431 protein-coding genes, 9 tRNA genes and 5 pseudogenes (1 of these 445 running past the window's edge) are annotated in these 451,600 nt (G+C 63.4%); 205 read left to right on the forward strand and 240 right to left on the reverse strand.

Annotated features, from left to right (window positions below):
* The 7 genes from ACT7DK_RS13140 to ACT7DK_RS13170 form a co-directional block, all read left to right on the forward strand.
* Positions 1 to 750, forward strand: partial view of an ABC transporter ATP-binding protein gene (locus tag ACT7DK_RS13140; RefSeq protein ID WP_445399856.1) — the 3' portion only. Its footprint begins 267 nt before the window's first position; 750 of the gene's 1,017 nt are visible here — the last part of the coding sequence; the start codon falls outside the window, past its left edge; its stop codon occupies positions 748 to 750.
* Positions 750 to 1,403 (forward strand): HAD family hydrolase, encoded by a 654-nt coding sequence (locus ACT7DK_RS13145; RefSeq protein ID WP_445399858.1) that lies wholly within the window; start codon positions 750 to 752, stop codon positions 1,401 to 1,403. Before ACT7DK_RS13140 ends, ACT7DK_RS13145 begins: the two co-directional genes overlap by 1 nt.
* A 179-nt stretch (positions 1,404 to 1,582) precedes the next feature.
* The gene (locus tag ACT7DK_RS13150) at positions 1,583 to 3,367 is read left to right on the forward strand and encodes a bifunctional diguanylate cyclase/phosphodiesterase (protein ID WP_445399860.1); all 1,785 of its coding nucleotides are present in this window, start codon (positions 1,583 to 1,585) and stop codon (positions 3,365 to 3,367) included.
* A gap of 190 nt (positions 3,368 to 3,557) precedes the next feature.
* On the forward strand, positions 3,558 to 4,577 hold the full coding sequence (locus tag ACT7DK_RS13155) for an amino acid ABC transporter substrate-binding protein (protein ID WP_445399863.1): 1,020 nt from the start codon (positions 3,558 to 3,560) through the stop codon (positions 4,575 to 4,577).
* Between the two features lie 69 nt (positions 4,578 to 4,646).
* Positions 4,647 to 5,828 (forward strand): amino acid ABC transporter permease, encoded by a 1,182-nt coding sequence (locus ACT7DK_RS13160; protein ID WP_445399865.1) that lies wholly within the window; start codon positions 4,647 to 4,649, stop codon positions 5,826 to 5,828.
* A 1-nt stretch (position 5,829) separates the two neighbouring features.
* A complete protein-coding gene (locus tag ACT7DK_RS13165; RefSeq protein ID WP_445399867.1) occupies positions 5,830 to 6,930 on the forward strand; it encodes an amino acid ABC transporter permease in 1,101 nt (366 codons plus the stop codon).
* 26 nt (positions 6,931 to 6,956) lie between these two features.
* Positions 6,957 to 7,709, forward strand: a complete 753-nt coding sequence (locus ACT7DK_RS13170; RefSeq protein WP_445399870.1) for an amino acid ABC transporter ATP-binding protein — start codon at positions 6,957 to 6,959, stop codon at positions 7,707 to 7,709.
* 201 nt (positions 7,710 to 7,910) lie between these two features.
* Here ACT7DK_RS13170 and ACT7DK_RS13175 read toward each other — a convergent pair whose 3' ends face one another.
* The 3 genes from ACT7DK_RS13175 to exaC form a co-directional block, all read right to left on the reverse strand.
* A complete protein-coding gene (locus tag ACT7DK_RS13175) occupies positions 7,911 to 8,198 on the reverse strand; it encodes an encapsulin-associated ferritin-like protein (protein WP_445399872.1) in 288 nt (95 codons plus the stop codon).
* A 152-nt stretch (positions 8,199 to 8,350) separates the two neighbouring features.
* Positions 8,351 to 9,502, reverse strand: coding sequence for an L-threonine dehydrogenase (gene yiaY, locus ACT7DK_RS13180; RefSeq protein ID WP_445399874.1), 1,152 nt, complete (start codon positions 9,500 to 9,502; stop codon positions 8,351 to 8,353).
* Between the two features lie 237 nt (positions 9,503 to 9,739).
* Positions 9,740 to 11,257 (reverse strand): acetaldehyde dehydrogenase ExaC, encoded by a 1,518-nt coding sequence (exaC, locus tag ACT7DK_RS13185; RefSeq protein ID WP_445399876.1) that lies wholly within the window; start codon positions 11,255 to 11,257, stop codon positions 9,740 to 9,742.
* A gap of 239 nt (positions 11,258 to 11,496) precedes the next feature.
* Between exaC and ACT7DK_RS13190 the strand changes: the two genes are divergently transcribed.
* A complete protein-coding gene (locus ACT7DK_RS13190) occupies positions 11,497 to 13,221 on the forward strand; it encodes a sigma-54-dependent Fis family transcriptional regulator (RefSeq protein ID WP_445399878.1) in 1,725 nt (574 codons plus the stop codon).
* Here the strand turns inward: ACT7DK_RS13190 and ACT7DK_RS13195 are convergent.
* The 3 genes and pseudogenes from ACT7DK_RS13195 to ACT7DK_RS13205 form a co-directional block, all read right to left on the reverse strand.
* Positions 13,218 to 13,592, reverse strand: a complete 375-nt coding sequence (locus ACT7DK_RS13195; protein WP_445402350.1) for a CZB domain-containing protein — start codon at positions 13,590 to 13,592, stop codon at positions 13,218 to 13,220. The two genes, ACT7DK_RS13190 and ACT7DK_RS13195, sit on opposite strands and share 4 nt — an antisense overlap.
* A gap of 33 nt (positions 13,593 to 13,625) precedes the next feature.
* Positions 13,626 to 13,931: pseudogene (locus ACT7DK_RS13200) on the reverse strand (methyl-accepting chemotaxis protein); the annotation flags it as partial.
* A 548-nt stretch (positions 13,932 to 14,479) separates the two neighbouring features.
* Positions 14,480 to 15,043, reverse strand: coding sequence for a L,D-transpeptidase family protein (locus ACT7DK_RS13205; protein WP_445399880.1), 564 nt, complete (start codon positions 15,041 to 15,043; stop codon positions 14,480 to 14,482).
* A 340-nt stretch (positions 15,044 to 15,383) separates the two neighbouring features.
* Between ACT7DK_RS13205 and ACT7DK_RS13210 the strand changes: the two genes are divergently transcribed.
* Complete coding sequence (locus tag ACT7DK_RS13210; protein ID WP_445399882.1) at positions 15,384 to 15,956, forward strand: hypothetical protein; 573 nt, start codon at positions 15,384 to 15,386, stop codon at positions 15,954 to 15,956.
* A gap of 212 nt (positions 15,957 to 16,168) precedes the next feature.
* Here ACT7DK_RS13210 and ACT7DK_RS13215 read toward each other — a convergent pair whose 3' ends face one another.
* Complete coding sequence (locus tag ACT7DK_RS13215; protein ID WP_445399884.1) at positions 16,169 to 17,224, reverse strand: phage integrase; 1,056 nt, start codon at positions 17,222 to 17,224, stop codon at positions 16,169 to 16,171.
* 144 nt (positions 17,225 to 17,368) lie between these two features.
* Entirely contained in the window at positions 17,369 to 17,854 is a 486-nt protein-coding gene (locus tag ACT7DK_RS13220) for a very short patch repair endonuclease (protein WP_445399886.1), read from the reverse strand.
* 179 nt (positions 17,855 to 18,033) lie between these two features.
* On the opposite strand from ACT7DK_RS13220, the gene ACT7DK_RS13225 reads away from it, so the two are divergent.
* Positions 18,034 to 19,089: a DNA cytosine methyltransferase gene (locus ACT7DK_RS13225; protein ID WP_445399888.1), complete on the forward strand. Its 1,056-nt coding sequence runs from the start codon at positions 18,034 to 18,036 to the stop codon at positions 19,087 to 19,089.
* A 15-nt stretch (positions 19,090 to 19,104) separates the two neighbouring features.
* Here ACT7DK_RS13225 and ACT7DK_RS13230 read toward each other — a convergent pair whose 3' ends face one another.
* The 9 genes and pseudogenes from ACT7DK_RS13230 to ACT7DK_RS13270 all read right to left on the reverse strand — a co-directional run.
* Entirely contained in the window at positions 19,105 to 19,830 is a 726-nt protein-coding gene (locus ACT7DK_RS13230) for an MAE_28990/MAE_18760 family HEPN-like nuclease (protein ID WP_445399890.1), read from the reverse strand.
* 1 nt (position 19,831) lies between these two features.
* Entirely contained in the window at positions 19,832 to 20,884 is a 1,053-nt protein-coding gene (locus ACT7DK_RS13235) for a DUF262 domain-containing protein (RefSeq protein ID WP_445399892.1), read from the reverse strand.
* A gap of 14 nt (positions 20,885 to 20,898) precedes the next feature.
* Positions 20,899 to 21,321: a hypothetical protein gene (locus ACT7DK_RS13240; protein ID WP_445399894.1), complete on the reverse strand. Its 423-nt coding sequence runs from the start codon at positions 21,319 to 21,321 to the stop codon at positions 20,899 to 20,901.
* A gap of 40 nt (positions 21,322 to 21,361) precedes the next feature.
* Positions 21,362 to 21,568, reverse strand: a complete 207-nt coding sequence (gene yidD, locus ACT7DK_RS13245; RefSeq protein ID WP_445399896.1) for a membrane protein insertion efficiency factor YidD — start codon at positions 21,566 to 21,568, stop codon at positions 21,362 to 21,364.
* A gap of 1 nt (position 21,569) precedes the next feature.
* On the reverse strand, positions 21,570 to 21,818 hold the full coding sequence (locus tag ACT7DK_RS13250; RefSeq protein ID WP_445399897.1) for a hypothetical protein: 249 nt from the start codon (positions 21,816 to 21,818) through the stop codon (positions 21,570 to 21,572).
* 52 nt (positions 21,819 to 21,870) lie between these two features.
* Complete coding sequence (locus ACT7DK_RS13255; protein ID WP_445399899.1) at positions 21,871 to 22,149, reverse strand: hypothetical protein; 279 nt, start codon at positions 22,147 to 22,149, stop codon at positions 21,871 to 21,873.
* A gap of 112 nt (positions 22,150 to 22,261) precedes the next feature.
* Positions 22,262 to 23,035 (reverse strand): WYL domain-containing protein, encoded by a 774-nt coding sequence (locus ACT7DK_RS13260; RefSeq protein ID WP_445399901.1) that lies wholly within the window; start codon positions 23,033 to 23,035, stop codon positions 22,262 to 22,264.
* Positions 23,036 to 23,060: 25 nt separating this feature from the next.
* Entirely contained in the window at positions 23,061 to 23,522 is a 462-nt protein-coding gene (locus ACT7DK_RS13265; RefSeq protein ID WP_445402352.1) for a LexA family protein, read from the reverse strand.
* Positions 23,523 to 23,585: 63 nt separating this feature from the next.
* Positions 23,586 to 23,762: pseudogene (locus tag ACT7DK_RS13270) on the reverse strand (helix-turn-helix domain-containing protein); the annotation flags it as partial.
* A 98-nt stretch (positions 23,763 to 23,860) separates the two neighbouring features.
* Here ACT7DK_RS13270 and ACT7DK_RS13275 point away from each other — a divergent pair.
* Genes ACT7DK_RS13275 through ACT7DK_RS13325 form a run of 11 tightly spaced genes read left to right on the forward strand, consistent with a single transcriptional unit; the run spans position 23,861 to position 29,180 of the window.
* Entirely contained in the window at positions 23,861 to 24,046 is a 186-nt protein-coding gene (locus tag ACT7DK_RS13275) for a Cro/CI family transcriptional regulator (protein WP_445399903.1), read from the forward strand.
* A 25-nt stretch (positions 24,047 to 24,071) separates the two neighbouring features.
* A complete protein-coding gene (locus ACT7DK_RS13280) occupies positions 24,072 to 24,296 on the forward strand; it encodes a regulator (RefSeq protein ID WP_445399905.1) in 225 nt (74 codons plus the stop codon).
* A 40-nt stretch (positions 24,297 to 24,336) separates the two neighbouring features.
* The gene (locus ACT7DK_RS13285; RefSeq protein WP_445399907.1) at positions 24,337 to 24,876 is read left to right on the forward strand and encodes a phage regulatory CII family protein; all 540 of its coding nucleotides are present in this window, start codon (positions 24,337 to 24,339) and stop codon (positions 24,874 to 24,876) included.
* An 11-nt stretch (positions 24,877 to 24,887) separates the two neighbouring features.
* On the forward strand, positions 24,888 to 25,127 hold the full coding sequence (locus ACT7DK_RS13290) for a hypothetical protein (RefSeq protein WP_445399909.1): 240 nt from the start codon (positions 24,888 to 24,890) through the stop codon (positions 25,125 to 25,127).
* Positions 25,124 to 25,537, forward strand: a complete 414-nt coding sequence (locus ACT7DK_RS13295; RefSeq protein WP_445399910.1) for a hypothetical protein — start codon at positions 25,124 to 25,126, stop codon at positions 25,535 to 25,537. Before ACT7DK_RS13290 ends, ACT7DK_RS13295 begins: the two co-directional genes overlap by 4 nt.
* Before the next feature lie 50 nt (positions 25,538 to 25,587).
* Complete coding sequence (locus tag ACT7DK_RS13300) at positions 25,588 to 25,830, forward strand: hypothetical protein (RefSeq protein WP_445399912.1); 243 nt, start codon at positions 25,588 to 25,590, stop codon at positions 25,828 to 25,830.
* A complete protein-coding gene (locus ACT7DK_RS13305; RefSeq protein WP_445399914.1) occupies positions 25,827 to 26,069 on the forward strand; it encodes a hypothetical protein in 243 nt (80 codons plus the stop codon). The genes ACT7DK_RS13300 and ACT7DK_RS13305 overlap by 4 nt, the downstream gene beginning before the upstream one ends.
* Positions 26,062 to 26,331, forward strand: a complete 270-nt coding sequence (locus ACT7DK_RS13310) for a hypothetical protein (protein WP_445399916.1) — start codon at positions 26,062 to 26,064, stop codon at positions 26,329 to 26,331. Before ACT7DK_RS13305 ends, ACT7DK_RS13310 begins: the two co-directional genes overlap by 8 nt.
* Entirely contained in the window at positions 26,328 to 26,582 is a 255-nt protein-coding gene (locus tag ACT7DK_RS13315; protein ID WP_445399918.1) for a hypothetical protein, read from the forward strand. Before ACT7DK_RS13310 ends, ACT7DK_RS13315 begins: the two co-directional genes overlap by 4 nt.
* Entirely contained in the window at positions 26,582 to 28,876 is a 2,295-nt protein-coding gene (locus ACT7DK_RS13320) for a replication endonuclease (RefSeq protein WP_445399920.1), read from the forward strand. Before ACT7DK_RS13315 ends, ACT7DK_RS13320 begins: the two co-directional genes overlap by 1 nt.
* Complete coding sequence (locus ACT7DK_RS13325) at positions 28,869 to 29,180, forward strand: hypothetical protein (protein ID WP_445399922.1); 312 nt, start codon at positions 28,869 to 28,871, stop codon at positions 29,178 to 29,180. The genes ACT7DK_RS13320 and ACT7DK_RS13325 overlap by 8 nt, the downstream gene beginning before the upstream one ends.
* Before the next feature lie 88 nt (positions 29,181 to 29,268).
* Here ACT7DK_RS13325 and ACT7DK_RS13330 read toward each other — a convergent pair whose 3' ends face one another.
* The 5 genes from ACT7DK_RS13330 to ACT7DK_RS13350 form a co-directional block, all read right to left on the reverse strand.
* Positions 29,269 to 29,718 carry a type II toxin-antitoxin system YafO family toxin gene (locus tag ACT7DK_RS13330; protein WP_445399924.1) on the reverse strand — a complete coding sequence of 150 codons (450 nt, stop codon included), beginning with the start codon at positions 29,716 to 29,718 and terminating at the stop codon, positions 29,269 to 29,271.
* On the reverse strand, positions 29,705 to 29,884 hold the full coding sequence (locus ACT7DK_RS13335; RefSeq protein WP_445399926.1) for a hypothetical protein: 180 nt from the start codon (positions 29,882 to 29,884) through the stop codon (positions 29,705 to 29,707). The genes ACT7DK_RS13330 and ACT7DK_RS13335 overlap by 14 nt, the downstream gene beginning before the upstream one ends.
* Positions 29,885 to 30,043: 159 nt before the next feature.
* Entirely contained in the window at positions 30,044 to 30,298 is a 255-nt protein-coding gene (locus ACT7DK_RS13340; protein WP_445399928.1) for an ogr/Delta-like zinc finger family protein, read from the reverse strand.
* A gap of 83 nt (positions 30,299 to 30,381) precedes the next feature.
* Positions 30,382 to 31,377, reverse strand: coding sequence for a phage portal protein (locus ACT7DK_RS13345; RefSeq protein WP_445399930.1), 996 nt, complete (start codon positions 31,375 to 31,377; stop codon positions 30,382 to 30,384).
* Complete coding sequence (locus ACT7DK_RS13350) at positions 31,374 to 33,203, reverse strand: terminase large subunit domain-containing protein (RefSeq protein ID WP_445399932.1); 1,830 nt, start codon at positions 33,201 to 33,203, stop codon at positions 31,374 to 31,376. Before ACT7DK_RS13350 ends, ACT7DK_RS13345 begins: the two co-directional genes overlap by 4 nt.
* A gap of 176 nt (positions 33,204 to 33,379) precedes the next feature.
* Between ACT7DK_RS13350 and ACT7DK_RS13355 the strand changes: the two genes are divergently transcribed.
* From ACT7DK_RS13355 to ACT7DK_RS13480, 26 genes are all read left to right on the forward strand, one after another.
* A complete protein-coding gene (locus ACT7DK_RS13355; protein ID WP_445399934.1) occupies positions 33,380 to 34,240 on the forward strand; it encodes a GPO family capsid scaffolding protein in 861 nt (286 codons plus the stop codon).
* Between the two features lie 9 nt (positions 34,241 to 34,249).
* Positions 34,250 to 35,287 carry a phage major capsid protein, P2 family gene (locus tag ACT7DK_RS13360; protein WP_445399936.1) on the forward strand — a complete coding sequence of 346 codons (1,038 nt, stop codon included), beginning with the start codon at positions 34,250 to 34,252 and terminating at the stop codon, positions 35,285 to 35,287.
* Positions 35,288 to 35,297: 10 nt separating this feature from the next.
* Entirely contained in the window at positions 35,298 to 36,011 is a 714-nt protein-coding gene (gene gpM / locus ACT7DK_RS13365; RefSeq protein ID WP_445399938.1) for a phage terminase small subunit, read from the forward strand.
* Positions 36,012 to 36,117: 106 nt separating this feature from the next.
* Complete coding sequence (locus ACT7DK_RS13370; protein WP_445399940.1) at positions 36,118 to 36,582, forward strand: head completion/stabilization protein; 465 nt, start codon at positions 36,118 to 36,120, stop codon at positions 36,580 to 36,582.
* Positions 36,579 to 37,055 (forward strand): phage tail protein, encoded by a 477-nt coding sequence (locus ACT7DK_RS13375; RefSeq protein ID WP_445399942.1) that lies wholly within the window; start codon positions 36,579 to 36,581, stop codon positions 37,053 to 37,055. Before ACT7DK_RS13370 ends, ACT7DK_RS13375 begins: the two co-directional genes overlap by 4 nt.
* Complete coding sequence (locus tag ACT7DK_RS13380) at positions 37,052 to 37,714, forward strand: phage virion morphogenesis protein (protein ID WP_445399944.1); 663 nt, start codon at positions 37,052 to 37,054, stop codon at positions 37,712 to 37,714. Before ACT7DK_RS13375 ends, ACT7DK_RS13380 begins: the two co-directional genes overlap by 4 nt.
* 2 nt (positions 37,715 to 37,716) lie before the next feature.
* Entirely contained in the window at positions 37,717 to 38,832 is a 1,116-nt protein-coding gene (locus ACT7DK_RS13385) for a DUF2586 domain-containing protein (RefSeq protein WP_445399946.1), read from the forward strand.
* Positions 38,829 to 39,284: a DUF2597 family protein gene (locus ACT7DK_RS13390; RefSeq protein ID WP_445399948.1), complete on the forward strand. Its 456-nt coding sequence runs from the start codon at positions 38,829 to 38,831 to the stop codon at positions 39,282 to 39,284. Before ACT7DK_RS13385 ends, ACT7DK_RS13390 begins: the two co-directional genes overlap by 4 nt.
* 5 nt (positions 39,285 to 39,289) lie before the next feature.
* A complete protein-coding gene (locus tag ACT7DK_RS13395) occupies positions 39,290 to 39,493 on the forward strand; it encodes a TraR/DksA family transcriptional regulator (RefSeq protein ID WP_445399950.1) in 204 nt (67 codons plus the stop codon).
* A complete protein-coding gene (locus ACT7DK_RS13400) occupies positions 39,490 to 39,861 on the forward strand; it encodes a D-Ala-D-Ala carboxypeptidase family metallohydrolase (RefSeq protein ID WP_445399952.1) in 372 nt (123 codons plus the stop codon). The genes ACT7DK_RS13395 and ACT7DK_RS13400 overlap by 4 nt, the downstream gene beginning before the upstream one ends.
* The gene (locus ACT7DK_RS13405; RefSeq protein ID WP_445399954.1) at positions 39,858 to 40,463 is read left to right on the forward strand and encodes a hypothetical protein; all 606 of its coding nucleotides are present in this window, start codon (positions 39,858 to 39,860) and stop codon (positions 40,461 to 40,463) included. The genes ACT7DK_RS13400 and ACT7DK_RS13405 overlap by 4 nt, the downstream gene beginning before the upstream one ends.
* On the forward strand, positions 40,423 to 40,650 hold the full coding sequence (locus ACT7DK_RS13410; RefSeq protein WP_445399956.1) for a hypothetical protein: 228 nt from the start codon (positions 40,423 to 40,425) through the stop codon (positions 40,648 to 40,650). Before ACT7DK_RS13405 ends, ACT7DK_RS13410 begins: the two co-directional genes overlap by 41 nt.
* Positions 40,647 to 40,910 carry a putative phage tail assembly chaperone gene (locus ACT7DK_RS13415; protein ID WP_445399958.1) on the forward strand — a complete coding sequence of 88 codons (264 nt, stop codon included), beginning with the start codon at positions 40,647 to 40,649 and terminating at the stop codon, positions 40,908 to 40,910. The genes ACT7DK_RS13410 and ACT7DK_RS13415 overlap by 4 nt, the downstream gene beginning before the upstream one ends.
* Before the next feature lie 41 nt (positions 40,911 to 40,951).
* On the forward strand, positions 40,952 to 41,095 hold the full coding sequence (locus ACT7DK_RS13420; RefSeq protein ID WP_445399960.1) for a DUF6890 family protein: 144 nt from the start codon (positions 40,952 to 40,954) through the stop codon (positions 41,093 to 41,095).
* A complete protein-coding gene (locus ACT7DK_RS13425; protein ID WP_445399962.1) occupies positions 41,092 to 42,993 on the forward strand; it encodes a phage tail tape measure protein in 1,902 nt (633 codons plus the stop codon). Before ACT7DK_RS13420 ends, ACT7DK_RS13425 begins: the two co-directional genes overlap by 4 nt.
* Complete coding sequence (locus ACT7DK_RS13430; RefSeq protein ID WP_445399964.1) at positions 42,983 to 43,306, forward strand: DUF2590 family protein; 324 nt, start codon at positions 42,983 to 42,985, stop codon at positions 43,304 to 43,306. Before ACT7DK_RS13425 ends, ACT7DK_RS13430 begins: the two co-directional genes overlap by 11 nt.
* On the forward strand, positions 43,303 to 44,484 hold the full coding sequence (locus tag ACT7DK_RS13435) for a baseplate J/gp47 family protein (RefSeq protein ID WP_445399966.1): 1,182 nt from the start codon (positions 43,303 to 43,305) through the stop codon (positions 44,482 to 44,484). Before ACT7DK_RS13430 ends, ACT7DK_RS13435 begins: the two co-directional genes overlap by 4 nt.
* On the forward strand, positions 44,477 to 45,388 hold the full coding sequence (locus ACT7DK_RS13440; protein WP_445399968.1) for a phage tail protein: 912 nt from the start codon (positions 44,477 to 44,479) through the stop codon (positions 45,386 to 45,388). Before ACT7DK_RS13435 ends, ACT7DK_RS13440 begins: the two co-directional genes overlap by 8 nt.
* Positions 45,385 to 46,860, forward strand: a complete 1,476-nt coding sequence (locus ACT7DK_RS13445; protein ID WP_445399970.1) for a phage tail-collar fiber domain-containing protein — start codon at positions 45,385 to 45,387, stop codon at positions 46,858 to 46,860. Before ACT7DK_RS13440 ends, ACT7DK_RS13445 begins: the two co-directional genes overlap by 4 nt.
* Before the next feature lie 9 nt (positions 46,861 to 46,869).
* Entirely contained in the window at positions 46,870 to 47,148 is a 279-nt protein-coding gene (locus ACT7DK_RS13450) for a hypothetical protein (RefSeq protein WP_445399972.1), read from the forward strand.
* 2 nt (positions 47,149 to 47,150) lie between these two features.
* Positions 47,151 to 47,522: a hypothetical protein gene (locus ACT7DK_RS13455; protein ID WP_445399974.1), complete on the forward strand. Its 372-nt coding sequence runs from the start codon at positions 47,151 to 47,153 to the stop codon at positions 47,520 to 47,522.
* Positions 47,523 to 47,524: 2 nt separating this feature from the next.
* A complete protein-coding gene (locus ACT7DK_RS13460) occupies positions 47,525 to 49,561 on the forward strand; it encodes a hypothetical protein (RefSeq protein WP_445399976.1) in 2,037 nt (678 codons plus the stop codon).
* A 12-nt stretch (positions 49,562 to 49,573) separates the two neighbouring features.
* A complete protein-coding gene (locus tag ACT7DK_RS13465; RefSeq protein WP_445399978.1) occupies positions 49,574 to 49,969 on the forward strand; it encodes a hypothetical protein in 396 nt (131 codons plus the stop codon).
* Entirely contained in the window at positions 49,966 to 50,856 is an 891-nt protein-coding gene (locus ACT7DK_RS13470) for a hypothetical protein (RefSeq protein WP_445399980.1), read from the forward strand. The genes ACT7DK_RS13465 and ACT7DK_RS13470 overlap by 4 nt, the downstream gene beginning before the upstream one ends.
* Positions 50,853 to 51,407, forward strand: a complete 555-nt coding sequence (locus ACT7DK_RS13475) for a baseplate complex protein (protein WP_445399982.1) — start codon at positions 50,853 to 50,855, stop codon at positions 51,405 to 51,407. The genes ACT7DK_RS13470 and ACT7DK_RS13475 overlap by 4 nt, the downstream gene beginning before the upstream one ends.
* Complete coding sequence (locus ACT7DK_RS13480) at positions 51,397 to 53,121, forward strand: hypothetical protein (RefSeq protein WP_445399984.1); 1,725 nt, start codon at positions 51,397 to 51,399, stop codon at positions 53,119 to 53,121. Before ACT7DK_RS13475 ends, ACT7DK_RS13480 begins: the two co-directional genes overlap by 11 nt.
* A 548-nt stretch (positions 53,122 to 53,669) precedes the next feature.
* Here ACT7DK_RS13480 and ACT7DK_RS13485 read toward each other — a convergent pair.
* The 15 genes from ACT7DK_RS13485 to ACT7DK_RS13555 all read right to left on the reverse strand — a co-directional run bounded on the left by ACT7DK_RS13485 (position 53,670) and on the right by ACT7DK_RS13555 (position 72,848).
* Positions 53,670 to 53,756: transfer RNA gene (locus ACT7DK_RS13485), tRNA-Leu, on the reverse strand.
* Positions 53,757 to 53,779: 23 nt separating this feature from the next.
* A tRNA-Cys gene (locus ACT7DK_RS13490) sits at positions 53,780 to 53,853 on the reverse strand.
* Positions 53,854 to 54,001: 148 nt separating this feature from the next.
* On the reverse strand, positions 54,002 to 54,550 hold the full coding sequence (gene pgsA / locus ACT7DK_RS13495; protein ID WP_445399986.1) for a CDP-diacylglycerol--glycerol-3-phosphate 3-phosphatidyltransferase: 549 nt from the start codon (positions 54,548 to 54,550) through the stop codon (positions 54,002 to 54,004).
* 48 nt (positions 54,551 to 54,598) lie between these two features.
* Positions 54,599 to 56,428 carry an excinuclease ABC subunit UvrC gene (gene uvrC, locus ACT7DK_RS13500; protein WP_445399988.1) on the reverse strand — a complete coding sequence of 610 codons (1,830 nt, stop codon included), beginning with the start codon at positions 56,426 to 56,428 and terminating at the stop codon, positions 54,599 to 54,601.
* Positions 56,429 to 56,434: 6 nt separating this feature from the next.
* Positions 56,435 to 57,076, reverse strand: coding sequence for a UvrY/SirA/GacA family response regulator transcription factor (gene uvrY, locus ACT7DK_RS13505; protein ID WP_094041281.1), 642 nt, complete (start codon positions 57,074 to 57,076; stop codon positions 56,435 to 56,437).
* A 204-nt stretch (positions 57,077 to 57,280) separates the two neighbouring features.
* The gene (locus ACT7DK_RS13510; RefSeq protein WP_445399991.1) at positions 57,281 to 59,179 is read right to left on the reverse strand and encodes a SurA N-terminal domain-containing protein; all 1,899 of its coding nucleotides are present in this window, start codon (positions 59,177 to 59,179) and stop codon (positions 57,281 to 57,283) included.
* A gap of 118 nt (positions 59,180 to 59,297) precedes the next feature.
* Positions 59,298 to 59,570, reverse strand: a complete 273-nt coding sequence (gene hupB, locus ACT7DK_RS13515; RefSeq protein ID WP_445399993.1) for a nucleoid-associated protein HU-beta — start codon at positions 59,568 to 59,570, stop codon at positions 59,298 to 59,300.
* Positions 59,571 to 59,787: 217 nt separating this feature from the next.
* Entirely contained in the window at positions 59,788 to 62,133 is a 2,346-nt protein-coding gene (gene lon, locus ACT7DK_RS13520; RefSeq protein ID WP_445399995.1) for an endopeptidase La, read from the reverse strand.
* Positions 62,134 to 62,269: 136 nt separating this feature from the next.
* Positions 62,270 to 63,550, reverse strand: coding sequence for an ATP-dependent protease ATP-binding subunit ClpX (clpX, locus tag ACT7DK_RS13525; RefSeq protein WP_445399997.1), 1,281 nt, complete (start codon positions 63,548 to 63,550; stop codon positions 62,270 to 62,272).
* Positions 63,551 to 63,630: 80 nt separating this feature from the next.
* A complete protein-coding gene (clpP, locus tag ACT7DK_RS13530) occupies positions 63,631 to 64,254 on the reverse strand; it encodes an ATP-dependent Clp endopeptidase proteolytic subunit ClpP (RefSeq protein WP_445399999.1) in 624 nt (207 codons plus the stop codon).
* An 87-nt stretch (positions 64,255 to 64,341) separates the two neighbouring features.
* Positions 64,342 to 65,652, reverse strand: coding sequence for a trigger factor (gene tig, locus ACT7DK_RS13535; RefSeq protein ID WP_445400001.1), 1,311 nt, complete (start codon positions 65,650 to 65,652; stop codon positions 64,342 to 64,344).
* A gap of 238 nt (positions 65,653 to 65,890) precedes the next feature.
* A complete protein-coding gene (locus ACT7DK_RS13540; protein ID WP_445400003.1) occupies positions 65,891 to 66,445 on the reverse strand; it encodes a hypothetical protein in 555 nt (184 codons plus the stop codon).
* A gap of 471 nt (positions 66,446 to 66,916) precedes the next feature.
* Entirely contained in the window at positions 66,917 to 69,583 is a 2,667-nt protein-coding gene (gene adhE, locus ACT7DK_RS13545; RefSeq protein WP_445400005.1) for a bifunctional acetaldehyde-CoA/alcohol dehydrogenase, read from the reverse strand.
* Between the two features lie 373 nt (positions 69,584 to 69,956).
* A complete protein-coding gene (locus ACT7DK_RS13550; RefSeq protein WP_445400007.1) occupies positions 69,957 to 71,654 on the reverse strand; it encodes an NAD-dependent malic enzyme in 1,698 nt (565 codons plus the stop codon).
* A 108-nt stretch (positions 71,655 to 71,762) separates the two neighbouring features.
* Positions 71,763 to 72,848 (reverse strand): GGDEF domain-containing protein, encoded by a 1,086-nt coding sequence (locus ACT7DK_RS13555; protein ID WP_445400009.1) that lies wholly within the window; start codon positions 72,846 to 72,848, stop codon positions 71,763 to 71,765.
* A gap of 221 nt (positions 72,849 to 73,069) precedes the next feature.
* Here ACT7DK_RS13555 and ACT7DK_RS13560 point away from each other — a divergent pair, with 221 nt between their 5' ends.
* From ACT7DK_RS13560 to ACT7DK_RS13575, 4 genes are read left to right on the forward strand one after another with little or no spacing between them, the layout of a single operon-like run.
* Positions 73,070 to 73,420: an ArsC family reductase gene (locus ACT7DK_RS13560; RefSeq protein ID WP_445400011.1), complete on the forward strand. Its 351-nt coding sequence runs from the start codon at positions 73,070 to 73,072 to the stop codon at positions 73,418 to 73,420.
* An 11-nt stretch (positions 73,421 to 73,431) separates the two neighbouring features.
* A complete protein-coding gene (gene dapE / locus ACT7DK_RS13565; RefSeq protein ID WP_445400013.1) occupies positions 73,432 to 74,565 on the forward strand; it encodes a succinyl-diaminopimelate desuccinylase in 1,134 nt (377 codons plus the stop codon).
* On the forward strand, positions 74,562 to 75,236 hold the full coding sequence (locus ACT7DK_RS13570; RefSeq protein WP_445400015.1) for a M15 family metallopeptidase: 675 nt from the start codon (positions 74,562 to 74,564) through the stop codon (positions 75,234 to 75,236). The genes dapE and ACT7DK_RS13570 overlap by 4 nt, the downstream gene beginning before the upstream one ends.
* Before the next feature lie 3 nt (positions 75,237 to 75,239).
* The gene (locus ACT7DK_RS13575) at positions 75,240 to 75,455 is read left to right on the forward strand and encodes a hypothetical protein (RefSeq protein WP_445400017.1); all 216 of its coding nucleotides are present in this window, start codon (positions 75,240 to 75,242) and stop codon (positions 75,453 to 75,455) included.
* Positions 75,456 to 75,473: 18 nt separating this feature from the next.
* On the opposite strand, the gene ACT7DK_RS13580 is transcribed toward ACT7DK_RS13575, so the two are convergent.
* From ACT7DK_RS13580 to dapA, 3 genes are all read right to left on the reverse strand, one after another.
* Positions 75,474 to 77,822, reverse strand: coding sequence for a DNA polymerase II (locus ACT7DK_RS13580; protein ID WP_445402354.1), 2,349 nt, complete (start codon positions 77,820 to 77,822; stop codon positions 75,474 to 75,476).
* Positions 77,823 to 77,923: 101 nt separating this feature from the next.
* Positions 77,924 to 78,916, reverse strand: coding sequence for an outer membrane protein assembly factor BamC (bamC, locus tag ACT7DK_RS13585; RefSeq protein ID WP_445400019.1), 993 nt, complete (start codon positions 78,914 to 78,916; stop codon positions 77,924 to 77,926).
* A 4-nt stretch (positions 78,917 to 78,920) separates the two neighbouring features.
* On the reverse strand, positions 78,921 to 79,808 hold the full coding sequence (dapA, locus tag ACT7DK_RS13590) for a 4-hydroxy-tetrahydrodipicolinate synthase (RefSeq protein WP_445400021.1): 888 nt from the start codon (positions 79,806 to 79,808) through the stop codon (positions 78,921 to 78,923).
* A gap of 130 nt (positions 79,809 to 79,938) precedes the next feature.
* On the opposite strand from dapA, the gene ACT7DK_RS13595 reads away from it, so the two are divergent.
* A complete protein-coding gene (locus ACT7DK_RS13595; RefSeq protein WP_445400023.1) occupies positions 79,939 to 80,466 on the forward strand; it encodes a glycine cleavage system protein R in 528 nt (175 codons plus the stop codon).
* A 17-nt stretch (positions 80,467 to 80,483) separates the two neighbouring features.
* The gene (gene bcp, locus ACT7DK_RS13600; protein ID WP_445400025.1) at positions 80,484 to 80,951 is read left to right on the forward strand and encodes a thioredoxin-dependent thiol peroxidase; all 468 of its coding nucleotides are present in this window, start codon (positions 80,484 to 80,486) and stop codon (positions 80,949 to 80,951) included.
* Positions 80,952 to 81,114: 163 nt separating this feature from the next.
* On the opposite strand, the gene ACT7DK_RS13605 is transcribed toward bcp, so the two are convergent.
* Complete coding sequence (locus ACT7DK_RS13605) at positions 81,115 to 81,558, reverse strand: DUF6691 family protein (RefSeq protein ID WP_445400027.1); 444 nt, start codon at positions 81,556 to 81,558, stop codon at positions 81,115 to 81,117.
* 2 nt (positions 81,559 to 81,560) lie between these two features.
* Positions 81,561 to 81,980: a YeeE/YedE family protein gene (locus tag ACT7DK_RS13610; RefSeq protein ID WP_445400029.1), complete on the reverse strand. Its 420-nt coding sequence runs from the start codon at positions 81,978 to 81,980 to the stop codon at positions 81,561 to 81,563.
* 171 nt (positions 81,981 to 82,151) lie between these two features.
* Here ACT7DK_RS13610 and ACT7DK_RS13615 point away from each other — a divergent pair, with 171 nt between their 5' ends.
* Positions 82,152 to 85,106 carry a sensor domain-containing phosphodiesterase gene (locus ACT7DK_RS13615; RefSeq protein WP_445400031.1) on the forward strand — a complete coding sequence of 985 codons (2,955 nt, stop codon included), beginning with the start codon at positions 82,152 to 82,154 and terminating at the stop codon, positions 85,104 to 85,106.
* Positions 85,107 to 85,123: 17 nt separating this feature from the next.
* On the opposite strand, the gene ACT7DK_RS13620 is transcribed toward ACT7DK_RS13615, so the two are convergent.
* A complete protein-coding gene (locus tag ACT7DK_RS13620) occupies positions 85,124 to 85,318 on the reverse strand; it encodes a heme-binding protein (RefSeq protein ID WP_445400033.1) in 195 nt (64 codons plus the stop codon).
* Between the two features lie 12 nt (positions 85,319 to 85,330).
* Here ACT7DK_RS13620 and ACT7DK_RS13625 point away from each other — a divergent pair.
* A pseudogene (locus ACT7DK_RS13625) lies at positions 85,331 to 85,420 on the forward strand (winged helix-turn-helix domain-containing protein); the annotation flags it as partial.
* 64 nt (positions 85,421 to 85,484) lie between these two features.
* Positions 85,485 to 85,697, forward strand: coding sequence for an ATP-binding protein (locus ACT7DK_RS13630; RefSeq protein WP_445400035.1), 213 nt, complete (start codon positions 85,485 to 85,487; stop codon positions 85,695 to 85,697).
* Between the two features lie 136 nt (positions 85,698 to 85,833).
* On the opposite strand, the gene tkt is transcribed toward ACT7DK_RS13630, so the two are convergent.
* Positions 85,834 to 87,831 carry a transketolase gene (gene tkt / locus ACT7DK_RS13635; protein WP_445400037.1) on the reverse strand — a complete coding sequence of 666 codons (1,998 nt, stop codon included), beginning with the start codon at positions 87,829 to 87,831 and terminating at the stop codon, positions 85,834 to 85,836.
* Positions 87,832 to 88,059: 228 nt separating this feature from the next.
* Here tkt and metK point away from each other — a divergent pair, with 228 nt between their 5' ends.
* From metK to ruvX, 8 genes are all read left to right on the forward strand, one after another.
* On the forward strand, positions 88,060 to 89,217 hold the full coding sequence (gene metK / locus ACT7DK_RS13640) for a methionine adenosyltransferase (protein ID WP_094038049.1): 1,158 nt from the start codon (positions 88,060 to 88,062) through the stop codon (positions 89,215 to 89,217).
* A gap of 51 nt (positions 89,218 to 89,268) precedes the next feature.
* Complete coding sequence (locus ACT7DK_RS13645) at positions 89,269 to 89,781, forward strand: SprT family zinc-dependent metalloprotease (protein WP_445400040.1); 513 nt, start codon at positions 89,269 to 89,271, stop codon at positions 89,779 to 89,781.
* Complete coding sequence (locus tag ACT7DK_RS13650) at positions 89,778 to 90,248, forward strand: peroxiredoxin (RefSeq protein ID WP_445400042.1); 471 nt, start codon at positions 89,778 to 89,780, stop codon at positions 90,246 to 90,248. Before ACT7DK_RS13645 ends, ACT7DK_RS13650 begins: the two co-directional genes overlap by 4 nt.
* 183 nt (positions 90,249 to 90,431) lie before the next feature.
* Positions 90,432 to 91,079, forward strand: coding sequence for an endonuclease (locus ACT7DK_RS13655; protein WP_445402356.1), 648 nt, complete (start codon positions 90,432 to 90,434; stop codon positions 91,077 to 91,079).
* Positions 91,057 to 91,788 carry a 16S rRNA (uracil(1498)-N(3))-methyltransferase gene (gene rsmE / locus ACT7DK_RS13660; protein ID WP_445400044.1) on the forward strand — a complete coding sequence of 244 codons (732 nt, stop codon included), beginning with the start codon at positions 91,057 to 91,059 and terminating at the stop codon, positions 91,786 to 91,788. The genes ACT7DK_RS13655 and rsmE overlap by 23 nt, the downstream gene beginning before the upstream one ends.
* A complete protein-coding gene (gene gshB / locus ACT7DK_RS13665) occupies positions 91,785 to 92,732 on the forward strand; it encodes a glutathione synthase (protein ID WP_445400046.1) in 948 nt (315 codons plus the stop codon). The genes rsmE and gshB overlap by 4 nt, the downstream gene beginning before the upstream one ends.
* A 72-nt stretch (positions 92,733 to 92,804) precedes the next feature.
* Positions 92,805 to 93,359, forward strand: a complete 555-nt coding sequence (locus ACT7DK_RS13670) for a YqgE/AlgH family protein (RefSeq protein WP_445400048.1) — start codon at positions 92,805 to 92,807, stop codon at positions 93,357 to 93,359.
* The gene (gene ruvX / locus ACT7DK_RS13675) at positions 93,356 to 93,772 is read left to right on the forward strand and encodes a Holliday junction resolvase RuvX (RefSeq protein WP_445400050.1); all 417 of its coding nucleotides are present in this window, start codon (positions 93,356 to 93,358) and stop codon (positions 93,770 to 93,772) included. The genes ACT7DK_RS13670 and ruvX overlap by 4 nt, the downstream gene beginning before the upstream one ends.
* Positions 93,773 to 93,948: 176 nt before the next feature.
* On the opposite strand, the gene ACT7DK_RS13680 is transcribed toward ruvX, so the two are convergent.
* From ACT7DK_RS13680 to ACT7DK_RS13715, 8 genes are all read right to left on the reverse strand, one after another.
* The gene (locus ACT7DK_RS13680) at positions 93,949 to 94,152 is read right to left on the reverse strand and encodes a cold-shock protein (RefSeq protein WP_445400052.1); all 204 of its coding nucleotides are present in this window, start codon (positions 94,150 to 94,152) and stop codon (positions 93,949 to 93,951) included.
* A 258-nt stretch (positions 94,153 to 94,410) separates the two neighbouring features.
* Complete coding sequence (gene carB, locus ACT7DK_RS13685) at positions 94,411 to 97,638, reverse strand: carbamoyl-phosphate synthase large subunit (RefSeq protein WP_445400054.1); 3,228 nt, start codon at positions 97,636 to 97,638, stop codon at positions 94,411 to 94,413.
* A 19-nt stretch (positions 97,639 to 97,657) separates the two neighbouring features.
* Positions 97,658 to 98,794 (reverse strand): glutamine-hydrolyzing carbamoyl-phosphate synthase small subunit, encoded by a 1,137-nt coding sequence (carA, locus tag ACT7DK_RS13690; protein ID WP_445400056.1) that lies wholly within the window; start codon positions 98,792 to 98,794, stop codon positions 97,658 to 97,660.
* 417 nt (positions 98,795 to 99,211) lie between these two features.
* Positions 99,212 to 100,024: a 4-hydroxy-tetrahydrodipicolinate reductase gene (gene dapB, locus ACT7DK_RS13695; protein ID WP_445400058.1), complete on the reverse strand. Its 813-nt coding sequence runs from the start codon at positions 100,022 to 100,024 to the stop codon at positions 99,212 to 99,214.
* 132 nt (positions 100,025 to 100,156) lie between these two features.
* Positions 100,157 to 100,768, reverse strand: a complete 612-nt coding sequence (locus ACT7DK_RS13700; protein WP_445400060.1) for an FKBP-type peptidyl-prolyl cis-trans isomerase — start codon at positions 100,766 to 100,768, stop codon at positions 100,157 to 100,159.
* A 51-nt stretch (positions 100,769 to 100,819) separates the two neighbouring features.
* On the reverse strand, positions 100,820 to 101,740 hold the full coding sequence (locus tag ACT7DK_RS13705; protein WP_445400062.1) for an ROK family protein: 921 nt from the start codon (positions 101,738 to 101,740) through the stop codon (positions 100,820 to 100,822).
* Positions 101,741 to 101,748: 8 nt separating this feature from the next.
* Positions 101,749 to 102,543 (reverse strand): M48 family metallopeptidase, encoded by a 795-nt coding sequence (locus tag ACT7DK_RS13710; RefSeq protein ID WP_445400064.1) that lies wholly within the window; start codon positions 102,541 to 102,543, stop codon positions 101,749 to 101,751.
* An 87-nt stretch (positions 102,544 to 102,630) separates the two neighbouring features.
* Entirely contained in the window at positions 102,631 to 102,891 is a 261-nt protein-coding gene (locus ACT7DK_RS13715; RefSeq protein ID WP_094038036.1) for a helix-turn-helix domain-containing protein, read from the reverse strand.
* Positions 102,892 to 103,324: 433 nt separating this feature from the next.
* Here ACT7DK_RS13715 and ACT7DK_RS13720 point away from each other — a divergent pair, with 433 nt between their 5' ends.
* The 3 genes from ACT7DK_RS13720 to purU all read left to right on the forward strand — a co-directional run bounded on the left by ACT7DK_RS13720 (position 103,325) and on the right by purU (position 105,683).
* A complete protein-coding gene (locus tag ACT7DK_RS13720; RefSeq protein WP_445400066.1) occupies positions 103,325 to 104,239 on the forward strand; it encodes an OmpA family protein in 915 nt (304 codons plus the stop codon).
* A 110-nt stretch (positions 104,240 to 104,349) separates the two neighbouring features.
* Entirely contained in the window at positions 104,350 to 104,808 is a 459-nt protein-coding gene (locus tag ACT7DK_RS13725) for a YchJ family protein (RefSeq protein ID WP_445400068.1), read from the forward strand.
* A gap of 38 nt (positions 104,809 to 104,846) precedes the next feature.
* The gene (gene purU, locus ACT7DK_RS13730) at positions 104,847 to 105,683 is read left to right on the forward strand and encodes a formyltetrahydrofolate deformylase (RefSeq protein ID WP_445400070.1); all 837 of its coding nucleotides are present in this window, start codon (positions 104,847 to 104,849) and stop codon (positions 105,681 to 105,683) included.
* 236 nt (positions 105,684 to 105,919) lie between these two features.
* Here purU and ACT7DK_RS13735 read toward each other — a convergent pair whose 3' ends face one another.
* A complete protein-coding gene (locus ACT7DK_RS13735) occupies positions 105,920 to 106,210 on the reverse strand; it encodes a DUF1244 domain-containing protein (RefSeq protein WP_445400072.1) in 291 nt (96 codons plus the stop codon).
* A gap of 68 nt (positions 106,211 to 106,278) precedes the next feature.
* On the opposite strand from ACT7DK_RS13735, the gene yfbR reads away from it, so the two are divergent.
* Positions 106,279 to 106,872 carry a 5'-deoxynucleotidase gene (gene yfbR / locus ACT7DK_RS13740; protein ID WP_445400074.1) on the forward strand — a complete coding sequence of 198 codons (594 nt, stop codon included), beginning with the start codon at positions 106,279 to 106,281 and terminating at the stop codon, positions 106,870 to 106,872.
* A gap of 160 nt (positions 106,873 to 107,032) precedes the next feature.
* On the opposite strand, the gene ACT7DK_RS13745 is transcribed toward yfbR, so the two are convergent.
* The 13 genes from ACT7DK_RS13745 to ACT7DK_RS13805 all read right to left on the reverse strand — a co-directional run bounded on the left by ACT7DK_RS13745 (position 107,033) and on the right by ACT7DK_RS13805 (position 117,985).
* Entirely contained in the window at positions 107,033 to 107,551 is a 519-nt protein-coding gene (locus ACT7DK_RS13745; RefSeq protein WP_445400076.1) for a DUF3833 domain-containing protein, read from the reverse strand.
* A 1-nt stretch (position 107,552) separates the two neighbouring features.
* Positions 107,553 to 108,035, reverse strand: coding sequence for a chalcone isomerase family protein (locus ACT7DK_RS13750; protein ID WP_445400078.1), 483 nt, complete (start codon positions 108,033 to 108,035; stop codon positions 107,553 to 107,555).
* Between the two features lie 2 nt (positions 108,036 to 108,037).
* On the reverse strand, positions 108,038 to 108,520 hold the full coding sequence (locus ACT7DK_RS13755; protein ID WP_445400080.1) for a DUF2878 domain-containing protein: 483 nt from the start codon (positions 108,518 to 108,520) through the stop codon (positions 108,038 to 108,040).
* Positions 108,490 to 109,743 (reverse strand): class I SAM-dependent methyltransferase, encoded by a 1,254-nt coding sequence (locus ACT7DK_RS13760; RefSeq protein ID WP_445400082.1) that lies wholly within the window; start codon positions 109,741 to 109,743, stop codon positions 108,490 to 108,492. Before ACT7DK_RS13760 ends, ACT7DK_RS13755 begins: the two co-directional genes overlap by 31 nt.
* A gap of 10 nt (positions 109,744 to 109,753) precedes the next feature.
* On the reverse strand, positions 109,754 to 110,473 hold the full coding sequence (locus ACT7DK_RS13765) for a DUF1365 domain-containing protein (RefSeq protein ID WP_445400084.1): 720 nt from the start codon (positions 110,471 to 110,473) through the stop codon (positions 109,754 to 109,756).
* Complete coding sequence (locus ACT7DK_RS13770) at positions 110,470 to 111,717, reverse strand: NAD(P)/FAD-dependent oxidoreductase (protein ID WP_445400086.1); 1,248 nt, start codon at positions 111,715 to 111,717, stop codon at positions 110,470 to 110,472. Before ACT7DK_RS13770 ends, ACT7DK_RS13765 begins: the two co-directional genes overlap by 4 nt.
* Complete coding sequence (locus ACT7DK_RS13775; RefSeq protein WP_445400088.1) at positions 111,714 to 112,445, reverse strand: SDR family NAD(P)-dependent oxidoreductase; 732 nt, start codon at positions 112,443 to 112,445, stop codon at positions 111,714 to 111,716. The genes ACT7DK_RS13770 and ACT7DK_RS13775 overlap by 4 nt, the downstream gene beginning before the upstream one ends.
* The gene (locus ACT7DK_RS13780) at positions 112,442 to 112,864 is read right to left on the reverse strand and encodes a nuclear transport factor 2 family protein (protein ID WP_445400090.1); all 423 of its coding nucleotides are present in this window, start codon (positions 112,862 to 112,864) and stop codon (positions 112,442 to 112,444) included. The genes ACT7DK_RS13775 and ACT7DK_RS13780 overlap by 4 nt, the downstream gene beginning before the upstream one ends.
* Positions 112,861 to 114,270: a deoxyribodipyrimidine photo-lyase gene (gene phrB, locus ACT7DK_RS13785; protein ID WP_445402358.1), complete on the reverse strand. Its 1,410-nt coding sequence runs from the start codon at positions 114,268 to 114,270 to the stop codon at positions 112,861 to 112,863. Before phrB ends, ACT7DK_RS13780 begins: the two co-directional genes overlap by 4 nt.
* Positions 114,242 to 115,087, reverse strand: coding sequence for a MerR family transcriptional regulator (locus ACT7DK_RS13790; RefSeq protein WP_445400092.1), 846 nt, complete (start codon positions 115,085 to 115,087; stop codon positions 114,242 to 114,244). The genes phrB and ACT7DK_RS13790 overlap by 29 nt, the downstream gene beginning before the upstream one ends.
* Positions 115,077 to 116,030, reverse strand: coding sequence for a YbgA family protein (locus ACT7DK_RS13795; RefSeq protein WP_445400094.1), 954 nt, complete (start codon positions 116,028 to 116,030; stop codon positions 115,077 to 115,079). Before ACT7DK_RS13795 ends, ACT7DK_RS13790 begins: the two co-directional genes overlap by 11 nt.
* A 149-nt stretch (positions 116,031 to 116,179) precedes the next feature.
* A complete protein-coding gene (locus tag ACT7DK_RS13800; RefSeq protein ID WP_096778692.1) occupies positions 116,180 to 116,458 on the reverse strand; it encodes a YeaC family protein in 279 nt (92 codons plus the stop codon).
* A gap of 96 nt (positions 116,459 to 116,554) precedes the next feature.
* Positions 116,555 to 117,985 (reverse strand): glyceraldehyde-3-phosphate dehydrogenase, encoded by a 1,431-nt coding sequence (locus tag ACT7DK_RS13805; RefSeq protein WP_445400096.1) that lies wholly within the window; start codon positions 117,983 to 117,985, stop codon positions 116,555 to 116,557.
* Between the two features lie 169 nt (positions 117,986 to 118,154).
* Between ACT7DK_RS13805 and ACT7DK_RS13810 the strand changes: the two genes are divergently transcribed.
* The 8 genes from ACT7DK_RS13810 to ACT7DK_RS13845 all read left to right on the forward strand — a co-directional run bounded on the left by ACT7DK_RS13810 (position 118,155) and on the right by ACT7DK_RS13845 (position 125,175).
* Positions 118,155 to 118,925, forward strand: coding sequence for a DUF2989 domain-containing protein (locus ACT7DK_RS13810; protein WP_445402360.1), 771 nt, complete (start codon positions 118,155 to 118,157; stop codon positions 118,923 to 118,925).
* A 259-nt stretch (positions 118,926 to 119,184) separates the two neighbouring features.
* Positions 119,185 to 120,180 carry a glyceraldehyde-3-phosphate dehydrogenase gene (gene gapA / locus ACT7DK_RS13815; RefSeq protein ID WP_445400098.1) on the forward strand — a complete coding sequence of 332 codons (996 nt, stop codon included), beginning with the start codon at positions 119,185 to 119,187 and terminating at the stop codon, positions 120,178 to 120,180.
* A 121-nt stretch (positions 120,181 to 120,301) separates the two neighbouring features.
* Positions 120,302 to 121,108: an aldose epimerase family protein gene (locus ACT7DK_RS13820; protein ID WP_445400100.1), complete on the forward strand. Its 807-nt coding sequence runs from the start codon at positions 120,302 to 120,304 to the stop codon at positions 121,106 to 121,108.
* Positions 121,089 to 121,745 carry a response regulator gene (locus ACT7DK_RS13825; protein ID WP_445400102.1) on the forward strand — a complete coding sequence of 219 codons (657 nt, stop codon included), beginning with the start codon at positions 121,089 to 121,091 and terminating at the stop codon, positions 121,743 to 121,745. The genes ACT7DK_RS13820 and ACT7DK_RS13825 overlap by 20 nt, the downstream gene beginning before the upstream one ends.
* Positions 121,742 to 123,046 carry an ATP-binding protein gene (locus ACT7DK_RS13830; protein WP_445400104.1) on the forward strand — a complete coding sequence of 435 codons (1,305 nt, stop codon included), beginning with the start codon at positions 121,742 to 121,744 and terminating at the stop codon, positions 123,044 to 123,046. The genes ACT7DK_RS13825 and ACT7DK_RS13830 overlap by 4 nt, the downstream gene beginning before the upstream one ends.
* A gap of 59 nt (positions 123,047 to 123,105) precedes the next feature.
* Positions 123,106 to 123,465, forward strand: coding sequence for a YgiW/YdeI family stress tolerance OB fold protein (locus ACT7DK_RS13835; protein WP_445400106.1), 360 nt, complete (start codon positions 123,106 to 123,108; stop codon positions 123,463 to 123,465).
* Between the two features lie 92 nt (positions 123,466 to 123,557).
* Positions 123,558 to 124,946, forward strand: coding sequence for a prephenate-dependent tRNA uridine(34) hydroxylase TrhP (gene trhP, locus ACT7DK_RS13840; protein WP_445400108.1), 1,389 nt, complete (start codon positions 123,558 to 123,560; stop codon positions 124,944 to 124,946).
* Entirely contained in the window at positions 124,924 to 125,175 is a 252-nt protein-coding gene (locus tag ACT7DK_RS13845) for a YfhL family 4Fe-4S dicluster ferredoxin (protein ID WP_445400110.1), read from the forward strand. The genes trhP and ACT7DK_RS13845 overlap by 23 nt, the downstream gene beginning before the upstream one ends.
* 44 nt (positions 125,176 to 125,219) lie before the next feature.
* On the opposite strand, the gene ACT7DK_RS13850 is transcribed toward ACT7DK_RS13845, so the two are convergent.
* Together ACT7DK_RS13850 and ACT7DK_RS13855 are read right to left on the reverse strand one after the other, a co-directional pair.
* Complete coding sequence (locus ACT7DK_RS13850; protein ID WP_445400112.1) at positions 125,220 to 126,398, reverse strand: MFS transporter; 1,179 nt, start codon at positions 126,396 to 126,398, stop codon at positions 125,220 to 125,222.
* Between the two features lie 128 nt (positions 126,399 to 126,526).
* Positions 126,527 to 127,012: a hypothetical protein gene (locus ACT7DK_RS13855; RefSeq protein ID WP_445400114.1), complete on the reverse strand. Its 486-nt coding sequence runs from the start codon at positions 127,010 to 127,012 to the stop codon at positions 126,527 to 126,529.
* A gap of 219 nt (positions 127,013 to 127,231) precedes the next feature.
* Between ACT7DK_RS13855 and suhB the strand changes: the two genes are divergently transcribed.
* Positions 127,232 to 128,035 (forward strand): inositol-1-monophosphatase, encoded by an 804-nt coding sequence (gene suhB, locus ACT7DK_RS13860; protein ID WP_445400116.1) that lies wholly within the window; start codon positions 127,232 to 127,234, stop codon positions 128,033 to 128,035.
* A gap of 374 nt (positions 128,036 to 128,409) precedes the next feature.
* On the opposite strand, the gene ACT7DK_RS13865 is transcribed toward suhB, so the two are convergent.
* The 5 genes from ACT7DK_RS13865 to ACT7DK_RS13885 form a co-directional block, all read right to left on the reverse strand.
* Positions 128,410 to 130,191 (reverse strand): DEAD/DEAH box helicase, encoded by a 1,782-nt coding sequence (locus tag ACT7DK_RS13865; protein WP_094040095.1) that lies wholly within the window; start codon positions 130,189 to 130,191, stop codon positions 128,410 to 128,412.
* Between the two features lie 125 nt (positions 130,192 to 130,316).
* Positions 130,317 to 130,742 (reverse strand): hotdog fold thioesterase, encoded by a 426-nt coding sequence (locus ACT7DK_RS13870; protein ID WP_094040096.1) that lies wholly within the window; start codon positions 130,740 to 130,742, stop codon positions 130,317 to 130,319.
* Positions 130,743 to 130,822: 80 nt separating this feature from the next.
* Positions 130,823 to 131,065 carry a GlsB/YeaQ/YmgE family stress response membrane protein gene (locus tag ACT7DK_RS13875; protein ID WP_096779623.1) on the reverse strand — a complete coding sequence of 81 codons (243 nt, stop codon included), beginning with the start codon at positions 131,063 to 131,065 and terminating at the stop codon, positions 130,823 to 130,825.
* 18 nt (positions 131,066 to 131,083) lie between these two features.
* Entirely contained in the window at positions 131,084 to 134,140 is a 3,057-nt protein-coding gene (ydiJ, locus tag ACT7DK_RS13880) for a D-2-hydroxyglutarate dehydrogenase YdiJ (protein ID WP_445400120.1), read from the reverse strand.
* 249 nt (positions 134,141 to 134,389) lie between these two features.
* Entirely contained in the window at positions 134,390 to 135,199 is an 810-nt protein-coding gene (locus tag ACT7DK_RS13885) for a helix-turn-helix transcriptional regulator (protein WP_445400122.1), read from the reverse strand.
* A gap of 113 nt (positions 135,200 to 135,312) precedes the next feature.
* Between ACT7DK_RS13885 and tyrS the strand changes: the two genes are divergently transcribed.
* On the forward strand, positions 135,313 to 136,587 hold the full coding sequence (gene tyrS, locus ACT7DK_RS13890) for a tyrosine--tRNA ligase (protein ID WP_445400124.1): 1,275 nt from the start codon (positions 135,313 to 135,315) through the stop codon (positions 136,585 to 136,587).
* 541 nt (positions 136,588 to 137,128) lie between these two features.
* On the opposite strand, the gene rluF is transcribed toward tyrS, so the two are convergent.
* The 4 genes from rluF to ACT7DK_RS13910 all read right to left on the reverse strand — a co-directional run bounded on the left by rluF (position 137,129) and on the right by ACT7DK_RS13910 (position 141,083).
* Positions 137,129 to 138,016: a 23S rRNA pseudouridine(2604) synthase RluF gene (gene rluF, locus ACT7DK_RS13895; RefSeq protein ID WP_096779627.1), complete on the reverse strand. Its 888-nt coding sequence runs from the start codon at positions 138,014 to 138,016 to the stop codon at positions 137,129 to 137,131.
* A gap of 123 nt (positions 138,017 to 138,139) precedes the next feature.
* The gene (locus ACT7DK_RS13900) at positions 138,140 to 138,607 is read right to left on the reverse strand and encodes a methyltransferase family protein (protein WP_094039842.1); all 468 of its coding nucleotides are present in this window, start codon (positions 138,605 to 138,607) and stop codon (positions 138,140 to 138,142) included.
* Entirely contained in the window at positions 138,607 to 140,370 is a 1,764-nt protein-coding gene (locus tag ACT7DK_RS13905; protein ID WP_445400127.1) for a SulP family inorganic anion transporter, read from the reverse strand. Before ACT7DK_RS13905 ends, ACT7DK_RS13900 begins: the two co-directional genes overlap by 1 nt.
* Before the next feature lie 101 nt (positions 140,371 to 140,471).
* Positions 140,472 to 141,083, reverse strand: a complete 612-nt coding sequence (locus ACT7DK_RS13910) for a glutathione S-transferase family protein (protein ID WP_445400129.1) — start codon at positions 141,081 to 141,083, stop codon at positions 140,472 to 140,474.
* A gap of 242 nt (positions 141,084 to 141,325) precedes the next feature.
* Here ACT7DK_RS13910 and ACT7DK_RS13915 point away from each other — a divergent pair, with 242 nt between their 5' ends.
* Complete coding sequence (locus ACT7DK_RS13915; protein WP_445400131.1) at positions 141,326 to 142,330, forward strand: response regulator; 1,005 nt, start codon at positions 141,326 to 141,328, stop codon at positions 142,328 to 142,330.
* A 3-nt stretch (positions 142,331 to 142,333) separates the two neighbouring features.
* Positions 142,334 to 143,287: a GGDEF domain-containing protein gene (locus ACT7DK_RS13920; protein ID WP_445400133.1), complete on the forward strand. Its 954-nt coding sequence runs from the start codon at positions 142,334 to 142,336 to the stop codon at positions 143,285 to 143,287.
* Positions 143,288 to 143,487: 200 nt separating this feature from the next.
* Here ACT7DK_RS13920 and ACT7DK_RS13925 read toward each other — a convergent pair whose 3' ends face one another.
* Both ACT7DK_RS13925 and fabV read right to left on the reverse strand, forming a co-directional pair.
* Complete coding sequence (locus ACT7DK_RS13925) at positions 143,488 to 143,829, reverse strand: 5-carboxymethyl-2-hydroxymuconate Delta-isomerase (RefSeq protein ID WP_445400135.1); 342 nt, start codon at positions 143,827 to 143,829, stop codon at positions 143,488 to 143,490.
* Positions 143,830 to 143,891: 62 nt separating this feature from the next.
* Positions 143,892 to 145,091, reverse strand: coding sequence for an enoyl-ACP reductase FabV (gene fabV, locus ACT7DK_RS13930; RefSeq protein ID WP_445400137.1), 1,200 nt, complete (start codon positions 145,089 to 145,091; stop codon positions 143,892 to 143,894).
* A 71-nt stretch (positions 145,092 to 145,162) separates the two neighbouring features.
* On the opposite strand from fabV, the gene ACT7DK_RS13935 reads away from it, so the two are divergent.
* The 4 genes from ACT7DK_RS13935 (at position 145,163) to ACT7DK_RS13950 (ending at position 150,233) form a co-directional block, all read left to right on the forward strand.
* Positions 145,163 to 146,908, forward strand: a complete 1,746-nt coding sequence (locus tag ACT7DK_RS13935; RefSeq protein ID WP_445400139.1) for a DEAD/DEAH box helicase — start codon at positions 145,163 to 145,165, stop codon at positions 146,906 to 146,908.
* 68 nt (positions 146,909 to 146,976) lie between these two features.
* Positions 146,977 to 148,407, forward strand: coding sequence for a D-alanyl-D-alanine carboxypeptidase/D-alanyl-D-alanine endopeptidase (gene dacB / locus ACT7DK_RS13940; RefSeq protein WP_445400141.1), 1,431 nt, complete (start codon positions 146,977 to 146,979; stop codon positions 148,405 to 148,407).
* 76 nt (positions 148,408 to 148,483) lie between these two features.
* Positions 148,484 to 148,747 carry a GrxA family glutaredoxin gene (locus ACT7DK_RS13945; RefSeq protein ID WP_445400143.1) on the forward strand — a complete coding sequence of 88 codons (264 nt, stop codon included), beginning with the start codon at positions 148,484 to 148,486 and terminating at the stop codon, positions 148,745 to 148,747.
* A gap of 271 nt (positions 148,748 to 149,018) precedes the next feature.
* Positions 149,019 to 150,233, forward strand: a complete 1,215-nt coding sequence (locus ACT7DK_RS13950; RefSeq protein ID WP_445400145.1) for a pyridoxal phosphate-dependent aminotransferase — start codon at positions 149,019 to 149,021, stop codon at positions 150,231 to 150,233.
* 241 nt (positions 150,234 to 150,474) lie between these two features.
* On the opposite strand, the gene cls is transcribed toward ACT7DK_RS13950, so the two are convergent.
* Positions 150,475 to 151,932: a cardiolipin synthase gene (gene cls, locus ACT7DK_RS13955; protein WP_445400147.1), complete on the reverse strand. Its 1,458-nt coding sequence runs from the start codon at positions 151,930 to 151,932 to the stop codon at positions 150,475 to 150,477.
* 75 nt (positions 151,933 to 152,007) lie between these two features.
* Here cls and ACT7DK_RS13960 point away from each other — a divergent pair, with 75 nt between their 5' ends.
* Positions 152,008 to 152,553 (forward strand): DUF1439 domain-containing protein, encoded by a 546-nt coding sequence (locus tag ACT7DK_RS13960; RefSeq protein WP_445400149.1) that lies wholly within the window; start codon positions 152,008 to 152,010, stop codon positions 152,551 to 152,553.
* A 22-nt stretch (positions 152,554 to 152,575) separates the two neighbouring features.
* On the opposite strand, the gene ACT7DK_RS13965 is transcribed toward ACT7DK_RS13960, so the two are convergent.
* A complete protein-coding gene (locus ACT7DK_RS13965) occupies positions 152,576 to 154,315 on the reverse strand; it encodes a putative bifunctional diguanylate cyclase/phosphodiesterase (RefSeq protein WP_445400151.1) in 1,740 nt (579 codons plus the stop codon).
* Between the two features lie 177 nt (positions 154,316 to 154,492).
* Positions 154,493 to 158,383 (reverse strand): phosphoribosylformylglycinamidine synthase, encoded by a 3,891-nt coding sequence (purL, locus tag ACT7DK_RS13970; RefSeq protein ID WP_445400153.1) that lies wholly within the window; start codon positions 158,381 to 158,383, stop codon positions 154,493 to 154,495.
* A 192-nt stretch (positions 158,384 to 158,575) separates the two neighbouring features.
* Between purL and mltF the strand changes: the two genes are divergently transcribed.
* Entirely contained in the window at positions 158,576 to 159,991 is a 1,416-nt protein-coding gene (mltF, locus tag ACT7DK_RS13975) for a membrane-bound lytic murein transglycosylase MltF (RefSeq protein WP_232513312.1), read from the forward strand.
* A 95-nt stretch (positions 159,992 to 160,086) separates the two neighbouring features.
* Positions 160,087 to 160,230, forward strand: a complete 144-nt coding sequence (locus tag ACT7DK_RS13980) for a hypothetical protein (protein ID WP_176442045.1) — start codon at positions 160,087 to 160,089, stop codon at positions 160,228 to 160,230.
* 38 nt (positions 160,231 to 160,268) lie between these two features.
* Here ACT7DK_RS13980 and ACT7DK_RS13985 read toward each other — a convergent pair whose 3' ends face one another.
* From ACT7DK_RS13985 to ubiT, 22 genes are all read right to left on the reverse strand, one after another.
* Positions 160,269 to 160,709, reverse strand: a complete 441-nt coding sequence (locus ACT7DK_RS13985) for a universal stress protein (protein ID WP_094039825.1) — start codon at positions 160,707 to 160,709, stop codon at positions 160,269 to 160,271.
* Between the two features lie 132 nt (positions 160,710 to 160,841).
* Positions 160,842 to 162,353 carry a ribosome biogenesis GTPase Der gene (gene der / locus ACT7DK_RS13990; protein WP_445400157.1) on the reverse strand — a complete coding sequence of 504 codons (1,512 nt, stop codon included), beginning with the start codon at positions 162,351 to 162,353 and terminating at the stop codon, positions 160,842 to 160,844.
* A 77-nt stretch (positions 162,354 to 162,430) separates the two neighbouring features.
* On the reverse strand, positions 162,431 to 163,603 hold the full coding sequence (gene bamB, locus ACT7DK_RS13995; protein ID WP_445400159.1) for an outer membrane protein assembly factor BamB: 1,173 nt from the start codon (positions 163,601 to 163,603) through the stop codon (positions 162,431 to 162,433).
* Between the two features lie 2 nt (positions 163,604 to 163,605).
* Positions 163,606 to 164,250 (reverse strand): YfgM family protein, encoded by a 645-nt coding sequence (locus ACT7DK_RS14000; RefSeq protein ID WP_445400161.1) that lies wholly within the window; start codon positions 164,248 to 164,250, stop codon positions 163,606 to 163,608.
* Entirely contained in the window at positions 164,251 to 165,528 is a 1,278-nt protein-coding gene (hisS, locus tag ACT7DK_RS14005; RefSeq protein ID WP_445400163.1) for a histidine--tRNA ligase, read from the reverse strand. It abuts the gene before it with no gap.
* Between the two features lie 43 nt (positions 165,529 to 165,571).
* Positions 165,572 to 166,690: a flavodoxin-dependent (E)-4-hydroxy-3-methylbut-2-enyl-diphosphate synthase gene (gene ispG, locus ACT7DK_RS14010; protein ID WP_445402362.1), complete on the reverse strand. Its 1,119-nt coding sequence runs from the start codon at positions 166,688 to 166,690 to the stop codon at positions 165,572 to 165,574.
* Between the two features lie 18 nt (positions 166,691 to 166,708).
* Positions 166,709 to 167,710 (reverse strand): cytoskeleton protein RodZ, encoded by a 1,002-nt coding sequence (rodZ, locus tag ACT7DK_RS14015; protein WP_445400165.1) that lies wholly within the window; start codon positions 167,708 to 167,710, stop codon positions 166,709 to 166,711.
* Positions 167,700 to 168,479, reverse strand: a complete 780-nt coding sequence (pilW, locus tag ACT7DK_RS14020; protein ID WP_445400167.1) for a type IV pilus biogenesis/stability protein PilW — start codon at positions 168,477 to 168,479, stop codon at positions 167,700 to 167,702. The genes rodZ and pilW overlap by 11 nt, the downstream gene beginning before the upstream one ends.
* 28 nt (positions 168,480 to 168,507) lie before the next feature.
* Complete coding sequence (locus ACT7DK_RS14025; RefSeq protein ID WP_445400169.1) at positions 168,508 to 169,626, reverse strand: bifunctional tRNA (adenosine(37)-C2)-methyltransferase TrmG/ribosomal RNA large subunit methyltransferase RlmN; 1,119 nt, start codon at positions 169,624 to 169,626, stop codon at positions 168,508 to 168,510.
* Positions 169,627 to 169,777: 151 nt separating this feature from the next.
* Complete coding sequence (gene ndk / locus ACT7DK_RS14030) at positions 169,778 to 170,209, reverse strand: nucleoside-diphosphate kinase (RefSeq protein WP_445400171.1); 432 nt, start codon at positions 170,207 to 170,209, stop codon at positions 169,778 to 169,780.
* A gap of 119 nt (positions 170,210 to 170,328) precedes the next feature.
* Positions 170,329 to 171,609: an aminopeptidase PepB gene (pepB, locus tag ACT7DK_RS14035; protein WP_445402364.1), complete on the reverse strand. Its 1,281-nt coding sequence runs from the start codon at positions 171,607 to 171,609 to the stop codon at positions 170,329 to 170,331.
* Entirely contained in the window at positions 171,606 to 172,916 is a 1,311-nt protein-coding gene (gene pepB, locus ACT7DK_RS14040) for an aminopeptidase PepB (protein ID WP_445400173.1), read from the reverse strand. Before pepB (ACT7DK_RS14040) ends, pepB (ACT7DK_RS14035) begins: the two co-directional genes overlap by 4 nt.
* Before the next feature lie 277 nt (positions 172,917 to 173,193).
* The gene (gene iscX / locus ACT7DK_RS14045; protein WP_445400175.1) at positions 173,194 to 173,394 is read right to left on the reverse strand and encodes a Fe-S cluster assembly protein IscX; all 201 of its coding nucleotides are present in this window, start codon (positions 173,392 to 173,394) and stop codon (positions 173,194 to 173,196) included.
* 13 nt (positions 173,395 to 173,407) lie between these two features.
* A complete protein-coding gene (gene fdx, locus ACT7DK_RS14050; RefSeq protein ID WP_445400177.1) occupies positions 173,408 to 173,746 on the reverse strand; it encodes an ISC system 2Fe-2S type ferredoxin in 339 nt (112 codons plus the stop codon).
* Positions 173,747 to 173,748: 2 nt separating this feature from the next.
* Positions 173,749 to 175,590, reverse strand: coding sequence for a Fe-S protein assembly chaperone HscA (gene hscA / locus ACT7DK_RS14055; RefSeq protein WP_445400179.1), 1,842 nt, complete (start codon positions 175,588 to 175,590; stop codon positions 173,749 to 173,751).
* Between the two features lie 5 nt (positions 175,591 to 175,595).
* Positions 175,596 to 176,114: a co-chaperone HscB gene (gene hscB, locus ACT7DK_RS14060; RefSeq protein WP_445400181.1), complete on the reverse strand. Its 519-nt coding sequence runs from the start codon at positions 176,112 to 176,114 to the stop codon at positions 175,596 to 175,598.
* A gap of 10 nt (positions 176,115 to 176,124) precedes the next feature.
* Positions 176,125 to 176,448, reverse strand: coding sequence for an iron-sulfur cluster assembly protein IscA (iscA, locus tag ACT7DK_RS14065; protein ID WP_445400183.1), 324 nt, complete (start codon positions 176,446 to 176,448; stop codon positions 176,125 to 176,127).
* 12 nt (positions 176,449 to 176,460) lie between these two features.
* Entirely contained in the window at positions 176,461 to 176,847 is a 387-nt protein-coding gene (gene iscU / locus ACT7DK_RS14070) for a Fe-S cluster assembly scaffold IscU (protein ID WP_445400185.1), read from the reverse strand.
* Positions 176,848 to 176,889: 42 nt separating this feature from the next.
* On the reverse strand, positions 176,890 to 178,104 hold the full coding sequence (locus tag ACT7DK_RS14075) for an IscS subfamily cysteine desulfurase (RefSeq protein ID WP_445400187.1): 1,215 nt from the start codon (positions 178,102 to 178,104) through the stop codon (positions 176,890 to 176,892).
* 51 nt (positions 178,105 to 178,155) lie between these two features.
* The gene (gene iscR / locus ACT7DK_RS14080; RefSeq protein WP_445400188.1) at positions 178,156 to 178,653 is read right to left on the reverse strand and encodes a Fe-S cluster assembly transcriptional regulator IscR; all 498 of its coding nucleotides are present in this window, start codon (positions 178,651 to 178,653) and stop codon (positions 178,156 to 178,158) included.
* A gap of 79 nt (positions 178,654 to 178,732) precedes the next feature.
* Complete coding sequence (gene trmJ, locus ACT7DK_RS14085) at positions 178,733 to 179,464, reverse strand: tRNA (cytosine(32)/uridine(32)-2'-O)-methyltransferase TrmJ (RefSeq protein WP_445400190.1); 732 nt, start codon at positions 179,462 to 179,464, stop codon at positions 178,733 to 178,735.
* Positions 179,465 to 179,522: 58 nt separating this feature from the next.
* Complete coding sequence (gene ubiT / locus ACT7DK_RS14090) at positions 179,523 to 180,047, reverse strand: ubiquinone anaerobic biosynthesis accessory factor UbiT (RefSeq protein WP_445400192.1); 525 nt, start codon at positions 180,045 to 180,047, stop codon at positions 179,523 to 179,525.
* A 207-nt stretch (positions 180,048 to 180,254) separates the two neighbouring features.
* Here ubiT and ubiU point away from each other — a divergent pair, with 207 nt between their 5' ends.
* A complete protein-coding gene (gene ubiU, locus ACT7DK_RS14095) occupies positions 180,255 to 181,250 on the forward strand; it encodes a ubiquinone anaerobic biosynthesis protein UbiU (protein WP_445400194.1) in 996 nt (331 codons plus the stop codon).
* 8 nt (positions 181,251 to 181,258) lie between these two features.
* Positions 181,259 to 182,158, forward strand: a complete 900-nt coding sequence (locus ACT7DK_RS14100; RefSeq protein WP_445400196.1) for a U32 family peptidase — start codon at positions 181,259 to 181,261, stop codon at positions 182,156 to 182,158.
* A gap of 25 nt (positions 182,159 to 182,183) precedes the next feature.
* Here ACT7DK_RS14100 and nlpI read toward each other — a convergent pair whose 3' ends face one another.
* From nlpI to queA, 6 genes are all read right to left on the reverse strand, one after another.
* Positions 182,184 to 183,059 carry a lipoprotein NlpI gene (gene nlpI, locus ACT7DK_RS14105; protein WP_445400198.1) on the reverse strand — a complete coding sequence of 292 codons (876 nt, stop codon included), beginning with the start codon at positions 183,057 to 183,059 and terminating at the stop codon, positions 182,184 to 182,186.
* 117 nt (positions 183,060 to 183,176) lie between these two features.
* The gene (secF, locus tag ACT7DK_RS14110; protein ID WP_445400200.1) at positions 183,177 to 184,121 is read right to left on the reverse strand and encodes a protein translocase subunit SecF; all 945 of its coding nucleotides are present in this window, start codon (positions 184,119 to 184,121) and stop codon (positions 183,177 to 183,179) included.
* A gap of 11 nt (positions 184,122 to 184,132) precedes the next feature.
* Positions 184,133 to 185,986 (reverse strand): protein translocase subunit SecD, encoded by a 1,854-nt coding sequence (gene secD / locus ACT7DK_RS14115; RefSeq protein ID WP_445400202.1) that lies wholly within the window; start codon positions 185,984 to 185,986, stop codon positions 184,133 to 184,135.
* 21 nt (positions 185,987 to 186,007) lie between these two features.
* Entirely contained in the window at positions 186,008 to 186,334 is a 327-nt protein-coding gene (yajC, locus tag ACT7DK_RS14120; protein WP_445400204.1) for a preprotein translocase subunit YajC, read from the reverse strand.
* Positions 186,335 to 186,497: 163 nt separating this feature from the next.
* Entirely contained in the window at positions 186,498 to 187,646 is a 1,149-nt protein-coding gene (gene tgt, locus ACT7DK_RS14125; RefSeq protein ID WP_445400206.1) for a tRNA guanosine(34) transglycosylase Tgt, read from the reverse strand.
* Between the two features lie 139 nt (positions 187,647 to 187,785).
* Positions 187,786 to 188,832, reverse strand: a complete 1,047-nt coding sequence (gene queA / locus ACT7DK_RS14130) for a tRNA preQ1(34) S-adenosylmethionine ribosyltransferase-isomerase QueA (RefSeq protein WP_445400208.1) — start codon at positions 188,830 to 188,832, stop codon at positions 187,786 to 187,788.
* A gap of 199 nt (positions 188,833 to 189,031) precedes the next feature.
* Here queA and ACT7DK_RS14135 point away from each other — a divergent pair, with 199 nt between their 5' ends.
* Both ACT7DK_RS14135 and ACT7DK_RS14140 read left to right on the forward strand, forming a co-directional pair.
* The gene (locus ACT7DK_RS14135; RefSeq protein WP_445400210.1) at positions 189,032 to 189,541 is read left to right on the forward strand and encodes a CBS domain-containing protein; all 510 of its coding nucleotides are present in this window, start codon (positions 189,032 to 189,034) and stop codon (positions 189,539 to 189,541) included.
* Positions 189,538 to 190,119: an acyl carrier protein phosphodiesterase gene (locus ACT7DK_RS14140; RefSeq protein ID WP_445400212.1), complete on the forward strand. Its 582-nt coding sequence runs from the start codon at positions 189,538 to 189,540 to the stop codon at positions 190,117 to 190,119. Before ACT7DK_RS14135 ends, ACT7DK_RS14140 begins: the two co-directional genes overlap by 4 nt.
* Positions 190,120 to 190,546: 427 nt before the next feature.
* Here ACT7DK_RS14140 and ACT7DK_RS14145 read toward each other — a convergent pair whose 3' ends face one another.
* The 6 genes from ACT7DK_RS14145 to ACT7DK_RS14170 all read right to left on the reverse strand — a co-directional run bounded on the left by ACT7DK_RS14145 (position 190,547) and on the right by ACT7DK_RS14170 (position 199,815).
* Positions 190,547 to 192,364, reverse strand: coding sequence for a protein kinase domain-containing protein (locus tag ACT7DK_RS14145; RefSeq protein ID WP_445400214.1), 1,818 nt, complete (start codon positions 192,362 to 192,364; stop codon positions 190,547 to 190,549).
* Between the two features lie 3 nt (positions 192,365 to 192,367).
* Positions 192,368 to 193,612 (reverse strand): 2-oxo acid dehydrogenase subunit E2, encoded by a 1,245-nt coding sequence (locus ACT7DK_RS14150; protein WP_445400216.1) that lies wholly within the window; start codon positions 193,610 to 193,612, stop codon positions 192,368 to 192,370.
* A gap of 8 nt (positions 193,613 to 193,620) precedes the next feature.
* On the reverse strand, positions 193,621 to 194,598 hold the full coding sequence (locus tag ACT7DK_RS14155) for an alpha-ketoacid dehydrogenase subunit beta (protein WP_445400218.1): 978 nt from the start codon (positions 194,596 to 194,598) through the stop codon (positions 193,621 to 193,623).
* Positions 194,598 to 195,782, reverse strand: coding sequence for a thiamine pyrophosphate-dependent dehydrogenase E1 component subunit alpha (locus ACT7DK_RS14160; protein WP_445400220.1), 1,185 nt, complete (start codon positions 195,780 to 195,782; stop codon positions 194,598 to 194,600). Before ACT7DK_RS14160 ends, ACT7DK_RS14155 begins: the two co-directional genes overlap by 1 nt.
* A gap of 110 nt (positions 195,783 to 195,892) precedes the next feature.
* Positions 195,893 to 197,998 (reverse strand): methyl-accepting chemotaxis protein, encoded by a 2,106-nt coding sequence (locus ACT7DK_RS14165; protein ID WP_445400222.1) that lies wholly within the window; start codon positions 197,996 to 197,998, stop codon positions 195,893 to 195,895.
* A gap of 218 nt (positions 197,999 to 198,216) precedes the next feature.
* On the reverse strand, positions 198,217 to 199,815 hold the full coding sequence (locus ACT7DK_RS14170) for an isocitrate lyase (protein ID WP_445400224.1): 1,599 nt from the start codon (positions 199,813 to 199,815) through the stop codon (positions 198,217 to 198,219).
* An 826-nt stretch (positions 199,816 to 200,641) separates the two neighbouring features.
* On the opposite strand from ACT7DK_RS14170, the gene ahpC reads away from it, so the two are divergent.
* A complete protein-coding gene (gene ahpC, locus ACT7DK_RS14175; protein ID WP_094039227.1) occupies positions 200,642 to 201,208 on the forward strand; it encodes an alkyl hydroperoxide reductase subunit C in 567 nt (188 codons plus the stop codon).
* A gap of 93 nt (positions 201,209 to 201,301) precedes the next feature.
* A complete protein-coding gene (gene ahpF, locus ACT7DK_RS14180) occupies positions 201,302 to 202,843 on the forward strand; it encodes an alkyl hydroperoxide reductase subunit F (protein ID WP_445400226.1) in 1,542 nt (513 codons plus the stop codon).
* A 2-nt stretch (positions 202,844 to 202,845) separates the two neighbouring features.
* Here ahpF and tesB read toward each other — a convergent pair whose 3' ends face one another.
* From tesB to ACT7DK_RS14205, 5 genes are all read right to left on the reverse strand, one after another.
* Positions 202,846 to 203,712: an acyl-CoA thioesterase II gene (gene tesB / locus ACT7DK_RS14185; RefSeq protein ID WP_445400228.1), complete on the reverse strand. Its 867-nt coding sequence runs from the start codon at positions 203,710 to 203,712 to the stop codon at positions 202,846 to 202,848.
* 896 nt (positions 203,713 to 204,608) lie between these two features.
* Entirely contained in the window at positions 204,609 to 205,883 is a 1,275-nt protein-coding gene (thrC, locus tag ACT7DK_RS14190) for a threonine synthase (RefSeq protein WP_445400230.1), read from the reverse strand.
* The gene (gene thrB / locus ACT7DK_RS14195; protein WP_445400232.1) at positions 205,880 to 206,836 is read right to left on the reverse strand and encodes a homoserine kinase; all 957 of its coding nucleotides are present in this window, start codon (positions 206,834 to 206,836) and stop codon (positions 205,880 to 205,882) included. The genes thrC and thrB overlap by 4 nt, the downstream gene beginning before the upstream one ends.
* Positions 206,837 to 209,296, reverse strand: coding sequence for a bifunctional aspartate kinase/homoserine dehydrogenase I (gene thrA, locus ACT7DK_RS14200; protein WP_445400234.1), 2,460 nt, complete (start codon positions 209,294 to 209,296; stop codon positions 206,837 to 206,839). It abuts the gene before it with no gap.
* 218 nt (positions 209,297 to 209,514) lie between these two features.
* Complete coding sequence (locus ACT7DK_RS14205; RefSeq protein WP_445400236.1) at positions 209,515 to 210,213, reverse strand: tRNA/rRNA methyltransferase; 699 nt, start codon at positions 210,211 to 210,213, stop codon at positions 209,515 to 209,517.
* A 306-nt stretch (positions 210,214 to 210,519) separates the two neighbouring features.
* Here ACT7DK_RS14205 and aceK point away from each other — a divergent pair, with 306 nt between their 5' ends.
* From aceK to mmuM, 5 genes are all read left to right on the forward strand, one after another.
* On the forward strand, positions 210,520 to 212,250 hold the full coding sequence (gene aceK / locus ACT7DK_RS14210; RefSeq protein WP_445400238.1) for a bifunctional isocitrate dehydrogenase kinase/phosphatase: 1,731 nt from the start codon (positions 210,520 to 210,522) through the stop codon (positions 212,248 to 212,250).
* Positions 212,251 to 212,415: 165 nt separating this feature from the next.
* Positions 212,416 to 213,201, forward strand: coding sequence for a transporter substrate-binding domain-containing protein (locus tag ACT7DK_RS14215; RefSeq protein ID WP_445400240.1), 786 nt, complete (start codon positions 212,416 to 212,418; stop codon positions 213,199 to 213,201).
* 60 nt (positions 213,202 to 213,261) lie between these two features.
* Positions 213,262 to 214,209: an amino acid ABC transporter permease gene (locus ACT7DK_RS14220; protein ID WP_445400242.1), complete on the forward strand. Its 948-nt coding sequence runs from the start codon at positions 213,262 to 213,264 to the stop codon at positions 214,207 to 214,209.
* Between the two features lie 8 nt (positions 214,210 to 214,217).
* Positions 214,218 to 214,967 (forward strand): amino acid ABC transporter ATP-binding protein, encoded by a 750-nt coding sequence (locus ACT7DK_RS14225; RefSeq protein WP_445400244.1) that lies wholly within the window; start codon positions 214,218 to 214,220, stop codon positions 214,965 to 214,967.
* A 37-nt stretch (positions 214,968 to 215,004) separates the two neighbouring features.
* A complete protein-coding gene (gene mmuM / locus ACT7DK_RS14230; protein WP_445400246.1) occupies positions 215,005 to 215,958 on the forward strand; it encodes a homocysteine S-methyltransferase in 954 nt (317 codons plus the stop codon).
* A gap of 3 nt (positions 215,959 to 215,961) precedes the next feature.
* On the opposite strand, the gene ACT7DK_RS14235 is transcribed toward mmuM, so the two are convergent.
* The 6 genes from ACT7DK_RS14235 to hemA form a co-directional block, all read right to left on the reverse strand.
* Complete coding sequence (locus ACT7DK_RS14235) at positions 215,962 to 216,426, reverse strand: Lrp/AsnC family transcriptional regulator (protein WP_445400248.1); 465 nt, start codon at positions 216,424 to 216,426, stop codon at positions 215,962 to 215,964.
* Positions 216,427 to 216,742: 316 nt separating this feature from the next.
* Positions 216,743 to 217,591, reverse strand: coding sequence for a 3-deoxy-8-phosphooctulonate synthase (gene kdsA, locus ACT7DK_RS14240; protein WP_445400250.1), 849 nt, complete (start codon positions 217,589 to 217,591; stop codon positions 216,743 to 216,745).
* Positions 217,592 to 217,599: 8 nt separating this feature from the next.
* Positions 217,600 to 218,403, reverse strand: coding sequence for a SirB1 family protein (locus ACT7DK_RS14245; RefSeq protein WP_445400252.1), 804 nt, complete (start codon positions 218,401 to 218,403; stop codon positions 217,600 to 217,602).
* Positions 218,381 to 219,238, reverse strand: coding sequence for a peptide chain release factor N(5)-glutamine methyltransferase (prmC, locus tag ACT7DK_RS14250; protein WP_445400254.1), 858 nt, complete (start codon positions 219,236 to 219,238; stop codon positions 218,381 to 218,383). The genes ACT7DK_RS14245 and prmC overlap by 23 nt, the downstream gene beginning before the upstream one ends.
* Positions 219,238 to 220,323, reverse strand: a complete 1,086-nt coding sequence (gene prfA / locus ACT7DK_RS14255) for a peptide chain release factor 1 (protein ID WP_445400256.1) — start codon at positions 220,321 to 220,323, stop codon at positions 219,238 to 219,240. The genes prmC and prfA overlap by 1 nt, the downstream gene beginning before the upstream one ends.
* Positions 220,324 to 220,347: 24 nt before the next feature.
* Positions 220,348 to 221,607 carry a glutamyl-tRNA reductase gene (hemA, locus tag ACT7DK_RS14260; RefSeq protein ID WP_445400258.1) on the reverse strand — a complete coding sequence of 420 codons (1,260 nt, stop codon included), beginning with the start codon at positions 221,605 to 221,607 and terminating at the stop codon, positions 220,348 to 220,350.
* Positions 221,608 to 221,730: 123 nt separating this feature from the next.
* Between hemA and lolB the strand changes: the two genes are divergently transcribed.
* The 3 genes from lolB to ACT7DK_RS14275 all read left to right on the forward strand — a co-directional run bounded on the left by lolB (position 221,731) and on the right by ACT7DK_RS14275 (position 224,377).
* Positions 221,731 to 222,309, forward strand: a complete 579-nt coding sequence (gene lolB / locus ACT7DK_RS14265; protein WP_445400260.1) for a lipoprotein insertase outer membrane protein LolB — start codon at positions 221,731 to 221,733, stop codon at positions 222,307 to 222,309.
* Entirely contained in the window at positions 222,306 to 223,175 is an 870-nt protein-coding gene (gene ispE / locus ACT7DK_RS14270; protein ID WP_445400264.1) for a 4-(cytidine 5'-diphospho)-2-C-methyl-D-erythritol kinase, read from the forward strand. Before lolB ends, ispE begins: the two co-directional genes overlap by 4 nt.
* Before the next feature lie 254 nt (positions 223,176 to 223,429).
* Complete coding sequence (locus ACT7DK_RS14275) at positions 223,430 to 224,377, forward strand: ribose-phosphate pyrophosphokinase (RefSeq protein ID WP_094039766.1); 948 nt, start codon at positions 223,430 to 223,432, stop codon at positions 224,375 to 224,377.
* A gap of 161 nt (positions 224,378 to 224,538) precedes the next feature.
* On the opposite strand, the gene ACT7DK_RS14280 is transcribed toward ACT7DK_RS14275, so the two are convergent.
* Positions 224,539 to 225,267: a sulfite exporter TauE/SafE family protein gene (locus ACT7DK_RS14280; RefSeq protein WP_445400266.1), complete on the reverse strand. Its 729-nt coding sequence runs from the start codon at positions 225,265 to 225,267 to the stop codon at positions 224,539 to 224,541.
* Positions 225,268 to 225,462: 195 nt separating this feature from the next.
* Here ACT7DK_RS14280 and pth point away from each other — a divergent pair, with 195 nt between their 5' ends.
* The 8 genes from pth (at position 225,463) to ACT7DK_RS14320 (ending at position 228,104) form a co-directional block, all read left to right on the forward strand.
* Positions 225,463 to 226,059, forward strand: coding sequence for an aminoacyl-tRNA hydrolase (pth, locus tag ACT7DK_RS14285; protein WP_445400268.1), 597 nt, complete (start codon positions 225,463 to 225,465; stop codon positions 226,057 to 226,059).
* Positions 226,060 to 226,075: 16 nt separating this feature from the next.
* Entirely contained in the window at positions 226,076 to 227,167 is a 1,092-nt protein-coding gene (gene ychF / locus ACT7DK_RS14290; protein WP_445400270.1) for a redox-regulated ATPase YchF, read from the forward strand.
* A gap of 215 nt (positions 227,168 to 227,382) precedes the next feature.
* Positions 227,383 to 227,459 (forward strand) — tRNA-Met (locus tag ACT7DK_RS14295).
* Positions 227,460 to 227,465: 6 nt separating this feature from the next.
* Positions 227,466 to 227,540 (forward strand) — tRNA-Gln (locus ACT7DK_RS14300).
* Positions 227,541 to 227,664: 124 nt separating this feature from the next.
* Positions 227,665 to 227,739: transfer RNA gene (locus tag ACT7DK_RS14305), tRNA-Gln, on the forward strand.
* A 114-nt stretch (positions 227,740 to 227,853) separates the two neighbouring features.
* Positions 227,854 to 227,930 (forward strand) — tRNA-Met (locus ACT7DK_RS14310).
* Between the two features lie 6 nt (positions 227,931 to 227,936).
* Positions 227,937 to 228,021 (forward strand) — tRNA-Leu (locus ACT7DK_RS14315).
* Between the two features lie 8 nt (positions 228,022 to 228,029).
* A tRNA-Gln gene (locus ACT7DK_RS14320) sits at positions 228,030 to 228,104 on the forward strand.
* Between the two features lie 634 nt (positions 228,105 to 228,738).
* Here ACT7DK_RS14320 and ACT7DK_RS14325 read toward each other — a convergent pair.
* Positions 228,739 to 229,908 (reverse strand): FAD-dependent monooxygenase, encoded by a 1,170-nt coding sequence (locus ACT7DK_RS14325; RefSeq protein ID WP_445400272.1) that lies wholly within the window; start codon positions 229,906 to 229,908, stop codon positions 228,739 to 228,741.
* Positions 229,909 to 230,070: 162 nt separating this feature from the next.
* Here ACT7DK_RS14325 and miaB point away from each other — a divergent pair, with 162 nt between their 5' ends.
* The 5 genes from miaB to lnt all read left to right on the forward strand — a co-directional run bounded on the left by miaB (position 230,071) and on the right by lnt (position 235,576).
* Positions 230,071 to 231,501 carry a tRNA (N6-isopentenyl adenosine(37)-C2)-methylthiotransferase MiaB gene (miaB, locus tag ACT7DK_RS14330; protein WP_445400274.1) on the forward strand — a complete coding sequence of 477 codons (1,431 nt, stop codon included), beginning with the start codon at positions 230,071 to 230,073 and terminating at the stop codon, positions 231,499 to 231,501.
* A gap of 178 nt (positions 231,502 to 231,679) precedes the next feature.
* Entirely contained in the window at positions 231,680 to 232,711 is a 1,032-nt protein-coding gene (locus ACT7DK_RS14335; RefSeq protein WP_445400276.1) for a PhoH family protein, read from the forward strand.
* Positions 232,708 to 233,175: an rRNA maturation RNase YbeY gene (gene ybeY, locus ACT7DK_RS14340; RefSeq protein ID WP_445400278.1), complete on the forward strand. Its 468-nt coding sequence runs from the start codon at positions 232,708 to 232,710 to the stop codon at positions 233,173 to 233,175. The genes ACT7DK_RS14335 and ybeY overlap by 4 nt, the downstream gene beginning before the upstream one ends.
* An 8-nt stretch (positions 233,176 to 233,183) precedes the next feature.
* The gene (gene corC / locus ACT7DK_RS14345; protein ID WP_445400280.1) at positions 233,184 to 234,065 is read left to right on the forward strand and encodes a CNNM family magnesium/cobalt transport protein CorC; all 882 of its coding nucleotides are present in this window, start codon (positions 233,184 to 233,186) and stop codon (positions 234,063 to 234,065) included.
* Positions 234,065 to 235,576, forward strand: coding sequence for an apolipoprotein N-acyltransferase (lnt, locus tag ACT7DK_RS14350; protein WP_445400282.1), 1,512 nt, complete (start codon positions 234,065 to 234,067; stop codon positions 235,574 to 235,576). The genes corC and lnt overlap by 1 nt, the downstream gene beginning before the upstream one ends.
* A gap of 221 nt (positions 235,577 to 235,797) precedes the next feature.
* On the opposite strand, the gene ACT7DK_RS14355 is transcribed toward lnt, so the two are convergent.
* The 7 genes from ACT7DK_RS14355 to ACT7DK_RS14385 form a co-directional block, all read right to left on the reverse strand.
* The gene (locus ACT7DK_RS14355; protein WP_445400284.1) at positions 235,798 to 237,915 is read right to left on the reverse strand and encodes an HlyD family efflux transporter periplasmic adaptor subunit; all 2,118 of its coding nucleotides are present in this window, start codon (positions 237,913 to 237,915) and stop codon (positions 235,798 to 235,800) included.
* Positions 237,916 to 237,919: 4 nt separating this feature from the next.
* Positions 237,920 to 239,263: an efflux RND transporter periplasmic adaptor subunit gene (locus tag ACT7DK_RS14360; protein WP_445400286.1), complete on the reverse strand. Its 1,344-nt coding sequence runs from the start codon at positions 239,261 to 239,263 to the stop codon at positions 237,920 to 237,922.
* Positions 239,264 to 239,272: 9 nt separating this feature from the next.
* Positions 239,273 to 244,852, reverse strand: coding sequence for a beta strand repeat-containing protein (locus ACT7DK_RS14365; protein WP_445400288.1), 5,580 nt, complete (start codon positions 244,850 to 244,852; stop codon positions 239,273 to 239,275).
* On the reverse strand, positions 244,744 to 250,167 hold the full coding sequence (locus ACT7DK_RS14370; RefSeq protein WP_445400290.1) for a DUF4347 domain-containing protein: 5,424 nt from the start codon (positions 250,165 to 250,167) through the stop codon (positions 244,744 to 244,746). Before ACT7DK_RS14370 ends, ACT7DK_RS14365 begins: the two co-directional genes overlap by 109 nt.
* A gap of 68 nt (positions 250,168 to 250,235) precedes the next feature.
* The gene (locus ACT7DK_RS14375; RefSeq protein WP_445400292.1) at positions 250,236 to 250,973 is read right to left on the reverse strand and encodes an efflux RND transporter periplasmic adaptor subunit; all 738 of its coding nucleotides are present in this window, start codon (positions 250,971 to 250,973) and stop codon (positions 250,236 to 250,238) included.
* Positions 250,973 to 252,568 carry a TolC family protein gene (locus ACT7DK_RS14380; RefSeq protein ID WP_445400294.1) on the reverse strand — a complete coding sequence of 532 codons (1,596 nt, stop codon included), beginning with the start codon at positions 252,566 to 252,568 and terminating at the stop codon, positions 250,973 to 250,975. The genes ACT7DK_RS14375 and ACT7DK_RS14380 overlap by 1 nt, the downstream gene beginning before the upstream one ends.
* A 618-nt stretch (positions 252,569 to 253,186) precedes the next feature.
* The gene (locus ACT7DK_RS14385) at positions 253,187 to 253,666 is read right to left on the reverse strand and encodes a zinc ribbon-containing protein (RefSeq protein WP_445400296.1); all 480 of its coding nucleotides are present in this window, start codon (positions 253,664 to 253,666) and stop codon (positions 253,187 to 253,189) included.
* Between the two features lie 118 nt (positions 253,667 to 253,784).
* Here ACT7DK_RS14385 and leuS point away from each other — a divergent pair, with 118 nt between their 5' ends.
* From leuS to lipA, 14 genes are all read left to right on the forward strand, one after another.
* A complete protein-coding gene (leuS, locus tag ACT7DK_RS14390) occupies positions 253,785 to 256,364 on the forward strand; it encodes a leucine--tRNA ligase (protein WP_445402366.1) in 2,580 nt (859 codons plus the stop codon).
* A 128-nt stretch (positions 256,365 to 256,492) separates the two neighbouring features.
* Positions 256,493 to 256,978 carry an LPS-assembly lipoprotein LptE gene (locus ACT7DK_RS14395; RefSeq protein ID WP_445400298.1) on the forward strand — a complete coding sequence of 162 codons (486 nt, stop codon included), beginning with the start codon at positions 256,493 to 256,495 and terminating at the stop codon, positions 256,976 to 256,978.
* Positions 256,978 to 258,000, forward strand: coding sequence for a DNA polymerase III subunit delta (gene holA, locus ACT7DK_RS14400; protein ID WP_445400300.1), 1,023 nt, complete (start codon positions 256,978 to 256,980; stop codon positions 257,998 to 258,000). The genes ACT7DK_RS14395 and holA overlap by 1 nt, the downstream gene beginning before the upstream one ends.
* On the forward strand, positions 257,997 to 258,644 hold the full coding sequence (gene nadD / locus ACT7DK_RS14405) for a nicotinate-nucleotide adenylyltransferase (RefSeq protein WP_445400302.1): 648 nt from the start codon (positions 257,997 to 257,999) through the stop codon (positions 258,642 to 258,644). Before holA ends, nadD begins: the two co-directional genes overlap by 4 nt.
* Before the next feature lie 34 nt (positions 258,645 to 258,678).
* Positions 258,679 to 259,020, forward strand: coding sequence for a ribosome silencing factor (gene rsfS / locus ACT7DK_RS14410; protein WP_445400304.1), 342 nt, complete (start codon positions 258,679 to 258,681; stop codon positions 259,018 to 259,020).
* Positions 259,020 to 259,490 carry a 23S rRNA (pseudouridine(1915)-N(3))-methyltransferase RlmH gene (gene rlmH / locus ACT7DK_RS14415; protein WP_445400306.1) on the forward strand — a complete coding sequence of 157 codons (471 nt, stop codon included), beginning with the start codon at positions 259,020 to 259,022 and terminating at the stop codon, positions 259,488 to 259,490. The genes rsfS and rlmH overlap by 1 nt, the downstream gene beginning before the upstream one ends.
* 2 nt (positions 259,491 to 259,492) lie before the next feature.
* Positions 259,493 to 261,370: a penicillin-binding protein 2 gene (gene mrdA / locus ACT7DK_RS14420; RefSeq protein ID WP_445400308.1), complete on the forward strand. Its 1,878-nt coding sequence runs from the start codon at positions 259,493 to 259,495 to the stop codon at positions 261,368 to 261,370.
* Entirely contained in the window at positions 261,367 to 262,470 is a 1,104-nt protein-coding gene (gene rodA / locus ACT7DK_RS14425) for a rod shape-determining protein RodA (protein WP_445400310.1), read from the forward strand. Before mrdA ends, rodA begins: the two co-directional genes overlap by 4 nt.
* A 13-nt stretch (positions 262,471 to 262,483) precedes the next feature.
* A complete protein-coding gene (gene mltB / locus ACT7DK_RS14430; RefSeq protein ID WP_445400312.1) occupies positions 262,484 to 263,455 on the forward strand; it encodes a lytic murein transglycosylase B in 972 nt (323 codons plus the stop codon).
* Positions 263,439 to 264,260 (forward strand): septal ring lytic transglycosylase RlpA family protein, encoded by an 822-nt coding sequence (locus tag ACT7DK_RS14435; RefSeq protein ID WP_445400314.1) that lies wholly within the window; start codon positions 263,439 to 263,441, stop codon positions 264,258 to 264,260. Before mltB ends, ACT7DK_RS14435 begins: the two co-directional genes overlap by 17 nt.
* 72 nt (positions 264,261 to 264,332) lie before the next feature.
* Entirely contained in the window at positions 264,333 to 265,499 is a 1,167-nt protein-coding gene (locus ACT7DK_RS14440) for a serine hydrolase (RefSeq protein WP_445400316.1), read from the forward strand.
* A gap of 189 nt (positions 265,500 to 265,688) precedes the next feature.
* Positions 265,689 to 265,952 carry a DUF493 family protein YbeD gene (gene ybeD, locus ACT7DK_RS14445; RefSeq protein ID WP_445400318.1) on the forward strand — a complete coding sequence of 88 codons (264 nt, stop codon included), beginning with the start codon at positions 265,689 to 265,691 and terminating at the stop codon, positions 265,950 to 265,952.
* Between the two features lie 9 nt (positions 265,953 to 265,961).
* A complete protein-coding gene (gene lipB, locus ACT7DK_RS14450; protein ID WP_445400320.1) occupies positions 265,962 to 266,615 on the forward strand; it encodes a lipoyl(octanoyl) transferase LipB in 654 nt (217 codons plus the stop codon).
* A complete protein-coding gene (gene lipA, locus ACT7DK_RS14455) occupies positions 266,612 to 267,577 on the forward strand; it encodes a lipoyl synthase (protein ID WP_445400322.1) in 966 nt (321 codons plus the stop codon). Before lipB ends, lipA begins: the two co-directional genes overlap by 4 nt.
* Positions 267,578 to 267,927: 350 nt before the next feature.
* On the opposite strand, the gene aroG is transcribed toward lipA, so the two are convergent.
* On the reverse strand, positions 267,928 to 268,983 hold the full coding sequence (gene aroG, locus ACT7DK_RS14460; RefSeq protein WP_445400324.1) for a 3-deoxy-7-phosphoheptulonate synthase AroG: 1,056 nt from the start codon (positions 268,981 to 268,983) through the stop codon (positions 267,928 to 267,930).
* 217 nt (positions 268,984 to 269,200) lie between these two features.
* On the opposite strand from aroG, the pseudogene ACT7DK_RS14465 reads away from it, so the two are divergent.
* From ACT7DK_RS14465 to ACT7DK_RS14495, 7 genes and pseudogenes are all read left to right on the forward strand, one after another.
* Positions 269,201 to 269,362 (forward strand): annotated as a pseudogene (locus ACT7DK_RS14465) (DUF2061 domain-containing protein); the annotation flags it as partial.
* An 81-nt stretch (positions 269,363 to 269,443) separates the two neighbouring features.
* Positions 269,444 to 269,845: a DUF2750 domain-containing protein gene (locus ACT7DK_RS14470; protein ID WP_445400326.1), complete on the forward strand. Its 402-nt coding sequence runs from the start codon at positions 269,444 to 269,446 to the stop codon at positions 269,843 to 269,845.
* Positions 269,845 to 270,285 carry a YaiI/YqxD family protein gene (locus ACT7DK_RS14475; protein WP_445400328.1) on the forward strand — a complete coding sequence of 147 codons (441 nt, stop codon included), beginning with the start codon at positions 269,845 to 269,847 and terminating at the stop codon, positions 270,283 to 270,285. The genes ACT7DK_RS14470 and ACT7DK_RS14475 overlap by 1 nt, the downstream gene beginning before the upstream one ends.
* A gap of 83 nt (positions 270,286 to 270,368) precedes the next feature.
* Positions 270,369 to 270,911, forward strand: coding sequence for a DUF1439 domain-containing protein (locus ACT7DK_RS14480; protein WP_445400330.1), 543 nt, complete (start codon positions 270,369 to 270,371; stop codon positions 270,909 to 270,911).
* A 130-nt stretch (positions 270,912 to 271,041) separates the two neighbouring features.
* Positions 271,042 to 271,644, forward strand: coding sequence for a LysE family translocator (locus ACT7DK_RS14485; protein ID WP_445400332.1), 603 nt, complete (start codon positions 271,042 to 271,044; stop codon positions 271,642 to 271,644).
* A gap of 256 nt (positions 271,645 to 271,900) precedes the next feature.
* Positions 271,901 to 273,952, forward strand: a complete 2,052-nt coding sequence (locus ACT7DK_RS14490) for a protein-disulfide reductase DsbD family protein (protein WP_445400334.1) — start codon at positions 271,901 to 271,903, stop codon at positions 273,950 to 273,952.
* On the forward strand, positions 273,949 to 274,452 hold the full coding sequence (locus ACT7DK_RS14495; RefSeq protein ID WP_445400336.1) for a protein disulfide oxidoreductase: 504 nt from the start codon (positions 273,949 to 273,951) through the stop codon (positions 274,450 to 274,452). Before ACT7DK_RS14490 ends, ACT7DK_RS14495 begins: the two co-directional genes overlap by 4 nt.
* Before the next feature lie 29 nt (positions 274,453 to 274,481).
* Here the strand turns inward: ACT7DK_RS14495 and ACT7DK_RS14500 are convergent, their stop codons facing one another.
* From ACT7DK_RS14500 to gpt, 6 genes are all read right to left on the reverse strand, one after another.
* Entirely contained in the window at positions 274,482 to 274,910 is a 429-nt protein-coding gene (locus ACT7DK_RS14500) for a hypothetical protein (protein WP_445400338.1), read from the reverse strand.
* A gap of 44 nt (positions 274,911 to 274,954) precedes the next feature.
* A complete protein-coding gene (locus tag ACT7DK_RS14505; protein ID WP_445400340.1) occupies positions 274,955 to 276,211 on the reverse strand; it encodes a glutamate-5-semialdehyde dehydrogenase in 1,257 nt (418 codons plus the stop codon).
* A 9-nt stretch (positions 276,212 to 276,220) separates the two neighbouring features.
* Complete coding sequence (gene proB / locus ACT7DK_RS14510) at positions 276,221 to 277,324, reverse strand: glutamate 5-kinase (RefSeq protein WP_445400342.1); 1,104 nt, start codon at positions 277,322 to 277,324, stop codon at positions 276,221 to 276,223.
* A 115-nt stretch (positions 277,325 to 277,439) separates the two neighbouring features.
* Entirely contained in the window at positions 277,440 to 277,838 is a 399-nt protein-coding gene (crl, locus tag ACT7DK_RS14515; protein ID WP_445400344.1) for a sigma factor-binding protein Crl, read from the reverse strand.
* Between the two features lie 100 nt (positions 277,839 to 277,938).
* Entirely contained in the window at positions 277,939 to 279,195 is a 1,257-nt protein-coding gene (frsA, locus tag ACT7DK_RS14520) for an esterase FrsA (RefSeq protein ID WP_445402368.1), read from the reverse strand.
* A gap of 61 nt (positions 279,196 to 279,256) precedes the next feature.
* On the reverse strand, positions 279,257 to 279,727 hold the full coding sequence (gene gpt / locus ACT7DK_RS14525) for a xanthine phosphoribosyltransferase (protein ID WP_445400346.1): 471 nt from the start codon (positions 279,725 to 279,727) through the stop codon (positions 279,257 to 279,259).
* 758 nt (positions 279,728 to 280,485) lie between these two features.
* Between gpt and ACT7DK_RS14530 the strand changes: the two genes are divergently transcribed.
* The 3 genes from ACT7DK_RS14530 (at position 280,486) to ACT7DK_RS14540 (ending at position 284,147) form a co-directional block, all read left to right on the forward strand.
* Positions 280,486 to 282,120: a methyl-accepting chemotaxis protein gene (locus ACT7DK_RS14530; RefSeq protein ID WP_445400348.1), complete on the forward strand. Its 1,635-nt coding sequence runs from the start codon at positions 280,486 to 280,488 to the stop codon at positions 282,118 to 282,120.
* A gap of 144 nt (positions 282,121 to 282,264) precedes the next feature.
* Positions 282,265 to 283,731: an aminoacyl-histidine dipeptidase gene (locus tag ACT7DK_RS14535; protein ID WP_445400350.1), complete on the forward strand. Its 1,467-nt coding sequence runs from the start codon at positions 282,265 to 282,267 to the stop codon at positions 283,729 to 283,731.
* A 95-nt stretch (positions 283,732 to 283,826) separates the two neighbouring features.
* Entirely contained in the window at positions 283,827 to 284,147 is a 321-nt protein-coding gene (locus ACT7DK_RS14540) for a hypothetical protein (RefSeq protein ID WP_445400352.1), read from the forward strand.
* Between the two features lie 58 nt (positions 284,148 to 284,205).
* Here ACT7DK_RS14540 and dinB read toward each other — a convergent pair whose 3' ends face one another.
* The 11 genes from dinB to ACT7DK_RS14595 form a co-directional block, all read right to left on the reverse strand.
* Positions 284,206 to 285,246: a DNA polymerase IV gene (gene dinB / locus ACT7DK_RS14545; RefSeq protein WP_445400354.1), complete on the reverse strand. Its 1,041-nt coding sequence runs from the start codon at positions 285,244 to 285,246 to the stop codon at positions 284,206 to 284,208.
* 211 nt (positions 285,247 to 285,457) lie between these two features.
* Entirely contained in the window at positions 285,458 to 285,682 is a 225-nt protein-coding gene (gene nqrM / locus ACT7DK_RS14550) for a (Na+)-NQR maturation NqrM (protein ID WP_445400356.1), read from the reverse strand.
* Between the two features lies 1 nt (position 285,683).
* Positions 285,684 to 286,718, reverse strand: coding sequence for an FAD:protein FMN transferase (locus ACT7DK_RS14555; protein WP_445400358.1), 1,035 nt, complete (start codon positions 286,716 to 286,718; stop codon positions 285,684 to 285,686).
* A 20-nt stretch (positions 286,719 to 286,738) separates the two neighbouring features.
* Positions 286,739 to 287,962 (reverse strand): NADH:ubiquinone reductase (Na(+)-transporting) subunit F, encoded by a 1,224-nt coding sequence (gene nqrF, locus ACT7DK_RS14560; protein WP_445400360.1) that lies wholly within the window; start codon positions 287,960 to 287,962, stop codon positions 286,739 to 286,741.
* Positions 287,963 to 287,988: 26 nt separating this feature from the next.
* Positions 287,989 to 288,585 (reverse strand): NADH:ubiquinone reductase (Na(+)-transporting) subunit E, encoded by a 597-nt coding sequence (gene nqrE, locus ACT7DK_RS14565; RefSeq protein ID WP_071471543.1) that lies wholly within the window; start codon positions 288,583 to 288,585, stop codon positions 287,989 to 287,991.
* A 1-nt stretch (position 288,586) separates the two neighbouring features.
* Positions 288,587 to 289,219 carry an NADH:ubiquinone reductase (Na(+)-transporting) subunit D gene (locus tag ACT7DK_RS14570; RefSeq protein WP_445400363.1) on the reverse strand — a complete coding sequence of 211 codons (633 nt, stop codon included), beginning with the start codon at positions 289,217 to 289,219 and terminating at the stop codon, positions 288,587 to 288,589.
* A complete protein-coding gene (locus tag ACT7DK_RS14575; RefSeq protein WP_445400365.1) occupies positions 289,212 to 289,982 on the reverse strand; it encodes a Na(+)-translocating NADH-quinone reductase subunit C in 771 nt (256 codons plus the stop codon). The genes ACT7DK_RS14570 and ACT7DK_RS14575 overlap by 8 nt, the downstream gene beginning before the upstream one ends.
* Complete coding sequence (locus tag ACT7DK_RS14580) at positions 289,975 to 291,213, reverse strand: NADH:ubiquinone reductase (Na(+)-transporting) subunit B (RefSeq protein ID WP_445400367.1); 1,239 nt, start codon at positions 291,211 to 291,213, stop codon at positions 289,975 to 289,977. Before ACT7DK_RS14580 ends, ACT7DK_RS14575 begins: the two co-directional genes overlap by 8 nt.
* A 5-nt stretch (positions 291,214 to 291,218) precedes the next feature.
* Positions 291,219 to 292,562 carry a Na(+)-translocating NADH-quinone reductase subunit A gene (locus tag ACT7DK_RS14585; RefSeq protein ID WP_445400369.1) on the reverse strand — a complete coding sequence of 448 codons (1,344 nt, stop codon included), beginning with the start codon at positions 292,560 to 292,562 and terminating at the stop codon, positions 291,219 to 291,221.
* A 373-nt stretch (positions 292,563 to 292,935) separates the two neighbouring features.
* Complete coding sequence (locus ACT7DK_RS14590; RefSeq protein WP_445400371.1) at positions 292,936 to 293,253, reverse strand: BolA family protein; 318 nt, start codon at positions 293,251 to 293,253, stop codon at positions 292,936 to 292,938.
* A gap of 104 nt (positions 293,254 to 293,357) precedes the next feature.
* Complete coding sequence (locus tag ACT7DK_RS14595) at positions 293,358 to 293,960, reverse strand: alpha-ketoglutarate-dependent dioxygenase AlkB family protein (protein ID WP_445400373.1); 603 nt, start codon at positions 293,958 to 293,960, stop codon at positions 293,358 to 293,360.
* A gap of 167 nt (positions 293,961 to 294,127) precedes the next feature.
* Between ACT7DK_RS14595 and ACT7DK_RS14600 the strand changes: the two genes are divergently transcribed.
* From ACT7DK_RS14600 to ACT7DK_RS14620, 5 genes are all read left to right on the forward strand, one after another.
* On the forward strand, positions 294,128 to 295,264 hold the full coding sequence (locus tag ACT7DK_RS14600) for a methyltransferase (RefSeq protein ID WP_445400375.1): 1,137 nt from the start codon (positions 294,128 to 294,130) through the stop codon (positions 295,262 to 295,264).
* Between the two features lie 12 nt (positions 295,265 to 295,276).
* A complete protein-coding gene (locus ACT7DK_RS14605; protein WP_445400377.1) occupies positions 295,277 to 295,855 on the forward strand; it encodes a YajG family lipoprotein in 579 nt (192 codons plus the stop codon).
* A 69-nt stretch (positions 295,856 to 295,924) separates the two neighbouring features.
* On the forward strand, positions 295,925 to 296,500 hold the full coding sequence (locus tag ACT7DK_RS14610; RefSeq protein WP_445400379.1) for a peptidylprolyl isomerase: 576 nt from the start codon (positions 295,925 to 295,927) through the stop codon (positions 296,498 to 296,500).
* Between the two features lie 2 nt (positions 296,501 to 296,502).
* Positions 296,503 to 297,852 carry an AmpG family muropeptide MFS transporter gene (locus ACT7DK_RS14615; protein WP_445400381.1) on the forward strand — a complete coding sequence of 450 codons (1,350 nt, stop codon included), beginning with the start codon at positions 296,503 to 296,505 and terminating at the stop codon, positions 297,850 to 297,852.
* 156 nt (positions 297,853 to 298,008) lie between these two features.
* Complete coding sequence (locus tag ACT7DK_RS14620) at positions 298,009 to 298,857, forward strand: nucleoside-specific channel-forming Tsx family protein (protein ID WP_445400383.1); 849 nt, start codon at positions 298,009 to 298,011, stop codon at positions 298,855 to 298,857.
* A gap of 86 nt (positions 298,858 to 298,943) precedes the next feature.
* Here the strand turns inward: ACT7DK_RS14620 and dxs are convergent, their stop codons facing one another.
* Genes dxs through xseB form a run of 3 tightly spaced genes read right to left on the reverse strand, consistent with a single transcriptional unit; the run spans position 298,944 to position 302,022 of the window.
* Positions 298,944 to 300,809 carry a 1-deoxy-D-xylulose-5-phosphate synthase gene (gene dxs / locus ACT7DK_RS14625; RefSeq protein WP_445400385.1) on the reverse strand — a complete coding sequence of 622 codons (1,866 nt, stop codon included), beginning with the start codon at positions 300,807 to 300,809 and terminating at the stop codon, positions 298,944 to 298,946.
* Positions 300,810 to 300,830: 21 nt separating this feature from the next.
* Complete coding sequence (gene ispA, locus ACT7DK_RS14630; RefSeq protein WP_445400387.1) at positions 300,831 to 301,724, reverse strand: (2E,6E)-farnesyl diphosphate synthase; 894 nt, start codon at positions 301,722 to 301,724, stop codon at positions 300,831 to 300,833.
* 1 nt (position 301,725) lies between these two features.
* On the reverse strand, positions 301,726 to 302,022 hold the full coding sequence (gene xseB, locus ACT7DK_RS14635) for an exodeoxyribonuclease VII small subunit (RefSeq protein ID WP_445400389.1): 297 nt from the start codon (positions 302,020 to 302,022) through the stop codon (positions 301,726 to 301,728).
* Positions 302,023 to 302,191: 169 nt separating this feature from the next.
* Here xseB and pomA point away from each other — a divergent pair, with 169 nt between their 5' ends.
* From pomA to thiI, 3 genes are all read left to right on the forward strand, one after another.
* Positions 302,192 to 302,947, forward strand: coding sequence for a flagellar motor protein PomA (gene pomA / locus ACT7DK_RS14640; protein ID WP_445400391.1), 756 nt, complete (start codon positions 302,192 to 302,194; stop codon positions 302,945 to 302,947).
* A gap of 47 nt (positions 302,948 to 302,994) precedes the next feature.
* The gene (locus ACT7DK_RS14645) at positions 302,995 to 303,843 is read left to right on the forward strand and encodes a flagellar motor protein MotB (RefSeq protein WP_445402370.1); all 849 of its coding nucleotides are present in this window, start codon (positions 302,995 to 302,997) and stop codon (positions 303,841 to 303,843) included.
* A gap of 130 nt (positions 303,844 to 303,973) precedes the next feature.
* Positions 303,974 to 305,422: a tRNA uracil 4-sulfurtransferase ThiI gene (gene thiI, locus ACT7DK_RS14650; protein WP_445400393.1), complete on the forward strand. Its 1,449-nt coding sequence runs from the start codon at positions 303,974 to 303,976 to the stop codon at positions 305,420 to 305,422.
* A gap of 45 nt (positions 305,423 to 305,467) precedes the next feature.
* On the opposite strand, the gene ACT7DK_RS14655 is transcribed toward thiI, so the two are convergent.
* On the reverse strand, positions 305,468 to 306,361 hold the full coding sequence (locus ACT7DK_RS14655) for a ketopantoate reductase family protein (protein WP_445400395.1): 894 nt from the start codon (positions 306,359 to 306,361) through the stop codon (positions 305,468 to 305,470).
* A 127-nt stretch (positions 306,362 to 306,488) separates the two neighbouring features.
* Between ACT7DK_RS14655 and ACT7DK_RS14660 the strand changes: the two genes are divergently transcribed.
* The 6 genes from ACT7DK_RS14660 (at position 306,489) to ACT7DK_RS14685 (ending at position 312,380) form a co-directional block, all read left to right on the forward strand.
* Positions 306,489 to 306,971 carry a YajQ family cyclic di-GMP-binding protein gene (locus ACT7DK_RS14660; protein ID WP_445400397.1) on the forward strand — a complete coding sequence of 161 codons (483 nt, stop codon included), beginning with the start codon at positions 306,489 to 306,491 and terminating at the stop codon, positions 306,969 to 306,971.
* 69 nt (positions 306,972 to 307,040) lie between these two features.
* On the forward strand, positions 307,041 to 308,201 hold the full coding sequence (locus ACT7DK_RS14665; RefSeq protein ID WP_445400399.1) for a hypothetical protein: 1,161 nt from the start codon (positions 307,041 to 307,043) through the stop codon (positions 308,199 to 308,201).
* Positions 308,198 to 309,607 (forward strand): cytochrome P450, encoded by a 1,410-nt coding sequence (locus tag ACT7DK_RS14670; RefSeq protein WP_445400401.1) that lies wholly within the window; start codon positions 308,198 to 308,200, stop codon positions 309,605 to 309,607. The genes ACT7DK_RS14665 and ACT7DK_RS14670 overlap by 4 nt, the downstream gene beginning before the upstream one ends.
* Complete coding sequence (locus tag ACT7DK_RS14675) at positions 309,604 to 309,951, forward strand: hypothetical protein (RefSeq protein WP_445400403.1); 348 nt, start codon at positions 309,604 to 309,606, stop codon at positions 309,949 to 309,951. The genes ACT7DK_RS14670 and ACT7DK_RS14675 overlap by 4 nt, the downstream gene beginning before the upstream one ends.
* Before the next feature lie 167 nt (positions 309,952 to 310,118).
* Positions 310,119 to 311,375 carry a capsule biosynthesis protein gene (locus ACT7DK_RS14680; protein ID WP_445400405.1) on the forward strand — a complete coding sequence of 419 codons (1,257 nt, stop codon included), beginning with the start codon at positions 310,119 to 310,121 and terminating at the stop codon, positions 311,373 to 311,375.
* A gap of 168 nt (positions 311,376 to 311,543) precedes the next feature.
* A complete protein-coding gene (locus ACT7DK_RS14685) occupies positions 311,544 to 312,380 on the forward strand; it encodes an HpcH/HpaI aldolase/citrate lyase family protein (RefSeq protein ID WP_445400407.1) in 837 nt (278 codons plus the stop codon).
* Positions 312,381 to 312,454: 74 nt separating this feature from the next.
* Here ACT7DK_RS14685 and ACT7DK_RS14690 read toward each other — a convergent pair whose 3' ends face one another.
* Positions 312,455 to 312,589, reverse strand: a complete 135-nt coding sequence (locus tag ACT7DK_RS14690) for an entericidin A/B family lipoprotein (protein WP_445400409.1) — start codon at positions 312,587 to 312,589, stop codon at positions 312,455 to 312,457.
* Positions 312,590 to 312,677: 88 nt separating this feature from the next.
* Complete coding sequence (locus ACT7DK_RS14695; protein ID WP_445400411.1) at positions 312,678 to 315,251, reverse strand: putative bifunctional diguanylate cyclase/phosphodiesterase; 2,574 nt, start codon at positions 315,249 to 315,251, stop codon at positions 312,678 to 312,680.
* 230 nt (positions 315,252 to 315,481) lie between these two features.
* Between ACT7DK_RS14695 and chrA the strand changes: the two genes are divergently transcribed.
* Positions 315,482 to 316,612 (forward strand): chromate efflux transporter, encoded by a 1,131-nt coding sequence (chrA, locus tag ACT7DK_RS14700; protein ID WP_445400413.1) that lies wholly within the window; start codon positions 315,482 to 315,484, stop codon positions 316,610 to 316,612.
* A gap of 9 nt (positions 316,613 to 316,621) precedes the next feature.
* Here chrA and ACT7DK_RS14705 read toward each other — a convergent pair whose 3' ends face one another.
* The 6 genes from ACT7DK_RS14705 to ACT7DK_RS14730 all read right to left on the reverse strand — a co-directional run bounded on the left by ACT7DK_RS14705 (position 316,622) and on the right by ACT7DK_RS14730 (position 325,949).
* On the reverse strand, positions 316,622 to 319,090 hold the full coding sequence (locus ACT7DK_RS14705; RefSeq protein WP_445400416.1) for a heavy metal translocating P-type ATPase: 2,469 nt from the start codon (positions 319,088 to 319,090) through the stop codon (positions 316,622 to 316,624).
* An 86-nt stretch (positions 319,091 to 319,176) separates the two neighbouring features.
* Entirely contained in the window at positions 319,177 to 319,575 is a 399-nt protein-coding gene (cueR, locus tag ACT7DK_RS14710) for a Cu(I)-responsive transcriptional regulator (RefSeq protein ID WP_445400418.1), read from the reverse strand.
* 137 nt (positions 319,576 to 319,712) lie between these two features.
* A complete protein-coding gene (locus tag ACT7DK_RS14715) occupies positions 319,713 to 319,904 on the reverse strand; it encodes a heavy-metal-associated domain-containing protein (protein WP_445400420.1) in 192 nt (63 codons plus the stop codon).
* Between the two features lie 71 nt (positions 319,905 to 319,975).
* Positions 319,976 to 323,092, reverse strand: a complete 3,117-nt coding sequence (locus ACT7DK_RS14720) for an efflux RND transporter permease subunit (RefSeq protein ID WP_445400422.1) — start codon at positions 323,090 to 323,092, stop codon at positions 319,976 to 319,978.
* A gap of 2 nt (positions 323,093 to 323,094) precedes the next feature.
* Positions 323,095 to 324,693, reverse strand: coding sequence for an efflux RND transporter periplasmic adaptor subunit (locus ACT7DK_RS14725; protein ID WP_445400424.1), 1,599 nt, complete (start codon positions 324,691 to 324,693; stop codon positions 323,095 to 323,097).
* Positions 324,693 to 325,949 (reverse strand): TolC family protein, encoded by a 1,257-nt coding sequence (locus tag ACT7DK_RS14730; RefSeq protein WP_445400426.1) that lies wholly within the window; start codon positions 325,947 to 325,949, stop codon positions 324,693 to 324,695. Before ACT7DK_RS14730 ends, ACT7DK_RS14725 begins: the two co-directional genes overlap by 1 nt.
* A 173-nt stretch (positions 325,950 to 326,122) precedes the next feature.
* Here ACT7DK_RS14730 and ACT7DK_RS14735 point away from each other — a divergent pair, with 173 nt between their 5' ends.
* Positions 326,123 to 327,559 carry a heavy metal sensor histidine kinase gene (locus ACT7DK_RS14735; protein WP_445400428.1) on the forward strand — a complete coding sequence of 479 codons (1,437 nt, stop codon included), beginning with the start codon at positions 326,123 to 326,125 and terminating at the stop codon, positions 327,557 to 327,559.
* Here ACT7DK_RS14735 and ACT7DK_RS14740 read toward each other — a convergent pair.
* The 10 genes from ACT7DK_RS14740 to ACT7DK_RS14785 all read right to left on the reverse strand — a co-directional run bounded on the left by ACT7DK_RS14740 (position 327,513) and on the right by ACT7DK_RS14785 (position 336,226).
* Positions 327,513 to 329,825 carry a heavy metal translocating P-type ATPase gene (locus ACT7DK_RS14740; protein ID WP_445400430.1) on the reverse strand — a complete coding sequence of 771 codons (2,313 nt, stop codon included), beginning with the start codon at positions 329,823 to 329,825 and terminating at the stop codon, positions 327,513 to 327,515. The two genes, ACT7DK_RS14735 and ACT7DK_RS14740, sit on opposite strands and share 47 nt — an antisense overlap.
* 9 nt (positions 329,826 to 329,834) lie before the next feature.
* The gene (locus ACT7DK_RS14745) at positions 329,835 to 330,491 is read right to left on the reverse strand and encodes a methyltransferase family protein (protein WP_445400432.1); all 657 of its coding nucleotides are present in this window, start codon (positions 330,489 to 330,491) and stop codon (positions 329,835 to 329,837) included.
* A 4-nt stretch (positions 330,492 to 330,495) separates the two neighbouring features.
* Positions 330,496 to 330,723 (reverse strand): DUF2933 domain-containing protein, encoded by a 228-nt coding sequence (locus tag ACT7DK_RS14750; RefSeq protein ID WP_094041293.1) that lies wholly within the window; start codon positions 330,721 to 330,723, stop codon positions 330,496 to 330,498.
* A 49-nt stretch (positions 330,724 to 330,772) separates the two neighbouring features.
* Positions 330,773 to 331,123 carry a hypothetical protein gene (locus ACT7DK_RS14755; protein ID WP_445400434.1) on the reverse strand — a complete coding sequence of 117 codons (351 nt, stop codon included), beginning with the start codon at positions 331,121 to 331,123 and terminating at the stop codon, positions 330,773 to 330,775.
* 129 nt (positions 331,124 to 331,252) lie between these two features.
* A complete protein-coding gene (locus ACT7DK_RS14760) occupies positions 331,253 to 331,576 on the reverse strand; it encodes a hypothetical protein (RefSeq protein ID WP_157772189.1) in 324 nt (107 codons plus the stop codon).
* 374 nt (positions 331,577 to 331,950) lie between these two features.
* Complete coding sequence (locus tag ACT7DK_RS14765; protein ID WP_445400436.1) at positions 331,951 to 332,346, reverse strand: hypothetical protein; 396 nt, start codon at positions 332,344 to 332,346, stop codon at positions 331,951 to 331,953.
* Between the two features lie 133 nt (positions 332,347 to 332,479).
* A complete protein-coding gene (locus ACT7DK_RS14770) occupies positions 332,480 to 332,872 on the reverse strand; it encodes a c-type cytochrome (RefSeq protein ID WP_445400438.1) in 393 nt (130 codons plus the stop codon).
* 67 nt (positions 332,873 to 332,939) lie between these two features.
* Entirely contained in the window at positions 332,940 to 333,425 is a 486-nt protein-coding gene (locus ACT7DK_RS14775; protein ID WP_445400441.1) for a cupredoxin domain-containing protein, read from the reverse strand.
* Positions 333,426 to 333,470: 45 nt separating this feature from the next.
* Positions 333,471 to 334,391 carry a copper resistance protein B gene (locus tag ACT7DK_RS14780; RefSeq protein ID WP_445400443.1) on the reverse strand — a complete coding sequence of 307 codons (921 nt, stop codon included), beginning with the start codon at positions 334,389 to 334,391 and terminating at the stop codon, positions 333,471 to 333,473.
* A 17-nt stretch (positions 334,392 to 334,408) separates the two neighbouring features.
* Positions 334,409 to 336,226 carry a copper resistance system multicopper oxidase gene (locus ACT7DK_RS14785; RefSeq protein ID WP_445400445.1) on the reverse strand — a complete coding sequence of 606 codons (1,818 nt, stop codon included), beginning with the start codon at positions 336,224 to 336,226 and terminating at the stop codon, positions 334,409 to 334,411.
* 199 nt (positions 336,227 to 336,425) lie between these two features.
* On the opposite strand from ACT7DK_RS14785, the gene ACT7DK_RS14790 reads away from it, so the two are divergent.
* Entirely contained in the window at positions 336,426 to 337,106 is a 681-nt protein-coding gene (locus ACT7DK_RS14790) for a heavy metal response regulator transcription factor (RefSeq protein WP_445400447.1), read from the forward strand.
* A gap of 56 nt (positions 337,107 to 337,162) precedes the next feature.
* Here ACT7DK_RS14790 and gabT read toward each other — a convergent pair whose 3' ends face one another.
* Entirely contained in the window at positions 337,163 to 338,443 is a 1,281-nt protein-coding gene (gene gabT, locus ACT7DK_RS14795) for a 4-aminobutyrate--2-oxoglutarate transaminase (protein WP_445400449.1), read from the reverse strand.
* 25 nt (positions 338,444 to 338,468) lie between these two features.
* Positions 338,469 to 339,932, reverse strand: coding sequence for an NAD-dependent succinate-semialdehyde dehydrogenase (locus tag ACT7DK_RS14800; protein WP_445400451.1), 1,464 nt, complete (start codon positions 339,930 to 339,932; stop codon positions 338,469 to 338,471).
* A 207-nt stretch (positions 339,933 to 340,139) separates the two neighbouring features.
* On the opposite strand from ACT7DK_RS14800, the gene ACT7DK_RS14805 reads away from it, so the two are divergent.
* The 5 genes from ACT7DK_RS14805 (at position 340,140) to ACT7DK_RS14825 (ending at position 344,685) form a co-directional block, all read left to right on the forward strand.
* Positions 340,140 to 341,072, forward strand: coding sequence for a LysR family transcriptional regulator (locus tag ACT7DK_RS14805; RefSeq protein ID WP_445400453.1), 933 nt, complete (start codon positions 340,140 to 340,142; stop codon positions 341,070 to 341,072).
* Between the two features lie 267 nt (positions 341,073 to 341,339).
* Entirely contained in the window at positions 341,340 to 342,347 is a 1,008-nt protein-coding gene (locus ACT7DK_RS14810) for a TRAP transporter substrate-binding protein (protein ID WP_445400455.1), read from the forward strand.
* Between the two features lie 61 nt (positions 342,348 to 342,408).
* Positions 342,409 to 342,939 (forward strand): TRAP transporter small permease subunit, encoded by a 531-nt coding sequence (locus tag ACT7DK_RS14815; RefSeq protein ID WP_445400457.1) that lies wholly within the window; start codon positions 342,409 to 342,411, stop codon positions 342,937 to 342,939.
* Entirely contained in the window at positions 342,939 to 344,255 is a 1,317-nt protein-coding gene (locus ACT7DK_RS14820) for a TRAP transporter large permease (protein ID WP_445400459.1), read from the forward strand. Before ACT7DK_RS14815 ends, ACT7DK_RS14820 begins: the two co-directional genes overlap by 1 nt.
* A gap of 7 nt (positions 344,256 to 344,262) precedes the next feature.
* A complete protein-coding gene (locus tag ACT7DK_RS14825) occupies positions 344,263 to 344,685 on the forward strand; it encodes a universal stress protein (protein ID WP_445400461.1) in 423 nt (140 codons plus the stop codon).
* 137 nt (positions 344,686 to 344,822) lie between these two features.
* Here ACT7DK_RS14825 and zntR read toward each other — a convergent pair whose 3' ends face one another.
* Positions 344,823 to 345,251: a Zn(2+)-responsive transcriptional regulator gene (zntR, locus tag ACT7DK_RS14830; protein WP_445400463.1), complete on the reverse strand. Its 429-nt coding sequence runs from the start codon at positions 345,249 to 345,251 to the stop codon at positions 344,823 to 344,825.
* 197 nt (positions 345,252 to 345,448) lie between these two features.
* On the opposite strand from zntR, the gene purH reads away from it, so the two are divergent.
* Positions 345,449 to 347,032, forward strand: a complete 1,584-nt coding sequence (gene purH / locus ACT7DK_RS14835; RefSeq protein WP_445400465.1) for a bifunctional phosphoribosylaminoimidazolecarboxamide formyltransferase/IMP cyclohydrolase — start codon at positions 345,449 to 345,451, stop codon at positions 347,030 to 347,032.
* A 219-nt stretch (positions 347,033 to 347,251) separates the two neighbouring features.
* Positions 347,252 to 348,535 (forward strand): phosphoribosylamine--glycine ligase, encoded by a 1,284-nt coding sequence (gene purD, locus ACT7DK_RS14840; RefSeq protein ID WP_445400467.1) that lies wholly within the window; start codon positions 347,252 to 347,254, stop codon positions 348,533 to 348,535.
* 57 nt (positions 348,536 to 348,592) lie between these two features.
* On the opposite strand, the gene ACT7DK_RS14845 is transcribed toward purD, so the two are convergent.
* From ACT7DK_RS14845 to ACT7DK_RS14855, 3 genes are all read right to left on the reverse strand, one after another.
* Entirely contained in the window at positions 348,593 to 349,510 is a 918-nt protein-coding gene (locus tag ACT7DK_RS14845; protein ID WP_445400469.1) for a LysR substrate-binding domain-containing protein, read from the reverse strand.
* Positions 349,511 to 349,521: 11 nt separating this feature from the next.
* Entirely contained in the window at positions 349,522 to 350,628 is a 1,107-nt protein-coding gene (locus ACT7DK_RS14850; protein ID WP_445400471.1) for a 1-acyl-sn-glycerol-3-phosphate acyltransferase, read from the reverse strand.
* 84 nt (positions 350,629 to 350,712) lie between these two features.
* Positions 350,713 to 351,306 carry a LysE family translocator gene (locus ACT7DK_RS14855; RefSeq protein WP_445400473.1) on the reverse strand — a complete coding sequence of 198 codons (594 nt, stop codon included), beginning with the start codon at positions 351,304 to 351,306 and terminating at the stop codon, positions 350,713 to 350,715.
* Between the two features lie 143 nt (positions 351,307 to 351,449).
* Here ACT7DK_RS14855 and ACT7DK_RS14860 point away from each other — a divergent pair, with 143 nt between their 5' ends.
* From ACT7DK_RS14860 to ACT7DK_RS14870, 3 genes are read left to right on the forward strand one after another with little or no spacing between them, the layout of a single operon-like run.
* Positions 351,450 to 352,430: a hydrolase gene (locus ACT7DK_RS14860; RefSeq protein WP_445400475.1), complete on the forward strand. Its 981-nt coding sequence runs from the start codon at positions 351,450 to 351,452 to the stop codon at positions 352,428 to 352,430.
* Positions 352,427 to 352,651 carry a YheU family protein gene (locus ACT7DK_RS14865; RefSeq protein ID WP_445400477.1) on the forward strand — a complete coding sequence of 75 codons (225 nt, stop codon included), beginning with the start codon at positions 352,427 to 352,429 and terminating at the stop codon, positions 352,649 to 352,651. The genes ACT7DK_RS14860 and ACT7DK_RS14865 overlap by 4 nt, the downstream gene beginning before the upstream one ends.
* 58 nt (positions 352,652 to 352,709) lie before the next feature.
* Entirely contained in the window at positions 352,710 to 353,579 is an 870-nt protein-coding gene (locus tag ACT7DK_RS14870) for a phosphoribulokinase (protein WP_445400479.1), read from the forward strand.
* A gap of 112 nt (positions 353,580 to 353,691) precedes the next feature.
* Here the strand turns inward: ACT7DK_RS14870 and ACT7DK_RS14875 are convergent, their stop codons facing one another.
* Entirely contained in the window at positions 353,692 to 354,096 is a 405-nt protein-coding gene (locus ACT7DK_RS14875; RefSeq protein ID WP_445400481.1) for an OsmC family protein, read from the reverse strand.
* A gap of 182 nt (positions 354,097 to 354,278) precedes the next feature.
* On the opposite strand from ACT7DK_RS14875, the gene crp reads away from it, so the two are divergent.
* On the forward strand, positions 354,279 to 354,917 hold the full coding sequence (gene crp, locus ACT7DK_RS14880; RefSeq protein WP_094039917.1) for a cAMP-activated global transcriptional regulator CRP: 639 nt from the start codon (positions 354,279 to 354,281) through the stop codon (positions 354,915 to 354,917).
* 67 nt (positions 354,918 to 354,984) lie between these two features.
* Here the strand turns inward: crp and ACT7DK_RS14885 are convergent, their stop codons facing one another.
* The 6 genes from ACT7DK_RS14885 to hutI all read right to left on the reverse strand — a co-directional run bounded on the left by ACT7DK_RS14885 (position 354,985) and on the right by hutI (position 362,571).
* A complete protein-coding gene (locus ACT7DK_RS14885; RefSeq protein WP_445400483.1) occupies positions 354,985 to 356,088 on the reverse strand; it encodes a phosphoribosylaminoimidazolesuccinocarboxamide synthase in 1,104 nt (367 codons plus the stop codon).
* Positions 356,089 to 356,424: 336 nt separating this feature from the next.
* The gene (locus ACT7DK_RS14890) at positions 356,425 to 357,093 is read right to left on the reverse strand and encodes a metal-dependent hydrolase (protein ID WP_445400485.1); all 669 of its coding nucleotides are present in this window, start codon (positions 357,091 to 357,093) and stop codon (positions 356,425 to 356,427) included.
* 110 nt (positions 357,094 to 357,203) lie between these two features.
* Positions 357,204 to 358,736, reverse strand: coding sequence for a histidine ammonia-lyase (gene hutH, locus ACT7DK_RS14895; protein ID WP_445400487.1), 1,533 nt, complete (start codon positions 358,734 to 358,736; stop codon positions 357,204 to 357,206).
* A 3-nt stretch (positions 358,737 to 358,739) separates the two neighbouring features.
* The gene (gene hutU / locus ACT7DK_RS14900; RefSeq protein WP_445400489.1) at positions 358,740 to 360,422 is read right to left on the reverse strand and encodes a urocanate hydratase; all 1,683 of its coding nucleotides are present in this window, start codon (positions 360,420 to 360,422) and stop codon (positions 358,740 to 358,742) included.
* Between the two features lie 14 nt (positions 360,423 to 360,436).
* Positions 360,437 to 361,366, reverse strand: a complete 930-nt coding sequence (gene hutG, locus ACT7DK_RS14905) for a formimidoylglutamase (protein WP_445400491.1) — start codon at positions 361,364 to 361,366, stop codon at positions 360,437 to 360,439.
* Positions 361,363 to 362,571 carry an imidazolonepropionase gene (gene hutI, locus ACT7DK_RS14910; RefSeq protein ID WP_445400493.1) on the reverse strand — a complete coding sequence of 403 codons (1,209 nt, stop codon included), beginning with the start codon at positions 362,569 to 362,571 and terminating at the stop codon, positions 361,363 to 361,365. Before hutI ends, hutG begins: the two co-directional genes overlap by 4 nt.
* Before the next feature lie 179 nt (positions 362,572 to 362,750).
* On the opposite strand from hutI, the gene ACT7DK_RS14915 reads away from it, so the two are divergent.
* Together ACT7DK_RS14915 and ACT7DK_RS14920 are read left to right on the forward strand one after the other, a co-directional pair.
* A complete protein-coding gene (locus tag ACT7DK_RS14915) occupies positions 362,751 to 364,061 on the forward strand; it encodes a YjiH family protein (protein WP_445400495.1) in 1,311 nt (436 codons plus the stop codon).
* An 89-nt stretch (positions 364,062 to 364,150) separates the two neighbouring features.
* Positions 364,151 to 364,687, forward strand: a complete 537-nt coding sequence (locus ACT7DK_RS14920; protein WP_445400497.1) for a YaeQ family protein — start codon at positions 364,151 to 364,153, stop codon at positions 364,685 to 364,687.
* Between the two features lie 131 nt (positions 364,688 to 364,818).
* Here ACT7DK_RS14920 and hutC read toward each other — a convergent pair whose 3' ends face one another.
* On the reverse strand, positions 364,819 to 365,529 hold the full coding sequence (gene hutC, locus ACT7DK_RS14925; RefSeq protein WP_445400499.1) for a histidine utilization repressor: 711 nt from the start codon (positions 365,527 to 365,529) through the stop codon (positions 364,819 to 364,821).
* Between the two features lie 165 nt (positions 365,530 to 365,694).
* Between hutC and ACT7DK_RS14930 the strand changes: the two genes are divergently transcribed.
* Positions 365,695 to 366,177: a MarR family winged helix-turn-helix transcriptional regulator gene (locus ACT7DK_RS14930; RefSeq protein ID WP_445400501.1), complete on the forward strand. Its 483-nt coding sequence runs from the start codon at positions 365,695 to 365,697 to the stop codon at positions 366,175 to 366,177.
* On the opposite strand, the gene ACT7DK_RS14935 is transcribed toward ACT7DK_RS14930, so the two are convergent.
* Entirely contained in the window at positions 366,174 to 366,755 is a 582-nt protein-coding gene (locus tag ACT7DK_RS14935; protein WP_445400503.1) for a YjaG family protein, read from the reverse strand. The genes ACT7DK_RS14930 and ACT7DK_RS14935 overlap by 4 nt on opposite strands.
* A 155-nt stretch (positions 366,756 to 366,910) precedes the next feature.
* On the opposite strand from ACT7DK_RS14935, the gene ACT7DK_RS14940 reads away from it, so the two are divergent.
* Positions 366,911 to 367,855 (forward strand): D-2-hydroxyacid dehydrogenase, encoded by a 945-nt coding sequence (locus ACT7DK_RS14940; RefSeq protein ID WP_445400505.1) that lies wholly within the window; start codon positions 366,911 to 366,913, stop codon positions 367,853 to 367,855.
* 2 nt (positions 367,856 to 367,857) lie between these two features.
* Positions 367,858 to 368,427: a uracil-DNA glycosylase family protein gene (locus ACT7DK_RS14945; RefSeq protein ID WP_445400507.1), complete on the forward strand. Its 570-nt coding sequence runs from the start codon at positions 367,858 to 367,860 to the stop codon at positions 368,425 to 368,427.
* On the opposite strand, the gene znuB is transcribed toward ACT7DK_RS14945, so the two are convergent.
* On the reverse strand, positions 368,424 to 369,212 hold the full coding sequence (gene znuB, locus ACT7DK_RS14950; protein WP_445400509.1) for a zinc ABC transporter permease subunit ZnuB: 789 nt from the start codon (positions 369,210 to 369,212) through the stop codon (positions 368,424 to 368,426). The two genes, ACT7DK_RS14945 and znuB, sit on opposite strands and share 4 nt — an antisense overlap.
* Positions 369,202 to 369,939 (reverse strand): zinc ABC transporter ATP-binding protein ZnuC, encoded by a 738-nt coding sequence (gene znuC, locus ACT7DK_RS14955; protein WP_445400511.1) that lies wholly within the window; start codon positions 369,937 to 369,939, stop codon positions 369,202 to 369,204. Before znuC ends, znuB begins: the two co-directional genes overlap by 11 nt.
* Positions 369,940 to 370,025: 86 nt before the next feature.
* Between znuC and znuA the strand changes: the two genes are divergently transcribed.
* The gene (znuA, locus tag ACT7DK_RS14960) at positions 370,026 to 370,994 is read left to right on the forward strand and encodes a zinc ABC transporter substrate-binding protein ZnuA (protein ID WP_445400513.1); all 969 of its coding nucleotides are present in this window, start codon (positions 370,026 to 370,028) and stop codon (positions 370,992 to 370,994) included.
* Positions 370,995 to 371,186: 192 nt separating this feature from the next.
* Complete coding sequence (gene mepM, locus ACT7DK_RS14965) at positions 371,187 to 372,533, forward strand: murein DD-endopeptidase MepM (RefSeq protein WP_445400515.1); 1,347 nt, start codon at positions 371,187 to 371,189, stop codon at positions 372,531 to 372,533.
* 73 nt (positions 372,534 to 372,606) lie between these two features.
* Here mepM and hemE read toward each other — a convergent pair whose 3' ends face one another.
* The gene (gene hemE, locus ACT7DK_RS14970) at positions 372,607 to 373,674 is read right to left on the reverse strand and encodes a uroporphyrinogen decarboxylase (RefSeq protein WP_445400517.1); all 1,068 of its coding nucleotides are present in this window, start codon (positions 373,672 to 373,674) and stop codon (positions 372,607 to 372,609) included.
* Positions 373,675 to 373,861: 187 nt separating this feature from the next.
* Here hemE and rsd point away from each other — a divergent pair, with 187 nt between their 5' ends.
* Together rsd and ACT7DK_RS14980 are read left to right on the forward strand one after the other, a co-directional pair.
* Positions 373,862 to 374,326 (forward strand): sigma D regulator, encoded by a 465-nt coding sequence (rsd, locus tag ACT7DK_RS14975; RefSeq protein ID WP_445400519.1) that lies wholly within the window; start codon positions 373,862 to 373,864, stop codon positions 374,324 to 374,326.
* A 12-nt stretch (positions 374,327 to 374,338) separates the two neighbouring features.
* Entirely contained in the window at positions 374,339 to 374,704 is a 366-nt protein-coding gene (locus ACT7DK_RS14980; RefSeq protein ID WP_445400521.1) for a PilZ domain-containing protein, read from the forward strand.
* On the opposite strand, the gene radA is transcribed toward ACT7DK_RS14980, so the two are convergent.
* Entirely contained in the window at positions 374,701 to 376,068 is a 1,368-nt protein-coding gene (gene radA / locus ACT7DK_RS14985) for a DNA repair protein RadA (RefSeq protein WP_445400523.1), read from the reverse strand. The genes ACT7DK_RS14980 and radA overlap by 4 nt on opposite strands.
* Positions 376,069 to 376,139: 71 nt before the next feature.
* Between radA and ACT7DK_RS14990 the strand changes: the two genes are divergently transcribed.
* Complete coding sequence (locus ACT7DK_RS14990) at positions 376,140 to 378,416, forward strand: PilZ domain-containing protein (RefSeq protein ID WP_445400525.1); 2,277 nt, start codon at positions 376,140 to 376,142, stop codon at positions 378,414 to 378,416.
* Here the strand turns inward: ACT7DK_RS14990 and serB are convergent.
* Positions 378,367 to 379,344, reverse strand: a complete 978-nt coding sequence (serB, locus tag ACT7DK_RS14995; RefSeq protein WP_445402372.1) for a phosphoserine phosphatase SerB — start codon at positions 379,342 to 379,344, stop codon at positions 378,367 to 378,369. The two genes, ACT7DK_RS14990 and serB, sit on opposite strands and share 50 nt — an antisense overlap.
* 116 nt (positions 379,345 to 379,460) lie before the next feature.
* Here serB and ACT7DK_RS15000 point away from each other — a divergent pair, with 116 nt between their 5' ends.
* Entirely contained in the window at positions 379,461 to 380,003 is a 543-nt protein-coding gene (locus ACT7DK_RS15000) for a hypothetical protein (RefSeq protein ID WP_445400527.1), read from the forward strand.
* On the opposite strand, the gene deoD is transcribed toward ACT7DK_RS15000, so the two are convergent.
* The 8 genes from deoD to ACT7DK_RS15040 all read right to left on the reverse strand — a co-directional run bounded on the left by deoD (position 379,995) and on the right by ACT7DK_RS15040 (position 389,414).
* Positions 379,995 to 380,714 carry a purine-nucleoside phosphorylase gene (deoD, locus tag ACT7DK_RS15005; RefSeq protein WP_445400529.1) on the reverse strand — a complete coding sequence of 240 codons (720 nt, stop codon included), beginning with the start codon at positions 380,712 to 380,714 and terminating at the stop codon, positions 379,995 to 379,997. The two genes, ACT7DK_RS15000 and deoD, sit on opposite strands and share 9 nt — an antisense overlap.
* Positions 380,715 to 381,191: 477 nt before the next feature.
* Positions 381,192 to 382,409, reverse strand: a complete 1,218-nt coding sequence (locus tag ACT7DK_RS15010) for a phosphopentomutase (RefSeq protein ID WP_445400531.1) — start codon at positions 382,407 to 382,409, stop codon at positions 381,192 to 381,194.
* Positions 382,406 to 383,737 carry a thymidine phosphorylase gene (gene deoA / locus ACT7DK_RS15015; RefSeq protein WP_445400533.1) on the reverse strand — a complete coding sequence of 444 codons (1,332 nt, stop codon included), beginning with the start codon at positions 383,735 to 383,737 and terminating at the stop codon, positions 382,406 to 382,408. The genes ACT7DK_RS15010 and deoA overlap by 4 nt, the downstream gene beginning before the upstream one ends.
* Entirely contained in the window at positions 383,737 to 384,510 is a 774-nt protein-coding gene (deoC, locus tag ACT7DK_RS15020; RefSeq protein WP_445400535.1) for a deoxyribose-phosphate aldolase, read from the reverse strand. Before deoC ends, deoA begins: the two co-directional genes overlap by 1 nt.
* A 192-nt stretch (positions 384,511 to 384,702) precedes the next feature.
* Positions 384,703 to 385,983 (reverse strand): NupC/NupG family nucleoside CNT transporter, encoded by a 1,281-nt coding sequence (locus tag ACT7DK_RS15025; protein ID WP_445400537.1) that lies wholly within the window; start codon positions 385,981 to 385,983, stop codon positions 384,703 to 384,705.
* A 167-nt stretch (positions 385,984 to 386,150) separates the two neighbouring features.
* Positions 386,151 to 386,918 (reverse strand): TatD family hydrolase, encoded by a 768-nt coding sequence (locus tag ACT7DK_RS15030; protein WP_445400539.1) that lies wholly within the window; start codon positions 386,916 to 386,918, stop codon positions 386,151 to 386,153.
* Between the two features lie 106 nt (positions 386,919 to 387,024).
* On the reverse strand, positions 387,025 to 388,272 hold the full coding sequence (locus ACT7DK_RS15035) for a urate hydroxylase PuuD (RefSeq protein WP_445400541.1): 1,248 nt from the start codon (positions 388,270 to 388,272) through the stop codon (positions 387,025 to 387,027).
* Positions 388,273 to 388,841: 569 nt separating this feature from the next.
* Positions 388,842 to 389,414 carry a tRNA-uridine aminocarboxypropyltransferase gene (locus ACT7DK_RS15040; RefSeq protein WP_445400543.1) on the reverse strand — a complete coding sequence of 191 codons (573 nt, stop codon included), beginning with the start codon at positions 389,412 to 389,414 and terminating at the stop codon, positions 388,842 to 388,844.
* A 192-nt stretch (positions 389,415 to 389,606) separates the two neighbouring features.
* Between ACT7DK_RS15040 and sorT the strand changes: the two genes are divergently transcribed.
* From sorT to prfC, 3 genes are all read left to right on the forward strand, one after another.
* Positions 389,607 to 390,836, forward strand: a complete 1,230-nt coding sequence (gene sorT, locus ACT7DK_RS15045) for a SorT family sulfite dehydrogenase catalytic subunit (RefSeq protein WP_445400545.1) — start codon at positions 389,607 to 389,609, stop codon at positions 390,834 to 390,836.
* A 55-nt stretch (positions 390,837 to 390,891) separates the two neighbouring features.
* On the forward strand, positions 390,892 to 391,203 hold the full coding sequence (gene sorU, locus ACT7DK_RS15050) for a SorU family sulfite dehydrogenase c-type cytochrome subunit (RefSeq protein ID WP_445400547.1): 312 nt from the start codon (positions 390,892 to 390,894) through the stop codon (positions 391,201 to 391,203).
* A 136-nt stretch (positions 391,204 to 391,339) separates the two neighbouring features.
* Complete coding sequence (gene prfC / locus ACT7DK_RS15055) at positions 391,340 to 392,926, forward strand: peptide chain release factor 3 (RefSeq protein ID WP_094039118.1); 1,587 nt, start codon at positions 391,340 to 391,342, stop codon at positions 392,924 to 392,926.
* Positions 392,927 to 393,478: 552 nt separating this feature from the next.
* On the opposite strand, the gene ACT7DK_RS15060 is transcribed toward prfC, so the two are convergent.
* The 6 genes from ACT7DK_RS15060 to ACT7DK_RS15085 all read right to left on the reverse strand — a co-directional run bounded on the left by ACT7DK_RS15060 (position 393,479) and on the right by ACT7DK_RS15085 (position 401,084).
* Positions 393,479 to 394,609 carry an ABC transporter ATP-binding protein gene (locus ACT7DK_RS15060; RefSeq protein WP_445400550.1) on the reverse strand — a complete coding sequence of 377 codons (1,131 nt, stop codon included), beginning with the start codon at positions 394,607 to 394,609 and terminating at the stop codon, positions 393,479 to 393,481.
* A 16-nt stretch (positions 394,610 to 394,625) separates the two neighbouring features.
* A complete protein-coding gene (locus ACT7DK_RS15065) occupies positions 394,626 to 396,080 on the reverse strand; it encodes a glycoside hydrolase family 32 protein (protein WP_445400552.1) in 1,455 nt (484 codons plus the stop codon).
* Positions 396,081 to 396,091: 11 nt separating this feature from the next.
* The gene (locus ACT7DK_RS15070; RefSeq protein ID WP_445400554.1) at positions 396,092 to 396,994 is read right to left on the reverse strand and encodes a carbohydrate ABC transporter permease; all 903 of its coding nucleotides are present in this window, start codon (positions 396,992 to 396,994) and stop codon (positions 396,092 to 396,094) included.
* A 2-nt stretch (positions 396,995 to 396,996) separates the two neighbouring features.
* On the reverse strand, positions 396,997 to 398,115 hold the full coding sequence (locus ACT7DK_RS15075; RefSeq protein WP_445400556.1) for a carbohydrate ABC transporter permease: 1,119 nt from the start codon (positions 398,113 to 398,115) through the stop codon (positions 396,997 to 396,999).
* 52 nt (positions 398,116 to 398,167) lie between these two features.
* On the reverse strand, positions 398,168 to 399,424 hold the full coding sequence (locus tag ACT7DK_RS15080; protein ID WP_445400558.1) for an ABC transporter substrate-binding protein: 1,257 nt from the start codon (positions 399,422 to 399,424) through the stop codon (positions 398,168 to 398,170).
* Positions 399,425 to 399,701: 277 nt separating this feature from the next.
* Positions 399,702 to 401,084, reverse strand: a complete 1,383-nt coding sequence (locus ACT7DK_RS15085) for an MATE family efflux transporter (protein WP_445400560.1) — start codon at positions 401,082 to 401,084, stop codon at positions 399,702 to 399,704.
* A 190-nt stretch (positions 401,085 to 401,274) separates the two neighbouring features.
* On the opposite strand from ACT7DK_RS15085, the gene ACT7DK_RS15090 reads away from it, so the two are divergent.
* On the forward strand, positions 401,275 to 402,144 hold the full coding sequence (locus tag ACT7DK_RS15090) for an AraC family transcriptional regulator (protein ID WP_445400562.1): 870 nt from the start codon (positions 401,275 to 401,277) through the stop codon (positions 402,142 to 402,144).
* Positions 402,145 to 402,326: 182 nt separating this feature from the next.
* Positions 402,327 to 403,079, forward strand: a complete 753-nt coding sequence (fabG, locus tag ACT7DK_RS15095; RefSeq protein ID WP_445400565.1) for a 3-oxoacyl-ACP reductase FabG — start codon at positions 402,327 to 402,329, stop codon at positions 403,077 to 403,079.
* A 3-nt stretch (positions 403,080 to 403,082) separates the two neighbouring features.
* Here the strand turns inward: fabG and ACT7DK_RS15100 are convergent, their stop codons facing one another.
* Genes ACT7DK_RS15100 through ACT7DK_RS15120 form a run of 5 tightly spaced genes read right to left on the reverse strand, consistent with a single transcriptional unit; the run spans position 403,083 to position 407,163 of the window.
* Positions 403,083 to 404,561, reverse strand: a complete 1,479-nt coding sequence (locus tag ACT7DK_RS15100; RefSeq protein ID WP_445400567.1) for a PhnE/PtxC family ABC transporter permease — start codon at positions 404,559 to 404,561, stop codon at positions 403,083 to 403,085.
* The gene (locus tag ACT7DK_RS15105) at positions 404,561 to 405,232 is read right to left on the reverse strand and encodes an ATP-binding cassette domain-containing protein (RefSeq protein ID WP_445400569.1); all 672 of its coding nucleotides are present in this window, start codon (positions 405,230 to 405,232) and stop codon (positions 404,561 to 404,563) included. Before ACT7DK_RS15105 ends, ACT7DK_RS15100 begins: the two co-directional genes overlap by 1 nt.
* A complete protein-coding gene (locus ACT7DK_RS15110) occupies positions 405,232 to 406,110 on the reverse strand; it encodes a putative selenate ABC transporter substrate-binding protein (RefSeq protein WP_445400571.1) in 879 nt (292 codons plus the stop codon). Before ACT7DK_RS15110 ends, ACT7DK_RS15105 begins: the two co-directional genes overlap by 1 nt.
* A 56-nt stretch (positions 406,111 to 406,166) precedes the next feature.
* Positions 406,167 to 406,496: a branched-chain amino acid transporter permease gene (locus ACT7DK_RS15115; RefSeq protein WP_094039295.1), complete on the reverse strand. Its 330-nt coding sequence runs from the start codon at positions 406,494 to 406,496 to the stop codon at positions 406,167 to 406,169.
* Complete coding sequence (locus ACT7DK_RS15120) at positions 406,489 to 407,163, reverse strand: AzlC family ABC transporter permease (RefSeq protein WP_445400573.1); 675 nt, start codon at positions 407,161 to 407,163, stop codon at positions 406,489 to 406,491. The genes ACT7DK_RS15115 and ACT7DK_RS15120 overlap by 8 nt, the downstream gene beginning before the upstream one ends.
* A 626-nt stretch (positions 407,164 to 407,789) precedes the next feature.
* Here ACT7DK_RS15120 and srlA point away from each other — a divergent pair.
* From srlA to ACT7DK_RS15165, 9 genes and pseudogenes are all read left to right on the forward strand, one after another.
* On the forward strand, positions 407,790 to 408,338 hold the full coding sequence (gene srlA, locus ACT7DK_RS15125) for a PTS glucitol/sorbitol transporter subunit IIC (protein WP_445400576.1): 549 nt from the start codon (positions 407,790 to 407,792) through the stop codon (positions 408,336 to 408,338).
* A gap of 22 nt (positions 408,339 to 408,360) precedes the next feature.
* Positions 408,361 to 409,356, forward strand: coding sequence for a PTS glucitol/sorbitol transporter subunit IIB (gene srlE / locus ACT7DK_RS15130; protein ID WP_445400578.1), 996 nt, complete (start codon positions 408,361 to 408,363; stop codon positions 409,354 to 409,356).
* A 19-nt stretch (positions 409,357 to 409,375) separates the two neighbouring features.
* Positions 409,376 to 409,744: a PTS glucitol/sorbitol transporter subunit IIA gene (locus tag ACT7DK_RS15135; protein ID WP_445400580.1), complete on the forward strand. Its 369-nt coding sequence runs from the start codon at positions 409,376 to 409,378 to the stop codon at positions 409,742 to 409,744.
* A 78-nt stretch (positions 409,745 to 409,822) separates the two neighbouring features.
* Positions 409,823 to 410,599 (forward strand): sorbitol-6-phosphate dehydrogenase, encoded by a 777-nt coding sequence (gene srlD / locus ACT7DK_RS15140; RefSeq protein WP_445400582.1) that lies wholly within the window; start codon positions 409,823 to 409,825, stop codon positions 410,597 to 410,599.
* Positions 410,600 to 410,688: 89 nt separating this feature from the next.
* Positions 410,689 to 411,048 carry a transcriptional regulator GutM gene (locus ACT7DK_RS15145; RefSeq protein ID WP_445400584.1) on the forward strand — a complete coding sequence of 120 codons (360 nt, stop codon included), beginning with the start codon at positions 410,689 to 410,691 and terminating at the stop codon, positions 411,046 to 411,048.
* 79 nt (positions 411,049 to 411,127) lie between these two features.
* Positions 411,128 to 411,892 carry a glucitol operon DNA-binding transcriptional repressor SrlR gene (srlR, locus tag ACT7DK_RS15150; protein ID WP_445400586.1) on the forward strand — a complete coding sequence of 255 codons (765 nt, stop codon included), beginning with the start codon at positions 411,128 to 411,130 and terminating at the stop codon, positions 411,890 to 411,892.
* 84 nt (positions 411,893 to 411,976) lie between these two features.
* A complete protein-coding gene (locus tag ACT7DK_RS15155; RefSeq protein WP_445400588.1) occupies positions 411,977 to 412,942 on the forward strand; it encodes a KpsF/GutQ family sugar-phosphate isomerase in 966 nt (321 codons plus the stop codon).
* 13 nt (positions 412,943 to 412,955) lie between these two features.
* A complete protein-coding gene (locus tag ACT7DK_RS15160; protein WP_445400590.1) occupies positions 412,956 to 413,609 on the forward strand; it encodes a transaldolase family protein in 654 nt (217 codons plus the stop codon).
* A 568-nt stretch (positions 413,610 to 414,177) separates the two neighbouring features.
* Positions 414,178 to 414,494, forward strand: a pseudogene (locus ACT7DK_RS15165) (transposase); the annotation flags it as partial.
* A gap of 51 nt (positions 414,495 to 414,545) precedes the next feature.
* Here the strand turns inward: ACT7DK_RS15165 and ACT7DK_RS15170 are convergent.
* Positions 414,546 to 415,580, reverse strand: a complete 1,035-nt coding sequence (locus ACT7DK_RS15170) for an IS630 family transposase (protein WP_445398029.1) — start codon at positions 415,578 to 415,580, stop codon at positions 414,546 to 414,548.
* Between the two features lie 153 nt (positions 415,581 to 415,733).
* Between ACT7DK_RS15170 and ACT7DK_RS15175 the strand changes: the two genes are divergently transcribed.
* The 9 genes from ACT7DK_RS15175 (at position 415,734) to hcaR (ending at position 425,195) form a co-directional block, all read left to right on the forward strand.
* A complete protein-coding gene (locus ACT7DK_RS15175) occupies positions 415,734 to 416,618 on the forward strand; it encodes a LysR family transcriptional regulator (RefSeq protein ID WP_445400592.1) in 885 nt (294 codons plus the stop codon).
* A gap of 555 nt (positions 416,619 to 417,173) precedes the next feature.
* Complete coding sequence (locus tag ACT7DK_RS15180; RefSeq protein ID WP_445400594.1) at positions 417,174 to 418,157, forward strand: DUF1852 domain-containing protein; 984 nt, start codon at positions 417,174 to 417,176, stop codon at positions 418,155 to 418,157.
* Between the two features lie 26 nt (positions 418,158 to 418,183).
* Complete coding sequence (locus tag ACT7DK_RS15185) at positions 418,184 to 419,212, forward strand: methionine synthase (protein ID WP_445400596.1); 1,029 nt, start codon at positions 418,184 to 418,186, stop codon at positions 419,210 to 419,212.
* A 697-nt stretch (positions 419,213 to 419,909) separates the two neighbouring features.
* The gene (gene hcaE / locus ACT7DK_RS15190; RefSeq protein ID WP_445400598.1) at positions 419,910 to 421,274 is read left to right on the forward strand and encodes a 3-phenylpropionate/cinnamic acid dioxygenase subunit alpha; all 1,365 of its coding nucleotides are present in this window, start codon (positions 419,910 to 419,912) and stop codon (positions 421,272 to 421,274) included.
* Complete coding sequence (gene hcaF / locus ACT7DK_RS15195; RefSeq protein WP_445400600.1) at positions 421,274 to 421,801, forward strand: 3-phenylpropionate/cinnamic acid dioxygenase subunit beta; 528 nt, start codon at positions 421,274 to 421,276, stop codon at positions 421,799 to 421,801. Before hcaE ends, hcaF begins: the two co-directional genes overlap by 1 nt.
* Positions 421,801 to 422,124, forward strand: coding sequence for a 3-phenylpropionate/cinnamic acid dioxygenase ferredoxin subunit (gene hcaC, locus ACT7DK_RS15200; RefSeq protein WP_445400602.1), 324 nt, complete (start codon positions 421,801 to 421,803; stop codon positions 422,122 to 422,124). Before hcaF ends, hcaC begins: the two co-directional genes overlap by 1 nt.
* 5 nt (positions 422,125 to 422,129) lie before the next feature.
* Positions 422,130 to 422,939, forward strand: coding sequence for a 3-phenylpropionate-dihydrodiol/cinnamic acid-dihydrodiol dehydrogenase (gene hcaB, locus ACT7DK_RS15205; RefSeq protein WP_445400604.1), 810 nt, complete (start codon positions 422,130 to 422,132; stop codon positions 422,937 to 422,939).
* 17 nt (positions 422,940 to 422,956) lie between these two features.
* On the forward strand, positions 422,957 to 424,177 hold the full coding sequence (gene hcaD / locus ACT7DK_RS15210; protein ID WP_445400606.1) for a 3-phenylpropionate/cinnamic acid dioxygenase ferredoxin--NAD(+) reductase subunit: 1,221 nt from the start codon (positions 422,957 to 422,959) through the stop codon (positions 424,175 to 424,177).
* 127 nt (positions 424,178 to 424,304) lie between these two features.
* Positions 424,305 to 425,195, forward strand: coding sequence for a DNA-binding transcriptional regulator HcaR (gene hcaR, locus ACT7DK_RS15215; RefSeq protein WP_445400608.1), 891 nt, complete (start codon positions 424,305 to 424,307; stop codon positions 425,193 to 425,195).
* Positions 425,196 to 425,450: 255 nt separating this feature from the next.
* Here hcaR and ACT7DK_RS15220 read toward each other — a convergent pair whose 3' ends face one another.
* Positions 425,451 to 425,651, reverse strand: coding sequence for a hypothetical protein (locus ACT7DK_RS15220; protein WP_445400610.1), 201 nt, complete (start codon positions 425,649 to 425,651; stop codon positions 425,451 to 425,453).
* Positions 425,652 to 425,697: 46 nt separating this feature from the next.
* Positions 425,698 to 426,861: an MFS transporter gene (locus ACT7DK_RS15225; protein WP_445400612.1), complete on the reverse strand. Its 1,164-nt coding sequence runs from the start codon at positions 426,859 to 426,861 to the stop codon at positions 425,698 to 425,700.
* Positions 426,862 to 427,274: 413 nt separating this feature from the next.
* Here ACT7DK_RS15225 and ACT7DK_RS15230 point away from each other — a divergent pair, with 413 nt between their 5' ends.
* Entirely contained in the window at positions 427,275 to 428,189 is a 915-nt protein-coding gene (locus ACT7DK_RS15230; protein WP_445400614.1) for a LysR family transcriptional regulator, read from the forward strand.
* Between the two features lie 149 nt (positions 428,190 to 428,338).
* On the opposite strand, the gene pntB is transcribed toward ACT7DK_RS15230, so the two are convergent.
* From pntB to ACT7DK_RS15270, 8 genes are all read right to left on the reverse strand, one after another.
* On the reverse strand, positions 428,339 to 429,715 hold the full coding sequence (gene pntB / locus ACT7DK_RS15235) for a Re/Si-specific NAD(P)(+) transhydrogenase subunit beta (RefSeq protein ID WP_445400616.1): 1,377 nt from the start codon (positions 429,713 to 429,715) through the stop codon (positions 428,339 to 428,341).
* A 4-nt stretch (positions 429,716 to 429,719) separates the two neighbouring features.
* Complete coding sequence (locus tag ACT7DK_RS15240; protein ID WP_445400618.1) at positions 429,720 to 431,246, reverse strand: Re/Si-specific NAD(P)(+) transhydrogenase subunit alpha; 1,527 nt, start codon at positions 431,244 to 431,246, stop codon at positions 429,720 to 429,722.
* 512 nt (positions 431,247 to 431,758) lie between these two features.
* Positions 431,759 to 432,586, reverse strand: coding sequence for a M90 family metallopeptidase (locus tag ACT7DK_RS15245; protein ID WP_445400620.1), 828 nt, complete (start codon positions 432,584 to 432,586; stop codon positions 431,759 to 431,761).
* 102 nt (positions 432,587 to 432,688) lie between these two features.
* Positions 432,689 to 433,984 (reverse strand): Nramp family divalent metal transporter, encoded by a 1,296-nt coding sequence (locus ACT7DK_RS15250; protein WP_445400622.1) that lies wholly within the window; start codon positions 433,982 to 433,984, stop codon positions 432,689 to 432,691.
* A gap of 238 nt (positions 433,985 to 434,222) precedes the next feature.
* Entirely contained in the window at positions 434,223 to 435,056 is an 834-nt protein-coding gene (locus ACT7DK_RS15255; protein ID WP_445400624.1) for a M23 family metallopeptidase, read from the reverse strand.
* Between the two features lie 48 nt (positions 435,057 to 435,104).
* The gene (gene rimI, locus ACT7DK_RS15260; RefSeq protein WP_445400626.1) at positions 435,105 to 435,542 is read right to left on the reverse strand and encodes a ribosomal protein S18-alanine N-acetyltransferase; all 438 of its coding nucleotides are present in this window, start codon (positions 435,540 to 435,542) and stop codon (positions 435,105 to 435,107) included.
* Positions 435,518 to 435,895, reverse strand: a complete 378-nt coding sequence (locus tag ACT7DK_RS15265) for a hypothetical protein (protein WP_445400628.1) — start codon at positions 435,893 to 435,895, stop codon at positions 435,518 to 435,520. The genes rimI and ACT7DK_RS15265 overlap by 25 nt, the downstream gene beginning before the upstream one ends.
* A 53-nt stretch (positions 435,896 to 435,948) precedes the next feature.
* Positions 435,949 to 436,025 (reverse strand) — tRNA-Trp (locus ACT7DK_RS15270).
* 316 nt (positions 436,026 to 436,341) lie between these two features.
* Between ACT7DK_RS15270 and pyrB the strand changes: the two genes are divergently transcribed.
* The 3 genes from pyrB (at position 436,342) to ACT7DK_RS15285 (ending at position 438,045) form a co-directional block, all read left to right on the forward strand.
* Positions 436,342 to 437,265: an aspartate carbamoyltransferase gene (gene pyrB, locus ACT7DK_RS15275; RefSeq protein WP_445400630.1), complete on the forward strand. Its 924-nt coding sequence runs from the start codon at positions 436,342 to 436,344 to the stop codon at positions 437,263 to 437,265.
* Positions 437,266 to 437,270: 5 nt separating this feature from the next.
* Complete coding sequence (gene pyrI, locus ACT7DK_RS15280; protein WP_445400632.1) at positions 437,271 to 437,729, forward strand: aspartate carbamoyltransferase regulatory subunit; 459 nt, start codon at positions 437,271 to 437,273, stop codon at positions 437,727 to 437,729.
* A gap of 103 nt (positions 437,730 to 437,832) precedes the next feature.
* The gene (locus tag ACT7DK_RS15285; protein ID WP_445400634.1) at positions 437,833 to 438,045 is read left to right on the forward strand and encodes a hypothetical protein; all 213 of its coding nucleotides are present in this window, start codon (positions 437,833 to 437,835) and stop codon (positions 438,043 to 438,045) included.
* Positions 438,046 to 438,128: 83 nt separating this feature from the next.
* On the opposite strand, the gene ACT7DK_RS15290 is transcribed toward ACT7DK_RS15285, so the two are convergent.
* The 12 genes from ACT7DK_RS15290 to ACT7DK_RS15345 form a co-directional block, all read right to left on the reverse strand.
* Positions 438,129 to 438,269, reverse strand: coding sequence for an SDR family oxidoreductase (locus ACT7DK_RS15290; protein ID WP_445400636.1), 141 nt, complete (start codon positions 438,267 to 438,269; stop codon positions 438,129 to 438,131).
* Positions 438,233 to 438,769, reverse strand: coding sequence for an SDR family NAD(P)-dependent oxidoreductase (locus tag ACT7DK_RS15295; RefSeq protein ID WP_445400638.1), 537 nt, complete (start codon positions 438,767 to 438,769; stop codon positions 438,233 to 438,235). Before ACT7DK_RS15295 ends, ACT7DK_RS15290 begins: the two co-directional genes overlap by 37 nt.
* A complete protein-coding gene (locus tag ACT7DK_RS15300; protein WP_445400640.1) occupies positions 438,745 to 438,894 on the reverse strand; it encodes an SDR family NAD(P)-dependent oxidoreductase in 150 nt (49 codons plus the stop codon). The genes ACT7DK_RS15295 and ACT7DK_RS15300 overlap by 25 nt, the downstream gene beginning before the upstream one ends.
* Positions 438,895 to 439,020: 126 nt before the next feature.
* Positions 439,021 to 439,542 (reverse strand): GNAT family N-acetyltransferase, encoded by a 522-nt coding sequence (locus tag ACT7DK_RS15305; protein WP_445400642.1) that lies wholly within the window; start codon positions 439,540 to 439,542, stop codon positions 439,021 to 439,023.
* Between the two features lie 87 nt (positions 439,543 to 439,629).
* Positions 439,630 to 440,757 carry a DcaP family trimeric outer membrane transporter gene (locus ACT7DK_RS15310; RefSeq protein WP_445400644.1) on the reverse strand — a complete coding sequence of 376 codons (1,128 nt, stop codon included), beginning with the start codon at positions 440,755 to 440,757 and terminating at the stop codon, positions 439,630 to 439,632.
* A gap of 161 nt (positions 440,758 to 440,918) precedes the next feature.
* On the reverse strand, positions 440,919 to 442,310 hold the full coding sequence (locus ACT7DK_RS15315) for an MFS transporter (protein ID WP_445400646.1): 1,392 nt from the start codon (positions 442,308 to 442,310) through the stop codon (positions 440,919 to 440,921).
* Between the two features lie 357 nt (positions 442,311 to 442,667).
* Positions 442,668 to 443,696, reverse strand: a complete 1,029-nt coding sequence (gene dmpG / locus ACT7DK_RS15320) for a 4-hydroxy-2-oxovalerate aldolase (RefSeq protein WP_445400648.1) — start codon at positions 443,694 to 443,696, stop codon at positions 442,668 to 442,670.
* Between the two features lie 13 nt (positions 443,697 to 443,709).
* Positions 443,710 to 444,645 (reverse strand): acetaldehyde dehydrogenase (acetylating), encoded by a 936-nt coding sequence (locus ACT7DK_RS15325; protein WP_445400650.1) that lies wholly within the window; start codon positions 444,643 to 444,645, stop codon positions 443,710 to 443,712.
* A 24-nt stretch (positions 444,646 to 444,669) separates the two neighbouring features.
* Positions 444,670 to 445,464, reverse strand: coding sequence for a 2-keto-4-pentenoate hydratase (gene mhpD, locus ACT7DK_RS15330; RefSeq protein ID WP_445400652.1), 795 nt, complete (start codon positions 445,462 to 445,464; stop codon positions 444,670 to 444,672).
* Positions 445,465 to 445,486: 22 nt separating this feature from the next.
* The gene (locus tag ACT7DK_RS15335) at positions 445,487 to 446,350 is read right to left on the reverse strand and encodes an alpha/beta fold hydrolase (RefSeq protein WP_445400654.1); all 864 of its coding nucleotides are present in this window, start codon (positions 446,348 to 446,350) and stop codon (positions 445,487 to 445,489) included.
* A 38-nt stretch (positions 446,351 to 446,388) separates the two neighbouring features.
* Positions 446,389 to 447,333: a 3-carboxyethylcatechol 2,3-dioxygenase gene (locus ACT7DK_RS15340; protein WP_445400656.1), complete on the reverse strand. Its 945-nt coding sequence runs from the start codon at positions 447,331 to 447,333 to the stop codon at positions 446,389 to 446,391.
* Between the two features lies 1 nt (position 447,334).
* Positions 447,335 to 449,005: a bifunctional 3-(3-hydroxy-phenyl)propionate/3-hydroxycinnamic acid hydroxylase gene (locus ACT7DK_RS15345; protein ID WP_445400657.1), complete on the reverse strand. Its 1,671-nt coding sequence runs from the start codon at positions 449,003 to 449,005 to the stop codon at positions 447,335 to 447,337.
* A 336-nt stretch (positions 449,006 to 449,341) separates the two neighbouring features.
* On the opposite strand from ACT7DK_RS15345, the gene ACT7DK_RS15350 reads away from it, so the two are divergent.
* On the forward strand, positions 449,342 to 450,268 hold the full coding sequence (locus tag ACT7DK_RS15350) for a DNA-binding transcriptional regulator (RefSeq protein ID WP_445400658.1): 927 nt from the start codon (positions 449,342 to 449,344) through the stop codon (positions 450,266 to 450,268).
* Positions 450,269 to 450,270: 2 nt separating this feature from the next.
* Here ACT7DK_RS15350 and ACT7DK_RS15355 read toward each other — a convergent pair whose 3' ends face one another.
* Both ACT7DK_RS15355 and ACT7DK_RS15360 read right to left on the reverse strand, forming a co-directional pair.
* On the reverse strand, positions 450,271 to 450,960 hold the full coding sequence (locus ACT7DK_RS15355; protein WP_445400660.1) for a pirin family protein: 690 nt from the start codon (positions 450,958 to 450,960) through the stop codon (positions 450,271 to 450,273).
* Positions 450,961 to 450,969: 9 nt separating this feature from the next.
* Positions 450,970 to 451,416: a DoxX family protein gene (locus ACT7DK_RS15360; RefSeq protein WP_445400662.1), complete on the reverse strand. Its 447-nt coding sequence runs from the start codon at positions 451,414 to 451,416 to the stop codon at positions 450,970 to 450,972.
* Positions 451,417 to 451,600: the final 184 nt, after the last annotated feature.

Below are 451,600 nucleotides of genomic sequence, written 5' to 3' on the forward strand. Positions count from 1 at the left end.
CTGACGGTGGCCGGCAATATCGCCTTCGGCCTGAAAATGCAGCGGCTGGACAGGGGCGAGATCCATCGCCGGGTCATGGAAGCCGTCGAGCTGGTGGGCCTGACCGGCCGTGAGCACCACCATCCGGCCCGGCTGTCCGGCGGCCAGCGCCAGCGGGTGGCCCTGGCCCGGGCGCTGGTGGTGCGCCCGCGCATCCTGCTGCTGGACGAGCCGCTCTCCGCCCTCGACGCCCCCATCCGCAAGCGGCTGCGCGAACAGATCCGCGCCATCCAGCAGCAGCTCGGGCTCACCACCCTGTTCGTCACCCACGATCAGGAAGAGGCGCTGACCCTGTCGGATCGCATCTTCGTGATGAACCAGGGCAGCATAGTGCAGGCCGACACCGCCGAGGCGGTCTATACCCGTCCGGCCAGCGACTTCGTGGCCGGCTTTATGGGCAGCTACAACCTGCTGTCGCCAGAGCAGGCCAGGGCCTTGCTCGGACTCGAGATCGACGGCAAACTGGCCATCCGCCCCGAGTCCATCTACCTGCGTGAACCCGGGCGGGACTACGGCCCGACCATGACGGCCCCGGTACCGGCACGGATAGCCGGGCACCAGTTGCTCGGCAACGTGGTCCGCTACCGGGTACAGACGGCGGGCGGCGAACTCATGCTGGACCGACTCAACCGCGGCGCCCGCACCCTGTTGCCGGCGGGCCTGCCGGTGGAGCTGCTGTTCGACACCGCAGAACTGAACGAGGTGGCCTGATGACCCTGGCGATTTTCGACCTGGACGAGACCCTGATTGCCGGCGATTCCGCCAGCCTGTGGCTGGAATTCCTGGTGCGGCGCAAGCTGGCCCCGGCGGCCATACTGGCGCAGGAGCGCGCCCTGATGAGCGCCTACTACCAGGGCCGGATGGACATGGACGCCTATATGGCGCTGACCCTGTCCCCCATCCGCCACTGGCAGCCGGCGGACCTGGCCCCGCTGGTGGAGGAATTCATCGAGCAGGACATCACGCCCATCGTCTACCCCGAGGCCCGGGACCGGCTGGCCTGGCACCGCCGCCTGGGCCACGAGCTGCTGATCATCTCCGCCACCGGCGAGCACCTGGTCAGGCCCATCGCCCATTCTTTGGGCGTGAGCCACGCCATCGGTATCCGGCTCGAATGCTGTGACGGCATCTACAACGGCCGCACCCGCGGGGTGTACAGCTACCAGGAAGGCAAGGTCACCCGGCTGCAGGAGTGGCTGGCCGAGCGGCAATTTTCCCCCGAGCTGACCTACGGTTACAGCGACTCGTTCAACGATCTGCCGCTGCTGGAATACGTGGACAGGCCGACGGTGATCAACGGCGGCGACCACCTGGCGCGGCTGGCCGCCGAGCGGGGCTGGGCGAACCTGCGCTGGGGGCTGTGAGATCAGCAGTCAGACCGCCTGCTGCTATGTAGAGAAGAGGCAGCAGGACCGCCTCCGCCTTAAAGACGATAACAAAAGGGAGCTGAACAACACCCTTTTGTCATCTGCGCTTCATATTGCTGCCATACACTGCCGTCCATTATTGCGGTATATGGTGCCCCATGACGGTGTTGACCTGCTTGAGCGATTCCCTCCCCTCCCTGATAGCCCAGCGCAGGCTGCGGCCCCTGTTCCAGCCCATCATGGATACCCGCCAGGGGCGGATCCTCGGCCATGAGGCGCTGATCCGCGGCCCCGCCGGCCACCGGCTCGAATACCCCGCGGCACTGTTCGGCGAGGCCAAGTTGACCGGGCTCCTGTCAGAGCTCGACCTGGCCTGCCGCGAGGCCGCCATCCAGGCCTATTGCCGGCAGCAGATGGACGGCTACCTGTTCATCAACGTCAATCCCAATGTGCTGCTCGACAAGCAGCACCCCAGGGGCTGCACCCAGCGCCTGACCCGGGAGCTGGGCATACCGGCGGAGCGCATCGTGATCGAGCTGTCGGAGCAGTATCCCATCCAGGATCCGGAAGGGCTCAAGGCCGCCGTCGACCGCTACCGAGAGCTGGGCTTCCTGATCGCCATCGACGATCTCGGCGCCGGCTACTCCGGCCTCAAGCTATGGTCCGAGGTCAGGCCGGATTACGTGAAGATCGACCGCTACTTTATCCAGCACATCCACCAGGATCCGATCAAGCGGGAGTTCGTGCAGAGCATCATCACCCTGGCCAGGGGCATGCAGTCCAGGGTGATCGCCGAAGGCATCGAAAGCCGGGAAGAGCTGCAACAGCTGCAAAGCATGGGTATCCACTACTGCCAGGGCTACTACCTGGGCCGGCCGGATGCCCGCCCCCTGCGCCGGCCGGACAACACCGATGCGCTTCATGGCCACCGCACCCTGAGCCGGCACAAGGAAACCGTGGCCATGCTGGCCCGCCCCGGGGTGACGGTGGACATCGGGGAAAAGATCCACGACGTGTTCGATACCCTGCTGGCCGACAGCCGGCTGCTCTCCCTGCCGGTGCTGGACCAGGATGTGCCGGTGGGCATACTGCGGCGGGAAAAAATCATGGAGCTGTTTTCCGGCGCCTTTGGCCGGGCCCTGTACGCCAACAAGGACGTGCGCCACGTTATGGAGACCCGGCCGGTGGTGGTGGACTGGCAAACCGCCCTCGAGCAGGCCAGCAGCATGATCACCGATGACGACGACGCCTCGGCCCTGCAGCATTTTATCGTCACCCGCCAGGGCCGCTACTACGGCCTGGCCTCGGTACGCGGCCTGCTGCGCAACATCACCGAGCAGCGCCTGCTGCACGCCCGCTACGCCAACCCGCTGACCCTGCTGCCGGGCAACGTGCCCATCTACCGGGAGATCGACGAGGCGCTGCAGCAGCAGCGCGACTTCCACGTGGCCTACTTCGACCTGAACCACTTCAAGCCCTACAACGACGTCTACGGCTACGCCCAGGGCGACAAGGTGATCCAGTGGGTGGCCCGGCTGCTGCAGGAGACCATCGTCGGTGCCGGCCAGTTTCTCGGCCATGTGGGGGGCGACGACTTCGTGGCGGTATTTGACGCCGACTGCGACTGGCGCCGGCTGTGCGATCGCATCATCCGACGGTTTCATCAGGAACTGCCTGAATTTTATACGGCCGAAGATCGGCTGCGGCGGGGCATAGTCGCGCAGTCGAGGCACGGGGAGCAACAATTCTACCCCCTGCTCGGCATCGCCATCGGCGTGGTCCATCCGGATCCGCAGTGCTGCCAGTGTCACCATGATGTGGCCGCCCTGGCCAGCGAGGCCAAGCACCTGGCCAAGCAGCATCCCCGCAGTCACTGCTTATTAAGCTCCAAGCGATCCCCATTCCCGCCCCGGGAAAGCACAATATTCGGCCGGGATCCGGAAACAAACCATAATAAATGACTATTTTTTAATCTGAAAAATACTGAATCCGTCAGCCATGGCGGATTTTACTAGATCTTCGTCTAAATTTTACCTTTTAATAACAAAATCACTTTCTCTTTGTGCTAATACTCTATGAGGCATGGGATGTTTTATGCCTTTCCGGTACGAATCACGCTACCTGCCCGAGTTATTCAAGAGGAAGTGACATATGACAGGCAAAGGAAAAACAGCACTTTTTGCAGCAGTAACCCTGGCCCTGGGGCTGTCCCAGGCGCAGGCCGCCACCCTGGATTCGGTCAAGGAAAGAGGGGTGCTCAAATGCGGCGTCAACAGTGGTCTGCCCGGCTTCTCCAACCCGGACGACCAGGGGGTATGGAAAGGGCTGGATGTGGATCTGTGCCGAGGCATTTCGGCCGCGGTATTCAACGATCCGGACAAGGTGCAGTATATTCCGCTCAACGCCAAGGAACGCCTCACCGCCCTGCAGTCCGGTGAAATCGACGTGCTCTCCCGCAACACCACCTGGACGTCGAGCCGCGACACCGATCTGGGCGTCAACTTCACCGGTATCAACTATTTCGACGGCCAGGGCTTCCTGATCAAGAAGGACCTGGGCGTGGCCAGCGCCAAGGATCTGGATGGCGCCGCCATCTGCATCCAGTCGGGCACCACCACCGAGCTGAACGTGGCCGACTACTTCCGCCGTAACGGCATCGGCTACAGCGCCGTGGTATTCGATACCTCGGAGCAGACGGTGCAGGGGCTGGAAGCCGGTCGCTGCGACGTGCTGACCTCGGATCTTTCGCAACTCTATGCCCTGCGCATCAAGCTGTCCGATCCCGACGGCGCCGTTGCCCTGCCCGAGGTGATCTCCAAGGAGCCCCTGGGCCCGGCGGTACGCCAGGGCGACGATCAGTGGTTCAACGTGGTCAAATGGACTCACTTCGCCATGGTCAACGCCGAGGAGCTGGGCATCACCAAGGCCAACGTGGACGAGATGAAGGGCAGTGAAAACCCCGATATCCGCCGCCTGCTGGGTGAGGACGCCGACTTCGGCCAGGGCATGGGGCTGACCAAGGACTGGGCCTACCGCATCATCAAGCACGTAGGCAACTACGGCGAGATCTTCGACACCAACGTCGGCCAGGGCTCTCCGCTCAAGATCGATCGCGGCCTCAACGCCCTGTGGACCGAAGGCGGGCTGCAATACGCCCCTCCCGTCCGCTAACCGCTCATCCCGCTACGGGCTGCGCCAAGGCGCAGCCCCTTTCGCAGACTTAGTACGAGGATAGGGCTTATGTCCTCATCAGCGAACCACAGTACCCAGGTTAAATTCTGGCGGGATCCCGCCAAACGGGCCCTGCTGTTCCAGGCACTGCTGCTCACCGCCGTGGCCGGTGCCATCTGGTTTATTGTCGATAACACCCTGACCAACCTGAGCACCCGCGGCATCACTACCGGCTTCGGCTTTCTCGACGATCCGGCCGGCTTTGCCATCGCCCAGTCGCTGATCCCCTATGCGGAAACCGACACCTATGGCCGCACCTTCGTGGTGGGCCTGCTCAATACCCTGCTGGTGTCCTTCCTCGGTATCATCGGCGCCACCCTGCTGGGCTTTATCATCGGCGTGGCCCGGCTGTCGCCCAACTGGCTGATCAGAAAGCTGGCCTCCGCCTATGTGGAGATCTTCCGCAACCTGCCGCTGCTGCTGCAGATGTTCTTCTGGTACTTCGCGGTGCTGCGCACCCTGCCCGGCCCGCGGGACAGCCTCAATATCAACGACACCTTCTTTCTCAATGTGCGCGGCCTCTACCTGCCCGAACCCGTACCGGGCGGCGGTTTTCATCTGGTGTGGCTGGCACTGCTGCTGGCGGTGGCCGTCTCGGTATGGCTGTTCCGCTTCAACCATCGTCGCCAGGATGCCACCGGCAAGCGACTGCCCGTGTGGTGGCTGTCGCTGGCACTGGTCGTCGGCCTGCCCGGACTGCTGTTCCTGTTGCTGGGCGCCCCGCTCAGCTGGAACTACCCGGAGCTGCGCGGCTTCAACTTCCGCGGTGGCATGACCATCATTCCCGAGTTCCTGGCGCTGTGGCTGTCTCTGACCATCTATACCGCCGCCTTTATCGCCGAAATCGTGCGTTCCGGCATCCAGGCCATTTCCCACGGCCAGACCGAGGCGGCCCATGCCCTGGGCATCAAGGACAGCCTGACCCTACGGCTGGTGATCATTCCCCAGGCGATGCGGGTGATCATTCCGCCGCTGACCAGCCAGTACCTCAACCTGACCAAGAACTCGTCCCTGGCCACCGCCATCGGCTACCCCGACCTGGTGTCGGTGTTCGCCGGCACCACCCTCAATCAGACCGGCCAGGCGATAGAGGTGATCGCCATCACCATGCTGGTGTACCTCACCATCAGCCTGACGGTGTCCTTCTTCATGAACTGGTTCAACAGCCGCATGGCCCTGGTGGAGCGATAACATGTTCAAAGACACTCTCATCCCCGAACGGCCGGCGCCCCTTGCCAGCACGGGCCTGATCGGCTGGCTCAGGGCCAACCTGTTTTCCGGCCCGCTCAACAGCCTGGTCACCCTGGCGGGACTTTACGGTCTTTATCTGCTGCTGGTCCCCATCATCGACTGGGCCTTCATCCGCTCCGACTGGATCGGCGCCAGCCGCGACGCCTGCGTCAGTGGCGGCGCCTGCTGGGTGTTCATCGGCAACCGGCTGCAGCAGTTCACCTACGGTTTCTATCCCACGGCGGAACTGTGGCGCATCAACCTCACCTTTGCGCTGTTCGTGGGCCAGTTGCTGTGGCTGGCGCTGCCCAGGCTGCCGGGCAAGCTGTGGCTGGCGCCCTTCATGGTGGTTGTCTTCCCCTTCATCGCCTATGTGCTGCTGTACGGCGGCTGGTTCGGCCTGGTGGAGGTGCCCACCCACCAGTGGGGCGGCCTCACCCTGACGCTGATCCTCGCCGTGGTCGGCATTACCGCCGCCCTGCCCATCGGCATCCTGCTGGCCCTGGGCCGGCGCTCCAACATGCCGATAGTGCGCAGCCTGTCGGTGGTGTTTATCGAGTTCTGGCGCGGGGTGCCGCTGATCACCGTGCTGTTCATGTCGTCGGTGATGCTGCCGCTGTTCGTGCCCCAGGAACTGACCCTCGACAAGCTGCTGCGGGCCATGATCGGCATCATCTTCTTCCAGTCTGCCTACATGGCGGAAGTGGTGCGCGGCGGCCTGCAGGCCATTCCCAAGGGACAGTACGAGGCGGCCGAGGCACTCGGCCTGAACTACTGGAAGATGATGGTGCTGGTGGTGCTGCCCCAAGCACTGAAGCTGATGATACCGGGCATCGTCAATACCTTTATCGCCCTGTTCAAGGACACCAGCCTGGTCTTGATCATCGGCCTGTTCGACCTGCTCGCCATCGTCCAGGCGGGACTGTCGGATCCCAACTGGCTGGGCTATTCCACCGAGGGCTATGTCTTTGCCGGCCTGGTGTTCTGGCTGTTCTGCTACGGCATGTCCAAGTACAGCCAGTACCTGGAACGCAAGCTGCACACCGGCCACAAGAAACGTTAGCCGTACACCGGCATTGGAGTTGAATAATGGAACAACAGAACAAGGAAGCCATGGTGACCCTGCGCGGGGTGAACAAGTGGTACGGCGACTTTCATGTGCTGCGCGATATCGATTTGACCGTGACCAAGGGCGAACGCATCGTGATCTGCGGCCCCTCGGGCTCGGGCAAGTCGACCCTGATCCGCTGCATCAACCGGCTGGAAGAACACCAGCAGGGCGACATCATAGTGCGCAACACCCCACTCACCAACGACATCAAGAACATCGAGACCATCCGCCGGGAGGTGGGCATGGTGTTTCAGCATTTCAACCTGTTCCCGCACCTGACGGTGCTGGAAAACTGCACCCTGGCACTGATCTGGGTGCGCAAGATGCCGCGCCGCCAGGCGGAAGAGATCGCCATGAAACTGCTGACCCGGGTCAAGATCCAGGATCAGGCCAAAAAGTATCCGGGCCAGCTCTCCGGCGGCCAGCAGCAACGGGTGGCCATCGCCCGCAGCCTGTGCATGAACCCGGAGATCATGCTGTTCGACGAGCCCACCTCGGCGCTGGATCCGGAGATGATCAAGGAAGTGCTGGACGTGATGATCGAGCTGGCGGAGGAAGGCATGACCATGATGTGCGTCACCCACGAGATGGGCTTCGCCCGCACCGTGGCGGACAGGGTGATCTTTATGGACGCGGGCCAGATCATCGAGGAGAACGATCCGGAGACCTTCTTCCATCACCCCCAGTCGGAACGCACCAAGCTGTTCCTCAGCCAGATCCTGGGGCATTGAGCGCAAAACGACCGACGGCTGAGCAAACTTCGTCGTTCTCTGTAGTCACTCCCGCGAAGGCGGGAGTCCAGTGCACACCGGCATGGATCTCCGCCTTTGCGGAGATGACCATGGTTAACCATCTGAAAAAAGGAAACTATCCGGCAAAAAAGCAGCTGATGAACTCTGTCACCACGCTGAACGGCCGTTGTTTGATGATGCTCAGTGGTCGCCGATCTTGCCGCTGGTGAACAGGTAGTCTTTCAGCTCCTTGTCGAAGGTCGCATCACGGCGCCGGATCCATTCCAGCACCATGGCGGCGTGCTCCTTTTCCTCGTCCCTGTTGTGGGCCAGTATGGCCCTGAGCTCGGGATCCTTACAGGCGTCCACCCTTTGGTTGTACCAGTCCACCGCCTCCAGCTCTTCCATCAGCGAGGTGATGGCCCTGTGCATGTCCCGGGTCTGGTCGCTGAGCTCGTCGATGGGCTCATGATAGCCTTCGTTTGCCATGGTATTTCTCCTAGCAGGGGAATGAATCAGGATCGACTGATATTCAGTCTGGTCGAGCTCCCGGGTTTTGCAACCGGGGAGTCCGAAGGACACCAAGCGATGAAAAAACGGGCGGAGCCCCCGTCTGCACGAAGACCCCGCCCGGGTTCGCCTTAGTAGGCGGCACGGAAGATGGCGACCACCTCCTCGTGGCTGGGCTGTACCGGGTTGGTCAGGCCGCAGGCGTCCTTCATGGCGTTGCTGGCCAGCACCGGGAAGTCCTCCTCCTTCACCCCGAGGCCGGCCAGGCCGGCGGGAATGCCCACCTGCTCCGCCAGGGCCACTATGGCCTGGATGGCGCGGTCGGCGCCCTGCTCATCGGTCAGGGTGTCCACCTCCTGGCCCAATGCGGCGGCGATGTCCTTCAGCCGGGGAGCGGCAGCGCGGCTGTTGAAGCGCTGCACATGGGGCAACAGTATGGCGTTGCAGACCCCGTGGGGCAGGTCGTAGAAGCCGCCCAGTTGGTGCGCCATGGCGTGCACATAGCCGAGGGAGGCGTTGTTGAAGGCCATGCCCGCCAGCAGCTGGGCGTAGGCCATCTGGTTGCGGGCCGCCATGTCGCTGCCGTCCGCTACCGCCCGGGCCAGGTTTTCGCTTATCAGGGTCACCGCCTTCAGCGCGCAGGCGTCGGTGATGGGGTTGGCGGCGGTGGACACATAGGCCTCCACCGCATGGGTGAGGGCATCCATGCCGGTGGCCGCGGTCAGCGATTTGGGCATCTTCTTCATCAGTTCGGGATCGTTCACCGACATGATGGGGGTGACGTGCTTGTCGACGATGGCCATTTTGATGTGGGTGTGCTCGTCGGTGATGATGCAGAAGCGGGTGATTTCCGAGGCGGTGCCGGCGGTGGTGTTGATGGCCACCAGCGGCAGTTGCGGCTTGGCGGACTTGTCCACCCCTTCGTAGTCGCGGATGTCGCCGCCGTTGCTGGCCACCAGGGCGATGGCCTTGGCGCAGTCGTGGGGCGAGCCGCCGCCGAGGGAGATCACCGAGTCGCAGCCTTTCTGCCGCAGCAGTTCGAGCCCGGCTTCCACGTTGCCGGTGGTGGGGTTGGCCTGTACCTGGTCGAAGATGCTGGCCTGGATATCCTGGGCCGCCAGGGCCTGCTGCAACTGGCCGGCATAGCCCAGCTCCACCAGGGGCTTGTCGGTGACGATCAGGGCGTGGCGGAATCCGGACTGGCTCAGTTTGGTGACCGCCTGTTCCACCGCGCCGGCGCCGATCAGGTTGACGGAGGGCATATAGAAAGTCGCTGTAGTCATGATGCTTCCCTACTGTTGTTTCAGGTTGAGTGTTTGGCCGCCTCTCCCCTGCGACCGGGTGAAAAACCGTGCTCTTGAAATGGGCACCGGCTAATGCTCGGGTCAGGCTATCGCCACGCCAACACGCAGCAAGTACATCCCTGTATGCTCGACGATGGCATCCCTGCCATCGACGGTTGGCTTAGGCAACAGCCCGCCCCTCTTAACTGTTCGGCATTGCCGCTGCAGTACCTGTTATCAGAAGAAACCGAGCGGGTTGCTGTCGTAGCTCACCAGCAGGTTTTTGGTCAGCTGGTAGTGATCCAGCATCATCTTGTGGGTCTCGCGGCCGATGCCGGACTTCTTGTAACCGCCGAAGGCGGCGTGGGCCGGATAGGCGTGGTAGCAGTTCATCCAGATCCGCCCGGCCTGGATGCCCCGGGCCATGCGGTAGGCGCGGTTCACGTCCCGGGTCCAGACGCCGGCACCCAGGCCGAACTCGGTGTCGTTGGCGATGGCCAGAGCCTCGGCCTCGTCCTTGAAGCGGGTCACCCCCACCGCCGGACCGAAGATCTCTTCCTGGAACACCCGCATCTTGTTGTCGCCCTGGAAGATGGTGGGCTGGATATAGAAGCCGTTTTCCAGGCCGCTGATGCGGTTGGCCTGGCCGCCGAGCAGCATCTGGGCGCCTTCGTCCCGGCCGATCTGCATGTAGCTCAGGATCTTGTCGAACTGCTCTCTCGACGCCTGGGCGCCGACCTGGGTCTCGGTATCCAGCGGGTTGCCCTGCCTGATCTGGCGACCGCGCACCAATACCCGCTCCATAAAATCGTCGTAGATGCTGTCCTGCACCAGGGCCCGGGACGGGCAGGTGCAGACCTCGCCCTGGTTGAAGAAGGTGAGCAGCATCCCCTCGATGCACTTGTCGACGAACTCCGGCTCATAGCGCATCACGTCCTCGAAGAAGATGTTGGGGGACTTGCCGCCCAGCTCCACGGTGGAGGGGATCAGCCGCTCGGCCGCCGCCTTGAGGATATGGATGCCGACCGGAGTGGAGCCGGTAAAGGCCAGCTTGGCAATGCCCGGGTGACGCAGTATGGCCTCGCCCGCTTCCCGGCCCAGGCCGTTGACCACGTTGATCACGCCGGGGGGCAGCAGGTCGCCAATCAGCTCCATCATCACCAGGATGGAGGCCGGGGTCTGCTCGGCGGGCTTCAACACGGTGCAGCAGCCCGAGGCCAGCACCGGCGCCAGTTTCCAGGCCGCCATCAGCAGCGGGAAGTTCCAGGGGATGATCTGCCCCACCACGCCCACCGGCTCGTGGAAGTGATAGGAGGCGGTGCCGGCGTCCAGCTCGGCGGCGGTGCCTTCCTGGGCGCGGATGGCGCCGGCGAAGTAGCGGAAGTGATCCACTACCAGCGGGATGTCGGCGGCCAGGGTCTCGCGCACCGCCTTGCCGTTGTCCCAGGTTTCCGCCACCGCCAGCAGCTCGCGGTTCTGCTCGATGCGATCGGCGATGCGCAGCATGATGTTGGCCCGCTCCGCCACGGCGGTTTTGCTCCAGGTCGCGAAGGCCTGCTGGGCCGCCTGCACCGCCAGATCGATATCCTGGGCATCGGAGCGGGGCACCTCGCAGAACACGGCGCCGTTCACCGGTGAGACGTTTTCCATGTAGCGGCCATTCACCGGCTCGCGCCACTGACCGCCGATATAGTTCTGGTAGCGGGCCTTGAAGTTGACCACGGCTCCGGCTTGTCCTGGTTGCTGATAAATCATCACGGCTCTCCTTGCGGGTAATCTCGGTTGACGTTGACGCCAGTCGGCGTTTGCAAGAAGGTAAGTGCAAGGTCGGTGCCAGTTGTAGCAGATCAAGTAAACAAGGTTAAAAAGTCGTTACAATCGGGCCTTCGAAAGACTAACCTAAGGGAGTCCGCTCCCCGGTTGGCAGCTTGCCTTGTCCAGGGTCTGGACAGGGTGTTCAGTACAGGTGTTCAGTTTCTTAACAGGCAGGGATCATGACCATCAGCACAGTGCTTACTCAGCCCCAGGATCTGGCTTTACTCGAACGTTCATGGCAACGCAGCCGCGACTACGGCCTGCTCCGGGCCGGCCGCACCGATCCCCGTAACCTGGCGCCCTCGGCCCTGCACCAGAAACAGCAGCAGCACGAGTTGCTGCTGCGCTACTTGCGCCACAGCCTGCCGCTGTTCGAGCAACTGCAACAGGGCCGCCACTGCCGCCTGATCTTCTCCGATGCCGAGGGCACCATCCTCTTTACCAGCGGCGATCCCCACTTCGGCAGCAAGGCCCAGAAGATGGCCCTGGCCAGCGGCGCCAGCTGGCATGAGCAGAGCATGGGCACCAACGCCATCGGCACCGCCCTGAGCGAGCAAAAGGAAGTCTGCATCCTGGGCAGCCAGCATTTTCTGGCCGCCAACCAGGGCATCAGCTGCAGCGCCAGCCCGGTGCTGTCGCCGAGCGGCGAGCTGCTGGGGGTGATCGACATCTCCAGCGAAGCCGGCGAGCATTGCCAGGACATGCTGCTCACCGCCCGGTTGCTGGCCCTGTCGGTGGAAAACGCCCTGGTGATGAACCACAGCGATACCCACTGGATCCTGAGCCTGGCCCCGGATGCGGGCAGCCTGCAACAGCCCTGGTCCGGCATCATCGCCCTGCGGGAAGACGGCCGGCTGCTGGGCGCCAACCGCAGCGCCCGCCACTGGCTGCCGGAGCTGGACATCCCCGCCATGCTGAGCGATCTGCGCCAGGGCGAACTCACCCCCGTCGGCTCGGGGCTGGCCCTGCTGAGCCGCCAGCCCGGGCGACGCCCGGCCTCCCGCCCCGCGCCGGCGGCGAGTTCCGGCCTGGAGGCCACCGCCCTCAAGCTGATGGCCCGCAGCATTCCGCTGCTGATCCAGGGTGAAACCGGCACCGGCAAGGATCACCTGGTGCGCCGCCTGCACCGGCAGAGCGACCGGGCCCGGGGGCCGCTGGTGGCGGTGAACTGCGGCGCCCTGCCCGCCGAGCTGCTCGAAGCCGAGCTGTTCGGCTACCTGCCCGGCGCCTTTACCGGCGGCAGCCGTCAGGGCCGCCCCGGCTATGTCCGCGCCGCCCAGGGCGGCATCCTGTTCCTGGACGAGATCGGCGAGCTGCCGCTGGCGGCCCAGACCCGGCTGCTGCGGGTGCTGCAGGAAAAGGCGGTGACCCCGCTCGGCAGCCATGCCCCCGAGCCGGTGGACTTTCAGCTGGTGGCGGCCAGCCACCGGGACCTGGCCGCCATGGTGACGGAGGGCGGTTTTCGCCAGGATCTGTACTTTCGGATGAACGGCTTTTCGCTGCGCCTGCCGCCGCTGCGGGACTATAAACACGACGACTTCGTGCGGCTGGTGCAGCAACTGCTGGCGGAGCTGGAGGAAGAGGTCACGCTGGACGAGGCCGCCCTGGCCCGGCTCGGCGACTACAACTGGCCGGGCAATGTCCGCCAGCTGAAACAGGTGCTGGAAGTGGCGGCGGTGCTGGCCGACGGCGGCCGTATCACCCCGGCCCAGTTGCCCGAGCTGCCGGATTTCGAGGGGAACACCAAGGCCGGCCCGGCCAGGGGGGATTTAAAATCCCACGCCGACAGATTGATAGTGCAGACCCTGGACGAGTGCGGCGGCAACGTCAGCGCCGCCGCCCGCCGCCTGGGGCTGAGCCGCACCACCCTCTACGCCCGGCTCAAGGCACTGAAGGACGATTAAGCCGGCACTTCCCGCTCCAGCGCCGACAGGGCCCGGGCCACCTCCATGCTGGCGCTTTCCATCGCCTGCAGGCAGTCCAGCCCCTGTTGTTGATTGCCGGCGGCGAAGGCCTGCAGGGCCCTGGCCCCCTCGGTGTGTACCCGCTGGTGGCTGGCTTCCAGGCTCTTGAACGCCGGCAGGTGGCTGTACAGCCTGGCGCCGCGCCCCTCGTAATACCATTTGCCCAGCCGGCACTCGGTGTGGCTGCTCACGCCCTGGCCGAATTGACGTTGCTCGATACGCTGGTAGATATCGGTCTTCCATACCGCATGGTCCAGTTTCACCGCCTCCAGGAAGGCGGTGGCGGCGTTGCGCTGGATCACCAGCCGCATGCCTTCGGCGTGGGTCAGCACCTCGCGGGTGACTTCGTCGATCTGCTGGGCGGAGGCGGAGATCTCGTCGGTGCTCTCCAGCGACTGGCTGACCATGCTGTTGATGGCCCGGCTCTGCTCCAGCACCTGCTGCACCAGCTTGTTGATATTGCCGCTGGCCTCGTGGGCCTTGCCCGCCAGGGTGCGTACCTCGTCGGCCACCACCGCGAAGCCCCGGCCCTGCTCGCCGGCCCGGGCCGCCTCGATGGCGGCGTTGAGCGCCAGCAGGTTGGTCTGTTCCGAGATCTCCTGGATCACCGACACGAAGTTGCTGATCTTGCCGGCGGTGTCGGTCAGTACCGCCGCGCTCTCGGCGCTGTGGCCCACCTCGGTGTTGATCACCACCGCGCGCTGCTTGAGCACCTCGGTGGCCTGGTAGGTGTGGGCGAAGACGTCTTCCATCTCGGTCAGCTTCTCCCGCTCGCCCAGCAGGGACTCGGCATTGGACACCATGCCCTCGCGGATGGCGGACAGCATGGCGGAGCCCTGCAGCACCACCTGCACCAGTTGATGGGCCAGCTGGTTTTCGGCCTTGAGTTCGGCCAGCTCGGCTTTGAGCGCCGTTACCCTGCTTTCCTTGGCGGACAGGCGCGTTTCATAGTCGGCGACCTGGGCCGCCAGTTGCAGCTCCAGCTCCTGTACCCGTTTTTTTATCTTGCCGGCAAACATGCTTTCCCCTGTGGTGATGGCGCTCCGATTGACGCTATTAGGCACCACTTAGGTAGTAACCACAATATCATCCGGACTAACAAGGCAGGTTTTTAGCGGTTCTGTGAAGGTAAGAGCAAAAAACGGGGAAAAGGCGATATTATCGGCCGGTACGGGGCCGCCGGGCCCCATGGAATTGATTAGATGTCGCTGCGGGGATACTTGGCGAATTCGCGGGAAATGTCCGCGTACAGCTCCACCGCCCACAGCGGCAGGTGGGAGGCGAAGCCGTCGAGGGGCTTGCGGCGCGGATCATGGGGAGCGATGACCACCGATGCCTGTTCGGTGCCGATGGCGTTCACCAGCACGAACAGCTCCTCGATGGCGATGTCGCCGATGGCCAGGCAGCCGGCGGATTCGGCCTTGCCGTGGATGAAGATGCTGCCCCCCAGGTTGGTACGACCCTCCTTGCGGGCGCGAACCAGATCGAAGGAATTGGGGTAGTTCAGCCCCATGGACAGGTGAAACTGGCTGTTGGGGTTGAGGTGGGTGATGCGGTAGATGCCCTCGGGCACCTGTTTGTCGCCTTCCCTGAGCTTGGGCCCGGGACCGCCACTCGCCTTGCGGATGGGATAGCTGCGGATAAATTTGAAGTCGCCGTCGTTGCGGGCCCACAACTCGAGTTCTTTTTCTTCCTTGGTGGCCAGTAGCACGATTTCCCTGGGCGGATAGCTCATCTCGGCCCGCATGAAATGAGGCCTCATACGGATTTCGGCCAGGGGGCCATAAGCGGCGAGTACGCTGTCGATGGAGCCGTGGTAGGGGGCTGCGACAGCCGGGGCTGGATTCACTAAAGCGGCCAAAAGCAGGGCTGAGGCAGAAAATCCATTTAAAAGACGCATAACTGATGGATTAATCCGGTGTTGATACTATATGTCAATGATAGCCCGAGCCGGGGCCGGTTGGAATCTTGAGCTACCAAAATAATCCCCTTCCCTGCCCGGTCACCCTTTGGCGCAGCGCCACCGCCGGAGTGCGGCCGGCCGTTGTGCCCGGCCGGAACGGGTACCACAATAAGGCTTTGGAGCCACGACCGAGAACGCCATGACCAAGGCCAGCCTCTTACTGCCGATACTGTTGCTCACCGGCTGTACCACCCTGGAGCTGCCTGTCCCCCCCGGGGATCGGCAGCCACGCGTCTCGTCCTCCACGCCGGGCATCGCCGTCAGCCGGACCCAGCCGCCCCGGCTCGAGAGCATCTCCTTCCTGTCGGAACGCGCCTTTGTCCCCGCCCGGGCCCGGCACTGCGTCGTCGAACTGATCCCGCCGGCCGGGGAAGAAAGCGAAGTGATCCAGTACCTGGGAGCAGATGTGCTCAACGCCGGCGGCGAGATCGTCGCCACCGGCAGCCGATGGGGCCTGATCCCGAGCCAGCACCGGGTCCACTTTCAGCTCAGCATGCTGGGCCACCATAACGGCACCACCTACGGTTTCAGCCGGATAAGCCTGGCCCAGGAGGACGCCTGGGGCCTGGATAACCACGGCCTCGAGCCCCTGCCCCCCTCCGGCGCCCGCACCCAGAAGGTATATGACGAGCTGCAGGCGCTGTACCGGCGGCTGGATGAGTGTATGGCGGAGCAAAGACAGAAGGAAGAGCAAGGAACAGAAGAAGATTAGGTAGTGACAATAAGCAATGGCTGTCAAACATGCAATTTACATGGTGCCCGGAGCCGGACTTGAACCGGCACGCTGTTACCAGCGAGGGATTTTAAATCCGTAACGGGGCTTTACGAATCAACAACTTACAACGAAAACAACAACTTACACCGAGAATAAGCGAGAATAGCCGAGAATAACGCAAGCGCTGTCGCCACTGTGTCGCCACTTTTTCAGGGCGGTGTGATGGCCGCCAGGGGGTTGAGCCGGACGGCGTCTTCCAGGTGATCGGGCGCGAAGTGAGCATAACGCATGGTCATGGCAATGGTGGAGTGGCCCAGTATCTTCTGCAGCACCAGGATGTTGCCGCCATTCATCATAAAATGGCTGGCGAAGGTGTGGCGCAGCACATGGGTGCACTGCCCTTCCGGCAGCGTGATGCCGGCCTTGGCCAGCGCCGTTTCGAAGGCGCGGTAACAGTCGCCGAACAGCCGGCCGCGCTTTTTGGGCAACTGGGCGTAAAGCTCCGGGCTGATGGGGATGGCGCGGCTTTTCTTGCTCTTGGTGCGGGTGAAGGTAAGCCGGTAGGGGGACAGCTGGGACTGCTTGAGTTCTTCCACTTCCGACCAACGCGCACCCGTGGCCAGGCACAGCTTGACCACCAGCAGCAGATCCGGGTTGCTGCTCTCGGCGCAGGCATCGAGCAGGTGCTTGATCTCGGCATCGTACAAAAACGCCAGTTCGCTGTCGGCCACCTTGAAGGCCCGCAGCCCGTCCAGCGGGTTTTCACCCTGCCACTCGCCCAGGCGCTTCAGCTCGTTGAACACCGCCCGCAGGTAGGAATGCTCCCGGTTGATGGTGCTTGTGCTCACTCCCTTGCCCTGCTGCAGGGTGGAGCGGCGGTTGGGTACCTGACCGGAAAGCCGTGCCTCCCGGTAGGCGGCAAAGTCGCGGGAACCGAAGTTGGCCGCCAGTGGATTACCCAGCGCCTCGCATAAACTCTCCAGCTTGGCCCGGCGCCGTTCGCCATCATTCAGGCTTTGGCCGTGCAGGGCAAACCAGCGTTCCACCAGATCCAGCAGCCGACGCGAGTCGCCCGCCTCGGCGACGCCATCCAGCCAGGGGCGGCTTTGCTCGGGGTCTTCAATAAAGCGCTCGAACGCCAGCGCCTCGCCCTTGGTGGCGAACTGCTTGCGGATGCGCGGCGCCTTGGGATTTCTCTTACTGGGCCGGCCCTCGGGGTACAGCTCGGCCAGCCACTTGCCGGAGGGGAGTTTTCTTACTGCCATGGTTTCTACTGGTTATTGCAAGATACTGTGATTATATACAGCAATAAGCAGCAGTACATGTTTAGTACCAGCACCATTCAACACCCATTGAAGCAACTTTCTGGTGCTCGAATGGCGTCCTTCAAGCAGTCGCACCGGATATCTCTAATCGGATGAAGCCTCCAAAAAGTCCCGTACCGACCTGGCCACCTTCTCCAAATCCCGCAGTTCGCACTCCCAGACCACCAGAACTCGCCAGCCGAGTTCTTGCAACTGACGTCGCTGGCGGAGATCCCTCCTCCGGTTTTCCTCCAGCTTGGGCAACCAGTATTCACGGTTGCTTTTCGGCTCTGTTGCCATCCTGCAACCTTCGTGACGATGCCAGAAGCAACTGTGCATGAATATCACCGCCCGCCGGCGGGGAAAGACCATATCGGGGGTACCCGGCAACCCTTTGACATGCAGGCGATACCGAAAGCCCATACTGTGGATCAATCGGCGCAGCTTCATCTCGGCCGACGACCCTTTGGAGCCGATCCGGGACATCAGGCGGCTTCGTTCCTCTCTCGTCAGTTTATCGGCCATATGGTGCCTCGGTTCGTTGACCTGGAAACCTGTCGGATGTATCCAACTGCAAACGATGTCACTCATCTGCCACACCTGGACACTGTGGTTACATACAGTAAAATATGTTCTATGGACTAGTGTCATAACTTGCAAAAAAGTAAGTTAATCTTTGAATATCAACAAATTAAAAGAAATCCATTGCTCCTCGATGTGAGCGATTTTCTCTGTTATAATGCCGCAGTTTTTTAAGTAGGGTGAGTGAAGTGGCTAAAATTCCAACAATCAAAGCGGTCGACCTGTTCTGCGGTGCTGGCGGTTTAACGCACGGCCTCGTGCAGGCGGGCATTGATGTGGTTGCTGGCTACGACATAGAAGAATCCTGCCGGTTCGCCTTCGAGCACAACAACCGGGCCAGATTCTACAACCGGGATGTGACTGAACTGACCCGCCAGGACATTCTCGCGCATCTTGCAGACGGCGATTACACCCTGCTGGCCGGCTGTGCTCCTTGCCAACCCTTTTCGACCTACTCCAGAACGAGAAAGAAACCGGGAGAAAAGGACGGCAGATGGAACCTTCTCAACAGTTTCGGGAGACTGGTATCCGAAGTGAAACCCCACTTCGTGACCATGGAAAACGTGCCGGGCCTGGCCGATCAGAATGTGTTCAATAACTTCCTTGCACTCCTCACCGCGAACGGATATCGGCACGACTATCGGGTCGTGTTTTGCCCCGACTTCGGCATGGCTCAAACCCGCAGACGCTTGGTGCTGATCGCCTCACGACTTGGGCCGATAAAGCTTCCATCACCGACGCATAAACCGGAAGAGTATGTGACAGTGCAGAATGTGATCGGACATCTGCCGAAAATAGCCGCAGGTGAAACCCATAAAGACGATCCCCTGCACAAGGCTTCCTCCTTGAGTCCAATCAATATGCGGCGAATCCGCGCCTCCGTTCCGGGAGGATCGTGGCTGGATTGGCCGGAGGATCTGCGAGCCACTTGCCACCAGAAGGAAAGCGGAAAAACTTATCCCAGCGTCTACGGCCGCATGCGCTGGGACGAGCCTGCCCCTACCATCACCACCCAGTGCAACGGCTTCGGCAATGGTCGCTTCGGCCACCCGGAACAGGATCGAGCCATCAGTCTTCGTGAGGCTGCAATGCTGCAATCGTTCCCGCCCGATTACAGTTTTCTGCCATTGGAACAGAAACACGATATGCGCCCTTTGGCCAAAATGATCGGTAATGCGGTACCGGTAAGATTGGGGGAGATAGTCGGTCAAAGCATCAAAAATAGTTTAGCTTTGACCGACTAAAATAAAAGTAAGGAACTACTGAGCAAGTTTATACCCATCAGTAGTTATAAAATTTTCATAGGCATCAATGACATATGAAAGATAATCTTTCACGATATCTATGAGCTTCCTGAAATCCGTAGCCACATGATCTTCACCGCACTCTGTGAATGACAATGAACCATGCGCCAACTTATTTCTAATATTTTTTATCAGCCATAATGGAGCCATATCATTACGAATTGGCTGATTAACTTGGGTATTTAGCCTCTTCGGTAATTGTATTTTTATTCCGATACTTTTACTTATTCTTGTTATCTCTTGAGAATCCCAATTACCTCCTCCTCCTGGAGGAATCCTTAGATCTATGGGCTTCCTTTCAAGGACTTGCTCAAACAAATCCAATGCTTTCTCTAACCTTTTTTCGTAAGTCAAAGACTCATGGGGCTCTGTTACAGCTTTAACATAAAGCGTTCGCATCTCATTAGTCAATAGACCGAGCTTCCCATTGATACCATTTCTAGCATGTCTTTCAACTGCTTCAATCAGCATAGAAACTGTCGATTCAACTAGATTGTATAGATGGAGATAAATTCCGGAATACATGATTTTTTGCTGTTCTGGTGTAATACGATAAGATTTACCATTAACGTTAAAAACAGCCTCACCCATACCTATGGCAAGCTCTATATTACTGACAAGCTCGAAATAGCTTTCAATATCCTTGACTCTATCAGTGAAGGTTGCTCTTACCAGCTCCATCTCACTCTCCTTGAAACAGCAATGCATCACGAATAAATTCGATTCTTCCTCTTAATCTGCGAATCGCATTGGCACCATCGGAACGTATCTCATCGGTAAAGGCCTTACTTGAGATAATTTCTGCTGTAGATTCTTTACTGATTTTTAAATTTGGATTTTTCTCTAAAGCAAGATGTGAACCGATAGCAATAGCTTCAAATCGGGTGCGCGGAGTAGTCTTAGCTTTAGGTGACTTTCTGAATCCGAGTTCGAAAGATTTACTTACAAAATCAAGCATCCTGTCAAAACGTGTAAAATATTCATCTTCTAGTTCAGGTTTTTCATGAAATATTTCATTCATCCTTTTGATATAATAAAAAATAAAAGGTGATACGTTATCTTTATAATCATCAAGGCCATCAGAGTATGCGAAAAAACGGGCAGCTAACTCTTCAGGCTCCCTAACACTCCTTTTCTTGGCTGTTACCGGTGCCAAAGTAGAGAATTTTTCATTCTTCCCCAACTTAACCAAAAAGTCCATAAATGGACCACGAAGAACGCCTCTTCTGACTTCAGCAGGGTTTGCAACCATGCTACCTGTGTTGATTCGCTCGAACAAATCTATTCTAGATTCAATATCCGTATTTTCTGAAAGAATAATACCTCTCATGGATTTATTCTGAATCTTTCTTTGCCTTGAAAGAGGAAGGTCGCTAAATCTTGAACCATTCAGGACATCCAACCTTTCCAAACCACACAAAACCAGTCGATTATTTAAATATTCCTCTAGTGTCCTTAAACGTTGTGAACCATCCACAATTTCCAGCTCACCAGTTTTATCGTTCTGCCAGAAAAAAACAAAAGGAATAGGTAGACCAATCAATAACGATTCAATAAACTTTGACTTTCTAGGCTCATCCCAAGTAAATTCACGCTGATAGCCAGGAACAGTGTATTCTCCACCCGCTATTTTTTGCGCTAAGATTTCAACTGTATATTCAGACGTGTAAAAATCTATCTTTTTAGAATACCCTAAAATTTGCTCTTCAGCCTTAGTTTGAAAATATCTATCCATAAATCACCCACCAATTATGTATTCGAGATTAGCTCATCAAAGTCGCTTTTAACAGAAAGGTGCATAACCAAAGATCCAATCATACCGAAAATAACCCAAAGATATGAAACCAAGTAAGACCATGAAGTGACTATATACTCACCAGAAAAAATAACCACAACAGGAACACTGACAAGAAGCAATGACATAACAAGCAGCTTCTTAAGCATTGTCATCCAGAGAGTTCGATTATTATCATCAAAAGGACTAGCATAAAGAAGAGTCATAAAGTGATAACACCAGCCAGCACCTAACAACATAACAGAAAAATGGAAAAATGAATCAAAAATAGAAAAAGGAGAATTTAAAAAATCAGAATGTTTTGGGGCAGCTAAATTATATAACCACAGAAAAAAACTTGAGGAAAAAAACCAAAGTAAAATTGCAGTTCTTTTCATTTTCATAACTCCGATACGGAATATATAGCTATGGTTATGTCTATGGGTAGTCTTGTCCACCATGTGGTGGCTTACAGTGGTAGATGCGTATCAGAGCTTTTTTCCAGCCGCTCAGGAACCCATGCTTTTGAAGCGCGAGTATCGCGTAGTTGGAGCAACTGGGTTCGAAGCGGCAAGTCTCGCGGAGGCTTGCCGGTGCTGTACGCTGATAGACGCGTATCGCCCAAACGCTGAACCGAACCAGCATGTCAGCCTTTGGGACGACGAAACGAAATTACGTAATAAAGCGACTGCTCTGCCCTGCTACCGGTCAAAGCGCCAAAGCAGCCGGGTTGAACACTGACACCGACGGAGTCGATGCGGTAAAACTCCCAGCCATCGTTGGCCATGGTGTTGGCGATGTCCTGCAGGTAAGCCGCAGCTTCGTTCCCCTTGTGGTTCTTTTTTTCAACACTGATGTTCGGGGGAACCTGAACCATTTTATATTCATAAACCATGCTCTCTATTCCCATTTTTAATATTTTTATGAAAGCCTTAATCTAAATATTTTTATATTTGTTTCCAACCATGAGATATGTACATTTCCACCTGCCTTTGAGACTGTTCTTTTGTCTCAGCATTGTCATCACCAACCCATAAGTGATAGTAGCCACATTCTGGGTTCATAGTGACTCTTTTTATTTCTCGTGGGCGCTTCCAAGCTGAATCTTCGATTTCCATCCCAGCTATAGGAACTAAACTTGTCTCCCACTCCCTGCGAACTGAACGGTAGACATAGCTACTGTTACTCTCCTTACATAACACCATCAAGTCTATTATCAATTTCATTTTTTCTCTCCTGTAAACAGACCAGTTTTAAATATATAAATGTATTCATTAAATCTCTTCCCCGTCCACCTGGCGAGGATGCGGATGTCGTCGGGTTTGTTGCTGTGCTCGATCACCGCACCGGAACTACTTCGTAGAGGTCTACGCCCAGCAGCTCTTCGCACCACTCGTCGAAGTCGTAGCGTTTAGAGCCGCACTTGATTTTGGTGAGGATACGATCTTCACGAAAGGTACGTTCGTCGCCCCGTTCGTGGCAGTGGCCACGCAGAATGATCCGGCCCTTGGCATCGTACATCAGTTCTTCCACGTCCACCCGGCGACGGGAACGGCCTCGCTCGAAGGGCTTCTCGTAGGTGAATTCAATTGTTTTGGTGGAGCCGGCCCAGATAGTGGTAAGTGACTCTTCGAACTCGGCCAGTTTGTCGGAGTTTATAGTTTCCTGGGAAGGAAATTTGCTAGCCGGCCGCCGCTCCTTTTTGGTTTCTGTCTTCTGCTGAAGGTCATCTATTTTGTTTTGAACAAAGCGGTCAAACTTTGCGTGGGACCTGTTGGTGGCCGCAATTACCTTGTCTGTGACATTGTTGATTCGCTCATTCTTGGCAGCTTGAAATTTGGGGTCGCTGACCTTGCGAAAAGCCATGCACCACCCAACCACAAGCATGTGCCAGACGCCAACGCCAACCAGCATGACCAAGGCTTCCGCCGGACCAGTTTCAGGGTCAAGCAGCATGCCGATACCAGCAAAGGCGGCGAAAGCGTAAAGACAGGCAAAAAAGCCGGACACCCTGGTTTTCAGTTTTAACCAGCGAGGCCGGATAAGGCCCACCGGGATAAGGAGCAGAGCAAAAAGGCTAAGGAACGCAAAGAATGTGCTGACACCGTTCATGTTCTTTCCCTGTGCTGATTTGTTGTTATCTTCGTCTTCTGTACTTCCTGTGCTCGACCATGGTGCCGATGATCACCACGTCGCACATGTCCGAGCGGATGGGGGCGTAGTCGTCGTTGAGCGGTACCAGTTCGAAGTATTCCACTCCGTCCTGGTTGAAGCCGCGGGGACGGTATTTTTTGAAGGTGGCCTCTCGGCTGCCGTTCTTGGCCGCCACATAGTCGCCCGGCACCGGGTCGATATCCGGGTCGATAATGATCAGATCGCCTTCATCGAACAGCGGGGTCATGGAGTCGCCGCTGATGCGCATGCCGAAGGCGCGCACACCAATGTCGTCGTCGGCCTGCACATACTCCAGGCTGCCGTCTACGTCCCGAATTTCACGCACCTCGGTCAACTGGCCGGCCTGCACGTAGCTCAGCACCGGGATCTGATGGGTACCAAGAGTGGCCGGCTTTACGTTTGAGAATTCATGATTTTGCGCCACGAACTGCTGGAAGGTGGGTGAATTTTTACCCAAATCGTGGGCTAAGGTGGCATCAATAAGATGATGGGCTTCAACCCCAAGAGCATTCGCTAATGAGAATAGATGCTCGCCCTTTGGTTTGTTCTCTTCACTCTCCCATTTGCTGATTGAGACGCGACTAACCCCAACCATCTTAGCGAGTTGTTCTTGTGTGAGTTTTTTGCTCTCTCGGAGGGAGCGAATTCGTTCACCAGCGCTCATGTAACTTACCTTACCATCAAGTTTGGTAATTTTTGTTTGCACAACTTAGGAATCAGGGTTACATTTCAGGTTACGAAGGGTTACACAGGTTACAAACCATGAAGAAGCGAGACGTCATTAAACACTTCGGCGGTGTCCTAGCTACCGCTAAAGCCCTCGGGATCAGCCATGTGGCTGTCAGCCGGTGGGGCGAGGAAATCCCACAAGGTCGTGCCTATCAGATTCAGGTGATCACTAAAGGAAAACTGAAAGCGTCGCCCAACTTCGAACAGCAATCATCCTAACCAGCCGAAGATAAGGAACCCCAGCATGACCCCCTTCCCTATCCATTTCGATACGCCGGTATGCACGGTGGAGCGCTTTTCGGAGCTGACCGGAATGGCCAAGAGCACCGTAGAAAGCTACGTGCGCGCCGGGCGCATTCCCATCATGCCCAAACAGAGCCCAGCGGAAAAAGTGCTGATCAACCTGGTGCTGTACACCCAGCAGGCACTTGCCCAGGGGCAGCCGGCCAAACGCCGTGCCACACGCTGATGTTTCCCCCTTATTCAACCACGTCAAGGATGCATGCGAAATGTTGAAGACTCATACGGATAAACAAGACATCAATTTTATCCACTGGAAATCGGCAGTAGCCCGCTTCAAGGATGCCCACAATCAATCAACGGTAGCCCGGGCTATGGGCACACAACCGCAGCTGTGGATTAACAAGCTGTCACCTAAGCATCCCGCTGAGCCCACGGTTAAAAACGTGATCACCGCCGCCCGCATTACCGGCGATCACACCCTGGTGCAGGGCCTGCTGCTGGAGCTGGATATGAGCGGCATCCAGTTGCCCAAGTCGGACCACGCCGCCAGCCAGACCCCGCTCACCAGCCAGGCACTGGAGATCACCGCCACCGCCGGCGAACTGGCCCGCCACGTTATCGAGGCCCAGCAGGCCGGCAAGGTATGCCGGCAACGCCGAGACAACGCGGTCAGCAAGGCCACCGCCATGATCGGCGCCCTCGCGCTGTTTGTGCACGACGTAGAAGCCCGCTTTCACGCCATTCCCGGCGTCACCGTGGCCATGGATACCCTGGCCAGCTCGGTGGTGCCCGGCCTTACCGGATAAGGAGCCACGCCATGAACCACATCAACACCGCCCGTTTATTGCGTACCCCGGCCCCCGTGGCCACCGCCCCGCTGCGGCCGGAGGTGATCACCCATCGCCAGCGCCCGGGCTTTATCGAGCGCCAAGACGGTAGCTGGATTTGCCTGCCCGTTCAGCACAACAGAAAGCCGCGCATCCACCGCCGTCGCCGCCTGTGGGACTGGATCAAGCAGGTGCTGGGCAACGACGCCACCACCGGAGGTGCCGCATGACCGCCTATCACGCCATTACCCAGCCCGCCGGCGAGCTGGCCATTAACCATATGCGCCATTTGCTGGGCCGCTGCCGCATCGCCAGTTGGTGGAGCCGCCAGCCGCGGATCGTCCGCGAAGGGCTGTGCCGGGCCGCGGCACTCAAGCCCGCCGCCTACTGGGACAAGAGCCTGGAGGAAATGAACGACGACGAACGCGAGGCCATCCGCCGTGCCGTGGTGGCCTTTAAGCAGGCCATGGCCGCCATTACCGCCACCGACCGGGGCGAATGGCTGCACATTCCGGACTTTGCCGGGCAGGACGAAAAGCAAGAACAGCAGGAAGACGAGAGCCAGCGGCGGGAAGCCCTGCTGCAGCAGGCGCGTTTGATTCAGCTGCGGGCAGAAAAAGTGAAGGCCGCGCAGCGGTAACTGTAAGCGGCCTTCGGACGTGTATTCACGCCAATCAATTCGAGGTAACTATGACACAAACCAACGCCATCCGCCAAGTGGCCAACGATTTTCTGGCCCAATACAACCGCCTGGCCTGCCGAGGCCAGGCCGCCACCCTGGAGCTGCAAACCGAGTGCGTACTGGAGGCCCTGGCCGAAGTGGCACACCGCTGCGGCCAGAACGAGCTGTACCGGCAAATCACCGACCGCCAGCACCAACTGGAGCAGCACACCGTGCTGGCCCCTATTACGGCCATGGGGGTGCAGGGATGAAACGCCGAGATACAGAAAACTGCCTCAACCACTATGAGAACGTCATTAAAATCCGGACGTACTACACCATGAGCGCCCGCAACTATTTAGAGCTGGCCGCAAACTATCGTGGCTTGGGTGACTTGGGAAGAGCAGCCAAATGGCTGAGGCAGGCTGGAATGAGCCGCCGCGCAGCCGCCGCACTCCGTCGTGACATTACCGAATGTCGCAACCTGCTGCTGGAGGCCTGCCATGACTGAACGTGACCTGTTTTATGGCTTCTACGCTATCGCTCGCCTTGATACTGGTGGTGCAGATCCTTTCAACGAGGAATTGCTCATATGGCTAACAGCAAAGGCGGCCTTGTTCGGGTTAAGCAACTACAAAATCATGGAGGTCCGCAACGCCGCTCTTTGTGCCGTGCTTAACCGTAAGCAATCGCACCATGAGCCCAGCAAGCACAGCGTGGCCATTCAGCTGTCCGTACACACCTTTGGCCGCGTCACCAAGGGGGTGGCATGAAAGACCGTAAGCTGAACGCCACCGATCACCTGCGCCGCCACTGGTGGCAGGCCAAGGCCGACTTTTGGCGTCACTGGAAAGAATGCTTCGAGCAAGGCGCAGGCCGCGACCGACTGATTCTCGACTTGGGCACCATTCGCAGCCTGTATTGGCAAGCCTTAGGGCTGAATGCCTTGTCAGTAGCCAAGTCCATCCGCGTTTGGTGGGCCAAAACCGCCGATCTTCACCAACTGGGCAAAGCCGTAATCTGATGACCTTCGCTAACGATGCGGCCGATGTGGCCGCCTTTTTTGCGCCTACGGACGACACCCGCCGGGTGGCCGGCGTTGAAGTAACCAAATCGCTGTACCAGCAGCACTACCAGCAGGAGAACCTGCGCTGGGTAGAGGATCTGCTGGCCCAGGTGGAAGACTACGCCGCCAGTGCCCTGTTTGCCCATTACCAGTACCGGCTGAAAAAAGGGCACAAACCGTCTGGCGTAAACACCTGGCTGCGGCACATGGTGGCCAAAATCCAACAGCACGCCGCCCGCTTTCCCCTGCCCCTGCGGATGATTGCCAACGAACTGAAACGGGCCAACATCGCCCGGGAATGGGCCAGCGCCGTGGCCGCCATCATCCAGGAGCAAACCGCCGACTTTACCCGCCAGGTGCCGGTGCGGCAGTTGCTGGATGCCGCCATGGAGCCGGCCCGCCGCTGGGGGATCTCCCCGCTGCTGCCGGTGATCAAGGACGAAGCCACCGACCGCCAGTTGGACATGGCCGCCAGCGCCCTGGCCCGGCTGCAGGATGCCCAGTGGTGGGAGCGGCAAATCACCCAGGCCTGGCGCCGCTACACCGAGCATGTGGCCATTTTGGTGGGCCGGGTGCGCCGGGGCGTGAGCGCCTATGTGTCGCAGCGCACCCTGCAGGAGCACCTGGAACGCAAGCGGGCCGGTATGGCCTGGCTGAAAACCATGTATGCCATCAACGAGGAACTGGAGCTGGAAATCCCCCTGGCGGACGCGGTAAAAGCCAGCGTGGCCAATCCCGAGATCCGCCGGATGGAGCTGATGGTGCGGATGCGCGGCTTTGAAGATCTGGCCGAAGAGCAGGGCCTGGTGGGCGAGTTCTACACCTGGACCGCGCCCAGCAAGTACCACGCCTGGACGGTGGTGGATAACCGCAGCAAAGCGAAGAACGGCGAAAAGCTGGAGAACTGGGTAAGGACCATCCAAAACGACAAGTACCAGGGCTTTAGCCCCAGCGAAACCCAGGCCTACCTGTGCCGCCAGTGGAACAAAGCCCGCGCCAAGCTGGACCGGCTGGGCATCCGCCGCTTTGGCTTTAGGGTGGTGGAGCCGCACCACGACGGCACACCCCACTGGCACCTGCTGATTTTCGTGCACCCCAGCCAGCGCCGGCTGCTGCGCTCAGTGCTGCGCCATTACGCCATCGAGCACGACCGCCAGGAGCTGGGCAAAAAGGGCTACCGCGCCCGCTTCGACTGGAAGGAAATCAAGAACGAGCTGGGCAGCGCCACCGGCTACATCGCCAAGTACATCAGCAAGAACATCGACGGCTTCAATATGGACTGGGATGAAGAATCCCAGGAAGCCGCCTCCAGCTCGGCCCCGGCCGTGGCCGCCTGGGCCAGCCGGTGGCGCATCCGCCAGTTTCAGCAAATTGGCGGCCCCAGCGTGCAGGTGTGGCGAGAGCTGCGCCGGCTGCGCGAGGCCACCCGCAACCCCATTATCGAACCCGCCCGCCGTGCCGCCGACACCGGCAAGTGGGCCCAGTTTGTGGAAGCCATGGGCGGCATCGACAGCCCGCGTCGGGATCATCTGATCAAGCTGGCCCACATCATCAAACCCGCCTCCAGCAAATACGGGGAAGACGTGGCCAGACTACTGGGCCTGCGCACCATCGACATCACCACCAGCGTTAACGGCATCCCCACCGGGGTGATGGTGGGCGTGTCCGAGGCCCAAACCCGGCACCAGGGCTGGACCTTGTCACGGACCGGCCTTGGCGAGCGCAGCGAGCTGCCCTCAAGCGGCGGCAGCCGCGCCCCTTGGAGTTCTGACAATAACTGTACGGAGGATCAAAAAGGGGCGGAAAAAGATCCGCTGGACCGGGAATTGGCCATGCTCGGCCTCGATGCCCGGGACAAGAAGCCGCTGCTAAACGGCGCCGTTATCGAAATTGATGGTTTATTCATCAGCATTCGCAACGGCTGCCTTAACACCAGCCGCCAGCGCCCGGGCCTGCAGCCGGAACACGACAAGCTGGACCATGATTTGGAACCGTTGAAGCCCGGTAAGGCGTACTGGAAACGCCGGATCCTGGGTGAGTTGTTCACTGGCAGCACGCCGGTGGATGAATGGCTGGGCACCGTGCCCGAAGGCGAACTGGGGGCAGTGATCATGCAAATCGACGACCTGCTGCAGAAAGAACGCTGGCTAAACCCGAAGACTTATGAAGAAGATATGCTACTGGTACAGTTACAACAGCTGATAGAGGAGACCATCTCCGATCTGGAGTTCAGGAGGCTATACCTTGAGTAAATACCTTTTTGCCGATGTATTTGTGATAAGAGAATGCCGGAGCATGGCCCAGCGCTACCACGGCACTTTCCCCCCTGAAGTGAAGGCGTGGCTAGACGCCATGTCAAAAGAACAAGCTGTGATGTACAGAGACGTCTACATCAGTCTGGCGAATGGCACGGATGAACAGAAGCTCAAGGGCAAGTGCTGGGAATTCGTGGAGCCATGGCAAGAGCAAAGAGGGAGGTACTACAAGGACTCGCATCAGAAGTACCTGGAAGAAGTAGAAGACCAGTGGCGTAGAGACCGGAGAGTGAAAAAGTAGTGAAGCAACACCAGATTACCCGACAAGTCCCCGATGCTAAAAAGTTGAGCCTGGGCCAAACATCCGCCGCCGAGCGCAAGCGTAAACGTTAGAGGCCAGGGGCCTGCCGGTAAAACTCTTCCGCCAGCTTGGCCAGGTTACTCAGGAAGGTAGCGTCGCGAGCCAGGTCATGAGCCGGCTTAATCAACGCCAGGGCGCATACATGACCGGTAAGGGTATCGATGCAGTAGACCAGGTGTACGTCCGAAGTCGCCTTGAACTTGCGCTGCCTGCGGTATGGTCTGACCTGGGCAATGGGGACAATATGCACATGCCGAAGTGCCGCCTGCTTGACCGAAGAAGGGGTGTGAGGATGATCGTACAGTTCGTCACGGCCGAAGGGGTGCTGGAAGGTGTCCGACAGATGACGGCCTGCGATAATGTATGCCTTGAAGTCCTGGAATAACTTGTCCTTCTCTGCCTCAAGTTGAGGGTCGGAGGTGTTATCTTCAGAAAAGGACTTGAGCCGAAAAACCCGGGGTGGATTAGATTTCGACAAAGAAGACGGGCTCCTTGCTGCCTTCCTTCACCTTCTTCATGGACTGCTCGGCAAGGGCGTCAAGGGCTTGCTCAGACACTCGGGAAACAAGCACAGGAACACCCTTGGCCTTCCGCTGTAGCGGAGCCTGGAAACATTTCACTTGTGCTTTGTGCGTCTTAAGCATGGGATTCCTCACATCGTTGGTTGACATCAACCAGTATTAGAATCCTAACATCTGGAGCAATAACCGACAACAACCGTAAATAACGGGCGTTAATATTCCATCACTTCCACACCCACCACCCCCTAATAACACACTGATTCTAATAACAAAAAAGGGCGCTTACCGCGCCCCTTGTAGACCAGCCAAAAGATCCTGCTGAGCATCAGGCGACAGCGCCCGCGACAGGTGAAAACTGAGTTGAGACGCGGTTTTGGCACTGGGGCTCAGCACGTGCTTGTACCCCAGGGTCTCAACCCAAGTATGCCCACAGGTGGCGTCACGACACTGACAGTAAAGCTCAGCGTATTCCAGCGACATCCGGTTGGTGTTTGTGATTCTGCCTTTCTCTCCGCACTCTCTGCAGTAAACCCGCATGTTTAAAACTCCCCCGAGTAAACATGCACCTATGATAAAACATTCGGCACCGGATGGCACCAAACCACTGTTTTTTCATCCAGTCATTCCAGCGCAAACTGCAGGGCCAGCCGCGCCGGAATATCTGGATCGGAGTTGACCACGTCGGCGATCAGCTCGCACAGCGGCGCAACTTCGTTGCGGCTGTAAACGGAGTCGTATTTCTCCGGGTCGCCCAGGCCGCCGGTGTTGGTGGGGATGATGCCAGCCAGCCCGGGCGGAAAGCGGTGCGCGGTGAGCACGTCCTGGGCACTGATGTTCTTGATGCGGTCGAAGTCGTCCTTGGTTGCAATGTCCCCCACCGGGATCAGCTTCACCCCGTCCGGGTTGCCGTTGGGGATATTGATAAACAGGCTGCGGAAGTTGCCCACCCCCTTGGAGCTTTGGATCTTCTCCTTCAGCTCTTCTTCCTGGCTTTCACTCAGGTTGGGGTCGGTGGCGTAGAAGATAAAGCCCATGTGGGCGCCGTTCTGGTAGTACCTGCGCCTGAACAGGGTGGCGTCCCGGTTCAGCAGGGCAGACTGGATGCCGCCCAGGTAGTCCGGCAGGCCGTAGATCTGTTGGCGGGGGTCGTACTGGGTCAGGAAGATGACGTCGTCTTCCCGATAGCGGATCTGCTGGTTGTTGGCCTGCAGCAGCACGAAATCCCCGCTCTTGTGTCGGCGCAGGTACATCGAGGGCAGCGGATGCAACCGCACCACCCGCCCCAGGCCGTTGCGTATCTTCAAAAAGCCCGCGTCGCCGAACTGGATTAGGTTATGGGCGAAGGCCTGCATCTGCACCCGCTTCATGCCCCCACCGCCCTTGAACTTGCCGGCAATCATGTTGCGCCGGGCGTACAGCAGGGCGCCGTGGTGGGCGTTGGTGTTGGCAATCTGGGCCAGCCCCTGGCGGCTGACCGGGGTGCTCCAGTAGTCGGCGTAATCGTCGTAAAACAGTTCAGTGTAGTCGGTCAGCCAGCGGCCGGGCTCGATGGCCTCCGGCTCGCCGAAGCTGAACACGACCAGGTTGTTGGATTGATGGCTGGCTTGCTCGGTCATGCTTGTATGGCCCAGGTTGAGGTGCGTTGGTTGGAGTGGTCCAGCGGCTCGTTGATCACCGCGTGGGCGATGGCGAAGAAGGCATCGGCGTGGCCGGTGGTGGCATCCCGCCCCGCCTTGAAGGTCATGGCGTTGCCGCTGCCGGTGGTGGTGCGCTTGATGGCCATAAACGCCAGCGGAATGTCCTTATACAGCCGATCCCAGCTAATGCGCCCGGCCTCCACCACGTCGATCATCTTCAGCACCAGGCGGTTTTTGCTCTCCACCGAATAGTGGATGGCGTGCGCCTCGCGCGGGTATTTGGTCTTGATAAGGTCGAACACCCCGGCGCCGATGCCGGTAATATCCACACCGATGTAAGTCACCCGGTAGCGCTTGAACAGCTTGGCGATTTCGGCAACATGGTGCTGAAAGTTGAGCCCCCGCCAGTGGTGCTTTTCCAGCACCCGGAACGGCTCGCCGGCGACCAGCGGCGGGGCCAGTACCACCAGGGTGGCGTTGTCGCGGGTGCGGCTCGGGTCGTAGCCCAGCCACACCTCGCGGGTACCGAACGGCCGGGCCGCGCGCGGGTCGAAGTCCTCCCACTGGGCGGTGTCGACGCCGCAGCCTTCCAGCTGGTTGAACTTGAACACGCTGGCTTCGTCGTCGACGAACTCGCACATGAACAGGTTGCGGAACACCTCGTCGGCGTACTCGTCGCGCAGCTCGTCTAGGTCAATCAGGTTGCAGCCGCTGGCCACCGCGTCTTCCACCGTGATGGCGTAGCGCCATTGCCGATCCGGGCACACCCGGCCGCCGTCCTGGTAGTCGGCCAGGGTCGGGAATTCGATATCCTTGCGGCTGTCCTTGCCGTCCTTCCAACTGTCGCCGGTCCAGAAGCCATAGCCCGGATGCGACTTGGCCGAGGGGGTGGAGAAGTAGGTTTTCCGCCACCGGCTTTGCGTGGCCATGGCCGAAGCCACGTTGGACAGCTTGGTAAAGCCCGGGATCCAGAAGTATTCGTCGATGTAGACGTTGCCGCTGCGGGACTGGGCGCTGTTGGAGTTGGTGGACAGAAAATGCAGCTCGGCGCCGTTGCTCAGGATGATCGGGTTGCCCGACAGCTCCACCCCCAGAAACTCCCGGGCGATGTTGATGATGTAGGAGCGGAACACCTCGGCCTGGGCCCGGGTGGCGGACAGGAAGATCTGGTTGCCGCCGGTGACGACCGCGTCTTCCAGGGCCTCGCCGGCGAAGTAGTAGGTCATGCCGATCTGGCGGCTTTTCAGGATGTTGCGGGTGCGCGGGATGGCCGGGTCGTTCTTGGCTTCGCGGCAGCGCAGCTGATAGCCGAACAGGGTGGCCAGCCAGCCCTCGAAGTCCTCGGGCAGCAGCTCGCCGATGTCGTTCTTGCGCGCCTTGCCCTTCTTGCCTTTACCACCCTTGGCCTGGCCCCCGCCGCGCTTGCCGCGCCGCCCGTTCGGCTCCGGCAATTCATCCGTCGGCACCCCGGCGGCCAGGGCCGCTTCCCGCTCCTTCAGGGCCAGCTCTTTCTCGCGCAGCTGCACCAGGTCTTTCTTCAGCCGCACATGCTGGCCGATCAGCCGGTCCAGTTCGTCCAGCTCGGCCTGGGTCTTCTTTTCCCGGGCCAGCAGCAGCTGCACCCGCCGGGCGATGGCGTCTTCCAGCTGCTCGTCGGACAGCAGCGCGTCCCAGCTGTATTTTTCCACCCACTGGTACACCACCCGCGCCGAGTTCAGGCCCAGCTCCTGGGCGATTTCCCGGGGCAGCCAGCGCTTGAGGTAAAGCCCCTTGGCGGCGTTGCGGATTTCTTCGGTGTAGGCCATGGCGGTCCGTGGTGGTGATGAATGCCGCCATCATACTGAGTCGAACGATCTGGAAGTTGGGGGGAATTTGCTGGTTCTTGCGATTTCCCGAAAATCGCAATTACGCGGAACGCCGCCGGATGAAATCCCCTTCACAAGTCCCTAGCCTGTCGCCATCACAGAACACGAGCAGGCACATGAAACCCGATTCACGGTTACGCACAGGCTGGATTTGCATTGCCACCGAGGGCAACAGCGTCGACGGGCGCTTTATCTCCCGCGAATGGCTGACCGACATGGCCGAGACCTACGACCCGGACCACTACACCGCCGTTATCTGGCCGGATCACTCTCGCTGGTCGGCCATGGGCACCGTGGAAGCGCTCAAGGCCGAGGAAGTGGACGGCAAGATGAAGCTGTTTGCCGTGCTGCGCCCGACCCGGGATCTGATCTACTACAACCAGCTTGGCCAGTACCAGTTCTGCAGCATCGAGCCCCTGGAGCAATTCGCCGGCGGCGACAAAACCTACCTGGGCGGCCTGGGCGTCACCGACATGCCGGCCAGCACCGGCACCACCCGCATGCAGTTCAGTGCCAAGGACAAAGCCCCCAAGCTCATCGGCGAAAGCCAGCCGCTCAGCCTGGCCGAGCTGGCCGACCGCGAGCAGGAAGCCGGCATGTTCAAAAAATTCATGGCCTGGTTCAAAACCCAGGAATCCGCCGCTCCCCAAGAACCAACCCCCGAGGATCCAGCAATGGACAAAGAGCAGTTCAACGAGCTGATGAACACGGTTAAAGGCATCGCCACCAAGCAGGGCGAGCTGGAAACCAAGTTCGAGCAGTTCAGCAAAAAAGAAGACCCCGCCCCCGAGCCCAAGCCCGCCCCGGCCCCCGCCGGCGTCACCGCCGAGCAGTTCAGCGAGCTGCTGACCGCCGTCAAGGGCGTGGCCGAGAAGCAGGGCGCGCTGGAAACCCAGTTCTCCGCCCTGCTGAAGGAAGTGCCCGGCCAGAACCCCAACCCCGCCCCCGCCGGCGGCGACGTCTATCACCTGGTGTAAGGAGCAACCATGAGCCAGATCCTCACCGCCCAAGCCGACGCCCTGCTGGACAGATATTTCAGTCAGCTGGCCCAGGGCTATGGCATTGATATCAGCAAGCTGGGGCAGCTGTTCTCGGTGACCGGTCCGCAAGAAACCCGGCTGCGCGCCGCCCTGCTGGATGCCGTGGACTTCCTGCGCATGATCACCATGACCGACGTGGACCAGATCAAGGGCCAGGTGGTCGACGTGGGCATCGGCAGCATCCACTCCGGACGCAAGGCCGACGGCCGTTTCCTGAAGCACGTGGGCGTGGGCGGCCACAACTACGAGTTGATCGAAACCGACTCCGGCGCCGTGCTGCCCTGGTCCACCCTGGCGGTGTGGGCCAACGCCGGCGGCGAAGGCGAATTTATGCGCCAGGTGAACGAGTTCATCAACCGCAGCTTCGCGCTCGACATGCTGCGGGTGGGCTTTAACGGCACCTCCGCCGCCGCCAACACCGACCCGGTGGCCAACCCCCTCGGCCAGGACGTGAACAAGGGCTGGCAGCAGTTGGTGCGCGAGTGGAACGACGGCTCGCAGATCGTGGGCTCGGCCCAGAACAAGATCTACTTCGACCCCGAAGGCCAGGGCGACTACCGCACCCTGGACGCCATGGCCTCGGACCTGATCAACAGCACCATCGACCCGGCGTTTCGCAACGATCCGCGCCTGACCGTGCTGGTGGGGGCCGATCTGGTGGCCACCGCCCAGGGCCGTCTGTACCAGCAGGCCGACAAGCCCACCGAACAGATCGCCGCCCAGCAACTGGCCACCAGTGTTGCCGGCCGCCGCGCCATGACCCCGCCCTTCTTCCCGGGCAAGCGCATGGTGGTGACCATTCCGGCCAACCTGCAGCTGCTAACCCAGCGCGGCACCCGCCAGCGCAGCGCGGCCCACAACCAGGACCGCAAGGGCTTCGAGAGCCAGTACTGGCGAATGGAAGGCTACGCCGTGGGCGAGTACCGCGCCTATGCCTCCTTCGACGAAGCGGGCGTGGAAATCGCCCCGACCCCGGCGCCGTAAGGGATAAGCCATGAGCACCCCGGCCCAGCGTCACCGTGATCGGCACCGCGCCCTGCAGGCGGCCACCCAGGCCGCCCGCACCGGACAAGCCGAGGGCGAGCTGGCCCACAGCCTGCACCTGCAACTGCTGGCCCTGGAGCAGGACCAGCAGCGGCTGAAAGCGCTGGACCGCATCGGCGACAAGGTGGCGCTCAAGCGCGAGCTGCTGCCCAAGTACCGCCCCTATGTGGAGCAGTATCTGGCCGGGGACAAGAGCCACCAGAACCCGCTGTTCGCCACCCTGGTGGTGTGGTTGTTCGACCTGGGCGAGTTCGAGCAGGCCCTGGACTGGGCCGAACGGGCGATAGCCCAGGGCCAGCACACCCCGCCCCGGCTCAAGCGCGACTTCCCCCACTTTGTGGCGGACACCGTGCTGGAGTGGGCCGAGCAGCAGGCGGCCGAAGGCCAGGCGGTAGAGCCCTACTTCGGCCGGGTGTTTGCCCATGTGGTCAGGGACTGGCGGCTGAATGAAAAGCTCACCGCCAAGTATTTCAAGTTCGCCGGGCTGCTGTTGCTGCGCGACGCCACCGGCGAACCCCGGGCCAGCGCGGTGAATGACCCAGATGTGCTGGAACAGGCCGACGCCCTGCTGGCGAAGGCCCACGAATGGGATCCGGTGGGTGCCCAGGTAAAAACCCACCGGAGCCGGATTGCCATGCGCCTGCGGGCGCTTGAGCAAGACTAGCTCCAACGCCGCCGCCCCCCGGCGGTATGGGCACGGCCAGGCAAAGCCATGAGCCGCTGCCCACCACCGTGGCCAGGGGGGCACCTATTCAACCAGAGGGCAAGCCATGTTCAACGGCACCACAACCGAGTACCAGCAAGCCACCGTCAGCAATGACGGCTTCTGGCCGGATATCGAGGTGGGCGACTTCGAGCGCGACCGCGCCATGCCGGCCGACCTGCAGCCCGCCACCGTGGCCGCGGCCGTGCTCTCGGCCGTGGCCCAGGTCAACATCGAGCTGGCCTTTACCAAGGCCCGGCTGAACGCCGAGGGCCATTGGACCGCCGCCGAGGTACCGGGCCCCCACCCCCAGGTGAACGGCCAGAACCAGCTCACCGTGCTCTATCGCCAGGCGGTGTTCGCCCGCGCCAAGGCCGACCTGGTCACCGAGGCCGGCAGCCTCAGCCAGCGCGAGGTGGGCAACAACCAGGCCACCCAGGGCGGTGACGTGCGCGCCGCCCTGTTGGCCGAAAGCCAGCAGCATATCCGGGCCATCAAGGGTGTGCACCGCTGCGGGATTGAACTGCTGTGAGCCAGGGCTACTACCTGCAGGCCCTGAGCCAGACGCTGCGCGAGCTGCTGCCGCCCAAGTGCCGCAAGGACTTCGATGCCTGGATGCAGGACGGCACCCTCGTCCTGGCCCCCGCAGACGGCGGCCGGGGCATGCAGCTGGCCCGGCTCGACTATCGTGCCGTCTTCCTGATCGAAGAACTGCCGTTCAAGGAGCTGGATCCGGCGGTGGTACTGGCCACCGTGGCCGCCTGGCTGCAGGACCACGACGGCCATCGAGAGCAGTTGGAGCTGCCCGATCCGGATTACGACGTGGAGCCCATCGACGACAACACCGCCGACCTGACCATCAGCGTGCAGTTTTCCGAGCCGTTGAACCTGGAGCCCGACGACCAGGGCCCGGTGGTCTACGGCGGCGCCCGCTACCGGGTGGCGCCCTATGAAGTGTGGGTGGCCGAGCAGGCCCGTATTGAAGTACGCGGGGGTGACGAGTGATCACCTTCGACCTCAAGGGCGTGCTCTCCGTCGCCGACCGGCTCAAGCTGGCCATGTTGCCGCCCGCTCGCCGTCGCCGGTTGCTGGACAAGGTGATGCGCCAGGCGGTGAAGGACACCAGGCAGGCGCTGAAGATGCAGTCTGCCCCGGACGGGACACCCTGGCCGAAGCGGAAAAAGGGCCGCAAGAAGATGCTGTCCCGCCTGGGCAAGGGCCTGAACAGCCACGCCACGCCGGACGTCGGCACCGCCGGCTGGAAGAACAAGATGGCAGGACAAACCGCCTTCAAACACCAGTACGGCCTGCCCGAGCTCTACACCAAGGCCAAGGCGCGAAAACGGAGCAGCAAAGCCAAGGAGGCGGTCGACCAGAGCGGACCGGCCACCCGCCACCAGGCACGGCTGCTCAGGCAGCTGGGTTACAGCATTACCGAGGGCAAGCGGGTAAAGCGCCTCCGCAAGCCCGGTATCGCCTGGATACAGAAGAACATGAGTTTCGAGCAGGCTGGCCAGACCTTGAAGATGCTGATCGCGGAAAGACGTAATCAACAACCAGGCAAAACCAGCTGGGAAATCAAGGTGCCAGCCCGGCCCTTTATGGAAATCAACAAGCAGGCGGTACTGGATGCCCTGGCCGCTGAATTCAACCGGAGAGGCTAACCATGTGGCCCACTATTCAGATTAACAACCTCAACCAGATGCAGGGCCCCACCAACGAGGTGGAGCGGCACTTCCTGTTTGTCGGTCAGGCGACGGCCAACCAGGGCAAGCTGCTGTCGGTCAATGCCCAGTCCGACTTCGACACCCTGCTGGGCGAAGACGCCAGCGCGCTCAAGGCCAACGTGCAGGCCGCCCTGCTGAACGCCGGCCAGAACTGGACCGCCCATGTCTATGTGCTGGCCCCCGCCGAAGACTGGCGGGGGGCGGTGCGCGCCGCCCAGGCCACCGCCTCGTTCGAGGCCGTGGTGATGGTGGATCCGCTGTCGTCCCAACTGGCCATCAACGACGCCCAGGCGCTGCGCCAGGAGCTGATCGCCACCCACGGCCGCTGGCAGTTCATCATGCTGGCGGTGCCCGGTATCGACCCCGACACCCAGGACTGGGTGAGCTACGAGACCGGCCTGGCCGATCTGCAGGAGGGGCTGGCCGCCGACGGCGTCATGCTGGTGCCCCAGTTGCACGGCAACAACGCCGGGGTACTGGCCGGCCGGCTGTGCAACCGGGCCGTGACCATCGCCGACACCCCCATGCGGGTGAAAACCGGGCCGGTGATCGGCCTGGGCGAACACCCGGCAGACAGCAACGGCGTGGTGCTGCCGCTGGCCACCCTGCAGGCCCTGGAAGCCAACCGCTATTCGGTGCCGGCCTGGTACCCGGACTACGACGGCGTCTACTGGGCCGACGGCAACATGCTGGACGTGGAAGGCGGCGACTACCAGACCGTCGAGAACCGCCGGGTGGCCGACAAGGTCGCCCGCCGCTTGCGGGTGCGCGCCATTGCCCGCATCGGTGACCGCCAGCTCAACAGCACCCCGGCCTCCATGGCCGCCGCCCGGCTCTACTTTATGCAGGATCTGCGCACCATGAGCCGCAGCGTCACCATCGCCGGGGTGCCCTTCCCGGGCGAAATCATGCCGCCCGACGATGGCGACATCGCCCTGGAATGGCTCAGCAAGTACGAAGTGGCCATCTACACCCTGGCGCGGCCCTACGACTGCCCCAAGAAGATCGCCATCAACATCATTCTCGACCTCAGCAACCCCGGGGGTAACCCATGAGCCGCAGAATTTCGGGCCAAAGCTTTGACGTGGAGATCTTAGGGACCATGGTCCACGTCGAAAAAGCCACCCTGTCCATCACCGACAACAGCGCCGTGGCCCAGTCCCGCGGCATCCCGGACGGCTTTGTAGACGGCGACGTCACCGCCGACGTGGAGTACGAGCTGGACACCAAGAACTTTAACCAGCTGGGTGAAGCCGCGCGCCGGGCCGGCTCCTGGCGCGGCATCGAGCCCCACGACGCCCTGTTCTACGCCAACACCGGCAACGAGGAACTGCGAGTGGAAGCCTTCGGCATCAAGCTGCAGATCTCCGATCTGCTCGACATCGACGGCAAGGGCGGCGCCAAGAAGATCCACAAGCTCAAGGGCTTTGTCACCAGCCCCGACTTTGTGCGCATCAACGGCGTGCCCTACCTGTCCGGTGACGACACCCGTCACCTGATTGGGTAACCGCCATGGACCTGATCGACCGCGCCAATGCGCTGCACGACTGGCTGCTGGCCAAAGAGCTGGCCGCCCAGACCGGCCAGCGCCCCGCCGGCGACAGCCGCGCCGACTGCCTGGAATGCGGCGACGTCATCCCCGAGGCCCGCCGCGCGGCCCTGCCGGGCGTCACCCTGTGCGTGCACTGCCAGACCCTGATGGAGAAAAGACGATGACCAACAACAGCTTTGACGGACTGCATTTTCAGCGCCGTGAATTCGCCTGCAAATGCGGCTGCGGTTTCGATGTCGTGGACGCCGAGCTGCTGGGCGTGCTGGAGCAGCTGCGCGCGGATCTGGGTGGCCATGCCGTGACCATTACCAGTGCCTGCCGCTGCGACAGCCACAACCGCAAGGTGGGCGGCGCCCGCAACAGCATGCACCGGCTCGGCAAGGCGGCGGATATCCAGGTGCGGGGCGTTGCACCCGCCCGGGTAGCCGACTACCTGGAGCGCACCTACCCCGGCCGCTACGGCATCGGCCGTTACGCCACCTTCACCCATATCGACGTGCGCGAGCAGGCCGCCCGCTGGGGGCAGTCATGAGCGACTGGAAAGACATCGCCGGCACCGTGGGCCGCCTTGCCGGTACCGTTGCCCCGCTCTTGAGCGGTCCGGTGGGCCTGGCCGCCAGTATCGGCGGCCAGATTGCCACCGCCCTGGGCACCGATGCCCGCCCCGATGCCGTCCAGCGCGAACTGCTCCAGAACCCCGAAGCCGCGCTCAAGCTGCAGCGGTGGGCCCATGAAGAGCGCGAGCAGCTCCGCCAGGCCCATATTCGTCTGCAGGAGCTTGAGCTGGCCCGAACAGAGGCCACGCTTGCCGACGTGCAGCACGCACGCGGTACCCACGGCGAGCACTGGATGCCGGCCCGCCTCACCCTGCTGCTGGCCCTGATGGTGGTGGCCCTGACCGTGGCCCTGATGGCCCTGCCGGTACCGGAAGGCTCCAAGGAAGTGGTGTTCTATCTGGCGGGCCAGATCGTGACCGCCTTCCTCGCTGCCGTGACCTACTGGCTGGGCAGTTCGCGGGGCAGCGCGGAGAAGCAGAAAAAACTGGAGCAACTCACGGGAGGCACCCTTGGCACAAGTAGCGGAATGGCTGGGCGTGGCGATCACAGCGCTGGGCTTGTTGATCGGCGTAATTAGCACGGTGCTGACCAGCCTGTTCGGCAAAATCAGCCGGCAGCAGATCGACATGGCCAACCACCGGGCCCACGTGGCCGAGAACTACGCCACCAAGGCCGAAATGACCGAAGGCATCAACCGCCTGGAAAAACGCATCGACAGCGGCTTCAACCGCCTGGATGAAAAACTGGAGAGACTGAACCAATGAGCAAGCAAACCATCGTCCTGGTCGTCAACGGCACCGAACTGGCGTTCGAGCCCAATACCCAGGCGTACAACAAGTACATCAACGAACTGACCATGGACGACAAGGTCGCCCCGGCCCACAACTACCTGAACCGCGTGGTGGCCGACGGCAGCAAGGAGGCCCTGGCCGAGCTGCTCAAGCTGCCCGGCGCCGGCTTGAAGCTGGCCGCCAAGGTCAACGAGCAGTTCATTCCCGAGCTGGAGATCTCGGTAAAAAACTAGCCCGTCGGGTCGAGGCCATCGAGGCCAACCAGCTGGAGCAGGTGCTGGCACTGCGCCGCCACTACCTGCCCCATGAACCCGACGACGAAGAGGCGCTGGCCCGGGCCATCTGGCTCGACCGCAAGCACTGGGAACACACGGCGAACGCCATCACCGCAGGCATCAGCAAGGCAGTTAACGGATGAAACACCTGGAACAGTTAATGCTCACCGTGGGCCTGGTCGACCAGGTCACCAAGCCCATCCAGGGTATTAACCAGCAGCTCGAACGCACCGGACAGATCGGCCGGCAAAGCTGGGAGAACATCGCCGGCGGCGCGGCCGGCCTGCTGGCGTCCGGCGTGGCCCTGCACCAGGCACTGATGCCCGCCATCGAGATGGACCGGGTGCTGGGGGAAGTGAAATCCTTGGGCGTGCTGCAGGAGGATCTGGACCAGCTCAACCACACCGCCACCGACTTCGCCGTCGAGTTCGGCAAGTCGGCCACCGGCTTTGTGGCCGCCGCCTACGACATCAAGTCCGCCATGGGCGACATGAGTGGCAAGGAGCTGGCCGGCATCACCAAGGCCTCCGGCGTGCTGGCCGCCGCCACCAAGGCCGACACCGCCACCATCACCGGCTACATGGGCACCATGTACGGCCTGTTCAAGCAGCAGGCCGAGGCCATGGGCAAGGACAACTTCGCCGCCATGGTGGCAGGCCAGACCGCCCAGGCGGTGGAGATGTTCAAGACCACCGGCGCCGAGATGAGCGCCGCCTTTACCAGTATCGGGGCCAACGCCACCGCCGCCGGCATCGACATGGCCGAGCAGATGGCCATCCTGGGCACCCTGCAGGCCACCATGTCCGGCTCCGAGGCCGGCACCAAGTACAAGGCGTTTCTGAACGGCGTGGCCAGCGCCCAGGACAAGCTCAACATGCAGTTCACCGATGCCAACGGCAACATGCTGGGCATGGTCGACATCCTGCAGCGGCTGAAAGATCAGTTCGGCGACACCCTCACCGTGGCCGAATCCGACGCCCTGAAAAAGGCATTCGGCTCCGACGAGGCGGTGGCCCTGATCAAGCAGATGCTGCCCGACATCGACAGCCTGGCGGCCAGTATCGACAGCGTCGGCCAGCAGACCGGCATGGACAAGGCCACCCAGATGGCCCACGCCATGACCGACCAGTGGGAGCGGCTGGGCGCGGTGTGGGAGGCCCTGCGCCGCGGCGCCGGCCAAAGCGTATTGGGCACCATCAACAACATCGTCGGGGCCATCGTCGACCAGATGGCAGTGCTGGTGGAGTGGACCCAGATGTTTCCGCACCTGACCGAGGTGGTCACCTGGGCCGCCGTGGGGCTGGCCGGCTTCACCGCCCTGGCGGCCAGCTGGACCCTGATCATGGGCATCGCCGGCAGCATGATGGCGTTCTACAAGGGCGCCCTGCTCGGCATCGTGTGGGTGCTCAAGCTGCTGCGTATCGGCTTTATCCTGAACCGTACCGCCATGTTGGCCTGGGCCGCCATCAAGATGACACTGGTGGCCGGCACCTGGTTGCTGACCGCTGCCTTTACCGCCCTCGGCGCTGTCATGAGTTTTGTGTTCAGCCCTTTCTTCCTGATTGCCGCCGCCCTGGTCGCCCTGGCACTGGGCGCCGTTTGGCTGGCTCGCAACTGGGACGGCCTGAAGGCCACCCTGATGGACATGCCGTGGGTGCAGGCCATGGTGGAGGGGTTGAGAACCATCACCGCCGGCTGGATGGCCTTCTGGGATACGTTCAGCAACCTGAGTGTGCTGGATCTGCTGGGCCAGGGGTTCGACTGGCTGATAGAAAAAATCAACCTGATCCCCGGCATTGATATCAAGGCCCGCAGCGAACACACCGCCAGCGAGTCCATCAATGCCGCCCTGGCCGAGGCTCGCCAGCCGCCGGCCCTGCTCCAGGCCCAGGCCGCCCCGCCCATCCTGCCGCAGATGACCCGCGCCGCGGCCCAGAGCGGCGGCCGCGTCAGCCAGTACGGCGACGTCTACATCAACGCCGGCAACGGCATGACCCCCGAGCAGCTGGCCGAATGGGAGGAGCTGCAGCATGGCTTCTGATGCCCACATCGACCTGTTGGTCGAGGATTACGGCCTGGTGATCGACGCCGGCCAACAGCCGGTGCTGACCCGCCATCGCCACAGCATCGGCCAGGACATCAAGCACGCCGTGCTGGAAGCCGGCCTGGCCCGGGCCCTGCTCGGCGAGCGCAGCCCCACCCTGCGCGCCGACGTGCGCACCCAGATCCGCATCCTGGTGGAGCAGGACCGCCGCATCGTGCCCGGCACCGCCGAGGTACGCGAAGAGGCCACCGATCGTTACCTGCTCACCGCCACCACCTACGACTATGGCCACCTGGAGGTAACACTGTGACCCGCCCGTCCGTGGATTTTATGCGCCTGGTGGAGTACACCGGCATTCCCACCACCGAGGCGGCCCTGGCCGCCGAGCTGGCCCGCGAGGTGGAGGCCAACGGCTCGCTGATCACCAACGACAGCCGCATGAGCCCCTTCTGGCGGCTGCAGCAGGCCCTGGTGCTCAAGCCGGCGTTGTGGCTGCTGCGTACCCTGCTGGTCACCCATGTGCTGCCCAACAGCTTCACCGCCACCGCCCAGGGCTACTACCTGGATCTCAAGGCCTGGGACGTGGGCCTGACCCGCAAGCCCGCCACCCGGGCCCGGGGCACGGTGAGCATGACCAAGGTCTCGGCCCTGGACGAGGTGATCGTGCCGGCGGGCACCCTGATCAGCACCGAGCGCATCAACGGCGTCAGCTACTCGCTGCGCACGGTGGAGCAGGTGATCATTCCGGCCGGCACCGACGCCGGCCTGGTGGTGTGCGAGGCGCAGGACACCGGCGCGGCCTTCAACCTGCCCGCCGGTTACTTCAATATCCTGCCCCAGGCGCTGCCCGGCATCCATCAGGTGGCCAACCCGGAAGACTGGCTGCTCCAGCCCGGCACCGACATCGAGGACGACGAGGCCCTGGCGCTGCGCATCCAGAACCAGTTTTCGGTGGTCGGCCGCTATCACATCGATGCCGTCTATCGCGGCATGCTGGCCAGCGTGGCCGGCATCCGCGCCGACCATATCTTCTTCGAGCACGACGCCCCGCGCGGGCCCGGTACCGCCAACGCCTATATCCTGATGGAGGTGGGGCCCACGCCCCAGGCGTTGCTCGACAAGCTCAACAACCACGTCAACACCGACGGCAACCACGGCCACGGCGACGATCTGCAGTGCTTCGCCCTGCCCTACACCGAGCACGACCTGGTGGTGGATATCTGGCCCGATCCCTTCCTCGGCCCCGAAGAGCGCACCCAGCTGCAGCAAACCGTGGAGGCGGTGATCCGGGCCGCCTTCCGCGAGACCGCCGACTATCCCGAGGTGGCCCGGGTCAATCCGTTTTCCCGCTTCTCCTTCAGCCGCCTCACCCAGCAGCTGCACGATCTGCTGCCGGCGCTGGACAACCTCGAATTCAACCTGGCCAGCATCGTCAGCGGCCAGTCCCTGCCGCGCCTGAGCAGCCTGACGGTGAACCGCCATGACTAACAGCACCCTGGATATCGAGCTGCTCGAGGGGCAGGACTTCGAGCTCAACCTGGTACTGGAGTCGACGCAGGGCCGGCTGGACCTGACCGGCTGCCAGTTGAGCGCGCAGATCCGGGAAAGCTACGCCCAGTCGGCGCCGCTGGTGGCCACCCTGGCCACCCGCATCACCGATGCCCGCCGCGGCCGGATCACCCTGTCGCTGGCCGAACGGGACTTGCGCCGGTTGTGGGAGCGTCCAGTGCACCCGCGCACCCCGGTGGCCTATTACGACGTGTTCATCACCTCCGCCACCGCCAGCCGCCGCTACCTGGTGGGCGGCCGGGTGCTGTACACCGCCCTGCCCGACGCGCATCAACGCCATGCCCCGGTGCTGCCCGACTATGCGGTGCCCTGGTGGATGGACGGCCGCGGCGAGCGGGAGCCGCACTTTTTCGCCAAGGGGATCCGCGCCTTCTGGCAGCGCTGCCGCTATTACCTGCTGTATCCGCTCCGGCAGGCGGACCCGCTCACCTGCGCCGAGCCACTGCTGGAGCTGATGGCCTGGGACCGGGGGATCCACCGCTTCACCGGCGAACCCCTCACGTTGTTCCGCAAGCGGGTGAAATACGCCTTCGTCAACGCCCGGGACGCCGGCGAGGTGGCCGGCTTCAAGCGGATTTTCGAACGCCTCGGCATCGGCTGGGTCGACATCCACGAACGCCGGCCCAACGAGCCCTGGGACGTGATCACCATCGAGCTGGGCGACGGCAGCCTGGCCCAGAACCAGCTGCTGCTGCAGACCCTGATCGGCCACTACGGCCGCACCTGCCGCCGCTACCGCTTCGAGGTGACCTTCCCGCTCAAGGTGCGGCTGAACCACGGCCATTTCGATGGCAGTTATCAGATGATCGGAGCCAAACTGTGACCCAATCCGTAATTACCACCGCCTTCGAAACCTACCTGGTCGACCGGCTGCAGGCCGGCGAACCGGTGATCCTGGATGAAATGGTGCTGGCCTACCTGCCCGACCTCGACCTGGAGCAACCCATCGACCGCGGCCAGGGCCTGCCGCCGGTGGGCCAGATCGTGCACCGCCAGGCCATCGACCAGACCGGCCGGGTCAACGCCAATGCCGTGGTCTACAGCATCGTGATGGACACCACCCTGGGCGATTTCGCGTTCAATGCCATGTACCTGGTGCATGCCGCCACCGATACCGTGGCCATGGTGGTGCACAAGGAGACCGAGCAGAAGATCCGGACCCAGGGGGCCAGCCAGGGCAACAGCCTGATCAAGTCGATGCTGATGGAATACGACGGCGCCGGCGCGGCCACCCAGATCCAGGTGGATGCCGGCACCTGGCAGATCGACTTTTCCGCCCGCCTGCGCGGCCAGGATGCCGCCCTGCGCGCCCCGCTCCGGGACCACTACGGGCCCGCCGCCTTTCATGATGACGCCTTCGCCGTGACCGCCACCGACGTCAACCAGTACCGCCTGGCGCCGGGCCATGCCTACATTGCCGGCCTGCGCGCCGAGCTGGCCGCGGCGCACACCGTCACCGTGGCCACCAAGCCGGCCACGATTTACGCCGACGTCTACCATGCCGGCAACCTGCTGTCGGAATGGGTCACCCATCTGGCCATCACCGTCAGCCCCTCGGCGCTGGCCGATTATGTCGACGGCGCCGGCTACCCGCATCATGTGACGCCCATCGCCCGCATCGAGACCAACGGCAGCATCACCGATCTGCGCGGCCGCGGCGGCCTGTGGTGGCACGAGCAGCGGCCCGCCGCCCACACCCCGGCCCAGGTGGGCCTGGGCCAGGTCGACAACTTCGCCACCGCCAGCAAGGACGAGGCCGAGGCCGGCACCCGGAGCGACCGCTTTATGACCCCGCAACGGGTCAAAGAGGCCATCGGTAAGCTGGTGCCGCCGGCCTTTCCGGCCGGCACCCGCATGCTGTTCCAGCAGACCGCCGCGCCCCCGGGCTGGGTCAAGGAGACCGCCCAGTTCAACAACCATGCCCTGCGGGTGGTCACCGGTGCCGCCGGCAACGGCGGCGGGCTGGACTTTACCGCCGCCTTCGCCGCCGGACGCACCACCTCGGAGGCGGGCGAACACAGCCACGCCATCACCGTCCACAATCACACCCTGACCATTGAGCAGATCCCGGCGCACAGTCACGTACTGACCGGGGGCTACCAAGGCGGATACAACAACACCTATGTCAACTCCGATGCGGCGGGCGGCCTGCACACCAACAAAATCAGCACCAGCGCGGTGGGCGGCAACAAGCCCCACGCCCACGGGGCCAGCTCGGGCCAGGCCGGCAAGCACGCCCACGCCCTGGCCATGAACGTCAAATACGTCGACATCATCATCGCCACCAAGCAATAAGGATCGCCCATGCAACTGAAACCCGGCAGTTACTGCCCCTTGCTCAAAAAAGACTGCATCGGTACCCAATGCGCCTGGTTCACCCAGGTGCGCGGCCAGCACCCGCAAACCGGCCAGGAGGTGGACGAGTGGTCCTGTGCCATCACCTGGTTGCCGGTGCTGCTGATCGAGAACAGCCAGCAACAACGCCAGACCGGGGCGGCGGTGGAGTCGTTCCGCAATGAAATGGTCAAGGGCAACGAGGTGCTGAGCCTGCTGTTCAACCCGCCCGCCCTGCCCCGGGGGTAGCCATGTCGTACCCGCACCATGACATCACCCTGACCGAAGGCGCGGAGTTTGCCCTGTCGCTGCAGCTGTCCACGGCCGAGGGACCGCTGGATCTGACCGGATACACCATCAGTGCGCAGATCACCGCCGGGGTGGCGGAGCACGCCCCGGTGCTCGCCGGTTTCACGGTGCTGCAGCCGAACCCGGCCGGCGGCGAGTGCTATCTGACACTGGAGGCGCACCAGACCGCCGCGCTGGTGCCCGCCGCGTCGCCCACCGAGCCCCACCGTACCGCCGGCTATTACCAGGTACGGCTGCGCGACCCGGCGCAGCACGAGCAGATCGTGCTGGGCGGCACCGTCACCTATCAACAGACGATCACCAGGAGTACCTGACCATGGCCACCCAAACCCTGATCCTGCAGGTGACCCCCGGCATCAGCCAGGCGTCGGTGCAGGATCTCACCCGCTTGCGCAACGACGCCCTGACGGCGGAGCAGCAGGCGGCCACCCATGCCGGGCACGCCAACCTGGCCGCCGCCCAGGCCCAGGACCACGCCCAGGCGGCTGCCCAGTCGGCCAGTGCCGCCATCCCGGCCGCGGCCACCGCCACGGACAAGGCCGGTGACGCGGCGGACGCCGCCACCATCGCTACCGCCGCCAGAGACACCGCGGTCAATGCGGCCGCCACGGCCACCGCCAAAGCCGAGGAAGCGGCGGCGTTCGCCTATGCCGCCGCCCTGGAGCCGGCGCCGGGCCAGGTGCCGCTGGCGGATGAAGACGGCAAGATCAGCCTGCAGTGGCTGGGGCCCGAGGTCGCCGCCCGGATCATGATGGACGACATCCGCTTCAACGACATCGGCACCCCGGGGGAGCTGGGCTTTGGCGTGGGCATCTGTCCCCGGCTGCCGCCCGGCTATGCCCCCTTGCCCGGTACCTTCATCCGCGGGCACGCGGAATACGGCAACTACCAGTATCGGGACGGCTCCATCATGGTGTGGATCCCGGCGTTCTATTACCGCATGGGCCACCCGGACAACCCGACCTATGCTGCCTTGGAGGATTACTACTGGCAGCACCAGAGTGTGCATATCCTGCCGCTGCATGCCTTCGCCTCGCGGGCGGAAGCGGCGATGGACGGTTACGCCCTGCACCGGGCCTTTGTCGACGGCGGCATCGTCCGCCCCGGCTTCATGCTCGACAAGTACCAGGCCAGCAACAACAACGGCGTGGCCAGCGCTATCGCCGACGCGATCCCGCTGCGCTGCCAGAGCTGGGATGACGGCCTGAATAACCAGCTCAGCACCCTGAACGGCGCGCCGCCCGATACCCTAGCCGGTATCTTCGAGGCGGCCCAGACCCGTGGTTCCGCCTTTTTCCCGGCCTCCCGCTTTATGCGCTCGGCGCTGGGCATGCTGAGCCTGGCTCACGGCCAGGCCGGCCTGGATCAGGCTCACCCGGCCGCCAACGCCTGGAACACCAACATGGTCCAGTACCTGTACCCCAAGGGAAACAACAACTACCTGCAGGATCAGGACGACCACCAGGCCAACCAGGGCAGCGGCAGCTGGGTGCAGTACGCCCCGGCCGGCGCCGATGGCCTGGGCAAAACCGGATCCGGTACCCCCTTTGCGCGCACCACCCACAACGGCCAGGCCTGCGGCGTGGCGGATCTGAACGGCAACCTGAAAACGTTCGAGCCCGGCATCACCTGCGTGACCCGCGAGCAGGACATTGCCGGACTCACCTTCGGGCCCGGCAATGTCATCCGGCTGACGGTGACCGGCCATGGCCTGGCGGACAACGCCACGGTGCAACCGGCCTACACCGGGCGGAGCGAGCTGGACGGGAGGCTGTTTGCCATCACCGTGCTCGACGCCGACACGATAGAGCTGAACGACACCGACTATCTGGTGCCCGGCTCCTACGCCTACCCCGGGGGCGGCCGCCTCATCAGCGGACAGTGCTACGTCCTGAAAGAAAGCACCGCCATGGAGATGGTGAACGGCGGCAACAGCAGCCCCTTTGACTACTGGGGCGAAGACGGCATCGGCAACCTGATGCAGCCGCTGGCCGTGCCCTTCAACACCGTGCCGCGGGAAAACGGCATGTACCAGTATTTCGTCCAGTTGGGCGAGCCCGCCTTCAGTCCCGACACCGAGGGGGACGGCTGGCGGCTGGCCGGCCTGGGGTTTCCGCAAGCCGGCCGGCTCAGCAACATGGGTGGCGCCGCCCCCTTCGGCTCGGATCTGTTTTATCAGTGCCTGACCCACGACATGGCGCCGTTGTCCGGCGGCTGCTTCTGGAGCGTGGCCGAAGCCGGCATCTGGGCCGTGGAAATGTGGCACGGGCGCAGCGATACCGACAACGACGCCGGCTTTCGCGCCGCGAGCTATCCGCTGCACGACATCAACGGCACCATCGTGGATGCCTAAGGAGCAAACGGCATGAGCTATATCGTCAGTTACCAAAAGAAAATCCTGGGCCACGAGGTGATCGACCTGCTGCGGCCGGCACGGACCAGCGTGGAGCTCGGCACCCTGGACGGGATCACCTATGTGGCGATCTGCACCGAGCAGCCGCTGCCGGAGCAGCGGCCGGAGCTCGGCGAGGTGTCGGTGGTGGAACTCACCCCCGCGCTGCGTGAGCGCCTGTGCGAAGTCTCGCCCCGGGTGCAGTTGATCCGCCAGCAGGTACGCGACAAGATCGCCGAGCGCTACCGTCTGCACGACGAAATCCAGCTGCTGCGTACCGGCGATGCCGACGCCCTGGCAGCGTACAACCAGTACGTGGAGGACTGCCGGGCCTGGGGCCGCGCGAGAAAGGCGGAGCTCGGGCTATGAGCTGGACCCCCACCACCTTCACCTGGCCGCCCTGTGCGGCCAGTATCGAAACCGGCGCCGAGGCGACCCTGGCCGCCGTCCCGGGCGCGCAGCACGCCGCCCTGGCCCGGCTTACCCAGGCCGCCGGCGAGGTGGCCTTCAGCCGCCACCCGTTGAGCCAGCAGGCCGAGGCGCTGCTGGGTCTGCGCGGCCAGCTCGATCAGTTGCTGGTCGATGGCCACCGCCTCACCGTCACCCCCTACGACCACGACGTCGGCAAGGTGGAGCAGACCGGCCACTACCTGGCACCGCAGAACGCCATCCACCGCCTGGCCGACAAGCTGCGCGACAATGCCGACCCGCACCGTCCCGCCGGTACCCTGCATGCCCTGGGGCTGCTGCTCACCGCGCCCAGTCTCGGCCAGTTCGGCCAGCAGCTGACCGCCGTCACCCGGCTGCTGCCCCTGCCGGAGCTGGCCGCCCTCGCCCGCCGGGTCGCGGCCGAGCAGGAGCACCAGGCGCAGAAAATGCGCATCCCGGCCCGGGCCATCCCCCCCCAGTGGGTGCCCGGCCGGCACCACGCCGCCCCGCTGCGCCCGGCCGCGGCCGCCCTGGGCGCGCGCCTGGCGCAACTGGAATCCCTGGCCGCCGACCGGCTCGACCCGGTGGCCAAACTGGGTGCCCTCGCCGCCAAGCGCGCGGTGTGGCTGGAAGACCAGGACCAGGCGCTGGCCGAGCTCAAGGCCGGCCTGTCCGGCGGCCTGCTGCGCATGGCCGCCAGCGGCAGCGCCGCCGCCATCGCCAACGCCCTCACCGGCGGGGTGCCGGCCTACGAGACCCCGCACAGCGCCGCCGTGCTGCTGGTCTCGCCCCATCCGCTCACCTTCCTGCAGGAGCTGCTGCCATGATTGCCCTCGACGGCGAAATCATCCGCCTCAAATCGCCCCGCCTCACCCTGATGATGGAGTTCAAGGAAAAGGACACCTCCGGCCAGACCTCCGGCACCAGCGGGGCCGAGCAGGGCGAGAAAGGCAAGGAGCTGCAGGTGTCGGGGCTCATTCCCTTTGCCGACCCGGCCGCCCTCGCCCGGCTGTTCGAGCTGGCCCAGGACAAGGGCGACGGCAACGAGCGCCGCATCTACCGCATCGGCTGCGAGCTGGCCGAAGCGGTAAAGATCTACCAGGTCAAATTCAGCGGCCGCATCATGGCCCCGGAGCAGGAGGGGCTGCTGGCCTGGCGCGTCACCTTTACCCTGCGGGAACACCTCTCGGTACCGGAAAAGCGCGAGCTGCGCCGCCTGCAGCCCGAGGCCATCATCCAGGGCCTGACCGAAGCCACCGTGCCGGCCGGGGCCACGACCGACGGCACACCGCCCCAGCAGCGTGAGCTGGGCCGGGTGGAGCGGTACCTGAAGAAAGTGGACGACATGCTGGCAGGAGAGCAGACCGATGAAGCTTAACAAGCGCCTCACCGTCAACGGCGAGCCGGCCCACATCGCCGGCGACACCCTGGTGCTGGAGCTGTCCAGCGCCGGGCGCGGCCTGTTTACCATCCGGGGCAGCGCCCGCCCGGGCGACCGGGTGCAGTTCGACATGGGCTACGGCGACCAGCTGCAGCGCTACTTCTCCGGGGTGGTGGCCAAGGTGGTGCCCGCCGACAACGGCCACAGCCGCATCCTGGCCAAGGAGCTGGCGTTCGTGCTGGGCGCGCGCATCACCGCCAGCCTGCAGCACGCCACCTTTCGCGCCGTGATCGCGCACCTTGCCGAGGAAACCGGGCTGCGCTTTGACCTGCCCCAGGCCGACTACCTCGACACCGCCATTCCCAACTTCACCACCGCCGGCACCGGCGCCCAGTTGCTCGAGAACGCCGGACGGGCCTTTGCCATCCCGGAATTCTGCTGGTTCCAGCAGCCCGACGGCAGCATCTGGGCCGGCAGCTGGGCACACTCCCGCTGGGCGGGCCGGGGCGTCACCATCGAGCAGGAGCTCACCACCGCCCAGGCCGCCGGCAACAGCCTGGGCGTGGTGACCTCGCCGCAGCTGCGCCCGGGGGTGGAAGTCAACGGCCGCCGCATCACCCGGGTGGAATTCGACGGTACCCAGATGCGCCTGCACTGGCAGGGCCGCCACAAAACACCCCAGCAGCGGCAGCTGGAGCAGTCGTTTCCCGAGCTGGCCGCCGGCGTCCACCTGCCCCAGTTCGGCCGGGTGGTGGCGGTAGCCGACCACGCCCGGGCCGGCGAGCTGAACGACCCCTTCCGGCCGCGCTACGCGGTGGATGTGCAACTGCTCACCGAAGACGGCCAGCCGGACACCGACACGCCGGTGTATCGGGCCGTGCCCCTGCCGGTGCTGTTCGGCGGCCCCGAGCAGGGCCAATTCCAGTATCCGGTACCGGGCACCCTGGTGGAGCTGGGCTTCGCCTTCGGCCGCGCCGATCAGCCCTTTATCCGCACCGTGCTCGGCACCGGCTGGCCCCTGCCCGATATCCAGCCCGGCGAGCAGCTGCAGCAGCAGCGGGCCGAGGTGTACCAGCGCACCGACAGCGCCGGCAACCACACCCTGGCCACCGACCAGAGCATTCACCACATTGCCGCCCAGCTCAGCCAGCAGGCCGACGACTACCGCGGCGAGTTCGGCAGCCGGCACACCACCGTGGCCCAGCACAGCACCGAGGAAGTAGCCGGCCGCAAACGCATTGAGGCGCTGGGGGCCATCGAGCTGCTGGCCGGCGACGATGTCGATCTGGCCACCCTGGCCAACCTGCACCTGGTGGCCGCCGGCGAGCGGGTCGACGTGACCGGCGGCGACTACCAGCACGGCATCGGCGGCAACAGCACCACCACCATCAAGGGCAGCCGCAGCCTCACCGTGCAGGGCAACGAACAGCGCACCACCCAGGGTAACACCACCGAACAGATCAGCGGCAACAAGACCAGCACCGCCCAGACCCAGGTAATACAGGGTCAGAGCATCGTGCTGGGCAACGGCACCCACAACATGCTGGCCCTGATGATCGGCATGATGGCCAACGTCCAGGAGGCCCTGCAGAAGCTCGACGGCCACACCCACCCCGACCACCACCAGCCGCCCAACGTCCAGGGCCAGGTGGCCGGCCACGCCGGCAACATCGGCACCATCAAGGGCAACCTGCAAAGCTTCACCGGTTAGGCCCCTGCCACGCCACCCAGGCGGCCACAGCGGCCGCCTTCTTGTATCCCCACCCCACGACACCAGCCAGGCCAGCGCACTGCCAGCGCCGCCTACGCACGCGCTCGCCCCACGAAAACCGCGCTCCTCCGCGCCCGCCTTCGCGCTTTGCGTCGTAAAAATTGGGAAATTCTGCGGGGGTGCAAAACCCATCGCCAGGCCGCGCCGTTATTGGGATCTCGGCTTGATCTGAGGATCTGCAACCAGTGAAGAGAATTGCAAGGAAATGAAGGAATTACAGAGTCGGCAAGATCACCGGTAGGATCGACAACGCCGCGCCGGGCCTGGGCTTCGTGTCGTTTACGTGGGAAAGAGGCTACAGGGTGAATTTTCGTCGCACCGCGCCAGGCCTTGCAGCCAGGGAAAAACGTGAAAAAGAGAATTTCAATCGGCTTCAACGGCGTGCCGGTGGAGAGGGGCAAAAACCGCTGTCGCCACTTTGTCGCCATTTTAGGAAATAGCTGTAAATCGGCGGAGGCTAGAAAAGCTTGTAAGTGCTTGATTTTCAATGGTGCCCGGAGCCGGACTTGAACCGGCACGCTGTTACCAGCGAGGGATTTTAAATCCCTTGTGTCTACCGATTTCACCATCCGGGCAGTAGACGAACTCGAGGAGGAGATGGAGGCGCGTAGCGGAGTCGAACCGCTCTAAACGGATTTGCAATCCGCTGCATAACCGCTTTGCTAACGCGCCGAAAGAGGTTGTCCTGATGCCTGTGCATTCTAATGGCCAGGATCCGTCAGTCAACTGCTATCTGGATTTTCGGGTCCGTTCGCACACTTTTTATGCGCAGGGGCCGTTTTTTATGCCGCTCGCTTCGCTACCCCGGACAGCGAATGGCTCAGGCGGCCCGGGTGAGATCGTTCCAGGCGGCCCTGAGATAGTCGTAGGCGGAAAACAGGGTCAGTCCGGTGGCCACGTACAGCAGCACATAGCTGCCCCAGATCATGTAAATGCTCTGCTGCCAGATAAGGCCGATCAGGGCCAGCATCTGGATGGTCGTCTTCCATTTGCCGAGCCAGCTCACCGCCACCTGGGAGCGCTGGCCAATTTCCGCCATCCACTCGCGCAGGGCCGAGATGATGATCTCCCGCCCTATCATGATCATGGCGGGAATGGTGACCAGGGGGCTGCTGTAGTCTTCCACTATCAGTACCAGGGCGGCGGCCACCATCACCTTGTCGGCCACCGGATCGAGGAAGGCGCCGAAGGGCGTGCTCTGCTCGAGCTGACGGGCCAGGAAGCCGTCGAACCAGTCGGTCACCGCCGCCAGGGTGAACACCGCCGCCGCCCAAAAATAGGCCCAGTCGAACGGCAGGTAGAACAGTACTATGAATACCGGGATCAGCAGGATGCGGAAAAAGGTCAGGGAATTCGGGACGTTTATCATTGTTATTCAAGCCAAAGAGTGACGCGGTTACATGGTGCATGATGCGCTTCAGTGATGCAACGCATCATGTATTTTTTCTGCCAGGGCCAGGCTGATGCCCGGCACCTTGGCCAGCTCGTCCACGCTGGCCCGCTTCACCTCCTGGATACCGCCCAGGTATTTCAGCAGCGCCTGACGGCGCTTGGCACCGATGCCGGGAATGCTCTCCAGGCTGCTGGTGGTACGCACCTTGCCGCGCTGGGCGCGATGGCCGGTAATGGCGAAGCGGTGGGATTCGTCCCTGATGTGCTGGATCAGATGCAGCGCCGGCAGGTCGGCGGGCAGGTGCCGCTCTTCGTGGCTGCCGCCCATGACGAGCGTCTCCAGCCCCGGCTTGCGGGTCACCCCCTTGGCCACCCCGACAAGCAAGGGCTTGCGCGGGCTGTCGGCCAGCTCCCGGGCCACCACTTCCTCGGCCCGGGCCAGCTGTCCCAGGCCACCGTCGATAAACAGCAGGTCGGGCAGCTTGTCCACCTCGGCCTGATGAAAGCGTCGGCTCAATGCCTGCTCCATGGCGGCGTAGTCGTCACCGGGGGTGATCCCCGCGATGTTGAAGCGGCGGTATTCACTCTTCTGGGGCCCTTCCCGGTCGAACACCACGCAGGAGGCCACCGTCTTCTCCCCCATGGTGTGGGAGATGTCGAAGCACTCCATGCGGCTGACGGGGCCGCAAGCCAGTACCTCCTCCAGTTGCACCAGCCGCTGGCGCAGGGTGCTCTTGTGGGCAAGCCGGCTGGCGAGCGCCGTCTGGGCGTTGGTCTGGGCCAGCCTGATAAAGCGCGCCCGCTCGGCGCGCAGGCGGCTGCGCAGCTTCACCCGGCGGCCATAGTGCTGGCTCAGGGTGTCGCTCAGCACTTCCTCATCGGGCAGGGTCCGGTCCAGCAGGATCTCGGCCGGGGCCTCGCGGCCGCCGATGCCGGACAGGTAGAACTGCAGCACAAAACTCTGCAGTATTTCTTCCGCGTCCGTGTCCGGCGGCATCTTGGGGAAATAACTGCGGCTGCCCAGCACCTTGCCCTGGCGGATAAACAGCACTTGCACGCAGGCCAGGCTGCGCTCCAGCGCCAGGCCGATCACGTCCAGGTCGTCCAGGATGTTGCCGCTGACGAACTGCTGCTCCTGCACCCGGCGCAGGGCCAGCAGTTGATCCCGGAAGCGGGCCGCATCCTCGAAGCGCAGCTCCCGGCTGGCCTGCTCCATGCTGTCCGCCAGATCGGTCAGTACCTGCTGGTTCTTGCCCTGCAGGAACAGCCGCGCCAGTTGCACCTGGTGGGCATATTCCTCGTCGCTTACCAGACCGGCCACGCAGGGACCGGCGCAGCGTTTGAGCTGGTACTGCAGGCAGGGCCGGGAGCGATTGGCGTAAAAGCCGTCCTCGCACTGGCGCACCGGAAACAGCTTCTGCATCAGGTGCAGGCTCTCGCGCACCGCCAGCCCGCTGGGATAGGGGCCGAAGTATTCGCCCTTGTGCTTGCGCGGCCCACGGTGGATACCGATACGGGGATGCCGGTGCTCGGTGATCAGGATATAGGGGTAGGACTTGTCGTCCCGCAGCAACACGTTGTAGCGGGGCAGATGCTGCTTGATCAGGTTGTGCTCGAGGATCAGCGCCTCGGTTTCGGTGTGGGTCACCGTCACCTGCACCTCGGCGATCTGGCGTACCAGGGCCCGGGTCTTCTCCCCGCCGACATTGGCACGGAAGTAGGAAGACAGCCGTTTCTTCAGGTTTTTGGCCTTGCCCACATAGATGACCTCCCCGGCGGTATCGTGCATCAGATACACGCCGGGCTGTTCGGTCACTACCTTGAGGAAGGCCTTGGCATCGAAGGGCTGGCTCATCGGCCGTCAGATCTTCTCCGCGTCCAGCATGCCGTAGCGGATGGCCAGATGGGTCAGCTCCACATCGCCGTTGATGTTGAGCTTGCTGAACAAACGGTAGCGATAGCTGTTCACCGTTTTCGGGCTCAGGTTGAGCTGCTCGGAAATATCGGTCACCCGCTGTCCCTTGGTGATCATCAGCATGATCTGCAGCTCCCGCTCGGACAGTTGCTTGAAGGGGTTTTCCTCGTTGGAAAACTGGCTCAGCGCCATGCGCTGGGCGATTTCCGGCGAGATGTAACGCTGGCCGCTGTGTACCAGGCGGATGGCGTTGATCATCTCTTCCGGCCCTGCCCCCTTGGTCAGATAGCCGGCGGCACCGGCCTGCATCACCTTGGTGGGAAAGGGGTTTTCGGTGTGGATGGTCAGGACGATGATCTTCACGTCCGGGCTGAAGCGCAAGATCTTGCGGGTGGCCTCGAGGCCGCCGATGCCCGGCATGTTCATGTCCATCAATACGACGTCGGGGTGCTGTTCACGACACCATTGCACGGCTTCTTCGCCGCTCTTGGCCTCGCCTACCACCTTCATTCCTTTGACGTCTTCTAGAATGCGTCGGATCCCTGTGCGCACTAACTCATGGTCATCAACCAGGAATACGTTAATCAAAGTTGTTCTCCGACTGCGTTAACCTGCTTAGCATATAACACTTTCCCCATGGATGGCATCATAGCGAAGATGCCGGCGGAAAAAACGCGCGCCGACCGGCACATCTTATTATCAAATCAAATACATATTTGCAACACGGATAAGCCGAGCGAGATCGGGATATTTCAAAAATGAGACAAAAGGCGCCGAAGCGCCTTTTGGTGATCAGAAGTTGTTGTCGGTCTGGGGCGTCAGCCGGCGATATTCTATCTCGCCTGTGGCCTTGAGCGCCTCGACCAGGCTCTGGTATTCCCGTTGCCCCAGCAGACCACTCTGGCCCTCCCGGATCTGGGCCAGCAACTCGGAGGTGTCTTCCGGTGTGGTCACGCCATTCAGCTTGAGCACCAGCTGGTCGCCGTCGGCCAAGGCCAGGCTGCGCAGGCTAGGCTGCTCGGTCGGCGCCGGCATGGCGAACAGGGCATCCAGCAGGGCTGGATCCTCCTCGCTCTCGCGGGTCAGGCCGTTCAGCTCGGTCACCGCCAGGCCGTGCTGTTCCAGCCAGGCCTGCTCTTCACCATTGCGCCAGGCGGCCAGCAGGGCATCCGCCCCCGCGGCGGCCAGTTCCCGGGCCTTGGCGGTCAGTGCCAACTCCCGCGCCTGGCCGCGCACCTCGGCGAAGTCACGTACCGCGGCGGGTCTGTGCTCGGTCACATGGATGACGATGGCCCGGCGGCTGTCCAGCTCGATCAGATCCGAGTTCACGCCCTGCTGGCGCAACCGTTCGGAGAAGGCCTGGCTCAGTACCCGTGGATCATTGATCTCGGCCGGGGCATCCTGGGTGGAGAAATAGCCGGTGGACTTCACTTCCAGCCCCAGCTCCTGGGCCGCCATGTCCAGGGAGTCGGGAAACTCGAAGGCCAGCTCGGCCAGGCGCTGCTCCTGGGCATAGAAGGCATTGGCCGCCTCGTCCTGGGCCAGCCGCTCGGCGATGCTGTCGCGTACTTCGGCCAGGGGCCGGGTCTGCCCGGGCTGTATCTCCAGCAGGGTGATCAGGTGCAGGCCGAATTCGCTTTCGACCACCTCGGACAGCTCGCCCACGTCGTTCAGGGCAAACGCCGCCCGATCGAAGGCCGGATCCATGGTGCCCTGTTCCATCCAGTCCAGCTCGCCGCCCTTGGCGCCGGAGAAGACATCGTCCGACTCGGTGCGGGCCAGCTCGGCAAAGGCTTCGCCGGCGGCCAGGCGCTCGGCGATGGCCTGGATTTTCTGCTGCGCCTCATCCCCCTTGTTGACCATGATGTGGGCGACCTTGCGCTGCTCGGACCGACTGTAGCTGGCCAGGTTGGCCTGGTAGTAGTCCTCGATCGCCTGTTCGTCGATGTCGACGCCGGAAACGGCGCCCGCATCCAGCAGCAGGTAGTTGACCTTGACCTGCTCGGGCCGCTGGAATTGCTGCGGCTGTTGCCGGTAATAGGCTTCCACCTCCTCATCGCTCAGCTCGACCCGGTCGCTGAAGTCGGCCAGCGGCAGGCGCACGTATTGCGCATCCCGCTGTTGGCGGCTAAGCCGGTCCAGCCAGCCGGCCTCGGCCTCCAGGGTAAAGCTGGAGCCGGCCAGGGCATTGAGCAGCATCTGCCGGCTCAGATCCTGGCGCACGCTGTCGCGCAGCTGCTCGGGGCTGATGCCGCTGCGGGCCAGCAGTTGCTGGTAGCGGTCGTTGTCGAAGCGGCCGTCCTGCTGGAATTCCGGCAGGTTACGGATGGCGTTGCGCACCTGCTCGTCGCTGGCGCGCAGCTTCAGCTCTTCCACCTTCTGGTCGAGCAGGCGCTGCTCCACCATCTGCTCCAGCACCGAGCGGCGGATCTGCTCCACATAGGCGGGATCACCCAGCAACTGGCTGAACTGGGGACCCAGCTGGCTTTCCAGGCGGGCGCGTTCATTGCGGTAGGCATTTTCCAGCGCCTGGGCAGTGATCTCGTCACCGTTGACCACGGCGGCCACATCCGCCACCGGCCGGGTGACATAGCTGCCTACCCCGGCCAGGGCAAAGGACAGAATGATCAATCCCAAGATGATCTTGGAGGTGGTGCCCTGGGCACCCGCCCTTAGCTTGTCAAAAAACATAGATTGTCGTTACTCCCGATAGACGGTGATGCCGTCCTATCCGAAAAAAAAGCGCACCCTGTGATGCGCCTTTCCGGATCATGACCCGTCGGACCCGAGGCCCGTTAACAGCGGTCGCTTAATTGACGGCGTCTTTCAGCGCTTTGCCGGCCTTGAACCCCGGGGTCTTGGCAGCGGCGATCTCGATACTGGCGCCGGTTTGCGGGTTGCGGCCGGTGCGGGCGGCGCGCTCACGCACGGCAAAGGTACCAAACCCAACCAACGATACCTGATCCCCTTCTTTCAGTGATTCGGTTACCGCCTCAACGAAGGCATCCAGCGCCCGACCGGCCGAGGCCTTGGTAATGTCGGCGCCTTCAGCAATTTTGTCGATCAGTTGAGATTTATTCACAGTCATTCCCCTTGTCGTTTTTTAATGGGTTCTGATAACGCAACCCTGACCTTGATTCATTATTGGCTGGTAGCAAACCCCCGAAGGGTTCGCCGTGTGTTCCCGGGCGACGCCGGCATCATCCATGCCTGGCTCCCCCACAAAATCCACCCAAGGCTACTGCGACTCATTGTCGCTGACAAGCCTGAAACCGTGACTTCTGGCGAAAAAGCTCGTCTTAAGCTACGGAAAAGCCTTCCGGCGGCTGCTCCAGGGCAAGCTCCAGCACTTCTTCTATCCAGCGCACCGGATGGATCTCCAGATCCTGCTTGACGTTTTCCGGAATTTCTTCCAAATCCCGTTCGTTCTCTTTGGGGATCAGCACCCGCTTGATACCACCTCGGTGGGCCGCCAGCAGCTTCTCCTTGAGGCCACCGATGGGCAGCACCTCGCCACGCAGGGTGATCTCGCCGGTCATGGCCACGTCGGCCCGCACCGGATTGCCGGTCAGGCTGGATACCAGGGCGGTGCACATGGCGATGCCGGCACTGGGACCGTCCTTGGGGGTGGCCCCTTCCGGCACGTGCACATGGATGTCGCGCTTCTCGTGGAAGTCGGCATTGATACGCCATTTCTCCGCCCGGGAGCGCACCACCGTCATCGCCGCCTGGATGGATTCCTGCATCACGTCACCGAGGGAGCCGGTATAGGTGAGCTTGCCCTTGCCGGCCACGTTGGCCACCTCGATGGTCAGCAGATCGCCGCCCACCTCGGTCCAGGCCAGGCCGGTCACCTGCCCCACCTGGTTGTGTTCCTCGGCCTTGCCGTAATCGAAGCGGTGCACGCCCAGGTACTTTTTCAGGTTGTCCTGGTTGATCACCACCTGCTTGAGTTCCTTGTTGAGCAGTATCTCCTTCACCGCCTTGCGGCACAGCTTGGAGATTTCCCGCTCCAGGCTACGTACCCCGGCCTCCCGGGTGTAGTAGCGGATGATGCCGAGGATGGCCGAATCCTCCACCACCACTTCATTTTCCTTCAGGCCGTTGCGGCTGATCTGCTTGGACAGCAGGTGGCGCTTGGCGATGTTGAGCTTCTCGTCCTCGGTATAGCCGGACAGGCGGATCACCTCCATCCGATCCAGCAAGGGCCCGGGGATGTGCATGGAGTTGGAGGTGGCCACGAACATCACGTCGGACAGATCGTAGTCCACTTCCAGGTAATGGTCGTTGAAGCTGTGGTTCTGCTCCGGATCCAGCACTTCCAGCAGGGCCGAGGCCGGATCGCCGCGCATGTCGGACGACATTTTGTCGATCTCGTCCAGCAGGAACAGCGGATTGCGCACCCCCACCTTGGCCATTTTCTGGATCAGTTTGCCGGGCATGGAGCCGATATAGGTGCGGCGGTGGCCGCGGATTTCCGCCTCGTCCCGCACCCCGCCGAGCGCCATGCGCACGTACTTGCGGCCGGTGGCCTTGGCGATGGACTGGCCGAGGGAGGTCTTGCCCACCCCGGGCGGTCCCACCAGGCACAGGATGGGGCCTTTCAGCTTGTTGATGCGACTCTGCACCGCCAGGTATTCGATGATGCGTTCCTTGACCTTCTCCAGGCCGTAGTGGTCGGCGTCGAGGATCTCCTCGGCCTTGGCCAGGTCCTTCTTCACCTTGGAGCGCTTCTTCCAGGGCACCGAAATCATCCAGTCGATATAGCCGCGCACCACAGTGGCTTCCGCCGACATGGGCGACATCATCTTCAGCTTGGCCAGTTCGGCCTCGGCCTTCTGACGGGCCTCGTCGGTCATGCCGGCGTCTTCGATCTTCTGCTGCAGCGCCTCGAACTCGTCGGGCACCTCATCCAGCTCGCCCAGCTCTTTCTGGATGGCCTTCATCTGTTCGTTGAGATAGTACTCGCGCTGGCTCTTTTCCATCTGCTTCTTGACCCGGGCGCGGATGCGGCGCTCCACCTGCAGCAGATCGATTTCCGACTCCATCATCGCCATCAGGAACTCGAGGCGCTCGCCGACCTGGGCGATTTCCAGCACCTTCTGTTTGTCTTCCAGCTTGAGCGGCATATGGGCGGCCATGGTGTCGGCCAGGCGGGCCGCGTCCTCGATGGCGGACAGGGAAGTCAGCACCTCGGGCGGGATCTTCTTGTTGAGCTTGATGTAGCCTTCAAACTGGGTGATGGCCGAGCGCACCAGCACTTCCTGTTCGCGCTCGTCCAGCGGCTCGGTCGCCAGGTACTGGGCCTCGGCCACGAAGTAGCCGTCCTGCTCACGCAGTTGCTCCAGCCGGGCCCGCTGGCCGCCTTCCACCAGCACCTTGACGGTGCCGTCGGGCAATTTGAGCAGCTGCAGCACATTGGCCACGGTGCCGACCTGGTAGAGGTCATCGGCCCCAGGATCATCGGTGGACGCATCTTTCTGCGCGATCAGCAGCACCTTCTTGTCCTGCTCCATGGCCGCTTCCAGGCAGCGGATGGATTTTTCCCGTCCCACAAAGAGCGGGATCACCATATGGGGGTATACAACCACGTCACGGAGAGGCAGGACGGGGGTTTCGATGCGTTCGGAACGCTCTAGGGTCATAGTGTCCTCTCGGCTTGAATGCAATTTATTAGCGCTTGGGCAGTATATGGGGGCGGGATCGCAAGATTCAATCGCCGCAGGCTTAAAAACAGAAAAAGGGGCCAGAAGCCCCTTTAACCGGTTAAAAATACCCCAATCAGTCGCCGGAGGCGGCCTGAGCCTCGCCTTTCTGATAGATAAGGATAGGTGCTGACTCGCCCTTGATCACGGTTTCGTCGATCACCACCTTGGCCACGTCGTCCATGGACGGCAGGTCGTACATGGTGTCGAGCAGCACGCCTTCCACGATGGAGCGCAGGCCGCGGGCCCCGGTCTTGCGCTCCATGGCCTTGCGGGCGATGGCGCGCAGGGCGTCGTCACGGAACTCCAGATCCACGTCCTCCAGAGAGAACAGGGCCGCGTATTGCTTGGTGAGCGCGTTCTTGGGCTCGGACAGGATCTGCACCAGGGCGTCTTCGTCCAGCTCGGTGAGGGTGGCCACCACCGGCAGACGACCGATGAACTCGGGGATCAGGCCGTATTTGACCAGATCCTCGGGCTCTACCCGGGTGAAGATCTCGCTCAGGGAGGCCTTCTCGCTCTTGCTCTTGACCTCGGCGCCGAAACCGATGCCGGTGCCCTTGTCCATGCGTTGTTCGATCACCTTGTCCAGGCCGGCAAAGGCGCCACCGCAGATGAACAGGATCTTGGAGGTGTCCACCTGCAGGAACTCCTGCTGGGGATGCTTGCGTCCGCCCTGGGGCGGCACCGAGGCGACAGTGCCCTCGATCAGTTTCAGCAAGGCCTGCTGCACCCCTTCGCCGGACACGTCCCGGGTGATGGAGGGGTTGTCGGACTTACGGGAAATCTTGTCGATTTCATCGATGTAGACGATGCCGCGCTGCGCCTTCTCCACGTCGTAGTCGCATTTCTGCAGCAGTTTCTGGATGATGTTTTCCACGTCCTCGCCCACATAACCGGCTTCGGTCAGGGTGGTGGCGTCGGCCATGGTGAAAGGCACATCCAGCAACCGGGCCAGGGTTTCAGCCAGCAGGGTCTTGCCCGAGCCGGTGGGCCCGATCAGCAGAATGTTGGACTTGCCAAGCTCGACGCCATCGGTGCTGCCGGCGTTGCGCAACCGCTTGTAGTGGTTGTATACCGCTACCGCCAGTACTTTCTTGGCGTGGTCCTGACCGATGACATAGTCATCCAGATGGGCGCGGATCTCGTGGGGCGTCGGCAGGGCGCTGCCTTCCCGCTTGGGCGAGATATCCTTGATTTCTTCCCGGATGATGTCTTCGCACAGCTCGACACATTCATCGCAAATATAGACGGAAGGGCCGGCGATGAGCTTACGCACTTCGTGTTGGCTTTTACCGCAAAAAGAACAGTACAGCAGTTTGCCGCCATCCCCTTCGCCCCTGCGTTTGTCTGTCATTCAGTCACCTCGTATGCGTACAGGCTGAGGAGTGCCTACCAGCTCTTAACAAGAGTGTACAGCACCCCTCCCCGCTTTGCTCAATCGCGCTTATAGAACACCTCGTCCACCAGGCCGTATTCTTTGGCCTGATCCGCCGACATGAAGTTGTCGCGGTCGGTATCGCGCTCGATGATCGACAACTGCTGACCGGTGTGCTCGGCCAGCAGCCGGTTGAGCTTCTCTTTGATATACAGAATTTCCTTGGCGTGGATCTGGATGTCCGACGCCTGCCCCTGGAAACCGCCCAGCGGCTGGTGGATCATCACCCGGCTGTTGGGCAGGGCGAAACGCTTGCCCGCGGCACCGCCGGCCAGCAGGAAGGCGCCCATGGAGCAGGCCTGGCCCATGCACACCGTACTCACGTCCGGCTTGATGAACTGCATGGTATCATAGATGGACATGCCAGCGGTCACCGAGCCGCCCGGCGAGTTGATGTAGAGATGGATGTCCTTCTCCGGGTTTTCCGATTCCAGGAACAGCAGCTGGGCGCAGATCAGGTTGGCCATGTGATCTTCGACCTGGCCGGTCAGGAAGATCACCCGCTCTTTCAGCAGCCGCGAGTAAATATCGTAAGAACGTTCACCCTTGGCGGTCTGCTCCACCACCATGGGGATCAGGGCAGCCAGGGGCCCGTCCGTCATCGGATTATGATTGTTTGACATAAGATATTGTCCCCAAAACAAAATGGCCCAAGTGCACTCACACTGGGGCCATTATACGCAAGAGCTTAATGCTTAAGTCAAATGTTCTTAAGCACCAACACCCGGCTTGTTCATCAGATCGTCGAAGCTGACCTGCTTGTCGGTCACCTTGGCCTGGGCCAGTACGAACTCGATGGCCTGATCTTCGATGGCCAGGTTACGCACGTTTTCCAGCAGCTGTTGGTTTTCGTTGTAATAGGCGACCACTTCGGCCGGATCCTCGTAGGCGGACGCCATGGAGGCGATGATTTCCTGCACCTTGGCGTCGTCGGCCTTGATCTCGTTCTGCTTGATCACTTCACCCAGCAGCAGTCCCACGCGTACGCGACGCTCGGCCTGCTCCTTGAACAGCTCGGCGGGCAGTTGCGGGGCGTTTTTCGGGTCCAGACCGCCAAAACGCTGCAGCGCCTGCTTGCGCAGGGTGTCGATTTCGCCGTCGATCAGGGACTTGGGCACGTCCACCGGGTTCTGCTCCAGCAGGCCGTCGATCACCTGATCCTTGACGGAGGCCTTCAGGGCCTGGGCCAGCTCACGCTCCATGTTCTTGCGCACTTCGGCCTTGAGGCCGTCGACGGAGCCGTCGGCAATGCCGAAACGCTGCACGAATTCCTCGGTCAGCTCGGGCAGTTGCTGGGCCTCTACCTTGGTCACGGCGATGGCGAACTGGGCCGGCTTGCCCTTCAGGTGTTCGGCGTGGTATTCCTCGGGGAAGGTCACTTCCAGGGTGAAGTCGTCACCGACTTTCTTGCCCAGCAGGCCGTCTTCGAAGCCGGGGATCATACGGCCGGAACCCAGTACCAGCACGAAGTCTTCGGCGGCGCCGCCTTCGAACTCTTCACCGTCCACGGAGCCCACGAAGTTCATGGTCACCCGGTCGCCATCGGCGGCTTCGCGCTCAACGGCCACCCAGTCGGCGTGTTGCTTGCGCAGGGTGTCGATCATCTTGTCCAGATCGGCATCGGTCACTTCGGCCTGGGGCTTCTCGACGGCCACCGCGTCCAGGCCCTTCACTTCCACTTCCGGGTAAACTTCGAAGGTGGCGGTGAAGGTGAAGTCTTCGCCGGCCTTGATGGCGGCGGGTTCCATGGTCGGCATGCCGGCCGGGTTCAGCTTCTCGCTGATCACGGCTTCGAAGAAGTTGCGCTGCATCAGCTCGCCGGCCACGTCGGCTTCGACGGAGGGGCCGAACATCTTCTTGATGATGGAGAAAGGCGCCTTGCCCGGACGGAAACCGTCGATACGACGGGTCTTGGCCAGCTGACGCAGGCGGCTGTTCACTTCGCCTTCTACCTTGTCGGCCGGTACTGTGATGGTCAGACGGCGCTCCAGGCCTTGGGTCGTCTCTACAGAAACTTGCATTCTCTTACCTCAATTTTCTTCAGCACCGCGGTGCTGACCCTGTGATATGTGGGAAGCAGCCTGACTGCTCCTTGAATTCTGTCGAAGACCCGGGGCCTTCATGGCAAATTAAGACGCGGCATTATAGCGAGGCAAAAAACCAGCGTCGAGCGGCAGTCCGCTCCTGTTGGGCAATATGAGGCATAAATAGCCCTTTTCAACCCCCGGGCCGGTTTTTGCTACCGGTCCGGCAGCCGGCTCAGGGCATGATATGGACAAAGGCTTTCCACTTGTTCTGCAACCGGATCACCCAGCGCGGCGTAGCGGCACCGGTTCCCGCCGGGCTCAACCCCGGGTGGGCTCCGGCGACCCGCGCCAGCACCACCTCTTGCTCCGGCTCGACGTCGACGAAGAACAGGTGCCGGCCCGCAGCGAGATCCGCCTGGTATTTGCGGAACGCCCGGTGCGGCATCTGGATACCGAACATGCCGCCTTCCCAGGTGCAGAACCCCAACGCCACTATCGCCAGGAAGATAAAGGGGATCCAGCCGACCGTCTCGGGCAGCCCCGACAGGTAACTGACCAGTAACACCAGGCCCGCGGCCGCCACACCGATCAGGGCACCCAGTTCGGTGGCCCGCACCACGTCCTGTTTCAGCACCGGCTCCACCTCGTGCAGCCGGTGCCGCTCTACCGCCCCCTCTTGCTGGCTGAGCACATGGATCTGCGGCTCGCTGATACCACCGTCCTCCAGCTCCTGTTCGACGGCTTCCAGATCGTCCAGATCGTCGCTGAGATAATAATACCGTTTCATGACCCTCCTCCCGCCGGACAGGGCTGCGCCCGACCCTCTTCGATCGCCATGTTACAAGTATAGGCCCCAGCGCCCGGCCCGCGTTCAGGCAGGATGCCGGCCACACTGCTCCCGGGGGCAGCCCTGGCTCGCAGGGTACAAACGGGGCTCCCGGTACCACCACCCAGTTGCCGAGAATGTCGCGGTCGAGGACCTGGGACATGGCGTTGCCCGCAGGTGATGTGTTCGTCTCCTCAAGCTAAATAACTGTTCCGAACGGTAGATCACCACCGGCAGCGACAGGGTTCCGCTAAGCAGACCCTCCGCGCCAGGGATGGCGCGGTGGAGCCCCCAGGGATGGGTTCACGGCGTGTCTGCGTGCGGGATCCGGCCGATGTAGTACTATTAGGATCAGTGGGTTAGCGTTTCGCTTGTGACTAAAAACAAAAAAACGCCGGCGAAGCCGACGTTTTTCCGATTTAAAGTCGGGATTCAACCCGCCTTGGTTTTCAGCTTTTTCACATTGCTCTTGCAGGCGTCCGGCTCGCGCTCCACCCCTTCCTGGTAGGCCAGGCCGTAGAAGCTGTCGTGCAACAGCTGCCTGAGTTCGGTGATCAGCGGGTAGCGCGGGTTGGCACCGGTGCACTGATCGTCGAAGGCGGCGATGGCCAGTTCGTCAAGCTTGGCCAGGAAGTCGGCCTCGTTGACCCCGGCCTCCCGGATGGAGGCCGGCACGCCCAGCTCGGCCTTCAGGCCGTCCAGCCAGGCCACCAGTTTCTCCACCTTGGCACTGCCGCTGTCGGCAGGCGATGCCAGGCCCAGGTGCACCGACACCTCGCCGTAGCGGCACTTGGCCTGGGGCCGGTCGTACTGGCTGAAGGCGGTCTGCTTGGTCGGGTTGTCATTGGCGTTGTAGCGAATGACGTTGCTGATCAGCAGGGCGTTGGCCAGGCCGTGGGGCAGGTGGAACTCGGCGCCAATCTTGTGGGCCATGGAGTGGCAGACCCCGAGGAAAGACTGGGCGAAGGCCACACCGGCCAGGGTGGCGCCGTTGTGCACCTTCTCCCGCGCCTGCGGATCCTGGGCCCCCTTGTGATAGGCCGCCGGCAGATGGTTCTTCAGCAGGGTCAGGGCCTGCAGCGCCTGGCCGTCGGCATACTCGTTGGCCAGCACCGACACATAGGCCTCCAGGGCGTGGGTGACCGCATCCAGGCCGCCGAAGGCGGTCAGGGACTTGGGCAGGTTCATCACCAGATCCGCATCGATGATGGCCATGTCCGGGGTCAGCTCGTAGTCCGCCAGCGGATACTTGATGCCGGTCTGGTCGTCGGTCACCACCGCGAAGGGGGTCACTTCCGAGCCGGTGCCCGAGGTGGTGGGGATGCACACCATGGCCGCCTTGGCACCCATTTTCGGGAAACGGTAGATGCGCTTGCGGATGTCCATGAAGCGCATGGACAGCTCTTCGAAGTGGGTGTCGGGATGCTCGTACATCACCCACATGATCTTGGCCGCGTCCATGGGGGAGCCACCGCCCAGGGCAACGATGACGTCGGGCTGGAAGCGCAGCATGCGTTCGGCCCCCTTGCGTACCGTGGCCAGGGTCGGATCCGCTTCCACCTCATGGAACACCTCCACTTCCATGCCCTGCTGCTTCAGCAGGCGGCCGACCTTGTCGGCGTAACCGCTGTTGAACAGGAAGGAGTCGGTCACCACCATGGCCCGGCGCTTGCCGCCCAGATCGGTCAGCGCCTCGGCCAGGCAGCCCCGGCGGAAGTAGATGGACTTGGGAAGCTTGTGCCACAGCATGTTTTCCGCCCTCTTGGCCACGACTTTACGGTTGATCAGGTGTTTGGGCCCTACGTTTTCCGAGATGGAATTGCCCCCCCAGGAGCCGCAGCCCAGGGTCAGGGACGGCGCCAGCTTGAAGTTGTACAGATCGCCGATGCCGCCGTGGGAAGCCGGGGTATTGACCAGGATGCGGGCGGTCTTCATCCGATCGCCGAACTGGCGGATGCGCTCGGCGTTGAGATCCTGATCGGTATAGAGGGTGGAGGTGTGGCCGATGCCGCCCAGGATCACCATCTGCTCCGCCATGTCCAGGGCCTCGGCGAAATCGCGGGCGCGGAACATGCCCAGCGTCGGCGACAGTTTTTCATGGGCGAAGGGCTCATCGTGACCGATGGCCAGCCCTTCGCCGATCAGGATACGGGTGCTGGCTGGCACCTCCACCCCCGCCATGGCCGCGATAGCCTGGGCCGGCTGGCCCACGATATCGGCGTTGAGGGCACCGTTTTTGAGGATCACCGCCCGTACCTTGTCGGCGTCGGCACTCGGCAATACATAGCCGCCGTGGTTCTGGAAGCGGGCCTTGACCTGGTCATAGACCTCGTCCAGCACGATCACCGCCTGCTCGGAGGCGCAGACCACGCCGTTGTCGAAGGTCTTGGACATCACGATGGACGCCACCGCCCGCTTGATGTCGGCGGATTCGTCGATCACCACCGGGGTATTGCCCGCGCCCACGCCGATGGCCGGCTTGCCGGAGGAATAGGCGGCCTTCACCATGCCGGGTCCGCCGGTGGCCAGGATCAGGTTGATGTCCGGGTGCTGCATCAGGTGGTTGGACAACTCCACCGAGGGGCTGTCTACCCAGCCGATGATGTCGCGCGGCGCGCCGGCCTCGACCGCGGCCTGCAGTACCAGGCGGGCGGCTTCGCAGGTGGCGCCCTTGGCCCGTGGGTGGGGCGAAAAGATGATGCCGTTGCGGGTCTTGAGCGCGATCAGCGCCTTGAAGATGGCGGTGGAAGTCGGGTTGGTGGTGGGTACTATGCCGCAAATCAGGCCCACCGGCTCGGCGATGGTGAGGATGCCGAAGTCGCTGTCTTCCTCCAGCACGCCGCAGGTGCGCTCGTCCTTGTACTTGTTGTAGATGTACTCGGAGGCGAAATGGTTCTTGATCACCTTGTCTTCCACCAGGCCCATGCCGGTCTCGGCCACCGCCTGCTGGGCCAGCGGAATACGGGCGTTGTTGGCGGCCAGGGCCGCGGCGCGGAAGATTTTGTCCACCTGCTCCTGGCTGAAGCCGGCATAGCGGTGCTGGGCTGCCTTGACGCGGGCCACCAGGATGTCCAGCTCTTGCAGGGTTGAAACGGCCATAGGGATACTCCTCACTCAAAAATAAAAAACCTTGGCTAAAACCTGAGCCCGAGGGCTTAACCAAAGATTTGATACCAGTGTAGGAGATACCCTTTAGTGGGTATTGATCCGGATCAGCATTTCACTCAGTTACGTAATTAAATTACAAAAAGAAACCGGAAACTCCCAGACTGACTTAGAGCCTGTTCAAGGTCTCTGCAGGCTTGTCTATAACGACGGTACGAAGAGGCAACAGGGACGGCTATTCTGGGAGTGATCAGACGTTGCCGGCGAATTGACAAAAGGTCAGTAATAACGATGGGTAATAAAGAATAAGGTAGGAAAATAACAAGGCATGCCGGAGCATGCCTTGTGTGACCGAACCCGCGGAGCCTTAGAAGGACACCCGGCGGTACTTGCGGTATTCGGGCCGCCAGAAGTTGGCTTCTATCGCCTGCTCCAGCACCTCGTCGGAGGTCTGCAGCGCCTGGCCCTGCAACTGGGCGGTCTTGGCCACCATCTTGGCGATCTGCCGGCTGACCTCCTGGATCTCCGCCAGCGGCGGCAACAGGGCGCCCTCGCCGTTTTGGGCCAGGGGCGAGCAGGCCGCCAGGGCCCGGCTGGAGGACATCAGCATGGCATCGGTGACCCGGCGGGCACCGCAGGCCAGCACGCCCAGGCCGATGCCGGGGAAGATGTAGGAGTTGTTGCACTGGGCGATTTCATACCGCTTGCCCTTGTACTCCACCGGCGCGAAGGGGCTGCCGGTAGCGACCAGGGCCTGACCATCGGTCCAGTTGATGATGTCTTCCGGTGTCGCCTCCACCCGGGAGGTGGGGTTGGACAGGGGAAAAACGATGGGCCGCTCGCAGTGGGCGTGCATGGTCTTGATCACCTCCTCGGTGAACAGTCCCGGCTGGCCGGACACCCCGATCAGGATGTCGGGCCTGGCGTTTTGCATCACTTCCAGCAGGGAGATGTTCTCGCCCGCCACCTGCCAGTCCCGGATATTGTCGAGGGACTGGGCCAGAGGACGCTGGAAGTCCACCAGGTTGGGCATGTTGTCGGTGATAAGCCCGAAGCGATCCACCATGAACACCCGTTCCCGGGCCTTGGCATCGCTCAGGCCCTCTGCCTTCATCTGCGCCACTATCTGTTCGGCGATGCCGCAGCCGGCGGAGCCGGAGCCGAGGAAGGCCACCTTCTTCTCGGACAGCTTGCTGCCACTGGCCTGGCAGGCGGCGATAAGCGACCCCAGGGTCACGGCGGCGGTGCCCTGGATGTCGTCGTTGAAGCAGCACAGCTCATCCTTGTAGCGGTTGAGCAGGGGCATGGCGTTCTTCTGGGCGAAATCCTCGAACTGCAGCAGGGCGTTGGGCCAGCGGCGCTTCACCGCCTTGATGAAGGCATCCACGAACTGCTCGTATTCTTCCCCGGTCACCCGCGGGTTGCGCCAGCCCATGTACATGGGATCCTTCAGCAGTTGCGGATTGTTGGTGCCCGCATCCAGCACCACCGGCAGGGTGTAGGCCGGAGAGATACCGCCACAGGCGGTGTACAGGGACAGCTTGCCGATGGGAATGCCCATGCCGCCGATACCCTGGTCGCCCAGGCCCAGGATGCGCTCGCCGTCGGTCACCACGATGACCTTGACGTTGCGCTTGGTGGCGTTCTGCAAGATGTCGTCGATGCGCTCCCGATCCGGATAGGAGATGAACAGCCCCCGGGCCCGACGGTAGATGTTGGAGAACTCCTCACAGGCCTGCCCCACGGTCGGGGTATAGATGATGGGCATCATCTCGGTCAGGTGGTTCTGCACCAGGCGATAAAACAGCGTCTCATTGGTATCCTGGATATTGCGCAGGTAGATGTGCTTGTCGAGGTCGTTCTGGAAGGCGGTGTACTGCTTGTAGGCGCGGGAGGCCTGCTCTTCGATGGATTCGATATTGTGGGGCAGCAGGCCGTCGAGGTTGAAGGCGATCCGCTCTGCCTTGTTGAAGGCGCTGCCTTTGTTCAGCAGGGGGGTTTCAAGCAGGGCCGGGCCTGCATAGGGTACATATAGGGCTCGTTTTTCTTGATGCTCTTTGGGCATAAGACATCTCGCTTTGTTTTAATCCCTGGGTGGGTCTTATTGGGGTTATGGGGGCTGGGCGCAGTATAAGCCAAGCCCCCCTTCCAGACCACCACCAAGGCGCAGGGATCAACGCAACGATACCACGCAGTTACGGCCCCGGCTTTTGGCGCCGTAGAGCGCCTCGTCCGCCTGGCGCAACAGCTCCTGCACCTGGCTGTCGTCCCTTCCCTCCACCACGCCGGCACTGACGGTGACCGAGACCTCGCTCTGGTCCAGCGGATTCTCCACCGGCTGGGACTCCACCGCCAGCCGCAAGGTCTCGGCCTGGCGCGCCCCCTGCTCGAGCGGGGTTTCGGGCAGCAGCACGATGAACTCCTCGCCGCCGTAGCGCGCCACTATGGCCTCGGGACCGAAGATGTCCATGATGGTGTTGGCCACGCTCACCAGCACCTCGTCCCCCATCAGGTGGCCCTGGTCGTCGTTGATGCGCTTGAAGCGATCCAGATCCAGCAGGATCAGGGTATAGGGCCTGTCCAGGCTGCTGTGGTGGCGCACCTCCTCCAGCTGGCGCACGAACAGCCGGCGGTTCATCAGCCGGGTCAGGGGATCCCGGGTCGACTCCCGGTAGAGATCGAGCAGCATGCGCAGTTGCCCCGCCTGCACCCAGATCATCGCCAGGCTGAAGGCCAGCAGTAGCCATACCCTGTCCACCAGATCGCCGTTGCTCAGGCTGCGGGAGTCGAGCCAGTAGTCGGTGGCCAGCACCGCCAGGGTGATGACCGCCGCCACCCGCAGGCCCGACTTGATCGGCAGCGGCAGCACCCCCAGCAATGCCAGCAGGAAATAAGGAAAGGCGATATAACCCACGGGGATGGGCACCCCGTCCCGGAAACTCCAAAGGCCGACAAAATTGAAGGCCAGCAGGATGCCGAGCAGGGCATAGATGGACAAGATCATCCAGCGGCGGTTGAGCTTGCACAGGTAGCTGAGTGGCAGCAGCGGGGTGAGCATCACGCCGGTGATCAGGCGCACCTTCCACAACAGCTTGAAGTGAGCCGGATCCAGCACCCACCAGTCGACGGCAATCCAGCCGGCGATGCCGATGATGAGCAGGGCGACCAGCCAGCGGAAACGAATGGCGACAAATCCGATGCGGGTGAGCTTAAAATCCCGGGAGTGACAGCTATCGCTCCAGTATTCCTTGAGTTCCAACCCATACCCCTTTTTATTTCTCGTTAAACGGCGAACTGAATCGAAGTGCCTCGGGCAGTGCCTGGTCCGGCACCGGTGCGGCTGCGACAGGAAGTGCAAAAACGCTAACACTACCCAAAGCCCGCAGGATGCGCCAGTGTATTTTGGCCTCCCGCCCAGGCCGGTTGCAGGCCCGGGGCTTAAGTGCCAAAATCCCGCCCACGCAATCACAGGACATCTTCATGACCATCAGACTTTACGGCATCAAGAACTGCGACACCGTCAAGAAGGCCCGCAAGTGGCTGGAGCAGCAGGGCATCGACTACCGCTTCATCGATCACCGGGCCGATGGCCTGGACCCGCTCATGCTCGACCACTGGCTCGACCAGCTGGGCTGGGAGCAGCTGGTCAACAAGCGCGGCACCACTTACCGCACCCTGCCGGAGGCCGACCGGGCGGCCCTGGGCCCGGACACCGCCGCCGCCCTGCTGCTGGCCCATCCGGCCATGATCAAGCGCCCCCTGCTGGAACTCGATGGCCAGTTGCACCTGGGCTTTAATGCCGAGCTTTACTCGCGCTTATTCAACACCTGATAAGGACAACAATGACTGACTCTGCCGTGCTGGCCCTGACCAAGGAACTGATCAACCGCCCCTCGGTCACCCCCGAAGACGAAGGCTGCCAGGAGCTGATGGGCGCGCGCCTCGAAGCCCTGGGCTTCAAGCTCGAAACCATGGTGTTCGAGGACACCACCAACCTATGGGCCCGCAAGGGCAGCGAGGGCCCGCTGTTCTGCTTTGCCGGCCATACCGATGTGGTGCCACCGGGCCCGCTCGACAAGTGGCATACCCCGCCCTTCGAGGCCACCGAGATCGACGGCTACCTGCACGGCCGGGGCGCGGCCGACATGAAGGGGTCGCTGGCCGCCATGGTGGTGGCCACCGAGCGCTTCGTCGCCAAACATCCGGACCACCAGGGCTCCATCGCCTTCCTGATCACCAGCGACGAAGAAGGCCCCTTCATCAACGGCACCACCCGGGTGGTGGACACCCTCGAAGCCCGTAACGAGAAAATCACCTGGTGCCTGGTGGGCGAGCCCTCCTCCACCAGCGAGGTGGGCGACGTGGTCAAGAACGGCCGCCGCGGCTCCCTCACCGGCGATCTCCTGGTCAAGGGCGTGCAGGGCCATGTGGCCTATCCGCACCTGGCGGACAACCCGGTGCACCGGGCGGCGCCGGCCCTGGCCGAATTGGCCAACACCGTCTGGGACAAGGGCAACGAGTTCTTCCCGCCCACCAGCTTCCAGATCGCCAACATCCAGGCCGGCACCGGCGCTTCCAACGTCATTCCCGGCGAGATGAAGGTGCAGTTCAACTTCCGTTTCAGCACCGAGCTGGACCAGGACAAGATCCAGGCCAGGGTACACAGCGTGCTCGACGCCCATGGCCTGGACTACGAACTGCACTGGCTGCTCAACGGCAAGCCCTTCCTCACCGACCAGGGCGATCTGCTGGCAGCCACGGTGGCGGCGGTACAGGCGGTGCGCCACCAGGAGCCGGCCCTGCTTACCACCGGCGGCACTTCCGACGGCCGCTTCATCGCCCAGACCGGCGCCCAGGTGATCGAGCTAGGGCCGGTCAACGCCACCATTCACAAACTCAACGAGTGCGTGAAAATCGCCGATCTGGAGCAGCTCACCGACATGTACGAAGGCATACTGGAGCGCCTGCTGGCATGACCCCCGAGGCCCTGCTCGGCCTGACCGAGGACCACCTGGTGGCACTGGCCGAGCCGGGCCACCGGCTGCAGCCGGAAGCGGCGGCGGCCTTCGCCGCCCTGCAGGCGGCGGCGGCCGGGGCGGGCTTTGCCCTGACCCCGGCCTCGAGCTTTCGCGGCTTCGACCGCCAGCTCGCCATCTGGAACGGCAAGTTCGAGGGCAGCCGCCCGCTGCTGGACGCGGACAGCCGGCCACTGGACGCCCTCGCCCTGCCGGAGCCGGAGCGCATCCTGGCCATCTTGCGCTGGAGCGCCCTGCCCGGCACTAGCCGCCACCACTGGGGCACGGATCTGGACGTTTACGATCCGACCCTGCTGCCGCCGGGACAAAGGCTGCGGCTGGAGCCCTGGGAGTATCAGGAAGGGGGCTATTTTTACCCGCTCAGCCGGTGGCTGCAGGCCAACATGGGCCGCTTCGGCTTCTACCTGCCCTTTGCCCGGGATGGCGGCGGCGTGGCCATGGAGCCCTGGCACCTGAGCTACCGTCCCCTGGCCGGCGCTTGCGCCGCCGCCCTGACCCCGGACCTGGTGGCCGAGGCCATCCGTACCCGGCCGGTTGCCGGAAAAACGCATATCCTTAAGTTACTGGACGAAATTTTCGCCCGCTTTATCCGTCCCACCACCGAGGAGTAAACCATGAGCGTCTGGCTCTGGATCGCCCTGCCCCTGCTGTTCCTTGTCGGCCTCTTCGTCAGCGCCCTCAAGGACACCAAGCAGATTGAAAAAACCGTGCAGAAAAATCGCGACAAGATGAAACTGCGTCAATGGGACGACGAGGAAGAACGCAAGAAGGACGACGACTGGGGCGTGCCCCCGGGCAGTTACCACCCCGATGACAAGGATAAGAAATAGGGATTGGGGATTGGCTCGTCAAAACAATCCCAGCTGCTGCCCGCTCAGGGCATCGAAACTCAGGCCCGCGAAGGGCAGTATGGCATCGGCCACCGGCTTCAGCTGGCGGTCGATATAGTGCTGATAGTCGATGGCCGACCGGCGATACTCTTCGGGCTCGGGGCCGTTCACCGTGATCAGGTAACGGATCACCCCCTTGTGTTGGTAGCGCAACGGCAGGCCCCGCCGGGCATTGTGCTCATCGGCCAGACGCGCCGCCCGCACCTGGGGCGGCAGCGACTTCACGTACTGGGCCAGGGGCCGGCGCAACCGCTTGCGGTACACCAGCTCCGCATCCCGTTCGCCGGCCAGGGTCTGGACCAGGGTCAGGCGGATGAAGTCGCTGGGATCCCGGTCCGCGAACACCAGTCGGTACAGTTCGGTCTGGAACTGCTGGGCCAAGGGCGTCCAGTCGGAGCGCACCGTTTCCATGCCCTTGAACACCAGCTTGCTCACGCCGTTTTTCAACTGCAGTCCCGCATAGCGCTTCTTCGAGCCCTGCTCCCGGCCACGGATGGTGGGCATCAGAAAGCGGGCGAAATAGCTTTCTAACTGCAGTTCGAGAAAGCTCTCGAGTTGCAGCTCCGCAGCCAGTTTTTCCCGCCAGCCGTCGTTAACCAGGGCTGCCAGCCGCCGTCCCTCGCGGCTGGCCGAGGCCTCGTCATGACCCCCTTCCAGCAGCACGAACACCGAGTCGGTGTCGCCGTAGATCACCTCGTGACCTTCGTCTTCGATCCAGCGGGCGCTCTGCTGCATGATCTCGTGGCCGCGCAGGGTGATGGACGACGCCAGTCGGGTATCAAAAAAGCGGCAGCCGCCGGATCCGAGCACCCCGTAGAAGGAATTCATCAAGATCTTGATGGCCTGGGAGCGGGGGCCGTCCCGCTCCCGCTTGGCCTGATCCCGCTCCCGCCACAGCCCTTCGATAATGGCCGGCAGGAAGTGGTGATGACGGGAAAAGCGCCCGCCGCGAAAACCGGGGATGGCATCCTCTTCCTCGAGTCCCAGCACCAGGCCGAGGGGATCTATCTTGAAGGTACGGATGATGGAGGGATACAGGCTCTTGAAGTCCAGCACCAGCACATGGCGGTACAACCCCGGGCGCGAGTCCATCACATAGCCGCCGGGGCTGGCCAGGCCGCCGCCGGCGGGCAGGTTGGGCGCCACGAAACCGGCCCGGTGCAGGTGGGGCAGGTAGACCTGGGTGAAGGCCGCCACCGAGCCGCCCACCCGCTCCAGCTCCAGGCCGGTGAGCTGGCTGCGCAGGCGCAGGAAATCGAGCAGCCGGGTATGCTCGAAGATATCCCACACCAGCCGGCAATCCTCCAGGTTGTAGGCGGCGAGTTTCGGTTTGTTGTGGCGAAAGTCGTGCTGGATGGCCGCCAGCCGGTTGGCCACGTCCTCGGTCTGCTTACCCCGGCCCAGCAGCGTCTGGGCCACATGCTCCAGGCTGAAACTGTCGAACTGGTAACAGGCGGTCTTGAGTGCGTCGATACCGTCGATGGCCACCCGCCCGGGCAGGGTGAGGAAGACCTGGCCGGTCTGGCTCTGCTCCCTGAGACGAGCCTCTTCCCCGCCCCGCCCCAGGCGCAACCGCAGGCCATGGAAGGCCGCCCGCGCCAGCAGGATGCGGAAGTCGAAGCCCACCAGGTTCCAGCCGATGACGATATCCGGATCATGGGACTGCAGCTCCTGCTCCAGCGCCTGCAGCAAGGCCGGCTCGCCGGGCAACCAGCGGATGTCGGTGGCGGCGGGCTCGGGCTCGCCTATCATCAGCACCCGCGCGAGATCCTCGCCGTAGAGGCCGATGGAGTAGAGCTCACCCCGGGCCGAGCACTCTATGTCCAGCGACAGCACCCGAAAGCGCGGCTGCCAGTCGGCCGCCTTGAGCCGGACGCCGCTGAACTGGCGGTAGCCGTCCCGCCGCTGCTCCTGACCCACAAAGGCCACGCTGCCACGGATAAAGCGACTGATCAGAAAGCGCTCATGCAGGCGGAAATCATCTTCGTATACCGCCACCCCTTCCCGCCGAAGCCACTCCGCCGCCGCCCGGTGTGCCGCTATGGTGGAGAAATAAAGCACCGCCACCGGCTGGTGCTCGAAATTCTGCAGCCCGGGCTCGGCCCACCGGTAGTCGATGCCCGCCGTCGCCAGCAACCGCTGGCACTCCCCCTGCGCCTGCACCGGCACCATCAACAGCGGCCGCTCGCCGGCCAGCAGCAGGCGCACCGGGCCCCGCTCGGTGCAGAGCCAGTAGCAGATTTCGGTGCGCCCCCGGAGATCCCGACTATGGCGGCTGAGGATAAAGCCCTGCTCTATCTGGTTCATGGGACCCATTATAAGGAAGAACAAGGAGGAATCTCCTTGTGACGGGCGTGATAATAGAAAAGGGCCTGCCGGCCCTTCAATCCAGTGGCAATAGGTTCGCCTCAGCGGATCAGATCGGTGCGCTGGAAGGCCTCGCTCAGGGTGGCGGCAAAATCGCCCAGCACCTCGGACGACACCGGTATCCGATCCTTGTCGCTCAGGGTGATGCTGCTCTGATTGCCCAGATCGCCGAGCTGGATGCGGTACTCCTGCTCGGGAATATCCAGCTCCGGCAGGCCCAGCTCACGCCATGCAGAGTCGCTCAGGCCATCGTAGTCCACGTCCACATAGCCCAGCGCCTGTTGACGGTTGGTCAGTTCGAACCCCAGTTGGGGCAGCAGGGTGATCATCCGCTTCCAGGTACGGTCATAACCCTCGGCGGCCAGCAGTCGGCCTTGCGGCTGATCCCATTCCAGGGCGATAGGGCTGCGGTCCAGCAAATCCTGCTGTTGGGTCAACTCGCGCTGGTAAGCCAGGGAAAAGGCATTGAGCATGGCGGCTTCCGCTCGCTGCCGATCCTGGGCCAGGCCCTCACCGCTCAGCGCATTAACCTGCACCGCCACCGCCCGCCGCACCGCGTCCGGCACCAACTGCCAGCGGAACTGCTGGTCGGCGTTGCCGATGGGCCGGCCATTGCTCTGCCAGCCCTGCCCATCGCGGCCGGGCTCTGCCTGCTGGGCGGCGAAGAACGCTTCCAGCGCCTGGCTCAGCTCCTGCTCCAGGGGTTGATCCAGCCGCTGCTGGTAGAACCAGAGCCCGGAGCCCCCGTCCATGGCTTCAGAGCCGCGCACCAGGGGCAGCACCTGGGTGGGTGGGCGGATGTCCAGAGCCCGGCCGGTCACGCCACGCTGGGCCCGCTCGGACAGGGCCGGCACCACGTATTCGTTGTTGAAGGCCGGGGCCTCCAGCCCCGCCGGGATCAGCAGCGGGGTGCTTCTCAGGCTTTCGCCCTCGTAGTCGAAGCCGCGGTTGGCCTGGCTGCGGGTTTCCGGGCTGCTGCAGCCCGCCAGTACACTGATGGCCAACAGGCCCATTACCATCTTTTTTGAATTCAAAGGTTTATCCACGCCCTATTAACTCCGCTTTAACTAACGCTTCCCTCAGCTGTTTTCTCCCCGGAGCGTCCAGGGGGATCAGGGGCAAACGCGGCATTGGTGATGCGATAAGCCCGAGCTCGGCACAGGCCCATTTCACCGGTATGGGATTGGTATCACAAAACAAAGCCTGGTGCAGCGGCAACAGCCGTCGTTGCAGGGCTTCTGCCACCGGCCAGTCTCCGGCCAGGGCCGCCCTGAACAGGGCCGCCATCTCGGCCGCGGCCACATTGGCGGTGACCGACACCACCCCGTGGCCGCCCAGGCGGACAAAGTCGAGCGCCAGGTGGTCGTCGCCGCTGAGCAGCAGGAAGTCGTCCCCGCAGCAGCTCTTCAACTGGCCGACCCGCTCGAGCCGGCCACTGGCCTCTTTGATGCCGATAACCGGTGCAAGTTCCGCCAGCCGCCCCACGGTGTCCGGCAGCAGGTCGCAACCGGTGCGGCCCGGCACGTTGTAGAGGATCTGGGGCAGGCCGCTGGCCTCGGTGATGGCCGTATAATGGGCCCTGAGCGCGGCCTGGGAAGGCTTGTTGTAGTAAGGCGTGACGGAGAGTCCCGCCGTGACCCCCATCTCCTCCATGGCACGGCTCAGGCGGATGGCCTGGCGGGTATCGTTGGAGCCACAACCGCCAATCACCGGGAGCCGGCCCTCGGCCTGCTCTACCACGGCCCTTACCACCTCGAGGTGCTCGTCGGTGGCCAGGGTCGGCGACTCGCCGGTGGTCCCCATGGCGGCGATGGCGCCGGTGCCGCAGGCCAGGTGATAGTCGACCAGCCGGCGCAGGCTGGTGAAATCGACTTCGCCCTGTGCCGTCATCGGGGTGACCAAGGCCACTATGCTGCCGCTTAACATGGAAAATCCCGTTAGGTTTCAAGTGGTCGTATGGTAGTGGTGGCACCGGCGGAATACAAGAGAGGCGCTGGAGCCCCCCTCGATTTGTGCTACCATGGCCACTCTCTTCCACTGACCCTTCGGACCGCCGATGACCCATCATCTCGTGGTGACCGCCATAGGCGAAAACAGACCCGGTATCGTGAACGAAGTGGCACGCCACGTCACCGACTGCGGCTGCAACATCGTCGACAGCCGGCTCGGCATCTTCGGCAACGAGTTCACCTTTATCCTGCTGCTGTCCGGTAGCTGGAACCAGATCACCCGGCTTGAGACCACCCTGCCTTTGTTCGGGCAGAGTCAGGAGCTCATCACCATGATGAAGCGCACCCAGGTACTGAGCCAGCCCAGTTACGCCCTGAGCGCCGACGTGGAGATGGTGCTGACCGACAGGCCCGGCATCGTCAACCGCTGCACCCAGTTCTTCAGCGACCGGGGCTGGGACATCCAGGCGATGCAGAGCCAGACCCTGTCCGGCGACGAGGTCGGGAAGTTTCGCGCCCATTTTCAGCTCAACCTTCCCGAACGGCTGGCCGATGGCGAGGCGGAAGACACCTTCTCTCAGTTGTGCCGAGAGCTGGAGTGCGAACACCACAGCTTTCGCCTTAAACGCAAATAACCCACAGGAAAGCGCAGATGACTTATCTCCCAGAAGGCAGCCAGGCCCCGGCCTTTACCCTGTCCGACCAGAACGGCGCCCCGGTCAGCCTGAACCAGTTCCAGGGTAAAAAGGTGCTGGTGTATTTCTACCCCAAGGCCATGACCCCCGGCTGCAAGGTACAGGCCTGCGGCCTGCGCGACAGCCGGGCCGAGCTTGAAGCCCGGGGCGTGGTGGTGCTTGGCATCAGCCCGGACCCGGTGTCCCGGCTCAAGAAGTTCGAGGAAAAAGACCATCTCAACTTCACCCTGTTGTCCGACGAGGATCACACCGTGGCCGACGCCTTCGGGGTCTGGGGGCCGAAGAAGTTCATGGGCAAGGAGTACGACGGCATCCACCGCATCAGCTTCCTCATCGACGAGGCGGGCAAGGTGGCCAGGGTGTTCGACAAGTTCAAGACCAAGGATCACCACCAGGTGGTGCTGGATTACCTGAACCAGGCGTAGGCTGGAAGCTGAAAGCTGAAAGCTGAAAGCTGGAAGCTGGAAGCTGGAAGCTGGAAGCTGGAAGCAAATGATAAGGGCTGCGGACCCCTTGCCAAGGGTGCGCAGCCTTCTTATTTGGTTGATGCATTCACGGTATCAATCGACGGCGCGATCGGCTTCAAGCTTACGGCTTCCCGCTTCCAGCCGCCGTGCTTCCCGCTGCCGTCAGGCGTCCCACCAGCCAGAAGCCGGCCACCATGGCGGCGATAAAGAGTCCGGCCTGCCATTGCAGGCTGCCCGCCAGGCCAATGGCCGGCCCGGGGCAGAGCCCCGCCAATCCCCAGCCGATGCCGAAGATCAGCGCCCCGCCGACCAGCCGCGCGTCTATGGTCGGCGCCGGTACCTTGGGCAGTTCGGTGCCCAGCACACAGCGACTGTGGCCCTTGCGCCAGAGCAAGTAACCGGGGGCAAAGACGGCCAGCGCGCCCCCCATCACCAGCACCAGGCTGGGATCCCAATCGCCAAACAGGTTGAGAAAACCCAGCACCTTGACCGGATCTATCATGCCGGACACCACCAGCCCCAGTCCGAACAGGGCGCCGGACAGCAACGCGATCAGCATCAGCATGGTCAAGCTCCCCAGCCAAGCAGGGTGACGGTGGCGATACCGGCGGCGATAAACACCAGGGTCGCGACGATGGAGCGGGGCGAGAAACGGCCTATGCCGCAGATGCCGTGACCGCTGGTGCAGCCATTTCCCAGCCGGGTACCTATGCCTACCAGCAGGCCGGCCAGCACCAACTTGAGCACCGAAAACCGTTCCAGAGACGGCGCCTCGGCCAGACCGCTACCGAACAGGACAAAGGGCACCAGCACCAGGCCGGCGACAAAGGCGATACGCCAGCCCTTGTCGGGCTGACCACCAATGCCGGCAACGATGCCGCTGATGCCGGCGATACGACCACCGACGACCAAGAGCAGCAGGGCGCCGCCGCCGATCAAAAAGCCGCCCAGCAAGGCGGTCCAGGGGGTGAAGTTCACTATGGTCATCAGGTCACTCCATTAAATTAGTATGAACTAATGATACAACACCCACTTTATTTAGCAATATCTAATATAAAGATCACCAGGTCGTCGCTGCCCCGTTATTTACAACACCGCAGCCAGCCGTCAATATGATGCCCATTCGGCAAGCGTGCGCTCACAAGGACCATCAGTATCATGCAGTTGCCTGCACTCCACAGGACCCGGCATCAGTTGTGTTTTTTCAGGCTGGATCCCCAGTTCTGTCTTTATCCGCTGACCCCCTTGCCCCACGCCGATATCCCACTTCCCGACCCCCAGCGTTCCCTGCTCAGCCAGCTCGGCGACCCTGAGCGGCGGCGGCTGGAGCAGCTGTGCGCCGAAGGCCGTTCCGCCAGCATCGGCCTGACCATAGGGGAGCGGCGCTGGCAGTGCCACCTGGCCCCTACCGAGCGCAACGGCTGGTTGCTCAGCGCCGACATGGGCCAGCTCCTGCATCAGGACGCCCTGGGGCTGATGGAATGGCAGCTGCAGCAGGGCTGGCGCCAACCAGCCCCACTGTCGGCCAGGCTGCCGGCGCTGATGGATACCCTGCTCAATCAGTTGCAGGCGGACAGGATCATCCTGTGGCGTCATTACCCGGAAGAAGAGCTGCTGCGCCCCCTCTACAGCCAGGGGATGCCCTTCCTGCTGCATCCCGCCAAGGCCGAACGCCGCTACCTGCGCACCCTGCAGCAACGGGGCGGCCTGAGCTACAGCCACTGCGCCCAGCAGCCCCTGCTCGGCGCCTTCGACTATCTGGCGAAGGACGGCATCCAGCACCGGCTGGATGTGCCCCTGCCGGCCGGCCACAAGGTGGCCGGCCTCGTCAGCCTGGAATACGGCCGTCCCCGGGCACCGTTGACCGCCGCGGACCTGCAGTTTGCCGCCACCCTGGCAGGCCAGTTGGCCGATCTTATCGCCGCCCCCGCCGGGCCCGCGCCGACCGATGGCGCCGGGCCGGATATCTCGGCCCTGATCCCCTTGCTGTGCCGTCACACCGGCCAGGATTTCTTCAACCAGCTGGCCCTGCAACTGGCCGAGCTCTGCGGTGCCGACCTGGCTCTGGTCGGGCTGCAGCACCGGCGGCAGGACAAGGTGCGGGTACTGGCCTGCTATGAAGGGGGGCAGCTCCTGCCCCCCTTCAGCTACCCGCTGGCCGGCACCCCCTGCGCCTTCAGCCACGAAGCCGACAGCAATATCTGCGTCTACCCCCGCGGTGTCGCCGAGTTGTTCCCACAAGACAGCCTGCTGCAGGAAAAGGGCCTGCAGGCCTATGTCGGCCTGTCGCTCAAGGATGAAGAGCACCATCCCCTGGGGCTGGTGGTGCTGCTGTTCCGGCAGCCGCTGGCAGCCGGCGCCGCCATCCAGGCCCTGCTCGAGCAGCTCGAGCCCAGGGTCGGGGCCGAGCTGCTGCGCCGCCGGGATCAGGAAGCCCTGATGGTGGCGGCGGCCGCCTTCGAAACCCAGGAAGGACTCTTCATCACCGACAACCGGCTGCGCCTCCAGCAGGCCAATCGGGCCTTCGCCGAGATGAGCGGCTACGGCCGGGACGAGCTGGTAGGCTGCTCCGCCCTCGAGTTCAGGGCCGAAGATCCCCATACCGCCACCATGGACACCATCATCCAGGCCATGGAGCAGCGGCACCAGTGGCAGGGGGAGCAGCGGCTGTTGCGGGCGGACGGCCGGGAACTGGCGGTCAGCATCCGCATCACCGAAGTGCGGGATGGCCTCGGCATGGTGCACTATGTGTGCTGCGTAGAAGACATTTCCGGGCAGAAGGCCGACAAGCAGCGCATCGAGCAGATGGCCTATTTCGACGAACTCACCGGCCTGCACAACCGCCGCTTCATGGTCGAGCATATCGCTCATACGGTGGCCCTGGCCGAGCATGAAGCCAGCCGGGGCGCCCTGCTGCTGCTCGATCTGGACGACTTCAAGAACATCAACGATTCCCTCGGCTATGCCATCGGCGATGCCCTGCTGGTGCAGGTGGCCGAGCGCCTGGGGCGGTTTGCCGAACAGATCGAGGGCGCCAGCCTGGCGCGCATCGCCAGCGACGAGTTCGTGCTGCTCTGCCCGGGGCTCGGCCACGGCTATTCGGCGGCCAAGACCCGGGCCGAGCAGTTGGCCAACGCCCTGCGCGAGCAGTTCCTGCTGCCCTTCCAGCTCGACCAGTTGCGCCTGCACCTGAGCGCCAGCCTGGGCATCAGCCTGTTTCCGGTGGTTGGCCTGGGGCTGGAGGAATACATGCGCCAGGCGGACACCGCCAACCACATGGCCAAACGCATCGCTCCCGGCAGCCATGTGTTCTTCAGCCAGGAAATGGCCGACGAGGTGCAGGAACGGCTGCAGCTGTCGAACGCCCTGCAGCAGGCACTGAAGGATCGGGAGCTGGAGCTCCACTTCCAGCCCCAGCTGGGGGTGGACGACGACCGGCAACTGGGGCTCGAAGCCCTGCTGCGCTGGCAACCGCCGGGCAGAAAGGTGGTGCCCCCGAGCCACTTCATCCCGGTGGCAGAGGAAACCTCGCTGATCTGCGACATCGGCGACTGGGTATTGCTGCAGGCCTGCGCCCGTATCCAGGCCTGGCAGCAGGACGGTCTTCGCCCAGGCCGGGTCTCGGTCAATATCAGCGCCCGCCACTTCCACAGCCCGGATTTTGTCACCCGGCTCTCGGCCCTGCTGCAACAATACCCCGCCGGCAGGAACAGGCTGACGCTGGAGGTCACCGAGGGAGTGATCCTCGAGAACCTGCAGGAAAGCCGGGCCCGCATGTCCCAAATCAAGGCCCTGGGCGTGGGCCTGTCCATCGATGACTTCGGCACCGGCTATTCCTCCTTCGCCTATCTGCGGGAACTGCCGGTGGACGAGATCAAGCTGGATCGCTCCTTTATCCAGCACATCGACAAACGGCCCCAGGACAAGGCCATCATCGCCTGCCTGCTGGAGCTGGCCGCCATCCTCAAACTGACGGTAGTGGCGGAAGGAGTAGAGACCGAGCAGCAGCTGGCCAGCCTGGCCGAGCTCGGCTGCCCGGCCTACCAGGGTTACCTGCGCGCCCGCCCCATGCCGGAGCCGCAACTGATGGCCTGGCTGGCACAGCAGGGCTAGCCAGCGCCGGCAGGCACCTAGTTCAGTACGGCGTTGAGCGCGGCCTCGGCACAAGCCTGGTCCAGGTGGCCGCCGGGCGCCCCGCCGATGCCGCCCACCAGTTGCTCCTTCACCCGCACCGGCACGCCGCCGCCCAGGATCAGCAGGTCCGGGGGCATCTCACGCAGGCCGAACAGGGCCGGTTGCGCGGCGACCAGAAGCTGGCGCTGCAACCCCGCGAACTGGTGCTGCTCGAACTGCTGCTGCGCCACCAGGAACGGGTGCTGTCCCGCACCCAGATCCTGGAGCGGGTCTGGGACTACCGCTTCGATCCCCAGACCCATGTGGTGGACATGCTGGTGTGCCGGCTGCGCAACAAGATAGACAAGGACAGCGGTGGTGGTCGAAGACTCGGAGATGGGTATCGATCCGGCCGACCTGCCCCATATCTTCGAACGCCTGTACCGGGCCGACCGCGGCCGGCACAACCACGGCCTCGGGCTGGCCCTGGTCAAGGCGATTCTCGACGGCCACCAGGCCCGCATCGAGGTCGAGTCCGGCACAGAGGGCCGCCGCTTTCGCTGCCTCTTTCCTCTAAACAACTCATCCTAATGGTGCTACAGCGACCGGCCACCGTCCGGTCGCTGCCGATAGCGAACTGGTAGTCGGAAACATTATTTAGCAGGCTGGATCCCGGGCATAAAAAAACCGGCTACAGCAGCCGGTTTCTTACGGGATGGGGGAAGGCTCAGGCCAGCAGGGCCTTGGCCTTTTCCACCACGTTGTCGACAGTAAAGCCGAACAGCTTGAACAGGTCGCCGGCCGGGGCCGACTCGCCGAAGCTGGTCATGCCGATGATGTCGCCACCGAAGCCCACGTACTTGTACCAGTAGTCCTTGATGCCGGCTTCCACCGCCAGGCGCTTGGTGACGGCGGCGGGCAGCACGCTTTCCCTGTAGTCGGCGGACTGGGCGTCGAACACATCGGTACAGGGCAGGGACACCACCCGCACCGCGCGGCCTTCGGCGCTCAGCTGCTCAAAGGCGGCCACCGCCAGCTCCACTTCGGAGCCGGTGGCGATGATGATGAGCTCGGGAGTGCCGGCGCAGTCCTTCAGCACATAGCCGCCCCTGGCCACGTCGGCCAGCTGGGCCTCGGTGCGCTCCATCTGTCCCAGGTTCTGGCGGGAGAAGATAAGAGAGGTCGGACCGTCCTTGCGCTCGATGGCGTGTTTCCAGGCCACGGCGGACTCGACCTGGTCGCAGGGGCGCCAGGTGCTCATGTTGGGGGTCAGGCGCAGGGAGGCGATCTGCTCCACCGGCTGGTGGGTGGGGCCGTCTTCGCCCAGGCCGATGCTGTCGTGGGTGTAGACGAAGATGGAGCGCTGCTTCATCAGGGCCGCCATGCGCACCGCGTTGCGGGCGTATTCCACGAACATCAGGAAGGTACCGCCGTAGGGCACGAAGCCGCCGTGCAGGGCGATGCCGTTCATGATGGCGCTCATGCCGAACTCACGCACCCCGTAGTGCAGGTAGTTGCCGGAAGCGTCTTCGGCGCTGATGGGCTGGGAGCCCTTGTGCATGGTCAGGTTGGAAGGCGCCAGGTCGGCGCTGCCGCCGAGCAGTTCGGGCAGGATGGCGCCGTAGGCGTCCAGGGCGTTCTGGGAGGCCTTGCGGGTGGCGATCTTGGCCGGGTTGGCCTGCAGGGTCTTGATGAAGTCGGCACTCTGGGCGGCCCAGTCGACGGGCAGTTCGCCGTTCAGACGGCGCTTGAGTTCGGTGGCCAATGCCGGATGGGCGGCGGCGTAGGCGGCGAATCTTTCGTCCCAGGCGGCTTCGGCAGCCTGGCCCTTGGCCTTGGCATCCCACTCGCCGTAAACGTCGGCGGGGATCTCGAAGGCCGCGTGGCTCCAGCCCAGCTGCTCGCGGGTGGCGGCGATCTCGGCGTCACCCAGGGGCGCGCCGTGGCAGTCGTGGCTGCCGGCCTTGTTGGGAGAGCCGAAACCGATCACGGTCTTGCAGCAGATCAGGGTCGGGCGGGAAGTATCCGCGCGGGCGGCGTCGATGGCGGCGGCCACGGCGGCGCTGTCATGGCCGTCGACATTGGCGATCACCTGCCAGCCGTAAGCTTCGAAGCGTTTGGGCGTGTCGTCGCTGAACCAGCCGTCGACGTGACCGTCGATGGAGATGCCGTTGTCGTCCCAGAAGGCGATAAGCTTGCCCAGCCCCAGGGTGCCGGCCAGGGAGCAGGCTTCGTGGGAGATGCCTTCCATCAGGCAGCCGTCGCCCAGGAAACAGTAGGTGTAGTGGTCCACCACCTCATGGCCGGGGCGGTTGAACTGGGCGGCCAGGGCCTTCTCGGCGATGGCCATGCCCACGGCGTTGGTGATGCCCTGGCCCAGGGGGCCGGTGGTGGTTTCCACGCCCGGCGCATAGCCGTACTCGGGGTGGCCCGGGGTCTTGGAGTGCAGCTGGCGGAACTGCTTGAGATCGTCGATGGACAGCTCGTAACCGGTCAGGTGCAGCAGGGAGTACAGCAGCATGGAGCCGTGGCCGTTGGACAGGATGAAACGGTCGCGGTCGGCCCAGTTGGGGTTGGCGGGGTTGTGCTGCAAGTAATCACGCCACAACACCTCGGCGATATCCGCCATGCCCATGGGGGCTCCGGGGTGGCCGGAATTGGCTTTCTGCACCGCATCCATACTCAATGCGCGCACGGCATTGGCCAGCACTTGACGAGAAGGCATCGACATCTCCTGAGAACATTTACATGTAGGGTTAAATAGACGGCGGTATTGTCCCAAAGACTGCCGGAGGGCGCAAATTATTCTCCCCCGCCGGGGTGGCCCGCCCCGGCACATTTTGCTGGCAATCGGCAAGGCGCCTCACTAGAATAGCCATCCAGATGTTAATACCGCTATGTTGGCGGTATCATGACAGCGACAGATTAATTCAAGTTTAGGAACCGAAGCATAATGGCCAGACTGTTTACCTCCGAGTCCGTATCCGAAGGTCATCCGGACAAGATTGCCGACCAGATCTCCGATGCGGTGCTCGACGCCATCATCAAGCAGGATCCCAAGGCGCGGGTCGCCTGCGAAACCTACGTCAAGACCGGCATGGTGATCGTGGGTGGCGAAATCTCCACCAGCGCCTGGGTCGACATCGAAGAGCTGGCCCGCCGCACCGTACGCGATATCGGCTACACCAGCTCCGACATGGGCTTCGACGGTGACAGCTGCGCCGTGCTCAACGCCATCGGCAAGCAGTCCCCGGATATCGCCATGGGCGTGGATCGGGAAGGGGACGACCCTTACGCCCAGGGCGCCGGTGACCAGGGCCTGATGTTCGGCTACGCCTCCAACGAAACCGAAGTGCTGATGCCCGCCCCCATCACCTACGCCCACCGCCTGGTCAAGCGCCAGGCCCATGTGCGCAAGGCCAAGGAGCTGCCCTGGCTGCGCCCGGACGCCAAGTCCCAGGTGACCTTCGTCTATGAAGACGGCAAGCCGGTGGCCATCGACGCCGTGGTGCTGTCCACCCAGCACGGCCCCGACATCGATCAGGCCACCCTGCGCGAAGCGGTGATGGAGCTGATCATCAAGCCGGTGCTGCCCGCCGAGTGGCTGACCAGCAAGACCAAGTACTTCATCAACCCCACCGGCCAGTTCATCATCGGCGGCCCCATGGGCGACTGCGGCCTGACCGGGCGCAAGATCATCGTCGACACCTACGGCGGCATGGCCCGCCACGGCGGCGGTGCTTTCTCCGGCAAGGATCCGTCCAAGGTGGACCGCTCCGCCGCCTACGCCGCCCGCTACGTGGCCAAAAACATCGTCGCTGCCGGCCTGGCCGATCGCTGCGAGATCCAGGTGTCCTACGCCATCGGCGTGGCCGAGCCCACCTCCATCAGCGTGGAAACCTTCGGCACCGGCAAAGTGGCCGAGGAGCTTATCGACGCCCTGGTGCGCGAGCACTTCGATCTGCGCCCCTATGGCCTGATCCAGATGCTGGATCTGAACCGGCCCATCTACCAGGCCACCGCCGCCTACGGCCACTTCGGTCGGGAGGAGTTCCCCTGGGAAGCCACCGACAAGGCCGAGCTGCTGCGCGACGCCGCCGGCCTCAAGTAACCACCCGAGGGGAAGCGCAGGCTTCCCCTTCGTTTATCTGCCTTTATCTCCATGAGTCAACCCAGCGATGCCCTGCTCCAGCAGGTGCGGGACAGAGTGAGCCAGTGCCTGGTGCTGGCCGGACAACGGCTGGGCCGGGATTTTCCCGCCCCCCGGGTGCGCTTCGATCAACGCGGCCGCATCGCCGGCTCCGCCTGGCTGGAGCGCTGGGAGCTGCGCTTCAACCCGGTGCTGCTGGCCGACAACGCCGCCGACTTTCTCACAGAGATAGTGCCCCACGAAGTGGCCCACCTGGTGGTGTTCCACCGCCATGGCAAGGTCCGGCCCCATGGCGCCGAATGGCAGGCCGTGATGCGCGATGTCTTCGAACTCGAGCCGCGGACCCGTCACCGCTTGAATACCGCCAAGGTGGCCCCCACCTTTAGCTACGACTGCGGCTGTCGCCTGCATCAGCTGAGCCTGCGCCGCCACAACAATATTCGGCGCGGCAAACAGCGTTACCTGTGCATGCACTGCGGCCAGTTGCTCAAACCCCATCTCCCCACCAGAAGGAAAAACCCATGATCCAGATTGGCGACCGCCTGCCCGAGCAGGAATTCACCTTTATCACCGAGGCCGGCAAACACACCGCCACCGGCGCCGAGCTGTTCGGCGGCAAGAAGGTGGTGATCTTCGCCGTGCCCGGCGCTTTCACACCCACCTGCTCCCAGGCCCACCTGCCCGGTTTCGTGGTGCTGGCCGACCAGTTCAAGAGCAAGGGCGTCGATTTGTTCTGCCTGTCGGTTAACGATGCCTTCGTGATGCGCGCCTGGCAGCAGGCCCAGAACGCCGGTGCCATCACCATGCTGGCCGACGGTGCCGGTCGTTTCGTCCAGGCTCTGGGGCTCGACAAGGACACCGGCGAGTTCGGCGGCCTGCGCGCCCAGCGCTTTGCTCTGGTGGCCGAAGACGGGGTGGTGACCTCCCTGCAGGTGGAAGCCCCGGGCAAGTTCGAGGTGTCTTCCGCCGAAGCCATGCTGAAGCTGGTGTAATAAGATCGGGACTGGGACACGGGCTGTCCTCCCCGTGTCCCAGTCCCCGCCGTAAAGGCCCTTTCCCCTGCCCCGCCCCGAGTGATAAGCTTGCCCCGCTGTTATATCAACAAACAATAACGAGTCGTGCGCTATCTGATTTTACTATTGGGCTTAAGCTCCTGGCTGGCTTATGCCGACGTATTGTCTTTCGGCCAGGCAAAACGGGTGGCCTCCCGGCTCTATGAACCCCATCCGGTCTCCTTTTACTGTGGTTGCAAGATCAAGCGGGAAGGCAAGAAGCTGGTTCCGGACCTGGACGGCTGCGGCTACCAGGTGCGCAAGCAGCTGCTGCGGGCCAGCCGTATCGAGTGGGAACACCTGGTGCCGGCATGGGAATTTGGCCACCAGCGTCAGTGCTGGCAAAACGGCGGCCGCAAGAATTGCACCCGTCACGACGAGCTGTTCAACCGTATGGAAGGTGACCTGCACAACCTGGTACCGGCCGTCGGTGAGGTCAACGGCGATCGCTCCAATTACCGCTTTTCCGAGTGGAACGGTCAGCCGAGCCAGTACGGCCGGTGCCGAATGCTGGTAGACTTCAAGGGTCGTCGGGCCCAGCCACCGGAGGAAAGCCGCGGCGCCATCGCCCGCACCTACCTCTATATGCAGCAGCAGTACCGGCTCGACATCGCCAAACAGCAGCTCCGCTTGTTCGAGGTCTGGAACCGCCAATATCCGGCCAGCCAGTGGGAATGCGAGCGGGATCACCGCATCAACGAGGTACAGGGCAACCGCAACCCCTTTGTGAAGGAGCAGTGCGAACACTATGCGTATACCCCGAATCCATGAGCCCGGACCGCTCAGGTCCGGGCTGGAATTGCCCCTGTCGGAGGACGGCGCCAACCACGTGGGCCGGGTGCTGCGCATGCAGCCGGGCCAGGCGCTGGTGCTGTTTGACGGCACCGGAGGCCAGTACGACGCCGACATCGTCCGGGTGGACAAGAAATCGGTGCTGGTAAGCATCGGCAACTTCAGCGCCACCGAGGCCGAATCGCCGCTGCCTTTCCACCTGGGCCAGGTGATCAGCCGAGGCGAGAAGATGGAATTCACCATCCAGAAATCGGTGGAGCTGGGAGTCAACGTCATCACCCCGCTGTTTTCCAGCCGTTGCGGCGTCAAGCTCGGCGGCGAACGGCTGGACAAGAAGATCCAGCAGTGGCAGAAGATCGCCATCGCCGCCTGCGAGCAGTGCGGTCGCAACCGCATCCCCGAGATCCGCCCGGCCATGGATCTTTCGCACTGGCTGGCGGAGGAGACCACCGAGCTCAAGCTCAATCTGCATCCACGCGCCCACTACAGCGTCAATACCTTGCCGCTACCGGATAGCGGCATTAGGCTGCTGGTAGGCCCCGAGGGGGGACTGTCAGACGAGGAAATAGCACAGGCCCGGACCCTTGGTTTCATCGATATCCTGCTCGGTCCCCGGGTACTGCGTACCGAGACCGCGGCGCTGACCGCCATCACCGCCCTGCAATGCCGTTTTGGAGATCTTGCATGACCATCAAGTTGGGAATTGTGATGGACCCCATCCAGTCCATCAATATCAAGAAAGACACCAGTTTCGCCATGCTGCTGGAAGCCCAGCGCCGGGGTTATGAACTCTGGTACATGGAGATGAGCGATCTCAGCCTGCGCGACGGTGAGGCCTTCGGCAACATGGCACCGCTGTCGGTGAAAGAAGACCCGCACCAGTGGTTCAGCCTGACCGAACCCAAGCTGCAGCCCTTGCGCAGCCTGGACGTGATCCTGATGCGCAAGGATCCCCCCTTCGACACCGAATATATCTACGCCACCTATCTGCTGGAACGGGCCGAGGAAGAAGGCGTGCTGATCGTCAACAAGCCCCAGAGCCTGCGCGACGCCAATGAGAAGCTCTATACCGCCTGGTTTGCCGAGCACACCCCCAGCACCCTGGTGACCCGCAAGGCCGGCGACATCCGCGCCTTCCACGCCGAGCACAAGGACATTATCCTCAAGCCCCTGGACGGCATGGGCGGCGCCTCCATCTTCCGGGTGAAGGAAGATGATCCCAACCTCGGCGTGATCATCGAGACCCTGACCGAGCACGGCCACCGTTACTGCATGGTGCAGACCTACCTGCCCGCCATCAAGGACGGTGACAAGCGGGTGCTGGTGGTCGACGGCGAGCCGGTGCCCTACTGCCTGGCACGCATCCCCCAGGGTGGCGAAACCCGCGGCAACCTGGCCGCCGGCGGCCGGGGCGAAGCCCGCCCCCTGAGCGACAGCGACCGGCGTATCGCCGAGGCCCTGGGCCCGGTGCTCAAGGCCAAGGGCCTGATCTTCGTGGGGCTCGACATCATCGGTGACAAGCTGACCGAGGTGAATGTCACCAGCCCGACCTGTGTGCGCGAGATCGAAGCCGCCTTCCCGGTCAATATTACCGGCATGATGATGGATGCCATCGAAAAACGACTATCCTGACAATTAAGACTAAGACGCCCTTAATCCCCGGGGCCGGCCACCGCCCCCCGGGTTCAACCGACACGAGACGCCATGGATTCACTGCAACATCACTTTCTTATCGCCATGCCCAGCCTCAGGGACCCCTTCTTTGCCGGCTCCGTCACCTATATCTGTGAGCACAATGACGACGGCGCCATGGGGCTGGTGATCAATATTCCCATCGATATGAAAGTCCATGAGCTGCTGCACCAGCTGGAGCTGGAGCCGGAAGACAGCCCCAGCCTCGAGCGTCCGGTGCTGCAGGGGGGACCGGTGGCGGCGGATCGCGGCTTCGTGCTGCACAGCCCGGTCGAGGGCTTCAGCTCCAGCCAGCAGCTGGCTGAGGATCTGATGATCACCACCTCCCGCGACGTGCTGGAGGTACTGGGCACAGAGCAGGAGCCGGCGCACTACCTAGTGGCCTTGGGCTATGCCGGCTGGACCCCGGGCCAGCTGGAGCAGGAGCTGGTGGAAAACAGCTGGCTGACCATCCCCGCCGATACCGCTCTCATCTTCGACACCCCCCTGGCGCAGCGTTGGCACCAGGCCATAGGGCGGCTGGGCGTGGACTCGCGCCAGTTGTCTTCCCAGGTGGGCCACGCATGAGCCGCACCCTGCTCGGCTTCGACTACGGCCTGAAGAGCATCGGTGTGGCCGTGGGCCAGGAGGTCACCGCCTCGGCCCGGCCACTGATGGCGCTCAAGGCTAACGACGGCGTACCCGACTGGAGCCAAGTGGAAAAACTGCTCAAGGAATGGCAACCGGCGCTGCTGGTGGTGGGCCTGCCCCTCAACATGGACGGCACCGAGCAGGACATCAGCCGGCGCGCGCGCAAGTTCGCCAATCGGCTGCACGGCCGCTTCGGCCTGGCCGTCGAACTGCAGGACGAGCGCCTGACCACCACCGACGCCCGCGCCCGGCTGTTCGAGGCCGGCGGCTACAAGGCCCTGGGCAAGGACGCGGTGGACGCGGTCTCGGCCCAGCTGATCCTCGAATCCTGGATGGAAAGCCGGCTATAAGCTGGAAGCTGGAAGCTGGAAGCTGGAAGCTGGAAGCTGGAAGCTGGCATCATGGATGTGCTGTGATCCAGTCTGTCCAGCACCGTTCGCACCAGTAACCGCCTCTCTGTCCCGGTTAGGGGTACAAAAAAACCCGCCGAAGCGGGTTTTTTACTGGATGCGATGATCCTAAGGGCTCAGAGCACCTGGATCTGGGACGCCTGCGGGCCCTTGGCACCCTGGGTCGGGGTGTAGGAGACCTGCTGGCCTTCGGTCAGGGTCTTGAAACCGCTGCCGACGATCTCGGAGAAGTGGGCAAACAAATCCTTGCTGCCGTCAGCCGGAGTGATGAAACCAAAACCTTTTGCTTCGTTGAACCATTTTACGGTGCCGTTAGCCATTTTATCTTACCTTTATTCAGTGATGAGCCATGCTCGGAAACGCAACAACAATCAAATAAGGGAAGCTTGGTGACTGAAGAACCGCAAAGGAACCAACAATATACAAAGGCCGCGCTGACTTGAGAATCTTGCTGGGGTGCACTCTACGGGAGTCGCGGGATGGCGTCAAACACTATCGCCCATATCTTTGAATAAATTTTATACAGCAGCAAAAAGGCGCCCGCAGGCGCCTTTTCCATTGTCGAGACAGCCGCCAGCTTATTTACCGTTGGCGACCCGCTCGTGCATTTCCTGCACCGAAATCACGGAGGCGGTGGCGTCGTAAGCCATGGCCATGACGGTGGCGAAAGCCCCGTTCAGGGTGGTGGTGTAGGACACCTTCTGGCTCAGGGCACCCCGGCGCAGCTGGCGGGAATCCTCGATGGCCTGGCGGCCCTCGGCGGTGTTCACGATGTAGCTGTACTCGTTGTTCTTGATGCGATCCAGAATGTGCGGACGACCTTCGTGCACCTTGTTCACCAGCCGCGGGTTGATATTGGCCTCGCCCAGCACCACGGCGGTGCCGTGGGTGGCGTCCAGCTGGTAACCGGCCTCCACCAGGCTGGCGGCCAGGTCGACCACCCGCTGCTTGTCGCTGTGGCGCACCGACAGCAGGGCCCGACCTTCCTTCGGCACCGCCTTGCCGGCGCCCAGGTGGGCCTTGCCGAAGGCCTCGGCGAAGGTCTCGCCCACGCCCATCACCTCGCCGGTGGAGCGCATTTCCGGCCCCAGCAGCGGGTCCACGCCCGGGAACTTGTTGAACGGCAGCACCACTTCCTTGACCGAGTAGTAGGGCGGGATGATTTCTTTGGTCACGCCCTGCTCGGCCAGGGACTTGCCGGCCATCACCCGGGCCGCCACCTTGGCCAGGGCCACGCCGGTCGCCTTGGACACGAAGGGCACGGTACGGGCGGCGCGCGGGTTCACCTCGATGAGATAAATGTCATTGCCCTTGACCGCGAACTGCACGTTCATCAGGCCGACCACGCCCAGTTCCAGGGCCAGCTTGCGCACCTGCTCGCGCATCTCGTCCTGGATCGCCTTGCTCAGGGTGTAGGGCGGCAGGGAGCAACCGGAGTCGCCGGAGTGCACGCCGGCCTGCTCGATGTGCTCCATGATGCCGCCGATGACCACGTCCTTGCCGTCGCAGATGGCGTCGATGTCCACCTCGGTGGCGTCATCCAGGAAGCGATCCAGCAGCACCGGCGACTCGTTGGACACGCTCACCGCCTCGTTGAAGTAGCGGCGCAGATCCTGCTCGTCGTAGACGATTTCCATGGCCCGGCCGCCCAGCACGTAGGAGGGGCGCACCACCAGCGGGTAGCCGATTTTCTCGGCCAGGGACACGGCCTGCTCCAGGGCGGTCACGGTGGCGTTCTGGGGCTGCTTGAGGCCCAGGCGCTCCACCGCCTGCTGGAACCGCTCCCGGTCCTCGGCCCGGTCGATGGCGTCCGGGCTGGTGCCGATCACCGGCACGCCGGCCGCTTCCAGGGCCCGCGCCAGTTTCAGCGGGGTCTGGCCGCCGTACTGGACGATCACGCCCTTGGGCTGCTCGACCCGCACGATTTCCAGTACGTCTTCCAAGGTCACCGGCTCGAAGTAGAGGCGGTCGGAGGTGTCGTAGTCGGTGGACACGGTTTCCGGGTTACAGTTGACCATGATGGTCTCGAACCCGTCCTCGCGCAGGGCCAGGGCCGCGTGCACACAGCAGTAGTCGAACTCGATGCCCTGGCCGATACGGTTGGGGCCGCCACCCAGGACGATGATTTTGTCCTTGTCGGTGGGGTTGGCCTCGCATTCCTCGTCGTAACTGGAGTACATGTAGGCGGTGTTGGTGGCAAACTCGGCGGCGCAGGTATCCACCCGTTTGTACACCGGGAAGATCTCATGGCGATGGCGCAGCTTGCGCACCTCGCCTTCGGCCACGCCCAGCAGCTTGCCGAGGCGCGCATCGGCAAAGCCCTTGCGCTTGAGTGCGCGCAGGAATTCGGGGGTCAGGCCGGCGAAACCGCCTTCCTTGACCTGCTCTTCCAGCTTGACCAGCTCTTCTATCTGTACCAGGAACCAGCGGTCCACGTTGGTCAGCTTGAACACGCCGTCCACGCTCATGCCGGCGCGGAAGGCATCGGCGATGTACCAGATCCGCTCGGCACCGGGTTCCTGCAGCTCGTGGCGGATGCGCGCCAGGCTCTCGGGATCGTTCAGGTCGACGATGGGGTCAAAACCGTGCATGCCGGTTTCCAGGCCGCGCAGGGCCTTCTGCACCGATTCCTGGAAGTTGCGGCCGATGGCCATCACCTCACCCACCGACTTCATCTGGGTGGTCAGGCGATCGTTGGCGCCGGCAAATTTTTCGAAGTTGAAGCGCGGCACCTTGGTGACCACGTAGTCGATGGCAGGCTCGAACGAAGCCGGGGTCAGGCCACCGGTGATGTCGTTCTGCAGCTCATCCAGGGTGTAACCGATGGCCAGCTTGGCCGCCACCTTGGCGATGGGGAAACCGGTGGCCTTGGAAGCCAGGGCGGAGGAACGGGATACCCGCGGGTTCATCTCGATGATGACCATACGCCCGGTCTTGGGATCGATGCCGAACTGGACGTTGGAGCCGCCGGTTTCCACCCCGATCTCGCGCAGCACCGCCATGGAGGCGTTGCGCATCAGCTGGTATTCCTTGTCGGTCAGGGTCTGGGCCGGCGCCACCGTGATGGAGTCACCGGTGTGCACGCCCATGGCGTCGAAGTTCTCGATGGCGCAGACGATGATGCAGTTGTCGTTGCGATCCCGCACCACTTCCATCTCGTACTCTTTCCAGCCAATGAGGGACTCGTCGATCAAGAGCTCATTGGTGGGCGACAGGTCCAGGCCGCGGGTACAGATCTCCTCGAACTCTTCCCGGTTGTAGGCGATGCCGCCGCCGGTGCCGCCCATGGTGAAGCTGGGGCGGATGATGCAGGGGAAGCCCACCTGGTCCAGCACCCCGTAGGCTTCGTCCATATTGTGGGCGATGCCGGCGCGGGGACACTCCAGGCCGATGCTCTTCATCGCCTGGTCGAAGCGATAGCGGTCTTCCGCCTTGTCGATGGCGTCGGCGGTGGCGCCGATCATCTCCACCCCGAATTCGGCCAGCACGCCGTGCTTTTCCAGCTCCAGGGCGCAGTTGAGCGCGGTCTGGCCACCCATGGTGGGCAGCACCGCGTCGGGGCGCTCCTTCTCGATGATGCGACGCACCACTTCCCAGTGGATGGGTTCGATATAGGTGGCGTCGGCCATCTCCGGATCGGTCATGATGGTGGCCGGGTTGGAGTTGACCAGGATGACGCGGTAGCCTTCTTCCCGCAGGGCCTTGCAGGCCTGGGCGCCGGAGTAGTCGAATTCACAGGCCTGACCGATCACGATGGGGCCAGCGCCCAGGATCAGAATGCTCTGTATGTCTGTACGTTTTGGCATGACTCTTCCCTACTCCTAATTACGCGCGGTACTGCTTAATCAAATCGATAAAGTGGTCGAACAGGTCGGCGGCTTCGTGCGGACCCGGGCTCGCTTCAGGGTGGCCCTGGAAGCTGAATGCCGGCCTGTCGGTGCGGTGAATCCCCTGCAGGGAGCCGTCGAACAATGACTTGTGGGTCACCCGCACATTGGCCGGCAGGCTGGCTTCGTCTACCGCGAAGCCGTGGTTCTGACTGGTGATCATCACCACGCCCTTGTCCAGATCCTTGACCGGGTGGTTGGCACCGTGGTGGCCGAACTTCATCTTCACGGTCTGGGCGCCACTGGCCAGGCCGAGCAGCTGGTGGCCCAGGCAGATGCCGAATACCGGAATGTTGGTGTCGAGGAAGGTCTTGATGGCACTGATGGCGTAATCGCAGGGCTCGGGGTCACCGGGGCCGTTGGACAGAAAGATGCCGTCCGGGTTCATGGCCAGCACCTCGGCGGCCGGGGTCTGGGCCGGTACCACCGTCAGGCGGCAGCCGCGGTCGACCAGCATACGCAGGATGTTGCGCTTGACACCGTAGTCGTAGGCCACCACGTGGTAGGGCAGCTCGCTCTCGGCCGGCTGACGGTGGCCCTGGCCCAGGGCCCAGCTGCCTTCACGCCAGGGGTAGGGCTCGCGGGTGGTCACTTCCTTGGCGAGATCCATGCCCTTGAGGCCGGGAAACGCCTTGGCTTCGGCCAGGGCACGGGCTTCGTCCAGCTCGGGGCCGGCGATGATACAGCCGGCCTGGGCACCTTTCTCGCGCAGGAGTCGGGTCAGCTTGCGGGTATCGATATCGGCAATACCCACTATGTTATGGGCCTTGAGGTAATCGGACAGAGAACGCTGGTTGCGGAAGTTGGAGGCGACGAGGGGGAGATCGCGGATGATCAATCCCTGGGCATGGACCCGATCGGACTCTTCATCTTCGGCGTTAGTGCCGGTATTGCCTATATGAGGATAAGTAAGCGTAACGATCTGGCGGGAATAGGACGGGTCGGTAAGGATTTCCTGGTATCCCGTCATCGACGTATTGAATACCACTTCACCTACGGAACAACCGTCGGCACCGATGGCTGTACCGCGGAAGACCGAGCCATCTTCCAATACGAGCAGCGCTGAGTGAGTCAAGACAACCTCCAAGTTAATTCTTATAAATCAACAATTTACCTGGCTGTCCCGAGTTACAGACAAAAAAATTTTACTGCATCTCGGCTAATACTGGGCAAATTCTGCGTATTTTATATAAAAGCGCCGTTTTCGACAAACTTTTTTGGCAGAGACGGTCAGAGCGACCTGGCCACGGTCAAACCAAGAATAAAAAGATAAAAAAATCGCTTAAAAAAGCAAAACTTACTTAATGATGACAAAAAATACGGCATTGCTTCGGTTTCTTTGTCAATGCCTTAAAGAATCACAAAATTGTAAAATTATAGCTTGTATAACAACAAGATATAAAACTTCACATCAAAACAACACACGCCAGCCAGGGCGGGGCAACCCGGACGGAACCTGCCCCTCCGGGTTGCCACACTGCATAACGCTGGACTATTTCAGGTCCAGCACATCCTGCATGTCGTACAGGCCCGGCCGCTGGCCGGCGATCCAGGCGGCGGCCCGTACCGCACCGTTGGCGAAGGTCAGGCGGTTGGATGCCTTGTGGGTGATTTCGACCCGTTCGCCGATATCCACGAACATGGCGGTGTGTTCGCCCACTATGTCACCGGCACGCACCGTGGCGAAACCGATGGTGTCGCGATCCCGCTCGCCGGTGATGCCTTCGCGACCGTACACGGCGCACTGCTTCAGATCCCGCCCCAGGGTATTGGCGATCACCTCGCCCATGCTGAGCGCGGTGCCCGAAGGGGCATCCACCTTGAAGCGGTGGTGGGCTTCCACTATCTCGATGTCGGTATAGTTCCCCATGACCCGGGCCGCCTGCTCCAGCAGCTTGAACACCAGGTTGACCCCCACGCTGTAGTTGGACGCCATCACCATGGCGGTATCGGCGGCGGCGGCGTGGATCTCGGCCTTTTGCGCCTCGTCGAAGCCGGTGGTGCCGATCACCAGCCGCTTGCCATGGGCCCTGGCCAGGGCGATATTGGCCAGGGTCGCCTCGGGGCGGGTAAAATCGATGATGACATCGACCTGGTCGAGCACCGCCGCCAGGTCGGCGCTGACCGTTACCCCCAATCGGCCCACATTGGCCAGCTCACCCGCATCCACGCCCAGCACGCTGGAACCCGCATGCTCGATGGCGGCGGTCAGGACGACGCCCTCGGTATGGGTCACGGACTCCACCAGTACCTTGCCCATGCGTCCGTTACAGCCGGCGACGGCGATGCGAACCGGATTTGTCATACTGCTCTTTCCTTAATAGTGTGCGATTAACAAGAATAGCCACGAAGTTTGCCAGATAAGTATCCGCTTGCAAATTTTCCGTTGATGAAAATCCAAGCGTAAAAAAACCGGCGGCTGCCGGTTTTTTCTGCATCAGGCGATGTCGAGCAGCTCGACTTCGAACACCAGGGTAGAGCAGGGCGGGATGGAGCCGGCGCCTTGCTCGCCGTAGGCCAGGTGATGGGGTACGTACAGCTTCCACTTGGAGCCGACCGGCATCAGCTGCAGCGCTTCGACCCAGCCCTTGATCACGCCGTTGACCGGGAACTGGGCCGGCTCGCCACGCAGCACCGAGCTGTCGAACACGGAGCCATCGGTAAAGGTGCCGTGGTAGTGCACGCGCACGGTGTCGGTGGCGGCGGGTTTGGCGCCCTCCCCCTGGGCCAGTACTTCGTACTGCAGGCCGGAGGCGGTCTGCTCCACCTCGGCACGCTCGCCGTTGGCGGCGAAGAAGGCCGCTTCATCTTCCTTGGCCTTGGCAAACTGGGCAGACTGCTGCTCCTGCATGCGCTGGGTGATCACCTGGAAGGCGCCGTTGATGTCCTCGCGGGACACCGCGAACTCCACCCCGCCGAGGGCATCGGCCAGGCCTTGCTGTACGGCGGACACATCCAGCCCTTCAAATGATTGCTGGCTCAGTTGATCACCGATTTGACGACCGATACCGTAGCTGGCCTTCTGCTCTACTGTCTCATATGACGACATGCCATTCCCTCTGTTTGGGTACAAAAAAGCCATGCTAACAAAATAAGCCGGTCAGCTAAATGGCAAGGCCGCATGCCTGGCCAATAATGCGGCACCACGCACGCCGCCGGCACCGCCGAAGACCGGCGGCCGCACCGGTGCCGGTTTGACGCCCGCCATCAGCCAGGCCGGCAGGCGGCGACCGAGTTCCTGGTAGAGCCAGGGGGATTCTCCGAGGCCGCCGCCGATCACCACGGCGTCCGGATCGAGCTGGGTCATCAGGGTCCCCAGCCCGGCGGCGAGGATGTCCAGGTACAGGGAAACACAATGCCGGGCCACCCTCTCCCCCTGCTGCCAGGCTTCAATCACCGCTTCGCCAGGCAGGGCTCGCCCACTGCAGTGGGCGTAGAGCCGGCTCAGGCCGGTGCCGGAGACGTAGGTCTCGAGACAGCCTTGCAGGCCGCAACCACAGGAAAACAGCGGCAGCTCGGGATAGCGTTTGAGCAGACCGGCCGGAATGCCACCATGGCCGAACTCGCCGCTGCCACCACGACAACTGTTGACCAAGCGTCCCCGATGGATAAGGCCCCCCCCCACCCCGGTGCCCAGGGTCAACCCCAGAGCCAGTTCGGCGCCGGCCACCGCGCCCTGGTGATATTCGGACAACAGAAAGCAGTTGGCGTCATTATCCGCGGACACCGGACATTCGAGCAGGCGCTGCAGATCCCCGACAAGATCACGACCGTGGATCACCGGCACATTGGGTGCCAGCAGGCGCCCTTCCCCGTCGAGAATACCGGGAAACCCGACACCGACACTGCCCACGCCCTGCCAGCGGCTGTCGGCCGTCGATACCAGGGAAGACAGCAGTTGCAGGAACGCCGGGTAATCCTGGTGCGGGGTAGGGTGAAGGGAGCGTTCCCGCTCGTGCAGGGCCTCATCGAAGACGGCGAATGCCACCTTGCTGCCGCCGATATCGAAACCGTAGTACATACGCTGTCCTAGCGGCGGCAGGCCGGGGCCTTGCCCTGGGCCCTGGCCTGCTGGTACAGGGCCAGGGCATCGGGCATGGCCGCATTCAGCTCCTGCGTCCGGGTACCGTGGGAGGGGTGGGTGGACAGCAGCTCCGGCGGTTGCTGTGCGGAGGACGCGGCCGACATGTTGCGCCAGAGCGCGATGGAAGCCTGGGGATCGAAACCGGCCCGAGCCATCAGCTCCAGCCCCAGCCGATCGGCCTCGCTTTCCTGCTCACGTCCATAGGGCAGCAGGTAACCCACCTGTACTCCCAGGCCCAGGGCCGCCATGGCCGGTTCGCGCAGGCCGGACTGGCCCAGCGCCATGTCGGCGGCACTCAGACCGAGGTTACTGAGTTGAGTACGCGATACCCGCTCATTGCTGTGGCGGGCCAGCACATGGGAGATTTCGTGGCCGACCACGGCCGCGACCTGATCCTGATCCCTGGCCACCTTGAGCAGGCCGCTATAAACCCCGATCTTGCCACCGGGCAAGGCGAAGGCGTTGATTTGGGGAGAGTCGAACACCACCACTTCCCATTGACGCTGTCCCAAACCGGACGGGATCTCGGCCACCAGCTGGTTGCTGATACACTGTACATAGGCGGTATCCGCCCGGCTGCTACTGACCTTTTCCTGCTCTTTGAGCTGGGCAAAGGAGGACTCCCCCAACTTGGCCATCTCGGTTTCGGAGAACAGCAGCACCTGGCTGCGTCCGGTGGGCGACTGAGTGCACCCCAGCAGGGTGCCGCAGACGATTAAAAGGGCAACGATTGAACGCACGGTGATAACCTCATCCACAGACAATGAACCATGCCTGCTCTTTTAGCACAAAGCAGGCGCGGAAGGCAGCCTGCCCATGCATGGTTATCAGAGGTCCTGTTCGGGGCTTACCTGGCCGGCGCTCTCCATGGTCTTGTCCGACAACAGCCAGAGGGTAAACTTGTGCAGTTCGGGGTGTTGTGCCAAGGCGACCAGAAAGGCGCCGCCGACTTCCCGGTAGCCCAACTCGTAGTTTTTCAAGGTGGTGGGAGGGACCTGGAGCAGCTCAGCAAACTTGGGGCGGCTGAGTCCCATCGCCTCGCGGATTTGCCGGATTTTTTTTCCGACCAAACTGGTGTCAGGATTCATAACCTTGCTACTCCTATCGACAATTCCCGATAACAACCGGTACAACGTTTATATTAGTTTAACACCGGTGAAGAGACTCGTTATGAACTGGTCAGCCTTTGGCAAAAATAATTTTAGAAAAGACTCATTTAAAACTTGACCACGTCTCAAAGTGCGTTGCCATCTGACAAAAGCTGCGACAAATTTAGCCCCTCCTTCGAGTCACTCCCTTGTGAGCCTGGCGGAAAACCGCTAATCTGGTGCCGTGCGGGTACACTGATTGGGATATTGGAGTCCGCGTGGACAGTCCCAGAACAACAAAAACACTAAAGGACTTCTCGCACTGCACCGGCTTCATTGCCGGTGGTACATTTATTTCGGCACCGCCGAGTTCTCATAAAATGAGGAAGACAAAATGAAAAAGACAGTGGCTCCTTCTCTGATCGCAATCGCCTTGGCTACGGCCGGAATTTCCGCCGGTGTACAAGCCAATGACTGGTACCTGGGTGCCGGTGCCGGCTACGCCCACTATGAAGACATCGATCGCCTCGCCCCGAACGCAGACGAGGACGCTGAAGCCGTCGCCATGTTCGGTGGTTACAACTTCAACCAGTACTTTGGTACCGAGCTCGGTTTCAATTACTTCGGTGGTGATGCCGATACCAGAGCGTTGAACCTGTCCGCTATCGGTCGCCTGCCGCTGAGCCAAAACGTCTCGGTATTCGGTGAACTCGGCGCCCTGGGTTGGGACACCTCAGCCGGTGCCGGTGATGAAGGCGTTTCCCCGCTGGCAGGCCTGGGGCTCGGCTATCGCGTATCCGATCTGGTCGATGTGCAGGCCCGTTATCGCCGTATTGAAGACATGGGCGACAACGTGAATAACGGTTTTGAAACCGACGTCAACAACGTCATGCTGGAACTGGTACTGCATCCGAACCGTGGCACTCCCGCCCCGGCTCCGGTTGCTCCGGTCGCTCCCCAGCCCCAGCCTGAAGTCACCTACGAAACCCGCACCGTGACTGCCGATGGCTCCATCTACTTTGCCTTCGACAAGTCCGATCTGTCTGCAGAGTCCCGCGCCACGCTGGACGAAGTGGCCAGTTTTGCCCAGCAGAACCCCGACTACCAGATCGAGCTGGCCGGTTATGCCGACCGTCTGGGCAGCGCCGAGTACAACCGCCGCCTGTCCGAGCGCCGTGCCATGGCCGCCAAGGACTACCTGGTCCAGCGCGGTGTGGCCGCCCAGAACATCCAGACCGCCTGGTACGGCAGTGAGCTGGCCGAAGGCGTGACCGAAGCCGAGCGTCAGCGCGACCGTCGCGTGGATGCCAAGGCCCAGGCCACCATCCAGGTAGAAATCATCGAGTAATCCCCTCGCTTGACGGGATGCGAAACGGCTCTGCGGAGCCGTTTTTTTATTTTTCGTATCCCGCTTCGACCGTGGCATACTGGACCTCTTTGACTTGCGGGTCCATTGAAATGCTTTGCCATTGCGACAGTCACCAGCCGTTCAGCCTCTGCTGCGAGCCCTTGCTGCAGGGCGCTCCGGCGCCGACCCCTCTGGCCCTGATGCGCTCCCGTTACAGCGCTTACCGACTGGGTTTGGGCGATTACCTGGTACACAGCTGGCATCCGGATACCCTGGGCAGCCTGACCGCCGACGAACTGGCCGCTACCGGCCAGAACACCGACTGGCTGGGCCTGAGCATCGTCTTTACCCGGGGCACCCCGGACGACGAGGTAGGCGAGGTGGAGTTCAAGGTGCGCTACCGGGAAGCCGGCCGGGTGCTGGTACTGCACGAGCGCTCCCGTTTCCTGCGGCACCAGGAGCGCTGGGTCTATCATTCCGGCCAGTTCAACCCGCCCAAGACCGGGGCCAACCAGCCCTGTCCCTGTGGCAGCGGCAAGAAATACAAACAGTGCTGCGCCAAGCGCTGACTCGACCGATTCCAATCAACTCAGACAGATCACCCATAATGGAACGAAAAATACTCCTTACCCATTGTCCCGACGCCAAGGGACTGATCTCCAAGATCACCAATATCTGTTACAAGCATCAGCTCAACATCATCCGTAACGATGAATTCGTGGACTACGACAACGGCCATTTTTTCATGCGCACCGAGCTGGAAGGGATCTTCAATGATCACACCCTGCTTGCCGATCTGGACGGTTCCCTGCCCCAGGGCAGCCAGCGCCGGCTGGTGCCGGCCGGCAGCAAACGGGCGGTAATACTGGTCACCAAGGAAGCCCATTGCCTGGGCGATATCCTGATGAAGCGCTATGCCGGCGCCATGAACATCGATATCGCCGCCGTGGTGGGCAACTACGACACCTTGGCCAACCTGACCGAAAAATTCGATATCCCCTATCACACCGTTTCCCACGAAGGGCTGAACCGGGCAGAGCACGAGCAGCGGCTGGCGGACATCATCGATCGCTACCAGCCGGACTATGTGGTGCTGGCCAAGTACATGCGTATCCTGAGCCCCGAATTCGTGGCCCGCTATCACCAGCGCCTCATCAATATCCACCACTCCTTCCTGCCCGCCTTCGTCGGCGCCAGCCCCTACCGGCAGGCCTATGAGCGCGGCGTGAAGATGATCGGCGCCACCGCCCACTTCGTGACCGACGATCTGGACGAGGGCCCGATCATCGAGCAGGACGTGACCCACGTGAACCACACCTTTTCCGCCCAGGACATGGCCAAGGCCGGCCGGGACGTGGAAAAGTCGGTGCTGAGCCGCGCGCTCAACCTGGTACTGGAAGAAAAGGTCTTCGTTTACGGCAACAAGACAGTGGTGTTCAAGTAACAGGCCCTTCGGGGAGCTGGAAGCTGTCAGCTGTAAGTGGTGGCGGCTGAAGGTTCTCAGCCGCACTGATTAATAAGGCGTTGTTTGCAGAGTGGGTTCCGAGTCCGTCATGCTGAACTTGATTCTGTAGCGGAATAACGAAGTATTAAATCTGCAGGTACAACGCCGTACCTGCAGACAAAACCGGGCTGCTTACAGCTTAAAGCTTACAGCTTAAAGCTGACCGCTTACGGCTGTTATTTGTGGCTCTTCTCAAAGGCCGCCTTCTGCTCGGCCGAGGCTTCCTGCTGGTATCTGGCTTTCCATTCCTCGTAGGGCATGCCGTACACCCGCTCCCTGGCCTGATCGTAGTCCATCTCCAGCCCGCGCTCCTCGGCGGCGGCCAGGTACCACTTGCTCAGGCAGTTGCGACAGAAACCGGCCAGGTTCATCAGGTCGATGTTCTGCACATCCTTGCGCTTGTCCAGGTGTGCCAGCAGGGCGCGGAAGGCGGCGGCTTCCAGCTCGGTTTGGGTTTGCTTGTCCATTCTCTTCTCCATTGGGGTCGGTTAGTGCCATTATAACGGCATCCCCCCGCAACGACACAGGCAAGTCCATGAACCGCAGCCACTTCTTCGCCCACATGGCGCGTATGAAATTGATCCAACGCTGGCCGCTGATGCGTAACGTCGAACCGGAAAACGTGGCCGAGCACAGCCTGCAGGTGGCCATGGTGGCTCACGCCCTGGCGGTGATCCGCAACACCTGCTTCAATGGCCGTCTCGACCCGGCACAAGCCGCCATGCGCGCCCTCTTCCACGACGCCAGCGAGGTGCTGACCGGTGACCTGCCCACTCCGGTGAAATATTTCAATGAAGACATCGCCCGGGCCTACAAGGACATCGAAAAGAACGCCGAAACCACCCTGCTGAAGATGCTCCCCGCCGAGTTGCAAACCGCCTACGCGCCCCTGCTCAGCAGCCCGCCGGACGACGACTACGGCCAGTTGGTCAAGGCAGCGGACATTCTCTGCGCCCTGCTCAAGTGTGAGGAGGAACTCACCGCCGGCAACCGGGAGTTCGCCCCGGCCAGGAAGCGGCTCACCACCATGCTGGATCAGCGGATGAACGAGGAGATCCGCTATTTTCTCGAGGTCTTCGTCCCCAGCTTCTCCCTGTCGCTCGACGAGATCTCGGCACCGGAGTTCTAAATAACTGATCCTAATAGTGCTACATCGACCGGGTCCCGCACGCAGACACGCCGTGAACCCGTCCCTGGGGGCTCCGCCGCGTCCTCCCTGGCGCGGAGGGTCTGCTTAGCGGAACCCGGTCGCTACCGATAGTGATCTACCATTCGGAGCAGTTATGTCGCTACCCCTTGCGCTCAATCCAGAGGGTAACCTCGCCGACCTTAAAGCCCCACTTGCTCATCTCGGCTCTGTTGATCAGCCGGTCGGCATCGAGCAGATACATCCAGTCGTTGAAGTCGAGGTGCCACAGCCTGCCGTCCACCGGCACCGCCAGGGTATAACGCCAGTTAAGGGCATAGCCCCGGGTCTGGCCCGAGGCGGGCCTGACCACGTCGGCGGCGGTGCCGCCGTAGCGGCCATCGGGCCCTTTCTCCAGGTACCAGACCCGGCGCTGGGTGCTGCCGTCATCATAGAAGAAGTCTTCTTCCAGCACGCCCTGGTTGCCCTCCCAGTGGCCGACCATGTCAACCTTGAAGCGGCGCAATACCTTGCCCGCCCTGTCCTGTACCATGCCGTAGGCGACCAGCTCGCCGTTAAAAAAGCGGTCCAGTTCGAGGGGCGGTGTGGTCTCCCCGTAATCGTCGATGGTGCTGCCGCAGGACATCAGCAACAGGCTCACGGCCACTATCAGGATTTTCATCTCAACTCCCCTTCAGTTGACGGGTCAGGGCCGGGTCCCGGCTGTCCGGCGACAGCCAGATGGCCAGAAAAGCGAGGGCGAAGTCCGGGTCCGCGATCTCTCCCAGCAGTCGCTGGTTGAAATAGAAACGACTGACGCCGTCCTGCTCCACCCGCAACACCAGTTCGTCCCGCTTGCGTACCGAAGGCCAGAGCCCGGCCAGTTGCTGTCGCCACTCCGGCTTCCAGTCCACCTCCAACCGGCGCCACTCCTCGATCGTCGCCTGCAGCAGCTCTTCCCGGCTGATGTCCCGCTGGTAGCGCAGGGCCAGGGCCTGGGGAAAGTCACCGCTCCGGTAGCGACCATCCTCACTGTACAAGCGGGCCTGATAGAGATCCCAGAACAGCCAACGCATCTTGCCCTCTCCCACCAGGGTCAGGCCCGCGACCGGGCTGGCCCAGGCGGGGCCAGCCAGAAAAAAGAGTATCCACAACCACTTTTTCATCGTCACTCCCTCCTTAAACGCTGATCCAGCCGCACCAGCAGCGGCAGCAGGACCGCCCAGATCGGCACCAGAATGGCGGAGCTGGCCCAGAGCCCCAGAGGCAGCTGTACCGCTCCCAGCTTCCAGCCGGCGAGGTAGGATGAAGCCCCGGCCAGGGCACCGGTGAGGGCCAGCAGTCCGGGGGAAAAACGCCGTAGCCAGACCAGGCTGTGTCCCAGGGTTAGTACGAATCCCATCCATAGCAATGCCAGCCACCAGGGCCAACCTGCGAACGCGAAGACGCCGGACCACACCAGCCCCGTATCCACTCCCAGCCCGAGGGCCGCCAGTACCAGCACCCGCATATCGGCACGACGACTGGGCGTGAACACAAAATGGATCGCCAGCAGCAGGGCTGTCAGCGCCAGCCAGCGGTTCTGCCCGGCCACCGCCAGCAGCCAGAAGCCCTCGAAGGCTAGCAGCTGAATCCATTGCCATCTGGACATGCCCGTGCTCCCGGTTTGGCCGCCTCGAAATGCACCAGGCCGATACTTCCCTCGCGGAAGCCGCCCTCGCAATAGGCGAAGTAGAAAGCCCAGAGACGATGGAAGTCCTGGCCGTAACCCAGCGCCTTCAGTCGTGCCTCGGCCAAGTGAAAACGCTCGGCCCAGATCTTCAGGGTCTCGGCGTAGTGCAGGCCGTAGTCGTGCAACCGAATCAGACTCATGTCGGTCTGCTCCTTCAGGTGCCGGCACATCTCGCTGACCGAGGGCAGGCAGCCCCCGGGAAAGATATAGCGCTGAATGAAATCCACCCCCTTGCGGTACTGATCGTAACGCTGATCGGAGATGGTGATGGCCTGGAGCAGCATTCGGCCATCAGGCTTGAGCAGGCGATCCAGGGTGCGGAAGTAGGCGGGCAGGTACTGATGCCCCACCGCCTCGATCATCTCCACCGACACCAGTTTGTCGTACCGCCCCCGGAGATCCCGGTAATCTTCAAGTAACAGCGTCACCCTGTCTTCCAGGCCTTCCTGCGCCACCCGGGCCCGGGCATGCTCGAACTGGGCCCGGGACAGGGTGGTGGTGGTCACCCGGCAGCCGTAACGTGTTGCGGCAAAGCAGGCCAATCCCCCCCAGCCGGTACCGATCTCCAGCAGGTGATCGGACGCCTTGAGCTCCAGCCGCTCACAGATGAGCCTGAGCTTGTGTTCCTGGCCCTGCTCCAGGCTGGCGTTGGCGTCGGGAAACACCGCCGAGGAATACTGCATCAGGGGATCCAGGAACAGCCGGTACAGGTCATTGCCCAGATCGTAGTGGGCGGCGATATTGGCCCGGCTGCCGGCCCTGGAGTTACGATTGCGCCGGTGCCGGACCTTGTGCCAGGGAATGGTCAACCAGCCCAGGCGCCGTTCCAGCCCGTCGAGCACCTGCAGATTGCGGGCGAAAAGGCGTACCAGGGCGGTAAGATCCGGGCTGTGCCAGCCCCCCTCCACCCAGGATTCCGCCGCCCCTATGCTGCCACCCGTCATCAGCCGGCGATAGAAGCGGGGATCGAGCACCAGGATACTGGCCTGCAGCTCGGCGCTCCGCTCACCGAACTCGAATCTGTCGTCGCCGTCCTGCACGGTCAGGCCGCCCCCTTTCAGGCCGGACAGCAGGGAAAATGCCAGTCGACGAGCCCAACGCTCCAGTCGACGGGGTTCTGCCATGCTCAGGGTCGTTTCCATAAGGCTTCCTTCAGGGATGTGGATGATAGGGAACACGTTTCATCAACAAGCGCAGCGCCTGCCAGTAGATGCCGCGCAGTATGGTCAGCGACATCATCGGCCATTGCAGCAGTGCCACCTTCAGGGCCGTGGCGCCGAAGTCTTGCCGGTGCAGGGCCACGGTGGCATCGAACAACAAGGCCGGCTCCCGGTTCTCGATATGGATCAATACCCGCCTCCCGGGTGGCTGGATGCACCAGTGATATTTCATTTCCATGCCCATAAAGGGGGAAACGTGGAACACCTTGTCGCTGGGCTGGGGCCGGACCAGGTCCACCAGGTAGCAATGGCGCTCCCGCCAGGGTGTGTTGTGCACTTCCGCCAGCAGGTAGCTGGCCTGTTCGCCCCGGTAACAGAAGAAGAAGTTGACCGGGCTGAAATAGAGCCCGAAGCAACGCACCTGGCCGAGCATCACCACCCGATCGAGGCCGAGGGTATCGCCGCCCAGACCGGCCACCTCCGTCAGCACCGCCGCTTTCAGCGGCACGGCAGGATCGCCCAGGTAATCCCGGCGGCGAAAGCTCAGGGGGGCGAAACGCTCGCAGCCGAACAGCCGGCTCTCCCGGCCGAGCCGCTCCAGCTCGTCCAGATCCAGCGCCAGCATGTAGAGGCCGTAGCTGAAGCGATGCTCCTGGGGACGGTAGCGTCGGTGGCGCACCTGACCGTGATAGATGGCGCTGTTCAGGCTCATAGTTCCGCCCCGAAACGTCTACAGATATCCAGTGCGCTGCGCACCCCGTCTTCATGGAAACCGTTGTACCAGTAGGCACCGCAGAAGTGGGTCCGGTGGATGCCGCAGATTTCTTTCCGCCGGCCCTGGGCCCGGATGGCCTCCCGGTTGTAGACCGGGTGGGCATAGGTGAAACGCCGCAGGATACGGGCAGGATCGATATCCCGGCTGCGATTGAGGGTGACACACAGGGTCTCTTCCGCCTGCAACCCCTGCAGTATGTTCATGTTGTAGGTGACCGAGGGCAGCGCCTCCTCGCCGCCGTCCAGCCAGTAGTTCCAGCTGGCCCAGGCCCTGGGCTCCCGGGGCAGCAGCCGGTTGTCGGTATGCAGCACCACCTCGTTGTCCCGGTAGGGCAGGCCGCCCAGTATCTGCCGTTCGGCCTCGGTGGCGTCGGTCAGCAGCCGCAGGGACTGATCCGAATGGCAGGCGAGGATCACCTGGTCGAAGAGTTCTTCCCCGGCACGGCTTTGGATGCGTACCCCGTCCGCGTTCCGCCGGATGCCCAGCACCGGGCTGTTGAGGCGGATATCTCCGAGCGAGGCGGTCAGCGCCGGGATATAGCTGCGCGAGCCGCCCTCGATCACGAACCACCGGGGCCGGTCCACCAGGTTGAGCAGGCCATGGTGGTTGAAAAAACGCAGGAAAAAAGCCAGGGGAAAATCCCGGCTGTCGGCCAGGGAAGAAGACCAGATGGCCGCGACCATGGGCAGTATGTAATGACCGGCGAAGAAGTCCGAAAAACGATGTTTCTGCAGGAAGGCGCCCAGGGTATCGCCGTCGTCCAGACTACCGAGCTTCAGCACCTGCTTGCACAGCAGGTTGAAGCGCACTATCTCGGCCAGAAAGCCATAAAAACGCGGGCTCAGCAGGTTGCGGCGCTGGGCGAACAGGGTGTTCAGGGTATGGCCGTTGTATTCCAGCCCGGTGCGGGCCTGATGCACGCTGAAACTCATCTCGGTGGCCCTGGCCTGCACTCCGATGCGGGACAGCAGCCGTTGAAAGTGGGGATAGGTTCTGTCGTTGAACACGATAAAACCGGTGTCCACCGCATGGTGGCGACCGCCCAGCTCCACATCCACGGTGGCAGTGTGGCCGCCCAGGTAGTCATTTGCCTCGAACAGGGTGATGTCGTGATCCTGGTTCAGCAACCAGGCACAGGTCAGGCCGGAAATGCCACTGCCGATGATGGCCATCTTGCTCATCTCGTGCTCCTCAGGGTTCGGCGTGCCAGCCGCAGCCAGAGTCCGCGCGGCAGCCAGGACAGCAGGCGCAATACCTGCACAAAGACGAAGGGGAACGCGATCTCGGCCTTCCCCCGGGCCAGGCCGCGGCGGATGGCGCGGCTCGCCTGCTGGACGCCGATGCGTCCGGGCATGGGGAAGTCGTTCCTGCGGGTCAGGGGGGTGTCGACGAAGCCGGGCCGGATCAGGCTCACCCCTATCCGCCGGGGAGACAGGTCGAGGGCCAGGCTGCGGGCCAGGTAATCCAGCCCCGCCTTGGAGGCGCCGTAGGCCTCGGCCCGGGTCAGGGGCAGCCAGGTAACCGACGAGCCGACCAGGGCCAGCCTTCCGCCGCTTTTTATCCGCGTCAGCAAGGGCGCGAGGCAGTTGACGGTGCCGATGAGATTGGTCCGTATCACCCGTTCGAACAGGGCGGCGTCGAAGCGCAGGGCATCGTCGATGTACTCGCAGGTGCCGGCGTTGAGGATGACCAGATCCAGTTCGCCCTGAGCGGACAGCACCCGCGCCGACTGCTCCCGGTTTTCCATGTCGAACAGACACAGCTCGGCATCGACGCCTTCCAGCACCTGCTCCAGCCGGCTCCTGTCCCGGCCACAGGCCACCACCTGCCAACCGTCGGCGGCGTAATCCCGAACCAGTTGCAGGCCGATGCCGGAGCCGGCCCCGGTAATCAGCACCCTCTTTTTCATGAGACCAACCTCCGCTTGAGGGCACGGATCAGCGCACCCAGGAGCGGCAACTGCTCATAGAGCAGCTTGCCGAGATCGAAATAATCCCTGTGGTAGTACACCCGCTCATCGAAACGCAGGTGGCTGACGCCGGGCACCTGCACGGGCTCGCCACCGTTCAGCCGGGGGTGGCTGAAGACCATCTGCCAGCGCACGAAGGCCTCCCCCCGCTGCTCCATCACCTGCTCGATGTCAAACCGGCACTGGCCGACGTGGGCAAAGAGGCCCTCGAAATAGTCGACCAGGGACTCCAGGCCATGGAGATCGTGGGCCGGATCGCAGAAGTGCACCTCCTCGGCGTAGACCTGGCGCAAGCCCTCCAGCCCATCCGGGCCGAGCCGGCGGTAAAGCTCACAGAAGGCGGACAGGACGGGGCTCATACCGCCTCCCGGTCTTTGAGGGCATCGAACATGGCGATGGCGTGCAGCCGGGCCCGGCCGTGATCCACCACGGGAAGGTAATAGCCATGCCCGGGGCGGTACCTTGCCAGCCATTCATGGGGGGCGTGGATGGCGGCGGCAGGCACCCCGGCCAGTTCGGGCACCCAGCGACGGATAAAGTCGCCGTCCGGGTCGAAGCGCTCGCTCTGGGTGGTGGGGTTGAACACCCGGAAATAGGGCGCGGCGTCGGCGCCCGTCCCCGCCGCCCACTGCCAGCCACCGTTGTTGGCGGCCAGCTCGCCGTCGATCAGGCGGGACATGAAATAAGCCTCGCCCCAACGCCAGTCGACATGCAGATCCTTGGTGAGGAAGCTTGCCACTATCATCCGCAGCCGGTTGTGCATCCAGCCGGTGTCATTCAGGCAGCGCATGGCGGCATCGATAATGGGATAGCCGGTCTGGCCCCGGCACCAGCACCCGAACAACTGCTCATCATTACCCCACCGCAGGGCCTCGGTTTCCGGCTTGAAGGCACGGTGCATGGACAGTGCGGGGAACACCACCAGCAGGTGCCGGTAGAACTCGCGCCAGATAAGCTCGTTCAGCCAGCTGAAGCCTCGCTCGCCCCGGCTCAGCGGCAAGGCGCCCAGCTCGGCCTCGATGGCGGCCAGACATTGGTTGGGAGACAACACCCCCAGCGCCAGATAGGGCGACAGGCTGCTGGTAGCCTGCAGGGCCGGGTAGTCGCGCCGCTCGCCATAATGGCGCAGCTGCTCGCGACAGAAGTCCGCCAGCCGCCTGGCCGCCCCGTCCTCCCCCGCCGGCCACGCCTGGCTGGAAACGACTTCTCCCCCGAGGTGGATGACGACCGGGGACAGAGGTTCTCCCTGTCGAAGCGGCGCCGGCAGCAGCCGGTAGCCGCTGCCGCGCAACCGCCCCAGCCAGGCTTTGGCGAAGGGGGTGAACACCCGGTACATGTCGCCGCCCCGGGTGGTCAGGCTGCCGTGGCTGACCACGCAGTCGCCGTTGAACACCCGGCAAGGGATGGTCAGTATCTGCTGCACCGCCTTATCGCGCCGGCGCTCGTTGATGCCGATTTCCCGGTTGGCATAAAGGGCATCGATGCCCCGGGCGGCGCTCCACTCGGCCAGCAGCGCCGGTACCTCGGCAAAGCTGTCGGCCTGCAGCTGAGTCAGGGGAACACCGAGCGCCGCCAGCCCATCGGCCAGGTACTGCAGGTTGCGGCGCAGAAAGTCACGCTGGATGGGAGCGTTGCCATGCCGACGCCACTGCTCCGGGCAATCCACATAGACCGCCTCCACCCGGGCGCCACCCGCCGTCGCCTCGTGCAGGGCCGGGTTGTCGGCCAGCCGCAGATCAGTTCTGAACCAGACCAAATGCCGCATCATGCTTCCTCACAATGTCGCTCAGGCTCGCGGCATAGGGCCGCGCCATCCAGCCCTGTTGCCGGTAAAGCTCCCCCAGCTCGCCCACGAAAAAACACGCCTCGGGCAGCTGTGCCTGCGCCTCCCGGAACCAGCTCTGGGTCAGGCCGGCCCCCAGCAGCACCACCAGCACCGGGCTCTTCAGCCGCGCCATGGCCAGGGGCAGGGCCTGGGCATCGAGCACACCCAGATCCAGGCTGCGGCATTCCAGTCCCTGCAACTCGAACTGGGCCAGGGCGGTGTGCAGCTCCCCCACCTGCCCGGCCCGGGCAAGGGCGATGCGCGGCCCGGTCTTGATGGTCAGCAGCTGGTAGCAAAGCCGCAGCAGCAGGGCGCGGGCACTTTGTTCGATAAGGCCCGCGTCCGGGCGCGCCTGGCCGGCCAGCGCCAGCAACCAGGGCTCGATCACCCGGCGCAGCAGCAGCTCCGCCGGATAGAGGCTGGTCAGCTCGAGCAGCTCGGCTTCCAGCCGGCCCAGATTGAGCTCCTGAGCGGCGGCCAGCAGTCGGGCCTGCGCCTGCTCCCAGTTGGAACCTTCCGCTACCGGGGTCGGGCTGGCCAGCAACCCCTTGACCTGGCCGATGCTGACACCCTGCTCCAGCCAGTGCAGGATCCGGCGGATCAGGGCGATGTCCTCCTCGGAATAGAGCCGGTGGCCCTTGTCGGTCCTCGCCGGTTTGAGCAGGCCGTAGCGGCGTTGCCAGGCGCGCAGGGTGACCGGATTGATGCCGGTGAGGCGGGATACCTCCCGGATCGGGTACTTGGGTTCAGATGCCATAACGCAGCCGCAATGCCTCCGGATGGGGGTTGAGATAGACCTGCTGGCGCAGGTAGTCGTTGGGATGTTCTTCCAGGTAATGGCGGAACAGGGTGATGGGCGCCAGCAGGGGCAACTCGCCCTTTCGGTACTGATGGATGGTACGGGCCAGCGCCTGGCGCTGGCGGGAGCTGAGCTGCCTCTTGAAATAGCCCTGCAGGTGCTGCAGCACATTGGTGTGACCCCGGCGGCCGGCCCGCCGGGCCAGGGTTTGCATCATGCCGGCGATGTAGGCGTCGGCCTTCTGCTCGACCCCGACGGAGAGATCCGAAAGCAATTGTCCCAATGCCTGGTAGCTGTCCCTGTGGTGGGCCATCAGCAGGTACTTGTAGCGGCTGTGAAAGGCGATCAGCCGCGACGATGTCAGGCCCCGGTGCAGCAGGCACTGCCAGTCGTGAAAGGCGTAGATGCGGGTCACGAAGTTTTCCCGCAGCACGGGATCCTGGAGCCGGCCGTCCTCCTCCAGGGGCAGCAGGGGCAGGGCCCGCATCAGCTCGGCGGCATAGAGGCCGGTGCCTTCCTTGGCGTTGCCCTTGCCGCTGTCGTGGTAGACCCGCACCCGCTCCATGCCGCAGCTGGGCGACTTGGCGCAGAGGATGTAACCGCTCAGCCCCCCGAGCCGGACGGCCATGTCGCGGCCGTAGGCCCGCAGCCGTTCGGTCAGATCCTCCCCCCGGGCGGTCAGGGCCCGCACCTCTCCCGCCTGGTTGACGAGGCGGATGCTGGGCCTGGGCGTACCCAGACCGATGGCCATTTCCGGACAGAGGGGCACGAACTCGACGAAACGGGCCAACTCTTCGGTGCAGAAGTCGGAACGCTTGTGGCCGCCGTCGAAACGCACCCGCTGCCCGACCAGGCAGCCACTGACGCCGATCCGGATCAGGCCGGGGTCAAACTTGTACATAAAAATATCTCTTGTACAACCATGCCTATACCATAGCGGTAGTTGTACAAAGTGATCAAGTATGTACAAGAAAAATTCCGGCCAGGGCCGGAAACGCAAAAACCCGGGCCGGGCCCGGGTTTTTGGAAAACAGCATTAAGAAGCCAGGCTCAGTTCAGCTTCTGGCGGGTGATCTCGGCCTCGTCGCGGAACTGCCGGCGCAGCTCGGACTTGCTCTTCATCACCAGCTCGCCCCCCTTGCCGATGGTCATGTGCTCGGGGTTATCGTTGTGCATCGCCTGCCAGGCCAGCACCGCCTGCATGGTGGTGTCCTTCTGCTCGGGGCTGAGCACCGAGCCGTCGGGCCACTTGCCGAGCTCCACCGCCGTCTTCAGGCGTTCGTAGACTTCCCTCGGCATGGCGGCGATGGCTTGCTGAAAAGATGACATGGGCATTTCTCCTCTGTTGGCGGCCTTCTACCACCCCGAATACAAAAGGGGCAGCCGCTGGCCACCCCTCGTTTGTCGATCGCACAAACCGACGGCTTAAGCCGGCAGATCCATCAGCTCGATACCGGCCATCTTCTGCATTACCCGCACCACCTGGCAGCTGTAACCGAACTCGTTGTCATACCAGACGTAAAGCACGGCACGATCGTCTTCCACTATGGTCGCCAGGGAATCAACGATACCGGCGAAGCGGGAGCCCACCATGTCGCTGGATACCAGCTCACTGCTGGTGCTGAAATCGATCTGGTTGTGCAGCGGCGAGTCCAGGGACACCTTGCGCAGGTAATCGTTCAGCTCTTCGGCCGAGGTTGCCTTCTCCAGGTTCAGGTTCAGCACCGCCATGGAAACATTGGGGGTAGGCACCCGGATGGCGTTGCCGGTCAGCTTGCCTTTCAGCTCGGGCAACGCCTTGGCCACCGCCTTGGCGGCGCCGGTGCTGGTCAGCACCATGTTCAGCGCCGCACTACGGCCACGACGATCACCCTTGTGGTAGTTGTCGATCAGGTTCTGGTCGTTGGTGTAGGAGTGTACCGTTTCCACATGACCGTTCTTCACGCCGTAGGCATCGTTTACCGCCTTCAGCACCGGAGTGATGGCGTTGGTGGTACAGGAGGCGGCGGACATGATACGGTCTTCCGGCAGAATCATGCCGTCGTTGACCCCGAACACGATGTTCTTGATGTCACCCTTGCCCGGTGCGGTCAGCAGCACCTTGGCCGCGCCCTTGGCCTTGAGGTGCAGACCCAGGCCGGCTTCGTCACGCCATTTGCCGGTGTTGTCCACGATCAGGGCATCGTGAATGCCGTACTGGGTGTAGTCGATCTCTTCCGGGCTGTTGGCGTAGATCACTTGGATGTAGGTGCCATTGGCGATAATGGCATTATTCTCTTCGTCGACTTCGATGGAGCCGTTGAAAGGGCCGTGCACGGAGTCACGGCGCAGCAGGCTGGCCCGCTTTTCCAGGTCGTCGCCGGAGCCGCGCACCACGATGCCACGTAAACGCAGACCGTTGTTGTTACCGGCCCGTTCGATCAGCAGACGGGCCAGCAGGCGACCGATACGGCCGAAGCCGTACAGCACCACGTCGGTGGGCTTGGCGTTGTGCTCGGCCGCGATGGCCGGCGCCAGCTCTCGCCGCAGGAAGTCACTCAGGCCGGATTCGTCCTGGTGCTCTTTCCAGTAACGCACCGCCAGCTTGCCCAGGTCGATGCTGGCCGGGGCCAGATCCAGCTCGCTCAGCGCCTTCAGCACCGGGTAGCTCTGGGCGACGGGCAGAACCTGGCCTTCGTGACGACGCACCACACGGTGAGCCTTGAGGATGTCAATGGTAGAGGCGTTCAGCAGGGGGCGGGCGTATACGCAGGTCTCGACACCCTGGTTGCGGTACAGTTTGCCGATCAGGGGCTGCATAGACTCTGCCAGTTCCTGGCTCTGTTGCCAGGCGGACAGGTAACTCTCGTGGGTCATCGACCAGATCCTTTTATTTCACGTAACCGTCATTAGTATTGGATAGCGCGCAAAAAACATGCCGCACTTGCTTTATTTAAGCGCGTCCATTTTAGTGGATAGGGGGTATGATTACCAGACCAAGGACAGGCCAAAAGGGGCTCGTATGAGAATCAAATTATCACTGTTCATGCTTGCCGGAGCTATTTTATTGACAGGCTGTGAGCAAGATCGCATTAAGGCCATCTGTGAAGCCCATCCTCAGCTGTGCGCAGAACTGCATACGGATGGCTGGTGCCGGTTCGAACGCAGCAACCTGATCCGTGCCCGCTATCAGCAACATTCGGAGCCAAGCGATGCCGCTCGTTATGCCCTGATGACGGAGTTGGTCACCTACCGGGATTGCCTGGACCCATTAATGGATATCGAGTACACCGACCGCCAGGAAAGAAAAAACGACAAGGTCGAAACCATAGTACGACTCCAGGAGGAGCTGACACGGCTGGAGCAGCAGGGCCGCCATTCCGACTATCCCTATCTCCAACTCTGGTATTGGCAGCGCCATGGCGATCGCCAGGCCCGCAGCCGCTTCCTGGCCCAGGCCGAGCGTCCGGAAATGCAGCAACCCGATCTGCAAAAGGCCTTGGCGTCGCTGTTGGTCACCCGGGACAAGCCAGCGGCAGAGCAGGCGCTGCACCGGGCGCTCGGCCTTTATCACAAGGGACAGAGCATCGACAACGGCATCATCGCCGATTTGATCAACCTGTACATCGGTGAAAAGCGCTATGAGGATGCCTGGCTCTGGACCCAGGTACTGGGTGCGTTTTCCAGCCAGGCCGAGATAGATCCGGCACGCCTGGACGCCTACGTTCGCGTTGACGAACACCGGCAACAGGAGATGCGGCAGCAAGCCGACAATATTGTACGCCGGCTGAAAAACGGCACTTACATCCAAAGATAAAACCGCAGATCCGCTTCTATACTGACTTCAGGGCCAAACGCAGTCGTTCGCTGTGGTTGGCCCGGTGCCGCCTTCGCCCGGGAAGGGCCTGTCCAAGGTATTTTTTCCGCATAAAAACGAAATAAAATTTCAGTAAATCATGATCAAGCACAAAAGCGTGGCGCTTTTGGGTTGACGCCACGACTTTTTTTTGTAATTTTACAACCAATAGATTTTTTCATAACGTAATTTTTCACAACTTAAAGAGTCAGGTGAACTTATGACTATCAAGGTAGGTATCAACGGTTTCGGTCGCATCGGCCGCTTTGTGTTCCGTGCAGCTTGCGAGCGTGATGACATCGAGGTGGTGGCCATCAACGATCTGCTGGATCCGGAATACATGGCGTACATGCTGCAGTACGACTCTACCCACGGCCGTTTCAAAGGCACCGTGGCCGTTGAAGGTGGCCAGCTGATCGTCAACGGCAAAGCCATCCGCGTGACCGCCGAGCGCGATCCCGCCGCCCTGAAATGGGATGAAGCGGGCGTGGACGTGGTGGCCGAAGCCACCGGTATCTTCCTGACCGACGATACCGCTCGCAAGCACATCCAGGCCGGTGCCAAGAAGGTGGTACTGACCGGTCCGTCCAAGGACGACACCCCCATGTTCGTGATGGGCGTGAACCACGACGCCTATGCCGGCCAGGACATCGTCTCCAACGCCTCCTGCACCACCAACTGCCTGGCGCCGCTGGCCAAGGTCATCAATGACAAGTTCGGTATCGCCGAGGGTCTGATGACCACGGTGCACGCCACCACCGCCACCCAGAAAACCGTGGACGGTCCCTCCGCCAAAGACTGGCGTGGCGGCCGCGGTGCCGGCCAGAACATCATCCCCTCTTCCACCGGCGCCGCCAAGGCGGTGGGCAAGGTGATCCCCGAGCTGAACGGCAAACTGACCGGCATGGCCTTCCGCGTACCCACCCCGGACGTGTCCGTGGTTGACCTGACCGTGCGCCTGGAGAAGGCCGCTTCCTACGCCGACATCTGCGCCGCCGTCAAGGCCGCCGCCGAAGGCGAGCTGAAGGGCATCCTGGCCTACACCGAGGACGAAGTGGTCTCCAACGACTTCATCGGCGAAGTCTGCACCTCGGTATTCGATGCCAAGGCCGGTATCGCCCTGAACGACAACTTCGTCAAGCTGGTGTCCTGGTACGACAACGAGATCGGCTACTCCAACAAGGTGTTGGACCTGATCGCCCATATTTCCAAGTAACATTCGGGGATATAACCCGTTAAGATTAAAAGCGGCCCTCTGGCCGCTTTTTCGTTTTTATCGACGAGTACCACCCATGACACTGACTCCGCTTCGCCCCCTCTCGTCCAGTTGCCGACTGATGAGAAACGCCTCCGGTCTCGAGTTTATCCGTATCGAACATCCCAGGGTCCGGGCCCTGCTCAGCCTGCTGGGCGGCCAGTTGCTGCAGTACCGGCCGACCGGCCGGCCAGAGCTGCTCTGGCTGAGTGAGTGGGCCGTATTCGACGGCAGCAAGCCCATCCGTGGCGGCATCCCCCTGTGCTGGCCCTGGTTCGGCAAAGCGCCGGCCCAGGGCCCCCAGCACGGCACCGCCCGCCTGGGCCGCTGGCAGCTGGAGCAGGTGGAAGAAGACGAGCAAGGCATCACCCTGGCGCTCCTGTTTCGTGATGGCGCGCTCGAATTGCGGCAACGGCTGCGCCTCGGGCCCGAACTCGAACTCGAGGCCACCACCACCAATCTGGGCGGCGCGGCGGCCAGGGTCCAGATGGCCCTGCACAGCTATTTCGCCGTGCCCAGGGTGACGGACTGCCGTATCGAGGGGCTGGGCCCGGATTACCGGGACAGCCTGAAAGACTGCCACGTCAGCGGTGACGACAGCTGTCGCTTCACGCCCCCCTTCGATCGCATCTATACCGCCCCCCGGGGCAAGACCCTGCTGCATGCCGGTGGCCTGCGGATCCGGCTGGAACACCGGCACCACGACAGCCTGGTGCTGTGGAACCCCGGCCCGGCGCTGCCGGCCGATATCGCGGACGCCTCGGGCTTCGTCTGCGTGGAAAGCGCCCGCCTGCGCGCACCCTGGCTGTTGCCGGGCCAGAGTACCAGCCTGGTGCTGCAGTGCCGTCCCGATCCCATGGAGCCTGGGCATGTACCTGCTGCTGGTTGAGGACGACCTGGCCCTGGGCCGTGCCCTGCTGAAACTGCTTCAGGGCCACTACCGGGTCGACTGGGTGCGTACCCTGAGGGACGCCAGGACGCATTTTGCCGCCGCCGAAGTCGATCTGGTGCTGCTCGATCTGGGCCTGCCCGACGGTGAGGGCCTGGCCTGGCTGCAGCAGTTGCGCAGCACGGAGCAGCCGGTGCCGGTGCTGATCCTCTCCGCCCGGGACCAGCTGGACGACCGCATCCTGGGCCTGGATACCGGCGCCGACGACTACCTGGTCAAGCCTTTCGAACCCGATGAGCTGCTGGCGCGGATCCGGGTGCTGTTGCGTCGCCGGGCCGGTCGGGCCGGTGCCGTCATCCGGGTGGGCGATCTCTGCTTTTATCCCGACCGCCGGCAGTTCCTGCTGGCGGATCAGCCCCTGGAGCTGCCACCCAAGGAGCAGCAGCTGCTCACCGTGCTGATCATGGCCGCCGGCCAGGTGGTCAGCCGGGATCGGCTGACCCAGCAGCTCTACGGCCTCGGCAACGGCGCCGACTCCAACACCCTGGAAGTCCATATCCATGCCCTGCGCCGGCAGCTGGGCAAGGAACGGATCCAGACCCTGCGCGGCCAGGGCTATCGGCTGATGGCGCCATGAGGGTTCGCCTGAGCCGGCTGGCCTGGCTGCTGGCCCTGTCCACCCTGCTCGCCGGCCTGCTCGGCATCGTCAGCACCTACCGGGTGGCCGAGGCCGAGTTTCGCGAGCTGATCGAGGAGGATCTGCAACAACAGAGCCGAGTGCTGGCCCGCCTGCTGGCTGCCACCGACGGCAATCTTTCTCCTGCCCGCCTGGAGCAACTGCTGCGCGACGGCTTCAGGAAAGACGACGAAGACACCCTGCTGGTCAATGTGATCGATCTCGAACAACGCCGGTTGGTCAGCAACCTTGGGCAGCCGCCCTGGCCGCAACGACACGGCAGCGCAGGGATCCGGCTCGAATTCGACGGCCATACCTGGTTCGGCCACCAGCACCGGCACGGCCGACTGCTGGTGCAGCTGCTGCGCCGGGACGACCTGTACCGGGAGCTGCAGGAGGATATCCTCGAGGACATCATCACCCCGGCCCTGCTCGGCAACGGCATCAACCTGCTGCTGCTGGCCCTCTTGATCAGCCTGGTACTCTGGCCCCTTTCCCGGCTGGTCAAACAGCTGGAACAGCGCTCGGCCGACAGCCTGACGCCGCTTCGGGTGCAGACTCCCCTGCGCGAGATAGCCCTGCTCGGCGACAGTCTCAACCAGTTGATCAAGGACGTGGACGAGGTGCTCGGCCGGGAGCGGCGCTTCGCCAGCGATCTGGCCCATGAGCTCAGGACGCCGCTGGCCACCCTCAAGCTGGAGCTCGCCGGCCCCGAGCCGGAGCTGCCGGTCGTGCGGGCGGAAATCGATCGCATCGCCCGGGTGGTGGAGCAGTTGCTGATCCTGGCCCGGCTGGATCAGGGCCGCTGGCAGCATCGTTTTGCCCCCCTGCAGCTCGACCTGCTGTGCCGGGAGGCGATCACCCGCTGTCGTCACCGCGCCGAGGCCGGTGGCATCGCGCTGAACGCCAGTCTGGCGCCTGCCCTCTGCCGGGGCGAGGCCACCCTGCTCGGCATCCTGCTCGACAACCTGCTCGGCAATTGCCTGCGGCACTGCCCGGCCGGCACCGGGGTCAGCCTGTCCCTGCAGGCCGCCGCCGGCGGCTGGGTGCTGGAGGTCGAGGATGATGGCCCCGGTATCCCCCCGGCGCTGCGCCAGCACATGGAGGCCGGCCACACCCGCCTCGACAGCAAGAGCGAAGGGTTGGGGCTGGGGCTGGCCATCTGCCAGCAGATAGCCCAGGTGCACGGCGCACGGCTGCGCTTTCTCGCCCGCCGCGACGGGCAAAGGGGGCTGCGAGTCCGGCTGGAGCTGCCGACTTAAGGTTGGGTTAAGCTTTAGCGGCTAAGATGAGGGCTATTCACCAACACGGGAGTAGCACGATGAACAAGACCCTTATCGCCGCCCTTATCGGCCTCACCACCGTTACCGGCTCCGCCTTCGCCGCCACCGAGCCGGGCGGCTTCAAGGGCCCGGACCGCACCGAGGCCGCCAGCGTCGCCCAGGCCCTGGAGCTGTCGGACGACGCCCAGGTCCGCCTGAGCGGCGTGATCATCGAGTCCCTGGGGGACGAGAAATACCGCTTCCAGGACGACAGCGGCAACCTGGTGGTCGAGATCGATGACGACGAATGGCGCGGACTGGAGGCCACCCCCGAGACCCGGGTCACCCTCTGGGGCGAGATCGACAAGGATTGGAACCAGGTGGAGCTGGACGTGGAGCGCATCGAACTGGCCCGGTAGCCTGCTCGAATTTCTCGCCGGGGGGGAGTAAAATGCCCACCCCGGCCGCCATCTGGTGGCGGCCGCTGACCTGAGATCAGACGAGAAATCCCATGTTTACACCCGAACTGCTGTCCCCCGCCGGCACCCTCAAGAACATGCGCTACGCCTTCGCCTACGGCGCCGACGCGGTCTACGCCGGCCAGCCCCGCTACTCGCTGCGGGTACGCAACAACGAGTTCAACCACGAAAACCTCAAGATCGGCATCGACGAGGCCCATGCCCTCGGCAAGAAGTTCTATGTGGTGGTCAACATCCAGCCCCACAACGCCAAGCTCAAGACCTTCCTGCGCGACATGAAGCCGGTGGTGGAGATGAATCCCGACGCGCTCATCATGTCCGACCCGGGCCTTATCATGCTGGTGCGCCAGCACTTTCCGCACATGCCCATCCATTTGTCGGTGCAGGCCAACGCGGTCAACTGGGCCTCGGTGAAGTTCTGGCAGGACTACGGCATCGAGCGGGTGATCCTGTCCCGGGAACTGTCGCTGGAGGAGATAGAGGAAATCCGCTCCCAGTGTCCGGATATCGAGCTGGAGGTGTTCGTGCACGGCGCCCTGTGCATGGCCTATTCCGGCCGTTGCCTGCTGTCGGGCTACATCAACAAGCGCGATCCCAACCAGGGCACCTGCACCAACGCCTGCCGCTGGGAATACAAGGTACACGAGGCCAGGGAAGACGACGCCGGCCAGATAGTGCACAAGCAGGAGCCCATTCTGGTGCAGCCGGTGGCACCCACCCTGGGTGCCGGCGCCCCCTTTGATCAGCCGGTACTGCTGGAAGAAGGCAACCGCCCGGGTGAGTACATGGCCGCCTACGAGGACGAGCACGGCACCTACATCATGAACTCCAAGGATCTGCGCGCGGTGCAATACGTGGAGCGCCTGACCCGGATGGGAGTGCACTCCCTCAAGATCGAAGGCCGCACCAAGTCCTTCTATTATGTGGCGCGTACCGCCCAGGTCTACCGCAAGGCCATCGACGATGCCGTGGCCGGCCGCCCCTTCGACGTCACCCTGATGAGCACCCTGGAAAACCTGGCCCACCGGGGCTATACCGAGGGCTTCCTCAAGCGCCACGCCCACGGCGACTACCAGAACTACGACACCGGCTACTCGGTGTCCACCCGCCAGCAGTTCGTGGGTGAAATCACCGGCCGTGACGGCGACTGGGTGGAAGTGGCGGTGAAGAACAAGTTCCTGGTGGGCAACAGCCTGGAGCTGATGACTCCCAGAGGCAACCTGACTTTTACCCTTGAGCACATGAAAAATCGTAAGGGCGAGGCGGTAGACGTGGCCCCGGGCAACGGCCATGTGGTTTACCTGCCGCTCGGCGCCGACATCGAGGCTTCTTACGGCATTCTGCTGCGCAACCTGGGTGAGCAGCAGGACACCCGCAACCCGCACGTGGAGCAAGCTTGTGGCGCTGCTGATCACCGATAAGTGCATCAACTGCGACATGTGCGAACCCGAATGTCCCAACGGCGCCATCCACTTCGGGCCGGAGATCTATGAGATAGACCCGGTCCTGTGCACCGAGTGCGTGGGCCACTACGACAAACCGACCTGTATCAGCGTTTGCCCCATCGACTGTATTGTCGAGCATCCCGAGCACCGGGAAAGCGAAGCGCAGTTATGGGACAAGTTCGTGCTCTTGCACCACCAGCCATAAGAAAAGCGCCCCGCAACAGCCGGGGCGCTCTTATCCTCACGCCATCAGATGCCGGGCTCAGGCACGGCCTCGCTGCTCGGCAGCAAAAACCACACCACCAGGCCGGCGAAGGCCAGCAGCAGGCCGCCCAGTACCAGTTGGTTCATCTCCGGCAACCCGCCCTGTACCAGCAGGAACAGGCCGCCCCCCAGGTTGGAACTGCCGCCCAGCAGCGCTCCGGCGGTACCGCTGTGCTGAGGAAAAGGCGACACCGCCTTGGAAGTCGCTACCGGAAACAGCAGGCCGGCACCGGCAAAATACAGGCTGCCGCCCAGCACCAACCCGGCCACACTCCAGCGGGGCTCGAAGGCGGAGGCCAATACGATGGCGGCGCCCGACAGCAGGCCGACGGCGGAGATCCACTGCAGCCGTGCGATAGACCAGCTCGCCGCTTTCCAAGACGCCAGCGTGGCCCCGGCAAAATACAGCGGCAACGGCAGGATGAACAGCAAGCTGATCTCTGCGCTGGTCAGGTTGCTTTGTTTGCCCACCAGCACACTGAATACCGCTTCATAGAGGATCACCCCGGCAAAAGCGGCAATCAGCATGCCGAGTTGACGGCGAAACCCCCCGTTATGCAACACATATTGGTAAGCCGGCAGGATCGGCTGGGCGTGGCGGCGTGCCGAGGGCAGGGTTTCCCGAAAAAACAGCACCATCACCAGGGTAATGGCCACCCCCATCGCCAGCAAGAAGAGATACATGGAGCGCCAGCCGAAATGCAGGTTGAGATAACCGCCGATCAAGGGCGCCAGCAAGGGCGCCAGCATGATACCCATGGATACATAGCCATTATAACGGACCAGGTCTGAGCCTTCGAACTTGTCCCTCATCAGGCTGCGGCATAGGCTGCCGGCCGCCGCGGTACCGGCTCCCTGAATAAAGCTGCCCAGTAACAAGGCCGGGAATACCGGCCAACTCAGGATCAGCGCTGAACCCAGCACATAGATGCTCAGTCCCGCCAGCAGCACCGGGCGCCGGCCGAAGCGATCGGAGAGGGGGCCATAGATAAACTGAAATAATCCATAGGGGATCAGATAGAAGGCCATCACCAACGGCAGGCTGTCACTCGCCACCCGCAGTTCGGCGGCCATGTCCCCCATGGCCGGTACATACAGCGTCTGGGTCATTTGACCTGAAGCCACCATTAATACGGTGAGTAATACCAAGGACAAGCCCGACATGACCGCGATCTCCAAAAAACACCCGCATGGGTAGAATGTGATTTGGATCGCATCATAATGAATGGAGAGATTGACTGGCAATAGTGGCCTGAACGACCTTTTATAATGTCCAGCCCTAGATTTTCTAATCAGAAATTGTAGCGATAACTGACACCCAATGAACTCATGGTGCCATTGGATGGAGTCAGGCCCACACTGGGGAGGCGGATGCTTTCCAAGGCCAGGCGGTGCTGCTCCAACAACACCCCGACCCCGGCCCGGCCGGAAAACTGGAGCTGGTCAGAAACATGGCGCCAGCCCTGATCCGCCTGGCCCGGGCCATCCCAGGCCGGCACAATCTCGACGAAGACGAAGGGACGCAGGCCTTGCTCACCACCAGCCACATAACGCAGGGCCGGCACCAGGCTTAGGCGCGCCAGCTCATCGTCGTCCAGAGCCCAATAGCTGCTATCGAAACCGATACCGTAGCCCCGTCCCTGGCCGGCGGTGCTGCCGGCCAGGGACATGGGCGATGCAATCGGTGCCATCGAGGTACCTGGCCCCAGCACCCACTCCCAGTCGGCCAGGGCCTGGGTCGATAACAGCACCAAGAATAACGGGCTCCACTTCTTCATGTTTGAGTCTCTTTCAATCGCATTATTCCGTCACCAAGCAAGACAGACGCCTTTATCCGGTGCGAGGACGCGCCCACTCCCGAATTGTGCTTGTTTCCCCTGCCGCGCCGAAGCCCGGTCCCGACATCGCCGCTGGCATTTAGTCCTTGCCTGCACCGGGCACGCTGGTATAATCCGCCGCTCAAATTTCGTTCTTTAACATCAAGTGGGTTCACTGATATGCATCCGATGCTGAATATTGCGGTGCGTGCTGCACGCAACGCCGGTCAAGTTATCGTCAAAGGTTTCGCCAACCCGGACAACCTGGAAACACGCCAAAAAGGCCAGAGCGATTTTGTTACCAATGTCGACCTTGATGCGGAAAACGCCGTAGTAAACACCATTCGCAAGTCTTACCCGGAGCATACCATTATCGGTGAAGAATGTGGCGAACTGGTTGGCAGCAATAACGACTACCAATGGATCATAGACCCTCTTGATGGCACCACCAACTTCATGAGAGGCATCCCCCACTTTGCCGTGTCCATCGCCTTGCGGGTGAAGGGCCGTACCGAGCAGGCAGTGGTGTATGACCCCATCCGTGATGAGCTGTTCACCGCCAGCCGCGGCGCCGGTGCCCAGCTGAATGGCTACCGTATCCGCACCGGCAAGGCCAAGGATCTGACCAACACGGTGCTGGCCACCGGCTTTCCCTTCAAGCAGAAGCACCAGGCAGATGCCTACCTGGCCATGTTCAAGGCCATGTTTGTCCAATGTGCCGACATCCGCCGTGCCGGCGCCGCCAGCCTGGATCTGGCCTATGTCGCCGCCGGCCGGGTCGACGGTTACTGGGAGCTGGGCCTCAAGCCCTGGGACTCCGCCGCCGGCAGCCTGATCGCCCGGGAAGCGGGCGCCATCGTCACCGACTTCGTCGGCGGCCACAACCATGAGCGCAGCGGCAACCTGGTGTGCGCCAATCCCAAGGTGCTGAAGGCCATGCTGGCCAGTATTCGCGAGCACCTGCCGGAATCCCTGGCCCACTGAGCGGCGCTCCCACTCGCTATTAAGCCCCGACTCGTCGGGGCTTTTTTGTGCCCGGTGTTAGGCGTTAGGCGTTAGGCGTTAGGCGTTAGGCGTTAGGCGTTAGGCGTTAGGCGTTAGGCGTTAGGCGTTAGGCAGCGTCTCCGTCGCTTTGGTGTAAGGCAAACGGCCGTATCTGGATACGGTGTACGCCTTCAAAGCCGAGGAACATGGGAGCAACTCGGTGGTTCGGCACTCGCCTCGAAGAGGAAAGCCCCTTTCCCCTCACGCCTCCACGCCTCCACGCCTCCACGCCTCCACGCCTCCACGCCCGTGATAAAACAAAAAAGCCCGCCGGGAATACCGGCGGGCTTTTCAGACCTGGCGCAAAACGGCGGTTAGCCGTTCAGGCGCTTGTCGTTGCGACGGGGGCGGAACTTGCCGCCGCGGTCGTCGTTGTTGCCACGGAAGCTGCGACGGGGCAGCGGGCCGCCTTCGTACTTGGCCAGGTTCAGCGGACGCTGGCAGACGCGCACCTTCTGCAGCACCTGCTGGATCTCGGCCGGGATGCCCTCGGGCAGGTCTACGGTGGAGAAGTCGTCGTGGATCTGGATCTGGCCGATGTAACGGGATTCCAGATCCGCCTCGTTGGCGATGGCGCCGACCAGGTGGCCCGGCTTGACGCCGTGCACCCGGCCCACGTCGACGCGGAAGGTTTCCATCACCACGCCGGAGACATCGTCCTTGCCGCCCCGGGCGGCGCGGGGACGATCGGCACGCTCGGCACGCTCGAAGCGCTCGCGGCCACCGTCACGGCTTTCACGCACGTCGGGGCGGCGGGCCGCCATCGGCCGGTCTTCCACGAACAGCGGGCGGTCGCCTTGCAGCAGGCGGGCCAGGCCGGCCGCCAGCTGGGCGGTGTCCATGCCGTCGGCCTGCAGTTCGTCGATCATCGCCACGAAGGGGGCCAGGGCCTGCTCGTCGGCTTCCACGCTGGCACGGATGCGGGACTTGAAGCGCTCGGCACGGATCTTGTTGATGTCGTCGGCGGACGGCATCTGCATTTCTTCGATCGGCTGGCGGGTGTGGCGCTCCAGGTTGAACAGGTTGCGCTTTTCACGACCGGTCACGAACAGGATGGCGTCGCCCTCGCGACCGGCACGGCCGGTACGGCCGATGCGGTGCACATAGGACTCGTTGTCGTGAGGCATGTCGAAGTTGACCACGTGGCTGATACGCTCCACGTCCAGGCCGCGGGCGACCACATCGGTGGCCACCAGTACGTTCAGGCGACCGTTCTTCAGGCGATCGACCACCTTCTCGCGCAGCTTCTGGGGAATATCGCCGTGCAGGGCTTCGCAGGCATGGCCTTCGCGCACCATCATCTCGGCCAGATCTTCGGCATCCTTGCGGGTACGCACGAACACCAGCATGGCGTCCATCTCTTCGGTTTCCACCAGGCGGCACAGGGCCTCGTGCTTGCTCATGCCGCGCACGAACCAGTAACGCTGACGGATGCTGGCATTGGTGCGGGTCTTGTTGGCGATACGCACTTCCTGGGGATCTTTCAGGTATTTCTGGGCCACGCGCTGGATGGCCGGTGGCATGGTGGCGGAAAACAGGGCGATCTGGCGGCTCTCGGGCGTGTGCTCCAGGATCCACTCGACGTCGTCGATAAAGCCCATGCGCAGCATTTCGTCGGCTTCGTCCAGCACCAGGGCCTGCAGGTTGTCGAGCTTGAGGGTGCCGCGACGCATGTGATCCATCACCCGGCCCGGGGTACCGACGATCACGTCGACACCACGCTTGAGGGCGCGGATCTGGCTGTCGTAAGCCTGGCCACCGTAGATGGACAGGATGCGAATGTCTTTCTGGTACTTGGCGTAGTTTTCAAAGGACTCGGCCACCTGGATGGCGAGTTCACGGGTCGGCGCCAGCACCAGCACCTGGGGATAGGCGTTGCCGCCGCTGATACGGCTCAGCATCGGCAGGGCGAAGGCGGCGGTCTTGCCGGTACCGGTTTGCGCCAGACCCAGCACGTCCCGCCCGGTCAGCAGGGTGGGGATGGCGGCGGCCTGGATGGCAGAAGGCTGCTCGTAACCGGCATCGGTCAGAGCTTGAAGAACGGCAGGCGCCAGGCCGAGGTCAGCGAAAGCAGGTACAACAGAAGTATTTGTCATTTAACAGTTCCGAAATAAATAAAATGTCGGCGGACTGATACAGTAAAAGGCCAGGGACAACCCATTGCTCACCGGGGGTGAGGGCTTCCCTTCACACAGTGTGTGTCACACAAAGATTCACAAGGCTAATCTGGCCGTTTTTGTCTCAACACCGCCATGGTCAACCGGCTGGTACAAACCAGTCGATCTTTCTCATCATGGATGTCGATCTGCCAGACTTGTGTCGTCGCGCCCAAATGGAGGGGACGTGCGGTACCTATGACAAGGCCGCTTCGCTTGGCGCGGACGTGATTTGCGTTAACCTCCAGACCAACGCAATAATAACCCGCTTCAACGCACATATTGGCAGCTACTGAACCCAGGGTCTCGGCCAGCGCTACGGAAGCGCCGCCATGTAACATGCCAAGAGGCTGGTGGGTGCGATGGTCGACCGGCATACTGCCGCGCAGATAATCGTGACCCACGTCACAAAAGGTCATGCCCAACTGGGCTGCGAGCGTATTCTCTGACAGTTGGTTCAAAGAGTCCAGTGTAAATTCACGTTTCCACATAAAAGACGCAATTTGAAGTGAGGCGTTAGGCGTTAGGCGCCTCACGCCCAACGCCTCTCCCCTCAGGCTTCACATCACCGCTAACGCCGGGCGATTTTGCCGACCACGAAGATCAGCAGCACGGCGCCGATCACCGACATCACCAGCGAGCCGATGATGCCGGTGGCGGCCAGCCCCAGCAGGCGGAACACCAGGCCGCCGAGAAAGCCGCCCACCAGGCCGACGACGATGTTGCCGAGCAGGCCAAAGCCCTGCCCTTTCATCAAGTTGCCCGCTATCCAGCCGGCCAGGCCGCCGATGATCAACCCCCATAACAGACCCATATGCTTCTCCTTGTTGCCTTACGTCAACAAGCTTAGCAGAGCCTGCACCGGATGCTTGACCGGCTGCCCTTCCATCCGCTTGACCTGGCTGCGGCAGGAGAAGCCGGTGGCCAGGCAGCGTTCCCGGGGCAACCTGCCCATGGGCTCGGCCCAGCTCAGGCCATAGAGGGTCCTGGAGCCTTCCAGGTTCCTGGTTTCGTGGCCGTAGGTGCCGGCCATGCCGCAGCAACCCACCGCCACCGGCTCGAGCCGGGCGCCCAGGTGGCCGAAGATCCTGCCCCAGTCCTGGTGGGTGGCGGGCTTGGCGGTCTTTTCGGTGCAGTGGGCGAACAGGTACCAGGGCTCGCCGGCCGGCTGCCGGGCCGGGATTTGCTCCAGCACCCGCAGCAGCCACTCCTGGGGCAGCAGCACCTCGAAGTCGCCCCGGGCCGGGCCCAGGATCTTGTCGTATTCGTCCCGGTAGCAGAGTACCAGGGAGGGATCCACCCCCATCATGGGAATGCCGAGCCGGGCCAGCTGGTTGAGGAACTGGGCGCTGTCGGCGGCCATGGCGGCGAAACGGCGCAAAAAGCCTTTCACATGAGCCGCCTTGCCGTTGGGCTTGAACGGCAGCACCAGCGGCGCGAAGCCGAGCGCCGTGGCCAGGCGCACCAGATCGAACACCACCTGGGCATCGTAGAAGGAGGTGAAGGGGTCCTGCACGATAAGCACGGTTTTCGCCTTCTGCTCCGCGCTCAGGCCCTGCAGCCGGGCCAGGTCGAACTGGCCGGCCGGGCCGTCGGCCAGCAGGGTCTTGAGGCTGGGGTTGCTCACCAGCGGCATGTCCACCATGCCAAGCCAAGAGGCGGCGCCGCGCTTGACCCACTGGTTTTTCATCACCGGGTTAACCAGGCCCGGGGCTTTCGCCATCCAGGGGGTGTAGCTTTCCACCCAGGACACCAGGTAATCCTTGGGCGGGCGCTGGTAGCGCTGGTGGTAGAGCTGCAGGAAACGGGCGCGGAAGGTGGGCACGTCCACCTTGATCGGGCACTGGCTGGAGCAGGCCTTGCAGGCCAGGCAGCCGTCCATCGCCTCCTTCACCTCGTGGGAGAAGTCGTATTCGCCCCGGCGCCTGGCCAGGGTGTGCTTGATGCGCTCCACCAGGCCCTTGACGCTGGTGCCCCGGCTCATCACCGCCGCCTCTTCGGCCATGGGATCGAAGCCCTGGGCCGAGAGCTGGCGCAGCCATTCCCGCACCAGGCCGGCCCGGCCCTTGGGGGAGTGGCGCCGGTCGGCGGTGAGCTTCATCGAGGGGCACATGGGCGAGCGCACCTCGAAGTCGAAACAGAGCCCGTTGCCGTTGCAGTCCATGGCCTGGGTGAAGCCGTCGCGCACGTGCACCGGGATCTGCCGGTCGAAGAAGCCGCGCTTGGTGGCATCCACCGACACCAGTTGCTCCAGGCTGTCCAGCGGGGTGCAGATCTTGCCCGGGTTGAGACGGTTGAAGGGATCGAAGGCCGACTTGATGCGGCGCAGCTCGGTAAAGAGCGTTTCGCCGAAGAACACCGGGCTGTATTCGGAGCGGTAGCCCTTGCCGTGCTCGCCCCACATCAGGCCGCCGTATTTGGCGGTGAGGGCGTTGACCTGATCGGAGATGCGGCGCAGCATCACCTCCTGCTCCGGGTCGGTCAGGTCCAGCGCCGGGCGCACGTGCAGCACGCCGGCGTCCACATGGCCGAACATGCCGTACTGCAGACCATGATCGTCGAGCAGCTGGCGGAATTCCATGATGTAGTCGGCCAGGTGCTCGGGCGGCACCGCGGTGTCCTCCACGAAGGCCACCGGCTTCTTGCGACCCTTGGCGTTGCCGAGCAGGCCCACCGCCTTCTTGCGCATGGCGTAGATGCGGTTGAGGGAGGCCAGATCGTCGCACCGCTGGTAGCCGATGATGCCCGCCTCGCCCCGTTTGATAAGCTCGTCGAGCCGGGCGCAGAGGGCCTCGACCTTGTCGCGCTGGGCGGCTTCGTCCTGGTCGGCGTACTCCACCATGTTGAGGCCGTCCATCACCTTGCCCGGCACGTCCCGGATCAGATCGCTCACCGAATGCCAGATGATGTCTTCCCGCGCCAGGTTGAGCACCCTGGAGTCGACGGTTTCCACCGACAGCGCCTTGGCCTCCACCATCAGCGGGGCGTTGCGCAGGGCGGACTGGAAACTGTCGTACTTGACGTTGACCAGGGTACGGTATTTGGGAATGGGGGTCAGATCCAGCCAGGCTTCGGTGATAAAGGCGAGCGACCCCTCGGAGCCGCACAGGATACGGGTCAGATCCAGGGTATGGGTATGCTTGTCGTAAACATGTTTGAGGTCGTAGCCGGTCAGGAAGCGGTTGAGTTTGGGGAAGCGCCGCTCTATCTCGCCCGCGTGCCCGGTGACGCTGTGGTAGACGCAGCGGTACAGCTCCCCTTCCCGGCTGTCTTCCTCGAGCTTCTGGTCCAGCGCCTCGCCGGACACCGGCCCGGTTTCGATAAGGGTGCCGTCCACCAGCACGGCGGTCACCCCCAGCACGTGATCCGAGGTCTTGCCATAGACCAGGGAACCCTGGCCGGAGGCGTCGGTGTTGATCATGCCGCCGATGGTGGCCCTGTTGCTGGTGGACAGATCCGGCGAGAAGAACAGATCCTGGGGGGCCACCAGCTGGTTGAGCTTGTCCTTGACCATGCCGGTCTGTACCCGTACCCGGCGCCCCTCGGCATCCAGGGTCAGCAACTGGTGCATATGGCGGGACAGGTCGACCACGATGTTGTCGTTGAGCGACTGGCCGTTGGTGCCGGTGCCGCCGCCCCGGGGGGAGAAACGGATATCCCTGTAGGCCTCCTTGCCGGCCAGGGTCAGCATCACCACCAGATCCTGGCTGGAGCGGGGAAACACCACCGCCTGCGGCAGGCACTGGTAAACGCTGTTGTCGGTGGCCACCGCCAGCCGGCTGGCGTAACCGCGCTCTATGTCACCGCGAAAACCGCTGTCAGCCAAGGCCTCGAGAAACGAAAAATAGGTGGGGTTTATCTGCTGCTGCAGATCAATCCTTGGGATCATAACGATCTGTCCCCTTTGAATCCTGTATCAGTGCGCCCAGAAGAGGCGGCCATTATACACGCCTATGGGCCCCGGGGGCGAGGGGCTACTGTTGCCTGCCCCTTGGCAAAGGGCATCACCGCCTCGCGGTAAAGGCGCCAGCATACCCCGCTCCGACCGCGGGCTTGGACGGATAAATCCGACCGGAACGGCAACATAAGCGACACCGGCCGGGGAATTCCCGGCCCCGGCCCGGCGCCAGCGACGGCCTTATCCTTCCCTTCGACCGGACTCGCCGTCACCGGTGATCAGGTGGTTGAGAAAAAGCGCGAACAGCGCTGCCCGCGAGTCCACCCCGAACTTGGCGTACAAATGCTTGCGGTGGTTTTTGACCGTGCCCTCGCCGATGCCGAGCCCGGCGGCGATGGCGCCGTTGTCGAGGCCCTGTACCAGCAAGGAAGCCACCTGTCCCTCGCGCCGGGTCAGTCTGGCCCGGCCGAAACTGGCCAGGGCCGCCTGCACCCGGCGGTCCATGTCGGCCGCACCGGGCGGCGACAGCGCCAGCGGACCGATGCCACCGGGCCAGTGCCGCCGGCACAGGGCCCCCAGCAAGGGGAGACGGCGGCGCAGCTCCGCCTGCTCCGCCGGGGTGAAGGGTCTGGCCTGCAGGCGGCCAAAAAAGATCATCAGCCACTGGCCGTCGTTGAGCCTGATCACCAGCCCCAGCTCCTCCTGCCAGCCGGTGTCCCGATAGAAGGCCGCCAGATAATGGGGCGCCATGCCCTGCGCCGCCGCCAGTACGCGCAGCGAGTAGACGCCCTCGGCCAGGCCGGCGCTCAGCGCCCGGCAGAAGGGATCCTCGGTGTAAAGGCCGTTCAGGTACTGCTGAAACAGCAGCTCGCGCCGATGCCGCAGGTTGTCGTACAGATACAGCGCGCGGCCCCCGGTGCGATAGCCCACCATCAGCAGGCAATCGCACCCGAGCAGGGTTTCCAGCAGGCGGGCCAGCGCCCGGGGAAAGGCGGCACCGCCCAAGGCATCGATCGCCCTGGCCAGCAGGGCTTCGTCCAGGTCTTTCATCGCTATTCACTCCGGAGGTTGGAGCCGACGATTATCGCAAACTGTCCCATAAAGGACATAGCTGGCCGGCCGCGTCCGGAGCAGGATCGGGCTTTTGCCAACGGAGTCTTCCCATGGATACGACCGGTTCCTCCTTGCTCGACGAGCTGCAACGGCGCGGCCTTATTGCCCAGTTGTCCGATCCCGCCGCCCTGGCGGCGCACCTCGACGCCGATGCCCGCACCCTGTACTGCGGTTTCGATCCCACCGCCGGCAGCCTGCACATCGGCCATCTGGTCCCCCTGCTGATGCTGCGCCGCTTCCTGGACGCCGGCCACCGGGTGGTGGCCCTGATCGGCGGCGCCACCGGCATGATCGGCGACCCCAGCTTCAAGGCCAAGGAACGCAGCCTGAACAGCGCCGAGGCGGTGCAAGGCTGGGTGGACGCACTGGGTGAGCAGATAGGCCGGTTGTTGGGTGCGGACGGCAATGATCGGGTGCAACTGGTCAACAACCGCGACTGGCTGGCCGGCATGGACGTGCTCGGCTTTCTGCGGGACCTCGGCAAGCATTTTTCGGTGAATGCCATGATCGCCCGGGAATCGGTCAGGCAACGACTGGCCCGCCCCGAGCAGGGGCTGTCGTTCACCGAGTTTTCCTACTCCCTGCTGCAATCCTACGACTTCGCCGTACTCAACCGGGAGCGGGGCTGCAGCCTGCAGATCGGCGGCAACGATCAGTGGGGCAACATTACCAGCGGCATCGATCTCGTGCGCCGGCTCAACCGGCAGCGGGTATTCGGACTGACCCTGCCGCTCATCACCAAGGCGGACGGCACCAAGTTCGGCAAGACCGAAAGCGGCACCGTCTGGCTGGATCCGACCAGGACCTCGCCCTACGCCTTCTACCAGTTCTGGCTGAACACCGCCGATGAGGATGTCCATCGCTTCCTGCGTTACTACAGCTTTCTCCCCCTGGTGGAGATAGCCGCCATGGAGGCGGAGGACCGGCAAGGCAGCAAGCCCCGGGCCCAAGGGATGCTGGCCCGGGAGCTGACCCGGCTGGTGCATGGCGAGGAGGCGCTGCGAGGTGCCGAACGGATAAGCTCGGCGCTGTTTTCCGGGGAGTTCGGTCGACTGAGCCCGGCCGAGTTCGCCCAACTGGAGCTGGACGGCATCCCCCTGACCCGGGTGGAAGCCACGGGTTCGCTGGTGGAGCTGGTGGTCGCAGCCAAGCTGGCCGGCTCCAACCGCCAGGCGCGGGAACTGATCGCCCGGGGCGCCATCAGCGTGAACGGCGTCCGGGCCGGAGGCGACAGCCTGGCCGGCATTGCTCCCCTGCACCACCGCTACCTGGTGCTGTGCCGGGGCAAGAAGCACTTCCACCTGCTAAAGTTCGACCCGGCCTGAATCCTGGAGCACCGTTCAGTTCAAATATTGACCAGTCGGCTATTTGTTGTCTGTTGCGACACAGAGAAGAGTCAACAGGGCGACCTCCGCCGACACGCCGCAAGTACGTCCCTGTAGGCTCGCACCTGCCATCCCTGGCAGGTGACGGTCGGCGGAGGCCATCCCTGTTACCTCTTTCAAACTCTGACGCCGTCTGAAGGTGGTGCCAGCAGGCAGCTGCGGTGCGATAGGGAGGACAAAGGGGGCAGCTCCGCCGGCCCTCCGCGCCAGGGCCGGAAAATGCTCCTGCCGTTCCGGCATTCCCGCCATCCCTGGCGGTCAGAAGCGTGGCAGAGCCCCCAAGGGGCGAGCTTGCTCACCGTGACGAGCTGTTTCGGCCTGACCGAACATCCAGTGAATGTTCGCAGCAGGTCGAAACTGCGAGTGTCCTGTCTTTACGGCTTGTCGGAGGAGTAGTGCCCTTTGGCCGACAGACTACACCTCGTCAGAAGCCATCGACAAAGGGGAAAGGCGCTGCCTAAGTTTTAAACTGTTCGGTACTCTAGCGGCCGCGCCGCCCGGCGCTGCTCCGTTTGCCGGCGGTACCGGCGCTCTCCCGGCCCGGCTTCGCCGGTCGCCGCCCCGGGGCCGCCTTGCCCCTGCCGTCCTGGCCGACCCGCGGCCCCTTGCGGGCCGCTTTCGGCACGTCCAGCCGGGATGCCTCTTCGGTCTTGCTCGACCCCTGCACCATGCGGTTGATCACCGCCAGCTCCTGGGGGCTGACCTCCCGCCACTGGCCGGCCTTGAGTCCGCCCAGGGAAATATTCATGATCCTGACCCGCTTCAGGCTGGTGACCTCGAAACCGAGGTATTCCGCCATGCGCCGGATCTGGCGATTCAGCCCCTGGGTGAGGATGATATTGAAGCTGCGCGGGCCGATTTGTTTGACCTTGCAAGGCTTGGTCACGGTGTCGAGAATGGGCACCCCCGCCGCCATTTTGGCCACAAAATCCTCGGTGATGGGCTTGTCCACCGAGACGATGTATTCCTTCTCGTGGGCGTTGCCGGCACGCAGTATCTTGTTGACGATGTCACCGTCGTTGGTCAGCAGGATCAGGCCGGACGAGGGCTTGTCGAGCCGGCCGATGGGGAAGATGCGCGCAGGATACTTGACCGCGTCGACGATATTGCCGGGAATGGCCTGGTCGGTGGTGCAGGTAATGCCGATGGGCTTGTTGTAGACCAGGTACACCGGCTGGGGCCTGGCACGCAGGGGCTTGCCGTTGATGGTGACCCTGTCGGCCGCGGTTACCTTGACGCCCATGCCGGCCACCTGGCCATTCACCGCCACCGCCCCCTGCTCGATCAGCCGGTCGGCCTCCCGGCGGGAACAGATGCCGGTTTCACTGATAAATTTGTTCAGGCGGGTGCCGCCGTTGTCTTCTGTCATGGGCCCTGACGCTCTCCCTCGGTGGCGATAAACCGGCCCGCTCCGGACGGATCCGGGGCGGCTGGCTGAAAAGCGGCAGTGTAGGCGCCCGGGCCGGCCATCGCAAGCCCCTTCCCCGGACAGCTAGAGCCAGCGCCGGACCCGGGCACAGTAACCGAGGTAGGCCGGCCCGAACTTGCGCGCCAGCGCCCGCTCCTCCGCCGCTATCTGCACCCGGTTCATATAGAGCACGAACAGTCCCAGCAACAGCAGGTTGAACAGGCTGCCGAGCCAGAGGGCCCAGGCCAGCAACAGCAGCAGATCGCCCAGGTAGATGGGGTTGCGCGAGCGGCGAAAGATCCCGGTGGTCACCAGGTGCGACGCCTGCTCCGGATGAAAGGGCAGCACAGTGGTATGGGCCCGTGCCAACTGCCACGCCGCCGCCGCCATCAGCGCCAGCCCCGCCGCCAGCACCAGCAGGGCAACCCAGCCCTGGCCGGCAAAGGCCAGCCCGCCGCTCCAGCGCCGCACCAGCCACATCAGGCCGGCGATCAGCACCACCACGCCGGGGGGCGGCAGCCACAGCAGGCGGCGCAGGGTGGCCGGGCGCATCAGGACTCCGCCAGCCGCTCTTGCGGCAATGCAGGGGCAACAGGCGAGGCTTCCCCTTCCGCCACCGGCTCTTCCGGCTCCCGGTAGCAACGGGTCATGCGCAAGGCCTCATACAAATCCGGGTAGAGCAGGATGCCGTCCTCCCCCACCCGGATGCCGGCCTGGTGCAGCCAGTGGGTCATCTGACTGCGCCGGCCGGCCATCAGCAGCTGGATGCCACGCCGCTTCAGCTCCTTGTGCAGTTCCCCCACCATGCTCATCACGCTGATGTCCTGGTGGGTGAAGCAGGACACCGCATCGATGATCAGGCACTTGGGCGGATGGGGCTCCCGTCCCAGCAACTGCAGCACCCGGCGCTTGAAATAGGCGGCGTTGAAATAGGTGAGCGGCGAGTTGAAACGATAGATCAGCACCCCGGTCACGGCCTTGACCTCCTCGTTGTGGCCCAGGGTATGCACTACCCCCTCGTCGTTCATGCCCATCAACTGGTCCGTGGGCCGCATCACGTTGCGCAGAAACTGGAACAGCCCCAGCAGCACCGCCAGGGTGATGCCGGGGATCACCCCCATAAACAGCACGCTGACGAAGGTGATCCAGGCCAGCCAGAAGGCGGCGTTGTCCGAGTGGCGCAGCGCCCACTGGCCGCGCAGATCGATAAGCGACCAGGAGGCCATTACCAGCACTATGCCCAATGACGCCGTGGGAATGTACTGCAGGGGCGCGGTCAGGAAAAAGGTGACCAGGGCGATCACGGTGGCGGCCACGATCGACACCAACTGGCTCTTGCCGCCGTTGGCGTCGTTGACCGCGGTGCGGGAGTCGGCGCCGCTGATGGCGAACCCCTGGGACACCGCCGAGGCCAGGTTGGCCACGCCGAGGGCGCGGAATTCCTTGTCGGCATCGATATCGTAGCCGTTCTTGGCGGCGAAGCTGCGGGCGGTGAGCATCATCGACACGAAGCTCACCATCGCCAGGTTGAGCGCCGGCAGCACCAGCTCCCGCATCAGCCCGGGAGGAAACTCGGGGAGCTGCAGCGAAGGAATGCCGCCGCTGATGGCTCCCACCACCATAATGCCGCTCCGCTCTCCCCCCAGCACCCACAACAGGGCGGCAGCGACGGCCAGCGCCAGCATGCTGGCGGGCCACTGGGGCCGGTAGCGCAGGCAGGCCAGCATCACCACCAGGGTCAACAGGCTGATGCCCAGGGTGGGCCAGTGGATCAGCGCCAGGTAACTGGGGGCGGCGGCGATCCGCTCGATAAGCTCCGACTCGTCGAAGGTAAAGCCGAAGATGCTCGACAACTGGCCGACCATGATGGTGATGGCCACGCCGTTCAAGAGCCCCAGCAGGATGGGGCGGGACAGGAAGTCGGCCAGTACCCCGAGTTTGAACCGGCTGGCGATCAGGCACCAGAAGCCGGTCATGGCGGTCATGGTCATCACCAGTTGCCAGTGGCGGGTGGCATCTCCCGCCGCCAGGGGGGTGACCACGGCGGCGATCACCGCGCAGGTGGCGGCATCGGGCCCGACGATCAACTGGCGGGAGGTGCCGAACAGGGCGTAGGCCAGCATCGGCAGTATGCAGGAATAAAGACCGACCACGGCCCCCACCCCGGCCAGCTCCGCGTAGGCGATGGCCACCGGCAGCGCCACCGCCGCCACCGACAGACCGGCGCGCAGATCCGGCAGCAACCAGGCGCGCTGGTATCCCAACAACGCCACCAGCCCCGGCATCCAGCGGGCCAGGGAGAAAAAATCGCGCATTTTTCAACCACTTGCAGTTAGTTATCTCGCCTTAATTATAGAGTGACGGTGACACAACATGCGCGTAAATCATCAGGTTGGTAAAAACGCCGGCGACGGACTCAGCCTGCGCCCAGGGCCGGGCGCAGGCGCAGCCGGGCCAGCCAGCGCTGAATATGGGGCCGGGACGCCACCTCGATGTCCAGCCGCGGCAGGAAGCCTATCAGCACATAGGCGGCGATGTCGGCGATGGAATAGCGTTCCCCGGCCAGATACTCGGCCTCGCCCAGGCGCTGCTCCAGCCGGGGCAGGAAGGCCTGCAGCCGGGTCCTGGACTCCTCGCCCCAGGCGGGGACGCAGTGTTCCCGATCCCGGTAAACGCCGCTCAGGTTGCGGAAGGCCTGAAAGGCAGGGATGAGTCCGTCCAGTTCGACGATGCGGTGCCACATTTCCACCCGGGCCCGGTCCAGGGGACTGTCGCCGAACAGGGCGAGTTCATCCGGGTACAACTCATCGAAATAACGGCAGATGGCCACCGACTCGCACAGGTAGCTACCGTCGTCCAGCTCCAGCAAGGGAATGCGGCCGTTGGCGCTCTTGGCCCGGAATTCGGGCGTCAGGTTTTCCCCGGCCCGCACGTCCACCTGCACCCGCTCGACCGCTATCCCCTTCTCGGCCAGAAAGATGTTCACCCGCCGGGCGTTGGGGGTGGTCGCCAGTTCATAAAGTCTCATAAGGTCACCTTGTGGTAATAAAATCATGGGGTGACCTTAGGTTATCCCAGTCGTCGCCACCAACACAGGGGCAACGCCCGAATGCTGAAAATGTCGCCGCCATCGCAAAAAGGGAATCAAATCATCCAGAACGCAATCACAGTGCCGTTTGCCGCCTGTCTTCCCGTCCCAAACTATGGTTGAATACTCGGCTGCGGCCCTAAAGCCGCTGCTCCCTCCATTACCCACAGGCTTCCGATGGCATGACGACACCAGTTCTGATCTGTGACGATTCCGCCCTGGCGCGCAAACAAATGGCCAGATCCCTGCCCGCTGACTGGGAACTTGAACTCCACTTCGCGGAACATGGCTTAGATGCCCTGCGGCAGTTGCGCACCGGGGAGTTCGAGCTGCTTTTTCTCGATCTGAACATGCCGGTGCTGGACGGCTACGGAGTGCTGGAGGCCATCAAGGCCGAAGACCTGCCGGTGATGACCCTGGTGGTGTCCGGCGACATTCAGCCTCAGGCCAGAGAGCGGGTCAAGGCCCTGGGCGCCCTGGGCTTTATCCGCAAACCCGTCGATACCGCCGAGCTGAGCGAGCTGCTGCGCCAGTACGGCCTCTACCAGCCGGCCGAAACCGCCCCGCAGACGCCATCACCGGCCCGACACCCCGACACCGCCCTGTCGCTCCACGACTACCTGCAGGAGCTGGCCAACGTCGCCATGGGGCAGGCCTCGGACCTGCTGGCCCGGTTGCTCAACGTCTTTATCCGCCAGCCCATCCCCCGGGTCGCCCCCATCGCCCGTAGCGAACTCAGCATGGCCATCTCGGCGGTGGAAAGCGGCGAATGCTATTCCGCCGTATGCCAGGGCTTTGTCGGGGCCGGTGTGTCCGGCGAGGCGCTGCTGCTGTTTTCGGATGCCAGCATAGGGGAAATGGCCCGGCTGCTGCGTTACGATGACGCCACCGCAGCGCCGGACGTGGAGATACTGATGGACATGTCGAGCATACTGTTCGGCGCCTTTCTCAAGGGGCTGGGGGATCAGCTCGACATCCGCCTCGGGCTGGGTCACCCCACGGTGCTCGGCCGGCACCAGCGGGTGGACGTGTTGCTGGAACACCACCGCCGGCAGAGCGAACAGCTGCTGTGCATCGAGATCCCCTACGAACTCGAACACCATCATATTCACTGCAATTTGCTGGTGCTGCTCACGGAGGAGTCGGTCAGCCGGCTGGAGCAGCGTCTTTGCTACATGACGGAGTAAGCGATGAGCCTCACCGAGCAGGATGCCCATGGATTCCACTGGCTGGTGGATATGCTGGAGTCGGTCGAGATCGGCCTGGTGGTTATCGATCTGGATTTCCGGGTGCAATTGTGGAACGGCTTTATGGAAAACCACAGCGGCCTGACCTCCACCGCCGTGCGTGATCGCAACCTGTTCCACCTCTTTGCGGAGCTGCCCGAACCCTGGCTGCGTCGCAAGGTGGACACAGTGGTCACCCTCAACACCCGTGCCTTCACCTCCTGGGAGCAACGACCCTGGCTGTTTCGCTTCCGCAACAGCCGCCCGGTGACCGGTACTCAGGAATACATGTTCCAGAACCTGACCATCAGCCCGCTGTCCGATCCCGACGGCAGTATCCGGCGAGTGTGCCTGATGGTGTATGACGTCACCGATGTGGCCAGCAGCCGGCTGGCCCTGGAGCAGGCCAACGAGCAACTGGCCCGGCTGAGCATGACCGACCGGCTAACCGGCCTGCTCAACCGCGGCACCTGGGAAAACCTGCTCGACGCCGAATTCGCCCGCTTCCGCCGTTACGGCCACCCCTGCACCCTGGTGTTGTTCGACATCGATCACTTCAAGGAGATCAACGACAGGTACGGTCATCTGGCCGGGGACGACGTGATCCGCCAGGTAGCCGCCATTACCAGGGGGACCCTGCGCCAGTCTGATCAGGCGGGTCGTTACGGTGGCGAGGAGTTCGGCATCATACTGCCGCAGACGGATGCCGAGGGCGCCGACATTATCTGCGAGCGGCTGCGCCGGGCGTTCGAAGCCGCCGTGGTCAGCACCCAGGAGGGTGAAATCCGCTACACCGTCAGCCTGGGAGCGGCTCCCTTGAGGGAGGGCCCGAACAACCACATGGAATGGCTGCGCCAGGCCGACGAGGCGCTCTACGCCGCCAAGCATGAGGGGAGAAACCGGGTGGTGATGAGATAAGACACCCGGCGCCATTCGTACCCTTCGTAATCAGGAAGGCGGGCGCCAGGCCGACGCCCAGCATGCCACCGAGCAACAGGGCTCCCAATCGGTATCTGGTCTGCATAGCGGTCTCCGGGCACTGTGGCCTTTCCCACTTTAATGCCGTCAGGGGTGCCGGCAAACACCGCCGACACGCCATGAGACTCCTTCTGTCGGGCTCAATCCAGTCGCTTGGCGTAGCTTTCCCGCTCCATCTCGACCACTTCCACGGTGAGGGAAATATCCTCGAGCCCCAGACCCGCCAGGGCCTCCAGCACCAAAGCTGCCAAGGCCTTCCTCTGCTCCGGGGTGCGTCCCGACAGTATCTTCAGGGTCACATGGATAAAGTCGCGGCGGGCGCCGCCATGGTGGTGGTAGTCGTAGCCGACGGCCCGGCTCTTGATGTCGGCCTCTTCGAACAGGCCGCTGTCGAAGGCCCCCTGGTGCACCGCCGTGACCAGGGCAGAAGGGCTGAGCTGGCGTCCCAGGGTGGTGGAGTATTCGATTACGCAATGGGGCATGGCCTTGCTCCTTGAAAAAAAAGAAAGCCCCGCTACGGGGGCTTTCGCAGAGGAAAACCGGTTTACACCAGTTCGATCACGTCGAAGCCGACTTCCGGATTGACGTCGGCGTCGTAGTCCACGCCCGCCAGGCCGAAACCGAACAGGCGCAGGAACTCGTCCTTATAGCCCTGGTAATCGGTCAGCTCATAGATGGTGTCGTCGGTGATCTTCTGCCAGATCTCACGGCAGGCGTTCTGCACCTCGTCGCGCAGCTCCCAGTCGTCCAGGCGCAGGCGGTTCTGCTCGTCCACCGGGGCGGGCTGGCCGTTGTAGAGACGGTCGGCGAACAGGCGCTGGATCTGCTCGATGCAGCCCTCGTGGATGCCCTGCTCCTTCATCACCTTGAACGCCATGGAGATGTACAGCGGCATCACCGGAATGGCGGCGGAGGCCTGGGTCACCACCGACTTGAGCACCGCCACGTGGGCGTTACCGCCACGGGCCTTCAGCTTGGCGTCGATGGCATGGGCGGCGCGATCCAGGTCTTCCTTGGCCTTGCCCAGGGTGCCGTGCCAGTAGATGGGCCAGGTCAGATCGGTGCCGATGTAGGAGTAGGCCACCGACTTGGCGCCTTCGGCCAGCACGCCGGCGGCTTCCAGGGCATTCATCCACAGCTCCCAGTCCTGGCCGCCCATCACCTGGATGGTGTCGGCGATTTCCTGCTCGTTGGCCGGCTCGACCACGGCTTCGACCAGCACGTCCTTGTTGGTGTCGAGGGCCACCGACTTGTAGGGCTCGCCGATGGGCTTGAGCGCGGAGCGCACCACTTCGCCGCTGTCGGGCAGCTTGCGCACCGGCGAGGCGAGGGAGTAGACCACCAGGTCGATCTGGCCCAGGTCCTGCTTGATCAGCTCGATCACCTGGTCACGGCACTCGTTGGAGAAGGCGTCGCCGTTGATGCTCTTGGCGTACAGCCCCTCTTCCTTGGCGGCCTTGTCGAAGGCGGCGGCGTTGTACCAGCCGGCGGTGCCGGTCTTCTTCTCGGTACCCGGCTTTTCGAAGAAAACGCCGATGGTGGCGGCGCCGCTGCCGAAGGCGGCGTTGATGCGGGAGGCCAGGCCGTAACCGGTGGACGCGCCGATCACCAGCACCTTCGTCGGCCCCTGCGCCAGTTTGCCCTTGGCTTTGACGTAGGCGATCTGCTCGCGTACATTCGCCTCACAGCCGACCGGATGGGTGGTGGTGCAGATAAAGCCACGGACCTTGGGTTTGATGATCATAGAGATGTTTGCCTCGGTTATTCACAAATAGAGGCTAAAGATACCCTATTCCGGGGCAAATGTGAGGCCCGATGTTTACCCTTCGTCCCTATCAGCAGGAAGCGGTCGACCGCACCCTGGACTACTTTCGCCGCCATGACGCACCGGGACTTTTGGTGCTGCCCACCGGCGCCGGCAAGAGCCTGGTGATCGCCGAGCTGGCCCGCCTGGCCCGGGGCCGGGTGCTGGTGCTGGCCCATGTCAAGGAGCTGGTGGAGCAGAACCACGCCAAGTACCGGGCCTACGGCGTCGAAGCCGATATTTTCTCCGCCGGGCTCAAGCGCCGGGAAAGCAGCCGACAGGTGGTGTTCGGTTCGGTGCAGTCGGTGGCGCGCAACCTGGGCGCCTTTTCCGGCTTCAGCCTGGTGGTGATCGATGAGTGCCACCGGGTGTCGGACGACGATGACAGCCAGTACCTGCAGGTGGTCAACCACCTGCGTCGGGACAATCCCAGGCTCAAGGTGCTGGGGCTCACCGCCACTCCCTACCGTCTGGGGCTGGGCTGGATCTACCAGAGCCACCACCACGGCATGGTGCGCAGTCGTGCGCCGCGCTTTTTCACACACTGCCTGTTCGAGCTGCCGCTGCGGCTGATGATCAAGCAGGGTTACCTGTGCCCGCCGCAACTGGTGGACGCCCCCGTGGTGCACTACGACTTTTCCCGTCTTTATGAGCAGGGGCTGTTCAGCGAGCAGGCGCTGGATCGGGAACTGGCCCGCCAGCCCCGGGTCACCCCCCACATAGTGGCGCAAATTCAGGACTACGCCGAGCCCCGGCAAGGGGTGATGATCTTCGCCGCCACCGTGCGCCACGCCGCCGAAGTGGCCGGCCTGTTGCCGCCCGGGCAGACCGCGCTGATCACCGGAGAGACCCCCGGCCCGGAGCGGGACGCCATCATCCGCCGCTTCAAGGCCCGGGAGCTGAAGTTCCTGGTCAATGTGGCGGTGCTCACCACCGGCTTCGACGCCCCCCATGTGGATCTTATCGCCATTCTGCGCCCTACCCAGTCGGTGGCCCTGTACCAGCAGATAGTGGGCCGGGGCCTGCGCCTTTCGCCGGGCAAGCACGACTGCCTAGTGCTGGATTACGCGGGCAACAACATGGACCTCTTCGCCCCCGAAGTGGGCGAGCCCAGGCCCCATCCGGACAGCACCCAGGTGCAGGTGCCCTGCCCCGCCTGCGGTTTCGCCAATATCTTCTGGGGCAAGACCGACGCCGAGGGCCGGGTGCTGGAGCACTTCGGCCGCCGCTGCCAGGGCCTGTTCGAAGACGACGAGGGCCAGCGGGAGGAATGCGGCTACCGTTTCCGCTTCAAGTCCTGCCCCCAGTGTCTGGCGGAAAACGACATCGCCGCCCGCCAGTGCCACGACTGCGGCCAGCTGCTGGTGGATCCGGACAAGCAACTGAAGGAAGCCCTGGCGCTGAAGGACGCCCTGGTGCTGCGCTGCGCCGGCATGACGCTGGCGGCGGAGCAGGGCAAGTTCGGCCCGGCGCTCAAGGTGACCTATCACGACGAGGACGGCACCGAGCTGGTGCAATGGTATGGCTTCGACGCCAAGGGGCCCAAGGGCCGCTTTTTCCGGGACTTCGTGGCTCCCCACTGGCCGGCCCCGGGCCTGGAGCCGGATTTCGCCGCTCTGGCCGAGGTGGAGGCGGCCGCCGCGCGCTTTCGCCACCCGGACTTCGTCATCGCCCGCAAGCACAAACGGGGCTGGCAGGTGAAGGAGAAGATCTTCGACTACCAGGGCCGCTACCGGCGCGCCCATGAATTGGGATAAGGGACGGAGACTGGCATGCTATATTGGCCCCGCAGACCACAGGCAAAACATCACCAAAGAGCACATCCATGATAAAAACCGCATTAACCGGCTTCGCCATTCTTTTTACCGCCCTGACCGCCCGGGCGGCCACGCCGCCGGAGCACGGCCAGGCCGCCTGGCTGCTGGCCGACCTCGGCAGCGGCCGTATCGAGCAGAGCCACAACCCCGAGCAGTTGCTCAAGCCCGCCTCCACCCAGAAGCTGCTCACCAGCCTGGCGGGCGCCCTGGCCCTGGGGCCCGACTGGCGCTATGAAACCCGGCTGCGCTACCGGGGCAGGCTCGAAAACGGCCTGCTGGTGGGAGATCTGCTGATCGACTTTGTCGGCGATCCCAGCCTCACCCGGGAGCAGTTGCGGGATCTGCTGGCCGGCAGCGGCATCCGCCGCATCAGCGGCAACCTGCTGCTCAACCAGTCCCGTTTCGGCGGCTATGACAGGGGCAACGGCTGGTCCTGGAACGACCTCGGGGTCTGCTACACGGCACCGCCGGCGGCGCTGATCCTGGACAGGAACTGCGTGCAGGGCGCCCTCTACGCCCGCCTCGGCCAGCCGGCCCGCGCTACGGTGCCGGCGCACCAGCCGGTGTCGGTGAGCGCCGAGGTGGCGGTGCTGGGCGAGGCCGAGCGCCGGGCCCGCTTCTGCGAGCTGGAGGTGGACATGAGCCCGCCCAACCGCTATCACCTCAGCGGCTGCACAGGGCCACGCCAGGAGCCCTGGCCGCTGCGCTTCGCCATCCAGGATCTGGACGCCTGGGGCGAGGCCCTCAGCCGCTGGGCCCTGGGGCAGGCCGGCATCGCGCTTTCCGGCCGGATCAGCGGCAGCCGGCAGGATGCCGCCGATTGGCCGGTGCTCGCCAGCCACGCCTCGCCGCCCCTGCGGGAGCTGGTAGGGCGTATCCTGCTCCACTCCGACAACCTCTACGCCGACAGCCTGCTGCGCACCCTGGGCGCCGAGCATTTCGGCCAGCCCGGCAGCTTTCGCAACGGCAGCCAGGCGGTGCGGGAGATCCTGAAAGCGCAGGCCGGCATCGATCTGGGCCCCGCCTGGCTGGCGGACGGCTCCGGCCTGTCGGCCCACAACCTGCTGCGGGCCAGGGATCTGCTGGCGGTACTGCAGGCCATGGCCGCCAGGCCCGAGCTCGACTGGCTGGTGGCGGCCCTGCCGGTAAGCGGCGAAAACGGCACCCTCCGCTACCGTAAAAGCGTGATCCAAATACCGCTCAAGGGACGGGTGCAGGCCAAGACCGGTACCATCGCCCATGTGCAGAACCTGGCCGGCTTTATCGACACCGACGCTGGCCGCAAGGCCTTCGTACTGCTGCAAAACGGCCTGTCCATCAGTCCCGAACAAGAGCAGCAACTGGCCCGGGGCGAAGGCGACTGGCCGGCCCGGGCCTTCGAGCGGCAGTGGCTGGAGCAGGCGCTGGCTGCCGGCTCCATCGCCAAAACCAATCAATGATGAATACATTAACGATTTAACCAGGGGGCACCGGCTGCTTATACTGCCCCCCGTTACCCAGTCAAGGAGAAAGCCCATGTTTGCTGTGATATTTGGTCGCCCCGGTTGTCCCTATTGTGTTCGCGCCAAGGAACTGGCGGAAAAGCTCACCACCGAGCGCGACGATTTCAAGTTCCGTTATGTGGACATCCATGCCGAGGGCATTTCCAAGGAAGATCTGGAAAAGACGGTGGGCAAGCCGGTGCAGACGGTGCCCCAGATTTTCCTCGACCAGCAGCACATCGGCGGTTTCACCGACTTCGAGGCCTACGCCAAGGCAAACCTGGACCTGTACCAGTAATCCCTTTCACCACACTGCCCTGGCGACCGCAAGGTCGCCTTTTCAGCGCTCCGACACCGACATCAACGCAGAAGCGCCGTTTTCAGGATTTTTTTCGTCCAAAGCCCCCTTTTACCCCTTTTCATCCGGGTGCCAAAGCTCCATCATGGACGCCATTGACTGTCTGTACTGCCCGTTCCCGGACACGCCTTTCCCGAAGCCCGCGCCTCATGCCGGCCTCTCCTGTTCGTGGTTTCCCTGGCAGTTGCATAACCCGAGGCCCTTGATACCCATGTATTCCGTAGAGAAATCGCACAAGCTGGACAACGTCTGTTACGACATCCGCGGCCCCGTCCACAAGGAGGCCCGCCGCCTGGAGGACGAAGGCCACCGTATCCTCAAGCTCAATATCGGCAACCCGGCCCCCTTCGGCTTCGAGGCCCCGGAAGAGCTGCTCAAGGACGCCATCCTCAACATGCCCACCAGCCAGGGCTACTGCGATTCCAAGGGACTCTTCTCGGCCCGCAAGGCGGTGATGCAGTACTACCAGCAGAAGGGGCTGCGCACCACCGATCTGGACGACATCTACATCGGCAACGGGGTGTCGGAGCTGATCGTGATGGCGATGCAGGCCCTGCTCAACAACGGCGACGAGGTGCTGGTGCCCGCTCCCGACTATCCTCTGTGGACGGCGGCGGTGACCCTGTCCGGCGGCAAGGCGGTGCATTATATGTGCGACGAGCAGGCCGACTGGTACCCGGATCTGGACGATCTCAAATCCAAGATCAGCCCCCGCACCAAGGGCATAGTGCTGATCAACCCCAACAACCCCACCGGCGCCGTCTACGGCAGCGAGTTCCTGCTAGAGGTGGTGGAAATCGCCCGCCAGAACCGGCTCATCATCTTCGCCGACGAGATCTACGACAAGATCCTCTACGACGATGTTGCCCACCATTCGGTATGCACCCTGTGCGACGACGTGCTGGTGGCCACCTTCAATGGCCTGTCCAAGAGCTATCGTGCCGCCGGCTTCCGCCAGGGCTGGATGATGCTCAGTGGCCCCAAGCACCTGGCCCGGGACTATATCGAGGGGCTGGAGATGCTCGCCTCCATGCGGTTGTGCGCCAACGTGCCCATGCAGCACTGCATTCAGGCCGCACTCGGCGGCTACCAGAGCATCAACGAGCTGGTGCTGCCCGGTGGCCGGCTGCGCCAGCAGCGGGACAAGGCCTGGGAGCTGCTCAACCAGATCCCAGGCATCTCTTGCGTCAAGCCCAAGGGCGCCATCTATATGTTCCCGCGGATGGATCCCAAGGTATTCGACATCAAGGACGATCAGAAGATGGTGTACGACCTGCTGCTGCAGGAAAAGCTGCTGATCGTACAGGGCACCGGCTTCAACTGGCCCAAGCCCGATCACTTCCGCCTGGTCACCCTGCCGCGGGTGGACGATATCGAGGACGCCGTCGGCCGTATCGCCCGCTTCCTCAAACATTACCAGCAGTAAAGCTGGAAGCTGGAAGCTGGAAGCTGGAAGCTGGAAGCTGGAAGCTGGAAGCTGGAAGCTGGAAGCTGGAAGCTGGAAGCTGGAAGCTGGAAGCTGGAAGCTGGAAGCTGGAAGCAAAATGAAACTCGGCGCTGCAATGCAGCGCCATTTTTATTTTCACAGATCGGCTCGACGCCGGACGATGACGCCTTATCGTTATACAACGCCGGGCGGCTTCAAGCCTCCAGCTTCTCGCTTCAGGCTACAGCAGCGGGCTCAGCAGGTAGAAGAGGTTCTCCGCCACTCGCTTGCGCAACGGGCGCTTGCGCCATTCCAGCCAGGACAGGGGCCGGGCATCGCTCAGGTAATCATCCGCCAGCCGCAGCAGCTCGCCCATCACCTGGCCGTCGTCCACCAGCAGTGTCATCTCGAAGTTCAGCCACAGGCTGCGCTTGTCCAGGTTGACCGTGCCCACCAGGGCGAACTGGTGATCCACCAGCACGCACTTGGTATGCAGCAGGCCGGCGGCATAGAGGTGGATCTCCACCCCCGCCTGCAGCAATTCGTCGAAAAAGGCGTTGCAGGCGTGGTTGACCATGCGCGAGTCGTTTCTGGCCGGCAGCACCAGCTGCACCTCCACGCCCCGATCCGCCGCCGAGCACAGGGCCGCCACCAGGGGATCGTCCGGCACGAAGTAGGGGGTGATCAGCACCAACCGCCGTCGGGCCTGGTAGACCGCGGTTAGCAGACTCTGGGCGATGGCGTCGCCGCCCATGAAGGGGCCGGAAGGCAACAGCTGCAGCTTGAGCTGGTTGTCCAGGCAACTGATGGGATGGTACTCGAGCTGCTCCAGCAGACGCTCGCCGGTTTCCATCTCCCAATCCCATACGAACAGAGACCAGATGATGGGCACTATGGGACCGCGGATGCGCAGCATGATGTCCACCCACTGGCCCACCCCCGCGTCCTGCTTGAAACAGGCCGGATCCACCAGGTTCATGGAGCCGGTGTAGGCCACCTCGTCGTCGATCACCGCCAGCTTGCGGTGCATGCGCAGATCCTGACGCTCGAACAGCACCCGCAGAGCCCCCACCGGCAGCACCTCCACCACCTTGACCCCCGCCTCCCGCAGCCGTTTGGGCCAGCGGCTGCGGAAGAAATCGGCGCTGCCCACCGAATCCAGCAGCAACCGGCAGTCCAGCCCCCGTCGGGCCGCATCCATCAGGGCATAGGCCACCTCGTCGGCGAGCCCCCCCGGGTACCAGATATAGAACTCCAGGTAGCAGGAACTGCGCGCGGCGCAGATGTCCGCCTGCATCGCCGCCAGTATCTCCTCCGGTCGCTGCAACAGCAGCATGCCGTTGCCAGTCAGCATCGGCATGTTGAGCCGAGCCTTGACCAGCTCGTAGATGGGCCTGACCGGATCGCTCACCTCGAAACGCTGACCGGGAAAGCGGGACACCAACACGTTGATCCAGTCCGCATAGGGCCGGTACATGGACTTGGCCCGCTCCGCCCGCTTGCGGCCCAACCGCACCTCGCCAAAGAGTATATAGGCGGCCACGCCCAGGATGGGAATGGCGTAAATCAGCGCCAGCCAGGCCAGGGACACCCCCACCGCCCGACGCTTCATGATGACCCTCAGGGTCACCCCTATCACCAGGCTGGTATGGGCGAGAAACAACAGCCAGCCCAAGACGGTATAGATGTAGTCACTCAAAAATGCCTTGCTCCTCTAAAGCGGTGCGGTGCAGACTGTCTCTGGTGCAGCAAATCCAGACAGAGATATAGGCTTATGAAAATTATACTTTTTTTAATGACTTTTGGGATAAGTAGTTTTGCCGCTGCCCAGACCCTGACCATCACCGAGCAACAGCTGAATGCCGAGCTCAACCGTCAGCTCGGGCGGGAGTTCCCGCTCACCCTGGGGGACTGGCTGTCGGCGGGGATCAAACTGCAGGGGCTCGAGGTCGAGCTGGGCCGGCAGGAAGCGGACAAGGCCCGGGTATCGGGCCGGGGCCTCATTGCGGTCAGCCAGGGGCAGAATCGCTACCATTGGGACATCAGCGGCGACTTCAGCGCCCGCCCCCGTTACGACAGCGAGCAGGGCGCCCTCTACCTGGAGGAGTTCGAGCTGCTCAGCTATCGGCTGAACGAGGACGGCAGCTCCCCCCAGGCCGGTTTCATGCTGCCGATGCTGCTGCAGGGCGTGGCCGGCTACCTGTCCCAGTATCCGGTCTATGTACTGGACGACAGCGATCCGCTGCAGCGCCAGTTGAAGGAGCGGGTGCTGGGCCTGGAGTTGGCGCCGGGCCGCCTCTCCCTGCATGGCCTGGATTAGGCGTCGTGGACTAATGCGGGCCCTAGTGGGCGGTGCGGTAGAAGCCCTCCAACTGCCCGACACTCATGGGGGCGGCCAGCAGTTGCCCCTGCACCGAGCTGCAGCCGTGCTGGTGCAGGAACTGCATCTGCTCGGCGGTTTCCACCCCGCAGGCCACCACCTCTATCCCCAGGGTCTGGGACAACAGCAGCAGGGAGCGGATCACCGACCGATCCAGGGGATCGAAGTGATCCGACAGCAGGCTGCGGTCTATCTTGATGCCGTCGATGGGCAACTGTCGCAGCTTGCTGAAGCTGAGCCGGCCCTCCCCCACGTTGTCGAGGTAGACCGCCATGCCGGCGCTGCGGAAGGCGTGCAGGGCGCCCATCAGCGACTCGCTGCGGCGCATGATGAAGTCGCTGCGCAGCTCCAGGATAAAGTCGCTCGGGCTGACCCGTTCGCGGGCGAAGATGTCGAGCAACTGGGCGGCCCTGTGCTGCTCCAGCTCCAGCCCGTTCAGGTTGATGCTGACCCGCCCCTGCCAGCCGCCCTGCTCCCGCCAGCAACGGTATTGCCGCGCCGCCTCGCCGAACACCCAGTCCGCCAGCCGGCACAGCAGGCCGGCATCCTTGGCCGCGGGCAGGAACTGATCCGGGTAGAGCACCCCCAATTCCGGATGGCGCCAGCGCAGCAGCGCCTCCAGGCTGAGCAGGCGCCGTGAGCTCAGCTCCAGCTTGGGCTGGTACTCCAGAAACAGCTGCCGGCGCTCTATCGCCAGGCGGAACTCGCCGGCCAGACGATGTTGCTGTTCCAGGCGGGCAAACTGGGCGCTGTCGAACAGGCACACCTTGGCACTGCTGAACGTCTTGGCCTCGTACATGGCGGTATCGGCGTAGCGCAGCAGGGTCTCGATTTCCAGCCCGTGCTCGGGATAGAGGCTGACCCCGATGCTGGCCCCCACGCTCAGTTCATACTCGCCCACCAGCACCGGGGCTTCCAGCTCTTCCAGCAACTGCTCCGCCTTGGCCAGCAGTTCGCCGGTGCTGAGCCGCCCCCGCCATATCATGACAAACTCGTCGCCGCCGATGCGGGCCACCAGCTCGTTGGCATCCACCCGGGCCAGCAGACGGCCGGCCAGGGCCTTGAGCACCTGGTCCCCCACCCCGTGGCCGAAGCTGTCGTTGATTGGCTTGAAGCGATCGAGATCGATAAAGAGCAGGGCCAGTTGCTCGCCCTCGTCCAATGACAGCCGTACCTTGTTGAACCAGCTCAGCAGGAAGCTGCGGTTGGCGGTGCCGGTGAGGGCATCGTGGTGAGCCAGGTAGCTGAGCTTTTCCTCCGACTGCTTGAGCCGGCTGATGTCGTCGAGGATGCCGATGATATGGCTGACCCGCCCCCGGCCGTCGCGCAGCAGGTGCAGCATCAGCCAGTGGGTGGCCAGCCGTCCCTGCCGGGTATGGTGCTGCACCTCTCCCTGCCAGTGCCCTTGCTGCAGCAGGCGCTGCCAGATCTGGCGGTAGTAGCGGCGCTCGTGCAGATCATGGTTGATATTGGTGATATGGCGGCCTTCGATATCCGCCGCGTCCAGCTCGCTGAGCCGGCAGAAGGCCGGATTGACGCCGATCACCCGCCCCCGCGGATCCATTACCACTATGCCTTCCCGGGTATGCTGCATGATCTGCCGGGCCAGGTTGAGGGAGGAGTTGGCCAGCTCCCGCAAGCCGTCCAGGCTGGTCTGGTGCAGATCCGTCGGTGTTGCCCATAACAAATCGCTGTGGTCCATGTCCGTGCTCTATATGGTTGAATGAATGAGATTCGCTCTGTTCATCGCCCTTTATTTTTTTGGTTTTGACGCTTGATCCAGCTGGTTATTTTTCGGGCGCCTCCATCATATAGACTCATATGAAAAATAAAAAGCCCGCATTGCTGCGGGCTTGAAACACCGGATTCGATTTGCGATCTAGCCGAGGTTTTTGCGGGCGTTGCGGAAGATGCGCATCCAGCCGCCATCCTCGCCCCAGCCGTCCGGATGCCAGGAGTTGGCCACGGTGCGGAACACCCGCTCCGGGTGCGGCATCATGATGGTCACCCGGCCGTCCTCGCTGGACAGGCCGGTGATGCCGTTGGCGGAGCCGTTGGGGTTGAACGGATAGCGCTCGGTGGCCTGGCCATGGTTGTCCACATAGCGCAGCGCCACGGTACCGCTCGCCTCGATGGCGGCGATATCGGCGCGCAGCGGCTGTACCCGGCCTTCGCCGTGGGACACGGCGATGGGCAGGCGCGAGCCGGCCATGCCCGCCAGGAACAGGCTGGGCGAGTCCTGCACTTCCACCAGGCTGAAACGGGCCTCGAAACGCTCGGAGGCGTTGCGCACGAAGTCCGGCCAGTGGGCGGCGCCGGGGATCAGATCCCGCAGCCGGGACAGCATCTGGCAACCGTTGCACACCCCCAGGGCGAAGCTGTCGGGACGGGCGAAGAAGGCCTCGAACTGGGCACGCAGCGCCTCGTTGAACAGTATGCTCTTGGCCCAGCCGCCGCCGGCGCCCAGCACGTCACCGTAGGAGAAGCCGCCACAGGCCACCAGGCCGGCGAACTCGTCCAGCCGGTGGCGGCCGCTCTGCAGATCGCTCATGTGCACGTCGATGGCGGTGAAACCGGCCCGGTCGAAGGCGGCCGCCATCTCCACATGGGAGTTGACGCCCTGCTCGCGCAGTATCGCCATCTTGGGATGCACGCCCTTGGCGATAAAGGGCGCGGCGATGTCTTCCTTCGGATCGAAGCTGAGCGACACCGACAGGCCGGGGTCGGTGGCATCCTGCTTGGCGTCGAACTCGGACAGGGCGCACTCGGGGTTGTCGCGCAGGGCCTGCATGCGGTAGCTGGTCTCGGACCACAGCCGGCGCAGCTCGGCGCGGGGCTGGGCGTAGATTTCCTCGCCGGCGAAGAAGAAGCGCAGGCTGTCGTCCTGGTTGAGGTGACCGATGACGTGGCTGCAGGCGGCCAGGCCGTGGCCGGCCAGGCAGGTGAGCACCGCTTCCTTGTCTTCGCGGCGCACCTGCAGCACGGCGCCCAGCTCTTCGTTAAACAGGGCCGCCAGCCGATCGGCGCCGAGCAGATCCAGCTCGACGTCGAGGCCGGTCTTGCCGGCGAAGGCCATCTCCGCCAGGGTGACGAACAGGCCGCCGTCGCCCTTGTCGTGGTAGGCCAGCAGCTTGCGCTCGGCCAGCAGCGCCTGGATGGCGTAGAAGAAGCCCTTGAGCTGCTCGGGGTTGTCCAGGTCGGCGGGCTTGTCGCCCAACTGGCGATAGACCTGGGCCAGGGCGGAGGCGCCCAGGCGGTTCTTGCCGTTGCCCAGATCCACCAGGATCAGGTCGGTCTCGCCCTGGTCGCTGCGCAGCCAGGGGGTGACGGTGGCGCGCACGTCGTTGACCCGGGCGAAGGCGGAGATCACCAGCGACAGGGGCGCGGTGACCGTCCTATCCTCGCCGTCCTGCTGCCAGCGGGTCTTCATGGACATGGAGTCCTTGCCCACCGGTATGGTCAGGCCGAGCACAGGGCACAGCTCCTCGCCCACCGCCTTGACGGCTTCGTACAGGCCGGCGTCCTCGCCCGGGTGGCCGGCGGCGGACATCCAGTTGGCGGACAGCTTGATGCGCTTGAGCTCGCCGATGTCGGTGGCGGCGATGTTGGTGATGGCCTCGGCCACCGCCAGGCGGGCGGAGGCGGCGAAGTCGAGCAGGGCCACCGGGGCGCGCTCACCCATGGACATGGCCTCGCCGGCGTAGGTGTCGAAGGCGGCGGCGGTGACGGCACAGTCGGCCACCGGCACCTGCCAGGGGCCCACCATCTGATCCCGGGCCACCAGGCCGGTGACGGTGCGGTCACCGATGGTGATCAGGAAGCCCTTGTCGGCCACGGTGGGCAGGGTCAGCACCCGCTCGGCCGCTTCCTTCAGGTTGATGCCGTGCAGATCCAGGGCCGGGCTGTGGTGGGTACGGCTTTCCACGTCCCGCTGCATCTTGGGCGGCTTGCCCAGCAGCACGTTGAGCGGCATGTCGATGGGCTGGTTGTCGAAGTGGCTGTCGTGCAGGCTGAGGTGCGGCTCGGCGGTGGCCTCGCCGATCACCGCGAAGGGCGCGCGCTCCCGGCGGCAGATGGCCTCGAACTCGGCCAGGCGGTCGGCGGCCACCGACAGCACGTAGCGCTCCTGGGATTCGTTGCACCAGATCTGCAGCGGGCTCATGCCCGGTTCGTCGTTGGGGATATTGCGCAGTTCGAAACGGCCGCCGCGGCCGCCGTCGTTGACCAGCTCGGGCATGGCGTTGGACAGGCCGCCCGCGCCCACGTCGTGGATGAACTGGATGGGGTTGGCGTCGCCCAGGGCCCAGCAGCGATCGATCACTTCCTGGCAGCGCCGCTCCATCTCGGGGTTGTCCCGCTGCACCGAGGCGAAGTCCAGATCCTCGCTGGACTGGCCGGAAGCCATGCTGGAAGCGGCACCGCCGCCCAGGCCGATGTTCATGGCCGGGCCACCCAGCACCACCAGCCTGGCGCCGACGGTGATCTCACCCTTCTGCACGTGCTCGGCGCGGATGTTGCCGAGGCCGCCGGCGATCATGATCGGCTTGTGGTAGCCGCGCACTTCCTCGCCGTTGAAGCTGGATACCTGCTCCTCGTAGGTACGGAAGTAGCCGAGCAGGGCCGGACGGCCGAATTCGTTGTTGAAGGCGGCGCCGCCCAGGGGGCCGTCGATCATGATGTCGAGGGCACTGACGATGCGCTCGGGCTTGCCGAAATCCTGTTCCCAGGGGCGCTGGTAACCCGGGATCCGGAGGTTGGACACGCTGAAGCCCACCAAACCCGCCTTGGGCTTGGAGCCGCGGCCGGTGGCGCCCTCGTCGCGGATCTCGCCGCCGGAGCCGGTGGCGGCGCCCGGGTAGGGGGAGATGGCGGTGGGGTGGTTGTGGGTTTCCACCTTCATCAGGATATGGATGTCTTCCTGGTGGTAGAGGTACTCGCCGGAGTTGGGGCTGGGGAAGAAGCGACCGGCGGGCGAGCCCACCATGACGGCGGCGTTGTCCTTGTAGGCGGACAGCACATGATCGGGCACCTGCTCGAAGGTGTTCTTGATCATCTTGAACAGGGACTTGGGCTGCTCGATGCCGTCTATGGTCCAGTCGGCGTTGAAAATCTTGTGCCGGCAGTGCTCGGAGTTGGCCTGGGCGAACATGTAGAGTTCGATGTCGTTGGGGTTGCGCCCCAGGCCGCTGAAGCCTTCATAAAGGTAGTCGATTTCGTCTTCCGCCAGGGCCAGGCCCATGCGCTGGTTGGCCTCGGCCAGGGCGGCGCGGCCGCCGGCGAGGATGTCCACGCTGGTCAGGGGCGCCGGCTCGGCCTCCACGAACAGGCAGGCGGCGGCGTCCAGGCTGTCGAGGGTCGTTTCGGTCATGCGGTCGTGCAGCAGGCCCTTGATGGCGCCGAGCTCAACGGCCGAAGGCTCACGCTCGAAGCTCAGGTAATAGGCGATGCCGCGCTCGATGCGCTTGACCTGGCCCAGGCCGCAGTTGCGGGCGATGTCGGTGGCCTTGCTGGACCAGGGGGAAAGGGTGCCGGGACGGGGGGTAACCAGGACCAGCAGGCTGCCGGCGGCCGGGGTGATGCCCTGAGCGGGGCTGTCGAGCAGCTGGCTCAGGGTTTGTCGGCTGTCGCCCTCGAGGTTGGCGTTCAGCGCGACAAAGTGCACATACTCGGTTTCGACTCCCAGCAGGGGCAGGTTCTGCTCCTGGGCACGGCGAACCAGGGCCTGGGTCCTGAAACCGGATAAGGCCGGCGAGCCTCTCAGTATTTCCATAGTGGCTATTCTCAAAGCGTGAGTGAATGGGGGGTTGAGAAATTGGCGGTATTATAGGTTTACACCCCTGCCCTGTCGACGCCGATTTCCCGAGCCTTGTCCTGGGCCTGACGCCGCCGATACCGGCAATTACCTGACGAAGAAGTCGACTTCTGCTATAAAATGTCGGTTGCCCAGAATGAGGATTCGCTGTTGCGCCGTATTGTTAGCCTTTCCAAAGTCACCCTGCTGTTCGGCCTGCTGACCCTGGCCGGCTGCGAGGCCGAGTCCCAGCCCAAGACCCAGCAGGCCCAGATCCAGGCCCGCGGTGAACTCAGGGTCGGCACCCTCTACCATCCCCTCTACTATTTCCTGCGCGACGAGCAGCAGGAAGGCCTGGATTACGAACTGGCCCGGCTGTTCGCCGACAGCCTGGGCGTCGAGCTTCGGATGGTTCCGGCCTACAACCTGGACGACCTCTTCGCCCTGCTCGACGGCGGCAAGGTCGACATGCTGGCCGCGGGCCTCACCAGTACACCCCTGCGCCGCCAGCACTATCGTTTCGGGCCCAGTTACTACGAAGTGGCCCAGACCCTGGTCTACCGCAAGGGCCAGCCCCGGCCCAAGGAGCCCGAACAGATAGCGGGCGACATCCGGGTGCTGGCCGGCTCCAGCCAGGCCGAATGGTTGCATGGGCTGCAACAGCAGTTGCCCGAACTGAACTGGGAAACGCGACGGGATGCGGATGCGGAGGATCTGCTACGCCAGGTGGCGGAAGGGCGCGCCGCCCACACCCTGGTGGAGGATACCCTGCTGGCCCGCACCCAACGCTACTACCCCAATGTGGAGGCGGCCTTCAGCCTGGGCGATCCCCAGCCGGTGGCCTGGGTCATCGACCGGCGCGACGACGACAGCCTGCTCGGCAAGATGCTGAGCTTTTTCAACGAGCAGCAACAGGCCGGCACCCTGGCCCGGCTGAACGAAAAGTACTTCGGCCATGTGCAGGACTTCGACTATGTGGACACCCGCACCTTCCTGCGCCGGGCCGAGGATCTGCTGCCCCGCTACCAGCCCCTGTTCGAGCGCCATGCCGGCGAGCTGGACTGGCGCCTGCTGGCGGCGGTGAGCTACCAGGAGTCCCACTGGGACCCCAGGGCCCGTTCCTACACCGGGGTGCGCGGCATGATGATGCTGACCGAGGACACCGCCCGCCAGCTCGGGGTGGAGGATCGGCTGGATCCGGAGCAGAGCATCCGCGGCGGCGCCCAGTACCTGGCGTCGCTGATGGGCCGGCTGCCGGAGGCCATACCGGAGGATGAACGGATCTGGTTTGCGCTGGCCGCCTACAACCTGGGCCTGGGCCATGTGCTGGACGTGCGCCGGCTGACCAAGATGAGGGAGCAGGATCCGAACTCCTGGAGCCAGGTCAAGGAGAACCTGCCGCTGCTGCACCAGCCGCGCTGGCACAGCCAGACCCGCTACGGCTATGCCCGGGGGCGGGAGGCGCAGAAGTTCGTCAACAACGTGCGCCAGTACTACCAGAGCCTGCAGTGGCTGCACGCACCCGGCACGGATCCGGGGCTGACCACGGCCCAGCGTGAGAGCCCGTCGACAGTTCCACCACTTTAACCGGAATGTCACTTTACTCGAGCATGGCAAACTGCTATCAAGTGAAGCAATGCAACATCGTCTTGTCAGACGAGTTTTGTGAAGGGGAATCCACCATGTTGAAACGCAGACGCGCCTTGTTGAAACAGCGCAAGCCGGCCGGTTGGTCGCCCCGGCGCAAGATATTGATGCAGGATCTTCGCCGCAAGATACTGCGCCGCAATAACGCCTATTTTCTGACCCAGGCCACCGCCGAATAATTCCCGCCCCCCGCCAGCGGGCTGGCGGGGACAGCCCCTCAACGCACCGTGATCACGCCGCACTTGGCACTGTGGGTCACCTTGTGGGAAATGCTGCCCATCACCAGGCCGGCCAGATCGCCGAGCCCTCGGCTGCCGATGACGATGACATCGACGCCCAGCTCCTCGGCCGTGCGAATGATGGCACGGGCCGGCTCTCCCTGAACCAAATGAGTCTGCAGGTGCTTGACGCCCAATGCACGGGCCTGCTCTTCCGCCCGTGCCATGACCTTCCGGCCCGCCTCCTCCAGCTCCTGGCGTCCAGCCTCGATGGACACCGCCCCAATCCCCCACACCAGGGTGGCATCGTGGGACAACACCTCGGGAACATGCACTATATGGAGGCTGGCATCGTCCTGGCAGGCCAGGTAGGCGGCCAGCTCCAGCGCTTTCTTGCCGTATTTGGAACCATCCACGGCGACCAGCAGTGATTTGTACATTATCGTTTCTCCTTGACCTGACGCCGCCCCGGCGGCCCCGTATTCAGCCTAGACCAGAACCCCGGACGAGGCGTGATCCAGCTCAGGGCAGCGACAACAAAGCAGAACGCCGGCAATGCCGGCGTTCTGGGGTCAGGATTTTTTCTTGATGAATTTCATCAACCGCTTGCGCTTGCGTAACTGGGTCGCCGTCAGCTTGTTCTTGACGCCGGCGTAGGGGTTGTCCCCTTCCTGGAACTCCACCCGGATGGGCGTGCCCATGATCTGCAGGGAGCGGCGGAAGTAGTTGATCAGGTAACGCTTGTAGGAGTCCGGCAGATCCTTGACCTGGTTGCCGTGCACTATGATGCGTGGCGGGTTGTAGCCGCCGGCGTGGGCGTACTTCAGCTTGACCCGACGGCCGCGCACCAGGGGCGGCTGATGGTCGTCCTGGGCCATCTGCATGATGCGGGTCAGCATGGAGGTGCTCACCCGCTTGGTGGCGGACTCGTAGGCCTCGACCACGGAGCCGAACAGGTTGCCCACGCCGCTGCCGTGCAGGGCCGAAATAAAGTGCAGACGGGCGAAGTCGATAAAGCCGAGGCGCCGATCCAGCTCGCGCTTGATGTCGTCCTTCACCTCCTGGCTGAGGCCGTCCCACTTGTTGACCGCGATGACGATGCTGCGGCCGGCGTTGAGCACGAAGCCGAGCAGGCTGAGATCCTGATCGGAGATGCCTTCCCGGGCGTCCAGCACCAGCAGCACCACGTTGGCGTCCTCGATGGCCTGCAGGGTCTTGATCACCGAGAACTTTTCCACCGCCTCGTGCACCTTGCCGCGCCGGCGCACCCCGGCGGTGTCGATCAGGATGAAGTCCCGCTCGTCCCGCTGCATGGGGATATAGACCGAGTCCCGGGTGGTGCCGGGCATGTCGTACACCACCACCCGCTCCTCGCCGAGGATGCGGTTGGTGAGGGTGGACTTGCCCACGTTGGGCCGGCCGACGATGGCCAGCTTGATCGGCAGATCCTCGAAGGGCGTGGCCTCTTCGTCTTCCAGTTCGTCGAGGGCTTCCATGGCCTCGGCGAGCTCCTGCTCGTCAAACTCCAGCGCCTCGCCGTCGGCCTCATCGGCCTCATCGGCCTCCACCGCTTCCCGCTCTGCCGCCAGGGCTTCCAGCTGGGGCGCCAGGGCGGTTTCCAGCAGGCTCAGCACGCCGCGACCGTGGGCGGCGGCGATCTGGTGGATGTCGCCCAGGCCGAGCAGGTAGAACTCGCTCACCGCCGAGTCGGCGTCGATGCCGTCGGTCTTGTTGGCCACCAGCAGGGTCTTTTTCTCGCAGCGGCGCAGGTGGTTGGCGATGGCTTCGTCGGCCACCGTCAGGCCGGCCCGGGCGTCGACCATGAACAGCACCACGTCCGCTTCGTCGATGGCGGCCAGGGACTGCTCGGCCATCTTCAGCTCGATGCCTTCCTCGCTGCCGTCGATACCGCCGGTGTCGACCACGATGAACTCCAGCTCGCCCACCCTGGCCTGGCCATACTTGCGATCACGGGTCAGGCCGGGAAAATCCGCCACCAGGGCATCCCGGGTTCGGGTCAGTCGATTAAAGAGGGTGGATTTACCCACATTGGGGCGGCCCACCAGAGCCACTACAGGCATCATAAACACAGTCTCCAAAAAGCAATAACGGCTCCTGATCCGGGATCAGGAGCCGGTGGTGCCATTCTCCGCCGGGGGGATCAGGGCTGGCCGATGGCCACCAGATCGCCGCTGCGGCTTTGCACGTAAAGGGTGTCGCCGGCCACGATGGGGGCGGTGTAGAGCCCCTTGCTGTCGATGCGTTGCAACGACTTGAGCACGCCGCTCTGCCGATCCAGCCAGTACAGGTAGCCCTCGGCATCCCCGACCACCAGGTAATCACCGAACACCGCCGGAGCAGTCAGTTGGCGGTTTTCCAGCTCGGTGTTGGACCACAGCTCCATGCCGCTGCGGGCATCCACCGCGAACAGATGGCTACGGCTGTCACTGATGAAAAGCCGGCCGCCGTCGGTGCTCAGATCCCGCGAGCCCTGATATTGGCGCTTCCACAGTTCCTGTCCCGAAATGAGCTGGTGGGCGGTCAGTTGGCCATTATAGGCGATAGCGAACAGGATATCGCCCAGAATCACCGGCCGGGCCGCTACGTCCACCATCCGCTCCAGCTCGGTGGCCCCCCGCGGGCTGGCGATGCGGGTATCGCGCACCGGTTGGCCATTGGCCAGCAACACTATACCCAACCGGCCGTCGGCCCGGCCGTAGAGCACGGCACCACCGGCGGTGACCGGGGTCGACATGCTGCGCAGGGTCAGGCTGGGTTGCTCGTTACGCAGCAGCCACCGGGGCTCGCCGCTGTCGGAGTCCAACGCCACCAGATTACCGGCGCTGGTATGCACCACCACCTTGCCCTCGTCCACCGCCGGCGCCGCCAGTACCTCACCGGGAACATCCCGGGTCCAGCGCACCTCGCCATCGGCCTGGGACACGGCGTAGACGATGCCGTTCTCGGAGCCGAAATAGAGGTTGCCGTAGGCGGCGGTCAGGCCGCCGGAAATGCGGGGACTGCGCTGGTTCTCGTTGATCTCGAGCTTGTCGAGCCGAACCTGCCACTGACGCTCGCCGCTGCTCCGGTCATAGGCGGCCAGCACCCCGTCCCGCGAGGCGGCGAAGATGCGTTCCCCCTCCACCACGGGTCGCAGCTGGGAATAGAAGTCGCCGACTCCATCGCCGACCGACGTCGACCAGCGGGGCTTGGCCTCGAAGGCGTTACTGATCTCCGGCAAGGGACTGATTGGTGCCACCGGCTCCTGGCTGGAGCAGGCTGCCAGACCGAGCCCCAGCACCAGGGGCAGCATCCGCATCAGGTGATTAGCCATGGTCATTCCTCATCGCCGAGTTCGGTGGCAACCGCCAGATGATCGAGCTTGAGCTGCAGGCCGGGGTTGTCGGCCAGGCCCCCCGCGTCCAGCGCCGCCCGATAGGCGTCGCGGGCCGCGTCGGGCTGCTCCTGGGCGAGGAAGAGATCGCCCTGCACCTCGCTTTTGAGGGCGGCGAAGGCCTCGCCCTGCACCTGGTCGAGACGGGCCTGGGCCGCCGCCGCCTCGTTCTGGGCCAGCAGTACCCGAGCCAGGCGCAGGTTGATGGTGTCGGCAAGCACCACATCCTGGGTGCCGGCCAGGGCCAGCTCCAGCTGCTGCCGGGCCAGGGTCAGATCGTTGGCCCGTACCGCTTCGGCGGCCAGCAACAGGGCCGCCAGCTCGCCGTAGTTGGTCCCTTTGTTCTGCTCGACGAAAGCGGCCGTCTCGGCGAAGGCGGCACTGCCCCGGCTGGCCAGACGCTGACTGACCTGCTCGAAGGCCTCGGCCCCGGCCGAACGGGTCTCCAACTGGTAGCTCTGGTAATAACGCCAGCCGAACAGCCCGCCCAGGCCCAATACCATACCCAGAACGATCGCCTTGCCGTATTCCTGCCACCAGCGCTTGAGGGCATCCAGTTGTTGTTCTTCAGTGCTGTAGATATCCACTCAGATCCCCTTTTGTTTGAGCTGTTCGATGACTTCATCCAGAGCCAGGGTCTGCTGCTCGCCCTGGCCGCGTAAATACTTCACCGTCACCTCGCCCCGGGCGATTTCCTCTTCGCCCAGGATCAGGGCGATGGCGGCGCCGCTCTTGTCGGCGCGCTTGAGCTGTTTCTTGAAATTGCCGCCGCCGCAATGGCTCATCACCCGCCACCCGGGCAGTTGATCCCGCAGCCGCTCGGCCAGGGCGAAGCCCGCCGCCTGGGCACCCTCGCCCGCCGCCGCCACATAGACGTCGGCCAGGGCCGGCTGGGGCGCCACCCGCTGCAATGTCTCCAGCAGCAGCACCAGCCGCTCCATGCCCATGGCAAAGCCCACCGCCGGCGTGGCCTGGCCGCCCAGTTGCTCCACCAGGCCGTCATAGCGTCCGCCGCCGCAGACGGTGCCCTGGGCACCCAGGCTCTCGGTGACCCACTCGAACACCGTCAGGTTGTAGTAGTCCAGGCCGCGCACCAGGCGGGGGTTGAGCTCGAAGCCGATACCGGCGGCGGTGAGCAGGGCCTGCAGTCCCGCGAAGTGGGCCCGGGTCTGCTCGCCGAAGTAGTCGGACAACACAGGGGCATCCGCCAGCAGCGCCTGTACCTCGGGGTTCTTGCTGTCCAGTACCCGCAGCGGGTTGGTGTACATGCGCCGGCGGCAATCCTCGTCGAGGCGCTCCCGGTGCTGCTCCAGGTAGGCCACCAGGGCGTCCCGGTAGGCGGCACGCTCTTCGGGAGCGCCCAGGCTGTTGAGCTGCAGGGTGACGTGCTCGCTCACTCCCAGCGCCTTCCACAGGCGGGCGGTGAGCATGATGAGCTCGGCGTCGATATCAGGGCCCTGCAGGCCGAACACTTCCACCCCGAACTGGTGGAACTGGCGATAGCGGCCCTTCTGCGGCCGCTCGTAGCGGAACATGGGGCCCATGTACCACATGCGTCGCTCCTGGTTGTAGAGCAGGCCGTGCTCGATACCGGCGCGCACGCAACCGGCGGTGCCTTCGGGCCTCAGGGTCAGGCTGTCGCCGCTGCGATCCTCGAAGGTGTACATCTCCTTCTCGACCACGTCGGTCACTTCGCCGATGGCCCGCTGGAACAGCCCGGTGACTTCCATGATGGGCAGGCGGATCTCCGCATAGCCGTAGGCGCTCATGGTGTTGCGCAGCACCGCCTCCGCCTGTTGCCAGGCCGGGGTCTGTTCCGGCAGGCAGTCGTTCATTCCACGAATTGCTTGAATCTGTTTGGCCACAACAACTATCTCTGTTCTTGAAACTTGAAGGAAAGGGAAAGTATCAGTCCCGGGACTGCACCGGAATGCGTCCCGCCGGATCGAACTTGGCCACCTTGGCGCGGATACGGGCTTCCAGCTCGTCCACCAGGGCGCCGTTGTCGAGCCGGCCGACCCGGGTGCCGCCGTCGTACAGGGCGCTCTTGCGCTGGGCGCCGGCCAGCCCCAGATCGGAGATCAGCGCCTCGCCGGGGCCGTTGACCACGCAGCCGATGATGGACACGTCCATCGGGGTAACGATGTCCTCCAGCCGGCTTTCCAGCGCGTTGACGGTGCCGATAACGTCGAACTCCTGACGGGAGCAGGAGGGGCAGGCGATGAAGTTGATACCCCGGGAGCGAATGCGCAGGGATTTGAGGATGTCGAAGCCGACCTTGACCTCTTCCACCGGATCGGCGGCCAGGGAAATGCGCAAGGTGTCACCTATCCCCTCCGCCAGCAGCATGCCGAGGCCGATGGCCGACTTGACCGCCCCGCTGCGGAAACCGCCGGCCTCGGTGATGCCCAGGTGCAGCGGCTGTTCGATTTGCCGGGCCAACTCCCGGTAGGCGCCCACCGCCAGGAAGACGTCCGAGGCCTTGACACTGACCTTGAACTGGTCGAAGTTGAGCTTGTCGAGAATGTCCACATGGCGCAGGGCCGACTCCACCAAGGCCGCAGGTGTAGGCTCGCCGTACTTCTCCTGCAGATCCTTTTCCAGGGAGCCGCCGTTCACCCCGATGCGGATGGGAATGCCCTTGTCCCGGGCACAATCCACCACCGCCCGCACCCTGTCTTCCCGGCCGATATTACCGGGGTTGATGCGCAGGCAGTCGGCACCGTATTCGGCCACCTGCAGGGCGATGCGGTAGTCAAAATGAATGTCGGCCACCAACGGCATGGAAGTCCCGGCGCGGATGGCCCTGAAGGCTTCCGCCGCCTCCATGGTGGGCACCGATACCCGCACTATGTCGGCGCCGGCTTTTTCCACCGCCCGGATCTGGGCCAGAGTGGCCGCCACGTCCGTGGTGAGGGTATTGGTCATGGTCTGCACGCTGATGGGGGCATCCCCCCCCACCAGCACCGAGCCGACACGGATCTGTTTGGATGGGCGACGAACTATCGGAGACTGGTGTTGAGACATCATCTACTCTTGATTTGCTCAGGATTGCGGTACGGTGAGGCGGGCCACACGGCCGGCGCCGAAGGAAGACAGATCGACCGCCTGGTTCATGTATTCGACACTGGCCGCCCGGGGGGCACCCAGCACCAGCCTGAAAGGAGGCTCTCCTTCCAGCTCCAGCGCCTCGTTGGCCCTTTTCACCCCTTCGGCCAACACCTGGCCACGGCTGTCGGTGATCTGGATCCAGCAGTCATCGTTAAAGCGCAGGCTGAGCAGCCGGGGGTTGGCGTCCGCTTCGGCCGGAGCTTCCTCGGCCGGGGCTTCCTCGGCCGACGTTTCGGCGGGGGGCTCGGCCGACTCGGCTTCGACCGTCGGGGTTGCGGTCATCTCCTGAACGGGGACATCGCTGGCCACCACCTCACCGGCCGCGGCGGCGTTATCGGTGGAGTCACCAGGCTGCACCATGCCGGTATCGCCCACCGGCCCGGTTGTGGCCTCTTGCGGCTGCGGTAGCGGGAGCACATCGGTGACTTCGTCGGACGGCTCCGGCAGGGGCAGCTCGGGCTCTTGCTGCTGCGTGATGGGTTCCAGCGTCCGTTCCACGTAGTTGGCGCCGCTGTCCTGCCACCACCAGTACACCAGGGAGGCGACCAGGCCGAGCAGCACCAGCCAACTGACCCGCTTGAGCCAATTGTCGCTGGCCTGCTGGCGGGTTTTCCTGGAAAAACTCTGCATGGGTGCGGCGACTTTCATCTGCTCGACCCCGCTCATGCCGTCAAAGGCGGCCAGTGCCTCGTGCTCGGTCACGCCCACCAGCTTGGCGTAGGCTTTGACATAGCCCCGCAGGAAGGTCACCGCCACCCCGGCCTTGTACTGATCACTGTCGATCGACTCGATCACCGCCAACCGCAGGTTCAACCGACGGGCCACCTCGGCCTGAGTCCATCCTCGGGCCTCCCGGGCATGGCGCAACAAGGCCCCTGGACCGGCTTTTACCACTGCGTCAGCCTGGGGCTGCTGTTCTGCTTTATTAATAGTCATTTGCTAGGAATCGCCTGGCCTGTTCTGAATCCGGAAATAATCGTACCAGCTCGGCGCCGGCCGCCTGGACTTGCGCCACTCGGCCCTGTGCTTGTGCGGTACGCACTGTTAACCATAAACTCTGCGCACTGGGTCGATGCTCACGCCGGTAGCGAGCCAGATAATCGAGCGCCTCACTCTGCTCTCCCCGAGCCACCGCCAGTTCCGCCGCCCCCAGCAGGGACTCCGACCTGGCCGGACTGTATTCCAGCGCCCGCCGGTAATAACCAAGCGCCACTTGAAGCCGATTGTGTTGTTTGGCGCAGAGCGCCGCGTTCTCAAAGGTATCCGCCACCTTGACATAACCGGGCACCCTCACCGCCTTCCTAAAGATGACATCCGCTTCCTCGAAACGTTCCCTCTGACACAGAAAAACGCCGTAATTATTGAGGCCATCTCCATGATTTGGCGACAGTTTAAGCACCTGGCGATAACTTTTCTCGGCCAGTTCTAATTCGGACACGGTTTGATAGAAATAAGCCTGGGCGAGGTACAGATCCGGATTGCGGGGATCCTGAGACAAGGCCCGATCGATATTGAACTTGGCCTTTTCGACGTCGCCTCGGCGCAGGTACTCCAACCCAAGATTCATGCGAGTCGCCGCCGCCTCCGACGGAGTGAATAACGGCTCGCGGGAAGGGCGACCATCGGCCAGGTAACGGGTTTCGCTGACACAGCCTCCCAAGGCTCCTGCTATCAGTATCGCCGGCAATAGCTTGATGTTCCGCATCCCTTGGTTACACACCCATGGTATTTCTTTAAACCATTGTGACGGATATGCTTTGCTCCTGCATCCGTTTTTTCAGGGTGCGCTTGGTCCTGTCGATCACATCGCCCACCAACTGGCCGCAGGCGGCGTCGATATCGTCACCCCGGGTCTTGCGGATGGTCACGGTATTGCCGTACTGCATCAACACCTTGTTGAAGCGGTCGATACGGCTGTTGCTCGGCTTGCCGTAAGGGTTGCCCGGGAAGGGGTTGAAGGGGATCAGGTTGATCTTGCAGGGCAGGTCCTTCAACAGTTGGGCCAGTTCGTGGGCGTGCTGCATGTCGTCATTGACGTGATCGAGCAGCACGTACTCGATGGTCACCTTGCCCTGGTTGGCATTGGACTTGGCGATGTAGCGCTTGATGCTGTCCAGCAGGGTGGCGATATCGTACTTGTCGTTGATCGGCATGATCTCGGAGCGCAACCGGTCGTTGGGCGCATGCAAAGACACCGCCAGGGCCACGTCTATCATGTCGCCGAGCTTGTCCAGCGCCGGCACCACGCCCGAGGTGGACAGAGTCACCCGCCGCTTGGACAGGCCGAAGCCGTAGTCCTCCAGCATCAGCCGCATGGCCGGTACCACATTGGTCAGGTTGAGCAGGGGCTCGCCCATGCCCATCATCACCACGTTGGTGATGGGCCGGCGGCCGGTGTCCTTGCTGAACCCCACCCGGCTGGCGGCACGCCACACCTGGCCGATGATTTCGGACACCTTGAGGTTGCGGTTGAAGCCCTGCTGGGCGGTAGAGCAGAACTTGCAGTCCAGGGCGCAGCCCACCTGGGAGGAGACGCACAGGGTAGCCCTGTCCCCGTCGGGAATATAGACGGTCTCCACCTCTTGCTCGCCCACCAGCATGGCCCACTTGATGGTACCGTCGGCGGACTTCTGCTCGCGGCTGATCTCGGGGGCACGGATCTCGGCCCGCTCGGCCAGCCTGGCTCGCAGCGCCTTGTTGATGTTGGTCATCTGCTCGAAGTCGTCGCAACCGAAGTGATAGATCCATTTCATCAGCTGATCGGCACGGAACGGCTTTTCGCCCAGCTCCGCGAAGAACTCGCGCATGCCGTCACGATCCAGATCCAGCAGGTTTATTTTTGTCTCACTCATCGGTTGCCTCTCGCGTTTTGACCAGAGCCCACAGGGCGCGAAATTGTACAGAGTTTAGCACCCGGTTGCCAGTGCTACCGCCCCGGCGACCGGACCGGCCGGCCATGAAAAAAGGAGCCGAAGCTCCTTTTTTTGCCGGGGCGCGCGACGCTTAGCGGGTACGCGGGCAGATTTCTTCGTCGCTGAAGAAATAGGCGATTTCGCGGGCGGCGGACGCCGGCGCATCGGAGCCGTGCACGGCGTTCTCGTCGATGCTGTTGGCGTAGTCGGCGCGCAGGGTGCCGGCCAGGGCGTCGGCCGGGTTGGTGGCGCCCATGATCTCGCGGTTGCGACGCACGGCGTCTTCACCTTCCAGTACCTGTACCATCACCGGGCCGGAGGTCATGAAATCGACCAGGGCCTTGAAGAAGGGACGCGCGCTGTGTTCGGCGTAGAAGCCTTCGGCCTGCTCGCGGCTCAGGTGCACCATTTTGGCGGCGACGATCTTCAGGCCGGCCGCTTCGAAGCGCTGGTAAATGGCACCGATCAGGTTCTTGGCGACGGCATCAGGCTTGATGATGGAGAAAGTACGTTCGAGAGCCATGTGTGTTCCTTTAAAGTAAACGGGCTAGGTAAAAACGGGCCGAATTATACGTAAAGCCCACCCAAGTTAACACTCTTGTTCAGCATTTTTATTGCATCGAGGCAACATAATGCACTGCCTCAGCCCTCTTGTTCCAGCAGCAGCCGCGCCAGGGTGCGCAGGCCCAGGGCGGTACCGCCCGCGGACCAGTCCGCATCGGCGTTGTTGCGGTAGGCGGCGGCCAAATCGAAGTGTAGCCAGCCCCGTCCTTCGTTGGGCACGAAGCGGGACAAAAAGCCGGCGGCGTTGGAGGCGCCGCCCGGGCCGCCGCCCTTCACCGGTCGGCTGTTGGCGGTATCGGCGTAGGCCGAGGGGCACTGCTCCCGGTGCCAGGGCGCCAGCGGCAACTGCCACAGGGGTTCCTGCTCCTGCTCGGCCAGGGCCAGGGCCCGTTGCGCCAGCGCCTGGTCGAGGGCGAAGAGGGCGTTGTATTCCTGGCCCACCGCCATCACGGCGGCGCCGGTGAGGGTGGCCGCATCGATAATGAGCGGCGCCCCGGTGGCCCCTGCCGCCAGCAGGCCATCGGCCAGCACCAGCCGGCCCTCCGCATCGGTATTGACGATTTCCACGCTGGTGCCGTTTTGGTAGGTGAGGATATCCCCCAGCTTGTAGGCATGGCCGGAAATCAGGTTCTCGGCGCAACACAGGAACAGCTTGACCCGCCGGTTCAGGCCGCTCAGCATGGCCAGGCCCAGGGCGCCGGTGACCAGAGCCGCCCCGCCCATGTCGCCCTTCATGTGCAGCATGCCTTCGGAGGCCTTGATGGAATAGCCGCCGGAATCGAAGGTGATGCCCTTGCCCACCAGGCAGGCGGCCACCGGGGCCTTGCGATCGCCGGCGGGGTTGAAGTCGAGCTCCAGCAGCACCGGCTCCCGGTCGCTGCCCCGCCCCACCTGGTAGATGCCGACGAAGCCGGCCTCGCGCAGCGCCTCGCCCTTGAGGATGCGGTGGCTGACCCTGCTGGGCGCCAGTTCGGTGAGGAAGCTGGCCGCCTCCACCGCCAGGGCCACCGGGCTCAGTTGTTCGGGCGTGGCGTTGGTCTGGGCCCGCACCCAGCGGGCGCAGCGCAGCCGGGCGTCGAGCAGCCGGTGGGTAGCGTCATCGGTTCCCGCCCAGTACAGTTCGCCCTCGTCCTTGCTGCTCATCCAGCCCTGGGCGAAGGCCCATTGCTGCTCGGCGCTCCAGTCGCCGGTAAGCGCCACCCGCCGCACGCCCTGGGCGTGGAGCCGGCGGCCGGCGCGCTGGATACGGCGCAGCGGCAAGGGGCCCAGATGCACAACTGCACTCTGCTCGCCGTAACTCAGCAGCGCGCCCTCGCCCCAGGCCTGGTCAGCGGGGGCCGCGCTCAGGCAGACCTTCAGCATAGCCCCTCCTCCCCGCAGACCCGGGCCAGCACGGCGGCGATGGTGCGCACGCCGTGTCCCTTGCCGCCGGTGCCCCAAAGGTCGTTGGCCGCCTTCTGGTAAGAGCCGGACAAGTCCATGTGCACCCAGTTTCGTCCCTGCTCAGGCACGAAACGGGACAGGAAGGCGGCGGCGGTGGAGGCGCCGGCCATGCCCTCGCCGCCGTGCACGTTGGCCATGTCGGCGAAGGCGGAGCCGAGCTGACCCACATGGAAAGGCTCCAGGGGCAACTGCCAGGCCTTCTCGTATTCATCCCGGGCGGCCCGCACCGTGGCCTGGGCCAGCTCGTCGTTCATGCTGAACACGGCGTTGTAGTCCCGGCCGAGTGCCATCTTGGCGGCACCGGTCAGGGTGGCCGCATCCAGGATGAAGGGGGCACCGGTCTCGCTCGCCGCCAGCAGGCCGTCGGCCAGCACCAGCCGGCCCTCGGCGTCGGTGTTGAGGATTTCGACGGTGACGCCGTTTTTATAGCTGAGGATGTCGCCCAGTTTGTAGGCATGGCCGGAGACCAGGTTCTCGGCACAGCACAGGAACAGTTTGACCCTTTTGCCCAGGCCACGCTGGATGGCCAGGGCCAGGGCACCGGTGACGGTGGCGGCACCGCCCATGTCGGACTTCATCACCGCCATGCCGTCGGAAGATTTGATGCTGTAGCCGCCGGAGTCGAAGGTGATGCCCTTGCCCACCAGACAGGCCGCCACCGGTGCCTCGGAATTGCCGGTGGGGTTGAAGTCGAGCTCGAGCAGGGTGGGCGGACGTTCGCTGCCCCGGCCCACCTCGTAGATACCCACATAACCGAGATCCTTGAGTTGCTCGCCGCTGTAGGTACGGTAGCTCACCGCCCCGGGCGCCAGGGACTGGAGGAACTTGCCGGCTTCGGTGGCCAGGGAGGCCGGGTAGATATCTTCCGGGGTGCCGTTGATCATCTCCCGCACCCAACGGCAGGCGCGATCGCGGGCCTCCAGCTCGGCCTGCTCCTCGGGCCCGGTGGCGCCGAAGTCGAGGGCCTGGCCACCCTTGGCGTTGTAGAAGCCCTGGGCGAAGGCCCAGCGGCTTTCCAGGGACCAGTCCTCGCCGGCCAACACCACCTGTTTGATGCCCATGGCATCGAGCTTGCGCCCCGCCTGCTGGGCCTTGCGTACCAGTTCGGCGGTGTCTGTCACATGGACCCGGGCTTCGTCGTCGCAAAAACTCAGCAGCGCCTTTTCGCCCCAGTGGGCGGCGGCGGCTTGATGACTGAGCATGACTTTCATGGTTGCGGGCATAGCACTTCCTTATTCTGTTGACAGAAAACGGAAAAAGCCACAGTCGGACTGTGGCTTGAAACAAAGCTGGAAGCTGGAAGCTAGAAGCTGGAAGCTAGAAGCTAGAAGCTAGAAGCTAGAAGCTAGAAGCTAGAAGCTAGAAGCTAGAAGCTAGAAGCTAGAAGCTAGAAGCTAGAAGCTAGAAGCTAGAAGCTAGAAGCTAGAAGCTAGAACATAAACGGCCTTGGATAGACGTCAATCTTGATTCTTCCAGCTTATGCCGGCTTCCGGCTTACGTTTATTCGTATTCATCCATCCAGGCCATGATCACGGCCTCGAGGATGCGTTCGTTGGAATGGGCAGGATCGTCATCGAAATCTTCCAGCTCGCAGATCCACTGGTGCAAGTCGGTAAAACGCACCGTCTTGGGATCCGTGTCCGGATAGGCCTCCAGCAGTGCCAGGGCGATTTCCTGGCTATCTATCCATTTGAGACTCATACCCCCTCCCCGGTCAGTGACCTTCGGATACCATGTTCACCGTATATTTGGGGATCTCCACCACCAGATCCTCGTCGGCGACCCTGGCCTGGCAGCCGAGGCGGGACTCCGGCTCCAGCCCCCAGGCCTTGTCCAGCATGTCATCCTCCAGCTCGCTGCTTTCCTCCAGCGAGTCGAAGCCCTCGCGCACTATCACATGACAGGTGGTGCAGGCGCAGGATTTTTCACAGGCGTGCTCGATGGCGATACCGTTGCGCAGGGCCACGTCCAGCACGGTTTCACCTTGCTTGGCCTCCAGCGCGGCCCCTTCGGGGCACAACTCGGCATGAGGCAAAAAAACAATCTTTGGCATTATTACACCTTATCAACACGTTGTCCGGCAAGAGCCTTGCGAATGGATGCATCCATCCGGCGAGACGCAAATTCGGCGGTTTCTTTATCGGTCTTTTCTATCGCCTGCTTGATCGCCTCGGGGTCGTCGCCCTCGGCACTGCGCTGCAGGGATCCGATGGCAGCCACTATCCCGGCCCGCTCCCGCTCGTCGAGCAGTTCGTCGCCGTCGGCCTGCAGGGCGCTGACGATGTTCTCTATCACCCGGGCGGCCTCCACCTTCTGCTCCGCCAGCATGCGGGCGGCGATGTCCTCCCTGGCATGCTCGAAGGAGGCCTTCAGCATGGTGGCGATGTCGTCTTCCTTCAGGCCGTAGGAGGGCTTGACCTCTATGCCGGCGTGCACCCCGGAGGATTTTTCCATGGCGCTCACCGACAGCAGGCCGTCCGCGTCCACCTGGAAGGTGACCCGGATATGGGCGGCGCCGGCCGCCATGGGGGGAATGCCGGTCAGGGTAAAGCGGGCCAGAGAGCGGCAATCCGCCACCAGTTCCCGCTCACCCTGCACCACGTGGATGGCCATGGCGGTCTGGCCATCCTTGAAGGTGGTGAATTCCTGGGCCCGGGCCACGGGAATGGTGGTGTTACGCGGTATGATTTTTTCCACCAGGCCGCCCATGGTCTCGAGCCCCAATGACAGGGGGATGACGTCGAGCAGCAGCATCTCGCTGTCGGGCTTGTTGCCGATCAGCACGTCCGCCTGGATGGCGGCACCGATGGCCACCACCTTGTCCGGATCCAGGCTGGTCAGGGGCTCGCGGCCGAAGAAATCGCCTACCCGGCTGCGTACCAGCGGCACCCGGGTGGAGCCGCCCACCATCACCACCTGCAGCACCTCTGCCGCCGTCACCCCGGCGTCCTTCAGGGCCCGGCGGCAGGCCAGCAGGGTCTTGTTGACCCAGGGCTGGATCAGGGCGTCGAACTCGGCCCGGGTCAGTTCCCCCCGCCAGCCTTCCCACTCGACCGTCATGCTGTCGCTGTCGGTCAGCGTCTGCTTGGCGGCACAGGCCGCATCCAACAGGTTGCGCTGCTGGGTCGGGCTCAACTCGGTGATACCGGCCCGGCCCTGGATCCAGTCGGCCAGAGCATGGTCGAAGTCATCGCCGCCCAGGGCGGAGTCCCCCCCGGTGGCCAGCACCTCGAACACGCCCCGGTGCAGCCGCAGTATGGAAATGTCGAAGGTGCCGCCGCCGAGATCGTAGACCGCGATCACCCCCTCCTGGCCGGAGTCCAGGCCGTAGGCGATGGCGGCGGCGGTGGGCTCGTTGAGCAGCCGCAGCACTTCGAGGCCGGCCAGCCGGGCCGCGTCCTTGGTTCCCTGGCGCTGGGCGTCGTCGAAGTAGGCAGGCACGGTGATCACCGCGCCCTGGATGGGGTTGCCCAGGCTCGCTTCGGCCCGGGCGGCCAGGGCCTTGAGGATCTCGGCCGAAACCTGCACCGGATTGACCGGGCCCTGCACGGTGTCGAGCTCGACCAGGCCGTCATGCTCGCGGAAAGCGTAGGGCAGCTTGGCCCGGGGCACGTCCGCCAGGGCCTTGCCCATCAGCCGCTTGACCGAGACGATGGTGTTCCGGGGATCGAGTTCTGCGTCGCGCTTGGCCTCGTGCCCGACCCGGAGGCCGTCTTCCAGGTAGTGCACCACCGAGGGCAGCAGTTCACGCCCCTGATCGTCGGGCAGGGTTTCGGCCAGGCCGCTGCGCACCACCGCCACCAGGGAATTGGTGGTGCCCAGATCGATACCGACCGCCCATTTGTGTTCGTGCGGGGCCGCGCTCTGGCCCGGTTCGGATATTTGTAATAATGCCATGGAGTTCAGAGTTCCTGCTGCGCGTCTTCCAGCCGCTCGAGTTCGGCGTGCAGCTTGGTCATGAATTTGAGTTTGCGTACCGCGTCGGCGGCGGCGTCCCACTGCCCGGCGTCCAGTTGCCGTTCAAGCTCTCCAAACAGCTCGGCCGACACCCGGGCCAGCTCCCGGTCGAAGGCCAGGATGGCGCCGAAGACGTCGCCAGCCTCGGGAATGGCCTCCAGCTGTTCGCGCCATTCCATCTGCTGCATCAGGAACAGGGGGTCCTTCAGAGTCTGCTGTTCGGCACGGATATCGGTGCCGTGGAGGGATAGCAGGTACTCGGCGCGGGCCAGGGGTTGCTTCAGGGTGGTGAAGGCGTCGTTGATCTGGGCCGCGCGCTGCACCGCCTGCAGGCGCTCCCGCTCTGGGCGGGAGGCGAACTTGTCGGGATGAAACTGCATCTGCAGTTGGCGGTAGGTGTCGGACAGCGTCTGGGTATCGAGTGCGAATTGCTCCGGCAAGCCAAACAGCTCAAAGTAATTCATGCCGATATCCTTAAACGTTGAAACTTTCGCCGCAACCACATTCCCCGCTGACATTGGGGTTGTTGAACTTGAAGCCTTCGTTCAGGCCTTCCTTCACGAAGTCAAGCTCGGTACCGTTCAGGTACACCAGGCTTTTACTGTCGACGATCACCTTCACCTCGCCGTGTTCGAAGACCTGATCGCCTTCGGCAAGTTCATCCACGAATTCCAGCACATAGGCCAGGCCGGAGCAGCCGGACGTCTTCACGCCCAACCGCAGGCCGATGCCCTTGCCCCTGTTGTTCAGGAATGTTTGCACCCGTTGGGCTGCCGCGTCGGTAATGGTAATCGCCATGCTTGCTCCGCCTTACGCCAGGTTTTTCTTTTTCTTGTAATCGTCAATCGCCGCCTTGATGGCATCTTCCGCCAGGATGGAGCAGTGGATCTTCACCGGCGGCAGGGCCAGTTCTTCGGCGATATCGGTATTCTTGATGCTCGCCGCTTCGTCCAGACTCTTGCCCTTGACCCATTCGGTGATCAGCGAGCTCGAGGCGATGGCGGAGCCACAGCCGTAGGTCTTGAACTTGGCGTCCTCGATGATGCCGTCGTCGCTGATCTTGAGCTGCAGCTTCATCACATCGCCGCAGGCCGGGGCACCCACCATGCCGGTGGCCACGTTGGGATCGTTCTTGTCGAAACCACCCACGTTGCGGGGGTTCTCGTAGTGGTCAATTACTTTTTCGCTGTAAGCCATGATGTAAAACTCCTCACCAATCCTTTAATCCGTTAGACACCCTTAATGGTGTACCCACTCAACTTTTTCCAGGTCCACGCCGTCCTTGAACATCTCCCACAACGGAGACATCTCGCGCAGGCGGCCGATGGCCTCGTTGACCAGGCGTACGGCGTAATCGATCTGCTCTTCGGTGGTAAAGCGGCCGATGCTGAAACGGATGGAGCTGTGCGCCAGTTCGTCGTTCAGCCCCAGGGCCCGCAGCACATAGGACGGCTCCAGGCTGGCGGAAGTACAGGCCGAACCGGAAGATACCGCCAGATCCTTGAGCGCCATCATCAGCGACTCGCCTTCGACATAGGCGAAGCTGATGTTGAGAATACCGGGCACCCGCTGTTCCAGATCGCCGTTGACATAGACTTCTTCGATATCCTTCACGCCTTCGTAGAGGCGGTCGCGCAGGACACGGATACGCTCGCCCTCGGCGGCCATTTCTTCTTTGGCGATACGGAAGGCCTCGCCCATGCCCACTATCTGGTGAGTGGCCAGGGTGCCGGAACGCATGCCGCGCTCATGGCCGCCCCCGTGCATCTGGGCTTCGAGCCGCACCCGCGGCTTGCGGCATACGTAGAGGGCGCCGATGCCCTTGGGGCCGTAAATCTTGTGGGCGGACAGCGACAACAGGTCGATATTCATGTCCTGCACGTCGATGGCAATCTTGCCGGCGCTCTGGGCGGCATCCACATGGAACATGATCTTGCGGCTGCGGCACAGCTCGCCGATGGCCTTGACGTCCTGGATCACGCCGGTTTCGTTGTTCACGTGCATGATGCTCACCAGTATGGTGTCGTCACGCATGGCGTTTTCGATCTGTTCCAGGGAGAAGAGGCCATTGGGCTGGGGCTCCAGGTAGGTGACCTCGAAGCCTTCCCGCTCCAGCTGGCGGCAGGGATCCAGGACCGCCTTGTGCTCGGTCTTGGAGGTAATGATGTGCTTGCCCTTCTTGCCGTAGAAGTTGGCGATGCCCTTGATGGCCAGATTGTCGGACTCGGTAGCGCCGGAGGTGAACACAATCTCGCGCGGATCGGCGTTGATCAGCTCAGCAACCTGGTTACGGGCGATGTCCACCGCCTCTTCCGCCTGCCAGCCGAAGCGGTGCGAGCGGGAGGCCGGGTTACCGAAAATACCGTCGAGGGTGAGGCATTGCATCATTTTTTCGGCAACGCGTGGGTCTACCGGGCAGGTAGCCGCATAGTCGAGATAAATGGGCAGTTTCATCATATTCTCCATTCCAACGCTGCCCTGTACGGCAGTCTTGTCATCGACATTTTAAAGTTGAACTTTCAGGCTCACTTCTTGCTGCTCGGGCTCGGCCAGAGTCAGCAGGCTCAGATTGCTGTCTTGCTGTTCGGAAATCCGGCGGACATCCCTCTGGCTGACCAGTTCCGCCAGGCTGATACCGTCGAGAAAATTACTGATCCGATCACTCAGGGCACACCAGAGGGAGTGGGTCAGGCATTGGTTGCCGCTGTGGCAGTCACCCTTGCCCTGGCACTTGGTGGCATCCACCGACTCGTCGACGGCGGCAATCACCGCCCCCACCGAGATAGCCGAAGCCTTCATGCCCAGCAGGTAGCCGCCACCGGGCCCGCGTACACTGCTTACCAGGCCCTGCTTGCGCAGCCGGGCGAACAGCTGTTCGAGGTAAGACAGGGAAATACCCTGGCGCTCGGAAATATCAGCCAAGGACACCGGACCGGTATCGGCATGCAATGCCACATCCAGCATGGCGGTCACCGCGTAGCGCCCTTTTGATGTCAGTCTCATGTAATTGAACCGTTTCCAGACATGGCGTCAGGGTGTCATACCCGAGTGTTTCAGTCAAGTATTTATCCTACTAAAACAGTCAGCTATTGGACCCCTGCTGCTTTTGCCGTCGCTGTACCGAGGTCAGGATGCCGCGCAGTATGTTCAGCTCATGAGACTCGGGCCTGGCCCGGTTAAACAGCCGGCGCAGCTTGGTCATCACCTGCCCGGGATGCGGCTTGATGATAAAGCCGGTGTCCAGCAGGGTCTGCTCCAGATGCGCGTAAAACCGTTCCAGATCCGCCGACAGCGGGTATTCCTGCTCCGCCACCGGATGGGATTCCCGGGCCAGCCAGGCCATGCGCACCTCATAGCTCAGAGTCTGTACCGCCATCGCCAGGTTGAGCGAACTGTATTCCGGGTTGGCGGGAATGGCCACATGATAGTGACACTGCTGCAACTCCTCGTTGCTCAGCCCGGTACGTTCCCGGCCGAATACCAGCGCCACCCTGTGCCGGGGCGCTTCCGCAATGGCCTTTTCGCCCGCCTCGCGGGCATCGAGCATGGGCCAGGACCAGGTCCGGGAACGGGCGCTGGTACCGATCACCAGGCCGCAGTCGGCTACCGCCTCGGCCAGGGTGGGCACTATGCGGGCATTGGCCAGAATGTCGCTGGCGCCGGCGGCCAGGGCCACCGCCTGGCCATCGGGCGGGGTAACCGGATCGACCAGGCACAGATCGCCCAGCCCCATGGTCTTCATGGCGCGGGCAGCCGAGCCGATGTTGCCGGTGTGCGAGGTATTCACCAGCACGATGCGTACTTGCTCAAGCATTTCCACTTGGTCCAACTGTGCTTAAGGCGCAAGATTCTAGCACAGTCACGGTGCGGGATCAGGTGTTATCCTGCAGCCCGGTACCGGCTTTTGGCAGGGGATCGCGTCCGGCCTGGGCCAGCACCCCGGCCAGCAACCTAAGCAGCCGCTGCAGCCAGGGTGGTTGGCGGGCCGGCTCCAGCCGGTCGAGCAGGTTCTTGCACTCGAGCCCCAGCTCGGTATCTCCGGTGATCAGCAGCCGGCGCTGGAAGAACAGGGTGTCCGGATCCCGCTCGCCGGCGCTGAGCCGGATGAGATCGTTCAGCCCGCAACGGATCACCACGTCGGCCTCGGTGGCCGGCTGCAGGATGAGGCGCCCCCCGGCAAAGCCCAGGCTCAACCGGTAATCCAGATCCGGCACCCACAGCTGCAGGCAACGGTGCGCCAGGAAATCCAGTTCGCCGTCCTTGATGGGCTCGGCCAGCCCGCGGTTGAGCAGGGCTTCCAGCACCGGCGTCTGCAGCCGGTGGGGCAGATAACGCAAGGGGGTACGCAGTAGGGCCGGTCCCCGCTCGCTCAGGGTCCGGCATAACAGGGGCAACATAACGGGCTCCTCTCGGTCGATTGACAATATCTTCTGGCCCTTTCTCGGCGTCGGCCTGGGGCCTGGTCCAGGGACAAAGGCATATCAAAGCAGGCTCCGGACAAGGTCGTCCTGCGCCAAATCAAATCACGGCTGTTTTGTTTCAAATCAAATGCCTCTTATCCATCCCTGCTTAGACTGACCGCCTTGTAACCCGGAGTGAACGCTATGGAACTACTCTGTCCCGCCGGCAGCCTGCCGGCGTTGAAGGCGGCCGTCGATCAGGGTGCCGACGCCGTCTATATCGGCTTCAAAGACCAGACCAACGCCCGCCATTTCGCCGGCCTCAACTTCACCGAACGCGGCCTGCACGAGGGCGTGGACTACCTGCGCCGGCACGGCCGCAAGCTGCATGTGGCCATCAACACCTTCGCCCACCAGGGTAACGAAGGGCTCTGGCAGGGCGCCGTGGATCAGGCCGTGGCCCTGGGCGCCGACGCCCTGATCATCGCCGATACCGCCATCCTGGCCTATGCCGCCCGTACCTACCCCCAGGCGGAGCTGCACCTGTCGGTGCAGGCCAGCGCCACCAACGCCGCCGCCATCCGCTTTTTCCGGGACAACTTCAAGGTCCGGCGGGTGGTACTGCCGCGAGTGTTGTCCATCCAGCAGGTGCGCCAGATCGCCAGGGACACCGACGCCGAGCTGGAGGTGTTCGCCTTCGGCAGCCTGTGCATCATGGCCGAGGGCCGCTGCTACCTCTCCTCCTACCTTACCGGGGAAAGCCCCAATACGGTAGGCGCCTGCTCCCCGGCCCGTTTCGTGCGCTGGGAGGAGAAAGACGCACAACTGGAATCGCGCCTGAACGGCGTGCTGATCGACCGCTTCGCCGAGGGTGAGCAGGCCGGCTACCCCACCCTGTGCAAGGGCCGCTTCGAGGTGGACGGCAAGCCCTACCATACCCTGGAAGAGCCCACCAGCCTCAATACCCTGAGCCTGCTTCCCGACCTGGTCCGGCTGGGGGTGAAATCGGTCAAGATAGAGGGTCGCCAGCGCAGCCCCGCCTATGTGGCCGAGGTCACCCGGGTCTGGCGTCAGGCCCTGGATGCCTGTCTCCCGGCGCCCGAAGGCTATGAGGTTCAGCCGGCCTGGTCACAGCGGCTCGACGGGGTCTCCGAAGGCAACCAGACCACCCTGGGCGCCTATCATCGAAAATGGCAATAGGAGCGGACATGCAACTTCATCTCGGACCCCTGCTGTTCTTCTGGCCCAGGGCACAGGTCGAGGATTTCTACCAGGCCGCCCTGGCCACCCCCTGCCGGCGCCTCTACCTGGGCGAAACCGTCTGTCCCAAGCGCCGGGAGCTGAAAACCGCCGACTGGCTTGACCTGGCCCGGGAGCTCTCCGCCGCCGGCAAGGAGGTGGTGCTGTCCACCCTGGCGCTGATCCAGGCGCCGGCGGAGCTGCTCACCATCAAAAAACTGTGCGAGCAGGGCGAACTCCAGATAGAAGCCAACGATCTCGGGGCGGTGCAGCTGGCCCATGAGCACCGCCTGCCCTTCGTCGGCGGGCCGGCACTCAACGTCTACAACCTGGATACCCTGCGGCTGCTGCTGGACAAGGGCATGACCACCTGGGTGCCGCCGGTGGAGCTGTCCCGCGCCTGGCTGTGGGACATCCACCGGGCGGCGGAGGCAGCAGGCCTGCGTGCCCGCTTCCAGCTCGAGGTGTTCGGCTACGGCTACCTGCCCCTGGCCTATTCGGCGCGCTGTTTCACGGCCCGGGCGGAAAACCGGCCCAAGGACGAGTGCGAGCTGGTATGCATCAACTATCCCAGCGGGCGCCGGGCCAACACCCAGGAAGGCCAGCCGGTGTTCAACCTCAACGGTATCCAGACCCAGTCGGGCTACTGCTACAACCTGATCAACGAGGTACCGGGCATGAACGGCTGGGTGGACGCGGTGCGCATCAGCGCCCACAGCCGCGACTGCCTGGAGTGGATAGGACGCTTTGCCGAGCAGGCCGGGCAGCCCCGCCCCTACCGGCTGGCTTCCCGCTTTTGCAACGGCTACTGGAACCAGTTGCCGGGCATGGAGTGGCTGCCGTCGCCGGCAGGGATGGAGGTGGAATAAGGAAAGGGGGCGCAGGCCCCCTCTCCTATCGCCGCAGCCGGGCCTGTTCGCCGATCAGGTCCAGCTCCAGCAGGGAATAGCGGTGCTCGACGAAGTCGTAGATATTGGTGGCCAGGGCCAGTTTGAAATAGACCGCCGCCTGATCCGGCTGGCCGTTGCGCTGGGCCTGCTTGGCGAGATAAAAGTAGGCCTCGCACAGCCGCTCGGCCAGTTCCTGGTTATCCGCGCTCTCCTCCGAGACACGGTTGAGCAGCTGCTCGTCGGTCACCTCGCCGAGGTAAACGCCGACGATATCCCAGGCCCATTCATCGGTGCCATATTGCAGTTGGTGCGCCGCCAATTGCTCGGTGGCGAACTCGGGGTCCAGTTGATCCAGCGCCAGGTACCACCACAGCAGGCGGTAAGGGTCGCTCGGATCCTCATCCAGGAAGGTTTTCAGATCCCGCGCCGCCAGCCCGGGGCGGCCACCGTAATAGAGGGCGATGCCCCGGTTGAGGTTGGCGTAGGTATAATCGGGGGCCAGCTCAAGGGCCGAATCGAAGGCCTCGTAGGCTTCATCGAACTCCTGATTCTGGGTCAGATAGACGCCGTTGAGGTTGTAGGCATCGGCGAAATCGGGCCTTTCGCGCAGGGCACGATTGAAGTCCAGCCGGGCCATGGCCCGCAGGCCCACCCGGTCGAATACCACGCCGCGCTGGAAAAACAGCTCGGCCCGCTGCTCCGGCGTCAGGCCGGATGCAGTCAGCATCTGCCCCAGGCGGGCGATGCCCAGTTCACTCTCGTAGGAAACCTGCATCGGCACCGGCAGCACCAGGGTCGGCGTCACCGCCTTGGGTGCACTGCAACCGGCCAGCAACACACCGAAGAGGGCTACAGGACCGAGCAAAAATCTGTCTTTCAAGTCGGCTCCGAACTTGTCTTATTATGGCCACATGTTATGCAGCTCCACGACGTTTGTCATGTTGCAAATGCATTTCACAATAAAAAGGGGCACGATGGGCCCCTTTGCAATAATGCCTTACGGCAGCGGCTCCTGATCCGCCCCTTCCTTTTCCACCTGTGGCGGCAGCATGTGCTCCCGCTGCACCCCGAGCAGCATGGCCCAGGCGCTGGCGATATAGATGGATGAGTAGGTGCCGAAGCCGATGCCCAGCAACAGGGCGGTGGCAAAACCGTGGATCAGCGCCCCTCCCTTGAGGAACAGCGCCACCACCACCACCAGGGTGGTGGCCGAGGTGATCAGGGTCCGGCTCAGGGTATCGGTAATGGCCTCGTCGAACACCTGCGCGGTGGTGGTATCGCGCACCCGGCGGAAGTTTTCCCGCACCCGGTCGAATACCACTATGGTATCGTTGAGCGAGTAACCCACCACCGTCAGCAGGGCCGCCACTATGGTCAGGTCCACCTCGATCTGCAGCCAGGAGAACACCCCCAGGGTAATGATCACGTCGTGGGCCAGGGACAGCACGGCACCGGAAGCCAGCCGCCACTCGAAGCGCATGCCCACGTACAGCAGGATGCAGAGCAGCGCCACCAGGATGGCCAGACCGCCCTGTTCGGCCAGTTCTTCGCCGATGGCCGGGCCGACGAACTCCAGCCGTTTCATCTCGGCGGACGGCGAGACCTGCTGCATGGCCGCCAGCACCGATTCGCCCTGCTGCTGCACGTCCACGTTTTCCTGCGGCGCCAGGCGGATCAGCAGGTCCCGGCTGGTGCCGAAGTTCTGTACCGTGGCGCCGGGCAGCCCCGCCTCGTCGAGGCGGTCACGCACCTGGTCCAGCACCACCGCCTGCTCGAAGGCCACTTCGACCACGGTGCCGCCGGTGAAGTCCAGGCCCCAGTTCAGGCCGCGGGTGGCCAGGCTGAAGAAGCACAGGGCCACCAGCACCAGGGACAGCACAGTGGCCGCCTTGGAGTAGCGCATGAAGCGGATGGACGCTCTGGTCTTGAGGATCTCAAACATCGGTTATTTCCTCATATCGACAGTTTGCTGAGACGCTTGCCGCCCCAGATCAGGTTCACCAAGGCCCGGGTACCGACGATGGCGGTGAACATGGAGGCGAGGATACCGATCATCAGGGTCACGGCGAAGCCTTTGACCGGGCCCGTGCCCACCGCAAACAGGATGACGGCGGTGATCAGGGTGGTGATGTTGGCATCGGCAATGGTGCTGAGCGCCTTCTCGTAACCCAGGTGTATCGCCTGCTGCACCCCACGCCCGTCGCGCAGCTCCTCGCGGATCCGCTCGAAGATCAGCACGTTGGCATCCACCGACATGCCGATGGTCAGCACGATGCCGGCGATGCCCGGCAACGTCATGGTCGCCCCCGGTACCATCGACATCACGCCGATGATGATCACCACGTTGGCCAGCAGCGCCACGTTGGCTACCAGACCGAACTTGCGGTAGTAGATGGTCATGAACAGCACCACCGCCAGCATACCGTAGACCATGGCCATCAGGCCGTTTTCCACGTTCTGCTGTCCCAGGCTCGGGCCTATGGTGCGCTCCTCCACGATCTGGATCGGCGCGATCAGGGCACCGGCCCGCAGCAGCAGTGCCAGGTTCTGCGCTTCCGCCATGGAATCGATGCCGGTGATGCGGAAGCTGCGTCCCAGCCGAGACTGGATGGTGGCCACGTTGATCACTTCCTGATCCTTGCGGAACTTGCGGGAACCATCGTCGTTCAGCTCGTCGGTGGGCTTGTACTCGGTGAACACCGTCGCCATGGGCCGGCCCACGTTGTCCTTGGTAAAGTCGGCCATGCGGCTGCCACCGGGGGCATCCAGGCTGATGTTCACCTGCGGGCGGCTGAACTCGTCCATGCCGGAGCTGGCGTCGACGATATGCTCACCGGTGAGGATGATGCGCTTTTGCAGCACCACGGGGCGGCCATCCCTGTCACGCAGCAGATCGCTGTTGGGGGGAACCCGGCCGGCGGCCGCGGCGGCCACATCGGCACTCTCATCCACCAGGCGGAACTCCAGGGTGGCGGTGGCGCCGAGGATCTCCTTGGCCCGGGCGGTGTCCTGGATGCCGGGCAGTTGCACCACGATGCGTTCGGCGCCCTGGCGCTGGACCAATGGCTCGGCCACGCCCAGCTCGTTGACCCGGTTGCGGATGATGGTGATGTTCTGCTGCAGGGCGTATTCCTTCACTTCCTTCAGCCGCTGCTCGCTCATCACCGCAAACAGGCCGAAGTTGTCGCCGCTGTCCCGCTCGGAGAACAGCAGGTCCGGGTAACGGCCGCGCAGGTAGGTCATGGCCTGGGTGCGAATATCGACATCGCGGAACACCATCAGGGCGCCATCATCCTGGGCCAGCACGCCGGAATAGCGCAGGCGCTGCTCACGCAGGTCGGTGCGGAAGTCCTGCACCATCTGCTCCTGCACCCGGTTGAGGGCTTCTTCCATGTCCACTTCCATCAGGAAGTGCACACCCCCGCGCAGGTCCAGACCCAGTTTGAGCGGGCCGGCGCCGATGGCCTCCAGCCAAGCAGGGGTGGAAGGTGCCAGGTTGAGGGCGGTGATGTAGCCATCTCCCAAGGCGTCGGCCACCAAGTCCTTGCCTCTGAGCTGATCGTCGGTATTGCGGAAACGGATGAGTAACTGGTTGTCGGCCAGGGCGACGCTCTTCACCTCGATGCCGGCCTGGTCAAGGGTCTGTTGGGCCTGAGTCAGGGCAGCAGGGGTCACCTGGGTACCGCGGGAGCCGGACACCTGCAACGCAGGGTCTTCACCAAACAGATTGGGTGCTGCATAAAGAAAACTGATGGTGATCACGCAGATCACCATCAAGTATTTCCACAGCGGATATCGATTTAACACGCTGTGCTCCTCGATAGGAAATTAGAGGGACTGGATAGAGCCCTTGGGCAGGACGGCGGTGATAAAGTCCTTCTTGATGGTCACTTGGGTCTGCTCACTCAGGCTCAGCACCACGTAGTCGTTCTCGGTGGAGATCTTGGCGATCTTGCCCACCAGGCCACCGTTGGTCAGCACCTCGTCGCCCTTGCTCAGGGAAGACATCAGGTTCTTGTGCTCTTTCACCCGCTTGGACTGGGGACGGAAGATCATGAAGTAGAAGATCAGGCCGAACACGACCAGCATGATGATCATTTCCATACCGCCGCCGGCGGAGCCGCCCTGGGCATAAGCTTTGGAGATAATATCCATTCGTTTTGGTTCCTCGTTGATGGTTAAAAGCTGTTATCCGGCATAGTGCATCGGCGAAAACAGGCACAGCACGCCGCCACGCCATGAATACCTCCCTGTAGGCTCGCACCTGCCATCCCTGGCAGGTGACGGTCGGCTTAGCTGCTGCCTGTTCTCACCGCTCTTATCCTTCGCCGTGTTCAACTGCGCTCTGGCCCAATGGCGGCACGGGTCTGTCCTGCCGGCCATAGAACTCAGCTACAAAGTCGTCTAATTTACCCTGCTCTATGGCTCCACGTAAACCTTCCATCACCCGCTGGTAGTAGCGCAGGTTGTGAATGGTGTTTAAACGCGCACCCAGTATCTCGTTGCACTTGTCCAGGTGGTGCAGGTAGGAGCGCGAGTAGTGCTTGCAGGTGTAGCAATCGCAATCCGCGTCCAGCGGGCCGGTGTCGGTCTTGTGCTTGGCGTTGCGGATCTTCACCACCCCTTCGGTGGTGAACAGGTGGCCGTTGCGGGCGTTGCGGGTCGGCATCACGCAGTCGAACATGTCGATACCCCGACGCACCCCTTCCACCAGATCCTCCGGCTTGCCCACCCCCATCAGGTAGCGGGGTTTGTCTTCCGGGATTTTCGGGCAGGTGTGCTCCAGCACCTTGTGCATCTCGTGCTTGGGCTCGCCCACCGCCAGGCCGCCCACCGCATAGCCGTCGAAACCGATGTCCAGCAACCCTTCCAGGGACTGGTCGCGCAGATCCTCGTAGACGCTGCCCTGGATGATGCCGAACAGGGCATTCTTGTTGCCGAGCTTGTCGAAGTGATCCCGCGACCGTTTGGCCCAGCGCAGGGACATCTCCATCGACTTCTTGGCTTCCTCCCAGGTGGCCGGATAGGGGGTGCATTCGTCCATGATCATCACGATGTCGGAGCCCAGATCGTACTGGATCTCCATCGAGGTTTCCGGCGCCAGGAAGATCTTGTCGCCATTGACCGGGTTGCGGAAGTAGACGCCTTCCTCGGTGATCTTGCGGATGTCCCCCAGGCTGAATACCTGGAAGCCGCCGGAGTCGGTGAGGATGGGGCCCTGCCAGTTCATGAAGTCGTGCAAATCCCCGTGCAGCTTCATCACCTCCTGGCCCGGACGAATCCACAGGTGGAAGGTGTTGCCGAGCAGGATCTGGGCGCCGGTGGCGGTGACTTCTTCCGGGGTCATGCCCTTGACGGTGCCGTAGGTGCCCACCGGCATGAAGGCCGGGGTTTCCACCACGCCCCGGTCGAAGATCAGCCGGCCGCGGCGGGCGCGGCCATCGGTGGTTTGCAGTTCAAATTTCATCGGTTACCTCTACTGGCCGGAGAAACAGTCCGACCTTATTTTTAAAACTGGTGAGGGGTAAATCGTGAGGAGTGAGGTGAAAAAACACTATCTTACACGTCTCACATTTTGCCCCTCATACCTCACGCCTCACCTATTATCACTGGCTTTGCCGGGTAATAAACATGGCGTCGCCGTAGCTGAAAAAGCGATAGCGCTCCGCCACCGCCGCCCGGTAGGCGGCCATGATGTGGTCGTGGCCGGCGAAGGCGCTGACCAGCATGATCAGGGTCGACTCGGGCAGGTGGAAGTTGGTGACCATGGCGTCCACCAGTTGGAAGCGATAACCCGGGTAGATAAAGATGTCGGTATCGCCGTAGAAGGGGGCGAGCGGCTCGCCCTTGCCCAGGCTGGCCCGGGCGGCGCTTTCCAGGGAGCGCACCGAGGTGGTGCCCACGGCGATCACCCGGCCGCCCCGGGCACGGGTGGCGTCGATCTGCGCCACCACCTCGGCCGGCACCTCTATGTATTCGGCGTGCATCCGGTGCTCGAGCACATTGTCCACCCGCACCGGCTGGAAGGTGCCGGCGCCCACGTGCAGGGTGATAAAGGCCAGCTCGACGCCCTTGGCCTTGAGCTCGGCCAGCAGCGGCTCGTCGAAATGCAGGCCGGCGGTGGGGGCCGCCACGGCGCCCGGCTTTTCGTTGTAGACGGTCTGGTAGCGCTCCTTGTCGGCCTCGGTGTCGGGCCGGTCGATATAGGGCGGCAGCGGCATGTGGCCCACCGCCTCCAGGATCTCGAGCACGGTGCGCGGGTCGTTGAATTCGATTTCGAACAGGGCGTCGTGGCGGGCCAGCATGGTGGCCCTGACGTCCGGCTCCAGGATCAGTTCGGCCCCCGGCTTGGGCGACTTGGAGGCGCGCACATGGGCCAGCACCCGCTTGTCGTCCAGCACCCGCTCCACCAGCACTTCCACCCTGCCCCCGCTGGCCTTGTGGCCGAACAGCCGCGCCGGTATCACCCGGGTGTTGTTGAACACCAGCAGATCACCGGGATTGACCAGATTCAGAATGTCGCTGAAGCGGCCGTGCACCAGGGCGCCGCTGTTGCCGTCCAACTGCAACAGCCGGCTGGCGGTACGCTCCGGCATGGGGTGGCGGGCGATCAACTCGTCGGGAAGCTCGAAATGGAAATCACGGACCTGCATAGACAACCTCTTGTTATAACGGGCGCTAGTCTAGTGAGGCTACATCACGGGATCAAGGCAATTCGGCTTGGGGCCTGCGCCATGGAATATTCCGCACGGAGAACAAGAGCGCGGCGGAAACTTCCACCCGGCCGTGACCGGGGTCATGTTCTTCGCCTCCCCGCTTGGGCTATCTTGATATAAAAAGAGGAGAAGCATCATGCCAGCCGTCGTTTCCGAAATCATGTCACGCAACGTTATCGGCCTGCCCCCGTCCGCCACCCTGGCCGAGGCCCGCACCCTGATGCAGCGCCAGCACATCCGCCACCTGCCGGTGTTGGAGCAGGACAAGCTGGTGGGCCTGGTCAGCCAGCGGGACATCCTGGCGGCCCAGGAGTCCAGCCTGGAAAAAGGTACCAATGGCCACTTCCTGCAGCACCACAAGCTGGCGGAGATCATGGTGACCGGGGTCACCACCGTCAGCCCCAAAGCGGGCATCCGCGAGGCGGCCCTCTACCTGCAGAAACACAAGTACGGCTGCCTGCCGGTGGTGGACAGGGGCAGGCTGGTGGGCATCGTCACCGACAGCGATTTCGTCGCCGTGGCCATCCACCTGCTGGAGGTGCTGGACAACCAGCTGGCCGACGAAGGGAGCGACGAAGCCGACCTGGACGATCTGGATCTGGCGCCGGACGCCCAGGATTATCTGGACGGCTCGCGGGATCTATGAACTACCTGGCCCACCTGCACCTGGCCCATATCAGCCGGACCAGCCTGGCCGGCGCCCTGCTGGGGGAGTTCGCCCGGGGTGCCATAGACCCGGCCCTGCCCCCGGAACTGCAACTCGGCATCCTGCTGCACCGGCGCATCGACAGCTTCACCGACGCCCACCCGCGGCATCAGGGGGCGGTGCGCGCCCTGCCCAGCCCCTTTCGCCGCTACGGCGGCATCATCATGGACATGATGTTCGATCACTTCCTGGCCCGGCACTGGTCCCGTTACCATCCCTGGGCGCTGGCCGACTTTATCGGCTACAGTCACCGCCGGCTGCAACCGGGGGTACACTGGCCGCCGGACATGGTCATCCTGGTGGAGCGGCTCAAGCAGCACCAGTTGCTGGCCCAGTACCGGAGCCTGGAGGGCATCACCCGGGCCATCATCCGCATCGACGGCCGCTTTCGCCGCCCCACCCCCCTGCCCGACTGCGCGCCCCTGCTGCGGGCCCATTACGACGAGATGGAGCAGGCCTTCCTCGCCTTCTACCCCGAGTTGCAGGACTTTGTACTGAGCCAGACCCGACCGGATTAGTACCTGTTCCAGCTCAGGTAGACTCGGTCAAAGCATGCTGTTCCGCCGACACGCTATGAATACATCCATGTACGCTCTCTGTTTCATCCCTGAAACAGAAGGCCGGCGGAACAGCATGCTTTGTCCTCCTTATCGCCCTGCAGCCGCCTGCAGGCACCATAATCAGACGGCGTCGGGGCTTGAAGGAGGTAACAGGGATGGCCTCCGCCGACCGTCACATGCCAGGGGCGCGAAGCGCCTTGCACCGGAGATATCGCCGCGACCGAGTTGCCAGTGACAAGTCGCAGCGCGGCGATACCGACGGTTTCCGCGACATCCGGCATGTGCCGAGCGCCACAGGGATGTGCTTGCAGCGGGTCGGCGAAGGCGGCCCTGTTGCCTCTTCCTCTTCTTCTTCTTCGTAACAAACAGCCAAATAGTACCACCGCTAAGCCCTGGGATTGGCCGGATAGAACAGCTCGGGCTGCACCGGCTGGTGGGAAAAGAAGCGGGTGTTCTTGTGGGGCAGCTTCATAAAGCCCCCCACCCCCTGGTCGCTGATCAGCGGTATCTTGTCCACGATAAAGGCGAGCAGCGCCCGAAACTCCTCCTCGGCGCGCCGGTCCAGCAGCCGGTAGTAGCTGTGCAGCTTGAGGTAGAGGGGGGTCACCTCGAAGATGATACAGCCGGTATGGTGGATGCGGTTCAGGCGGGCGATGGCGTCCACGATGGCGTAGGGCAGCACCAGCTGTTCGTCCGGATCCCGGCCGTCCTCAAAATAGGAATGCTGGCGGCTGGCGTCGTCGGTGCTGGGAATGTCCGCCAGCCGGTAGGGAATACGGGTGCCGGGCGGCGGCAGGAAGGGGCTGTGCTCGTCGGAGCGGCTCAGGTGGAGGGTGTTGCGGGCGTTGAACAGGCAGGCCTTGAACACCCCTATCCTGTCGATGGCCCGGGCCAGCATCACCACGTTGTTGACCGCCACCGCGAAGGCCTCCTTCAGCGCCTGGTCGTAGAGGTTGAGGCTGGAGTCGATATAGACGCCCTCCTCCTCCCAGTGGATGGCGAGCCCCCCCACCACCGGGTAGCGGCCGATCCGGCTCACCGCCGCCACGAACGCCTTCTCGGTCTCGCCCATGCCCGCCAGGTAGTTCTTGTAGTAGCGCTCCAGTTGGGCATCGTCCACGTAGTGGATGCCCTCCTCCTCGCTGTGCTCGCGCAGGAAGGACTTGCGCGAGGAATACACCACGGTATCCATCTCGTGCTGGTCGGGGCTGACCCACACCGGCAACTGCGGGCTGTCGTCGAACAACGCCAGGGGCGGCAGCACCAGCCGCTTCAGGCGCGGCATGGCGGCCAGGAAGTGATCCCCGGCCCGCCGGCGCAGCTCGGCGTCCTCGGACAGCAGGCCGTCCAGCATCAGCGCGAATTCCCGGGGCAGCCCCAGGCTGGTCGCCGGCAGGGCCCGGCAGCCGAAGCGGCAGGACTGGCCCGAGGCCAGGGCGTAGAGGGTGCCGGCTACCCCCTGCTCGTCGAAACGGGGACTGGACAGCCCGCCCTCCCGCTGTTCGGGGCCGATGAAATAGACGTCCCCCAGGCGGGCGTTGGAATGCTGCAGGTCCGCCGACATCAGCGCCATCACGTTGCTGGCCACGAATTGGCCGTCACTGTCGGTCTGGGCGAACACCGAGGATCCCCAGTCCACCAGGCTGATCCGGCCCGAATCCGGATCGAACACGATGTTGGACGGCTTGATGTCGCCGTGCACCAGGGGCGCGGGCTGACCATCCTTGCGATGGTGGCGCAGGGCCTGCAGTATGTCGGCCAGTTGGGCGGCGATGTCCACCAGCAGCCGGGGCGGCAATCTGCCCTTCTTCAGGCTGAACTGCTCCAGATCCTCTCCCCTGGCCCGGCCCATCATCAGGATGCCCTGCTTCTTCACTACCTGGTAGGTGATGTAGCGGGGCACCAGTGGATGGCGCACCTGGGACAGCATATAGGCCTCATCGGCCAGCCGCTCGCGGATGTGCGGCGGCAGGTTGATGCGGGAAAACTTGAAGGCCACCTCCTCGCCGTCGGCGCCGACCCCGACGAAGGTAAAGCCGTAGGCGCCCTTGCCCGCCAGGCTGATCCGGCGATAACCGAGCTTCTCCAGCTCGCCCATGCACAGGGCTATCCAGTCCTTCAGTTTCCTGGCGTCGTTGGCGTTGAGCAGATAGATGGACTGCTCTTCCGGAATGTAGAAGTTGCGCAGCTGGTGCCGGTACATGGCTCAGGTCAGTTGTGCCAGCATCAGCTCCGGCTGCTCCAGATACTGCCGCCAGCGGTTGTTGAAGCGGGCCAGGGTGGCACCGTCGATCACCCGGTGATCCGCCGACCAGCACACCGTCATCAATTGCTGTGCCTCCACCTCGCCCGCCTCGTTGAAGCGGGGCAGGCGCTGCAGGCGGCCGAGGGCGGCGATGGCCAGCTCCGGCGGATTCACCACCGGGGTGGACACGGTGCCGCCCAGCACCCCGATGTTGGACAGGGTGATGGTGCCCCCCTGCAGCTCGGCGGGGGACAAGCCGCCCTGGCGCGCCGCCTCGCTCAGCCGCTCCAGCTCAGCGGCGATGGCCAGCAGGGACTTCTGCTCGCAATGCCTGATGGTGGGCACCAGCAGGCCGGCCTCGGTGTCCACCGCCACCCCGATATGGTGGTGATCCTGGTAGCGGAGGCTGGCGCCGTCTTCGCCCAGGCGGGCGTTGAGCAGGGGATATTGCTTCAGGCACAGGGACAGCGCCTTGATAAAGAAGGGCAGCAGGGTCAGCCGCGCGCCCTCGGCGGCGAAGGCGGGCTTGAGCTTGTCCTTGAGCGCCAGCAACTGGTCCAGGCGGAACTCGTCGCAAAAGGTGAAGCGGGGGATGCCGAGGGAGGCGGTCATCTGCCGGGCCATGGCGGCGCGCACACCTCTGAGCGGCTCCTCCCGGCCGGCCGGCGCCGCCGGCTCGACCGGAGCAGGCGCGGCGGCCGTCTCCCGCCGAGCCAGGTAGGCCTCGATGTCCTCCTTGTAGACCCGCCCCTTGTCGCCGGATCCGGGCACCTGGCCGAGATCCACCGACAGCTCCCGGGCCAGGCGCCGCACCGCCGGGCTGGCCAGCGCCCGGCCTCCGGCCGGTGCCGTCGGCGAAGCCGCCGGCTGGACGCTGGCAGCCTCACTTTCCGGCTCGGGCGCCGCGGGCTCGGCAGTCTGAGTCGGCGCAGGCGGGGATGCCTGGCTGGCCGCCTTGCCGTCGTTCGCGGCCACCTCCATCTCGAACAGGGGCGCATGCACCCGCGCCATCTCGCCTTTGGCCACGTACAGCCGGGTGATGGTGCCTCCGTGCACTGCCGGTATTTGCACCAAGGCCTTGTCGGTCATCACGTCGCAGATGGCCTGATCCTCGGCGACCTTGTCGCCTTCGCCGACCAGCCACTCCACCAGTTCGCATTCCACTATGCCTTCGCCGATATCCGGCAGGTAGAAATCCTGTTTCATGCCGCCCCCTAGAAGTTCACCGTCCGCACTATCGCCTCGAAGGTCTTGAGGTGATCTGCCATGTATTCCTTCTCCAGCGCCAGGGGATAGGGCGTGTCCAGGCCGCAGACCCGGGCGATGGGGCTCTCGAGGTAGAGGAAGCAGCGCTGCTGGATGGTGGCCGCGATTTCCCCGGCAAAGCCGCCGGTGAGCGGCGCCTCATGGTTGATCACCAGGCGGCCGGTCTTGAGCACAGACTCGGCCACCCGCTCCGCGTCCCAGGGCGCCAGGCTGCGCAGATCGATAAGCTCGCAGGAAATACCCTGCTGCCCGGCCAGCTCCGCCGCCTTCTGCACCACCTCCATTTGGGCGCCCCAGGCCAGCACGGTGACATCGCTCCCCTCCTGCACCACCTCGGCCTGGCCCAGGGGCAGCTCGTAGTAGTCCTCGTCCACCTCGCCCACGGCAGCGCGATAGAGTCGCTTGGGCTCGAAGAACAACACCGGATCCGGGCAACTGATGGCCGCCAGCAGCAACCCCTTGGCCTGGGCCGGATCCCGGGGCACCACCAGGCGCAGGCCGGGGGTGTGGGTGAAGTAGGCCTCCGGCGACTGGCTGTGGTAGTGACCGCCGGCGATGCCGCCGCCGTAGGGGGTGCGCAGCACCAGGCCGCCCACGTCGAACTGGTTGCCGGAGCGGTAGCGGAACTTGGCGGTTTCGTTGACGAGCTGATCGAAGGCCGGATAGATATAGTCGGCGAACTGGATTTCGGCCACCGGCTTCAGTCCCCGGGCCGCCATGCCGTTGGCGAAGCCGACAATACCCTGCTCGGTGAGGGGGGTGTTGAAACAGCGATGCTTGCCGTACTTGTCCTGCAACTTGCTGGTGGCGCGGAAGACGCCGCCGAAGTGGCCCACGTCCTCGCCGAAGCAGACCACGCTCTCGTCCCGGGCCATGGCCAGATCCAGGGCGTTGTTGATGGCCTGCAGCATGTTCATCTGTGCCATTAGTCCAGCCTCCCTGAGGTCACCGGATAAGCCTCCGGATAGCGGCGGATATGATCCTTGAGCGCCTCCAGCTGGGCACTGAGGGCGGGTGTGGGCTCGGCATAGACATCCTCTATCAGGCTGTCCAGGCGGGGTTTGACCACCTGCTCCGCCTCCTTGAGCGCCTCCAACACCTCCTGGCGCAGGGCGTCGGTGGCGATCTGATCCGCCGCCTCATCCAGCCAGCCCTGGTTGAGCAGCCAGCGCCGGTAGCGGGCGATGGGATCCTGCTTGCGCCAGCGTTCCTCCTCTTCCTTGGAGCGGTAGCCACTGGGATCGTCGGAAGAGGAATGCGCCCCCAGACGGTAGGCGATGGCTTCCACCAGCACCGGCTCCTGCTGCTCCAGGGCCAGCTTGCGCGCCAGCCGGGTGGCTTCATACACCGCCAGGACATCGGCCCCGTCCACCCGTATCGCCTGAATGCCGTAGCCCACCGCCCGGCAGGCGATGCCGTCGCCGATAAATTGTTCGCTGGCCGGGGTGGAGATGGCATAGCCGTTGTTGCGGCAGAAGAAGATCACCGGCGCCTGCAGCACGGCGGCCATGTTGAGGCCGGCATGGAAATCCCCCTCGGAGGCGGCACCCTCGCCGAAATAGCAGAGGGTGGTGTTGCTTTCCCCCTTCAGCCGCTGGGCATAGGCGTAGCCGCTGGCCTGGGGGATCTGGGTCCCCAGGGGCGAAGAGATGGTCATGAAATGGATATCCCGGCAGCCGTAGTGCACCGGCATCTGCCGGCCCTTGCCCAGATCCCGTTCGTTGGAAAACAGCTGGTTCATGAACTGCTCCAGGGTGAAGCCCCGGTAACGCAGGGCGCCCTGCTCCCGGTACTGGGCCATGATCATGTCGTGCCTGTCGAGCGCGGCGGCGCTGGCCACGGTCGCGGCCTCTTCCCCCAGGCACTGCATGTAGAAGCTGATCCGCCCCTGGCGCTGGGCCGCCAGCATGCGCTCGTCCAGGATGCGGATAAACATCATGCTGTCGTAGATCCTGAGCGCCCTGTCCCTGTCCAGCACCGGCGGTGAAGCCCCGTCAAAGAGGCTGCCGTCGTCCTGCAATATCCTCAGGGTGGGGATGGTCAGGGCATGGGACCCGGTGAACTGGGCCTGGTGCACAGTGGTGATGGTGGCATTGCTGGGATTGGTCATGGCGTCACTCCCATCGCCGCAGGCGAGTCAGGAAAACGGAGCCGCCACCCTAAAATGGCAGCTCAATATGACGCCAATTATAACACCTGGATAACAAGCCCGCGGGTGGCTCAGGTCCTGAGCCGCCCCAGATCCTGCTCCAACCCGGCGGACAGGCCGCTCAGCCGCTGGCCGTGCTCGCCCACCCGGCCGGCCAGCTCCGCCAGCTCGGCGGCGGCCTCACCCAGGGTGGTGAGGTTGCGGTTGATGTCACCGGACACCGCGCTCTGCTCCTCGGCGGAGGTGGCCATCTGGGTGACATGATCGCTGATGGTCGTGATAAGACCGGTCACCTGGGCCAGCTCTGCGTAGGCCTCGCGGGAGTGGGCCGAGGTCTGCTCGGCCCGGGACGCCCCCTGCTCCATGATCCGCACGGTGGCGCCTACCTGGTTGTTGAGCCGGCCGATGAGTTCGGCGATGTCGTCGGTGGACTGGCGGGTCTTGACGGCCAGGGCCCGTACCTCGTCGGCCACCACCGCGAAGCCCCGCCCCTGCTCGCCGGCCCGGGCCGCCTCGATGGCGGCATTCAGCGCCAGCAGGTTGGTCTGCTCGGCGATGGTGCGGATCACCTCGAGGATGCTGTTGATGGCGTCACTGCGCTCCGCCACCTGGTTGACGGCCCCGGCCGCTTCCTGTACTTCCGCGGCCAGCTGGCCGATGTCGCCCACCGTGCCCGCCAGCCGGTCCTGGGTCGCCTTCAGCGCCTGGTTGGCCTGGCCCGCTTCTATCGCCGCCTGTTCGGAGAAGCGGGCCACCTCCGCCGCGGCCACGCTCATCTCGTTCATGGCGGTGACCACCGACTCCAGCTCCCGATTCTGCCGTCCCACTTCCTGCTGCATCCGCTCGGCCAGACGGGCACCATTTTCCGACTCGCTGCCGACCTGGGCCCCGGTATGCTTGAGCCGGCCGACCAGTTGGCGCAGCTTGTCGATAAAGCCGTTGAAGCCGCCGGACAGGGCGATCAGCTCCTGGTGGGTATCGATCTCGACCGAACGGGTCAGATCCCCTTCCGCGCTGCTCAGGCCGAGGATGCGCTCGTTCATGAGCCTGAGTGGCCGGGTGATGCTGCGCACCAGCAGCATCATGGCGCCGATGCCGGCCAGGATGACGAGGCCGCCGGCCAGCCACTGCTGCCGGGTCAGGCTGGCCACTCCCGCGGCCAGCCCGGCCTGCAGGGCCGACACCTCGGCCAGGGCCACCGAGCGGGGCACGCTGATCAACAGCGACCAGCTCGCCTCCGCCGCCGGTATCGGCAGCCGGTACCGGCCGTAGAGGTGCTCGGCCGTGACCAGGCTGCCCTCCCCCCTGGCCAGGGCCAGCCATTGGCCGCTTTCCTCGGCTCCCGCCGCCTCCGCCAGGGGCCGCCCCAGCTTGTCGGAATAGCGGCTGGACGCCACGATCAGCCCCTGGTAGAGGGAGGCGGCCAGCTGCTCCAGTTGCCGCTGAAAGGCGGGCAGGTTGATGTCCGAGCCCGCCACGCCGCGGAAGCGCCCTTCGGCGACGATGGGCGCCGTCAGGCTGGTCATCAGCTCGCTGTAGCCGGGCTGGATCTCGTACAGGTAGGGCTCCATCAGGCAGGGTTTGCCGGTCTCCATGGGACAGAGGTACCACTCGGCGTTGCGCACCCCGAACTCGTTGCGGCTCTGATCGTGCTTCTCCTCGGCATCGCCGATGACCTGCTGCTCCAGGCGTCCATCCTGGTGGCGCACCACATAGACCTCCAGGCTGCCGGCCCCGCTCACCGAATGGTCGTAGCCACTGAGGAAAAGGGCGTCCTCGCCGTCGTAGGCATCGGCTTCGAACTGGCTGTAGCTGGAACCCAACTGCCGGTTGGCCATCAGCAACTGCCGGTTGAGGGCCACCACCTGCTCCCGGCTGAGCCGCTCGGTGGCGGGCAAGACGACATTCTCGGCCAGTATGGTGGCCAGGGTGAGGGGCGAACGGAAACTCTCGCTGATAAAGCCGGCCAGCTGCACCCCGGCTTCGGCGGCCTGGCTCTGCAGCCGATCGCTGACTTCCCGGATCAGCACCCGGGAGCTGTCCTCACCGACCTGCCCGGCCGTGCGCTGCAGGAAGAGGCTGACCACTCCATTGAGCACCAGTATGCTGAGCAACAGCATCAGGCCGGTGGCCAGGAACAGCTTGGCCGACAGCGGCGTTTTCTTTATCTGCATCATTCTGTTTCAGATCCTTCTGCGTTGGATTGCCATGGAGCCGGATGACAACAGCCTTGGTCCCCTTATTCCGGGAAGCAATACTTTCCCTGTATCGGCCATGGGTGCATTTACTTAACACCTGTATAGGAATATGGCAAATAAAAAAGGCAGCCCGGAGGCTGCCAAAACGAGATGGACCTAGTTGGTATTTTTCTTTCTCAGTTGACCCTGTTTTGCAATCAGATGTTCTCGAACTGGCCCATGGTGTTGTCCTTGCCGCCGGCCTTCAGCGCCGCCTCGCCGGCGAAAAACTCCTTGTGGTCATCGCCGATGTTGGAGCCGGCCATGTCCTGGTGCTTGACGGTGGCGATGCCCTGGCGGATCTCCTTGCGCTGTACGCCCGCCACATAGGCCAGCATGCCCTCGTCGCCGAAGTAGCCCTTGGCCAGGTTGTCGGTGGACAGGGCCGCGGTGTGGTAGGTCGGCAGCGTGATCAGGTGGTGGAAGATGCCGGCTTCCCGCGCCGCGTCGCGCTGGAAGTTGGCCGTCCACTGGTCGGCCAGGCGGCCCAGCTCGGTGTCGTCGTAGTCGGCGCTCATCAGTTTGGCGCGGTCGTAGGCGGACACATCCTTGCCTTCGGCGGCCCAGGCGTCGAACACCTGCTGGCGGAAGTTCAGGGTCCAGTTGAAGGACGGGCTGTTGTTGTACACCAGCTTGGCATTGGGCACCACTTCACGGATACGGTCCACCATGCCCTTGATCTGGCCGATATGGGGCTTTTCGGTCTCGATCCACAGCAGGTCGGCGCCGTGCTGCAGGCTGGTGATGCAGTCCAGCACCACCCGATCCTCGCCGGAGCCCGGCTTGAAGCAGAACAGGCCGGAGGCCAGGCGCTTGACCTTGAGCAGCTTGCCCTGGGACTTGATCACCACGTCGCCGTTATTGATGTCATCGGCCGAGTCGATGTAGTCGCCGTCGAGGAAGCTGTTGTACAGATCCCCCAGATCACCCGGCTCGTGGGTCACCGCGATCTGCTTGGTCAGGCCGGCACCCAGGGAGTCGGTGCGTGCCACTATCACGCCGTCGTCCACTCCCAGCTCCAGGAAGGCCAGACGCACCGCGTTGATCTTGGCCAGGAAGTCGGCGTGGGGCACCGTCACCTTGCCATCCTGGTGGCCGCACTGCTTCTCGTCGGACACCTGGTTCTCGATCTGGATGCAGCAGGCCCCCGCTTCGATCATCTTCTTGGCCAGCAGGTAGGTCGCCTCGGCGTTGCCGAAACCGGCGTCGATGTCGGCGACAATCGGCACCACATGGGTTTCGTGGTTGTCGATTTGGCTCAGAAGCTCTTTGGCCTTGGCCTCGTCACCGGCTTGCTGGGCCTCTTCCAGGGCGCGAAACAGGTGGTTCAGCTCCCAGGCGTCGGCCTGGCGCAGGAAGGTGTAGAGCTCCTCGATCAGGGCCGGCACCGAGGTTTTCTCGTGCATGGATTGATCCGGCAGCGGGCCGAACTCGGAGCGCAGGGCCGCCACCATCCAGCCGGACAGGTAGAGGTAGCGCCGCTTGGTGCTGCCGAAATGCTTCTTGATGGAGATCAGTTTCTGCTGGCCGATGAAACCGTGCCAGCACCCCAGGGACTGGGTGTACTGGGACGAGTCCTGGTCGTAGTTGGCCATGTCTTCGCGCATGATCCTGGCGGTGTACTTGGCGATGTCCAGGCCGGTCTTGAACCGGTTCTGGGCACGCATGCGGGCGGCGTACTCGGGTTTGATGGCGCTCCAGCTCGGATTCTGCTTGATCAATGACGCCAGGGTATCAAGGTCGTGTGCGTATGGCATGGTCTCAAGTCCTCTCTTGTATGATGTGCGCTCTGTTCAGCGGCATTAAACTTCCCTGTCAAACCGGCAATACCTCCGGGTCCTTCCCGCTTGCCGGCATTGGCAGTGATGCTCTCGTTATATTTGGCTTCGCAACAAGGCCGGTGCTTGTTATCCGGACACCGTATCGGTGTCTCCGTTATTGGTGCCCCTTTTCCTTTTTGCTCTGCATCGCTGTACGGTTATTAAGGTGCGCAATAGACCGGAAAAGATCAAGATCCAATTTCACAAAAATACAACACAGGTCACACTACAAATTCGCTTTACGACCAAAGTCAAACATCATAAAAATCACTTAGTTACTGGATTAACCCATTAGCCACCACTGGACCAAGACAAATATAAGTGTAATTAAATTACGTCAATTTAATTCATATGCAATATATTATCCCGACTAAACTCCAAGGTTTGACAAATACCCTGCCGCTCTCCCTCAAGGCTTGAAATACAAGCATTTAAACATATGTTTAAAAAAGTTTTCCGGGATTTTCCCGGCTTTTTGCGCTCGCAAAAAGCCGGCGGTGACAGGCAACCAACACCGGCTCGCCGATATCTGTGGTTGTTTTGTCATTTTTGGTCCTCCTCCCGGACCGGGCCTGCTCCGTCGCTTGGGCCCCCACAGGAGTCCGACAGCACGGCTGCCGGCCACGACGGCGGCGATGAAAAGGGGCGATAGAAATTACCTATTAGAACAATAGAAAATAATCACTTTATTGGATTCAGGACAGGGCCTAGTATGGAAACCGTTCGAGAGACACACCCACTAACGACACATTTAGGAGCTAACATGGCTGTTGCAATCAACACCGAAATCAAACCCTTTACCGCCCAGGCTTACTACAACGGCGACTTCGTTCAAGTGACCGAGGCCGATCTGAAAGGCAAGTGGTCCATCGTGTTCTTCTACCCGGCCGACTTCACCTTCGTCTGCCCCACCGAACTGGGCGACCTGGCCGACCACTATGCCGAACTGCAGAAGATGGGCGTCGAGGTGTACTCCGTGTCCACCGACACCCACTTCACCCACAAGGCCTGGCACGACAGTTCCGAGACCATCGGCAAGATCAAGTACTACATGGTGGGCGACCAGACCGGCACCATCACCAACAACTTCGGCGTGATGCGTGAAGGCCAGGGCCTGGCCGACCGCGCCACCTTTATCATCGACCCCCAGGGCGTGATCCAGGCCATCGAAGTGACCGCCGAAGGCATCGGCCGCGACGCCTCCGACCTGCTGCGCAAGGTGAAGGCCGCCCAGTACGTGGCCGCCCACCCGGGTGAGGTCTGCCCCGCCAAATGGCAGGAAGGCGAAGCCACCCTGGCACCGTCCCTCGACCTGGTCGGCAAGATCTAAGACCCGGACAGCTACCCCGGCCCGCCGCGATGATGCCTCATCCGGTCGGCGGGCCGGGTTTTTTATACCCAAAATTCGGCACAGGACACGACCATGTTAGATGCGAATCTCAAAAAACAACTGGACACCTACCTGCAGAACATCGTCTCTCCGATAGAGATCAGCGTGTCCGGTGATGACAGCCCCAAATCCAAAGAATTGCTGGAACTGGCCGCCGAGATCAGCGGGCTTTCCGGCAACATCAGCCTCAAGGAAGCCGCCGCCGGCCGCACTCCCAGCATGAGCGTCGCCCCTGCCGGGCAGGCGCCGCGGGTAAGCTTTGCCGGCATTCCGATGGGCCACGAATTCACCTCGCTGGTACTGGCCCTGCTGCAGGCCGGCGGACATCCGTCCAAGGCCTCCCCCGAGTTGCTGGAGCAGATCCGCAACCTCGAGGGCCGGTTCCATTTTGAAACCTACATCTCCCTGTCCTGCCAGAACTGTCCGGACGTGGTGCAGGCGCTGAACCTGATGGCGACCCTGAACCCCAACATCAGCCACGTGATGATCGACGGCGCCCTGTTCCAGGACGAGGTGAACCGGCGCCAGGTGATGGCGGTGCCCGCCGTCTACCTGAACGGAGAACACTTCGGCCAGGGTCGCATGAGCCTGGAAGAGATCGTCGGCAAACTCGACACCGGCGCCGCCGAGCGCAAGGCCGCCGCCCTCGACGAAAAAACCCCCTACGACGTGCTGATCGTCGGCGGAGGCCCGGCCGGTGCCGCCGCCGCCATCTACGCCGCCCGCAAGGGCATTCGCACCGGCCTGGTGGCCGAGCGCTTCGGCGGCCAGGTGATGGACACCGTCGGCATCGAAAACTTCATTTCCGTGCCCTACACCGAAGGCCCGAAGCTGGCCGCCAGCCTGGAGCAGCACGTCAGGGAATACGGGGTGGACATCATCACCGACCAGCGTGCCGCCGGCATCCGCCGCGGCGAGTTGATAGAAGTGCCGCTGGCCAGCGGCGCCACCCTCAGGGGCAAGGCGGTGATCCTGGCCACCGGGGCGCGCTGGCGCGAGTTGAACGTGCCCGGCGAGGCCGAATACCGTACCAGGGGCGTGGCCTACTGCCCGCACTGCGACGGCCCCTTCTTCAAGGGCAAGAGGGTGGCGGTGGTCGGCGGCGGCAACTCGGGCATTGAAGCGGCCATCGACCTGGCCGGCATCGTCGAACACGTGACCGTGCTGGAGTTCGCCGACAGCCTGCGCGCCGACGAGGTGCTGCAACGCAAGGCCCGCGCCATGGGCAATATCGACATCATCATGAATGCCCAGACCACCGAAGTGCTGGGCGACGGCAGCAAGGTCACCGGCATGCAGTACACCGACCGGGTCAGCGGCGACAGCCGGCGCCTGGAGGTGGCGGGCATCTTCGTGCAGATCGGCCTGGTGCCCAACACCGAGTTCCTGCAGGGCTCGGAAGTGGAGCTGACCCGCTTCGGCGAAGTGGTGATCGACGCCAGGGGCGCCACCTCCATGGCCGGGGTGTTCGCCGCCGGCGACGCCACCACCGTGCCCTACAAGCAGATCATCATCTCCATGGGCGCCGGCGCCACCGCCGCCCTAAGCGCCTTCGACCATTTGATCAGGGCCTGAGCTCAGCCCAGGTGGCGAGGGCGGATAATCCCTTCCTGCACCGCCGTCGCCACCAAAACGCCCTCACGGGTATAGAAATGCCCCTGCACCAGCCCCCGGCCAGCAATGGCCCGGGGGCTTTCTATCGCATAGAGGATCCAGTCATCGAAGCGGAAATCCTGATGGAACCACATGGAATGATCGATGGTCGCTACCTGCAGCTGCGGCTCCCAGAAGGAGTGGCCGTGGGGCATCAGGGCGGTGGGCAGGAAATTGAAATCCGAGGCGTAGGCCAGCAGATATTTGTGGATACGGGGATCGTCCGGCAACCGGCCGTTGGCCTTGAGCCAGATATGGCGCACCGGCGCCATCTTCTCCGGCTTCATGGGATTGACATAGTTGACCTGGCGGATCTCTATCGGCTTTTCCGACAGCAGCTTGTCCTTGACCTGCTCCGGCAGAAAGGCGGACAGGGCGGCGATACGCTCGCTCTCCGGCGTCAGCCCCTCCGGCCCCGCCACCTGTGGCATCGGAGCCTGGTGCTCGAAACCCGCCACCGGTTGCTGAAAGGAGGCGGTCATGTAGAAGATGGGCTTGCCGTATTGCAAGGCCTGCACCCGGCGGGTGGAGGTGGTCTTGCCATCGCGGATCTTCTCCACGTCGTAGATAATGGGCTTGTTGACATCCCCCGGACGCAGGAAGTAGGAATGAAAGGAATGCACCGGCCGCTCCGGCTCCAGGGTATACTTGGCCGCCGCCAGCGCCTGGCCCATCACCTGGCCCCCGAACACGGAACGAAAGCCCAGATCCCGGCTCTGGCCGCGGTAGAGGCCGTCGTCCAGCGGCTCCAGCGCCAGCAGCGTCAATAACTCATCCAATGCCTGACTCATGGCTTGTTACCCGATTAATTCAACTGGTCGTACAAGTTAACACAGGCCGACAAGCCGGGGGTAGCCCCACGATTCGGACGAAGGCGCAATAGAAAAGGGGCAGCCGGTGGCTGCCCCTTTTGGTGTCGTCGGTTTGTTCCCTGAACCTGATTGCTCCCTGCAATCCCTGACCTGGCCCGTCCCGAGCCTTCCCCTTCCCGTTCCGTCGGGGCGTTCCCGCATCATCCTGACTGGCCGCGTCCTGCCGCCAACCGCTCCGTCCTGGAGGTATCCCTGACCCTTCCTCGGTCATCCCCTTGGCCATCCCGGCCTGGTCCCTTGCCTCCTGGCTGCCGGACTCCGCTCCGGCACCGCTTCCTTAATCCTTGCTCCGGCTCCTGCCGGATATCCCTGTAAGGCGTTCCTGCCGTTTGTCTTCCTGACAAGCCAGCCTGCCTTGCTGTTGCTATTAACTATACGGATTTGGCCGGCCGGCTCAATTTACCCGGGGCGGGATCCCGGCTGAGCATAAAACAAACAACCCATAAAAATTATTTAATAACAGATAGATAAATAAAGTCTTTACCAAATTCCACGGCAACAAACCGCCTTATCCCTAGTCTTATTGAGAGATCTCTTACAAGCACTTGCAGCGATGACGGATAGCAGCCGGTCGGCTGAAGTCGCCCCTACAGGCCCCACCGTGGGATCTGCTTCAACAGGGCCGTTGTAGGGGCCGTTTCAACGGACCAATCCACCAACGGCGTCAGGGGTTGGTCGACTGAAGTCGACCCTACATGACCCGGCGCCGGGTTTGGCTGAATAAAAAAGGGCGAAGGCAACGATCAATGCCTTCGCCCTTTTTCCATGTTGCCGCTGCGCGGCAAGGCAGGCGGGCCGCCTGCGCTGCGGATGGGTTACTTCATCATCTTGGCTTTAAGCACCGCGAAGTCGGCCGGGATCACCTCGGACAGGGACGCCATGGCGCCGTGTTTGGCCAGGGGGCCGGGCAGCGGGATGTCCTGGCCCAGGATCTCGTCCACGCTCTCCTTGAACTTGGCCGGATGGGCGGTGCACAGGAAGATGCCCACCTCATCCTTGCCCCGCTCCTTGTTGAGCAGCTCCCAGGCGATGGCGCCATGGGGCTCGCACAGGTAACCCTGGGCGAACAGCCGCTTGAGGGCATCCCTGGTCTGCTCGTCGTCGAGGGCGCCGGAGGCGATGTCGGACAGTTTCCAACCCTTGACCCGGCACAGCTCTTCTACCCGCGGCCAGTTGTTGGGGCGGCTCACGTCCATGGCGTTGGACAGGGTGGCGACGGTGGCGTGGGGATCCCAACTGCCGCTTTCCAGGTAGCGCGGCACGGTGTCGTTGGCGTTGGTGGCGGCCACGAAGCGCTTCACCGGCAGGCCCAGCGCCTTGGCGATCAGGCCCGCGGTGAGGTTGCCGAAGTTGCCGGAAGGCACGGCAATCACCGCCTTGTGACGCTGCTCGGCGGGCAGCTCGGCCACCGCCTCGAAGTAGTAGCACACCTGGGCCACCAGCCGGCTGATGTTGATGGAGTTGGCGGAGTTGAGGCCGACCGCCGCCTTCAGCTCTTCGTCGTCGAAGGCCTGCTTGACCAGCGCCTGGCAGGCGTCGAAGTCACCCTGCACCGCGAAGGTACGGATGTTGCCGCCCAGGGTGGTGAACAGCTTCTCCTGCAGCGGGCTGATCTTGCCTTCGGGGTAGAGGATCACCACTTCGATGTTGGGCAGGCCGTAGAAGGCGTGGGCCACGGCGGCGCCGGTGTCACCGGAGGTGGCGGTGAGGATGGTGATCTTGCCGTCGTCGCTCAGGGTGGCCAGGCACTGGGCCATGAAGCGGCCACCGAAGTCCTTGAACGCCAGGGTCGGGCCGTGGAACAGTTCCAGGGCATAGGTGTGGTCGTCCACCTTCACCAGCGGCGCCGGGAAGGTAAAGGCCCGCTCCACCATGGCGGCGAGGGTGCTTTCCGGGATCTCGTCACCGATCAGGTGCTGCAGAATGGCCACGGAGCGCGGCACCAGCGGCAGCTCCAGCAGGGCGTCCACATTGGGCAGCGGGCTCAGGTTTTCCGGGAAAAACAGCCCCTGCCCCCGGCCCAGCCCCTGCCGGACGGCACCGGCAAAGTTGATGGTCTCACTATTGTCCTTGATGTTGTACAACTTCATAGCTCTGTTCCTGTTACCCGAGCGCCTTGGGCATCGAGTTTGCAAATATGGCAAAAGCCATCCTGATTCTGAATAAAATGGTCGGCCAGCCAAGTTTTAAGTTTTTCCGCCTGGTGCAGATCCTTCATCACGCAGAACACGGTGGGGCCGCTGCCGGAAATACCGGTGGCCAGGGCCCCCATGGTAGCGGCGTGCTCGCGTACCTCGCTGAAGCCGGGGATCAGCTGGGCGCGGTAGGGCTCGGCGATCACGTCCTTCAGCATGGCAGCGGCCACCTTTTCCTGGCCGGTGTGGCTGGCATGCACAAAGCCCGCCAGCCGGCGGCCGTAGGCCAGGCAGTCCTGGCGGCGGTACTGGGCAGGCAGTATGGCCCGCGCCGCCGAGGTGGACACCGCTATGCCGGGGTAGCACACCACCCAGTACCAGTCGTCGAACACCGGCAGCGACTGGCTGACCACACCGGCTTCGTCCAGCACCAGCTGCATGCCGCCGAGGTGACAGGGTGCCACATTGTCGTAGTGAACTGAACCGGAAATCTGCCCTTCCAGCTCGCCCATCAGCAGGGTCAGTTCGTGCTCGCTCATGGCCTCGTCATGGAAGGCGTTGAGCGCCACGAAGGCGGCGACGATGCTGGTGGCGCTGGAGCCCAGCCCCGAGCCCACCGGCAGGTTCTTCTCCAGGGTCATCACCAGCGGCTTGAGCTTAAGGCCTTTCTTCGCCAGTGCCTTGCCGTAGGCCACGTAGCAGTCGTAGACGATGTTCTGGGTGAAATCGTCCGGCAACTTATGGGCAAAGGGACCGGTATTAACCAGGTTGAAGTCACCCCCGGTCTCGCCCACCAACACCCGGTCACCCAACAGGGTACCGTCCAGGGGGGCCAGCGCGGCCCCCAACACATCAAAACCCACGCTCACATTGGCGGTAGAGGCAGGGGCGTACGCAACAACACTCATTCAGATCTCCTGCTTCCAGTTATGGGTGCGCAACAGGTCGGCGAACACGCCGGCGGCGGTGACATCGGCACCGGCACCGTAACCGCGCAGCACCAGCGGGATCGGCTGGTAGTACTGGGTATAGAACGCCAGGGCGTTTTCGCCGTCCTTGACCTTGAACAGGGGATCATCGCCGTCTACCGCCTTGATGGCAACCTTGCAGTGGCCGTTTTCGATGGCCCCCACGTAACGCAGCACCTTGCCCTCGGCGGCGGCTTCCGCCACCCGGGCCTCGAACCAGGTGTCGGCCTCCGGCAGCCGGGCCATAAAGCCGTCGATATCGCCGCTGGCGTCGAATTCCGGCGGCAGCGCCATTTCCACCTCGATATCGCTCAGATCCAGCTCCATGCCGGCTTCCCGCGCCAGGATCAGCAGTTTGCGCGCCACGTCCATGCCGTTCAGATCATCGCGGGGATCCGGCTCGGTAAAACCGTTCTCCCGGGCGATGCGGGTGGCGTCGGCAAAGCTCATGCCCTCGTCCAGCTTGCCGAAGATATAGGACAGGGAGCCGGACAGAATGCCGCCGAACGCCTTCAGCTGGTCGCCGGCGCGGATCAGGTTCTGCAGGTTTTCGATCACCGGCAGGCCGGCGCCCACATTGGTTTCGTACAGGAACTTGCGGCGGGTGGCCCGGGCGGTACGACGCAGCTCGCGGTAGTAGTCCAGGCTGGCGGTATTGGCCTTCTTGTTGGGGGTCACCACGTGGAAGCCGGCGGCGAGGAAGTCGGCGTATTGGTCGGCAATCTGCTCGTTGGAGGTGCAGTCCACCAGCACCGGATTGATCAGGTGGCTGTCTTCCACCAGCCGCGTCACCCGCTCCAGGCTGAAGGCCTCGTGGGCCTGCTCCAGCCGGTCGCGCCATTCGTTCAGGTTGATGCCGTTGCGATCCAGCGCCATCTTGCGGGAGTTGGCGACGCCCACCACCCGGATGCCGATGTCCTGGGCTTCCAGCACCGGCTGCTGGCGGCGGATCTGCTCGAGCAGGGCCGCACCCACGCCGCCGCAGCCCACCAGGAACACGTCGATGAACTGGCGGCTGGAGAAGAAATTCTGGTGACAGGCCTTGATCGCCTCGGTGGTCTTCTCCTTGCGGATCACCGCGGAGATGGAGCGCTCGCTGGAGCCCTGGGCGATGGCCACGATATTGATGGAGGCCTCGGCCAGGGAGTTGAAGAAGCGGGCCGACACGCCCTTGGCGGTGCGCATGCGATCCCCCACCAGGGAGATGATGGCCAGATCGTCGATCAGATCCAGTGGCTCGAGCAGGTTGTTCTTGAACTCCAGGGCGAACTCGTCGGCAATGGCCTTCTGGGCCTTGTGCTTGTCGTAACTGTGGATGCAGAAGCTCACGCTGTATTCGGACGAGCTCTGGGTGATCAGCACTATGCTGACCCCGGCGCGGGACACGCAGGAGAACAGCCGGCCAGCCATGCCCACCATGCCCTTCATGCCCGGGCCGGAGAGGTTGATCATGGTCATGCCGGCCAGATCGGAGATGCCCTTGACCTGCAGGTCGTCGTCGCTGCACTCGGGGCCGATGAGGGAGCCTTCACCCTGGGGGTTACCGGTATTCTTGATCAGGCAGGGAATATGGAACTGGGCGATGGGGGCTATGGTCTTGGGATGCAGCACCTTGGCACCGAAGTAGGACAGCTCCATCGCCTCCTTGTAGGAAAGCTGCTTGAGCAGCTTGGCATCGGGCACCAGGCGCGGATCACAGTTGTAGACGCCGTCCACGTCGGTCCAGATCTCGCAGCACTCGGCATCCACGCAGGCGGCCAGCACGGCGGCGGAGTAGTCGGAGCCGTTGCGGCCCAGGATCACGGTTTCACCCTTGTCGTTTCCGGCGGTAAAGCCCGGCATCAGGTAGACGCAGTCGGAACGCAACCCCTGATCGCGGAAACGCTGGCGGGACACCTCGATGTTGACGTGGGCTTCGAGGAAGCTGCCCTCGCCCAGCAACATGGCCTGGGGAGCAATCACTTCCACCTGCTCGCCGCGGGCCTTGAGCAGCTCGGCCATCACCGCGATGGACAACGCCTCGCCCCGGCTCAGGATACGGGCCTGGATGTTGTCCGGGCACTGCATGAGCAGGCTGACGCCCTGCAGCAGGCGGGTGAGCTGACCCAGCTCCCGATCCACCTGGGCCTTGAGCGCGTCCGCCTCCAGGTTGCCGTGGGCGGCCTTGAGGCCATCGATGATGGCATGGAAAATCTGCTCGATCTCCTTCAGTACCGGGGTCGGATCCAGCCCACGGCTGGCCTGCTCCACCACCGCCACCAGATGGTTGGTGACTTTGGCCGGCGCCGACAGCACCAGGGCCACCTGGGACTGCCGCTGATTGTTGACCACGATGTCGGCCACGGTCTGGAACCGATCGGCGTTGGCCAAAGAGGTGCCGCCAAATTTCAAGACACGCATTGATTACTCCCTGTGTAAAACGAAAAAGCCCGCATCTGGTTGGGATACGGGCTTGAGGATTCAGATCTTGTTTGTCGTCAGCGCATCAGCCCGCCCCAGTGCCACCCATGGTGGTACCGGTAATAATAATGGTGGTGATGGTGCGGCTTGCATGGAACAGCATGACGGACAACCTCGAAAAACGGATGGCATAGCAATAACCCGAGCCTTTCGGCTTGTCAACCTCGATTCTTGCCGGCCAGGGCACGCTCCAGGTCTTTATACAGCAGATGAAGCAGATTCAGGTCCCGCTGTTCCAGCATAGGCAATCGGTCCCTAACCCAGTCAGCCAGTTTTTCCTGCTGAGACACTCCGGCAAGTTCAAACAATTGCTCTGTTTTTTGTTGCAGCACCCTTAACTGGGCATTTTCTGCCTGAATGGCGTTTTTTTCCTCGTTTTCCTCTGCCAGCCCCTGGCTGAATTCCCAGGCATAAAGCATGATGGCCTGACCCAGGTTGAGCGAAGGATAAGCCACCTTCAGCGGCAGGTAGCTGATGATGTCGGCATGGACCAGATCGTCGTTACTCAGCCCCGACTCTTCACAGCCGAACAGGATGGCCACTTTTGCCAGCTGCTTGTTGTTGACCTGATTGATGGCTTCCTTGGGGGTGAGATAGTGCAGGTAACGGCCGCGCCGGCGTGCCGTGGTGGCGATGACCAGGTCCATGTCCGTCAGCCCCTCGGCCAGGGTGGGAAAGTACTCGGCCTGCTCCAGTATTTCCTGGGCGCCGTGGGCCACCCAGTGGGCCTGGTCCTGCTGGTGCACCTTGCTGTCGACCAGCCGCATGCGGCTGAATCCCATGGTTTTCATGGCGCGGGCGGCGGCGCCGACGTTCTCGGCCCGGGCCGGCGATTTGAGTACGAAATAAAGCTCCATGCCACTCCCCTCGATGTAAGGCCGCGTATTGTCCGCAAAGCGGGCCCGAAGGTAAAGCGTGAGGGGTAAGGGGCTTTAGCAGCCGGGCAAACTCCCCGGAGCGCAGGCGGCCCGCCTGCATTGCCGTGCAGCGGCAACCCTCGAGCCCTCAAGCCACACCCAAACCACGGCATCACACCCAGACGGGCGAGCCGCCCGCGCCCCAATGCCCGCGCGCTCCTCCCCCGTAATCACAATAATTTCCCCACAATGGCACCCGGATCCATTACTATCGCAACATAAGGCATCACAACAGGGAAGCTCATCATGCACGGCAACGCCAGGGAATTGGCCACCATCATCATGGACAGGTTCGACGCCTTCTACCGTCGTTTTCTCGACATCACCCAGGGCGCCAAGGTCAGGTTCGAAAGCCGAGACTGGCTGGGCGTGCAGCTGGCCGGGCGCCAGCGCATCCGCCTCTACGATCACCACGTGAACGAAACCCTGCAGGCGGTGAGCGATCACATGGGCGGTGCCCCCCTCGGCCAGGAAGGCCTCAAGGAGCTGAAGCAGGCGTTCAACGATCTGCTCACCCACCACCCCAACCCCGAGATCGCCGAGTCCTTCTACAACTCGGTATACCGGCGCTCCCTGCGTCACAAGAACATCCGCGCCGAAAACCTCTATGTGCACGGCTTTATCCGCCGTGCCCCCGAGCCGGATCTGGCCCCCTACAGCTGGCACTACCGGCTTGAAATGCCGGATCTCGCCGGCTGCCTGCGCCGGGTGCTGGAGCAGACGGAGCTGGCCGTGCCCTTCAGCCACCTGGAGCGGGATCTGGGCCATGTGCGCCGCTACCTCGAAGAGCAGGGGCCGGCAGAACTCGCCGGGGGGGAGTTCAGCCTGACGTTCATCAACACCCTGTTCTACCGCAACAAGGGCGCCTACCTGGTCGGACGGCTGGAGCAGGGTCCCCTGCTGCTGCCCTTTATCCTGCCCATACTGCACGACGGCGAGGGCGGCCTCAGCCTGGACACCCTGATCCTCTCTAAGGACGATGCGTCCATTCTGTTCGGCTTCGCCCGGGCCTATTTCATGGTGTGGTGCCCGGTGCCGGCGCTGCTGGTGCACTTCCTGCGCCCCTTGCTGCCCAACAAGGCGGACTACGAGATCTACACCGCCATCGGCTGCCAGAAGCACGGCAAGACCGAGTTCTACCGCCACTTCCTGCAGCAGTTGCACCAGTCCCGGGACCAGTTCGTGGCCGCGCCCGGTATCAAGGGCATGGTGATGAGTGTGTTCACCCTGCCCTCCTTCGACGTGGTGTTCAAGGTGATCAAGGACAAGTTCACCCCGCCGAAGGAGGTGAACCACGAAACGGTCAAGGCCAAATACCGGCTGGTGAAGCAGCACGACCGGGTCGGACGCATGGCCGACACCATGGAATTCACCAATTTCGAACTGCCGCTGCACCGCATCAGCCCCGAGTTGCTGGCCGAACTGCAGCAGGTGGCCCCCTCCCTGCTCAGCATCAAGGGCGACACCCTGGTGATCCGTCACCTGTATACCGAGCGGCGCATGACCCCGCTCAACATCTATCTCGAGCACGCCTCGGACCAGGCGGTGAGCGACGCCGTCGACGAATACGCCAACGCCATCAAGCAGTTGGCGGCGGCCAATATCTTCCCGGGCGACATGCTGTTCAAGAACTTCGGCGTCACCCGCCACGGCCGGGTGATCTTCTATGACTACGACGAAATCGCCTACATGACCGAGTGCCACTTCCGCGACATTCCCAAGGCCCGCTACCCCGAAGACGAACTCAGCGCCGAGCCCTGGTATTCGGTGGGCCCCAACGACGTTTTTCCGGAAGAGTTCGCCACCTTCCTGCTCAGCAGCCCCCGCATCCGCGAGGCCTTCAAGCAGCAGCACAACGACCTGTTCAGCGCCGACTACTGGCGCCAGCTGCAGCAGAACATCCAGGCCGGCCAGTTCGTGGACGTCTTCCCCTACCGGCGCCGACAGCGGTTCAAGTATTTATACGGCGGCAACTGAAAGGATACCCCCTTCGCCGCGGCGGACAGGGCGGCGCCGTTCCTCCCCGCTTTTTTCCCCGATAACGCGGAATATCCCCGTGCGCTGCCGCTAGAATACGGGACTCTGTTAATCGCTTGTCGGGGCCCCGCTCCCGATGCCTTCGTTCATCACAGGGACAGTTTCATGAAAACAATCCTCCGCCTTCTCCTGCTGGGCAGCGGCCTGTTCGCCGCCGGCGCCCAGAGTTCCACCCTGGAGCAGATCCAGCGCTCGGGTGAATTCCGCTTCTGCTTCGAGTCCGGCTACATGCCCTTCGAGATGACCGACAAGGGCGGCGATTTCATCGGCTTCGACATCGATATGGCCAAGGCCATGGCCAGGTCGGTCAACGTCGAGTTCGTGCCGGTCAACACCGGCTGGGACGGCATCATCCCCGCCCTGCAGACCAACAAGTGCGATCTGATCCTGGGCATGACGGTCACCCCCGAACGCAACCTCAGCGTCAACTTCGCCGACCCCTATTTCGACGCTGGCCAGACGGTACTGATCCGCCCGGCACTGGCCGACAGCGTGACCTCCCATCGCCAGCTGAACGATGAACACTACACCGTCACCGCCCAGCTCGGCACCACCGGCGAATACGCCATCAAGCGCCACCTGGGCCGGGCCAAGGTGCGGCTGTTCGAAAGCTCCGCCGACGCCGCCCAGGAAGTGGCCAACGGCCGGGCCGACGCCTTCGTCTACGACATCAGCTACAACGCCGTCTACGCCGCCCAGAACCCGGGCCGGCTGGTGCACCTGGACCAGGCCTTCACCTACGGCCCCCTGGGCTGGGCGGTGCGCAAGGGCGACGGGGATTTCCTCAACTTCCTCAACAACTACCTGCGCCAGATCCGGGAAGACGGCAGCTACGACCGGCTCTATCGCAAGTGGTTCAAGAGCGACGCCTGGGTCGGCCGGGTACAGTAACAGCGGATCATCGCCGGCGGTCCGAACGCCGCCGGCGAGTTTGACGGGAACAACGAGCATATGCAGGCTGCCAAACAGCACTGGCTGTGGAACGGGGTTTTTATGGGCGTGGTGCTCATGCTGGCCGGCGGTATCTACTGGTCTACCCAGAGCATCGACTACCACTGGCGCTGGGAGCGGGTGCTGCCCTATATCGTCGACACCTCGCCCCGCCCCATCCGCGCCCCCTTCGACGGCCAGGTCGAACTCGGCGACGACGGCCGCCTCACCCTGATCTCCGATTATGGTGATGCCCCCCTGGTGCTGGACCGGGTCGGCACCCTGCTGGTGGCGGACGGCGACCTGCTGTTCGAGGGGGATGAGCTGGCCAGGCTCGACCAGGTGCGCGCCGGCCCCATCGTCGACGGCATGGTGATGACGCTGCAGCTGTCGGTGGTGTCGCTGCTGTGCTCCGTCCTGCTCGGCCTGGGGCTGGGCCTGGGGCGGCTGTCCGCCAACCCGGCCCTGCGCCGGCTGTGCATCCTCTATATCGAGATCATCCGCGGCACCCCGCTGCTGGTACAGATCTTCATCATCTATTTTTTCGTCGGCACCGTGCTGTCCCTGGATCGCTTCACCGCCGGCGCCACCGCCCTCACCCTGTTCAGCGCCGCCTACGTGGCGGAGATCATCCGCGCCGGCATCCAGTCGGTGCCGGTGGGGCAGATGGAGGCGGCCCGCTCGCTCGGCATGAGCTACGGCCGGGCCATGGTCGAGGTGGTGCTGCCCCAGGCGCTCAGGCGCAGCCTGCCGGCCCTGGCCGGCCAGTTCATCAACCTGATCAAGGACTCCTCCCTGGTGTCGGTGATCTCCCTCACCGACCTGACCAAGGCCGGGCGGGAAGTGGTGTCCTCCACCTTCGCCCCCTTCGAGGTCTGGTTCACCGTGGCCCTGCTCTACCTGGTGATGACGGCGTCCCTGTCCTGGCTGGTGCAGCGACTGGAACGGCGCCTGGCGGCGGGACACTAGGAGACCCCATGCGCATAAAGCACGCAGACATTATTCTCGGCGCCCACCGGGTCGACAAGGTGTTCGACAACGGCTGCCGGGCGCTCAGCCAGGTGTCGATGACCCTTCGCCGCGGCGAGGTGGTGGTGATCGTGGGGCCTTCGGGCTCGGGTAAGTCCACCTTCCTGCGCACCCTCAACCGGCTCGAAAGCATCAGCGCCGGCCGTATCGAGCTCGACGGCATCGACATCCACGCCCGCGCCACCAACGTCAACCGGCTCCGGGAGCGGGTGGGCATGGTGTTCCAGGGCTTCAACCTCTTTCCCCACAAGACCGCGCTGCAGAACCTGATGCTGGCGCCGCTCAAGGTGGCCCGGCGTCCGCACGCCGAGGTGGAGCAGCAGGCCCGGGCCCTGCTGGCCAAGGTGGGCCTGGCGGAGCGCATGGACCACTACCCCGCCCAGCTGTCCGGCGGCCAGCAGCAACGGGTGGCCATCGCCCGGGCCCTGTGCATGCAGCCGCACATCATGCTGTTCGACGAGCCCACCTCGGCGCTGGATCCGGAAATGGTGGGGGAAGTGCTGGAGGTAATGAAGGGCCTGGCCCGGGACGGCATGACCATGGTGGTGGTCACCCACGAGATGGGCTTCGCCCGGGAGGTGGCCGACCGGGTGCTGTTCATGGCCGATGGCCGGCTGCTGGCGGAAGATACCCCGGACGGCTTTTTCAACCGCCCCGCCCATCCCCGCCTGCAGCAGTTTTTATCGCAGATCCTCTAATCCCCCCGCCCTCGGGCGGTCTAGCACAAGGTGAATCATGTCCAACCCCATCGACGCCCTGCTCGCGCAGTTTTCCCCGCTTATCCTCGACGGCGCCCTGGCCACCGAGCTGGAAAGCCGGGGCTGCGACCTCAAGGATCCCCTGTGGTCGGCCAAGGTGCTGATCGAACAGCCCGAGCTTATCTATGCCGTCCATTACGACTATTTCGCCGCCGGCGCCGACGTGGCGATCACCGCCAGCTATCAGGCCACCTTCGAGGCCTTCGCCCGTCGCGGGCTGGATGCCGGACAGGCCGCCGACCTGATGCGCCGGGCGGTGCAGCTGGCGGTAGCGGCGCGGGACGACTTCTGGCGAGAGCTGGGCCCCGAGCAGCGAGCGCGCCGCCCCCGCCCCCTGGTGGCGGCCTCGGTCGGTCCCTACGGCGCCATGCTGGCGGACGGCTCCGAATACCGTGGCCATTACGGGCTGGATGAAGCCGGTCTGATGGCCTTCCACCGGCCCCGGCTGGAGGTGCTGCTGGCGGCCGGCGCCGACCTGCTGGCCTGCGAGACCCTGCCCTGCCTGAGCGAGGCCCGGGCCCTGGCCCGCTTGATGGAAGCGCACCCCGGCGCCTGCGGCTGGGTCAGCTTCAGCTGCCGGGACGCGGAGCACAACAGCCAGGGCGAGCGGCTACGCGACTGCCTGACGGCCCTGGCCCCCTTCGGCTCGGTGGTGGCGGTGGGCCTCAACTGCACCGCCCCCGAGCACGTGCCCGGGCTGCTGCAATCGGTGCGGGGCGCCACCGCCAAACCGCTGCTGGTCTACCCCAACTCCGGCGAGCAGTACGACGCCGGCCACAAGTGCTGGCACGGCCCGGCCGACAGCGAACAGTTCGCCCGGGCCGCCGGACGCTGGCAGCGGGGAGGGGCCGCTCTTATCGGCGGTTGCTGCCGCACCTCGCCGGCGGACATCGCCGCCGTGGCCGCCCTGTTGCGCCCGGCGGCGGGATAAGGGTCAGAGCGGCAGATTCAACCCGGATTTCAGCACATTGAGCACCACATTGGTGTTCATGCGCTTGATTTCCGGGAACTGGCTCATGGTGGCTTCGGCGATGGCGTCGAATTCGGTCACGTCCCGGGCCAGGATCACCGCCACCAGATCCACCGCGCCGGTGACGTAGAAGATCTGCTGGAAGGCGTCCTGGCCCTGGGCCCAGCGCATGAACCTGTCCATCACCGGGTAGTTTTCCCGCTCGATTTCCAGGCCGACGATAAAGGTCATCAGGTTGTCGAGCTTGCGGTTGTCGACCACCGCCACGTCGGCGCTGATCACCCGGCTCTGGCGCAGCCGCTTCAGTCGCCGCTGCACCGCCGACGGCGACAGCCCTATCTCTTCGGCGATGATTTCGCTGCGGGTCAGGCAGTTGCGCTGTACGATGGCGAGTATTTTGCGGTCGAAATGGTCGAGGTTGTCACTCATTGCCGGCTGGATCCCGTCGGATAGTTGAAGCCATAAATACGGCTGGACGGCTATTCTAAAGAACTCGGCGATCCGGCTCAACCATTGAGAAAAACAAAGGCGGCCCCCGGCCGCTTCAGACGGCTTACAAAGTTTCGCCGTTCTCTGTAGTCACTCCCGCGAAGGCGGGAGTCCATGCGTGCCTGCAAGCCCAAGCGGCGTTATCAGAGCCTGGACCTCCCACTCTGGATGCCGCCTTCGCACGCATGACGGAACTGTCGATACACGAAGGCGGCCCCCCGGCCGCCTTCGTGAAGAACGAGCTATTCCGTCCGGCTCAGCCGAGGGTGTCCAGCGGCTCGAAGCTTTTCACCAGTTCGTCCAGGGCCTTGATCTGGGCCAGGAAGGGCTCTAGTTTGGCCAGCGGCAGGGCGCTGGGGCCGTCGCACTTGGCATGCTCCGGATCCGGGTGGGACTCAAGGAAGAGGCCGGCCAGGCCGGTGGCCATGCCCGCCCGGGCCAGGTCCACCACCTGCTCCCGGCGCCCGCCCGAGGCCTCGCCCAGCGGATCCCGGCACTGCAGGGCGTGGGTCACGTCGAAGATGATGGGGGCGCCGGCGGTGGCCTTTTTCATCACCCCGAAGCCGAGCATGTCCACCACCAGGTTGTCGTAGCCGAAGTTGGCGCCGCGCTCGCACAGGATCAACTGGTCGTTGCCGCATTCGATAAACTTGTCGACGATGTTCTTCATCTGCCCCGGGCTCAGGAACTGGGGTTTCTTGATGTTGATCACCCGGCCGGTCCTGGCCATGGCCTCCACCAGATCGGTCTGGCGGGCGAGGAAGGCGGGCAGCTGGATCACGTCCGCCACCTCGGCCACGGTTGCGGCCTGCCAGGGCTCGTGCAAGTCGGTGATCACCGGCACCTTGAAGGTATCCTTGATTTCCGCCAGCAGCTTCATGCCCTCTTCCAGGCCAGGGCCGCGGAAGGAGTGGATGGAGGAGCGGTTGGCCTTGTCCCAGCTGGCCTTGAACACATAGGGAATGCCGAGCTTGCCGGTCACCTCGACATAGTGCTCGCAGGCCTTCAGGGCCAGATCCCGGGATTCCAGCACATTGATGCCGCCGAACAACACGAAGGGCTGGTCGTTGGCCACGCTAATCTGATCGATCTTGACGGTTTTCATCGCTGCTCCTAGTGGAGGGTTTTGGGGCCCAGGTCGAGGGCCGCTATCTGGGCTTTCAGCACGTCCGCCACCGGATCTTCGGGGCAGTGCTGGATGAAGAATTCGAAATCCTCGGCGGCGAGCCGGTGGCAGTCGAGCTGCTCGAACAGAAAGCCCCGGTCACGCCGCTCCACGGGGCAATCGGGCTTGATTTTCAACAGCAGCTGGCTGCAGGCCAGGGCCTGGGAAAACTGCTTGTGGCGGATAAACACCGCTTTGGTCACGTTCAGCAGCCGGGACAGTATGTCCATGGGGCCGGCCGGCTGCAGGTGCTCGGGCCTGAGCCGGGCCAGGTTGCCCCTGGCGCCGCGCAGCAATTGTTCCATTTCCCGCCGGCCGAGGGCCTTGCCGGTAAAGGGATCGATGATCGATTCCTCTTCCCCGCACCAGAGCCGCAGCAGGAAATGGCCGGGAAAACAGATGCCCTCGGCCCGCACCCCGAAGCGTTCGCACAAATGCAGGATAAGCACGCCCAGGCTAACAGGAATACCCCGACGCCGCGCCAGCACCCGGTCCAGCAGGCAATTGTCGATCGAGAAGAACCGCTCCCAGTCGCCGGCCAGCCCCAGGGGGCCAAACAGGGCCGGCAACAGCTGCCGGGCGGCATCCTGGCCAGCCAGGGCCTCGGCCAGCTCCCGCTCCAGGGTGAGCAGGTCATGCTCTGCCCGGGCCCGCGCCGCCGGCCCCTGGAGGCTTTCCACCACGTCCAGCGCCAGGGTCATGGGGCTCCTGTCGGCCCCCAGCCAATCGTCACTGATCTTGGTTTTCAACATCTTGCCTCCCGGGCCACTGGCCCAATGAAACCCGCTCCTGGCCGCCGTAGTCGCGCAGGGTCTCGACCCGTCCGAAGCCATGCCGGCACAGCAGGGTCCTGATCGCCTCCCCCTGCCGCCAACCATGCTCCAGCAGCAGCCAGCCCCCCTCCTCGAGATGGGCGGGCGCCTGCTCGACCAGATGGCGCAGATCCGCCAGCCCTTCTTCCTCCGCCACCAGGGCCGAGGCCGGCTCGAAGCGTACATCGCCCCATTGTAAATGGGGATCGGCGGCGTCGATATAGGGCGGGTTGGACAGGATCATGTGAAACCGCAGGCCGGCCAGGGGGGCGAACCAGGCGCCCAGGCGCACTTCTATATCGAGTCCCAGCCGTTCACTGTTGCGCCGGGCCAGGGCCGCCGCCGCCGGATTGAACTCCACCGCCAGCACGGCGTCTTGCGGGCGCTCGCTCTTCAGCGCCAGGGCGATGGCGCCGGTGCCGGTGCCCAGGTCCACCAGGGTGGCGGGGCCGGCCGGCAGCCGCGCCAGGGCCGCTTCCACCATGAGCTCGGTATCGGGTCGGGGGATCAGGGTATCGGGCGACACCTCGAGCTCCAGCGACCAGAACTCGCGCCGGCCGGTAAGGTGCGCCACCGGCTCGCCTCGTTGCCGCCGGGCCACCAGGGCGGCCAGCTCGGCCTGCTCGACCGGCGTGATCTCGTGTTCCGGCCAGGCCAGCAGAAAACTGCGCGGCTTGCCCAGCACGTGGCACAGCAGCACGTCCGCGTCCAGGGCCGGCGACTCGCCCCCCGCCAGCTGTTCGCGCAGCCGTTGGCGCAGCTCGGCCAGGGTCATCAGTGCCCCGCCAGGGCGGCCAGTTGGTCGGCCTGGTGCTCCTGCAGTATCGGCCGGGTCAGCATCTCGAGCTGGCCTTCCAGCACTTCGCTCAGCCGGTACAGGGTCAGGTTGATGCGGTGGTCCGACACCCGTCCCTGGGGGTAGTTGTAGGTACGGATGCGATCGGAACGATCGCCGCTGCCCAGCAGGTTGCGTCGGGTGTTCTGCTCCTCGGCATGGCGCTTATCCTGCTCCATCTGCGCCAGGCGCGAGGCCAGCACCGCCATGGCCTTGGCCCGGTTCTTGTGCTGGGAGCGCTCGTCCTGGCATTCCACCACCATGCCGGTGGGCAGGTGGGTGATGCGGATGGCGGAGTCGGTCTTGTTGACGTGCTGGCCGCCGGCGCCGGAGGCGCGGAAGGTGTCCACCTTCAGATCCGCCGCGTTGATCTCGGGGGCCTCGGCCTCGGGAATCTCGGGCAGCACTGCCACCGTGCAGGCGGAGGTATGGATGCGGCCCTGGGACTCGGTCTCGGGCACCCGCTGCACCCGGTGGCCGCCGGACTCGAACTTGAGCTTGCCATAGGCGCCGGCCCCCTCGATGCGGGCGATGATTTCCTTGAAGCCGCCATGCTCCCCTTCGCTGGCGCTGACGATCTCGATGCGCCAGCGAAGGGTCTCGGCGTAGCGGCTGTACATGCGGAACAGATCGCCGGCGAAGATGGCCGCCTCGTCGCCGCCGGCCCCGGCGCGGATCTCCAGGAAGCAGTTGTTGTCGTCCTTCGGATCTTTCGGCAGCAGCAGGATCTGCAGCTCGCGGCCCAGCTCCTCGATGGCGGCCTCGGCGGCGTCGATTTCTTCTTCGGCCATGGCCCTGAGCTCGGCGTCGTCTTCCGCCAGCATCTCCCGCGCGCCGGCCAGATCCGCCTCGGCCTGGCGGTAGCGGCGAAAGCAGCCCACCACGTCTTCCAGCTGGGCGTATTCCCGGGTCAGGGCCCGGTACTGGTCCTGGTTATTGATGACGGAGGCCTCGCCCAGGAGCGCCTGCACCTCTTCGTAGCGCTCCTGCAGGCCTTCCAGTTTCTTCAGTATGGATTCGTTCATCTGTGTCTCGCCGCTATGGCCTTGTCAGCGCTGGCCGAGGCCCAGGCTCTGGGCCAGCACGGCCAGGATTTCCTGATCGCCGTCCTTGCCCGCCTGGCTCAGCGCCTGGGTGGGAGTATGGATAAGCTTGTTGGTGAGGCGCCGGGCCAGCTCCCCCATGGTTTTGGCCGGATCGTCACCCTGGGCCAGGGCCTGCAACGCCCGGCCGAGCTCCTGCTCCCGCACCGCGTCGGCCTGGGTGCGATAGTCGCGGATCAGATCCACCGACTTGAGCGAGCGGAACCAGCCCATGAACTGGTCCCGCTCTTCCAGTATGATGCGCTCGGCCTGGCCGGCCGCACGCTTGCGGGCCTCCAGGTTCTGCTCGATGATGCCCTGCAGATCGTCCACCGTGTACAGGTAGGCATCGCTCAGCTCGTCCACCTCCGGCTCGATATCCCGTGGCACCGCGATGTCCACCAGCAGTATGGGCTTGTGGCGGCGGGCCTTGAGCGCCCGCTCCACCATGCCCTTGCCGATGATCGGCAGGGGGCTGGCGGTAGAGCTGATGACGATGTCGGCCTGGGGCAGGAAGTCGGGGATCTGCTCCAGGGTCATCACCTCGGCGTCAAACTCCCGCGCCAGGTTCTGGGCGCGCTCCAGGGTGCGGTTGGCCACCATGATGCGCGAAACCGATTGCTCACGCAGATGGCGCGCCACCAGCTCCACGGTTTCGCCCGCCCCCACCAGCAGCACCTTGGTGCGGCCCAGATCCGAGAAGATGCGCTTGGCCAGGCTGACGGCGGCGAAGGCCACCGACACCGCGCTGGCGCCGATCTCGGTTTCGGTGCGCACCCGCTTGGCCACGGAGAACGACTTCTGGAACAAGCGCTCGAGAATGCCCTTGAGGCTGCCCACCTGATGGGACTGGTTGTAGGCCTGCTTGATCTGGCCCAGGATCTGTGGCTCGCCCAGCACCAGGGAATCCAGGCCGCAAGCCACCCGCATCAGGTGGCGCACCGCCTCTTCACCCTGATGCAGGTACAGGCAGGAAGTCAGTTCGTCCTCGTCCAGACGGTGGAAGTACTGCAGCCAGTGGCGCACGGCGTCGCTTTCCCCCTGCTGGTCCAGGCAGCAGTAGAGTTCGGTGCGATTGCAGGTGGAGACGATCACCGCCTCCTCCACCCCTCGGGTATGCATCAGCTCCTGCAGTGCCTTGGGGGCAATATCGGGCCCGAACGCCACCCGCTCGCGCAGGGCGACCGAGGCTGTCTTATGATTGATTCCCAGTACCAGCAGGCTCATGAGGGTTTTCTGCGGCTCACAACATCTTTACATGTAGCCGGCTATTGTACGAGAAAGGGTAAGGCTTTAAAAGGCGCCGACCTTGCCCTTATACTGGGCCCAAACCTCACCAGGGAGTTGCCCGTGCGCGCCTTAGTCATCGCTTTCCTCCTGCTGTTCGTCTCCGGTTGCGCCTACCGCGCCCAGGAAGCCCCCCCCGGCTCCTGGCAGGCCCAGAGAGCCGCCCTGGTCCAGTTGCAGGACTGGCAACTGTCGGCCCGGCTCGGCATCATCACCCCGGACGAGCGGGGCAGCCTCAGCCTGTTCTGGCGCCAGAGTCGCGACGATTACCGGATGAACCTGACCAATGTGGTGGGCAGGCGGGTGTTCGACCTCAACCGCCGCCAGGGCGCCATCCAGCTCACCGACAGCGAGGGGCAGCTGCACTCCGCCGGCAATGCCCGGGATCTGGTGTTCCGCCTGACCGGCTGGGATCTGCCGGTGGAGCAGCTGTCCTACTGGATCAAGGGCCTGCCCGGCGAGGCGGACCAGGTGGAGTACGATGCCGATGGTCGGCCGCAGAGCCTGCGCTCCCACGGCTGGCGGCTCAACTACCTGGGCTACACCCGCATCGACGGCCTCTGGCTGCCGAGCCGGCTCGACCTGAGCCACGACACCACCACCCTGCGCCTGGCCATCAACCAGTGGGAGCTGAAACCATGATAGTCCTGCCCGCCCCCGCCAAGCTCAACCTGTTCCTGTACATCACCGGCCGCCGCGACGACGGCTACCACAACCTGCAGACCCTGTTCCAGTTCCTGGATCACGGCGACGAACTCGGCTTCGCGCCGGCCCCCGACGGCGAGCTCAGCCTGAGCCCGGCCCTGCCCGGGGTAGCCCCGGAGCAAAATCTGATCATCAGGGCCGCCCGTCTGCTGCAGAGCAAGACCGGCTGCACCAAGGGCGCGCGGATCAGGCTCACCAAGCGTCTGCCCATGGGCGGCGGCCTGGGCGGCGGCTCCAGCAACGCCGCCACCACCCTGGTGGCCCTCAACCACCTGTGGCAACTGGGGCTGAGCCAGAAGCAACTGGCCGAGCTGGGCCTGCAACTGGGCGCCGACGTGCCGGTGTTCGTGCGCGGCCGGGCTGCCTTCGCCGAAGGCATCGGCGATATCCTGACGCCGGCGGCCCCGCCCGAGCCCTGGTATTTGGTGCTTCATCCGGGCATCAATGTGGCCACCGCCGCCATCTTTACCGACCCGGATCTACCCCGTTCGAGCCCGGTTTTATCCCTGGAGCAACGGCTCGCCCAGCCCTGGGAAAACGATTGCGAGGCCCTGGTCAAAAAGCGCCACCCCGAGGTTGCCAAGCTCCTTGGCTGGTTGCTAGAATACGCGCCGTCAAGAATGACGGGCACCGGAGCCTGCGTCTTCGCCAGCTTCGACAGCCGGGAAGCGGCCGAAAAGGCCCTGGCAGCGGCCCCAACGGACAGCAGCGGCTTCGTCGCCAGAGGCTGCAACCAGTCGCCCTTGTTTGCCGCCCTGCGGCAACTCAAGGAGGCGGCCCCGTCATCGATTACGGCATCCTAGGCAGCGCTTGCAAGAGAGTGGGGGTGGGCCCGCTTTCTCCCTTATCCCAAGGGCCGATCCGCTGCCGGGCGATGTCTGCAGGACGACACGGCCGCGGCCGGCTCGCCGTCCGGACCATCCGGCCCGGTGCCTGCAAGACACGCTCAGCTCAGAATTCTAAAAAACGGGCTGGATAACGGAACTCGCTTCCGTAATACGGGTTCACGGCCCCGTCCAGTCTCGCCACCCATGAAACAACCCCGAGGTTTTCAACCGTGCCCGACATGAAGCTGTTTGCTGGTAATGCAACGCCGGAACTCGCCCAACGTATCGCCGATCGTCTCTTTATCAAACTGAGTGCTGCCGATGTCGGCCGCTTCAGCGACGGCGAAATCAGCGTACAAATCAACGAAAATGTACGTGGCGGCGATGTCTTCATCATCCAGTCCACCTGCGCGCCCACCAACGACAACCTGATGGAGCTGATCGTGATGGTGGATGCCCTGCGCCGGGCTTCCGCCGGCCGCATTACCGCCGTCATCCCCTACTTTGGCTACGCCCGCCAGGACCGCCGCGTGCGCTCCGCCCGGGTGCCGATCACCGCCAAGGTAGTGGCCGACTTCCTGTCCAGCGTGGGTGTCGACCGGGTGCTGACCGTCGACCTGCACGCCGAGCAGATCCAGGGCTTCTTCGACGTGCCGGTGGACAACGTCTTCGGCACCCCGGTGCTGCTGGAAGACATGAAGGCCAAGAACCTGGACAACGTGGTGGTGGTCTCCCCCGACATCGGCGGTGTGGTCCGTGCCCGCGCCGTGGCCAAGCTGCTGGACGACACCGACATCGCCATCATCGACAAGCGCCGCCCGCGCGCCAACGTGTCCCAGGTGATGCACCTGATCGGTGACGTGGAAGGCCGCGACTGCGTGATCGTCGACGACATGATCGACACCGGCGGCACCCTGTGCAAGGCCGCCGAAGCCCTGAAGAACCACGGCGCCAAGCGGGTGTTCGCCTACGCCACCCATGCCGTCTTCTCCGGCAACGCCGCCCAGAACATCCGCGACTCGGTGATCGACGAGGTGATCATCACCGACTCCGTCCCGCTGACACCGGAAATCGAGGCCCTGACCAAGGTCAAGCAGCTGTCCCTGTCCGGCATGCTGGCCGAAGCCATCCGCCGCATCAGCAACGAAGAGTCCATCTCCGCCATGTTCGAGCATTGATGGCTGGAAGCTGGATGCTAGAAGCTAGAAGCTGAAAGCTGAAAGCTGAAAGCTGAAAGTCTAAAAAGCCCGCGGACTCGCGGGCTTTTTTATTTCGTGAGGGGTGAGGCGGAAAGCGTGAGGTGCACCGCAACCGGGGGTACGCCTCATCCCTCACCACATTACCCGTAAAAGCGCACAAAATAATAACCGCTCAGGCCGATGCCGAAGCCGACAATGGCCCAGGCCAGCAGCCGGGGCCTGAGGCACACCAGCAGCCGTGCGCCCAGCTTGCCGCCCATCAGATAGCCCAGCGCCAGCAGCAGGCAGGCCCGCCAGTGCACCAACCCCGACAGGGAATACACCACTATGGTGGCGCCGCTGGCCAGCATCGACAGGTAGAGCTTGATGGCGTGCTGCTGCAGGTTGGAGCCCAGCCGCAGCTGACCGGTCAGCGCCATCAGCAGCACTCCCAGGCCGCCGCCGAAGAAGCCGCCGTAGAAGCTGCCGGCCAGCAGCGGCGGCCAGGCCCGCCGCTTCATCCTGAGCGGCCCTTCGAACCCCGACCGGCTCAGCAACTGGCGGGCGTAAAGCAGACTCACCCCCAGCAGCAGCCAGGGCACCAGGTAGTTGAAGCTGTCGGCGTTGAACTGCACCAGCGCCAGCGCCCCCAGGCCACCGCCACCCAGGCCGATAAGGGTGAGCTCCAGCCAGGGGCCGCTGCCGAGCTGGCGACGCATGCCCCAGAAGGCGCTCAGATAACCGGGCCAGGACGCCACGCTGGCGGTGGCCACGGCACTGGTACTGGGTACCCCGGCGGCCAGCAACGCCGGCAGGGTGAGGAAGAGGCCGCCACCGGCCAGGGCATTGAGTACCCCGGCAAGCAGGGCCCAGCCGAGCAGTTCGTACATTTGAGAGGTATCCTGTGACTGGCATCCGTGCAGGAACGACGGGCAACGATACACCCGGGAAAGTGCAAACAATAACACATGGCATTGTGCACAATGCCGACCATGATACCTATTCCGGCGGATGAAGTCACCGAGGTGGCCATTATTGCCGCTCTTCATTAGAATATGGCGTCATTTTAACGGCCGACTCTGCATATGCACCCTATCGAACTCATCGTCGGGCTGGGTAACCCGGGCCCGGAATACGCCCATACCCGCCACAACGCCGGCGCCTGGTACCTGGCCGAGCTGGCCCGGCTGCACGGCGGCCAGCTCAAGGAAGAAGCCAAGTTTTTCGGCTGGACCGGCCGGGTGCGCATCGCGGGCCGTGACGTCCGCCTGCTGATCCCGGCCACCTTCATGAACCGCTCCGGCAAGGCGGTGGCGGCCATGGCCAACTTCTACCAGATCCCGCCCGAGGCGATACTGGTGGCCCACGACGAACTCGACCTGCCCCCGGGCTCTGCCCGCTTCAAGCAGGGCGGCGGCCACGGCGGCCACAACGGGCTCAAGGACATCATCAGTTGCCTCGGCAACAGCAAGGACTTTTACCGGCTGCGGCTCGGCATCGGCCATCCTGGGCACAAGTCCCAGGTGGCCGGCTTCGTGCTGACCAAGGCGCCGGCGACCGAGCAGAGCCTGCTCGACGCCACCGTGGACGAGGCCGTCCGCGCCACCGATATGTTATTCAGTGAGGGCATGATCAAGGCGATGAACCGCCTGCATGCCTTCAATGCCGATTCCACCAAGTAATTTTCAGGACACTGTTATGGGTTTCAAATGCGGTATAGTGGGCCTGCCCAACGTGGGCAAGTCTACCCTGTTCAACGCGCTGACCAAGGCGGGCATCGAAGCCGCCAACTTCCCCTTCTGCACCATAGAGCCGAACACCGGCGTGGTGCCGGTGCCGGACAAGCGCCTCGATGCCCTGGCCGAGATCGTCAAGCCCCAGCGCATCCTGCCCACCACCATGGAATTCGTGGACATCGCCGGCCTGGTGGCGGGCGCCTCCAAGGGCGAGGGGCTGGGCAACAAGTTCCTGGCCAACATCCGTGAAACCGACGCCATCGGCCATGTGGTGCGCTGCTTCGAAAACGACAACATCGTGCACGTGGCGGGCAAGGTGTCGCCCCGACACGACATCGAGGTGATCAACACCGAACTGGCGCTGGCGGATCTGGACACCTGCGAGCGGGCCATCCAGCGCAACGCCAAGAAGGCCAAGGGCGGCGACAAGGACGCCAAGTTTGAAATAACGGTGCTGGAGAAGCTGTTGCCGGCCCTGGAGCAGGCCCAGGTACTGCGCAGCGTGGAGCTCACCAAGGAAGAGCAGGCGGCCATCGCCTACCTGAACTTCCTGACCATCAAACCCACCATGTACATCGCCAACGTCAATGAGGACGGCTTCGAAAACAACCCCTACCTGGCCGAGGTGGAAGCCATCGCCGCCGCCGAGCACGCCATAGTGGTGCCGGTGTGCGCCGCCATGGAGTCGGAAATCGCCGAGCTGGATGCGGACGAAGCCGCCGAATTCATGGCCGACCTGGGCCTGGAAGAGCCGGGGCTGAACCGGGTGATCCGCGCCGGTTACCAGTTGCTCAACCTGCAGACCTACTTCACCGCCGGGGTGAAGGAAGTGCGCGCCTGGACCATCCCCGTCGGCGCCACCGCGCCCCAGGCGGCCGGCAAGATCCACACCGACTTCGAGAAGGGCTTTATCCGCGCCCAGACCATCGCCTTCGAGGACTACATCGCCTACAAGGGCGAGCAGGGTGCCAAGGAAGCGGGCAAGATGCGCTCCGAGGGCAAGGACTACATCGTCAAGGACGGCGACGTGATGAACTTCCTGTTCAACGTCTGAGCAGGCATCCACCGTTGCAAACAGGCCGGGACTTCCCCGGCCTGTTGTTTTTCGGGCAAAAAACCGGCCGCCCTGGCCAGGCTTGCGCCACCATGCCTAGTTTCTGGCCAAACGGTTGAAGCCGGCCTATTTTTCGGGAAAAAACGGTTGACGCTCCGGAGCCGGATACGCATAATGCGCCCCGTCCGGTGACGAGCAGTCATCGACAGCGAAGTGGCTATGTAGCTCAGTTGGTTAGAGCACATCACTCATAATGATGGGGTCGCAGGTTCGAATCCCGCCATAGCCACCATTCTGCTGGGGTATCGCCAAGCGGTAAGGCAGCGGGTTTTGATCCCGCCATTCCCAGGTTCGAATCCTGGTACCCCAGCCATTTTTAAGAAGTGGTTGAAGAAAAAGCGGGTTTTGCTACCGGCCTCGGTGCCCGGGTTCAAGGCCAACACTTCAGCCATTTTCAAGATGGCCGGTTCTGTGTTATCACTGTCGACCATCACTGTTGGGGTATCGCCAAGCGGTAAGGCAGCGGGTTTTGATCCCGCCATTCCCAGGTTCGAATCCTGGTACCCCAGCCACATTATCTGTCAAGCTGGTTTGACAGCGGGTTTCGATGCCGGCATCAGTGCCCAGGTTCGGAATTCGGTAGCCCAGCCATTTTAAAAATCATTGAGGCGACTCAATGCTTATGTGGCTATGTAGCTCAGTTGGTTAGAGCACATCACTCATAATGATGGGGTCGCAGGTTCGAATCCCGCCATAGCCACCACTCTCAGCGGGAGTGGCGAAATTGGTAGACGCACCAGATTTAGGTTCTGGCGCCGCAAGGTGTGCGAGTTCAAGTCTCGCCTCCCGCACCATTCAAAATTGGGGTATCGCCAAGCGGTAAGGCAGCGGGTTTTGATCCCGCCATTCCCAGGTTCGAATCCTGGTACCCCAGCCATATCGAAAGCAAGAAGCCGGCCTCTGTGCCGGCTTTTTGTTTATCGGTATCAGGAGCAACGGGTTTTGATCCCGGCACCGAGCCCAGGTTCGAATCCTGGTACCCCAGCCATATCGAAAGCAAGAAGCCGGCCTCTGTGCCGGCTTTTTGTTTATCGGTATCAGGAGCAACGGGTTTTGATCCCGGCACCGAGCCCAGGTTCGAATCCTGGTACCCCAGCCATATCGAAAGCAAGAAGCCGGCCTCTGTGCCGGCTTTTTGTTTATCGGCATCAGGAGCAACGGGTTTTGATCCCGGCACCGAGCCCAGGTTCGAATCCTGGTACCCCAGCCATATCGAAAGCAAGAAGCCGGCCTCTGTGCCGGCTTTTTGTTTATCGGTATCAGGAGCAACGGGTTTTGATCCCGGCACCGAGCCCAGGTTCGAATCCTGGTACCCAGCCATGTCGAAAGCAAGAAGCCGGCCTCTGTGCCGGCTTTTTGTTTTACCGCCCCATAAGCTCCGTTGCCGTAATAAGGTCGACTGAAGTCGACCCTACCAACTCATCCCACTCCTGCTTTCACAAGAATGGCGCAGCCTTCAACTGCACCGCTGACGTGTCTTCCAGCGTCCAGCTTACGGCTTAAAGCGGCCTTTAGAGCCCCATGGCGTATTTCATCACCCGGTTTTTCAGCGGACCACTGTGCTGAGCCGCCTTCAGCCCCAGGTTGCGCAGCAGTCTAAGCGGCGGCAGATCGTTGCTGAAGGTCTGGTAGAACAGATCCATGGCGCCCTGCATCAAGAGGTTGTCGGGCCGGCGCCGGCATTCATAGCGCGCGAGCACTCCGGCGGCGGCAAAATCCTGGCCCGCCTCCACCGCCCGGTGCACCAGCTCGCAGAGGCAGGCCACGTCCTTGAAGCCGAGGTTGACGCCCTGCCCCGCCAGCGGGTTGATGGTGTGGGCCGCATCTCCCAACAGCACCACGGTGCCCTTCACATACTGGTTGGCGTGGCGGCGGCGCAGGGGAAAGTGTCCCTTGTCCAGCACCCTGACCGGCCCCAGCCGGGGCGGGAAGTGGGCGGCGACCTGCGCCGCCAGGGCGGCGTTGTCCAGTTGTGCCAGCGCCTTGATGCGCTCTTTGTCGTCGTACCAGACCAGGGAGGCCTGGTGCCCGCCGAGCGGCAGCAGGGCCCGGGGGCCGGAAGGGCGGAACTGCTGCCAGGTCATGTCCTGCTCGATGCCCTCCCCCGCCACGCTGATCAGCATGCAGTGCTGGGCATAGTCCCAGGCGGAGACCCCGATGCGAGCGAGGCCGCGGGTACGCGACTCGGCGCCGTCGCAGGCCAGCACCAGCCGGGCCCGCAGCCGTTGACCGCTCTCCAGCACCAGCTCGGCGCCATCCTCCCCCTGGCTCAATCCGGCCAGGCCGTCGGGGCAGTCGAACACCACGTTGTGCCACTGGGCCAGGGCCTGCCAGAGGCCGAGCTGGATGACCCGGTTTTCCACCATAAAGCCCAGGTGGTCGCAGTCCAGCTCCCGGGCCTCGAAACGGGTGGCAAAGCCTTCCCATTCGCTCGCCTCCAGCCCCCGGTAGGGCCAGGCCCGCATGGCCAGGATGGCGTCCCAGGCACCGGCCTGCTGCAACAGCCGCACCGAGGCGGCGCTGATGGCGGAGATGCGCAGGTCAAACGCCTGCCCGGGTTCGAAGGCGGCGGGCGCCCTGGCTTCGATAACCCGGATGGTCAGGCCGCTGGGTGCCAGCATGGCCGCCGCCAGGGCGCCGACCATGCCGCCGCCGACAATGGCGATATCACAGTGTTCCATCGTATAACCTCTGGATTTTTGAGCCATTCTAACGCAAATACGGCGTCATTTCGGCATCGTTCTGGCCCCGTCGGCGCTGGATATTATCTGGTCACTGCCGGGAGAAAAGAGTAGAATCCCCGGTCCAAAACGCATGTCCCTTGCCGTAATTCAAAGAGTGCCATGAGCAAAAAACTTCATATCAAGACCTGGGGCTGTCAGATGAATGAATACGATTCATCCAAGATGGCCGATCTGCTGGACGCCAGCCACGGCTACCAGCTCACCGAAGAAGCGGAAGAGGCCGATGTGCTGCTGCTCAACACCTGCTCCATCCGCGAAAAGGCCCAGGAGAAGGTGTTCCACCAGCTCGGCCGCTGGCGTCCGCTGAAGGAGGCCAATCCCCATCTGGTGATCGGGGTGGGCGGCTGCGTCGCTTCCCAGGAAGGTGACGCCATCCGCTCCCGCGCGCCCTTCGTGGACATCGTGTTCGGGCCCCAGACCCTGCACCGGCTGCCGGCCATGATCAAGTCCGTGCTCGAAGGCAAGGGTGCCCAGGTGGACGTCAGCTTCCCCGAGATCGAAAAGTTCGACCGCCTGCCCGAGCCCAGGGCCGAAGGCGCCACGGCGTTCGTGTCCATCATGGAAGGCTGCTCCAAATACTGCTCCTTCTGCGTGGTGCCCTACACCCGCGGCGAGGAAGTGAGCCGGCCGCTCGACGACGTGCTCTATGAAATCGCCCAGCTCGCCGAACAGGGCGTGCGCGAGGTCAACCTGCTGGGCCAGAACGTCAACGCCTACCGGGGCGAGACCCATGACGGCAACATCTGCAGCTTCGCCGAGCTGTTGCGCCTGGTGGCGGCCATCGACGGCATCGACCGTATCCGCTACACCACCAGCCATCCCATCGAATTCACCGACGACATCATCGAGGTGTACAAGGACACTCCCGAGTTGGTCAGTTTCCTGCACCTGCCGGTGCAGAGCGGTTCGGATCGCATCCTCACCCTGATGAAGCGGCCGCACACCGCGCTGGAATACAAGTCCAAGATCCGCAAGCTGCGCGCGGCCCGGCCCGACATCACCATCAGCTCCGACTTCATCGTCGGTTTCCCCGGTGAAGAGGCGGAAGACTTCGAGAAGACCATGAAGCTGATCGAGGACCTGGGCTTCGACATGAGCTTCAGCTTCATCTTCAGCCCCCGCCCGGGCACACCGGCGGCCGATCTGCCCGACGACGTGCCGATGGAAGAGAAGAAGGAGCGGCTGTACCGGCTGCAGAATGTGATCAACAACCAGGCCCAGCAGATCAGCCGGCAGATGCTGGGCTCCACCCAGCGCATCCTGGTGGAAGGTCCTTCCAAGCTCAACCCCATGGAGCTGCGCGGCCGCACCGAGAACAACCGGGTGGTCAACTTCGAAGGTCCCCACCACCTTATCGGCGGCTTCGCCGACGTGGAGATCACCGAGGTGATGCCCCACAGCCTGCGCGGCAGCTTCCTGAGGGGCGAGGCCGAGATGGACCTGCGGGTACAGGTCTCGCCCCGGAGCATCCTGGCCCGCCGCCCGGACGGCGTGGCCGACGAGGTCGGCGTGGCGACCTTTACCCCTTAACGGCAGAGCCTTACGCTGGATGCGGGAAGCCGTTGGCGCAGGAATGAATAGTGATTGACAACGGCTTCCTGAGATCAAAAGCTATTCTAGCTTCTAGCTTCTAGCTTCTAGCTTCTAGCTTCTAGCTTCTAGCTTCTAGCTTCCAGCTTCCGGCTTCCGGCTTTTAACAGGAGTTACCTTGACCCCCAACGTCACCAACCTGGAACTCGAACTTCAGCCCGCAGACGGCCAGCGCCTGGCCAGCCTGTGTGGTCCCTTCGACGACAACCTCAAGCAACTGGAGCGTCGTCTGGGGGTGGAGATCAACTACCACAACCAGCACTTCCAGATCCTGGGGCCGGCCAACCTGGCCCAGGTCACCGGCGATCTGCTCAAGCGGCTCTATGTGGAGACCCAGCCGGTAAAGGGCCAGTCCGTGCCCGATATCACCCCCGAGCAGGTCCATCTCGCCATCAAGGAGAGCCGGGTACTGGAGCAGGGCCAGGAGCCCGACACCGGCTACCAGTATGGCAAGGAAGTGACCATCAAGACCAAGCGGGGCATGATCAAGCCGCGCACCCCCAACCAGGCCCAGTACGTGGCCCATATCCTGAGCCACGACATCACCTTCGGCATAGGCCCGGCCGGCACCGGCAAGACCTACCTGGCGGTGGCCGCCGCGGTGGACGCCCTGGAGCGCCAGGAAATCCGCCGCATCCTGCTGACCCGGCCGGCGGTGGAAGCGGGCGAGAAACTCGGCTTTTTGCCCGGTGATCTGAGCCAGAAGGTCGACCCCTACCTGCGCCCCCTGTATGACGCCCTGTTCGAAATGCTGGGCTTCGAGCGGGTAGAGAAGCTTATCGAGCGCAACGTCATCGAAGTGGCGCCGCTCGCCTACATGCGTGGCCGTACCCTGAACGACGCCTTTATCATCCTGGATGAAAGCCAGAACACCACGGTCGAACAGATGAAGATGTTCCTGACCCGCATCGGCTTCAACTCCAAGGCGGTGATCACCGGCGACATCACCCAGATCGATCTGCCGCGCAATGCCAAGTCCGGCCTGCGCCACGCCATCGAGGTGCTGAGCGAGGTGGAAGGGCTGTCGTTCAATTTCTTCCGCGCCGAAGACGTGGTGCGCCATCCGGTGGTGGCCCGCATCGTGCGCGCCTATGAAGCCTTCGACGAACAGCAGAAACGCGAACGTCATCCCGATGAGAGCAAATCATGACCCTGTGGCTGGATCTGCAGATCGCCTGTGACGAGGCCCCCGGCCTGCCGGGCGAACAGGAATTCGAACGCTGGCTGAGCGCGGTGCTGGCCGGTGAGCGCATTGAGGCCGAAGTCACGGTGCGGCTGGTGGACGAGGCGGAAAGCCAGGCGCTCAACCGGGACTATCGCGGCAAGGATTATGCCACCAATGTGCTGTCCTTTCCGTTCGAAGCGCCGCCGGGCGTAGAGCTGCCGCTGCTGGGCGATCTGGTGATCTGCCGCCAGGTGGTGGAGCGGGAAGCCGAAGCGCAGAACAAACCCTTGAAGTCCCACTGGGCGCACATGGTGGTGCACGGCTGCTTGCATTTACTCGGTTTTGACCATATTAAGGATGACGAAGCCGAGATAATGGAATCCAAAGAGATAGCGATCCTGGCCGGTTTAGGCATCGCCAATCCCTATCAAGACGACGAAGAAGGTTAACGAAGTCCATGAGCGACGACAATTCGAACTCAGAAAACGGTTCGTCCAGCAAGAAAAACTGGCTTGAGCGACTCGGCCAACTTTTTCAGGGCGAACCGAAGAGCCGTGAAGAGCTGGTAGAAGTGATTATGGATGCAGGTGAGCGCGAGCTCATCGACCAGGACACCAAGGACATGATCGAGGGGGTGCTGGAGGTGAGCGAGCTCAGGGTGCGGGACATCATGATCCCCCGCTCCCAGATGGTGACGGTGGAAAAGTCCCAGCCGGTGTCCAGCTTCCTGCCGATGATCATCGAGTCCACCCACTCCCGCTTCCCCGTGGTCAACGAAGACAAGGATCACGTCGAAGGCATACTGCTGGCCAAGGATCTGCTGCAATACGGCTTCGGCCTCACCGACGAGCCCTTCGCCATCGAGAAGGTGCTGCGCCCGGCGGTGGTGGTGCCCGAGAGCAAGCGGCTCGACAAGCTGCTCAAGGAATTCCGGGAAGAACGCTACCACATGGCCATAGTGGTCGACGAGTTCGGCGGCGTGTCCGGCCTGGTCACCATCGAAGACATCCTTGAGCTTATCGTCGGTGACATCGAAGACGAGTACGACGCCGAAGAAAGCGCCGAAATCCGCCAGATCAGCAAGCGGGTCTTTGCGGTGGCGGCCCTCACCGACATCGAGGACTTCAACGAATTCTTCCATACCAACTTCAGCGACGAAGAAGCCGATACCGTCGGCGGCATGGTGATGCACGCCTTCGGCCACCTGCCGGCCAAGGGCGAGCAGGTCGAGATCGAGGGCTTCGTGTTCAAGGTCGCCCACGCCGATCGTCGACGCCTGCTGCAGTTACAGGTTAAGATGCCGGACAGTCAGGAAACCTCCTCCTCGGAGCCAGCATAGTGCGCACCTTGTTGCCAACCTTCGGGGCCCTGCTTAGCGGGGCCCTCGGCGTTTTAGCCTTCAGTCCCTTCGACCTCTGGCCACTGGCCCTGGTGTCGCTGTTCGGCCTCTATCTCGCCACCCAGAATGCCTCCCCGACCCTCGCCGCCAAGCGGGGCTTCGCCTGGGCCCTAGGCCTCTTCCTGCCGGGATTGTGGTGGATCCATGTCAGCATGACCCTGTTCGGCGGCCTGCCGCTGCCGGCCGCCTTTTTCCTGGTGGCGTTACTGGCCGCCTACCTCAGCCTCTATACCGCCGCCGCCTGCTGGCTGAGCCAGCGCCTGGTGCCCTCGCCGGCCCTGCGGGCCCTGCTGGTGCTGCCGGCCCTGCTGGTGGTGGCCGACTGGCTGCGCGGCTGGGTGATGACCGGTTTTCCCTGGCTGTGGTTCGGCTACAGCCAGCTGGAGGGTCCCCTGGCCGGACTGGCGCCGGTGCTGGGGGTACAGGGCATCAGCTGGCTGTTGTGCTTTTCCGCCGGCGCGCTCTGGCTGCTGGGGCGCCGCCGTCCCCTCTGGGGGCCGGGCCTGATCGCCCTGACGCTGTGGACGGCGGTGCTGGGCCTGGGCCAGATCCAGTGGGTCAGCCCAACCCAGAGCAGCCGCTTCGTCCTGGTGCAGGGCAATATCGAGCAGTCACTGAAATGGATACCGGGTCAGTTGGAGTTGAGCCTTGAGCGCCACCTGGGGCTTACCCTGCCGGAGCAGGACGCCGAGGTGGTGATCTGGCCCGAATCGGCCCTGCCGTCTTCCGAACAGCAGCTGGCACCCTGGCTGGCCCAGGTGGACCAGTTGATGCAGGAGCGGGGCCAGAGCCTGCTGACCGGCATCGTCTCCCGTCCCGCCGAGGGCGAAGTCTACAACGCGGTGATCGGCCTGGGCAGCGGTGCCTATGCGGACGGCCACGGCAACCGCTACTACAAGCAGCAGTTGGTACCCATCGGCGAATTCGTGCCCTTCGGCAACCTGCTGCGTCCCCTGGCCCCCTTCTTCGATTTACCCATGTCGTCCTTCTCCCGGGGCGAGGCCGGACAGCCGGACCTGGATGCCGCCGGCCGCCGCTTCAGCGTGGCCATCTGCTACGAAGTCGCCTTCCCGGGGCTGGTGCGGGAGAACATGAAGCCGGACACCGACTACCTGCTGACGCTGTCCAACGACACCTGGTTCGGCCAGTCCATCGGCCCCTGGCAGCACCAGCAGATCGCCCGCATGCGCGCCCTGGAGCTGGGCCGGCCGCTGATCCGCGCCACCAACAACGGGGTCACCCTGGTCACCGACGAGAAAGGCCGCGTCACCGCCAGCCTGCCCCAGTTCGAGCCGGGGGTCTTGCGCGCCGAGGTGACCGGCATGACCGGCCTCACCCCCTACGCCCGTTTCGGCCATACCCCCTTGCTACTGCTGCTGACCGCCAGCCTGCTGGGCGCCGCCTGGTTTTCTCGCCGCCGCAGCCTGCAATTCCGCACCCTGATCCGCTGATAGCAAACAGGCCCATCACGGGCCTGTCAGACTGCTGACGACGCTTCGTCGCTCTCTGTAGTCACTCCCGCGAAGGCGGGAGTCCAGTGCAATATGTCATGGATCTCCGTCTTCGCGGAGATGACCAGGGTTAAACAGCTGCGGCAGAGGGAACTATCTGGCAAAAAGTAGGTAGTGGACTTTGTCATCAAGCAAACCGGCCCTCACGGGCCTGTGCCATTTCAGAAGCCGCTTTCCCGGATCAATATCGCCAGCATCCTGCGCAGCTGATACCACAGCCAGCTGCGCGGTGCCCCCTCTATGGTGACCACACCGGGCAAACGAGCATCGGTGGTCACCGTTGTCACGCCGTTATCCAGGATCATGGCGACCCGGTACAGCCCCGCTTCCGGTACCAGCCGGTCTTCGCCGATACGCCGCACGGCAATGCGACCGCCGTATTCGGAACCCAGCTCCCCGTAAGGCAGGGCAAAGACCGCGCCCATGTCCACCTCACGGATCACCACCGGCAGGGCAGCCCCCCCCGGCCGATCGGCGATAAAGACGCCCCGGCTCCCCTGGCCGACCAGATCGAGATATTGTTCACCAAGGTACCCTTCAACGCGCAACCGAGCGGGGTCGGCGAGCGAGAGCAACGGCATATCGGCGGCCACCCACACGCCGGGGTGTAACCGTTCGATTTGCGTCACCCGGCCCGCAAACGGCGCCCGCACCTGCAACCGAGCCTGGCGGGCCAGCAGCCCGGCTTTGCGCTCCCGCAGTCGCCGGGTTTGCTGTTCGGTAATGGCCCGGCCGGCCTTTTCCCGGGCCGAACTGCCACTGCGATCCAGCAGCTGTTGCGCGAGACGGAGCTCTTCCTCAACCTGTTGCAACTCAAAGTTCAGCGGCTCCGACTCCAGCCGCAGCAGCAACTGGCCAGCTTCGACCCGTTCGCCCTGGCGCACCGTCACTTCGGCAATGATCGCCGGCTCGGAGGCAAACAGGGTTTGCTCGCTCTGGGCTTTCAAGATGGCCGGTATCGGCACGCTCACCGGCAAGGGCACCAGGCTCAACATCAGTCCGCCGCCCGCCAGAGCCCAGCACAGCAGGCGACCGGCGCCCACGGCGCATTCAGTCCGGCGTTTCCACCACACGCTGACTTCCCTCCCGATCGGCAGCAGAATAAACCAGAGCACTTCCACCGCAAACAACAGTATTCCCAGCACCTTGAAGAACAGGTGATAGACCAGCAAGGCGATGCCGAAGAACAGCACCAGGCGATACAGCCAGGTCGCCCAGGCATAGTAGACCATCAGCCTGGTCCGGCTCCGGGACTGGGGCTCGGGCAGCGGGTCCTTCAGCCCCAGTAACAGATAACGCAAGCGCCAACGGCCGAATGCAAACGCCCGGTGCTGCAGGTTTTCAATACCCAGCCAGTCCGAAAAGGCATAGTAGCCGTCAAAACGCAGGAAGGGGCTGATATTGACCAGCAGCGAGCTGATCCAGCTGGTGGTGGCCACAAAGAAAACCGCACTCCTGAGCGGACCATCGGGTAACAGATTCCAGAGAAAGGTGGCGAACAGGGCGAGATACAGCTCGGTACGCACCCCGGCGGTGACGATCCGCAACCGCCCCGCTCTGGATCTGAGCCGCCAGGCATCGGTGGTATCGGTATAGAGCACGGGAAACATCACCAGAAAGGCAATACCCATGGACGCCACCCGACACCCCTGGCGCTTGGCGGCGAACGCATGGCCCAGCTCATGGGCACTCTTCACCACCGCCAGGGTCAGCCCATACAGCAGCAATCCCTCCGGGGTAAAAAAATGCAAAAAGGTTGCCCAGAAGCTGTCCCACTGGCGCACCACCAACACCAGGCCAAGCAAACCGAGCGACAGCAGCAGGTAGTGGGTCTGCGGCTCAAACAGCCAGCTTAAGCGGGGCGTCCAGCGTATCAGCCAAGCGTCGGGACGAAACAGGGGAATACGGATAAACAGGTAATGATGAACAAGCCAGCGCCAGAACCCCAGCACCTGCGCCGCATGCTGCCGATAAAGCCGGGCACAGGCATCGACCGAGCGGGCCTCGCTCAGATTATTCGACAGGATAAAATCGATAAAGGCCGTCACCTCCTCGGCAGCATAATCGTGGCCGCGCTGCTTCAGCTCCAGCAGAAAATGCTCAACCGCCAGCCCGGCCTGCCAGTGCCTGACGAGATAAAGCGCCTCGGCCGACAAGGCAAAATATTTGTTGCGCACCGCGTCAAACAGCAGCCAGCGCGGAGCGCCATCCTCATCGGGTGCCCCGGGCAACAGCCGCAGGTTTTGGCGCAACGCAGGTAGCACGACAGCCTTGCTCATGACGCTACCAGCCCAGCCATTGACGGGCACTGGTAATGGGCCGGCGGAACAGATAGAAGAACAGACTCACCCGGTCGCCATAAACCTTTGCCGAACCGCGCGTACCTATGCGGGGCAGTACCGAGCCCGTTGGCGCGGCGTCGAGCCGGGCAACCAGGCGATACGCCATCAGGTTATCGGGGGTGCGCTGCGCTTCATAACCCGCATGATGAATGGATGCCGACCAGGCAGACAAGGGATCGTTATCAAAAAACACCTTGACCTCTGCCCCTTCCCGCAGGGCAATCGAATCCTTCACCGCCAGCATGATTTCAAGCTCGATGGCCTCGGGATCGGCCAGCAACATGATGCGTTCGCCTATGTTAACCGGCCGCCCTTTCCATTCGTTGGGGTCACCCAATACCGCAGTCCCGGCGCCGGGCGCATGAAGTGTCGCTTTTTCCAAGCGGGAGCGGGCATAACGCATTTCCGCCTGCCGTAAGTTCACCTGCGACTCCAACTCGGCCAGGCGCGCTTTTTGGGCCGGATCCATAAAACCGCTTTGCTGCACGGTTTTCAGCTCGGCCTGTACCACCAGCAACGCCTGCTGGGCTATCTCGTACTCACTGGCCAGCTCGGTGTCCTCGAACCGCACCAGGGGGTCTCCCGCCTGCACACTCTGGTTGGGAACCACTTCAAGTCGGGTCACGGCTCCATTGAGGGGGGCGCTGATCACCAGCGGATCCCTGGCGATCACTTCCACCGGCGCCAGCGCACTGAGCCGCAGTGGTACCCACATCACCGCCAGCAACGCCAGTGCCAGCAGCAGCCCTGTTTTTCGCTGGCGCATCCGCTGCAGCAGGTTTTTCATCGGCCGCCTGCGCTGCAGGGCAAACAGCGCATGGGCCATGGTGCCGGCAAGGTGCTCCAGCACTCCCTGCTCCTGCTCCGACCAGGGGTCGGGGCGGAACAGCAGCAATACCCCGAGCAGGCGCCCCTGCTGGGCGGCAACCCGCAGCGGCACCCAGAGCAGCTGCTCGGGCGCCATCTCCCGCCAGTCCTGACGCAGGCCCTCGGCGACCTGCCGGCGTGTCACGCCATGCAGTTGCCCTGCGCCCTCCTGCCGCGCCAGATGACGTCCCAGTTGTTCGGCCCAGGCAACGAACGGCGAGGTATAGTCGACCGCCGGAATATCCGAGGCCGCCACTACCTGCAAGTGGCGCAGCTCGTCCCCCAGGATCAACACACTCTGGGTATAGGGAACACAGCCATGGGTCTGATTGGCGATGATATAACACAGCTGCGCAAGGCTGTCCGCCTTGCGCAGCTGCTGTTCCAGCCCCAATAAAGCTGCAACCTGTTGATTCACATAAGCTCCTTAAACGGTGGACAGCATGGTCAGCAGCCTGTTGCCATACCCTTCCATCGCGTCCACTTCGGCGGCCAACTGCTCCGCAAGCGGCACAAAACCGGTAACGGGCAATGCAGCCGTCGGCTGCTCCGGCTCGGCCGTCGCCTGTTTACGCAGTACGGCGTCCACGTCCAGCTTGATTTCCAGGACGCGCACCTGGCCATCGCTGCCCACCGCCTGGATCCTGATCGCCAGCTCGCTTAGCTGCCCGGGGGAGCTGACGGTGACATTGCCGGTCTGCGGATCAATCGTGATCCAGTCCGGCAAGGCGGAACCATCCGCCAGTGTACCGACGTAGACCTGTCCTTGCCCGGCTTTGGCATCGACGATATCAATGGTGAGCCGGTTGTCGGCCGTTGAAACGATGCCGGACACGCTCAGGGCTACCGCATCAAATGCCTGCCGCTGAACCTCGGTAAACACCACCTCGCCGGTCTCACTGACACTGACATCCACCGAGGCCCGGGTGGTAACATTACCGTCTGTTCCCCTGATCTGTACCACCAGCGCATTGTTGGCCGACAACAACAGGGTTTCGGTTTGCCCCTGCGCCGGGGTAGCAACAAAGCCAACCCCGGCTGCCGGATCCGTGTTGCCGTCCTGTCTGACCAGGCCTTGCGGCAAGGGCGAGAGATCATTGGTTACCCGGGTGTTATCCACCCTGGGCGGCGGCACATCGGTATTTACCGTGGACCGTGAGACCGGCGTTTCTTGCGGCGGCGCCAAGATTTCCAGCAGGTAGTCACGCGACACGCTGGCCCCGGCCTTATCCACGGCCGTCAGGGTAACGACAAACTTGCCCACCTCGGCCGGTTTGCCGGATATGACCCCTGTTGCCGGGTTATAGCTCAGCCCGGAAGGCAGCCCTTGGATAAGGAAGTCCAGGTCTTCGCCATAAAGGGCGCTGTCCGCATCGGCAAACAGCGCGGAAATATCGCGCCGGTAGTCTTTACCCAGGTTCCACTTTTCATTGATGTTGGTGGTCAGGGCCACCGGCGCGTCGTTGCGGCCGTCGATGGTGATGGTCAGGGTGGCGCTGTCGGTGAGACCCGCCGCGTCCATCACCCTATAGGTAAAGGATTCACTCAGGGTCTGGCCGCTGACACGCAGCGCCTGCACCGCCGCGTTGCTCTCGTCCACCACATAGCTGTAAGAACCATCGGCATTCAGCGTCAGGCTGCCGTACTGGCCCGCCAGGGCCACACCGACGGTGCCGCTGTCGCCCACGCCGCCTTCGGCGCCGGTACGAATGGCGCTCACCGTGGCCGTCTCGCCATTGGCCTCGCCGTCCACATCGCTGTCGTTAGTCAGCACATTGCCGCTGGCATCGCTGCCGGCGCTGCCGTTGGCGGTGCCGCCCGCTTCCACCGCGGTGGCGCTGTCATCCACCGCCAGCGGCGCGTCGTTGCGGCCGTCGATGGTGATGGTGAGCGTCGCCGTGTCGGTGAGCCCATCGGTATCGGTCACGGTATAGGTAAAGCTCTCGCTCAGGGTCTGGCCGCTGACACGCAGCGCCTGCACCGCCGCGTTGCTCTCGTCCACCACATAGCTGTAAGAACCATCGGCATTCAGCGTCAGGCTGCCGTACCGGCCCGCCAGGGCCGCACCGACGGTGCCGCTGTCGCCCGCGCCGCCTTCGGCGCCGGTGCGCACCGCGGTCACGGTGGCCGTCTCGCCATTGGCAACACTGTCCACATCGAGATCATTGCTCAGCACATTGCCGCTGGCGTTGCTGCCGACAGTGCCGTTGGCGGTGCCGCCCGCCTCGATGGCGGTGGCGCCGTCATCCACCGCCAGCGGCGCGTCGTTGCGGCCGTCGATGGTGATGGTGAGCGTCGCCGTGTCGGTGAGCCCATCGGCATCGGTGACGGTATAGGTAAAGCTTTCGCTCAGGGTCTGGCCGCTCTGGCGCAACGCCTGCACCGCGGCATTGCTCTCATCGATAACGTAGTTGTACGTACCGTCGGCATTCAGCGTCAGGCTGCCGTACTGGCCCGCCAGGGCCGCACCGACGGTACCGCTGTCACCGCTGCCACTCTCGGCACCGGTGCGCACCGCGGTCACCGTGGCCGTCTCGCCATTGGCAACACTGTCCACATCGAGATCATTGCTCAGCACATTGCCGCTGCCATCGCTGCCACTGCTGCCGTTGGCGGTGCCGCCCGCTTCCACCGCGGTGGCGCTGTCATCCACCGCCAGCGGCGCGTCGTTGCGGCCGTCGAGGGTGATGGTGAGCGTCGCCGTGTCGCTCAGGCCATCGGCATCGGTGACGGTATAGGTAAAGCTTTCGCTCAGGGTCTGGCCGCTGACACGCAGCGCCTGCACCGCGGCATTGCTCTCATCGATAACGTAGTTGTACGTACCGTCGGCATTCAGCGTCAGGCTGCCGTACTGGCCCACCAGGGCTGCACCGACGGTACCGCTGTCACCGCTGCCACTCTCGGCACCGGTACGAATTGCGGTCACGGTGGCCGTCTCGCCATTGGCCTCGCCGTCCACATCGCTGTCGTTAGTCAGCACATTGCCGCTGGCATCGCTGCCGGCAGTGCCGTTGGCGGTGCCGCCCGCTTCCACCGCGGTGGCGTTGTCATCCACCGCCAGCGGCGCGTCGTTGCGGCCGTCGATGGTGATGGTCAGCGTCGCGCTGTCGGTCAGGCCGGCGGTGTCACTCATGGTATAGGTGAAGGTGTCGCTCAGGGTCTGGCCGCTGACACGCAGCGCCTGCACCGCGGCATTGCTCTCATCGATAACGTAGTTGTACGTACCGTCGGCATTCAGCGTCAGGCTGCCGTACTGGCCCACCAGGGCTGCACCGACGGTACCGCTGTCACCGCTGCCACTCTCGGCACCGGTACGAATTGCGGTCACCGTGGCCGTCTCGCCATTGGCCTCGCCGTCCACATCGCTGTCGTTAGTCAGCACATTGCCGCTGGCATCGCTGCCGGCAGTGCCGTTGGCGGTGCCGCCCGCTTCCACCGCGGTGGCGTTGTCATCCACCGCCAGCGGCGCGTCGTTGCGGCCGTCGATGGTGATGGTCAGCGTCGCGCTGTCGGTCAGGCCGGCGGTGTCACTCATGGTATAGGTGAAGGTGTCGCTCAGGGTCTGGCCGCTGACACGCAGCGCCTGCACCGCGGCATTGCTCTCATCGATAACGTAGTTGTACGTACCGTCGGCATTCAGCGTCAGGCTGCCGTACTGGCCCGCCAGGGCGGCACCGACGGTACCGCTGTCACCGCTGCCACTCTCGGCACCGGTGCGCACCGCGGTCACCGTGGCCGTCTCGCCATTGGCAACACTGTCCACATCGAGATCATTGCTCAGCACATTGCCGCTGGCATCGCTGCCACTGCTGCCGTTGGCCACCCCGCCCGCCTCGATGGCGGTGGCGTTGTCATCCACCGCCAGCGGCGCGTCGTTGCGGCCGTCGAGGGTGATGGTCAGCGTCGCCGTGTCGCTCAGGCCATCGGCATCGGTGACGGTATAGGTAAAGCTTTCGCTCAGGGTCTGGCCGCTGACACGCAGCGCCTGCACCGCGGCATTGCTCTCATCGATAACGTAGTTGTACGTACCGTCGGCATTCAGCGTCAGGCTGCCGTACTGGCCCACCAGGGCTGCACCGACGGTACCGCTGTCACCGCTGCCACTCTCGGCACCGGTACGAATTGCGGTCACGGTGGCCGTCTCGCCATTGGCCTCGCCGTCCACATCGCTGTCGTTAGTCAGCACATTGCCGCTGGCATCGCTGCCGGCAGTGCCGTTGGCCACCCCGCCCGCCTCGATGGCGGTGGCGCCGTCATCCACCGCCAGCGGCGCGTCGTTGCGGCCGTCGATGGTGATGGTGAGCGTCGCCGTGTCGCTCAGGCCATCGGCATCGGTGACGGTATAGGTAAAGCTCTCGCTCAGGGTCTGGCCGCTGACACGCAGTGCCTGCACCGCGGCGTTGCTCTCATCCACCATATAGCTGTAAGAACCATCGGCATTCAGCGTCAGGCTGCCGTACCGGCCCGCCAGGGCCGCACCGACGGTGCCGCTGTCGCCCGCGCCGCCTTCGGCGCCGGTGCGCACCGCGGTCACCGTGGCCGTCTCGCCATTGGCCTCGCCGTCCACATCGCTGTCGTTAGTCAGCACATTGCCGCTGGCGTTGCTGCCGGCAGTGCCGTTGGCGGTACCGCCCGCCTCGATGGCGGTGGCACCGTCATCCACCGCCAGCGGCGCGTCGTTGCGACCATCGATGGTGATGGTCAGCGTCGCGCTGTCGGTCAGGCCGGCGGTGTCACTCATGGTATAGGTGAAGGTGTCGCTCAGGGTCTGGCCGCTGACACGCAACGCCTGCACCGCGGCATTGGACTCGTCCACCACATAGCTGTAAGTGCCGTCGGCATTCAGCGTCAGGCTGCCGTACTGGCCCGCCAGGGCCACACCGATGGTGCCGCTGTCGCCCGAACCGGACTCGGCGCCGGTACGAATGGCGGTCACGGTTTTGCTGTCGCCGTCGTCCACATCGCTGTCATTGCTCAGCACATTGCCGCTGGCATCGCTGCCGGTAGTGCCGTTGGCGGTGCCGCCCGCCTCCACCGCGGTGGCGCCATCATCCACCGCCAGCGGCGCGTCGTTGCGGCCGTCGATGGTGATGGTCAGCGTCGCCGTGTCGGTGAGCCCATCGGCATCGGTGACGGTATAGGTAAAGCTCTCGCTCAGGGTCTGGCCGCTGACACGCAACGCCTGCACCGCGGCATTGCTCTCATCGATAACGTAGTTGTACGTACCGTCGGCATTCAGCGTCAGGCTGCCGTACTGGCCCGCCAGGGCCGCACCGACGGTGCCGCTGTCGCCCACGCCGCCTTCGGCGCCGGTGCGCACCGCGGTCACCGTGGCCGTCTCGCCATTGGCAACACTGTCCACATCGAGATCATTGCTCAGCACATTGCCGCTGGCATCGCTGCCACTGCTGCCGTTGGCGGTGCCGCCCGCTTCCACCGCGGTGGCGCTGTCATCCACCGCCAGCGGCGCGTCGTTGCGGCCGTCGATGGTGATGGTCAGCGTCGCCGTGTCGGTGAGCCCATCGGTATCGGTGACGGTATAGGTAAAGCTCTCGCTCAGGATCTGGCCGCTGACACGCAACGCCTGCACCGCGGCATTGGACTCGTCCACCACATAGCTGTAAGTGCCGTCGGCATCGAGCGTCAGGCTGCCGTACTGGCCCGCCAGGGCCGCACCGACGGTACCGCTGTCACCGCTGCCACTCTCGGCACCGGTACGAATGGCGGTCACGGTGGCCGTCTCGCCATTGGCCTCGCCATCCACATCGAGATCATTGCTCAGCACATTGCCGCTGGCGTTGCTGCCGGTAGTGCCGTTGGCGGTGCCGCCCGCCTCGATGGCGGTGGCGCTGTCATCCACCGCCAGCGGCGCGTCGTTGCGGCCGTCGATGGTGATGGTCAGCGTCGCCGTGTCGGTGAGCCCATCGGTATCGGTGACGGTATAGGTAAAGCTTGCCGCTCGCTCAGTGCCGTTGGCGGTGCCGCCCGGATCTGGCGCTGCATCCACCGCCAGCGGCTGACACGCAACGCCTGCACCGCGGCATTGCTCTCATCGATAACGTAGTTGTACGTACCGTCGGCATTCAGCGTCAGGCTGCCGTACTGGCCCGCCAGGGCGGCACCGACGGTACCGCTGTCACCCGAGCCACTCTCGGCACCGGTACGCACCGCGCTCACGGTTTTGCTGTCGCCGTCGTCCACATCGAGATCATTGCTCAGCACATTGCCGCTGGCATCGCTGCCGGCGCTGCCGTTGGCCACCCCGCCCGCCTCGATGGCGGTGGCGCCATCATCCACCGCCACCGGCGCGTCGTTGCGGCCGTCGATGGCGATGGTCAGCGTCGCCGTGTCGCTCAGGCCATCGGTATCGGTAACGGTATAGGTAAAGCTCTCGCTCAGGATCTGGCCGCTGACACGCAGCGCCTGCACCGCGGCGTTGCTCTCATCCACCACGTAGCTGTAGCTGCCGTCGGCATTCAGCGTCAGGCTGCCGTACTGGCCGATCAGCGCCGCACCGATGGTGCCGCTGTCACCGCTGCCACTCTCGGCACCGGTACGCACCGCGCTCACGGTTTTGCTGTCGCCACCATCCACATCGCTGTCATTGCTCAGCACATTGCCGCTGGCGTTGCTGCCGGCGCTGCCGTTGGCGGTGCCGCCCGCCTCGATGGCGGTGGCGCTGTCATCCACCGCCAGCGGCGCATCGTTCACTGCAACCACGGTGACCGTCGAGGCCAGGGCCAGCGCAGCGGTATCCGCCCCGCCGTTGGCCGTGCCGCCACTGTCCGTCAGGCTGGTGATGGTCACCACCCGGCTGGTCGTACCCGGATCTTCGCTGCTGTTGCTGTAGGTCATGCCCTCGACCAGATCCTGCAGATCCTCGGTCGACAGGCTGCCGCCGCTGAAGGTCAGGGTGGCCGTGCCGTCACTGACCGCCACCGAATAGCTCAGGCCATTGCCGCTGGTGGTACCGCTGGTGCCGTTGGTCAGGGTGATATCGCTGCCATCGACCCCAAGCCGCTCCGCCGTCCCGTCGCTCAGGTTGCCGACGGTCACCACCAGGCCGCCGAAGCCCTGGCCGCTTTCCACCGTCGCCGCGCTGGCGCCGCTAAACAGGGTCACTGCGGAACCGTTCTCGGTAAAGGTGGGGTCGGCCGGCGTCGCCGTCAGGGTCGGGGCATCGTTCACCGCGGTGATGTTGACCACGGTCTGATTGCTGCCGGCGCTGTTGGCGGAGCCATCATTGAAGGTCCAATCCAGGGTGACGGAGGCGGACGGATCCTCGGCGCCGTTGGCATAGGTGAGGGACTGCAAGATCGCATCGACGATGGCCGAGGTGGCGTTGCCGTTGAAGGTCAGCTTCAGCAGGCCGCCGGAGTGGGTGGTCACCACTCCCAGGGTCACGCCGTCGTAGGTGAAGCCCTGCCCTTCGCTCAGCGCGCCCAGCAGGCCGGTATTGCCGAACTGATCGTCGGCATTGGCGCCGCCCGCACGGACGAGGGTGACGGAGGCACCATGGTAGTTGCCGTTGCCACCCTCAAGGGCATCCAGCTCCGCATCCGACAGGGTCACATCGCCGTCGATCACCACGGCGCTGCCACCCTCGACGAAGGTGGCGCCGCCGTCGAGGTTGGCGAATTCGGGCAACGCATTCACCGGCGCCTGCAGCATCAACTCGTTGCCGCCGCTGGTATCACCACCGTCGGTGGCGCCGTAGTAGGCGGTCAGCTCGGTGCCGTTGCCGGCGGCGGTGAGGGTGCCCCCTTCCGCCAGGCCGGTGAAGGTGCCGCTGATGGCATCACTACCGTCATTGGTGATCAGGCGATAACTGTCGGCATTGCCCGGCGTATAGCCATGGGTGACCGACAGGGTCGCGCCCGAGTCGATGGTCACGCCGCCATGGACGGAAAGAATATCGTACTCATCCCCCAGGCTGGTGCCGTTGATATCCGCCACCAGGCTGCCGGTGGCGCCAAAGGCCAGGTTGCCGTTCACCACCAGTATGGCGGTAGCGCCCGAGCTGGCGCCCGGCGATAGGGTACCGTTGACGGTCAGGCCGCCGTTGATGATGCCGGTGGTCGAGCCATCGCCGCCGCCGGCCAGGGTCGCCCCCGCGGCCACGGTCACGCCGCTGGTGTTGTCCAGGCTGCCGGTGAGCAGCAGGGTGCCGGCGGAGACGGTGGTGGCGCCGCTGTAACTGTTGCCGCCGCTCAGTTCCAGGGTGCCGTTACCCGTTGTGGTCAGGGCATGGCCGCCGCTGATGGTGCCGCTCAGGGTCAATTGGGATCCGGATTGTGCCACCCGAATGCCCGCATCTCCCGACAGCGTGATATCGCCGGTGAGGGTGGCATCACCGCTGCCGCTCAAGCTGAGTGCCCCACCGCCGGTGAAACCGGGGGCGCCGGCGAGGGTCAGGTCCTCGGCCAGGGTGATGTTGCTCCCCAGCGACAGCGCCGCGCCATCGGCGACCGTGGTGCGGCCGGATGTGGCACCCAGGGCATTGTTGTGATAGACGCCAACGCCGCCGCTGTTGATGTGGGTGTCGCCGCTATAGCTATTGTTGCCGTACAGGCTGAGCCAGGAGCCGCCGGTCTTGGTCAGGCTGCCGGTGCCGGATATCACCCCCGACAGGGTGACCAGGTGGTCGGCGAAGAGCGTGCCGCCGCCGGCGCCCAGAGTGATGGCATTGTCGATGGTGCCGTTGGCGGTGACCGCCAGGGTGCCGCCCGACAGCGTCAGGCTGCCGGTGCCCAGGTTGGCGTCGCCCGCCACCGACAGGGTGCCCGCCGACAGGTTAGTGGTGCCGCTGTAGGTATTGATGCCCGACAACGTCAGGGTCCGCCCGCCCAGCTTGGTCAGCGCACCGCTGCCGGAGATGACGCCGGAGACGGTCAGGTCGCCATTGACGACGAAGACGCCGCCCCCCGCGGCCCCCAGGGTAATGTCCCTACTGAGGGTGAAGGTGGCATTGCCATTGTGGAGCCAGCCGCCGTCCAGGGTGAGGTTGCCGCTGCCGAGGTTGGCATCCGAGGTAATGGCCAGCTGACCCGCCGTCACCCTGGTGCCGCCGCTGTAACTGTTGGTCCCGCTCAGGGTCAGGGTGCCGGCACCGGCCTTGACCAGCTCACCGCTGCCGCTGATAACGCCGGTATAGCTGCTGCCATTCGCGCTCTGCACTATGGTCAGGGTGGCGTTGTTGGTGATGTCGCCCTGCAGGCTGGCGGTGGTGCCGGCCAGGGTGCCGTCAGAGACGGTGGTGCCGCCGCCGTAACTGTTGGTCCCGCCCAGGGTCAGGGTGCCGGCCCCGCTCTTGACCAGGGCACCATCGCCGGAAATGTCGCTGTTGATGGTCAGGTCGTCGCCCGCGCCATTGCCGATGGAAAGGCTAACCCCGGACGCCAGGGTGATGCCGCTGCCGGTGATGATCAGGCCCGGTGCTCCATCCGCATCCAGGATCAGGCTCTCGGCCAGCGCCAGGCTTGAGTCCAGGGTCAGGGTCTGGCCCGCCAGGCTCGAGCCGAACACCAGGGTCTGGGTGCCGTCCTGACTGGCGGCCCGGGTCACGGCCTCACGCAGGGAAAAACCGTCGGCGGTGTCGTCCTCGCCGTCATCGGTCAGCTGATCCACGTAGATGGTGTCGCTGGTGACGGTCACTTCGGCGCCGGTGCTGCCGGTGCCGTCGCTCAGAGAGATACTCAGGGTGGCATCGCCATAGGGGGTGTCGTTGCGGTAGCTGAGGCTTTGCATCACCTCCTGCACCAGGGCCGTGGTGGCGACATTGCTGCCGGTAAAGGTGACGGTCAGCACGCCGCCGCTGTTGGTAAAGGTCGCAAAGGTCTGGCCACCGGACTGCAGCTCGCTGCCGACAACACTAAAACCAGCGCCGTCGGTGTCAAAGCCCAGGATGTCGTTCGCCAGGCCGCCGCCCGCGCGCTGCACCGTCAGGCTGGCGCCGGACCAGTCGCCATCTCCGCCGTTCAGCGCATCCAGCTCGGTGTCGGTCACGGTCAGCTCGTCGCCGGCGTCCAGGCTCACGGTATTGCCCGCGCCGGGCCAGGCCACGCTGTCGCCATCCAGATTGCCGAGCACGGGCGCGCTGTTGGCCGGCCCGGTCTCTATGGTGACACTAAAGGCCAGGTCAGCAACAGTAGCGGCACTACCGTCCACGTAGGCCACCCCTCCGTCGTAGCCCCGGCCCGAGCCGGCATCCGTGTACCCCAGGTTAATGGCAGTGGCAGGCGTAAAATAGAAGGTATAAACCTGGCCGCTGGTCAGCTGGACGTCACTGTCTATGGCAATGTAATGGAAGCTGTAGTTGTCGTTAGTGATAGCGGTATCGACGGAGGAAAAGTCGATGCCGGTCTTGGTATAGAGCAGATTGGCCTCGTTAACACCTTCTCCCGAATAGACCTTAAGGGTGGCGGTGCCGGACGGCGTATAATTGTCGAGGTCATTGGCGACCCCGATTTTAGTCAGCCGGCCGTCCTGGGTGGCGGTAAAGGACTGCCCAATTTCAATCCCGACGTTTGTGAAATTCCATATATCCTCAGTGTTCTCGATCACCGTCTCGGCCAGGGTATGCTGGAAGGCCGCCATGGCCTCGGCCGAGATCCCCTCCCCGCCCGTTTCTATGCGGCCCTGGGCCACTTCCAGCTCCCAGTCGCCGCCCAGGGCGGCGGCGCCGGTGGCATCGTCCGAGGCCGCCACGTCGGCGCCGGTGAGGCTCGCCAGCCGGGCCAGGAAAGCCTGGCCCTCGCCGCCGGCCACGGAGCAGCCGTAGAGCAGCAGATCGCCGTCGGCGGTCAGGGCCTGGCCCAGGGTAGCCAGCTCGGCGGCGCGGCCGTCGGCCTCGGCGCCGTCCAGGGTCAGGCTGCCCAGCCGCAACTGCCCTTCGGCGCCGTGACTGAGGATATGGATGGCATCGTAATCGCGGTGGTTCTGGGCCCATACCGCCAGCTGCGCCAGGCCGTCCCGGCTGCCATCGAGCAGCCGGACTTCGATGCCGGCACCGATGCCGTCCACCAGCGTCTGGTAGTCGGCCACACTGGAGTCGACAAAAGCGACTTCCCTGCGGCCGTTGTTCTGGCCGGGATCCCCGGCTTTGAGCTGGGTGGGCGCCAGAGCCAGGCTGCCGTCGCTGAAATGCACGGCCTGATCCGGGGCGGGCTGATGCACCGGATCCTGCTGAAAGGCCAGGTCCGTGGTCATGTCAAGGGTGGTGGCCACGGCGGCGCCATCAAGCAAGATGCGTGATTCAAGGGCGGTGATCAGCGGCTTACGACGAAATCCGGGGGCGGTTTTGGCGTTATCTTGCTTGTTCATGGCATCTGTCCCTGAGCGGCACCGGCGTCGGAGCCGATCTCCGCTCAGCCGGTGCCAACTGTATGATGTTACTGAGTGCCGGCCGGGCCGAAATAGGCGGTCGCACTCATTCCCGGTATCAATTCGGCCGGCTGGGCCAGCTCGGCACGCAACAGCAGCGTCTGGCTGACCGGGTCAATGGCCGGGCTGATGGCGGCAATGGTCGCCTCCACCCTGGCCCCGGTTTCATCTATCTGCAGCGTCAGCGGTGCCGCCGGCTGCAGCCAGCCCAGCCAGGTGGCCGGCACCACCACTTCGGCTTCCAGCCGGCGATCGGCAATGATTTCGATCAGCTCCTGCTGCTGGCGAATGTTCTCATGCTGGTTGATCAGCACGGTCACCACCTTGCCGTCGTAGGGCGCGGTGATCCGGCAGCGCTGGGTATTGATCCTGGCGATGCGCAGCTCGGCCTGGGTCTGGGCATACTCCGACTGGGCCAGCGCCACATCCAGGCTGCCGATGGAGCGCAGTTCGTTCAGTTGGCGGGCGTTCTCCAGCTTGATCTTGGCGGCGTTGTGCTCGGCCGCGACCTTGCCGGCCTGCGCCTCGTACAGCGCACAGTCCAGCCCGACCAGCAGTTCCCCCTGCTTGAAGCTTTCTCCCGGACGCTTCGGCAGGCCGGTCACCCGGGCCGCCAGCTCGCCGGACAGCACCGCCCGATCCCTGGCCTTGATCACCGCCCGCGCCTTGTATTCCTCGGCTTGAGCGGGGATCACCGCCGGCAACAGGGTCGACAGCAACAGGCACTTGCTCCAGAGGCGCCGCATCAGCTTATTTCATCCGCCGCTTCCGAGGCGTTGCCAATGGCCCGCGCCTCCTCCTCTTCGTCGTCCGCGGCAGCAGGCGCGACGGCCGTCGGCCCGGCCAGCTCACCCCGCTGCCAGCGGACCAACTGCTCGGAGATATGGGTCGCCAACTCCTCCACGCTGCTGTGGGCATAATCGTCCGGCAGCAGATCCATGCCCATGGTGACAAAGACCCGGCCATAGCTGTTTTGCAGATCCGCATAGGCCACATCGCGACGCAGTTCGGCCAGCAGGGTGTTGAGGGATTCACGGATCAGATCCAGCTCGGAAGCCCGCTGCAGGCGCCCGGCATTGACGGTCTGTTCATTGATGCGGTGGGCCACCTGCAGATAGCGCTCGGCCAGGTCGAACGTCTTCAGCGATTCGTCAAAACGGATCCGGGCCAGGTGCACCTGGGTCAGCACCGCCATGGACGACGCCAGGCGCTGCTCTTGTGCCAGCGCTTCCCGGGTGCTCGCCATGCGCCGCTCGGCGCCCACCTTGAACACATCGAACAGGTTCCAGCTGATTTGGGCCCCCAGGCTGGTCCAGTCCTGGTTCAGCAGATAATCGCTGTTGTCGTAATAGGCGCCGGCATTAAGGCTGATCCCGGGCAGCATTTTCAGCAGGGCGGCGCGGGTATCCGCCGCCGAAATACGTTGCTGGTAGTAGGTTTCCACCAGCTCGGGACGCTGGTTGAGCGCCAGCTCTTCCATGGTGGCCGGCTCCACCGTCAGGCTGGGTACCCCGAAGTTCGGGGCACCGACATCGGCCAGTTCAAAAACGGTGCCCGGCTTGACGCCCATCAATGACGCCAGTTCCGTTTTGGCGTTGGCAAGGTCCTGGCGCAGCGACTGCAGGGAACGCAAAATATCGAGCAGTTCACGCTGGTAATACAGCGCCTCCATCGGGGACCGCAGCTGCAGCCGCTCAACCTGGCGCGAGTCTTCCAGCGCGGCGGAGGCCTGCGCCATCAATGGGCCGATTTTCTGCAGCAGCCGCTCGGCCGATACCGCCCGCCAGTAGGCACCCCTGACATCCTGGGTGATATTGTGCACGACCTTGCGCTCCCGCTCCCGGGCGATCAGATAACGATCCGCATGCTGCTTGGCGCGCACATAGGAAAGACCGAAATCGAGCACGTTCCAGGTAAAGGCCAGATCATAGGTGGAGCGCTGTTTGTCCTGGGAGACCGAGTAGGAAGGATCCGGGCCCAGGGGATCCGGTTGTCCGTCCTCAAAGCCGACGCTGGCGGAGGCGGCATAGTTGCTGCGCGCGGAATAGCCGGCCGAGGCGGCCAGGCTGGGCAGCATTTCATGCCGGACCAGATCGATTTGTCCCTGCTCCAGGGCCGACTCCAGCGCCTTCAGCTTTTTGTCCCGGTTGTTGCGTACCGCCCGGGCAATCGCATCCTCCAGGCCGATGGCGCCCTGGATCCGGCTTTCTTCCTGGGAGAACAACGCCATGTCGGCATGGACCCTGTCGTTGATGCGTTCGGGGGAAACGGCTTGCGGAGTCACGGTACAACCACTGATGGCCAGCAGCATCGATGAGGCAAGCAAGGTCTGTTTAAACATAGGTCGTCTCTTATCCTTAGAAAGCCAGTATCCAGTTGGCTGCGTTCACAAACAGGGAGCCTAATAACTGCTCTTAATAGTGCTACATCGACCGAGTACCGCACACAGACTCGCCGTGAAGACACGCCACTCACTGTTTCAGCCTGCTGCGAACATTCACTGGATGTTCGGTCAGGCTGAAACAGCTCGTCCCGGCGAGACAAGCTCGCCCCTGGGGGCGCCACCGCGCCATCCCTGGCGCGAAGGGTCTGCTTAGCAACCCCCGGCCGCTGTCGGCAGTGATCTGCTATTCGGAACAGCTATGTTAGTGCATTACTGTGAACGCAAAATTAATTATTCATTTTGGATATCAATATATTCCTGGTGATATATGGCAGTGGCTGGCCATATATGCCAAGGAATATGCGGGAACGAGGAAGGTCAGGTCCACAGCGTCACTCGTCCTTGAGGACCCCCAACGAATAAACGGGCGCGCTTCATTGCGGTGTCAATCTGGATACTAACACGGCAGCTAAATATAGTGTCAAACGAAAACACTCGACGAGATGAGGAGATCGCCAACACGAAAACGGGCAGGAAGTCGGGCTGGCAACGTTGCTGTCCAGCCCTGTTCCAGGGTTACGGCTTTAGCGGCCGGCGGATAAAGCCGTCGTGGCCGCATTCCAGGCAGGTGGCGAGCACCTCGGGATGGCTGATTTCGTGAACGTGGGCGCAGAGAGCACAGGCATAGAGGCCCGGCCCCACCACCTCGCCGGCCCGGTATTCGCCGTTGTGTTCCAGATCCTGCGCGAACTCCCGCCATTCCAGCTGGCTCTTGTCGGTGGCATTGGCCAGCCAGCCCCATACCGTCTCGCGGATGCGCCGGTAGAAGAGGCTGTCCCGGAATTCCTCGCCGCTGTACTCGGCCAGATCCCGTTTCACGTACTCGGCAATCAGCGCCAGCTCGTCGCGGGTCAGGTCCCCGGCCGCCTCCATGTAGGCCTGGGTCTTCTCCACCATCTCCTTGATGGTGGTGTTCTCGGCCGCCTCCCACTGCCGGTGCAGCTCCTCCACGAAGGCCTCGTAACCTTTTCTGTGCTTGTCGTCTTTCTCACTCATGGCTGTTTCCTCCATCGAGCCGGGGCGGGGCGGCTATTGTTGCTTGTTACCCCCTGGGGTATTCTATGCCGATTTATCCTGTGTGTTAGCACCCAATTCACGGAACCGGATGTCACCGATGCAAGAGCAATACAATCCCCAGAATATTGAGCCCGAAGTGCAACGCTTTTGGGCCGAGCAGCAGACCTTCAAGGCAACCGAGCAGCCGGGCAAGGACAAGTTCTACTGTCTGTCCATGTTCCCTTACCCCTCAGGTCGGCTACATATGGGGCATGTGCGTAACTACACCATAGGTGACGTCATCTCCCGTTATCAACGGCTGCAGGGTAAAAATGTGCTGCAACCCATCGGCTGGGACGCCTTCGGCCTGCCCGCCGAAAACGCCGCCATCAACAACAAGACGGCCCCGGCCCCCTGGACCTACGAAAACATCGATTACATGAAGAACCAGCTCAAGCGGCTGGGCTTCGGCTACGACTGGGATCGGGAGCTGGCCACCTGCACCCCCGAGTACTACCGCTGGGAGCAGTGGTTCTTCACCAAGCTGTACGACAAGGGCCTGGTCTACAAGAAGACGTCCTCGGTCAACTGGTGCCCCAACGACGAGACCGTGCTCGCCAATGAGCAGGTCAACGACGGCTGCTGCTGGCGCTGCGACACCCCGGTGGAGCAGAAGGAAATTCCCCAGTGGTTCATCAAGATCACCGACTACGCGGAAGAGCTGCTCAACGACATCGACCATCTCGAAGGCTGGCCCGAGCAGGTCAAGACCATGCAGCGCAACTGGATCGGCCGCAGCGAGGGCGTGACCCTGCGTTTCGCGGTGGACGGCCAGGATGACGGCTTCGAGGTGTATACCACCCGCCCCGATACCCTGTTCGGGGTGACCTACGTGGGCGTGGCCGCCGCCCACCCGCTGGCCGCCCGGGCCGCCGAGCACAACCCGGAGCTCGCCGCCTTTATCGAGGAGTGCAAGCACCACAAGGTGGCGGAGGCCGAGATGGCCACCATGGAGAAAAAGGGCATGGCCACCGGCTTTTATGCGGTGCACCCGCTCACCGGCAAGCAGGTGCCCATCTGGGTCGCCAACTTCGTGCTGATGGACTACGGCTCCGGCGCCGTCATGGCGGTGCCCGCCCATGATCAGCGTGACTACGAGTTCGCCACCAAATACGGCCTGGATATAGTGCCGGTGATCAAGCCCGCCGACGGCAGCGAGCTCGACATCCATGAGTCCGCCTACACCGAGAAGGGCGTGCTGTTCGACTCGGGCGAGTTCAGCGGCCTGGCCTTCGAGCAGGCCTTCGACGCCATCGCCGGCGCCCTGGCGGAAAAAGGCCTGGGCCGCAAAACGGTCAACTACCGCCTGCGCGACTGGGGCGTGAGCCGCCAGCGCTACTGGGGCGCACCCATCCCGATGCTCAACCTGGAAGACGGCTCCGTGGTCGGCGCCCCGGAAGAGACCCTGCCGGTGGTGCTGCCGGAAGACGTGGTAATGGACGGCATCAAGAGCCCGATCAAGGCCGACCCCGACTGGGCCAAGACCAGTTACCACGGCCAGCCGGCCCTGCGCGAGACCGACACCTTCGATACCTTCATGGAGTCCTCCTGGTACTACGCCCGCTATTGCAGCCCCGACTACGACCAGGGCATGCTGGACGTGGACAAGGCCAACTACTGGCTGCCGGTGGATCAGTACATCGGCGGCATCGAACACGCCTGCATGCACCTGCTCTACGCCCGTTTCTTCCACAAGCTGCTGCGCGACACCGGCCTGGTCGAGTCCGACGAGCCGTTCAAGCGCCTGCTGTGCCAGGGCATGGTGCTGGCCGATGCCTTCTACTACACCGATGACAAGGGCGGCCGGACCTGGGTCAGCCCGCTGGATGTCACCGTCGAGCGGGACGAGAAGGGCCGCATCAAGCGTGCCGTCGACCAGGCAGGTCGCGAGCTGGTGCACACCGGCATGACCAAGATGTCCAAGTCCAAGAACAACGGCATCGATCCCCAGGTGATGGTGGATCGCTATGGCGCCGACACCGTGCGCCTGTTCATGATGTTCGCCTCCCCCGCCGACCTCACCCTGGAGTGGTCCGACTCCGGCGTCGAGGGCGCCCAGCGCTTCCTCAAGCGGCTGTGGAAGCTGGTGTACGAACACCAGGCCCGCGGCCCGGCGGCGGCGCTGGATCCGGGCCGCCTCGACAACGACCAGAAGAGCCTGCGTCGGGAGCTGCACAAGACCATCAACAAGGTGAGCGACGATGTGGGCCGCCGCCAGACCTTCAATACCGCCATCGCCGCCATCATGGAGCTGATGAACCAGCTGGCCCGGGTGGACATGGACGACGAACAGAACCGCGCCCTGCTGCAGGAAGCGCTGGAAGCCGTGGTGGTGATGCTGCACCCCATAGCGCCCCATGCCTGCTTCGCGCTGTGGCAGGCCCTGGGCCATGACGACATCGACCACGCCAGCTGGCCGGTGGCCGACGCCGAGGCCCTGGTGGAAGACGAAAAGCTGGTGGTGGTGCAGGTCAACGGCAAGGTGCGCGGCAAGGTGACCGTGGCCGCCGACGCCGATCAGGCCGCGGTGGAAGCCGCCGGCAAGGCCGAGGACAACGTGGCCCGCCACCTGGACGGCAAGACCATCCGCAAGGTGATCTACGTGCCCGGCAAACTGCTGAATATTGTCGCGAACTAAAAGCTGGAAGCTGGAAGCTGGAAGCTGGAAGCTGGAAGCTGGAAAGGATTGCATAACGGCTTGTTCACTCAAGCCCTTCTCTTCACGCTTCCGGCTTAAAGCTTATCGCTGTTTTTAAAGGAGTATGTATGCTCTCTCGAATCAAGGCCGGGATGCTGATCGCCCTGACCCTGCTGCTGGCCGGCTGCGGCTTCCAGCTCAGGGGCGGTGACAACCTGCCGCCCGAGTTGCACCGGCTGACCCTGGCCGGTGACGACAAGACCCAGTTTTACCGTCTGGTTTCGGCCCGGCTGCAACGGGCCGGGGTACAACTGGTTTCGCCGGATGGCGCCACGCCGGTGCTGACCATCGCTCCCCTGCGGCAGGGCAATACCGTCGCCTCGGTCAACGCCAGGGCCGATACCCTGGAATACGCCATGCGCTTCGGTACCCGCTTCACCCTGGACATGCCCGGCGAGCCGCGCCAGGTGTTCAATGTGACCTTCAACCGCAGCTTCCTGGACAAATCCGATCAGGCGCTGGCCTCCAGCCGTGAACAGCAGCAGTTGCGCGAACAGATGGAACACGAGGCCGCCGAACAGATCCTCCGTCAGCTGAACCGCCTGTCGTTCTGATGCGTCTCTACCCCGAGCAACTGCCACAGCATCTGCAGGCTGGGCTGTCGCCCTGCTATTTTATTTATGGCGACGAGCCCCTGCTGAAGATGGAGGCGCTCGACACCCTGCGCCAGGCAGCCCGCGCCCGGGGCTTTGATGAACGCCACCGCTTCGATGCCGACGAGGGCCTGGACTGGGATGCTATCTTCGATGCCAGCCAGACCCTGAGCCTGTTCAGCGCCCGCCAGATCATCGAGATCCATCTGCCGGACAAGCTCGACAAGGCCGGCTCGGAGCGGTTGCGGGAACTGCTGCGCCAACGCCACCCGGATCTGCTGTTGCTGCTCTCCGGCCCCCGCCTCAACCAGCAGCAGCAAAAAACCGCCTGGTTCAAGGCCCTGGCCGAGGCCGGCCCCCTGGTGCCGGTGGCGGCGCCGGACGCCCGTCACCTGCCCCGCTGGCTCGAACAGCGGCTGCACCGGCACGGCCTGCGGGCCGAACCCGACGCCCTGCACTGGCTGGCCTACGCCTTCGAGGGCAACCTGCTGGCCCTGGCCGGGGAAATCGACAAACTGGGCCTGCTCGCCCTGCCCCAACCGCTGACCCTGGCGGCACTGCAGCAGCACGTCCAGCCCCATCACCACTTCAACCCCTTCCAGCTGTTCGACCCTCTCTTGCAGGGCAAGGTCAGGCGCGCCTGCCGCATCCTGCTGCAACTGCGCCAGGAAGGGGTGGAAGCCGGCATGCTGTGCCATCTGCTGGCCCGGGAGCTGGATCAACTGCAGCAGTTGCAACTGAGCCTGCAGGCCGGCCAGTCCTTCCACCAGGCCGCCGCCGCCCTGCACGTCTGGTCCAGCCGTCAGCCGCTGCTGCAGGCGGCGCTGGGCCGCGTGCCACCGGCCAAGCTGTATCAGCTGCAGACCATGCTGGCCGCCGCCGACCGGGCCGTCGCCGCCTTCGACGACGACGAGGCCTGGCGCTGGCTGTACAGTATCTGCGTCGGCTTTCTCGACGACCAACCACTGGCCATCACCCCATGAGCAAACCCATAGGACTCCTGGGCGGCACCTTCGACCCCATCCATGTCGGCCACCTGCGCCCGGCCATCAGCATGCTGGAGCGGCTGGGACTGAAGGAGGTGCGCTTGCTGCCCAACTATATCCCGCCCCACAGGACCACTCCCGACAGCGCCCCGGAGCACCGCCTGGCCATGGCCCGGCTGGCGGCGGCCCAGACCCCGGGCCTGGTGGTGGACGACCGCGAACTCAGGCGAGACCGTCCCTCCTACACCATAGAGACGCTGCTCGAACTGCGCCGGGAGCTGCCCGCCACGCCCTTGTGTTTCCTGATGGGCATGGACTCGCTCTGTTCGCTCAACCGCTGGCACCGCTGGCGGGAGCTGCTCGATCACGCCCACCTGGTGGTCAGCCACAGGCCCGGTTGGGAGCCCGACTTCAACGACGAGGTCGCCGCCCTCTACCGGACCCACGGCACCCGGGACGCGGAGCGGCTGCACCGCCGCCTGGCCGGTTGCATCTACCTGATGGACAATCCCCGGCTCGAGATCTCTTCCACCCAGATCCGCCAGTGCATCAAGGCCGGGAACAATCCGCAATATTTGTTGCCTGATCCGGTAGCGGTCTATATTCGAGACAAGGGACTCTACCAAGGGCCCGTGTTATAATCCGCCGCCAACTGGAATCGAGGAGAAAACCCCTTTGCAAGGTAACGAATTGCACGCCTTTGTCGTCGATAAACTCGACGATCTCAAAGCCCGGGACATTCAGGTCCTGGATGTCAGCGGAAAATCCACCATCACCGATTGCATGATCATCTGCTCCGGCAACTCCAGCCGCCACGTCAACGCCATCGCCGAGCACCTGGCCACCGAAGCCAAGCATGCCGGCCTGCACACCCTGGGGGTGGAAGGCAAGGGCGCCGGCGAGTGGGTGCTGGTCGATCTGGGTGAAGTCATAGTACACGTGATGCAGGAAGAAACCCGCGACTTCTACCAACTCGAAAAACTCTGGGGTGGCAGCGCCGTCGGGGTCCCGGCCTGATGAAATTGCAGTTGGTGGCGGTCGGCACCAGGATGCCGGCCTGGGTCTGTGCCGGTTTTCAGGAATATCAGCGACGTTTCCCCCGCGACCTGCCCCTCGAGCTGTCCGAGATCCCGGCCGGCAAGCGGGGCAAAAATGCCGATATCGATCGCATCCTGCACAAGGAAGGCGAACAGATGCTGGCCGCCGTCCCCAAATCGGCCCGCATCGTCACCCTGGACATTCCGGGCCGTCCCTGGACCACGGAACAACTGGCCGAACAACTGACCCGCTGGCAGCTCGACGGCCGGGATACCGCCATCCTGATCGGCGGCCCCGAAGGTCTGGCGCCGGCGTGCAAAGCCGCCGCCGAACAGTCCTGGTCGCTGTCGCCGTTGACCCTGCCCCATCCCCTGGTGCGGGTGGTCGCGGCCGAGAGCCTGTACCGGGCCTGGAGCATCAATAACAACCATCCCTACCACCGAGAATAAGAATGGCAAAAGGCCGGGTAAAGATGCGCGATCACGGCGCCGAATCGTCCCTGTTCTGGCGCCGGGCGCTGATTTCCTTCATCGGCATAGTGCTGCTGATGGGGGTGCTGTTCGCCAACCTCTATCACCTGCAGGTCAACGAGCACCAGACCTATCAGACCCGCTCCAACGACAACCGCATCAAGGTGGTGCCCATCGCCCCCACCCGCGGCCTCATCTACGACCGTAACGGGGTGCTGCTGGCGGAAAACCGCCCCATCTACAGCCTGGAAATCACCCCCGAGCAGGCCCGGGATCTGGAAGGCACCGTCGACGGCCTGATCGCCCTGCTGGAACTGGACCCCGAGATCAAAGAGCGCTTCCTGGCCGACGTGCGCCGCCAGCGCCGCTTCAACCCCATAGTGCTGGTCAGCCGCCTGACCGAAGCCCAGGTGGCCTTGTTCAGTATCAACCAGCACAAGTTTCCGGGCGCCTCGATAGAGGCTTATCTGAAGCGCTTCTACCCCTACGGGGCCACCTTCACCCACGTCATCGGCTATGTGGCCCGCATCAACGATCGGGATCTGGAAAGACTGCGGGAAGAGAACAAGCTGGCCAACTACGCCGCCACCCGGGATATCGGCAAGCTGGGGGTCGAGCGCTACTACGAAGACCTGCTGCACGGCCAGGCCGGCTATCAGGAAGTGGAGGTCAACAACAGGGGCCGGGTGATCCGCACCCTCCAGTACCAGCCGCCCGTCCCCGGCAGCGACATCTACCTGAACATCGACATCGAGCTGCAGCAGCAAGCCCAGCAGCTGATGGCCGACCGGCGCGGCGCGGCGGTGATCATGACGCCCCAGGACGGCAAGGTGCTGGCCCTGGTGTCCAGCCCCAGCTACGACCCCAACCCCTTCGTGCATGGCATCAGCGGCCCCGAATACCGGGCCCTGCTCAACGATCCCAAGCGACCCCTGATCAACAGGGCCAGCCAGGGCATCTACGCCCCCGCGTCCACCGTCAAGCCCATGCTGTCGGTGATGGGGCTGAACGAGGGCGCCTTCACCGCCGGCACCCGCTTCTTCGGCGGTCCCCACTTCCAGATCCCCAACACCAGCCGCAAATTCCGCGACTGGCGGCGCTGGGGCCACGGCTGGATGGACGTGTACCGGGCCATCGAGATCTCGGCCGACACCTTCTATTACGATCTGGCCTACCGGCTGGGCATCGACACCCTGCACGACTACATGACCCGTTTCGGCTTCGGCCAGTTCTCCGGCATCGATCTGCACGAGGAAGCCAGCGGTATCATGCCGTCCCGGGGCTGGAAACAGGCCCGCCACAAGCAGCCCTGGTACCAGGGCGACACCATCTCGGTGGGCATCGGCCAGGGTTACTGGACCGCCACCCCGCTGCAACTGGCCCGGGCCACCGCCATCATGGTGGACAGGGGCGAAACGGTGCATCCGCGCCTGCTGCATGGCATCAAGGGGCCGGACGGCATGATCCCCATGCCGCTCAGCAAGGGCGAGCCCATCGTGCTCAAGCAGGACAGTTTCTGGGATGTGGGCCTGGCCGGCATGTACCGGGTCGTGCACGGCAGCGAGGGCACCGCCCGCCGGGCCTTCCTCGACAGTCCCTACAAGGCCGGCGGCAAATCCGGCACCGCCCAGGTGTTCAGCCTGGCGGAGAACCAGCAGTACGATCACGACAACACCAAGGAGCACCTGCGCGACAATGCCCTGTTCGTGGCCTTCGCCCCCTACGAGAACCCGGAAGTGGTGGTGTCGGTGGTGGTGGAAAACGCCGGTGGAGGCAGCACCCACGCCGCCCCGGTGGCCCGCGCCCTGCTCGATCTCTATATGTTGCCCGCCCTGGCGCAAACCGAGGAGCCCCGATGAATAAGCATCGCCGCCGCCCGCTGTGGGAGCTGCTGCATCTGGACTGGCCGCTGCTGCTTGCCCTGCTGACGCTGCTGGGCGCCAGCATGGCCATCCTCTATTCCGCCACCGGGGAAAACCTCGATGCCGTCACCCGCCAGGGCATGCGCATCGGCCTGTCTCTGGTGGTGATGCTGGTGCTGGCCCAGCTGCCGCCCAGCTTCTATGCCCGCTGGGCGCCGCCGCTGTTCGTGCTCGGCGTCATTCTGCTGGTGCTGGTGCTGCTGGTGGGCGACATCGGCAAGGGAGCCCAACGCTGGCTGGAGGTCGGCGCCTTCCGCTTCCAGCCCTCGGAGATCATGAAGCTGGTGATGCCGATGACCATCGCCGCCTACATCAGCCGTTATCCGCTGCCCCCCAGCCTGCTGCACGTGGCCCTCGCCTTCGGCCTGGTGCTGTTCCCCACCCTGCTGATCGCCAAGCAGCCGGATCTCGGCACCTCGATACTGGTGGCCGCCTCCGGCCTGTTCGTGATCTTCCTGGCGGGCATGTCCTGGCGGCTGATCCTGGCGGCGGCCGTGGCACTGGCCGCCTTTTTGCCGCCGCTCTGGTTCTTCCTGATGCACGACTACCAGAAGCGACGGGTTCTGACTCTGCTCAACCCCGAGAGCGATCCCCTGGGCGCCGGTTATCATATTATCCAGTCCAAGATCGCCATCGGCTCCGGCGGCGTTTGGGGCAAGGGCTGGCTGCAGGGTACCCAGTCCCAGCTGGAATTCCTGCCCGAACGCCATACCGACTTTATTTTCGCGGTGCTGAGCGAGGAATTCGGCCTGGTCGGGGTCAGCCTGCTGATGCTGCTGTACCTCTTTATCATCGGCCGCGGCCTCTATGTTTCGGTCCAGGCCCAGGGCGCCTTTGCCCGCCTGTTGGGTGGCGCCCTGACCCTGACGTTTTTTGTCTATGTGTTCGTCAATATCGGTATGGTCAGTGGCCTGCTGCCGGTGGTGGGCGTGCCCCTGCCGCTGATCAGCTTCGGCGGCACCTCCATGGTGACACTGATGGCCGGATTTGGCATTCTCATGTCCGTTCATACCCATAAGCGCCTGTTGGCGAAATAATAAGGATTACCGAATGCGCCTTGCCCTTCTTTCTGCGGCCGCCCTCCTAACCTCATCCATTCAAGCCACCGAGCTGAACGGCGAGCAGCAGCAATGGCTCGACGAGCTGGCCGGCAAGTTCGAGTTGCCCGTGGCCGAGCTGACCCGGGCCATGGACCAGGCCAACTACCAGCAGAGCATCATCGATGCCATGACCCGGCCGGCGGAAGCCAAACCCTGGCATCAGTACCGCCCCATCTTCCTCACCGAAAAACGGCTGCAGCAAGGGGTGGCATTCTGGCAAGAGCACCAGGAATTGCTGGCGCGGGCCGAGCGCGAGCTGCAGGTGCCGGCGCAGATCATCCTCGCCATCATCGGGGTGGAAACCTTCTATGGCGCCCACATGGGCAGCCACAAGGTGCTGGATGCGCTCTATACCCTGGGCTTCCACTATCCCCCCCGGGGCCCCTTCTTCCGCTCCGAGTTCGGCCACTACCTGCAACTGGCCAAGGAGCAGGGATGGTCGCTGGATGCCCCCAAGGGCTCCTATGCCGGCGCCATGGGCATGGGCCAGTTTATCTCCTCCAGCTACCGCCACTACGCCGTCGACTTCAACGGCGATGGCCATATCAACCTGTTCGAGGCGACCGATGCCATCGGCAGCGTGGCCAACTATTTCCACGAACACCGCTGGCAATGGGGCGAGGATGTCGCCTATCCGGCCATGGTCACCAACGTTGAAGCCGCCGAGGCGTTGCTGAGCCCGACCCTGGAGCTCAATCACAGCTGGGCCGAGCTGGTCGCCGCCGGTGTGCTGATAGAGCCGGAGCTGGACGCCGGCACTCCGGTGAAACTGATCAGGCTGGATGGCGTCGAGGGGCCGGAATACTGGGTGGTACGGCATAACTTTTACGTCATTACCCGCTATAATCGCAGTCCTTTGTATGCCATGGCCGTCTATCAACTGAGTGAGCAGATCAAACAGGCTTATGAACAATCTCACTAAACACCTGCTTCCGCTGGCCGCCCTTTGGCTGGCGGCCTGCAGCAACCAGCCGCAACAGCACCAGGGCAAGGACGCCGCCTGGGACAAGGAAACCGCCGGCGGTCGTTATGCCCTGCGCCAGGACAGGGCGCCCAAGACACCGCCCAACCTGGATCATGTCAAGGACGCCGAGCCCCGCTACGAGCCCTACAGCCGCCAGGGCAACAAGGATTACAACGTCTGGGGCCAGGATTATGCGGTGTGGCGGGACGTGGAAAACTACAAGGATGAAGGCCTGGCCTCATGGTACGGCTCCAAGTTCCACGGTTACCATACCTCCAACGGCGAGGTGTACGACATGTACACCATGACCGCGGCCCACAAGCACCTGCCGTTGCCTTCCTTCGTGCGGGTGACCAACACCAGCAACGGCAAGCAGGTGGTGGTGCGGGTCAACGATCGCGGTCCCTTCCACGGGGGGCGCGTCATCGACCTGTCCTACGCCGCCGCCTACAAGCTCGGTATGCTGGAAACCGGTACGGCGCCGGTGAAGGTGGAACTGATCAAGGTGGCGCCCAGCGGCCAGGAAACACGGCTGGCCCAGGCCCATAGCGGCCGCCATATCCAGTTGCTGGCCACCCGTTCCGCCGGTGCCGCCAAGGAGCTTGCCGCCCGTCTGAGCAAAGAGTATGGTTTCCCCGCCCGGGTGGAGCGCCGCTCGGAGTGGTACCGGCTGCAGATGGGCCCGATACCGGTCAGTAAAACAGAAGACACCCTGGCTCGGCTGATCGCCGAAGGTTACTCCCAGGCCTATGTCTTGAACTAATCGTCCTTAATCTTCATCTTACAACCGGCAGTTATTGCCTATTAAAACAGGGATCCGACAGACGTGATGCGCATGGTTAACACTCTCCCCTCTTTGTTTCTTGCCGGCCTGGTGTCGTTTTCGGCGCAGGCCCAGACGGCAGCTCCCATGATCCCCGAGCCGCCGGCCATCGCCGCCAAGTCCTACGTGCTGATGGACTATGCCAGCGGCCAGGTACTGGTGTCCCAGAACGCCCATGAGCCGTTGCCGCCGGCCAGCCTGACCAAGATGATGACCTCCTATATCCTGGGCCAGGCGCTGCAGGAAGGTAAGGTCAAGCGGGAAGACATGGTGACCGTCAGCGAGGCCGCCTGGGCCCAGAACTTCCCCGGCTCCTCGGTGATGTTTCTGGAGGTGGGCAAACAGGTCAGCATCGACGACCTGAACCGGGGCATCATCATCCAGTCCGGCAACGACGCCACCATCGCCGTGGCCGAACACCTGGCCGGCAGCGTCAACTCCTTCGCCGACCTGATGAACTCCTGGGCCGCCCGCCTGGGGATGAAGGACAGCCACTTCGTCACCCCCCACGGCCTGCACAGCGACGACATGGTCACCACCGCCTACGACATGGCGCTGCTCGGCCAGGCGCTGATCCGCGATGTACCCGAGGAATATGCCATCTATGCGGAGAAGTCCTTCAGCTTCAACGGCATCACCCAGCACAACCGCAATTCGCTGCTGTGGGATCAGTCCCTGAACGTGGACGGCATCAAGACCGGCCACGTTGATGAAGTGGGCTACAACCTGGTGTCTTCCGCCACCAAGGACGACATGCGCCTGATCGCCGTGGTGATGGGCGCCGCCAACGAGCGGGTGCGGGCCGCCGAGAGCAAGAAGCTGCTGACCTACGGTTTCCGCTTCTACCAGACCCTGACCCCCTACCAGGCCGGCACCAAGCTGCTCGACCAGCGCATCTGGATGGGCGACAAGAGCAACGTCGCCCTGGGCGTGGACAAGACGGTGGCGGTGACCATCCCCCGCGGCCAGGCCCAGAGCCTGCAGGCCGATTTCACCCTCGACCAGGCGCTGAAGGCGCCCCTGGCCAAGGGCGAACAGGTCGGCACCCTGCACCTCAAGCTGGCCGGCGAAGATGTCGTCACCCTGCCCCTGGTGGCGCTGGAGGACGTCGAGCAGGGCGGGTTGTTCAGCCGTCTCGTCGACTACATCAGGCTGCTGATCCAGGGCCTGTTCAACTGAGTTGAGCCCTCACTTTCACGCCGAGAGCCGGAAGACCCAGGTCTTCCGGCTTTTTACTTCCGGCCCCGACGCCATGACCTTGCAACTTGCCGGTTTTAGAACAACCGGTTTTGTGATAAAAATGCGGCACGGGTTGTGGAAATGCTTTCCGCCAACCACCGAAGAACACCGCACGTTGTAAAGGTTGCCATGAACACCAAATTTGATGAGCTGCTCGAATTCCCCTGCCGTTTCCCGTTCAAGGTGCTGGGCCTGGCCGACGCCCGCCTGCCCGACATGGTGGTGGCTGTCCTGCAGCAGCATGCCCCCGGCGATTACAGCCCTCAGATCCGCCCCAGCAGCAAGGGCAACTACCATGCGGTCACCGTGCACGTCACGGTACACAGCAAGGAGCAGGTGGAGCGGCTCTATCAGGAGCTGGGCAAGCTTGAGCTGGTCAAGTACGTACTCTAGGACGCCGTCATGCAGCAGGATCATCTCACCGTCAGGCATTGGGGACAGGCCTCCTACGAGCATGTGTGGCATACCATGCAGATCTTTACCGATCGGCGGGATGAACACACCGAAGATGAGTTCTGGCTGGTGGAGCACCTGCCGGTGTTCACCCAGGGCCAGGCCGGCAAGGCCGAGCACGTGCTGAATCCCGGCGACATTCCCCTGGTACAGACCGACAGGGGCGGCCAGGTCACCTATCATGGTCCCGGTCAGCTGGTGCTCTATCTGCTGCTGGACGTGCGCCGCAAGAAGCTGGGGGTACGCAACCTGGTCACCGCCATGGAAAGCGCCATCGTCACCCTGCTGGCCCAGTACCAGATTGAAGCCCATGCCAAGCCCGATGCTCCCGGCGTCTATGTGGGCGCCAGCAAGATAGCGTCGCTGGGCCTGCGGGTACGCCGCGGCTGCTCTTTCCACGGCCTGGCCCTCAACGTCAACATGGACCTGACTCCCTTCCTGCGCATCAACCCCTGCGGCTACGCCGGTATGGCCATGACCCAGTGCTGTGCCCTAGGCGGCCCCCAGAACCTTGAAGAAGCCCAGTCCCGGCTGGTACCCTTGCTGGCAGAGCAGCTTGGTTACCAACATCTCTACTACACCACCGAGAAACTGAAATTATGAGCAAACCTGTACGCGTCGAGCCCGGCGTAAAATTGCGTGACGCCGACAAGATGGCCCTGATCCCGGTCAAGTACATGCCGGAAGCGGAAGAGGAAGTGTTGCGCAAGCCGGAGTGGATGAAGATCAAGCTTCCTCCCAGCAACCAGCGCATACAGGGGCTCAAGAACATCATGCGCGAGAACAAGCTGCATTCGGTGTGCGAGGAGGCCTCCTGCCCCAACCTGCCCGAGTGCTTCAACCACGGCACCGCCACCTTCATGATCCTGGGCGCCATCTGTACCCGCCGCTGCCCCTTCTGCGACGTGGCGCACGGCCGTCCGCTGGCGCCGGATCCGGAAGAGCCGGCCAAGCTGGCCAAGACCATCAAGGAGCTGGGCCTGAAATACGTGGTGATCACCTCGGTGGATCGGGACGATCTGCGCGACGGCGGCGCCCAGCATTTCGCCGACTGCATCCGCGCCATCCGCGAGCAGAGCCCCAACACCAAGATCGAGATCCTGACCCCGGACTTCCGCGGCCGCATGGACACCGCGCTGGAGATCCTCAAGGACACCCCGCCCGACGTGTTCAACCACAACCTGGAAACCGCCCCGCGCCTGTACCGGGTAGCCCGCCCCGGCGCCGACTACAAGTGGTCGCTGGAGCTGCTGCGCCGGTTCAAGGAAATACATCCCCAGGTGGCCACCAAGTCCGGCCTGATGATGGGCCTGGGCGAGACCAACGAGGAAATCGTGGAGGTGCTCAAGGACCTGCGCGAGCACAACGTCACCATGCTGACCCTGGGCCAGTACCTGCAGCCCAGCCGCCACCACCTGCCGGTGAAGCGCTACGTGCCGCCCGCCGAGTTCGACGAGCTGAAAGCCGTGGCCGACAGCATCGGTTTCAGCCACGCCGCCTGTGGCCCCTTCGTCCGCTCTTCCTACCATGCGGATCTGCAAGCCCAAGGCGTGGAAGTGAAATAAATACGTGAGGGGTGAGGTATCGCCGCCAGCCTGACCACAAAAAAGGAGCCGAAAGGCTCCTTTTTGCTGGCGCTCCTGATTACCGTCGGGAGCAATAAAATCGGCCCAAGGACGGACTCCACCGACACGCTGTGAATACATCCCTGTACGCTCGCACATGCCAAAACAGGCGGACTGAGGGAACGGCTCCGCCGGCCCTCCGCGCCAGGGAAGGCGCGGCGGAGTCCCCATGGATGGGTTTACGGCGTGCCGGTGGAGTCGGCCCTCTGGCCGCCTCTCCGGGGAGAATCAGAGCATATCGATACTAAAAAGGAGCCTTTCGGCTCCTTTTTTAATGTGCAACTATCGGCTCAGGCCTGGCGGCGGGCGGTGACCGCATCGGCCAGTTGGGCCAGCAGGGCCGCGGTGTCTTCCCAGCCGATGCAGGCGTCGGTGATGCTCTGGCCGAAAGTCAGCGGCTTGCCTTCCTCCAGATCCTGGCGTCCGGCCACCAGGTGGCTTTCCACCATTACCCCCATGATGGCCTGCTGGCCGGCGGCCAACTGACCACAGACGTCCTCGCACACCACCATCTGGCGCTGGTACTGCTTGCTGCTGTTGGCGTGGCTGAAGTCGATCATCAGTTTCTGCGGCAGGCCGGCCTTGTCCAGCCCGTCGCACACCGCCGCCACGTGTTCGGCGCTGTAGTTCGGCTCCTTGCCGCCCCGCAGTATGATGTGGCAGTCCGGGTTGCCGGCGGTGGCGACGATGGCGGAATGGCCGTACTTGGTCACCGACAGGAAGTGATGCGAGGCGCTGGCGGCGCCGATGGCATCCACCGCCACCTTGATGGTGCCGTCGGTACCGTTCTTGAAGCCCACCGGACAGGACAGGCCAGAGGCCAGCTCCCGGTGCACCTGGGATTCGGTGGTGCGCGCACCGATGGCGCCCCAGCTCATCAGATCCGCCACGTACTGGGGCGTGATCATGTCGAGGAACTCGCTGGCGGTGGGCAGGCCCAGATCGTTCAGATCCAGCAACAGTTTGCGGCCGATGCGCAGGCCGTCGTTGATCTGGAAGCTGTTATCCAGGTAGGGATCGTTGATCAATCCCTTCCAGCCGACGGTGGTACGCGGCTTCTCGAAGTAGACCCGCATCACGATTTCGAGCCGGTCGGCGTACTGGTCGCGCAGCGGCTTGAGGCGCTTGCCGTACTCCACCGCCGCCGCCGGATCGTGGATGGAGCAGGGCCCGATCACCACCAGCAGGCGGTCGTCCTCGCCGGTGAGGATGCGGTGAATGGCCTGGCGGGATTCGAACACCGTGGTAGAGGCGGTATCGGTGGCCGGGTATTTCTCCAGCACCGCTATCGGCGGCAGCAGTTCTTTGATCTCGTTGATGCGGATATCGTCGGTTTGAAAATGCATGGGCAACCCTGATTGCTGTACTGAGCCATGGGCTCGTTTTTATCGGAAAAGACTGAATTCAATCTATCCCGAGCAAGGGCCGGCTGTAAACGCCCGATTGCCCGCCGGGGCCATTTGTTTGATAGGAACGGTCAATGAAATCGATAAAAAACAACAGCTGGATAATATAGTGAGAACTATTATCATTTAAATCATATCCCAGTCGGAGAACGTCATCATGTACAAGACCATCACCTTTGCCCTTGTGCACTTTACCGTCGCCTTCACCGTGGCCTGGCTGCTGTCCGGCGATGTGCTGGTCGGCGGCCTCATCGCCCTGGTCGAGCCCATGGTCAACACCGTCGCCTACTTCTTCCATGAAAAGGCATGGAGCAAATTCGGCCGCCGCCGCCGCTTTAAGCTGGACAACCAGGGTCTCCGGGTGTGAACATGCGGGAAAAACACCGGACGAGACAGCACCATGAGCTATACCCTCAGCGCCGCCGACAAGGCGGCCGCCCAGACCATGCAAGACGATGAACGCTTCAACCATTTCGTGGCTCGGGTGTGCGAACACCAGGAGCTGTGGATCCTCACCGACGAGCACGGCTGCATGATGCTGACCTCGGATGACGACGAGGACTGCATCCCGGTCTGGCCCCATCCCGACTACGCCAGGGACTGGGCGGTGGACGACTGGAGCCAGTGCAAGCCCGAAGCCATCAGCCTCCAGGTATGGCTGGCCCGCTGGGTGCCCGGCATGGAAGAAGACGAGCTGCTGGTGGCGGTGTTCCCCACCGCCGACGCCACCGGGGTGGTGGTCGACCCTTACGAGCTGAAAGACGCCATCGAGCGCAAGCGGGCACTGGGGCGGCGCAACTGATGCAGCTCTGGGTCGATGCGGACGCCTGCCCCAGGGTCATCCGCGACATTCTGTTCCGCGCCGCCGAGCGCACGCAAACCCCGCTCGTCCTGGTGGCCAACCACCCCCTGCCCCTGCCCGCCTCCCGGCTGGTCAGGCAGGTACAGGTGGCCAAGGGCTTCGATATCGCCGACAACGAAATCGTGGCCCGGCTCGAGCCCGGCGATATCCTCATTACCAGCGATATCCCGCTGGCCGCCGAGGCCCTGGACAAGGGCGCCCGGGTGCTGAGCCCGCGCGGCGAGCGCTTCGACCGGGGTACCATCCGGGCCAAGCTCACCATGCGCGATTTTATGGAGACCCTGCGCGCCAGCGGGGTCCAGACCGGGGGGCCGCCCAGCCTGAGCCCCGCCGACCGCCAGGCCTTCGCCAACCAGCTGGATCAACTGCTGCGCCAGTAGTTGCCTGAAGACCGCCCCCGGCCGGCTGTGTTGTACGCCGGCCGGGCTTACACTGCCGACCCCGAGCTTCCTGGAGATGTACCATGTTCAAGCCCCTTGTTGTCCTCTTTTCCCTGCTGCTGAGTGCCTGCGCCGGCATCAGCCAGTACAGCGTGGCGGAAAGCGAGATAGAAAGATCCCTCTACACCCTGCTGGAAGAGCAGGCACCACGCTTCACCCAGGGCCTGGTGCAGACCCGGGTCGACAACCTGGATCTGCAGATAGGTCCCGACAGCCGTCAGGTGGTGCGCCTGAACCTCAAGGGCGAAACCGCCATCAACGCCCTGGTGGCCCGTATCCCTGCCCAGCTCGACCTGGCGATAGAGGGGCGTCCGGTTTACGACCGCCAGCAGAATGCCATCTTTATCCGCGACCTCAACCTGCTGCAGAGCAAGGTGGATGCCTTCGGCTACCGTGGCGACATGGCCGCCGCCTCCGCCGGCATGATGCAGTTGGTGCGTGCCGTGCTCGAAAACCAGCCGGTCTACCGGCTCGACGACAGCCGCTACGGCTGGCTGAAGACGGTGCCGGTGGCCATGGACATCCAGCCCGGCCAACTGGTGTTCAGTCCCCGCTTCAGCGACTAGGCTGTGGCGGGGCTGGAGGACTGGCAGGATTTTCCACAGCCCGATCTCTGGTCTTTCTCCCAAAATGACGTACATTATGGGCAGTCGCTAAAGATACACAGGCAGGTGTCCTATTAATACTGCAGTCTTGATGGTGTTTATCCCCACCTTTTTCTTCGTGTCGGTGACCCCCGGCATGTGCATGACCCTGGCCCTGTCGCTCGGCATGACGGTGGGCGTGCGGCGGGCGCTGTGGATGATGCTGGGCGAGCTGGTCGGCGTGGGCCTGGTGGCCTGCCTGGCGGTGATCGGGGTGGCCGCCCTGATGCTGCAATATCCCCAGCTGTTCCTGCTGCTCAAGTATGGCGGCGGCCTCTATCTGGCCTGGCTCGGCATCCAGCTGTGGCGCTCCAAGGGCAAGCTGGCCCTGAGCCCGGTGGATGCCGGACCCCGCCATATCCCAATCCCCACCCTGGTCAGCCAGGGCTTTATCACCGCCATCGCCAATCCCAAGGGCTGGGCCTTCTTCATCGCCCTGCTGCCGCCCTTTATCAATAACCAGGCACCCCTGGCCGGGCAACTGGTCACCCTGGTGGCCATCATACTGGTGCTGGAGTTCCTCTGCCTGCTGCTCTACGCCAGCGGCGGCCGGACCCTGAGCCGGGTATTGATGCAAAAGGGCAAGGTGCAGTTGATGAACCGCATCGCCGGTTCCCTGATGCTGGGCGTGGCCCTGTGGCTGGCGGTCGGCTGATGCGAAAATATGCCGCTGGCCCTGTTGTAATTCACTGTTCCGAACAGTAAATCACTGCCGGCAGCGGCCGGGTGCTGCTAAGCAGACCCTCCGCGCCAGGGATGGCGCAGCGGAGCCTCCATGGATGGGTTCACGGCGTGTCTGCGTGCGGGGCCCGGTCGATGTAGCACTATTAGGATCAGTTATTTACCTGTGTCGGGAATAGCGATTGACGCCGCTCTTTTGTAAGCTTGCGTTAACCGACCGGAGACCCTTAGTGAACAGAATCCTTGCCTTGCTGTTGCTGCTGCTCCTGCCGCAGCCCACCTTGCTCGCCGCCGATACCGGCTGGCTGCAGGCCCCCGAACACCCGCCGGTACAGGTGCGGCTGGTGCAGACCGGTCCCTTCGATGCCGCCGCCAACCATTATCCGGCCCTGCTGCAGGTGCGCCTGGCCGACGACTGGAAAACCTACTGGCGCTCCCCCGGCGAGGGTGGCATCGCCCCCCGGCTGGACTGGCAGTCGTCCGCCAACCTGCTCGGCGTGGACTGGCGATGGCCCCTGCCCGAACGCTTTACCCTGCTCGGGGTGGAAACCCAGGGCTACCGGCGGGACGTGGATTTTCCCCTGCAACTGACGCCGGCCGACGGCTCCCTGCCGGTGCGACTCGACGCCACCCTCACCCTGCCGAGCTGCACCACCATCTGTGTGCTCACCGACTATCACCTGCAGCTGGATCTGGCCCCGGATGTTGTCGTTGCCGACGAGGCCCTCTACCACCGCTATCAACAGGCGGTATCCCGGGTGCCCCGGCCCGCCAGCCTGGTAAAGGCACAGCGGCTGGTGTGGGACAAGGCACAACAGCAGTTGGCGGTCAGCCTGCACAACCCCCGCGGCTGGCGGCAACCGGCGGTGTTCGTGGACGAGCTGGACAACGGCATCTTCAGCCAGCCCCGGCTCAGTATCGAAGGCGAACGGCTGGAAGCCCGCTTCAAGGTCGGCAGTTGGGATCCCGAGCTGGATCTGAACCAGCAGGTGGTGGTGATCACCGCCACCGACGAGGGCCTGGCGGAAGAGCTGGCCGGACCGATAGAAGCCGGGGTGCTGCCGCCGCCCGTCGCCGCCCAGGTTTCCCTGCCCCTGGTCTTGCTCTACGCCCTGCTCGGCGGCCTGGTGCTCAACATCATGCCCTGTGTGCTGCCGGTGCTGGGGCTCAAGCTGAACGGCCTGCTGCTGGGCCACCGCTCCCGGGCCGACGTGCGCCGTCCGCTGCTGCTGTCCGCCGCCGGCATACTGCTGTCGTTCTGGTTGCTGGCCGGTTTCATGCTGGCCCTGACCTGGTCCGGCGCCCAGCTCGGCTGGGGCATTCAGTTCCAGCAGCCCGCGTTTATCGGCTTCATGCTGATGGTCACCGCCCTGTTCTCCCTCAACCTGTTCGGCCTGTTCGAACTGCACCTGCCCTCGGGCCTGAGTACCTGGCTGGCCACCCGCACCGGCCGTGGCAGCGGCCATCTGCTGCAGGGCATGTTCGCCACCCTGCTCGCCACCCCCTGCAGCGCCCCCTTCCTGGGCACGGCGGTGGCGGTGGCCCTGGCCTCTTCCCCCCTGGTGCTGATCGCCATCTTCACCGGCCTGGGAGTGGGCATGGCCCTGCCCTGGCTGCTGCTGGCCCTGTTCCCCGGCTTTATCCGGCTGCTGCCCAGACCCGGAGCCTGGATGCTGAAGGTGAAGTGGCTGTTCGGACTGATGCTGCTGGCCACCAGCCTGTGGCTGCTGTCCCTGCTCAGGCCCGCTATCGGTACGCCAGCCAGCCTGGCGCTGCTGGCCCTGCTGGCGCTGTTGGCGCTGTGGTCTTTACTGCACCGCCATGGTACCCGGGGGCTCCTGTTCGGCCTGGCCGGCCTGCTGCTGCTCGGCGCTCTGGGCGGCAGCCTGGCCCTGCTGACCCAGTCCCGCTGGGTCAGTCCGGTCAAGGATGAACTGGCCTGGCAACCGCTGGATCCCGCCCGCATCGCGCGGGAGGTAGCGGCGGGCAAGCGGGTATTCGTGGACATCACCGCCGACTGGTGCATCACCTGCCAGGCCAACAAGATAGGGGTACTGTTGCGGGAGCCGGTCTACGGCGCCCTGCAGCAAGAGGATCTGGTGCTGATGCGCGGCGACTGGACCCGCCCCGACGGCATGATCACCGACTACCTGCGCCAGCACGGCCGGGCCGGCATCCCCTTCAACCAGGTGTTCGGTCCCGGTCGGCCCGATGGCCGGGAGCTGGACGTGCTGCTGACCACCAACCAGGTGATGGACGCCCTCGCCGAGGCGCGGCGATGAGCCGGCCCTGGCGAAAGCGACTGCGCTCCGCCGTCGGTTATCTGCTGTTGCTGGCGGTGGTGGTGACGGCGGTGGATCTGTGGCGCAACCGGGACATGCCGACGGCGCTGGCGGTACTCGGTCCCCTGGCCACCCTGGAAGGGGAAACCATCAACCTGGCCGAGCTCAGCCGGGAACAGCCGGTGCTGATCTATGTATGGGCCAGTTGGTGCGGGGTCTGCCGCTTCATCTCCCCCATGGTCGACCTGGTGGGCGACCCCGTGCTCAGCATCACCATCGCCTCGGGCCCGGACGCCCGGGTGGCGGGCTACATGGCCCACCACGGCTACGACTTTGCGGTGGTCAACGACGGGCACAACCAGTTGGCCCGCCGTCTCGGCATCAAGGCCACCCCCACCCTGATGGTGGCAAGTAAAGGCGAGCTCGAGTATGCCACCACCGGCTTCACCACCCTGCCTGGCATGTACCTGAGGTTATGGCTGGCGAAAATCAGGAGCTGAGGACGGGATAAGCTCCCCAATCCCTGAACTTAAAACAATACCCGCCGGCCCTTGATGCAGTCCCGGCACACCGGCTCGCCCTGCAGGGAGCCGAGCATTTCGGGCGCACAATGCTTGCCGCAGCTGCTGCATTCCCGGAACGACTTGAGCCGGAGCGCTATGGTGTCCTCCACCAGCGCCAGCAATTGCTCCAGGCTGCCATTATGCTCCTCCACCACCCCCTGGAAGCGGGGCTTGGCGGTGTGAATGTCGTGATGGCGCCATTCCGTGGCCGGCAGCAGCACTTCCGCCCGGTCGTGCTGAAAGGAGACGATGGCCAGGGTCGGCTCACCGATAAACAGCGTCTGCGCCCCCCGCACCGGATAGCACAGGCGGGACTTCAGGTGCTGTCGCCACGACTCCAGCGTCGGCGACAGCGGCATCGCCAGCAGCAGGGCATCCAGCAGCTTGGATGGCATAACATCCCCCTCTCAATCTCGCCCCGGCCGGGCCGGGGCAGCCGTTACTGGCGGATCAGGTAATCCGCCTGACCAATCCACTTGTAGCTGGTCAGCTCTTCCAGCCCCATGGGGCCGCGGGCATGCAGCTTCTGGGTGGACACCGCCACCTCGGCGCCGAGGCCGAACTGGGCGCCGTCGGTAAAGCGGGTAGAGGCGTTCACGTACACCGCCGCCGAGGGCGCGCCGTTGATAAAGCGCTCGGCGCTGGCCAGGCTGTTGGTGAGGATGGCGTCGGAATGGCTGGCGTTGTAGGCGCGCAGATGGGCCAGCGCCTCGCTCACATCGCTCACCAGCTTGACCCCCAGGGTCAGGCTCAGCCACTCGGTATCGAAATCCCCGTCGGCGGCAGGCCGCACCTTGGCGGCGCCGGACTGCAGCAGGGCCTGGGCCTCCTCATCGGCCACCAGTTCCACCCCTTTCTCGGCCATGCGCTCGCTCAGGCGAGGCAGCAGCTCGGCCGCCACCGCCCGGTGTACCAGCAGGGTATCCAGGGCGTTGCAGGCGCTCGGCCTGTGGGTCTTGGCGTTGTCGATCACCTCGATGGCGCGCACCAGGTCGGCGCTCTCGTCCACGAAGGTGTGGCTGATGCCGAAGCCGCCGATGATCACCGGAATGGTGGACTGCTCCTTGCACAGCTGGTGCAGGCCGGGACCGCCGCGGGGAATGATCATGTCCACGTACTTGTCGAGCCGGAGCAGGCCGCTCACCCACTCCCGGCCCGGCTCACCGATGTATTGCACGCAGCCTTCCGGCAGCCGGCTCACCGCCAGCGCCTGGCGGATCACCTTGACCAGCTCCTGGTTGGTATGGAACGTCTCCCGGCCGCCGCGCAGTATGCTGGCGTTGCCGGTCTTGAGGCAGAGGGCGGCGATGTCGATGGTGACGTTGGGCCGGGCCTCGTAAATCACCCCCACCACCCCGAGCGGCACCCGCCGGCGCGACAACCGCATGCCGTTTTCCAGCACCCGGGACTCCAGCTCGGCACCCACCGGATCCGGCAGCCGGACCACGTTGCGCACGTCGTCGGCGATGGCCTTGAGCCGGGCCGGGTTCAGCATCAGCCGATCCAGCATGGCCTCGTTGATGCCGTTTTCCCGGGCAGCCTGCAGATCTTTTTCGTTGGCCGCCAGTATGGCGTCGGTGCCCGCTTCCAGGGCCTCGGCCATCGCCAGCAGGGCGGCGTTCTTGGCCGCGGTCGGGGTTTCGGCCAGGATAAAGGCGGCGTCGCGGGCCGCCTGGCCCATTTGTTCCAGGTTCATAGTCATCTCCTACAAGAGCACCAGATCATCCCGATGGATGGCCACGCTGCCATAGCCATAACCCAAAAGAGACTCAATTTGCTCCGAATGTTGTCCTTTAATACGGTTCAGATCGAGGGCATCGTAGCGGCAGATGCCCCGGGCCAGCTCGCGGCCTTCCGGATTGACGATACGCACCGCCTCGCCCCGGCGAAAGCGCCCTTCCACCCGCACTATGCCCTTGGGCAGCAGGCTGGAGCCCTTGTCCTTGACGGCGTTGACCGCGCCGGCGTCGATATGGATTTCGCCGTGGGGAGGGGGCCCGGCCAGGATCCAGCGCTTGCGGCTTTCCAGCGGGGTGGCCAGGGCCGGGAAACGGGTGCCGATGCGGTCGCCCTCGGCCAGCCGGCCGATCACTTCCGGTACCTGGCCGGTGGCGATCACCACGTCGATACCGGCCCGTCGGGCCACGTCCGCCGCCTGCAGCTTGGTGGCCATGCCGCCGGTGCCCAGGCCGCTGATGCTGCCGCCGGCGAGTTTGCGCAGGGTGTCGTCGATGGTCTGTACTTCCTCGATCAGCTGCGCCTTGGGATCATGGCGCGGATCGGCGGTGAACAGACCCTTCTGATCGGTCAGCAGGATCAGCAGATCCGCCTCCGCCAGGATGGCGGCCCGGGCCGACAGGTTGTCGTTGTCGCCCACCTTGATCTCGTTGGTGGCCACGGCGTCGTTTTCGTTGATCACCGGAATGATGCGGTTGGCAAGCAGGGCGCGCAGGGTATCCCGGGCGTTGAGGTAGCGCTCGCGGTCTTCCAGATCGGCCCGGGTCAGCAGGATCTGCCCCACGTGCAGGCCGTAGATATTGAACAGCGACTGCCAGCTCTGGATCAGCTGGGTCTGCCCCACCGCCGCCAGCATCTGCTTGTTGGCCATGGTGCCGGCCAGCTCGGGAAAGCCCAGGTGCTCGCGGCCGGCGGCGATGGCCGCCGAGGTGACGACGATGATCTGGTGGCCGGCCCGGTGCAGGCTGGCGCACTGGCGCACCAGCTCCACCATGTGCGCCCTGTCCAGATGGCGGGTCCCGCCGGTCAGCACACTGGTGCCCAGTTTTACGACTATGGTCTTGCCTTTCATGGAACGCCCTGCGGCTCCTTAGTAACAGCAATGCCGGCATCGCCGGCAAAGTAATGAAAAGAAATGACAGCCCGGCCCTTGCCCGGGGGCAAGGGCCGTCACGATGGCGCGTCCCTCAGGCCGCGCTCAGCAGATGCTTTTCTCCCAGGGAGGGGGACGGTCGGATACTGAGCGAAAGACTTTCCATGCATAGCCCCAACTTGTCGTAGAAATCCCGCAGGGTACGCACCACTTCTTCTTCGTGTTTTTTCGGCAACGCCTGGGGCTGCCATTGCCCGGCCGCATCATAGAAGCCGAGCTGGTAATAAAACTCGAAGAGCTGCTGGTCCTCGGTGGTCAAGGTCAGCCACCAGCCCCAGAACTCGCGCTTCTCGGGCGCCGCCTTGGCACTGGCACAGACTGCCAGGCAGTCGAAGAAATACACCGTCTCGCTCGACATGGGCTCCCGCAGATAGGGGCCTATGGCGGCGAGCTTGCGCACCAGCTTGTGATGAGTAACCTTGTCAGTGGTCATGCAGCCTCCCTGTTAACTTGCCTATATGTAACGTTTTTTCGCTTCAGGGTAAAGGCCGGCCCTGGGCCGGCCCTTAAAAAACACCGCCCGCCTCCCGGCACTACAAATGGACCTGCAGCCAGTCCCGCGCCTTGGCCAGGGCCCGGCCATACACCTCGAACAGCGGCAGCTTGTCCAGCACCAGGGCCTGGCCGCCCCGGCTGGAGGCCGCCAGGGCCTGGATATCCTGCTCGGGACAGATGAAATCCCGCTTGTGGCCGATGCTGAGCAACGGCACCGTGGTCCTGTGGCCCATCAGGCCCTGGGTCTTCAGGGAGAATCCCCGGCAATGGTGAAACAGCTGTTCCCAGTCGTTGCTGCGCACCCCCATGCGGTTGGCAATGGTATCCCTGAGCATGGCCGGGGTCTGCATGAAGCGCTCGCGGTCGGTAAAGAACAGGTTGGCGGCACCGGCGATGCTGATCACGGTACGCAGCTTGAACGGTTCGAGAAAGGCCAGCCTGGCCGCCACGTTACCGCCCATGCGCACCCCCAGCACCCCGACCCGGCGCTCGTCCACCCAGGGGATCCGGGGCACATAATCCAGCACCGCCTGGTGCAGCCGGCTGCTGTCCTGCACCAGCGGCCAGTGGGAGGAATAGCCGATGCCCGGCATGTCCACCGTCAGCATGGCGATACCCGCAGGCGCCAGGTATTCCTCATAGAAACGCCAGAAATCGAGTTGCAGGCTGTCCAGGCTACCGCTGACGATCACCAGGGGCAGCGCCTTGTCCTGGCGCGGCAGGTGCAGGTAGCCCTGCACTTCCTTGCCGTTGTATGGGATGCGCAGCTCCTTGAGCGGCACCGGCAGTAGTTGCCCGGCCTGGCGGTAGGCCTGGTTGGCCAGCAACTGGGCCTGCAGGCTGAGCACGTCGCCCTTGAGGTGGGGGTAGCTCGCCAGGGAAAAATAGCGTGCCGCCGCCAGCAGCTTTTGCCGTGCCCGCGCCGGCTCGGCGGCCACCAGGGCCATGCCCGCCTGGTAGGCCCCGGCGCCCAGCTGGCTCCACTCGAACACCCAGTTGCCGCTCTTGTACTCGCTCACCGTGTCCAGCCACTGCTCCACGCTGCGCGGCCCGGCAGCCACCGCGATGCGGGCCAGGGTCGATTCGATTTCGATACTGTCGGTGCCCTGCCAGCGCCAGAAGGCGCGCTTCTGCAGCCGGTAGAAACCGGGCAGGTGGGCGCCGTCCACATAGGGGGCAATCTGCGCCGAGGCGTCATTACGCCTTCCCGCAAAGGAAATGGTGGAGGTTTCCCGCACCTGCTCCACCCGGGTGAACAGACGTTCGCTCAGTGTCTGATCTTGCTCCGCCATGATTGAGTCCTCGGCATACTGATAACAAACAAAAAGGCTCCCCGGGGAGCCTTTTGGTTCGTGATCAGTCGTTGTCCTGTTCACACAGCGGCGGTACAAAGGTCACGCTCATGTCCCAGGGCTGCTCTATCCAGGTGTCCTGGCCGACCCGCACCTCGAAGTCATCGACCAGCGGCTCGCCCTTGGGCTTGGCGAACACGGTGATGAACTTGGCCTTGGGATAGAGTTCGCGGATCACCCGGGCGGTATTGCCGGTATCCACCAGATCGTCGACGATCAGGAAGCCTTCGCCGTCCCCGGATACCTGCTTGAGCACCTGCAGGTCGGTACGCTGCTGGTCGTGCTCGTAGCTGGAAATGCAGAGGGTATCGACATGGCGGATGCCCAGCTCCCGGGCCATGATGGCGGCCGGCACCAGGCCACCGCGGCTTACCGCTATGATGCCCTTCCACTGGCTGGCGGGAAGCTGACGCTGGGCCAACTTGCGCGCTTCGCGCTGAAATGAATCCCAGGTGACGACGAATTTGTTGGACATAAACAGAACCTTTGGATGTTGGCTTTCGAGACAGGTTGGCCACCGTCGTCCGCCGTGGTACCCGGCAAGCGGCAGCCCCACTAAGCGCCCCTGCCTTGGTGCCGGTATCGACCGGATGACGACCAAACAATGGCCGCATTATAGAGATAGCGCCCATTCTTGACCAGCGTTACAACTTTTTATTACCGGCGGAGCACAGACACCTCAGGACCTCATCCACGCCTGCCTGGCACCGGTCTGCCTGCCTCCAGTGCAGCATTATCCGGAATGATCAAGGCGAGAACGCCTTGGCAGTATCGGCCGAAACCCCGTATTGCAAATGTCATCGTAATGCCTTCATTTTGTCACCGGTTACGGTTAGGCTGCCGACCGCTAAATCGTTTCAGCTTGACGAGGCCGACGGTTAACAGTATGGATAATGGGTTTCATACGATGCTCTTCGATCACTGCGATCTTGGCGAGGAGCGCGAGATGACGCTCGACGGCTGGCATTCGCTACGCGACTGAAACCGAAAAAGGGGGGAAGTGGCGCCTGCCGAGCCGCGGGGACGGCGTCATCGAGCGGCTCACACCATGCCTTCATCCGCGGATCTGTCGAATGGCAGCCAGCGCTGCTTCCCACGAAGGGCCATGTACCTGAAAGATTTGCCGGAAAGCTCTCACTTTTGACCTCGGTCAGCCGCAACGCTTTCGCCATTGATTTAGTATGGACAATCTGGCCGCCCCCGGCTGAGGATAACCACAGAGGAACATAGGACGTGAAACTACTGCGCTCGCTCTCTATTGCCAAACGGCTCTATCTCAACCTGCTGCTGCTCTCCGTCGGCATCCTGGCGGTCACCCTGATGATGCTGTGGCTGTTCTACCAGGGCCTGGTGGAAGAAAAGCGCACCCAGGCCATGCGCCAGGTGCAGTCGGTGGTCAGCCTGGCCGGTTTCTATCACCAGCGTCAGCAACAGGGGCTGTTGCCCGAGGCCGAGGCCCGCCAGCAGGCCCTGGCCGCCATCGCCGAGCTGCGCTACGGCAACAACGATTATTTCTGGATCAACGACAGCCATCCACGCATGATCCAGCATCCGATGCAGCCCAAACTCAACGGCGAGGATCTGAGCGGCTTCAAGGATCCCAACGGCAAGGCGCTGTTCATCGAGATGGTGGAGCAGGTCAAGGCGGGTGGCGCCGGCTTCGTCCACTATCTCTGGCCCAAGCCGGGCCTGACCGAGCCGGTGGAAAAGGTTTCTTACGTGGAGCTGTTTGCCCCCTGGGGCTGGATCATCGGCACCGGCATCTATATCGACGACGTGCACGGCCAGCTGATGGCCACCGTCGCCAAGGTAACACCGGTGGTGCTGGGGCTCGGTACCCTGGCGGTGCTGGTGGCGATAGCCCTGATCCGCAGCATACTGCACCCGATGGGTGACACGGTGCGGGCCCTGCGCGACATCTCTCACGGCGAAGCAGACCTGCGCCGGCGGCTGGACGAACGCGGCCAGGACGAAGTGGCCCAGCTCAGCCGAAGCTTCAACCAGTTCTGCTCGCGGCTGGCCGTCACCATCCGCCAGCTCTCTCCCATCAGCCAGGAGGTGAATGCCGCCGCCGGCCGCCTGTCCGACATAGTGCGCCACAACCGCGGTCTTTCCGAGCAGCAGTCGGCCGAAACCGAGAAGGTCGCCGCCGCCATGCAGCAAATGCTGACCACCAGCCAGGAAGTGGCCAGGTCGGCGGAGCAGGCGGCCTCGGCCAGCCATGCCTCGGCCGAGGCCGCCCGGGACGGCAGCGGCAAGGTGGCCCAGACCCGCCAGGTGGCGGCCGGCCTGGTGGCCGAGCTCACCTCGGCCCAGCATCGCCTGGCCACCCTGGCCGAGCGGGCCCAGGACATCGGCAAGGTGCTGGAGGTGATCAGCGCCATCGCCGAGCAGACCAACCTGCTGGCGCTGAATGCCGCCATCGAGGCGGCCCGGGCCGGGGAGCAGGGCCGCGGTTTCGCGGTGGTGGCCGACGAAGTACGCAGCCTCGCCACCCGCACCCAGCGCTCGACCGACGAGATCCAGGACATCATCCAGCGGCTGCAGTCCGAAGCCAGTGACACCGTGGCCCATATGAACGGCCTGATGCAGCAGGCGAAGGACACCCAGGGCACCGCCGATCAGGCTGGCGACGCCCTGGCCGCCATCAGCGAACGCATGCGGCTTATCAACGACATGAACAGCCATATCGCCACCGCCGCCGAACAGCAGCGGCAGACCACCGAAGAGATGAGCCGCAACCTGGGCCGGCTGAGCGAACTGGCGGAGGAGGCCCGCCTGAAGACCCAGGAGACCGACAGTGCCGGTGAGGCCCTGTCCGGCCTGGGGCGCAAGCTGTCAGACGAAGTGAATATGTTCAAGGCGTAAAATCAGATAGTTAAACCAAAAATAAATGAAAATTTGAATCAACAAGCACAAAAACCATGCAAAGTAGTGAAGTGATGGATAAGGACCGCGGTGGGGGAGTAAGCTATCGGCTTTCTCCCACCGATGTCTGAAGCCAGGTACCTCATGAGCGAGATCCGCAGCCTTTCCCCTGCCCTGCTGTGGCAGTTTTTCGACACCCTCTGCAGCATTCCCCATCCTTCCGGCCATGAGGCGGCCCTGCGCCAGTGGATCATTGACTGGGCGCGGGCGCGGGAACTCGACGTGATCCAGGACAGGGTCGGCAACCTCGTCATCCGCAAGGCCGCCACCGCAGGCATGGCAGGGCGCAAGGGCGTCATATTGCAAGCCCATATGGACATGGTGCCCCAGGCCAACGCCGACAGCGCCCATGATTTTACCCGGGATCCGATCCAGCCCTGGATCGACGGCGACTGGGTCCGCGCCCGCGGCACCACCCTGGGCGCCGACAACGGCATCGGCCTGGCCGCCTGCCTGGCGGTGCTGGCCGACGACGAGGTGCAGCACGGCCCCTTGGAGGTGCTGTTGACCATCGACGAGGAAAGCGGCATGACCGGCGCCTTCGGCCTGGAGCCCGGTCTGTTGCGGGGCGAGATCCTGCTCAATACCGACTCGGAGCAGGACGGCGACGTCTACATGGGCTGCGCCGGCGGGGTGGATGCCAACATCACCCTGCCCTACCAGGCCGAGCCCGTCCCCGCCGGGCACCAGGCGGTACGCCTGGCCATCACCGGCCTGCGTGGCGGCCACTCCGGCATCAATATTCACCAGGGCCGGGCCAGCGCCAACAAGCTGCTGGCGGAGCTGCTGCACGATATCGGCCGGCACGGCCAGGTCCGGCTGGCGGAGCTGCACGGCGGCACCCTGCGCAATGCCATCGCCCGGGAAGCCTGGGCCCTGCTGACCCTGCCCGTCGCCGAACTGGACAGGGTACAGGCCCTGCTCGACCGCCATCGCCGCCAGTACGCCGTCGAATTCGCCGGGGTCGACGACTTTATCCGCCTGGCGCTGGAGCCCGCCGAGCTGCCGCCGCGGGTGATGAGCCCGGACATGCAGCAGCGCCTGGTCGCAGCCCTGCTCGCCTGCCCCCACGGGGTGATGGCCATGAGCCGGACCCTGGCCGAAGTGGTGCAGAGCTCCACCAACCTGGGGGTAATCAAGACGGAAGGGGATCAGGTCTACCTCCAGTGCCTGATCCGCTCCCTGAACGATGCCGAGCGGGACAGGGTGGCGGAGATGACGGCGGCGGTATTCCGCCTGGCCGGGGCCGAGTGCCGTTTCGATGGCGGCTACCCGGGCTGGCAGCCGGATCCCGACTCCGCCGTCATGAAACTGCTGCTCGATACCCACCAGGCCCTGTTCGGAGCGCAGCCGGCGGTCAAGGTGATCCATGCCGGCCTCGAGTGCGGCCTGTTCAAGGCGGTCTATCCGGAGTGGGACATGGTGTCGTTCGGCCCAACCATTCAAGGCGCCCACTCCCCGGACGAGCGGGTGCATATCGAAGCGGTGTCCCGCTTCTGGCAACTGCTGGTGCGGGTGCTCAGGCAGATCCCGGAGGCCGACGAGCGCTAAACGTCAGCATCGGACCCAGCCATGGCGTCTCCGGTAGGCAAGGAGGACAAATTGGCTTATGCTCTTGGCCAGGACCCCGAGTAGAGGAAGACGCCATGAAATACGCCTCCTTGTGTCTGTTGCTGTCCTTGCTGACGGCGCCGGCCATGGCCGACAACCTGCTGAACCGGATGGTGGACTTCGGCCGGGAAGTGCTGGACGAAACCCGCAAGCTGGCCCCCGGCATCCAGAACGATCGCCGCCACGAACAAGCGGCCCAATTGAACCAGGCCGCCCCGGACGACGGCCGGCACAGCCCGGCGATAGAGCTGGGGCCGGTATCCTCCGCTGAGTCCGCCAGCCTGCCGCCGCCGGCCTCCCCCAGCGCCAACCACGGCTGGCAGTTCGTGGAGGAAGATCATCTCAAGGGACAGTGAGGCGTGAATACGATAGCCGAATGATTGACGCAAGCTGCCTATTGAGCCCCGGCAAGGGCTACCAGTCAAACCCCAGCTGAACGCCCTGGCTGTTGTCGGCCAGCTCCACGCTCACTCCTACCAGCCGGACGCCCCTGCCTTCGGCACGCTCCCAGGCCCGTTCACAGAGCCTCAGTGCCGAGTCCAGCTCGGCCGCGTGAGTGCGCCTTGAGAGCGTGGTCTGCTCGAAATCGCTGAACTTGAGTTTGATGCACAGACCGCACACCGGTCTGCCGTCCAGCCGCCGGATCAGCTCCGGCCAGAGCCTGGCCAGCACCTGCAATCCCTGCTCCGACTGGTGCAGATCCTCGGCCAGGGTGGTCTCCACCCCCACCGATTTGCGCACCCATTGTGTCTGCACCGGTCGTTCGTCGATGCCCCTGGCCCGCTGCCACAACAGTCGGCCGAACTTGCCGAAGCGGCGCACCAGTTCGGCCTCGCCCACCGCCGCCAGCTGACCGCAGCTTTCCAGCCCCAGGGCCGACAGCTTCTCCGCCGTCTTGCGCCCGACGCCGGGGATCTTGGCCAGGGGCAGCCGATGCACGAAGTCTTCGACCAGCTCCGGCGGCAGCACGAAGAGCCCGTCCGGCTTGTTCTCTTCCGAGGCGATCTTGGCCAGGAACTTGTTGGGCGCCACCCCGGCAGAGGCGGTCAGTTGCAGCTCTTCCCGGATGGCCCGGCGGATATCCCGGGCGATCAGGGTGGCGCTGCCGCCGAACCAGGGGCTGTCGGTCACGTCGAGGTAGGCTTCGTCCAGGGACAGGGGCTCGACCAGGTCGGTATAGCGATGGAAGATCTCGCGGATCTGGCGGGAAACCTGCTTGTATTCGGCCATGTTGCCGGGGATCAGCAGCAGTCCCGGGCAGAGCTTGAGCGCCTGGTGGCTGGCCATGGCCGAACGCACGCCGAAGGCCCGGGCCGGGTAGTTGCAGGTCGCGATCACCCCGCGCCGGCTGGCACTGCCACCGATGGCCAGGGGGATATCCCGCCACTCGGGATGGGCGCGCATTTCCACCGCGGCGAAAAAGCAGTCCATATCGACGTGGATGATCTTGCGCATGACCAAACTGGATAAATAAACAGTAACCAGATATTAACGCGGAATGTTGGAAGCGGGAAGCAGCCCGAGCATGGTGGAAGATAAGAATGCTTACCCAAACTACGGCCTTTGATTTTATACAGCAAATCACGCTGTCAGCTAAAAGCCGTAAGCCAGGATCGCAGGCCACTCGGGCAGTTTATCGCTTCCAGCTTACGGCTTCCAGCTTCGGTCAGATGATGCGGTGTTCTTCCAGCATCTTGCGGCGGGCTTCTTCCTTGGCCATTTTCTTCTTGCGGTTGTCGCAGGGGTCGGGACAGTCACAGGCCTTTTCCACGCCGATACTACCCAGGCCGCCACAGGATCCCGAAATGGTCTTGCGCTGGAGGATATAGCCGATGGCCATGGCGGCAAACACCAGGGCAAACACCGCGAGCGTAATGACGAAATACAGCATATCAACCTCTTAAATACTTCTTGAAGGCGCTGGACATGTCCACCCGGAAGCCTTCTTCGGTCTTGGTGAGCAGATAGATGGCCAGCCGGTGTTGCTCCGCGAAGGCGAGCGCCTTGTCGGTGCCCATCACCGTCAGCGCCGTCGCCAACCCATCCGCGATCATACAGGAGGGATGCACCACTGTCACCGACGCCAGCCGGTGGGTAATGGGCTTGCCGGTGGCCGGGTCTATGCTGTGGGACAGCCGTTCCCCGTCCAGCTCGTAATAGTTGCGGTAGTCACCGGAGGTGGCCACGCTGCTGTTGCCGAGCGCGATCACCTGCTGCACCGAACCGGTGCCCGGCCCCGGTTTTTCCACCGCGATGCGCCAGGGCTGCCCCTTGGCATTGAGCCCGCTGACCCTGACCTCGCCGCCGATCTCCACCAGGTGATCGGTCAGTCCTTCTTCCGCCAGGTACTCGGACACCACATCCACCCCAAAGCCCTTGGCGATGGCCGACAGATCCACATAGAGCTCGGGCAGCGTCTTCTGCAGGTATTCGCCTCCGGCGTCGACGGTGACGGCCAGGTACTCGAGCCCGATGCGCGAGCGGATCTGCGCCAGTTGCTCGTCGCTCGGGATCCGCTCCGGCCGGGCATCGGGCCCGAAGCCCCACAGGTTGACCAGAGGGCCCACCGTCACGTCCAGGGCGCCGTCGCTCAGCCGCCCCAGCTGCAGGGACGCGGTCACCACCTTGGCGGTGTCTGCCGAGACCCGCACGGGATCGCTGCCGCGATACCGGTTAAACCGGCTCAGCTCCGAGTCTTCCCGGTAGGTCGACATCTGCTCGTTGACCCGCTCCAGCCGGCGGTCGATCTCGCTTTGTAGTTCCTGGGCCCGGGCTTCATCGGCCGCCACTATCTTCACCGAATAGTAGGTGCCCATGGTATCGCCGGTCAGGTGCAGCTGCGGCCTTTCGGTCGCCGCCGGCTGGCAGGCCGCCAATAAAAAGGCCAGCCCCAGGGGGGCCAGCCAGTTGATCACGGGAAGTTTCATCAGTGTTTAACCACTATTGTTTAACCACCAAAGTCATCCAGCAGGATGTTGTCGTCTTCCACGCCCAGGTTCTTGAGCATGTTGATCACGGCCGCGTTCATCACGGGCGGACCACACATGTAGTACTCGCAATCCTCGGGCGCATCGTGATCGCGCAGGTAGTTCTCGTACAGCACGTTGTGGATGAAACCGGTGTAGCCGGTCCAGTTGTCGCCGGGCTGGGGATCACTCAGGGCCACGTGCCATTGGAAGTTGTCGAACTGCTCCTGCAGGCCGTCGAAGTCTTCCACGTAGAACATCTCACGCTTGGAACGGGCGCCGTACCAGAAGCTGATCTTGCGCTTGGAGTTCAGGCGCTTGAGCTGGTCGAAGATGTGCGAACGCATCGGCGCCATGCCGGCGCCACCACCGATGAACACCATCTCGGCATCGGTGTCCTTGGCGAAGAATTCGCCGAAGGGACCGGAAATGGTGGCCTTGTCGCCGGCCTTCAGCGACCAGATGTAGGAGGACATCTTGCCGGGAGGCGCGCTCCAGTTGCTGGGCGGCGGGGTTGCTATCCGCACGTTCAGCATGATGATGCCTTCTTCTTCCGGGTAGTTGGCCATGGAGTAGGCGCGGATGGTTTCCTCGTCTACCTTGGACTCCAGCTCGAAGATCTTGAACTTGTCCCAGTCTTCCCGGTATTCCTCGGGCACGTCGAAGTCCTTGTACTTGACGTGATGGGGCGGCGCCTCGATCTGGATGTAGCCACCGGCACGGAAAGGCACGCTTTCGCCGTTGGGGATCTTGAGCTTGAGCTCCTTGATGAAGGTGGCCTTGTTATCGTTGGAGATAACCTCACAGTCCCACTTCTTGATGCCGAACACTTCTTCCGGCAGCTCGATCTTCATGTCCTGCTTGACGTTCACCTGGCAGGACAGACGCTCGCCGTGGCGGGCTTCGCCCTTGGAGATGTGATCCAGCTCGGTGGGCAGGATTTCACCGCCCCCCTCGAGTACGCGTACCCGGCACTGGCCACAGGAACCACCGCCACCACAGGCAGAAGAGACGAAGATACCGTTGGCCGCCAGGGCGCCCAGCAGCTTGACGCCGGCACCGGAGGTGATCGCCTTTTCGGGATCGTCGTTGATGCTGATAGTCACATCCCCTTCCGCGACCAGCTTGGACTTGGCAAACAGGATGATGCTTACCAGGACCAGCACGATCACGGTGAACATGACCACGCCTAGAATGATTTCCATCGTTTATTCCTTTTCCATCACTGGGTTTACAGAGAAATGCCAGAGAAAGACATGAAGCCGAGGGCCATCAGGCCGGCGGAGATAAAGGTGATCCCCAGACCGCGCAGGCCGTCGGGCACATCCGCATACTTCATCTTCTCACGCAAACCGGCCAACAGCACGATGGCCAGCATCCAGCCGATACCGGAGCCGAAACCATAGACGATGGACTCGGCAAAGTTGTAGTCCCGCTGTACCATGAAGGACACGCCGCCGAAGATGGCGCAGTTCACGGTGATCAGCGGCAGGAAGATACCCAGGGCGTTGTAGAGTGCCGGGAAGAACTTGTCCAACAGCATTTCCAGGATCTGCACCAGCGCCGCAATTACCCCGATAAAGGTAATGAAGTTCAGGAAGCTCAGATCCACCCCTTCGGCCAGGGCACCATCCTTGAGGATGAAGTTGTAGATGAGGTTGTTGACCGGCACCGAAATGGTCAGTACCACGGTCACCGCCACCCCCAGACCGAAGGAGGTTTTCACCTTCTTGGATACCGCCAGGAAGGTGCACATCCCCAGGAAGAAGGCCAGCGCCAGGTTCTCGATAAAGACGGCGCGGACAAACAGACTCAGAAAATGTTCCATGTTACTCCTTCGCCTCCACCTGCTCCGGACGGAAAGTACGCAGTACCCAGATAATGCCACCGATGATGAAGAAGGCGCTCGGCGGCAGCAGCAGCAGGCCGTTGGCCTGGTACCAGCCACCGTTCTTGATCAGCGGCAGAATCTCGATACCGAACCAGGTGCCGGAGCCGAACAGCTCGCGCACCGTGGCCACCACCAGCAGGATCAGGCCGTAGCCCAGGCCGTTGCCGATGCCGTCCAGGAAGGACATCATGGGTGGGCTTTTCATGGCGTAGGCTTCGGCGCGGCCCATCACGATACAGTTGGTGATGATCAGCCCCACAAACACCGACAGCTGCTTGGAGATGTCATAGGCGTAGGCCTTGAGGATCTGGTCCACCACGATAACCAGGGAAGCGATGATCGCCATCTGGGCGATGATCCGTACCGAGTTCGGGATCTGGTTGCGGATCAGCGAGATGAACAGGTTCGAAAACGCCGTTACCGAGATCACCGCCAGCGACATCACGAAGGCGGTCTGCATTTGCGAGGTCACTGCCAGGGCCGAGCAAATCCCCAGCACCTGCAGGGCGATGGGGTTGTTGCCGACGATGGGCCCGAACAGCACCTTTTTCATTTCAGCTTTATCAGCCATTGTTCAGCTCTCCTTCACGAACCTTGGCCAGGAAAGGACCAAACCCTTTCTCACCCAGCCAGAATTCAAAGGTATATTGCACGCCGTTGGAGGTCAGGGTGGCACCGGACAGGCCGTCCACACCGTGCTCGGACCCTTCGGGTGCTCCGCCCTTGACCACCCGCAGCGCCGGCTGGCCGTTCTCGTCGAACAGCTGCTTGCCGACGAACTGGGCACGCCAGTTGGGGTTTTCCACCTCGCCGCCGAGTCCGGGGGTTTCCCCCTGCTCGTAGTAGGTGATGCCCTTGATGGTGTTGCCATCGGGCTCGACCGCCACGAAGGCGTACATGGTGGACCACAGCCCCTGGCCGTGTACCGGCAGGATGATGCTGTCCAGCTCGCCGTTTTCGTCCTTGGCCAGGTAGACCGGCGCCAGGTTGGCGCGCCGGCGGATGCCGGCCGGATCCTCGGCACCGCTCAGGGCGATGCTGGCGGCAGGATCCTTGGCGGCGGCACGCTGGTTGTATCCTTCGGCCGGCTGGTCGGAAAACTCGCCGGTGTCCAGGTCCACCAGGCGGGCCTCGATATAACGGGCATAGTTTTCCGCCACGTTGGCACGGCCCAGGCCGGCCACGTCGACGATGTTGGTCTGAACGTCCAGCGCCTGGTTGCGCTGCTGGGTCGGTTTAAGCATGACCGCCGCGCCAGACACCACTATGGAGCAGACCAGGCAGAGACCGCCGACGATAGCAAAGGTCCTGCCGATAGTTTCTTTCTTAGCCACGAGCCAGCCTCCGTTTGATATTGGCCTGCACCACGAAGTGGTCGAACAAGGGAGCGAACAGGTTGGCGAACAGGATGGCCAGCATCATGCCTTCGGGGAAGGCCGGGTTGACCACGCGGATCAGCACCACCATGACGCCGATCAGGGCGCCGTACCACCATTTACCCTTGTTGGTGAAGGAAGCGGACACCGGGTCGGTGGCCATGAACATCATGCCGAAGGCGAAGCCACCCAATACCAGGTGCCAGTGCCAGGGCATGGAGAACATGGGGTTGGTGTCGGAACCGATCACATTGAACAGGGTCGCCGTCACTACCATGCCGAGCATCACACCGGCGACGATACGCCAGGAGGCGATGCCCAGGTAGATGATGAACAGGCCACCGATCAGGATGGCCAGGGTCGAGACCTCGCCGATGGATCCCTGCATGTTGCCGATAAAGGCATCCATCCAGCTGATCGCCGTATCGGTGTTCACGTCCATCAGCGCAGCCTGGCCGCCGGCGGCCCACTGACCCAGGGCGGTGGCGCCGGAAAAGCCGTCCACGGCGGTCCATACGGTGTCACCCGAAATCTCGGCCGGGTAGGCAAAGAACAGGAAGGCACGGCCAGCCAGGGCCGGGTTGAGGAAGTTCTTGCCGGTACCGCCGAAGATCTCCTTGGCCATGACCACACCGAAGGTGATACCCAGGGCGGCCTGCCACAGCGGCAGGGTGGCGGGCACGATCAGCGCGAACAGCACCGAGGTCACGAAGAAGCCTTCGTTGACTTCGTGCTTGCGCACGGTGGCGAACAGCACTTCCCAGAAGCCCCCCACCACGAACACGGTCAGGTAGATGGGCAGGAAGTAGGTGGCGCCCAGCAGCAGTTTGCTGCCCCAGCCGGCCCCTTCGCCCAGGGTTGCCCCGAGGGCCTGGGCCAGGCCATAGCGCCAGTTGCCGTCGATCACCGCGGCCAGGTCGGCCGGGCTGTACATGTTGGTCAGGGCCGCGATGGCCTGGCCACCGGCATTGTACATGCCGAAGAACATGGCCGGGAAGGTCGCCAGCCACACCATGATCATGATGCGTTTCAGGTCGATGCTGTCGCGCACATGGGAGGCGTTACGGGTCACCATGCCCGGGGTATAGAGCACGGTCGCCACCGCTTCGTACAGGGCGTAAAACTTCTCGTACTTACCACCCGGCTCGAAATGGTGTTCGATCTTTTCCAGAGTGTGCTTCAAACTCATTTCACTTAGCCCTCTAGCTCAATCTTGGTCAGACACTGACGCAGCACCTGGCCGTAATCGTACTTGCCCGGGCACACATAGGTACACAGTGCCAGATCTTCTTCATCCAGCTCCAGGCAGCCCATGGTCTGGGCGCTGTCGGTATCACCGGACAGCAGATCACGCAGCAGCAGGGTCGGCAGAAGATCCAGCGGCATGATCCGCTCGTAGTTTCCGATTGGCACCATGGCACGACTGGAGCCGTTGGTGGTGGTGGTCAGGTCGAACAGCTTGCCCTTGGTCAGGTGGCTCAGATAGGCACGGGTCACGGAGAACTTGTTGGCGCCCGGCGCCAGCCAGCCCATGAACTCCTTGTCGCGGCCTTCCTTCAGCACCGACACCTGCAGGTGGTAGCGCCCCAGGTAGGCATGGGGACCGTTGGCGGCGGTGCCGGACAGCACGGAGCCGGAAATGAGACGGTTCTCGCCGTCCTGCAGCTCGCCGGCGGTCAGCTCTTCCAGGGAGGCGCCGATGCGGGTACGCAGCAGACGCGGCTTCTGTACCACTGGGCCGCCCAGGGCCACCACCCGGTCGGTGAACAGTTCACCGGTGGTGAACAGCTTGCCGACCGCGATCACGTCCTGGTAGTTGATGTACCAGACCACCTTGCCGGGGACGATGGGATCGATAAAGTGAATGTGGGTACCCGGCAGGCCCGCGGGATGCACACCCACGAACACATGTTCCTTGATGTTGTCGGCCTGGGCCTGGGGCAGGCTGCCTTCACCCTTGCAGACGTGCACCTGGCCATCGGTCAGGCGGCTCAGCACCTGCAGACCGTCGGTAAACGCCTGGGCGTTTTCCTTGATGATCAGTTCGGCGTTGGCACAGAGGGGGTTGGAGTCCATGGCGGTAACAAAGATGGAGCGCGGAGTGGACTCCACGGCAGGCACCTTGCTGAAGGGGCGGGTGCGCAGGGCGGTCCACAGGCCGGATTCAACCAGCTGTTCTTTTACTGTGTCACGTTCCAGTTTGGCCAGGTCGGCTTGAGCGTATTTCGAAAAAGTAATCTGCTCTTCGCTGTCATCGACGGCAATCACGACCGATTGCAGTACACGTTTGGCGCCACGGTTGATTTCAACCACTGTACCGGCGGCGGGAGCTGTGAACTTAACGCCCGGGTTCTTCTTGTCCTCGAAGATCACCTGACCTTTTTTGACGCGGTCCTCTACCTTGACATACATGGTAGGGCGCATGCCCACATACTCCTCGCCCAGCGTAGCAACGCGCTTGATGGCAGGACCATCGTAGATTACTTGCTCTGGGGCCCCGGAAATCGGGAGGTCCAGTCCTTTTTTAATTGTAATCATACTCACTTGCACTACTTGTTAGGGGAAGACAGGTACTTGCCATGTCAGACATGACAACATGCTGATGAGTCGCTACCGGCCTGCCTCTATCGTCTTGGCAACAGCGTGACTACAGTCCGGTAACATCCAGCCCGATATAAAAGGCGCATAATTCTAGCACTTTTAACTCGGCGGCTGCCATGGCAATTACCAAAAATTACCGCCTCTTTAGGCAAAACCGACGGGGCTGTGCGCCGTTATTGCAAAAATAAGGCCATGATATTTGGCCAGTTATTATGCCTTAGTCGCAGAGGGAGGGCCCGCATGGGACCCTCCCCGCCATGGCGTCCGCGGGGGCAGGTAACAAACACCTCAAGCACGGGCAACATGGCGCTCAGGCCGACACGCCGCCCTGGCCACGACAGGCCGGGCTGTCGGGCACCCCGCCCCGGGCCTGCCATTCGGCCGGGGTCAGGGTGTGCAACGCCAGGGCATGGACCCCGCCCGCCAGCTCCTCGGCCAGCAGGCTGTTCAGGGCCCGGTGCCGGGCCAGCAGACGCTGGCCTTCGAAGCGGTCGCTCACCACCACCAGCTTGAAATGGGTTTCCGAGCCGGGGGCCACCCGGTGCATGTAGCTTTCGTTGATCACTTCCAGATGCTGGGGGGCCAAGGCCTCGCGCACCTTGTGCTCTATGATGGCTTGTATAGACATAATCGACTCCTGGATTGAACGATATCGTAAGGGTGAGGGGTGGGGTTAAGGGTGAGGCGTGAGGGGTAAGGAATACCTCGTTTTCCTCACTCCTCACCTCCCCCTCACTCTTCACGGCCCTGGGGCGGCAGATAACGGAAGGTCAGGTTGATCCGTGCCTCGGTCACTCCCGCCGCCCTGGGCAAGGCATGCTGCCAATGATGCTGCATTTCGCCGGCCATCACCAGCAGGCTGCCGTGGTCGAGCCTCAGCTCCCGCCGCTCGCCGCCGCCATGGCGCAGCAGGAAACGGCGGCTGGCTCCCAGGCTGACCGAGGCGATCAGCGGATGGAGGCCGAGTTCGGGTTCATCGTCCGCATGCCAGCCCATGCTGTCCCGGCCGTCCCGGTAGAGGTTGAGCAGCACCCCGTTGAAGGGGCGGCCGCAGATAGCCGCCAGCCGCCGCCCTATCTGCGCCACCAGCGGGTGCCAGGGCTCGGGAAGGCGGGTCTTGCCCGAGTAACGATAGGGTCGCTCTCCCATCCAGCAGGACAACCGGGGCTCATCCAGCTCACGTCCGAACAGCCTGAGCCGATGCTGCCGCCAGGGGATCTCCCGCCCGAGTTGCGCCAGCCAGTCGTCCGCCTCGGGAGCGAAGGCCTGCGGCCACCACAGCAGGCGTCCGCCGGCCAGTTCGATCCACTCGGGCCTGTCAGCCCACAAGTCCATGCGCCGTCCCCCCTGTCGTCGTCGCGAATCGTTCATGGGGCCGCGCCCGGAAAAACCGCCGCCCCGCGAAACACCCCGTGCCAGCGGCAACTTGCTCCCCCGGGAGTGGCGGTATCGGGGCCACTTCATTAAAATGCCCCTTTTCGCTATTCGGGCCACCCATCGTTATGAATCATCACTTTCCCCTGCCCCAGGGCGGCGAGCTGATACTCCATCGCTACCCGCGCCACGCCCAGCATGGCCTGCAGGCCTGGGACGCCGCCGATGAATATATCATGAACGAGCTGGCCACGCAGGAGTGGAGCCGGGAAGCCCCGCTGCTGATCGTCAACGACGGCTGTGGCGCCCTCACCCTCGCCCTGCACCAGCATAGTCCCTATGTCATGACCGACTCCCGGGTTGCCGAACTGGCTCTCAACGCCAACGCCCTGGACAACGGCCTCGAGCCCACCTGGCAGTTGCTCGACAGCCTGGCGCCCTGGCCCGAGCAGCCCGGGCTGGTGCTGCTCAAGCTGCCCAAGACCAACGCCATGCTGGAATACCAGCTGGCCGCCCTGAGCCGGGTCGCGGGCCCGCAGACCCGCCTTATCGCCGGCGCCAAGGCCAAAGACATCCACGGCTCCACCCTCAAGCTGTTCGAGCAGTACCTGGGCCCCACCCACACCAGCCTGGCCTGGAAAAAGGCCCGACTGATCTTCTGTGCCCCGGATCCGGCCAAGGCGCCGGCGCCCCTGCCGCCGCTCCTGGCCTGGCCGCTGGAAGGCACCGGCTTTACCATTTACAACCACGCCAACCTGTTTTCCCGTGCCAGCCTGGACATCGGCGCCCGCTTCCTGCTCGAGCACTTGCCGGCCGACCGTCCGGGCCGGATGATCGACCTCGGCTGCGGCAACGGCGTACTGGGGCTGATGGCCCTGGCCCGCAACCCCCAGGCCCAGGTCAGCTTCGTGGACGAATCCCATATGGCCGTCGCCAGCGCCCGCATGAACCTGGAGCGCAATCTGCCGGCGGCAGAACCGCGAGCCCGCTTTATGGTCAACAACTGTCTCGAAGGCATGGCGCCGGACAGCGCCGATCTGGTACTGTGCAACCCCCCGTTCCACCAGCAGCAAGCCATCACCGATCATATTGCCTGGCAGATGTTCGTGGACGCCAAAAGGGTGCTGCGCCGGGGCGGCGAGCTGCTGCTGGTGGCCAACCGCCACCTCGATTATCACCAGAAGCTGAAACGGCTGTTCGGCAATCAGCGGGTAGTGGCATCCAATCGCAAATTCGTTATCCTGAGAGCCATTAAAACCCCTTAAGGAAGCCTGTAGATGAAATCCGTGAAATGGTTAACGACCGCCATGCTGGCCCTGGGCCTGAGTGCCTGTGCCAGCTACTACCCCATCGCCGTCGATGTCAGCCCTTCCGTCCAGGTCGGCGGCGGCGTCTATCGCGGCCAGCCCGTCGCCTTGAGCAGCAGTGACGCCCGCGCCAACGACTTCATCATCCAGATAGAGCAGCAGGACAAATCCCCGGTGGTGGTGGGCGCCAGCAACAACCTGCGCATCCAGCTGGAACAGGCCCTGGCCCAGGGCCTGAGCACCCAGGGCGCCTTTATCGAGCAGGGTGCCGGCACCCGCGTCAACCTGCAGCTGCAGGAGGTGCTGGCCCGGGTGATCCGCGGCCATATCAGTTACGATGTGGTCCAGCAGTTGCGCTTGCAGCTGACCCTGGAACGCAACGGCCGCACCATCACCAAACAGTATCGCCGCAGCGCCCAGGAAGAATTTCCCGGCCGTCTGCATCCCGATCTGGACAAGGTGAAAGAGGCCCTGAACAAGCAGCTGTCGCTGCTGGTGCAGGACATGCTGGCCGACCGCGACGTCCAGAACTTTATCGGCGGCAACTGAGCCATGCGGGGCCCATCCCCCGGCACGGCTCCAGGCTGCATCGCCCTGGGCCAAGGGTAAGGAGAATATATGAAAGCTATCCTGTGGTTACTGAGCGCCCTGCTGGCCCTGCCGGTGCTGGCAGGCCCCCGGGTCGAGCTGGTCACCAACCTGGGCCGGCTGGAAGTGGAGCTGGACGACGCGGCCGCTCCCGAGACGGTCGCCAACTTCCTGCGCTACGTGGACGACGGCAGCTACAACAACAGCCTGTTCCACCGCCTGATCCCCGGTTTCGTGGTGCAGGGCGGCGGCTATGGCACCGACTTCAGCCCCCTGCCCACCTATGCGCCTGTGGTCAACGAGTCGGCCAACGGCCTGTCCAACCTGAGTGGCACCATCGCCATGGCCCGCACCCAGGATCCCGACAGCGCCACCCGCCAGTTCTACATCAACCTGAAGGACAATATCGCCCTGGATGCGGGCCGCGCTGCCGGCTACACGGTATTCGGCAAGGTGGTCAGGGGCGAGGACGTGCTGAGCAAGATGGCAAGGGTGCCCACCGGCATGAACCTGCAGCTGCGTGCCCGGGACGTGCCCCAGCAGCCCATCATCCTGCTGGAAGCACGCCGGCTGCCCGATGCGGGAGAACCCCCATCAGGGCCCTGACCATGACCCGGCTGCAGCAGAGCCTGTCGCTCTACCTGGAGCGTCGGGTCCTTACCCTGTTCGCCCTCGGCTTCTCCTCCGGGTTGCCGTTGTTGCTGGTGTTCGGCACCCTGTCGTTCTGGCTGCGGGAAGCCGGGGTCAGCCGCACCAGCATCGGCTTCTTCAGTTGGGTGGCGCTGGCCTACGGCGTCAAGTGGTTGTGGTCCCCACTGGTCGACCGGCTGCCCCTGCCCTGGCTGTCGCGCAGGATGGGCCGGCGGCGCAGCTGGATGCTGTGCTCCCAGCTCACCATCATGGCGGCATTGGCCGGTATGGCCGTTTCCGATCCCACCACCCAGCTCGTCAGCCTGGCACTGTTCGCCCTGGCGGTGGCCTTCGCCTCCGCCACCCAGGACATCGTGATCGACGCCTACCGTATCGAGGCCGCACCGGAGCGGCTGCAGGGCGCCCTGGCCGCCGCCTACATGACCGGTTACCGGCTGGCGATGATAATGGCGGGAGCCGGGGCACTCGCCATCGCCGCCTGGGCCGGCTCGGATCTGGGTTACGATCCCGTCGGCTGGAAGGTAGCCTACCTGTGCATGATGGGCTTTATGCTGGTGGGGGTGATCACCTGCCTGCTGTTGCACGAGCCCGAAGTGGATCTTGCCGCCCAACAGCAGGCCCAGGCCGAACACAAGCAGGCCCTGATGGAGCGGGGCTGGCCCCGCCCCGCGGCTGCCCTACTGGCGTTCCTGAAAAGCGCCGTGGTGGCTCCCTTCGCCGAGTTCTTCCAGCGTTTCGGCTGGCAGGCGCTGCTGATCCTGGCACTGATCGCCAGCTACCGCATCTCGGACGTGGTGATGGGCGTCATGGCCAATCCCTTCTATGTGGACATGGGCTTCAGCAAGTCGGAAATCGCCACCGTCACCAAGGTCTATGGCGTCATCATGACCCTGGTGGGGGCTGCCCTCGGCGGCCTGCTGGTGATGCGCTTCGGCACCCTGCGCATCCTGATGCTGGGCGCCGTGCTGGCCGCCGGCACCAACCTGCTGTTCGCGCTGATGAGCCAGCTCGGGGGTAACGTGCTGCTGCTGACCCTGATCATCTCCCTCGACAACCTGAGCGCCGGCATTGCCACCGCCGCCTTCATCACCTATCTGTCCAGCCTGACCAACGTGGCCTTCTCCGCCACCCAGTATGCGCTGTTCAGCTCGGTGATGATGCTGCTGCCCAAGTTCATCGCCGGCTTTTCGGGCGTGGTGGTGGACGCTCATGGCTACGCCACTTTCTTTATCGGTACCGCCGCCATCGGCATTCCGGTGCTGCTGCTGATCCACCTGGTCACCCGGCTGCATCCCCCCGCCAACTAGCGCGAATGCCACCGCGGTCACAAAACTGAAACGGCGCAATCGTTTGCGGTCTTGCGCCGTTTTTTCACCCGCCTAGACTCCCCCCACCCCGGGGAATTCCTGCCACCACGGTTAAGGAAAACCTTGTCATATCAAACGAAAAGAAGAGACTGACAGATGGCTAAGATGCTTAACAACCTGGTCGCCGCCGGCGTACTGACCGCCCTCGCCGCGCCCGTGGTTCATGCCGCCGACTACAGCGACGGTATCCACAAGAACGACTACAAGTGGCTGCAGTTCAACCTGATGCGCAGCGCAGACAACAAGCTGCCGTTCCGCAACGAACGCGACACCTATCTGGAAATGGAATTCGGCGGCCGCTCCGGCCTGTTCGATCTCTACGGCTACCTGGACGTGTTCGACATCTTCGACAGCGAGGGTGACGACCTGCACGGCGGCGACAACTTCTTCTTCAAGTTCGCGCCGCGCCTGTCGCTGGATGCCCTGACCAAGACCGACCTGTCCTTCGGCCCGGTGCAGGAGCTGTATATCGCCAGCGTGACCAACGTGGCCGACAACGGCGCCTTCGGTGGCCTGTTCGAACACTATGTGGGCCTGGGCTCCGATGTCCAGGTGCCCTGGTTCGGCAAGATGGGGCTGAACGCCTACGGCCGCTATGTGCGCGAAAACTACGGCGCCCCGGACGAGGGCAGCTGGGACGGCTACATGGTGTCGACCAACTGGTTCAAGCCGTTCCATACCTTCGGCAACGGCAGCTTTATCGCCTACCAGGGTTACCTGGACTACAAGTTCGGCGCCGACACCATCGGCGGTGTCGCCGGCCGCACCTCCAACGCCCTGGAGTGGTTCAACGGCATCTACTGGCATTCCGACCGCTACGCCGTGGGCTACGGCGCCAAGCTGTACAACAACATGGCGTTCTTCAAGGACGGCAGCGACGCCACCGGCGTAACCCAGGATACTTCCGGCCTGGGCCACTACTTCTCGGTCACCTACAAGTTCTGATCCCCCGCGGCTACGGCAACGTAGCCGCGCCCGGTTTCACCGGCCGGCACCCGGCCGAAACCAGGCGCCGCCTGCGGCGCCTGCCTCTACCGGCTCAGGTACTCGGAAATCGATCGCACCATGCCGTCGGCGTCCAGGCCCAGCAGGGCCAGGATCTGCTGCTGGCCGCCCTGCTCGATAAACTCATCGGGCAGGCCCAGGTTCAAGACCGGCATGGGACGCTTGTGGTGCATCAGGCATTCGTTCACCGCCGAGCCGGCGCCCCCCATGACGGCATTTTCCTCCACCGTCACCAGCAACTCGTGCCCGTCCAGCAGGGACAACAGCAGCGCCTCGTCCAGCGGCTTGACGAAACGCATGTCCACCAGGGTGGCGTCCAGCCGCTCGGCGGCGAGCCGCGCCTCGGCCAGCAGGGTGCCGAAGTTGAGCAGGGCCACGCCGCTGCCCCGGCGGACGATCCGCCCCTTGCCCAGTTCCAGCGCCGTCATCGATTCTTCGATCTCCACGCCGCAGCCGTTGCCACGCGGGTAGCGCACCGCCGCCGGCCCCCGGTGCACAAAGCCGGTGTAGAGCATCTGCCGGCACTCATTTTCGTCGGCGGGCGTCATGATCACCATGTTGGGCACGGTACGCAGGTAGCTGAGATCGAAGGCGCCCTGGTGGGTGGGGCCGTCGGCGCCGACGATGCCGGCCCGGTCGATGGCGAACAGCACATCCAGGTTCTGCAGGGCCACGTCGTGGATCAGCTGGTCATAGGCCCGTTGCAGGAAGGTGGAGTAGATGGCCACCACCGGTTTCTTGCCCTCTATCGCCAGCCCCGCCGCCAGGGTCACCGCATGCTGCTCGGCGATGGCCACGTCGAAATAGCGCTGGGGGAACTCCCGGGAGAAACGCACCAGGCCGGAGCCTTCGCGCATGGCCGGGGTAATGGCCATCAGCCGGGGATCCAGCCGGGCCATGTCGCACAGCCAGTTGCCGAAAATGGCGGAATAGGACAGGCCGCCCCCGCCGCTCTTGGGCAGTGCACTCTGGGCCGGGTCGAATCTGGGGACGCCATGGTAACCGATGGGATCCTGTTCGGCGGGCAGGTAGCCCTTGCCCTTGCGGGTCATCACATGCAGGAACTGCGGACCCTTGAGCCTGCGCATGTTGCGCAGGGTTTCCACCAGGGTCTCGATATCGTGGCCGTCGATGGGACCGACGTAATTGAAGCCGAACTCCTCGAACAGGGTGCCGGGCACCACCATGCCCTTGAGGTGCTCTTCGGCCCGGCGGGCCAGCTCCTTGATCGGCGGCACCATCTCCAGCGCCTTTTTTCCCCCTTCGCGCAGGGTGCTGTAGAGGGAGCCGGACATGATCCGCGCCAGGTGGTTGTTGAGGGCGCCCACGTTTTCGGAGATCGACATCTCGTTGTCGTTGAGCACCACCAGCATGTCCTTGTGGATATCGCCGGCGTGGTTGAGCGCTTCGAAGGCCATGCCGGCGGTAAGGGCGCCGTCGCCGATCACCGCCACCACCTTGCGGCCCTTGTTCTCTTCATCGGCGGCGATGGCCATGCCCAGTGCGGCGCCGATGCTGGTGCTGGAGTGCCCCACCGACAGGGTGTCGTATTCGCTTTCCTCCCGCCAGGGGAAGGGATGCAACCCCTGGTACTGGCGGATGCTGGTCATGCGCTCGCGCCGGCCGGTGAGGATCTTGTGCGGATAGGCCTGGTGGCCCACGTCCCACACCAGGCGGTCGAAGGGCGTGTTGTACACATAGTGCAAGGCCACCGTCAGCTCCACCACCCCCAGGCCCGAAGCCAGATGGCCACTGCTGCGGCTCACCGAATGCAGCAGGTAGGATCTCAGCTCGTCGCACAGGGCGGGCAATCGCTCCTGGGGCAGGCTGCGCAGTTCGTCCGGCAGGTTGGCCAGGGCCAGGGTCGGGTAATCGGCAATATTCAGACTCATAGGCTTATTATTATCCTCGCCCTAGAACTCGCGTTTCACGATGTAATGGGCGAATGCTTCCAGTGTATGGGTTGGGTAGGGAATGTCTGCCAGCGCCGTCAGCGCCTGCTGATAGAGCTGTTGTGCCAGTTGCCGGGCACCCTCCAGTCCGAGCAGGGCCGGGTAGGTGCTCTTCTGCTGCACCAGATCCTTGCCCTGGGTCTTGCCCAGGGTCTGGGTATCGGCGGTGATGTCCAGGATGTCGTCCTGTACCTGAAAAGCCAGGCCGATGGCCTCGGCGTAACGGCTCAGGGCGTCCAGGTGGGCTTCATCCAGTTCCCGGGCGCAGAGGGCGCCCAGGCGTACGGCGGCGCGGATCAGTGCCCCCGTCTTGTGCCGGTGCAGGGTCTCCAGCCGGGCCAGGTCGATGCCTTTGCCTTCGCTTTGCATGTCCAGGGCCTGGCCGCCGCACATGCCACCGTAGCCGCTTGCCCGGGCCAGCTCCTGCACCATGCGCAGCCGGCGGCCGGCATCGAGGCCGTCATCCGGGTGACGACTGAGTAGCTCGAAGGCCAGGGTTTGCAGGGCATCGCCGGCGAGGATGGCGGTGGCCTCGTCGAACGCCTTGTGCACCGTGGGCTTGCCCCGGCGCAGAGCATCGTCGTCCATGGCCGGCAGGTCGTCGTGGATCAGCGAATAGGCGTGGATGCACTCGATGGCGGCGGCGGCGGCATCGAGTGCCTGGGGGCTGGCATTGCCCAGCAATTCGCCGCTGGCGTACACCAGCATGGGACGAACCCGTTTACCGCCTTGCAGCAGGCCGTATTCCATGGCGGCCTTAAGGCCCGGCGCCAACTCGCCCAGCTCCGTCATGGTGCGGGACAAGACAACGCCAATCCGCTCACCATACTGCTGCTGTAACAGCCCAACGCTCACATCAGCGCTCCTCTTGTCCGGAATTAAAAGCCACCAGCCGCTCTTCGCCCTCCTGTTGCAGCAGCATCTGGACCTGTTGCTCGGCATGGGCCAGCCGGTGCTGCCCGGCACGCACCAGCTGGACACCGCGCTCGAAGGACTTGAGCGCCTGCTCCAGGCTCAGGTCACCGTCTTCCAACTGGCTGACCAGGCTTTCCAGCTCCGCGAGGGCACTTTCAAAATCCATGTTTTCCGGTTTTTTGGTGGCCACGGCAATCCCCTGTGGTTCGGCTTGCAAAATGGGGGGCAATAGTAACATTCCCGCTTGGGGTTTGGCGAAAGATATAGACGAATCGCCCCCCCCTCCGGGCGCTTTCGGCTAAAGAAAAAATGTGCCGCTGCCGATAACAACAGCAGCGACAACGCGAGTCGTAACAAGGTAACATTAACGCCGTTTTCAAGCCTGCAATAACAGTGAGGACCCTACTTTGGATCTGGCAACCCTTCTCGGACTGATCGGTGGCATGGCTTTTATCGCAATGGCGATGGTGCTGGGTGGTGGACTCACCATGTACGTGGATGTGCCGTCGATTTTTATCGTGTTCGTCGGCTCCCTGTTCGTGGTGATGATGAAGTTCAACCTCGGCCAATTCCTGGGGGCGGCCAAGGTGGCGGCCAAGGCCTTCATGTTCAAGCTGGAAAAACCCGAAGACCTGATTGAGCGGGTGGTACAACTGGCCGATGCGGCCCGCAAGGGCGGTTTTCTCGCGCTGGAAGAAGCGAACATCACCAACCCCTTCCTGCAGAAGGCCGTCGACATGCTGGTGGACGGCCATGAGCAGGGCGTGGTGAAGGCGGCGTTGGAAAAAGACATCGACCTCACCGCCGAGCGGCAAACCGAAGGCGCCCGCATTTTCCGGGCCCTGGGGGATGTGGCTCCGGCCATGGGCATGATAGGCACCCTGATCGGCCTGGTGGCCATGCTGGCCAACATGGACGATCCCAAGGCCATCGGCCCGGCCATGGCGATAGCCCTGTTGACCACCCTCTACGGTGCCATGCTGGCCAACATGGTGGCGTTGCCCATCGCCGACAAGCTCGAGCTGCGTTCGGGCGAAGAGCGCCTTAACCGCACCCTGATCCTCGACGCCATCCTGGGCATTCAGGACGGCCAGAACCCGCGGGTACTGCAGAGCCTGCTGGAGAACTACCTGGCCGACAGCAAGCGACCGAAGGAGGAGTAGTGGCGGCCAAGAAGAAACCGCCGGCGCCCGCCGGCGCGCCGGCCTGGATGGCAACCTTCGCCGATCTGGCCACCATACTGATGAGCTTTTTCGTGCTGTTGCTGGCCTTCGCCGAGATGGACGTGCTCAAGTTCAAGCAGATTGCCGGCAGCATGAAGTTCGCCTTTGGGGTACAGAATCAGCTGGAAGTCACCGAGATCCCCAAGGGCACCTCGGTGATTGCCCTGGAATTCCGGCCGGGCCAACCCCAGCCCACGCCCATAGACGTCATCATGCAGCACACCACCGACTCCACCCAGGCCGAGCTGGACTTTCAGCCCGGGGAATCGCACAGTGCCGCCGGGGAAAGCCGGGAAAGCGGCGACATGAGCGGCAGCGAGCAGCCCGACACGCCCCAGACCGATCCCCAGAGCATGAGCCTGGCGCGGGAACTGGCCGAACAGCTCAGTTCCGCCATCGAGCAGGATGCCATCGAAATCGAGGCCCTGGGCCAGCAGGTGGTTATCCGCATCAAGGAGCAGGCCTCCTTTCCGGCGGGCTCCGCCTTTCTGCAGCCACAGTTCTGGCCGGTGGTGCGGCAGATCGGCAACCTGGTCAAGGACGTCCCCGGCGAGATCCTGGTCGCCGGCCATACCGACGATGTCCACACCAGCAACGAGCTGTTTCGTTCCAACTGGGAACTCTCCGCCCAGCGGGCCCTGGCGGTGGCGGATCAACTGCTGCGGGTGGAAGGATTCGACGACGGCCGCATGGTGGTGATCGGCATGGCGGACACCCGCCCCCTGGAGCCCAACGAGACGGCGGATCACCGCCGGCGCAACCGGCGGGTGGAGATCACCATCTCCCAAGGCAAGCCCAAGTTCACCAGTCCCCTGGAACTGCCGGCCGCGCAATAACTCCCGGCGCCCGGGCCAATCCCGGCGCCGCCGGCCAGGCACGAATAAATTCGTGCCTGCTGCCCCCGGCCGCGGCTTTGTTGTATAATGCGGGGCTTTCGTTTTTTTGCTGTCCCGGACGTACCGCATCATGAAATTTATTATCAAGCTCCATCCAGAAATCACCATCAAGAGCAAGTCGGTGCGTCAGCGCATGAGCAAGATCTTGCAGGGCAATATCCGCAATGTGCTCAAGCCCCTGGATGAACAGGTCAAGATCCGGGCCGACTGGGACAAGCTGGTACTGCGCACCAACATCATGACCGAAGCGCACCGTCAGGCCATGATCGCGGCCCTGGCCTGCATCCCCGGCATCCAGAGCTTTCTCGAGGTCAAGGAATACCAGGTCTCCACCCTGGACGAGATCCTGGAGCAGGCCCAGGCCATGTTCGGCGACCGGCTGGCCGGCAAGACCTTTTGCGTGCGCGCCAAGCGCCGGGGCCAGCAGCCGTTCAGCTCCCTGGACGTGGAGCGTTACGTGGGCGGCGGTCTCAACCAGCGCTGCAATACCGGCGGCGTGCGGCTGAAAAACCCCGATATGCAGATCAACCTGGAACTGGACGGCGACCGCCTCTTCCTGGTGAGCGAGCAGCACGAAGGGCTGGGCGGCTTTCCCATCGCCACCCAGGAAAGCGTGCTCAGCCTGATGTCCGGCGGCTACGACTCGGGGGTGGCCTCCTACCAGTTCATCAAGCGGGGCAGCCGGGTACACTACTGCTTCTTCAATCTGGGCGGGCGCGAGCACGAGGCCGGGGTGCGCGAGGTGGTGCACTATCTGTGGAAGAAATACGGCGCCTCCCACAGGGTCAAGTTCATCTCGGTGCCCTTCGAGGGGGTGGTGGCCGAGATCCTGGCGAAGATCGACAAGGGCCACATGGGCGTGGTGCTCAAGCGCATGATGATGCGTGCCGGCGCCGCCGTGGCCGGCAAGCTGGCGATCAACGCCCTGGTGACCGGCGAGTCCATGGGCCAGGTATCCAGCCAGACGGTGACCAACCTCAACGTGATCGACCGGGTCACCGAGACCCTGATACTGCGCCCCCTGATCGCCGCCGACAAGCAGGACATCATCGATCAGGCGCGACGCATCGGCACGGCGCCCTTTGCCGAGAAAATGCCGGAATACTGCGGCGTGATCTCCCAAAAGCCCACCATCAAGGCGAACCTGGCCAAGGTGGAGGCCGAGGAGGCCAACTTCGACTTCGGCGTGCTCGACACCGCCATCCAGGCTTCCTTCGTGGAAGATGTGCGGGATCTGGCCAAGGCCTGGACCCTGCCGGAGGTAGAGTTCAGCGAAGCGGCCGGCCAGGGCGAGGTGATCCTGGACATCCGCGCCCCGGAAGAAGAGGAGGAAGCCCCGCTGAAGGTGGAAGGTCACCAGGTGCTGCACATGCCCTTCTTCAAGCTGGCCCACCAGTTCGGTGAGCTAGACTCAAACAAAACCTACCTGCTCTATTGTGCCCGGGGTGTGATGAGCCGGCTGCAGGCCATCCACCTGAAGGAGCAAGGCTTCGACAATGTCAAGGTTTACCGTCCCTGAGTCCCGGCGGCAAACCGGCGCCGCCACGCACGAATCGCGTCGAGCCTAGGCCGGGCTGCGGCGGCGTACTTCCTGGTACAGCTGGCGGCACACCGGTACCGGCAGGGTAGCGGCCTTCGCCAGTAGATAGCCGGTGATATGGTCGATCTCGGTAGGCCGGCCCTGTGCCAGATCCTGGTGCATGGAGGAATAATTGGTGGCGGTCAGTTCAATCACCTTGCGCAAACGCCGGCGGAAATCGTCGAGCGACTCCGTTTCCCCGAGTTGTACCATTACCTGGTGCACCTCCTCGCTCAGTTGCTCCAGCACGGCAGCAAAACGGGGCTCCAGCAGCTGGCCATTGCGGATATCATGGCAGGCGGTGAGCGGGTTGATCACCGCATTCACCGCCAGCTTGCGGTGCTGCAGGCCGAGTATGTCTTCACTCCACTTGGCATGCCCCAGGGCGGCGGCCAGCGGCCGGGCGAGATCCGCATAGGCCTTGGCGGCCGGGTTCACCGGTCCCAGCCAGGTTTCCCCCTTGCCGGTATGGCGCACCAGCCAGTCGCCCTCCTTCATGGCGCCATGGCTGCAAACGCCGACGATCAAGGGATTGTGGGGATAGAGCGCCTGCACCTGCTCGGCAACGCCCATGCCATTGTGCAGCAGAATAATGGGCGTATTCGTCGGCAGCCGGTGCAGCCCCTTGAGGGCGGCCACCACCTGATAGGCCTTGGTCATCACCAGCAGGCAAGAGATTTGCCCGGCCTGCTCGGCAAACAGCGGGCGGGTATCCACCAACTGGTGCCGGCCCACCAGGGTAACGAGATCCAGGCAGGGATGCAGATGCCCGCGATGGCGTTCGGACAGCAGCAGGGAAACCGCCTCACCCTGCCGGCGCAGCAAGCCGGCCACCACGGATCCCAAGGCCCCGGCACCGAGAATGGTCCACTCAGTCATCACTGTTCCCCTGAACTTTGTTATTATCACGCCTGCCCTTACGAATTTATACGTTAACCGCGAACCGCCACCGGTGCCAGCGCATTTTGGCAACGAGGCCGTAGCAGCAACACAGAGAGGAGGCCCGATGCCGTCTTTTGATATTGTCTCTGAAGTGGAGATGAACGAGGTCCGTAACGCCGTCGAGAACGCCAACCGGGAACTGGACACCCGCTTCGATTTCCGGGGGGTGGAGGCCAGCTTTGCCCTCAACGACGGCAAGGTCAAACTGAGCGCCGACGCCGAGTTCCAGTTGCAGCAGATGCTGGACATACTCCGCGCCAAGCTGATCAAGCGCAGCATAGATACCCAGGTCATGGACGAGGGTGACGTGGTGCACTCGGGCAAGCGCTATTACCAGGAGGTCGACTTCAAGCAGGGCATCGACAGCGCCTTCGCCAAGAAGCTGGTCAAGATGATCAAAGACAGCAAGATCAAGGTGCAGGCGTCCATTCAGGGCGACCAGGTGCGGGTCAGCGGCAAGAAACGCGACGATTTGCAGGAAGTGATGGCGCTGCTGCGCCAGAGCGAGCTGGAGCAACCGCTGCAGTTTAATAATTTCCGCGATTAATGCCGGCAGCCGTCGCCACGCACTCATTCGTGCGCGGCAAACGGCCGTCACCATAACGGGAGCAAGTGTTTGACGGTTAAACAACGCCAGGTGTTCTACATTCACGGCTTCGACCCTCGCGGCGCCAGTCACTATCACGGCCTGTATCGCAGCCAGTCGAAGCAACAAACCAAGATAAACGGCCTGAACATCGGCGTGTCGCGCCGACGCCGGCGCTCGGCCCACAGCCACCACTGGCAGCTGAGCACGGCACACACCCACACCGACTACTGCTACCTGGGCTGGGACGACATCATTCGTGCCAACTGGGCCCGGGGCTGGCCCGACATCCTGCTCGACCTGTGCAGCTTCCTGTGGGCCTATATTATCAGCGGGCGCGTCGTCACCTTTGCCCGCGCCTCCCGTAAACAGTTGATCGCCGGCTTTTACCCGGTGGTATACATCTTGCTCGGCATCGCCCTCAGCCTGGGGCTGGCCTTCCAGGCCGCCGCCCTGCTCCCCACGGCCGCCCTGCCCCTCTGGGGCCAAGGCCTGCTGCAAGCGATTGCCATCGTGGCGGTTACCTGGCTGGCGATGCAGGGCGTCAAGCGCCTGGGCGACCGGCTGGCCGTGTTCTGGCTGCTGCGCATCTACGCCTTTTCGGCCAGATGGGCCCGGGGCAAGGTGCCGGGCCTGAACCAGCGCGTGCAAGACTTTGCCGGTGACATCGGCCGGGCCATCCAGAACCGCGACAACGACGAGATCGTGATCATCGCCCACAGCGTGGGCACCATGGTGGTGATACCCGCCATGGCGCAGGTGCTGGCCAGCCTGCCCCGGGCGGAGCTGTTTGCCAACAAGCGCGTGGTGCTGCTCACCCTGGGTGAATGCATCCCCCTCATCAGCTTTCACCCCGCCGCCCGCGACTTTCGCGCCGCACTCGGCCAATTGGGGCAAGATCCGCGCCTGCTGTGGCTGGATTACACCGCCCCCACCGACGGCGCCTGCTTCCCCTTGCTCGACCCCGTGACCTCCTGCGGGCTGCCGCGGGGGCCCAACGCCGGGCCGCGGTTGCTGTCGCCCCGCTTCTTTACCCTGTACGAAGCCAATCACTACAAGCAGCTGCGCCGGGCCTGGTATACCATGCACTTTCTTTATCTCATGGCCACCGACAAGCCCGGCCCCTACGACTTTTTTGCCTTTACCGCCGGCCCCCTGGCCATGACCCATCGCTTAAAGGAGCAGCCATGACCTGCCCGGTCTTTCCTCAACCCGGCAAGAGCAAAGCCTCGCTGTGGAAGGTGTTCTTCAAGAAACGCCACTCCTGGCTGAACGCCCTCTACGAACGCAGCTACCGCATGAAAATGGGCGAATACGCGATGCCCGGCCTGCGACTCTATATGATCAACCAGCCCGAACTGGTGCGCCGGGTGCTGGTGCAGGACGTCGCCGACTTTCCCAAGAACCGCTTGCTGGGGGACATTCTGGCGCCCCTGCTGGGCGAAAGCATTTTCACCACCAACGGCGAACAGTGGCAAAAACAGCGCGACATGCTCGACCCGGCCTTCAAGCACGCCCGGGTGCAGCAGGTGTTCGGGCTGATGCAAGACGCCGTGGCCGATATGTCGGCCAGGCTGGCCCAGGGCCCGACGGCGCTGGATATCGATCCGGAAATGACCTACGTCACCGCCGACATCATCTTCCGCACCATCATGTCTGCCAGGCTGGAGCCGGAACAGGCCCACCGCATACTCGACGCCTTCGTGCTCTTTCAGGCCGAGTCGCCCAAGCAGGCCCTGTGCACGATGTTCAAGCTGCCGGGCTGGCTGCGGCTGGGGGCAGGCGAGCGCAAGCGCCTGCAGGCCGCCCAGGAGATCCGCCACACCATCGAAGACATCGTTCGCCCCCGCTACCAGCAGGCCGAAGCGGCCCGCGCCGGCTGTCCCCGCTCCCGGGCCGAGCTGGAGCAGCAGCAGGACATTTTGTCCTCCTTGCTGCTCACCACCGATGAAAACACCGGCCAGCCGTTCTCCTTCAGCGAAATCGTGGACCAGATTTCCATGCTGTTCCTGGCCGGGCACGAGACCTCGGCCAGCGCCCTGACCTGGTCGCTCTATTTGCTGGCCCTCTATCCGGATATCCAGGAGCAGGCCCATCAGGAAGTGCAGCGGGTGCTGGCCGAGCAGCCGGTGAGCGTGGAAGCCATGAGAAAAATGGTGCTGGTGCGCGACTGCTTTCGCGAGGCCCTGCGCCTCTACCCGCCGGTGGGTTTTTTAACCCGGGAGTGCGCCCGCCACACCGAAATGCGCGACAAGAAAATGCCCAAGGGCTCGTCCGTGGCCATTTCCCCCTGGCTGATCCACCGCCATCGGGAATTCTGGGATAATCCCGACGGCTTCGATCCTTACCGCTTCACCAGCAAGGAGCTGAAAACCCCCTTGAGCAAATCTTACCTGCCGTTTGGCGCCGGCCCCCGGGTATGCATAGGCGCGGCCTTTGCCCAGCAGGAGGCCAGCCTGATCCTGGCCATCCTGCTGCGGGACTACCGCTTTGCCCTGGCGCCGGGCTTTGTGCCCGAGCCGGTGGGACGCCTGACCATTCGCTCGGCCAACGGCATGCAGCTGGTACTCACCCCCAGGACGAAACAGGAATCATGAAAGAACGCATTGCCGGCTTTATCTTGATGTGTGCCGTGGTGCCGCTGGCCGTGCTCGGCTATTTGATCATCTGCTACGTGGGCTTTCTGGGCAAAACGGAGCGGGCGCGCAGCGGCGTGAGGGCGCTGGACCACTTCGTCAACGCCTCCGTGTTCAACGGCTATGCCTGGGAGTCCATCTCCTCCCACGCCTGGCGCGAGCGCGAGCACAAGCGCTGGGCCCGCTTTGTGATATGGCTTACCGACAAGTTCCAGCAGGATCACTGCCGCCGCGCCAACAAGCGCGAACAGCCGCTGGTAGACCTGATGCTGCAAAAAGGCTTGCATAAGCAAACCATTAAATAATTCGGGGCCCTCCGGCCCCACTCCATTCACTGCGCCAGATTCCGCCCCATCCGCGCGCAATTCGGGTATGTCGCCCGGCCATTAATGTGATACCATCCGCCCGCATTCTTGTGAGCACACCAACCCAATAAAAACAACCGAACAGCATTTACCAAACGGAACCCGTGATGCACTCAGTCTTGTTACTCCAAGGACCACTGGGGCCTTTTTTCCGGCACTTTTCGCGCTTTTTGGATGAGCAGGGCATTCGCGTACACAAGATCAACTTCAACGGCGGCGACGGCTGCTGGCCCTGCAAGGGCACCAATGTCAATTACACCGGCTCCCTGCCCGAGTGGCGCCACTTTCTGGGCAACTACATCCAGCAACATCGCATAGACACCGTGTTCTGCTACAGCGACTGCCGCGAATACCACGCCGTGGCCCGCCAGTTTTGCCTAAGTCACAATATCCGCTTTTTTGTATTCGAAGAGGGATATCTGCGACCACATTATATAACCCTGGAGCAAAATGGTGTTAACGCCCATAGTTCCTGGTTTAATAAACTGGAAGATTTGCTGCCTGAGCAGCCCACAGAGCATCCGGCGCACGGCTTTGACATCAAGCCCAACTTCAAGCGCCGCATCTATTACGCCATGCGCTACTACCTGAACATGCAGCTCAGCCGGCCGCGCTTCCGGCACTATGTGCACCACCGCCACCGCCCCTACTGGCAGGAAGGCACCGCCTGGCTGAAAGGCTGGTACACCAAATACAGCCACACCGCCCACGACAAGGGCCTGCAACAAAAGCTGATCGATTACCACTCCGGCCAGATCTTTCTGGTGCCATTGCAGGTGGCGGACGATTTTCAAATAAGAACCCATTCCCCCTTCGCGGACGTGGCCGAGTCCATCCACCATATTCTGGACTCGTTCGCCAAATACGCGCCGGACCAGGCCGTGCTGCTGTTCAAGCACCACCCCATGGACAGGGGCTACACCAACTACGGCCGCCTGCTGCGCCAGGAGGGCAAACGCCTCGCCATTGCCGACCGGGTGTTTTACGGCTTCGATCTCTCCTTGCCCGAGCTCTACCACCACTGCAAGGGCGTGGTGACCGTCAACAGCACCGTGGGCATTTCCGCCCTGCTGCATCATGTGCCCACCATTACCCTGGGCCAGGCACTGTACGATATTCCCGGCCTGACCAGCCAGTGCTCACTCAATGCCTTCTGGAACCGGCCGCAACCCGTGAACCTCAAGCTGTTCAAACAGTTGCGTACCTTCTTGCTGGCCAACACCCAGCTCAACGGCAGCTTCTACTGTTCGCCGGAGCAAACCTGCCGGCAAATCTGGCAGCAGCTGCCCGCCCTGCACCCGGCCCGGCCCCAGACCGCCGTCCCCCAGGCCAGCACCACCCCCGCCTACGCCCAAACCAAATAGCCTGCCGCTGTCTCCATGGAGCCGGTATGGCGTCAGGCCGGCACCGGGCCCTGGCTCACGCCATTCACACAAAATGCCCCCGCCTGTTTACAGCACCACCGTCCATGGTCTAAATAGAAGTCTCCTTACGGATCTCCGGGCCCGATGCCCGGATTACTGGGGCTTTTTATGGATATCAACGCTCTGCAAACCCTGTTGTTCGTGCCGGCCAACCGGCCGGAACGCTATGAGAAGGCGCTGGCCGCCGGCGCCGACGCCGTCATCGTCGACCTGGAGGACGCGGTACCGGCGGCGGAAAAGGACGGCGCCCGTGCCACCCTGGCCGGCTGGCTGGACGGGCGGCCTCCCGCCTCGGTGCTGGTACGCATCAACGGTACCGGCAGTCCCTGGTTCACCCAGGACACCCTGCTGTGTCGCTCCCCGGCCATCGCCGCCATAGTGGTGCCCAAGGCCGAAGACCCGCACGCCCTGGCGGAGCTGGCCAACGTCACCGACAAGCCCCTGCTGCCCTTTGTCGAGTCGGCCCAGGCCTTCGCCCGCCTCGATGCGCTCGCCGCCGCCACCGGGGTGAGACGGCTGCTGTTCGGCAAGCTGGATCTGGCGGTGGATCTGGGCATGGACTATCCGCCGCCGGAAGGCGAGCCCCACGACGAGTCGGCCTTTCTGTTCGCCCGCAGCCAGCTGGTGATGGCCTCCCGGGCCCACGGCCTGGCGGCGCCGCTGGACGCCATCTACACCGCCATCCACGACGAAGAGGGACTGATGAACTATGCCCGCCAGGCCATGCGACTGGGGTTCGGCGGCGTGCTGCTGATCCACCCCAAACAGGTGGGCCCGGCACAGCGGGCCATGGTGCCCACCCAGGCCCAGATAGCCTGGGCCAGGCGCATACTGGAAGCGGAACAGAGGGTGAACGGCGCCGTGGTGGCGGTGCGGGGCAATATGGTGGACGCCCCCGTCATGGCCCGGGCCCGGCGCATCCTGAAGGAAGGGGCAGCAGAGTAGGCGTCCGCCTCAGGCCCTCACAACAACAACGGGGCGGCCAAGGGCCGCCCCGCTCTATGGTGTGCTCCCGGCAGCTACATCTGCTGCTGCACGTCCCGGGCGGCCTCTTCCACCACCTCGCCACCCCGCTGGATGTCCTTGCCGGCGCCGGCAAAGGTATTGCAGCCGGCGAGGCCCGCGACCAGGCCCAACGCCACCAGCATCGCCATTATCCTCCTGCACCTCATCGGTCTGCCTCCAGGGTTCGGGGTGAGCAGTCTGTCAAAAGTATAGACTCAGTCGCGCAACTGCAGCGGCTCAGCCCATCCGCGTCATCACGGACGCCAGCTCCGGCGTCGGCCGGCCGATATGGTAGCCCTGGGCATAGTCGATGCCGGTGGCCCGCACCAGCGCCAGCACCTCTTCCGTTTCCACGTACTCGGCCACCGTCTTCACCTCCAGCTGGCGCGCCAGCTGGGTGATGCTGCTGACGAAGGCCATGTCCCGGCTGTCGTTGGCCATGTTGGCGATAAACTCGCCCTCGATCTTGACGAAGTCGATGGGCAGGTGCTTCAGGTAGTGAAATGAGGAAAAACCCGAGCCAAAATCGTCGATCGCCAGCAAAAATCCGGCATCCTTCAGGGCCCGGATGAACTTCTCCAGCAGTGCCATGCTCTTTACCGTGTCCCGCTCGGTGATCTCGAACACCACCCGCTCCGGGCTCATGGCATATTGAACCACCAGGGCGTTGACCCGGGCCAGGAAGTCGTTGACCAGCACCGCCCGGGGCGACAGGTTGATAAACAGCAGCCCCCGGTAACCGGTGTCGCGCACCTGAGCGAAGGCCTTCTCCATCACTATGTAGTCGAGCAGGTGCACCTTGCCCATGGACTCGGCGATCTCGATGAACTCGCCGGCGTTCATCAGGCTGTCGTCCGCCAGCCGGATCCGGCTGAGCACCTCCACCGCCCCCGGCTCGCCCTCGGCCAGGGGCTGGATGGGCTGGAACACCGGCAGCAGGGTACGCTGCTCTATGGCCTGGTTCACCAGCTGGGTTTTCTCGCTCATGTCGCGGAAGATGTCGGCCACATCCTGCTCTTTCGGCAGGCTGACCCGGTTCTTGCCCTGAGCCTTGGCGCGATACATCAGGTTGTCCACGAACATGAACAGCTCCTTGGCGTTGTCCGCATGGTCGGGGTAAATGCCCACCCCGATGGAGCAGGTGGTCTTGAGGGCGCCGCCCTCGTGTTCCATCACGAAGCCGTCCAGCGCCTTCAGCACCCGCTCACTCACCCGCCCGGCCTGCTCCAGATTGGCTTCCGGCAGCACGATGACGAATTCGTCGCCGCCGTAGCGGGCCAGCACATCGCCGTTGCCGAGCTGCTGCTTGAGCAGCAGCGACAGCTCGGTCAGCAGCCGGTCGCCGCTGGCATGGCCGTAGCCGTCGTTGACCGACTTGAAGTTGTCCAGATCCAGCAGCAGCATGGCCACCGGATAGCCGTGCCGGCGGCTGCGGTCCAGCTCGTACTCGAGCAGCTCCCAGAACATGCGCTGGTTGTAGAGGTTGGTGAGCGGATCCCGGGTGGCGTAGTACTCCAGATCCCGGGTGTACTTGTAGATGGCCTTGACCGAGCCCACCACGTTGAGCAGGGTGGAGAGGATACTTTCCAGCACCAGCACCTTGGTCTTGTCCTTGACGATGTCCGCCTGTACCCCGATGCCGACGATACCGCCGATCTTGGGGGTTTCCACCAGCAGCGACTTGGTCTGCAGCTCGATGTCGCGGGCGTCCAGCTCGATCACCGCCTCGCCGCCGCCCTGCACCATGTTGTGGTGCAGTTTGAACTCGCTGTGGCTGAAGAAGGAATCCCGGGCCCTGAGCCGGGCCAGTACCGCCCGCTCCATCATGTCACGGGTGCGGGGGCTGGGCGGGCGCAACCAGAAGATCTCCAGGTCGAACAACTCGTCGTCCACCTTGAAGATGGAAAACATGGTGTAGATGTCCAGTACCCGGTTGATGTCGAGCATCAGCACGTTGACGTATTCCCGCCAGTCGCGCACCACTTCCGAGGTGATCACGAACTTTTCCAGCAGCCGGATCTCGAATTCCAGCAGATCCTTGTCCACCGCTATGTTGCGCAGCTTGTCCGCCAGCTGCTCCACCTGGCCGAAGATGTTGTTCATCTCCTCGAAGCGGAACTGACGCCGCGCCTCCCCCATCCGCGACAGATCCGACAGCGTCTCTACCTGCTCTATGCTGCGCGACAGATGCTGCACCGAGTCGTTGATATGCAGGCTGACCCGGCGCACCGCCCAGAAGGCGAACAACAGCGGCAGCGGCGACAACAATAGCAGGTAATAGAGCAGGTTGCGGTTGGCCAGCCCCAGCTGGGGCGAGAGATCCTGGCCGACCTCGATCACCCCCAGGGTATCCCCCGGCCGGGCATTGGTATGGCAGGCCAGGCAGTTCTCGCTGGCGTTGAGCGGATAGAGGTAGCGCAGGTGTTCGCCCCGGTCGAAGGCGGCGATGTCGCCGCTGTGCAGGGCCTGTTGCAGCGCCGCATCCGGCGTCGGCTGCTCGATATCGCCGAAGCGTTCATTGACCAGCTCGCCCCGGTACAGGCCGATATGGAAGCTGCCGCCGGCGCTGCCCGCCTCCAGTTGGGCCAGGAAGGACTCCAGCTGGTCGCGGGTCCAGCCCTGGCTCATGATCAGGTACATGGAATTGAAGGTGTTCTCCGCCACCGAGGCCGCCACCTGCCGTGCATTTTCCCGAATGCTGCTCTGGTAGGCCTGGTTGGCCACCAGCAATAACAACAGGAAGCCGATCACGGAGAACAGCAGGGTACGATTCAACAGATAACGCTTAATCGTGGTCGGGCGTCCGGCCATGGCGGGGTACTCTCCTTGTCACCAAAGCGCAGACTATACCCAAGGGGTCAGCCCCCTGCATTGTTAAAGAAAGGTTTTATTGACGCATATCAACAACAAATCACTTTTTAACTATCCCAGCTCTCGTTCCACTCAGGGTTTTCCGCCGGAATACGTGCGACATCATCATAGAAATTCAACACTTAGCCGTTATCATGATGATAGTTGAAGTCTAAAAATGGGTAATATACATGTTTCAGGTGTTCTGGCAGTTCTTCAAGCTGGGCTGGGTCAGCTTCGGCGGCCCCGCCGCCCATATCGGTTATTTTCAGCGCCACTTCGTGCAAGAACTCGGCTGGATCCCGCAGGATCGTTTCGCCTCCACCCTCGCCCTGTGCCAGTTCCTGCCCGGGCCGGCCTCCAGCCAGCTCGGCTTCGCCATCGGCTACCAGCGCGCCGGCCTGGGCGGCGCCGTCGCCGCCTTTATCGGCTTCACCCTGCCCTCCTTCCTGCTGATGCTGGGGCTGGCCCTGGCCGGCCAGGCCTGGGCCAGCCAGCCCGCCGCCCTGGCGGCGATCGCCGGCCTCAAGCTGTTCGCCCTGGTGGTGGTGGCCGACGCCGTGCTGACCATGGCCGGCCAATTCTGCCGCCAGCGGCTGACCCTGGCACTGGCGGTGGGCACCGCCGCCCTGCTGTGGCTGGTGCCCGGGCTGCCCGCCCAGTTCACCGCCCTGCTGGCGGCGGCCCTGGTGGGCGCCCTGTGGTTGCGGAAAACCGGCGGGGACAGCCACCGGAAAATAGGCCCCAACTGGCCCTTTCTGTTGCTGTTCGCCGGCCTCTTCCTGCTGCCCTGGCTGCTGCATCTGGACGGCACCGCCCGGATCTTCGCCGACTTCTATCAGGCCGGCAGCCTGGTGTTCGGCGGCGGCCATGTGGTGCTGCCGCTGCTGCAGGGCCTGCTGGGCGAGCGGATAAGCAGTGAGGCCTTCCTCACCGGCTACGCCGCCGCCCAGGCCATGCCCGGCCCCATGTTCACCCTGGCCACCTTTCTCGGCGCCGAGCTGTGGCCGGCGTCACCGGTGCTGGGCGCCCTGGTGGCCACCTTCGGGGTGTTCCTGCCCGGCTTCCTGCTGCTGCTGGCACTGCAGCACGGCTGGCAGGCATTGGCGGCCCGGCCGCTGATGGCCGGCGCCGTCACCGGCATCAACGCCGCCGTGGTGGGGTTGTTGCTGGCGGCGCTGTACCAGCCGGTGTTCGTCAGCAGTGTCACCGGCGCCCCGGCCCTGGCCGCCGCCGCCCTGGGACTGCTGGCCCTGCGGGTGTTCAAGTGCCCGCTGCTGGTGCTGATCCCGGCCTTTATGCTGCTGGGCTTCTGGTTGTAGGCTCCGGGCTCACAGCTTCACCCTTTTCAGGCGCAAGGCGTTGCCCACCACGAAGACGCTGGACAGGGCCATGGCGCCCGCCGCCACCATGGGCGACAGCAGCAGGCCCAGCGCCGGGTAGAGGGCACCCGCCGCCAGCGGGATCAGGCTGGCGTTGTAGGCGAAGGCCCAGAACAGGTTCTGGCGGATATTGCGCAGGGTGGCCCGGCTGATGGCCAGGGCATTGGGCACGGCGCGCAGATCCCCGCCCATCAGCACCACCTCCGCCGCTTCGATGGCGATGTCGGTGCCGGTGCCGATGGCGATGCCCACCTCCGCCTCGGCCAGGGCCGGGGCGTCGTTGATGCCGTCGCCCACGAAGGCCACGGCCCCGAAGCGCGCGCGCAGTGCCTGCAACGCCGCCACCTTGCCGTCCGGCATCACCTCGGCCACCACCTCGTCGATGCCGAGCTCGGCGGCGATGGCCGCGGCGGTGCGCCGGTTGTCGCCGGTGATCATGGCGACCTTCAATCCCAGACGGTGCAGGGCGGCGATGGCCTCCGGCGTGCCCTCCTTGACCGGATCCGCCACCGCCATGGCCGCCGCCAGGCGACCGTCGACCACCACGTAGAGCGGGCTCTTGCCGGCCGAGGCCAGCCCGGCGGCGGCCTCGCTCACCTCGTCCAGGCTCAGCCCCAGCTGTGTCAGGTAGCGATCGGCGCCCACCTGCAACCGCCGGCCGGCGACGGTGGCGGACACCCCCAGCCCCGGCAGCGCCTCGAACCCTTGCGGCTCGGCCAGGGCCAGGCCCCGCGCTTCGGCCGCCCGGACGATGGCCTCGGCGATGGGGTGCTCGGACTGCCGTTCCACCGCCGCCACCAGGGCCAGCACCTCGGCCTCGTCGAACCCCGGCCGCACCAGCAGCTCGGTCAGCTCCGGCCGGCCCCGGGTCAGGGTACCGGTCTTGTCCAGGGCGATGACGCTCGCCTCGCGCAGGCTTTGCAGCGCCTGACCCTTGCGAAACAGTATGCCCATGTCGGCGGCCCGGCCGGTGCCGACCATGATGGAGGTGGGCGTGGCCAGGCCCATGGCGCAGGGGCAGGCGATGATCAGCACCGCCACGCCGTTGACCAGGGCGAAGGTGAGCGCGGGCTCGGGCCCCAGCCACAGCCAGACCAGGAAGGTCAGCACCGCCACCGTCATCACCACCGGCACGAACACGGCGGTAACCCTGTCCACCAGCGCCTGGATCGGCAGCTTGGCGCCCTGGGCCTGCTCCACCATGCGGATGATCTGGGCCAGCAGGGTATCGGCACCCACCTTGACGGCCTCGAAGCCGAGCGCGCCGTTCTTGTTGACGGTGCCGCCCACCACCTCGTCCCCTACCTGCTTGGCCACCGGCACCGGTTCGCCGGTGAGCATGGACTCGTCCACATAGGAACTGCCCTCAAGCACCCGCCCGTCCACCGGGATCCGCTCCCCCGGGCGCACCTGCACCCGGTCCCCCACCCGCACCTCGGCCAGGGGGACTTCCCGCCATTCCTCCCCACGCCGCACCCGGGCGGTCTTGACCTGCAGGCTCAGCAGCCGGGCGATGGCCTCGCCGGTGCGCCCCTTGGCCCTCGCCTCCAGATAGCGGCCGAGCAGGATCAGCGTCACGATCACCGCCGCCGCCTCGTAGTAGACATGGCGGCTGCCCGCCGGCAGCCAGTGGCCGGCGAAGGTGGCCACCACCGAAAACCCCCAGGCTGCCAGGGTGCCCAGGGCCACCAGGGAGTTCATATCGGGCGCGCCGCGCACCAGGGCAGGCAGCCCCTTCTGCAGAAAGCGCAGGCCGGGGCCGAACAGCACCAGGCTGGTGAGCACGAACTGGACTCCCCAGTTGAGCGACCGGCCCAGGGTCTGCTCAAGCCAGTGGTGCATACCGGGCACGAAATGGGCGCCCATCTCCAGCACGAACACCGGCAGGGTCAGCACCGCCGCCAGCCAGAAGGCCCGCTTGAGGACAAGTTGTTCCCGCTCCCGCCGCTGGCTGTCGTCTTCCCGCTCGGCGGACAGGGGAACGGCGTCGTAGCCGGCCCGGCGGATGGCCTCGACCAGGCTGGCCGCGTCCTGGTTGCCGGCCAGTACCTCCACCCGGGCCTGCTCGGCGGCCAGGTTGACGCTGGCCGACAAGACCCCGGGCAGACCGGCGAGCGCCTTCTCTACCCGCCCCACGCAGGAGGCACAGCTCATGCCGATGATGGCAAGCTCCAGTTGCTCGGTACGGCTGTGGTAGCCGGCTTTTTCCAGGGCAGCGACCAGGGTCGCGGGGGCGACCTCCCGGTCCAGGATGAGTTCGGCGCTTTCCGCGGCCAGGTTGACCGAGGCCGACTGCACCCCGGGTGTGGCAAGCAGCGCCTTTTCCACCCGTCGCACGCAGGAAGCGCAGGTCATGCCTGCAATCGGCAACCTGAGGCGATGCTCGTCAAGAAAAGCGGTTTGAGGTAATGCGGTCATGATGGAATTCCTCGGTTTGACATTATGGGCTGACTATCAGGCTTACCATCATGGGAAGGTCAAGCCACCATGGCGATTTTTCCGCATTATTCTTTCGTCGGGCCGGAGAGCCGTTCCAGTATGGCGCAGTCGGGGTGATCATCTCCCGGGCAGGCGGCGATCAGTTGTTCCAGGGTGGCTTTCATGGCGGCCAGCTCCCGCATCTTGCTCTCCACTTCCGCCAGGTGCTGCTCGGCCAGCTCGCGTACCGCCCGGCTGGCCCGGTGCGGATCCCGCCGCAGCCGGAGCAGGTCTTCAATCTGGCGGATGGAAAAGCCCAGCACCCGCGCCTGGCGGATGAACTTGAGTTCCTCGACGCTGTGCTGGTCGTATTGCCGGTAGCCGGCCTCGGTGCGGGTCGCCGGCCTGAGCAGGCCGTTCTGTTCATAGTGGCGGATCATCTTGGCCGACACCCCGGTCCGCCGCGCCGCTTCTCCGATATTCATGGGAACCTCCGTAGTGCCGTCATCCGGTATGGTGCTCCATCCCTGGATGCCCGCCTGCGCGGGCATGAGGGTGCGGTGTCACTCCCGCAAAGGCGGGCGTCCATGGCGCACCGCGGTTAAAAAGATGTCCGCCCGGCTCAGGCCGGCGGGTAGCCGGCCTCCACCAGGGCCTCGATCACCTCGTCCCGGTCGACGGCGCTCTCCACCTGCAGGCGGTGCGCCGCCAGGTCGAATGCCAGCACGCAGTCTGGATCCAGTTCTTTCAGCGCCCGGCTGATGGCGCCGGTGCAGTGGCCGCAGCTCATGTCGGGCAGGGTAAAGGTCAGCATCACTCTCTCCTCGGGTCTGATTGCTTCACCCTTAGTTTCAACCTGACCACAAGGGTAAGGTCAAGCCCTTTTTACGACCGTTCCAGCCGCCGCTCGTTGATCCAGGCGTAGAGCGCCGGTATCACCAGCAGGGTCAGTATGGTCGAGGACACCATGCCGCCCACCATGGGGGCGGCGATGCGGCGCATCACCTCGGAGCCGGTGCCGGTGCCCCACATGATCGGCAGCAGGCCGGCCATCACCGACACCACCGTCATCATCTTGGGCCGCACCCGCTCCACCGCGCCCTCGATAACGGCGATATAGAGATCGGCCGCCGCCGGGGCCCGTCCCTCCGCCCGGCACTGGCGGCACAGCGTCTGCCAGGCCTGATCCAGGTAGATCAGCATGATCACCCCGGTCTCGGCCGCCACCCCGGCCAGGGCGATAAAGCCCACCGCCACCGCCACGCTCAGGTTGTAGTCGAGCCACCACAGCAGCCAGACTCCGCCGATCAGGGCGAAAGGCACCGACAGCATCACGATCAGGGTCTCGGTCAGGCGCCGGAAGTTGAGGTAGAGCAGCAGGAAGATCAGCGCCAGGGTGGCCGGCACCACCAGCTTCATCTTCTCCATGGCCCGTTCCATGCTCTCGAACTGGCCGCTCCACACCGCGTAGTAGCCGGGCGGGAAGGACACCTGCTCCTGCACCGCCTGGCGGGCCTCGGCCACGTAGCCGCCGATGTCCCGCTCGCGGATGTCGACGTAGATGTAGGCCGACAGCAGGCCGTTTTCGGTGCGGATGCCCGGCGTGCCCTGCTCGATGCGGATGTCCGCCAGCTGGCCGAGCGGGATCAGGGCCCCGTCCATGCCGGCCACCAGCACCTCGCGGGCGATGGTGTCCGGGTCGCCGCGCAGTTCGCGCGGGTAGCGCAGGCTCACGCCGAAGCGCTCCCGCCCCTCCACCGTGGTGGTCACCAGCTCGCCGCCCAGGGCGGCGGCGATCACCGACTGCACCTCGGCCATGCTCAGGCCGTAGCGCGCCAGCTGGCGCCGATCCGGGCTGATGGTGAGGTAATAGCCCCCGGTCAGGCGTTCGGCGAAGGCGCTGCTGGTGCCCGGCACCTGCCGCACCACCGCCTCTATCTGCCGCGACAGCCGCTCTATCTCCTGCAGATCCTGGCCGAACACCTTGATGCCGATGGGGGTCCGTATGCCGGTGGAGAGCATGTCGGTGCGCGCCTTGATCGGCATGGTCCAGGCGTTGGCGATGCCGGGCAGGCTGACCGCCTGGTCCAGCTCGGCGATCAGCCCGTCCAGGGTCAGGCCAGGGCGCCACTCCCGCTCCGGTTTCAGGTTGATCACCGTCTCGAACATCTCGAGCGGGGCCGGATCCGTGGCCGAGTTGGCCCGCCCGGCCTTGCCGAACACCGAGGCCACCTCGGGAAAGCTCTTGATGATCTTGTTCTGGGTCTGCACCAGCTCGGCCGCCTTGGTCACCGACATGCCCGGCAGCGAGGCGGGCATGAACAGCAGGGTGCCCTCGTTGAGGCTGGGCATGAATTCGCTGCCGAGCCGGGCATAGGGCCACCAGGTACTCACCAAAGCCGCCACCGCCAGCAGCAGGGTCAGCTTCTTCCAGCGCAGCACGCCGTGGATCCAGGGCCGGTACAGCCACATCAGCACGCGGTTGACCGGGTTGCGCCGCTCGGCAATGATGCGGCCGCGCACGAACATCAGCATCAGCACCGGCACCAGGGTCACCGACAGCAGGGCGGCCCCGGCCATGGCGAAGGTCTTGGTGTAGGCCAGCGGCGAGAACAGCCGTCCTTCCTGATCTTCCAGCGCGAACACCGGCAGGAAGGACACCGTGATGATCAGCAGGCTGAAGAACAGCGCCGGGCCCACCTCCTGGCAGGCCTCCAGCATGATGGCATGGCGCGACTTGCCCGGCGGCGCCCGCTCCAGGTGCTTGTGGGCGTTTTCGATCATGACGATGGAGGCGTCGATCATGGCGCCGATGGCGATGGCGATGCCGCCCAGGCTCATGATGTTGCTGCCCAGCCCCAGGGCGCGCATGCAGATAAAGGCGAACAGGATGCCGAGCGGCAGGGTGACGATGGCCACCAGGGCGCTGCGCGCATGGAGCAGGAACACGAAGCACACCAGGGCCACCACCAGGCTTTCTTCCAGCAGCTTGAGGCTGAGGTTGTCGATGGCGCGCTGGATAAGCTCGGATCTGTCGTACACCGGCAGCAGTTCCAGCCCCTCGGGCAGGCCCGGCGCCAACCGGGCCAGGGTCTGCTTGAGGTTGTCGATCACCGCCAGGGCGTTCTCGCCGTAGCGGGCCACGGCGATGCCGCCGACCACTTCCCCCTCACCGTTGAGCTCGGCCAGGCCGCGCCGCTCATCCGGGCCCAGCTCGATGCGGGCGACATCCCCCAACAACACCGGCACGCCCTGGCTGGCCTTGAGCACTATCTGGCGCAAATCTGCCACCCCGGTCAGGTAGCCGCGCCCCCGCACCATGTACTCGGTTTCGCTCATTTCCACCGCCCGGCCGCCCACGTCCAGGTTGCTCTGGCGGATAGCCTCGGCCACCTCCATGAACGACAGGCCGTAGGCGCGCAGCCGCACCGGATCCACCACCACCTGGTACTGGCGCACGAAGCCGCCCACCGTCGCCACCTCGGCCACGCCCTGGGCCTGGGTCAGCTGGTAGCGGATAAACCAGTCCTGCAGGGTGCGCTGCTCGGCCAGATCGTGCCGGTCGGACTGCAGCGCGTACTGGTACACCCAGCCCACCCCGGTGGCGTCGGGCCCCAGGCTGGGCGTGACGCCCGCCGGCAACTGGCCGGCGGCGCCGTTGAGGTATTCCATCACCCGCGACCGGGCCCAGTAGAGATCGGTGCCGTCTTCGAAGATCACGTACACGAAAGAGGCGCCGAAGAAGGAAAAGCCCCGCACCACGCTGGCCTTGGGCACCGACAGCATGGCGGTCACCAGCGGATAGGTGACCTGATCCTCCACCACCTGGGGCGCCTGGCCGGCGTAGTCGGTATAGACGATGACCTGCACGTCCGACAGGTCCGGAATGGCGTCCAGGGGTGTCTGCCGTACCGCCTGGAGGCCGCCGATCACCAGCAGCCCGGTCAGTATCAGCACGATCAGCCGGTTGTTGAGCGACCAGGCAATGACTGCGTTCAGCATGATCAGTGCCCTCCCTGCGCCGCATGGGCCTGCTCGCCGTGGCCACCGTGGTCGTGGCCGGCGTCCGGCACCACGGCAGCGGCGCCGTGACCGGCATGGCCGTGGCCGGCGTCCTGCGCCATGGCAGTGGCGCCGTGCTCGCCATGGCCGTGGCCGGCGTCCTGCTCCATGGCAGCGGCGCCGTGACCGGCATGGCCGTCATGCTCCCGGCCGTCGCCCGCCTCCCCCGGCCCGGCGCCGCCGTTCATGCCCTGCAGGGCGGCCATCAGGTTGCTTTCGGCATCGATCAGGAAGTTGGCGGAGGTCACCACCCGCTCGCCGGGGGCCACCCCGGCGGTCACCCGCCAGTAGCCGTCGTGGCGGCCGGCGGTGGTCAGCTCCCGCGGCTCGTAGAGCCCCTCGGCCAGGGCGACGATGGCCACCCGGCGCCGGCCCGAGTCGATCACCGCCGAGTCGGGCAGCGCCACACCCCGGCCGAGGTCGTGGTGCAGCTGCACCCAGGCGAACTGGCCGGGTTTGAGCCGGCCGCCGGGGTTGTCCAGCTCGACCCGCACCCGGAGGGTGCGGGTGTCGCCGTTCAGCACCGGGGCCACAAAGGCCACCCGGCCGTCGAAGGTCTCGCCGGGATAGGCTTCCAGGCCGATGGAAACCGGCCGGCCCGGCTCGGCCAGCGCCAGCTCCTGCTCGGGGATCTCGACCTGCAGCCAGAGCCGGGACAGATCGGCCAGCCGGAACAGCTCCTCGCCGGGCATGAAACGGGCGCCTTCCAGCACCGGCTTGGCCAGCACGGTGCCGCCGCGCGGCGCCGGATAGGCGATGGTGCGCCTGGGCTCGCCGCCCCCGCGCAGGCGCGCCAGCTCCGCCTCGGGCAACTGCCACAGCTGCAGCCGGCGCAGGCTGCTGTCGGCCAACTGGGCCAGCCCCCGGCGCAGCGCCTCGTCGCCCCCGGCCAGCCGTTGCAGGCCCCGGTGCGCCAGGCGGTATTCCTGGGCGGCGGCGTAGAGCTCGGGGCTGTATACCTCGAACAGCGGCTGGCCGGCCTCCACCCGCAGGCCGGTTTCCTTCACCAGCAGCCGTTCGACCCAGCCCTCGAAACGGGGCGCCACCGAGAACAGGGCGCCCTCGTCCGGCTCCAGGGTCGCCACCGCCCGCAAGTTGCGGCTGAAGTCGCGCTCCTGCACCCTTTCGGTCCTGACCCCCAGCTTCTGCACCTTGTCGGCGGACACCCTGACCTGGTTGGGGCCGGTCACCTCGCTGGCATAGACGGGGATGTAATCCATGCCCATGGGATCCTTCTTCGGCACCGGCGAAGTGTCGGGCAAGCCCATGGGATTGCGGTAATAGAGGATGCGCCCGGCCGGTTCCGCGGCCGGCTCCTGCTCGAACACCGGGAGATAATCCATGCCCATGGGATCCTTCTTCGGCACCGGCGAAGTGTCGGGCAGCCCCATGGGATTGCGGTAATAGAGGATGCGGGGGCCGGCGTCGGCCGCCTGGGGAGCATGGAGAGCAGGGGCGGCCTGCTGCTGGCCCAGCCAGTAGCCGCCGCCCGCCAGCATCAGCCCCGCCGCCGACAGCAGCAGTGTGGACATGGCTTTCATTATTGTTCTCCTGTCAGGGTCAGCAGGGCGTTTTCGGCCCGGAAAAGTGCCACTTCGGCCATCAGCTGGTCCTGGCCGAGCCGGCGGATCTGCTGCTGGGCATCCAGCAGCATGGCAAATTCCACCCGGCCGGTGGCGTACCCCGCCAGCGCCGATTCGAAGGTCAGCTCCGCCTGGGGCAGCAGGCTGTGCCGCAGCAGTTCCAACTGCTGCCGGCTGCCGTCCCGCCGGGCCACCAGGCCGTGCACGGCCTGCTCCAGCTCGCGCCGGCCCGCGTCTGCCAGGGCCTGGCTGCGCGCCAGCATGGCGCCGGCCTCGGCCCGCTCCGCCCGCCGCGCGCCCTGCTGCAGGGGCAGCCGCACCGACAGCATCAGCTCGACGTTGTCGAGCTCGTTGCCCATCTGCACCGCCGACAGCCCCACCCCCACCTCGGGCCTGTTGTTCAGTTGGCTCTGCCGGTAGCGACTGTCGGCGGCCTGCCGCTGCTGCTCCAGCGCCTTCAGGCCCGGGTTGCGGGCCAGGGCCCGCTCTCCCCAGTCGGCCTCATGGCCGAGCAATTCGGGCAGGCTGTCGGGCTGGCCGCCCAATGCGGCCGGCGCCAGGTTGAGCAGGCCGGCCAGCTCGGCCCGGGCGGCTTCCGCCTCGGCCAGCAACGCCAGTTGCTCGTTACCGAGCATGGTGCGCTCGGCCTGGGCCCGCAGCACCTCGGCCTGGGCGCCGAGACCGACGGCATAACGCTGCTGGGCGGTCTGCTCGACCTGCTCGATCAGCAATTCCAGGTGCCGGTTGATGCGCTGGCTTTCCCGCGCCTGGTACCAGTCGGCGTAGGCCGCGCGCACCTGGCCACGCAGCCGGAGCCGTCGCTGCTCGCGCTCGAATCCGGCCTGGCGGCTGCCCGCCTCGGCCCGCTCCACCTCGAGCCCGCGTGTGCCCCAGCGGGGCAGCATCTGCTCGATGCCGTACTTCATTTCCCCCACCCGGCGCGGCGCCAGGGTGGGGTTGTCGGGGTCGATGCCCATCCATTCGATGCGCAGCACGGGGTCATCCCAGGCGCTGGCCATGACGATGGCCTGGCGGCTGGCTTCGACCTCGGCGGACATGGCGGCAAGCTCGGGATTGTGCCGTTCGGCCAGCTCCAGCAAGGCCGGCAGGTCGAGGGAGGCGGGGGCTTCCGCCAGGGCGGGATTCATCAGGGCAAGGCCGACCAGCACGGCGGCCAGCCGGTCACCAACGGCACGGCGGGGGGGTTCTTTCATGGGGGCATCCACTGTTCTATAACCATGGTTACAGCATGGCTGTTCAACCTGATGCCAAGCTGACGACAGCATTACATTTCTGTCATCCGGGCAGATGGGGGGAACAAAATGGTAAAGTGGCCGCCATTGCATAGCGTTACCTCATAGACCCGGCAAGGAGTCCGACCGCCAAGATGGGCAGCTTTCTCTCCCTGACCACCCGCCTGAGCCTGCTGTTCGGCGTGACCATGATCGGCATCTGGAGCCTGGTCAGCCTGGTGCTGATCCAGTCCCTGGACCACCATTTCGACCAGCAGGACCATGCCGATATCCAGGGCAAGCTGCAACTGGCCCGCAACTTCCTCGCCACCCACCTGCAGGGCGACGGCCAGCGCTGGCCCCTGCTGGAAGAGCACCTCAACGACGCCCTCTCCGGCCACGGCAGCCACTATATCCTGATGCTGGATCCGGACGGCCGGGTGCTGGTCGATGCCCGGCCGCCCGGTGCCCGCCAGCCGGGGCTGGCCAGCCTGCCCCTGGCGATGCCGCCGTCGGCCAGTTGGCAGCAAACCTGGGAGGAGCAGGGCATCGTCTATCGCGGCCTGGCCGAATGGGAAGACTTCGGCCCGCCCCTGCCCTGGCCCGGCGCCCCCGAGCGGGTGCTGATCCGGGTGGTGCTGGACACCAGCTATCACCAGCACTTTATCGACGACATCAAGAAGGGGCTGGCCTGGTTTACCGGCGGCATCGCCCTGATCTCGGTGCTGCTGGGCTGGCTGGCCTCCCGCCTGGGGCTCAAGCCGTTGCGGGAGCTGGCCTCGGTGTCCACCCGGGTCAGCGCCGCCAAGCTCGATCACCGGCTGTCGCTGGCGCAGGCGCCGGTGGAGCTGCACGCCCCCATCCAGGCCTTCAACGCCATGCTGGATCGGCTGGAGGACTCCTTCCGGCGGCTGTCCGAGTTTTCCTCGGATATCGCCCACGAGCTGCGCACCCCGGTCAACAGTCTGATGATGCAGACCCAGGTGGCACTATCTCGGGAGCGCGACGCCGACGACTACCGGGAAGCGCTGTACAACAACCTGGAGGCGGCCGAACGGCTGGCGCGGATGATCGGCGAGATGCTGTTTTTGGCCAAGTCGGAGCAGGGGCTGCTGACCGTGCAGGCCGAAGAGGTCGATCTGGCCGGGGAAGTGGACGAATTGCTGGAGTTCTTCGAGCCCTTGGCCAGCGAGCAGCAGCTGCGGCTGCGGCGCCGGGGCGAAGCCCGGCTGCACGGCGATCGCGCCATGCTGCAACGGGCCTTCAGCAACCTGCTGTCCAATGCCATCCGCTATACCCCGGCCGGGGCCGAGATCCGGGTGGAGATAGGGCGGGACGACGACGCCGTGATCGTGGCCGTCGCCAACCCGGGCACCCCCATCCCCGCCGAGCAGTGGCCGCGCCTGTTCGATCGCTTCTACCGCGCCGACAGCGCCCGCCAGTCGGCAACCGACGGCACCGGCCTGGGGCTGTCCATCGCCAAGGCCATCGTCCAGGCCCACGGCGGTACCCTGTCGGTGCACTCCGACGAGCACGAAACCCGCTTCAGCGCCCGCTTTCCCCGGACGCGCCCGCCAGGGGCGTCCGCTTGAGCCGGAGCGAGTTGCCGACAACCGACAGCGAGCTGGCGGTCATGGCGACCACCCCTATCATGGGGTGCAGCAGCCCCAGGGCGGCGATGGGAATGGCGGCCACATTGTAGCCGGAGGCCCACAGCAGGTTTTCGACTATCTTGCGGAAGGTCAGCCGCGAGAGGTGCGCGGCCTGCACCACGCCGCCGAGGCGGTCGCCGATCAGGATGACGTCGGCGGCCTCCACCGCCACATCGGCGCCGGCGCCGATGGCGATGCCCACGTTGGCCTGCTTCAGGGCCGGAGCGTCGTTGATGCCGTCCCCCACCATGGCCACCCAGGGCCCCACCTCGGCCTGCAGCTCCCGCACCTTGTCTATTTTGCCTTCCGGCAGCACCTGGGCGTAGACGCTGTCGATGCCCACCTGGGCCGCCACATGCCGGGCGGCCCGCTCGTTGTCGCCGGTGAGCATCACGGTGCGGATGCCTATGGCCTTGAGCGCGGCCACCGCCTCCCGGGCATCGGCCTTGAGGGTGTCGGCGATGGCCACCACCCCGACCAGCCGGTGCTCCCGGGCCACATAGAGGGCGGTCTTGCCCTGCTCCTCCAGCCCGGCCAGCGCCCCCGCCAACTCGTTCGTGTCCAGCCCGCATTCGGCCATCCAGCGGCCGTTGCCCACCCGCACCAGGGCGCCCCCGATAGAGGCCTGCACGCCCCGGCCGTTGAGGGCCTCGAAGGCCTCGAGCGGCGGCAGCGCAAGATGCGCTTCCCCGGCCCTGTCCCGCAGCGCCTGGGCGATGGGATGCTCGGAGCCGACCTCGACCGCCGTGGCCAGCACCAGCAGCTCGTCCGCCGACACCCCCCCGGCCGGCACCAGATCGGTCACCACCGGCTGTCCCCGGGTCAGGGTGCCGGTCTTGTCGAACACCACCACCCGGATGTCCTTGAAAGTCTGGATGGCCTCGCCGGAGCGGTACAGTATGCCCAGCTCGGCGCCCCGCCCGGCCCCCACCATCAGGGCGGTGGGCGTGGCCAGGCCCAGGGCGCAGGGACAGGCGATCACCAGCACCGCCACGCTGGACAGCAGGGCCACCAGGGGCGCCGACAGTTCCGGATTGACCCAGGGCAGGAAGCCCGCCCCCCAGTACAGGATGCCCCGCAACGCCTCGCCGAAGCCGAGCCAAACCGCCAAGCTGAGCAGGCTTGTCAGCAGCACCAGGGGCACGAAGCGGCCGGTCACCCGATCCGCGAACTCCTGGATCGGCACCTTGGAGCCCTGGGCCCGCTCCACCAGGCCGATCACCTGGGCCAGGAAGGTATCTTCCCCGACCCGGGTGGCGCGCACTCGCAGCAGGCCCTCCTTGTTGATGGTGGCCCCGATCACCCCGTCGCCGGGGACCTTCTCGACCGGCAGCGGCTCGCCGGTGGCCAGGGACTCGTCCACATGGCTGGCCCCCTCGATCACCTCGCCGTCGGAGGGGATCTTCTCGCCGGGGCGCACCACCATCAGGTCGCCCACCCGCACCTCGCCGATGGGCAGCTCCACCTCTTCGCCGTCGCGCAGCACCCGGGCACTCTTGGCGCCCAGCGCCAGCAACTGGCGGATGGCCTGGGACGCCCGGCCCTTGGCCCGGCTTTCCAGGTAGCGGCCGAGCAGGTGAAAGGTCATGATGGTCGAGGCCATTTCCATAAAGGAGGTCATGGGGAACAGGAAGCCGACCAGGCCGATCAGGTAGGGCGGCAGACTGCCCAGGCTGATGAGCACGTCCATGTTGGCGGTTCTGTTGGTGAGCGCCTTCCAGGCGGACACATGGGTGGCGGCACCGGCGACGAAGACCGGCACCACCGCCAGCAGGGCGACCAGCAGCAGGTAGCCCGGCACCGGCAACCAGAACATCTCCACCATCATCAGCAGCATGATCAGGGTGGTGGGCACCCCGGCCAGCCACAGCCGCCTGCGGGCATCGCGCAGGTAGGCTTCCTCGGCCTCGGCGCCGGCCTCGGCCTCCCCTTTCAGCCCCGCATGGGCCACCTCGTAGCCGGCCCGCTCGACCGCCGCCCTGAGCGCGGCCACATCGGTCCGGCCGGCGTCGAACATCACCGTTACCTTGTGGGTGGCGATCTGGGTGCTGACCGCCGTGACCCCGGGCAGGCGCCGCAGCGAGGTGCCGACCAGGCCGGCGCAGTGGTCGCTGCCCATGCCGGGGACGATCAGGGTCGCTTCGGCAGGCCCGCCGCCCGGCGCCCTGCCGGAGGCCTTCGCCTCCCTTGGTATGCTGTCCATCATCTCTTCTCCTTATCTGGCAACAGGGCCGCCCGCTCCCGGCAGGCGGGGGAAGAAGGCCGGCACCCGTTGCCGGTAGGCCTCCCATTCGGCCCCGAAGGCATCCCGGGTGCTTTGCTCCTCCTGCCGGGCCAGGCGCACGTACATCACCACCAGCACCGGGAACATCAGCAGGGTCAGCAGCGTCGGCCACTGCAGCAAAAAGCCGGCCATGATCAGCACGAAGGCCGCATACTGGGGGTGGCGGAGCCGGGCATAGGGCCCGCTCTGGGCCAGTTGCCCCTGGCGCTGGGCCCGGTAGAGCACCCTCCAGGCGCTGGCCAGCAGCAGGAAACCGCCGAACACCAGGATATTGCTGAGAATATGCAGCAGGCTGAAATGGGGGTTGCCGCTCAGCCCGAACAGGGTGCTCCACAGGTGGCCGGCATCGTGGCTCAGGGGATCCAGTTGCGGGTAGCGCCCCTGCAGCCAGCCGGCCAGCAGGAACAGGGTCAGCGGCACGCCGTACATCTCGACGAACAGCGCCACGATAAAGGCGGCGAAGGTGCCGAAGGTGCGCCAGTCCCGCCCACTCCGGGGCTTGAAAAAGCTGAACGCGAACAGGATGAACACCAGGGAGTTGAGCACCACCAGTCCCCAGAGGCCATAGGCCGGAATATCATGATCCATAAGTTCAGTCTCCCTTGTGGTGGTGATCGTCACCGCCACCCCCGCCGTGGCCCCGGTGCATAAAGAGGTGCATCAGGGGGCAGAGCAGGATGATGAGATAGGGCAAGGCGCCCAGCAGGTGGGCGCGGTGCTCCTGCCACAGAAAGAACAGCGCCACGGCCGCGAACACCAGCAGAATGGGCCAGAAGCCGCGGGGCCCGGAGGCCGGGCCAGGGTTGGAATCCTTGTTCATGGGGATCTCCCGAGGGGGGCCGGCCCGACAAGGCGCCGGCCGCCGGTGGTTAGTTCTGCATCTGGCCCATGCCCATCTGCCCCATGTGCTCCATCATCTGCCGGCACATGGCCATGTGCTCTTCCATCTGCGCCATGGACTGGGTCATGAACTCCAGGTGCTCCGCCAACAACCGCTCGCGTTCGGCGGGATCCTGCGTCTGTTGCAGCGCCGCCATCTGGTCGCGCATGGTCTGCATTCGCTCCTGCATCATGCCCATCTGCTGCTGCCGTTCCATCATGGTGGCGGCATCAACCGGCTTGGCCGGCTCGGCGGGGGCGTGGTGGGCTTCTTCGGCCAGCACCGGCGACAGGTTCAGCATCAGGCCCAGGCCGGCGGCGATAAGAATATGTTTGCTCATGGTGATATTCCTCATTGGTCTGTAAAGGGGAAGGCACGGCCACCGACGGTGGGGGGGCGCTCCCTCTGGATAACGGGGTAAGGCGAGAATGAGCGCCGGGCACGAAGGCTCCGGCTGCCGAGGGGAATATCAGATACGCAGGCGAACGGTGGCGAGATAGCGCGGCAGCTTGGCCAGGGGCGGCGCCCCGGGTTCGGCCAGTACCGCCAGACGCTGAAGATGCGGCGCCGCCGGCTGCAGCGGCGGGGAAGGAGGAGCCAGGAACAGCGTGAGCAGCCGCCCCTGGTCGCCCGGCTTGATAAAGGGCTCGGATTCATCCAGCCCCTGCTGATGGCAGATCACCTCTTCGGCCTCGGCCTGGTGCGCCAGGCTGTCGAACACCGGCTCGGCCAGGCAATGGAGGGGCAGCAACAGCACCCACAGGCTCAGCAGGCACACCAACAGGCTTGCCACCGGCCGTGATCTTTCATTGCTGAACGGGTGCCTCATGCTCCCTCCCGGATAACCGATCTGCAAACTCAGTCTAAACAATATCAGTTTAGGTGAGTTGATATGCCCTGGTGTTGATTTTGATCAACAAGGACTCTTTAACAGAGCATATCTGACCTGCCCTGGTTTTTGGGCACGATTAAGACTTATCAAAAAGCCATCAAGAACAACTCAAGAAAAAGCCGACCATAAGGCCGGCAAAGAAACATCCATCAGAGTCAAAAAACAACTTAAACCAAGACCTTTACACAAAGAAAAACATGGCGCTCAATATTAAAAGACATCAACAACTACGATTACCAGCAACCTGTACATTCAAGATAAAACAATATAAATCACTAATGCCTGTTCATGCGCTCCTGAAACCGGTCGACACCGTCGGTTCCGTTAGGACCAACGTTTAAATATACCTTTGCCGGAGCCGGTTTCGCTTGGCTTTGATCATTTCGTAGTTTTGCCATTTTTTCCTGAAGGCGATCCACACCATCGGAGCCATTGCTGCCAATATTCAGATACACTGTTGCAGGCACACAGTCTGCCGGGGCTTTTCCTTCCTTTTTGGCTCGCAATGCCGACATCTTTGCTTGCAAGCGATCGACTCCATCACTGCCAAAGTTTTCGGTGCTTAAGCAGACCTGAGCCGGTTTTTTATCAGAAAAAGTATCGGATGCCTGTAGTGTAGGCATCATCAATATGGCAGCAACAACGAGAATGGAGCTAGTGGTTTTTTTCATGATGCTTTCCCTCTTAACTTATGATGGGTAATTTAATTCTTAAGTTAAGAATAGCAACAGAAGCTGACCTTGCACTGACAAAATCATTACATTACTGTCATCTAAAAGTAATAACAGACATCAATAAGAAATGCTATTTAATGCCTTTTTTACGCTGTTCATGCCGTATATATTCGATAACGGCACTCACATCGTCATGTTCCAGGTCAGGAATGGCTGGCATATCACCAAAAGGCCAGTGATGAGCGCGAACCCCCTTTTCCACGGCGAGGTAAAAGGATCTGTCTCCATGATGAGATGGCTCGTAAATTTTGTGTATAAAGGGAGGTCCCTGCCTGGTTCCTTGCAGGGTAACACCATGACAGCTTGCGCAGTTGTCACTGTATAACTGCTTACCAAGGTTCAACCTCTCTTTTTCTTCTTCCTTTGCAGCAGTAATTAAGCTTTTATTAAACAACACATATAAAATCACTGGGAGAGCAACAACGGCAATACCGGACCAGATGATTGTTTTTGATGATTTCATCACTATTACCCATATACCCCGTGAGTCAGGAAAAACGGCATGGAGCCTGGCTCCATGCCGCCGCCAATTACATCACCTGGATGGATCCCTTCATCCCGGCTTCCATATGGCCGGGCAGCAGGCAGGCGAAGTCGACGGTGCCTGGCTGATCGAATTTCCATACCAGGCCGCCACGCTGCCCCGGCTGCAGGCTGACCATATTGGCTTCGGCATGCTTCATGTCCGGCATTTGCCGCATCATCTCGGCGTGCTCCCGGAGCGATTCGATATCCCCTATCACCAGCTCATGCGCCAGTTTTCCGGCATTTTTGACAAACAGCCGTATGGTCTCCCCTTCTTTTACCTCTATATGTGCCGGGGAAAAACGCATGTCGTCGCCCATCACCACCTCGATGGTGCGGCTGACGTCGGCGGCCTTGCCGGGCTGGCCGACGCCATGCATCCCCTGGTTCATCGAGGCCATGTCATGGCCCTGGTGGCCGCCATGTTCGCCAGCGGCCAGGGCCAGCCCGGGCAGGAGGGTCAGCACGATCACGGACAGTGTCTTTTTCATCTTGTTTTTCCTTGTCGTCAGTTTATTGCGGTGTATTAAATGGCGTTAAAACCAGAAGCGGACGCCGGCCACCCAGCGGGTTTCCTGGGTCGATTCACCCTCGGCCCTTACCATGTCCGCGGTATTGCCCAGGGTGGCGGCCCATTCCCAGCCCACATAAGGGGCAAACTGGCGGCTGAGCTCGTAACGCAGGCGGGCGCCGGCCACCAGTTCGGATAGCCCTTTGCCCTGGCCTCGCTCGGCATCGTCTTTGCCATAGGCGCTCAGTTCAGCCCTGGGCTGCAATACCAGCCGCTGGGTCAGCAGCAGTTCGTATTCCGCCTCCAGCGCCAGCGCCGTCTGCCCCTGCTCGCCCAGGTAGGCGGTGGCATCCACCTCGAACCAGTAAGGGGCCAGGCCCGACATGCCCAGGGCCAGCCAGCCCTGATCCGGGCCATGGCCGGTGTCGTAACGCACCCCGAGCTCGGTATTCCAGAATGACGATACCGCGTGGCTCCACAACAGCTCGGTGCTGGCCTCTTCCAGCCGCCCTCCGATGAGGTCGCCTTCCGCCTTCAGTACCGCCCGATCGTAGTCGCGGCCGACCCAGGCGCGGGTGTCGTACACCCAGGCATGGCCTTCACCGGCATCGACCCGCTCCAGCCGGTCCACCAGCACCCCGCCGAACAGGTGTTCGTCCGCCAGCCGGAGCTGGCGTGGCCCGGGCAGCGTATAGGGGCCTTCATCCAGGGTGAAGCCGCCGGAATAGGCATGGGGATCCCGGGCATCCGTCGGCGCCGATCCGCCCTGCATCTGCATATCGCCGTGGTCCATGCCCTGCATCTGGCCGTGGTCTGCCTGGCTTGTTTGATGTTGTGGCACATCGGCTGCTGTGGTCCCATGGCCCGCATGGGGCTCCTGGGCCCAGACGGACGCCGCCGGCAACACCACCAGCGCCAGTAAAGTGTTGTTCCATCTGGATTTCATTTGGGCTTTCCTCCTGCTCATGACACCACCACCATGCGGAACATCCCCGCGTCCATATGGAACATCAGGTGGCAGTGCCAGGCCCAGCGGCCCAGGGCGTCGGCGGTCACCAGAAAGCTGATCCGCTGGGCCGGCTGCACCGGTATGGTATGGCGACGAACCAGAAAATTCCCCTCCGGGCTTTCCAGCTCGCTCCACATGCCGTGCAGGTGCATGGGGTGGGTCATCATGGTGTCGTTGTGCAGTATGATGCGCACCCGCTCCCCGTAGCTCAGGTGGATGGGGGTGGAGCCGCCGAATTCGACCCCGTCGAAGGACCAGGTGTAGCGCTCCATGTTGCCGGTGAGGTGCAGTTCGATTTCCCGCTCCGCCGGGCGCGGATCCAAGGGGCCGCCGGGGGTGCGCAGATCGGCCAGGGTCAGCACCCGGCGGCCGTTGTCGCGCAGGCCCACGCCGGGATCGTCCAGGTTGGTGCGCGGCATGTCCACCCGCATGTCGACGCTGGGGCCGTATTCGGTGCTGGCGTGCCTGACTTCGCTGCTGGCCACGGCCAGGCCGCCGGCCATGGTGCCGTGTCCCATAGCACCGTGATCCATACCCGTCATATTGCCATGGTCCATCCCGGCCATATTGCCGTGGCCCATGGCCGCGTGATCCATGCCCGCCATGGCACCGCCGTGGTTGCCGTGATCCATGGCGCCCATCATATCGGCCATGGTCAGTTGCTGGACCGGATCGATCGGCGGCACGGCGGCACTCAGCCCCTCGCGGGTGGCCAGGGTGCCCCGGGCGTAGCCGGTTCTGTCCATGGCCTGGGCGAACAGGGTGTAGGCCTCGGCGGTGGGTTCCACGATCACGTCGTAGGTTTCACCGGGGCCGAAGCGGAACTCGTCCACGTCTACCGGCTCTACATTCAAGCCGTCGGCCTGTACCACGGTCAGCTTGAGGCCGGGAATGCGCACGTCGTAAAAAGTATTGCCGGCCCCGTTGATAAAGCGCAGCCGCACCCGTTCGCCGGGTTTGAACAAGGCCGTCCAGTTGCCCGCCGGCGTGGTGCCGTTCATCAGGTAGGTCAGGGTCTCGGCCGACAGATCCGCCAGATCGCTCGGGCTCATGCGCATCTGGTTCCACATCTGCCGTTTAGCAAGAGCGCTGCCCACGCCGCCTTCGGCCATATCGCGGAAAAAATCGACGACCGTCGGCTGGTTGAAGTTGTAGAAATCGCCCTGGTTCTTGAGTTTGCCGAATACCCGCATGGGGTTTTCGTCGGTCCAGTCGGACAGCAGCACCACATGCTCGCGATCGGCCATGATGGGATCGGCCTCGGCCGGATCGATGATCAGGGCGCCGTACATGCCGGTCAGCTCCTGCATGCCGGAATGGGAGTGATACCAGTAGGTGCCGCTCTGCTCCAGCTTGAAGCGGTAGGTAAAGGTTTCGCCGGGGGCGATGCCGGCAAAGCTGATGCCGGGCACCCCGTCCATCTCGTAGGGCAGTATGATGCCGTGCCAGTGGATGGAAGTGGGCTCCTTGAGCTTGTTGACCACCCGGATGGTGACCTCGTCCCCTTCGCGCATGCGCAACGTCGGGGCGGGAATGGAGCCATTGATGGTGGTGGCCATGCGCCGCTTGCCGGTGAAATTGACCGGCGATTCGTCGATCACCAGCTCGAATTCGGTGCCGGTCAGCACCGGTGCCGACCCGGTCAGGGTACCCGGACTGGCCGCCCGGGCGGGTGTCAGCAGGGGCGACAGCCCCAGGGCCACGCCGCCGGCGGCCAGCCCCTGCACAAAACGCCGGCGCGGCAGGTCCGGCATTCGATTGGAATGCGTCATCTCGTTCCCCTCTCCCTATTTGGCTTATTTGTATTTCATTGCGCTGGATCATACAAAACGGCCACTTTCCGGGAGATGACGCCATCATTACAACCTTGTAATGATGGCGTCATGGACGGGTCAGGTAGCGGGGCTAGCCTTGAGCTGACACCCCGGCCGTGCTAAAGCTAACGCACCGAACACCATGATGAATCCGTTGATGAAACTGCTGGTCATAGAAGACGAAATCAAAACCGGGGACTACCTGAACCGGGGGCTGAGCGAGGCCGGTTTTGTGGTGGATCTGGCGCGCACCGGGCTGGATGGCCACCACCTGGCGATGGTCGAACCCTACGATCTCATCATCCTCGACGTGATGCTGCCCGACGTGGACGGCTGGCGCATAGTGCAGTCGCTGCGCGACGAGGGCCGGCAGGTGCCGGTGCTGTTCCTGACCGCCCGCGACAGCGTGGAGGACAGGGTCAAGGGGCTGGAGCTCGGCGCCGACGACTACCTGGTCAAGCCCTTCGCCTTTGCCGAACTGCTGGCCCGGGTGCGCTCCCTGCTGCGCCGGGGCAGCGCCGCCCCCCAGGATGACCGCCTGCAGGTGGCCGACCTCACCCTGGAGCTCTCCCGGCGCCGGGTCAGCCGGGGCGCCGAGCGCATCCACCTCACCAACAAGGAGTTCGCCCTGCTGGAGCTGCTGGTTCGCCGCCAGGGCGAGGTGCTGCCCCGCTCGCTGATCGCCTCCCTGGTATGGGACATGAACTTCGACAGCGACACCAACGTGATCGACGTGGCCATCCGCCGGCTGCGCGCCAAGATCGACGACGGCTTCGAGCCCAAATTGATCCAGACGGTGCGCGGCATGGGCTATACCCTGGAGCTGCCCGAAACATAAAAAAAGCGGGCCAAGATGGCCCGCCAAAAGGTTATGACATCGACGTTTTCACTGACTCATATCAGATCCGCCAGCACTTGCTCCAGCAGATCCAGCCCCTCGTTGACCACTTCCAGCGGCGAGGTCAGCGGCGGCAGGAAGCGGATCACGTTGCCCCGTACCCCACAGGACAGCAGGATCACGCCCTTCTCTATGCCCTTGGCCACTATCGCCTTGGTCAGCTCGGGGTTGGGCTGATCCACGTCCCCATTATGGATCAGCTCCATCGCCACCATGGCGCCCAGGTTGCGCACCTGGCCGATATGGCGGGGATACTTGGCCTGCAGCTCGGACAGGCGCTTGTTCATCAGCTCGCCCAGGGCCAGGGCCTTGGCGCACAGCTGCTCTTCTTCGATGATCTTCAGCACTTCCAGCGCCGCGGCGCAGGCCAGGGGGAAGGCCGCGTAGGTGCCGCCCAGGCCGCCCGGGTTGGCGGCGTCCATGATGTCGGCCTTGCCGACCACGCCCGCCAGCGGGAAGCCGCCGGCAATGCCCTTGGCCATGGTCATCAGATCCGGCTCGATGCCGGCGTATTCGGTGGCGAACAGCTTGCCGGTACGGGCGAAGCCGGTCTGGATCTCGTCACAGATCAACAGGATGCCGTGCTGATCACACAGGGCGCGCAGTTTCTGCAGGAAGGACGGCGGCGCGGGGTAGAAACCGCCCTCGCCCTGCACCGGCTCGATGATGATCGCGGCCACCCGGCCCGGCTCGATGTCGCAGTGGAACAGCTCATCCAGCGCCTTGAGCGACTGGGCCTCGGTCACGCCGTGGTAGGCGTTGGGGTACGGCAGGTGGTAGATCTCGCCCGGGAAGGGGCCGAAGCCGGCCTTGTAGGGCGCCACCTTGCCGGTCAGGCCCATGGCTAGGTTGGTCCGGCCGTGGAAACCGCCGTTGAAGGCGATGACGCCGCTGCGTTTGGTGTGGGCGCGCGCTATCTTGACCGCGTTTTCCACCGCCTCGGCGCCGGTAGTCACGAACATCGCCTTCTTGGGGCTGTTGCCCGGCGCCAGCGCCACCAGCTTCTCGGCCAGCTCGACCACGCTCTCATAGGGGGTGACCATGGCGCAGGTGTGGCTGAAGCGCTCCAGTTGGGCGGCCACGGCGGCCTGGATGCGCGGGTGGCTGTGGCCGGTGTTGACCACGGCGATGCCGGCGGCGAAGTCGATATAGCGGCGGCCTTCCACGTCCCAGATCTCGTTGTTTTTAGCCTTGTCCACGTAGAGGGCGGCCATGTTGCCCATGCCCCGGGCGAAGACGGCATCTTTGCGTTGTTGCAGCTCTTGGTTCTTGTTCATCGTCTTGTCTCCTGAAAAGTCCTGCTCAGCGGATGCCGCCCATGCACAGGTATTTGGTTTCCATGTAATCTTCCAGCCCCTGGGCGGAGCCTTCACGCCCCAGACCGGATTCCTTGACGCCACCGAAGGGCGCCGCTTCGTTGGAAATGATGCCTTCGTTGATGCCGATCATGCCGTACTCGAGTGCCTCGGCCACCTTCCAGATGCGAGCGTGGCTCTCGGTATAAAAATAGGCGGCCAGGCCGTAGGGGGTGTCGTTGGCGATGGCAATCGCCTCGGCATCGTCCCTGAAGCGGATCACCGGCGCCACCGGGCCGAAGATCTCCTGTTGGGCGATCTCCATGTCCTGGGTCACCCCGGTCAGAATGGTTGGGGTGAAGAACAGCTCGCCGGCCGGGTGACGTTGGCCGCCGGTCAGCAGCCGGGCGCCCTGGCTCTGGGCCCGGTCCACCATGGCGGCGATCTTGTCTATCGCCGCCCGGTTGATCACCGGCCCCATGGTGGTGCCCTCTTCCAGGCCGTTGCCCACCACGAACTTTTCCACTTCCTCTTTAAAGCGGGCCATAAAGGCGTCGTAGATGCCGTCCTGCACCAGGATCCGGTTGGCGCACACGCAGGTCTGGCCGGCGTTGCGGAACTTGGACGCCAGGGCGCCGGCCACCGCCGCCTCCAGGTTGGCGTCGTCGAACACGATAAAGGGCGCGTTGCCGCCCAGCTCCAGGCTGAGCTTCTTCACGGTGTCGGCGCTCTGGCCGTAGAGCAGCTTACCCACCCGGGTGGAGCCGGTGAAGGACAGCTTGCGCACCCGGCTGTCGCCGGTCAGCACCTGGCCCACTTCCGCCGCCCGGGAGCTGGTAATCATGTTGATCACCCCGGCGGGAATGCCGGCCAGCTCCGCCAGGGCCATCAGCGCCAGGGCGGAGAAGGGGGTTTCCTCGGAGGGCTTGACCACTATGGTGCAGCCCGCCGCCAGCGCCGGCGCTATCTTGCGGGTGATCATGGCGTTGGGGAAGTTCCAGGGGGTGATGGCGGCCACCACCCCGATGGGCTGCTGGATGCTCAGGGTACGCCGGTCGGCGGTGGGCGCGGCAAACAGCTTGCCGTAGGCGCGCTTGCCTTCTTCGGCATACCACTCGATATAGGAGGCGCCGTACAGCACCTCGCCCCGGGTCTCGAACAGCGGCTTGCCCTGCTCCAGGGTCATCAGCCGGGCCAGCTCTTCCTTGTGCTCGATGACAAGATCGAACCAGCGGCGCAGCAGCCGGGCCCGCTCCTTGGGATTGAGCGCGCTCCAGCCGGCCAGGGCCTGGCTGGCCGCGTCGATGGCGGCACGGGTTTCGTTTACGCCCATGTCGGGCACCCGGCCCAGCAACTCGCCGGTGGCGGGGTTGTATACGGAAATGGTGGCGCCGCTGTCGGCCTGGCGCCACTGGCCATCGATGTGGCCGGCGTCTTTCACTAGGTTGCGGTTGACGGTATTGATGCTCATAAAACTGCGCCTCGGTGTTGAGTCCATGCAAGCCCCCAGGGGCCGGCCGACAACCACGGCACCGCCATCACAGAATCGCGTTAACACCCGCAATTTATGCCTTCGTCGCCGTGGCCGCATTGGCCATACTTTGATTGCATGTTAGCCTTGCGCTTAAAGTCCTATAAATGATCACGTATCAACATTCACATTTAAGGCCATCAAACTATGAGCCAAGCGAGCAGACCCGTACTGGGGCAAATCGGTGATTACGAAATCCGCCTGCTGAAACTGTTCAAGACGGTGGTGGAGTGCGGCGGCTTTTCGGCGGCGGAAACCGAGCTCAACATCAGCCGCTCTACCATCAGCGTGCACATGGCCAACCTGGAAAACCGGCTCAAGCTCAAGCTCTGCCGGCGCGGCCGTTCCGGCTTCGCCCTCACCGACGACGGCATGGTGATCTACGAATCCGCCAAGCGGCTGTTCGCCCGGCTGGAGGAATTCCGCTATACGGTGAACGAGCTGCACGAACAGCTCACCGGCGAGCTGAAAATCGTGTCCAGCGACAACATCTGGCTGGAGGACGACTTTCCCATGGCCGATGTGTTCGCCGCCCTGGGCGAGCAGGCGCCGGATGTGAACGTAAGCGTGGACGTGGCCCACATGGGCGAGATCGAGCGGCGGGTGCTGAGCGAGGACGCCGACATCGGCTTTATCCACTACCACCGGGATCTGGAAGGGCTGGAATACCACCACCTGTACAAGGTGCGCTGCTTCCTCTATTGCAGCGACCGCCACCCGCTGTTTTATGCCGAGGACGACCGGGTTATCGAACAGCGCCTGGGCGACCACAAGCTCATTCATCCCGGCATCTACACCAACCCGGAGGCCAGCGCCCAACTCGCCGGCCTGCGCCTGGCCGGGCGCGCCTACCACTACGAGCCGAGGGCGGCGCTGATCCTCTCCGGCCAGTATATCGGCTTCCTGCCCGAGAGCTTCGCCCGCCGCTGGGTGGAAGGCGGCCGGCTCAAGGCGCTGCTGCCGGAGCAGAAGAACCATTACCTCGGCATCTCCGCCATCACCCGCAGCCACGGCCGCCAGAGCCGGCTGAAGGAGCTGTTCCTGCAGCTGTTGCAGAGCCACCTGGTGCCCGCCTCCTGAAGACCAAGCCGGTTGCGTCCGTGACCGGCTTCACATAACCTCCATCGAAAATGCTTTAAATATGCACCCTTTTGGTGCTTACTACTGCACCAAGCTGGGTTTTCCGCGTTTTGTTTGACTGGGTTCAAACCAAACATGAATCATTATGTATTTAATCCATGACGGAGCTATCGCAGACTGCGTATACCCCTCAGGGGTAACAAAATATCAACAATAACTTTGGGCCCGCCCAAAGCGATGGAATGTGATAACACAAGGGACTACATCATGACTCGTATCTGGAGCTCAGCTCGTACCAAAATCGCCGCCTCCCTGATCGCCGTCGCCGGCATGGGCATGACCATGGAAGCCATGGCTGCCGACATCACCTGGCGCTTTACCAACCTCTACTCCCGTGGCACCGCCTTCGGTGACGTCTACCAGTCCTTCGCCGACAAGATCGAAGCCGACTCCAACGGCCGCATGAAGATCAACATGCTCTACGCCGGCGAAGGCGTCGACACCACCGGCATCATCGGCGCCACCAAGTCCGGCCTGCTGGACATGGCCGCCCCCTTCCAGCCCATGCACGCCGGTGAAATTCCCTTCGGCGTGGTCGAGGTGGGCCTGCCCGGCTCCAGCGGCACCCTGGAAGAGCTGAACGCCCTGTTCCACGAAAAAGGCTGGGGCGAGATCCTGACCGAAGCCTACGACCGCCATGGCCTGGTGTGGCTGGATCCCTACTTCCAGCCCGGGGTCTACGTCATCACCAAGAAGAAAATCGAATCCATCGAGGACTTCAAGGGCCTGAAGATCCGTGCCCCCGGCGCCTACGGCCGCTTCTTCCGCGAGCTGGGCGCCTCCCCGGTCAACCTGGCCTGGGGCGAGGTCTACACCAGCCTGGCCACCGGCGTCATCGACGGCACCATCGGCTCCAACCTGATCGACCACCGCGACGGCAACTTCGCCGAGGTGGCCAAGTACATGTACCCGCTGCCGGTGTCCAGCGCCCAGGCCCTGCCCGTGCTGGTCAACAAGAACGCCTGGAACAAGCTGCCCGACGACCTGAAGGAAGTGGTCCGCAACGCCGCCAGCTGGCACGCCCAGCAGCAGGCCGAAAAGTCCGCCCTGTGGGAGCAGGACGCGGTCGCCGACATGGAGAAGATCGGCATGCAGTGGAGCCCCGCGGCCTCCGACGCCGACCAGGCCAAGTGGCGTGAAGCGGCCGAGGCGGTCTGGGCCCACTACGGCAAGACCGACAAGTACAGCGCCCAACTGGTCGAGCTGCTCAAGTAACCCTCCACCATGCTGCCCCGCCCAGGCGGGGCAGATCCGTATCTCAACCCACGGATGCACGATGAAAACACTGCTTTGTTTATGGTGCAAAGGGGTCGGCCTGCTGGTGTCCACGGTCAGCCACACCATTGCCCTGGCCCTGCCCCTGCTGGCGGCGACCATCGCCTTCGAGGTGTTCGCCCGCTATGTGCTCAACAGCCCGACCCTCTGGGCCTACGACGTGTCGCTGTTCCTGTTCGGCTACATCGGCGCCCTGTGCGGGGCCCACGCCCAGCTGAAAAAGGCCCATATCAACGTGGATATCGTCTACCTGGCGGTGTCCCAGCGCATCAAGAACCTGTTCAACCTGCTTTCCTATGTACTGGGTGCCTTCTTCCTGTACATCATCGCCAGCAAAAGCTGGGAAAAGGCGCTGGAGGCCATCGACTTCGGCTACACCCGCCAGTCGGAATGGGGCCCCTCCATCGGCCACTTCTGGGTGATGGTGACCGCTGCCGCCATTTTGTTCCTGCTGCAATTGTCCGGCGACATGCTCAAGGATGCCTGGCAATTGTTCACAGGTGAGCCCCTGCTGTCCGAGGACGAGGAATAATGAGTATTGAAATGATCACCGGCCTCCTGCTGCTGGGAGTGCTGATTTCCTTTATGCTGGGCGCCCAGGTGGGCCTGGCCCTGGGCGGCGTGGCCATGCTGCTCGGCTATGCCACCTGGGGCGAGGGCATCTTCAACATAGTGCCCACCACCATCGAGAGCACCCTGTTCAGCTTTGTGCTGCTGGCCATCCCGCTCTACATCTACATGGGCCAGTTGCTGACCCGCTCCGGCATCGGCGACGCCATGTTCAAGGCCAGCCAGCTGCTCATCGGCCGTATCCGCGGGTCGCTCGCCATCAGCGTGATCGGTGTCTGCTCCATGATCGGCGCCATGGTGGGCATCATCGGTGCCGGCATCATGACCTCGGGCAGCATCGCTCTGCGCCCCATGCTGGAACGCGGCTACGACAAGAAGCTGGCACTCGGCGTGATCATGGCCGGCGGCGGCTTGGGGATCCTGATCCCGCCCAGCGTCCCCATGATACTGTTCAGCTCCACCACCCAGACCTCGGTGGGCAAGATGTTTATCGCCGCCCTGGTGCCGGCGCTGATCTCCATTACCGTGCTCATCCTCTACGTGGTGATCTCCTGCAAGCTCAACCCGAGCCGGGCCCCCATCGGCCACGCCCTGGATGCGCCCCAGAGCCCGAAAGAGCGCTTTATCACCCTGCGCGACGGCCTGATGGCCCTGCTGCTGATCGTGGTGGTGCTGGGCAGCATCATCAGCGGCATCGCCACCCCCACCGAGTCCGGCGCCATCGGCGTGGTCGGCGCCCTGCTGCTGGCCATCATGTACAAGCGCTTCAAACTCAAGATGATGAAGCGCTCCGGCATCGAAACCGCCCTGCTGGTGAGCGTGGCCATCTGGATAGTGCTGGGCGCCTCGGTGTTCAGCAACTTCCACCTGCTGATGGGCGTGCAGGGCATGGTGGCCGACTTCGCCGCCGGCCTGGATCTGCCTCCCATCGTGATCATCCTGATGATGCAGGTGGTGATGCTGCTGCTCGGCTTTATCATCGACGAGATGATCATCGTGCTGATCTGCGCCCCACTGTTCACCCCGATCGCGGTGAGCCTGGGCTATGATCCCATCTGGTTCGGCATCCTGATGATACTGAACATCGAAATCGCGGTGCAGACCCCGCCCTACGGCTTCGCCCTGTTCTACCTCAAGGGCATAGCCCCGCCGGGGGTGACCATGCTGGATATCTACAAGTCGGTGCTGCCTTTCGTCATGCTCAAGCTGGGCGTGCTGATCCTGTGCATGCTGGTGCCCGACATCGTCACCTGGCTGCCCAACAAACTGATGGGGTAACACGCTTATGTTCAAGCAAATACTGCTGCCACTGGACTTCGAACACCAGGAGCTCTGTCCCCAGGTGCTGGAGTCGGCACTCAAACTCTGCCATCCCGAGGGCAGGATCAACCTGCTCTACGTCAACCCGGCGCGCATCCACCACGTCGCCGCCGCCCTGCTGTCGAACGAGCTGCTCGACAACCTGGAGCAGGTGGTCCGGCAACAGATGGAGGCCTTTATGGAGAGCGAGATCCCCGAACCGCACCGGGGCAAACTCTGGGTCAAGCGGGGGGTAGTGTACGACAGCATCCTCGCCCAGGCCCGCAAACACGGGGTGGATCTGATCATCATGCCCGCCTCCCGTCCCGGCGCCGAGACCTACCTGCTCGGCTCCAACTCCTCCAAGGTGGTGCGCCATGCCGACTGCGCCGTACTGGTGATCCGCTGAGCCGGCGGAGAGACAGAAAATAGAGGGGCCCGAAAGGATCCGGAAGCGGAGAGCAGTTGGAGAAAACGGGCCGACGTCGGTAAGCCTGCGCGGGGCAGGCCGGTGCGGCAGGCCAGGCTGCCGTGTTCAGGGGGCGTTCAGCGGGCGTTGTTTTCGGCGGTGGAGAGCCTGCCGTCCAGCGCCTCGAGGATGGAGCAGTGCTCGGCGCTTTCCAGGCCGCCGCAGCAGGCGTCGGACAACTGCTTGAGGGAATGGCGGAAGCGTTCCAGCTCGGCAATGCGCTCCTCCACGTCCGCCAGCTTGGCGTCGGCCACCGCCTTCACCTCGCGGCAGGTGGCCTGGCAGCTGCTGATCCGCAGCGACAGCAGCTCTTCGATGTCCTTCAGGGAAAAGCCCACCCGTTTACAGCGCAAAATAAAATGCAGCCGGTTCTTGTCCTCCTCGCTGTAGAGCCGGTAGCCGGCCGGGGTGCGCAGGCTGGGGGCGAGCAGCCCCTCCTTCTCGTAAAAGCGCAGGGTATCGGCCTTGATGCCGAAATGCCTGGCCAGTTCGCCGATTCGAAACATTCCTCACTCCTCCGCTTGCAGCATGGTTTTGTTATACATAAAACCTCTTGGCACCAAAGCAAATAGTCCGACAAGGCACCACAAAATGCTGTAGAATATGCCGCCTCCGTTCTGGCGTACCAGGCGGTTTGGTAAAGCCGGTGGTCACGCCGATTTTACCAAACCCCCCGATTGATCGTTAAAGGAACGAGAACATAATGGAAACTGCTCGACCCATTCGCCGTGCTCTGCTGAGTGTGTCCGACAAACAAGGCATCCTGGAGTTCGCCCGCGGCCTGCAGGCCCGCGGCGTGGAGCTGCTGTCCACCGGCGGCACCGCCCGCCTGCTGGCCGACCAGGGCCTGCCCGTGACCGAAGTGTCCGACTATACCGGCTTTCCGGAGATGATGGACGGTCGGGTCAAGACCCTGCACCCCAAGGTGCACGGCGGCATCCTCGGTCGCCGCGGCCAGGACGATGCCATCATGGCCGAGCACGGTATCCTGCCCATCGACATGGTGGTGGTCAACCTCTACCCCTTCGCCAACACCGTGGCCAAGCCTGACTGCACCCTGGAAGACGCCATCGAGAACATCGATATCGGCGGCCCCACCATGGTCCGCGCCGCGGCCAAGAACCACAACGACGTGGCCATCGTGGTCAACGCCGGCGACTACGACCGCCTGCTGGCCGAGATGGACACCAACGGCAACAGCCTGACCCAGGCCACCCGCTTCAGCCTGGCCATTGCCGCCTTCGAGCACACCGCCCAGTACGACGGCATGATCGCCAACTACTTCGGCACCATGGTGCCGGCCTACCACGAGGCCGCAGAGGGCTCCAGGTTCCCCCGCACCATCAACTACCAGTTCACCAAGAAGCAGGATCTGCGCTACGGCGAAAACAGCCACCAGGCCGCCGCCTTCTACGTGGAGAACCAGGTGGACGAGGCCTCGGTCGCCACCGCCACCCAGCTGCAGGGCAAGGAGCTGTCCTACAACAACATCGCCGATACCGACGCCGCCCTGGAGTGCGTGAAGGAATTCGATGAGCCGGCCTGCGTTATCGTCAAGCACGCCAACCCCTGCGGCGTGGCCCTGGGCAAGGACATTCTGGAGGCCTACGACCGCGCCTACCAGACCGACCCCACCTCCGCCTTCGGCGGCATCATCGCCTTCAACCGCGAGCTGGACGAGGCCACCGCCCGTGCCATTATCGAGCGCCAGTTCGTGGAGGTGATCATCGCCCCCAGCATCAGCGCCGAGGCGAAAGCGGCCGTGTCCGACAAAAAGAACGTGCGCCTGCTGGAGTGCGGCCAGTGGGCCGGCAAGACCCGGGGCCTGGACATCAAGCGCGTCAACGGCGGCATCCTGGTGCAGGATCGCGACCAGGGCATGGTGGAGCCGGCCGACCTCAAGGTGGTCAGCAAGCGCCAGCCCACCGCCGAGGAGCTGCAGGATCTACTGTTCTGCTGGAAGGTGGCCAAGTACGTCAAATCCAACGCCATCGTCTACGCTAAAGGCGGCCAGACCATCGGCGTGGGCGCCGGCCAGATGAGCCGCGTCTACTCCGCCAGGATCGCCGGCATCAAGGCCGCCGACGAAGGCCTGCAGGTGGAAGGATCCGTGATGGCCTCCGACGCCTTCTTCCCCTTCCGTGACGGCATCGACGCCGCCGCCGCCGCCGGCATCAGCTGCGTGATCCAGCCCGGTGGCTCCATGCGCGACGAAGAGGTGATCCAGGCCGCCGACGAGCACGGCATGGCCATGGTGTTTACCGGTATGCGCCATTTCCGGCACTGATTATCCTTCTGTGCCGGATGCGCCTGCATGGCATGTTCAGCAGGCAACACCAGGTATTGAAAGCAGGACTGGCAGGGTCGGCTAAGCCGACCGTCGGCGGCAGGGATGCCGCCGTCGAGCTTACATGGATGTACTTGCAGCGTGTCGGCGTGCCGACCCTGCCAGTCTCGCGCGGCACAAAACAGACACTATCTTCGAACCGATTTTAAGGAACAGACCATGAAGGTATTGGTTATCGGCGGTGGCGGTCGTGAACACGCCCTGGCCTGGAAAGCCGCCCAGTCTCCCAAGGTAAGCCAGGTATTCGTGGCCCCCGGCAACGCCGGCACCGAGCTCGAGCCCAGCCTCACCAACGTGGCCATCTCCGCCACCGACATCAAGGATCTGCTGGCCTTCGCCAAAAAAGAGCAGATCGGCCTGACCATAGTGGGCCCCGAGGCCCCGCTGGTGGCCGGGGTGGTCGACGCCTTCGAGGCCGAAGGCCTGACCATCTTCGGCCCCAGCGCCGCCGCCGCCCAGCTCGAAGGCTCCAAGGCCTTCACCAAGGACTTCCTGGCCCGGCACCGGATCCCCACCGCCGCCTACCAAAACTTCACCCAGGTGGAGCCGGCGCTGGCCTACCTGCGCGAGCAGGGCGCCCCCATCGTGGTCAAAGCCGACGGCCTGGCCGCGGGCAAGGGCGTTATCGTCGCCATGACCCTGGAAGAGGCCGAGGCGGCGGTACGCGACATGCTGGCCGGCAACGCCTTCGGTGACGCCGGCAGCCGGGTGGTGATCGAGGAGTTCCTCGACGGCGAGGAAGCCTCCTTTATCGTGATGGTGGACGGCGAGCACGTGCTGCCCATGGCCACCAGCCAGGATCACAAGCGTGTCGGCGACGGCGACACCGGCCCCAACACCGGCGGCATGGGCGCCTACAGCCCCGCCCCCGTGGTCACCTCCGAAATCCACGACCGCATCATGGCGCAGGTGATCATGCCCACGGTGCGCGGTATGGCGGAAGAAGGCCACGTCTACAAGGGTTTCCTCTACGCCGGCCTGATGATCGACAAGAGCGGCCAGCCCAAGGTGATCGAGTTCAACTGCCGCTTCGGCGACCCCGAGACCCAGCCGATCATGCTGCGCCTGCAGTCGGATCTGGTGGAGCTGTGCCTGGCCGGTTGCCAGGGCGGGCTGGACAAAGTGACCGCCGAATTCGACCCGCGCGCCTCGGTGGGCGTGGTGCTGGCGGCGGGCGGCTACCCGGGCCATTATCGCCAGGGCGACGCCATCACCGGCATCCCCGCCGAAACCGAGGGCAGCAAGGTGTTCCACGCCGGCACCAAGTTCAAGGACGGCGAGTTGGTCACCTCCGGCGGCCGGGTGCTGTGCGCCACCGCCCTGGGCCATACCGTGACCGAGGCCCAGGCCAACGCCTATGCGGTGACCCGCCAGATCGAATGGGACGGCGTCTTCTACCGCAACGACATCGCCTACCGCGCCATCGAACGGGAACAGCAATAACCCGCGTCCACGGCAAAAGCCCTCCCACATGCCAGTGTGGGAGGGCTTTTTACTTTATCAGGGCCCGGCGCTGTGCCCTGCGTCCCAGTCTTCCGCCGCCGCTTCCAGCTGCAACCAGCGGCAGAAGGCGGCTATCTGCGTCAGGCGGGGAGAGTCGGGCCGCCACACCAGGTAGTACTGGTGCAGGGGCTTGAGCTCAGGCACGAAGGGACGGCACAGCCGGCCCTCGCGCAGCAGATCCGCCACCAGCACCGAACGGCTCAGGGCCACTCCCTGCCCCGCCAGCACCATGTCCAGCGCCAGGCTGCCGTCGTCCACCCTCAGTTGCCGGCAACGGGCGAGCAGTTCGGGCCGGCCGGCCAGCGCCAGCCAGTGGGCCCAGCTCACCCCGGCGTATTCCGGCGCCGTCACCAGGGGCACGCCCGCCAGCTCATCCAGGGAGCCGAGCCGCCCGGCCAGGGCCGGGCTGCACACCGGAAAGGCGGTGTCCGCCATCAGCAGCTCGCAGGCGAGCTCCGGGTACTGGCCCCGGCCGTAGCGGATGGCCAGATCGACCTGGCCGCCGGAAAAGTCGGCCAGTTGCTGGCTGGGCTGCAGGCGGATCTCGATATCGGGGTGGGCTTCGGCGAAACGCCATAGCCTGGGCATCAGCCAGCGTGCCGCCAGGGACGGCAGCACGCTGATGACCAGGGGCCCGGCGGTGGACGGCGCCAGTTGCTCCAGGCCCTGCCGCAGCAGGGCGAGGCCCTGCTCGACAAAGGGCAGCAGCGCCTCGCCCTGCTCGGTCAGCCGCATGCCGGCCCCCCTGCGGCGGAACAACCGGCAGCCGAGGGATTGCTCCAGGTTGCGGATCTGCTGGCTGACCGCGGCCTGGGTGACGCACAGCTCCGCCGCCGCCGCCGAATAGCTCTGGTGGCGGGCGGCCACCGCGAACACCCGCAGGCCGCTCAGCCGGCTTGCCGTCAGTCGCCGCACGCCGCTCTCCCTCAGGCTTCCTTGTTCAGCACCGGCCGGGCGTACATGGACAGCACCCGCTCGCGCAGCTCGCCGGGGATCTGGGCCATATGGCGTTCGAACACCTCGGCCGCCGCCGGGTCCACCTGGGCGGTCTGGCCCGCCGCCAGCAGGTTGCTGGGAAAGAGGTGGTAGTTGGCGTGGATCTCCTTGTCGATGGCCGCCGCCAGTTCGTCGGCGTTGTCGAAGTCGCCGTGCACCGGCTGGCCGAAGGTCACGTGCACCCGTCCCTTCTGGCCGACGATGCCCTGCACTATGCTCTGGATATCCTCGAACTCGCTCTTCTCGTAGGCGCCGTGGGTGGCCTTGGCGTGCAGCTCCCGGGCCTTGGCCAGGTCGCCGGGATCATACTCGTAGGAAATGGACACCGGCACCAGGTTCAGGCTGCGGATGTAGTCCGCAAAGGGGATCTGGCGTTTCTTGCCGTCCATGTAGAACATCTTGAGGATGGCCGGGTCCGTCTTGTCGTCCCCGTCCTTGGCCCGTCCTTCCTTCTGGGCGATCCAGATGGAATGGCCCTCGTCGATGGAGTGGCGCAGGTAGGCGGACAGTTCGCCGAACGCCTTCATCATCTCCCGCGGCCCCTTGGCCGAGCGCTTGACAATAAAGCTCTTGTTCAGCTTCATCAGCTCGGTGGCGCAGGGCTTGCGCAGCAGGTTGTCGCCGATGGCGATGCGCACCGTGTCCAGGCCGTGACTGTGCAGGCCCCAGTTGACGAAGGCCGGATCCAGGGCGATGTCCCTGTGGTTGGAGATGAACAGGTAGCCCACCCCGGGCTTGATGTTCTCCAGGCCGGAGTAGGTCACGCCGGAGGTGGTGCGCGCTATCATCTTTTCCATGTAGGTCGCCACTTCCAGCTGTACCTGGCGGATGCTGTTCACCTTGCGCCAGCGCCAGCCCAGATAGCAGCGGATCAGGGACCTGATGGCGGCCCCGCCCCAGCGGGACAGGCCGGAAAAGCGGTACTTGGCAATGGCGCCGATAAACTCGTCGTCGCGGATCAACCGCTGGATGGCCGCCGCTACCTCATCATCCTGGTAGGGGCGGATGTCTTTGAATATATCTGTGTCTGAAACCATGACAGCCTTGGTCTAGGGGACAAAAAACGCCCAGATTCTACACCCTTTGCCGTCAAACTCGAACGATTAAGCGCAAAAACCGGATCAGCGCCAGATCATCAGCACGCTGGCCGCGGTCAGGGTCGCCATCAGCAGGTTAAAACACCGCCAATCCCGGGCCGTATGCAGCCAGCGCCGGACATGGATACCGAACAGGGCCCAGACATGGCCGGTCACTACCCCGAAGAACAGGAATACCACCAGCACCAGCACCGCCGACGGCCAATACTGCTCCCCGGCCAGGGTAAAGCCGCTGATCGCCGAAATGGCCATCAGCCAGGACTTGGGGTTGAGAAACTGGAACAGAGCGCCCTGATGCCAGCGCATGCCCTGCCCGGCGTCGTTGTCGCCCGGGGGCGGAGCGCTGCCTATCCGGTATGCCAGCCACAGCAGATAGAGACTGCCGGCTATCTTCAGCGCCCATTGCAGCAGCGGCCACAGCATGAACAGCTGGCCCAGCCCCAGGGCGGTGAGCAGCATCAGGCTCTGCAGGCCGAGCATGATGCCCAGCAGCAGCTTCAGGGTGGGCCGGTAACCGAAGCGGGTACCGGAGCTGGTCAGCAGCATGTTGTTGGGGCCGGGAGTACCGCAGGTGGCCAGGGCGAAACCGGCGACGGAGCCGATCAGGGCAAAATCCATGGTGTCGATGCTGTATACAAACAAGAAGGATATTGTTTTACTCGATTTTGTGCGCAGCGCCCAGTATTTTATCTGTCTGTGGCCCGGCAGCGATGAACGCAGTCCCGGATTCGCCGGCCAACCCGGAGCAATAGCAGGAAATCATGATCCACCCCAGCCGATTCACCTCTCCCTGGTGGGCCGCCAACCCCCATGTGCAGACCATACTGGCCAAATATCTGCATCGCGCCCGGATCCGCACCCGGCGCGAGCGGCTGGAGCTGCCGGACGGGGATTTCGTGGACCTGGCCTGGGCGCTGCCCCGGCAGCACGAGAGCCGCCCGCTGGTGGTGCTGTTCCACGGCCTGGAGGGCTGTGCCGAGTCCCACTACGCCAGGGGCATGATGGCCGCCCTGCAACAGCGGGGCTGGCAGGCGGTCTTGATGCACTTTCGCGGCTGCAGCGGCGAGCCCAACCGCCACCTGCAGGCCTATCACTCGGGGGCCACAGAGGATCCCCACTATGTGCTCGAGCTGTTGCGCCGCCGTTACCCCGAGCGCCCCATGGCGGCCATCGGTTACTCCCTCGGCGGCAACATGCTGGTCAACTACCTGGCGGCCCAGCCGCGCAACCCGCTCTGCGCCGCCGTGGTGATCTCCGCGCCCCTGCAGCTGTCGGCCTGCGCCGATCGCATCAACCGCGGCTTTTCCCGCTGCTACCAGCGTTACCTGCTGGGGCGGCTGAAGCACAACTGGCGTGAGCGGCTCAGTCGCCATCCCCACCACCAGTGGCAGGGCAGCCTGGCGGCCATCCGCAGCCTGCGCGAGTTCGACGACAGGGTGACCGCCCCGGTGCACGGCTTTGCCGATGCCGAGGATTATTACCGCCGCTGCTCCGGCCTGAACCGGTTGGCGGCCATCAGCACCCCCACCCTGCTCATCCACGCCGCCGACGATCCCTTTATGACGGAGGCGGTGATCCCCGACGCCAGCCAGCTGCCGCCGGCGGTCACCTATGAATTGAGCAGCACCGGCGGCCATGTCGGCTTTATGCAGGGTCCGCCCTGGCGCCCCCGCTACTGGCTGGAGCTGCGGGTGCCCGACTGGCTGGACGGACACTGGCCCCCCTATCAGGAGCAAGCATGATTATTCCCTTTACCGAACTGGGCGAGGACACCCTCACCAACCTGATCGAGCATTTCGTGCTGCAGGAAGGCACCGAATACGGTGACCAGGAGGTGCCGCTCGATGAAAAAGTTGCCCAGGTAAAACAGCAGCTTAAGCGTGGAGAGGCGATCATCGTCTACAGCGAGCTGCACGACAGCGTCAACATAGTGCCGGCCGCCCGCCTCCATCACAAGCCTTGACCTGGGGCCGGGCCCCTGCGTATAAACATTCACAGTTCATTCAATTTCAGGTTTTTTTATGTCCGCCAAGCACCCCATTATTGCGGTTACCGGCTCCTCGGGTGCCGGCACCTCCACCTCCACCGAGGTGTTCCAGTCCATGTTCGCCCAGCTCGGGGTCAAGGCCGCCATTCTGGAAGGCGACAGCTTCCACCGCTATACCCGGCCGGAGATGGACGTGGCCATTCGTCGCGCCCGGGAGCAAGGCCGGCACATCAGTTATTTCGGTCCTGAAGCCAACGATTTCGAACTGCTGGAGCAGTTTTTCAAGGAATACGGCGATACCGGCACCGGCCAGTTCCGCCGCTACCTGCACACCTTCGACGAAGCCGTGCCCTTCAACCAGATGCCGGGCACCTTCACCCCCTGGCAGAAGCTTGCCGACGACACCAACCTGCTGTTCTACGAGGGGCTGCACGGCGGCGTGGTCACCGAGGATCAGAACGTGGCCCAGCACGTGGACCTGCTGGTGGGCATGGTGCCCATCGTCAACCTGGAATGGATCCAGAAGCTGATCCGCGACACCGCCGAACGCGGCCACTCCCGGGAGGCGGTGACCGACTCCATCGTCCGTTCGATGGAGGATTACATCAACTTCATCACCCCCCAGTTCTCCCGCACCCATATCAACTTCCAGCGGGTGCCGACGGTGGACACCTCCAACCCCTTCAGCGCCAAGATCATTCCCACCCTGGACGAGAGCATGATGGTGATCCGCTTTCGCGGCATCAAGAACGTCGACTTCCCCTACCTGCTGGCGATGATCGACGGCTCCTTCATGTCCCGGCGCAACACCATAGTGGTGCCCGGCGGCAAGATGGGCTTCGCCATGGAACTGATCCTGCGGCCGCTGATCGAACAACTGCTGGAAACCGGCAAGATCCGCTAAACGCAAACAGGCCCGGCGGTGCCGGGCCTGCTGTTTGTTGACAGGGCCCTCTGTTTCACTGGTATGAGTCGGCCAAAGGAAAGGCCCCGACGCCGCCTCCCAGTCGGGGGCCTCAGGCGGCCCGGATCTCGAAGGAAGAGGAGACCTCCACCGCCTTTTCCAGCATCTTCATCACCGAGCAGTACTTCTTCATGGACAGCTCCACCGCCCGGGCCACCTGCTTCTCGGGCAGCGCCTGGCCGGTCACCACGAAATGCAGCCGGATACGGGTAAAGACCCGGGGCGGATTTTCGGCCCTGTCCGCGTCCAGCTCCACCTCGCAACCGGTCACCCGCTGGCGCCCCTTCTCCAGGATGGACACCACGTCGATGGCGCTGCAGCCACCGGCGCCCAGCAGCACCGCCTCCATCGGGCTCGGGCCCTGGCCCGGATTGGTGCCGTCCAGCACTATCCGGTGCCCGGACTCGGACAAACCTTCGAAACACATGCCTTCCAACCAGCGGACATTGGCTTTCATAACTGCTCCCATTGAAAAAAACCGCATCTTATCCTATCGGCCAGATGCCGACGAGCCGGATAAAAGCCCCAAGGCTCTTGATGGCGGGTCACAAGCCTTTTATGCTAGCGGATTATCTACGAAGTAAGGCAAGGCAGCCTGCTGGCCAGGCTTTCAGCCCGAGTCAATCAAGAGGAAAATTCATGGCTATCGGCAAGTCCCAAAGTGACCCTACCCTGGAATGGTTTCTGTCACATTGCCATATTCATAAATATCCGGCCAAAAGCTCACTGATCCATGCGGGAGAGAAGGCCGAAACCCTCTACTACATCGTCAAAGGCTCGGTGGCGGTGCTGATCAAGGACGAGGACGGCAAGGAGATGATCCTGTCCTACCTGAACCAGGGCGACTTCATGGGGGAACTGGGTCTGTTCGAGGAAACCGAAAACCCGGTGCGCACCGCCTGGGTTCGAGCCAAGACCCCTTGCGAAGTGGCCGAGATCTCCTACAAGAAGTTCCGCCAGCTGATCCAGGTGAATCCGGAAATCCTGGTGCGGCTGTCGGGCCAGATGGCCAAGCGGCTGCAGAGCACCAGCCAGAAGGTGGGCGACCTGGCCTTCCTCGACGTGACCGGCCGCATCGCCGAAACCCTGCTCAACCTGGCCCGCCAGCCTGACGCCATGACCCACCCGGACGGCATGCAGATCAAGATCACCCGCCAGGAAATCGGCCAGATCGTGGGCTGCTCCCGGGAGACCGTGGGCCGTATCCTGAAGATGCTGGAAGAGCAGAACCTCATCTCCGCCCACGGCAAGACCATAGTGGTGTTTGGCACCCGCTGAGCCAGCGTTTGCCGCCAACCACAAAAAACCCGGGATGTCCCGGGTTTTTTTTCGTTCAGGCTGGAGCTCAGTCGATCAGATCGTACTGGTCGCGCAGTATGGCGATGATATCCGCCTTGGGATGGTCGGAAAGTTGAAGCTTCTGGCCGGTGATCTTCTCGGCGATGCCCACATAGGTGCGGGACACATCCATCAGCACCTCGGCCGGTAGGGCGTTGTCCCGTGCCAGGGCCTCGCGCTCGGGCATGCGGTCCTTGTTGAGCAGGATGTCCGGGTCCGGAAAGTGGTTGAGCAGCACCTGGCGGAAGTCCTCCTTGGAGTTTTCCACGATGCGCCCTTCCCGCCAGGCGGGGCCGTCCCAGATGCGGGACGAGTCGGGGGTACCCACCTCGTCCATGTAGATCAGCTTCTCGTTGCCCGCCGCGTCGGTGACATAGCCGAACTCGAACTTGGTATCCACGAAGATCTGGTCGAGCTTGGCCAGCTCCTGGCTGATCACCTCGAAGCCTTCCTTCAGCAGCCGCTCGTACAGGCCGATATCGTCCTTGCTCCTGAAGTTGAAGGCGGCGAAGTCGTCTTCGATATTCCGGCGGGTGATGTTGACGTCGTCCGCCTCCGGCACCCCGGGAATGCCCCTGAGGATGCCCTTGGTAGAGGGCGTCATCAGCAGCTCGGGCAGCTTCTGATCCTTTTGCAGGCCATCCGGCAGGCGGATGCCGCAGAATTCCCGCTCGCCCTTGGCGTAGCTGCGCCACATGGAGCCGGTGATGTACTGGCGGCAGATGGCTTCTATCTTCACCGGGGTAGCCTTCTGTACTATCCACACGAAGGGATGGGGGATGTCGAGGATATGGCTGTCGGCCAGGCCCCGCTCCTTGAACAGCCGGAACCAGTGGTTGGAGATGGCATTGAGCGCCGCGCCCTTGCCGGGTACCCCGTTGAGACCGCCCTCCCCGTGCCAGATGCAGTCGAAGGCGGAGATACGATCGCTGATCACCATGATGGCCAGGGGCGCGTCGGGCGCCACGTCATAGCCCTTTTCCTCGATCAGGCGGCGGCTGTCCTCTTCGGTCAGCCAGTAGACGGAGCGTACCTTGCCGCTGTGCACCGGCTGGCGGGTACGGATGGGAAGGTCGTTGTTAACGGCCAATACCTTGTCTGCAAGACTCATCGGTGTGTCCTGTGTGTGGAATGTTGAACCTGTACTGGAAGTCGGCCCCTGGGATTATTGTGTTTCTACTTGAGTCACCGCTTCTTCATGATGCTCCATTGACCGGGTACCGCACACAGACACGCCGTGAGGATATGACACTCGCGGTTTCAGCCTGCTGCGAACATTCACTGGATGTTCGGTCAGGCTGAAACCACTCGTCACGGCGAGAAAACTCGCCCCCTGAGGGCTCAGCCGCGCCATCCCGGCGCGGAGGGTCTGCTTAGCGGTACCCGGCCACTGTCCCTGTTCGAGACAAGGATTAAGAAAACGGCAGGGCCTGCCAGCGGCGTTATATTACCAGAACTGGGAAAGCGGCAATAGCCGCGCCAGCAGGCCGGGCGAGGCGGGCGCCAGCCACCAGCCGCCCGCCAGCAGGGCGAGCAGCAACAGGTTGGCCAGGGGCGCGCGCCACTCGACCAGTTTCAGGGCGGTGCCGAAGGACTTCTTGATGCGCCGCCCTTCCAGGTCGATGCTGTACAGCTCGTCCAGCAGCAGGTGGATAAAGGCGCCGACAAAGACGAAGGCGCCGGTCTCCCAGGCGAGCGCGGCCGTCAGCCCGAACAGCCGGTGACCGATCACCACCACGGCCAGGGCGAACACCCCGTTGGCCAGCAGCGAATGCAGACTGCCCCTGTGCACCGTGAAACGGGCGAAGACCCAGCACAGGGGATAGCGGACAACGCCGTAGGCGGCGGCACCCAGCACCAGGGTATCGGTGAGCGCCAGACGCTCCCGGCCGTAGAGCAAGGCCAGCAGGGCCGCCAGCACGCCGAACAGCCGGAACAGGATGCGCAGGGAGCGGGAGCTGTCGGCATCGATATCCGGCAGTATGCCGCCCAGGGTACCGGCCAGCCACAGCAGTACCCCCTCGGCCAGGGTCAGTTGCTGGGCCCACACCATGGCGCCGGCCAGCAGGCCGCTGGCCACGGTGGCCACCTGGATATGGGTTCTGAAATCCGCCATCGACCGCCCTCCCCGGCTGACAAGGTGCGCGAGTCTAGCACGAAGGTGCTGGATAAAAAAACAGGGCTGCCGAAGCAGCCCCGTAAAATCCCCCGCAAGCGGAGTCGTGCTCAGTGACTGGGCAGCAGGTCCGGCAGGATCAGGCGGCTCAGGGTGCCCGCCTTGAGCAGGGCGTCGGCCTGCTCGATGTCGGGGGCGAAGAAGCGGTCCTTGTCGTAGTAGCTCACCTTCTCCCGCAGGGTCTGGCGGGCCAGCTCCAGTGGGGCCGTGGTCTTGAGGCCGCCGCGGAAATCCAGGCCCTGGCAGGCCGCCAGCCATTCGATGGCCAGCACGCCCCGGCTGTTTTCCACCATGTCCCACAGCCGGCGACCGCCGTTGGGGGCCATGGAAACGTGGTCTTCCTGGTTGGCGGAGGTGGGCAGCGAGTCCACCGAGTGCGGGTGGGCCAGCGCCTTGTTGTCGGACGCCAGGGCCGCGGCGGTGACCTGGGCGATCATGAAGCCGGAGTTGACGCCGCCGTTTTCCACCAGGAAGGGCGGCAGGCCCGACATGTGGGTGTCCATCATCAGCGATACCCGCCGCTCGCTCAGGGAGCCGATCTCGGCAATCGCCAGGGCGATGTTGTCCGCCGCCATGGCCACCGGCTCGGCGTGGAAGTTGCCGCCGGAGATGACATCGTTGTCCTCGGCGAACACCAGGGGGTTGTCGGACACCGCGTTGCCCTCGATCAGCAGCACCTCGGCGGCCTGGCGCAGCTGGGTCAGGCAGGCGCCCATCACCTGGGGCTGGCAGCGCAGGGAGTAGGGATCCTGCACCTTGGCACAGTTGACATGGGTCTTGCTGATGTCACTCTGCTCGCCCAGCACATGGCGGTAGGCGGCGGCGGCGTCGATCTGGCCGGCCTGGCCGCGCACCTCGTGGATGCGGGCATCGAAGGGCCGACGGGAGCTCAGGGTGGCTTCCACCGTCAGGCCGCCCACCACCACGGCGCTGGCGAACAGGTCTTCCGCCTCGAACAGGCCGCGCAGGGCGAAGGCGGTGGACACCTGGGTACCGTTCAGCAGCGCCAGGCCTTCCTTGGGCGCCAGGCCCATCGGCTTCAGGCCGGCGATCTCCAGCGCCTGGCCGGCGCTGATGATCTCGCCCTGGTAGCGGGCCTGGCCCTCGCCCAGCAACACGCAGCTCATGTGCGCCAGGGGCGCCAGGTCGCCGGAGGCGCCGACGGAGCCCTTGCCGGGGATGCAGGGGTAGACGCCGTGGTTGACCAGCGCCATCAGCGCCTCCAGCACCTGCAGGCGGATGCCGGAGTAGCCACGGGCCAGGCTGTTGATCTTGAGCACCATGATCAGTCGCACCAGCTCGTCGCTGACCAGCGCCCCCAGGCCGGTGGCGTGGGACAGCACCAGGGAGCGCTGCAGGGTTTCCAGGTCTTCCGGTTTGATGCGGGTATTGGCCAGCAGGCCGAACCCGGTGTTGATGCCGTACACGGTGCGGTCTTCCGCCACCATGCGGTTGACGCAGTCGACCGAGGCCTGGATGGTGCCGTGCACCGCAGGATCCAGCGCCAGCTTCACGGGCTGTTCATAGGCCTGGCGCATCTGCGCCAGGGTCATTTTTCCGGGATGGATAGTCAGAGTGCTCATAAATTAGTCCTTGTTCACCATGGGCAGGTCCAGGTCGTTCTCACGGGCGCAGTTGATGGCGATATCATAACCCGCGTCGGCGTGGCGCATCACGCCGGTGCCCGGGTCGTTACGCAGCACCCGGCCCAGGCGTGCGGCGGCGGCGTCGGTACCGTCGGCCACGATCACCACGCCCGAGTGCTGGCTGAACCCCATGCCGACCCCGCCGCCGTGGTGCAGGGACACCCAGGTGGCGCCACCGGCGGTGTTGAGCAGGGCGTTCAGCAGCGGCCAGTCACTGACGGCATCGGAGCCGTCCATCATCGCCTCGGTTTCCCGGTTGGGGCTGGCGACGGAGCCGGAGTCCAGGTGGTCACGGCCGATCACGATGGGCGCCTTGAGTTCGCCGTTCTTGACCATCTCGTTGAAGGCCAGGCCCAGGCGGGCACGGTCTTTCAGGCCGACCCAGCAGATACGGGCGGGCAGGCCCTGGAAGCTGATGCGCTCGCGCGCCATGTCCAGCCAGTTGTGCAGGTGCGGGTTGTCGGGGATCAGCTCCTTCACCTTGGCGTCGGTCTTGTAGATGTCCTCCGGATCGCCGGACAGGGCCACCCAGCGGAAGGGACCTATGCCCTGGCAGAACAGCGGACGGATATAGGCCGGGACGAAGCCGGGGAAGTCGAAGGCATTCTTGACGCCCTCTTCCAGCGCCATCTGGCGGATGTTGTTGCCGTAGTCGAAGGTGGGCACGCCCATCTGCTGGAAGTCGAGCATGGCCTGCACGTGCACCGCCATGGACTGCTTGGCCGCCTTGACGGTGGCCTCGGGCTGGCTCTTGCCACGCACCACGTACTCCTCCCAGCTCCAGCCCTGGGGCAGGTAGCCGTGCAGCGGATCGTGGGCGCTGGTCTGGTCGGTGACCATGTCGGGCTTGACGCCGCGCCTGACCAGTTCGGGCAGCACGTCGGCGGCATTGGCGCACAGGCCGATGGAAATCGCCTTGCCCTCGGCGGTGTAGCGCTCGATGCGGGCCAGGGCGTCATCCAGGCTCTCGGCCTGCTCGTCCAGGTAGCGGGTGCGCAGGCGGAAGTCGATGCTGGACTGCTGGCACTCGATGTTGAGCGAGCATGCGCCGGCCAGGGTCGCCGCCAGGGGCTGGGCGCCACCCATGCCGCCCAGGCCGGCGGTGAGGATCCAGCGGCCCTTGAGGTTGCCGTCATAGTGCTGGCGACCGGCCTCGACGAAGGTCTCGTAGGTGCCCTGGACGATACCCTGGGAGCCGATGTAGATCCAGGAGCCGGCGGTCATCTGGCCGTACATCATCAGGCCTTTCTTGTCCAGCTCGTTGAAGTGCTCCCAGTTGGCCCAGGCCGGCACCAGGTTGGAGTTGGCCAGCAGCACCCGCGGCGCGTCGGCGTGGGTCTTGAACACGCCCACCGGCTTGCCGGACTGGATCAGCAAGGTCTCGTCGTCTTCCAGCCGCTTGAGCACGTCGACGATGCGGTCGAAGCAGGGCCAGTTGCGGGCGGCGCGGCCGATACCGCCGTACACCACCAGATCCTCGGGCCGCTCGGCCACGTCCGGGTGCAGGTTGTTGTGCAGCATGCGGTAGGCGGCTTCGGTCAGCCAGCTTTTGCACACCTTGTTGACGCCGGTCGGCACCTTGATAACACGGCCAGGAGCGTGACGATCGTTTTGTTGTGACATGTGGGTTTCCCTCTTTACAGTGTCAAAGTATGAATCAACCGAGCCGCCAGCCTGGCCGTGTGGCCATCCACGTCATACTCGGGGTTGAGCTCGGCCAAATCGGCGAGCCGGAGCTTGCCACTGGCCTTGATCTGTTCAATTACGGGTTCAATCAAATCCAGCCCCACCCCCCGGGCCGCCGGCGCACTCACGCCGGGCGCCTGGGCGGCGGGGAACACATCGATGTCGATGGTCAGGTAGAGGTGGTCGCAGCGACCGATAAAGTCCGCCACCTCCTGCTGCAGCCGGGGCAGGGTCGCCGCCGTCATGGCCCTGTCTTCCCATGCCAGCACCCCGAGCTCTTCGGCGCGCCGGAACAGGTTCTGGGTGTTGGCGGCCCGGCTCACCCCCAGGCAGGCATACTGGAAGGGCCAGCCCCGCTGCGCGCTCGCCTCGGCGATCTGGGCAAAGGGGGTGCCGGACGACACCACGAAGCCGGGGTCGCGCAGATCGAAGTGGGCGTCGAAGTTGATGATGCCGATGCGCGGGCTCTGCTCGCGTGGCGCCAGATGCGCGGCCAGACCAGACCAGGAGCCGAAGGCCACCTCATGGCCGCCGCCCATCACGATGGGGAAATGGCCCAGATCCAGCGCCTGGCTCACCCGGGCGGACAGGGCCTGGTGGGCCCCTTCCAGGTCCTCGTCCTGGCAGACCACGTCGCCGGCGTCGAACACGGCCATGCCCTGGTGCCAGGCCAGGCTGCCCAGCATCCGGCGCATGGCCGCCGGGCCCTTGGCGGCGCCGACGCGGCCCTTGTTGCGGCGTACCCCTTCGTCACAGCCAAAGCCGATCAGCACGGCGCCCGGATTCCGGGCCTGTTCCAGCGGCTGCACCTGCTGGTGCCAGCGGGCGGTGTCGGGCTCGGGATCGACCCGGCCGGTCCAGGGGGTCATGTCAGTCTTCATGCAGGCTCTCCCGCTACGATGCGTTGAACGAGCCGGGGCAGGCCCAGGCTGTAGGCCAGCTCGGCGTAATTGTCGGTCTCCCACAGGCACAGATCCGCGGCCATACCCGGGACGATGCGGCCGCACTCGTGCGACAAGCCCAGGGCCCGGGCGCCCTGGGCGGTAACGCCGCGCAGGGCCTCCACCGGGGTCAGGCGGAACAGGGTGCAGGCCATGTTCAGCATCAGCCTCAGGCTGAAGATGGGCGAGGTACCCGGGTTGGCGTCGGTGGCCAGGGCCATGGGCACCCCGTGGCGACGCAGCAGCGCGATGGGCGGCACTTTTGTTTCGCGCAATATGTAGAAGGCGCCGGGCAACAGGGTGGCGACGGTGCCGGCCTCGGCCAGGGCCTTTACCCCCGTCTCGTCCAGGTATTCCACATGATCCACCGACAGCGCCCCGGCGCGGGCGGCGGCGGCGCTGCCGCCCAGGTTGGACAACTGCTCGGTATGGCCCTTGATGGCCAGGCCATGGGCCTTGGCGGCGGCATAGACCCGCTCGCACTGGGCGACCGAGAAGGCGATGTTCTCGCAGAACACGTCCACCGCGTCCGCCAGCCCTTCGGCGGCGGCGGCCGGGATCATCCGCCGGCACACCAGCTCGATATAGCCGTCGGCATCGTCTTTGTATTCCGGCGGCAGGGCGTGGGCGCCCAGCAGGGTGGTGACCACCCGTACCTTGAGCTCCCGCCCCAGGCGGCGCGCCACCCGCAGCATCTTGAGTTCGTTGTCCACATCCAGGCCGTAGCCGGACTTGATCTCGACCGTGGTCACCCCGTCCGCCATCAGCGCTTCGAGGCGCGGGCGGGCGGCGGCGTACAGCTCGTCCTCCGAGGCGGCGCGGGTGGCCCGCACCGTGCTGAGGATGCCGCCGCCGGCGCGGGCGATCTCTTCATAGCTTTTGCCTTCGAGCCGGGCCTCGAACTCCCCGGCCCGGTTGCCGCCGTACACCAGATGGGTATGGCAGTCCACCAGCCCCGGGGTCAGCAGCCGGCCTTCGGCATCGATAAGCTCGAACCCGGCACGGTCGGCCTCGCTCAGCGCGCTCATGGGCTTCAGCCAGGCGATGCGGCCATCCTTAACCGCCACCGCCATGGGCTCGGCGGCGGCATCGAGGCCGTCGAACAGGGTGGCATTGACCCAGAGGCGGTGGGATGACGATGGCATGGCTGACTCCTTGAAGAGATATTTGTATATACATTTAAACCTTCACCCGCCCTTTGGCAAGTGCCACCCGATAAAAAACCCGGGTTTATCGATCCTGATCACATAAAAAATAGACAATCGATTAACATTGTGCGTATTTTTGTATATACATTAGTCATCACTCACAAGGAGGTCTCCTCATGCACCAGGTTACGGAACAATCCCGCCCCCAGGGCAAGGCCATCGGCCGGCTGCTGGGTCTGAGCGCCATCGGCATCTTTATTTTCTTTATTCCCATCACCCTGCAGGGCAGGACCAGCATACCGCTGGATCATATGGTGGGCTGGCTGCGCGCCGCCCTGGGCGAAAGCGGCGCCGGCTGGTATGCCATGGGGATGATAGTGGCGGGGGCGGTTTATCCGCTGGTCACCGGCCGCTGGAAACAGAGCCCGACCGACGCCGTCTTCCTGGTACTGAAATGGTTGGGGGTGGCGGCGGGCCTGATGGCGCTCACCGGCCTGGGCCCGGCGGCGCTGCAGGCGCCGGACATGCTGCCCTTCCTGTTCAACAAGCTGGTGATTTCGGTGGGACTGATCGTGCCCATCGGCTCGGTGTTCCTGGCCTTCCTGGTGGGGTACGGCCTGCTCGAGGCCATCGGCATCCTGGTGCAGAAGCTGATGCAACCCATCTGGCGTACCCCGGGCCGCTCGGCCATCGATGCGGTGGCCTCCTTCGTCGGCAGCTATTCCATCGGCCTGCTGATCACCAACCGGGTGTACAGCGCGGGCCACTACTCGGCGCGGGAAGCGGCCATCATCGCCACCGGCTTCTCCACCGTTTCCGCCACCTTCATGATCATCGTCGCCAAGACCCTGGGACTGATGGAGATCTGGAACCAGTACTTCTGGCTGACCCTGCTGATCACCTTTATCGTGACCGCCATCACGGTGCGGCTGCCGCCCCTCTCCCGCATGGACAACAGCGCCGAACACCGGGAGCCGGAAGGCGAACCCGGCAACCGACTGGCCACCGCCTGGCAGAACGGGCTGGAGGTGGCCGAGCAGGCCCCCAGCCTCGGCCGCAACGTGTTCGACAACTTCAAGGACGGCCTGGTGATGACCATCAGCATACTGCCGTCCATCATGTCGGTGGGGCTGATCGGCCTGCTGGTGGCCAAATACACCCCGGTGTTCGACTGGCTGGGCTACCTGTTCTATCCGGTGACCTGGCTGTGGGGCCTGGAGGACGGCATGCTGCTCGCCAAGGCCACCGCCTCGGGGCTGGCGGAGATGTTCCTGCCGGCGCTGCTGATGGCCGAGGCCGACTTCGTGGCCCGCTTCGCCGCCGGCGTGGTGTGCGTGTCGTCGGTGCTGTTCTTCTCGGCCTCGATTCCCTGCATACTGGCGACCCGTATTCCGCTCAAGGTCGGCACCCTGGTGCTGGTGTGGTTTGTCCGCGCCCTGCTCAGCCTGCTGCTGGCCATCCCGGTCGCCATGCTGATTGCGCCCTGAGCCAGGTCCGGCCCGACGCCGGTGCGCGTCGGGCTGGATACCGCCCCGTCTTGCCGCTAAGATGACGTTTTTGTTAACGAGATCTTTTCATGGCCCTGACCGCCACCCTGCACAAGGTGCGGATGAATATCAGTGATCTGCACCGCCACTACTACCAGGAACACAGCCTGACCGTGGCCCGCCATCCGTCGGAAACCGAAACCCGGCTGATGGTGCGGCTGCTGGCCTTTATGCGCCATGCCGGCGAAGATTTGAGCTTTACCAAGGGACTCAGCACCGACGACGAACCCGAACTGTGGCAGAAGGCAGCGGATGGCCGCATCCTGCTGTGGGTAGAGCTGGGCGAGCCCAGCGTCAAGCGCATCAAGCAGGCGCTGTCCCGAGCCGAGCGGGTGGTGGTGTACAGCTATGGCGGACGCTCCGCCCTGGAATGGTGGAGCAAACACCAGATCGAGCTGGGGCAGCTGCCGCGGCTCGAAATCTACCACCTGGCCGATCCCCAGCCGGCCCGGCTGGCCGAACTCTGCACCCGCAGCATGGACCTGTTCGCCACCCTTCAGGAAAGTGAAATCCAGCTCACCGATGGCGAGCACAGCCTGGATCTGCAGCTGACCCAGTGGCGCTGACCCAAGCGGGAAGCGGGAAGCGGGAAGCGGGAAGCGGGAAGCGGGAAGCGGGAAGCGGGAAGCGGGAAGCGGGAAGCGGGAAGTATTGTGACTCCGGCTTGCGCCCGCAACCCTGAGCGCCGGGGCGGCGCTCAGTCCAGCTTCAGGGTGGAACGCAGCTTGTAGCGGTTGCCCGGGTGCCAGAGCCGGGCAAAACTCACCAACTGGTGCAGCGACCAGGTGCGTCGGGTCACCAGCAGACAGGGCTCTTCGGACCCTATATGCAACCAGTCGCACACCTGGGCCGGTGCCAGGCGCGCCTCGACGATATGCTCCAGATCCGACAGCGGGCAATGCTGCACCAGGTAGGCATTGGGGGTCATCCGGCTGAAGTCGCAGCTCAGGTAATCGGGCGCCAGCACGGGATTGACGAAGCGCTCCTCCACCTGGATCGGCACCTGGTTTTCCAGGTGTACCATCACCGAATGGAACACCCGGGCATTGAGCCGCATGCCCATCTGCAGGGCAATTTCCTCGTCGGCACGGATGCTTTCCAGCAGCAGCACCCGGTTGCCGTATTCGTGCCCCCGCAGGCGCACCTCGTCGGCAATATTGTTGATGTCCGCCAGCGGCGACTCGGCCTTGGGCTCGGTGACGAAGGTGCCGAGCCCGGCCCGGCGCATCAGGTAGCCTTCCTGCACCAGATCGCGGATCGCCTTGTGCGCCGTCATCCGGCTGACGCCGAAATGACCGGCCAACTCCTGCTCGGGGGGGATCTGCTGGTGCAGCGGATACTCCCCGGACTGGATACGTTCGAGGATATGCTGCTTGATCTGCTGGTAAAGGGGGGTTGATTGGGTCACATGGCCTCCTGCTGCTGGTCCAATTGTACATACAATTGAATGCCAGTCCCAGCGCCCGCCGCCAAAACCGCCGTCGAGCGGCCGCCTTGTGTCCGGGGCTTTTAACAAGGGGCGATTTGCGCTAAGGTGCGCGCAAATTCAGCAGGTACCGGCGGCAGGTATATCTTGGAAAAACATGAAGAAGTGCTGGTGGCACTGCGTCAAATCATTCGCGCCATCGATCTCCACTCCCGTCAGCTCAGCAAGGCATCCGGACTCACCGGACCCCAGCTGCTGTTGATGCAGGCAATCAACGAGCACGGCGACATCACCATGCGCAAGCTGGCCCAGGCCACCAATATGAGCCAGGCCACCGCCACCACCATCATCGATCGGCTGGAGCAGAAACAGCTGGTGCGCCGGGAGCGCAGCCAGACCGACAAGCGCAAGGTGCACGCCGTGCTCACCGACGAGGGCAAGGCCAAGCTCAAGACCGCGCCCCGTCCCCTGCAGGAAAGCTTTATCCAGCAGTTCCAGGCGCTGGAAGCCTGGGAGCAGAACCTGCTGCTGTCGTCGGTGCAGCGCATCTCTTCGATGATGAACGCCAACGATCTGGACGTGGCGCCGCTGCTGCAGGTGGGCAGCCTGATCCAGGAAGAAAAGTATTAATCCTGCAGGCTGATGCCGATATTGGATACCCCGCCCTGGGCGGCGAAGTCGCGGACGGCCAGAATGGCCTCGGCCTCCCGGGGTTGGGCCACCCGCTCAAGCAGCTCCACCTGAAACTCCATTTCCGTTTCCATCAGCTCCTGCTCGTACAACTCTTCATCGCTCAGTTCCCGCTCCGCCAGCAGCTCGGCAAAGCCGGCCACCGTACCCAACGAAGCGTTGCTGGCTTCCAAGGCCTCCTCGCCGATGCGGCAGATCACCGAGTGGTAGGCCGCCCCCAGGGCCACGCAGGCGTCCAGCGCCGGGTAGGCCCCGTAGGAGTCGAACCTGGCCGGATCCGGGATGTACTGCTCAAAGGCCTCCAACTCGGCGGACAGATCTACCCGCGAGCCTTTCACCGTGAGGTAGGTCCAGAGCACGTCCAGGCCATGGCGAAAACGTTCACCGTCACCGAAGCCGGCGGTGTCGCTGAACAGGCGGTAGTTGGGATACATGCGCTCGGCCAGGGCCAGGGCGAACACCGTCTGTTGCCAGGGCATCAGCTTGTTGAGTTTCTTGTAAAATTTGTCACCGAACACGGGCAGTTCCTTGTGGTTAAGCTCGCCGCACTGCTGCCAATCTGGCCGTTTGCGGCCGGGGCTCACACTTTATGCGGGAAACACTGGTATAAGTTTTTGCTTGTGCCATTGTCTCATAAAAAGCTGGTACAAAAAGCACCTTGAGGAGAGAAGGTATGGCCAATCATACCCTGTTGCTGCTCAGTCAGGATAACGCCGAATACAACGCCCTGCTGAAAGGGGCCTACCTGCCCGGACTGACCATACTGGCCCCGCGGGAAGAAGCGGACATCCAGGCCGCCCTGGCCCGGGCCGACATCCTGCTGGGCGAGCCGGCGCGCATCCGGCCCCGGCTCAGGGACGCCCGCGCGTTGAAATGGGTTCAGTCCACCTACGCCGGCGTCGACGTGCTGCTCAGTCCCGGCACCCGCCAGGACTACCTGCTGACCAATATCCGCGGCATTTTCGGCCCGCTCATCAGCGAGTACGTCTTCGGCCACCTGCTGTCCATCAGCCGCCACCTGCGCCACTACCGGGAACAGCAGCGTCAGCACAACTGGCAGCCCGTCCCCTACCAGAGCCTGCATGGCAAGACCATGCTGATCCTGGGGACCGGCAGCATCGGCCAGCATATCGCCGCCACCGCCCGCCATTTCGGGATGGAAGTGCTGGGGGTGAGCCGCGCCGGCCGGGAGGCACCTGGCTTCGATCGCACCTACCAGGTGCAGGCCCTGAACAAGGTGCTGCCCAAGGCGGATGTGGTGGTGAGCGTGCTGCCCTCCACCCCGGAAACCCGCGGCCTGTTCGATGCCGAACGGCTCAAGCAGATCAGGCCGGGCGCCGTTTTCTTCAACGTGGGCCGGGGCGATGCGGTGGATGAAACCGCCCTGGTGCAGGTCCTGCGCAGCGGCCACATCGGCGCCGCCGTGCTGGATGTGTTCGCCACCGAGCCGCTGCCGACGGACAGCCCGTTGTGGGACCTGCCCAACGTGGTGATCACCCCCCATAACGCCGGTTACAGCTTCCCGGATCAGATAGTGACCCGCTTCAGCCGCAACTACCTGAAATATATCGAGGGCAAGCCGATGGAAGGCGTGGTCAACTTCGACCTGGGTTATTGAAGGTGGATAAACTGCTTCGGGAAGTGCGGGCCTGCCGGCTGTGTGAAGCCTTCCTGCCCCTGGGGCCTCGCCCCGTGGTGCAACTCGGCGCCGGGGCCCGAATCCTGGTCGTCGGCCAGGCACCGGGAACCCGGGTACACGAAACCGGGATCCCCTGGAACGATCCGTCCGGCGACACCCTGCGTAAGTGGCTGGAGGTGAGCCGGGAGCAGTTCTACGACCCCGAGCGCTTCGCCATCATGCCCATGGGCTTCTGCTACCCGGGCAGGGGCAAGAGCGGCGATCTGCCGCCCCGCCCCGAATGCGCCCCCACCTGGCACCAACAAATACTGGCCGCCCTGCCCCGTATCGAACTCACCCTGCTGATCGGCCAGTATGCCCAGCGCTATTACCTGGGCAACCGCTACCGCACCCTCACCGACACGGTGCGCCACTGGCGGGAATTTGCCCCGGACCGGCTGCCGCTGCCCCACCCTTCCCCCCGCAACCGCCGCTGGTTGCGTGACAACCCCTGGTTCGAGCAGGAGGAGCTGCCGGCCCTGCGGGCGCGGGTGCACCAGGTACTGGGCTAGCCCCGCTTGGGTAAAAATTGGGACAGCAGGAAGAGGCCGGCGGCCACCACCACCACGGAAGGGCCCGCGGGGGTGTCGTGGCTGGCGGAAAGCTGCAGCCCCCCCACCACCGACAGCATGCCGAGTCCCATGGCATAGCACGCCATCTGCTCCGGGGTCCGGCTGAAACGGCGGGCGGTGGCGGCGGGGATGATCAGCAGCGAGGTGATGATCAACGCACCCACAAACTTCATCGCCACCGCGATCAGCACACTGATCATCAGCAACAGCAGCAGCTTGAGCGCCTCCACTCGCACCCCCTCCACCCGCGCCAGCTCCTCGCTGACGGTGATCGAGAGCAACTGCCCCCAGAACTGGCGCAGGATCAGCAACAACACCAGGCCGCCGCCGTAGATCCAGGCCAGATCCACCGGCTGGATCGCCAGCAGATCCCCGAACAGGTAGGCCATGAGATCAACCCGCACATTGTCCATAAAGGCCAGGGACACCAGGCCGAGGGACAGGGCGGTATGAGCCAGGATGCCGAGCAGGGTGTCGGTGGCCAGCCAGCTGGCCCGCTGCAACGCCGCCAGCAGCACCCCCAGCACCACGCAGGCCACCAGCACCGCCAGGGTCAGGTCGATATGCAGCAGCAGGCCCATGGCCACTCCCAGCAGGGAGGAATGGGCCAGGGTATCGCCGAAATAGGCCATGCGCCGCCACACCACGAAGCTGCCCAGAGGGCCCGCGAGCACGGCGATGCCCAGCCCGGCCAGGAGGGCATAAAGCAGAAAACTATCCCACATGGCGCACGTCCCCGTGATGTTCCTCGTCGCAATGATGATGGTGGGTATACACCGCCAGTTGCGTCAGTTCGGGGCGACCGAACAGGCGGGCGAATTCGGGGTGACGCGCCACATGCTCCGGCTCGCCGTGGCAGCAGATGTGCTGGTTCAGGCAGATGACCCTGTGGGTGCTGGCCATCACCAGGTGCAGATCGTGGGACACCATCAGCACACCGCAGTGAAGCTGGTCGCTGAGCTGCTTGATCAGCGCATAAAGTTCGGTCTGGCCGTGCACGTCCACCCCCTGGGCCGGCTCGTCCAGGATCAGCAGTTCCGGCTCCATCATCAGGGCCCGGGCCAGCAGGATGCGTTGCATCTCACCGCCGGACAGCGCCTGCATGGCCCGCTCGGCCAGTCGTTCCGCCCCGACCCGGGCCAGCGCCTGGGCCACCGTCAGCCGGCGACCGTGCGACAGGCTCATAAAACGGGCCACCGTCAGCGGCAATACCGGATCCAGGTGCAATTTCTGGGGCACATAGCCGATGCGCAGCCCCGGCTTGCACCACAGCTGCCCACGGCTGGCCTCGAGCAAGCGCAGCACCAGCTTGACCAGCGAACTCTTGCCGGCACCATTGGGGCCGACGATGGTCAGGATCTCGCCGCGATGCAGGGTCAATGAAATCCGTTCGAGAATGATATTGCCGTCGGCTTCCAATCCGACGTCCGTCAGTTCCACCAGCTTGGTCATGCATAGCGCCTTTACATCTTCATTTGTAATATTATAACATTGCCGGCTTGCCAAACTCCATCACTAGAGGTATAGGGATCCGAGCCATGAGAGCCTTTTTGTTGCTGGCGTTGCCCCTGCTGCTCTGCAGCCAGGCCCGCGCCCTGGACGTTCTGACCACCATCAAGCCGCTGCAACTGCTCGCCAGCGCCGTCACCGATGGCGTAAGTGAGCCGGAGTTGCTGCTGGCTCCGGGGACCTCGCCCCACGATTACGCCCTGCGTCCCTCAGATCTGCGTCGCCTCAACCAGGCCGATCTGGTGGTCTGGATCGGCCCCGAACTGGAAGGCTTCCTGGCTCCGCTGCTGGGTGACAAGGAAAACAGTGTAGCGCTGCTGGCCCTGATCGAGCCGGAAGAGCATGCACACCACGGCGACCACGATCAGGACGATCACCACCATGAGTCCCACGACAATCATGATGATCACCGGGACGAGCATCATACCGATAAAATCCATATCGGGAACCAGGATGACGACCATGATCACGACCATGGCGACAAAGACCCCCATATCTGGCTGGATCCCCATCACGGCGAGCGCATCGCCACCCTGCTGGCCCAACGCCTGAGCCTGCTGGATCCGGCCAACGCGGAGCGGTATCAACGCAACCTTGCCGCCTTTCGGGCAGGATTGAGAGAGACCGACAGCGCCGTGGCCGAACGGCTGGCCCCGGCCCGGGACAAGGGCTACTTCGTGTTCCACGACGCCTACGGCTATTGGGAAGATCACTACCGGCTGCCGGCCCGTGGTTATTTTACCGTCAATCCGGAGCGGGCCCCCGGCGCCCAGACCGTGGGCCGCATTCACCAGGCGCTGCGGGAAGCCCAGGCCGAGTGCGTCTTCGCCGAGCCCCAGTTCCGCCCGGCGGTGGTGGAAGCCGTGGTGCGCAACACCCAGGCCCGGATAGGAATACTGGACCCGCTGGCTACCGATATCGAGGTCGGTCCCCAGGGCTATTTCGCCTTTATGCGACAGATGGCCGAGGCCATGGCCGGATGTTTGCTCGATGAGTAATAAAAATTTGAAATAAAATTCGGTATGCTACGGAACTTCCGTATCATAAGATGTACTAACCTTGGTGGCCCGCCTAAGCGGGCCATTTTGTGATAAAAAGCCGACCGCTTTATTATCTTCGGATCCATGCCTGGATAGATAAAGCGGTTTTTGCATGTATAGTTTAGCAACCGACAGGCACAGGTAATCCGGATGAATCCTCTCCGCCCGATACAAACTAAACTGCAGGAAATACCGACGCAACTACCCAAACGGCACCTCTACGGTATTATCTTCCTGAGTGGCCTGACCCTGACCTCGGTGGTGATGATGCCCTCCCCCAACGAGCGGGTGGAACAACCTATCAAGATCAGCATTCCCGCCAGCCTGAACCTGCCCAAAGAAGCCCGGGAGCAGGTCAACAACACCGAATTCTACACCCTGCCCAACGACGAAATAGGTCCGCTGGAACCGGTGGACGCCCTCGAAGTCATCGCCTCCGGCGAGCCCGAGTGGCAGGAATACGTGGTGCAGCGCGGCGATACCCTGAGCACCATCTTCAACGGCCTGGGCTTGCCCCTGGCCACCATGTACAAGCTGCTCGATGCCGACAAAGAAAGGGCCCTGGACGGACTCAAGCCGGGCCAGACCCTTTCTTTGCTGATCGATGAAGACAACCTGCTGCAGGAATTCAAGATCCAGCAGGATTTGGCGCACAGCCGCCTCTTTGTGCGCAACGGGGACAGCTACCAGAGCCAGCTCCAGACCGAGGAGAGCAACTGGGAAAGCCGCACCCTGAGTGGCGTGATCAGCGGCAGTTTCTACCTCAGTGCCCGGGATGCCGGCCTGTCACCCAGCCAGATCCAGCGGGTCGCCAACCTGTTCCAGTGGCAACTGAACTTCGCCCGCGATCTGCGCCAGGGCGACAGCTTCAAGGTGCTGGTACAACGGGAGTTCGTCGACGGCCAGAGCACCGGCAAGTCCGAGCTTCAGGCGGTGCAGATCACCAACAAGGGCAAGAGCTACCAGGTATTTCGCCACGAGGACGGCAACTTCTACAACGAAAAAGGCGAAAGCCTGGAGCGCGGTTTCGTGCGTATTCCGCTGGAACGCAACACCCGCATCAGCTCCAACTTCAACCTGAACCGCAAGCACCCGGTCACCGGCCGGGTCCAGCCCCATAACGGTACCGATTTCGCCGTGCCCACCGGCACCCCGGTGCTGGCTCCGGGGGACGGGGTGGTGGTCAAGGCCACCCGCCACGCCCTGGCCGGCAACTACCTGGTGATCCGCCACGGCCGCCAGTACACCACCCGTTTCCTGCACCTCAGCCGCTTCCTGGTGAAGGAGGGCGATACCGTGCGTCGGGGCCAACGCATCGCCCTGTCCGGCAATACCGGCCGCTCCACCGGCCCGCACCTGCACTATGAGTTCCACGTCAACAACAGGGCGGTGGACCCCATGCAGGTCAAGCTGCCGATGGCCGAGGGACTGAGCGGTGCCGAGCGCCGTGCCTTCCAGGCCAGGGTGGAGCAGTACAAAAAGGAGTTCGCCGGCTAACGGCGTCCATCACCAGCAAAAAAAAAAAGCGCCCGAGGGCGCTTTTTTTGTTTCAGCAGTCGGCTGCTGAAGCTCAGCCCTGATGATAGGGCCGGGACAACCGATGCACCGCCTCGACAAACGCTCCCGCGTGCTCCGGCTCCACGTCCAGGTGGATGCCGTGGCCCAGGTTGAACACATGGCCCGGGCCCTGGCCGAAGCCTTCGAGTATGGTCGCCACTTCCTGTTCGATGCGGGGAATGGGGGCGTAGAGCATGGAGGGGTCCATATTGCCCTGCAACGCCACCTTGTCGCCCACCCGGCGCTTGGCGTCGGCGATATTGATGGTCCAGTCCAGGCCCACGGCGTCACAGCCGGTAGCGGCGATGGCCTCGAGCCACTGGCCGCCGTTCTTGGTGAACAGGGTCACCGGCACCCGGCGCCCCTCGCTTTCCCGCACCAGGCCGTCGACGATCTTGGCCATGTACTGCAGCGAGAAGTCGTTATAGTCACGCGGCGTCAGCACCCCGCCCCAGGTGTCGAAGATCATCAGCGACTGGGCGCCGGCGGCCACCTGGGCATTCAGGTAAGAAGTCACGCTGTCGGCCAGTTTGTCGAGCAACAGGTGCAGGGTCTGCGGCTCGGCGTACATCATCTTCTTGATCTTGGTGAAGGCCTTGGAGCTACCCCCTTCCACCATGTAGGTGGCCAGGGTCCAGGGGCTGCCGGAAAAGCCGATCAGCGGCACCTCGCCCTTCAGCTCGCGGCGGATGGTGCGCACCGCGTTCATCACGTAGCCGAGCTCCTGTTCCGGATCGGGCACGCCTATCTTCTGCACATCGGCCTGGCAGGCCACCGGGCGCTCGAATTTGGGACCTTCGCCCGCTTCGAAATAGAGGCCCAGGCCCATGGCGTCGGGAATGGTGAGGATGTCGGAGAACAGGATGGCCGCATCCAGCGGAAAACGGCGCAACGGCTGCAGGGTCACCTCACAGGCCAGTTCGGCATTCTTGCACAGGGCCATGAAGTCTCCGGCCTGGGCCCGGGTCGCCTTGTATTCCGGCAGATAACGCCCGGCCTGACGCATCATCCATACCGGGGTATAGTCCACCGGCTGGCGTAAAAGGGCGCGTAAATAACGATCATTCTTGAGTGTGTTCATCCCGTCGTTCCGGATCAGGTGGCAAATTGGCCGCATTGTACCATCAGACGGGGAGATCGGAAAAATTGCCTGTTTCCGGATAATGGCGAGCCAGCCCTCAACTTATTGTTGCGGCTATTGACCCCCGTGAATCTTTTCTTTACTTATACTTCATCAACACCTGCTCAGGCAGCCCACGGAGGGAAACATGCTCAGGAAAATGGAACAGACCAAGGCGCAGCTGGCCGGCAAGCATCACGCTCTCGACGCCTTTATCAATGCCCGGCAGCATCTGCTGGTGGAGTATATCCGCCTGTCCACCAACAAGACCCTGCCCAGCCAGGCCGAGCTGGAGGAGTTTTGCGGACAATTGGTCGACTATGTTTCCGCCGGTCATTTCGAAATCTACGATTATGTGGTGGCGGCCTATGAAGCGGCCAAGGGCAATGCCCGCCTGCTGGCCGAGCGGATTTATCCGCGCATCAAACAGAATACCGACGAGGCGCTGAACTTCCACGACAAATACAGCCAGGCCGATGAAGATACCCTGCTGGAACTGGATCAGGACCTCGGCCACCTGGGCGAGGTGCTCGAAGAGCGTTTCGAACTCGAAGACAAGCTGGTGTCCGCCATCGCCCTGGTCGACCATCTGGGCAGCGGTCAGCCCGCCTGACAAGGAGCCACCATGGCTGAGCGCAGACTGTTTTCCCGCATCGGTTTCCGGGCCAAAGCCTGGCTTGTCGATTCGGCCGGCCACCAGCACCATGCCCTGGTACGGGATCTGTCCCTGCACGGCGCCCTGGTCGCGGTGGAGGATGACTGGGCCGGAAACAACGGCGACCCGTTCGAGCTGGTGCTCGATCTGGACGGCCACGGCCAGCGCATCGTCATGCAGGGCCGTCAGCGCCACCACCACGGCCTCTGTATCGGGCTGGAGTGCCAGCGTCTGGACATCGACAGCGCCGCCCAGCTACGCCGACTGGTGGAGCTGAACCTGGGGGACGATGCCCTGCTGCAGCGCCAGTTCGCCCAACTGCTGGACGAAGACTAAAGCGCCGCCAGCGCCTCTTCCAGCTTCTTCACCGCGATCACCTCCATGCCCGCCGGCGCCTGCTTGGGCCTGTTGGCCCAGGGCACTATGGCGCGGGTAAAACCGTGCTTGGCCGCTTCCATCAGCCTCTCTTGGCCCGAGGGCACCGGGCGGATTTCGCCCGACAGCCCCACTTCACCGAACACCACCAGCTCCCTGGGCAGGGCCCGGTCGCGAAAGCTGGACACCAGCGCCAGCAACAGCGCCAGGTCGGCGCTGGTGTCCTCCACCCGCACCCCGCCCACCACGTTGACAAAGACGTCCTGATCCGCCATCTGCATGCCGCCGTGACGGTGCAACACCGCCAGCAGCAACGCCAGCCGGTTGTGCTCCAGGCCCACCGTCACCCGCCGCGGGTTGGCCAGCTGGGAGTAATCCACCAGCGCCTGCAACTCCACCAGCAGCGGCCGGGTACCTTCCCAGATCACCATCACCACCGAGCCGGTGGTCTGCTCCTCGCCCCGGCTGAGGAAGATGGCGGAGGGGTTGCTCACCTCCCTCATGCCGGTCTCGGTCATGGCGAACACGCCCAGCTCGTTCACCGCCCCGAAGCGGTTCTTGTGGCTGCGCAGGGTGCGGAAGCGGTTGTCGGCGGCGCCGTCCAGCAATACCGAACAGTCGATGCAGTGTTCCAGCACCTTGGGGCCGGCCAGGGTACCGTCCTTGGTGACATGGCCCACCATCAGGATCACCACCCCCTGCTGCTTGGCGAAGCGGGTCAACTGAGCCGCCGCCTCCCGCACCTGGGACACCGAGCCCGGCGCCGACTGTACCTCGGCCACGTGCATCACCTGGATGGAGTCGATCACCATCACCGCGGGCTTTTCCTCCCGAGCCACCTGGCAGATCTGCTCGACGCTGGTTTCCGACAGCATGCGCAGCTTGTCCCGGGGCAGGTTCAGCCGCTGGGCCCGCATCGCCACCTGTTGCAGGGACTCCTCACCGGTCACGTACAGGGTCTTCATCCGGCCGGCCAGGCCGCACATCACCTGCAGCAAGAGGGTGCTTTTCCCCGCTCCCGGATTGCCGCCGATAAGGATGGCCGAGCCGGCCACCAGGCCGCCACCGAGCACCCGATCCAGCTCCTGAAAACCGCTGTTGATACGGGGGATCTCGGTCAGGGCGATCTCGTCCAGGGTCTGAACCTTGCTCTCCAGCGCCCCGGCATAGCCGGAAAACCGGCTGTTGCGGCTGGTCGTGCTAGCCGGTGCCAGCCGGATCTCGCTGATGGTGTTCCACTCCTTGCACTCGGAGCACTGCCCCTGCCAACGGGGAAACTCGGCACCGCACTCGCCGCAGACGAAGGCAGTTTTGGACTTGGCCATGCTGACTCACTCATTCGTTAACGAGCTGATATACTGACCCAAGTTTTTTGCTCACTCAACCCAAAGCCAAGATGGATCTCAGTCCCTTCAAGTCCCTGCTCAACAAGCTGGTGCCCCTCAGTTACCACCAGGATCTGGAAGTCCTGGTGGACAACCTCTTGCCCGAGGCCGACCAGGCCACCCGCTTTCAGTTGCAGGCGGAAGTACGCCGGCTCACCAGCCCCTGTTTACGGGTACTGGATCTGCGCAGCCTGTTTCCGGGCCAGTGCCGGCTGGTACGTCACCAGGGGCTGGACCACATGCTGCCGGCGTCGCTGGAAGCGCGCTTCACCAGCCTGCTCGACGACTACCACGGCGACTACACCCGCGGCCTCTACGAAACCCTGATCGCCGAACTGGCCGCCCTGCGCAAGCAGCCTTCCCAGCTCAACACCCTGCCCTGGCACCTGCCCGCCATGGGCACCCGCCGCAAGGAGAACCGGCTGCGCTTCGTCACCCCGGTGCTGCTGCACCTGGGACAGGAAAGGCTCAAGGCCAACAGCCTGGATATCTCGGCGGGTGGCCTGCTGGTACACCTGGCCGAGCCCAGAACTCTCCCCGAACAGTTGCCGGTGTCTTTTCCCGAGTTGGCCCACCAGCCCGGGCTCGGCTGCCTGGCCAATCCCAAGCGCTACCGCCTGAGCCCGGTTCCCGAGGATCCCAGCCGGCTCAAGATGCAGCGCATCGAGGACGACGCCGGCTGGCAACAGGCATTGCAGCAGTTTATCGACCAGAGCCGGCCCCGCTACGGCCTGGATGCGGAAGATCTCTACACCACGGCACTGGCCCAGTGCTGGGGCCAGGCCCTGCTCGAAACCAGCCTCAGCCTGTCGTTGTTCTTCGATGAAGAGGGCGAATTGCAGGAAGTACTGGCCAATCGCCACGGACACAAGACCCTGGGCCAGTGGCGACAGGCCAGCCCCGGCGATCTGCTGGGTACCCTGCTGCCGCCCGAGCGGGTGCTGCAGATGGGCGGCCAGCCCCGGCAGCCGCTGCAGCTGTACAGTTTCCGTCACCAGGGCAAGAGCCAGCCTTATTACTTCGTGGCGGATCAACACGAGCTGGAGCAGCAACAGGCCTATGCGGCCTTCGTCAATGAGGGGCTGAGGGCCGGCACCCTGCACTGCTACTATCTGAGCATCCGCCCGCTGACCTTTGCCGACCAGGCGTTCGAGACCCTGGATCAGCAGGGACTGGCCCGGTTGCAACGGCTGAAGTGGCATATCTGGCTGACGCCCATGCCGGCCCCGCTCACTCCGGTTTCGAGTGAATCCAGTCTCCAGCCACTGGCGCCCTTTATCCGCAACGCCAGGTCCCGGCCGGTCACCCTCACCCCCCTGGGTCCCCAGGCTTCCAAGCGCCAGGAGGCCCGCTTCAAGTACCAGAGCGAGATAACACTGAGTCTCGCCGGGCGGACCATCAAGGGCCAGACCGAGGATCTGTCGAACAGCGGCCTCAAGGTCTCCCTGGCGCAGCCCGAGCGTCTCGACCTGCCCTGCCTGGTGGGCGTCAGCCTCACCGAGCTGGGCAAGCGCAGCCGACAATGGAAGTTGAAGGAATTGCCCTACCGGGTAGTGAATCAGAGCGGGGACGGCAAGGTGCTGCACCTGCATATCGAAGGGGCACGGGAAGCGCACCCGGGTTACCAGTTTTTTTCGGCCCTGCTCGAGCAGAACCAGGACAAGCTGCGCGCCCGTCCGGACAGTCATCACAAGCCGGCCTGGCTGACCTGGCTCAATCGCCAGGCCCTGCAACAGCCGCCCTCGCCCACCTTCATGCTGGGCCGCAACGACGGCGGCTTCTATGTGCAGGGCGCCATCGCCTGCCTGGCCCAGGGGGCGCTGATGTCCTTCCTCTCCAACGAGTACCAGCAGGCCCACTTCAGCCGGCTGGTCTCCCGCCAGCTGCTGCAGTCGATGATCACCAGCCTGCTGCGACCGGATGGCAGGAGCCACCTGACGATGGAAATCTGGACCGCCACCGCGGTAGCAGATCCCGGCACGCACTGGCTGCTGGTCGATCCGGATGCCGCTCGGCGCGCCTTCCTGCTGGATCCCCGTTATGCGGGGGAGCTGCGGGTGTCATTGCTGATCATCAACCGGCTGCAACTGCGCCAGATGGATTACGCCGTGCCTGAACGGGACAGCCTGACCCAGGCCGCCCTGCACAAGACCCAGCAGCTGGAGCAGCAGCTGGCGGAACTGGCCGCCCTGTGCCAGGTATTCGACATCAGCGAGCTGGTACGCCGGCGGCAGCGCCTCAGCGGGCCTGCAACAGCCCCAGCACCCCTTCCAGGCTCAGCCGGTTGAGGCAGACCGGTGCCTTTTCCTGTACCAGGGGCTTGGCATGCAGGGCCACGCCCAGGCCTGCCTGGGCCAGCATCAGCAGATCGTTGGCCCCGTCGCCGACGGCCACGGTCTGGCTGATGGGAATGCCATGTTCGTGGGCCAGGTTGACCAGGATATTGGCCTTGGCCTCGGCGTCGACGATGGCGCCCAGCACCTCGCCGGTGAGCCGGCCGTCGCGGATCTCCAGGGTATTGGCAAACACCGCGTCCAGCCCCAGCTGCTCCTGCAGGTGACAGGCGAAGGGGGTGAAGCCGCCGGAAGCGATGGCCACCTTCCAGCCCATCTGCTGGAGGCCGGCGACCAGTTCGGTCAGGCCCGGCATCAGCGGCATCATGCCGATGACCTGGTCGATGATGGCGGCATCGGCTCCGGCCAGGGCCTTGACCCGGCGCCGCAGGCTTTCGGAAAAGGGCAGAGCCCCTTCCATCGCCGCCCGGGTGATGGCGGCCACCTCCTCGCCGACACCGGCCAGACGGGCGATTTCGTCGATGCACTCGATCTGGATGGCGGTGGAATCCATGTCCATCAGCACCAGCCCCGGCTGATCGGCCCTGGGCAGGGCCGGCACACAGGCCAGATCCCAACCCTGGGCGACCTGCTGCAGGCGCGACTTCAGCAGCGGCGACCAGCTCGACAGACGCAGGCTCAGCAGATCCCGGCCGGCCACGGCCTTCACCCCCGCCAGCTCCACTTCGATACCCTCTTCGTCCAGGATGTGCAGGCTGTGGTGCAGGGCGGCCTTGTCCAGCTGCTCCGCCAGCAGAACCAGATGCCCGCCGTGGGTGTCGAGCCGTCCCGGTGTCAGGCGCCCTTGCTGCCAGAGGTGAGCGCCGGAGGCCAGTGCATCCGTCCAGTCGCGGACCCGCTCGGGTAATACATCCATTAACAGTGCCACTTGGGATTCCTTTAAGTCACAAAACACATAAACCGGCGTTCAGGGTAGCGTATTGCTTTTTCGCCAGGCAAGGGACAATATTGGCCGTCATGCGCAAAAAGAGCCCCCTCATGTCCAAACCCCTGCTGTTGCTGGTCGTACTGCTGTTGTCGAGCGCCGGCTGGCAACTGGCACAAGTAACCGAACTCGGCCGGCGCTGGCAGCAGTTACCCCAGCGCTCCCTGGCCGAACCGCTGGCCGACTACGCCCAGCTCCAGGCGGTGCGCGCCCTGCTCACGGAAGACGGGGACAGCCAGCAACAGCTGGTGGACGAGCTGGTCAGTGCCGGCCTGGTGGTATCGGTACGGCTCTATGACGGCGGTGGCCGGCTGCTGGCGGAGGCCGGCACCGCCGGCGGCGACCATACCCTGGCCTATATCCGGCCGTTGCACCACGAAGAGCGGCCGGTGGGCTTTCTGCACCTCAGCCTGGAGCCCTCGCTGCTGACCAGCCTGCAAAGCGGCATCTGGCACCAGTTGCAGCGTCACCTGGGCTGGTTGCTGCCCCTGTCTCTGCTGCTGGGGATCCTGCTGGGGCTGGGACTCGGCCACTGGCGTGGCCGGTTTACACGGCGGGAGGCGGCGAGTCCGCCTCCCGAAGGAAGTTCAGGCTGAGTCGCCCAGCAGCACCGACTCCAGCGCCACTTCCATCATGTCGTTGAAACTGGTCTGGCGCTCGTCGGCGCTCAGGGCCTCGTGACGCAGTATGTGGTCGGACACGGTGCAGATGGTCAGTGCCCGGGCGCCGAACTCGGCGGCCACGCCGTAGAGGCCCGCCGCCTCCATCTCCACCCCGAGGATGCCGTAGTCCTTCATCAGCTGGAACAGATCCGCCTGGGGCGAGTAGAACAAGTCCGCCGAGAAGATGTTGCCCACCTTGACCGGCACGCCCTTGGCCCTGGCGGCCGCCACCGCGTTGGCCACCAGCTCGAAGTCGGCGATGGCGGCGAAGTCGTGCTCCTTGAAGCGGATGCGGTTGACCTTGGAATCGGTGCTGGCGCCCAGGCCGATCACCACGTCGCGTAAGTTGACGTCGTCGCGCACGGCACCGCAGGAGCCGATGCGAATCAGGGTTTTCACGTCGAACTCGGTGATCAGTTCCTTGGCGTAGATGGACACCGAGGGGATGCCCATGCCGTGGCCCATCACCGAAATCCGCCGGCCCTTGTAGCTGCCGGTGAAGCCGAGCATGTTGCGCACCTTGTTCACCAGCTTGACGTCGGACAGGAAGGTGTCGGCGATGTACTGGGCGCGCAGCGGATCGCCGGGCATCAGTACGGTATCGGCGAAATCGCCGCGTTCGGCGTTGATATGTGGAGTAGCCATAATATTCCTCGTTAATCTTGTCGGTTACATCAAAACTGAAATCATTGCTTCCGTCCCGCTCATGCGGGCGGCCCCCCCGGGTTTCGAACCCGAGAGAAATGCGGTGCACTCGGCCAAAGCGCACTGCTCCGCCGACACGCCGTAAACCCATCCCTGGGGGCTCCGCCGCGCCATCCCTGGCGCGAAGGGTCGGCAAAGCAGCACCCTTTGCCCTTTTCAAAACTCCTGTGCTGTCTGCTGGCCTCCTAGCAGACCACTGCGAGGCTTGAAAGAGGTCACAGGGATTACCTCCGCCGACCGTCACAGGGGGCGAGCTTGCTCGCCATGACGAGCGGTTTCGGCCTGACCGAGCATCCAGTGAATGCTCGCAGCAGGCTGAAACGGCGAGTGCCACGTCTCGCAGCGTGTCGGTGGAGGTGGCCCTGTGTCCTCTCGCTGGCCGCAACAGACAGCCTCGCAAATATCGTAAACAGCTTCTTATAAAAACGACTTGCCGTAATCCATGGGACTGGTGCCGAAATAGGCCGCCAGGGACTGGCCGATATCGGCAAAGGTCTCGCGCCCGCCCAGGGAGCCGGCGGCGAGGCCGCCGCCCAGGCAGATCACCGGGATATGCTCGCGGGTGTGATCGGTGCCGGTCCAGGTCGGGTCGCAGCCGTGGTCGGCGGTCATGATCAGCAGATCCTCGGGCCCCATGATGGCCAGCAGCTCGGGCAAACGGCGATCGAAGGCCTCCAGGGCGGCGGCGTAGCCGGTCACGTTGCGGCGGTGGCCGTAGCTGGAGTCGAAGTCGACGAAGTTGGTCATGACGATGGTATCGTCGCCGGCCCGCTTCACCTCCGCCAGGGTGGCGTCGAACAGCTCGTCCAGACCGTTGGCCTTGACCTTGCGGGTAATGCCGCAGTGGGCGTAGATGTCGGCGATCTTGCCGATGGACACCACCTCGCCGTTTTTCTCCTCCACCAGCTTCTGCAGCACGGTCGCGGCCGGCGGCTCTATGCTGTAGTCGCGGCGGTTGCCGGTGCGCGCGAAGTCGGCGGCACTCTCCCCCTTGAACGGGCGGGCGATAACCCGGCCGATGTTGTAGGGCATCAGCAGCTCGCGGGCGATCTCGCACAGTTCATAGAGCCGTTCCAGGCCGAAGCTATCTTCGTGGCAGGCAATCTGGAACACCGAGTCCGCCGAGGTGTAGCAGATGGGCTTGCCGCTGCGCACATGCTCCTCGCCCAGTTGCTCGAGGATGGTGGTGCCGGAGGCGTGGCAGTTGCCGAGAATGCCCGGCAATTTGGCCTTCTCCACCAGCTCGTCGATCAGCGCCTGGGGGAAGCTGTTTTCGGTATCGGTGAAGTAGCCCCAGTCGAACAGCACCGGCACCCCGGCGATCTCCCAGTGGCCGGAGGGGGTGTCCTTGCCGGAGGACAGCTCCCGGGCGTAGCCGTAGCTGCCGGTCACCTCGGCGGGCAGGGTGACGCCCTCGGCCACCCGGCCGGTGCTTTCGGCATGAGCGTGGAACAGGCCGAGCCGGCCCAGATTGGGCAGCCGGAGCGGCCCCTGGCGGCCGTTGTCCGCCTCGCCCCGGGCACAGACGGCGGCGATATGGCCCAGGGTGTCGGCGCCTTCGTCGCCGAACTGGGCGGCATCGGGCGCGGCGCCGACGCCGAAGGAATCCAGTACCAGTACTATTGCGCGTTTCATGCTACCTCCTCGGGGCGGATCACGTCGTAGACGCTGCGGGGCGCCTCTTCCCGTTGTTCGCCCAGTACCATGGCGCGGCGGACCTGTTCGGCCGCGGCGGCATAGTCGTCTTCATTGCGGGCATGGACGATGGCCAGCTCGGTGCCGACCTCGACCCGGTCGCCGATGCCGGCGATGGCGGTCAGGCCGACACTGTGGTCGATGACGTCGTCGGCCCGGCGGCGACCGCCGCCCAGGCCCACCACCGCCATGCCGATGTCGCGGGTGTCCATGTCGATGATATAGCCTTCCGCCTCGGCCAGCACCGGGCGGATCACCGCCGCCGTCGGCAGCTGGCGCTCGAAGCCGGTGAGGATGTCGGTCGGGCCGCCGAGCCCGGCCACCATCCGCTCGAAGCGCTCGGCGGCTTGTCCTGAGCTGAGCGCGCCGTAGAGCTTGCCCCTGGCGTCGCTCTCGGTGTCGGCCAGCCGGCCCGCCAGCAGCATTTCCACCGCCAGCGCTTCTGTCACTTCATAGAGGCGGCCCTGGCGGATCTCGCCTTTCAGCATGGCGATGGCCTCGGCCACTTCCACCGCGTTGCCGGCGCAGCTGGCCAGCACCTGGCTCATGTCGGTGAGCAGGGCCGAGGTGGGAGTACCGGCGCCGTTGGCCACGGTGACGATGGCTTCCGCCAGCTCCCGCGACGCCGACGCGGTCGGCATAAAGGCACCCGAGCCCATCTTCACGTCCATCACCAGGGCGTCCAGGCCGCAGGCCAGCTTCTTGCCGAGGATGGAGGCGACGATCAGCGGAATGGACTCGACTGTGGCGGTGACGTCCCGCACCCCGTACAGCCGCTTGTCGGCGGTGGCCAGGCTGCCGGTCTGGCCGATGATGGCCACCCCCACCTCCTGCACCAGCCGGCGGAAGTCGGCGTTGGAAGGCATGATGTTGTAGCCAGGAATGGACTCGAGCTTATCCAGGGTGCCGCCGGTGTGGCCCAGGCCGCGGCCGGAGATCATGGGCACATGGGCGCCGCAGGCGGCCACCCAGGGCCCCAGCACCAGGGACACCAGATCCCCCACCCCGCCGGTGGAATGCTTGTCGAGCACCGGGCCGTTCAGGCCCGCGCCGGACCAGTCCAGTACCTCGCCGGAATCGCGGATACCCAGGGTCAGCTGGATACGCTCCTCGTCGTTCATGTCGTTGAAGTACACCGCCATGGCGAAGGCGCCGATCTGGCCCTCACTAATACTGCCGTCGGCGATGCCCTTGACGAAGAAGGCGATCTCCTCGGCGCTGAGGGCCTGGCCGTCGCGCTTGTGGCGGATGATTTCCTGGGGCAGCATCAGTAGCCTCCTTCGGCGGCACCCTTGTCGCTCAGGCCCAGGGTCTGCAGCAGGCTGGCCAGCAGGCTGGAGGCGCCGAAGCGCAAATGCCGAGGGCCAATCCAGTCGGCGCCCATGATATCGGCGGCCAGCTGCAGGTACTGCCGGGCCTCCTCGGCGGTACGCACGCCGCCGGCGGGCTTGAAGCCGATGTCCTTACCGCTGTCGCGGATCACCCTGAGCATGATACCGGCGGCCTCCAGGGTGGCGTTCACCGGCACCTTGCCGGTGGAGGTCTTGATAAAGTCGGCGCCGCCCTCGATGGCCAGCTCGGAGGCGCGCTTGATGAGCGCCGGCGCCTTGAGTTCGCCGCTCTCGATGATCACCTTGAGCAGCACCTCGCCGCAGGCGGCCTTGCAGGCACGCACCAGTTCGAGGCCGCGTTGTTCGTCGCCGGCCAGCAGGGCGCGCCAGGGGAAGACCACGTCCACTTCGTCGGCACCGTAGGCGACGGCGGCGCGGGTTTCCCGCACGGCGATCTCGATGTCGTCGTTGCCGTGGGGGAAGTTGGTGACGGTGGCGATCTGCACCTGGCCTTCCACCCCCAGTTCGCGCAGGGTCTTGCGGGCCACGGGAATGAAACGCGGGTAGATGCAGATGGCGGCGGTGTTGCCGGCCGGGGTGACCGCCTGTCGGCACAGGGCGATCACTTTGGCGTCGGTGTCGTCGTCGTTGAGGGTGGTCAGATCCATCAGGCCCAGGGCCTGGCGGGCTGCGGTTTGTATGTCTGTCATTTGCTTCTCCAGTCTTCACTAGGTGTGAACGAGCGGACTTGGTTCCTTGAAGACAGTTTAAATCCGTTTAACCGCAAATAGGGGCGGCCGACATATCCGGCTGTTGCTGATACCTGCCGAGCAAGTCGGCCAACCGGCAGTGGCTGCCGGGTGACTCATCAACAGACCGGGGAAAGGGCTCGCCTAATCCTTTTACAGTGCCGCCAAGGCCAGGAAGAAACCGGCAATGGTGGCGGACATCAGGTTGGACAGGGTGCCGGCCAGCACCGCCTTGAGGCCGAAGCGGGCGATGTCGTGGCGGCGGTTCGGCGCCATGCCGCCCAGGCCGCCGAGCAGGATGGCGACGGAGGACAGGTTGGCGAAGCCGCACAGGGCGAAGGAGATGATCGCCTTGGTGTGGTCGGACATGGCCTGGCCGGTGCCTTCCACCAGCAGTTCGTTGCTGAGGTAGGGGGCGAAGTTGATGTAGGCCACGAATTCGTTGACCACCAGCTTCTGGCCGATGAAGGAGCCGGCGATGGTGGCTTCTTCCCAGGGCACGCCCAGCAGGAAGGCCAGGGGCGAGAACAGCCAGCCGAGCAGCAGCTCCAGGCTCAGGTTATCCATGCCGACCCAGCCGCCGACGCCGCCCAGCATGCCGTTGATCAGCGCGATCAGGCCGATGAAGGCGAGCAGCATGGCGCCCACGTTCATCGCCAGTATCATGCCGGAGGTGGCGCCGGCCGCGGCGGCGTCGATGATGTTGGCGGGCCTTTCCTCTTCCGGAATGTCGGCGTTGACCCTGGACTCGTCCACCTCGGGGGTGTCGGTCTCGGGCATGATCAGCTTGGCGAACAGCAGGCCGCCGGGGGCCGCCATGAAGGAGGCGGCGATCAGGTATTCCATGGGCACGCCCATGGAGGCATAACCAGCCAACACCGAGCCGGCCACCGAGGCCAGGCCGCCGCACATCACCGCGAACAGCTCGGAGTCGGTCATCTTGGCGATGAAGGGACGCACCACCAGCGGGGCTTCGGTCTGGCCCACGAAGATGTTGGCGGTGGCGGACATGGATTCGGTGCGGGAGGTGCCCAGCACCTTCTGCAGGGCGCCGCCCAGGATGCGGATCACCCACTGCATGATGCCCAGGTAATAGAGCACGGCGATCAGCGAGGAGAAGAAGATGATGATCGGCAGCACCCGCAGGGCGAAGATGAAGCCGAGGCCGCTCTCGAAGGCGGCATCGCCCACCAGGCCACCGAACAGGAAGCCCATGCCGTCGTTGGCATAGGCAATCACCTGGGACACGCCGGCGGAGATGGACTGCAGTATGTCCTTGCCCACGGGCACGTAGAGCACGAAGGCGCCCAGGCCGGCCTGGATGCCGAAGGCGCCACCCACGGTACGCAGTCGGATGGCGCGGCGATTGCTCGAAAACAGTATGGCGATAAGGATAAGCGTCGCCATCCCCACCAGACTCATGATCAACGTCATAGTTCTATCCTTTCAGTTGCAGCTAGAAACAAAGGCCCGACAGTCATTGTCAGTTGGGCGGGATTATACGAGTTCGCTGAGAACAGAATAGGAAAATGGGTGCAATAATCGAGAAAAATGGCAATAAAATTATGGTTTTTAGAACGAAAACGTTTTTCTTGAGGCACTCAGGACCAGCCGAACAGCCGTTCGACATTGGCTTCCAGTTGTGCGGCCAGTGACTCGGGCTCCTCGCCGCGCAGCTCGGCGAGCGCGGCCAGCACCAGGGGCAGGCGGGCGGGATGGTTGGGCTGGCCCTGAAAGCCGCACAGGGGCATGTCGGGGGCGTCGGTTTCCAGCACCAGGGCGTCCACCGGCATGGCGGCCAGGGTGTGGCGGGTCTTGCTGGCCCTCGGATAGGTGATGGTGCCGCCCACCCCGAGGTGAATGCCGAGCGCCCAGAAGGCCTGCGCCTGTTGCAGGGAGCCGGAAAAGCCGTGCACCACCCCACCCTTGGGGGGATGGCGGCGCAGCCATTTCAGCAGAGTGTCGTGGCTCTTGTGGCTGTGCAGTATCACCGGCAGCGCCCGCTCCCGGGCCAGCCTTAGCTGGAACAGCAAGGCGGCTTCCTGCTCCGCCAGGGGCAGTGGGATGGCCGCATCCAGCCCCATCTCGCCCAGGGCGACACAGCGGTGATCGGCCTCGTCCAGAGCCGTTACCAGCCGCCCTTGCCAGTCGGCGGACGCCCGCTCCACCCACCAGGGATGCAACCCCAGGGCGTAATGCACGCCCCCCAGTCCAGCGCAGAGGGCCGGCAGCCGCGGCCACTGGGCCTCTCCCACCCCGGGGATCACCAGGCGGCGCACCCCCAGCGCGTTGGCCCGTTGCCAGTGGCCCGGCCGGTCGTCGTCGAAGGCGGCAAAGTCGAAATGGCAGTGACTGTCGGTCAGTTGCATGAGATCCGGCGAGAAAGAAGGCATGGGCCCAGCTTAGCCACTTCCCCGGAAATGGCAAAGCCCGCATGACGCGGGCTTTGCCAGGAGGTGATCACCGGGGAGAGGCTTAGTTGCCGCTCCAGGCCGCGATCAGGGCCCGCTCTTCGTCGGTCATCTGGGTCATGTTGCCCAGGGGCATGTAGCCACTGGCCACCACCTGTTTGACCTGGTTGGCCAGGATCTGGGTCTGCTGCTCGGTCTCCAGCATCATGCCGGCGGGGGCGGAGGCGAAACCGGGCTGGGTCGGCTGGGCCGCGTGGCACTGCACGCAGCGGGCTTCCATGATGCCCTGTACCTGGGCCAGGGTAACGGCGGGAGCGCTCTGCACCTCGGCGCCGTCGGCCGCCTCACCGGATACCGGCGCAGAGACCGCGACCGGTGCCTGGCTGACGGGCGCGGCAATCCACACCACCGCCAGGATCAGCAGCACCCCCACCGCCGGATAGGCCGGCTTGTGCTGGCCGGAGTGCATCAGCACGAAGTACTGACGGATCAGGGCGCCGGCAAAGATGAACAGCGTCATGATCACCCAGGCCTGCGGGTGGTTGTAGGTGAAGGAGTAGTGGTTGCTCAGCATCAACAGCAGCACCGGCAGGGTGAAATAGGTGTTGTGCACCGAACGCTGCTTGCCGCGCTTGCCGTCGATCGGGTTGGGCGTTTCACCGGCCTTCAAGGCTTTCACCATGCGGCGCTGGCCCGGGATGATCCAGAAGAACACGTTGGCGGACATGGCGGTGGCCATGACGGCGCCGGTGATCAGGAAGGCGGCCCGACCGGAGAAGATATGGGAACTCAGATAGGCGACCGCCACCATCATCACCGCCACGGCGATACTGAGCACGCCATCGCGCTCCATGTTGGGGCTGATGCGCTTGCACAGCTCGTTGTACACGATCCAGCCCGAAGCCAGGAACACCAGGGCCACGATGTTGGCCTGCCAGCCGGTCATGCCGGCGGCCCACTCCCAGGGGGAGTTGGGGTTGACCAGGTAGAAGCTCGGCTTGGTCATGTACAGCAGGGCGAACAGGGCAAAGCCCGACAGCCAGGTGGTGTAGGACTTCCAGAACGACCAGTGCAGGTCGTCCGGCAGCTTTTCGGGGCTGGTGGCATACTTCTGGTTGTGGTAGAAACCACCGCCGTGCACGGCCCACATCTCGCCGAACACGCCTTTTTTCTTGCATTCTTCCGACTTGGGCGGCTTCAGGCCATTGTCCAGCATCACGAAGTAGATGGACTCACCGATCCAGGCGACGGCGGCAATGACGTGCAGCCATCTCAGCAACAAGTTACCAAATTCCAGCAGATACGCTTCCATGGTATTACCTTCTCTGTTTCATATTTATTACTTAGACCCTAGCGCATCGAAACAGATGCCCTGCCTGCTTGGGGCGGGAGCTGAGACCACATGCGCTGCCTTCTTGGTAAAACTGTATACACTTTAAAATTTAAAATGTTGACAATTTGTGGTTTGATTTTTTTCAATTATATGATGTTTGTCAATGTTATTTAACAAGAAATTTCTTGCAGCCCGCCGATTTTCACGGTGACAACTTTCACAAAAAACAAAAAAAACCTTAATTTTCATAAATATAATCAAAAACCCAAGGAAAAGTATCGTTCAGCCGGCACGGCGCGTCGGAGTCCCCCCAATCCAAGAGAGTAGATCCGGGAGCGGCGGCTCGCCAAGGGCAGATGGGGGAGAAGGTGTGACAAAAGGCTGTGTGAATTCTTGTATACAGAGACACCGGCAATGCCAATGAGGACTCATTCAAGGCCTTAATAGGAGGTAAGGGGCCGGTGCGCCAGCCCCGGGAAGGCGGTCAAGCGCCGGCCATAAACCAGTCTCCCCAGACGATGGCGGCATGATGTCTCCCGGGCACAGGATCACCCTGCTTCCTCCCTTCCATGGCATGGTCGATGCAGCTGGAACTGGGCCACCCTGGCCTCCAGCAGCCGGTACAGGGGGGCGGAATCGAAGCCGGGGGATAACCGACCCAGCACATGGGCCAGGCTTTCCAGGGTAGAGAGGGACTGGCCGCCCGGCCCCTTGCGGATGGCGTAGCGGCCCGCCGGTGCCCGGCTGAAGCTGAGCCTAGGCAGGTGCTGCAACCAGGGATTGAGATGGAGCAGGCGCCGGCTCTTGCGCCAGGTGCCGTCCAGCACGATCAGCCCCTCGACCGGCACGTCCGGGCCCGGCCCGCCATCGTCCAGATCAACCGCGTTCCCACCAGGATACAGCAACCACCAGTTCCCCGGTGGGGGAGCCATGGTTTCCGCCACCTCGATCCTGAGCCCACTCAGGCCCAGTTGCAGCAAGGGTACCGTGCTCTTGGCATGCGTCGCCTCGGAAGGGTGCTGCAGCACCACCACCGGCAGGGGACAGGGCTGGCAGTACACGGCGGCGCACAGGCAGGCATTCTGCGGCAAACGGCAGCCGCGGCAGTATGGACGGGGCATGGGTTCGGCCCTTTATCTCGGCATAAAGCGCGGATCATAGCGGCAAGCCCCGTCCGGATGAACCCCGAAAACATTAGATCTTATTAATAAAGCTTTTGTTGATTGACACTTTTTTAACCAGCGCATAGACCTTTAATAGAGTCCGTACAGCCATCGACGGCTGCCCAACGCGCAACCATAAGGAGATTGGTCGTGTCTGAGTTCCTCCATCACGAAAGCGACACCGCATCCGGCGCCGCCGGCCCCCTCAACCCCGAACGGCGCCAGTTGTTGCTGGGTGGCGCCGGCCTGCTGGCCGGCGCCGGCCTGGTTGGCCTGGCCCCCCGCGCCTGGTCCCAGGAGGCGCCCCTGCCGGACTATGTCGGCTGGAAAAACGCCGATGCCCTGATCATGCACAGCACCAACACCCTGGAAACCCGGCGCGACGCCATCGGCCGCGGGGTGCTCACCCCCAGCGACCAGTTGTTCGTGCGCAACAACCTGCCCGCCCCCGACGCCGGCATCATGCAGGACATCGAGGGCTGGGAGGTCAACATCGCCGGCGTCAACCATCCCAGGGCCCTCACCCTGGCGGAGCTGAAACGCATCGGCGTGGAGACGGTGGTCAGCGTGCTGCAGTGTTCCGGCAACGGCCGGGCCTTCTTTCCCCACGGCGCCAGCGGCACGCCCTGGACGGTGGGCGCCGCCGGCTGCGTGGCCTGGACCGGGGTTCCACTGCGCGAGGTGGTGCGTGAACTGGGCGGCGTGGCCGAGGGCATGAACTACCTCACCGGCACCGGCGGCGAGACCATCCCCGCCGGCCTGGATCCCAAAACGGTCATGGTGGAGCGCTCGGTGCCGCTGGCGGCGCTGGAGCAGGCCATGCTGGTGTGGGAGATGAACGACGAGCCCCTGCCCCTGGCCCACGGCGGCCCGGTGCGGCTGGTGATCCCCGGCTACTACGGGGTCAATAACGTCAAGTACGTCCGCCAGGTCGCCTTCACCGCCGGGCAGACCGATGCCGCCATCCAGGCCACCGGCTACCGGGTACGGGAGGTGGGGGTGTCGGGTTCGCCGGACCAGCCCTCCATGTGGGAGATGCCGGTCAAGTCCTGGGTGACTTCGCCGCTGACCTCCGCCAGCCCCGGCCGCACCCTGATCTACGGCGTGGCCTTCGGTGGCGTGCACGGCCTGGCCGGGGTCGAGGTGTCGGTGGATGGCGGCAGCCGCTGGGCCGAGGCGCGCTTTCTCGGGCCGGATCTGGGCCGCTTCGCCTGGCGCCCCTTCGTGCTGGCGGCCGAGCTGGTGCCGGGGGAGTATCGCCTGGTCAGCCGGGCCAGAGACGACCAGGGCCAGGTGCAGCCGGAAGAGCGGGTCGACAACGAACGGGGCTATGGCCACAACGGCTGGCGGGATCACGGCGTGCCCCTCACCGTCGCCTGAGGCCGGGCGGGCAGGCGCTCGCCTGCCCTTTCCACCACAACATCAAGGAGCCGCCATGTGGCGACCGACAGCCGTCCTCTTCGGCCTGGCCCTCTGCCTGCCGGCGCAGGCCGGGGGCGATCCCGAGGCCGGCAAACGGGTGTTTCTGGAGCTGGCCCAGCCCTCCTGCGCCCTCTGCCATAGCCTGAAGGACGCCGGGGCCGACGGCCAGATAGGGCCCAGCCTCGACGAGCTCAAGCCCACCGAAGCGCAAGTGGTGCAGGCCGTCACCAACGGCGTGGGCATCATGCCGGCCTTCAAGGACAGCCTCAGCCCCGAACAGATCGCCGACCTGGCCCGCTATGTGGAGCGGGCGGCGGGGCAATAGCCCCGGCGACGGATGCAATCTGCCGATTGAGGATCGGGCGCGGATCGGGGACAATAGCGGCCGTTTATCTGTCGCCGGTGAGCAAGGCCCTCGTCTGTTGCCCCCGCTCCCTCATCAACCTAGAAGATCGCCGACCATGTCATCATCATTCCAGCAGGAAGTGGCCAAGCGCCGTACTTTCGCCATCATCTCGCACCCGGACGCGGGTAAGACCACCATCACCGAAAAGGTGCTGCTGCACGGGCGCGCCATCCAGACCGCCGGCACCGTCAAGGGCCGGGGCTCGAACCAGCACGCCAAGTCCGACTGGATGGAGATGGAAAAGGAGCGGGGCATCTCGGTCACCACCTCGGTGATGCAGTTTCCCTACAACGACCGCCTGGTGAACCTGCTCGACACCCCCGGTCACGAAGACTTCTCGGAAGACACCTACCGCACCCTGACCGCGGTGGACTCCTGCCTGATGGTGATCGACGCCGCCAAGGGCGTGGAAGACCGCACCCGCAAGCTGATGGAAGTGACCCGGCTGCGCGACACCCCCATCGTCACCTTTATGAACAAGCTGGACCGGGACATCCGCGATCCCATGGAGCTGCTGGACGAGGTGGAAACCGAGCTCAACATCATGTGCGCCCCGGTCACCTGGCCCATCGGCAGCGGCAAGCTGTTCAAGGGGGTCTACCACCTGCACCGGGACGAGACCATCCTCTACCAGTCCGGCCAGGGCCACACCATCCAGGAAGTGCGCATCGTCAAGGGCCTGGACAACCCCGAGCTGGACCAGGCCATCGGCGACGACTTCGCCGCCCAGCTGCGCGAGGAGCTGGAGCTGGTGATGGGCGCCTCCCACGAGTTCGACCGGGAGCTGTTCCTGTCCGGCGAGCTGACGCCGGTGTTCTTCGGCACCGCGCTCGGCAACTTCGGCGTGGACCACATGCTCGACGGCCTCACCGAATGGGCGCCGGCGCCAATGCCGCGGCAGACCCACGAGCGGGAAGTGAAGGCCTCGGAAGAGAAGTTCTCCGGCTTCGTGTTCAAGATCCAGGCCAACATGGATCCCAAGCACCGGGATCGCATCGCCTTTATGCGCATCGTGTCCGGCAAGTACAGCCAGGGCATGAAGATGAAGCACGTGCGCATCGGCAAGCTGGTCAACATTTCCGACGCCGTGACCTTTATGGCCGGCGACCGGGAGCGGGCGGAAGAAGCCTATGCCGGCGACATCATCGGCCTGCACAACCACGGCACCATCCAGATCGGCGACACCTTCACCCAGGGCGAGGATCTCAAGTTCTCGGGCATCCCCAACTTCGCCCCCGAGCTGTTCCGCCGCATCCGGCTGCGCGACCCGCTCAAGCAGAAGCAGTTGCTCAAGGGGCTGGTGCAGCTCTCCGAGGAAGGCGCGGTGCAGGTGTTCCGCCCGCTCGACAACAACGATCTGATCGTGGGCGCCGTGGGCGTGCTGCAGTTCGACGTGGTGGTGGCCCGGCTCAAGTCCGAGTACAACGTGGACGCCCTGTACGAGGCGGTGAACGTGTCCACCGCCCGCTGGGTGTACTGCAAGGATCCCAAGAAGCTGGACGAGTTCCAGCGCAAGGTGTCCCTCAACCTGGCGCTCGACGGCGGCGACAACCTCACCTACATCGCCCCCACCATGGTCAACCTCAACCTGACCCAAGAACGCTACCCGGACATCCAGTTCCGCAAGACCCGGGAACACTGACAAAACGGCGCCCAAGGGCGCCGTTTCACTTGATGACAAAGCCGTTGTCATGACCGCATAAGTCGGCCAAAGGGCCAACTCCGCCGACACGCCGTAAATCCATCCATGGAGGCTCCGCCGCGCCCTCCCTGGCGCGGAGGGTCGGCGGAGCCGTTCCCTTTGTCCTCCGTATCGTTCGCCGCCGCCTGCTGACTCCCCCCCTAAAACGGCGCCGGGGCTGAAAAGAGGCAACAGGGATTGCCTCCACCGACCGTCACATGCCAGGGGGCGCGAAGCGCCTTGCACCGGAGGTATCGCTGCGACCGAGTTGCCAGTGGCAAGTCGCAGCGCGGCGATACCGGCGGTTTCCTCGACATTCGGCATGTGCCGAGCGTCACAGGGGGTGAGCTTGCTCGCCGTGACGAGTCGTTTCAGCCTGACCGAACATCCAGCGAATGTTCGCAGCAGGCTGAAACGGCGAGTGTCAGGTCCCGAAGCGTGTCGGCGAAGGTAGCCCTGTTGTCTCTTCCCTGAGCCGCAATAGACAGCCTCGCAAAGGGCGTAAACAGGTTATCAGGCAGCGGCCAGTATCTTGGCCACCTGCGGTGCCTTCTGCTGCTGCAGCAGGCTGCAACAGCCCTCGCTGGTGTCGAACAGGTGCAGGTGCTCCAGCCGGAAGCCGGCCTGGATGCTGCTGCCCCGGCGGATCAGGTGGCCGCCGTCGGTCACCACCACCACCTCGTCCTCGCCGGCGTAGCGGCTGTAGGCGAAGGTACTGCCGCCCAGGGCTTCCACCACCTCCACTGCCAGCGTCAGGCTGACGTCCGCCGGCTCGTCCACCAGCAGGTGCTCGGGCCGGATGCCCAGCAGCAGCACCTCCCCCACCGCCACTTCCCGATCCAGGGTCAGCTCGAAACGCTCGCCGCCGCTCAGCCGCAGCCGGGCCTGCCGGCCCTCGGCCGCCACCACCTCGGCGTTGAGGAAGTTCATCCGCGGCGAGCCGATAAAGCCGGCCACGAACTGGTTCACCGGGTTGTGGTAGAGCTCGAGCGGCGCTCCCACCTGCTCCACCCGGCCGTCGCGCAGCACCACTATCTTGTCGGCCATGGTCATGGCCTCCACCTGATCGTGGGTCACGTAGACCATGGTGTTGCCGAGCTGCTCGTGCAGCTTGGAGATCTCCACCCGCATCTGCACCCGCAGCTCGGCGTCCAGGTTGGACAGGGGCTCGTCGAACAGAAACACCTTGGGGTTGCGCACTATGGTGCGGCCGATGGCCACCCGCTGGCGCTGGCCGCCGGACAGCTGCTTGGGCAGCCGGTCGAGCAGGTGCTCCAGCTTGAGGATGCGGGCGGCCTCGCCCACACGCTGCTCTATTTCCGCCTTGCTCTTCTTCGCCAGGCGCAGGCCGAAGCTCATGTTGTCGCGCACCGTCATGTGCGGGTAGAGGGCGTAGGACTGGAACACCATGGCGATGCCCCGCTCCGAGGGCGACACCTCGTTGACTCTCTGGTTGTCGATAATGATGTCGCCCCCGCTTACCGTCTCCAGCCCGGCGATCATGCGCAGCAGGGTCGACTTGCCGCAGCCCGAGGGGCCGACAAACACCACGAACTCGCCGTGGCGGATGTCCAGATCCACCCCGTGGATAGTCTGCACCTCGCCGAAGCGCTTGATCACCTTGTTCAGTACTAAATCCGCCATTGTTCGCGTCCTCCGCTTATGCGCTTCGGCTCAGGCCGAGCCAGTGTCCCTGCTCCAGCACCAGGCTGCCCCGTTCCACCGCCAGCCGGCAGCGGCGGGGGCTGTCGCCGAACAGCAGTTGGGTCATGCCGTAGCGGCCGTCGTCCAGCAGCAGCTCCGCCGAGCAGCGATCCAGCAGCAGGTCCAGGCTGAGCGGGCGCGGGGCGCCCAGATCCAGCTCGTAGTCGTGGGGGTAGTGCTCGTCGAATTCCGCCACCCCGATCCGGCCCCGGCGCCGGCTGCGCAGGCCCAGGCGGCCGTCCCGGCGGAACAGGATAAAGTCCGCCTCCCCGGTGGGGCTGATGCGCAGCTCGCTGCCTTCCGCCAGCTCAAGCGCCAGCTGCAGCCGGGCCGCCTCGGGCCAGTCGGCGGCCAGCAGTTCGCCGGCGCCAACCTCACCGCAGGCCAGCACCCGCTCCGGCCGCTCGAAGGCCTCCAGCTCGGCCACGAAGGCCCGGTGCAGGCGCAGCCCCTGGTCGGTGGCCTTCAGGGTCAGGGTCTGGGGCAGGCTCATGGCCGAGCGCCAGTTCGCGGTGGGGGTCTGGTTGGCGTAGGGCCAGCAGCTCATCCAGCCCAGCACCAGGCGGCGGCCGTCCTCGGCCGGCACATCGGCCCAGGTCTGGCTGGCGTAGTAGTCGCGACCATGGTCCAGCCACAGCACGGTGTCAGGCGCATTGTCGTTGACGAAGCGCTCGCCGTCGAAGCGGCCCACAAAATACTGGGTGCCGGAGCCGGGTACATAGGCCTGGCGCTGGATGCCGACGATCAGGATCCAGCGGCTCTCGTCACTGCCCGCCACCGGGATCTCGAACAGATCCGGGCATTCCCAGGCCAGGTGATCGTGGGCGCCCTCCCCTTCGCCGAACTCGGAGCAGAAGCGCCAGTCCAGGCCGTCCGCGGAACGGTAGATGCCCACCTTCTGGCCCAGGGTCACCACCATGATCCAGTGCTGGCTGGGCCCGTGCCAGAACACCTTGGGATCGCGAAAATCCTGCAGCCCTGGGTTGGGCAGCACCGGGTTGCCGGCATAGCGCTGCCAGCGGCGGCCGCCGTCGGTACTGTAGGCCAGCCCCTGGGACTGGGGAAAGTCCCGGTCGCCCTCGCTCTTCTCGGCGGCGATGGTGTAGTAGGCCAGCAGCCCCCCTTCGGGCCCGACCAGGCCGGTGCTGTTGGCAACATCGGCGGTGGCGGTGCCGGAGAAACACATGCCCGCGGCGTCCGGCGCCAGGGCGATGGGCAGGTGCTCCCAGCTCAGCAGATCCCGGCTCACCGCGTGGCCCCAGTGCATGGGCCCCCAGACGGTGTCCATGGGATGGTACTGGTAGCAGAGGTGGAATTCTCCCCTGTGGTACACCAGGCCGTTGGGGTCGTTCATCCAGCCGAAAGGCGGGGTAAAGTGGAACAACGGACGGTAGGGGTCCTGCTTGGTCATCTCGATTCTCCTTATCCTTTAACGCCGGCGCTGGCCATGCTGCGGACGAACCGCTTCTGGAACGCCAGGAACACAATCAATACCGGGACCGTCACCATGCTGGCGTAGGCCATGATTTCGCCCCACTCGGTGGTGGTGCCGAAGAACTGCTGGATGCCCGGCTGCAGCGGCCGGGCGGCCTCGCCCTGCACCACCATGATGGGCCAGAGGTACTGGTTCCACATGTGCAGGAACTGCAGTATGGCCACGGTGGCGAACACCGGCCAGGACATGGGCACTATCACCTTCCAGTAGATCTGCCAGGGGCTGGCGCCGTCGATGGCCGCCGCCTCGTCGAAGTCTTTCGGGATGTCCCGGAAGAACTGGTAGAACAGGAAGATGGAGAAGGCGTTGGCCACCATCGGCAGTATCTGCACCTGCAGGCTGTTGAGCCAGGAGCCGTGCAGCACGAACTGGCCGTTTTCCCAGCCGATCCAGGGCAGGTGCGCCACCAGCATCAGCAGCGGCACCGAGATGGCCTCGAAGGGGATGATCAGCAGCGCTATCACCAGGGTCAGCATCAGCTGCTGCCCCTTCCAGCGCAGCCGGCTCAGGGCGAAGGCGGCCAGGCTGTTGACCAGCAGGCCCAGCACCACGGTGGTGCCGGTGATGATCACCGAGTTGAGGAACATGGTCTCGATGGCGCTCTTGCGGAACACCGCCCGGTAGTTGTCGAGGGAGACCTCCCCCACCGGCAGCAGGGCGCGGATCGAGTAGAGATCGGAGAAGATCTGCTGCTGGGGCTTGAACGAGGAGATCACCATGAACAGCAGCGGAAACAGGAACACATAGGCCAGCAGCACCAGCACGGCGTAGGTCAGGATCCGCTTGTAGATGAAGTTGGGATCGACCATGGAGGACGAAGAGGCGCTCATGCTTATTTCTCCCGCTTGTCGAAGTAGTATTTCTGGCCCAGGGCGATGGCCAGGATCACCAGGAAGTAGATCACGCTGATGGTGGCGCCGTAGCCGATGTCCTGCTCGCGGAACCCCTTGCGCACCGCGTGGTACATCACGGTACTGGTGGAGTCGGCAGGCCCGCCGGCGGTCATCACGTCCACCTGGGTGAACAGGCCGAAGGCGGCGATGGTGGTGGAGATCACCACGAAGATGGTGGTGTTGCGCAGCCCCGGCAGGGTGATATGCCAGAACTTCTGCCAGCCGTTGGCGCCGTCGAGGGAGGCCGCCTCGTACAGATCCTCGGGGATATTCTGCAGGCCGGCGAGGAAGATCAGCATCTGGTAGCCGGCCCCCTGCCAGGCCGACATGACGACGATGGCCGGCATCGACCAGGCCGGGCTGCCCAGCCAGTCGATGTCCCCGATCAGGCCGAAGGACAGGGTCTTCAGGAATTCGTTAATCAGGCCGGTGTCCTTGTGGTAGAGGAAGGTCCAGACGATGGACACCACCACCATGGAGGTCACCACGGGCGCGAAATAGGCGGTGCGGAAGAAATTGGTCCCCCTCAGCCCCAGGTTGACCAAGAGCGCCAGCAGCAGGGCGGCGCCGCACTGCAGGGGGATCACCATGAAGGCGAACTTCAGGGTGTTGCCGAAGGACTTGATGAACAGCGGATCCTTGGCCAGCAGCACCAGCCGCGACTCGTTGAAGGTGAAGGTCGCCAGTTCGCTGTAGTCCCGGTAGTCCGGGTTGGCGCGGAGCAGGGTGCGCAGCCGCTCGAACTCGGGCGCGCCGTCGGCGGCCCGCAGAATAGCGCCCGCCTCGTCGCGCCGGGCATCCTGGGTCAGCCAGGTCACCGCCAGCAGCCGGTCGTAGTTGCGCAGGCCCACCATCTCGGTGGCGTTGGGCGACAGCAGCCGCTGGTTGGTAAACGACAGCACTATCGCCATCACGAAGGGCACCAGGATGAAGAGCGCCAGCCCGAAGAAGGCGGGGCTGCCCAGCAGCCAGCCGTAAAAGCGCTGCCGCCGGGCCAGGGTGTCCTTGGGGCGGGCGGCCGTCGCCGCCGGCTGCCGCAGGGTTTGGGAGGGCATCATGTCGAGTCCTGTGAACGGGAGCCGGGGCCCGCGCCGGGCGGGCCCATGGGGGTTACTGGAAGCCGTAACCGTTGTTGTCGCGGATGTTGCGCTCGATCACCGCCACCGCCGCGTCCAGGGAATCCAGCACGTCCCGTCCGTCGAGGATGTCGTTGACCGCCTTCTCGAAGCTGCTGCTGATCACCGGGTAGGCCGGGGTCTCGGGGCGGATGCGGGCGAAGCGCTCGGAATAGTCGTAGAACATGCGCCGGCTGCCCCCTTCCCGGTAGTGCTCGGTCAGGGCCGCCGCCGCCGCCGAGGTGGGGATCAGGCTGGTGGCGTCGGCCATGGCCGCGATCTCCTCCGGCTGCAGCAGGAAGCTGACGAAACGGGCGGCGCCTTCCTTGTCCGGGCAGCTGCTGCTGATGCCCCAGTGCCAGGAGCCGCTGCCGATCACCGGACCATGACCCAGATCCAGGGTCGGCATCACCACCAGATCGTCCCCCAGCAATTCGCTGTATTCGCCCACCGCCCAGGAGCCGTTGTAGTGGATGGCCACCCGGCCGCGCAGGAAGCCCTTGTCGTCGGCGGCGCGGCGGTCGATATAGCCCTTGGTCACCAAGGCTCTCATCCACTCGCCCCAAGCCTCGGCGGCCTCGCCGTTGAGCTCGCCCTCGGACGCCAGGTAGCTGGCGCGATCGATCTGGTCGCCGCCGAAACTCTGCAGGAAGGGGGCGAAGCCGTAGGAGGCCCATTCACCGCTCCAGCTGGTGTTGATGTCGAAGGGATAGAAGAAATCCCCCGAAGCCTTAATCTTGGCCAGGATCTGGTCGAACTCCTCGCGGCTGTAGGGCTGCTCCAGGGTGGCCTTGCGGATGCCGTGCTTGTCGAGGGTGCTCTGGCGGGTGAACAGCGACAGGGCCACGTCGTACTGGCCCACCGAATACACCTTACCCTGGTAGCGGCCCTTGCCGGTGGACGCTATCTGGTTCAGCAGGGCCGGATCCAGCAGCCCGTCCAGGGGCGCCAGGTTGCCGGCCCAGGCGAAGTTGGGCACCACCGGCTGGTCCATGTCCAGCACGCAGGGCAGGCGCCCGGCCAGGGCCGCGGCGTTGATGGTTTCGGTATAGGCGCCCTCGGGGATCAGCTCCACCACCACCCGGTAGTCGTTCTGGCTGTCGTTGAAGCGGGCGATGGCCGCCTGGGAGGCGGCGATTTCGTTCTCGTTGGTGTCGTGGCGCCAGGCGCGGATTTCCACCGGCTGGGCCAGTGCCTGGGCGGACAGGCCGGTGAGCAGGGTAGCAAGCAGGGTACGGGAAAAAGTGCGCATTGTTCATCCTTGTAACAAGGCAGCCGGGGCTGCATCACTGACGGGGAACTTGGGTCAAGTTCGGGTTCGATAGACAAACTAGCGCAAGCTAAATCGGTTTAGCAACCAGCTAAACCACAAATGCGTCATTTCTGTGAGCAAGGTTACAAAATCGTTTCAGCCACCCTGTGATCCAGGCTACAAATACATCCGGACCGCCCCCGGCGGCCGGCAGAGGGCTAACCCCTTGCTAAACAAAAAGGAAGGCTTTCGCCTCCCCTCTTTCTCCTGCTGCGCTTTAGGCCGCGGGCTCGGCCATCGCCGTTGGCCGCGCTTCCGGCTCGGTCAGGTTTGCCAGCCAGTAGCCCTTGCGGATCCGCCAGTACACCCCCAGCGCCTTGACCACCTCCTCGCTCAGCACCATGGCGTACACCCAGACGAAGGGCAGCTCCCAGAAAAAGGCCGCCAGCCAGGTCAGCGGCAGGCCGATGATCCACATCGCCACCATGTCCATGCCCAGGCAGAAGCGGCTGTCGCCGCCGGAGCGCAATATGCCCTGGATGGCGGTCATGTTGAACACCTTGACCCAGAACCCCAGGCACATCACCACCATCGCCAGCTGGGTCTGGTAGGCGGTGTCGGCGTCCGGCATCTGCATCCAGCCCAGCAGCAGCGGCGAGGCCGCCAGCAGCATGAGCCCCAGCAGCAGGGAGCCCAGCGGCGCTATCCACAGGAAACGGTGCGCCAGCCAGCGGGCCTCGGCAAACTGATCCCGCCCCAGGCGCTGGCCGATCATGATGCCGCAGGCGCTGACCAGGCCGAAGAAGAAGGCGTGGTACATGCCTTCTATCGGCGCCAGCAGGCTCATCACCGCCAGCGGCACCGTGCCCAGGCGGCCGGCGATCAGGTGATAGCCGAGCGAGCCTGCCGACCACAGGGTAAAGTTGGCCACCAGCGGCCAGGTCAGGGCAATGAAATTCCCCGGCAGCCGGGTGCCGCGCAGCGCCCGCCAGGTGGCGCCCTCCAGGCGCAGCTCCGGTCGCTGCTGCTGCTCCCAGAGGATCCAGCCGAACTGGAACAGCCGCGCCAGCACGGTGGCGATGGCCGCCCCGGTCACGCCCAGGGCCGGCAGCCCCAGGCCGCCGTTGATCAGCCAGTAGTTGAGCGCGATGTTGAGCAGTATGGCCACCGCCGCGTACTTGAGCGGCCAGTCGGCGCGACCGATGGAACGCATGGCCGACTCGTAGACGATGATGCCCTGGGTGGTGAACAGGGTCAGGCCGATCAGGGTGAGATATACGGTGCCCAGCTCGACCACGTTGGGATCGCTGCTGCCCAGGCGGATCAGCGGCTCGGACCAGCCCAGCAGCCAGAGGGTGAAGGGCAGCATCACCAGGGTGCCCAGCAGCAGCGCGCAGGCCAGGGTCTGGCGCACCTTGTCGCGCCGGCCGGCGCCGAAATACTGGGCCACCATGATGGAGCAGCCGGTGCCGATGGCCGCCATCACCAGGATCAGCACGAAGTTGAGCTTGGCCGACAGCCCCACCGCCGCCACCGCCTCGTTGCCCAGGTGGCTGACCATCAGCACGTCGGCCATACCCAGCGCCGCCACCAGCGCCGACTGCACCGCCACCGGCAGCGCCAGGCTCATCACCTGCCGCCAGAATTGTCGATAACCCATAATGCCCCCCGCCGGGTCGGCCCCGCCACCACGGCAACGGCTGTCCCCGGAATGCTCCGGTAATGTGAAAAAAGATGGATAGTGAAACAAGCGGCCTGCCGCCGTGACCGGAAATGGCCGGGGAACAGGCTGGAGAAGTAGTTATTATGGGGCTATTCTAGTGGGCGCATGAAAAACAGGCTATGTACATATGAATCAACAACCTGTGAATTTGAATCATGATGAGTTCCAGGACCTGCTCGTGCTGGGGCCCGAGTGCCGGGAGCGCTTCCTGATCACCGAGGAGGTACCGGAGATGCAGGACTACGATCTGCACCTGGGCGGGGTCAGTGTACTTCAGGGCCGGTACCAGGTCGGCCAGAAGGCGCCGGATCTGCACACCCTGCTGTTCACCACCGCCGGCCGGGGCCGGCTGTCGCTGCCGGGCAGGCAACTGGCGATACCGCCCGGCAGCGTCACCCTGCTGCCGGCGGGCCGCCCCTTCCTGTTCGAGCTGGACGGCGACGACTGGCACATGGCCTGGCTGCTGCTGCGCGACAGCGGCACCTGGGCCCGGCTGCGGGAGCACGACAGCGACGTTTTCCAGCATGATCAGGTCTGGGCCCTGGCGCCGCTGCTGGACAGCCTCTACCACCAGAGCCGCACCCCGCGCCGGCGGCCGCTGCTGACCCTGGTGCACGAGCTGCTCACCGAGATCCTGTCGCAGCAGGGCGGCTTCAGCCGGCTGGAGATGGCGGTACGCCAGTTGTTCGCCCGGCTCGAGGCCCAGCTGCACCAGAAATGGAGCCAGGCCGCCCTGGCGGAAGAGGTGCACTGCTCGGTGCCCCACCTCAACCGGGTCTGCCGCAAGCTCTACGGCCAGAGCCCCATGCACCGGCTGGCCCGGCTCCGGCTGCAGCGGGCGCGGGAGCTGCTGGCCCACAGCAACTGGCAGATAAGCCAGGTCGCCCAGCGGGTCGGCTACCCGGACGCCTTCAACTTCAGCCACTGGTTCCGCCACCAGACCGGGGTCTCCCCCTCCCATTACCGGGCCCAGGCCCATGCGGCCGCCAGGCGCTAGCCACCCATTACACTGCACAGCAAAATAAAAACTCGAGTTGTTATGTTAATTTTGTATAACATGCCGTTAAACAAAGATTAAATCAGATATCCGTCACAATGCAGCGCAAAAAATAGGCTAAAATAGGCCCTATGGTCCAACCACTGGGGCGGGCCATCAACCCACGATAAAGGAAAACGACCATGAACCAGCCTAACGAAGACATGAACGGCAAGATCTGCGTGGTGACCGGCGCCGCCCGGGGCCTGGGCCGGGCCATCAGCGAAACCCTGGCCCGAGCCGGCGCCACCCGGGTCTATGCCTGCGATATCAACCTGACCCCGGCCCTGGGCTGGATGGAAGATTACCCCAACGTGACCGGCGCCACCCTGGACGTGTGCGATCCGGCCGCCCTGACCGAGCTGAGCGGCCGCATCCTGGCCGAGCACGGCCGGGTGGACGTGCTGGTGAACAACGCCGGCATCACCCGCGACGCCCTGCTCGACAAGATGACCGAATCGGACTGGGATCTGGTGCTCAACGTCAACCTCAAGGGCGTGTTCATGATGACCCAGGCCATGCTGCCGCTGATGCGGGTGCAGAACAAAGGCAGCATCGTCAGCATCTCCTCCATCGTCGGCACCGACGGCAACATCGGCCAGAGCAACTACGGCGCCAGCAAGGGCGGCGTGATCGCCATGACCAAGGGCTGGGCCAAGGAATTCGCCCGCGGCGGCGCCCAGATCCGCGCCAACTGCATCGCCCCCGGCTTTATCAACACCGAGATGACCCAGGCGGTGCCGGAGAAGGTACTGGACAAGATGCGTTCCCGCATCCCCCTGGGCGAGCTGGGCGAACCCCGGGACATCGCCGAGGGCGTGCTGTTCCTGGCGAGCGAGCGCTCACGCTATATCACCGGCCAGGTGCTGAAAATCGACGGCGGCCTGGTGCTTTAATCCTCACAACACCTCCGCCCGGCTGCTCAGGTGCAGCCGGCGGCGCAGGCGCCGGGCCAGGGCATCCACCAGGATATTGAGTCCGGCGCACACCAGCAGCAACGCCATGGCCCGGTCGAAGCGGAACTCGCTGAACGCCGAATCGATAAAAAAGCCCAGGGTGGGAATGCCCAGCATGCCCAGTATCGCCGTTTCCCGGATCAGGTTCTCGAACCGGTACAGGCTGTAGGCCATAAAGGCCCGGTACAGCCGGGGCAGCACCTCGAACAGGTAAAGATTCACTCCGCGGGGAGCGTCCTCCCGCAGCACCAGGCCATTGAGATGATGCCCCAGCAGGTGGGCGATGATGGCGCCGTTGTGCAGACCGAGCGCCAGCATGGCCGGCAGCATGCCCGGACCGAGCAGCAGCATGCCGATAAAGGCCAGCAGGTATTCAGGCAGGGAGCGCATCAGCACCAGCCACCAGTGGCTGAGGGTACGGCTGGCCGGGTTGCCGAAGCGGCGCGAGATGGCCGGGAACCAGGCCAGCGCCAGCAGCGCGGTGACCACCAGCGCCAGCAGCGCCAGCACCAGGGTGTTGAACAGCCCGGGCGCCATCTGCCCCCGCCACAGCGCCCCCAGCCAGGGCCAGAGCCCGGCCCAGTCGCCGACCCGCAGCGGGGCGGGCACTATGTCCTGGGTGAAAAAGCGCGCCATCAGCGCCCAGTCCAGCCCGGCCAGCGGCGGCAGCCAGAGCAGCGCCGCCAGCAGGTAGAGCGGCACCAACCGGGGCCGGAGCCACCACTTGATGGTGGCGATGATCAGCACCAGGGCGTAGAAGAAGCTCGCCGCCTCGTCGTAGTAGCCCTGGCGCAGCAGGGATTCCAGGTGATAACCCAGGGTCGGCAGGCCGATAAAGCCCAGCACCGCCGAGCTGCGGATGCCGCACTCCAGCCGGTAGCCGGTGTAGGTGGCCATCTGCCGCCAGCACAGGGGCAACTGGATGAACAGCAGCCGGGACAGGCCGCCGATGCCCGGTGCAAGCGCCTGCTCCGGCGCCGGATCCGCCTCTTCGAACAACTCGCCGTAGATCTTGGCGAAGGTACCGGCGTAGGGCAGCGCGATGGCCAGCACCCCGGCCGGCGCCGTGAGCCCCAGCAACTGGATGAACAGCAGCGCCCAGAACAGCTCGTGCACCGCCCGCAGGGACGCCGCCAGCCGGCGTACCCAGGGCAGGCGGTAGCCCGCCGCCAGCCCCAGCCCCAGCACCGCGCCCAGGGCCACCCCCTGCAGGGCGAAGGCCAGGGTGTTGGCGAGGGCGGACAGCAGGGTCCCCGCCTCGGGCGGGGCCGGCAGCAGCAGGCCGGCGCCCAGGCGGGAAAGCTCGTGCCAGGGGTCGAGGGCGGTGACGGACAGATCGGCCCAGGGCAGGCACAACAGCGCCAGCAGCAGGAACAGCAGGCTGCTGTGCACCATGGCCCGGGCCGGTTGCGGCTGGGCCATCAGCGGCTCCGGTACAGGGTGCGCAACTGGTCCGGGGTCAGCGCCTGGCTGGCCGCGTCCAGCACCACCCGCCCTTGGCGCAGGCCGACGATGCGGGTGCAGTGAGTGAGTGCCTGCTCCACGTTGTGCAGCGCCAGCACCACGGTATGGTGGCGGGCACAGACCAGCCGCAGCAGTTCGTCGGCCTGGCGCTCGTCCAGTGCCGACACCGGCTCGTCGCCGATAAAGATGGGCTTTTGCTGGTACAGGGCCCGGCCCAGGCCGACCCGGCCCTGCTGGCCGCCGGAGAGCCGCTCGGCGGCGGTCCACAGCTGGCCGGCCAGCCCCAGCTGGCTGGCCAGCGCGGTGATCTCGGCCCGGGGCCGGGCCAGGGGCCGCACCAGGTTGGCCAGGTTGTACCAGAAGGGATGGCGCTCGAGCCGCCCCATGTAGATGTTGTGAAAGGCCGACAGCATGGGCACCAGCCCCGGCTGTTGCGGGCACCAGGCCACTTCCAGCGGGCGCAGCTCGCGCAGCCGGCGCAGCAGGGTGCTCTTGCCGGTGCCCGACTCACCCAGCAGGGCGACTTTGTCCCCTTCCCTCACCTCCAGCGACAGCTCGCGCAGCACGGGCGTACCCGCGTAGCCCAGGGTATCCTGGTGGAAGCGGAACAGGCTGACGCCCTTGTCCATTACGGCTCGGGATCCATGATGCCGATGGCCACGGCGGTGTCGCGGATGGGGGCGTAGTCGTCGTTGCTCGCCGCGATAAAGCCGGAGCGGGGGAAGGCCGCCAGCAGCTCGGGGTCTTTCATCTCCAGCAGCGCCTGCTGCACCTTCTGCTTGAAACCGGCGCCGAAGCGCGCGTCCACGTCGCCGCGGATGCTCCACTGGTAGTCGGGATAGGCGGGGGTGGCCCAGATCACCCCGACCTTGCTCTCGTCGATATTGCCCTTGGCCTTTTCCGCCTCCCACACCGCGTAGTTCACCGCGCCCAGCTCGAAGGCGCCGGACTGCACCAGACTGATGGTGCGGTTGTGGTCGCCGGAAAAGCCGACCCGGGAGAACAGCTGCTCCGGCGCCTGGCCGAAGTGCTGGCGCAGGTAGAACTCGGGCATCAGCCGGCCGGAGGTGGAGCCCTTGTCGCCGAAGGTGAAACGCTTGCCGGCCAGCCCGGCGGGTAACTGCTCACTCTCGCCCAGACCGGTACTGGCGTGGGCGATGATGTAGCTGACGAATTCGGTGTCCTCCACCCCCTGGGCGATGGCCTCGCTGCCCGGCACCAGCTCGCGGGCCTGCACCCCGGTCAGGCCGCCGAACCAGGCCAACTGCACCTGATCGTTACGAAAGGCGCTCACCGCCGCCGGGTAGCTCTTCACCGGAATGTACTGCACCTCCACGTCCAGCTTTTCAGACAGGTAGTCTGCAATCTTGCCGAAGCGCTCGGTCAGGTGGCGCTCGTCCTGATCGGGGATGGCGGTGAACACAAAAGGCGCGGCCTGGGCCAGGGAGCCCAGGCACAGGGTCATCAGGCCCAGCAGGCGGGCACGCAAAGCAGGGGTCATCTTCATGGTCGACTCATCCGGAAAAAGGCGGGAACCGGATTATAGCCGATGACGGGCCGGGATCAGAGCCCCAGCCAGCCGTTCATCAGCGCCATGTAGACCAGGGTGCCGGCGAGGATGCTGAGCAGCGCCTGCCGGCGCCACAGCTGCAGCGCCGCCACCACCGCCACCGCCAGCAGCTGATGGCTGCCGTCGGCGGGTGCGCTCCACTGGTGCACGCCCATGGCATAGAGGGTGAGCAACACCATCATGGCCACCGGCAGCCGCCGGCCCAGCACCTGGATGCGCCTGTGGTGGGCGATCACCCCCCGGGCCACGAAGGGGAAGGCGCGCAGGCCGAAGGTGACCGCCCCCATGATCAGCGCCGCCAGCAGGTAGTCGAGTTCAGACATGGGCCGCCTCCCGCTTCGCTTCCGGCCAGGCCAGCAACACCAGCACCAGCATCAGCGAGGCCGCCAGCAGGAAGTACTCACTGACCCAGGTGCCGGCCACGGCCGCGGCCAACAGCCCCAGGGCCACGGCGCCCCAGTCCTTTTTGGCGCGGATCTGCTCCACTGCCAGCACGGTGAACAGGGCGGTGAGGGCGAAGTCCAGGCCCTGCAGGCCGGGGGGCAGGCCCCGCGCCAGCAGTATGCCCGCCAGGGTGCCCAGCACCCAGTAGCCCTGGTTGAACAGCGTCACCAGCAGGGCGGTCTTGCTGTCCTTCACCTGGCCGGAGGCGCTGAGCAGGGAATAGGTTTCGTCGGTGATGCCGAAGATAAAGTACGGGCGGCCGAGGGCGCCCTTGGGCAACAGGTGATAGAGCGACAGGCCGTAGAACAGGTGGCGGAAGTTCACCAGCAGCGCCGCCACCGCCAGATCGATCCAGCCGATGCCCGCCGCCAGCATGCCCACCGCCAGGTATTGCAGGGCGCCCGCATAGACCAGCACGCTCATCAGCGGCGCCCAGTACCAGCTCAGGCCCGCATCCACCCACAGCACCCCGAACACCGCCCCCAGGGGCAAATAGCCCATCATCACCGGCAGGGTAAGCGGCACCACGCCGCGCCACGTATCCATGACTCTCGCCCCAATACCTTATAAAACATTAAAAATTAAGGGATTCACCCTGCATTAGCAAGGTATTAACGCCACCAGGCAGGCGATTTTCCTTAAGGCTCCAAACGGAACATTATTAGGCGAGCGGCTTTTATTCGGCGCAACAACCACATAACCCGACCCTGACCGGTATGAAGACATGGCGGAGCTGAGCCCGTGCGCTGGTGGCGGGCCGCCTTTCGCCCGCGCCACCCCATGACCGACGGCCAGGAGCGGCTGACGGACACCCTGCTGCTGTTTTCCTGGTGTCACTCTGCTGGGGAGCGCGAATCCACTTTCAAGATAAAAAGAGAAGGGCAACAAGCAATAATAAATTGATTTTATTGCAAAAAAAATAAAAAACAGAAAAAAACAAACAATTAAATTTTCAAAATAAATGAAATGAAAATTCAATATGAAAGAAAAAATACGATAAATGCGTCACAATATGAAAGCAAAAGACTGGATTAAAAAAACCATTGTGAAAATATAAGCTCTCCAGACATGCAACCGCCTCTGGAAGGATACCGCAGGTATCTGGATACAGTGTCTCAGCCATCAGTAGATGCGAGACATTTAACGTCATGGAGTCAACGTAGGAGCTAATCATGGATTTTATTATTCATGGAGCGGAATGGTTCATCGGACTATTCCAGAAGGGAGGAGAGGTGTTCGTCGGCATGGTGACCGGCATCTTGCCTCTATTGATATCACTGATGATCGCAATGAATGCCTTGATCCGGTTTATCGGCCAAGACAGGGTTGAACGACTGGCTCAAAAGAGCGCAGGTAACCCCGTATCACGTTACCTGGTCTTGCCGGTCGTGGGCACCTTCGTGTTCATGAACCCGATGACACTCAGTCTCGGCCGGTTCTTACCCGAAAAATACAAACCTTCTTACTATGCTTCGGCGTCATACAGCTGCCACTCCATGAACGGCATGTTCCCACATGTTAACCCCGGTGAGCTGTTCGTTTATCTAGGTATCGCCAATGGACTCACTCAACTGGGTCTTCCCCTGGCTCCGCTGGCGGTGAGCTATCTACTTGTTGGTATGTTTACCAACTTCTTCCGCGGATGGATTACCGATTTCACCACTGCCATGGTTGAAAAGCAGCAGAATACTCGACTCAGCACCCATGTGCATGTGAACTAAGGATCAGTCAGGAGCAATCATCATGAGCCAATCTCTGTATATCACGAAAGGACCCGGTGGCTGGGGCGGCCCGCTGACTGTACCGGTAGATACCAGTAAAAAAATTGTGTACATCACGGCGGGTACCCGTCCGGACATCGTCCAGCACATGGCACAACTCAGTGGCATGGAAGCCGTGGACGGCTTCAAGACATCGGTATCGGATGAAGATATCGGTGTAATAGTTATCGACTGCGGCGGCACCCTGCGCTGCGGTATTTACCCCAAAAAACGCATTCCAACCATCAATATTCACTCAACGGGGCAGAGTGGCCCGCTTGCCCAGTATATCGTTGAGGACATCTATGTGTCCGGTGTTCAGCCTGGCAATATCCAGCTACAGCAAGCGGGTGATATACCGACCGCAAGGGTAGCACCGGTCGCCGAGCGCCCCACCGATGCAACTCAGCAAAAACAATATGACGCCAGCAAAAAGCTGACTGAACAAAGCGACAGCCTGCTGGCCCGCATAGGCATGGGAATGGGCTCGGTCATGTCTACCTTTTTCCAGGCCGGTCGCGACACCATCGATACGGTAATGAAGTCCATTCTGCCGTTCATGGCATTTGTGTCCATGCTGATTGGCGTCATCTTGGCATCCGGGATCGGTGATGTGATAGCCCATGCCCTGATCCCATTGGCTCAGAGCCCCATTGGCCTGATCACCCTGGCCCTGATCTGTTCTTTCCCCTTCCTGTCGCCATTCCTTGGTCCAGGTGCGGTTATTGCACAGGTTATCGGGGTGCTGGTGGGCACACAAATCGGCCTTGGCAATATTCCGCCTCACCTTGCGCTTCCCGCTCTGTTCGCGATTAACTCACAGGCCGCCTGTGACTTTATCCCGGTTGGTCTGAGCCTCGCGGAAGCCAAGCCGGAAACCGTACAGGTTGGTGTTCCCTCAGTTTTATACTCGCGTTTCCTGACCGGGGCACCTACAGTCCTGATTGCCTGGTTTGTTTCTTTCTTTATCTATCAGTAATAGATTCAAGGAGTTACCAATGAAAATCTTATACAGTACTAAAGTAACCAAAGTCGGTGACAGCGCAGCTGAAGCGCTGGAAGAGAACATGATGATTCTGTTTAACGACAATGCGCCTGCAGATGTAGCCGACTATTGCTTTATCCACCCAGATGCGGAGTTGACCGGCGACATAACGGTGCAGTGTGAAGTGCTGCTGGGGCAGAAAAGCTATCCCGTCACTGCGGTAGGCAACCTGGCCAACCAGAATCTGGGACAGCTGGGCCATATCACCATCCGCTTCGATGGCGCAGCAGAACCGGAATACCCAGGCACAGTGCATGTGCGAGGTGAATGCCCAGTCGAACTGGGAGTAGGTGCAGAGATTACTTTCAAACTGAAAAAATAAAAGGCCTCCCCCTCTGCCCCATTGAGTTTGGCCGCTCGGCGCAGAGGAGGGTGCCGTACCGCAATCCAGGAGACTAGCATGTCAAAAGTTGCATTAATAGTTGGTGGTGCCAAAAACCTAGGCGCCTTTCTGAGCGTAGGACTGGCCAGTGATGGTTACCGTGTGGTAGTCGCAGATCTGGACCTGGAAGGCGCACGCCAGACGGCAGCGGAAATAGCGGAACAGGTCGGACACGATCAGGTACTGGCTCTTCAGGTAGATGCCACCAATGAGCAATCTGTTGAGCAAATGTCCACCGCCGTTGATGCCCATTTCGGTCGTATCGACGTGATGGTCTATAACGCCGGTATCGCTCAGGCTGCCAAAATAGACGCATTCCCGCTGGATGCATGGCAGCGCTCGATTGAAGTGAACCTGACCGGTTACTTTCTCTGTGCCAGATCGGTGTCTCGTATCATGATCCGTCAGAACCAGGGGCGAATCATTCAAATCAACTCCAAGTCGGGCAAAGTCGGTTCAAAGCACAACTCCGGCTATTCTGCCGCCAAATTTGGTGGTGTCGGCCTGACCCAGTCACTGGCACTGGATTTGGCCGAGCATAACATCACCGTGCACTCACTCATGCTGGGCAACCTGCTGAAAAGCCCGATGTTCCAGTCTCTTATCCCACAATATGCCGCCAAGTTGGGGGTAAACGAGGATGAGGTTGAACAGCTGTACATCGACAAGGTGCCCTTGAAACGTGGCTGCGATTATCAGGACGTACTGAACGTTTTGAAATTTTATGCCAGCGACGAGGCCGGATACTGTACCGGGCAGTCAATCAATATTACCGGTGGACAGGTGATGTTCTGACCGACAGTATCAAGAACCTGTCGCCATTATTCATCGTCCAGATGCAGGATAGTGCCAAGAGAGACTATCCTGCGGGAGAAGATTAAAAAATGAGCCAGACCAGCCTGTTGATTGTTATCGCCCTGATCGCCTGGGGCCTGCAAATACTGATGGGTTTCTTGCAAGTGAGGGCGTTCAACCGCATGCTGCAGGACATTGCCACCAAAGGTAAGGTGAAAATTGGACGTACCGCCTCACGCTGGCGTCCTCGCACCATCATAGTACTGGCCCATGATGAAAACGGTGTGATCGTGGATGCCCGGGTCATGAAAGGTATCAGTATCTTTTCAAGACCCAAACAGATCTCTACATTGCTTAACATGCAGCTCCCCCTCTCTGTCGAGGGGGTTGGCGGCTTGAACGAGGCTGAGCGTGAAGCATTAGCGTGTGCTCTTTCACAAAAAAAGTGAAAAACCATCAATTTATTTTCATTTTAAAAAATTAAAAGGTACATTGTTAGATTAGATACCTTCACACAGAGAGTCAGGCATGTCTGTTGAGCAGCGTCGAGAGCAGTTGGTTCACTATCTGCGTCAGCACGGAAAAACGTCGGTCAATGAACTGGCTGGGCACTTCAACATCACCGGTGCGACCGTTCGAACAGACCTGCGTGAACTGGAAAAAGCAAATCTTGTCATACGACGCTATGGTGGTGCGGAAGCGCAAGTTACGCCGACGACTGAAGACAGGACCATGGATGAAAAGACATCCTTTAACCTCAGCATTAAACAGCAGTTGGGGAAAGTTGCTGCTGATCTCGTCAATGATGGTGAGTCCATAATCCTGGATAACGGTAGCACAACGCTGCAAATGGTTCCCTGGTTGATTGACAAGGTCGCGCTCACCGTCATGACCAATAGCTTGCATATCATGAACGAAGTGGCCAGCCTAGGAAGCAACATCAATCTATTGATGCCTGGCGGTAATTTCAGGAAACACTCGGCGTCCTTTCACGGTAACCTGGCAGAAGAAGCCTTCAGTAAGTTTACTTTCGACAAACTATTTATCGGCGCAGATGGATTCGACGTCGACCAAGGGACTACCACTTTTAATGAAGCATATCAAGTCAGTCAAGCTATGTGTCAATCGGCCAGACATATTATCGTTATAACAGACTCAAGTAAATTTGGTCGAAAAACACCCAACGTTGTTGTCCCTATCGAAAAAATTGATGTTCTTATCACCGACTCAGGGATAAAAAGCAGTGACCGAATTACCTTGGAAAAGAAAGGAATAGAAATAATTATCGTATAGCAACCTCTTAATGCCATCTAGCACAATCCATATGATGAGAAGTTAATCATCGTAACAAATAGAACATACATCGAGATTACCATTATGTATGAGAAAATAAAAAAGACTGCCATAGATACATTAAAAATAGAATTAAATGAAGCCTCAAGACTATTGGAAAGAATTAGTGATGACTTCGTTGAGGCTTGTTTGGCGCTACAACAGTGCAAAGGTAAAGTAATCGTTACCGGAATAGGAAAATCTGGACACATAGGAAAAAAAATAGCTGCCACTTTTGCTTCAACAGGAACACCGGCATTTTTTATTCATCCCGCCGAAGCGCTGCATGGCGATTTGGGTATGGTTGACAGTGAAGATTTAGTTATTTTAATTTCAAACTCTGGTGAAGCCACTGAGTTCAAGCTCATGCTACCACTATTCAAGCGCAAGAAATTGAAAACCATTGGCTTCACAGGAAACAGATCGTCATTCTTGGCCGACCAGGTTGACTTCATTATTGATACGGGAGTTGAAAATGAAGCCTGCCCGTTGGGCCTGGCACCAACATCAAGTGCCGTTAACACACTAATGATGGGTGATGCCCTGGCCATATCAGTAATGCATCTTCGGGACTTCAACTCCACCGATTATGCGTTTTCTCATCCGGGTGGCAGCTTGGGTGCTCGCCTGATTTTCAAGAACATGGATCTTATTGAGCAACATGTTCAACCCCCCGTCTGCTACCCGGATGAAACGCTCAGTGAAGTAATCTTTTGTCTCAGTAGAACAGGATACGGCCTTGCCGTGATCTGTGACGATGACGATAAAGTCCTTGGCGTTTTTACCGATGGTGACTTACGTAGAACACTCGAAAAATCAACCGATCTCACAGTTAAGGTCGGTGAGCTGATGACCCGTACTCCTATCGTAGCGACAGCTGATGAGCTGGCATATTCAACACTTGAGTTAATGCACAGCAAGGATATAAATGCCATACCTATAGTTGATAGTGAAGAGCGCCTTATGGCCGTGTTAACCACACATCAGATATATAAATCTGGAATTAATTAAGTTAGAAAAAATCATGAACATATTCCTTGATACTGCAGATATTAAATCGGTAGAAAGATGGTGGAATTCTGTCCCCCTTTCAGGGGTCACCACCAACCCTAGCATCATTGCCAAGTCCAGGGTTAAACTAGACACCCTACTCCCTGCGTTACGAAACATCATCGGAAGCGATGCACAACTTTTTGCCCAAACACTATCTGACGATAATGAAACAATACTTAAGGAAGCCATTGACCTCAACCGACTAGATGAGCATCTAATTGTTAAAATACCCGTTACAGAGCAAGGCCTAATGGCAATAAGAAAACTCAATAAAATGGGAGTAAGCACACTGGGCACAGCAGTTTATACTCCTATGCAAGGGATCATGGCCGCATTGGCTGGTGCAGAATATATTGCTCCCTACGTCAACAGGGTCGATGTACAAGGCGGCAGTGGCATCACGATGGTTAGAGAATTACAAGAGCTAATCACTGTACATCAGGTAAATTGCAACATAATAGCAGCCTCTTTTAAAACACCACGACAAGCGCTTGATTGCCTGCTGACTGGCTGTTCTTCAGTTACTTTACCCGTTGATGTTTTATCGCAAATGATAACGCTTCCAGCCGTCACTGAAGCGATAGAAAACTTTAAAAATGATTGGGTCACCGCCTTTCAACCATAAAAATAACGGACGATGATGAGCATGTTTCATTATTGTCAGCTATGGAACCACGAGGAATTATAGGATTAATTCCAGATTAAAACTCACACTATATTAAACAAACATACAAGAAATTCCGGTCACTAAATAGCTATTCCGAATAGTAGATCAGTGGAGGCAGGGAACTCAGTCCAGTTTGTGCAATTTGATCAGTCGCCAAACAAAACCAACTCAACACCCAAAGGACTGAGTTCATGCCGATCTTACCACCTCTACCACGTCCTGAGCGACGCCGGATGCACAAAATCATTCAGACTACGTCAGACAAACAGCATGCTCGGCGAGTCATGGCGGTGTTGTTGCGCCACGAACGATACACCCTTGAGAAAATACAGGAGCTGACCGGAGCTTCGCGCTCGACCCTAGGCTGCTGGTTCAACTGCCACCCTCTCTTCCTATCCGTAACATTATCATGCTGCTTCAGATGCTTATCCAGATGTCACCACAAGGCTTGGGTTACCAGCGCAGTTGCTGGTAACCGAGTTCTTTAGCTATTGAAATCAATCGCTGGAATTTTTCCCTGCCCACCTCACTGCTGGAGGCCTTACGGCGGCGCTATCTCCGGGCTCGGCAGATCACACTGATCCTGGATAACCATGTGATCCACAAGAGCCGCCAGGACAGGCCTTGTAGTGGCTGGCAAAGAACCCCAAGTTCACCTTACTTTTCCAGCCGGTTTACTCACCTTGGATCAACAAGATAGAACTGCTCTGGCACAAGCTGCACGAGACGGTTATCCGTAACCATCAACGCCGTAGCATCTGATCTCTTCTCCAACGGGTCAGGCACTTCATGGATACGATTTCGCCCTTTTCCGGAAGTGGTTACGAAATAGCCAGAATGTAGCACTATTAGGAGCTGTTATTTAGATATTAACCCGGCGGCAAAATACATCGATTATGCCGCATAAGCGATGTGCTCCGATCGGAAGTAACTTTTCACCCGCTCCGACCTGCGCTGCAACTTCCGCATAGAGGAGCGGGTTCGCTTCTTGAGCTCTTCCACACTGCGAATCGCCGGCCCACTGTGCACCATGCCTTTCAGGTCACCATTGAGATACTCATCCGGATTCAGTTCCGGTGAGTAGGCGGGCAGGAAAAAGACCTCCAGAAAACGCTTTACCGTCCCTTTTTCCAGCCAGCGTTTGACCTTTTTGGCATGATGAACCCGCAGGTTATCCAGGATCAGAAATACTTTTCCCGGGGTGGAGGCAATCAGCCCGCGCATGAACTTGATCAACACGTCTGCCGTCATGGTGGATTCATACAGCATGAAGCGGACCGTACCTTGGTTGGTGATGGCCGACACCATGTTCAGGGAAACCCGCTTGGCCGGCAGGGCTTGTACCGGCGTCTTGCCAACCGGGGCATAGCTGCGCCCATGTTGGACCGTGTTCTTGATGCCGGTTTCGTCGCCCCAGAAGATCTGGGCCTTTTCAGCCTTGGCACGGGCCTTGATACGTGGATACTCCTCGTTCAGCCAGGCTTCGACACGAGCCGGGCTCTGCTCCCATGCCTTTTTCAAGGGCTTCTGGGGTGTAAATCCCCAGCGCTTGAGGTAGTCCCCCATGGTGCGAACCGGAATGTGGATGCCCCAAAATTGCTTGATCAGTTCAGCAATGGAGCGCCGGGTCCACAGGGCAAACCCCAGCTTGTACTGATCGGGCATATGGTCGCGGATAGCCTCGATCACCTTCTGCTGTTGCACGGCGTTCAGGCGGCCGGGCTTGTTTTTTGGACCCCGTTTCTGGACGGCGAGAGCCGCTTTGCCGCCGGCCTCGTAGCGCTTGAACCAACGGCCCACGGTATCCGGATGAACATTCAGTAATCGGCCGATCTCGCGGAAGGTCTTATTTTCCAGTCGAAGTCGGATGGCCTGCTGCCTCAGCAGCTCTTGTTGCTCGGTGGTGAGCTTGCGTGCATCTGTTTTCATTCGCACAGTATATCAGCTCTAAACTGCCGCCGGGTTAATAGCTAGACATCCTGGCGTGCATTGGCGGCATTTAAACAATGAAAACAATGGTGTATTTTCAATAAATCATGAATTATATTCATAATATTAAGTACTAAATCCCGGAGTCAAGTTATGCTGGAGCGGTTTCACCTTGAAGTACTGGCAGCCATAAAAGAGCAAGGAACCTTAACCCAGGCGGCTGAATCGTTAAATTTATCCCAGTCTGCATTGAGTCACAGCATCAAAAAATTAGAAGGCCAGATCAAAACACCCGTTTGGCAAAAAGAAGGTAGAAACTTGCGCCTTACCGATGCGGGTGAACGAATCTTGACTCTTGCCAATCGGGTATTACCGCAATTTAAACACACTGAACATCTATTGCGTCAGATAGCGACTGGCGAAATGGGTTCACTGCGCATCGGCATGGAATGCCACCCTTGCTATCAATGGCTGTTAAAAGTGATTGAACCTTATCTTGAAAAGTGGCCAAACGTTGACATTGACGTGAAGCAGGAATTTCAGTTCGGTGGTCTGGGCGCCCTGCACAGCTACGAGATAGATATCCTCGTCACGCCTGATCCCTTGTATACACCAAAGGTGACCTTTATACCGGTATTTGACTATGAACATAGACTCGTCGTTTCGGCAGCTCACCACCTTGCCATGCAAGACTCGATCATGCCTGAACAGCTGAGTGAAGAAGTGTTATTTAGCTACCCGGTAGAGCCTGAGCGACTGGATATTTACAGTCAGTTTTTAAATCCCGCAAAATGCACGGTCAAAAAACACAAGACTATCGAAACGACGGAAATCATGTTGCAAATGGTGGCAGCAGGCAGAGGCGTCTGTGCATTGCCTGGCTGGTTAGTGGATGAATTCGCCAAAACAATGGCTATTAAAAGCCTCCGGTTCGGTAAACATGGGATTAGAAAACAGATCTTTTTGGGAATACGAAAAGGCGAAGAACAGGTTAACTACCTGAGTGATTTCATTGCTCAGGCTCAGCAGGTCAGATGATCACGCTGCTTTTTCATTCAAACTCCCTCCTCTCTTAAATCATACAGCCGCCGCCCCCGTCAGGTGTTGCAACATCAGTAACGGGCGGCCGTGTCCTGCTCGTTACACACCTAAATAGCTGTTCCGAATAGTAGATCACTGTCGACAACGACCGGGTTCCGCTAAGCAGACCCTCCGCGCCAGGGATGGCGCGGCGGAGCCCCCAGGGATGGGTTCACGGCGTGTCTGCGTGCGGGGCCCGGTCGATGTAGCACTATTAGGATCAGTTATTTAGCTGACCCAAGGTTTACAGACATCGCCGACATTGCTCGACGCAGCTGCGCCCGTGAACCCGGCATACCGCTTGCTCTGGTGGGCGTAGGTTTATCAGAAATCATGAAAAATTTGCATCTATTCATGAGATAAAATCACTTTTGATCATGTAATGCCCCCTGTATAACATAGCCATGCTCAGCTCTAGACATCTGGACTTCCAGACAAAAGACAATCATCAAGCCCAGAAAGAGCAATAAACAGATTCAGATTTTAGTGCGGGAAATGGGGTGCCAGGACATTATGAATAACGAATTTAAATTTACCATCAACAGCGTTGCTTTCGATGAAAACTATCAGCCCTCTGACAGTACGCGTATTACCACCAACTTTGCTAACCTGGCCAGAGGAGAGAGCCGCCAGGAAAACTTGCGTAACGCCTTAACGATGATTAACAATCAATTTAACTCCTTGGCTAACTGGGATAATCCGAAAGCGGATCGCTATTCAGTTGAACTTGAAATCATTTCCGTTGACATGGATATTGATCACGAAGGTAATGGCCAAAGTTTCCCTACTATCGAAATATTGAAGACGAATATCGTCGATCACAAAACCAAGAAACGCATTGAGGGCATTGTAGGTAATAATTTTTCCTCGTACGTGCGGGATTATGACTTCAGCGTGCTGCTGTTGGAGCATAACAAGGATAAGCCCGGCTTCAGCATTCCGGAAAACTTTGGCGATCTGCACGGCAAACTTTTTAAATGTTTTGTGAATTCGGATGCCTACAAGCAGAACTTCACTAAACTGCCTGTGATATGCCTCAGTGTTTCCGATAACAAGACCTATCATCAAACTGAGAACCATCACCCCATATTGGGTGTTGAGTACCTGCCCAATGAATCATCCTTGACTGAGCAGTACTTCAAGAAGATGGGGTTGAAGGTTCGCTATTTTATGCCACCCAATAGCGTTGCACCTCTGGCCTTTTACTTCTTTGGTGATTTGCTTAATGATTACAGCAATCTTGAGCTTATCAGCACCATCAGCACGATGGAAACTTTTCAAAAAATTTACCGACCCGAGATTTACAACGCCAACTCGGCAGCAGGAAAATGCTACAAACCGGATTTGAAGAACCGGGATCACTCATTAACTCAAATTGTTTATGATCGAGAAGAGCGCAGCCAGTTAGCGATTAAGCAGGGAAAACTTGCTGAGGAGAATTTCATCAAGCCATACCAGTCTATCCTTGAACAATGGTCTGCCAATTACGCTTTATAATTAACGAGAATATAACGGTATTTATCATGAAAAAATTATTACCCACTTCAACTGCGGGCAGTTTACCCAAACCTTCCTGGCTTGCACAACCTGAGACACTTTGGTCACCCTGGAAATTGCAAGAAGAGGAGTTGATTGAGGGTAAACACGATGCTTTGCGTGTGTCGTTGCAAGAGCAGCAACAAGCAGGCATTGATATTGTCAGTGATGGCGAGCAAACGCGCCAACATTTTGTGACTACGTTTATTGAGCACCTTAGCGGTGTTGATTTTGAGAAACGTAAGACTGTTAAAATTCGTGATCGCTATGATGCGAGTGTACCGACGGTCGTTGGTGCAGTCAGCCGCCAGAAGCCGGTTTTTGTTGAAGATGCCAAGTTTTTACGTCAGCAAACCAGGCAACCTATCAAATGGGCCCTGCCGGGTCCCATGACCATGATAGACACGCTTTATGATGATCATTATAAAAGTCGCGAAAAGCTGGCCTGGGAATTCGCCAAAATACTCAATCAGGAAGCCAAGGAATTAGAGGCGGCTGGCGTTGACATCATCCAGTTTGATGAGCCTGCATTTAATGTGTTTTTTGATGAGGTAAATGACTGGGGGATTGCTGCTCTAGAAAGAGCAATTGAAGGCCTTAAATGTGAAACCGCCGTACATATTTGCTATGGCTATGGCATCAAAGCCAATACGGACTGGAAAAAGACGCTGGGTTCCGAGTGGAGACAATATGAAGAAGTCTTCCCCAAACTGCAAAAGTCCAATATCGACATTATCTCATTAGAATGTCACAACTCCCGCGTCCCAATCGAGCTGCTTGAACTCATTCGAGGAAAAAAGGTGATGGTCGGGGCCATTGATGTTGCAACCAACACCATCGAGACGCCAGAGGAAGTCGCCAATACCCTACGAAAAGCACTTGAGTTCGTAGATGCCGACAAGCTTTACCCTTGTACCAACTGTGGCATGGCCCCCTTGTCTCGTCGAGTAGCAAGAGCCAAGCTCAATGCCTTAAGTGCGGGTGCAGAAATCCTCCGAAGAGAACTCTCGGCCTAGAGCATCGATCAGTTTAAAAAACGACCAGCTAGCTCTTTATTGTCTGTTACAACGAAGAAAAGAGTCAACAGGGCCACCTCCGCCGACACGCCGCAAGTAAATAACTGATCCTAATAGTGCTCGACCGGGTCCCGCACGCAGACACGCCGTAAACCCGTCCCTGGGGGCTCCGCCGCGCCATCCCTGGCGCTGAGGGTCTGCTTAGCGAAACCCAGTCGCTGCCGGTAGTGATCTACCATTCGGAACAGGTATTTACATCCCTGTAGGCTCGCACCTGCCATCCCTGACAGGTGACGGTCGGCGGAGGCAATCCCTGTCGCCTCTTTCCAGCCCCGGCGCCGTGTCCGCAGGCAGTTGCGGTGCGATAGGGAGGACAAAGGGGATTTCTCCGCCGCGGACTCCCTTCCACCTCGCCATTTCATGCCAGGCTCTCCGCCCTGCTCTCCGCCCAGGCGAAGATCCACAACCTATTGAACCGAATGTCCCTCTGTAACGAGGACACAAAAGCAATCCCCGTAGCCCTCGTCAGTAGCCGGAGCGCTCCTGACGCCCACCTTGTCTCACTCGGTGATTAAGACATAAAACTTATTAATCAAAAGAAAATAAATATTTCACTAACCGATTACAAAAAACCAATATCTGCACAAATTATCGACTTCCAGTTCCTTGCTGTGTCGGCGACCAAAGGAGAATTCCCATGAATGGAAAATTTGATGCAGACAAAATCGACGCCCTGGTGGATGCCAGGAACGGCCGTATCACCCCGCTGATCTTCACCGATCCCGAGCTCTACGAACTGGAGCTGGAGCGGGTGTTCGGTCGCTGCTGGCTGTTCCTCTGTCACGAGAGCCAGATCCCCAAGGCCGGCGACTTCTTCAATACCTACATGGGCGAAGATCCCGTTATCGTCACCCGGCAGAAAGACGGCAGCATCAAGGCCTTGCTCAACCAGTGCCGGCACCGCTCCATGCGGGTCTGCCATGCGGACTCCGGCAATACCCGCGCCTTTACCTGCCCCTACCACGGCTGGTCCTACGGGGTGGATGGCGCCCTGAAAGACATTCCGCTGGAAGACAGGGTCTATCCCCAGGGCGCCTGCAAGGAACAATGGGGCCTGCTGGAGGTGAACCGCGTCGCCAGTTACAAGGGACTCATTTTCGGCTGCTGGAGCGACGAAACCCCTTCCCTCGAGGAATACATGGGCGACATCGCCTGGTATCTGGACGGCGTACTGGATCGCCGGGAAGGCGGCACCGAGATCATCGGCGGCGTCCACAAATGGGAAATCGAGTGCAACTGGAAGTTCGCCGCCGAGCAGTTCGCCTCCGACCAATACCACGCCCTGTTCTCCCACGCCTCCGCCATCCAGGTGCTGGGCGCCCAGCCGGATGATGAAGGCAGCAAGAAACTGGGCGCGGCCCAGACCGCCCGCCCGGTGTGGGAAACGGCGAAAGACGCCATCCAGTATGGCCAGCGGGGCCATGGTTCCGGTTTCTTCTTCACCGAAAAACCGGATGCCAACGTCTGGGTGGACGGAGAAGTGGCCCAGTACTTCCGCGATACCTACGAAGAAGCGAAAGCGCGCCTCGGTGAAGTGCGCGCCCTGCGCCTGGCCGGCCACAACACCATGTTTCCGACCCTGTCCTGGCTCAACGGCACCGCCACCCTGCGCATCTGGCACCCGCGGGGACCGAACAAGACCGAGGTGTGGGCCTTCTGCATCTGCGACAAGGACGCCCCCCAGGCGGTGAAGGAAGCCTTCGAACGCTCGGCCACCCGCGCCTTCGGCCCGGCCGGATTCCTGGAGCAGGACGACTCCGAGAATTGGGTGGAAATACAGAAGGTACTGCGCGGCTACAAGGCCCGCCAGAGCAAGCTTGTCGTCGAAATGGGCCTGGGCCAGGAGAAGCGGCGCAAGGATGGCATTCCCGGCATCACCAACTACATCTTCTCCGAAACCGCCGCCCGCGCCATGTACCGCCGCTGGGCGGATCTGCTGATGCATGAACAATGGGCAGACGTCGAAAAGGCAACCGAGAAATTTGAAAAGGAGCTGGTGTGATGAGTCGGTTAATCCCCGTAAACCTCGAGCTTTACCACGAAGTCTCGCAATTCATGTACTTCGAGGCGCAACTGCTCGATGACTGGCGCTTTCGCGACTGGCTGGACCTGCTGGACGAGGACATCACCTATACCCTGCGTACCACCGTCAATGCCCAGACCCGCGACCGCCGGCGCAGCGTGCAACCGCCGTCCACCTGGGTGTTCAACGACGACAAGCACCTGCTGGAGCGCCGTGTCGCCCGGCTGGAAACCGGCATGGCCTGGGCCGAGGAACCGCCCTCGCGCACCCGCCACCTGATCACCAATATCCGGGTGGAACCGACGGATGCCGCCGGCGAGTACAGCGTTGACACCAATTACCTGCTGTACCGTTCGCAAAAGGAAAAAGACATCACCATCTATGTCGGCAAACGGGCGGACCGGGTGCGCAAGGCCGATACTGAGCTGGGCTGGAAGATCTGCCGGCGTGACATCACCCTGGATCAGGCCACCTATACCTCCCACAACCTGAGCGTGTTTTTCTGATGAACAAGATATTTGTGTGCAACATCGACGAGCTGGCAGAAGGCGAGGCCCTGAAGGTGGACTGCGGCATCAATGGGATCGATGCCCTGGCCGTGTTCAACTCCCAAGGCAACTTCTTCGCCATGAATGACCGCTGCAGCCATGGCAACGCCTCCATGTCCGAAGGCTATCTGGAAGACGACGGCACCGTGGAGTGCCCGCTGCATGCCGCCCGCTTCTGCCTGAAGTCCGGCAAGGCGATGTGCATGCCGGCCACGGATCCGATCCAGACCTTCCCGGTGGTGATCGAAGACGATGCCCTCTACATCGAAATGGCGGGGTAAGCACCATGAGCTGGCTGGAAGGAGAAGTCATTCTCATCACCGGCGGCGGCTCCGGGCTGGGACGGGCGCTGATCGACCGTTTTATCCAGGAGGGCGCGCGCGTCGGGGTGCTGGAGCGGGCCGAGGACAGGGTGCGGGCGCTGCGCGAGCGCCATGGCGAGCGGATAGTGGCGGTGGTCGGTGATGTCACCAGCTACAACGACAACCTGCGCGCCGTGGAAGCCACTGTGGCCCGCTTCGGCAAACTGGACTGTTTTGTCGGCAACGCGGGCATCTGGGATCACGGCGCCGACATCCTGAGCCTGTCCGGTGACGAACTCGAGCAGGCCTTCGACGAGATAGTGTCGGTCAATACCAAGGGCTATCTGCTCGGGGCCAAGGCCGCGGTGGATGAGCTGGTCAAAACCGAAGGCGCCATGATCTTTACCCTGTCGAATTCGTCCTTCTACCCGGCGGGGGGCGGCCCCATCTATACCCTGAGCAAACATGCCGGTGTGGGGCTGGTCCGGGAGCTGGCCTACGAGCTGGCCCCCAAGGTCAGGGTCAACGCCGTGGCCCCCTCGGGCATGAGAACCAACATTCCCGGCGCCGCCGCCCTGGGCCAGGATCAGCTCGGCCTGCTCGATGCCCGGGATCCGGAAAAGATCGCCGGCGGCATGCCCCTGAAATTCCTGCCCGAGCCCGAGGACATGACCGGCGCCTATGTGCTGCTGGCCTCGCGACAGAATAACCGCCCCTTGACGGGGGTGTTTATCAATGCGGACTGCGGCCTGGGGATCCGGGGCCTGCGCCAGCCCAACGCCGGGCTGCTTTAAATAAAGGGAGTAAGAAGATGAGTCTGTCACGCATCGTCATCATCGGCGCCGGCCAGGCGGGTGCCAATGCCATACTGGAGCTGCGCACCCAGGGTTATGAAGGGAGCATCACCCTGATCGGGGACGAGCCCCACTTGCCCTACGAGCGCCCGCCCCTGTCCAAGGAGGTCATACTGGCCCCGGACAGCGCCCGGGTCGAGATACTGTCGGCAGAAAAGCTGGCCGCGCTGCAGGTGAACCTGATCACCGGCAACGGCGCCACTCGTATCGATCCCGAGGCGCGCCTGATCGAGCTGGAAAACGGCGACACCCTCGACTACGACAAGCTGCTGATCGCCACCGGCGGCGCGCCGCGCCGCCTGCCCATGCTGGACCGCCTGGAACAGGGGGTGTACACCCTGCGCAACCTGGAAGATGCCAGGAAGCTGATCACCGTGTTCGCCCCGGAAAAAAGAATAGTCCTGGTCGGCGGCGGCGTGATCGGGCTCGAGCTGGCCTCCAGCGCCCTCGCCAAGGGCTGTCGGGTAACGGTGCTCGAGCAGGAGTCCATGGTGATGAAGCGCTGCGCGCCCGCCCTGCTGGGTGAGTATCTGGTCGGGCGGCACCGGGCCCAGGGGATCGATGTCCGCCTGTCCGCCCGCATTACCCGGGCCGAGCTACAGGGTGAGGAGATCCACCTTGCCCTGGACGACGGCCAGACCCTGGTGGCGGACGCCGTCGTGTACGGCATCGGCATCCTCCCCAATGTGCAGCCGGCAACCACCGCCGGGCTGGAGGTCGAAGGCGCCATCCTGGTCGATGAACACTGCCAAAGCTCGCACCCGGACATCTATGCCGCGGGCGACGTCGCCGCCCAACGCCGCCAGGGCCTGGACCGCCCTCTGCGTATCGAGAGCTGGGAAAACGCCAACAACCAGGCGGCCATCTTCGCTCGCCATGTACTGGGGCTGGCGCCGCCGGCCGTCAGGGCGCCCTGGTTCTGGACCGATCAGCTTGGCATCAACATCCAGTTTGTCGGCGACATGGCCGCGGCCCGGTGGCATCTGCGCGGTGACCTGCAGCCAGGTACCGACTCGGCCTTCGCTCTCATCGGCGTGACCGAGGGCATCGTAGTGGCCGGCATCACCGTCAACCAGCCCCGGGAAATGAGAAACCTGAGGAGGATGGTGGACAACCGGCTGTGTTTCCAAGCGGAGCAGCACCTGGATCTTGCCCGGGATCTGCGCAAAACCGCCTGAGCCATTGGCATCCCCCCCTGTGGCCTTGCCGCAGGGGCTTGCCCGTCAACAGGCGAGACGGCATCATGGCCCTCCGATGTTCGGCAACAGTACATTTTCCCGAACGCACTGCCAGAAGGAGCCCTCCATGGAGCTGCGTCACCTGAGATATTTTGTTACCGTGGCCGAGGAGCTGAGCTTCAGCAAGGCAGCCAGCCGGCTCTATACGTCCCAGCCCTCCCTGAGCCAGCAGATCAAGGATCTCGAGACCGAGCTCGGCGTAAAACTTTTCAACAGGACCAAACGCAAGGTGGAGCTGACGGAAGAAGGCGAGGTCTTCCTCCGGGAAACCAGGCTGACCCTCGCCCAGGCGGAAAAGGCGGTAAGCATCACCCGCCAGGTTGCCCAGGCCAAGGCTTTCCGCCTCGCCATCGGCTTCGTTCCCGTCGCCGAGATGAACGTCTTTCCCCATATACTGCCGGCTTTTCGCATTCTCTACCCCGATCTGAGCGTGGAGCTGAAAAGCCTGAACAACCAGCAGCAGATAGAGCGGCTACGCAACGGCGAACTGGACATCACCTTCACCCGCGACGATGTGCAGGATGAGGAAATCGACAGCTTCCTGATCTTGAAGGAACCCCTGAAGTTCCTGGTTCCCAAAAACCATCCCCTGGCCGCTTACAAAGTAGTTCCGGTCAGAATGCTCGATCACCAGGACTTCATCATCGTCAATCCGTCGGAATCCCTGCCCCTGTACAACCTGATCCTGGCGTTTGCTGAACAAAATCACATCCACCTCAATATCGTGCAGCAGGCCGACAACATCCTGCTGAATATCAACCTGGTCAATATCGGCATGGGCTGCAGCATACTCCCCACCTACATCACCCCGATCGGGCAGGAAAACGTCGTGCTCAGGCCGCTGGAGCCCGAACTGCCGTTGATCGGCCTCTATGCCAACTACCGCAAAGACAACGCCTCCCCCATCCTCGCCACCTTTATCGAGCATCTGAAGAAACTGCCTTTCAAAGAGGAGTAATGCCCAGATCGGCACTATTAAAAAATAAAATTTCTATAAACCTTTAGTGCCGGAAAATTATTACCGCGCATACGTAACATTAGGTTTATGAGTGCATTGTTAAATACCTGTTCCGAATGGTAGATCACTACCGGCAGCGACTGGGTTTCGCTAAGCAGACCCTCCGCGCCAGGGATGGCGCGGCGGAGCCCCCAGGGACGGGTTTACGGCGTGTCTGCGTGCGGGACCCGGTCGATGTAGCACTATTAGGATCAGTTATTTAAACATATACAGTCTGCCATCATCACCATCAACAAACTGGGTGAGGTTATTGATCATCCAGCTGGTAGCTGATTTATTATCGTAACATACCGAAGGTTCAAACAGTTTATTCACATATCCAGCCTCGCCAAGCATTGTGAGGGCATAGGCTAATGGATAGGGTCGATTGATTTCATCCTCAATGGTTTTAGCCATAGTGGAGTACTAATTCAACAGCGCCATGGGGTATTAGTGATAATACTTATCCCTGTACTCTGCTGGTTTTCAGCCCGGTATTGAAGCTGCCGAGGATCACCACTGCCAGCGCAGCCAGACTCAGCGCGGCGCCCACCCACAGCGGGGAGACAAAACCATAACCTTTATCTAGCGCCATGCCGCCAAGGTAAGCGCCCAGGGCGTTACCGATATTGAAGGCGGCAATATTAGTGCCCGAGGCCACGGTTGGCGCATCGCTGGCATATTTCATCATACGCAGCTGTAAGCCTGGCGCGGTAGCCAGCCCGACCGTGCCCATCAGTAACAGCAGAATCACTGTCATGAGCTGACTCTGCGCGAACAGCGCGAAGGCGGCCATTACCACGGTCAGCAGCAGCAGAATGGTACCGAGCGATTTGTTCAGTGACTTATCCGCAGCTTTACCGCCGTAGATATTGCCAACGAAGGTGCCCACGCCGAACAGCACCAGCAGCCATGGCACCGTCTGAGCCGCGAAGCCGGAAACCTGAGTCAGAGTGAAGGCAATATAGGTGAAGCCACCGATCACGCCGCCAAAGGAGAGCACGCTAAGCAGGGCAGAGATCCATACCTGAGGACGATTGAAGACGGCAAACTCACGGCCCAGGTTGGTATCACGGTTAGCGGGCATAGCCGGAATAAGCGTCCGGATACCGACCATGGTCACCACGCCGATGACCGCCAGTGCCCAGAAGGTTGTACGCCAGCCCAGCTCCATCCCGACGAAAGTGCCCAGCGGCACGCCTACGATGTTGGAGACGGTTAATCCGGCAAACATCAGAGAGATTGCAGCCCCTTTTTTATCGTCCGCAACCATATCAGAGGCCACCACGGCACCCACGCTAAAGAAGGCACCATGGCAAAGTGCAGCCACAATACGACCGAACAGCAGCGTGTCGTAACTGACCGACATCGCCGAAATAAGGTTACCGATAACAAATAATCCGCTCAGTAATAACAGTGTTAACCGGCGTTCCATACGGATCATAAGGGCGGTGAGCAAAATAGCCCCCACTGCCACGCTGATCGCATAGCCGGAAACCAAATAACCAGCCACCTGTTCACTGATAGTAAACTCTGCAGCGATTTGCGGCAGTAGTCCGACAATACCAAACTCTGTCAGACCGATTCCGAACGCGCCAAGCGCCAAGGCAAAAAGACCTATTGGCATTTTCATCTCCTGCTTTCTATTTTTTATTGTTCATATAGTGAACAACGGTTGATGATTTATTTTCGATGTAATAAATGATGTTTCGGCAGCGTAGGAAATAGTATCCCCGCGGCTATAAGGTGATATTAAGTAGCTGTTCCGAATAGTAGATCACTACCGACAGAAACCGGATGCTGCTAAGCAGATCCTTCGCACCAGGAATGGCGAGACTCCCCCAAGAGTGAAACACCCAGGGAAGGTTCACGGCATGTCTGTATACGGAGCTCGGTCGATGTAGCACTATTGGGATCAGTTATTTAAAAATATCGCCTGATGCAGAGCTTGCGGACTCCTTATAAGGATTTAGTCAATAATGAATATTATGGGTTTGTCCGATATAGTAGTAATGAATTTCTCTGATACCAGGTATTACAATGGATAATCTCAGAAAGCTGGATCTGAACCTGCTGCTGACGCTGAATACATTACTGAAGGATCCTAATGTGACACGCGCCGCCCGCGCACTGAATCTTTCGCAGCCCACCGTCAGCGTACAGCTGGCGAAACTGCGCAAGAGCCTGGACGATCCGCTGTTCTTACCCGGCCCGCGCGGGATGCGCCCCACTGCCCGAGCGGAGATGTTACGCGCCCCACTTAGCCAGGCGCTGGCACTGCTGGATAAATCTATCTTCTCTCCCGGTCCCTTTATTCCCTCTGAGTCCACACACACCTGGCAGGTGATTGCAGCGGATTACTGCGAAACCACGGTGCTGCTGCCGATGCTGAAACATTTACGTCGCGAAGCTCCCGGTACCCGGCTGGCGGTGGTCGAGAATGCCAACTCGCGTATTGCACAGGCAGGGGGACAGGACAAGGTCGATCTGTTCTTCCATATCCGTGAGGAATCGCCGCAGGGGCTGCGCTGCCGCATGTTGTTCAGCGAGCGCTATGTGCTTGTCAGCCGCATCGGCCATCCGTTACTAAAATCGGCCCCCACGCTAAGGCAGTTTCTCGAGCTGGATTACGTGATAATTTCACCGGACGGAGGAGGCTTCTGGGGCAATACCGACAAGGTACTGTCGGAGATGGGGTTGAGCAGGAAGGTGGTGCTGTCGGTGCCGCATTTTATGTTTGCCGTATTCACCATCGCCACCACCGACCTGGTGGGCATGCTGCCACTTCGGCTGGTCAGAGACAATCCACAGCTGCAGTATTTTACGCCGCCGATGGATATCCCCGGTTTCGAAATGAACATGCTCTGGCACGAGCATCTGCACCGTGAACCGGCGCATAAATGGCTGCGGGATCTCATTGTGCAATCGCTTGAAGAGGATAAAGGAAAAAAATGATGCGCAGCGAACCATCATCGAGGCTCTTGGTGAAGGTTACCGCCTCATTTATTCCAGAATTGGATGAGGCATGTCGGCAGTTCGGTACTGGCTCATAACAGCAAAGGGAGCCGAAGCTCCCTTTTTTATCGTTGACAGTCTGCAACGAATTACAGCGCTTTCAGGATATTGTCCACGCTGTCTTTAGCGTCGCCGAACAGCATGACGCTGTTTTCGCGGAAGAACAGCGGGTTCTGTACCCCGGCGTAGCCGGTGTTCATGGAACGCTTGAACACCACCACCTGCTGGGCCTTCCACACTTCCAGCACCGGCATGCCGGCGATGGGGCTGGCCGGATCTTCCGAGGCGGCCGGGTTGACGGTGTCGTTGGCGCCGATCACCAGCACGGTGTCGGTATCGTCGAAGTCGTCGTTGATCTCGTCCATTTCCAGCACGATGTCGTAAGGCACCTTGGCCTCGGCCAGCAGCACGTTCATGTGGCCGGGCAGGCGACCCGCCACCGGGTGGATGCCGAAGCGCACCTTGACGCCGGCCGCGCGCAGCTTGGACACCAGATCCGCCACCGGGTACTGGGCCTGGGCCACCGCCATGCCGTATCCGGGGGTGATGATCACCGAGCTGGAGTTCTTCAGCATTTCGGCCACGTCCTCGGCGTTCACCTCGGTGTACTCGCCGTCTTCCTCTTCACCGCTGCTCACGGCACCGTCGGAGCCGAAGCCGCCGGCGATAACGGAAACGAAGGAGCGGTTCATGGCCCGGCACATGATATAGGACAGGATGGCACCGCTTGAGCCCACCAGGGCACCGGTGACGATCAGCAGGTCGTTGGAGAGCATAAAGCCCGCCGCCGCCGCCGCCCAGCCGGAGTAGGAGTTGAGCATGGAAATCACCACCGGCATGTCGGCGCCGCCGATGCTGGCCACCAGGTGCCAGCCGAAGGCCAGGGCGATCAGGCTCATCACCAGCAGGGCGAAGGTGGAGCCTTCCACCTGCACGAACCAGATCAGCAGCAGGGCGGACACCACCACCGCCAGCAGGTTCAGCTTGTGGCGGTGCGGCAGCATCAGCGGCTTGGACGACACCAGGCCACGCAGCTTGCAGAACGCCACTATGGAGCCGGTGAAGGTGACGGCACCGATGAACACGCCGAGGAAGACTTCGGTGTTGTGAATGTTCAGCATGGCGCCGGACATGTCACCGTGATCGATGTAGGTGTTATAGCCCACGAACACCGCCGCCAGGCCGACGAAGCTGTGCAGTATGGCGATCAGTTCCGGCATTTCGGTCATTTCCACTTTCAGTGCGAAGCGGATACCGATGGCGGCACCGATGGCCATGGCCACGACGATCCAGCCCAGGCCGGTGACCTCGGGGTTGAAGATGGTGGCCAGCAGGGCGATGGTCATGCCCGCCACACCGAACCAGTTACCGGCCTTGGCCGATTCCTGCTTGGACAGACCCGCCAGACTCAGAATAAAGAGCACGGCGGCGATAATATAAGACGCAGTTACAAGTCCTTGTGACATTCCATTAGCCCTTTCTAAACATCTTCAGCATACGGTGTGTAACGGTGAAACCGCCAAACACGTTGATTGAGGCGATCAGTACCGCCACAAAGGCGAGGAAGGTGACGAAACCACCGGCTCCCACCTGGGACAGGGCCCCTACCACGATAATCCCGGAAATAGCGTTGGTGACCGACATCAGCGGGGTATGCAGGGAGTGGGACACGTTCCAGATCACGTAGTAACCCACGATGCAGGCCAGTACGAACACGGTGAAGTGGGACAGGAACTCGGCCGGGGCCACCGCCGACAGCCAGGCGAACAGCACCACCCCGGCACCGCCCAGGTAGTACTTGAGGTTGCTCGGCTTCTTGGCGTGGGGCTCGGCGGCCGGCTTGGCCGCGGCCTTGGCCTTGGGCGCGGCGGAGACGCTGATGGCGGGCGGCGGGAAGGTGACTTCGCCGTCCTTCGCCACCGTCATGTTGCGCAGTACCACGTCCTCGAAGTCGACCTTGATGTTGCCGTCCTTCTCCTTGCACAACAGCTTGGCCAGGTTGACCAGGTTGGTGGAGTACAGGGTGGAAGACTGGGTCGGCAGGCGGCCGTTGAGGTCGGTGTAGCCGATGATCTTGACGCCGTTGTCGGACACGAACAGCTCGCCGGGCTTGGTCAGCTCGCAGTTGCCGCCGTTCTGCGCCGCCAGATCCACGATCACCGAACCCGGGTTCATGGCCGCCACCATTTCGGCGGTGATAAGCTTTGGCGCCGGTTTGCCGGGGATCAGCGCGGTGGTGATGATGATGTCCACTTCCTTGGCCTGCTGCAGGAACAGCGCCATTTCGGCGTCGATAAAGGCCTTGCTCATCTCCTTGGCATAACCGTCGGAAGAGTCGGCTTCTTCTTCGTAGTCGAGTTCGAGGAACTCGGCGCCCATGGAGTTGATCTGCTCCTTTACCTCGGGGCGGGTGTCGAAGGCGCGCACTATGGCGCCGAGGGAGCCGGCGGCACCGATGGCGGCCAGGCCGGCCACGCCGGCACCGATCACCAGCACCTTGGCGGGCGGCACCTTGCCGGCGGCGGTGATCTGGCCGGTGAAGAAGCGGCCGAACTCGTGGGCGGCTTCCACCACCGCCCGGTAGCCGGCGATGTTGGCCATGGAAGACAGGGCATCCAGGGACTGGGCGCGGGAAATACGCGGCACCATGTCCATGGCCATCACGGTCACGCCCTTGGCCTTGAGTTGTTCCACCAGCTCGGGGTTTTGCGCCGGCCAGATAAAGCTGACCAGGATGGTGCCGGCCTGCAGCCGCTCGATCTCGTCGGCGGTGGGAGCGTTGACCTTGTAGATGATGGCGGATTGCCAGACCTCGTCGGTGCCGACGAGCTGAGCCCCCGCAGCCTGGTAGGCCGCATCCTCGAAGCTGGCCTTGATGCCCGCACCCTGCTCGATGCAGACGTCAAAACCGAGTTTACGCAGCTGTTCGACCGACTTGGGGGTCGCCGCCACCCGAGTCTCGCCGCTAAGCGTTTCCCTTGGAACTCCAATTAACATAATAATTCCCTGAAATTAGTGTTGATATCACACCGGAGACCGACGAGGCGTGTCCGGTTTCGGGCAAGCTGTTCCTTCAACTGCCAGGCAGCCTTGCCTTTCATCTTGCTCCAGCCTAATTACGTTCTTTTACAACAGTGCTAAATCATCCACCTATATCAAAACGACGCCTTTATACCTTTTAACATTATTAACGTCGAAATCCCGACGATACCCACCAAAAGGTGAGTATTGAGAGGAAGATAGCGTAAGAAAGAAACAGCACCTCACGCACTATACTGGCTCATCTGGAAAAAGATAAATCGATCTTTCCTCGAGCCTTAATAGGCTGTGGCTTTCAATCACTAAAGTATCACTTATCGGTGGGCGGCAAAGTGGTGGTTTAGCGAGCAGGATCACAGAACTCGAGTGCGGGTAGCCAAAAGAAACCAGGTCCCCCGGCAAGGACGCGTCATGTTCATGCCCCCGCCGGTCCTGCGCCGAGGCCGGGAGTGGGTCGAATAAATTCGACCCTACAAGATCTCCGGGGGATGGCGCTCGGCCGGATGAGACCGGCCAGCCTGGTCCCCGTCCTCCTCTTCCGGCTGGCGTGAGAAGGGATCCTGCCCGAACAGGGCCGCCAGCTGGCGATACACCGCCGGGTAGGCGGCCGCCAGTTGGCGCGGCCGGGTAAAGAACAGCTCGCAGGCCACCGCCAGAAACTCGGCCGGATGGGTGGCGGCGTAGGGGTCGATGGGCGGCGCCTCGCCGCGTTCCAGGCACCGGCAGAGCTCGTCGAAGGCCGCCTGGAAGTCGGCGCGCCAGCGCGCCATCGCCATGCCGGGGCGCATGGGCGGCACACCGTCGGCCTCGCCGCCCAGCATGTCCAGCTTGTGGGCCAGTTCGTGGATCACCAGGTTGTAGCCGTCCCAGCCGCCGTCCTCGCACAGCTCGCTCCAGGCCAGCACCAGGGGGCCCTGTTGCCAGGACTCGCCGGCGTGCTCTTCCTCCACCTCGCTGACCAGGCCGAACTCGTCCTGCACCGACTCCCGCCGGGTCACCGGCTCGGGGATGACGATGATTTCGCGAAAGCCACGGTACCATTGCAGGTCGAGGTGCAGTATCGGCAGCGCCGCCTGCAACGCCAGGGCCACCCTGTCGGCCGGGCCGAAGGCCACTCCGAGCAGGGTCAGGGTCTTGCGCGCCAGCAGCGCCTGGCCCAGCTCGCACAGCCGGGCCTGCTCGCTTTCCGCCAGCCCCTGCAGTATGGGGATCTGCGTCAGCACCTCCCGCCAGGGCAGGGCTTCTATCTCCCCGCTCCCTTGCCCGAACCAGCCCTTAAGCCTGGCGAAGAACGACATTGACTCTCCCGCTGGCGCCGCCAGCGCGGCGCCTCAACCCTCGATGGGGATAGAAGTACAGGGAACGGCGTCCGGACGCAACTGCCCGGACGCCGGGCGGGCCTATTTCACCCACAGATACCAGTAGCCGAACAGCAGGTTGAAGCCGGCGAAAAACAGGATGCCGGCCCAGCTCAGGGCCACCATGGCGCCGCCCAGGCGGTAACGCTCCGGCACCTGCGGCAGTTGCATCAGCCGGTAGTTGAGCCAGGCGAACACCAGGGCACTGATAAAGGCGGAGATCATGGCGAACTCCAGCATGGCCAGCAGGGCGCCCTTGAAGAACATGATGATCAGCGCGCCCACCATGCCCATCACCACCATCAGCGGGTAGGTATAACGGGCGCCGTGGCCGGTCGGGCCGCTGCCCTTGTGCTGGCCCAGCTGCACGAAACATTCGCTCAGGGCGCGGCTGTAGCCGTCCAGCACCGTCACCGTGGTGGAGAACATGCACAGGAAGGCGATCAGCGCAATCAGCCAGCGGCTCCAGTCGCCCATGACGCTGGCGTACACGTCCACCAGCTGGTGGGCGAAGGCGATGCCGGAGGTGGCCAGGCTCTCGCCGCTGCCGTGCAGCACCAGGGCGCCGAGGGCAACGAAGGCGATGGCCAGCAGGGTGGAGGTGATGTAGCCCACGTTGAAGTCGACCAGGGCGTCCCGGTAATCGAGCTCGTCGCCCAGGGCCTTTTGCTTCTGCCTGAGCCACACGCTGTTCCAGGAAGAGAGCTCGATCGGCGCCGGCATCCAGCCCATCAGCGCCACCAGAAAACCCACCGCCGCCAGGTTCCAGGGACTGGGCGCCACGAAGTCGGGGGTGGCCACGCCGCCCTGATTGAGGGCGATAAACACCGCCGTCACCGTGGCCACCGCCAGGCCGACGATAATCCACTTGGTGACCCGGTCCAGGGTCTTGTAGTGGCCGGTGATCAGGAACACCAGGGAGCCGGCCAGCACTATCATGCTGAGCTGGGTCACGCTAAGGTCGTCGCCGATAAAGAGGCCGAGGATGCTGCCGCACAGCATGGCCACCCCGGCAGTGCTGACCACGGAGGCAAAGATATTAAGGACGGTAAACAGGTAGAGATAGCCCCGGCCGATGCGGTCGTAGCCCTGGATCAGGGTTTCGTCCGCCGCCATGGTGTAGCGGGCGCCGATCTGGAAAAAGGGATATTTCAGCAGGTTGACGAGCACGATAAGCCCCACCAGTTGCCAGCCATAGATGGCGCCGGCCTGGGTAGAGGCCACCAGATGGGATCCGCCGATGGCGGCGGCAGCGCCCAGAATGCCGGGACCCAATACTCGCATATAGTGGCTTATGCTGCGTGGCCCCTTTTCTGCCACCTCGACTAACTCTGCCATCTTGTTTTCCTACCTTTTTACTTCTGGTTTGTTATAAAAAAGAAAGTAAAAGGCCATACCGGGAAACATAAATCAACTGATTTTTCCAAAGCAAAAGCACCTCAGCCAGCATTTATAACCAACAATAAAAAATGAATAAGAATATAAGTTCAATAACTTATTTTTTTTACCACCTAACACTTGAAGATGGAAACAATCACCACATTTAATACCAAACCCAACCTCTTAAGTTATTGCTCTATTCTGTCCCCTGTGCCAACAGCCAGGATCCCGCCTTGGGATAGCGGCCCTGCAGGGTGAAGGGTATGGATTCGACCCGGCCGTTGTGGTAGCGCTGCACCGCCAGGTGCAAATGGGGCCCTGAGCTATAGCCGGTGTTGCCTGATGCCGCCACCTGCTGCCCGGCCCTCACCCAGTCCCCCTTCTTCACCCGCAGGGAGCCGGTGTGCAGGTGGGCGTAGAGGGTCATGGTACCGTCGTCGTGGCGCAGCCGCAGGTAATTGCTCTTGCCCCGGAATTCGGGTCTTAAGCCGCCGCCGGCATGGCTGTCCACCGCCGCCGCCACCAGGCCATCGCGGGTGGCGTAAAGCGGCGTGCCGATGGGCAGCGCGATGTCCAGGGCATAGCGGTTGGCGGGCCTGTTGTGGCTGAACTCGCCGTTGAACCCCTGGGACACCCGGTAACGCCCGGCCACCGGCGAAGCCAGGTCCACCGCCTGGGGGAGGTAGGAAGGGGATGAAAGCCGCACTTCGTTGCCGGTGTAGGCAAAGCCGTAGTCGTAGCGCCAGGCGCCGGGTCCCCTGGCGGTGAGCTTGCCCACGAACTTCTCTTCCCGGGGCGGCAGGCGGATCACCCGCTGCATCTCGCCCGGGATCTGCACGTTTTCCTGGCGAGAGAAGCGGAAGGTCAGTTCGGCCCGGGCGGGCAGCCGGTTGAGGGCAAAAAAGTAGTGGCCGTCGGGCTTTTCCACCACCCGTACCAGCACGGCGTTTCGATAAGGGGAGATGTTGGCGTCCGCGGCCAGGGGCCACGACAGCACCGCGGCCAGCAGGTAAAGACTCAGGCCTCTCATTGCTCGTCCTGGTGAGAATGTTGGCCTTTGAGTGTAGAAAGAGTCGGGCTATTTTTGCATCAAGACGGCGTCTTCCCGGCCGCCGGCGGTCTGGTAGTAGTCCCGCCGCCGGCCGCACTCCACATAGCCGCAGGCGCGGTACAGGGCCAGGGCCGGGGCATTGGAGGCACGGACTTCCAGCCAGAGCCGGGCCAGCCCCCGCTCCCGGCACAGGCGCAGATACTGCTCCAGCAGCTGCCGGCCCAGGCCCCTGCCCTGCCAGGACGGCGCCACGCAGATGTTCATCAGGGTGCTCTCGTCCAGGATCCGGTCGGCGATAAAGTAGCCCAGCAGTTGCTCCCCCTGCCAGAAGGAGCCGGTGAAATAGCGCTCGCCGAAGCTGTCGGCCAGCAGGGTGCGGCTCCAGGGGGATGCATGGGCGGCCTGCTCCACCGCCACCATGGCGTCCAGATCGGCGGCCGTCAGGGGGCGGAACAGAGGTGGCATAACCGGCTCCAGAGTTCGCGTTTTTGCGCCGGGGTCAGCGGCAGGCTGCCATGCCAGGCGAAGTGTGGCGTCGTCTCACCCAGGCCAAGGCCGAGCAGGGCGGGGGCGACAGGGCTGCCCGCGGCCCGCCATGCCGCTTCGTCCATCACCCGAAAGCGGGCCTCGTCCGGCCCCAGGGCCAGACGCAGATCGGACTCGATCCGCGCCGGAAGGGTCTCGCCCTGGCCCAGCACCAGCAGTACCACCGCCGGTGCCACGGCAGGCGCGGGAGCATGGGGCAGGCGCTCGGGGTGGCGGCAACGCCACACCGGCAGTTCAAGCAGTCGCCACAGTTGCGATTGTACCGGCGTCATAGCTACTCCATAACGCAAAAAGCCAGCATGGAGCTGGCTTTTATGTGTGAAGTTGGCAGGGGCAGAGGGATTCGAACCCCCAACCGTCGGTTTTGGAGACCGCTGTTCTACCAATTGGAACTATGCCCCTGCAACACGAGGCGCATTATAACCGGCGACCTTCAAAGGTAAAGGGCTTTTTCGACGCTTCGGACGCGTTCGCTCACCTTTTCGCCGCTTCCGCCGGCAGCGCCTCCCCAATTTTGCTTTGGGCGCACATTTCTCTATAATCCGTACGATTTGCAATCGCCCGGAGTGTCTGGATGTTCCTTCCTCGCCGTTATCCCCAGGTCGGTTTCCTGCCCGCTTGCTGTGCAAACGGCGGCGTTTGCGATCGAGTTAGCTCCAATGGCCCCATTCAGGGGCTTTTTTATGGTCTTCACCTTACACCTTGAAGAGCGTTGCTGATGGCAAACCCCCTATTTCAAAAGCATGTAATCTCCATTTCCGATTTCACCCGCGCCGAGCTGGAGCTGGTGATCGACACCGCCGTGATGCTCAAGACCCACCCCCGGCCCGAGCTGCTCAGGCACAAGGTGGTGGCCAGCTGTTTCTTCGAAGCCTCCACCCGCACCCGCTTGTCGTTCGAGACCGCGGTGCACCGGCTGGGCGGCGCCGTGATCGGCTTTTCCGACAGCGGCAGCACCTCCCTGGCCAAGAAGGGCGAAACCCTGGCCGACTCGGTGAAGATCATCAGCTCCTACAGCGACGCCTTCGTGATGCGCCATCCCCAGGAAGGCGCCGCCCGGCTGGCGGCGGAGTTCTCCTCGGTGCCGGTGATCAACGCCGGTGACGGCTCCAACCAGCACCCAACCCAGACCCTGCTGGATCTGTTCACCATCTATGAAACCCAGGGCACCCTGCAGAGCCTGACCGTGGCCTTCGTGGGCGATCTCAAGTACGGCCGCACCGTGCACTCCCTGACCCAGGCGCTCAGCCTGTTCGGCTGCAAGTTCTACTTTATCGCGCCCCAGGCCCTGGCCATGCCCGACTACCTGTGCGACGAGCTCACCGAAAAAGGCATCAACTTCGAGTTCCGCGACAGCATGGAAGAGGTGATGGACGAGCTGGACATCCTCTACATGACCCGGGTGCAGAAGGAGCGCTTCGACGAAACCGAGTACATGCACGTGGCTTCCAAGTACGTGCTCACCCCGGAGGTGCTGGACAACGCCAAGGACAGCCTCAAGGTGCTGCACCCGCTGCCGCGCATCGACGAGATCACCGCCGAGGTGGACGATACCCCCTATGCCTATTACTTCGAGCAGGCCGAAAACGGCGTTTACGCCCGTCAGGCCCTGCTCGCCCTGGTGCTGAACGAAAGCCTGTGAGAGACATGATGAACAAGAGTCAACTGCAAGTCGAAGCCATCCACAACGGCACCGTCATCGACCATATCCCCGCCGGCCAGGGCATCAAGATCCTGCAGCTGTTCGGCCTGGTGCAGACCCACGAGAAGATCACCGTGGGCCTGAACCTGCCCTCCAAGGCGCTGGGCGCCAAGGATATCATCAAGGTGGAAAACACCCGGCTGTCCGCCGCCCAGGCCAACCAGCTGGCGCTGTTCGCGCCCCAGGCCACGGTCAACCTGATCGAGGACTTCGAGGTGGTGGAAAAGCTGCAACTGCACCTGCCGGAGCGGGTTGAGGGGGTGTTCTCCTGCCCCAACAGCAACTGCATCAGCCACAACGAGCCGGTCACCAGCAAGTTCAGGGTACGGGCGGTGGACGGCCAGGTGCGCTTTCGCTGCCGCTACTGCGAGAAATCCTTCCACCGCGACATGATGGCGGTATAAGGTTCCGGGCCCGGCGGATGCCGGGCTTTTTTATCTCTCCGGTCATCTCCCTCCACCGCCTATACTTAGCCTGTGCGGAGCCAACCCTCCTGGAGGTACCCATATGACCAGCACCGAGTTCAAGCTGGCGAACGGAGACCGGGTGCTCTTTCGCCCCAGCTACGACAGCGACGACGACTTCGTGGGCTATGAAATGGTGGTCGATCACCCGGATCACCACTGCGAGCGCATGGAGCCCGAACGCCTCTTCCTGCCCGAGGAATTCGTGGACCTGGTGTCCCACTACGCCAGCGACAGGAAAACCCGAATGCTCTGATCACCAGGGGCGGCCTTGGCCGCCCTTTTCCATCACCCTGCAGTTGCCGGGTCGCTCCACACCATGCGTTGCAGGCGAATTTCCTACTGGGCGCAGTAGCCGCCATCCACCACATAGGTGTTGCCGTTGCAGCCGCTTGCGCCGTCCGAGAACAGAAAAACGGCCATCGCCGCGCATTCCTCATTGATCACATAGCGCCCCAGCGGCACCCGCAAGGCAAACATCTTGTGCACTTCCTCCCCATGACCGGGGCTGGCCTGCTCCTCGATGGAGCGCATCGCATCATGCGGTTATCCACCGGGCCCGGGTTGAGGGTGTTGACCCGGATGGCCTGCGGCCCCAACTCCGCCGCCAGGCAACGCATCAGGCCCACCACCGCATGTTTACTGCTCACATAGGGAGACAGTCCCGCCGCACCCCGCAAGCCGGCGACACTGGAGGTGATGACAATATTGCCGCCACCGGCCTGGTGCAGGGCCGGCAACGCCGCCACCCCCAGACGCACCCCCTGCACATTCACGGCAAAGACCTTTTCCCAGGCCGCATCGGAGCGGGAATCGAAAGACCCGACCTCCCCTTCTATGCCCGCATTCAGGAAAGCGCCATCCAGCCGGCCAAAGTGCTCCAGCGCCGCGGCCACCATCCGCTCGTTGTCTTCCCGGCGGCAGACATCCACCGCCAGCCCCAGGGCGCGCTCACCTAAGGAGCGGGCAATGGCCTCCACCGGCCCGGATCCAGATCCGTAATGACCAGGCTCGCGCCTTCGGCATGGGCCATCCGGGCCGTCGCCTCACCGATACCACCGGCACCGCCGGTAATCACAATGACTTTTCCGTTCAATCTGCTCATGGCCTGGCTCCTTCAGATCGACTCAGGGGACAGGGCTATCGACCACACCATAGCAAGATAGGCTCTAACCACCCAGTTGATGCGGATCCCGGGAACGGAGCCGCCGGTGAGGGGATACACCGCCCGTTACTGCGGCACTTTTGCATGTTCGTAGATATGCCAGTTCGCCCCCCGAAACTCGACCTCGCGCTTCAGGCTGGCCCCTATCGCCCTGGCCAGCCGAATAGAGGCCACGTTTTGGGCATGGATAAAGCTGATGAGGGCGATGTCGGGCAAATGGCTCAGCCCGACCCGGTGCACGGCCCGGGCGGCCTCGCTGGCAAGCCCCCGTCCCCAATAGGCGGGCGCCAGCGCCCACTTGATTTCCGGGCCTGGCCAGTCGTTCGGATACCAGAAGCCGACGGTGCCCACCACCACGCCGCTGGCCTTTTCCTCTACCGCGTAAGGGCCATAACCACGCAGGCTCCAGTGGCCAATCATGCCGCACAGGGTGCGCCAGGTTTCGCCTTCGGAAAGGGGCTGCCCAACGGTAAAGGTGGTGGCCTCGGCGTAAGAATAGTAATGATGGAGATCTTGCCAGTCCTCCTCCCGAAACGGCCGGAGTATCAGCCTCGCGGTCTCGATGTGCTCAGGTACCAAACATGTCATCGTCTTGTTGCTCCTCCGGAGATGGGGTATGGCGCCGGCGGCGATGGCCACCGCCGCCGGGCGTTGCCACAGTGGGCGTGATGCCGTTCAGAACCTGTACATCACCATGCCCTGCAGGCGCACGGCGTCCCCTTCCCGGCCGTCCTGTACCTGGCGGCGGTGATAACTGGTCTCGATGCCGTAGCTGACGCTGGCGAGCGGCGACCAGATGTAGTTGAGGTGCCAGGCCTCGAACTGCTGGTTGGCGGCGCCGCTTAGGGCACCGGCGGCCACCGCCTCGTCCAGCTCGGCCCGGGCCACCCCGTAGCCCAGGGTGATGTCGCCCGGGCCCGCCGCCAGGCTGACCCCGGCGGTGGCGCCGCTGGCCTCGATGGACTCCAGCTCGCCGGTCAGGGGATCCACGTAGGCGGGCGCCGCCGGGCTACCCTCCAGGTAGCCGCCGATGCCGTCGCCGTGGGTCAGGGCGCCGCGCAGCACCAATCCCGGCACCGGCCGGTAGGCCGCTTCCAGGTTCAGGCCCCAGCCGACGGCGCTCCGCTCCTCATCGCTGGCCGCCCGGTAATACGCCAGCTGGCGCAGCACCGCCGAGGTGCCAAAGTCCAGGCCGCCCGCCTTGCCCTGGTAGCGCAGGGTCAGGTCGGGCAGCGGATGCTTGACGCTGTCGGGCGCAGCCACGTTTACCTTACCGCCCAGGCTGCCCGGATCTTCCAGCGCCGCGGAAAAACCTCCCTGGCTATAGCGCAGCTGGGCCTGGCGGGCGGCGTTGCCCTGGCCCGGCTGGGGGGTGAAGTCGATAGTGGGGTTCATACCGAGAAAACCTCCGAAGTTGGTCCAGGTCTGGCCGGCGGTGATGCCGTTCCATTCGCCGTAGGCATGGCGCAGGCGGAAATGGCCGCCGCCGTTGCCGAAGAAGTCCCCTTCCAGCACCGCCTTGACCTCGCCCTGCTCGGTGGCGGTCAGGCTGCTCACCCCAAGCCGGCTCTGGTAGGCGTGCAGGGTACTATGGCCATCGGGCCCTTTTTCACCATCCAGGCGGATATTGCCGCGATTGACGGTGTTGCCCAGGTTGGCATCCACATCATGGATGATGTCGAGCTTGGCATAGCCGTAGACGCTGGCCCTGGTATCACCAATCTGCCACTCGAAGGCGGTGACGGAGCCGGACAGCGCCGAGGCCGCCAGGGCGGCGCAGAGGGTAATGGGTTTCATGTCCATATCAGTGTTCTTCCTTTTTATAGGTCGTGGTTAAGCCCCGTCCGAGAGAAATCGGAGACAGGGAATGCCGGAAGGCGGCCTCCGCCGCCTCCGCTCAGCAATCATGAAAGGGGGTTACCGTTGTCGGGCCGCCTGGGACGGCCCTTGTCAGGACGTCGGTATCAGGACTGGCTGCCCGGCACCTTGGCCAGGGAGACCGGCTGTGCGCTCCGGCCCGGTGCCGTTTCCCGCGACCAGTACACGCCGATGGCGCTCACCAGGCAAAGCCCGCAGAACAGCATGGCAATGTACTGGGTATTGGTGCCACCGCCTCCAAGGCCAAGCAAGGTCTGGGCGATAAGCGGGGTGAAGCCGGCGCCCAGCACTGTGGTAAGCTGGTAGGTCAGCGACAGCCCGGTGTAACGGGTGCGGGTGGTGAATTTCTCGCTGATAAAGGCGCCCATGGGGCCGTACATCACCGCCTGGATCAAGGGGTTGCCGATGATAAAGCCGAGCAGCAGCAGCCAGGGTGAACCGTGGCTGATCAGGGCGAACATGGGCCAGACCATGAGGCAGCCGATCAGGGCGCCCACCAGCATCACCGGACGGCGGCCGTAGCGATCCGACAACGCCGCCATCAGCGGGATGGTGAAGATGTGCAGCACGCTGGACAGGGTCAGCATCAGTAGGGCGTCGCTGCGGCTGTGGCCGATGGACACCGCGTAGGTCAGGCCGAAGGTGGCCAGCATCGACTGCATAAACAGCGGCGCCAGACCGGCCAACACGCCGAGGGAGATACTGGAGGAGGATTCCCGAAACAGCCGCACCAGGGGCACGCCGGTATGAGAAGACGCCTCGGGTTTGGCCTCTTCCGCTGCCTTGGCCGCCTCGAACTCGGGAGACTCGGTCACGCTGTAGCGCATGTAGAGGCCGATGATCACCAGGATGGCGGACAGCAGGAAGGGAATGCGCCAGCCCCAGCTCATAAACTGCTCCTCGGGCAACAGCGAGAACAGCCCCAGCACCATGGTCGCCAGCACGGCGCCGGACGGACCGCCGGCAACCGCTATGCTGGCGCCGAAACCCTTGGACTTCTTGCTCGAGTGCTCCATCGCCAGCAGGGTGGCACCGGCCCACTCGCCGCCCACCGCCAGGCCCTGGATCACCCGCAGCACCACCAGGGTGATGGGCGCGGCCACGCCTATGGTCTCATAGGTGGGCAGCAGGCCGATCACCACCGACACCACCCCCATCACCATCAGGGTGATGAACAGCACCAGCTTGCGCCCCACCTTGTCGCCGTAGTGGCCGAACAGCAGGCCACCCAACGGACGGGCCACATAGCCCGCCGCCAGGGTCAGGTAGGACAGCATCAGTCCCACACCGGGCTCCAGATCACCGAAGAACAGCACCGGGAACACCAGGCTGGCGGCGGCGGCGTACAACAGGAAGTCGTAGAACTCCACCGTGGAGCCCAGGTAGCTGGAGATGATGGCCCGGCGGCTTTCCTTGCGCTGCTGCCGGGGATCCTTGGTGCCGTCGCCAGGACGGGCTTGATGGGTTGATATTGACATTGACTCTCTCCTCCTAGAGTTGACCGGACTGGCCATGCTTTCCTGCTTGCCTCCACACAACGGAGACATTTGACAAACAAGTTATTTACCTTGATGAAACACCCGCAGTGTAAAAACGGGACGGCAAGTGGACAACGAAAAACGGCCACAAGGTGCACCGTGTGCACATCATTGTTTTTTAAGTGTTTTTATGAATCCTAAAAGGGAACAGGTGAAGCCTTTGCTTCACCCGACGGGGAGGGAGCGCACCTCGGCACACCGCCGCCGGCGCAAGCAAAACCAAAAAAGCCCGGGCCTGCGGCTCCACTAAAGGAGTCGCGGGCCCGGGCCCATCATCCGCCCGAGGCGCGGTTCGGCTTATCCCTGGCGTGCCGCCAGCATGTCCAGGGCGACGTCCACTATCATGTCTTCCTGGCCACCCACCATGCGCCGCTTGCCCAGCTCCAGCAGGATGTCCGCCGTCTTCAGGCCATAGCGCCGCGCCGCCGTTTCGGCGTGGCGCAAGAAGCTCGAATAAACACCGGCGTACCCCAGCGCCAGCGTCTCCCGATCCACCCGCACCGGTCGGTCCTGCAACGGCCGCACCAGATCGTCCGCCGCGTCCATCAGGGTGGCGAGGTCGGTGCCGTGGTGCCAGCCCAAGCGCTCGGCGGCCGCGATAAACACCTCCAGCGGTGCGTTGCCGGCCCCCGCGCCCATTCCCGCCAGGCTGGCGTCGATGCGATCACAGCCCTCTTCCACCGCCACCATGCTGTTGGCCACTCCCAGGCTCAGGTTGTGGTGGGCATGGATGCCGGTCTCGGTCTCCGGCTTGAGCACCGCCTTCACCGCCCGGAAGCGGTCGCGCACGTCCTGCATGGTCATGGCGCCGCCCGAGTCGACGATGTAAATGCAGGTGGCGCCGTAGTCCTCCATCTTCTTCGCCTCCAGCGCCAGGTTGCCGGGGCTGGTCAGGTGGCTCATCATCAAAAAGCCGACGGTGTCCATGCCCAGCCGGCGCGCGTGCTCGATATGCTGGCGCGACACGTCCGCCTCGGTGCAGTGGGTCGCCACCCGCACCACCCGCGCCCCGGCCCGGTAGGCGTTATCCAGGTCGTGCACGGTGCCGATGCCAGGCAGCAACAGGGTCGCCACCCTGGCGTGCGTCACTTCCTCCGCCACCGCCGCTATCCATTCCAGATCGGTGTGGGCACCGAAGCCGTAGTTGAAGCTCGAACCCTGCAGGCCGTCGCCGTGGGCCACCTCGATGCTGTCCACCCGCGCCGCGTCCAGGGCCCGGGCGATGGTCCGCACCTGGTCCAGGGAATACTGGTGACGCACCGCGTGGCTGCCGTCGCGCAGGGTCACGTCGGAGATATAGAGTTTCTTGCCGTGTTGTATGCTCATCCGAAGTTCCTCCTCAGGCGTTGAGCTGGGACCGGGCCATCCGTTCGGCGGTGGCCAGGGCGGCGGAGGTCATGATATCCAGGTTGCCGGCATAGGCCGGCAGGTAGTGGGCCGCCCCTTCCACCTCGAGGAACACCGCGGTCTTGAGACCGCTGAAGTCCCCCAAACCGGGGATGTGCAGCGGCGCCTCGGCCGGGATGACCTCGAACTGCACCCGCTGCTTGAGCCGGTAGCCCGGCACATAGCCCTGCACCGCCGCCACCATCTCCTCGATGGAGGCCGCCACCTCGGCCTGGTCGGTGGCTTCGGACAGCACATAGACGGTATCGCGCATCATCAGCGGCGGCTCCGCCGGGTTGAGCACGATGATGGCCTTGCCCCTGGCCGCCCCGCCCACCTGCTCGATGGCCCTGGAGGTGGTCTCGGTGAACTCGTCGATATTGGCGCGGGTGCCGGGACCGGCGGACTTGCTGCTGATGGACGCCACTATCTCGGCGTAGTGCACCTTGGCTACCCGGGATACCGCCGCCACCACCGGTATGGTGGCCTGGCCGCCGCAGGTGACCATGTTGACGTTGCCCTCGGCCAGACACTGCTCCAGGTTCACCACCGGCACGCAGTAGGGACCGATGGCCGCGGGAGTCAGGTCGACCACCTTGATGCCCGGCTTGTACTTGCGCAGCAGGGCGTCGTTCCTGATGTGGGCGCCGGCGGAGGTGGCGTCGAACACCACCTCGATGTCGGCGAACTCGGGCATCGCTACCAGGCCGTCCACCCCTTCGTGGGTGGTGGCCACCCCCATGCGGGCAGCACGGGCCAGGCCGTCGGAGGCCGGGTCGATGCCGACCATGACGCCCATCTCCAGCTGTTGGCCCTGGCGCAAGATCTTGATCATCAGGTCGGTGCCGATATTGCCCGAGCCGATGATGGCCGCTTTCAGTTTGTTCATTTCCTCTTCCCCTCTGTAATGGGTTCAGTCCCGACCGAAGTTCACGGCTACCTGGCCGATGCCGTCGATCTGGGCTTCAAAGCGATCCCCCGCCGCCACCGGGGCCATGGGCCCCAGGGCCCCGGTCAGGATCAGGTCGCCGGCGCGCAGCGGCTCGCCCAGCCGGCTCATGGTGCGCGCCAGCCAGACGGCGGCGTTGAGCGGATGGCCCAGGCATTCGGCACCGCTGCCGGCGGACACTTCCTCGCCGTTGCGGGTCATGCGCATGCTGGCGGCACGCAGATCCAGGCCGTCCGACCGGCGGGCCGGGCCGCCCAGCACGAACAGGCCGCTGGAGGCGTTGTCGGCCACGGTGTCGACGAAGCGGATGTCCCAGTCGCGCACCCGGCTGCCGACGATCTCCAGCGCCGGCAATACCCAGCCGGTGGCGGCCAGCAGCTCGGCGAAGGTGGTGTCGGCCGCCGGCAGATCCCGCTCCAGGATCAGGGCGATTTCTGCCTCTATCTTGGGTTGCAGAACCCGGCCGAAGGGCACCGTCTCGTTGTCGCCATAGCCCATGTCGGCGAACAGGGTGCCGAAATCGGGCTGGTCCACCCCCAGCTGCCGCTGCACCTTGGGGTTGGTCAGGCCGATCTTGCGGCCGACCACCCGGCGCCCGCCGGCCACACCCTGGGCCACGTTGATGCGCTGGATGGCGTAGGCCGCCTCGGCGTTGCCCTCTCCTATGTATTCACGCAGCGGCGCCAGGGGCTGGCCCTCGGCCTCGGCCCGGCGCAGGGCGCCGGCCAGTTGTTCCAGAGTTTCTTGATTCGGGTTCATCGGTTTTCCCTCTCTCGGGCGATCAGTGGGTCAGGAAGTCCAGCACCATGCGGTTGAACTTGTCGGCGTGCTCCCACTGGGCCCAGTGGCCGCAGCGGTTGAACAGGTGCAGCTCGGCGTTGGGCAGGCCGGCCACCAGGCGCAGGCCTGTGTCCATGGGCACGAAGCGATCCTGCCGGCCCCAGATCACCAGAGTCTCGGCGGTAATTTCCCCCAGTCGCGGGCTGAAATCCGGGAACTGCTTGGGGTTGGCCGCGATGCTCTTGACGAAGTTATCCAGGTGATCCCGGCGCGCCAGCATGTTGTCGAGCCGGGCCTGGAACAGCTCCTCGGTGAGATCCGAGGTGTCGTAGACGAAGATCTCCATCATCGCCTTGAGGTTGTCGATGGTCGGGGCGCGGTAGAGGCCCTGCAGACGCTTGATGCCTTCGGTGGGCATAGGGGTGAACAGGCTGGCGCCGCCGGTGCCGCCGCCCATCAGTACCAGCTTGCCAACCCGCTCCGGATAGCGCAGAGCGAAGGCCACGGCGCTGTGGCCGCCCATGGAGTTGCCGAGGATGTCCACCTTTTCAATGTCGAGGGCGTCCAGCAGCCCCTTGAGGGCGGTGGCGTTGAGATCGGAGCGGGAGCCCTCGCAGACGATGCTGTCGCTCTTGCTCCAGCCCGGGCAGTCCAGCAGTATCACCCGGAAGCCGGCCTCCACCAGGGGAGCGACATTGCGGTTGAAGTTGGCCCAGCCGCTGGCGCCGGGGCCGGAGCCGTGCAGCATGACCACCACCCGGTCACCCTGGCCGCAGTCGTTGTAGTGCAGTTGCAGGTCGAGATCGCCTTCCCGGATGCGGACGAAACGGCTGGTGACGGCTTCGGTAAGATGTTGGCTTGTCATAGTCTGGTTCCTGTGGTCGTTGAATTAAGAAAAACGGTTCAGCGCAGCGGCGCCGCGCTGAGCGAGCCGAAGCCGGCGATCCACTCGGGGATGGCGCGGTAGTAGCCGTGGTCCGCCCCATAGGGGCCATAGGCCGAGAGTGCGGCGAAGGCCGCCACCCAGGTCTTGACCTCGTTGGCCGACTTGCCGGCCAGGGCCGACAGTTCCTCGTTGCCGAGCCCGTCCAGCTCAGCCAGGCGGCCTTCCGCCAGGGTGGCCATAAACTGCCGATCCCACTCGGGATTGAGCGGGTACAGGCTGTGCTGGTCCTCGACGAAGGCCCGCGCCGCCGCTATCACCCGCTGGGTGCGGGCCTCGCGTTCCGCCACCGGCAGGTCACGGCCGCTGCCCTTGAGCCGGTCGGCCAGGTGCTCGTTGGCGGTGGCCAGCTCCGGCACCGGCGGCTGGTGCGACAGGCCGCCGGATCCGAGCAGCAGCACCCGCTTGTCCAGTGAGCGGGCGAACCGGCCGATGGCCTCGCCCAGCAGGCGGGCGCGCCGGAAACCGGGCAGGGGCACAGCTACCGAGTTGATGAACACCGGGATCACCGGCACCCGATCGATGCTGCCCAGCAGGAATTCCAGCGGCTGGGCGAAGCCGTGATCCACCTGCATGCGGTAGGACACGGCGGCGTCGACACCCTGGGCCAGCACGCTGCGGGCGCAGTCTTCCGCCAGCGCCCGGGGCACCGGCAGCGCGCCGGCGGCGGTGCCGAAGTCACCGATGGCCCGGGCTGCCATGCCGATGCAGAAGGACGGCATGATGTCGTAGAAGAAGCCGTTGTAATGATCCGGCGAGAACAGGATCACCAGCTCGGGATCGAAGCGGGCGATGCGCTCCCGCGCCGCGGTGATGGTGGCGTCCACCTCCGCCACCACGGCGGGCGCGGGATCCACATGACCGATCAGCGGGGTGTGGGACAGGCAATGCAGATAAACACTCATCTCAGGCCACCTTGCGCGCCGCGGCCGGCGCCTGTTGGGGTTGTGCCTTGGCCTTGAGCGCCTGGCGCAGTTGCCGGCAAAGGAGCTCCAGGGTCTGGGGAATGGCGATGCCGGCCACGAAGCGATCCGGGCGCAGCACTGCTATGGAGGCCGGGTAGCGGCCGAACCATTCCTTGAGTCGCCCGCTCTCGTCGCCGATACGAATGACCCCTTCCGCCAGGCGGGCCTCGGCCTGCAACTGCACCGAGGGCACCACCTGAATAAAGCAGGTGCCGAGGCGCCGCCAGTGAGCCAGCTCTTCCGCGCTCAGGCCATAGGTGGGATCCGTGCCCCAGGCGATGACCGCGAAACGGCGGCCGATCACCTCGTCCAGCAGCAGCACCTGCTCGCCCAGCCGTACCCTGGGCTGGATGAACAGCTTGCCCACCGGCGACGGCTTCAGCTTGGGCGTCGGCTCGACCAGCACCCCCTGGCGATACTGGGGCATGGGCTTGAAGCGCATTTCCAGGAAGTAGCGCTTGACCGGCGGTATGTAGTTGAGCAGCCAGGAGATGCCGTCGCGCAGGCGGGCCTGCCACTTCTTCGGCGGCGCCAGCACATGGCCGGCGGTGACCGACAGATCGATCATCGCCCTGGCGTGATCCCGGCGTTCCTGCTGGTAGCTGTCGAGCAGTTCGTCGCCGGCCAGGCCCTGGACCACCAGCGCCAGCTTCCACGCCAGGTTGCTGGCGTCGCGCATGCCGCTGTTGTAGCCCTGCCCCTGCCACACCGGCATGATGTGGGCGGCGTCACCGGCCAGCAGGATACGACCGCGGCGGAATTCGCCGGCCAGTCGGGCGTTGTGGGTGTAGACCCGCTGGCGGATGACATCGACCCGGGTCGGATCCGGCAGCACCTTGGCCAGCAGCCGTTGCAGCTCTTCCGGCCGGCTCAGTTGTTCCTCGGTTTCGCCCGGCATCACCATGAACTCGAAACGGCGGATGCCGTGGGGCAGGGCCGCGGACACATAGGGCCGCTCGGCGTCGCAGCACATGTAGATATTGGGGGTGCCCAGGGGATCGTTGCGCACGTCGATCACTATCCACTGGTTGGGCGCCGTCTTGCCGTCGAAACTGATGTCCAGGGTGCGGCGCACCAGGCTGTTGCCGCCGTCGCAGGCCACCAGATAGCGGGCGCGCAGCCGCTCTTCCCCCTGGGGACCGGCCAGCGTCAGGCTGACCCCTTCCCCATCCTGGCTAAACGCCTGCAGATCGCGGGAGAACAACACCCTGACCTTGTCGAAGCGGGCCAGGCCGTCGTACAGCACCTTGTCCGCCAGGGGCTGGATAAAGGCGTTGCGGCGCGGCCAGCCGAACTCGTCGGTGTTGGGCTGGATGTCGGCGAAGCAACGCCCCTTGGGCGTGAGGAAGCGCATGGCGTGCATGGGGGTGGTGTGGGGCAGCACCTGCTCGGCGAGATCCACCGCCTGGAAGGTACGCAGGCTTTCGTCATCCAGCCCGATGGCACGGGGAAAGTCGATCAGGGTATCCAGTTTTTCCACCACCATGACCTCGACACCGCAGTGCCCCAGGTAGTTGGCAATCATCAGTCCGACCGGGCCGGCGCCGGCAATCACCACGTCGGCGTCGAAACGGGCGTCGGGGCCCGGGGTTGTATGGGTTGTTGCTGTCACGTTCTTCACTCCTGAATCGGTGAAACTTGATGCCTTTCGTCCGGCAGCGGGCAAGCCTTGCCCGTCGGCTCCGGCGGGCGGAACCTTGCTGTCAGGGTCTTGAATGGGTTGCTAAACTCGGGCGCGGAGCCCGGAGGCGGTCATCATTGGGAGCCGGTCAGGGCCAGCCCCGGCGCGGGTTGTAACAATAGGCGATGTAACCTTGCATAATTGTTTCTCCCTTGTTGCACTCCTTGACCAATGGACCGAGTATAAAAAGCCGCCAGAATTGCGGCAATGAAAAACCGCCCGATCGTGCACTAGGTGCACACATTTGTTTATTAAGGATTTTTATAGATGAGTGGCGATAACAAGAGCGATTACAAGGCGGTGCGCGGCTTGATCCGGGGCCTGGACCTGCTCAACAGCCTCAACCGTTTCGACGGCGGCGCCCGCATCGGCCAGCTCGCCGACGCCACCGGCCTGCACCGCACCACGGTGCGCCGCCTGCTCGAAACCCTGCAAAACGAAGGCTATGTGCGGCGCAGCGAGTCCGACGACGGCTACCGGCTGAGCATCAAGGTGCGGGAGCTGAGCGAGGGCTTTCGCGACGAGCAGTGGATTTCCCAGCTGGCGGCCCCCCTGCTCGGCCAGTTGCTGCAGGAGGTGGTCTGGCCCACCGACATCACCACCCTGGACGTGGACGCCATGGTGATCCGGGAAACCACCCACCGTTTCAGCCGGCTGTCGTTCCACCGCTCCATGGTGGGCCGGCGGCTGCCGCTGCTGCAGACCGCCGCCGGCCGGGCCTATATCGCCCACTGCCCCGACGCCGAGCGGGAGAGCATACTGGCGCTGCTGGCCTCCCGTGACGATACCCAGGGCCGGCTGGCCCGCAACCGCATCTGGGTGGACAAGCTGATCCGCCAGACCCGGGCCAACGGCTACGGCGCCAACTACGGGGAATGGGGTGAGGAGGAGAAAATCGGCGCCATCGCCGTGCCCATCCGCCACGGCGAGCAGGTGCTGGGCTGCCTCAGCCTGATTTATATCGCCAAGGCCATGACCATCGAGGAAGCCGCCCGGCGTTACCTGGGCAGTATGAGGGGCATGGTCGGCCAGATAGAGCAGCAGCTGGAACAACAGGATGCCGAGCGGCGGCAACGGGAAGACACTGAGCGGCCGGAAGCGGGCGACACTCCGCTGGCCGGCGGTGAAGCGCAGACGCCGGATACGCCGCCGCCCGGCACCGAGGCCGGGCGGGGTGAAACATCGTCGGACTAGGTTCAGGGCAGGTCGAACACCAGGGCCCGCACCGGCTGGGCGGCGCTGAAGCTCAACTGCGCTTTGCCGCTCAAGGCGGCGCCGTCGCCGGGGGCCAGCCGCTCGCCGTTGACGACCAGCTCCCCTTCCACCAGCTGCACCCAGGCCTTTCGCCCCGGAGCCAGTTCCAGCCCGGCCTCTTTTCCCTGCCCCAGCCACAGCTGGTACAGGCGGGCGTCCTGTTTGATCACCAGCGAGTCTTCGGCGCCGTCCGGACTGACCACCAGGGTCAGGCCAGGCGCGCGGCCGAAGTCCTTCTGCTGGTAGCCGGGCTTGCCGCCGCTGGCGTTGGGCTCTATCCAGATCTGCAGGAACTTCAGCGGCCTGCTGCTGGACGGATTGAACTCGCTGTGCAGAATGCCGCTGCCGGCGGACATCAGCTGGAATTCCCCCGCGCTCAGTATTTCCTCGTGGCCGGAGCTGTCCTTGTGGGCGATGCTGCCCTCCAGCACATAGCTGATGATCTCCATGTCCCGGTGGCCGTGGGTGTCGAAGCCCGCCCCCGGCGCCACCGCGTCGTCGTTGATCACCCGCAGCCGGGAGAAGCCCATCTGCGCCGGATCGTAGTAGCTGCCGAAGGAAAAAGTGTGTTGGCTGTGGAGCCAACCGAAGTTGGCCCTGCCCCGCTCATCCGCCTTTCTGATGCTGATCATGGCTCCTCCTCAATTCAGACGTTGTGCCAGGGCCTGGTCCAGGCCCAGTTTGCCGGCGCCGGAAAACAGCAGGGAGACCGAGGCCGCCAGCAGCGCCAGCCCGAATTCGTAACCGCCGTTGCTCATGAACAGGCCATTCTCGACGTGCACCGCGAAGATGGCCACCAGCATGGTCACGGCCAGGGTCAGCGCCGCCGGCCGGGTCAGCAGCCCGAGCAGGATAAAGAGCCCGCCGAAGAACTCGCCCGCCCCGGCCAGGAAGGCCATCAGCACCCCCGGCTCCAGCCCGATGGAGGCCATCCACTGGCCGGTGCCCTCCAGGCCGTAGCCGCCGAACCAGCCGAACAGCTTCTGGGCGCCGTGGGCCATGAAGATGATGCCCACCGGCAGCCGCAGCGCCAGGGGTGCCCAACCGGACTTGGACTGGAGTACGGAGATCAGGGTCGCCTTGTTCATAAATCACCTCTTCATAAAATTTGAAATAAACTTGTGGGTTTTAACGCCCGCCATCAGGGCGTTCGTTGAACTTGGAGCCAGTCTAATGAAGCCGATTAAGGGATAAAATCGGAATGATTTGGCAGGGTTGTTTAAATTTTTTGAAATAACGAGAGTGCAGGCGTCCGGGACGGCCGCGACCGCC

The sequence above is a fragment of the Zobellella sp. An-6 genome, from assembly GCF_052487945.1.

Bases quoted from the DNA above. Each gene is read 5' to 3' on its own strand.
- ACT7DK_RS15135 (WP_445400580.1), top strand. From the start codon at position 409,376: ATGAAAATCTTATACAGTACTAAAGTAACCAAAGTCGGTGACAGCGCA.
- mhpD (WP_445400652.1), bottom strand. From the start codon at position 445,464: ATGAACCCGAATCAAGAAACTCTGGAACAACTGGCCGGCGCCCTGCGC.
- ACT7DK_RS14670 (WP_445400401.1), top strand. From the start codon at position 308,198: ATGACCTGCCCGGTCTTTCCTCAACCCGGCAAGAGCAAAGCCTCGCTG.
- ACT7DK_RS13255 (WP_445399899.1), bottom strand. From the start codon at position 22,149: ATGAAATTGATAATAGACTTGATGGTGTTATGTAAGGAGAGTAACAGT.
- pgsA (WP_445399986.1), bottom strand. From the start codon at position 54,550: ATGATAAACGTCCCGAATTCCCTGACCTTTTTCCGCATCCTGCTGATC.
- ACT7DK_RS13715 (WP_094038036.1), bottom strand. From the start codon at position 102,891: ATGAATCCTGACACCAGTTTGGTCGGAAAAAAAATCCGGCAAATCCGC.
- ACT7DK_RS14435 (WP_445400314.1), top strand. From the start codon at position 263,439: ATGAACAATCTCACTAAACACCTGCTTCCGCTGGCCGCCCTTTGGCTG.
- hcaE (WP_445400598.1), top strand. From the start codon at position 419,910: ATGAATGGAAAATTTGATGCAGACAAAATCGACGCCCTGGTGGATGCC.
- ACT7DK_RS14815 (WP_445400457.1), top strand. From the start codon at position 342,409: ATGAAAACACTGCTTTGTTTATGGTGCAAAGGGGTCGGCCTGCTGGTG.
- thrC (WP_445400230.1), bottom strand. From the start codon at position 205,883: ATGAAGTTGTACAACATCAAGGACAATAGTGAGACCATCAACTTTGCC.
- dapB (WP_445400058.1), bottom strand. From the start codon at position 100,024: ATGACAAATCCGGTTCGCATCGCCGTCGCCGGCTGTAACGGACGCATG.
- ACT7DK_RS13165 (WP_445399867.1), top strand. From the start codon at position 5,830: ATGTTCAAAGACACTCTCATCCCCGAACGGCCGGCGCCCCTTGCCAGC.
- pyrB (WP_445400630.1), top strand. From the start codon at position 436,342: ATGGCAAACCCCCTATTTCAAAAGCATGTAATCTCCATTTCCGATTTC.
- ACT7DK_RS14215 (WP_445400240.1), top strand. From the start codon at position 212,416: ATGAAAACAATCCTCCGCCTTCTCCTGCTGGGCAGCGGCCTGTTCGCC.
- ACT7DK_RS14220 (WP_445400242.1), top strand. From the start codon at position 213,262: ATGCAGGCTGCCAAACAGCACTGGCTGTGGAACGGGGTTTTTATGGGC.
- ACT7DK_RS14915 (WP_445400495.1), top strand. From the start codon at position 362,751: ATGCACCAGGTTACGGAACAATCCCGCCCCCAGGGCAAGGCCATCGGC.
- ACT7DK_RS14475 (WP_445400328.1), top strand. From the start codon at position 269,845: ATGCAGCTCTGGGTCGATGCGGACGCCTGCCCCAGGGTCATCCGCGAC.
- fabG (WP_445400565.1), top strand. From the start codon at position 402,327: ATGAACCAGCCTAACGAAGACATGAACGGCAAGATCTGCGTGGTGACC.
- ACT7DK_RS13470 (WP_445399980.1), top strand. From the start codon at position 49,966: ATGAGCTGGACCCCCACCACCTTCACCTGGCCGCCCTGTGCGGCCAGT.
- rlmH (WP_445400306.1), top strand. From the start codon at position 259,020: ATGAAATTGCAGTTGGTGGCGGTCGGCACCAGGATGCCGGCCTGGGTC.
- ACT7DK_RS15145 (WP_445400584.1), top strand. From the start codon at position 410,689: ATGAGCCAGACCAGCCTGTTGATTGTTATCGCCCTGATCGCCTGGGGC.
- ACT7DK_RS15170 (WP_445398029.1), bottom strand. From the start codon at position 415,580: ATGAAAACAGATGCACGCAAGCTCACCACCGAGCAACAAGAGCTGCTG.
- ACT7DK_RS15300 (WP_445400640.1), bottom strand. From the start codon at position 438,894: ATGAGCAGATTGAACGGAAAAGTCATTGTGATTACCGGCGGTGCCGGT.
- ACT7DK_RS13465 (WP_445399978.1), top strand. From the start codon at position 49,574: ATGAGCTATATCGTCAGTTACCAAAAGAAAATCCTGGGCCACGAGGTG.
- pntB (WP_445400616.1), bottom strand. From the start codon at position 429,715: ATGTCACAAGGACTTGTAACTGCGTCTTATATTATCGCCGCCGTGCTC.
- ACT7DK_RS13175 (WP_445399872.1), bottom strand. From the start codon at position 8,198: ATGGCAAACGAAGGCTATCATGAGCCCATCGACGAGCTCAGCGACCAG.
- hscA (WP_445400179.1), bottom strand. From the start codon at position 175,590: ATGGCATTATTACAAATATCCGAACCGGGCCAGAGCGCGGCCCCGCAC.
- ACT7DK_RS13430 (WP_445399964.1), top strand. From the start codon at position 42,983: ATGGCTTCTGATGCCCACATCGACCTGTTGGTCGAGGATTACGGCCTG.
- ACT7DK_RS13340 (WP_445399928.1), bottom strand. From the start codon at position 30,298: ATGCGGGTTTACTGCAGAGAGTGCGGAGAGAAAGGCAGAATCACAAAC.
- ACT7DK_RS13615 (WP_445400031.1), top strand. From the start codon at position 82,152: ATGCAGTTGCCTGCACTCCACAGGACCCGGCATCAGTTGTGTTTTTTC.
- ACT7DK_RS15040 (WP_445400543.1), bottom strand. From the start codon at position 389,414: ATGCCCCGTCCATACTGCCGCGGCTGCCGTTTGCCGCAGAATGCCTGC.
- prmC (WP_445400254.1), bottom strand. From the start codon at position 219,238: ATGACCCTGGCCGAGCTGCGCCAACGGCTGCGCGAACAGCTGGCGGGG.
- ACT7DK_RS15090 (WP_445400562.1), top strand. From the start codon at position 401,275: ATGAATCAACAACCTGTGAATTTGAATCATGATGAGTTCCAGGACCTG.
- ACT7DK_RS14140 (WP_445400212.1), top strand. From the start codon at position 189,538: ATGAACTACCTGGCCCACCTGCACCTGGCCCATATCAGCCGGACCAGC.
- rluF (WP_096779627.1), bottom strand. From the start codon at position 138,016: ATGACAGAAGACAACGGCGGCACCCGCCTGAACAAATTTATCAGTGAA.
- ACT7DK_RS15355 (WP_445400660.1), bottom strand. From the start codon at position 450,960: ATGATCAGCATCAGAAAGGCGGATGAGCGGGGCAGGGCCAACTTCGGT.
- ACT7DK_RS15350 (WP_445400658.1), top strand. From the start codon at position 449,342: ATGAGTGGCGATAACAAGAGCGATTACAAGGCGGTGCGCGGCTTGATC.
- ACT7DK_RS14385 (WP_445400296.1), bottom strand. From the start codon at position 253,666: ATGAGTGAGAAAGACGACAAGCACAGAAAAGGTTACGAGGCCTTCGTG.
- ACT7DK_RS14170 (WP_445400224.1), bottom strand. From the start codon at position 199,815: ATGCCATACGCACACGACCTTGATACCCTGGCGTCATTGATCAAGCAG.
- ACT7DK_RS15105 (WP_445400569.1), bottom strand. From the start codon at position 405,232: ATGGACAAGGGCGTCAGCCTGTTCCGCTTCCACCAGGATACCCTGGGC.
- purU (WP_445400070.1), top strand. From the start codon at position 104,847: ATGGAACGAAAAATACTCCTTACCCATTGTCCCGACGCCAAGGGACTG.
- ACT7DK_RS15065 (WP_445400552.1), bottom strand. From the start codon at position 396,080: ATGACCAAGCAGGACCCCTACCGTCCGTTGTTCCACTTTACCCCGCCT.
- sorU (WP_445400547.1), top strand. From the start codon at position 390,892: ATGTGGCGACCGACAGCCGTCCTCTTCGGCCTGGCCCTCTGCCTGCCG.
- aceK (WP_445400238.1), top strand. From the start codon at position 210,520: ATGCACGGCAACGCCAGGGAATTGGCCACCATCATCATGGACAGGTTC.
- purD (WP_445400467.1), top strand. From the start codon at position 347,252: ATGAAGGTATTGGTTATCGGCGGTGGCGGTCGTGAACACGCCCTGGCC.
- zntR (WP_445400463.1), bottom strand. From the start codon at position 345,251: ATGTTTCGAATCGGCGAACTGGCCAGGCATTTCGGCATCAAGGCCGAT.
- ACT7DK_RS14780 (WP_445400443.1), bottom strand. From the start codon at position 334,391: ATGAAATCCAGATGGAACAACACTTTACTGGCGCTGGTGGTGTTGCCG.
- ACT7DK_RS14355 (WP_445400284.1), bottom strand. From the start codon at position 237,915: ATGAGCAAGGCTGTCGTGCTACCTGCGTTGCGCCAAAACCTGCGGCTG.
- pepB (WP_445400173.1), bottom strand. From the start codon at position 172,916: ATGCCCGCAACCATGAAAGTCATGCTCAGTCATCAAGCCGCCGCCGCC.
- ybeD (WP_445400318.1), top strand. From the start codon at position 265,689: ATGAACACCAAATTTGATGAGCTGCTCGAATTCCCCTGCCGTTTCCCG.
- ACT7DK_RS14850 (WP_445400471.1), bottom strand. From the start codon at position 350,628: ATGGTTTCAGACACAGATATATTCAAAGACATCCGCCCCTACCAGGAT.
- uvrC (WP_445399988.1), bottom strand. From the start codon at position 56,428: ATGAGCCAGCCCTTCGATGCCAAGGCCTTCCTCAAGGTAGTGACCGAA.
- ACT7DK_RS14940 (WP_445400505.1), top strand. From the start codon at position 366,911: ATGGCCAATCATACCCTGTTGCTGCTCAGTCAGGATAACGCCGAATAC.
- ACT7DK_RS13250 (WP_445399897.1), bottom strand. From the start codon at position 21,818: ATGGTTTATGAATATAAAATGGTTCAGGTTCCCCCGAACATCAGTGTT.
- ACT7DK_RS14505 (WP_445400340.1), bottom strand. From the start codon at position 276,211: ATGAACCTGGAACAAATGGGCCAGGCGGCCCGCGACGCCGCCTTTATC.
- pilW (WP_445400167.1), bottom strand. From the start codon at position 168,479: ATGCGGAACATCAAGCTATTGCCGGCGATACTGATAGCAGGAGCCTTG.
- ACT7DK_RS14720 (WP_445400422.1), bottom strand. From the start codon at position 323,092: ATGCTGAACGCAGTCATTGCCTGGTCGCTCAACAACCGGCTGATCGTG.
- yidD (WP_445399896.1), bottom strand. From the start codon at position 21,568: ATGCTGGTTCGGTTCAGCGTTTGGGCGATACGCGTCTATCAGCGTACA.
- tyrS (WP_445400124.1), top strand. From the start codon at position 135,313: ATGGATACGACCGGTTCCTCCTTGCTCGACGAGCTGCAACGGCGCGGC.
- der (WP_445400157.1), bottom strand. From the start codon at position 162,353: ATGATGCCTGTAGTGGCTCTGGTGGGCCGCCCCAATGTGGGTAAATCC.
- ACT7DK_RS13575 (WP_445400017.1), top strand. From the start codon at position 75,240: ATGAGCGTCTGGCTCTGGATCGCCCTGCCCCTGCTGTTCCTTGTCGGC.
- gpM (WP_445399938.1), top strand. From the start codon at position 35,298: ATGAGCACCCCGGCCCAGCGTCACCGTGATCGGCACCGCGCCCTGCAG.
- ACT7DK_RS13605 (WP_445400027.1), bottom strand. From the start codon at position 81,558: ATGCTGATGCTGATCGCGTTGCTGTCCGGCGCCCTGTTCGGACTGGGG.
- hutI (WP_445400493.1), bottom strand. From the start codon at position 362,571: ATGCCATCGTCATCCCACCGCCTCTGGGTCAATGCCACCCTGTTCGAC.
- ACT7DK_RS14875 (WP_445400481.1), bottom strand. From the start codon at position 354,096: ATGAAAGCCAATGTCCGCTGGTTGGAAGGCATGTGTTTCGAAGGTTTG.
- ACT7DK_RS15160 (WP_445400590.1), top strand. From the start codon at position 412,956: ATGAACATATTCCTTGATACTGCAGATATTAAATCGGTAGAAAGATGG.
- ACT7DK_RS15100 (WP_445400567.1), bottom strand. From the start codon at position 404,561: ATGGCCCAGCCGCAACCGGCCCGGGCCATGGTGCACAGCAGCCTGCTG.
- ACT7DK_RS13680 (WP_445400052.1), bottom strand. From the start codon at position 94,152: ATGGCTAACGGCACCGTAAAATGGTTCAACGAAGCAAAAGGTTTTGGT.
- ACT7DK_RS14810 (WP_445400455.1), top strand. From the start codon at position 341,340: ATGACTCGTATCTGGAGCTCAGCTCGTACCAAAATCGCCGCCTCCCTG.
- ACT7DK_RS14980 (WP_445400521.1), top strand. From the start codon at position 374,339: ATGGCTGAGCGCAGACTGTTTTCCCGCATCGGTTTCCGGGCCAAAGCC.
- ACT7DK_RS14755 (WP_445400434.1), bottom strand. From the start codon at position 331,123: ATGAGCAAACATATTCTTATCGCCGCCGGCCTGGGCCTGATGCTGAAC.
- ACT7DK_RS14825 (WP_445400461.1), top strand. From the start codon at position 344,263: ATGTTCAAGCAAATACTGCTGCCACTGGACTTCGAACACCAGGAGCTC.
- ACT7DK_RS13945 (WP_445400143.1), top strand. From the start codon at position 148,484: ATGTTTGCTGTGATATTTGGTCGCCCCGGTTGTCCCTATTGTGTTCGC.
- ACT7DK_RS14025 (WP_445400169.1), bottom strand. From the start codon at position 169,626: ATGAGTGAGACAAAAATAAACCTGCTGGATCTGGATCGTGACGGCATG.
- ACT7DK_RS13825 (WP_445400102.1), top strand. From the start codon at position 121,089: ATGTACCTGCTGCTGGTTGAGGACGACCTGGCCCTGGGCCGTGCCCTG.
- phrB (WP_445402358.1), bottom strand. From the start codon at position 114,270: ATGCGGCATTTGGTCTGGTTCAGAACTGATCTGCGGCTGGCCGACAAC.
- ubiT (WP_445400192.1), bottom strand. From the start codon at position 180,047: ATGTTGCCCCTGTTATGCCGGACCCTGAGCGAGCGGGGACCGGCCCTA.
- ACT7DK_RS14540 (WP_445400352.1), top strand. From the start codon at position 283,827: ATGAAATACGCCTCCTTGTGTCTGTTGCTGTCCTTGCTGACGGCGCCG.
- ACT7DK_RS14165 (WP_445400222.1), bottom strand. From the start codon at position 197,998: ATGATGCAGATAAAGAAAACGCCGCTGTCGGCCAAGCTGTTCCTGGCC.
- ACT7DK_RS15000 (WP_445400527.1), top strand. From the start codon at position 379,461: ATGTCCAAACCCCTGCTGTTGCTGGTCGTACTGCTGTTGTCGAGCGCC.
- srlD (WP_445400582.1), top strand. From the start codon at position 409,823: ATGTCAAAAGTTGCATTAATAGTTGGTGGTGCCAAAAACCTAGGCGCC.
- metK (WP_094038049.1), top strand. From the start codon at position 88,060: ATGGCCAGACTGTTTACCTCCGAGTCCGTATCCGAAGGTCATCCGGAC.
- ACT7DK_RS14480 (WP_445400330.1), top strand. From the start codon at position 270,369: ATGTTCAAGCCCCTTGTTGTCCTCTTTTCCCTGCTGCTGAGTGCCTGC.
- ahpF (WP_445400226.1), top strand. From the start codon at position 201,302: ATGTTAGATGCGAATCTCAAAAAACAACTGGACACCTACCTGCAGAAC.
- ispG (WP_445402362.1), bottom strand. From the start codon at position 166,690: ATGTCTCAACACCAGTCTCCGATAGTTCGTCGCCCATCCAAACAGATC.
- ACT7DK_RS13550 (WP_445400007.1), bottom strand. From the start codon at position 71,654: ATGCCCAAAGAGCATCAAGAAAAACGAGCCCTATATGTACCCTATGCA.
- ACT7DK_RS14150 (WP_445400216.1), bottom strand. From the start codon at position 193,612: ATGAAACAGGATTTCTACCTGCCGGATATCGGCGAAGGCATAGTGGAA.
- lon (WP_445399995.1), bottom strand. From the start codon at position 62,133: ATGACCCTAGAGCGTTCCGAACGCATCGAAACCCCCGTCCTGCCTCTC.
- ACT7DK_RS15060 (WP_445400550.1), bottom strand. From the start codon at position 394,609: ATGGCGGATTTAGTACTGAACAAGGTGATCAAGCGCTTCGGCGAGGTG.
- ACT7DK_RS15250 (WP_445400622.1), bottom strand. From the start codon at position 433,984: ATGGCAGAGTTAGTCGAGGTGGCAGAAAAGGGGCCACGCAGCATAAGC.
- ACT7DK_RS13905 (WP_445400127.1), bottom strand. From the start codon at position 140,370: ATGCGCGATTTTTTCTCCCTGGCCCGCTGGATGCCGGGGCTGGTGGCG.
- secF (WP_445400200.1), bottom strand. From the start codon at position 184,121: ATGTTTGAGATCCTCAAGACCAGAGCGTCCATCCGCTTCATGCGCTAC.
- ACT7DK_RS14740 (WP_445400430.1), bottom strand. From the start codon at position 329,825: ATGATGGACAGCATACCAAGGGAGGCGAAGGCCTCCGGCAGGGCGCCG.
- ACT7DK_RS14690 (WP_445400409.1), bottom strand. From the start codon at position 312,589: ATGGCGATGCTGGTGGCGTTGGGCCTGGTCGCGGGCCTCGCCGGCTGC.
- ACT7DK_RS13350 (WP_445399932.1), bottom strand. From the start codon at position 33,203: ATGGCCTACACCGAAGAAATCCGCAACGCCGCCAAGGGGCTTTACCTC.
- ACT7DK_RS14485 (WP_445400332.1), top strand. From the start codon at position 271,042: ATGGTGTTTATCCCCACCTTTTTCTTCGTGTCGGTGACCCCCGGCATG.
- ACT7DK_RS14535 (WP_445400350.1), top strand. From the start codon at position 282,265: ATGAGCGAGATCCGCAGCCTTTCCCCTGCCCTGCTGTGGCAGTTTTTC.
- ACT7DK_RS14235 (WP_445400248.1), bottom strand. From the start codon at position 216,426: ATGAGTGACAACCTCGACCATTTCGACCGCAAAATACTCGCCATCGTA.
- ruvX (WP_445400050.1), top strand. From the start codon at position 93,356: ATGAGCCGCACCCTGCTCGGCTTCGACTACGGCCTGAAGAGCATCGGT.
- hemA (WP_445400258.1), bottom strand. From the start codon at position 221,607: ATGAGCCTGCTGGTACTGGGAATCAATCATAAGACAGCCTCGGTCGCC.
- ACT7DK_RS14580 (WP_445400367.1), bottom strand. From the start codon at position 291,213: ATGAGTTTGAAGCACACTCTGGAAAAGATCGAACACCATTTCGAGCCG.
- ACT7DK_RS13310 (WP_445399916.1), top strand. From the start codon at position 26,062: ATGACTGAACGTGACCTGTTTTATGGCTTCTACGCTATCGCTCGCCTT.
- ACT7DK_RS14765 (WP_445400436.1), bottom strand. From the start codon at position 332,346: ATGAAAAAAACCACTAGCTCCATTCTCGTTGTTGCTGCCATATTGATG.
- leuS (WP_445402366.1), top strand. From the start codon at position 253,785: ATGCAAGAGCAATACAATCCCCAGAATATTGAGCCCGAAGTGCAACGC.
- ACT7DK_RS13540 (WP_445400003.1), bottom strand. From the start codon at position 66,445: ATGAAACGGTATTATTATCTCAGCGACGATCTGGACGATCTGGAAGCC.
- ACT7DK_RS13160 (WP_445399865.1), top strand. From the start codon at position 4,647: ATGTCCTCATCAGCGAACCACAGTACCCAGGTTAAATTCTGGCGGGAT.
- ACT7DK_RS14855 (WP_445400473.1), bottom strand. From the start codon at position 351,306: ATGGATTTTGCCCTGATCGGCTCCGTCGCCGGTTTCGCCCTGGCCACC.
- ACT7DK_RS15035 (WP_445400541.1), bottom strand. From the start codon at position 388,272: ATGGAAGCGTATCTGCTGGAATTTGGTAACTTGTTGCTGAGATGGCTG.
- mrdA (WP_445400308.1), top strand. From the start codon at position 259,493: ATGGCAAAAGGCCGGGTAAAGATGCGCGATCACGGCGCCGAATCGTCC.
- znuC (WP_445400511.1), bottom strand. From the start codon at position 369,939: ATGACCAAGCTGGTGGAACTGACGGACGTCGGATTGGAAGCCGACGGC.
- ACT7DK_RS13735 (WP_445400072.1), bottom strand. From the start codon at position 106,210: ATGGACAAGCAAACCCAAACCGAGCTGGAAGCCGCCGCCTTCCGCGCC.
- ACT7DK_RS15075 (WP_445400556.1), bottom strand. From the start codon at position 398,115: ATGATGCCCTCCCAAACCCTGCGGCAGCCGGCGGCGACGGCCGCCCGC.
- ACT7DK_RS14375 (WP_445400292.1), bottom strand. From the start codon at position 250,973: ATGCGGCGCCTCTGGAGCAAGTGCCTGTTGCTGTCGACCCTGTTGCCG.
- ubiU (WP_445400194.1), top strand. From the start codon at position 180,255: ATGGAACTACTCTGTCCCGCCGGCAGCCTGCCGGCGTTGAAGGCGGCC.
- dinB (WP_445400354.1), bottom strand. From the start codon at position 285,246: ATGCGCAAGATCATCCACGTCGATATGGACTGCTTTTTCGCCGCGGTG.
- ACT7DK_RS14205 (WP_445400236.1), bottom strand. From the start codon at position 210,213: ATGGAGCTTTATTTCGTACTCAAATCGCCGGCCCGGGCCGAGAACGTC.
- ACT7DK_RS14380 (WP_445400294.1), bottom strand. From the start codon at position 252,568: ATGTTTAAACAGACCTTGCTTGCCTCATCGATGCTGCTGGCCATCAGT.
- clpP (WP_445399999.1), bottom strand. From the start codon at position 64,254: ATGTCAAACAATCATAATCCGATGACGGACGGGCCCCTGGCTGCCCTG.
- ACT7DK_RS14800 (WP_445400451.1), bottom strand. From the start codon at position 339,932: ATGAGCATCAATACCGTCAACCGCAACCTAGTGAAAGACGCCGGCCAC.
- ACT7DK_RS14775 (WP_445400441.1), bottom strand. From the start codon at position 333,425: ATGAAAAAGACACTGTCCGTGATCGTGCTGACCCTCCTGCCCGGGCTG.
- proB (WP_445400342.1), bottom strand. From the start codon at position 277,324: ATGAAAGGCAAGACCATAGTCGTAAAACTGGGCACCAGTGTGCTGACC.
- ACT7DK_RS15110 (WP_445400571.1), bottom strand. From the start codon at position 406,110: ATGAAGATGACCCCTGCTTTGCGTGCCCGCCTGCTGGGCCTGATGACC.
- ACT7DK_RS14500 (WP_445400338.1), bottom strand. From the start codon at position 274,910: ATGCCATCCAAGCTGCTGGATGCCCTGCTGCTGGCGATGCCGCTGTCG.
- ACT7DK_RS15070 (WP_445400554.1), bottom strand. From the start codon at position 396,994: ATGAGCGCCTCTTCGTCCTCCATGGTCGATCCCAACTTCATCTACAAG.
- prfC (WP_094039118.1), top strand. From the start codon at position 391,340: ATGTCATCATCATTCCAGCAGGAAGTGGCCAAGCGCCGTACTTTCGCC.
- ACT7DK_RS15230 (WP_445400614.1), top strand. From the start codon at position 427,275: ATGGATAATCTCAGAAAGCTGGATCTGAACCTGCTGCTGACGCTGAAT.
- ACT7DK_RS13950 (WP_445400145.1), top strand. From the start codon at position 149,019: ATGTATTCCGTAGAGAAATCGCACAAGCTGGACAACGTCTGTTACGAC.
- ACT7DK_RS13415 (WP_445399958.1), top strand. From the start codon at position 40,647: ATGAGCAAGCAAACCATCGTCCTGGTCGTCAACGGCACCGAACTGGCG.
- ACT7DK_RS15360 (WP_445400662.1), bottom strand. From the start codon at position 451,416: ATGAACAAGGCGACCCTGATCTCCGTACTCCAGTCCAAGTCCGGTTGG.
- ydiJ (WP_445400120.1), bottom strand. From the start codon at position 134,140: ATGATCCCAAGGATTGATCTGCAGCAGCAGATAAACCCCACCTATTTT.
- nqrF (WP_445400360.1), bottom strand. From the start codon at position 287,962: ATGGAAATCATTCTAGGCGTGGTCATGTTCACCGTGATCGTGCTGGTC.
- ACT7DK_RS13705 (WP_445400062.1), bottom strand. From the start codon at position 101,740: ATGTACTACGGTTTCGATATCGGCGGCAGCAAGGTGGCATTCGCCGTC.
- ACT7DK_RS13400 (WP_445399952.1), top strand. From the start codon at position 39,490: ATGACCAACAACAGCTTTGACGGACTGCATTTTCAGCGCCGTGAATTC.
- ACT7DK_RS13885 (WP_445400122.1), bottom strand. From the start codon at position 135,199: ATGAAAGACCTGGACGAAGCCCTGCTGGCCAGGGCGATCGATGCCTTG.
- ahpC (WP_094039227.1), top strand. From the start codon at position 200,642: ATGGCTGTTGCAATCAACACCGAAATCAAACCCTTTACCGCCCAGGCT.
- tesB (WP_445400228.1), bottom strand. From the start codon at position 203,712: ATGAGTCAGGCATTGGATGAGTTATTGACGCTGCTGGCGCTGGAGCCG.
- ACT7DK_RS15315 (WP_445400646.1), bottom strand. From the start codon at position 442,310: ATGTCAATATCAACCCATCAAGCCCGTCCTGGCGACGGCACCAAGGAT.
- hcaF (WP_445400600.1), top strand. From the start codon at position 421,274: ATGAGTCGGTTAATCCCCGTAAACCTCGAGCTTTACCACGAAGTCTCG.
- deoA (WP_445400533.1), bottom strand. From the start codon at position 383,737: ATGCTGCCCCAGGAAATCATCCGCCACAAGCGCGACGGCCAGGCCCTC.
- ACT7DK_RS15245 (WP_445400620.1), bottom strand. From the start codon at position 432,586: ATGTCGTTCTTCGCCAGGCTTAAGGGCTGGTTCGGGCAAGGGAGCGGG.
- ACT7DK_RS13760 (WP_445400082.1), bottom strand. From the start codon at position 109,743: ATGGAAACGACCCTGAGCATGGCAGAACCCCGTCGACTGGAGCGTTGG.
- ACT7DK_RS13215 (WP_445399884.1), bottom strand. From the start codon at position 17,224: ATGGCAGTAAGAAAACTCCCCTCCGGCAAGTGGCTGGCCGAGCTGTAC.
- ACT7DK_RS13915 (WP_445400131.1), top strand. From the start codon at position 141,326: ATGACGACACCAGTTCTGATCTGTGACGATTCCGCCCTGGCGCGCAAA.
- ACT7DK_RS15025 (WP_445400537.1), bottom strand. From the start codon at position 385,983: ATGACGTTGATCATGAGTCTGGTGGGGATGGCGACGCTTATCCTTATC.
- hcaR (WP_445400608.1), top strand. From the start codon at position 424,305: ATGGAGCTGCGTCACCTGAGATATTTTGTTACCGTGGCCGAGGAGCTG.
- ACT7DK_RS13765 (WP_445400084.1), bottom strand. From the start codon at position 110,473: ATGAGCCTGAACAGCGCCATCTATCACGGTCAGGTGCGCCACCGACGC.
- hcaC (WP_445400602.1), top strand. From the start codon at position 421,801: ATGAACAAGATATTTGTGTGCAACATCGACGAGCTGGCAGAAGGCGAG.
- nqrM (WP_445400356.1), bottom strand. From the start codon at position 285,682: ATGCTGTATTTCGTCATTACGCTCGCGGTGTTTGCCCTGGTGTTTGCC.
- ACT7DK_RS13875 (WP_096779623.1), bottom strand. From the start codon at position 131,065: ATGGGTCTGTTATGGGGGTTGATCATCGGCGGCCTGGCCGGCTGGATA.
- ACT7DK_RS14735 (WP_445400428.1), top strand. From the start codon at position 326,123: ATGGGCAGCTTTCTCTCCCTGACCACCCGCCTGAGCCTGCTGTTCGGC.
- radA (WP_445400523.1), bottom strand. From the start codon at position 376,068: ATGGCCAAGTCCAAAACTGCCTTCGTCTGCGGCGAGTGCGGTGCCGAG.
- ACT7DK_RS13650 (WP_445400042.1), top strand. From the start codon at position 89,778: ATGATCCAGATTGGCGACCGCCTGCCCGAGCAGGAATTCACCTTTATC.
- ACT7DK_RS14805 (WP_445400453.1), top strand. From the start codon at position 340,140: ATGAGCCAAGCGAGCAGACCCGTACTGGGGCAAATCGGTGATTACGAA.
- ACT7DK_RS13900 (WP_094039842.1), bottom strand. From the start codon at position 138,607: ATGCGCCCGGCCACCCTGCGCCGCCTGCTGTGGCTGCCGCCCCCCGGC.
- suhB (WP_445400116.1), top strand. From the start codon at position 127,232: ATGCATCCGATGCTGAATATTGCGGTGCGTGCTGCACGCAACGCCGGT.
- clpX (WP_445399997.1), bottom strand. From the start codon at position 63,550: ATGACAGACAAACGCAGGGGCGAAGGGGATGGCGGCAAACTGCTGTAC.
- ACT7DK_RS15030 (WP_445400539.1), bottom strand. From the start codon at position 386,918: ATGCAACTGACCGACAGTCACTGCCATTTCGACTTTGCCGCCTTCGAC.
- ACT7DK_RS13155 (WP_445399863.1), top strand. From the start codon at position 3,558: ATGACAGGCAAAGGAAAAACAGCACTTTTTGCAGCAGTAACCCTGGCC.
- ACT7DK_RS14135 (WP_445400210.1), top strand. From the start codon at position 189,032: ATGCCAGCCGTCGTTTCCGAAATCATGTCACGCAACGTTATCGGCCTG.
- ACT7DK_RS13275 (WP_445399903.1), top strand. From the start codon at position 23,861: ATGAAGAAGCGAGACGTCATTAAACACTTCGGCGGTGTCCTAGCTACC.
- hcaD (WP_445400606.1), top strand. From the start codon at position 422,957: ATGAGTCTGTCACGCATCGTCATCATCGGCGCCGGCCAGGCGGGTGCC.
- ACT7DK_RS15225 (WP_445400612.1), bottom strand. From the start codon at position 426,861: ATGCCAATAGGTCTTTTTGCCTTGGCGCTTGGCGCGTTCGGAATCGGT.
- ACT7DK_RS13440 (WP_445399968.1), top strand. From the start codon at position 44,477: ATGACTAACAGCACCCTGGATATCGAGCTGCTCGAGGGGCAGGACTTC.
- srlA (WP_445400576.1), top strand. From the start codon at position 407,790: ATGGATTTTATTATTCATGGAGCGGAATGGTTCATCGGACTATTCCAG.
- ACT7DK_RS13315 (WP_445399918.1), top strand. From the start codon at position 26,328: ATGAAAGACCGTAAGCTGAACGCCACCGATCACCTGCGCCGCCACTGG.
- ACT7DK_RS14585 (WP_445400369.1), bottom strand. From the start codon at position 292,562: ATGATTACAATTAAAAAAGGACTGGACCTCCCGATTTCCGGGGCCCCA.
- ACT7DK_RS14225 (WP_445400244.1), top strand. From the start codon at position 214,218: ATGCGCATAAAGCACGCAGACATTATTCTCGGCGCCCACCGGGTCGAC.
- tkt (WP_445400037.1), bottom strand. From the start codon at position 87,831: ATGCCTTCTCGTCAAGTGCTGGCCAATGCCGTGCGCGCATTGAGTATG.
- hutU (WP_445400489.1), bottom strand. From the start codon at position 360,422: ATGTCACAACAAAACGATCGTCACGCTCCTGGCCGTGTTATCAAGGTG.
- miaB (WP_445400274.1), top strand. From the start codon at position 230,071: ATGAGCAAAAAACTTCATATCAAGACCTGGGGCTGTCAGATGAATGAA.
- ACT7DK_RS14920 (WP_445400497.1), top strand. From the start codon at position 364,151: ATGGCCCTGACCGCCACCCTGCACAAGGTGCGGATGAATATCAGTGAT.
- ACT7DK_RS14820 (WP_445400459.1), top strand. From the start codon at position 342,939: ATGAGTATTGAAATGATCACCGGCCTCCTGCTGCTGGGAGTGCTGATT.
- ACT7DK_RS14790 (WP_445400447.1), top strand. From the start codon at position 336,426: ATGAAACTGCTGGTCATAGAAGACGAAATCAAAACCGGGGACTACCTG.
- ACT7DK_RS13725 (WP_445400068.1), top strand. From the start codon at position 104,350: ATGCTTTGCCATTGCGACAGTCACCAGCCGTTCAGCCTCTGCTGCGAG.
- ACT7DK_RS13455 (WP_445399974.1), top strand. From the start codon at position 47,151: ATGTCGTACCCGCACCATGACATCACCCTGACCGAAGGCGCGGAGTTT.
- ACT7DK_RS13805 (WP_445400096.1), bottom strand. From the start codon at position 117,985: ATGACCCACGAGAGTTACCTGTCCGCCTGGCAACAGAGCCAGGAACTG.
- dacB (WP_445400141.1), top strand. From the start codon at position 146,977: ATGATAAAAACCGCATTAACCGGCTTCGCCATTCTTTTTACCGCCCTG.
- ACT7DK_RS14395 (WP_445400298.1), top strand. From the start codon at position 256,493: ATGCTCTCTCGAATCAAGGCCGGGATGCTGATCGCCCTGACCCTGCTG.
- ACT7DK_RS13300 (WP_445399912.1), top strand. From the start codon at position 25,588: ATGACACAAACCAACGCCATCCGCCAAGTGGCCAACGATTTTCTGGCC.
- fabV (WP_445400137.1), bottom strand. From the start codon at position 145,091: ATGATCATCAAACCCAAGGTCCGTGGCTTTATCTGCACCACCACCCAT.
- ACT7DK_RS13480 (WP_445399984.1), top strand. From the start codon at position 51,397: ATGAAGCTTAACAAGCGCCTCACCGTCAACGGCGAGCCGGCCCACATC.
- ACT7DK_RS14325 (WP_445400272.1), bottom strand. From the start codon at position 229,908: ATGGAACACTGTGATATCGCCATTGTCGGCGGCGGCATGGTCGGCGCC.
- aroG (WP_445400324.1), bottom strand. From the start codon at position 268,983: ATGCATTTTCAAACCGACGATATCCGCATCAACGAGATCAAAGAACTG.
- ACT7DK_RS13925 (WP_445400135.1), bottom strand. From the start codon at position 143,829: ATGCCCCATTGCGTAATCGAATACTCCACCACCCTGGGACGCCAGCTC.
- ACT7DK_RS13985 (WP_094039825.1), bottom strand. From the start codon at position 160,709: ATGTACAAATCACTGCTGGTCGCCGTGGATGGTTCCAAATACGGCAAG.
- queA (WP_445400208.1), bottom strand. From the start codon at position 188,832: ATGCAGGTCCGTGATTTCCATTTCGAGCTTCCCGACGAGTTGATCGCC.
- ACT7DK_RS15180 (WP_445400594.1), top strand. From the start codon at position 417,174: ATGAATAACGAATTTAAATTTACCATCAACAGCGTTGCTTTCGATGAA.
- ACT7DK_RS13755 (WP_445400080.1), bottom strand. From the start codon at position 108,520: ATGTCCAGATGGCAATGGATTCAGCTGCTAGCCTTCGAGGGCTTCTGG.
- ACT7DK_RS13395 (WP_445399950.1), top strand. From the start codon at position 39,290: ATGGACCTGATCGACCGCGCCAATGCGCTGCACGACTGGCTGCTGGCC.
- ACT7DK_RS15010 (WP_445400531.1), bottom strand. From the start codon at position 382,409: ATGAAACGCGCAATAGTACTGGTACTGGATTCCTTCGGCGTCGGCGCC.
- ACT7DK_RS14865 (WP_445400477.1), top strand. From the start codon at position 352,427: ATGATTATTCCCTTTACCGAACTGGGCGAGGACACCCTCACCAACCTG.
- thrA (WP_445400234.1), bottom strand. From the start codon at position 209,296: ATGCGTGTCTTGAAATTTGGCGGCACCTCTTTGGCCAACGCCGATCGG.
- crl (WP_445400344.1), bottom strand. From the start codon at position 277,838: ATGACCACTGACAAGGTTACTCATCACAAGCTGGTGCGCAAGCTCGCC.
- ACT7DK_RS13920 (WP_445400133.1), top strand. From the start codon at position 142,334: ATGAGCCTCACCGAGCAGGATGCCCATGGATTCCACTGGCTGGTGGAT.
- ACT7DK_RS14705 (WP_445400416.1), bottom strand. From the start codon at position 319,090: ATGACCGCATTACCTCAAACCGCTTTTCTTGACGAGCATCGCCTCAGG.
- adhE (WP_445400005.1), bottom strand. From the start codon at position 69,583: ATGGCCGTTTCAACCCTGCAAGAGCTGGACATCCTGGTGGCCCGCGTC.
- ACT7DK_RS14590 (WP_445400371.1), bottom strand. From the start codon at position 293,253: ATGTCTATACAAGCCATCATAGAGCACAAGGTGCGCGAGGCCTTGGCC.
- ACT7DK_RS14675 (WP_445400403.1), top strand. From the start codon at position 309,604: ATGAAAGAACGCATTGCCGGCTTTATCTTGATGTGTGCCGTGGTGCCG.
- ACT7DK_RS13835 (WP_445400106.1), top strand. From the start codon at position 123,106: ATGAACAAGACCCTTATCGCCGCCCTTATCGGCCTCACCACCGTTACC.
- cueR (WP_445400418.1), bottom strand. From the start codon at position 319,575: ATGAATATCGGAGAAGCGGCGCGGCGGACCGGGGTGTCGGCCAAGATG.
- ACT7DK_RS15335 (WP_445400654.1), bottom strand. From the start codon at position 446,350: ATGACAAGCCAACATCTTACCGAAGCCGTCACCAGCCGTTTCGTCCGC.
- ACT7DK_RS13855 (WP_445400114.1), bottom strand. From the start codon at position 127,012: ATGAAGAAGTGGAGCCCGTTATTCTTGGTGCTGTTATCGACCCAGGCC.
- ACT7DK_RS13800 (WP_096778692.1), bottom strand. From the start codon at position 116,458: ATGTCATCTTTTCAGCAAGCCATCGCCGCCATGCCGAGGGAAGTCTAC.
- ACT7DK_RS13195 (WP_445402350.1), bottom strand. From the start codon at position 13,592: ATGCGGCTGGTGATCCAGCGCAACGCCGCCACCGCCTTCCTGGAGGCG.
- ndk (WP_445400171.1), bottom strand. From the start codon at position 170,209: ATGGCTCTCGAACGTACTTTCTCCATCATCAAGCCTGATGCCGTCGCC.
- ACT7DK_RS13355 (WP_445399934.1), top strand. From the start codon at position 33,380: ATGAAACCCGATTCACGGTTACGCACAGGCTGGATTTGCATTGCCACC.
- ACT7DK_RS13450 (WP_445399972.1), top strand. From the start codon at position 46,870: ATGCAACTGAAACCCGGCAGTTACTGCCCCTTGCTCAAAAAAGACTGC.
- ACT7DK_RS14860 (WP_445400475.1), top strand. From the start codon at position 351,450: ATGATCCACCCCAGCCGATTCACCTCTCCCTGGTGGGCCGCCAACCCC.
- ACT7DK_RS15080 (WP_445400558.1), bottom strand. From the start codon at position 399,424: ATGCGCACTTTTTCCCGTACCCTGCTTGCTACCCTGCTCACCGGCCTG.
- holA (WP_445400300.1), top strand. From the start codon at position 256,978: ATGCGTCTCTACCCCGAGCAACTGCCACAGCATCTGCAGGCTGGGCTG.
- ACT7DK_RS15240 (WP_445400618.1), bottom strand. From the start codon at position 431,246: ATGTTAATTGGAGTTCCAAGGGAAACGCTTAGCGGCGAGACTCGGGTG.
- hutG (WP_445400491.1), bottom strand. From the start codon at position 361,366: ATGAAGACTGACATGACCCCCTGGACCGGCCGGGTCGATCCCGAGCCC.
- ACT7DK_RS14620 (WP_445400383.1), top strand. From the start codon at position 298,009: ATGGCTAAGATGCTTAACAACCTGGTCGCCGCCGGCGTACTGACCGCC.
- nadD (WP_445400302.1), top strand. From the start codon at position 257,997: ATGAGCAAACCCATAGGACTCCTGGGCGGCACCTTCGACCCCATCCAT.
- ACT7DK_RS13780 (WP_445400090.1), bottom strand. From the start codon at position 112,864: ATGAGCCCCGTCCTGTCCGCCTTCTGTGAGCTTTACCGCCGGCTCGGC.
- ACT7DK_RS13570 (WP_445400015.1), top strand. From the start codon at position 74,562: ATGACCCCCGAGGCCCTGCTCGGCCTGACCGAGGACCACCTGGTGGCA.
- pyrI (WP_445400632.1), top strand. From the start codon at position 437,271: ATGATGAACAAGAGTCAACTGCAAGTCGAAGCCATCCACAACGGCACC.
- lipA (WP_445400322.1), top strand. From the start codon at position 266,612: ATGAGCAAACCTGTACGCGTCGAGCCCGGCGTAAAATTGCGTGACGCC.
- ACT7DK_RS15220 (WP_445400610.1), bottom strand. From the start codon at position 425,651: ATGGCTAAAACCATTGAGGATGAAATCAATCGACCCTATCCATTAGCC.
- dapA (WP_445400021.1), bottom strand. From the start codon at position 79,808: ATGTTAAGCGGCAGCATAGTGGCCTTGGTCACCCCGATGACGGCACAG.
- ACT7DK_RS14885 (WP_445400483.1), bottom strand. From the start codon at position 356,088: ATGAGTCTTGCAGACAAGGTATTGGCCGTTAACAACGACCTTCCCATC.
- gabT (WP_445400449.1), bottom strand. From the start codon at position 338,443: ATGAACAAGAACCAAGAGCTGCAACAACGCAAAGATGCCGTCTTCGCC.
- gapA (WP_445400098.1), top strand. From the start codon at position 119,185: ATGACTATCAAGGTAGGTATCAACGGTTTCGGTCGCATCGGCCGCTTT.
- deoD (WP_445400529.1), bottom strand. From the start codon at position 380,714: ATGGCTACTCCACATATCAACGCCGAACGCGGCGATTTCGCCGATACC.
- deoC (WP_445400535.1), bottom strand. From the start codon at position 384,510: ATGACAGACATACAAACCGCAGCCCGCCAGGCCCTGGGCCTGATGGAT.
- rodA (WP_445400310.1), top strand. From the start codon at position 261,367: ATGAATAAGCATCGCCGCCGCCCGCTGTGGGAGCTGCTGCATCTGGAC.
- ACT7DK_RS14595 (WP_445400373.1), bottom strand. From the start codon at position 293,960: ATGGACTTGTGGGCTGACAGGCCCGAGTGGATCGAACTGGCCGGCGGA.
- ACT7DK_RS13830 (WP_445400104.1), top strand. From the start codon at position 121,742: ATGAGGGTTCGCCTGAGCCGGCTGGCCTGGCTGCTGGCCCTGTCCACC.
- dxs (WP_445400385.1), bottom strand. From the start codon at position 300,809: ATGAGTCTGAATATTGCCGATTACCCGACCCTGGCCCTGGCCAACCTG.
- rsd (WP_445400519.1), top strand. From the start codon at position 373,862: ATGCTCAGGAAAATGGAACAGACCAAGGCGCAGCTGGCCGGCAAGCAT.
- ACT7DK_RS13595 (WP_445400023.1), top strand. From the start codon at position 79,939: ATGACCCATCATCTCGTGGTGACCGCCATAGGCGAAAACAGACCCGGT.
- prfA (WP_445400256.1), bottom strand. From the start codon at position 220,323: ATGAACGAATCCATACTGAAGAAACTGGAAGGCCTGCAGGAGCGCTAC.
- ACT7DK_RS14605 (WP_445400377.1), top strand. From the start codon at position 295,277: ATGAAATCCGTGAAATGGTTAACGACCGCCATGCTGGCCCTGGGCCTG.
- ACT7DK_RS13475 (WP_445399982.1), top strand. From the start codon at position 50,853: ATGATTGCCCTCGACGGCGAAATCATCCGCCTCAAATCGCCCCGCCTC.
- exaC (WP_445399876.1), bottom strand. From the start codon at position 11,257: ATGATTTATCAGCAACCAGGACAAGCCGGAGCCGTGGTCAACTTCAAG.
- purH (WP_445400465.1), top strand. From the start codon at position 345,449: ATGGAAACTGCTCGACCCATTCGCCGTGCTCTGCTGAGTGTGTCCGAC.
- ACT7DK_RS13865 (WP_094040095.1), bottom strand. From the start codon at position 130,191: ATGACAAATACTTCTGTTGTACCTGCTTTCGCTGACCTCGGCCTGGCG.
- hcaB (WP_445400604.1), top strand. From the start codon at position 422,130: ATGAGCTGGCTGGAAGGAGAAGTCATTCTCATCACCGGCGGCGGCTCC.
- hemE (WP_445400517.1), bottom strand. From the start codon at position 373,674: ATGAACACACTCAAGAATGATCGTTATTTACGCGCCCTTTTACGCCAG.
- yiaY (WP_445399874.1), bottom strand. From the start codon at position 9,502: ATGACTACAGCGACTTTCTATATGCCCTCCGTCAACCTGATCGGCGCC.
- ACT7DK_RS13345 (WP_445399930.1), bottom strand. From the start codon at position 31,377: ATGACCGAGCAAGCCAGCCATCAATCCAACAACCTGGTCGTGTTCAGC.
- ACT7DK_RS13460 (WP_445399976.1), top strand. From the start codon at position 47,525: ATGGCCACCCAAACCCTGATCCTGCAGGTGACCCCCGGCATCAGCCAG.
- corC (WP_445400280.1), top strand. From the start codon at position 233,184: ATGAGCGACGACAATTCGAACTCAGAAAACGGTTCGTCCAGCAAGAAA.
- ACT7DK_RS14075 (WP_445400187.1), bottom strand. From the start codon at position 178,104: ATGAAACTGCCCATTTATCTCGACTATGCGGCTACCTGCCCGGTAGAC.
- dmpG (WP_445400648.1), bottom strand. From the start codon at position 443,696: ATGAGCATACAACACGGCAAGAAACTCTATATCTCCGACGTGACCCTG.
- ACT7DK_RS13700 (WP_445400060.1), bottom strand. From the start codon at position 100,768: ATGTCGTCATATGAGACAGTAGAGCAGAAGGCCAGCTACGGTATCGGT.
- ACT7DK_RS14745 (WP_445400432.1), bottom strand. From the start codon at position 330,491: ATGGATCATGATATTCCGGCCTATGGCCTCTGGGGACTGGTGGTGCTC.
- ACT7DK_RS15305 (WP_445400642.1), bottom strand. From the start codon at position 439,542: ATGACATGTTTGGTACCTGAGCACATCGAGACCGCGAGGCTGATACTC.
- ACT7DK_RS13390 (WP_445399948.1), top strand. From the start codon at position 38,829: ATGAGCCGCAGAATTTCGGGCCAAAGCTTTGACGTGGAGATCTTAGGG.
- ACT7DK_RS13205 (WP_445399880.1), bottom strand. From the start codon at position 15,043: ATGAGGCCTCATTTCATGCGGGCCGAGATGAGCTATCCGCCCAGGGAA.
- ACT7DK_RS14645 (WP_445402370.1), top strand. From the start codon at position 302,995: ATGGCAACCTTCGCCGATCTGGCCACCATACTGATGAGCTTTTTCGTG.
- ACT7DK_RS13305 (WP_445399914.1), top strand. From the start codon at position 25,827: ATGAAACGCCGAGATACAGAAAACTGCCTCAACCACTATGAGAACGTC.
- ACT7DK_RS14610 (WP_445400379.1), top strand. From the start codon at position 295,925: ATGAAAGCTATCCTGTGGTTACTGAGCGCCCTGCTGGCCCTGCCGGTG.
- ACT7DK_RS13335 (WP_445399926.1), bottom strand. From the start codon at position 29,884: ATGCTTAAGACGCACAAAGCACAAGTGAAATGTTTCCAGGCTCCGCTA.
- ACT7DK_RS15255 (WP_445400624.1), bottom strand. From the start codon at position 435,056: ATGAGAGGCCTGAGTCTTTACCTGCTGGCCGCGGTGCTGTCGTGGCCC.
- ACT7DK_RS14685 (WP_445400407.1), top strand. From the start codon at position 311,544: ATGGATATCAACGCTCTGCAAACCCTGTTGTTCGTGCCGGCCAACCGG.
- thrB (WP_445400232.1), bottom strand. From the start codon at position 206,836: ATGAGTGTTGTTGCGTACGCCCCTGCCTCTACCGCCAATGTGAGCGTG.
- ACT7DK_RS13170 (WP_445399870.1), top strand. From the start codon at position 6,957: ATGGAACAACAGAACAAGGAAGCCATGGTGACCCTGCGCGGGGTGAAC.
- ACT7DK_RS13370 (WP_445399940.1), top strand. From the start codon at position 36,118: ATGTTCAACGGCACCACAACCGAGTACCAGCAAGCCACCGTCAGCAAT.
- ACT7DK_RS14655 (WP_445400395.1), bottom strand. From the start codon at position 306,361: ATGACTGAGTGGACCATTCTCGGTGCCGGGGCCTTGGGATCCGTGGTG.
- iscX (WP_445400175.1), bottom strand. From the start codon at position 173,394: ATGAGTCTCAAATGGATAGATAGCCAGGAAATCGCCCTGGCACTGCTG.
- ACT7DK_RS13870 (WP_094040096.1), bottom strand. From the start codon at position 130,742: ATGTGGAAACGTGAATTTACACTGGACTCTTTGAACCAACTGTCAGAG.
- ACT7DK_RS14990 (WP_445400525.1), top strand. From the start codon at position 376,140: ATGGATCTCAGTCCCTTCAAGTCCCTGCTCAACAAGCTGGTGCCCCTC.
- rodZ (WP_445400165.1), bottom strand. From the start codon at position 167,710: ATGACTATTAATAAAGCAGAACAGCAGCCCCAGGCTGACGCAGTGGTA.
- carB (WP_445400054.1), bottom strand. From the start codon at position 97,638: ATGCCAAAACGTACAGACATACAGAGCATTCTGATCCTGGGCGCTGGC.
- ACT7DK_RS13230 (WP_445399890.1), bottom strand. From the start codon at position 19,830: ATGGAGCTGGTAAGAGCAACCTTCACTGATAGAGTCAAGGATATTGAA.
- mltB (WP_445400312.1), top strand. From the start codon at position 262,484: ATGCGCCTTGCCCTTCTTTCTGCGGCCGCCCTCCTAACCTCATCCATT.
- pth (WP_445400268.1), top strand. From the start codon at position 225,463: ATGCACCCTATCGAACTCATCGTCGGGCTGGGTAACCCGGGCCCGGAA.
- ACT7DK_RS14145 (WP_445400214.1), bottom strand. From the start codon at position 192,364: ATGTACCGGCACCAGCTGCGCAACTTCTACATTCCGGAAGAGCAGTCC.
- iscA (WP_445400183.1), bottom strand. From the start codon at position 176,448: ATGGCGATTACCATTACCGACGCGGCAGCCCAACGGGTGCAAACATTC.
- ACT7DK_RS14615 (WP_445400381.1), top strand. From the start codon at position 296,503: ATGACCCGGCTGCAGCAGAGCCTGTCGCTCTACCTGGAGCGTCGGGTC.
- ACT7DK_RS13405 (WP_445399954.1), top strand. From the start codon at position 39,858: ATGAGCGACTGGAAAGACATCGCCGGCACCGTGGGCCGCCTTGCCGGT.
- ACT7DK_RS14785 (WP_445400445.1), bottom strand. From the start codon at position 336,226: ATGACGCATTCCAATCGAATGCCGGACCTGCCGCGCCGGCGTTTTGTG.
- trmJ (WP_445400190.1), bottom strand. From the start codon at position 179,464: ATGCTTGAGCAAGTACGCATCGTGCTGGTGAATACCTCGCACACCGGC.
- ACT7DK_RS14890 (WP_445400485.1), bottom strand. From the start codon at position 357,093: ATGGCGGATTTCAGAACCCATATCCAGGTGGCCACCGTGGCCAGCGGC.
- ACT7DK_RS13425 (WP_445399962.1), top strand. From the start codon at position 41,092: ATGAAACACCTGGAACAGTTAATGCTCACCGTGGGCCTGGTCGACCAG.
- rsmE (WP_445400044.1), top strand. From the start codon at position 91,057: ATGCGTATACCCCGAATCCATGAGCCCGGACCGCTCAGGTCCGGGCTG.
- ACT7DK_RS13960 (WP_445400149.1), top strand. From the start codon at position 152,008: ATGAAAATTATACTTTTTTTAATGACTTTTGGGATAAGTAGTTTTGCC.
- ychF (WP_445400270.1), top strand. From the start codon at position 226,076: ATGGGTTTCAAATGCGGTATAGTGGGCCTGCCCAACGTGGGCAAGTCT.
- ACT7DK_RS14495 (WP_445400336.1), top strand. From the start codon at position 273,949: ATGAGCCGGCCCTGGCGAAAGCGACTGCGCTCCGCCGTCGGTTATCTG.
- tig (WP_445400001.1), bottom strand. From the start codon at position 65,652: ATGCAAGTTTCTGTAGAGACGACCCAAGGCCTGGAGCGCCGTCTGACC.
- ispE (WP_445400264.1), top strand. From the start codon at position 222,306: ATGATAGTCCTGCCCGCCCCCGCCAAGCTCAACCTGTTCCTGTACATC.
- ACT7DK_RS14870 (WP_445400479.1), top strand. From the start codon at position 352,710: ATGTCCGCCAAGCACCCCATTATTGCGGTTACCGGCTCCTCGGGTGCC.
- xseB (WP_445400389.1), bottom strand. From the start codon at position 302,022: ATGTTACTATTGCCCCCCATTTTGCAAGCCGAACCACAGGGGATTGCC.
- ACT7DK_RS13295 (WP_445399910.1), top strand. From the start codon at position 25,124: ATGACCGCCTATCACGCCATTACCCAGCCCGCCGGCGAGCTGGCCATT.
- ACT7DK_RS14680 (WP_445400405.1), top strand. From the start codon at position 310,119: ATGCACTCAGTCTTGTTACTCCAAGGACCACTGGGGCCTTTTTTCCGG.
- ACT7DK_RS15310 (WP_445400644.1), bottom strand. From the start codon at position 440,757: ATGGACATGAAACCCATTACCCTCTGCGCCGCCCTGGCGGCCTCGGCG.
- ACT7DK_RS13145 (WP_445399858.1), top strand. From the start codon at position 750: ATGACCCTGGCGATTTTCGACCTGGACGAGACCCTGATTGCCGGCGAT.
- ACT7DK_RS13580 (WP_445402354.1), bottom strand. From the start codon at position 77,822: ATGAACCAGATAGAGCAGGGCTTTATCCTCAGCCGCCATAGTCGGGAT.
- fdx (WP_445400177.1), bottom strand. From the start codon at position 173,746: ATGCCAAAGATTGTTTTTTTGCCTCATGCCGAGTTGTGCCCCGAAGGG.
- mepM (WP_445400515.1), top strand. From the start codon at position 371,187: ATGAATCCTCTCCGCCCGATACAAACTAAACTGCAGGAAATACCGACG.
- ACT7DK_RS13645 (WP_445400040.1), top strand. From the start codon at position 89,269: ATGAGTCAACCCAGCGATGCCCTGCTCCAGCAGGTGCGGGACAGAGTG.
- ACT7DK_RS13745 (WP_445400076.1), bottom strand. From the start codon at position 107,551: ATGAAAATCCTGATAGTGGCCGTGAGCCTGTTGCTGATGTCCTGCGGC.
- bamB (WP_445400159.1), bottom strand. From the start codon at position 163,603: ATGGCTAATCACCTGATGCGGATGCTGCCCCTGGTGCTGGGGCTCGGT.
- tgt (WP_445400206.1), bottom strand. From the start codon at position 187,646: ATGAAATTTGAACTGCAAACCACCGATGGCCGCGCCCGCCGCGGCCGG.
- ACT7DK_RS14370 (WP_445400290.1), bottom strand. From the start codon at position 250,167: ATGAACAAGCAAGATAACGCCAAAACCGCCCCCGGATTTCGTCGTAAG.
- yfbR (WP_445400074.1), top strand. From the start codon at position 106,279: ATGAACCGCAGCCACTTCTTCGCCCACATGGCGCGTATGAAATTGATC.
- srlE (WP_445400578.1), top strand. From the start codon at position 408,361: ATGAGCCAATCTCTGTATATCACGAAAGGACCCGGTGGCTGGGGCGGC.
- ACT7DK_RS14280 (WP_445400266.1), bottom strand. From the start codon at position 225,267: ATGTACGAACTGCTCGGCTGGGCCCTGCTTGCCGGGGTACTCAATGCC.
- dapE (WP_445400013.1), top strand. From the start codon at position 73,432: ATGACTGACTCTGCCGTGCTGGCCCTGACCAAGGAACTGATCAACCGC.
- ACT7DK_RS14695 (WP_445400411.1), bottom strand. From the start codon at position 315,251: ATGGCCGGACGCCCGACCACGATTAAGCGTTATCTGTTGAATCGTACC.
- ACT7DK_RS14440 (WP_445400316.1), top strand. From the start codon at position 264,333: ATGGTTAACACTCTCCCCTCTTTGTTTCTTGCCGGCCTGGTGTCGTTT.
- ACT7DK_RS13290 (WP_445399909.1), top strand. From the start codon at position 24,888: ATGAACCACATCAACACCGCCCGTTTATTGCGTACCCCGGCCCCCGTG.
- purL (WP_445400153.1), bottom strand. From the start codon at position 158,383: ATGGAAATACTGAGAGGCTCGCCGGCCTTATCCGGTTTCAGGACCCAG.
- ACT7DK_RS13320 (WP_445399920.1), top strand. From the start codon at position 26,582: ATGACCTTCGCTAACGATGCGGCCGATGTGGCCGCCTTTTTTGCGCCT.
- srlR (WP_445400586.1), top strand. From the start codon at position 411,128: ATGTCTGTTGAGCAGCGTCGAGAGCAGTTGGTTCACTATCTGCGTCAG.
- gpt (WP_445400346.1), bottom strand. From the start codon at position 279,727: ATGTCCAACAAATTCGTCGTCACCTGGGATTCATTTCAGCGCGAAGCG.
- ACT7DK_RS14660 (WP_445400397.1), top strand. From the start codon at position 306,489: ATGCCGTCTTTTGATATTGTCTCTGAAGTGGAGATGAACGAGGTCCGT.
- ACT7DK_RS13190 (WP_445399878.1), top strand. From the start codon at position 11,497: ATGACCATCAGCACAGTGCTTACTCAGCCCCAGGATCTGGCTTTACTC.
- ACT7DK_RS14245 (WP_445400252.1), bottom strand. From the start codon at position 218,403: ATGTTGAAAACCAAGATCAGTGACGATTGGCTGGGGGCCGACAGGAGC.
- hscB (WP_445400181.1), bottom strand. From the start codon at position 176,114: ATGAATTACTTTGAGCTGTTTGGCTTGCCGGAGCAATTCGCACTCGAT.
- znuA (WP_445400513.1), top strand. From the start codon at position 370,026: ATGAGAGCCTTTTTGTTGCTGGCGTTGCCCCTGCTGCTCTGCAGCCAG.
- chrA (WP_445400413.1), top strand. From the start codon at position 315,482: ATGTTTCAGGTGTTCTGGCAGTTCTTCAAGCTGGGCTGGGTCAGCTTC.
- thiI (WP_445400393.1), top strand. From the start codon at position 303,974: ATGAAATTTATTATCAAGCTCCATCCAGAAATCACCATCAAGAGCAAG.
- ACT7DK_RS13770 (WP_445400086.1), bottom strand. From the start codon at position 111,717: ATGAGCAAGATGGCCATCATCGGCAGTGGCATTTCCGGCCTGACCTGT.
- ACT7DK_RS14155 (WP_445400218.1), bottom strand. From the start codon at position 194,598: ATGGCACAGATGAACATGCTGCAGGCCATCAACAACGCCCTGGATCTG.
- ACT7DK_RS13280 (WP_445399905.1), top strand. From the start codon at position 24,072: ATGACCCCCTTCCCTATCCATTTCGATACGCCGGTATGCACGGTGGAG.
- kdsA (WP_445400250.1), bottom strand. From the start codon at position 217,591: ATGAAAACCGTCAAGATCGATCAGATTAGCGTGGCCAACGACCAGCCC.
- bcp (WP_445400025.1), top strand. From the start codon at position 80,484: ATGACTTATCTCCCAGAAGGCAGCCAGGCCCCGGCCTTTACCCTGTCC.
- ACT7DK_RS13910 (WP_445400129.1), bottom strand. From the start codon at position 141,083: ATGAGACTTTATGAACTGGCGACCACCCCCAACGCCCGGCGGGTGAAC.
- ACT7DK_RS13795 (WP_445400094.1), bottom strand. From the start codon at position 116,030: ATGTACAAGTTTGACCCCGGCCTGATCCGGATCGGCGTCAGTGGCTGC.
- ACT7DK_RS13810 (WP_445402360.1), top strand. From the start codon at position 118,155: ATGCTTGCCGGAGCTATTTTATTGACAGGCTGTGAGCAAGATCGCATT.
- ACT7DK_RS13775 (WP_445400088.1), bottom strand. From the start codon at position 112,445: ATGAAAAAGAGGGTGCTGATTACCGGGGCCGGCTCCGGCATCGGCCTG.
- ACT7DK_RS13220 (WP_445399886.1), bottom strand. From the start codon at position 17,854: ATGAGTGACATCGTTTGCAGTTGGATACATCCGACAGGTTTCCAGGTC.
- ACT7DK_RS13610 (WP_445400029.1), bottom strand. From the start codon at position 81,980: ATGACCATAGTGAACTTCACCCCCTGGACCGCCTTGCTGGGCGGCTTT.
- ACT7DK_RS13240 (WP_445399894.1), bottom strand. From the start codon at position 21,321: ATGAAAAGAACTGCAATTTTACTTTGGTTTTTTTCCTCAAGTTTTTTT.
- ACT7DK_RS13935 (WP_445400139.1), top strand. From the start codon at position 145,163: ATGTTTACCCTTCGTCCCTATCAGCAGGAAGCGGTCGACCGCACCCTG.
- nqrE (WP_071471543.1), bottom strand. From the start codon at position 288,585: ATGGAACATTTTCTGAGTCTGTTTGTCCGCGCCGTCTTTATCGAGAAC.
- ACT7DK_RS13385 (WP_445399946.1), top strand. From the start codon at position 37,717: ATGTGGCCCACTATTCAGATTAACAACCTCAACCAGATGCAGGGCCCC.
- hutH (WP_445400487.1), bottom strand. From the start codon at position 358,736: ATGAGCACTCTGACTATCCATCCCGGAAAAATGACCCTGGCGCAGATG.
- ACT7DK_RS14750 (WP_094041293.1), bottom strand. From the start codon at position 330,723: ATGAACAAGGATTCCAACCCTGGCCCGGCCTCCGGGCCCCGCGGCTTC.
- ACT7DK_RS15285 (WP_445400634.1), top strand. From the start codon at position 437,833: ATGACCAGCACCGAGTTCAAGCTGGCGAACGGAGACCGGGTGCTCTTT.
- ACT7DK_RS13670 (WP_445400048.1), top strand. From the start codon at position 92,805: ATGGATTCACTGCAACATCACTTTCTTATCGCCATGCCCAGCCTCAGG.
- ACT7DK_RS13210 (WP_445399882.1), top strand. From the start codon at position 15,384: ATGACCAAGGCCAGCCTCTTACTGCCGATACTGTTGCTCACCGGCTGT.
- ACT7DK_RS14600 (WP_445400375.1), top strand. From the start codon at position 294,128: ATGAATCATCACTTTCCCCTGCCCCAGGGCGGCGAGCTGATACTCCAT.
- ACT7DK_RS15120 (WP_445400573.1), bottom strand. From the start codon at position 407,163: ATGGATACGTGGCGCGGCGTGGTGCCGCTTACCCTGCCGGTGATGATG.
- ACT7DK_RS13235 (WP_445399892.1), bottom strand. From the start codon at position 20,884: ATGGATAGATATTTTCAAACTAAGGCTGAAGAGCAAATTTTAGGGTAT.
- ACT7DK_RS13965 (WP_445400151.1), bottom strand. From the start codon at position 154,315: ATGGACCACAGCGATTTGTTATGGGCAACACCGACGGATCTGCACCAG.
- ACT7DK_RS14770 (WP_445400438.1), bottom strand. From the start codon at position 332,872: ATGAAATCATCAAAAACAATCATCTGGTCCGGTATTGCCGTTGTTGCT.
- ACT7DK_RS13260 (WP_445399901.1), bottom strand. From the start codon at position 23,035: ATGAACGGTGTCAGCACATTCTTTGCGTTCCTTAGCCTTTTTGCTCTG.
- rimI (WP_445400626.1), bottom strand. From the start codon at position 435,542: ATGCCACCTCTGTTCCGCCCCCTGACGGCCGCCGATCTGGACGCCATG.
- crp (WP_094039917.1), top strand. From the start codon at position 354,279: ATGGCTATCGGCAAGTCCCAAAGTGACCCTACCCTGGAATGGTTTCTG.
- ACT7DK_RS14725 (WP_445400424.1), bottom strand. From the start codon at position 324,693: ATGAAAGCCATGTCCACACTGCTGCTGTCGGCGGCGGGGCTGATGCTG.
- ACT7DK_RS15115 (WP_094039295.1), bottom strand. From the start codon at position 406,496: ATGTCTGAACTCGACTACCTGCTGGCGGCGCTGATCATGGGGGCGGTC.
- ACT7DK_RS13560 (WP_445400011.1), top strand. From the start codon at position 73,070: ATGACCATCAGACTTTACGGCATCAAGAACTGCGACACCGTCAAGAAG.
- ACT7DK_RS13980 (WP_176442045.1), top strand. From the start codon at position 160,087: ATGTTGAAACGCAGACGCGCCTTGTTGAAACAGCGCAAGCCGGCCGGT.
- iscU (WP_445400185.1), bottom strand. From the start codon at position 176,847: ATGGCTTACAGCGAAAAAGTAATTGACCACTACGAGAACCCCCGCAAC.
- ACT7DK_RS13360 (WP_445399936.1), top strand. From the start codon at position 34,250: ATGAGCCAGATCCTCACCGCCCAAGCCGACGCCCTGCTGGACAGATAT.
- ACT7DK_RS13510 (WP_445399991.1), bottom strand. From the start codon at position 59,179: ATGTTTTTTGACAAGCTAAGGGCGGGTGCCCAGGGCACCACCTCCAAG.
- ACT7DK_RS13820 (WP_445400100.1), top strand. From the start codon at position 120,302: ATGAGAAACGCCTCCGGTCTCGAGTTTATCCGTATCGAACATCCCAGG.
- ACT7DK_RS14100 (WP_445400196.1), top strand. From the start codon at position 181,259: ATGCAACTTCATCTCGGACCCCTGCTGTTCTTCTGGCCCAGGGCACAG.
- lipB (WP_445400320.1), top strand. From the start codon at position 265,962: ATGCAGCAGGATCATCTCACCGTCAGGCATTGGGGACAGGCCTCCTAC.
- ACT7DK_RS14470 (WP_445400326.1), top strand. From the start codon at position 269,444: ATGAGCTATACCCTCAGCGCCGCCGACAAGGCGGCCGCCCAGACCATG.
- ACT7DK_RS13850 (WP_445400112.1), bottom strand. From the start codon at position 126,398: ATGTCGGGCTTGTCCTTGGTATTACTCACCGTATTAATGGTGGCTTCA.
- trhP (WP_445400108.1), top strand. From the start codon at position 123,558: ATGTTTACACCCGAACTGCTGTCCCCCGCCGGCACCCTCAAGAACATG.
- ACT7DK_RS15265 (WP_445400628.1), bottom strand. From the start codon at position 435,895: ATGACGCCGGTACAATCGCAACTGTGGCGACTGCTTGAACTGCCGGTG.
- yajC (WP_445400204.1), bottom strand. From the start codon at position 186,334: ATGGATATTATCTCCAAAGCTTATGCCCAGGGCGGCTCCGCCGGCGGC.
- ACT7DK_RS14555 (WP_445400358.1), bottom strand. From the start codon at position 286,718: ATGAAACTTCCCGTGATCAACTGGCTGGCCCCCCTGGGGCTGGCCTTT.
- ACT7DK_RS13285 (WP_445399907.1), top strand. From the start codon at position 24,337: ATGTTGAAGACTCATACGGATAAACAAGACATCAATTTTATCCACTGG.
- ACT7DK_RS13750 (WP_445400078.1), bottom strand. From the start codon at position 108,035: ATGAAAAAGTGGTTGTGGATACTCTTTTTTCTGGCTGGCCCCGCCTGG.
- ACT7DK_RS14160 (WP_445400220.1), bottom strand. From the start codon at position 195,782: ATGACCAATCCCAGCAATGCCACCATCACCACTGTGCACCAGGCCCAG.
- ACT7DK_RS14715 (WP_445400420.1), bottom strand. From the start codon at position 319,904: ATGCTGACCTTTACCCTGCCCGACATGAGCTGCGGCCACTGCACCGGC.
- ACT7DK_RS15185 (WP_445400596.1), top strand. From the start codon at position 418,184: ATGAAAAAATTATTACCCACTTCAACTGCGGGCAGTTTACCCAAACCT.
- ACT7DK_RS14730 (WP_445400426.1), bottom strand. From the start codon at position 325,949: ATGAAAGAACCCCCCCGCCGTGCCGTTGGTGACCGGCTGGCCGCCGTG.
- ACT7DK_RS15340 (WP_445400656.1), bottom strand. From the start codon at position 447,333: ATGAGTGTTTATCTGCATTGCCTGTCCCACACCCCGCTGATCGGTCAT.
- ACT7DK_RS15155 (WP_445400588.1), top strand. From the start codon at position 411,977: ATGTATGAGAAAATAAAAAAGACTGCCATAGATACATTAAAAATAGAA.
- ACT7DK_RS14570 (WP_445400363.1), bottom strand. From the start codon at position 289,219: ATGGCTGATAAAGCTGAAATGAAAAAGGTGCTGTTCGGGCCCATCGTC.
- ybeY (WP_445400278.1), top strand. From the start codon at position 232,708: ATGACCCTGTGGCTGGATCTGCAGATCGCCTGTGACGAGGCCCCCGGC.
- ACT7DK_RS15085 (WP_445400560.1), bottom strand. From the start codon at position 401,084: ATGGGTTATCGACAATTCTGGCGGCAGGTGATGAGCCTGGCGCTGCCG.
- ACT7DK_RS15325 (WP_445400650.1), bottom strand. From the start codon at position 444,645: ATGAACAAACTGAAAGCGGCCATCATCGGCTCGGGCAATATCGGCACC.
- ACT7DK_RS15290 (WP_445400636.1), bottom strand. From the start codon at position 438,269: ATGTTTGCCTTGCGGGTGCCGCTGGGGCGCTATGTGATCAATGAGGAA.
- ACT7DK_RS15175 (WP_445400592.1), top strand. From the start codon at position 415,734: ATGCTGGAGCGGTTTCACCTTGAAGTACTGGCAGCCATAAAAGAGCAA.
- znuB (WP_445400509.1), bottom strand. From the start codon at position 369,212: ATGTGGGATAGTTTTCTGCTTTATGCCCTCCTGGCCGGGCTGGGCATC.
- gshB (WP_445400046.1), top strand. From the start codon at position 91,785: ATGACCATCAAGTTGGGAATTGTGATGGACCCCATCCAGTCCATCAAT.
- mmuM (WP_445400246.1), top strand. From the start codon at position 215,005: ATGTCCAACCCCATCGACGCCCTGCTCGCGCAGTTTTCCCCGCTTATC.
- iscR (WP_445400188.1), bottom strand. From the start codon at position 178,653: ATGAGACTGACATCAAAAGGGCGCTACGCGGTGACCGCCATGCTGGAT.
- ACT7DK_RS13790 (WP_445400092.1), bottom strand. From the start codon at position 115,087: ATGGCATCTGAACCCAAGTACCCGATCCGGGAGGTATCCCGCCTCACC.